This is a genomic window from Bacillus sp. Marseille-P3661, assembly GCF_900240995.1.
Classification (GTDB): Bacteria; Bacillota; Bacilli; order Bacillales; family Bacillaceae_J; genus OESV01.
Genome location: NZ_LT965953.1, coordinates 1,845,487 through 2,306,859, shown reverse-complemented (window position 1 = coordinate 2,306,859; position 461,373 = coordinate 1,845,487). Strand labels below are relative to the sequence as shown.

Below are 461,373 nucleotides of genomic sequence, written 5' to 3'. Positions count from 1 at the left end.
TTCCCGTTCAGAATTATATAGATAATAGAATGATAAATATTAAAACAAGCTGGTTTCAATTATCTCAAAAAGGTAAATGACACCAACTTGTTTATTTTAATTATTTATTTAGTTATGAATAGTCAGAAAACTGTGAACGGTATTAAAAATCACATTGAGTAGATATGCTTTGTGATGTTATTAATAATTGCGAAATTAATTGATCTAAATAGTCTTTATTACTCATTCTAAATTCTGGTCCTGAAATACTGACCGAACAAATAACCTCTCCTAGAAAATTATAAATCGGAACAGATACACTAAATAAACCAAATTCAGATTCTTCATTGTCTATTGCGTAGCCTTGTTCGCGAATTTTTTCAAGTTCTATAGATAATATGGCTGGGTCTGTTATCGTATTTTCTGTTAATTGCTCCAACTTTTTCGATAATATCTTCTTTATTACTTTTTCTGATTGATGAGCTAAAAATAATTTACCAGCTCCTGAACAGTGTAATGGTTTTCGTGCTCCAACTTTAGTATCAAATTTAATTCGTTTATTTGGTTCAATTTTTGCTAAGCAACAAACTTCCTCATTTTCTAAAGTAGCTAGTATAACAATTTCTTTTGTTCTTTTAACTAGGGAATCTAAATAAGGTATAGTCATAAAGAAGGGTTTGTATTGTTCTGTTACGGTATGGCCCCAACCAAGTAACTGGGATCCTAACCGATATTTCCTTGATTTTGTTTTTACTAAAATACCTTCAGCAGTTAATGACTTTACAACATGATGAACGGTGCTTTTGTTCATGTTTAACTGTGCTGCAAGATCGATAACGCCTAATTCAGGTGTATCAGTTGAGAAACAATTAATAATATTTATTGCGTTTTTTATAGAACCAAGCATGAACAACCCAACTCCCTTAAAACTTAATATGTAAAAAAATGCCCCCATACTTGATAAGAAATTAAAATTATTTAATATCTATAATCCATTAACTTTAAAAAAATAACATTAAACATGTACGGATATCTAACATATTTTGTCTACTATAATTGCTAGTTTAAGTTAACTCACAGTACTTTTTTTATACTTCGATTGATGTCCCTTTTTTCTTTTTAAATAAGGAATTTGTACTCAAGTCATTCGGATTGAATACGCTTACAAAATAAGGTGAGGTAATGAGGTTAGCTATTAAAATAGGATTGGTATCTATTTATTCTGTTTGTTATGATTATATATTCAATTAGTAAGTAGTGTATGGCTGTTCTTGCCTCAAGTTCAATGATACTTAATTATTTTGTTATAAACATAGCTTTAAATTAAATTCTATACTAAGAAGGATATTCCTTCATCAAAAAAGAAAAAAACAACTTTTTCACAAAGAATATAGTGTTTTGTAGTGATAAATATTAAATTATCTTTAGCAAAGTATTCAAATAGATAGTTCATTTGATATATTTATGTCAATAACGTATAAGATATAAGGAGGCTGACATGGCTAGTAAAACGAATGCAATGAGAATTCTAGATAAGCAGAAAATTGACTATAATATTTTAACTTATGATGCTAGTGATGGTATGGTTAGTGGAATCGATGTAGCTGTGAAGATAAATAGACCTCACGATATGGTATATAAAACCTTAGTTGCTTATCGGGACCAAAATATTTATGTGTTTGTTATTCCAGTTGCAAAAGAGTTAGATTTAAAAAAAGCCGCAAAGGCGGCTATGGAAAAGAAACTTGAGATGCTCCCTGTAAAAGACATCCAAAAATGGACTGGATATATCCGTGGTGGCTGCTCTCCTGTTGGCATGAAAAAGAATTACCCGACATACATAGACAATAGCGCTATAGGTTTAGAAAAAATGATAGTAAGTGCAGGGAAAATCGGTACTCAATTGGAACTAAAGCCACACGAACTTATTAAAACAGTACAGGGACAACTTTTAGAATTAATCAAGTAGAGTATTTAATTCCAATTATTACTGTTGTTCATATAGTATTATTGTGCGAAAGAGAACAATCAAAGTTGAGTAACACGATGAATTAAAGGTTTTCTATATTAAGGAGTGCAGAGCTAAATGAAAAAAATAAAGTCTAAATGGTGGGTCGGCTTGCTAATCTTGCTGTTTATAATCATTAATCTTTTAGTTACTAATTTAAATGAAACCAAAAGGAATGAAACTCCTATTAATGATAATATAATCTTGGAAGGTAATATCGATACACATTAAGAATATATAGATGAAACGCAATGTAAAGATAGGGGGTGAATAGTATGTTTGACATCACAGCGGCCGCAAAGCAAGAACTTGAAAAAAGACTTAAAGAGTCTACTAAAAAATTGATCCGCTTACAAATGAGGGTCAGTTGATTGATGAAAGTTAAGTTGACTCTGGAAGAGTCTATGCAGCCAAATGATATAGAAATTGAGAAGGGAAATTTGACTTTTATTATTGATAAAAAGGCATGCCATTACTTCACTAATAAGACACTAGATTATTTGCCAGATCAAACAGGCTTTAAGCAATTTGAAATAGTCTAGAATAGATCATTAAACAGCTTTTAATCTACTATAAACCGGGAAATTAAGGGTAACAACTTACCACTTTAATAAGCTATTTATTCTTAGAGCATAACAAATAAAAGCAAGCACCTAAACTGGGTGCTTGCTTTTTAGAAGACATAGAAAGCGTTTACATTTATGAGTTAGCTTGTACTATTCATCCTTATTTAAAAACTCAATTGCAGATTGAAAGATACTAATGTCATTGGTTATTAGTAGCACAGGAAGAAGTAAAACAGTTAGTGATAGAAGTAGGTAGGTTCCTAGAGTTACTCGAAAGAATTTTGTGATATTAAAAGTCATGTTACATTCCTCCTATTAATTAATATATTTATATTATCTATTAAAACTATTAAATAGTCAACTGAATTTTCTAAAAATTTAAATAAAATAACAAAGTTTTATAAAATAAAACCCCCATACTAAACTAACGGGTTTACTTGTGAGGTGTAAAACGGTAAATCGCAGACTGAATCAAATAGCAAATCACATAAACTTCACAGTAAAAAGGGCTTAGAGATGCAATATCTCTAAGCCCTTTTTACTTTTCATTTTTTCCCGAAACCACCCGTAAGTTGTCCAATTTCATTAGATGCTAAAGCGAGTTTGATATATAAGCGGAGAAATTTCGCTTAATTAGGAAATGGCACTGAAAATAGCTTAAATAGACGGAAAGATTCCGCCAATTTACTCGAAAAACGTAAAAATGGGTACCTTTGCTTTGCTTAATCGGAAAATCTCCGCTTATATACCCCAAACCAAGCTCTATCCTGCTGTTTAACCGAAAAATCTCCGCTTATTATTACTAACTCTGGTTACTCAATTATAATCTACATACTAAATCTCAAAATCAAGCACCCTCCAATATTTATTTCATACCCTGTGATTTACTATGTAAATTAGGAGACGATAAGTTATTAAAATTCGCCAAAATGTTTATAAATCAATAAAAAACGCACTGTGAATTATAAAGTGAATTCAAGTGCGCTTTCCTATGTGTTTTACAATGTTTGCACCTCTGAAGTAAACCTGTTACTAAACAACATGAGGGTTTTAACTTTTTCAGTTTTAATGTACTATGAAACCAAAGGGAAGCTAAGGGTGAAATGTGTTCCTTTTCCTTTTTTACTTTCGATTTTTATTTCACCATTCATATTCTTAATAACGTTAAAAACAATCATCATTCCCAGTCCTGTTCCTTTTTCTTTAGTAGAAAAGTAGGGAGTGCCCAGTTGGTTGATTTCATCTGATGTCATACCAACACCATTGTCAATAATATCAATATATATTTTATTGCTATTTTTAATTGCTTTTAATCGAAGATCCCCACCATTTTCCATAGCTTCGATAGAATTTTTAATGATGTTAATGAAACATTGGCGTATTTTTTGAGTATCGCCTAGTATCATACAATCTTCTTCGAGCCCATCAACTTCAATTTTTACATGATGTGATTTAGCATAAGGTTTTAACAAATTAGCTGAATAGGAAAGTTCTTGGGATATATTGATACTTTGAACGCTATCTAGTTCAGGTTTAGTTAATGCTAAAAACTCATAGATAATTTTTTGTGCGCGTTGTAGTTCTTCTAATGCATAACAAACATACTCACGCCGTCTTTCATGGGACTCCTCATCTTCCAGTGCCTCCACAAAACCTTGCGTAATAGTAATTGGGTTTTTTACTTCGTGGGAAATACTGGCTGAAATTTGAGTTAATATACTCATCTTCTCTGCTTTAATTAGTTCTTTACGCATAAGGTAATTGTTCCTCATTGTTTCCACTAAATATACGATGACCCACATCGATAATCCTTGAATGATAAAATAATTCATCGAAATAGTTGAATATTCAAATGGTGTTTTTGAAAAAAAGTGAGCTAAGGAAATCGTTAATAACGCACAAATTTCCGCAATAGCAATAGAGTATAGAACCTTACTATCAAGCTTTAATTTCATATAAAATTTAGATATGAATGGTACGCATGTTGCAATTAATAGGATTACTAAAAAATTTACATAAACCCCTTCTCCTCCTACCATGAAACGATAAGTTAATATCGTAATAAAAAACCAGGCACCAAAATAATACCCACCATACAAAGCACCAATTATGAAGGGGACTTGTCGTAAATCAAACATGAAACCTGGGAAAAACTCAATTGGGAAACTCATACACAAAATGATAGATAAAGATAATAATATTGCAAATGCTGGCTTATTCAAACCTGATTTTACCTTATCCTTGTCAAACCAAAACATTTGGAAAATAAAGATGGGTAACAAAATAAATAATGCATTAACAAGAAGCCTTTCCAATTCGTAATCCATTAGATCACTCCTCGTATAATTATTGAGCTATTTGTGTTCACAAATCATTCATAATTAATTATACAAGGTGTTAAGATTGTTTTCTGTGATATATCGCATACAAACGCGCTTTAAGATATGTTTTTTCCACGTAATTGTTCTATTTTCCCTTTTTACATATGAGGGTATATACCAAATAATTGGTTAATTAAATCGGTACTTATGTGTTTTCCTTTCATTATTTAAGTACATCATTTATACTTTTAAACAAATTGTTCTAATAATGTTGTGATTTCACCATGTAAAAATATATAATTTTCTTTGAATTAGGGGAATTCATATGAATAATAAGGAGTCAGGAGTTTGTCCAAAGTGTAATAGCAACAAGGTTAGAACGCTTGGGAAGTTATATTGGTTTTTGTTTCTTCTTTCAAGTGGCGGTTGTTTTATTGTAATTGGCTTGTTTTTGCCGATTTTCTTTTATATTGCTCTTGCACTAGTTGCGGTATCACCGTTTTCGATTTTGTTCCCAAAGGTAAGCCAATGTATAGATTGTTACAGACTTTGGCGAATACAAAAAAATTAATAGCAAAAAAATTTGAAGTTAACAACTTGTTGAAAACAAAGGTCTATATAAATTTCAACTAGGCAGTATATGCGGGTGTAACTTTAAATATTGATGTCCTGCATGTCTTACAAAAAAGGTGCTTGCTAAAGCGCAGCACCGAAAGGGTTAATGACTTATTAAAGGGGCTATAATGTCAATTCGATTGGTCCATATGCCACCTGTATAATCTAAAGGCAGCCTTTCTAAATCTTGTTCATTATCAAAACCTTCAGACCAACCACCATCACCAGCTACAAGGATCACACGTGTATTTGAATTTTTCATCCGAGTTACGAACTTATTAGGATACCCCCACATTAATGGTGCGTATTTCTCTGGTATATGCAATTGTGTATTTTGACAAGAATTAGGAACATATCCCGTCCAACCGACAGCCAAATAAGGGAGTAAACAACTCTTCATAGTTTCTAATGACATGACTCGAAGGGATGGTAGATGCTGCTTTAATACGGCAATTGGTGCATCCCCTCCATAGACCGATAATTGGCTTAATTGGGCTTCATCTAAGCGGGAGAGATACTGAGCTAGTTGTTTTCCTTCATTAGGGTCGTCGCTTTTAATATGTATTAAAAAAGCTTGCTTTTGAAATTGTGTTAATACTTCATCAAGTGTAGGCATCATTCCGATTCCTTGGCCACGGAAAGGATAAGTATTACCTCCGTTAGCTGTATAACCATAGCCTACATCTAATTGTTTTAACTCTTCCATTGTATGTTCACGTGTAACACCATTACCGTTTGTTCTACATTCAAGTGTCCAATCATGAAATACAGCAAATTGACCATCTTTTGTAGGGTGTACATCAAATTCAACAATATCTGCGCCTGCTTTAAAAGCAGCTTCTATTGAAGGAATTGTATTTTCTAAGTATGGATGTTCGGGTTCATAAATTCTTTCAGCGGTACAGGTATCATTTTGGATCCCTTCCATATGAAAGGTTTGAGCCATTCCTCTATGTGCTAACAATATAGGCGGATTAATATCTTTTCTTGAAAAGAGTGAACTGTTATTTGCATACATGAAAGCAATCAAAAGAACTAAAAATATAACTATGTTTTTCAGGATTCTCTTAAACTTTTTCATAGACCCTCCTTGTTTGAATCGGACACAAATCGCAGGAATTAGCATTTCTTCGCATTATTATATATAATAAATGTTTATCATATAAATTTACAGCTAATAATTTAAATAACAGGATGCATACGATGAAAGAACAACTTGGTTCGTGTTAGAAAACCTTATTTGAATGGTTTTTCTAAATATTAGGAAGGATGATTAAGCATGTTTACAGAAGTTTTAGTCATCAAAGGCAAAGCATTTAAAGAATGGTATATCAATAGAAAAGATAATCGAAAGATAATGGTAGCTGATGCTGATAGTGAAATCAGCCTAGAAGTGCTTAAAGATACGGAATACTATATTATAGCTCAACAATCAACTACTTCTATAGATTTATATCGGGTACGTTATGCAAATAAAGAAACTAAAATTACGGATTGGTTACGTGAAAATAATCAATTAATCGAATAGGTAAAAATGAAGGATATATTTTACATAAAGGTTTTATTAAACATTTACTACAGTTTGCCGATATTATGAGTGTGAGCAACGCATCCCTAGCAGGGTTGTTCATAATCATGCAATTCCTCTGTATGGGTTCACCCTAGTTGGTGAACTTTTTTTTGTATTTGCAACCATTGTTTTTATAAATAAATAATCAGATAGTTTGACTTGAATAGTTTTACAAGTACTATTAAAGTTAGAAGATAAGTTATAAGAAGATTCGCCATTTAACACATATTGCAAATGACGATGTTTACCTTAAACGGTAGTCTTTAATGAAACTAAATTTTCTTAAAGTATATAAAAGTAGGTGGGAAAGTGGAAGAAAAGTTTTTTACGATTGGCATGGCAGGACATATCGACCATGGCAAAACAACATTAACAAAAGCATTGACGAATGTTGATACAGATCGTTTAAAAGAAGAAAAAGAAAGAAATATATCAATAGAGTTAGGATATGCACCGTTACATATAGATAATGAAATGCAAGTGTCAGTTATAGATGTTCCTGGACACGAACGCTTTATAAGGCAGATGATTGCTGGTGTAGCCGGAATAGATTTAGTTGTTTTAGTAATTGCAGCTGATGAAGGGGTAATGCCGCAAACAAAAGAGCATTTGGAGATACTTTCCTTTTTAGGGATACAAAAAGGTATTGTTGCTGTTAGTAAAATTGATCGTGTTGATGAAGAGTTACTAGAGTTAGTGGAAGAAGACATAAAAGATCAACTAACAGGTACCGTGTTTGAAGATGCCCCGATGATATTTATTGATAGCTTATCAAAAAAGGGATTAGAAGAGCTTAAAACCCAGATAAAAGATGAACTAAATAGTCTACAGTTTAGAGATTCACGCGGTGCGTTTCGTTTACCGATAGACCAAGTTTTTTCGGTTCAAGGGCAAGGTACGGTTGTCCGTGGGACAGTTTATGAAGGATTTGTTCGAAAAGGCAGCCAGCTTACCATCTTACCAGCAGGTATTTCTGTGAAAGTTCGACAGATTCAAGTTCATCACCAAGAAACTGAAGTGGCTAAAGCAGGTCAACGAGCTGCTTTAAATCTCGGTGGTGTTACTAAAAATGAAGTTGTCCGAGGAGATGTCTTGGTATCCTCTGAGCATTTTATAGTGACAGATACAATTGATATTACTGCTCAATTTGTATCGGATTTACAATCTCCTGTTAAACAACGTGCACCAATAAAGCTTCATATTGGCACAACTGAAGTTATGGGGAAAATTGTATTTTTTGACCGAAATGAATTATTTGACGAAGGCGATGAAGTAGTTTGTCAGCTCCGCTTAGACCATCCAATTGTATCTAAACGTGGCGATCGATTCATCTTAAGGCGACCAACACCAGTTGAAACGATTGGGGGCGGTTGGGTGATCGATCCAAAAGGTAGTCGGTATCGTTTTGGGGAAAAAACGATTGAAATGTTACAACAAAAGAAAGAGGGAACACCAGAAGATCGAGTTCTTTCTATTCTAAGAGAGCGAAAATTACTTTCACTCGAGGACTTACAAAAGTACACCTCAATGGATAAGGAAGAATTAACCAAAGCGATGAGTAATGAAGAGGCTGCTATCTATCAAATTAATCAAAATAATTATGCTTTAACTGCAGATCTCGATGATATAAAAAGTGTGATCGAGGCAAAACTGATAACTTTAAAAGAAGAAAATTCTTTGAAAATGGGCTTTAATAAAACAGAGCTAGTACACTTTTTACAAGCTCAATATCCAAAACAGCTAATTGAATTTGTAATAGAAAAGCTAATCTCGGAAGGATTTTTAAGTAAATTTGATCAATATATTCACCTTGGTACTTTTAAACCTCATTATCCGGATAAGTGGAATAAAAGAATGGAAAATGCTGTTCTTCATTTAGAAAATAGTGGTCTTGAAGTTCAACCTTTTGAACAATATCTCAAGGATGCAGGTATTCCGATAGATTTCAAGGATGATTTAAAGCGTTACCTACTCCTAACTAAACATGCGGTTGCTATGGATGACAACCATATCATTACAATGGTTGCCATTGATAAGGCTATCCGATTAATGAAATCAAAAACAGACGAAACATTTGCTATTAAGGATGCTAAGGAAATTCTCGGTGTGTCAAGAAAATATTTAATACCAATACTAGAGATGTTTGATAGTATGAAATTAACCATTAGAATGGACGATAAGCGAAAGTGGGTGAATTAGTCTGTTGTCTACACCACGGATAATGTTGTTTACTCCTTATTTCAGTGGAAACAGGGGGAATTCAACTACTACGAAGAGAATTGTTGATGGTCTTATTCAAAATGGATTAGAAGTTAGTGTTTTTGCCTATGAGGAAGAAATCTGGACAGAGACCATACAGGCGAAAGTAAATAGATGTGATATCATCCATGTGATCCATTTTTATCGATTTTCAAGTTGGCTTCAACGAAATGAAATCAAGTTAACAAAGCCCTATATTTTGACAAGTGGCGGTACAGATGTCAACCATTATATTTTTGAAGAAAAATATAGTGAAGAGATGATTGATGTTTTACAAAATGCTAAGGTTATTACTGTTTTTACAGAGGATGCCAAAAAAAAAATGAACCAAGTCTACGAAGGCATGAACTTATCTATTGAGGTTATCCCACAAAGTATTTGGTTTCCGAAAGACCGGAGCCAAGCAAAGAATGTACAGCTCCCAGAAGGGAATCCTAGAGTTTTATTGCCATCAGGATTAAGAGATGTAAAGGATATTTTTTTTCTAATGGATGAGCTGAAAGGTCTTCAGGAGAAATATCATGATCTACAGTTTCTAATTACAGGTATGGTTCTAGATCAAGAGATTTTGTCAACACTTAAACGATATATGATTGACAATTCATGGATACATTTCATTGAAAATGTACCAATCGAAATGATGCCAACTATTTACACTTGGGCAGATTATGTATTAAATACTTCAATTTCTGAAGGGCAGTCTTCAGCGTTGTTAGAAGCAATGGATATGGGATGCTTAGTGTTTGCACGTAATAATCCAGGAAACGCCAGCATCATAAAAGATGGTGAGAATGGATATCTATTTTCTAGTGGTGATGAGTTTCTAGAAAAATTTGAAAATGTATTACATGATATACAAACAAAAGAAAGAATAAGGACAAACGCGAAACAATATATTCAAGTACAACACGATTTTAACAATGAAATTTTGTCGTATATAAAAGTATATAAAAAATGTTTAGAGCACAGTTAAAAAAGATCCCTCAATAAATAAGAACAATCTTAAATATGAATAGATATGGTGAAAAACATGAATTTAAATCATCTTAAAGCATTTGAGAAAGTTATTCAGGTGAAAAGTTTTCAAGAAGCGGCGAAACTACTTTCAGTATCACAACCAGCAATAACATTGAGAATTCAAGCATTAGAAGAGCATTTCAACACAAAGTTGGTTATGAGAACAACGGATGGGATCCAACTAACACCACAGGGTGAGGTTATTTATGCAAAAGTAACGGAAATCCTTAAGCTCTGGAGTGAACTTGAAACACAAGTTCAAGGTGATGAACCTGTTGGAAGGTTGGTGCTGGGGGCAAGTACTATTCCTTCAGAGTATGTGTTGCCGACAATCATAAAAGAATTTAAAGGCGATTATCCGAAAGTAGATTTTTGTATGAAAATCTCCGGTAGTAAGGATGTCGTATCTTGGTTGAACCATCGATCTGTTGATGTGGCTATTACAGGTGAACCTAGTAAAAATCCATCACTGTATTCCATCCCAATATTGAAGGAACAATTAAGTATTATTGCTCCCATTGGGGTGTTTGATGAGGATGTTTATCATTTTCACGATTTACTTGAAAGTGAGTGGATATTACGGGAAAAAAGTTCTGATACAAGAGCTTCGTTGGAAAAAATGTTTGAAACATTAAACTACAGTTTAGATCAAATAAAGATTGTCGGAGAATTAGGAAGTACAGAAGCGGTTATTGCTGCTGTAGAAGCGGGGTTAGGTGTATCAGTTGTATCATCGTATGCTGCTGAGCGTGCCAGCCATTATGGAAGAGTAAAAATTATTAAATGTATTGATTTTAATATAACAAGAAGCTTTTATTTTTCATGCTTAAATGAAAATAAAACTAATAATTTAATTTCAACTTTTTTAACCTTTATCCAGAGAACATTAAAAAAATAGGGGATGCATTGCATCACCCTATTTTACATAAATTGATTTTTTTGAATCGTTAGCGTTTACTTCACCGATGATTTTTGCGGCGTGGATTCCTTTATTATGTAGTTTCTCCACATAAGTTTTAGCATCCTTACTACTTAGACTAACTAAAAGACCACCTGATGTTATCGCATCACATAAAATATGCTGCATACTTTCGGATATTTCTGATGTGAATTCCACATCATCTTTCAACCATTCATAGTTTGCTTTTGAACCACCCGGAACAATGCCTTTCTCTGCAAGCTCATGTGTACCTTCTAAGATCGGAACTTCAGCATGATTAATCGTAAAACTTACATTACTTCCCTTAGCCATTTCACATGCATGACCTAGCAAACCGAATCCAGTGACATCAGTTACTGCATGGACTTCTAAGCCAGCTAACTCTTCTGCAGCTGTTTTATTAAGGGTAGCCATTGTTTCAATTACACTTTTTTCTTGTTGCTCAGAAACAGCACCACGTTTGATTCCAGTTGTTAATATCCCAACCCCAATAGGTTTAGTTATCACAAGAACATCTCCCGGTTGTGCGCCTACGTTTCGGAAAAACTTTTCCGGATGCACATAGCCGGTAACAGCCATTCCAAATTTAGGTTCTTGGTCGTCGATAGAATGGCCACCAACTAAAATGGCCCCTGATTCTTTAACTTTTTCTGCAGCTCCCTTTAAAATTTCGGCTAGCATATCAGCACCTAGCTTTTTAATCGGAAAGCCAACGATATTTAAGACCGTTTTTGGTTGTCCACCCATTGCATAAACATCACTAAGAGCATTGGCTGCCGCGATTTGCCCAAACATATATGGATCATCAACAATCGGCGTAAAATAATCGACTGTTTGAATCAAAGCTAAATCATCTGAAACTCGGTAAATGCCGGCGTCATCTGAAGTGTCTAAACCAACTAATAGATTTGGGTCATGTTCTCTTTCTGGTAATAATCGCAAAACTTGCGACAATTCGGCTGGGCCGATTTTGCATCCTCAGCCAGCTTTTGTTGACATAGCCGTTAGGCGAATTTTTTCATTACTCATTTTTAACACCTCCTATTAGAGTATAGTATATCATTGTCAGTTTTCCATAATAAAATGACTTTTAAGCAAATGATTTTACGGAAATACTGAAATTATAATAATATTAGTATTAGGAAAATAATTGTTAAATTTAAGGAGGTTGCTTAATAATGAAATTAACTATTGAATTTTGCATGCAGTGAAACTATGCACCAAAGGCTGCGAGTTTCGCAGAAGGATTATTTTCCCACTTTCGTCATAACATCACATCATTAGAGATGATTCCAGCTTCAGGAGGAGTTTTTGAAGTAACCGTTGATGGTGAAAAATTATACTCAAAAGAAGAAACGGGTAAGTTTCCGAATGTAGAAGAATTTATAACTACGTTAGAAAGCTTGAGATAAAAATAAATAAGTTTAAATATTAAGTAAGGATGAAATGGCATTTCATCCTTTTTCTTTTTCCAATAATTAAAGGAATACAAAGCTCATCTTACAATATGGAATTGTAGAAATATAGAAACTAAAGTGTTTATTAGCTATTCAATATCAATGTATGACTGTTTGTTGCCTTTCCCAGTATTTTTTAAAATTTGAATTTCTAGTATTCCATTTTTGTAATGCGCTTTAGTATTTTGAGGTGTCACTTCGAGAGGTAATGGAATAATTCGCTCCAGTTTATTTATACTTCTTTCCTTTTTATAATAATTTTTTTTACTGTCAAAGCTTTCAATCTCACGATGGTCTTCTGCTACAATTCGTAAACCCTCATAAACAGGTTGGATTTTAATTTGTTTTAGTTCAAAGCCAGGTAACTCAGCTTCCACAAGAATTTTGTTTCCCATATCATAGACATCAACTTGAAATGGCTGTTGGAATAATGAAGTAAATGGATCGTCAAAGAATTGGTTCATAAGCTCATGTAGATCCTTTATAGATTGGAGCTGTTGTTTCTTAAAATCGTCCATTTACATCCCTCCTTTTTAGTATTTGTTCCAAAGTGGATAAGTGTCTGAATTTAACCAAAACACCTTAGGTAAATAGTTTCCATAATAAATGTATTCAGGTGTGAAATTTATGTTTAAGGAAAAAGCCCAAAATTTTCAAGGTATAATGAAAAATGATATAATACAGGCAGAATTTAGGAGTGGAGGAAAAGTATGAAACAGTATTTACGATATTTACCCCCTGTACATGAACTTCAAAAAGCAGATTCCTTTCTGTCCTTATTAGAAACATACCGTATTAGTGAGTCAAGATTAACGATGTTAGTTCAGGATACTATTGACCAAATTCGTGATGATATATTATCCAATAAGTGGGAAGGTGCTGTTGAAGGAATAGATAAGGCATATTGGTCGGATTTTATTTTTATGAAGGTTAATCAATCAATAGAGAGACTTTCGCAGCATTATTTAAAGAGAATCATCAATGCGACGGGGACGATTTTACATACAAATTTGGGAAGAGCACGTTTAGGTGACCGAGTGATGGAACATGTTGTTCAAGTTGCTCAGAACTATTCGAACCTAGAATATAAAATCTCGGAGGGGAAACGTGGGTCACGACATGATATCATTGAAGGCTTAATTAAACAAGTAACAGGTGCTGAAGCGGCAATGGTTGTGAACAATAACGCGGCAGCTGTTTACTTAATACTAAGAGCGCTTGCAAAAGACAAAGAGGTTATTGTCTCAAGGGGACAGTTAGTAGAGATAGGTGGCTCATTTAGAGTATCCTCCATTATGGAAGAAAGTGGCGCAAAATTAGTTGAAGTTGGGACGACAAATAAAACACATTTATATGATTATGAGAATGCAGTTTCTGAAGAATCAGCGATGATATTGAAAGTACATACTAGCAATTTTAAAATTGTCGGATTTACAGAGGATGTGCCTAGTCAAGATCTCATACAGTTAAAAAATCGCCATGAACATATTATCTATTATGAAGATCTAGGCAGTGGTGCACTATATGACTTTAAACAGCATGGAATTAGTGAAGAACCAGTAGTGAGTGAAGTTATTAACATGGGAGCAGACCTTGTTTCTTTTAGTGGTGATAAATTATTAGGTGGTCCTCAGGCTGGCATTATTGCCGGTAAGAAGAAATATATAGATAAACTGAAAAAGCATCAGCTTGCCAGGGTGCTACGTGTTGATAAAATGACATTTGCTGCCCTTGAAGCAACACTAAAAGCGTATTTGCTTGGTGAAGAGTCTATAAAGGAAATCCCAACAATTCGTGATATTTTGCAAACACCAGTTGAAATCTATGATCGAGCAGATAAATTTAAAGAACTTTTAATAGAGCGATGTGGCAATCAATTTGATTGCAGTATCGAGCAAGAGCATTCACAAATTGGGGGAGGTACAATGCCTGATGTCCATTTAGTCACGTTTGTAGCAGCTATTTCAAATATGGAATGTAGTTCTGAGCAGCTAGCTACTAAGCTTAGACATCATACACCAAGCATCGTTACCCGCCAAAAAGATGAAAAAGTATTGTTGGATTTTAGAACTATTACGGACGATGAAATTCCGTATATAATTGCTGCATTTTCAGCAATCAGTTAGTTTACATATCGTGTCCTTGATTGTTCTTTTGTCTTGTATGATTGTGATTTTTAACTTTTTTTGATCCGCTTAATGCCTGTGGTTGATTGGTATGTTCTTGTTGGTTTTTTGGTTGATTTGTACGGCCTGAGCCCATGAAAATCCCTCCTTTATTCATAGGTTGGATAGAAGTAAAAGAATTATTCCTAAAATCGTTTCTCTTCACTTGTATCAAACCAAACTTTTTAGTCCATACTATTGCTTAGAGTTTTATAAGCAACATGATTAAGGAGTTGGAATAATGCCATACAGAAAAGATAAACAACAAGCATTTCAAGCTGCACAACAAGGAGTCGACCATGCTGTCGATATTTATAAAGATTTAGTAAAAAATGATCCTGACTATGGTGCACATCTTAAGGATTTAAAAAATGAAGTATACGAGGCCTTCTCACAAATAGACAATGCCTTAGAAGTAGCGTCTGAAACTCAATTAGATCAATTACAAAAGTTTAAAGGTGATTTACAAAATATTGTAAATAATGTCGATTTTGAGGAATAACTGATAAAGCAATGGACCTAATAAAAACGCATTGAATTTCCTATGGAATGAATGCGTTTTTTTGTCATCAATTGTTCTTGATAGATGTTAGATTTTATAAAAAAAAATTTCAAATAAAAGCAAAAATCACAAAAGAGCTTGAAATATTTTCAAGCTCCTTTAATTGTATACATATTTATTAGCGAATTAATGCATACTAAATCAATGTACTATTGATTTTTCTTTCGCTTTTTATTATGTTGTTTTTGCGTTTCAGTTAATGGTTCATTGGATAACTCTTCGTTATAGCCTGCACCAGTACCTTGAGCTTTTGCAGCATTCATGCCAGGAATTATATGATTTGCTCTACGTTTAGGCATAATGTACTTCACCTCCAATCATAGACTGTGCTAATTTTTAGACAAATATGTATGAATATTGCTATAAGCGAAACTTATGTCGATTGATTGGGTTCTTGTTATTTACTTATAATTAGAATTCTATTAAAATGAAAAAGTGCAAACATAGTTGGAGACATGTTAATTCATTTCTATTATGGACGACATGTATAATATTATATGAGGGGGATACATACCTATGGCAAACAATGATGTATTTAACGCACGTAAATCGTTTGAATCAAACGGTAAAACGTACAACTATTTCGACCTAGCTGCCCTTGAAGGTGTTGGTAATATTTCAAAATTACCATACTCCATTAAGGTATTGCTAGAGTCAGTTCTACGTCAAGTAGACGGACGTGTTATTACGAAAGAACATGTAGAAAACTTAGCAAAATGGGGAACGAGCGAGCTTCAAGATATCGATGTTCCATTTAAGCCTTCTCGTGTTATTTTACAAGACTTTACAGGCGTTCCAGCTGTTGTAGACTTAGCTTCTCTAAGAAAAGCAATGGCAGATATGGGTGGAGACGCTGCTAAAATTAATCCTGAAATTCCAGTTGACCTTGTAATTGACCACTCAGTACAAGTAGACAAAGCTGGTACTAGTGATTCATTAGAATTTAACATGGATTTAGAGTTCGAACGTAACCAAGAACGTTACCAGTTCTTAAGCTGGGCTCAAAAAGCATTTGATAACTACCGTGCAGTTCCGCCTGCAACAGGTATCGTTCACCAAGTTAACCTTGAGTACCTTGCAGATGTTGTAATGACTAAAGAAGACAATGGTGATGTTGTTGCATTCCCAGATACTTTAGTAGGTACAGACTCACATACTACGATGATTAACGGTATTGGTGTTCTTGGATGGGGTGTAGGCGGTATTGAAGCAGAAGCAGGAATGCTTGGACAACCTTCATACTTCCCAGTTCCAGAAGTTATCGGTGTTAAATTAACTGGTAAGCTTCCAAGTGGAACAACTGCAACTGATGTTGCATTAAAAGTAACACAAGTATTACGTGAGAAGAAGGTAGTAGGTAAGTTCGTAGAATTCTTCGGACCAGGACTTGCTGAAATGCCTTTAGCAGACCGTGCGACAATCTCAAACATGGCTCCTGAATATGGTGCAACATGTGGTTTCTTCCCAGTTGACGAAGAAGCACTTAACTACTTACGTCTAACTGGCCGTCCAGAAGAACAAATCGCACTTGTTGAAGCATACTGCCGTGCAAATGGTTTATTCTATGTTGCTGGTGAAAGTGTTGATCCTGTATATACAGATACAGTAGAAGTGAATCTTTCTGAAATTGAAGCTAACCTTTCTGGTCCTAAGCGTCCACAAGACTTAATTCCACTTTCAAAGATGCAAGAGTCATTTAAGAAGGCGGTTGTGGCTCCTCAAGGAACACAAGGTCTTGGCTTAACAGAAGCTGAATTTGATAAAGAAGTAACAGTTAAGCTTGCTGATGGCACTGAAACAACTATGAAAACAGGTGCAATCGCAATCGCAGCTATTACAAGCTGTACAAATACATCTAATCCATATGTATTAGTGGCTGCTGGTTTAGTAGCGAAGAAAGCTGTTGAAAAAGGTCTAGAAGTACCTGCATATGTTAAAACTTCATTAGCTCCAGGTTCAAAGGTTGTTACTGGATACCTTCGTGATTCTGGTTTACTACCATACTTAGAGCAACTTGGTTACAACATTGTTGGTTACGGCTGTACAACATGTATCGGTAACTCAGGTCCATTAGCAGATGAAATTGAACAAGCAATTTCTGATAACGACTTAACAGTTACATCAGTACTTTCTGGTAACCGTAACTTTGAAGGTCGTATCCATCTTTTATTTAAAGCTAACTACTTAGCTTCACCGCCATTAGTAGTTGCATATTCATTAGTGGGTAATGTTGATGTTGACCTACAAAAAGATTCATTAGGTAAAGACAAAGATGGCAATGAGGTATTCTTTAGCGACATCTGGCCAACTAAGGAAGAAGTTCAAGCTGTTGTTGAGAAAACAGTTACACCAGAACTATTCCGCAGAGAATATGAAGATGTATTCAAGAGCAATTCTCGCTGGAATCAAATCGAGTCTCCAGATGATGCACTATACAACTGGAACGATGATTCTACTTACATTCAAAATCCTCCATTCTTTGAAGGATTATCAAAAGAGCTTAATGAAATTAAGCCATTAACTGGTATGAGAGTAATCGGTAAGTTCGGTGATACAGTTACAACTGACCATATTTCACCAGCTGGTTCAATTGCAAAAGATTCTCCTGCAGGTAAATACCTACAAGAGAAGGGTGTAAGTCCACGTGACTTCAACTCATACGGTTCTCGTCGCGGTAACGACCGTGTTATGACAAGAGGAACATTTGCTAACATTCGTATCCGCAACCAAATCGCACCAGGTACAGAAGGTGGATGGACTACTTACTGGCCAACAAACGAAGTTACATCAATTTATGATGCAGCAATGAAATATAAGCAAGATGGAACTGGCTTAGTTGTACTTGCAGGTAAAGATTATGGTATGGGTTCATCTCGTGACTGGGCAGCTAAAGGTACAAACCTACTTGGCATTAAGACTGTTATTGCTGAGAGCTATGAGCGTATTCATCGTTCTAACCTTGTGTTAATGGGTGTTCTTCCTCTTCAATTTAAAGAAGGAGACAACGCTGAATCACTCGGTTTAACTGGTAAAGAAACAATTGAGGTTCAAATCGGTGAAGATGTTAAACCTCGTGACTTCTTAAAAGTTACAGCTACTAAAGAAGATGGTTCTAAAGTAGAATTTGAAGTACTTGCTCGTTTCGACTCTGAAGTTGAAATCGACTACTACCGTCATGGCGGTATCCTACAAATGGTACTTCGTGAAAAATTAGCTCAATAAATTAAAAAACAGTAGTGCTATGGCAAACGGGTTTACTTGTGAGGTGCAAAACGGTAAATTGCAGACTGAATCAAATTAGCAAATCACATAAACTTCACAGTAAAAAGGCTTAGGGATGCAATATCTCTAAGCCCTTTTTACTTTTCATTTTTTCCCGAAACCACCCGTAAGTTGTCCAATTTCATTAGATGCCAAAGCGAATTTGATAAATAAGCGGAGAAATTTCGCTTAATTAGGAAATAGCACTGAAAATAGCTTAAATAGACGGAAAGATTCCGCCTATTTACTCGAAAAACGTAAAAATGGGTACCTTTACTTTGCTTAATCGGAAAATCTCCGCTTATATACCCCGAACCAAGCTCTATCCTGCTGTTTAACCGAAAAATCTCCGCTTATTATTAATAACTCTGGTTACTCAATGATAATCTACATACTAAATCTCAAAATCAAGCACCCTCCAATATTTATTTCATACCCTGTGATTTACTATGTGAATTAGGAGACGATTAGTTATTAAAATTCGCCAACATGTTTATAAATCAATAAAAAACGCACTGTGAATTATAAAGTGAATTCAAGTGCGCTTTCCTATGTGTTTTACAATGTTTGCACCTCTGAAGTAAACTTGTTAGTGCTATGGCACTACTGTTCTTTTTTTGGTAAGATTAATACGGTTAGTGGTATTATAGGTGGTGTTTGGTTTGCTGAACGATGGAATGTTAATAGGACCATTTCTAATTAAGTATCAATATCTTTTTGTATTTATTTCTTTTATGATTGCTTATATAATAATAAGGTATCGACTAAGATACAATTCTGCTATTCGAACCAATATCATCAACCACCTTATGAATGCCATCATATTGTGGTTGTTTATATGGAAATTTAGCTATATGATTTTCTTTACTTCTAAAGCAATTTTAAATCCAAGTAGCATAATTTATTATACAGGCGGAACATATGGAGCGACATTTGGAGTATTTGGCGCTATTATATACATATATATGCAGAATAGAAAAGCAATGTTCCCGCTTAAAATTTTGATTGATACGATTTTCATAGGAGTGATTACTTTTTCTATAGTTTATTTACTCCTTTGTATTGTAGTAGACAAAGATGCCCTATCGAATACTTTAATTGTTTTGGTATTGTACAGTGCATATATTTTTTACTCCAAATTTTCACCGCTAATGAAACCATATCAAACTAAACTATATTCTACATCGGAGAGGATGGAATTTGTGAAAAAAGCTCTTGTACTACTTTTATTTGTTGGCCTTATTGGATATACGCTTTATACTACTGTATTTATGGATAAAAATGTAGCAGTTGGTATTGAAAAAGGTAACCTAGCCCCAGATTTCGAACTTCTATTATTAAATGGTGAATCAAAGAAATTATCAGATTTCCAGGGTCAAAAGGTTATGTTAAACTTCTGGGCATCATGGTGTGGACCTTGCCGTGCCGAAATGCCTGAGATGCAGCAATTGCATGAGGAATATAAAGAAAAAGGAATTAGTATTGTTGCAGTTAATGCTTTTCATACTGAAACAAGCACGGCAGCACCAGAGGAGTTTATCAATGAATTAGGATTGTCTTTTCCGGTCTTGGTTGATGAAAAGGGTGAGGTAAGTGAAACCTACCAGGTAATTGCGCTACCAACTACTTACTTTATCGATAGTGAGGGAAAGATTCAAGACAAATTTACGGGTACGTTAAACTATGAACAGATGTTAAACGGTCTTTCAAAACTCGATTAAAAGTAGCTCTACACTCATTGTAGAGCTTTTTTAGTATTAAAAAATATTTAAATGTTCCATGAATGGACATTGTAAATTTTGGCAATAATTGAAATAAGAGTTTTTCGAAAATTTAAAATGGAGTGAAGAGAATGAGAAAATTTAAAGGCAGATCATTTAAGGATTTAGTATCAGAAAACAAGAGGGAATTACTAAATGATCGTGAAGCATTAAATAAAATAGAAGAACGTTTAGAGAAACGTGCCCAAGCAAGATTAATGTAGCAGGAAAAAAGCGATTTGCTTTTTCCTGCTTTTTCTTTTATATAAAAGTCAAATCATGTTGATATTAATAGTGAACGTCCAAAAAATTTTAGGGAGGTTTTAGCTATGACAAATCCGAATCAATATCAACAATTTCAGCCTAATCATATTGGAACACAGCCACGAAAGTATGGAAATAATAAAGGGAAAAAGTATCAAAATCAAACCGGCGAGTCACCACAAGTAATTCAAACTAAAGGTGAATAATTTCAATTCAAAAACACGAATGTAAAGGCTCAACTTTGGAAAAATATCATAGTATGAACTTTTTAAAAAGGAGAGAATTGCGATGAACAAACCAAAACCAGATGATCGTAGTGATAATGTAGAAAAACTTCAAAGTATGGTACAAAATACAATTGAGAACATTGAAGAATCACATGACACAATGCAATTTGCTGATGGAGCTGAACGTCAACGAATTGAAGAAAAAAATAAACGTCGTGAAGAATCCATTCACGCAATGCGTGAAGAAATTAAGGATGAAGCTGCAGCTCGCGAAAATGGTTACAAATAATTATGTGTAGAAAAGGGCAGGAGACAATCCTGTCCTTTTCAATTAAAAATTTAAACCGAATTTTAAATAAGCAACTAAAAGGAAGAATAATTGTTATATGGTAAAATAGATAAAGAACCATTAATGTGAGGAGAATACAAATGTTAATTACAGAAGAAAAAATTGATGTCCGATACGCAGAAACAGATCAAATGGGTGTAGTGTATCATGCTAATTATCTGATTTGGTTTGAAATCGGACGAACTAAACTCATTAAGGAACTAGGATTTAATTATGCTGAAATGGAACAAGATGGTATTGTTTCACCTGTATTAGATGTAAAGGTCTCCTATAAAAAAGCAATGCACTATGGTGAAACAGGAATTGTAAAGACATGGATAGAATCATACGATGGCTTTCGTGTTGTCTATGGGTACGAAGTAATCAATGAAAGTGGGGAGCTGGCAGCAAGCGGGCAAACAGATCATATTTGTGTTAAAAAAGATTCTTTTCGGCCTATTCGAATTTCAAAGCTATATCCAAAATGGCATGATGCGTATGAAAACGCAAAGAAAAAGGGTGAATAAGCGTGGCCTTTGGAATTAAACGACATGAGCTAGAGGAATGGAAAAGTGTTGTGGAAAGTGGTAATATTGCTTTTCTAACTCACTATTGGATTCATCCAAGATTTCCCGATTGTACCACAGTGACAAAAGTAGGTTGCAGTGATTTGAACAAACTTATACACTGGGGGCATCAATATGGATTAAAGCAAGAGTGGATACATAATCGATCAAAATTCCCCCATTTTGATTTAATTGGTATAAAACAAGTAGAAATACTTAAGCAGGAAGGCTTAATAAGTCATATACAAAGATTTAAAATGGACTCGCCAGATAAAATTAATTTTGAGAACTCATAGGTTAATCCTACTTAAATGAGGTTGCCAAGTAAATAAATTTGGTTAGGTCCACAAAAACGAGATTTCATTTCGAAATCTCGTCAAGTTTGTTAGTTATATTGGAATTCTATTTCATCAATAGTATCGTTATAAATTACCGTTAGGTTATGCTTATCAAAATACCATAAGTCCTCTCTTTCAATAAAGAAAGTAATTCCTTCGTTTTTAACCTGGACTTCGGGTTCCTTAGGCATATCCATTGACATTCCTAATGAAAATCCTTTTTGAAGAGGACTAGAACCACCATATCTTGCGAAAAAACGTACATAATCTCCGTTTGCTAGCTCCATTTCCCTTTTGTACCATTCTAATGCAGGTTTAGTGATCATAAGTTGCATATTCCTCATACCCTCCCGAATTGTTGGTGTCATGATATTTATAAGCTTATTATAAATTTTAAAAAGAATGATTCCAATGACAAACTTGTTAACTTTTAATGATAAAACAAAGTTGACAGAAAATCGACACTTACTTGGAATAAATTACTAAAATCTGAAGGCTATAAAAGCTATCTTTATTATTAAATAAACCCGCTTAAAAGCGGGTTCAATTAATATAGGATTAATCGAAAAACTCTTTAAGTTTCTCTTTCTCTGTTGGAGAGGCATGTTCATTATAGTAAGGATTTTCCTCTTTAATGTTTTTGGGATCTAGATTCGTTTTAATAACAAATGTAGGTGCAGAAGTAGAGTCCGCAATAACTCGGTCATTTAATTGATCAAAATCAGGACTATTTCTATTCAAAAGAATCACCTCCCCGTAACTAACAATCACTAATTAGGGTGGTGATTTTCAATTAAATTTATGCTTTATTTATCGTTATCAGTTATCAAACATTCGGGACAGCGGCCATAAATTTCAAACTTATGACTAGTAATTTGGAAGTTTTCCATATCGTTTTCAAGTAAACGCATTGGACAGGCATGGATTTGCTCTGTTTTTCCACAATCCAAGCATATAAAATGGTGGTGATGATGGTTGGCATCACAGGTAAACCTGAAATGTTTTTCACCATTTATATCAGTGGATTCTAATATTTTTAACTTAGAAAATAAGTATAAGTTACGATAAATCGTATCAAAACTAAGACTAGGATAACCATCTTTTAACCGGTCCTGTACATCTTTTGCGGTAAGGTAACCATCATGATTTGAAAACAAGCGTAAAATATCTGCCCGTTTGTCAGTATGCTTGTATCCTTCATCCTTAAGAATATGAAGGGCTTCATCTATATTCATCGAATCTACTCCTTGCAGTTTTTCTTGGTAAGGAACGAGTGATTTTTTTGATTAGTATTGTTGTCATCAATATTAAAATCGAAAAAATAACAATAGTGCCCCCGGGAGCAATATCCAAATAGTAAGCAACAATTAAGCCGCCGACTACAGCTATTTCACCAAAAAGAACAGAATAAAGGATTGTCTGTTTAAAACCTCGTGCGATCCTAATACTAGATGCAACCGGTAAGGTCATCAAAGCTGAAACAAGCAACACACCGACGATTCTCATCGAAGCTGCAATGACTATAGCAACCATTACAATAAACAAAAAGTGAATCCATTTAGCATTTATACCAGATACAACAGCATGTTCTTCATCAAATGATAAAATAAAAAGTTCTTTGAAAAATAAGACGATCATCGAGATAACTACAATTGTTACAATTAAAATGGTCCATAGATCGACTCTGCTCACGGCGGTAACACTACCAAATAAATAAGTGAAAAGGTCTGTATTGAAACCGTCAGCCAAAGATATAAAGACTACGCTTAAACCGACACCGCCTGATAAAATAATCGGTATGGCTAACTCTTGATAATGCTTATAAATTTTACGAAGGTTTTCGATTAGCATGGATCCGCCGACAGAAAATACCATTCCCATATATATAGGATTCAACCCTTGGAAAGCCATAACTTTTTTTTCAAGTAACATGCTTGCGGCTATCCCTGCAAGAGTAATATGGCTTAATGCATCGGCTATTAGAGATAATCTTCTGACTACAATAAATACACCTAACAGAGGCGCTAAAATACCAATCATGATTCCTGTGAAAAAGGCATTTTGTAAAAACTCATATTGGAGTATATTTTCAATCAATGACTTGCACCTCCATGCTGGTGGTTATGCGTTAGTACTTGTAAATCATGACCATAAAAGTCAGATAAATCAGCATGATTGATTGCTTGAAATTCATTTGATTCCCCATGAAAATGAAGGTTTTTATTTAAGCATGCAACATGTGTAGCGTGATGTGTAATTGTGCCGACATCGTGAGTAACCATAATTAATGTTATACCTTTTTCTTTATTCAAATGAGCCAGCATATTATAAAAGCTTTCTACGTTTTTTTGATCTACACCGACAGTGGGTTCATCTAAAATAAGTAATTCGGGTTTACTTACTAATGATCTAGCTATAAAGACACGCTGTTGTTGTCCACCTGAAAGTTCACCAATATTTTGATAGGCGTATTCTTCCATTTCTACCGCCTTAATTGCGTCAAGTGCTAATTGTTTATGGCTGTTATTGATAAATTTAAATAAGCCTACTTTAGAAGTTAGTCCACTTAAGACAACTTCAAGTACTGTTGCAGGAAAACCAGTATTAAAACTATTTGCCTTTTGAGATACAAAACCAATTAGATGGCGCTGTTTAAACTTATGAATGGGAGTACCATACATTAGGATCTCACCCTGTTTTGGCTTTAAAATTCCTAATATCAACTTAATAAGCGTAGATTTTCCAGATCCATTTGGACCAACTAAACCTAAAAATGTTCCTTTTGTTATTTTAAACGATACATGATCTAGTACAAGTTTGTTATCATATGCAAAAGAAACATCTTTAACATTTATGACCTGTTCTTCATTTGATTTTTCCATATTATATCACCGACTATTTTTTAGTTTATTTACTTTTTCAGGTACCGGGTCTATTCCACCTGGATGGAAGGGATGGCATTTTAAGATTCGTATAAGCGTGTAATACCCACCCTTGATAATACCAAACCGTTGAATAGCTTCGAGTCCATAATGTGAGCATGTTGGATAAAAACGACATGTTGGAGGTTTTAAAGGAGAAATAAATTTCTGGTAAAACCTTATGATTGTTAAAAATGGCCAATTCATCGTATATCTACCTTCTTAGAAAAAATTCAGCCTAAATTAAAAGGCAGTTAATGCTTTATTAAACAACGGTTATAATAACCTTAACTATTATCGTAACCATTACGATTTATAATAGAAAAAAAAACGATAAATGTCAATTGTATTCGCTTGTCAATTGAATAAGATAGGTCAGGTTATCGTATATTAACAAAAAAAGCCACAAGGAGATTACACTGATGCATTTGCTTTTGTCTATTATTATGATTGTAATCGTGTGGAAGGCAGGAAACTGGAGGAATTGGCAAAAGTACCATACGGTTATGTTATACTTTGCACTAGGAAATCTTCTCTATAATTTTCTGACAGCGAATCACTTTCTTTGGCGGCTAGATGCGGATTTTATTAGTACTCATACACTAACTGAAATGTTATATACTTTCATTGTTTTTCCTGCAACGGCACTTTTATTTATTGGGAATTATCCAGAAGACAAAGGCATAGGAAGAGTTTTTCTTCATTATGTGTGGTATATAGGATGGTATGCTGGAATTGAGTGGATTTTCGTGAAGACTGGTCATATTGAATATCAATATGGCTGGAGTTATAGCTGGTCAGTCTTTTTTGATTGTTTTATGTTCCCTATGCTACGGTTATTTTATAAGAAACCATTAATAGCCTATATGGTTACATTACTCATAGTAGTCTTTTTTATCTGGTGGTTTGAGATACCTGTACATATTCCGGTAGAGGAGAGGGGAAAATGAGAAAATGCCTGAATTAGTATCTATCCTAATTCAGGCATTTTTTATTATTGCAGTATTTCTAAATCAGGTACCCATTGTTTCATATGTGCTGTAATATCGTCGTATATGCTTGGACTTTTACCAGCATTCTTTAGCGGAATAACTTTGAAATTACTTGAGCCTGTTTTGACAACATAGGTCGGTAAAAATGCTGGATTTTTAATTATAATCGAAGTATGATTACCATTTCTTGTTTTTTCAATTTCCAGCTGGATAATACCACCAATTTCCCGATAGAGTTCTTTTTGGCCTGATAAAAAATTTCCTAAAGAATAGATCACAAAGGCTTTATTACCAGTTTCAGATGTAACCCACTCTGTTGGCTGAAGTACATGTGGGTGATGTCCTAATATAATATTTGCACCAGCATTTACTAGCTCCTTAACAAGTTGTTTTTGTTGTTCGTTTGGTAAACGTATATATTCATTACCAAAATGTAAGCTAACCACGACGACGTCTGATAAAGACTTTGCCCTGTTAATTTCTTCTTTAATTTTTTCTGTATTAATTAGATTTACTAAATACTCTTTGCCTTTTGGCACAGGTATGCCATTTGTCCCATAGGTATAAGCAAGGAATGAAAAAGAAATATCATTCTTTTGGATAACTCTAATGGTCTGTTGATCCTCCTCGGATAGATAAGAACCTACATATGTTATACCTAGTTTATTCCAATAGTTTATAGCGTTGCGAATAGCTTCTTCTCCACGATCTAATGTATGATTGTTGGCCATTGATACAACATCAATGCCGATTTTTTTTAATGCATCACCAACCTCAAATGGACTATTAAATCTTGGGTATGTCGATAGCCCTATTTCTGAGCCGCCAATAACAGTCTCCTGGTTGGCAAATGCAATATCCGCAGATTCAATATATGGTGACACAGATTCTAGCATATGTGTAAAATCATAGCTGCCGTCTTGCAATCTAGCATCCTTGTAGACTGTACCATGTATCAGAATGTCCCCAATCCCAACTAATGTTGCCGTTGATTTGACCGGAACGGTCTTATTAAGAGGTAATGAAGATAAAGGCTTTGGAGTATGTTCAAATGCTACCTTATTAGCCGTTGATTGACCTGAAACTGATTGACTTTGAGTTAAGTACATTTGAATGAGCATGAAACAAGTAAGAAATAATAAAGTCGTTATAATCATTGAAACGTACATTTTTATTTTTAAAGTTTTCATATAAACTCCTAAGATATAATATTTACCTCTACTATAATACAAATAGAAACAAATTTTGATAGATTTAGTGAAAATAAATAAAAAATAGTCATTGTATATTAGAAGTTGAACAGGTAAATTAATCACCAAAAAAAACACATAGCAGAGTATGTGTTTGTAGAGCAGTTCATCTTGATTATCTACTAATGTGACCGCTTGAAAGAGTTGACACAGTTTTTGCTTGATTAAATGCAACACTTTTTTTCAGTCAAGTACTTCCTTTTTTGAGGAAAGAGTGTGTTGATGGTCTTAACGATCATACAATCACTGTTTTTTTTTGAAGTATCAATGCTCAAGAAAAATGTATATATACTAATAATTATGCATATTAACGAAGTTGTGCTTGTTGAACTAACGATGCAGGTTAGTTATAGAAGAATAATTCATCGAATAAATAATGATAATATGGTTGATATTGTTGTTTTTTAAAAACGAGGTGTTCCTCTTGGTGAATCTATTTATAGTGACAGTTATATTAGTTCTTTTAGTTGCCCTCAAAATGCCCAGAAAACGAACTAGGCACGAGTTACTAGCTACAATACAGTTTGCATTGTTAATGAATTTTGTAACTGATTTGTATCTTGATTTAAAGTACAAACTTTACTGGTATTTTGATAAAGAACAAATAGAGTGGAGGTACCTAGCCGTAGCCATTGGTGAGATTGCTGTACTGGTTATTATTTTTAATTATTTTCCCCTGAAATCTAATGTCATTAAGAAATTTATATATATATTGGGATGGACCTGCATTCTTGTATTACTTGAATTGTATGCAGTCTATATTAGAGTTTTACATTATGGTGAATGGAATATAATCTATTCGGCGGTGGTTTACTTTATTTCAATGTACATTCTTTATTTCTTATTAGACTACACGGCGGATAGAAGAGAAGCAAGATGAATTATTCTTAAATAAGGCACCTAATGTTTTTGAAATATATTCAAAAATCCTCGATTTATTAAAAGAAATAGGACCTTTTGAAATTGAGTTAAAAAAGACTTCTATTCATCTTTTGAATAAATCTTCCTTTGGAGGAGTTCATCCAAAAAAGAAATGGTTAAATTTTAATTTAGTATCAAACCATCACATTGAACACGAGAAAATTACTAAAATTGAACAAGTTTCCAAAAACAGATTTCACAATAACTTTAGATTCAATAGTGTGGATGACCTCAATCAAGAGTTTTTAATTCTTTTAAAACAATCATATCAATTGATGGGTTAGTTAGAGAAATCAAATTTATTACCAATAGGAATTAATTCTGGTGTAATATTTGGTTTATTATCTGTACTAACAATACTTCCCGTACTGCTATTATTGGTTCATTTATTAAATGTTTTACGATTGGATTCTTAATATCAGTAACTGTTCTTCCTATGTATGGTTGGACCAAATGGATTTTAATAGGGTTTTTAATTAGCCTTGGTAATATGGCATAGTAAAGTTAAAATTCGAGTATACGAATACGGGAGCGCATTTAAGGCATGGGCATCAATAGGAAAGATATCTGCCTGGAATTGTTACAGGGGAACTCCCGAACAAACTAAAGAAATGGCTGAGTTTAGAATAAAGCATGCATTGGAAGAAGTGAATTTTTTGTAAACTTCAGGATATCTACTCAATCCACCTTGGTGGCTTTTTTTCTTATTGAGCTAACGTAAAAGGAAATTTAATTGTAACTATGTTATGTTGGGGATTAATAATAAAAACTCTAATTGAAAGGAGATAAGATTTTGAATAAGACAAGCAATACTGAGATCATTTTGGAAAGAGTATCTGATGCTTTTTACTCCTTAAATAGGGATTTAAAAATCGAATACATAAATAATGTTACTGAAAGGCTTTTACAAATTAAACGTGAAAATGTCGTTGGACAATATATTTTTGATGCGTTACCACATAAAGATCTACAGAAATTTGTAACCCGATATCAAAGGGCGCTAACAGAACAAGAACCTATAGAATTTGAAGAGTATTTTAACAATAGATGGTATGAGATAAGGGCTTTCCCTTCTGCTGAAGGTTTGTCTGTATTTTTTAGAGATATTACGGAACAAAAGCAAGAGTATGAAAAAATAAATTATCTATCTAATTATGATGTTTTAACAGATATACCCAACCGATATTTTTTTAATAATTACTTAAATGATAAGTTACAATCTCTTGAAGTGTCTATTGCAGTAATATTTATATCTATGAACAAAATAGAAAAAGTAAATGATACATTTGGTCATGAAACAGGTGACCAATTAATAAAACAAACTGCAGAACATCTAAAAAGAATTGTAGGCACATTAGGTTTTATTGCTCGTTATTCTGGAAATGAGTTTCTTGTCGCTTTCGAATACCGGGATGAAAAGGAGATATCTTCTATTATTGATCAAGTCATGGAATCGGTTTCTAGTCCATTTTTTATTAATGGTTTTGAACTAAAAACTTCACTAAGTATTGGCATAAGTCAGGCTCCAAAGGATGGACAAAGCGTAGAATTACTAATGAAACATGCAGCATTCGCAATGAATAGAGCCAAAAAAGCAAGTGGAAGTAACTTCAAGTTTTACTCCTTTAATGAAGGTGAAGGAAGTATTGACCCATTAAAATTGGAAGTTGAGCTTTATAATTCTATAGAACAAGATCAGTTATTCCTCCACTATCAACCGAAAATAAATTTAAATACAGGGAAAATAGTGGGTGTAGAAGCGTTAATTCGTTGGGAACATCCAGAGTGGGGATTGGTTTCACCTGGGACATTTATTCCAATAGCTGAAGAAACAGGTTTAATTATACCTATAGGTGAATGGGCTTTGAATGTTGCTTGTAAACAAAACAAATTATGGCAAGAACAAGGATTTAATACAGTTGTTTCTGTCAATTTGTCAGCGATTCAATTTAATCAACCAAATTTAATTGACACAATCGAAACTGTTCTTCAAAAAACAGGACTTGAACCACATTTTTTAGAAGTTGAAATTACTGAAAATATGACAGCTGATATTGACAGTACAATTTTAATGTTACAGCAACTAAAAAAGATTGGTGTTCTTATAAGTATTGATGATTTTGGAACTGGATTCAGTTCTCTAAGCTATTTAAAATATTTCCCTGTAGACACCTTAAAGATTGACCAATCATTTGTTAGAAAACTTCATAACAATCCAAACGATGAAACAATCGTTAAAACAATCATTACAATGGCTCATAATTTAAATTTGAAAGTAGTTGCAGAAGGAATTGAAACTAAGGAGCAACTTGTTTTTCTGCAGCAACATTTATGCGATGAAGGGCAAGGGTTTTTCTTAAGTAAGCCGGTACTAGCCAATGATTTAGAACAAAAACGTTCTAGTATTGAACAAATTGTTGGAGCCTATGGGATTCCTAGGGATCTAAACGAACAGATGTGGATGAAAGGATTATTGGAAAAAGCTAAAAGAGAGTTACAAGATACGATTCGCTTACAACAAGGGATGATTTTTAAGTATAAAAAAATTAATGATCGATTTATTCATACACTCTGCGATGGGGAATTGCTCTACCGATTTGGAATGATTCCTTCGCAAGTTATTGGTAAAAGTTTAGAGGAATTTCTGCCTCATGAAAATGCTATCGAAAAAACTTCCTTCTACAATAGGTCATGGGAAGGAGAAGAATTTGTAACTTATGAAGACGAGTTAAATGGAATTTGTTATTTAGCCACTTTACGCCCATTAAAAAAGGGAGGAGAAGTAGTTGAAGTTATTGGGTCCTGTATTGATATAACTGTACGAAAAAAAGCAGAGAAAGCTTTAAAAGAGAGTGAGTTTAAATATCGCCTTATTGCTGATAATATGACCGACATAATAATGTTATTGGACATCAAAGGAAAAATAATATATTCATCACCATCCTTAGCAAATATAATCGGTTACCCGTTAAGATCATTTGTAGGTGAAAGTTCATTTGATTTAATACATCCCGAAGACAAACAAAGCGTAATAATGGGGTTTCAACAAGTAATAGACACTATAACACCAGCTAGGATGGAAGCTCATTTTTTGACAGGCAGTGGAAATTCCGTATTATTTGAAGGTGTTGGTACTCCGGTACTTGGGGAAAATGGAGAACTGGAATACTTTATTGTGGTTGGAAGAGATATTACCGAAAAAAGAATAACAGAAGAACAGCTCTCAAAAGCTGAAAAACTATCTATTGTTGGTCAACTTGCAGCAGGAGTAGCTCATGAAGTTAGAAACCCACTAACGTCAATAAAAGGGTTTATCAAGCTTCTTGAGCAAGGAAGCAACAACAAAGAATATTTTGAAATCATTTTTAAAGAATTTGATCAAATTGAGGAAATTCTAAAAGAATTTTTAACTCTTGCAAAACCACAGGAGATTCAGTTGAAAAAGGTTAATATTCAAACTATTTTTAATGATGTTACAATATTACTTAAATCCGAAGCAAATTTGAGAAACGTAGAGATTTCTCAAGAATTTCAACCAAATCTTCCACAAGTTTTGTGCGATGTGAACCAAATTAAACAAGTTTTCATTAATATTATAAAAAATAGCATTGAAGCAATTCCTAATGGAGGATTTGTGAAAATTGAGGGGTATGTAGAAGATGGAAATCTCCTAATGAAAATTATTGATAATGGAATTGGTATAAATAAAGATCGTATTAAACGATTAGGTGAACCGTACTACAGCAATAAAGAAAAAGGTACTGGTCTGGGTTTAATGTTATGTTATAAAGTTGTTCGGCAGCATAATGGGAGCATAATAGTAAAAAGTAAAGAAAACCATGGCACTACCGTGGAAGTTAGGTTACCGATAAAATCATCACAATAGAAAGGTGCCTAATCGAATTAATAATATCCTGCAATTTCGGAGTTGGGATAGTCAAAATAAAAATGCATAAGGAGTGTAGGTAAAAGCCTATTACAAACAAATCAATTGGAGGGTAAAGTATCGTAGTATAACTAAAGCAGAAAGCAGAAAACTCCAGATACCTTCCTTTGTAAAGAGGAATAGCTTTTATTATCTTTACCTAGAATTGAATAAATAGAGAAGAGAATTAAGGAATTAGAGCAATGTAAGTAATCAGCTCTCGGATTATGATAATAAATCTGCCAATGCTTTGATCCAGGGAGGATTTAGGTACTTTTTATTGAATTTGATTTTCAACAAATGAGGCAGGCTTAATAAATAAGGAGCTGAACATTAGACATATACTGAGCACTAGAAAATAAAAAGCCGAGAGATATAATACCCCGACCGATATCATTATACAATCGAAGTTTTGAAAATACTTTTTCTTGTGTGAATGTTTTCACTTAAATGTAGTGTAGTGCTTTGACGAATAAAAAGTATTTATAAAGATGAAAAATCACCTAAAATTTAATAATTAATAGGTGATTTTTGCTCATTTAAAGCACTTAGGGTTTTGTGTATTTAACTCTATTTTTCAATTTGTAGCTTAGTTTTTCCCTCGTTATTTTTGATATAAAGATTGTTAAACTCTACTCCACAAGCTTTAGCGTGAGTGATTGGATCATATTTTACTTTGTTTTTTAAGACAGTGTAGATAAGTGCTGCAATTTTACCGGATAAATGTCCAATTGCCTTTTTCTTATTCATTCCTTCGTTTACCTTGCGGTCATAGTAGGCTTTGAAGACGGTAGGTTGTTTTTGCCCGTTTGCCAATATGATTAAAGCGATTTGATAAAGGACTCTCCTGGCATCTCTAACACCACTGTATGTCTGTCTTGTACCAGTCACTGATGTTCCTGATTGTTTATTTTCTGCGGATACACCGAGGTATTTTTTGAACTCTTTATATGTACTAAATCGTTCAATATCTCCTACAACTCCAATCAGTGTACATGCAATATTTTCGCTCACAAAAGGAAGGGACATTAAGATTTCTGTATATGGGTGTGGGTCTAACCCTTTGTCAGGATCTCCCCACAAAAGTTTATGTATCTCTTGGTCAATAAGCTTGAGACTTTCTTCTAGACGTAGGGCTTCTTCTATAATCCAATTTTGTCTCTCTACAAGATGTTCAGCTGGAACTGCGATAGTATTAGGCATCACTTTAGCTAATATATTAGCTGCTCGTTTAGCTACACTTTTTGCACCAGCTTTTAATAAAAAATTATATATTTCTTCTGCTGTGGCTTCTTTCATATGAAGTCCCGTAGGGTACTCTAAGACTAACTTAAGAACAGATGTGCTAGATAGGCTCTTAAAAGCTTTATTTAAATCAGGATGGGTGACTTTTAAAAGCTGTTGAACCTGGTTCTTTCGCCGTGTTAGTTGTACGTTTAAATACCATCTGTCCCTCATTACTGTTCTAAACAAGGATTGAAGGACTGATTGAGGTCTAATAAGTGTTACACCTTGCATATGTGGATGTAGTTGCTTATGCCACCCCATATATGCCATTACTTTGGCATCCATTGAATCAGTCTTTTCAGTGATTCCTAAGTTTTTCTTTCGAAATTCCCCAACAGCACTGTTCTCAACTTGAAATAAATCATAGCCCTCGTTTAATAGGACTTGTTGTACTAGGTAAGAATAATGTCCGCCTGTGGGTTCTAATAGAATTAAAAATTCTCTTTTGGTAAGTGAAAATTGATTTTCGATTTTCTTAAGAGCTGCTAAAAACTCAGCGATTCCAGAACTAACAGCGTTGAATTTCATTGTCTTCGTCCGTTTCCAAGCATTACCTTTAGGATCTAAGAATGCATCAAACGGTATGCAGGATGCAACGTGAAAGCTCGCCCCAATATCAATACCGACATAAAACTGATAAAAATTACGCTGTCCTTTATGGCTGTTATGCGTGTCATTTCCATAACTAAATGGAGTAATGGTAGTGTTCATCATTTCTCCTCCCAGTCGCAGTATGACATATCTGACTATCCAAGTTTCCGTGAGAGCTTTGTGCCCAATGTAGTATGTCAGGATTATATCGCCAGATATTAAATCTCATATTTAACACAAGAGTCTAGTTTCCTAGCTCCAACCAACGGTAGAGTTTCTACTGCTTAATATTATATTGTTTTTGGATTTCTTCAATATAGTCTCTTAAACAAAATAAAAATTACGACATAAAACCTCAAAATTCCTCCTAAAAAATAAAAAAATCCTGTAAAAAATACAGGAATGGAGCTTAATTATTAAACTTGGGTGCAGTGCCTTTTAATTGTATAAGTGGAGTGCCTCACTTCAATATTAGAGGTCTAATTATAGCCACATCCCAGTAAGTCGGAATCACTTTAAGGGTCACTGCACAACACAATTTTACATTACTTTTAACCATAAAAAAACCCAATGTCCTCAAACTAACGGTAGGGTTCCACTAAATTAGTGATCCCACGTTTAAGTCAAAGGTACATCGGTATTTTCATTATACAATTAATTAAAAGAATATTGAATATATGATCTGTTACAATGAAATTAATATACTTGGCATACAGTAGTATGTAGTGCTTCAAATCATATTTAAATTGGTGTAAAGCATTACGGAAACTAACGGGTACTTTACTTAAACAAAGAAACAGCTTAAAGAGCCTAAATTATGCAAGTTTTTATACATTACTTGTTATATTGGCTCTTTTTTATTTTATTAAAATACTGCTTGAATAATTTTTTAAATCATATGGATCACATAAGGTTTTTAATCAAATTTCCAATTAAATGTGTCATATAATTGAGCAATTACTGTGTCATTTTACTTGACGGTCACAAGTTCTATGAAACTTTCAACACAATTTCGGCCGTGGTTTTTAGCCTTATAAAGAGCAGTATCGGCTTGTTTTATTAGCGTTTCTGGATTAGAATAACCTACCCAGGTAGATGCGACCCCAACACTAACCGTTACATAATCAGAAATTCTTGATGTGACATGGGGGATGTGAAGGTTTTCAATTCCTGCTCTTATACGCTCAGCTACAGTTACAGCGCCATTCATGTCTGTACCAGGTAGAATAATCGCAAATTCCTCCCCACCATATCTCGCGAAAATATCATTAGAGCGCATTAGAATATCTTTTACACTTGCAGCAATCAACCTTAAGCACTCATCCCCTTTTAAGTGACCATATGTATCGTTATATGGTTTAAAGTAGTCAATATCAAACATAATGAGTGAAAGTGGCAGACTATATTTTGGCCCATATGTGCATTCATCAGTCAAATATTTATCAAAATAACGGCGATTATAAATACCTGTTAAGCCATCTATAGTTGATAATTGTTTTAAAATTTGATTTACCTTTGTTAATTGTTCTTCTGCCAGTTTCCTTTCAGTTATATCTCTTGAAACCATAATAAAACCTTCAAGATTATTATCAGTATTTTTGATAGCTTTTATAGAGGTTTCCATAAAAATGAATGTGCCTTCTAGTTTTTTTACTTGAAAAGTAATAGTAACTACTTCATTGTGATTGCTTTTCTTTAAATCAATTATTTGATTTTTTACATTTGATAAATCGTTTGGATGTATTAAAGCCGTAACTGAAGTTCCTAGAAGCTCGTCATGTTCATATCCTAATATATCATTTACAATGGGGCTTATATAATTAATAGTACCATTGGTATCAATTCTAGTAATAATGTCAGTTGAGTTTTCAGTAATAAATCGATAACGTTTTTCTCTCTCTACTAATTTCATTTCCATTTGTTTTTGTTCAGTGACATCTTTTGCGATGGCAATGATTCCAGTCACTTGGCCTTCAACGATAATGGGTACGGCCAATAAGCTGATATCAAGAAGGCCCCCGTTTTTATGTATGAATCTGATGTCAAAGCGTTCGGCTACTCCTTCTAAAACTTTACTAAAAAAATAGTAAGCAATTTCCTGATCATTTTTCTCGATGAAACTGTGAATGGGTTTATTAATTAGCTCTATGGGTCTGTAGCCTGTTATGATCTCAGTTGCACTATTAAATTGCTGTAATATTGCATTTCTATTGAGTACAAAACAACAGTCAGGATTATTATCAAACAGTGACCGGTACCTTTGTTCACTTTCTTCTAATTTCATATTCAGGTTTACTAATTCCTTTTCAAACATAACTTGGGTTGTAATATCATTAACGATTGAAAAGAGCAGCCTTTTTCCTCTTGAATGGATAACAGAAGAAAAGACCTGAACTTCTCGGATATCACCATTTGCTAATTTATGTCTAAAGAAAAATTCATTTTGCCTTCTATTTTCGGCATTAGCCATTTTATATTGAATCTCTTCAGCGGATAGAATGTTGATATCGCTTATGGTCATATTTTTAAGCTGTTGTACTGAGTATCCATAAAATCTAGCTGCAGCAAGATTGGCATCAATAATTTTTCCATTTATTTCAGGATTAATTAATAATAAGATAGCGCTATTCTTATTAAAAATATCTGTCCATAAGTCGTTTTGGTATTTTAAGTCATCGTTTAGTTGTTTTGCCTCGGTTATATTAAATAAGACTGCAAGTCCTACATATTCCCCTTTGTATAAGATTGTTGTATTAACAACATGGACCCAAATGACATCATTTTTCTTTGTTGTTAGTCTTAGTTCATATTGTTTATTTGAAAAATTATTTTGCAATCTACACTTAATGGCGTGCTTTATTTCTTCATGGGCAGTTTCCTCAAATAAGTCCCACACTTTCTTTATTTGTAAATCATTAATTTTGAACCCAGTAAGTTCTATAAAAGCATCGTTTGCTTTAATAATAGTTTCTTTATAAATAAACATTGGAACAGGGGAGGATTCAAATAATTTAGGTTCCATTTTTTTCCCTCCAAAGCATCAATAGATTACGTTGTATAGTTTAATTATAACGGGCAGGGAAATGAATTGTAGGGGACTTTGTTAAAATTTTAGAACATTTATAAAATTCTCAGGGCACAATATGAAATAATTCAATTGGTTGATTATAGTTATTTAGACTCGCGTCTTAAATACTTCGAAATATCACAATCTAACAATTTATCGTAAATAATTGTTAAGGAATAAACTTAAGCTATTCATTTATATAATTCCGATTTAATTTATTAACGAATGTTTAAATAAGTAACTAGACAAACATACTATTAAGGAATTAAAAATATTTTGTGTCTTGTTAAATATTATTAATTTAAAGGAATTATGTAGAAAAAGTAGAATATTAAACATAATGAAAAATTGCACTAACAATACATAGGAGAGATAACATTATGACCAATACAAAGTTTGATTTACAAACTAATTTCTTAAATGAAATTATGGAGAGTGGAAAGGTTGTTACCATATTTACTACAAATGGCGTACCATTAAAGTGTAAAATACTAGGTCATGACAATTTTACAATATTAGTTGATTCAAAAGGACAACAACAAATGCTTGGCAAAGGGGCTATAAGTACAATAGTCAAGTAAATATAGAGTATAAATATTAGATGTGAATTGTACAATTGGCAAATAAGAATAAACTGCACGAAACCGTTAAAAACGTAAATTGTCAGGAGAGACATATTACGTTTTTTTTGTTAGGCAAGGTATGTATAATGATGTTTATAAAATAAAAAATTGTTGTTACAACCTTTTGGTTGTAACATTTTTTGTTTAATAACGACTTATATAATAAGAATTGAGATTAAGTTTTGATTCAATAATTAGCAGTATTGTCGAGGTGGTATTATGGTAGCCATATTTTTAGCGATGATTGTGCTAACAATATTTATACTATTGCTAGCATTAGCTGGAAAGCGTGTTGTAAACACTGAAAGAGAGGAACGAGACGAGATGATTAAATTAGTTTATCATTATGCTGTTGCCTTTATTACATTAATTATGGTTATTGGGGGTGGTGTCTTCGCTTTTATGTCTGTCGCCGATTATGTTGCACCCAATGCTTACATTGAGACGTTTGAAGAATATAAAGATATGAGAGTAAATCAACCAAAATACGAATATGATACAAAACAGAAGGTAGAAATTACTGAAGAAGAGCTGCGAAAACAATACGATGCAATGGTCCATCAACGGATTGAAAATAGTAAGCAGCGTGCCAAAAATGGTTTAATTAAGAGTTTAGGTTGGATTATAATTCCACTACCAGTCTATATTTTCTTTCAACGTCGAATTAATCGAGAAAAAAAGGTGAAATAATCATATCTATTGAAAAGGTAAGAAGGCTATCCCTATGTAGGATAGCCTTCTTAAATTCAGAATTCAGATTATTAACGTTTCGTCTCAGGAAATTAAATCCATCCAAATATCTTTCCGGCAATAATATAAATCATTTCACGAGTCAATGGTTTAGCAGGATCCCATTTCTTTAACTCTTCTAAGTAACTGTTATCGAAATCTTTATAAGGTAAGCCTTCAATAATTTTTACGGTTTCATCTACAGTTAAATCTACGGTTTCCTTTTCCACAAAATACTCACTTAAGTACTGAGCATTTTCAGCATATTTTGGATTTTTCATCTGCAATACACGGTACGGATATAATAATAAATTTGATAATGATTTATTACTTGCAACCTTTTCTATAGATATGTCATTCGTATAGCCACCAAATACAGCACGGTGATTTAATAATTCTCTAATAGCCGGGTAATACCATTTATCCTCATAAGGATATGGAACGTCAAACTCAGCTACCTCTAGCCCCTGTTGCTCCATTAAAGCTTGTAATTCAGCTATCGCTCCTTTATCTTGAGCCAACTGATGAAAATCTATGTTTTTTGTGATTGAAAAAGCACTAGCAACACCTGCGGCATCACCGGTTGCCATACCGGTTGGGACAATTCGGACACTTCCTTGAGCTAGAGAAGAATATCCACCGGATCGCCCGACTACTAAAAGGTTTTTAATGTTTTGTGGAACAAGACTTCTGAACGGTATACCGTACTGGGTTGGATTAACAACTACAGCACCTGGATCATCTACAGAGGTTGCTTGGATATCAGATGGGTATCCGCCATAAGCAATTGTATCCCAATGATATTTATTTTCCCATAAATCACTTACAGGTAATTGGTAAAGTGAATAAATATGTCTTGTTTCACGTACATATAAATCTTCGGGGTACGAGGCGATTTTTGCATTTTCAAATCCAGGGAAATTCTCTTTCAACCAAGCTAATATATGCTTAGTTTCTTCCTTGCCTCGTTCAATGCCTTCTTGTCTCGATTGTGGGTCTAACGCATCTACACCAAAAATTTGTAAAGCATTAATATAATAACCTTCATCATTGCGGATTAAATTAAAGCCTCGCAATCTCATATTCGGATCTTTTGGTTTATAAGTTTCACGTATACCTACAAATCCCCATGCCGCTTCATTTGTTACCTCTGCAGTCCCGAAGGTTTCTTCTTTGGCAACTTGTTTAATTTTACTCCAATCAACATCACTAAAGTGAATCATTAAAGTGACAGCCATTAATCTTCCAGCTTGTCCCACGTCCTCAGCACCTATGAAATATGGCACACCGCTTTGAACAGCTAGATCAGCATCCTGTGTGGCATCAATATATTTTTTTGCAACCACAGTATATTGCTTATTTTCTTTAGTTAGTTTTAATGAGGAAATCTCATGGGAACCATCCTTAACTACTGAAGAAACAGATGTATTTAATAATAGTGAAAGATTGTCCTGTCTATATACAAGGTTTAAAAAAGCATTATTAGCTTTTTCTATTTCAAACGATTGACCATTACCAACGAGATCATGCCATTCTTCAAATGTTCCACTGCTTAAGATCACATTATTAATACCGTGTGGAAAGTCAAGAACATTCATTTTACCGTATGTAAATAATCCACCAAGACCGTCCCTAGCAGAAACCAGTAGTGTATGTGCTCCTGTTTTAGCGGCAGATAATGCAGCTGCTACAGCTTCGGGATCGTCACCGATAACAATAACATCAAATGATTGAATGTCATTTTCGTTTTCAAAAAAGGAAGGATCAATTTTATCTTTCGCAGCAACATCTGGATTTTTATAATATTCCATTCCTTTCATCAGCGCATAACCAATACCAATCAGGAAAATTAAAATACCGACACTAATAATAAGCTTTTTCATAAATGTACCTCATTTTTATAAAATTTCGCATTCATACTATCAAATGATAACATTAATTAAATATTGATGAAAGAATCTTATCAAAATGAGATTTAAAACAATAGGTTTGTCCGAAAACTACATAAAAGGACGCTAATTTTTATTTGCAACTTATTTGTAATTTTTAAGATGTAACTTAAACACATTTAACATTTCTTTGGACTCATCTAGGCGATAGATTCTTGCTGGATTTTTATTTGTGTCCCAGTCAGTTCCACTCCACCAAATTGCTACCTTTATTTCAGGGAATTTATGAATATTTGCAAACATATTTTGAATCCACTGTATTTTGTCACCGCCATATGAGCTAGAACCAAATTCCGTGATCATTAATGGCTTTTCAGATAGCTGAGTATACTCTTTATATAATGGTTTATAAAGTTCATAAAAATTGTTCCATGTCTCACCTTTATAGTACGTTCCGGTATTATATGCAGTCAAACCGACGATATCAACATATTGATCACCTGGATAATACATAAGAGAATGGTTCCATGCAAAACCTGGTTTTGATTCATGGTTTGGATTCCAAACCCATAAAACATTATTTACGCCGTTTTGATCAAATATTTTATAGAAATGCTTCCATACTTCCTTGTATATTTCTGTATCTTTTGAATGGTGATAACTAGAATAAGCACACCAATCTCCATTCATTTCATTATTTAATCGAAAAAGGATTGGGTGGCCGAATTTTTTAATATCTCTTGCGTATTGCGTAAGCTCCTTATCGAATTGACCGTCTAAGATTTTATAAAGAACGCCTTCATTATCTTGCTTATAAAAATATGTTTGCAATGTAAGCTCTACAATTTTGTTTTCTTTAAAGGCTTTGTTCATTTGCTCTTTAGGAAACACGAATTCATCTAAACTTTGATAGCGAATAATAAAGTGAAATGGAAAGGAAAGCTCTTTTTCGATTTTTTGTAACGGCTTTAAATTATCAGGGGCAGAAGGTTCAAAGATTCCCCAAGTTAGTGGACTGGACCTTGAAAAATATTCTTCATAATAGCTGCAGTTTCTTGATTGAATTTTTTATCAACTTTTTTTATATAACTAGTAGGGGCGGTTGTAATCTCATTTGGTTTAGTAATTTTGAAACTATTTATTATTTTTATGTCATTTACAATTGGCTTTGATGATTTTATAAGAATGGTAAAAACTTCATGTTTGTTTTTGACAATTTCGGCAGAAACATAATAATTTTTATCATTGTTTACATTTTTTAACTTTTTTCGATGCCATTTGAGTACATGTACTTTTTTACCTGAAATCAATTCATTATTTTTATATGTCATGGTATGATCTTGGTGGTTTTTAATAAATTGATTGCTATAGTTTATATACTTGTTAGCATCATGTACTGTATTATAAAAATTATCATAATAAATTTCGATATGTGTATCCTTGTCATACAGAAGTGATCGTATTGCTTTTAGGCTTTCATCAACACTCATATGTTCCGGATAAGATAATTCATATCCATTATTCGAATTATAGTAGGTTTTGTAAGAAGAAGTATTTTGTCCATTAACATGTGATTGAAATTGAAAGAATCCTAATATATAAAATACAATAGCAAATATCCTAGAATTACAAATGTTCATAACCTCTCCTTAATATTTTTTTGATTCTTAATTGGTTGAGAATACTTCATACGAAAATTATATTTATTGTGCCCGCACAAATAATTAAAATACCAAATTCAGTAAATTGCTGCTTGGGGGATATCACAAAAAAGGACGAAACGTAATGTTTCGCCCTTCCATATACCTTTTTGTTAATATTAATAGATATTAATTACACTTGGCTGAATATCTGTTTCGGATTCAGTATGAATAGTAATAATTCTAGACTTTGAATCCCAATTCACTTTAGCACCTAATGACTCACTAACAAATCTTAAAGGTACGAGAGTTCGTCCATCAATTATTTTAGCTGGAACATCAATTTTAAGTTGTTGCCCATTTATTATAGGTTGATTTGAGCCGATGACTAATGTTATTGATGTGCCATCTTTTGTAGCATACACGGTTTGCGTTTGACTATCATAAGACACAGCTGCACCTAGTGACTCGAAAATCTTTCGTAACGGGACAAGTGTTCTGCTATCCTCTATCCGAGGGTCAACATCAAATGCTAATTCACTGCCATTCGAAAAAACTATGATTTTATCGGATGCTAAGGCATGGGTTGTTACTAGAGAGCCGACTAAGATAAACGCAAGGACAGTAAACATATACTTGTGAATTAGATTCATATAATTTCTTCCTTTCTAATAGATGATGAATAAAACTATCATATTAGCATTAAGTATGAAGTGATTCTTCAATGGATTATGCAAATTATGTATGCTAAATCTAATAGATATGTATAGTATAACATTTTTCTCTTGAAATGAAATTGATAGGTTAATAGAAGAATAAGGAAATGAGGGTGAATCATTATTTCTATAGTTTAGCTAGCATTAGGACAGGCTTTTATGAAGGGGGAAGTGCCGAATCATTTCTTCAACCAAATGGTGTTTTATAGTAAAGCACGTTCATCACAAATATTTATAAGTGCACACTAAAAAATCTCGCGATATGGTATTATATGCAATACAATAAACGGAAATATGATTTAACAGATACCACGAAACTAAAAGGAGTATCTATATGGTAGCGTATGAGGAAGTACTAATAAATTTACAAGAAAATTATAAAGTTAATGACATTAATCTAGGAAGTAGTGAGGTAATCTTTATTCTAGAATCTCCACATGTTCAGGAATTAAAACATGGTGTTCCAGTTGCAGGGCCCTCAGGATTAACAATGTCCAAATGTATTTTTGGAACTCAGGCAACCAAACCTCTAGGATTGCAGTTAAAAGGGTTAAAGGAAAAGAATGATGTTCAAGAAATTCTTTGCAAAATAGGGTTAATGAACGTTTGTCAAATACCTATGCAGCGTAGTGCATATTCGCAGGTAGTATGTGAGGAACACCAGAGTTTCTTTGACTATATGGAAAAAATACGTATTTCAAACGAGAGAATGTATTATAAAGATCAAAACTTAAATGAATTACAAAAGTTACTTGTAGAACAATTTGCGAGAAGGCTCACTGAACTGTCTGGACCAAATCTGACTTTAATACCTTGCGGTCGTTTCGCTCAGAAATTTTTAAAATTAGTAATGGAATTAGACTTGGATACAAACTGGACAGTGATCGAAGGTGTTCCCCACCCATCATATAATAGTTGGGCAAGGCAACAATATCTGCCTGTTATAAATTGTATTAAAGACAGTTTAAATTGTTAATTGTTATTCAATCTTTTGTTGACCGGTTTTGTTCTTCGCGAATTTGGAACCATCGATCATGTGCCATTTCTACAAACTTTTTTTCTTTGGTTTGATTTTTTAAGGAAATCACTTTAGAGAAATATACAATAGCCTTGTTAGGATTATCTAATTTGCGGTAAAGCTCTCCCATTAAATAAAGCAGTCGAATCGTGGACAGTTTGGAATTCTTGAGGTCACCTTCATAATAGCTTTTTTCAAATGCTTCGACAGCATGGCGGAGAAATCTTTTTTCTTGGTCTAAGTTTTGCTCTATTCGGTAAATCCATGATAATCTTAAGAGGATCCCTGCCATCGCAAGTGGCTTTTCATTTTTTAAAGAGCCCGATAGAATAGCTAGTTTATAAGAATCTATGGCTGTTTTATTAGAACGCACGTCACCATAATGGCTTTGACCCCTCCATCGACGTGTAATATTATCAAATAACTTTTCTTTCACGCCCGGAAGAAAGTACGTACTTGCTTCATCGGAAAAAGCATAACCACAGGATGGACATACATTAATATAATATAGTAAAGGATTGGCATCTTCTTGGAGATAATCAGTAAAAAAATCAGTATCCAATTCGCCTGCTCGTTTGAATTTTGAACGAACCTTTTTTGTTTTAAATGTAAACTCACATAATAAACATTTTATTGAACGATCATAAAGTGGATTTTCCGAATCTGGAGTATCAGTCATAAAATCACCTTTGTAAATTAGTATATTCTTAGTATACTTTTCTACTGTGTAAATAGTACTAAAAATGTTTTCAATCATAAAACTTAGCTTAAAATGAAAACGACGCACGAGAAATGTGCGTCGTTTTGTTTTGAAACATTTTAAAAACTTTATATTACATCCATTTTATTTTGGGTTCTGTTTTGTTAAGAATTCGTTTTATATTGGCACGGTGGCGGTAGATAACGAAAAGCGCAAGAATAGACATAACGATAATTAACAAAATATCGCCAATAACTACACAATATATGACACCCAGTACCCCTGCTACCATAGAGGAAAGCGAAACATATTTTGAAAGATATAAGGTAATAAAGAATGCTACTAGTAATAATAAGAATAATGACGGGCTATAAAATAAAAAAACACCTGCCGATGTTGCAACAGCTTTCCCACCTTTAAATTTTGCAAATATTGGATATGTATGACCGACTACAGCCGCTATACCAACTATTAACGGATGAAAATCAACTTCAAAAAGAATAGGTAAGCTTGCCGCTAAAGTACCCTTGAGAATATCGGCAATTGTAACAATTAAACCTGCTTTAATTCCCAATACACGAAAAGTGTTCGTTCCACCTAAATTTCCACTTCCATGTTCACGAATATCGATGTTGTAACCGATTTTTCCTACGATGAGTGCAAAAGGAATTGAACCTAATAAATAAGATAATATTAAAATGAAAAAAACTGTCATGATCGAACTCCTTCTTTTAAACTTATTTTATTTTAGCATGAGTTTTATTAAAAGGCATTAAGTATCGTGTTTTTATTATCTGTAATAAATCGAGATAAATAAAATTATTACGACAGTTTTTAATATGCGTATTTAATTTCTTCTTTAGTATCCATTTTTGCCAATGTTTTCTCTTACTCAATTAATCTATGAAAAAGGTTTTCTTTTTACTGTTAATTTCGTAGGATGATAGGGGGAGGAGAAAAAATGTCGAATATTGTAACTCAGCAAAAGCGTCTGTTTAAAAGAAAGACACCGATTGTAATTGGCATGTTGCTTTCCATAATGGTTGTAGTTATAAGTGCCACCCTGTTATTTTTGTATTTGCAAAGTAATAAGAAAGCAACTTTTTTTGATATTAAAAACCCGATCATTTTTCAAGGTTCAATATATAAGGAAGAGGCTGTTATAAAGAATGACACAGTTTATTTACCATTGACGTTTATTAAAGAAAATATGGATGACAGTCTTATATTTGATGAACAATCATCTTCTGTGATAATAACGACAGAAAACAAAGTCATTCAGCTGCCAAACGAGCAGTTGCAGTATACTGTAAATGATATGCCACCGATGAAACTTCAGATGCCTGCTTTAGTAACTGTAGATGGTAGCATGTACCTTGAATTTGGACCATTGACTTCCATTTATCCTTTTAAGGTTCAATATTTGGAAGAAACCGGAGCGATAAAGATTGTAAAGCATGGAGATATTGTTTTGCCGGCTATTGTAAAAGAGGAGTATAAAAATAATGATAAAGATCTTCGCATTCGTGTAACGCCAAACCGTTATGCTGCTTATGTAGATGAGTTAATTGCGGGAGAACAAATTGAGGTTGAAAATGACGTCCAAAATTATTATTTCATTCGAAAAGAAAATGGAATAGCTGGTTATGTATCAAAAGAAGTGGTAGAGCTCCAGGACCCTAAAATGATAACTATTAAAAGTGCAACAATATCAGAACCCGAAGTCCAAACTCCTCCGTTAAATTGGCCAATTAACCTAACTTGGGAAGCTGTTTATTCAGAAAATCCAGACCCTACAAAAATTCCCGTTATGCCAGGACTAAATGTGATATCACCTACTTGGTTTTCTATAAAAAATGCAGAAGGTGATATTAGCAATCTTGCGTCACTCAATTATGTTGAATGGGCAAAAAGCAAAGGATACCACGTATGGGCTGTATTTTCAAATGATTTTGATCCAGTAAAAACACATGAAACTTTAAAGGATTTTCAAACACGTAAAAAAATGATACGACAGTTGCTGCAATATTCAGCAATGTATAAACTTGATGGAATAAATATTGATTTTGAAAATGTGAATGTTGAAGATCGTGATTTACTTACACAATTTGTTGAAGAATTAACAGCCTATCTTCATCAAGCAGGTTTAACTGTATCAATGGATATTACCTTTATATCTAACAGTGAAAATTGGTCGATGTTTTATGATCGTGAAAAGCTGGGTAAGATCGTCGATTATTTAATGGTAATGGCCTATGACGAGCATTGGGCAACATCACCTGTAGCAGGAAGTGTCTCTAGTTTACCGTGGGTTGAAAAAAATTTAGCTAAGTTATTAGAAGTGGTTCCAAATGAACGCTTAATTCTTGGAATTCCTACTTATACTAGGATATGGAAAGAGCAAAAAACTCCTGGCGGTAATATTGAAGTATCATCAAAAGCTTATGGTATGGAAGATACTTATAAATGGATAAGTGATCGGAATTTGCAGCCACAATACTATGAAAAATCTGGCCAAGACTTTGTCCAATTTACAGACGAAAAAGAACAAGCAACCTATAAAATATGGCTTGAAAATGAAAAATCTCTTCAAAAAAGAGCACAGCTTGTTCATAAGTATCAATTAGCCGGAATTGCTAGTTGGAATCGTAGTTTTGCTAATGAAAGTATGTGGAGTATAGTAGATCAATCTTTAAAACAATTAGAACCAATCAAAAAAGAAGAAAAGTAAGACCTATTCTTTGCATTCAAAGGAAAGATTTTGTTTAATAAAGGTAAGATAAAGGTTTGGAGTGATCAGGATGGTTATCGAAAATCCAAGTCGGCAAGAAATAGGTAAAATATTAAAAGAAAAGAAAAGAATCGCAGTTGTTGGTTTGTCTGATAATCCCTACCGAACTTCTTATATGATTTCGGAAGCAATGCAAAAAGCAGGGTATGAAATTATACCAGTAAATCCAAATATTAAGAGTTCCTTAGGTGTAAAGGCAGTATCTTCGTTAAAAGAAATTGAAGGACATGTTGATATCGTAAATGTGTTTAGACGATCACAATATTTACCAGCGCTTGCAAAGGAAGCAGTTGAGATTGGCGCAGATGTGTTTTGGGCTCAATCTGGAGTTGTAAATGAAGAAGCATATCGGTATTTAAAAGAAAATGATATTATTGTTATCATGGATCGTTGTATAAAAGTAGAGCATGCAATGACAAAATAAAAAAACAAATCTTGAATTAATCTCTGCTAATGCAGGGATTTTTCTTTTTCTCTCGAAAGTAACTAGTTGCGAAATCTATTTCAATCGCTACAATAAACGTTAGATACTTAACGGTTAATTCAACTAACTGTCTTAGGGTTCATAAAAACACCTACTGATAGAGTTTCACTTTATGGTAAGATAGATTTCTGAAGGGTATGTTCGAAAGGGGTTTAGACAATTGGTTAATAAACAACAGTTTGATTATAATGACGACGCAATCCAGGTTCTCGAGGGATTAGAGGCCGTTCGAAAACGCCCTGGTATGTATATAGGGAGCACAGATGCTCGCGGATTACATCATCTTGTTTATGAGATTGTTGACAATGCCGTTGATGAAGCCTTATCCGGGCACGGCAATCATATACAAGTCATCATACATAAAGATAACAGTATAACCGTTGAGGATGAAGGACGTGGCATGCCGACGGGGATGCATAAGATGGGGAAGCCCACGCCAGAGGTTATTTTAACGGTTCTTCATGCTGGTGGGAAATTTGGACAAGGTGGATACAAGACAAGTGGTGGTTTACACGGTGTGGGGGCCTCGGTTGTAAATGCCTTATCTGAAACACTGACCGTAACCATTAAACGTGATGGTCATATCTACCGCCAACGCTTTGAGAACGGTGGTCAACCGGTTACAACTTTGGAAAAAATCGGGAAAACAAAACAAACAGGCACTGCCATTCATTTTAAACCCGATCCGACTATCTTTAGTTCGACTGTGTTTAATTATGATACATTGGGTGAACGGTTACGTGAGTCCGCTTTTTTGTTGAAAGGGCTTAAAATTTCACTTAAAGATGAACGACATCAATTAGAAGATGTATTTCACTTTGAATCTGGAATTAAGGCATTCGTTGATTTTTTAAACGAAGATAAAGATGTTTTGCATCAGGTTGTTGCGTTTGAAGGTGAGCAACAAGGAATTGAAGTGGAGTTTGCATTCCAGTTTAATGATGGCTATTCCGAAAATATCTTATCTTTCGTAAATAATGTTCGCACTAAAGATGGCGGTACACATGAAGCCGGATCAAAAACAGCAATGACGCGGGTATTCAATGATTTTGCACGCAAAGTAAATTTATTAAAAGAAAAAGATAAAAATCTAGATGGCAACGATATTCGCGAAGGCTTGACTGCGATTGTTTCAGTTCGAATTCCTGAAGAGAAGCTTCAGTTTGAAGGTCAAACAAAAGGGAAACTTGGAACAAGTGAAGCTCGATCAGCGGTGGATGGAGTTGTTTCTGAGAATTTAGCTTATTTTCTAGAGGAAAATCCCGATATTAGTTCGTTACTGATCAAAAAATCGATTAAAGCAGCAGAAGCGCGTGAAGCTGCTAGGAAAGCACGTGAGGAAGCGCGCAGTGGCAAAAAGAAAAAACGAAAAGAATCAATGCTAAGTGGAAAATTAACACCTGCACAATCAAGAAATCCTCAGAAAAATGAGTTGTACCTAGTAGAGGGTGATTCAGCAGGCGGCTCCGCTAAACAAGGTAGGGATCGTCGTTTCCAAGCCGTTCTACCATTACGTGGTAAAGTTATTAATACTGAAAAAGCCAAACTAGCAGATATCTTCAAAAATGAAGAAATAAATACAATTATTCATGCCATTGGTGCTGGAGTTGGCTCTGATTTTGATATAGGGGATATTAATTATGATAAGATCATCATCATGACGGATGCGGATACTGATGGTGCACATATTCAAGTCTTGCTATTAACCTTTTTCTATCGCTATATGAAATCATTGATTGAAGAAGGCAAGGTATATATCGCTCTTCCTCCTCTTTATAAAGTGAGTAAAGGGACTGGAAAAAAAGAAGTGATTGAATATGCTTGGGATGATAATGAGCTAAAAGGTGCAATAAAAAAGGTTGGTAGGGGTTATATCATTCAGCGCTATAAAGGTCTTGGTGAAATGAATGCCGACCAGCTCTGGGAAACTACGATGAATCCAGAAACTAGAACGTTAATTCGTGTGAAAATAGAAGATATTGCTCGTGCCGAGCGACGTATAACCACTCTTATGGGTGATAAAGTTGAGCCAAGACGTAAGTGGATTGAGTCCAACGTAGCGTTTGGTCTTGAAGACGATTTGAATATTTTAGAAAACGAAAATTTGTCAATTGATCGAGGTGAATAGATTTTGTCTTTATTTGATAAAGTAATGGAATTACCTCTTGAAGATGTGCTAGGTGACCGTTTTGGTCGCTATAGTAAATATATAATCCAAGATCGGGCGTTACCGGATGCCCGTGATGGTTTAAAGCCAGTGCAAAGACGGATTTTATATGCCATGTATCAAGAAGGAAATACTAATGAAAAGCCCTATAGAAAATCTGCTAAAACAGTTGGTAATGTAATTGGTAATTACCATCCACATGGTGACTCGTCTGTTTATGAAGCAATGGTGCGGATGAGTCAGGATTGGAAGGTACGCAATGTTTTAATACAAATGCACGGGAATAACGGTAGTATTGATGGAGATCCGCCTGCGGCAATGCGTTATACAGAAGCGAGACTTTCTGCGATTGCATCAGAACTTTTACGTGATATTGAGAAAAATACCGTCGATTTTACGCCAAACTTTGATGATACGATTAATGAACCAACTGTCTTACCGGCGATGTTTCCAAATCTGTTAGTCAATGGATCAACAGGGATTTCGGCTGGATATGCAACTGAAATTCCACCTCACCATTTAGGTGAAGTCATTGATGGCGTTATTATGAGAATAGATAATCCTACTTGTACTGTACAGGATTTAATGAAAGTAATTAAAGGTCCTGATTTCCCAACTGGTGGTATTATCCAGGGGATAGATGGTATTCAAAAAGCTTATGAAACCGGTAAAGGTCGAATTGTTATACGAGGCCGTGCAGCAATTGAGGATTTACGAGGTGGCAAACAACAAATTGTGATTGATGAGATCCCGTTTGAAGTAAATAAAGCCAATCTTGTAAAAAAAATTGATGAATTCAGGATTGACCGCCGTATGGATGGGATTTCAGAAGTTCGAGATGAAACGGATCGTACAGGCTTAAGAATTGTAATTGAATTAAAGAAAGATGCAGATGCCACGGGTGTCTTGAATTACCTTTATAAAAATTCCGATTTGCAGGTATCGTATAATTTTAATATGGTAGCAATTGCAAATCGTACACCAAAACAAATGAGTTTACCGCAAATTTTGGATGCTTATATTGGTCATCAAAAAGAGGTTGTAACGAGACGTTCACAATATGAATTGGATAAAGCAAAAGAACGTCAACATATTGTGGAAGGCTTAATCAAAGCCATCTCGATTCTTGATGAAGTAATCGCTACGATTCGCGCATCAAAGGACAAGCGTGATGCAAAAAATAATTTGATGGCTAAATATCAGTTTACAGAACCCCAGGCAGAAGCAATCGTAAATTTACAGTTATATCGTTTAACAAACACGGACATTACAGCGCTTCAAGAAGAAGCTGATGAACTTCAAAAGAAAATAGATATGCTGACAAGCATTTTAAATAGTCCTATAAAATTATTTAATGTCATAAAAAAAGACCTGCTTCACATTAAAAAAACGTATGCGGATGAACGGCGTACGAAAATTGAAGATGTAATTGAAGAAATAATAATTAACCTAGAGGTAATGGTGCCATCAGAAGATGTAATCGTAACTGTAACAAAGGATGGATACATTAAGAGAACATCACCAAGGTCATATGCTGCCTCAAATGGGAAGGATTTCGGTATAAAAGAAAACGATTATTTAATTGGACAATTTGAAATCAATACAACCGATAAGCTATTGTTATTTACCAATAAAGGGAATTACCTTTATATCCCGGTCCATGAGATGCCAGATATCCGCTGGAAAGACTTAGGGCAACACGTTGCTAATATTGTTCCAATTGATAAAAATGAGGATTTAGTACGTGCAGTACCGGTTAAAGAATTTAAAGAAGATGAATACTTGTTATTCTTTACAAAAAATGGAATGATAAAAAAATCACAGCTATCATTATATCAAGCACAACGTTATTCGAAACCGCTCGTTGCAGTTAATTTAAAAGGCGATGATGAGGTTGTAGATGTTCTCATTTCAAATGGGGATCATGATATCTTCATAGCAACTAGAAATGGCTATGGACTGTGGTTTACTGAGGAAGAAGTAAGTATTATGGGACAACGTGCAGCGGGAGTTAAGGCTATTAATTTGAAGGATGGTGACTTCGTTGTTAGTGGGGCTGTCTTTAAACCTGACTCCTCGGTTGAACTAGTGCTCCTTACTCATCGAGGGGCAGCCAAAAAGATGGCGCTAAAAGAATTTGAGAAAACAAGTCGTGCTAAACGTGGATTAGTTATGTTAAGAGAATTAAAATCGAATCCTCATTTTGTTGCTAGTTTAAAAGCTGTCGAAAAAAATCAACTAGTATTTTTGAAAACAGAAAAAGATATTATTACAAGCGTGGATCCTGAGAATTTAAGGTTAAATGATCGTTACAGTAATGGATCGTTTATTATCGATGCTGATGAAAGTGGAAGTATTAAAGAAGTATGGATAGTCTCAAAGGATACAGAACCCATAGACGAGGGGAAAGAGTAGTATATTTATGAAAGTTTAAGCACCGCTCTATGATAGTGGCGGTGCTTTTCTACAAGTTATATTTTCTGAAATGTTTCACATTCAAAACCAAGTACATATCCTGAAAGTTTTAGGTAGTTTAAATAAATAAAGTGAATTTACACAAAATAATGTTGAATAACCTAGACATACTCGAATAGAAAGAGAGAAGGGGTAAAATGAATGTGATACAACAAGTAATTAATCTGTTGAATATGCAAAAATTTGGTAGTGGATTTTTACAAATATTTGGACTGCAGCAAAAGAAAAGAAGTCAAACACCTTGGATTATTACCATCTTGAGTATACTAGCAGCAGGGATCACTGTTAGTTTTTTTAAAAACATTAAAACTGAGCCAAAGCAAACCCGTTTAAGCCTTAATGAAGATTCAGTAAATACATCTTTAAATGCAGGTCGATTAAAACCATTAATCGAAATGGCGAATGAGTTTGCGCCTGATCTAAAAAAATAGTGAAGTAAATCGAGAAGGCTTTCATTACGTTTGAAGCCTTTTCTTTATTGAATAGAGTTAGGAGCATTTTTTTATGATTAAAATGATAATCTGTGATCTGGATGGAACCTTATTAACCGAGAAAAATGAAATAAGTATAAAGGATAAACAAGCTGTAAATATGGCTTTACAGCAAGGCATAGATTTTTGCCTTGCATCAGGTCGAAAGGATATCGATATTAAAGCTGTTGCAAATATGTTAGGATCAAAATTCCATCGTATTAGTCAAAATGGCGGCTTTATTTATACCGTCGAGGAAAAACAACTACATGAAACTACATTTCCGCCTGAAGTAGCAATAGAATTATATGAGCGAATTAAAAAAGAAAATCTAATTACTTTTCTCTCAACGATCGATAAAGAATATGTGGAAGAAAGAACGGAGCATATAATAAAGATTGAAGAAAGATTGTTTAGTCCTGTACTAGAAGAAAAAAATTTGTTAAATAAAATAGGAAAAACTATCTTTCCATCAAAGTTAATTCTTAATGGAACAGAGGAACAAATATGTAAGCTACACAAAGAGCTGACTGAGCAGTATCCCAACGTAATGGATGCCTATATATCTGAATCGAAAATACTGGATATTGTTCCAAAGAATATAAGCAAAGGTAATGCCATTCTTATTTTGCTTGACCACCTTGATATCAATCAAGAGGAAATTGCATGTATTGGGGATTCTTTTAATGATATACCAATGTTTCAATTGACTGAGCACAGCTTTGCGATGGCTACTGCCCATCAGGATGTAAAAAAAGCAGCTACTCATGTTGTAGAAACAGTAGCAGATGCAATTTACGAATTAATCGGAGTGAAAACCGATCAATAAGAGTTACCCCCATAATATACTTATTCTATAAAAAGACTTTAATTGTTGTGCAGCGACATTTAGAATTGTAGTATATTTGTTTAATAATTGCTCATAAATATGTGAGTAACGAGGAAAAGGGGGATTTGTATGAATATTGTAGTAATGGGTGCTGGTGCAGTTGGTGGATATTTCGGTGGAAAGCTAGCTTTTAAGGGAAATAGGGTTACGTTTTTAGTACGCCCCAAACGATATGAACAGCTAAAGAAACACGGTCTAAATGTATATAGTGTTCACGGAGATTTTTCGATTTGCCCTACATTGGCAAAAGACGTAAGCCAAATTAAAGAACCTGATCTAGTTATATTATCTTTAAAAAATTACCATCTAAATGAAGCTCTACCACAAATTAGTGAATTAGTTCAAAAAGGATCAAAAATACTTCCTCTATTAAATGGTGTAGAGCATCTTGATTTGTTGGTTTCAAAGTATGGAAAGGAAAATGTACTAGGAGGTTTATGCCAAATAGAAACAACACTCAATTCACAAGGAGATGTTGTGCAAACAAGTCATATGCAAGATATTATTTTTGGTTCATTGACCTCAGAAAAGTCCCAGATGGTGAATAAGCTTGAAGAAAAGATGAGAGAAGCTGGCATTACTGTAACATTGTCAGAAAATATTTTAACTGATATTTGGAGGAAATATATATTTATTACATCTTTAAGTGGGATTACATCAGCACTACGCCAACCAATTGGAGTTGCAATCAAGGATGTAGAAACCTTTTCATTTTTACAAGAGATGATTAAGGAAATAGTGGCAATCGCTAAACTTAAAGGAGTTTTTATACCAGAGGATATGGGTGATCAGATTATTCAAATGCTCCAAAATCTACCACCCGCAATGACATCATCGATGCATCGTGATCTTCAAAAAGGCCTGCCACTTGAGTTAGATAGTATCCAAGGAGCAGTTTTGAAATTTGCAGCAGAATATGGTGTATCAACTCCAAATGTAAAGGCACTATATTCATTGCTACATCCTTTCAAGAATGGTTCTATCATTGAGTCTGAATGAAAATTAAAAATCCGAAACATTAGTTCATTTCGGATTTTTAAGCTGTTAATTTGTGGAGTGGTTTAATTAATTGCTCATGAAGGATGACAATTTTTGAGCCGTATGAAAGGTGATACTCATAATTAGACATCAGTTCTAGATAAAAAGATAGTAGTTCTTTTACCCACTCAATGATCTGGCTATCGTATAGCCCAGCACGATTAGTAATAATGTTTTCGTATTTATGAACTATTTTTTTTGTCCGTTTAATCAGTTTTTTTGCATCTCTTATTTTATGGATAATCTTTAAGTCTGTTAAATAATCCTGAATATCTTGCTTAAATTGGTATTTCAACTCGGTATTAATGTCTATCGCACTAACATCTTTGTCAATAAAAATGAATTGTTTTAACATGATAAGCTCTGACTGTTTTGGAGCTTGTGTAAAGTTAATATATAATTGTAGTGTATTATAGGAATCGTACATTGGATTATGTGTTTCGCCAACAAATTCCAGGTTATATAAGCCTAACGCATTTTCAACAGAGTGATTTGTTTTTGATACCTTTTTCGTGAAAATTTCCTGAAAATCGATATAGCGTTTTTCAATTTTGGCAATCGTACTTACAGGGATATTATGCATTTGGGCATCGTGTTGTAAACGTAATAAATCACTTGTTGACCAAGAAAAAAAGCGGGTTTTTTTAACTCCATTAATCCAATCTAAAAATTGTCCAAACACTGTTGGGAAACCGTTAGCTTGGTCCAAATCAGAGTCTTGAATACCCGTTAATGATTTGCAAAAATCACTTAAAGGTTCTAAAGTAGTTGGACGTATATATTGATCAAAAGTTTCTATTTCTTTAGTTTGAAGGTCATATTTAACAGCACCTAAACGTATGGCTTCCATTTCTGCGAATGGCATAGCACGCTTTGAGCAAAGCATTTCAAAATCAAAAAATACATATTGTTTGATAGTTGCCATTTTTTCTCCCCTTCCCTAACATGATATTATAAATGGCTTTAATCTTATAGATAAAGTAAAAAGTTTTTCCAATTGAATTCCAAATTACAGTGATTCTATTAAGCTAGTTAAAAAATTCTGTGTAGATGGGATAAATCACAATCTAGGAGTGAATTTTATGAATAGTCCTTGAGTAGTTAAAAGTGAGATCGTGTACGATCTTAAAGATAACCGCTGGTTGACTAACGTATCACAAATGAAAAATAACAACGATAAAGTTGTATTGACATTTGATGATGGTCCAAGCAGGAACTTAAATACAATCTTAGATATTTTATTAAAAGAAAAGGTGCCTGCTGTATTCTTTTGGCAATCTCGATTACTTTATGAAAAACGGCCTTGGAAAAGAGTGCTCGCAGAAGGCCACAGGATTGGTACACATAGCATTAATCATAAAGATCTAGTTAGATTGTCATATAGTGAGCAGTACAGACAGATTAAGAGTAGTAAGAAGTCAATTGAAAAAATTACTGGAGAAACAGTTTCTTATTTTAGACCGCCGTTTGGTAGATATAATGACGCAACATTAGATATATTGGAACGGTTACAGTTAACCCCAATTATGTGGGAAATTTCATCATATGATTGGGAATTAAAGGAACAGCCTTATATGATTGTTAATAATGTTGTTGAAAATAGTAGGCCAGGCTCGATTGTTTTACTACATGAGCTAGAACAAACAGTGGTGGCTTTACCCCATATTATAAAAGGCATACGTGCTAAAGGTCTAGACTTCTGCACTTTTTAATTCGAACAGAAGGGATGAGAGTATTTAAATCAAAGTATAAACTCCTACTGGAGGAGTTTATACTTTTGTTTTTGGCTTTTAACATCGGTAATAAAATCAATAGTGTGATTAATGATGATATTTTTATCATAGTCCATAGATGCTACATGGTAGGAATTGTTCAGTATCTTTATCATCTTATGTTGCGATTGGACACTATCATAGATAAAATCCGTACTTATTGGTGGTACAACATGGTCAATAGAGGATTTAAAAAGTAAAAGTGGGCACGTTACCTGGTAAAGTGTCTTTTTTGTATGATCAATTACGGATAGTAATTGCTTAATTGAATGTAATGGTACCTGCTCGTAAGTGATTTCGTTTACCGCTTGGTCTTTGATATCAGGGGTACCTTCATGAATATATCTAGGTGACTCAGCGCCCCTATAGATTTCATATCCGGGTACGTGGATTGCAGCATTTATAGTAATAACTCCACTTACATCCTTAAGTATACTTGCAAGGTGCAATGCAAGTATGCCACCCATCGATTGACCAATTATGAAAACTTGGTCACATTCTTTTTTTAATGTGTTATATGCATCTATACATTCGTTAATCCATTCGTAATAGCTTATAGTATTAAGGTCTGTATAATGTGTGCCGTGACCTTTTAATCTTGGAGCTAAGACTGTCAATCCCTTTTCAGCATACTTTTCTCCTATATATTGAACGCTTTGTGGCGTTCCAACAAAGCCATGAAGTAGTAAAATACCAGTATTATTTCCTTTTATATAAAAAGATTCCGCACCTTTTAGTACATTATATTCATTTGGTATCATCTAAATCTCTCCTCTTTAAGTTGTTTAATTGTTAAAAAATCATTTAGAAAACTATATTAAAACAAGGGCATTAGAATTTAAGAGCATATAAAAAACCCCTTTGCGCGGTTGCAAAGGAGTTTTAACATTACGTCATCATCCAAAGCAATTGGCTTTGTTGGTAGGAGCACCTTTTCCATTTAAGGCTGGTTGCTGTGGAGTCAGTGAGCCAAATCTCTCGTCCACTCTTGATAATCTATATTGAGTTTTCCGATTTATTTAATCGGTTTTATTCTAACATGATGAAATCTGCATGTCAATTAGCAAATTTTAAATATAACAATCCTGCAGTAAACAAGATACGAGGTACATATAATCCTGAGTAATTAAAGGCGTAGTGGATAAGGAATTAATGAATTGTGACAATCTTAAAAACTCATTCAAATTTATTGATAAAAAAAATAAATTACTATAAAATAAGAATAGTTTTTAAATATTCAAAACTCTGTTTTATTATATAGAACAGAGTTAGTCGCATTTTCAGGAGAATATTTTAGACTAAACTACATAATACTAGTCGCAGAAAGAATATATGTAATTAGGAGATGAATCAGTTGAGTAAGTTTAAAGTAGTTATTACAGATTTTGAATTTTCCACGTTAGCACCTGAAGAAGAAGTGCTTGCTACTGTTGATGCAGAGTTAATCCGTGCACAATGTAAAACAGAGGACGAAGTGATTGAAGCGGCAAAGGATGCTGATGGTATCCTTAATCAATACGCTCCGATTTCTAGAAAAGTGCTTGAAAGCCTTCCAAATTTAAAAGTTGTCTCACGCTATGGTGTTGGTGTAAATACAGTTGATATTGCAGCAGCGACAGAAAATAATGTTATTGTAGGTAATGTCACAGATTATTGTATGGATGAAGTTTCAGATCATGCATTCGCACTATTAATGTCTTGTGCTAGAAAAACAGTAGTATTAAATAATGAAGTTAAACGAGGAAATTGGGATTTTAAAGTAAGCGTACCAATCTTCCGTCTAAGAGGACGTGTGTTAGGCTTAGCCGGTCTTGGCCGTATACCTCAAACCTTGGCTAAAAAAGCTCAGGCATTCGGTATCAATGTCATTGCATATGATCCATTCATACCTGAACAAGTTGCTAATGATTTAAATGTAAAGCTAGTAACTCTTGATGAACTATGTGAGCAATCTGACTATATATCTGTTCATACACCTTTAATGGAGTCAACTCGTGGCTTAATTGGAGAAAAACAATTCAAGTTAATGAAAAAAGAAGCGATTATTATTAATACTGCTCGAGGTCCTGTTATTGACGAGCAAGCGTTAATTAAGGCGTTACAAGATGGGGAAATTGCAGGAGCAGGTTTGGACGTTCTAGAACAGGAACCTATTGCAAGTGATAACCCATTGTTAAAAATGGATAATGTTGTATTAAATCCACATGCTGCTTGGTATTCTGAAGAGGCAGAGTTAGAATTGAAACGAAAAACAGCACAAAATATCGCCGATGTATTAGCAGGATATTATCCTACTTATTTGTTCAATAAAGAAGTAAAAGAAACAGTAAAACTAAAAGAAAAGAATAATTAGTCTATTTTGGGAGTGTAAAAACTGATGAGTACGAACGTGCTGTTTAAAGGTATTATCCCACCGGTTTCAACTTTGTTTACTAGCGATGGTTCTTTAGATACTGCAAGTATGAAAAAGCTAATTGATTATTTAATCGATTCAGGAGTCAATGGTCTATTCTTTTTAGGTACAGGTGGCGAATTCAGTCAAATGTCAACTGAAGAAAGAATGGAAGTAGCTTCGTTTGCAACTAAATACGTAGCCGGTCGTGTTCCTGTTCTTATCGGAACAGGGGGTACGAATACTCGTGAGGTAATAGACTTATCAAAACATAGTAAAGAAGTAGGGGCAGATGGTGTTGTTATCGTCAACCCTTTTTATTGGAATTTATCTGAAGAAAACTTATATAAACACTACTCAACTATTGCCGAATCGGTAGATACAAACATAATTTTTTATAACTTTCCTGGATTGACTGGTCAGGATCTATCTCCGGAGTTTGTTCTCAAGCTTGCTAAGAATCATTCTAATATCGTAGGTATTAAAGAAACTGTTGATACAGCTGGACATATTCGAGAAATGATCTTAACAGTAAAGGCTGAAAGACCTGATTTTGCAGTATTAACTGGCTTTGATGATCATTTATTGAACAACTTAGCTCTTGGAGGCGATGGTGCTATTTCTGCCAGCACTAACTTTGCACCTGAACTACAAGTTGGTATATATCGAGCCTTTCAATCAGGTGATTTTGCGAAAGCAACGGAATTGCATCGCCGTTTAGCATATTTACCACTTATGTATAAATTAGATACACCATTTGTGAGTGTTGTAAAAGAAGCGATGCGTTTAACAGGTAGAGAACTGTCTTCAACATACGTGTTGCCACCTGCAAACCAACTTGCGGAAAGTAAGTTAGAGGAGCTTAAAACTATTTTAAGTAAAGCTGGACTCTATAAAAACTAATAGTGACAAAGAAATCTGCTATTCAGTAGATTTCTTTTTTTTGTGTAAAGGATTCAGATTTATCAGTAAATTATCCCGAGAAAATAAATGGATTTTTTATTCAAAAAATTCTTGCGAGTGAAAGCCTTTTCAGGTATTATTGATTTATCACCTTTTGAAATGCAAAAAGGAAACGGTGTTTTATAATATAAAACATTCTATTTTTTACATGTTATGTAAAACGGTGTTTTATATTACAAAACAATGATTTCGAAAGGTCATGAAAGGAGGGTAGGCGATCAAGGCTGGCTATATCAAACTACTAAAATAAAAGATATAAGATGCAGGAGGGGTTCATGTCTATGAAAAAGAAAATTATAAGTGTACTTATGATCTTATCATTGTTTTTATTAGCAGCTTGCGGAGGTGGTTCTAGTACATCAACTGGTTCTTCTTCAGAAGGTGAAAGTGCTGGAACTGAATCTAGTAGTGGTGAAAAGAAAACACTTCGTGTAAGTATCGGTGTTAATGATCAACATCCAGAATATGAATCAGCAATGAAGTTCAAAGAATTAGTAGAAAGTCAAACTGATGATTTCATCGTTGAAGTATACCATTCAGGACAAATAGCTGATGATCGTTCTGCGATTGAAATGTTACAATTTGGTACGCTTGAAATTACTATTCCTTCTACATCACCGTTAGTTAACTTTATTCCAGCATATGGAGTGTTTGACTTACCTTTCACAATTCCAAGTGCAGAAGTAGCTGACAAAGTGCTAGACGGACCATTTGGTGAAAAAATGTTTAGCTTACTTGAAGAACAAAGTTTAGTTGGATTAGCTTGGTGGGAAAATGGTTTCCGTAACTTAACGAATGACGTGCGCGCTGTTGCGAAAATGGAAGATCTTCAAGGTTTGAAAATTCGTACAATGGAAAACGAAATTCACTTAGATGCTTGGAAAGCATTAGGGGCAAATCCAACACCAATGGCTTTCACTGAATTATTTACTGCAATGCAACAAGGTACAGTTGATGGACAAGAAAATCCATATCCAACAATTGATTTAAGTCAGTATGCTGAAGTACAACAACATGTATCAAGCACAAATCACGTTTATACACCATTTATCTTCTTATTCAGTAAGCAAATTTGGGATACTTTAACACCAGAACAACAAGAGATTATCCGAAACGCTGCAGTTGAAGCTGGTAAGCATAACCGTCAACGCAGCCGTGAAGTTGCAGCTGAAAGTTTAGAAAGATTAAAACAATCAATGACATTTACTGAAATCACACCAGAAGAACATGCACGCTTTGCAGAAGCAGTAGCACCAGTTATTGAGAAACACGCTGATACAATCGGTAAAGAATATGTTGATGAATATTTAGCAGAAATCGCTAAAAATCAATAATAGTAGTTTACAAGATTAGAATTTCAATTGATCGCCTTTATATCCCTGAACATAGGGCGGATTTCATCCGTAAATCCGCCCTGTTATTTTCGTTATTAATAAATTTTTTTGAATCTCTTTCAAAACTCGGTTTGATAGTATAAAACTTTTTTACTAGAATCCTAAAATAATATTGACAATTATAGCTATATTGCTTTTATAATATTCTAAGATAGCAAATTCAGGGGGTGATGGTAGAATACGGACATTAATTGGGGTGGATTAGATAGATACCAGATCTATGAGGGGAGTTAACAATATGTCAGTTTTATATCCTAAGATTCAAAATTCGTATAACCCTTATCGTGATAACGTTCAAGGTAAAGCAAACGAACCCATTACTGTTGCAGGTTTGTTAGACCGTTCGAAACAGTTACTTGGAACTGAGTATGAAGGGCCAGCGCCTGATTGGACGCTTGAAGAAATAGTAAATCGATTAGAGGAAAATGCACCTCGTATTGCCATAGTCGGTGGATCAGCTGATCACCCAGCACATATTATGGACTTTAAAACATCTGCACATGCTGCCATTCGTATTTGGCAAAATGGTGGTATTCCGTTTTATTTCTCAACACCGGTTATGTGCGATGGAACAGCACAAAACAACCAAGGTATGAGCTATTCATTACAAAGCCGGAACGCTGTTGCTCAAATGGTTGTTAACCAAATGGAAGCTCATAGCTATCATGGAGCATTTGTAATCCAAGGCTGTGATAAACAACCATTAGGTGTAGTAAGTGCTATGGCACACTTAGATAGAATTCGCCAATATCGCGGAGAAGCGCCGTTTTTTGCAACTTTTGCACCTGCACATGTTTTACAAGGTGGCACAATACCGCCAGCTTTATTTGCGGAATTAGAAGAAGTGGCAAAGAATGCCGAGCAACAAGGTGCACCAGACTTAGCTGATGATTTAAGAGATGCGATGGCATACATTTTACAATGTTCATCGAATACAGCATTTCAAGGTGTTTTTGAACGCCTGGTAGACCGCAGTATTATTACAAAAGCTGCTCATAAAGATTATGAAAAACGTTTAGCAGTTGCAACATGTGATGGAAGCGGAGGCGTTTGCGCGTTCAATGGTACAGGTAATAGCTCACGTCACTTAGTTGCGGGTATGGGATTAGTTCACCCTGCAGTAGAGCTGCTTACACAATCACCGAACCAATCACAAGTAAATGAAGTGCTTGATAGCTTAGCAGTAATGATTAATGATCCGTATTATGGGGCTGCCAATATTATGGCAACAAATATTCGCAATGCAATCCGTATTCATAGCGCATCAGGCGGTTCTACAAATTTAATGATGCATACAGTAGCTGGAATGCTTTACGGTGGATTTAAATTTAGTTTATGGGATTTAGATGAAATTCATCATTCACACCCAATTCCAGACTTGTTTAATTATAGTTTAACAGAAGGACGCGACATATTCTCTCTTGCAATGCAGTGCTGTGATAGCGAAAGTCGTGGTATGGAATCTTTATTCTACGAGTTGTTAGAGAATGGAGTTCCAATGGATGTTGATGCACCTACTGTTGCAGGCAAAACATGGCGTGAGCGTCTAGCTAATACAGAGAACTTATCTGCGGATAATGTAAAAGACAATCCAGTAATCTTGTCTAAACCTAGACGACCATTTAGTGGCGTAGATGTGTTAACCGGTAACTTCTTTGAAAGCGCAGTTGTTAAAATTAGCGGTATGAGTACACATCAATTGGATGATTTCGACAAAAAAGCTGCATTTGTACTTTATTATGAAAATGAAGATGATGCTAACCATGGCTTACTAGATTCCAATCTTTTGCCAAAGCTAAGAGATAATGGCAGCTTTAGCCATGAGAATCTTCTTGCGGTATTAAAACAAAATTCACCAAGTACTTACGATGAGTGGAAAACAGAGGACTATCACACACTATTTGACAAGATGGTTGATAATGGCAGTTTGAAAATTGCAGTTCTCGTATCTGGCCAAGGACCGGTTGCATTTGGAATGCCAGAAATGTTTACACCGATGCAGCATATCAATGCAAACCGTAAATTAAAGCGTTTAGCAACATTAATTAGCGATGGACGTTATTCTGGAGTATCATATGGTGCAGCAATTGGTCATATGACACCTGAGGCTAAAGAAGACGGTGGAATTTTATACTTGCAAACTGGTGATCTATTATACTTAAGTTTGCGTGAACGTGAGATTCAATTCATTGATGATTCAGCATTCCGTTCAGGTTCATTAGAATTTAAATTTGATCATATTAGAGCCGAAAGAAAAGAATTAGCGAAAGAGCGTTTAGCAACAATGCAAAAACGTCAACGTCAAGTTGCAGCAAGTAACCGTATGATAGGTCATACAGATGCTGCTAACGGTGTTGTACCTATTGCTGTTTCAGAAGAAGCAGTATTAGACTATAAAACTGATGTATTACTTAAGTCTCAACTTACTATAAATACAACAAACTAATCAGATTTAGGAGGAAACGTAAATGCAAGAAACTCGTGATTTTATTGAAAAATTAGGTTACCCAAGTACAGATTGCCATGATCTACCAACATCAACTAAAAGATTCCCTGATGGAGCACAATACCGTGTAGAACTACCAAGTGTAGAAGGCCCTGCTTCATTTCAAGCACTTGTAGATGAATGTAAAAAGCGTGATGTATATATTCACCGTATTTCACAAGGTAGCGGAATTATGCTATTAACTGATGAAGAGCTTGAGCAAATGGCTGAAATTGGCCGTCGTGAAAACTTAGAAGTAAGTCTTTTCGTTGGGCCACGTGGTACTTTTGATATCACTCCTATGCAATTAGCAAGTGCTGGTAAAATAGCTGGTCTTCGTTCACAAGGTATGGACCAATTAGTATATGCCATTGAAGATATCAAGCGTGCAGTTAGATTCGGTTTTAGAAGTATTTTAGTTTCAGATGAAGGTCTATTAGTACTAGTAAATGAATTCAAAAAAGCTGGTGAACTTCCAGAAGATTTAGTGGTTAAAATTTCTGTGCAAATGGCACAATCAAACCCAGTATCTATCAAACTAATTCAAGATGCTGGTGCAGATACGTATAACGTACCAACAGATCTTACTTTGGCAAAACTAGCTGCTATTCGTAAAGTTATTGATATCCCAATTGATATTTATGTAGAGGCACCAGATGACATCGGTGGATTTATTCGTCATTATGATATCCCTGAGATTATAAGAGTTGCAGCTCCAGTTTATATTAAATTTGGTTTAAGAAATTCACCTAATATTTATCCATCTGGAACACACCTAGAAAGTACTTCTATTGCGCTATGTAAAGAACGTGTACGTAGAGCTCAGATAGGATTAGAGTTATTAAAGCGTTATGCGCCACATTTAACTACATCTGAAAAAGGTGCAGAAGGTTTAGGTGTACCAGTGGAAAAAGTAACAGTTTAATAAAATACTTGCAAATGTTCTTAATTATTCTATACTTATCAATGTAGGTATAATAAACTATAATTATTGGTAAGTATTATGAAAAGGATGAACACTATGCCTATAATTCAAGCTGTAGACCGGGCTCTACGAATTTTAGATTTATTTGATGAATATGAAACGGAAATAAAGATAACGGATATTAGTGAACGGATGATGCTCCACAAGAGCACCGTTCACTCGTTATTGAAAACGTTACAAATGCATCATTATATCGAACAAAATCCCGAAAACGGCAAATACCGCTTGGGATTAAAGTTATTTGAAAGAGGTAACTTTGTAATCCAAAACCTAGATATTCGATCATTAGCGAAACAGCATCTACTAGAGATATCAAAAGAAACTGGAAGAACTGTTCATCTTGTTCTTTTAGTGGGTCATGAAGGGGTATATATTGATAAAATTGAAAGCCCTACCGCGACGATTTTGTATTCTAGAATCGGTGGTAGAGTACCTATTCATTCTAGTGGTGTTGGGAAAGCGCTTTTAATTTCAAAGTCAAATGATGAAATTGAAGAAATTCTAAAAGACTATGAATTTACTAAGCAAACACCAAATACAATTTCTAGTAAAGAAGAATTTCTTGAAGAAATGGATCGTGTAAGAGAAAAAGGTTATGCAATTGATAATCAAGAAAACGAACCAGGTGTTTATTGTGTAGCATTTCCGATTCGTAATCATGATGGAAGAGTTGTAGCCGCACTAAGTTTATCTGCAGCAGCCAACCAACTTACAGATGCTGAAATCGCTACAAATACGGAACTATTACGACAAAAAAGCTGTGATCTATCAGCGAAACTTGGCTATCAGTATCGAGCTAGTTTACCAAGATAAGACGATTACAAAAGATGATTGAGTTCATCTTTTGTAATCTTACAAAAACTCGATTTGATAATATAAAACAAAAAAAACTGTGTTGGAATTATGGAAGGGGACAAATAAAAATGAGAATTATTCGCTTTGCACAAGACAACAACATCACGTTAGCAGCATTAACAGATGAAGGCAACATTTATGCACTACCACAAAAGGATTTCATGGAAGTTATTAACTCTGCTGATGAAAAACAAACAACTGCACTTGCAATCGTTCAAGATGTGATTGCTAATAGCGTTCCTTTAGAAGTTAAAGTTGAAGATGTAAACTTAATCGTTCCAATTGAAGCACCTGAAGTTTGGGCATCTGGTGTAACATACTTAAAGAGTAAGGAAGCAAGAAACTACGAAGCAACTCAAGGTAAATTAGATGTTGCTGAAACTTTCTATGATAAAGTTTATGATGCCCCACGTCCAGAGATTTTCTTCAAATCTACTGACAAGCGTACTGTTGGTCCTAACCAGGATGTATATATTCGTTCAGATTCTGAATGGCAAATTCCTGAGCCAGAACTTGGACTTGTAATTAATAAGCAAGGTAAAGTACTTGGATACATTGTAGGTAATGATATGAGTAGCCGTGATATCGAAGGAGAAAACCCTCTTTACTTGCCTCAAGCAAAGGTTTGGAGAAATTCTTGTTCAATTGGACCTGCTATTCGTTTAGCTGAAACTGTAGAAGACCCTTATCAATTCGAAATTACTTGCCGCATTTTTAGAAACGATGAGCAAGTATTTGAAGGTTCTGCAAGCACTGGTCAATTAAAAAGAAAATTTGATGAGCTTGTTTCTTACTTAACTCGTGATAATGTAATTTTTGATGGTACAGTATTGCTTACTGGTACTTGTATCGTTCCGCCAAACGAATTTACATTAGCTGATGGAGACCGTGTTGATATTGAAATCTCTGGTATTGGTGTGTTAAGTAATCCAGTAAAAAGTCACGCTACTGTAACAGCTTAATAGAATTCTAAAACTAAAGGGGGTTGTTTTATGGCTACAGCTCATAAAACAGTTATGATGAAACCTCACGATAAGGTAGCGATAGCTTTAGATTATATTGAATCAGGAACTTCATTAGAGGTAGTCTGCCAAGATAAAACATTCAATGTTACAATAAAAGATCCTATCGAATTTGGTCATAAATTTGCTGTTGTACCTATTAAACTAGGTGAAGACATCATCAAATATGGGGAAGTAATCGGTGTTGCAGTAAAAGATATTGAAGTTGGACAGCATGTTCATATTCATAATTTAGAAGGCAAAAGAGGAAGGGGCGATAAAATTGACAAGTAAATTTTGGGGTTATCGTCGTCCGGATGGTAAAGTAGGAATTCGTAATCATGTACTAATCCTACCGACCATTACTTGCGCTACTCAAGCCGCAAAACAAATTACAGAACTTGTTCAAGGAACAGTTTCTTTTATTCATCAGCATGGATGTGCACAAGTAGGGGTTGACTATGATCAAACATTCCGTACTTATGTTGGAATGGGATTGAATCCAAATGTATATGGTGTTGTTGTTTTAGGATTAGGTTGTGAAACACATCAAGCTCGAAGTGTAGCTGGTGAAATTGCGAAAAGCGGGAAACCAGTAGTAACAGTCTCAATCCAAGATCACGGCGGCACACTTCAAGCCATTGCTGAAGGTGCAAAGGTTGCTGCCAAAATGGTACAGGATGCGTCTGCATTGATGCGTGAAGAGTGTGACATAAGTGAATTAATTATTGGAACAGAATGCGGCGGCTCTGATGCTTGCTCAGGATTATCTGCAAATCCTGCTGTAGGTGTTGTAAGTGACATGATTGTTGATCATGGTGGAACTGCAATCCTTGCAGAAACAACAGAACTTATTGGTGCAGAGCATTTATTAGCAGCACGTGCCGTTGATGATCAAGTTGCTAAACGTGTATATGAAGTAATTGAAGCGATGGAAAACCGTTCGATTTTAATGGGTGTTGACATTCGTACAGGTAACCCAAGTCCTGGTAATATCAAAGGTGGGCTTAGTTCATTAGAAGAAAAATCACTTGGAGCTGCGAATAAAGCAGGCAGTCGTCCGTTACAAGAACTAATCAACTATGCAGAGGCACCGACGAAAAAAGGATTAGTATGGATGGATACACCTGGTCATGATATTGAACAATTAACAGGTATGGTTGCTGGTGGAGCTCAAATCGTATTATTTACAACAGGTAGAGGTACGCCTACTGGTTCACCGATTGCACCAACGATTAAAATCTCAACAAATTCAAATATATTTGAAAAAATGTCTGATAATATCGACTTAAACGCTGGTACAATTATCGATGGTACTGAAACAGTTAGTGAAGTTGGTCAACGGATTTTTTCTGAAATTACTACAGTTTCATCAGGTAAATTAACAAAAGCAGAGATACTAAAACAACATGATTTTGGAATTTGGAGAATTGGTCCCACATTCTAATAAACAAGTGTTATACTAAGCTAGTAAAATATTAACGATAAGGTGGTAGTAAAATTATGACTGTACAAACAGATGTAAAAACATATTTGAACTACATTAATGGTGAATGGGTAGCAGGAACATCAGAAGAAGTGACAGCTAGCATTAATCCTGCTAATAAAAATGAAATCGTTGGATATGTTCAAAAGTCAACAAAAGAAGATTTAGATAAAGCAGTTGCAGCNTTGAACTACATTAATGGTGAATGGGTAGCAGGAACATCAGAAGAAGTGACAGCTAGCATTAATCCTGCTAATAAAAATGAAATCGTTGGATATGTTCAAAAGTCAACAAAAGAAGATTTAGATAAAGCAGTTGCAGCTGCAAAAACTGCTCAAGTTGCATGGAGAAAATTATCAGGTTCAGCAAGAGGCGATTTTCTTTATAAAATTGCTAATGTTATCGAAAAAAATATCGATGAAATCGCTGCAACAATGACAAAAGAAATGGGAAAAACATTCCCAGAAGCAAAAGGTGAAACAGCTCGTGGTATCGCAATTCTACGCTATTATGCAGGAGAAGGCTTGAGAAAAGTTGGGGATGTAATCCCATCAACTGATAGTGAAGCATTAATGTTTACAACACGTAAACCATTAGGTGTTGTAGGTGTGATTACACCTTGGAACTTCCCAGTAGCGATTCCGATTTGGAAAATAGCGCCTGCTTTGGTTTATGGTAACACGGTTGTGCTTAAACCAGCTGGTGAAACAGCAGTAACAGCTGCAAAGGTTGTTGAATGCTTTGCTGAAGCTGGATTACCTGCAGGTGTTTTAAACTTAGTAACTGGATCTGGTTCTGTAATCGGACAAGGTATTATTGATCACAAAGATATTAATGGAATTACATTCACTGGTTCAGACCAAGTTGGTAAAGCTGTAGGAGCAGGTGCTTTAGCTCGTGGCGCTAAATACCAATTAGAAATGGGCGGTAAAAACCCAGTTATCGTTGCTAATGATGCAGATTTAGATTTAGCAGTAGAGGCAACAATCAGCGGTGGTCTACGTTCAACAGGTCAAAAATGTACTTGTACGAGCCGTGTAATTGTACAAAGCGAAGTTTATGAAGCATTTAAAGAAAAATTAGTTGCAAAAGTTAAAGAATTAAAAGTTGGTGACGGTCTTCGCGAGGAAACTTGGATGGGACCTTGTGCAAGTGAAAGCCAATTGAATACTGTTCTTCATTATATTGAAAAAGGTAAAGAAGAAGGAGCTACTCTATTAGCTGGAGGTAGCAGAGTTGTTGAAAATGGCCTAGAAAATGGTTTCTATGTTCAACCAACTGTATTTGATAATGTAACTCGCGATATGACAATCGCTCGTGAAGAAATCTTTGGTCCAGTTCTTGCATTAATGAAAGTTGAGACACTAGAAGAAGCTTTAGAAGTTGCAAATGATTCAGAATTTGGATTAAGCGCATCAATTTTCACAACAAATATTAGCAAAATGCTTTCATTTATTAATGAAATGGATGCAGGTCTTGTTCGTATTAATGCTGAAAGTGCTGGTGTTGAATTACAAGCTCCATTCGGCGGTATGAAAAATTCAAGCTCTCACTCTCGTGAGCAAGGTACAGCTGCGATTGAATTCTTTACAGCTATTAAAACTGTTTTTGTAAAAGGCTAAGGTCGAAAGCTAAAACCCCTGAAAAAGTTTTTTCAGGGGTTTTTTAAAAAATGAATTTCAAAAGGAGTGAAGGTTATGTATAATTTTGAGGGTCAAGTCGTTTGGATTACAGGAAGTAGCACTGGGATAGGTAGAGCAGCTGCACTTGAATTTGCAAAACATGGAGCAGATGTAATCGTCCATTGCAATAGTAGTGTTAAAGAAGCCGAAGAAGTAGTTAAAGAAATAGAACAGCTAGGTAGAAAATCAATGCTTGTTCAAGGTGATGTTTCGATTAAGAGTGATGTTGAAGCAATGGTTGCACATATTAAAGAAAACTTTGGTCGCATTGATGTGTTAATGAATAATGCTGGTTCAATGGTCAAAAGAGCTAGATTAGAGGATATTGATGAAGAACTATGGGATCGAATAATGGACGTTAACTTAAAATCGGTATTCCTAGTAACAAAGGCAGTTTTTCCAATGATGAAGGAACAAGGAAAAGGTAAAATTATTAATGTAACATCAATTGCTGCACGCAATGGCGGCGGCTACGGCTCAATTACATATGCAGCATCTAAAGGTGGCGTAAGCACCTTAACCCGTGGTCTTGCTAAAGACTTAGTAGAGTACAATATTTTAGTAAATGCTATTTCACCAGGTGTGATTTCAACTCCGTTCCATGATCGTTTTTCTCCAACTCCAATTCGAGAAAAACAACTAACAAGCATACCGCTAGGACGTGAAGGAACGCCAGAGGAAACAATAGGTGCAGCACTATTTTTAGCTTCTGATTATGCTAAATATATAACTGGTGAAATTATTGAAGTTAACGGCGGACAGTTGATGGATTAGTAAATCTATAATTATTTACAATACTAGAGGAGGAGATTATGTGATAACAGTTACTTTTTATAAAGACAATTCACTAGCGCTTGGAATCAAAACGGAGCTAGGGATTTTAGATGTGGAAAAGGCAGCTAAAAAGTTTGCTATTGAAACGGTTAATTCGGTATCAGATCTATTTACACTTAATGAGGAAGGGATCAATGTTTTAAACGATCTATTGAATAAAGCAAAAGATGATAGCGCTCTATTTTATGATGAAAGCACTTTAACGTTTGGTCCTGCAGTACCTACACCTCAAAAGATTATTTGTGTTGGTTTAAATTATAAACGCCATGCAGATGAGTGTAATATGGAATATCCGAAAACACCTGTTATTTTCAGTAAGTTTTCTAATGCATTGAGTGGACATCTTGCAGAGGTAGAACTTCCTTCAAATGGAACACAATTTGATTTTGAAGCTGAGTTAGTCATTGTTATCGGAAAACAGGCTAGAAACGTTTCGAAGGAAGATGCATTATCGTATGTATATGGATATAGTAATGGTAACGACTTATCTGTGAGAGATTTTCAATTTAAAAGCTCGCAGTGGCTACTTGGAAAAACTCCTGATGGTTTCTGTCCGGTTGGACCCTACTTAGTTAGTAAGGATAACATTGAGGATCCTGATAATTTAAAAATTCAGTTGTACTTAAATGGGGAACAAAAACAGAATTCCAATACGTCCGATATGATTTTTAATTGCTCAGAGATAATTAGCTTTATTTCAGAGCATATGACTTTATTACCAGGTGACATAATCTTAACCGGAACACCGGAGGGAGTAATTATGGGAGAACCTGAAGATACTAGAGTATGGTTGAAAAATGGTGACGAGGTTTCTGTGAAAATTGAAAATCTGGGAACATTAACAACTAAAATAGTGGCTAACAATTAATTTGAATTGATTGAAGCGATAAAATAGACAAAAATAAAGCGGCTCCTTATAGGGGCTCTTTTTTTATTTATAATTACTGGTGTAATGCAGACGCATTGTATCTGATACTCTTTGGAATGCTCCTGAGTAAGCTTAACATCTAGCTAGAGAAATATAATAAAATGGTTGTTATGTTGTGGAATTTAGTTTTAAAATAGTATAATAAAGAAATTAAATTTATCTACTGGCAAGGAGACGAAACAATGAACGATACTATTAAAGTAGAGCTTACTTCAACAAAAAAGCAAAAACCTATTGCAGATCAGCTAGAATTTGGAAAAGTCTTTACTGATCATATGTTCGTTATGGATTACACTGAGGGTAGAGGTTGGCATGATGCGCGTATTATACCTTACCAACCAATTACATTAGAGCCATCATCTATGATTTTTCACTATGGTCAATCTGTTTTCGAAGGATTGAAAGCCTATCGTACAAAGGATGATGAGGTTCTTCTATTTAGACCAGAGAAAAACTTCCAACGCTTAAATCTTTCAAATGAAAGATTATGCATTCCTCATATTGATGAAGAATTTGCTATTAAAGCTTTAAAAGAATTAATTTCAATTGAAAAGGAATGGATTCCAACAGCATCAGGTACTTCTCTTTATATTCGTCCATTTGTTGTTGCAACAGAACCATACTTAGGTGTAGCACCATCTAAACAATATCAATTTATTATTATCCTATCACCAGTTGGCGCTTATTATAAAGAAGGTATTAATCCTGTTAAAATTGCAGTTGAAAGTGAATATGTTCGAACTGTTAAAGGTGGAACTGGTACTGCTAAAACGGGTGGAAATTACGCAGCAAGTTTAAAGGCACAAGAGGAATCAGGAGAACAAGGCTATTCTCAAGTATTATGGTTAGATGGCAGAGAAAAGAAATATATTGAAGAAGTTGGAAGTATGAATATCTTCTTTAAAATAAATGGTGAAGTAATAACACCTGAATTGAACGGAAGTATTTTAAGTGGTATAACACGAAGTTCTATTATCGAACTTTTAAAATATTGGAATGTCCCTGTTGTTGAAAGAAAGCTCTCGATTGATGAGGTTTATGAAGCATATGAAAAAGGAATGCTAGAGGAAGTGTTTGGAACAGGAACTGCTGCTGTCATTTCCCCCGTAGGAGAAATGAATTGGGAAGGTAAGAAATTGGTAATCAATAATGGCGAAACTGGTCCGTTATCAAAAGAAATTTATGACACTTTAACAGGTATTCAAACAGGTATTAAAGAGGATCCTTTTGGTTGGACTGTAGTTGTAAACGAAAGTGAGCTAGTTGGCTCTAACAAGCAATCTGGAAATTAAACTTATTAAAGAAATAAAGACCAATCGTTATGATTGGTCTTTATTTCTCCATGAAAACAATGAATTGTTTTAAATATTAATTGGCAGCGGTGATAACCATTGCGATCTTGTTCTTTAAACCCTAGGACCTGGTATCACGTAGGAGAGGAAGTGTACAGCAGCGGAACGACCCACCTGATTTTATTATTTCAGTGATATCTACCTCAATGACATCATATCCTCGGTCGCGTAATTGTTTATTAACTTGTATATTAACAGGAAGGCTTAAGATTTTTTTATTTCCAATAGAAAGAACGTTAGTTCCAAGCGTAAATTGTTCATCCTCGGTGACTTCAATTAATTCATAGCGCGCTGCGAGAAAATCATGTTCTTTTTTATCTAGAGCTTTTGGAAAAATCAACGCTTCAGTTGGTGAGATTATATTAAATACACAATCTAAGTGTAAGTACTTCTCGGTAAAAGGAACTGGTATGACATGAAATTCAGGTAGAATTCCTTTTAGATGGTTGATGGCTTCCATGTTGGTACGATTACTAAGACCGACAAAGATGGTATTGCGATCAATCATAACATCTCCGCCTTCAATCATGTCGCCAATTAAATTAAAGTAAGATATTTCCTCAGTCTCTAACCACTCTTTCAACACATTTTCTTCGCCTTTACGAACATCGTGAGCCATTTCAGCTACAAAGATTATATGTCCTAGTGTAAAGCCAATATCTCTAGTGAAGACCTGTTCTGGATAGTTTTCGGTTACAGGCAATAGGACAACATCAACACCATGTTTTTTCAGTGTATTAACAAATTCTTTATGTTGATTCATAGCTGTTTCGATATGAATACCCTCATCTTTAAAATGCAGTTGAGTATCGTTTATAACATCTCGAATGGTCAAATATTTTGGTTCGCATAAAATAACTTGGCGTAATACATCATATTCACTATGACAAACTGTACGGTTTACTTTTTCAGTGGACAATGACATCTTAAATCCTCCCATATTGAATCATATAAATATCTTTTCCAATATGGGTGTTGTTATGAATTAGTATTCCCTAAAAAATATTGGAATAAATATTATGCATATAGGAAAAGATTTTATTATATGGAGCAACGTTTAAGGTGATTCTCTTTGGTAAATTTCATGCACTCTTCTCCTGTGTTAAGACCGATTCCAGTATTTAAGTCAAGTACGTCTAAAGTGGCTCGAAAGCTGTTTTGCTCTATATCACCGGCTATTTCATTTAGTAAAAACTCGAGCGTGTCGCCACTATTCTTATCAGTTATTTTGAGTAACTCCATGTATTTTTCCTCGCCATCATCTTCATAATTTATGGTTAATCGGTAAGCAACATTTGCTTTCTTTGTAATGGAGTAAAGTATTTTATTTTGGTCTTCTGTAAATGGTAACAAGGTTGGCGTTTCTAGAAGGCGATCTTCATCAACTTTTATTCCTGTAACTTTAGATATATAGCGATGTAGTTCTAGTTGTTCGTAAATATTTGGAATATCTTGATTTTCATGTTCTGTTCGTAGATAAAAAGCTTCGTTATTATATACGTCCTTTAACTTTACCGGGTTTGGGGCACTAAATAATAGAATATAGTCGTCTGCAATAATTTCCTGTGGATACCACTTATGGCGCTCATTATTTGCTGAATAATTCCAAAATGCATCCCAATAAATGTCAGTGCTGTTTAACCCACGCAATGAAGACCACTTTGAAAATGGAAAATGATGTGTTTTAAAATAATAATAGGAGAAATGATGACCATATTCATGTGACAGGATTTCACTTAACTCGGACGCTTTTGTAAATTGATCACCATGATATATTGTAATTGTACTAGTTAAGACATTGTAGTGACCACGTATGCTAGGGTTTAATATGCCATTATCTTTAGATGGTCCATCCTTTACTCGTACTTCTTGTAGAAATTTTATTTCAGCTCCATGTTTATTTTTTATAAGTTCCTTATACAAGTCTTTAAGTTTCTGTTCATTCCAATTTTCTGTATAGCTCAAAAAAGAGATGCCTTCAGGTGATTTATAATAAGCAAAATAATTATCATCATAAGCAGTAGAATCAAAACTTAATAGGATCGGCGAACATATTAGCAAAAATAGAAATAATAATGCTCTTTTCACTATGCCATCACTCTCGCTTTCTATAAATATTTTAACATGAATAAGAAAGCTTAATAGAGGTTGGATAATGACAGTTTTAGGAGATTTTGGTGAAGTGAAAGAGAAGATAATACTTTATAACCATAGAAAAAGGGAAGAGAATTAATTCTCTTCCCTGCGTATTGTGGCGATAGACTGCACTCCACATTAGTGCATTAACCATTTGGTTGTGTTTATCGACTTACACAATTCAGCTCATCGCTCAATAACTATAACACTTCTTTCTGTTTGTAACAAGATATAAATTTAACCAATTATGATTAATAGTCATCGTTCAGCCCTCTGTAATATTAAAGCGAGATGTTTATTATTTCCAAAAATCTTTAATATTAACAAGTGATTATGTTTATTTATATATAACATTTTTTTGTGGAAACATGCATAAGAGCAAAATTAATATAAAGAAACTCGGTTGATTTATTGAATAACGGAGCTTTGATTGGTAAAATTCATATGTAAAGATTTTATTTTTATATAGTTTTTGTAACTCGAAGGTGAAGAATTTACATAAAATTGGCTTTTATTAGATAGGGGTGTAAAGTTTCAATGAGTGTTGCAAATGAAAAGTTGGGAGAAATATTGAAAGAAATGCGTAAAGTGATGATCGCTTTCTCTGGAGGAGTAGACAGTACTTTTTTATTGGCAAGGGCTAAAGAAGTATTGGGTGATAAAGTGATCGCAGTTACAGCTGCATCGGAAACATTTCCAACAAGGGAATTTAATTTGGCAGTACAACTCGCGGAAGAATTAGGTGTAAAGCATATTCAAACGAGTGTTAGTGAATTAAATAATGCTAACTTTGTTGAAAATAGTCCTAAACGCTGCTTCTTTTGTAAAGAAGGGCTGTATATACAATTAAAACAAATAGCAAAACAATACGATTTTCCTTATATTCTTGATGGTACTAATAAAGATGATGTTGGAGATTACCGACCTGGCATGGAGGCAACTAGAGAGCAGGGGGTTCGGAGCCCATTGCTTGAAGCAGGTATGACAAAACAAGAAATTCGTGACTTATCAAAACAAATGGGTTTAAAAACATGGGATAAACCAACTTTTGCTTGTTTATCTTCAAGAATCCCTTATGGAACAAAAATCACTCAAAAAGCAATTGACCAGCTTGATATTGCGGAAAATTTATTAATAGAGTTAGGGTTCTATCAAGTAAGGGTTCGTCATCATGATAAAATTGCAAGAATTGAAGTTATGCCAGAGGATTTCCCTAAAATTTTAGAGCATCATGAACACATCCATAGTGAACTGAAAAAGGTTGGCTTTCAATATGTAACGTTAGATTTACAAGGCTATCGAACAGGTAGTATGAACGAAATATTAAAGGCAGGCAATAAGAATGCAAACTAACTATTATCAACTTTTGCAACAAGTAGCGGAAGGAAGGCTTTCGGTAGAGGATGCCTATGAACAAATTAAAGGGTATGAAGATTTAGGGTTTGCTAAATTAGATTACCAACGTTCTGAACGTAAAGGATTTCCTGAAGTTATTTATGGTGAAGGTAAAACAAGTGAGCAAATAATTGCCATTTTTAAGAAACTGATCAATAAGCACGAAAACGTATTAGCTACTAGAATTGATGAAACTAAAGGGAAGTCCGTCCAATCGCAATTACCTGAAGTAGGTTATGATTCTATCTCTAGAACGCTGCAATATCGTAAAAATGAGTCTTATTTTACAGAGCGAACGATTGGGATTTTGTGTGCAGGAACATCAGATTTACCTGTTGCTGAGGAAGCCGCACAAACAGCCTTATTGATGGGGAATCCAGTGAAACGTTTTTATGATATCGGAGTAGCAGGCATCCACCGTTTATTTGCGCAATTAGAAGAGATTAAAACATGTAGTGTTCTAATTGTAATTGCAGGTATGGAGGGCGCACTCCCAAGTGTTGTAGGAGGATTAGTTCAGCAGCCAATTATAGCCGTTCCTACTAGTGTTGGATATGGAACAAACTTTCAAGGTGTTTCAGCGTTATTATCCATGCTTAATTCCTGTTCATCCGGAATTACTGTTGTGAATATAGATAATGGTTTTGGGGCTGCATACTCCGCGGTCTTAATCAATCGATTAAAATAATAGAATGGAGAAAAGCAAAGAGAATGTCGAAGATTTTATATATTGATTGTAGTATTTCCGGAATAAGCGGTGACATGACTTTAGCTGCCTTATATGATCTAGGTGTTGATATAGAGGAAATTGAAAAGAAGATTCAAGCGTTTCCGATTGAGACATTCAAAATCGAGAAATCACAGGTAGTTAAAAAGGGTATTTCATCTAAGAAAATTGACGTTGTCATAATGGAAGACGTAAAAAAGGTAAATCATCGTCATTATTCCCATATCAAAGATATGATTGAGCAATCTGCAATAACAGAGACTGCAAAGGAATATGCTATTAAGATATTCGAGCATATAGCAATTGCTGAGGCAAAAATACATAATACCACGATGGAAAAAGTTCATTTCCACGAAGTAGGTGCAGTCGATTCTATAGTCGACATTGTTGGGACGGCTATAGCACTTGACGTTTTAGGTGTAGAAAAAGTTGTTTCATCTCCTGTCGTTGTTGGGAATGGGAAGATTTCAATTGATCATGGTCGATATCCTGTCCCTGCACCAGCTACGCTGGAGTTACTAACAGGTATACCAATTGAATCAACTGATGTTAAAGGGGAACTAACTACACCAACAGGTGCCGGGATTCTAAGAGGGATGGTAAGTGAATTTGGCCCTATTCCTTCAATGGTCGCAGAAAAAATTGGGTACGGTGCTGGGAGTAAGGAGTTTCCGACACATCCAAATGTTCTCCGAATGATTCTCGGAACAGCATGATAACAGAATATCTATAAAAACGCCAACTATTTTTGTAACAGGTTTACTTCAGAGGTCCAAACATTGTAAAACACATAGGAAAGCGCACTTGAATTCACTTTATAATTCACAGTGCGTTTTTTATTGATTTATAAACATGTTGGCGAATTTTAATAACTTATCGTCTCCTAATTCACATAGTAAATCACAGGGTATGAAATAATTATTGGAGGGCCTTGATTTTGCGATTTAGTATGTAGATTATAATTGAGTAACCAGAGTTATTAATAATAAGCGGAGATTTTTCGGTTAAACAGCAGGATAGAGCTTGGTTTGGGGTATATAAGCGGAGATTTTCCGATTAAGCAAAGCAAAGGTACCCATTTTTACGTTTTTCGAGTAAATAGGCGGAATCTTTCCGTCTATCTAAGCTATTTTCTGTGCTATTTCCTAATTAAGCGAAATTTCTCCGCTTATATATCAAACTCGCTTTGGCATCTAATGAAATTGGACAACTTACGGGTTGTTTCGGGAAAAAATGAAAAGTAAAAAGGGCTTAGAGATATTGCATCTCTAAGCCTTTTTACTGTGAAGTTTATGTGATTAGCTATTTGATTCGGTCTGCGATTTACCGTTTTGCACCTCACAAGTAAACCCGTTAACTACCGTCGAGAGTTTTTAGCAGTATTTTCAAAGCGAATTTCATCTTCTATTAATCCACATGTTCCACATTGGACCTTATAAGAAGGACCTCGATATGGAATATGGAAAGGGTCAAGCTGTTGATTGGAGTAATCCTCAATAATTTCTCCTGATTGCGAATCCATTTTGACTGCTTTTGGAATTTGCTCAATAATGTTAAATCTAGTACGATTTGTACCACAATTTGGACAACAGTATGGTCCTGCCATGAATTCATCCCTCCTAATTTTACTATCACCAACTTGGAAGAAATTATGATGGATAATTTTATTGATAGCGTTATTGGGCATGATTTTTAATAAAATATTTTAGTGGCTAAAAAGTAATCGCCGTGATGTTTACCTCATATTTCTAATAATGGTTCTTAACTAGTCCTGATAGATCCATAAAATTATGATATAATCATAAAATGTATTGAAGGGAGGAACTTCTTTGAATAACTTATCTAATAAAGTGATGCTTGTTGATGGAATGGCATTGCTATTTCGTGCGTTTTATTCAACTGCGATGAGTGGTTATTATATGATAAATAGTAAAGGTGTACCGACAAATGCAATCCATGGTTTTGTCAAACATTTATTAACTGCAGTTAATCAATTTAATCCTAGCCATGTTATCTGCTGTTGGGATATGGGGAGTAAAACTTTTCGGACGGATTTATATCCCGATTATAAAGGGAATCGTGGGGAAGCGCCAATTGAACTTATTCCACAATTTGATTTAGTAAAGGATGTTGTCACTTCATTTGATATCCCAAACATTGGACTAGAAGGTTATGAAGCGGATGATTGTATTGGTACTTTAGCTACTAAATTTAAAGAAGAACATGAGGTTCTAATTTTAACTGGGGATCAAGATATTCTTCAGCTTATTGACCAGAATATAAAAGTTATTCTTCTTCAAAAAGGGTATGGAAATTATGAGACATATCATGCAGACTTATTTTATGAAAAAAAAGGTATAAAACCAAATCAAATGGTAGATTTAAAAGCTTTAATGGGCGATTCTAGCGATAATTACCCAGGGGTACGTGGAATAGGAGAAAAAACCGCAACTAAACTTTTAAGTCAGTATGTATCTATCGAAGGTATTTTAGAAAATATCCATGCATTACCGAAAGGGCAACGTACTAAAATTGAACAAGATCTAGAACTACTTCACTTATCAAGAAAGTTAGCTAAAATACATTGTGAAGTTCCAGTAAATTGTTCAATAGATGATTCTGCCTTGACTATAAATCGTACTAAAGTAATTGAGAAATTTAATGAACTTGAATTTAAAGGCCTTGATAAATTAATAGGATAGAAGTGGGTAAAACTCCTTTTTCTTTAAATGAATAATTTGGGGTATTATGTACCAATATAGAAGATGTTATTTGTTTAAACATGAAAGAGGAGGATTACCTATGGAACAACAATCATTACATGACATTGTACAGCAAGCACAAAAAATGACAAATGAGGCATATCACAAAAAAGATGATGCTGAAAATTTATTAAGGCAATGTGAAGAACAGTTACAAAGAGCATTAAATGTTGCCCAACAGCAAGTAAAGATGGGGCATGTTCTACAGCAAATTCAAGATGCACAAAATGCAGTTGAACAAGCCAAAAATGCTGCTACCCAAATTCATACAAATCGAGAAGTTGCGTTAAACTCGGTTGAACAGGCTGTCCGTGCATGTAATCAAATTCAAGTATAATAATAAAAGGACTGACATAAGAGAATTACTTGTCAGTCCTTTTATTATTTACAACATTTTTTCTACTTATATTCTATTTAGGCTTCATCATCTTAACACGGTAAATTTGATGATACAGTTTATTAAGTATAGTTGCCCCGGGTATACGATATTACTAAATAAACTCTGCAATTAGTTAGAATACGTATTTTATAGCTTAGCACGTTGGGGAATTTAATTTTCCATAAAAAATTTACAAAAGTTTTCTGGAAAAGTGAATAGAATATACAGATACAAGTGTTTTAGTTAAAGTTTGTTTAGATTCTATTTTTAATAGTATAGTATCACGAATATATACATGTTAATGTGAATAATAAAGGATGATACATATATGGACAGTCTTTCACTCTCAAATATTATGATTATACTGGTTTTCTTTGCAACAATTTCTGGTGGAGTACTAGGGAAGGTTGCTGTAGTTATATTTGAAAAAAATATAGACCTATTATTTATTTTTTGTGGTGGATTGTTAGTTGGAATAATCGGGTTTGAGTTGATACCACATACTTTGGAGCATTACAGTCCGATTGGAATGTTAATTGGTTGTTTAGTAGGGTTATTATTAATGATACTCTTAGATTTGTTTATATCTTCGTTACTTTCAAAGCTAGAACTAAATGGAGATAATACAAGAACGTTTGTTTTTTTATTTATGGCAATTGCTTTTCATAATATACCCACTGGGATGGCAGTAGGTACAAGTATGACTGTCAATGCTTTCGAAGGTACATTGTTATTTGCGGCTATATTTTTACATCATATACCTGAAGGTTTAACACTAATGTTAACTTTGTTAAGAGCTAAACACTCAATGATTTTGTTTATGTTAGTCTCCTTTTTATTAGCAGCAGTATTAGGTGTGGGGTATAATTTAGGTGAATATATAAGCAACAATATTCAGCTTAATTCAGTTTTCATGGGCATTGCAATAGTTACATTGTCATATGTAGGCTTTTATGAAATTTTATGGAAAATGAAAAAAAGAGTCACTTTGTTAAAGTTTATAGGGATGCTATTTTTCAGTATCATAGTAATGGTAATAGTAATTAGGTTAGTTCATTAAAGACTTAATAACTAAGGTTTAATTTATTATAAGCTATTTTGAATGAATTTTTTCTTAAAGTTCAGGGTCCTACTTCATATTTTAGATAAAGTCTACATAGGATGAAACAATGAAGAAGAAATGCAAGGAGTGATTACATGGTTCATTTTGGATCAAAGGGCTATTATGTAAAATTACTCAAAGATCAAAATATTAGATTAATTGATGGTAAAAGACTAGAATCTTATAAAACTCATTATTTAGCAAACTACTACTTCAGCATAATAAATGAAAAGAATAAGTAAAGCTAATAACTAATATATATAATTCTCCCTTATTTACAATTATTATTAGTCTAAGTGATATAGACCACACCATTTATTTGCTTTATACGCCATAATAAGTGATGTAAACAACAACAAGATTAGGGAGGAACAAAAAATGTTAAAATTCGCAGCAAAAATAAATGCACCAGACTTTCCGCCAAGAGAAAAGCACCCAATGATTTTTAAAACTTTTGATGAATTAAATTCAGGCGAATTTATGGAACTTTCAAATGACCATGATCCACGTCCCTTACAATATCAATTTATGATGGAAAGAGCCGATCAATTTACCTGGGAATACTTAGAACAAGGTCCAGATGTATGGCGTGTAGCTATAGGAAAAAAATAACATCATAAACTATCCCTCGAACTAGGGGATAGTTTTTATTTATGGTTAAGTAATGGGTGAGGAACAAATCAGAATCGTATACTGACAGTAGAAGGAACACATGGGGATTTAAATCACAGTCGGGCAGAATAAATCGGGAAATTAGTAGTAATAGATGACCTGCCTGCTGGATGTAGAGAGCCTGAGAATGTGTAGTATGATATAAAAATATAAACTGAGGATGTAAAATTATGATTAAACGCTGGTTATTAGGAAATTTATTAATTGCGTTGTTAGTAATTGTCTGGAGTTATTGGAATCGAGAATATGTATCGCCAATTATACTTTCAGGACAAACAATAGCAATCGCAGCTGTCATCTTATTTTTAGTTAATTTCAATATGTATTTTGTATTATTAATGATACGTAAAGGGAAAAATAAAGAGGTTAAAAAGAAACTAGCATTATTTTCTCGGAAAATGATGAAATTACATGTACCTCTCGCTATAACAGCTGTTGCACTTATTATCATACATGCTTTTATAATGGGTGTTTTCCATCCTATTGGTTTGATTACACTTAAAAAAATAAGTGGAATAGTAGCTATTGCCGTTTTATATGTTCATCTGTTTAGTGGTTGGTTAAGACGGAAAAAAGCAACTGGCTTTCGAAGGAAATTCCATGCATCAATCTCGTTTGTCTTTTTCTTTTTTATGTTTTTACATTTGATGGTATGAAGAAAAAATCGGTGGGGTGCTTTGTATTGACTTTTTACGTTTTACTATATTGAAATATAATGAAAACCCGTTTTATTTCTGCTTTCTTTAGTATATATTCAGCATTATATGTATTAAGGTAGCCTTATTCCTACACTCATAAATTCTATTGAACTTACTTCTCTGGCTATTACATACTATTTAATAAATTGTACATAATAATACAGCCTTGGAGGTGAAAGTATGGAATCTGATAAATTTGAGGAAATATATAATGAATATAGAAATCAAAGTGAACAACAAGCTGTAGAAGAAATCAATGAATCCACAACAAAGGACTCCATCGAAGCAGTTCGAAAAAATGAAGATGGAGATATAATCGCCTTCAAAATGAAAAGTGGAAGAGAGTTAGACTATGTAACTGCTTTGAATGAAGCTAAAACGGGTATGATAGCACATGTGGATGTCTTCCATAAATACGGCCGCGATATTATTAGAAGTGAACCTTATGGTATAAAAGATAATAATCTGGATAATCTACCTACATTTTAAGAGGAATTACACCGAAGGGTGGATCCTTTTGGTGTAATTCTATATATAGAAGATATTTGAGTTATTCCCTTTTTGGAAACTATTACTTGTAGATTAAAATGAAATCAATTGTTATTATAAGTATCTATCAAGTTCAACAGCAGTTATAAAGTTAAAAATTCTTTTTGAAAAACTTATTGACTTCTATGAAATTGTTGTGATATACTAACTCTTGTCGCTGTAACAAGCGAATGAGAAAATGATGTTCTTTGAAAACTAAACAAAATGTCAAGCGTGCAAAACAAGTTGAACTCTAAGTTCAACAACCAAGTCAGTTTAAGTTTGAGCAATCAAACCCTTTTCGGAGAGTTTGATCCTGGCTCAGGACGAACGCTGGCGGCGTGCCTAATACATGCAAGTCGAGCGGATGACGAGGAGCTTGCTCCTCTGATTCAGCGGCGGACGGGTGAGTAACACGTGGGCAACCTGCCTGTAAGACTGGGATAACTTCGGGAAACCGGAGCTAATACCGGATAATCTCTTAAACCACATGGTTTAAGAATAAAAGATGGTTTTGGCTATCACTTACAGATGGGCCCGCGGCGCATTAGCTAGTTGGTGAGGTAACGGCTCACCAAGGCGACGATGCGTAGCCGACCTGAGAGGGTGATCGGCCACACTGGGACTGAGACACGGCCCAGACTCCTACGGGAGGCAGCAGTAGGGAATCTTCCGCAATGGACGAAAGTCTGACGGAGCAACGCCGCGTGAGCGATGAAGGCCTTCGGGTCGTAAAGCTCTGTTGTTAGGGAAGAACACGTACCAGTTAACTGCTGGTACCTTGACGGTACCTAACCAGAAAGCCACGGCTAACTACGTGCCAGCAGCCGCGGTAATACGTAGGTGGCAAGCGTTGTCCGGAATTATTGGGCGTAAAGCGCGCGCAGGCGGTTTCTTAAGTCTGATGTGAAAGCCCCCGGCTCAACCGGGGAGGGTCATTGGAAACTGGGAAACTTGAGTGCAGAAGAGGAGAGTGGAATTCCACGTGTAGCGGTGAAATGCGTAGAGATGTGGAGGAACACCAGTGGCGAAGGCGACTCTCTGGTCTGTAACTGACGCTGAGGCGCGAAAGCGTGGGGAGCGAACAGGATTAGATACCCTGGTAGTCCACGCCGTAAACGATGAGTGCTAAGTGTTGGAGGGTTTCCGCCCTTCAGTGCTGCAGCTAACGCATTAAGCACTCCGCCTGGGGAGTACGGTCGCAAGACTGAAACTCAAAGGAATTGACGGGGGCCCGCACAAGCGGTGGAGCATGTGGTTTAATTCGAAGCAACGCGAAGAACCTTACCAGGTCTTGACATCCTCTGCTACTTCTAGAGATAGAAGGTTCCCCTTCGGGGGACAGAGTGACAGGTGGTGCATGGTTGTCGTCAGCTCGTGTCGTGAGATGTTGGGTTAAGTCCCGCAACGAGCGCAACCCTTGTCCTTAGTTGCCAGCATTCAGTTGGGCACTCTAAGGAGACTGCCGGTGACAAACCGGAGGAAGGTGGGGATGACGTCAAATCATCATGCCCCTTATGACCTGGGCTACACACGTGCTACAATGGATGGTACAAAGGGTTGCGAGACCGCGAGGTTGAGCCAATCCCATAAAGCCATTCTCAGTTCGGATTGTAGGCTGCAACTCGCCTACATGAAGCTGGAATCGCTAGTAATCGCGGATCAGCATGCCGCGGTGAATACGTTCCCGGGCCTTGTACACACCGCCCGTCACACCACGAGAGTTTGTAACACCCGAAGTCGGTGGGGTAACCTTTTGGAGCCAGCCGCCTAAGGTGGGACAGATGATTGGGGTGAAGTCGTAACAAGGTAGCCGTATCGGAAGGTGCGGCTGGATCACCTCCTTTCTAAGGAAGAATTACGAAGACGCGCTTAGACATTTTGTTTAGTTTTGAGAGAGCATTCTCTCTATATTGTTCTTTGAAAACTAGATAGCAATAACATTCATATTTACTGTAGAAAAGTTCTTATTAAAATCTTGATGATTAAGATCATCTTAGGTTAAGTGAATAAGGGCGCACGGTGAATGCCTTGGCACTAGGAGCCGATGAAGGACGGGACTAACACCGATATGCTTCGGGGAGCTGTAAGTAAGCTTTGATCCGGAGATTTCCGAATGGGGAAACCCACTGTTCGTAATGGAACAGGATCTGTACCTGAATACATAGGGTACTGAAGGCAGACCCGGGGAACTGAAACATCTAAGTACCCGGAGGAAGAGAAAGCAAACGCGATTTCCTGAGTAGCGGCGAGCGAAACGGAAGAAGCCCAAACCAAGAGGCTTGCCTCTTGGGGTTGTAGGACACTCTATACGGAGTTACAAAGGAACGAAGTAGGTGAAGTGGTTTGGAAAGACCAGCCGAAGAAGGTAACAGCCCTGTAGCTGAAACTTCGTTCTCTCTTGAGTGGATCCTGAGTACGGCGGGACACGTGAAATCCCGTCGGAAGCTGGGAGGACCATCTCCCAAGGCTAAATACTCCCTAGTGACCGATAGTGAACCAGTACCGTGAGGGAAAGGTGAAAAGCACCCCGGAAGGGGAGTGAAAGAGATCCTGAAACCGTGTGCCTACAAGTAGTTGGAGCCCATTTATGGGTGACAGCGTGCCTTTTGTAGAATGAACCGGCGAGTTACGATCCCGTGCAAGGTTAAGTCGAAGAGACGGAGCCGCAGCGAAAGCGAGTCTGAATAGGGCGATTGTAGTACGTGGTCGTAGACCCGAAACCAGGTGATCTACCCATGTCCAGGGTGAAGTCCAGGTAACACTGGATGGAGGCCCGAACCCACGCACGTTGAAAAGTGCGGGGATGAGGTGTGGGTAGCGGAGAAATTCCAATCGAACTTGGAGATAGCTGGTTCTCCCCGAAATAGCTTTAGGGCTAGCCTTAAGGTAAGAGTCTTGGAGGTAGAGCACTGATTGGACTAGGGGCCCCCATCGGGTTACCGAATTCAGTCAAACTCCGAATGCCAAAGACTTATCCTTAGGAGTCAGACTACGAGTGATAAGGTCCGTGGTCAAGAGGGAAACAGCCCAGATCACCAGCTAAGGTCCCAAAGTATACGTTAAGTGGCAAAGGATGTGGAGTTGCTTAGACAACCAGGATGTTGGCTTAGAAGCAGCCACCATTTAAAGAGTGCGTAATAGCTCACTGGTCGAGTGACTCTGCGCCGAAAATGTAACGGGGCTAAACGTATCACCGAAGCTGTGGATTGACACTTACGTGTCAGTGGTAGGGGAGCGTTCTAAGGGCTTTGAAGCTAGACCGGAAGGACTAGTGGAGCGCTTAGAAGTGAGAATGCCGGTGTGAGTAGCGAAAAGACAAGTGAGAATCTTGTCCATCGAAAGCCTAAGGTTTCCTGAGGAAGGCTCGTCCGCTCAGGGTTAGTCGGGACCTAAGCCGAGGCCGAAAGGCGTAGGCGATGGCCAACAGGTTGATATTCCTGTACCACCTCTTTACCGTTTGAGCAATGGAGGGACGCAGGAGGATAGGGTAAGCGCGCTGTTGGATATGCGCGTCCAAGCAGTTAGGCTGGTAAGTAGGCAAATCCGCTTACCACATAAGCTGAGCTGTGATGGCGAGGGAAATATAGTACCGAAGTTCCTGATTCCACACTGCCAAGAAAAGCTTCTAGCGAGGTAGAAGGTGCCCGTACCGCAAACCGACACAGGTAGGCGAGGAGAGAATCCTAAGATGCGCGAGAGAACTCTCGTTAAGGAACTCGGCAAAATGACCCCGTAACTTCGGGAGAAGGGGTGCTCTGATAGCGTGCAAGCGCGAGAGAGCCGCAGTGAATAGGCCCAAGCGACTGTTTAGCAAAAACACAGGTCTCTGCGAAGCCGCAAGGCGAAGTATAGGGGCTGACACCTGCCCGGTGCTGGAAGGTTAAGAGGAGAGGTTATCCTTTTCGGAGAAGCTTTGAATCGAAGCCCCAGTAAACGGCGGCCGTAACTATAACGGTCCTAAGGTAGCGAAATTCCTTGTCAGGTAAGTTCTGACCCGCACGAAAGGTGTAACGATTTGGGCACTGTCTCAACGAGAGACTCGGTGAAATCATAGTACCTGTGAAGATGCAGGTTACCCGCGACAGGACGGAAAGACCCCGTGGAGCTTTACTGCAACCTGATATTGAATTTTGGTACAGCTTGTACAGGATAGGTAGGAGCCTGAGAAGCCGGAGCGCCAGCTTCGGTGGAGGCATCGGTGGGATACTACCCTGGCTGTATTGAAATTCTAACCCGCGCCCCTGATCGGGGCGGGAGACAGTGTCAGGTGGGCAGTTTGACTGGGGCGGTCGCCTCCTAAAGAGTAACGGAGGCGCCCAAAGGTTCCCTCAGAATGGTTGGAAATCATTCGTAGAGTGTAAAGGCACAAGGGAGCTTGACTGCGAGACCTACAAGTCGAGCAGGGACGAAAGTCGGGCTTAGTGATCCGGTGGTTCCGCATGGAAGGGCCATCGCTCAACGGATAAAAGCTACCCCGGGGATAACAGGCTTATCTCCCCCAAGAGTCCACATCGACGGGGAGGTTTGGCACCTCGATGTCGGCTCATCGCATCCTGGGGCTGTAGTCGGTCCCAAGGGTTGGGCTGTTCGCCCATTAAAGCGGTACGCGAGCTGGGTTCAGAACGTCGTGAGACAGTTCGGTCCCTATCCGTCGTGGGCGTCGGAAATTTGAGAGGAGCTGTCCTTAGTACGAGAGGACCGGGATGGACACACCGCTGGTGTACCAGTTGTTCTGCCAAGAGCATCGCTGGGTAGCTATGTGTGGACGGGATAAGTGCTGAAAGCATCTAAGCATGAAGCCCCCCTCAAGATGAGATTTCCCATTACTTTAAGTAAGTAAGATCCCTCAGAGATGATGAGGTAGATAGGTTCGAGGTGGAAGCATGGCGACGTGTGGAGCTGACGAATACTAATCGATCGAGGACTTAACCAAATAAACCAGTAAATATGAATGCTTGTTATCTAGTTTTGAGGGAACAATCCTCAAAATTAATATGTTTGGTGACGATAGCGAAGAGGTCACACCCGTTCCCATTCCGAACACGGAAGTTAAGCTCTTCAGCGCCGATGGTAGTTGGGGGCTGCCCCCCTGTGAGAGTAGGACGTTGCCAAGCAAAGACAAGGAGTAGCAGAGATGCTGCTCTTTTTAGTGAATCAGAAAGTGAAACGCAAATAACGGAATAGATGTCCGGATACATTTCAATATCGGACAAAAAAGCCCTTATTAGCATAAAAACGGCAGTCTTTATAAGTTTACCGGACAATATATCCTCTATTAACCAAAAAACAAAAGAGAGTACGTCCTCATTCGTGCAATAGCGGAGTAAAAGTCCGTGAAACGCAAATAACGGAATAAATGTCTGTAACCTTTTCAAAAGCGGACAAAAAAGCCCTTATTAGCACAAAAACGGCAGTCTTTATAAGTTTACCGGACAATAAATCCTCTATTAACCAAAAAACAAAAGAAAGTACGTCCTCATTCGTGCAATAGCGGAGTAAAAGTCCGTGAAACGCAAAAAAACCTTTGTGAAACGCAAATAACGGTATAGATGTCCGGATATATTTCAAAAGCGGACAAAAAAGCCCTTATTTACACAAAAGTGGCAGTCATTATAAGTTTACCGGACAATAAATCCTCTATTAACCAAAAAACGAAAGAAAGTACGTCCTCATTCGTGCAGTAGCGGAGCAAAAGTCCGTGAAACGCAAAAAAACCTCTGTGAAACGCAAATAACGGTATAGATGTCCGGATACATTTCAAAAGCGGACAAAAAAGCCCTTATTTACAAAAAGTGGCAGTCATTATAAGTTTACCGGATAATAAATCCTCTATTAACCAAATAAACCAGTGAATATGAATGCTTGTTATCTAGTTTTGAGGGAACAATCCTCAAAATTAATATGTTTGGTGACGATAGCGAAGAGGTCACACCCGTTCCCATTCCGAACACGGAAGTTAAGCTCTTCAGCGCCGATGGTAGTTGGGGGCTGTCCCCCTGTGAGAGTAGGACGTTGCCAAGCAAAGAGAAGGAGTAGCAGAGATGCTGCTCTTTTTTGCATATTAAGAGCTAAATTAAACCGTAAGGTCCTAAAAGTAGAAATTAAGGTTTGGAATAAGGCAATATTTAAACCCGAGGGTTGTGAGGAGCAAGGTGAACAAGGAGATAAACGAGAGAGAACCGGGAGGTATGATACATCCGCCGAGGACAGTACGAGGTGCAGGTTACGCAGAGATCCGCCGCTCTTCGCAAGCCGAGGTAAGAGCACAGAAGACAAGTTCTAGCGCCAAGTTGGGTTGTCTCCCTGTAAGAGTAGTATCTTGCCAAGCTAGAACAGAGTAGTAGTGATGTTTAATTATTTTATGGATTTAGACTAGGATGATACGAAAAGGATCTTTATAATATAAGATTAGGGTAAAGTGGAATAAAGAAAACAGAAAGAGCTTATATAGAACTGTTTGTGATTATATTTCAGTAATTAGAACAGGAAAGCTTTATACATAAAGGAACTGACTATTAAATAGAGAAAAAGAAAAAAGTGGCACAAAAGTGCAACTCCTTTCAAGGCTTAAGCAATAATTAATTTTGATTTCCTAAATTATAGAGTTCCAATTTAAATTGTTCCGTTAACTCATAGCCCTCTTGTACTAGTTGGCTATCTCCATTAGAGATTCCGTCAATTTGAAATTTAAGACCATCTATTAAATGCTCTATCTTTTTTGAGAATAAATTAATAAATTCTTGTAACTCAGCATCTTTAGTTTGTAAAAGGGCTGTTTTATTTAGTAATAATTCAAGCTCCTGCTTAGCGATTACCATTGCGTCTAATGCATCATCTAGCGCATCTTCTTTTTGGAATTCAGTTATTAATATATCTAATTCCTCCATAACGCGCTTTCCTTCCTGTATATAATTACTCAGCATTTTTAGACTTTCTTTATCTTCTTGTGAAAGGTTTGTTACATTCATATCAAGAGGTTTATTATTAGGGGATGCATTTGTAGTTACAATTTTTGATGAACATCCGACTAGCAGAAATAAAATAATCGAAAAAATAAAACCTAGTTTCATTTATTTACCACCTTTTTAAAATAGGTATAGAATAATATATGTCTGCTTGTACAATTTTATGAGAGGATACTTGAAAAAAACACACCCAGTAGGTGTGTTTAGTTTATTAATGCTTGTAACGGTGCTGGAATCCTACCACCACGACTAATAAGTTTATCTGAATTAAAAGGATTTACACCAATAACAGGCGCACGTCCGAGTAAGCCTCCAAACTCTACCATATCTCCTTCCTTTTTTCCGGGGACAGGTATTACTCTGACAGCAGTAGTTTTCTTATTTATCATACCAATTGCTGCTTCATCAGCTATAATAGCTGATAAAGTAGAGGCAGTTACATCGCCTGATAGTGCTATCATATCCAAACCAACGGAGCAGACACATGTCATAGCTTCAAGCTTAGCTAAAGAAAGGGCGCCATCTACAATTCCTTTAATCATGCCATTATCCTCACTTACAGGGATAAATGCTCCGCTAAGTCCACCAACATAAGAACTAGCCATTGCGCCCCCTTTTTTTACAGCATCATTCATTAACGCAAGAGAAGCAATTGTACCATGCGTCCCGACACGCTCGAGTCCTATTTCTTCCAGTATCTCTGCCACGCTATCATTAATCGCATTAGTAGGAGCTAGTGATAGATCCATAATTCCAAATGGGACATTTAGGCGCTCTGCTACAATACGCCCAATTAATTCACCAGCGCGGGTAATTTTAAAGGCTGTTTTTTTAATTACATCTGATACTTGACCTAAATCAGCATCTGGATAACGGCGAAGTGCATTTAATACAACACCTGGACCGCTTACGCCTATATTGATAACAGCTTCACCTTCTCCAGAGCCATGAAACGCACCTGCCATAAATGGGTTATCTTCTACAGGATTGCAGAAAACAACCAGTTTGGCACAAGCAAGGCCATTTTGATCCTTTGTATTTTCTGCAGCAGTTTTAATGATTTCCCCCATTTGACGAACTGCATCCATATTAATTCCAGTTTTAGTAGTCGCTACAGAAATAGATGAACAAACACGATCTGTAACTGTTAATGCCACAGGTAAAGCATCTAAAAGAGTTTGATCACTTTTGGTAATTCCCTTATGTAAAAGCGCAGAATAACCCCCAATAAAATCTACTTCTAGCGTTTTGGCTGCTTTATCAAGTGTTTTTGCTAATTCTATTGCTTGTTCTTTAGTGGCAGACCCTAGAATCTCTGCTACAGGTGTAATTGAAATCCTCTTATTAATGATAGGTATTCCATACTCTCTGCTGACATCTTCGGCAACTTCTTTTAAGCGGTTAGCATAAGTTGTTATTTTGTCATAGACCTTTTTATTCATTTTATCAAAATCAGAATCAGCACAATCACGTAGATTAATCCCCATTGTTACTGTACGAATATCCAAATTTTCCATTTGGACCATGCGGATTGTCTCCATCATTTCATCGATGGCAATGCTCATTTTCATTTGTTATACCCCCCTATTAAACGCGATGCATCGCTTGGAATATTTCTTCAAGTTGTATATTAATTTTGAGTCCCATCTCTTTGCTAATGGTATCGAATTGTTTTTGAAGGGTATCGAGGTTTTCAATTTCTGATACATCGACAAGCATCATCATTGTGAAAAAGTCCTGCAGTATAGTTTGACTTATATCAAGTATATTGACAGCATTATCTGCCAAGACATTTGTTACTTTTGCTATAATCCCAACTTGGTCCTTGCCTATTACACTTACAACAGCACGTCGTTTGTTCATTAAAATCACCTCATATAGTTAAATAGATAAAAACATAAAACTATTAATAAGATTAATACGGATTTAGGTTTTAGTTACAATAAAACTATACAATACCCAGTGGAGGCTAAGTATAAAAAAGATCGGACACGCCGCCAAACCCAGTAAACAATTAAATAATCGTGGTAAGTATGCTCTATTCTTTTATACTTTTGCCTGAGATAAAATGCCTTAGCGCTATATCTTGAACAGTCTCCCCTGAACCTACAGCTATTATAAGTGCGATCATAACATCCAAGCTGTATATATCTAGTATTGTTTCAAACCACTTTCTCTATTACATTTAAAATAATAGAACATTTTTATTGAGAAAGATATTGTTTAACCATACAATTAAGTTAAATTCAATCTTAGCCATAACTTATGAATTATAGCGAATATATAATAATTCTTTTGAATTTTAGGTTATTTTTGAAATTACATACTACTCTTTATTCAGGCTTAGATAATAAAGGAGGAACAAAAGCATGATTTCACTAATAAATGTATCTTACCGTAGAGATGGCAGGAAAATAATTGAAAATATAAATTGGGATATGAAAAGCGGGGAAAATTGGGCTATTCTAGGTTTAAACGGGGCAGGGAAAACCACTCTATTAAATATCATCACTGGATACACATGGCCCTCAACGGGTGAGGTTACGGTGCTAGGTAAGAAGTTTGGAACCTACCCAGTCTTTGAAGTTCGTAAGCAAATTGGTTTTGTCAGTTCCTCTATGAATGAAATGATACATGGGTATGATTATGCAGAGAACATTGTTTTGAGTGGTAAGTATGCTTCCATAGGACTATATGAAAATCCTGAGCAAGAGGATATTGATTATGCACTAGCTTTACTTGAGAAATTTCGTTGCAATTACTTAATTCACCGTTCTTATGAGACATTATCACAAGGTGAAAAACAAAAGGTTCTAATTATGCGGGCATTAATGGCGAAACCTAAATTACTAATTTTAGATGAACCTTGTGCAGGGTTAGATGTCCTTGCTCGTGAACAGGTTTTAGAGTTAATTGAAATGCTTGCAAACGATCCCGTTTCACCAAATATATTATTAGTTACCCATCATATTGAAGAAATTGTTCCTGGATTTGAATATATGTTGATGCTAAAGGACGGTGAAATTTTTTCAACGGGGAAAACAAAGGATTTGCTAACAAATGAAAAGCTTAGTGAATTTCTAATGAGAAAGGTTAGGATGGACCAGGATGATAATCGTTATTATTTAAGATTTGTTTAGAATAGGTTTGATCTGATAATTCTTCATATCTGGATGGGGGATTATCGTGGTTTTTTAAGATCTTAATAGTCACTTTACAAATGTGTCATTCACTAGAAAAAGTATGATATAATTACGCCATTCTAATTTTGACAACTCTAAAGAGTCAAATGACAAGTTTTTTTTAATAATAAAACTTGCTAGTACTTATCATAGTGTGAACATAAAGACAGCAATTCGCAATTCGGGAGGGGATATGGGAATGCAAATTACTAAAAGAGAAAAATTAATTAAAAGAATTGAAAACCACCTGCGAATTAGAGCACGTCAACTTGTTAAATTTGATACTGAAGAAGAAACACTACAATACGTTGTAGATTCTTTTAGAAATGAACTTCTATGTGACTTTGTAGGGATTATTTTAAAAGAAGAAAATTATTTGGTTTCCAAAGTGTCAAGTGGGGGTTCTGTTCATTTCACAAATTCATTTCCATTGTTGATTGAAAACTGCAACCCTGACCTTTTATTAAAAAGTTTGCGTTTTGAAGGGATAGACAAAGATGTTGATTGCCAGTTTTCAAATTTATTATTTGAAGAAAAAATATCTACATGGTTTACACTACCTTTAAAGGAAGGTAATAGTCACTTCGGATTTTGTGTGATTGGCTTTACTACAGCTGTACCGTTATTTGTAGAAATGGGCCAAATTTTTATTGAATTCGGGAAGGATATTGCAGTAGCTGTTTCCTTAGCTAAAAGAAAAGAAACACAGAAAAATATGATTAAAGGTGTTGAAGGATTAAGTCAAAATCTATTTATAGATTCATCAATTGAAAAGGTTGTAGAAACAGTCGTGGAACGTGCTGGTAAAGGGACTTATGCTAAAGGCGCATGTATTTATTTAATAGATGAACGGGAAAATTGTTTTATATTACAATCTCCTGCATATGGTACTGTGAATCAAACTGAAAAAATATTGATAGATAATGATTATGTTTTAAAACATCATTTCCCATACTTGGAAACACCGGGAGGGCATCAGTTATCTGTACCATTGGTAGTTAATCTAAAAACAATTGGAGTACTACATGTTGAGAACAAGCGAATAGGTGCATTTACTAACGAAGATTTTGAAGTTTTGGAATTATTATCGACACATGTAGCTGCAATCCTAGAGAATGCAAGATTGTATAAAAATGAGAAGGATCATAAGCAACAGCTTCATTCATTATTAGAATATCAACAAAAATTAATTAAGGAGACGGTTGAGCAAGAAAATTTTGATGGGATCACTTCAGCCCTAAGTAAACTATTATCAAAAACTGTAATATTATTTGACCGATTTATGCGTCCAATCGCATATGAGTTAAACAAGATTAAAAAGCCGGATTTGGATTATATTGTAACGTACGCTGCCGAAAATGTTGCTGAAAAGAATAGCTATGAATTGGAAATAAATATCGAGGGTCGGCCTATACAATTTAGGATTTGGCCAGTCAATGGTGCAGGCGAACTTCTGGGTTATTTAGCAATTAAAATTCCCACAGGTGAATTTGATGAATTTCACCGACTAAGTATTGAACTTTCGTTAAATGTTTATTCAGTTCAATTTATTAAGCAAAAGCTTGTATTTGATACGAAAGAGCAGGTAAAGGACAGTTTTATTAATAAATTATTAGTAGAAAAAATTGAAAATCCTGAAAGCATTATTCAATATGCCAACTTGTTTAATTGGGATATACAAAACGAATATAGAGTTTCGGTTTTAACAATTTTACTAGATGAACAGGAACTAGCAAATACTAATCTATTAGAACAGCAAGCGAAGAAAACGCTAATTTGGGAAAATTTAAAGACAAAATTAAGTATTTTCGACCAAGATTTTATTATTGCAAATAAGGGTGAAGAGTACATTATATTTGTCCCAACAGTAAAGGAAGGTAGCGACACTACAAAATACTGGACAAAGATTTATTCTTATATGAAAAGTTGGGTCAAAAAAGAAAGTATCCCATGTAATATCTTATTAGGGATAGGTGGAAAAACGAAGGATTTAAATGACTATTATAATTGCTATCAACAGGGAGTACAAACACTAAATGTTGTTATGCACCGTTTTAATAAAACAGGATTTGCTTTTTTTGATAATCTAGGTGCTTATACATTACTTTATCATTTGAGAGAGAAAGATGTGACAGCGCTTTTTATTAATAAACATCTTAAGCCACTACTGCAGTATAAAGATCAAAAAAGTTCAGATTTATTTGATACATTAAGAGTTTTTCTTCAGCAAAATGGAAGTATTAAAGAAACTGCAGATACTTTATTTATACACAGAAGTACGCTGCAATATCGGATGGAAAAAATTCAAAGTTTGTTAGAGGTTGATATTCACGATGCTGAACAACGGTTTAATTTAATGATGGCTTATAAATTATATGATTTATACTATGATTATTCCTAATTATTGAAGGAAAAACCTTTTTTATTTCATGCATGGCACACATATTCATAGATGCCTAGTTATTTTATAATTAAGTATAATTGGAAACGATTACAATTATTTTTAAATATGTTGTTTCTTATTTATTCCTTATTGTTCAAAAGCATTGGTTAACTGGGAGGCACGTAAAATGAGTTATCAAACATTGCAATACCACATAAAAAACCATGTAGCTTATTTGTCAATTGGTTTAATTCCTTACAGTTATTTAATTGATAATAATTTTGATCAGTTGGAGAGAATACTCAATAAAGTTGAAAGGGATAAAGACATAAATGTAGTAGTAATCTCTTTTATAAATGAAACGATAGTGAATTCTGAAAAGACGTTAAAGAACAACAAGAACTGTAATCAGAATACCAAAAGTAATGACTTAAAAGCGAATGCTTTATGTTCTGTTTTAAAGCATGTATCAAAGCCAGTTATAGGGGTAATGAATGGATTAGCCATTAGCAGTGTGCTTGAATTATTATTGGCATGTGATCTTCGAATATGCTCGGATCGAGCAAAATTTGCGTTTCCTGAAATTAATCTTGCTACAATACCTAACAATGGAGGGACACAATATTTACCAAAAATCGTAGGTCAAGCAGCAGCGAAGGAGTTACTCTTCTTTGGACTAATGATTGATGCTAATAGAGCATCAGCAATCAGTCTGGTAAATGCTGTTTTTCCGGATGAGGAACTAATTGCCAAAACAGAATGTTTAGCAGAGAAGTTGGCTAAAAAACCGCCAACAGCAATGAGAATGTTAAAAGAAACATTTAATCTTGTTTCAAATATTGAACTTTATACAGACCTTAAATGAGAGCCATTATATAATGTTCACTGCTCTGAAGCCGAAGGTAAATAAATCGTTAGTTAAAAATCTTATAAAGAGAGGGTCATAGCTTGATAGATTATCTAGGTATTGAACGTATAACAATAAACCTCCCGTTTAGATTAAATCATGTGCATTGTTTTCTTGCTGAAGGGGAGAATGGTTGGAAAGTAATAGACACTGGTTTGCATAATGAATCAGCAGTGCAAGCTTGGAAGGAACACATTACAAATAAAAAAATTTCGGATATTATTATTACTCATTATCATCCAGATCATTTTGGATATGCGGGGCAATTGCAAAGACTAACTTCAGCAAATGTTTGGATGACTGAGTGTGATTCCATCCTAAGTCGAGAATTATGGTCTAGCGAGGCAAGCGAAAAGCTTACGCATCTATACAAAGAATGTGGGTTCTCTCCGGAGACTGTAGGGAAATTAGCAAATGTAAATCCGCAAATCTATCCTTTTCCTGAGATAACAGGTTATTTAGATGAAGGCGATCAAATCAAGTTTGGAAAGTTTGAATATGAAATTATTTATACGCCAGGCCATGCAGACGGGCTATTTTGTTTATATAATAAAGAAAAAAGTATATTACTTTCAACTGATCATATCTTACCCGAAATAACACCAAATATCTCTCTGAAATTTACAGGCGAAAAAAACCCTTTAGGTTCTTATTTTGCATCATTAGCAAAAATTAAAGCACTTAATGTAGATTTTGCAGTTCCTTCACATGGAGACCCTTTTTATAATGTCAATCAAAGGATCCAGGAAATAGAAGATCACCACATTGAAAGGTTAGAAAAAATGCTAGAAATTATTTCTACTCCTAAAACTGCAATGGAAGTATGTAAGGAAATATTTAGAAGAGATCTAACATTACATGAGTTACGGTTTGCAATAGGGGAAACTCTATCGCATTTAGAGTACCTAATTGACCAAAATAAATGTAAAAAGGAAATGATTAATGAAATATGGTACTATTGTAAAAATTAAATGTAGGCGTTTCCTCTATAAGTTGATCATAAAATGATCAACTTTTTTTTGCGTTTTACCACAAATAATAAATACTACCAAACAGTTGTTAAACAGCATGTAGAATAATATAAAACCCATCGAACTATTTTTCAGTAATTTGAATGAAAAATATAGCAGTAATTCGTTTATTGTGTAGGTATTTTTTTGCGAATTAATATCCTATAATAAATTTACAGAAAATAAAGAATTCCTAGAATAATCATACAGCAGAATGGTGAGTTTAATATAATCTTTAGGAGGAGTAAATGTTAAAGGTATGTTATCAGTTGTTCTAAGAAACAAAGGTTCCAAAACAGTTTTCCTTCGGAGAGAGCTTGAATCTAATAAGTGTTTTTGAAAGTGCTTTCTTAATTCATCATTAATAGATTACAAGCACAAGCTCTAGTGAGAATTAAAATGACTACAAATCTTGAATTGAATAAAGAAGTTGCACCACCATTATTATTAATACAGCTTGTACGAGCTGGTAGGTTAGGGAAGAAGACAGGACCTGGCTTCTATGACTACGACAATCAATAATGGACAGGAGAGAATTGACATGAATCTTGAATTAATTAGCTGCGAAATTGAAAGTAATGTAGCAGTTGTAACTATTAATCGTCCGCCAATGAATCCATTAAATACAACTGTTTTCTCCGAATTAAGTACGTTAATGGCCGAACTTGATACAAATAAAGCGGTAAGGGCTGTAATTCTAACAGGTAGTGGGGAGAAAGCTTTTGTGGCAGGGGCTGATATTTATCAAATGATGACTCTATCTACGATAGGTATGATGGAAATGAATAAGATTTCACGAACAGTTTTTAGCCAAATTGAAAACCTTTCCAAGCCAGTTATCGCAGCTATTAATGGCTTAACTCTTGGCGGTGGATTAGAACTTGCTTTAGTATGTGACTTCCGTATTACCTCAGAAAAAGCAAGATTTGCATTCCCAGAGATTGGATTAGGTATTATTCCGGGTGGGGGCGGTACACAGCGGCTTCAACGAATTGTAGGGCAAGGAATTGCTAAAGAACTACTATTTTTCGGGGAAATGTTTGATGCACAAAGAGCTTTGGATATAAATTTAGTGCATAAAGTGGTCCCGGTTGAGGAAGTGTTACAAACAGCTAAAGAATGGGCAGCTAAGTTAGCTGAAAAGCCTGTGATTGCTTTACGTCTGTTGAAAACAGCTGTTAATACAGGGGCAAATGTTGACCTAGAGTCAGGTTTATCAATTGAAAGTGCTTGTTTTGGAAATGCATTTGCTACAGAAGATCGCAAAGAAGGGATGCAAGCCTTTGCTGAAAAGAGAAAACCAGTCTATACAGGCCGTTAAACCTGTATTTGTTTGGAGGAAAGTATCTCAATGAATGAATATAGATTTGATGTGAAATGGGGAGCCACTGATGCTGCTGGTATTGTTTTTTATCCTAATTTTTATAAATGGATGGATGAAGCTACACATAACCTTTTTGTAAATAGTGGCTATCAACTTTCAAAACTGTTTGCAGAAGAAAGTATAGGGATACCTTTGCTAGAAGCTAATTGCCAGTTTAAATCACCTCTCCGTTTTGAAGACTATGTTACTGTTCGTACTTCCATTAGGGAAATACGTAATAAAGTGCTAATACTAGACCATGTATTTAGTAAAAGGGATATAGAAGTAGCGATTGGCTATGAGGTACGTGCTTGGACTAGATTTGGAACAATTCCAAAAGCGGAACCTGTTCCGCTTGAAATACAAAATGCGCTTGGATATCAGAAATCATCTATTTAATCTGTTGTTATAGCTTTAAAACAATAAATAAAAAAATAAAATGGGGGTCATAGTATGGCTACATGGTTAAAAAAGAGAATGTTGGCTACTAGTCTATTACTTGTTTTTGTTTTAATGATGGCAGCATGCGGAGGTCAATTTGCAACAGAATCTAATTCAAGTAGTAGTAGCAGTAGTGAAAGTCAATCTAGTGGTGAAACAGAGGAAGAGGTGATCAAGATTGGTGCAATTTTTGCTGAAACTGGTCCAGCCTCTACTCTTGGTAAGACGCAAGCAAATTACGTGAAGGTACTTCAAAAACAACTAGACGAAGAAGGAACAATTAATGGGAAGAAGATTGAAATCATTATGCAAGACTATGAAACTGACGATACAAAAGCCGTAGTTGCAGCTGATAAATTGATTTCTGAAGGTGTGGTAGCTGTTGTCGGCGCTACTCAAGCAAGTACATCAATGGCAATTTTACCAAAAGTAACAGCAGCAGGGATTCCATTAATGACTGTTGCTCCTGTTGCACCAGAAACAGAAGGGATCTATCAAATGGCACCTAGTAATATAACTAGTAGTGAGATGATGGTTGATTTCTTGAAGAAACGTAACATAACAAAAGTTGCTTGGATAAATGCGCGCGATGGTTTTGGTGTTGATGGTCTTCCATATTTTGAAGAAGCAGCAAAACAAAATAATATTGAAATCGTAGCTCATGAAGAATTTGATGCTACAGCAACAGACATGACAATTCAATTGACGAATATACGCAAAAGCAACCCTGAAGCAATTATCGTATGGTCAAGAACACCTGGTGCCGGAATTGTTGCACGAAATTTCAAATCACTTGGCTTTGATATTCCAATGATTCAATCGAGTGCGTCTGCTAACCAAGGATTCTTAGACCAAGTAAAGGATAATAATGAAAATATTTTTGTAATTGGTAGTAAATTAAGTGTTGTTGATCAATTACCTGATGGTGATCAAAAAGATCGCTTAGCCAAGTTACGAGAAGATTATCGTGCTGTTCACAACAGTGATCCAGATAACTTTACAGCACACGCTGCCGATGGTTTTAATTTAATTCTTGAAGCAATAAGAGCTGGAAATACAACTCCTGAAGCAATTCATGAATACTTCAAGAACGAAGTTACTGAACATCCTGGCCTGACTGGTACATTCAATCTGCAATCCGATCATGTTGGACCACAGCAAGATGGATTCTCAATACTATCAATCGAGAATAATCAATGGAAATATAACGAATAAAGCTGGAACCAATGGCAGAAGCTACTTCTGCCATTGGTTTTTAAGAAAGGGGCTAATGCAAAATGGATCTGCTCATGCAATATATTGTAACAGGATTAACAGTAGGTAGTATATATGCGTTAATTGCGATTGGCTTTGTAACAATCTATAACATTACTGGAGTTTTAAACTTTGCGCAGGGTGAGTTTGCAATGATAGGTGCCCTTACTTGTATTACATTTGTAAATGCTGGTTTTCCAATGTTCGTTTCTATGATTCTAGCAATTCTAGTCACTGCGCTTATTGGGTTTATCATTGAAAGGACAGCTATTCAGCACGCCAGAAACAGCTCGGTGATGATCCTTATTATTATTACCATTGGATTATCCACATTTCTAAAAGGAATGGGTCTTATCGTTTGGGGATCTTATCCTAAACAACTTGCTCCTATAGTCCAAATGGATTCCATTAACTTCATGGGTGCAGTAATTAATCCTCAGAGTCTTTTTGTATTCGCGGTATTAGGTATACTTCTAACAGTACTATATGTGTTTTTTGATAAAACATACCTAGGATCAGCATTAAAGGCAAGTGAAAAGAATCCACGAGCTGCTACTTTAATGGGAATCAATACAAAAACGATGTCAGCATTAGCTTTTACACTTGCAGCTGCGTTAGGTGCAATTGCTGGAATTATGATTACTCCTTTAACGGATGCAACCTATGAAATGGGCTTTTTAATTGGTATTAAAGGCTTTGTTGGAATGGTAATTGGCGGCATGAACAATATTTCTGGGGCTGTAATGGGAGCGCTGTTAATAGGACTGTTGGAAGCGTTTTCAGGTGGTTTCATTTCTACCTTTTATAGTGATGCTATTGTATTTGGATTATTAATTCTTGTATTGTTCTTTAAACCGAATGGCTTGTTTGCTAGAGCTTCGGGTGAAAGAGTATAAAAAGAGGAGGGAATGCGATGACTAAGTTGGAAAATGTCTTATATGGTAATCGATTAAAGCCTCTGCTATTTTTAATCGCGATTGTACTGATTTTACCGTTTGTTATAGCATCACAATATATCTTTACAATTTTAATATTAATAGGAATTTACACAATTGTTACAATCGGTTTAAGTTTGCTGATCGGTTATGCTGGTCAAATATCGCTAGGTCATGCTGCGTTTTTCGGAATTGGAGCTTATGTCTCCGGAATATTAACTGCAACGTATCATGTGTCACCTTGGATTGCGATGATTATTGGAATGGTAGCAACGTTTGGAATTGCCTACATTATTGGTATTCCAATTTTGAGATTGAAAGGGCATTTTCTAGCTCTGGCTACGATTGGAATTAATATTATCGTATTTATCTTTATGCTAGGTTTTAATGATCTAACAGGAGGAGCAGCGGGTTTAGTAGGTATTCCCACGCTATCAATTTTCGGATTTTCTTTAGCTCATAAAGTATTTTTCTATTATTTTGTCTGGCTTGTTGCTATCCTGACGCTGATTCTATCTACCAACATCGTACGCTCCCATGTTGGTAGACTATTAAGAAGTATTCATGATAGTGAAATTGCAACAGAAACACTCGGAGTCCAAGTATCAAAATACAAGGTAGCTATTTTTGCTTTAAGTGCCGCATTTGCTTCTATTGCAGGAAGTTTATATGCACATTATATTACGTTTATTGCACCACCTACTTTTTATATAACAAAATCAATCCTGTTTTTAATTATGGTTATGGTTGGAGGAGCTAGTTCACTATGGGGTGCTGTTATTGGAACCACTATCATCATGTTTTTAAATGAAATAATTCGGTATGTGGGTCATGAATATTTTGGAATTAGTGGTGAGGTTGAAATTGTTGTATATGGTTTAATCATTATTTTAATGATGATGTATATGCCGAAAGGTCTAATGAATATTCTCGCGCAATTTGGTTCTAAAAATAAACGACATAAACAACAAAGTATTATTGAGAAAGAAAGTGTTACACAGCAGGAGGGGGCCTAATATGACGACGTTACTTGAAGTAAAAGGTCTAACTAAGCAGTTTGGTGGTGTTGTGGCGGTATCGGATGTGAGTTTCGAAGTGAATAAAGGGGAAATTGTCGCGGTTATTGGCCCGAATGGAGCTGGTAAGACGACGTTGTTTAATATGATATCTTGTTTCAATCTACCTACTAGAGGGGAGGTGTTTTATAAAGGAAAAAAGCTTACTGGTCAAAAAGTTCCTGTATTAGCTCAGTTAGGAATCTCAAGGACTTTCCAGAATCTACAAATATTTGAAAATATGACAGTACTTGAAAATGTAATGATGGGTACTCATGTAAAATTAAATACGAATGTTCTAAGTGCAGCATTCAGGCTTCCGCGTATTAAAAAAGACGAAAAAATAGCCTATGAACTTGCATTGGAAGTTATAAAGATGGTTGAGCTGGAGGATTTAATGTTTGAAAAAGCGGGTCAACTGTCTTATGGCCGTCAAAAACAATTGGAATTTGCTAGAGCAATTGTCTATGAACCGGAGTTTATAATGTTAGATGAACCGATGGCAGGTCTAAATGACACAGAAACCAATAAAATGGCAGGATATATTCAAAAGTTAAAACAAAAAGGCCACTCGTTCCTGTTTGTTGAACATAAAATGGCGACCGTAATGGAGTTAGCTGATCGTATTGTAGTAATTGATTTTGGTAAAAAGATTGCCGAAGGAACACCAGAAGAAATTCAAAAGAATGAGAAGGTTATTGCTGCTTATTTAGGTGAGGAGGCTGTTTAATTTGCTAAAAGTACAAGGATTATCCACACATATCGGTAAAATTCAGATCCTTCATGATATTAATTTTCATGTCAATAAAGGAGAGATCGTCTCGATAATCGGTGCAAACGGAGCAGGAAAAAGTACACTCCTAAATACACTTGCAGGTTTGATACAACCATCTGCTGGTATAGTAACATTAGATGATGAAATGATCAGCGGCTTCCCGGCATATAAAGTGGTTGGCAAGGGGTTAAGCCTAGTTCCTGAAGGGCGACAAGTATTTTCAAACTTAAGTGTGAAGGAAAATTTAATGCTAGGTATATTTTCAAAGTATTATAAAAATCGAAACTTAGCTAATGAAAATTTAAACAAAATGCTAGAAATGTTCCCAAATCTAAAAAAACACTTTCATAATCTTGGCGGTAATTTAAGTGGTGGGGAACAACAAATGCTGGCTGTGGCAAGGGGATTAATGTCAAATCCCAAAATAATCTTATTAGATGAACCATCAATGGGATTAGCTCCATTGGTAGTAAAAGAGATTTTAGATACACTAATGGTTATAAAAGAAGAGCTGGGGACGATGGTTATTTTAGTTGAACAAAATGTAAAAGCTGCATTAAAGGTAGCGGACCGGGCCTATGTTATTGATCAGGGGAGAATAATTTTAGATGGTACTAGAGATGAAATAAGCTCTAATCCACAAGTAATGTCTGCATATCTAGGTATGAAAACCGTAGAGGTATAGGTGGGAGGAGATAAAAAATGATTTTATCATCGAAGTCAACTGTTGGTGGGGGCTTTTTGGTTGAAGACGTATTGCCAGAGACAATGTTTACTCCTGAAGATTTTACAGATGAACATGTAATGATGGCAGATATGACTGAAAAATTTATTATGAATGATGTGATGGCTGTACTAGGCAGAATTGAAGAGCAACAGTTTGATCAAACGTTGTTAATGATGAGGAAAGCGGGCGATCTAGGGTTACTTGGTATAGATGTGCCCGAAGAATATGGTGGATTGCAGCTGGATAAAATAAGCGCGTCTGTTATTACCGAGAAAATTGCGGTATCGCGATCTTTTGCAATTACATACAGTGGTCAAATTGGGATTGGTTCACTTCCGATTGTCTACTTTGGTACAGATGAACAAAAGAAAAAGTATTTACCTGGTATTATTAGCGGAGAAAAAATAGGAGCATATGCATTAACTGAACCTACGTCTGGCACAGATGCGCTAAGCGCAAAAACAACAGCAAAGCTTTCTGATTGTGGCTCATATTATGTTTTAAATGGAGAAAAGCAATGGATCACCAATTCGGCATTTGCAGATATCTTCATTGTTTATGCAAAAGTGGATGGTGAAAAATTTACTGCTTTTATTGTAGAAAAGGATTATAATGGATTATCAACAGGTCCTGAAGAAAAGAAGATGGGATTAAAGGGTTCTTCAACTCGTTCACTTATCTTAGAAGATGTGAAGGTTCCTGTAGAAAATGTATTAGGAGAACTAGGCAAAGGGCATGTCATCGCCTTTAATATATTAAATATTGGCAGACATAAAATTTCTACACAATGCGTTGGAACATCAAAACGAGCTATTGAGCTTTCAGTAAAATATGCAAAAGAAAGAAAGCAATTTGGTCAATCAATAAGTGAGTTTAACTTAATTAAAGGTAAAATCGCAGACATGGCTATTCGTACTTATGTTAATGAAAGTATGGTATACAGAACTGCAGGATTAATTGAGAACGCCTTTAATGAATCTGATAAATCTACTGTTAATCCTGCTAAAGTTATCAGTGAATTTGCTGTAGAATGTTCTATTAATAAAGTTTTTTCAACTGAAGTCTATGATTCGATAATCGATGAAGCTTTGCAAATTCATGGTGGATACGGTTATATGTCAGAATATGAAGTGGAAACACTTTATCGTGATTCTAGGGTTAACCGTATTTTTGAAGGTACAAACGAAATTAACCGAATTATCATTGCGTCAACTTTACTTAGAAAACTAAATCTAAATGAAACTGAAATCGAATCGAAAATTAAAAGTGATGATTTACTTGCTCAGGAAAAAGAAGCACTTTATACGTTAAAGGCTATTTACAAAGATTTGTCTATAACAGTGCAAGATAAATTCTTAGAGAAAAACAAAGAGCAAGAGTTGATGGCATTAATTGCAGACTTGGTTATTGCGATCTATGCAGCAGAAAGTGCAATTATACGATCAATTAAAGCAGTTCAACGAAACGGAAGTGAGCAAGAAGAACAAAAGCTTAACTATACGAAGGTTTATGTTAAGGAAACGTCCTCAAAGATGTTACTACAGATCATAAACTTTTTACCTTATATTGGTGACAATCAGTTGAGCGCATCTGTTCTTCGACAAGCTGAGAAATTGATGCTGAGTTCATCAGTTGATACTGTTTCATTAAAAAGAAAAATTGCTGATCATATTCTTGCAGCAGAGGAATATACTTCATAACACTGTTTAGTAAAGGTATCAGAGAATCTGATACCTTGTTTGTCATTGTGGGTTAATTGTGTATGTTTAAAGTAAATGAATTGAAAGAAGGCCTGGTTATGAAAGAACGTACTAGCATTTTCCTGCATCAAGGTTGGTTTATTTTATGTAGCAGTATTGGTGGCTTAATTTTGTCATTAATGGGTTTATCTATTGGATGGATCGTAGGTACATTATTGTTTGCTAGTATTCTATCCTTTTGGCAACCACAAAAGTTAAAACTCAAACATGTTCAGAAAGGAATAAAAGTGTATTGGCGTCAACTAGGGCAATTTATGATCGGAATAGAATTAGCGAAAAGCGTAAATTTGTCTACATTATCTATTTTTCAGGAAAATGGATTTACTGTTTTCATAGTGCTTATGTTTTCGATTATTATGTCATTAGGGTCAGGGCTATTATTATATCGTTTCAGTAATGTTGGCATGATAACGAGTCTATTTGCAACCTCACCTGGTGGGCTTGCAACTATGCCAAGTATGGCTGAAGAAGTAGGTGCAAATACTGGAGTTGTTAGTGTCGTACAAATGCTGCGGATTTTTTTGGTTGTTACGATTGTTCCAGTAGCTTTATTTTTTATTGGTTCAACAAGTACTGTTGGTAATTCTCAATATAATATTTCCACAAATAATTTGCTAGCGGATGTACAAATTTTCGAATGGGGTCAACTCATATGGACAGTTGTATTTATATTGAGTGCAATAGGAGGTGTTTATTTAGGTAAACGTGTTAAACTTCCCGCACCATGGCTTGTTGGTACAATAATAGGAGTTGTACTATCGCAGGGGCTTTGTACCTTCATTATAGGTCAAACTATAACTTTCTGGTGGTCACATTGGTTTGTTGTGATTGGTCAAATATTAATAGGAGCAGGAATTGGCTCTGGATTTAAAAAGAGCATGTTTGTAGGATTACATAAAATATTATTTATAAGTACAATGGGAACTGTTCTACTTATTATTGCGATGTTTGGTTGCGCGTATATTGTTTCTGAGATAACAGGGATTTCATTAAATACATCGGTGTTGGCATTTGCACCAGGGGGCGTTGTCGAGATGTCCACCGCATCTGTCTCTCTTCATGCTGATTCTACCTTTGTAGTAGCTGTACAAACACTGAGAATTGTATTAGTTGTTTTGATACTGCCACCGTTTTTTAATGCGGTACACAAAAGGAAAAAAAAGAAATCTGTAGAATATAGTAGCCATGGGTGATTTAGATTTATACTCGTTTTAAGTATAATAAATGTATTCATTACCTGGGTAATAGACAAAATTAGACAAGAAAAGAGGGAAAATGATGCCTTATGTAAATATTAAGATTACAGATGAAGGAGTTACGCCCGAACAGAAAAGGCAGTTAATTGAAGGTGCAACTAATTTATTAAAAGATGTATTAGGAAAAAATCCGCAAACAACAGTTGTTGTGATTGATGAAGTCAATACCGATAATTGGGGCATTGCAGGAGAACAAGTAACAATGCGAAGACAACGTGGACAATAATAAAGAAGCTCAATTAAGGAAATCTACCTTGATTGAGCTTTTTATATTGAGTGGTATCACAATGTGGCTTGTATTACAAAATGAAATATAAATAAGAAAAAGGTGGTAGTGTTACAAAAAAAGATCTGTGCTATTGGCTATTATTTTTTGTGTTGAGTTTAGTATTTACTTTCTCGTAAAAACAAGTTGCTCTGCTACCTCTAAAGCAGCATTTTTAACTAGTTTAATAAGCCTAGAAGAAGTTTGAGAGTTAACTCTTGATGTAGGTCCCGCAATGCTTATAGAACCAACTACTTCGCCTAGAATATTCTTAATAGGTGCTGCAATTGAGGATACATTATCGTGCATTTCCTCAATGCTCATTGCATAACCTTGTTTTCTGATTGTAATTAATAATTCTTTAAACTTTACAGGTGAAATAATTGTATTTTTAGTGTACGGTGATAGTCCTTTTTCGATCACTTTTTCAATTAAACTCTCGCTTTGATAAGCCAGGATTACCTGACCGGAACTTGTACAGTGTACAGGATTTTGTTTGCCAGCATGTGAAAGAAGATGTACCGGGTGCTTACTGTCAATTTTATTAAGATATATAGTTTGATTTTCTTTCAGTATGGCAATATGGGAGCTTTCACCAGTAGCAATGGCTAGTTTTTCTACAGGAACTGCTGAAGCTTTGTAAAGCTGATTTTGTGAGACGATAATGTTTCCATATCCTAGTATTGAAGCACCAAGGCGAAACTTTTTTGAAACGCTATCCTTTGTAAGAAAATCCTCATGCATAAGCGTGGAGGTTAAGCGAAAAGCAGTACTAATCCCTACCTCTAATTTTCCGGCAATTTCTGACAAGGTTAATTCAGGTTCATCCATAGTGAATAAATTTAATAGACGTAGTGCATTTCGCATTGACGATAATGAATCAGAACGTAACGAAGGATATCTCATGTTTCCTCTCCTCATTATTAATCAATCATTTAATAAATAACCTAAATTTATAGAGATTTCTTCACCAGCCTTAAGGAGTTCCTTTGTAATAGTATAAATATTTTTATCTACCATACGTTTTTTTGGACCTACTATACTTAAAGCTGCAATAACATGACCCGTATAATCCCTAATAGGAACCGCAATGCTAACTACTTCCTCATGCATTTCATCAATGCAAACCGAATAACCTTGTTGGCGAACTTTTTGTAAATCTTGACGAAACTCAATAGGATCGGTAATACTGCTTGGTCCTAAACGTGGAAGTCCAGTTTCGATAATTTCCTGAATTATTTTCTCAGTTTGATAAGCTAATAAGATTTTACCTGAACTCGAGCAAGAAGCTGGACTTTTTTTGCCGACGGATGAAACCAACTCGTCCGGAGAACTACATTCGAATTTATGTAAATACGTAACATTTGAATCTTCGAGTATAGCTAAATGAGATGCTTCATCGAACTTGTTAACTAAGTTTTTTAATGGTTCTTTTGATTCCTTATAGATATCCAAGTGAGATGTGATAACACCACTTAAACATAATAAGGATATACCGAGTCGATATTTGTTCTTTGTTTTTATTAGAAATTCTTCTTTTACTAGGTCATTAATAAGCCGACTAACTGTACTTTTACTTAGCTGAAGTGTATTGGCTATTTCAGTAATTCCCCATACAGGTTTACTCAAAGAAAATAGTTTAATAATTTTCAAGCCATTTTGAACCGATTGGAGAACATTGTCATGGTCTTTTGCAGAATTCAACGAAAATCACCTCGATAATTTTAATTTGTTCCACATAAAAGAAATTTCGAGTTTAATTCCGAATATTTTTACAATATCATTTTATTTAGAGATAGTAAACGCTTTCAGATGGTATTTGGGAGAAAAATTAAAAAAAATGTTAACAAAGGGGTAATGAATTATGCGTACACAAGTTGGAATTATTGGGGCAGGACCAGCAGGATTAATGTTAGCGGAACTTCTTCGTCAAGATGGAATTGAATCTATTATTATTGAAAGAAAGCATCAAAAAGATATTGAGGGGACGGTTAAGGCTGGTGTTTTGGAGCAGTTTACAGTAGATTTATTAAATGATATGGGTGTCGGTGGGAGAATGATGCGCGAAGGACACTTCCATGATGGTATCGAGTTACAATTTAAAGGTACAAGACATCGAATTGATTTAAAAGGGCTGACAGGTGGTAAGAGAATAACTGTCTATCCGCAGCATGAAGTAATTAAAGATCTGGTTGAGCAACGTTTTAATACCGGTGGAGATATAATCTTCAGTGTAGAAGATGTTACTTTACATGATATTGAAACAAAGCAACCTAAAATTAGGTTTAAGAAAGATGGAGAAAACGAAGAAATTGTATGCGACTTCATTGCAGGTTGTGATGGATTCCATGGTCCAAGTCGTCAAGCAATCCCAGACAATGTTAGAAAAGAGCATTTACATGTGTATCCATATGGTTGGCTAGGAATCCTTGCTGATGCAAAGCAAGCAAACCCAGAATTGATTTATTCGAACCATGATAGAGGTTTTGCATTATTAAGTACACGTACACCAGAACTTCAACGTCATTACATTCAAGTGGACCCTAATGATGATATAGCAAACTGGTCTGATGATCGTATTTGGAGTGAATTAAAAGCTAGAACTGAAATTGATGGTTGGAAATTGCCAGATGGCCCAATAAATTCAAAAACTATCGTTCAAATGCGCAGCTTTGTTCTTGAAACAATGCAACACGGTCGTTTATTTATTGCAGGTGATGCAGCACACACTGTACCGCCAACAGGAGCTAAAGGTCTTAACCTAGCTGCATCTGATGTAAAGGTATTAGCAACAGGCTTAGCGGAATTCTACCAGTTAGGTAAAGAAGATATTCTAAACAGTTATTCAGATATTTCCCTTCGCCGTGTATGGAAAGCAGAGCGTTTCTCTTATTGGATGACTAGTATGCTGCACCGCAATGCTAACCATGATTCATTTGAGTATGCAATGCAGCTTACAGAATTAGATTATGTCAGCACTTCACGTGCAGCAATGACAACATTGGCGGAAAACTACGTTGGATTGCCAATTCAGTGGGAAGCAAAGTCATTAATTGAGACAATTTAATAATTGAAATAAAGCGGATTTAAATAAAAGGCTGTAATTCTTGTTAAAGGATTACAGCCTTTTATTATTCATCAGCTTAGGTAAAAACATAGAAACCTGTGTAACTACAATAATACTTGTGCAAAATGGTTTAAGAGCTCACGGTACATAATAGGAATACTCTCCTATGGAGATCAGTAAAAACAGAAAAATGTCTCATCTTAGTTAAAGTTTTATTTATAAAATAAGAGCTAATGGTGATATACGAACTTCATACTTTATTAGAAAATGAATCTATAATATTTTTACGTTTTGACAAAGCTAATTGACAATATTGAAAGGACTGATGTTCATGTTAGTGGAAAATCTTTCGTATAGGGAATTAATTAAAGAGATTGAAATAACTAGAAAAAATATGGTAACAAATGGCTTAGAACTGGGGTTTACGCATGAACATACAGTTACCTTAAGTACTAAATTAGACGAATTGCTTAACTGTTTTTCATTATATCAAAAATAGTTAAACTGACCGAAACTTGAACATTAACGCGCTAGTGTTTTTATCGTAAGAAACTAGTAAATAATTATTTCCAATAATATAAATGCTCGCCTAAATTAATTAACACTATGGTAATATTAGAAATAGACATACGTATAGTGAAATCCTTTTTAGGAGTGAGTTCTTTCAATGAATATCGAGGAAAAAATAAGTATATTACTAGTTGACGATCGAGAAGAAAATCTATTAGCACTAGAAGCTATCATTGAACGCGAGGAATACAACTTAATTAAAGCGCACTCTGGTGAGGAAGCTTTAAAATATCTATTAAAATATGATTTTGCTGCCATATTATTAGATGTTCAAATGCCAGGTATGGATGGGTTTGGCACTGCAAAAATAATAAAAGCTCGTGAAAAAACAAAAAATATCCCCATCCTGTTTATTACAGCCAATAATTTAGATTCTGATCATATTTTTACAGGTTATTCAATTGGAGCAATAGACTATCTATTAAAACCTTTTGATCCTATTATCCTTAAGGCTAAAGTAGAAGGATTTGTTGAAATATACAAGCTCAATCAAAAGCTAAAGCAGCAGGCAAATACGTTAGCAGAAAAGAAAAGAGAATTAGAAAAAGCCTATACGGAGCTATCGGCAATAACTTCTGAATTACGTGTTTCTGAGGCACTTGCAAATGTGATAAGTGAAACTTCCATTGATTCGATGATAATACTAAATGATGAGGGAATCATATTAAAAGTGAATCCTGCTGTAAAAAATATGTTTGGTTACGATGATATTGAATTAGTAGGAAAAAGCATATTTGAACTTTTTTCAACAGAGGATTCTAAAAAATATATGCGTAGCGTATTACAAGCAATAAATAATCTCGAAAGTATAGTAGGCTATGAGAATTTTAAGGAAATAACTGCAGAACGTAAGGGTAATGAAACATTCCCAGTTGAGATACAAATAGGAAAACGGTTTGTTCAAGGAAAATGTATCGTTGCTTGTACAATTCGGGATATTACGAAAAAGAAACAATACGAGGAAACGATCACATATATGGCACATCATGATAGTTTAACTGATTTACCTAATCGTAGGTTATTTAATGAGAAGTTAAACATGACATTAAAACAAGCAAAACAAACAAATCAACCGTTTGCACTTCTATATTTAGATTTGGACCGTTTCAAATATATTAACGATTCTCTTGGTCATTTAATGGGTGACAAACTGCTGCAAGAGGTTGCAATTAGGCTCGTTTCTTCTTTGCGAAGTGGGGATTTTATTGCAAGGATTGGCGGCGATGAGTTTAATATTATTTTACCTGAAACAAATCGTGAAAATGCACTCGAGTTAGCCGAGAATATACTAGAGGTATTTAATAAGCCCTTTTATATAGATAATTATGAATTATTTACTACACTTTGTATGGGGATAAGTATATTTCCTTACGACGGGGAAGAGACTCTGGCATTAATGAAAAATGCTGATGCGGCGTTATATCGTGCTAAAGAACAAGGGCGAAATCAGTTTAAAGTCTTTCACTCTGGAATGAACATCCAGACTTTTAGAACGTTTATGATGCAAAACGATTTACGTAAGGCGATTGAGCGTGAGGAATTAATTCTTGTTTATCAACCGCGCGTAGAAGTTGAAACTGGAAATATTAATAGCGTGGAAGCGTTATTACGATGGAATCATCCAAACTGGGGCACTTTATACCCATCTGAAATCATTCCTTTAGCAGAAGAGACAGGACAAATCAATGAAATAAGCCAGTGGGTATTAAGTACAGTTTGTTCTCATATACACAATTGGCAACAAGCAGGGATTACGAGCAGAGTAGCCATTAATTTTTCAGCGCAGCATTTTCTGCAAAAGGACCTGACAGAGAATATTCACCATATACTTAACGAAAATGGAGTAAGCCCAACTTTATTAGAAATCGAAATCACCGAATCGGTTATTAAGGGAAACGAGGAAACTCTTATACAAACATTAAACAAGTTAAGAAAAATGGGCATTTCAATCTGTATAGATCATTTTGGTATGGGGTATACATCACTAAATCACTTAAGACGTTTTCCAGTAGACAGATTAAAACTGGATCGTACCATTGTTCAAGATATAGATAATTCGTCTTCGGATAACATAGCATTTATTGCAAGTATTATTTCCCTAGCACAAAACTTGAAGATGACTGTTCTAGCTGAAGGTGTTGATTCGGAACTACAATTGAATATACTAAAAAACTACAATTGTAATGAAATACAAGGCTCTATTTTTTGTTCACCTGTTTCGGCTGAGGAAATGAAAGGATTTTTGCTACAAAAAGTTTCACCTGAAGAAACTGTTACTCTAATGAATTCAACTCCTAATACAGTTATTTCCAAAGCTGAAATTGCAACAACCACTATAAATGATGAAATGGAAATTGGTCAAAATGAGGATATTCTATATGCAGCTCTTGAGCGTATCAAGCAATTATATGGAATTTCTAATCGAGAGATGGACGTATTTATATTAATCGTCAACGGATTAAGCAATAAGAAAATTTCAGAGAAACTTTTTATAAGTGAACATACTGTGAAAAATCATATTACGCATATTTTACAAAAATTAAATGTAAACGATCGTATGCAAGCGATGGCTATCGTATACCAAGCCTGTTTAGAAGAAGGCAAAAATCAGTCTGCACATAAATAATAAGTAGAATGTCATTGGACTATTATTCAAGGAGCCGAAAGTATGAAAATTAAAACAAAGGTAACAATTGTACTTAGTTTATTACCTGTACTGATACTGTTTCTAATTGGTAATAGCTGGTTCCGGGTTACTAATCTGAATAAAACAAATGTAATTATACAAACAAACTATGATCTAGTTTATCTAGCAGAACAAATTCATCGAGGTATAAAAGATGAAGCCATTAGTTTAAGAAACATTGTACTTTTAACAGATGAGAATTTAATTGAAGAAGAATTGAAGGTCTTACAAGAAGTAAGTAAACAAGTTGCTGAAAATGCCGCTCGACTTGAATCAAAAGCAGAATCAACCGAGCAACTTTATATGATCAATGACTTTTTGAGCACAAACGAAAAATTTAATGAATATAAAGCAAATTTGGTACAGCTGATAAAAGCTGGGAAGAGACAAGAAGCAATTGAACTCATGAATAATGAAGCTCGTATTATTCATGAGGAGTTTTTCCAAAAAGCTTCAGTGATTATGTCAACCTACGAAACAGAAATGGATTCTTCATTAAATACATTTTCAGATGATTTTCGTGAAGATATTTTGTTTAGTAGTCTGATATCACTAATTATCATGTTGATTGCAATTATGATTATATCTAGGAGCTTTTATACCTTTTCAAATCGCCTAAATAAAGTATCAAATGTAATGACGGATGTTGCAGATGGAAATACTGATATTGGTAGTAAAATTGAGATAACATCTCATGATGAAATCGGTGATGTTGTAGAATCTTTTAACAAGATGGCTCATTCGTTAGAGGAACAAATGAGAAAAGAGCAAAGTCTTATTTGGGTTAAATCTAATATTGCGGAAATTACTACAAGTTTAAGTGGAAAACATAATTTAGAGGTTTTAGCCCAAACATTTCTATCTAAAGTGGTTCCATTAATGGGGGCTGCACATGCTGTATTTTATGTTAAAGATAACGAAAGCCCAAAAGAGCCTACTTTTAAATTATTAGCATCCTATGCCTTTAAAGAAAGAAAACACTTATCTAATACATTTGAGCTAGGTGAAGGTCTAATAGGGCAAGCTGCATTTGAGAAGACACCCATTATTTTGACAAACGTTCCATCTGAATATATAAGTGTAAAGTCAGGCTTAGGTGAAGCAGCACCACTTAATGTTTATGTAGTACCGATTAGTTTTGAAGATGATGTTAAAGCTGTAGTGGAAATAGCATCCTTCCATTCTTTTAGTGCAGATCAACAGACTTTACTAGAAGAATTGATTAATAGCTTAGGGATTATTTTCGATAGTGCAATGGGTCGAATTCGCTTAGCAAAACTATTGGAAGAGGCACAGGCATTAACTGAAGAGGTTCAAGCACAATCAGAAGAATTACAATCACAGCAAGAAGAGCTAAGAATGGCGAATGAAGAATTAGAAGAACAAACACAAGCACTTCGAGCATCAGAAGAAAAACTTCAAGTACAGCAGGAAGAGTTAGAGCAAACAAATGCCGATTTAAAAGAAAAAGCTGAGAGATTAGAAGAACAAAATAAGAAATTTGAATTAACGAATCGTGAGGTAGAAAAAGCGCGGGATGAACTTGAAGAAAAGGCAAGGCAACTTGCACTCAGCTCAAAATATAAGTCTGAATTCCTTGCTAATATGTCACATGAATTGCGAACACCCTTAAATAGTTTATTAATATTATCAAAATTACTTGCGGACAATAAAGAAAGAAATCTAACAAAAAAACAAATTGAGTATTCAAAAACAATTTATTCTTCAGGCAGTGATTTATTAACATTAATTAACGATATTTTAGATCTAGCTAAAATTGAGTCTGGAAAAACCGAGGTTAATCCAGGTAAAGTACAAATTAAAGATTTGCTTGATTTTGTTGAGAGTAATTTTAGCCCTGTTGCAAACGAAAAGAATTTGAATTTTGAAATTGTGGCAAAAGAAGGTATTCCAACTTCAATTTATAGCGATGAACTGCGTGTGAAACAAGTTCTAAAAAATCTACTATCAAATGCATTTAAATTTACCCACCAAGGTGGAGTGAAATTTGAAATCGATTATTCAACGAAACTTAACAATCAGCCATGTTTTTCATTTTCCATCGAGGATACAGGAATTGGTGTTCCTGAAGAAAAGTTAGATCTTATATTTCAAGCGTTTCAGCAAGCAGATGGTACAACAAGCCGCAAATATGGAGGTACAGGTTTAGGCTTGTCAATATGCCGTGAAACCGCCGCTCTATTAGGTGGAGAGGTTAACGTGAAAAGTAAAGTTGGCAAGGGGAGCACATTTACTTTTTATGTTGGCGATTATAAAACAAAAAGTAACAGTGAAAACAAAGAGTTTAATCTTGATGAAGTGGCTGTAACAGCAGAAACAAAAATGAGTGAACAAAAGGAAAGAGATAGAGTACTTCCTTCACGAACCCAACACCAAGCGGATGAAATTAAGAGACTGTTAATTGTTGATGATGATGTTAGACAACGCAATAGCATAATGGAGTTAATTGGAGAGAATAATGTAATCATAAAAGCAGTTTCCTCTGGTCATGAAGCCATTGAAGAATTAAAGGTTAACCAGTTTGACTGTTTAGTGCTGGACCTAGGATTAGCTGATACAACTGGTTTTGATTTATTGAAAAAAATTAAGACGACTATAGAAGACGAAAACATTAAAGTATTTATTTATACGGGTCGTGACCTATCATCCAAGGAAGAACTATTTTTAAATAGATATTCACATACGATTATTATAAAAGATGCCCATGCACCGCAGCGGTTAAAGGAAGAACTTGAATTTTATCTAAATTCAAACGATGGGAATGCTGAAATTGAAGAGGTTGAGATAACTGACATAAATGTCGCTCCGGAACTTGAAGGAAAAAAAATTCTACTTGTAGATGACGATGTTCGCAATGTTTATGCATTATCAAGTGTTCTTGAACTATATGGAATGGATATTACATTTGCAGAAAATGGTGTAGAAGCTCTTAAAATTGTTGATGAAACCTCTGATTTCGATCTAATACTAATGGATATCATGATGCCTGAAATGGATGGCTATGAAACCATTCGAAGATTAAGAGATAACCCAACATTTTTTAATCTGCCTATCATAGCACTTACAGCAAAGGCAATGAAAGAAGATCGTGAAAAATGCTTGGAAGTAGGAGCATCCGATTATATTGTAAAACCGGTGGATCCTGACCAACTCATCTCGCTAATTAGAGTTTGGTTATATGCATAAGAAGGGAAAATACGAATGGTAGATTATTTCGACAATCCAATTGAACCTGATAAAGGTTCTATTGACGAACTCGAGAAAATTGAAATTGATTTACTATTGCAAGGCTTATATTTATGGTGTGGTTATGACTACCGAGAATATGCCTATAATTCGATTAGAAGAAGAATTTGGCATCGAATTGAAGCGGAGAAACTGTCAACTATTACAGGGCTGCTTGATAAAGTACTTCATGACCAAGGGTGTTTAAATCGGCTTATAGCGGACTTCTCAATTAATGTGACCGAAATGTTTCGAGACCCATTGTTTTTCTTGAGTTTTAGAGAAAATGTTGTACCAATTTTACGGACGTATCCTTCAATAAGAATTTGGCATGCTGGATGTTCAACTGGTGAAGAGGTCTATTCCATGGCGATCATACTTCATGAAGAAGGTCTTTATGATAAAACTAAGATATATGCAACTGATATTAATACAGATGTATTAAAGATTGCTAAATCAGGTACATTTCCAATTGCGAATATGAAAAAGTTTACAAATAATTATATGAAGGCTGGAGGAAAGCAGGCCTTCTCTGACTACTATACGGTTACAAATAACGGCGTGAAGTTTGACCCGAAAATTATGAAAAATGTCGTCTTTGCACAGCATAATCTTGTAACTGATCGATCTTTTAACGAGTTTCATGTGATTTTATGTCGAAATGTATTAATTTATTTTAATAAAGCACTACAAAGAAAAGTACATGAGCTTTTCTATGAAAGCTTGGGTATGTTTGGTATATTGGGCCTTGGTGACAAGGAAACGATTGCCTACACTTCTAAAGCCGAGTGTTATGAAGAAGTACAAATTGGGCAAAAGTTATATAAAAAAGTAAAATAACAGACTATCGGTAAAATTATTTTATTTATGTGTTTTACTGACTGCAAAGAAAGGATATGCCAAGTTTATCTTTAGATTACTAGGTATGTCCTTTTTTTATACCTCTATTTTCTCCTTTAATAGGAGTACCTTCCTATTGAAACTTTGTAATTCTTTCACCCGCTATCAAACTAAAACTCTCTTAATCGTTAATTACGAATTATTTCCTATTTGTTTGAAATTTTTTGAATAAAAAATAAGAGCAACAGGTGATGTGAAATTAATCTCCTTTGCACCATAATAAAGATATCAATTAATCGTACATAAACATTTTATTTGCAAAGTATTGTTATACAAAATTTATAGTAAAGAAGTGAGGTAGCAGATGTGAGAAAGCAGGGACTGGCCGTTAATAACTTAAATAATTCTTTAGGTAAAAACTTTCAAACTAATAATAACTACAATATGTTTTATGACTATATAACAGGTTTACCTAATCGACATATGTTGGAAAGTAGTCTTTCTGCATGTATAAATAAATCATACTCTCCAAACAAAAAGCTGGCAGTTATTTGTCTCGATTTAGATCGTTTTAGCGTATTGAATTATAACTTAGGCCATCATGCTGGCGATCGATTATTAAAAGAAGTAGCACAGCGGTTAAATGCTTGTCTTAATAGCAGTGATTTACTATTTAAGCATGGTGGAGATGAATTTTTTATCCTTGTTCCTGATGTGCATCAAGAAATAGCATTAAAAGTTGCTAAGGATATACTTATAGCATTAAACGCACCTTTTGTTATTAACGATATAGAATTCAATACGTCTGCTAGTATTGGAATAAGTCTGTTTCCAGATCATGGCCAGACATCTGCACACCTTATTTGCAATGCCGAATCTGCAAAACAACAAGCTAAAACACTTGGTGGAAATACGTATTGCATTTACTCAAAATCAAGAAGTAGCAATCCATATAATCCATTAAAAATGGAGATGGATTTGCGGAAAGCAATTGATCGAAACGAGTTAATTTTACACTACCAACCAAAAGTTAATATAAAAACCGGTAAAATCGTTGGTGCAGAAGCTTTAATTCGTTGGAATCATCCTGAATGGGGATTGGTTTCTCCAGGTAATTTTATACCATTAGCTGAAGAAACAGGGTTAATTGTTCCAATAGGAGAGTGGGCGATTAAAACTGCTTGTAAGCAAAATAAAATATGGCACTCAATCGGTTTGGAAATGGTTATGTCAGTTAACTTATCAATAAAACAATTTACGCATTCAAACTTAGTTGATATTGTAAAATCTATTCTTGAAGAAATAGAACTGCCGCCTTATTTACTTGAATTAGAAATTACCGAAAGTATGATGGCGGATATTAACAATACGATTACTACTTTGTATGCACTTAAAAAGCTAGGAGTGAAAATGAGTATTGATGATTTCGGAACAGGATTTAGCTCGTTAAATTATTTAAGTTATTTTCCAGTAGATCTATTAAAAATTGATCAATCATTTATACGTGCTTTGAATAATAATGAGAACGGAAAAACGATAGTGGAAACTATCATTTCAATGGCACATAAATTAAATGTTGAAGTTGTAGCAGAAGGTGTTGAAACAAAAGACCAATTACAATTTCTCGAAAATCATCAATGTGATATAGGCCAAGGCTATTTCTTTAACAGACCGGTACCTGCCCAAGAGTTTGAAAATATATTCCAAGTAACTCGTGTTAAAGAAGAAGAAATTATTACTAAGCAAGCGATTGATGAGGTTGAAAATATTCAAGGAGAGCCTATTCAACAAAGTAAGCTGAATACGTCGCATAATGAGAAATTAGATGTAGTTGGGAAATTAGCAGCTGGTATAGTGCATGAAATCAGGAATCCATTAACAGCAATAATGGGATTTATCCAACTACTTGAACAGGGTAATAACAAACAAGAATATTTTAGATTAATTCGTGCATCATTTAATGATATTGAGAAGTTTATCGACAAACTATTGATAATTGCCAATCCACAGCCGATTGGACAAAGAACAATTCATATTAAACCCCTTATGGAAAGTGTTATTGAAGAAATAAGGGACACAAGGAATTTGGATAAAATACGGATCAATCAAAAGTATGAAAACTTTATTCAGCCGATAACATGTGATGTGAAACAAATTAAAAAAGTTTTTCTGCACGTTATTACAAATAGTATAGAAGCTCTAGCGGATGGAGGCGAAGTGAAAATACACGTATTAAGTGCAGGAAGGTATGTATTAATAAGAATATCAGATAATGGCAATGGGATGAGTAAAGAGCGTCTTGAAAAACTTGGGGAGCCTTATTTTATTAATAATGAAAAGGGAACTGGTTTAGGAATGGCGTTGTGCTATCGAATTATTAGTCAACATAATGGAATGATTTATGTAAATAGTCTGGAAGGAAAGGGAACAGTTGTTGAATTAAGATTACCTATTAATAAGATTTTTAGCGATGAGGATTTAAGACATCAAGATAATAAACCTTATTCTTAGATAAAGAACAGGAGGATGTGATAATGCAAAGTATTATTTCTAAAGGTAAAGATATAAATGAAGCGATACTACTTGGTTTAAACTTATTAGAAACCACTAAGAAAGAAGTTAATATCGAAATAATTGAACATGGCGTTAAACGTTTTTTTGGAATTCGTTCTAAACAGGCAATAGTAAAATTAACGAAACTTAAAGCGAAATCAGTTAAAGATGGCAGTGACAAAAAGTTTGCAGGAAGAATTAACTTAGAAGACCTTGTTATAGCTGAAGTAACCGATAACCGAAAAGACGAGCAAGCGAAACGATCAACTAAAGAAAAAATAGAAAGTACTTCTCAGAAGTTGAACCGGTTGGAGCAAGATACACTAGAGGGTAAAGCTTGGATAGAAGATGGTCAATTATATTTCAAATGCACCCCTACCCAATTTCCGCAAGTAACTACATGCAGCGGTGTAAAATTATTTAAAAACGGCCAAATTGTAAAGGAAAAGACCATCGTTCTTTCTGAAAAAGACTCATACCAACTAGTTGTAAATGGTGAAGAAAAAGAAACAAGATGGAAGATCACCCTAGACAAACATAATTTACATGTCTATCTTCATGTAGAACCGGGCTATAAAATTAATCGTACTATCGTAGATCTAGATTCAGATAGTCATCTGAAAATAAGAGTGGAAGAGACTAAAGAAATCAATAATACTCTTAAATTTGATGATATTATTGATCAATTAGCATTACTAAGAGTCGTTCACGGATTTAACCATGCTGAAATAATTAAAGCTATTGAAACAAAAGAGGCATGTACGTATGAAATTGCAACGGGAATTGAACCCCAGCTAGGTACAGATGGTTGGATTGAAATTAATGTTGAAACGAATCCACAACAAGGTTTTAAAGAAAACGAGGATGGTATCGTAGACTTTAGAGAAATTACCACAATACCAACTGTAGATAGGGGGCAAATTATTGGCACAATACATCCACCTACACCAGGTCAATGTGGTTATACTGTTACGAACGAACCATTGCTTATTAAACAAACCTTACCAGTGATTCTTAACAAAGGAAAAGGAATTATGGTAGTAGATGACAAACTGGTTGCAACTGAATCTGGCCGTCCTCTAATTGAAAAAAGAGGTAGACTTATAAAAGCATCAATTATGCCGAAGCTTACGCTGACGGGAAATGTTGATTTAACCTCTGGCAATGTCCATTTTAATGGTGATGTAGAAATATTGGGCAGTGTAGAGGCAGAAATGCTCGTGGAAACAGAAGGTAACATCATTGTTCATAATGAAGTTTATATGGCTACTCTTACTGCGTCGGGAGCTATTATGACAAATGGAAACATTATTGGTTCAAAGATCTCTGCTGGAAAAAACAATATGTTAATTGCTGATCTAGGCAATATTCTTGAAGAAATCCATCAGGAAACTGAAAGAATTATAGCTATCATTAAGCAATTAACGCAATCCAAAGCTTATCTTGATAATGATTTTACTGCAAAAGGTTTGCAGCCATTGATTAGGGTTTTGATTGAGAAGAAGTTTAGAAATTTCCCTGCTCTAATCAAAAAATATATTAAGACTTTATCAAATTTGGAAAATCAACCTGAGCAGGACGAATGGAAAGAAATCGGTTCTGCATTAACTAGTTTACTCTTGCCTGTTTCAAATTATGGAATGTCCCTTGATGAATTCATACAGTTATCAACAAGGCTAAAACAACTGCATGAAATGAGTAAAGTTCCTATTGAACCCGATTCGTTTATAAAAGTTCCAAACGTATTAAATAGTCGACTGTATTGTAGCGGCGATATTTGGATAATGGGAGAAGGATGTGTAAATTCCAAGCTGCACGCCGGAGGGCATTTGAATATTATTGGTACGATACGTGGTGGAGTTGTATATGGGCAATTAGGTGTACAAATTAATGAGGTAGGAGCAGAAATCGGAACTCCAACTTTTATTGAAGTACCTAGCAATCAAATCATAAGTATTAATAAAGCAATGGAAGGTACTACTATAAAGATTGGCTATATGAAACACACGTTCACTGAAACAAGATACCTAGTGAAGGCTTATATAGATCAAAATAATAAGTTAATTATTGAGTAATATCATTTGATAAGTATCAAGGAAAAGAAAGTAAATTCAAGTGAACATTTTGTCATAGATTAATAATTTACCAAATGAATGATGGTAAGTAAAATTAGTATGGGAAATTAGGTGTAGTAAAACGTGAAGAACAGTAAATTACTAGCAATTTCAATTATGATTATTATCGGTATTGTTGCAGTTTATAACTATTCGGTTGGAGACTTGAATATTTTTTCATTGATTATTCTATTAATAACAATTCCTTTCGTATGGTCACAATTTAAAAGGTATGATGCCTTGAGAAGTAAGTATGAAGAGTTGGCTAGTGAAAATGAAAAGCTAGTGGCAGACCATGATAAGTTGTACAATCTTATCCAAGAGTATGAGGTATTAATGGATTCGCTTGAAGGAGTGATCTATTCTCTAGATATGGAAAAAAATAATGTTACCTTTATTAAAGGTGCTGACCAGACATTTGGTTACTCTAATGAGACATTTAGAAAAAACACTAATCTTTGGAGGGAAATCATCCATCCTGAAGATAGAGCAAAAGTTGATAAAAGTGAAAAGTTTTTACAACTTGGAAAGTCAACAAGAATTGAATTTCGTATTTTACATCCAATCGAAGATGAGAAGTGGGTGTTGAAAATCGCAACACCGATTCAAGATGATGATGGAAAAATTGTAAGAATAAATGGTCAAATTATTGATATTACAGACCGAAAACAATTAGAAAATCAATTAAAACAAATGGCATATTTTGATGATTTAACAGACTTACCCAATCGAAAAATGCTCGATCGGCATATTGAAAAAGCTTTGGCACGCTCAAAAAGGCACAATCATAATTTCACACTTATGTTTGTTGATTTGGACGATTTTAAACTAGTAAATGATACATTGGGACATGACGCTGGTGATTTATTATTACAAGAAGTAGTACAACGAATAAATCATACCATTAGAGAAGAAGATCTTATTGCCCGGATCGGTGGCGATGAATTTATAATTGTTTTTGAAGAAACAACTAAAGAAGATGTTGAAGACATTGCAAAGCGAATTGTTGAAAATGTTTCCTTACCATATAAACTTAATGAACAGGATGCAAGAATTTCCTTAAGCATTGGTATTAGTATGTATCCGGATGACGGTGAAGACAAAGGTTCTTTGATTGATCATGCCGATAAGGCTATGTATTATGCTAAAAATAATGGGAAAAACAATTATAAATTATATTCCCCTGATCTAGAAGCAATTGAGTTCAAAAAAGTAGGCTTATGGGGAAAATGGATGAATGCCCTGCAAAATTCCAAATTGTTTAACGGATAAACTTGCTGCTGTTAAATTCATGTTATTACTAAAAGTAATGGGTTAATATCGTTTGACTATTTTCTATAGCTATAGAAAAAGTCTGGTTTCAGTTATTTAATTCGTACCTTTCCTTGTCAATCTGATTTCAAAAAAACAAAACGAATATTTCTCTTTTGAGTTCTCATACTAAAAAAGAAGGAGGGATATTCATGGCAAAACGGACTAAGAAAAATGATGCAGCCCAAAAGAACAAGCGTGGATTTGATCCAAGTAAAACAGATGCAGAATTTTCGAAGGAATTTGGTAGTGCTAATACTAATCGAGCGCATAAGGAAAAGGCTAAAAACGAAAAGTCTTCTAAGAATCAAGGTGAGTGGAAAGGAATGCATTGATGTATCACAGATTCTTTAAAAAGTGATGATTATACATAGCTATTGTTACAGTAACAATAGCTATGAAGTTTTCTCCTCTTGACTATCAACATATACAAGTGAATTTCTTTTAATCCAATATTGAAAATTGTCTAGCGGAAATACGCCTCGTCTGTTTGAATTTTGCATTTGCACAATTACACTTCCAGGTGTAACTTCTAGTATTCTTAATTTATTTGAGTTGTTTAAGTTAGGCATGAAGTTGCTTTTTATTTCAAATTCCATATTGCTTACTAACTGCATGGTAACTCTCCTCCTAGAATTAATAAAAACAAGTTTTTATTAAATAATTTATCCATTTCCCTTAAGTTTTAACCATATATTGGTTGTTTAATTTTTTATTTGTCATCAAAATATAAAAACAGTATAAACTTAAAGTTTATACTGTTATCTTGACATTAATTTTTTATTCTTATAATACTTTCTATTCTAAAGAATTATCTTCCAACAAACATTTGCGTCCAGTGATTGCCCGCTTGTTCATGGCCAACACCAATATGTGTGAATTTTTCACTTAAAATATTTGCTTTGTGCCCAGGACTGTTCATCCAAGCTTGTACAACTTCCTGTGGTGTTCGTTGTCCTTGTGCTATATTCTCGCCTGCTGAATTATATGTGACTCCAAAATCCCTCATCATATCAAAAGGAGATCCATATGTTGGACTTGTATGTGAAAAATAATTATTTTGTTGCATATCTTCTGATTTTTTTAAGGCTACACCACTTAACTGTGCATCAGCTTTTAATGCAGGAAGTCCTGCATTTGCCCGTTGTTGATTTGTTAAATCAATAACTTGTTGTGCATATTGACTTATACCTGCAGGAGCTTCCTGTTTCGACTGAGCTTGTTGTTCTTGAGTCGGAGCTTGCTCTTTTGGCTGAGCTTGCTGTTGCTCTTGAGCAGGAGCTTGTTGTTTCGGCTGAGCCTGCTGTTGCTCTTGAGCAGGAGCTTGTTGTTTCGGCTGAGCTTGCTGTTGCTCTTGAGCAGGAGCTTGTTGTTCAGGCAATGGAGCAGCTTGTTGTTGATTTGGGATTGCTCTCCTTAGCTGTTGTTTTAACTGTTGTTGAAGTTGTTTTTGTAACTCAGCAGCTTCGGTTGGGTCCATGGATATCGCTTTATATTTAGCATCTTGTATAAGTATTGCTTTAGTATGCGGGTATTTATCACTTGAGACAGACGTATTTGAAGCAGAAATATTTAAGTTATGATTATCGGTCCCATTACCTACATTTTTAAAATTAGTTTGCTTACCATTGTAGTCCTCGGTAAGTGTACCATCATAAATTCCATTATCCCTTACAGGTAATGGATTTCCTTGTGTTGTTCTTTGATTATCTATTCTACTAGTTAGTGGCTGATCTGTATTGTTTCCACCACAAGCAACCAGTCCAAAAAATAACGTAGATGTTGCTAGTATACTTAACGTTTTCTTAAACACTGTAACTCCTCCTATAGAAATATTTATCTTCGTTATATTTTTTGTTCATTATTAAAAAATATAGATGGAAAATATCGTGATATTTGGATAGAAGGAGTTTATTAGGTTGAAAAATACATGGAAAGTTCTTATGGAATGTCATTTTATTTGAATAACATATATTGCCACTACCTTAGTTGTTTATGTTCTTTATAGAAGAAAAAATAAAAACAATTATAATAGCTAAAAGAATTCAGCTAAGCGGCTTATACATTTTGACCAGCTAATGTCATTAACTATTTCATAACCATTTTTTCCTAGCTGTTCAACTTTTGTGCGATCGTAATACCAACGGTCAATTTGTTCAGCAAAGATTACAGGATCCTTAGGGAGAACTTCTCCACTAAATCCTGGTTTTACAAATTCCAAGATTTCACCTGAATCGGGGGTAGTTAATACAGGTTTATAAGACTTAAATGCTTCTAGTGTAACAAGTCCATAGTCTTCATCAATAGGAGCATAATAAACCCCTAAAGAATTAGCGTATAACTTAATTAAATCATCATCACTAACCCAACCGAGCAATATTACTTTGTGTTCAACACCCAATGTATGAACAAGTTTTTGCAGCGGTTTAAATTGATTACCGGTTCCTGCAATAATACAGCGAGCAGGGCTTTGAGTATGAGACATAGCTTGTATTAATAAATCAAACCGTTTAATTTTTACCAATCTGCCAACTCCAAGGATATAATCTCCATAAGTGTTGTGGAAATATTTCCCTTCGTAAGGTAAAGAGTGATAAAGGACTTCACTTTCCAATTTATTATAAAGATATAGTCGTTTTTGTACATTTTTAGAAACTGAAAATAATTTTTTGCTCGTTCCCAAATATTTAGTATCACTATTTTTTACATATTCTTTTGCAGAATAAGTTATTTGGTTTTTTACCGGGCCATAAGGACTGTTAAAAAGATCATAAGCTCTTCTAAATTGATGATTTAAATAAACAATCTTGTTTTGATGCTTCACCATCCAAGAAGGAAATTTCAGAGGAATAACAACATCAGCTGACTTAGAAAGGTCAAGAGTCTTCCAAACGTTGCAATTATTGATAAGATAATTTTTTCTAAATCCTTTCAATAAAAAGGGGAAGGAAATCAATTCTGCATTATACCCAGCCGAGTTAAATTCTTCTGTTAATCTTTGGGCAAATAATTCATTTCCCCCTGTAACAAAAGGTATTGTAGTATTGCAAATGATAATTTTAATTTGTTTCATTGAAAATCACACTTTCAATACTTTGCTTGAAAATAAGACCTGCACGATCCCAGGAATGCATAAGCATATCGTTTCTTCCATTTTGCCCCTTAATCGTACAGAGGTTTGGATTTTCATACGCTTTTCTCATCTGTCTTTTTAAGGAATCAATATTTGGTTCGGCCCATAACTGCCCTTCTTCTGTAAATAAATGCTGGAACCTTTGAGAAATTGCTCGTTTCATACTATTTGCTGGTTTACATAACTCATAGTCTATTAAAAATGAATTTTTTTCATTTATAAAATCCATATGTCCTCCCCAAGCTGTAGTAATCACAGGAACTCTGCTGGATAACGCTTCAAGGAATGGTAAGCACACTCCTTCCCCTCTTGTAGGTAATACAAACGCTTTACCTAATGTATATAGACCGCTAATCTGCTCTAGATTTAAATGATCCGTAATTAGATATATGGGTGCAGTATTTTTCTTAAATCCAAGAAATGATTTATACCATTTAATTTTCTGCTTGATCCGACCTTTCTTTTTTTGATAACCATATCCATTGATTTTTATTACTAAGGCAACGTTATCCTGAGCAGAAAATTCTTCCCAATATGCTTTTAATAATCCTTCTGGGTTTTTTCGATGTTGGAAACCAAAAATGGATATAAATATAAATCTTCCGTTTATATTTTTTAATGGATAAGGTTTATTATCTGGACTGAACAGGTTGGTATTTACGCCATGTGGGGCTATATAAATGGGGATATTAACCCCACTATTAATTAAAGCAATCTTGTTATGGAGAGAAGGTACAAATACTGCATCAAACTTATTTATAGTTGGAAACCACCGCTGTGGTATTCTAGACGTTTCCCAAACAGTGTTCAATATTACATATTCACATGTTTTTTTTTCTAAATCTATATCGATGCTGTAAGGTAATTTATGATGAATAAGGACCTTGGGCTTGTTTGGCGAATAAGGCTTTTGGATTAAATCTTGCAATCTTGGGCTGGTATTTTGAACCATTTTTGCAGACTTAGTATATTTAGCATCTACTTTAATATCGACATTTTGACGGTCTAAAGCTAATGCATACTCTCTGCTGGCAATTCCTAAACCGTTGTTTTTAAGTACAGGACCACGCCAAATCACCTGATAATCTGTCACTAATAATCACACCTTCAGAATCAAATCATATCGGCTGATTTATTTATTTATTTATTTATTGAATACCATTTTCGATTGTGGAAAGAGACTGACATGTAATGATCGGATAATTTATTAATATATTGTCTCGATATTCTTCTTCTTTTACACGCTTTATTTAAAGATTTTTCAAGAATAAGCTGATCGGGATAATGCTTATATACAAAGTTTCCATAAGTTTCAAACTCTGAAAATGCAAATTTTATTCTGTTGCTGATTGTTTCAATAATAGCTAAGTACCAACTTTTATCATGTTTTGTTTCTATAGCATTTTTAAGTTTATAAAGAAGTTCCTTTTCAAATAACATATAATGTGCCACAAAAGATCTAGGTGCCATAGCACGATATCCGAGAAGAGTTTCATACGTGTTAAAATATTGATCATGACTCCAATCTCTACAAAAGAAAATCGTTTTCTGCTCCCTTATAAAGTGATGGGGACGTATTAGTACTGTATCAGCATCAATTACTAAGAAATAATTTTGAGAGCATATAACATCACCGCTAAGTTTTAATAACTGTTGCAACATCCATCCAGATCTATCCCATTTATCGGTGCGATAATTTATAATTTCTTTTGATATTGGGAGAACTGTTTTCTCATCAATAAATGTGCATTCTTTTTTTTTGCAAACATATTTAATCCTTTTGTTGTCGGGTGCAACAATATATATATCCCCGATAGGGTGCATGATATTCTTTCTTACTCCATCAATAACTAATGGTAGGGTTTTTTGATCTTTTTCAATAGCAGGTATGAGAATATCTATTTTCACTTCACTGTGCTCCTGATGCTCACTTGTGATCAAGTTTTATCACACCTCCATTTTTAAGCCTATGTAAAGTATATGTTATTAAATATATAAAATGATTATATGAAGAAATCAGTACTCGCTTCTTTAACTGGTTATATGCCGTTACAACGACAGAACATACTACATACGCTATTGAAAGTTAAAAGTGTTCTTAGTTGTTAAGCTTATCTATAACCAATGGGGGAGTTTACTAATGAAATTATTAATTTTAACGGGAGGTTCAGGAAAGCGGTTATGGCCACTATCAAATGATATATATTCTAAGCAGTTTTTAAAAGTGCTAAAGAATGAGGATGGGGTTCCTCAATCGATGGTTCAGCGGGTTTATCATCAATTAAAACAGCTAAATTTACACGATTCAAGTTATATTATTACAAACCATAAACAATTGGATGTTCTATATAGTCAGTTGGGAGCAAAGATCAATACAATCATCGAGCCAGAACAACGAGATACATTTCCAGCTATTCTTCTTGGCTGTTCCTATTTGTATTCTCTGACCGATGTGAAAAAGGATGAATTCATTGGAGTTATTCCCGTAGACTCTTATGTTGAACCGGAATACTACTCTAAACTCAATGATCTTTCTATAGCGGTAAATGATTCAGGAGCAAATATTGGTCTCATAGGATTAACCCCTTTATATCCAACTGATAAATATGGCTATATAAAAACGCAACCTATCGATAAAGACTATTACAATGTCTCGACTTTTATTGAAAAGCCTAACATTGAAAAAGCAAAAGAGCTCATTTCACAACAAGCTTTGTGGAATAGTGGACTTTTTATGTTTAGGTTAAGTTTTATTTTAAATATTTTAAGAGACAATAAGCTTCCAATCGAATATGACGAGTTGGTATCTAATTTTGATCAAATAAAGAAGACAAGTTTTGATTATGAAGTCGTGCAACAGAATAAAAAAGTAGTTTCTTTACCTTATTCTGGAAATTGGAAAGACCTGGGAAGTTGGGATACCATTTCACAAGAGTTACCTAACATTAATGGTATGGGTAAAATAAACGATTGTAATAATACACATCTCATTAATACACTAAATACACCTGTAGTGGTGAATGGTATTGATAATGCCATTATAACTGTAAGTCCCGATGGTATTCTTGTAAGTGACAAAACTAAAAGTTCAAATTTGAAGGAGATCATTTCAGATATAAATCGGCGACCGATGTATGAGGAACGCCGGTGGGGATGGTATCAATGTATTGATTTTCAAGAAACCGATCAAAATCAAGTTCTTATTAAACGTATTAAAGTGGATGCGGGAAAGAATTTAAGCTACCAGCTCCATCATTATCGTAAAGAGGTATGGACGATAACTGAAGGGCATGGATTATTTGCTTATAAAGGACAAATAAAGCCTATTAAACCCGGTGACGTATTAAAGATTGACCAAGGTGAAGAACATGGTGTAAAAGCTATTACTGATTTAGAAATGATTGAAGTGCAGATGGGAAACCAGCTTATTGAAGAAGATATAGTTCGATTATTTATGACTTGGGAAGAAATTGAAACTCATTGTTCTAAATGAATATTATTTCCAAAAATGAGATTTTCATGAGACATATAGGGAGGTTTGTCATCTCTCTAATCCTTCTAAATAATATTACTTGTAATATTTATAGCGGGTTAATTTTGTGAATTGTACAAAGTAACCTGAGTTTTTTATGTACTTTTTTTGAATGATGATCTGCGAATTAAATCCTTTTTTACCATGTCAGCCTCATAGGACTAGCCAAAGGGGGTCTATTTTCATATTAACCTAGGTGTTTTTCCTATACCGATATTTACCCAGAACATATACTATCAACATACTGATGATATTAACCAATTTTCAAATTTATTAAGTCAAACTGTTCATGGCAAAGGAGAATAAATAGTGGAAAATCTAAGCGAATCTAAAATTATATTTAAATTTGAAGATACCCCAGTAGTTTCGATTATTATCTCTGTTCACAATAAATGGAACTTAACCTATGCTTGTCTGAATTCAATTAAGGAATATACCGAGGATATACCATATGAAATCATCTTAAATGATAATGGATCCACTGATGAAACCACAAATATATCGAAATATGTAGAAAATATCAATGTCCTACGTGATGGCACTAATCGGGGATATTTGTTGGGATGTAATCATGCGGCTAAATTTGCAAGGGGTAAATATATTTTATTATTAAATAATGATACTTTAGTTACTGAAAAGTGGCTTTCGGTTCTTGTAGATACAATTGAAAATGATGAGAGAATTGGAATGGTTGGTTCTAAATTAATTTATCCGGATGGTCGTCTTCAGGAAGCGGGAGGTATTGTATGGAGGGACGCTACTCCATGGAATTATGGTAAAGGGTTAGATGCGAATCAACCACAATTTAACTATGTTAAAGAAGTAGACTACATTACGGGAGCTTGCACAATGATTCGAGCTAGTCTTTGGCGGGAAATTGGTGGATATGATGAAAGATTTATACCTTCTTATTATGAAGATACTGATTTAGCATTTGAAGTAAGAAACCACGGCTATAAAGTCGTATATCAACCATTGTCGGTAGTCATCCATTTTGAACATGGTACCAATGGTAAAGATGCCATGAAAAAATATATTTTAGATAATAAGATGAAATTTAGAGACAAGTGGAAAGAAACTCTTAATCGAGAGCACTTTGAAACTAGACGGAACATATTTTTAGCAAGAGATCGAAGTAGAAATAAGAAATCGATTCTTGTCATTGATCATCATGTCCCAATGTATGATATGGATGCTGGAAGCAAATATATTTACAATTATTTAAAAGTCTTTGTAAAATTAGGACTTCGCGTCGTATTTATTACAGATAATTTCGTGAAACATGAACCATATGCTACAGAACTTGAACAAATGGGCATTGAAATATTATACGGATATGAATACTTTAAAACTATAAAAAATTGGATTAGAAAATATGGCCGTTATTTTCATTATGTATATTTAATAAGACCGCATACCTCTATTAAATATATCGACTCCATAAAAAAATACTGTAGAGGTAAAATTTTTTATAATGCCATTGATATTCATTATTTAAGGGAATTTAGAAGATATAAAGTAACCAAGAGTCCAAAAATAAAAAAAGAGTATCTAAGATGGAAACGGATCGAAACAAAATTATTTAAGAGCGCTGATGTGATCCATGTGGTTAGCATGTACGAGCAAAAAATATTAGAAAAGAAATTCCCTAGTAAAATAATTAGAACTCTGCCTATCTATTATTTTGAACAAGGAGCAGCGAAGGATATAGCTTCTTATGAAAGCAGAAAAGGTATTATTTTTGTAGGTAACTTTAATCATCGTCCTAATGCTGATGCTGTATCATTATTTATTCATAATATTTTACCAATCGTAAAAAAAGAGCTACCTGATGTTCCATTTTATGTAGTCGGAGCTGAGGGGCATGATCCTCCTAAACAATATCATGAAATAAAAAAACTGAATGGTGATCAAATCATTGTAACTGGTTATGTTTCTGAGCAGGAACTAAAAGATTATTATAACAAAGCCCGGGTGGCGATAGCTCCCCTAAGGTTTGGTGCTGGAGTTAAAGGAAAGGTGGCCGAAGCTTTATATTTTAGGGTACCTATGGTCACAACCAAAATTGGGGCAGAAGGTTATAAGGATATCAACCAGTATATATCGATTGAAAATGCAAATGATGCAAATGCGTTTGCAAATGAAATTATCCGAATATATAAAAATAAACAAGCTTGGGAAAGTATATCGAATAATTCAAGGCATTACGTAGATCAATACTTTACTTTAGCCACTGCTATAAATGAAATTAATAAAGATATAAATTGAAATATATTTGAAAGGATGGTTACATGAAGGTCGTAATTTTGGCGGGTGGGTTAGGAACAAGAATTAGCGAAGAATCTCATCTTAAGCCAAAGCCGATGATTGAAATTGGCGGAAAGCCTATATTATGGCATATAATGAAAATTTATTCTCATTATGGCTTTAATGAATTTATTATTTGCCTTGGATATAAGGGATACGCCATTAAGGAATATTTTGCAAACTATCATTTAAATCATTCTGATGTAACTTTTGATTTTAGCCAAACGCCTATAAAAACAACTATCCATAGTTATTGTGCTGAGCCTTGGAAGGTAACCCTTGTTGATACTGGAAACGAAACATTAACTGGAGGTCGTTTAAAAAGAATTGAAAGATTAATAGGAAATGAAACTTTTATGATGACCTATGGAGATGGTCTTTCAAATATAAATATTGACAACCTCCTTGATTACCACTACAAAAGCAAAAAGATAGCTACAGTTACCGCTGTCCAGCCTGAAGGTAGGTTTGGTTCATTAGATATAGAAGAAAATGGTGTAGTTAAAGGGTTTCTTGAAAAACCAAAAGGAGATGGCAATTGGGTTAACGGTGGATTTTTTGTTTTATCATCTGAAGTTTTTAACTATATTGATGGTGATTCCACCGTATTTGAAAGGGAACCACTACAACAATTAGCAGATAAAGGGGAACTAGCAGCTTATAAACATTCAGGATTCTGGTTTCCAATGGATACTTTAAGAGATAAAAATAATCTAGAGGAAATGTGGAAAAAAGGTAGCCATCCATGGAAAATATGGAACTGATGGGAGTGAGAATGTGGATAATTCTATTATAAAATCAGATATGGAATATATAATGAGTAGTTTAGATCCTATCGAAAAAGATCGATTTCAAGATTCCGTCATAGTAATAACAGGATGTGCAGGCTTTCTCGGGCTATATTTCTTACAGTTCTTTATATCTAAGGCGAAAGAACTTGGCATTCGTTCTATTATTGGAATGGATAATTTTTTGTTAGGAAAACCGAAGTGGCTTTCATTAATGGAAAAAAATAATGAAATCTTAAACTTGTATCAGTTTGATATTGCCAAAGATGATATGAACGCTGTACCGGGATTACGTGATGCTACATTTATTGTTCATATGGCTTCTATTGCATCACCAGTGTTCTATCGAAAGTATCCGGTCGAGACAATAGATGCGAACATATGGGGATTAAGAAAATTACTCGATTATTATAAAAGTAAAAAACTAAAGGGGTTTTTATTTTTTTCAAGTAGTGAAGTATATGGAGATCCATTGCCGGAAAATATTCCCACTACAGAAGATTATCGAGGAAATGTCTCTTCTACAGGTCCCCGTTCCTGTTATGATGAGGCGAAACGTTTTGGCGAAACAATGTGCTATGTTTTTGCTAATCTTCACCAAATGCCTATTACCATTGTGAGACCATTTAATAACTATGGTCCAGGAATGAAACTTGGAGACCGTAGAATACCAGCGGATTTTGCGAAAGCGGTTATGGAAAATCAAGATTTAATCATTTTATCAGATGGTACACCGACTAGAACATTCTGCTATGTTACTGATGCAATTGTTGGCTATATAAAAGCATTAATTTATGGGGAGTTTGAAATTTTTAATATTGGTATAGATACTCCAGAAATTTCAATGAGGAATTTAGCAGATATTTATGCAAACAAAGGCAAAGAAATAATGAATTACGCCGGTACTATTAAGTTTGATGCCCCAATTGAAAAAGATTATCTTATGCATAATCCCTTCCGAAGATGTCCAGATATCTCAAAAGCTAAACAGTTATTAAAATATAATCCTAGAATTCAAGTAAATGAGGGTGTTAGTAAATTTTTAGAATTTCTTAAGATAAGTGAGGGTACGGTATGGTTACAGTAATCGGACTCGGATTTGTAGGATTGACAACTGCGCTTGGCTTTTGTTCAAAAGGATTCAAAGTGTTTGGCTATGATTATGATAGTAGTAAAACAGATCTAATTAATAAAGGCAAGGTTCCTTTTTTTGAACCGTATTTGGAGGAAGTACTTAATAAAAATCTTAATAGTAATTTTTATATTGTGAAAGATTTAGCTGATGCTATTAAAGAAAGTGATGTTGTCTTTATTTGTGTAGGGACTCCATGTAAAGCTGATGGTAGTGCAGATTTTAAGTATATATATAGTGCTTTAGAAGCAAGTTTGAAAGAAATGAAGAAAAAGGATTACAAGGTTATTGTTATAAAGTCGACTGTTCCACCTTCTTCAACAGAGGAAAAAATTAAGCCGTTTATTCATTCTCTAGGTTTTGAAGTTGGGAAGGACGTGGGGTTAGCTAATAATCCAGAATTTTTAAGAGAAGGCTATGCCTGGGAAGACTTTGTTAAGCCTGATCGGATCGTAATAGGTCAAAGCGACAGCCGGAGCGGATCTATCGTCGAGAATTACTATAAGCCATTTCAATCTCCAATATACAAAGTATCATTGAATACTGCAGAATATATTAAATACCTCTCGAATACCCTTCTTTCCACTTTAATAAGCTTTTCTAATGAACAGTCGCTAATTGCAAATTCCATTGGAGATATAGATATAAAAAAATCATTCGAAGTATTGCATATGGATAAGAGATGGAATGGCAGACCAGCGGGAATGTCTAAATATATCTATCCTGGTTGTGGATTTGGAGGCTATTGCCTACCAAAAGATACATTGGCTTTATATACTTTAAGCAAACAGAAAGGTTATACCCCTAATTTGTTTAAAAATGTCCTTGATATTAATCAACAAATTAAATCATTCGTAGTTCAAAAAGTATGCGATACTGTTCAACCTTCGGAAACCATTGGGATTTTGGGCCTTTCATTTAAACCAAATTCGGATGATGTAAGAGATACACCTGCTAACGATATTATTAAAAAGCTCTTGGTGAATGGATATACAAACATTATTGCTTATGATCCTTTAGCTATTGATAGCTTTAAAAAAGAATATAATTATCCTATCCATTATGCACCATCCACTTCTGAACTTATTGATTTAGCAGATCATATTATTATCCTTACAGCCTGGAAGGAGTTTATCGAAAACAAAGAAATATTGACCAGAAAAAATATCTACGACTTTAGGTATATATTCTAATAAACTTTGATTTAATCTCTTTCATTACTTTGAAAAGATTAATAATTCCCAGGCGCTTCTGTTTGATGTGAATGTTTATCATGTCAACATGAAGCGCTCTTAAATTTTAAAACCAAATTACGAAAATTTAGCAAAGGATGTGTTGTCATGATTATTAAAGAAGGGAAAATAAATGGTGTCTTTGAAATTTATCTCCAGCCTTTGAAAGATTCAAGAGGATATTTTATGAGAACTTTTGATGAAAAACAGTTAAGAAATTACCGGATAGAACGAAATTGGGTTCAGGAGAATCATGCCTTTTCACAAAAAAAAGGAACGATAAGAGGTTTGCATCTTCAATTGGGACCATATTCAGAATCAAAGTTAATTAGAGTAGTTCGTGGAGCAATTATGGATGTATTTCTAGACCTAAGACTTAATTCACCAACGTATGGTAAATGGGATTCTATTGTATTATCTGAAGAAAATAATACAATGCTTTATATTCCTAGGGGGTTTGCCCATGGGTACTGTACACTTACTGATCATTGTGAAGTCATCTATAAAGTTGATAATTACTATTCGCCTAAAAACGAAACAGGCATTATTTGGAACGACTCAACTTTAAATATTAACTGGCCAGTTTCAAAGCCAATTTTATCAGAAAAGGATGCTCAACTTCAGACTTTTCAAGAATTTATCGATAATTATCAGGGAATTGCTCTTGAATAAGCTAAAGGAGGCTTTACATGAATGAAAAAAGTGATTGTAACGGGAGCTAGTGGATTTATCGGAAGACATGTACTTGAACAATTACTTAAACGGGGCTACGAAGTTCATGCAATTTCGTCTAATCCAGATCGTGTAACTATTAATAATGAATGTAATTGGCACCTTATTAATTTATTCGATTACGAAAAAGTTGATGACTTATTTAATCGTATAAAAGCTAATTATTTACTCCACTTAGCATGGGAGTTAACACCAGGAACATACAAGTCGTCCTTAAAAAACTTCCTGTGGGTACAATCCAGTATAAGGATGTTACATGCTTTTCATAATAATGGTGGAATGCGTCTAGTAATGGCAGGAACATGTATGGAAAAGTATTTATCTATGGGGCTTGAAGTAACCGAGGCAGAAATTAAGGTAAATACAGGCGTAAATGTATATGGGAATTGTAAAAATATTTTGAAACAATATATGATACTTTTTACAAATGAAACAAATATAAGCAGTGCATGGGGGCGTATATATAATACATTTGGCCCATATGAGAATAAGGAACGACTATTCCCTACTATTATAAACAGTATCCTTCAAAATAGTGAAGCAAAATGTTCGAATGGTAATTTTTACAGAGATTATTTATATGTGAAAGATGTTGCATCCGCCCTAACCGAACTATTGGATAGCAATATTCAAGGAACAGTTGATATAGGTACAGGAAAATCAAAACTCTTAAATGAAATCATAATGAATGTTGGCGTACGTATGGGGCATCCAGAATTAATAAAGTTAGGGGCTATCAAAATAAATAACTATGAACCCAAAACATTAGTTGCTAATGTAAGACGTTTACATCAAGAGTTAAATTGGCACCCAAATTATTCTTTTGAACAGGGATTAGATGAAACGATAGCATGGTGGAAAAATCAGCAAAATAATAGATAGTGATCACTTTAAGTATGTATACTATTGGCCATAAAATGAATTCCTTCCATTATAATAACATCAACATTTAAATAAGGAATCACTTCTAAAATATACAAGGTAAGAAGTGATTTTTTTTCGGAAGGGTATCAAAACTAATGCCAAATTAAAGAGGTGAATATACTGGCATTCCAACAAATGCCTAATTTTACATTTTAAATGTTTTAATCATTTTTTTGGACAAGCTTTACTAAAAGACTCACATCTTAGGAATTTTAAATAAGTTAATAGAAAATATCTATTTCTATTTTCATATACAAAATATTATAATAATTAGGAATATTATGACTTACATATGTTGAGCGTGAAAATTTGCAACAAAAATGAGGAGGATTACATATGTCAAAAAACATAAAATTAACAGCCGCTATAGGTGATTATGATATTCATCATAGCCTAATAAATGGTGAAGTAGAAGCAGCCGGCATTGATCTTACGGTATTACCAATGCGATCTGGTGAGAGACATTGGCGAATGATGCGACATGATGAATTTGATATTGCTGAACTGTCAATGAGCTCGTATTTAATTTCAAAAAGTCATGAATTAAAGGACTATATTGCAATTCCTGTCTTTCCACATCGTCGTTTTCGCCATTCCTTTATATTTATTAACCCTAATAATAAGATTGACTCTCCGAAACAATTGGAAGGTAAAAGAATTGGTGTTAGAACTTGGCAAGCTACAATGGGGGTATGGGCTCGTGGAATCTTACAAGAAGAATATGGCGTTGATCTTCGGTCAATTAAATGGTTTACTCATGATCCAGAGGATTTAGAAATAAAGTTTCCTAGTGATTTCCAGATTGAACGTATCCCGAAAGGTGCTAACATTGATTCTATGTTACGTAATCAGGAATTGGAAGCAATTATATATCCAGATATGCCACAATCATTTTTAGATGGAAATCCAAATATAGACCGATTATTTAAAAATTATAAACATGAGGAAATTGAATATTTTAACAGTACAAATATTTTTCCAATTATGCATACTGTTGTTATTAAAAAGTCAGTATTAGACGACAATCCGTGGGTAGCCACTAATTTAGTAAAAGCTTTTGAAAGGTCAAAGAATAATGCATGGAAACGAATGGAGGATCCAAGAATTATTAGTTTGGCTTGGTTTCGAGAACTACTAGAAGAACAACATAACATATTAGGTAGAGATCCATGGCCAATTGGTTTGGAGGTTAATCGAAAACCTTTAGAAAAGTTAATACAATATTCAGTAGACCAAGGAATGATGAAACAATCAATACCATTAGAACATTTATTTTTTCATACAACACTTGACAATAGTCCGCAACTTATTTAGAACTACGACTTGGTAATGGAAGGAGGTGATAGCAGTCTTAAAACCTATTTAAAGAGATTAGGAGGGAGTGATACTAAAAGTAGTACTAATATCAATATTTCTCATAGTCTCACCTATTAATATATGAGGAAAAGGTATAGTTACGGAAATATTTTTCTGAATATTTTAAATTATCAAAAATAACAATCGACGTAACTCTAGTCTTGTTTGATTTGTAAGCTTAACATTGAAAGGGGTTTCATGAATGGTGAAAAAGCAATTTCTACTTATTTTAGCTTTGCTATTATTAACTGGTATGTTAGGTGCTTGCTCTTCTGGAACAACATCAACTGAAACTAGCTCTTCTTCTTCTAATGCGAATACCCCATCTACCAATACAGCTGAGGAACAAAAAGATGATAGTTCAGAATACTTTAAAGGAAAAACGATAACTTTTATCGTGCCATATAATCCTGGTGGAGGATATGATACAGTTGCTCGTTCACTTGCTCCAAAACTTGAGGAACTTACAGGTGCAAAACTTGTTGTGAAAAATTTACCTGGTGGCGGAGGGAATCTAGGAACGAATACGCTTTTTAATTCAAAGAATGATGGATTAACAATCGGGATATTAAATGGCACCCAAATTGTAAATTCTGATTTATTTGGATCTGAATCAGAAGGTGTTCAATACGATATTGATCGTTTTTCTTATTTAGGACGTGTGAATGAAGAGGATATGGTCGTTTACACAAAGAATGGTGGGAATTATAAAAGTATTGAAGATTTGATGAAATCTGAACAGCCAATTACATTTGCTGTAGGAGCTCCAACTGATAATTTGTTTGCGGGTTTAGTCATCATGCAGGAAGCACTAGGAATTCCATTTGAAATTATTCCTGGTTACAGTGGTTCAGCAGAAATGGAATTAGCGGTTTTAAACGGGGAAGTAGATGGAACTTATGCTACATTACCTCAACGTATTGCAGGATTTAAATCTGGAGATTTCCAACCGATTGGTTTAGTACTTCGACAGTCAGAGGAATTACCTGAGATTCCAGTAATTGCCGATTATATAGAAGGAGAAGAAAATAATAAATTATTCAAATCACTTCAAAACATGACTGCAGCTGGAAGGGTTATAGCTGCACCACCAGATTTAGATGAAGGTAAAAGAAAGTTCTTAGAAGATACTTTAAATCAAATTCTAACAGATCCTAAAATAGTTGAAGAATGGGAAAAAGCAGATCGACCAATTAACTGGATGGATGGCAAAGAATACTCAGACCTGATGGCTGATCTTAAGAACAATACACCTTCTAGGTTAGGAGAGTTGCTTGAGGAAGAGAGAGCAACATTAAAGTAAGACAAAAACTACCTGTTGAACGTATAGATGTTAGACCTCCGTTACATTCAGAACTATTAACTTTTTGTTTGTAGCGGAGGGTGACATCCATAGTTCTAGGGTTAATCAAACACATTAACCGAGATGTTAATCATCGGAGGAGGTATCCATGTTTGGTGAACTGATTCAAGGTATACAATTACTAGGAAACATGCAAACTGTTACGATGTTGTTACTAGGATCTTTATTTGGTGTGATTATTGGTGTCATACCAGGATTAGGTGGTATTTTTGCGTTAGCTATGTTGTTGCCATTTGTTTATACAATGGATTTAGTTCCAGGTATTACATTATTACTTTCTGCACATGCAGTCATTAATACATCCGGTTCGATCACATCCATTTTATTTGGGACTCCAGGGTCACCAGGTACTGCTGCTACCGTGTTTGATGGTTACCCTCTTAATAAGCAGGGCAAGGCAAGTTATGCATTAGGCGCAAATTTGTCTGCTTCTTGTCTTGGCGGTATTATAGGTGCGTTATTTTTGGCAATATTAATTCCTGTTATACGTCCAGTCATCTTGAGCTTCGGAACGCCAGAATATTTTATGTTAACGTTACTTGGTTTGTCACTTATTTCTGTTATTGGTGAGGATACATCGAAAATTAAAGCTGCAATTATAGCAGTTTTGGGATTGCTACTATCTACCATCGGGATGGATATGTCCTATGGTGTTCCACGTTTTACGTTTGATTCTATGTATTTATGGGATGGATTACCATTGGTTCCCGTAGTAATTGGTTTATTTGCAATTGCAGAAATGGCGGATCTGTCTATCCAGCAAGCAAGTGCTATTTCTGAAAAGAAGCAAACATTTTCTGATATGTGGCTTGGCTTTCTTGAATCTTTTAAAAGATGGTGGTTAGTTTTTAGGTGTAGCGTCATAGGTACCCTAATAGGCATCATTCCGGGGCTTGGTAGTGAAACCGCAAATTTCATTGCATATGGTCATGCTGTTCAAACCTCAAAAAACCCAAAATTATTTGGCAAAGGTGCAATTGAAGGGGTTATTGCGCCCGAAAGTGCAAATAATTCAAAAGAGGGTGGTTCATTACTGCCAACATTAGCATTAGGTATCCCAGGCTCCGCTGCTATGGCATTACTATTAGGCGCTTTTATGATCTGGGGGGTACAGCCTGGACCTGATATGATTGAAAACAATCTACCAATTATTTATTTAATGGTTGCGGTTTTAGTAGCTGGAAACATTATCGGGGCTCTTATTTCAATACCAATGTCATGGTGGACAATCAAATTGACTAATCTAAAAGCATCGTTAATGGTTCCAATCATCATTGTATTGGCAACCATTGGTGCCTATGTTACTAATAATCATATTGGGGATATAATTGTTGCATTTTTCTTCGGTATAATCGGATATGTGATGAAACGATATGGTTATTCGCGTGCAATATTCTTAATTGCAATAGTGCTAGGTGGCATGGCAGAGCATTACTTAAATTTATCAATGAGAATCTATGATTTTAGTTTTATTTTTAGACCAATTAGTATGTTATTGCTAGTTTTAATAATATTAACTTGGACATTTCCACTAATTAAAGGTTGGTTTACAAAAATTAGGGGGACAGGCAATGAATAAAAAAATAGATTTCTTATTTTTAATACTAATCTTACTGGTTTTCATAGTTTTCTTAATCGATAGCCAATCATTAATAGCAGGCAGTAAGCGGATGCCAGTTATGATTATAATCCCGGGTATAATTTTAACAGGTGGATATCTTTTATACCTATTTATTGGAGAGAGACTAAAAGACAATGGCGATGTGCAAAATGAAAATTCTTCAGTATCTTTTATACGTATATTAAAAAATAAACATTTAGCTTTTTTTAGTTGGTTAATGTTATTTACAGTGCTTATCTATCTTTTGGGTTTTATGATTGCAATCCCGTTATTTCTGCTCTTTATGTCTAGATTATTTTATAAGGAAGGTTGGATTCACTCGATTGCGTTAGCAGGAGGAACCTTATTATTTTTTCAAATATTTTTTATTAAGATTCTTCAAATTGCGCCTTATGAAGGAGTTATTTTTAGATTAATCTAGAGAACTGGTTTTATCAAAACTTTCGCTTTGGAATTAGGGTGTAGATGGAATGTCTATTGACAAAACCGTCTACCCCTTTATATTCAATCAGGATGACCTTTTCAGAAGATAGATTACCTGCTCTTACTCCCCATTATTTAATTCTGCATTTTAACCAAAAGTTCCACTTAGAATTGATAGATTCCCTGATAGAACATTTCTTTACTTTTGAGTAACAAAGATTTATTCAATAAATCAATAGAAAAGATTTATTTCCATTAAATAATTCTAAATATTATAATTATTATGAAAATACAAGTTGCAATTAGAAAGGTGGAGTAACTTGACTCAGCTTACTAAAATAGAATTTAAAAAACTAAATGTTAACGGAAATATCATTCGCTACTATGAAAAAGGGAGAGGGGAAGCATTAGTTTATCTACATGACTACAATGGATTAAAAGATTGGCATCCTTTTCAGGATGAGTTATCGAATGACTTTAGAGTAATTGCGGTTGAATTCCCAGGATTTGGAGAATCTGAAAGACCGGAATGGCTTAAAACTATGGATGACTTATCATTCTATTTTTTAGACATTTTAGATGCGCTTAATTTAGAGTCTGTTCATTTAATAGGACATTCTCTAGGTGGATGGCTTGCTGCTGATCTAGCTAGTCGATACTCTGAAAGGGTTAAAAGTTTGGTATTGTTAGATGCTATGGGCTTATATTTAAACGACGTCAAGTATCCAGATATATATATGATTTCGGAGGAAGAACATAAGGGGTTAAGGTATTATAATTCAAGCAAAAAATTAGAAAGCGATCTTGATTTTTTGGAGCTGGCAAGAGCGCAAGCTATGACATCAAGATTAGCGTGGACACCGCGCTTTCATGATCCAAAATTGAAATATCGGTTACATCGTATTAATGTACCAACCCTACTATTGTGGGGGGAAGAGGATCAAATTGTACCAACTGAATATGCAGAAGAGTTCAAGAAATATATACCGCATGCACAAGTAGTATATATTTCTGAAAGTTCACACGTCCCACAGGTAGAACAACCTGAAAAAATTGTAAAGGTTATGCAACTTTTCTTGAGTCAAAACTTACTTAAAACTAGTGATAGGGGGTAGAGCTTTGAAAGTATTCATGTTCCATTTAATGCCATGGCAGTATTTACCTGAGGATTTTAAAGAGAATAATGTGTCTTCATGGGTTACGTATTCTAATCAAAATTATGATCCTAAAAAAGGTGCTGAACTTTATGAAAACTATTTAAATCAGCTTTGTTATGCGGAGGAATTAGGGTTTGATGGCATTTGCGTTAATGAGCATCACCAAACTGCATATGGTTTAATGCCGAGTCCAAACGTAGTTGCATCAGCATTAGTTCAAAGGACATCGCAGGTGAAGATTGCACTACTTGGGAATGCACTTCCGTTGCGACAGCATCCACTTAGAGTAGCCGAAGAAGTTGCAATGTTAGATAACATGAGTAGGGGCAGAATCATTTGTGGATTTGTAAGAGGGATTGGAAGTGAATACCACGTTTTCCCAATTGATCCTACAACTTCGCGAGATCGCTTTCATGAAGCACATGATTTAATTCTTGAGGCATGGACAAAACCAGGTCCATTTGAATGGAATGGAGAGTATTATACTGCTAGATATGTTAATCCATGGCCAAGACCATATCAAGAGCCACATCCTCCAATTTGGATACCAACTCAAGGGAGTGGAGAAACAATTGAATGGGTAGCTGAAAACCACTATACATTGCTGCAAACATTTAGTCCGTTAAAGAACATTGAAAAGGTATTGGGAAGCTTTCATAAAACATGTCAAGAAGAGTATGGATATATTCCAAGTGAAGATCAAGTAGGATGGGCAATGCCTGTATATATAGATGATACAGATGAAAAGGCCTACAATAACGCTAGACCACATTTAGAATATCTTGTTCAAAAGCTTCAACATCGTCCACCTCAATCTCTGTTCCCGCCGGGATACCTAACAGAACGTTCAATGGAAGCAGTTTTAAAAATGAAAGGTGGCGCTACCCGCGGTAAGTCCTATGAAGAATTAATAGAAACTAAGTATGCAATTGTTGGAAGTGCCGAAACTGTTGCAGAATCGTTGATGGAAGTGGCAGAAAGAGTAGGATGTGGAATTGTTGTTCCAATGCTCCAATTTGGTACAATGCCACATGAACAAGTAATTGAAAACATGAATCGATTTGCAGAAGGTGTTATGCCAAAGTTAAAGGAATTTGTTCCAAGTGTTTTTAAGGCAAAGCAAATCTAAATAGAAATATTTTACCAAATTCAATAAAACCAACGAAAAAAGCCCTAAAATTTTCGAGGCCACTGAAAAAGTCCTTAAAATTTTAAAAAGGTATAATTCTCATATATTTGAGGAATTATACCTTTTTTCTTGTATAATTATAGTATCAATTTCAAGTGGGTGGATTGGATGATACAAAAACAAGAGATGATGAATTTAAGTCCATATATGCAAATTTATGATTTGGTTGTTCCAAAGGATAACCTTCTACGCAGAATAAACGATCTAATCGATTTTTCATTTGTTTATGAAGAACTTGAAGATAAATATTGTCATGATAATGGACGCAATGCGATCCACCCTATTCGTATGTTTAAATATCTATTGTTAAAATCCATTTACAATATATCCGATGTTGATATTGTTGAACGTTCAAAGTATGATATGTCGTTTAAATATTTTCTTGATATGGCACCAGAAGACCCAGTGATTGAACCAAGTTCTTTAACGAAGTTTCGGAAATTACGTTTAAAAGATATTAATCTTTTAGATTTACTGATAAATAAAACTGTTGAAATTGCAATTGCTAAAGGCATTCTAAAAAGTAAATCTCTCATTGTGGACGCCACACATACAGGAGCTCGTTATAATCAAAAATCAGCAAAAGAAGTTTTGATGGACCGATCGAAATTACTTAGAAAGACGATTTACCAAATAGATGTAAATATGAAATGTAAATTTCCAAGCAAAACCAATTCTGATGTATTAGAAGATCAGATAGAATACTGTCAAAAACTAGTTAAGGTAGTTGAAAAGGAAGAAATACTTTGTGAGTATCCAAAAGTTAAAGAAAAATTAAATCTTTTAAAAGAGACATTGGATGATGATATAGAACATTTACAACTTTCACAAGATGAAGACGCGAAGATTGGGCATAAGTCGGCGGACTCTTCCTTTTTTGGTTATAAGACACATATAGGTATGAGTGAAGAAAGAATTATTACTGCAGCAACGGTAACAACTGGTGAAAAAAATGATGGAAAACAATTAGAGACTATAGTGGAAAAAACGGTACGTGCAGGAATGAAAGTTAAGACTATAATTGGAGATGCAGCTTATTCAGAAAAAGGAAATATTGAGTATACCAAACACAATGGAATAAAGTTCGTAGCTAAGTTGAATCCAGCAGTTACGCAGGGCTGCCGAAAAAAAGAAGATGAATTTGATTTTACAAAGATGCAGGACTGTATGTCTGCAAGGCTGGGCATATGGCAATTAGAAAAGCACGTTAAGGGAAAAAGTGTGTATCAACTAATCAAGTTGACACTTATTATTTTGATGTGGAAAAATGTAAGATATGTCCTTTGAAGGAAAGTTGTTACAAAGAGGGCGCTAAGAGTAAGAGTTATTCTGTATCGATTAAATCCGATGTACATACAGAACAAATGAACTTTCAAGAAAGTGAATATTTTAAAGAAAAGTCGAAAGAGCGCTACAAAATAGAAGCTAAAAATAGTGAATTGAAAAACAGACACGGGTATAATGTTGCAAAATCCTCGGGTCTAATTGGCATGGAGATGCAAGGAGCAATGGCAATATTCGCAGTAAATTTAAAAAGAATACTGAAGTTAATGGATTAAGTAAAAGAATTATACAGTCAAAATATCAAAAAAAGACGACTCAATAAATTCAGTTTTTGAATTTGAGTCGTCTTTTTCTGTCTGTTATCCTTGATACTTTGAAAAACCGTCAGGTTTTTCAGTGCCCTCAAATTTTCAAGGGCTTTTTTCTTTTTAAAAATTAGTAAAGACCAAGTCGTTTTAACGACATTTCATAAGCTGATGAGTTGTTTCATATTCCTCTCTTCATTCCAATCCTTATTGGAAACAAAAAATTATGTGGACTAATGAATAATAGTTTACACTACGAACGCCTATTCGGTAGAATAGGATGTATGAGGTGATTTAATGTATATTAGACAAAACCTACAACAAGTCATGGAGCAAATAAAAAATAATGGGCGCTATTCTAGTAATATTGTAAATTGGCATGTTATACCGGAAAAAGAAGCGAGGACAGTTTCTTTTCCTCATTCAATAGATAGTCGGTTAATAAGTGCACTACAAAAAAGAGGCGTACAAGAGCTATATACACATCAAGCAGACGCATTTGAAACAGTCAGCAGGGGAGAAAACTTTGCAGCTGTTACGCCAACTGCATCGGGAAAAACATTATGCTATAACCTACCTGTACTACAAAAAATAATAGATGATGCAAATAGTCGGGCTTTATACCTCTTTCCAACAAAAGCACTTGCACAAGATCAAAAAAGTGAATTAAACGAGTTGATTCAAGAGCTTGGTATAGATATAAATAGTTATACGTACGATGGAGATACTTCTGCAAATATAAGACAAAAAGTACGTAAGGCTGGACATATTGTTATCACTAACCCAGACATGTTGCATGCTGCCATTCTCCCACACCATACAAAATGGGTTTCACTTTTTGAAAACTTAAAGTATGTTGTGATTGATGAACTCCACATATATCGTGGTGTTTTTGGTAGTCATGTTGCAAATGTAATAAGACGACTAAAACGAATATGTAAATTCTATGGCAGTCATCCAATTTTTATGTGTACATCTGCAACGATTGCAAATCCAAAGGAATTGGCGGAGATGCTTACGGGTGAATCTATCACATTAATTGATAATAACGGGGCTCCTTCGGGTAAAAAACACTTTGTTTTTTATAATCCGCCTGTTGTGAATAAGCCATTGAATATACGTCGCAGTGCAACACTCGAGGTTAGAAATATTGCGAGTGAATTTCTTAAAAATAAAATACAAACTATTGTCTTTGCAAGAAGTCGTGTGCGAGTTGAAATTCTTCTAACCTATTTACAAGAGCTTGTATTAAAAGAACTAGGTTCAAAATCAATTCGAGGATATCGAGGAGGCTATTTGCCGAAACAGCGTCGTGAAATCGAGCAGGGTTTGCGAAATGGGGATATTTATGGAGTAGTCAGTACAAATGCACTTGAATTGGGTGTTGATATTGGTCAGTTACAAGTTTGTGTGATGACAGGCTATCCAGGCACCATTGCTAGTGCTTGGCAACAAGCAGGACGTGCCGGTAGGAGACAGGATGAATCCTTGATTTTTATGGTGGCGTCATCAAGTCCATTAGATCAATATGTCATTCAACATCCAGAGTATTTCCTAAACCGTAGCCCTGAAACAGCTAGAATTAATCCGGATAACTTAATTATCCTTGTAGACCACTTAAAATGTGCTGCATATGAGCTCCCATTTAAGCAAGGTGAAACATTTGATGGACTTGAATTAGAGGAAATATTAGAATTTTTAACGGAAGAACAAATTCTCCATTTTAACAATGGTAAGTGGTTTTGGATGAATCAATCTTTTCCAGCCCATAATATTAGTCTCCGTTCAGCATCGCAAGAAAATATTGTTATTATAGATCAGTCAAACGTCGCACATGTAAAAGTAATCGGTGAGATGGACCGATTTAGTGCTATGACATTATTGCATGAGGAAGCTATTTATCTACATCAAGGTGTCCAATATCAAGTTGAAAAGCTAGATTGGGAGGAAAAGAAAGCGTTTGTTCGTGAAATAAACGTAGACTATTTTACAGATGCCAATCTAGCAGTTCAGTTGAAAGTATTAGAGGTCGATAAAGAACGACAGGGTTTAGATACCTTTATTTCTTATGGTGAAGTGATGGTCCAAGCAATGGCAACGATATTTAAAAAAATTAAATTTGAAACCCATGAAAATATAGGGTCAGGTCCCATTCACCTTCCTGAAGAAGAGCTCCATACGAACGCAGCATGGATTAGTATTGGCGAAAATCTAAGAAAGGAATTAACGGAAAAAAAGCTTGAACAAGGGTTAATTGGTGTTGCTAATCTATTAAGACATGTAGCACCATTACATGTAATGTGTGATCCATCAGACCTCCATGTAGTTCCCCAAGTTAAAGCTGTTCATTCTGAACTCCCAACGATATTTCTTTATGATCGTTATCCAGGGGGAATTGGTCTTAGTGAGAAGGTATACGATGTGATGGAGGATTTACTTGCTGAAGCGGAAAATATTATCTCTAAATGTAGTTGTGAATCGGGGTGTCCATCATGTATTGGCATAGATACGGCTGATCAGGATGCAAAAGAGGTTACATTAAAGCTTTTAGAAATGTTTTCAACATCAACATAGATTTTTCAAGCAGGAATGGTGTTAAACGTAGTGAAGAAGGAGTATTTCATAATGGCTTTAAAAGGGAAATTAAATCGACTAAAAAAGCATATAACAAAGGCAGAAGAATATATGGAGAAGCAGGATTCTACCCACCTAAGTCCAGAGGATATTACCAGTACGATAGATGTTCCTTTTAATGATGATTGGAAAGTGATGAAGGCTAAACCATATTATTTTGATGATCATTACTCAATTATCCGGGAAAAAACCTATCCAATTAATTTTCAACATGGCCTCCATCGCTTTTCTGAACTTTTCGAAGTAATGGATATGTGGGAGGATAAAGGTGTTCAGCATCCATTAACTTTTTCAAATGGTACCTCTTCCGATATGATATTTTTTGATACAGAAACAACGGGACTTGGCGGTGGTGTCGGAAACACAATATTTTTAATTGGCTATGCACGTGTTTATAAAGATTATGTAACAGTAAAACAACACTTTTTGCCCAATCCAAGTAGTGAAGTTGCATTGTATCAGGGTTTTTTAACAGATATAAAAAATTATGAAACTATGAGACTCACGACATATAATGGCAAAGCTTTCGACTGGCCTCAAATAAAAACGCGGCATACTCTAATCAGGGATGAAGTTCCTAAATTACCTACATTTGGTCATTTTGATTTATTACATGCGTCAAGAAGATTATGGAAAAATAAATTACCTTCTATCCGATTATCAATAGTTGAGAAGGAAATTTTGGATATAAAGCGAGAGGGAGATGTTCCAGGAGCGTTAGCGCCACTGCTCTATTTCGATTTTCTAAAAGATTCAACCCCAAAAGTTATGCAAGGAGTACTAACACATAATGAAATTGATGTTCTTTCATTAATTTCGTTGTACATTCATATATCTAAAAAAATATTGCATGATACTTCTTTAAAAATAAGTATCGAGGAAAGCTATGAAATAGCGCGTTGGTTTGAATCAATTGGTAATATAAATATGGCTATTATTCTTTATGAACAATTAACTTTAGGAAAACAAATTGTCTCCAAAAAAGCACAAAAGGCGTTAGCATTAATATACAAGAAAAAAAAGGAGTACCATTACGCTACGGAACTATTAGAGAAACTATTAAGCAATGAAAGTATGATAGATGTTGAAGTGACAACAGAATTATCGAAGATGTATGAACATCAATGGCGGGATTTTGAGAAAGCTCTTTATTATGCGAACCTTGGCTATGAGACGTGGAGCGCCCAAAGAAAGCTTCTAAGAAAGTCAGGTCAGGAAAAACTTCAATTTACTAAAAGGATTGAACGTTTAAAAAGTAAGTGTCAATTGCAATAATTGGGTGGATAAACTTGAAAAAGATAGGGAAAACACCTTAAATTAGGTATTTGCATTAGTACATGTACACCTCTTTTTACATAGGTTATTAGTGAACCTATAAGATGAAAGGAGAAATGAGGATATGCATTGTCATCATCCACGCCCAACTGTGTTAAGTCCGATAGTAAGTCCGACAAAATGTAATAATGTCCATGATACTGAGGTTTTCCAAGTACCACACATTCACCCGTCCCATACAACATATCATCACCATAAAGTTTTTGAACACTACCATTCTTACCCGCACACAACATCTCATACAAATGATGTTTCGCATGTGCATTTTAACTGCCCACCGGCACCAGGCCCAATGCCAGGTCCAATGCCAGGAGGAATGCCTGGGGCGCAAATGCCAGGCCCAATGCCAGGAGGAATGCCTGGGGCGCAAATGCCAGGCCCAATGCCAGGAGGATTGCCAGGAGCACAAATGCCAGCTGCAGGCCCAGGAATGCCGCCGCAATTCTGGAGACGTTAATTTATTTCAACAAGAACTGATCCTATTTATTATAGGATCAGTTCCTTTTTATACTTAAAAAAACTTTAACTTCTTAAAGGGATAAAGTATAAGATTATGGGCAATTGAAGTGTATTTGTAATTACACTTAAACTTTTTAATAATCATGAAGGTCCTTATATAATAATTATATAAGTATTCATGCATTTAAAGTACACTTAATGGTATACAATATAATTGGATGTTGGAACAGTTCCTATTTTATTCATTCATAATTTTATAGATTCATTGAAGGAGGTTAAGGATGAGTGTTTTTACGGTAACTGGTTATAAACCGCATGAAATTGGAATATTTAATGATAAACATCCTGGTTTAAAATATATAAAACTGGCAATTAAAAAAAACATCGAACAGCTTATTGATGAAAACGGACTTGAATGGGTTATTATTAGTGGACAATTAGGAGTTGAATTATGGGCTGCTGAAGTAGTTCTTGAGCTGCAGGAACAACATCCACAATTGAAACTTGGTGTCATAACCCCTTTTCTTGATCAAGAAGAAAATTGGAAGGAAGATAAGAAAGAATATTATCATTTTATTGTATCTCAAGCTGATTTTGTTGATAGTATTACAAAAAGGAAATATGAAAATCCGACGCAATTTCGCCTTAAAAATCAATTTTTTATCTCTAAAAGTGATGGATTATTAATTTTATTTGATGACGAAAAAGGAGGTACTCCAAAATATATTTTAGATATAGCAACTCGGAAATTGAAGTCGGATGGTAGTTTTATTATAAAAACCATTACACCGTATGATATTCAGATTTTAGCAGAGGAAGAACGGTTTGAGGATCCGAATTATTGGTAGTAGTTAAACTGTCCCATTTTGATAAAGATAAATTGACAATTAAGCTATATTTTGAAAAAATAGAGAAAGCTAATAGTAAGCGGGATTATTGTAGAGGTGAAATTACATGCTTTCAGATAAAGTTAAATTAACTGCGAAGGAAATTTTAGAAAAGGACTTTAAGTCATCACTAAAAGGGTATAATCAGGATGAAGTTGATCAATTTTTAGACTTAGTTATTAAGGATTATGAAACCTTTCACCAAGAAATTGAGCTTTTACAGCAAGAGAATCTTCGATTAAAAAAACAATTAGAAGAAGGCCAAAAGAAGAACACAAATACATCAAGTATAGGCAATACAAATTACGATATCTTAAAGCGCCTTTCTAACCTGGAAAAACATGTATTTGGTAGCAAGCTTTTTGACTAAGGACGAATACAAAGATACATAGGTAAGCCAGTATGGAGTGGTTTTGTATAAGCTCTCTCTAACAACTTTAGATTAGAGAGAGCTTTTTCACGTGATTCACTTAATTTATTAGTTCAGACTATACTACTAAACTTTGCATAGAGTCTATTTATACTTAGGTTTAACCAAGTAAATAACTCTATTAAAATATAAATAACTAGGAATCATTAAATAGCTAACTAATTATAGTTAGGGTTTGAGGTTATTAAGACTCAATGTATACGTATTAACATACAGGACTTGAGCAGTAAAGTTTTTAAAAAATGTAAAAATGGAAATACTTAGAAGTGGTATGTGAAAGAAATGAAAACTTGGTATATATTAACTATTGCAGAGGGTATTAAAAAGGAATAATCAAATTATGTTTATTACTTAGTTAATGCAGCATTTATTGTAATGCATTTGATTAGATGAGCTTAAAGCTTTCCTATTGCCCAACCCAGTTTATTTATTAGGAGTCGAATTATGAATAAAATAACTTTAATAGCTACTGCAGCAATGGGTATCGAGTCTCTTGTTGCAAAAGAAGTGAAAGATCTAGGATATGACAATATACAGGTCGATAATGGAAAAGTAACATTTGAAGCTGATGTCTCAGCTATATGTAGGAGTAATTTATGGTTACGAACAGCTGACCGAGTTAAGTTGAAAGTGGGAGAGTTTAGAGCTACTACATTTGATGAATTATTTGAAAAAACAAAAGCATTGCCATGGGGGGATTTTATTCCTGAAAATGGAGAATTCCCTGTAATTGGAAAATCTGTGAAATCCAAGCTTTATAGTGTTTCAGATTGCCAAGCAATTGTGAAAAAAGCTGTAGTTGAAAAACTTAGCCAGCATTATAAAAGGACAACATGGTTTGAAGAAAATGGCCCGTTTTTTCGAATTGAAATTGCACTTTTAAAGGATATTGCTACGTTAACAATTGATACAAGTGGTACAGGGCTACATAAACGCGGCTATAGGGCTGACCAAGGGGAGGCACCGCTTAAGGAAACGTTAGCCGCAACATTAGTACTATTAACAAATTGGAATGCGGATAAGCCGTTCGTGGATCCATTTTGCGGTTCAGGTACGATTCCAATTGAAGCAGCTCTTATTGGCCAAAATATAGCTCCAGGTTTTAACCGGGAGTTTGTATCCGAAAATTGGGATTGGATTGGAAGAAAAAGTTGGGAAAAAGCTTTTCAAGAAGCTGAGGATTTAGCAAAATATGATCAGCCATTAGATATTACTGGGTCTGATATTGACCATCGTATGGTTGAAATGGCAAAGGGAAATGCCTTCGAAGCAGGTCTTGGTGAAATGATTCAATTCAAGCAAATGCAAGTTAAGGATTTTACTACAAAGAAAGAATACGGCGTAATGGTTGGGAACCCACCTTATGGGGAGCGAATTGGTGAGAAAAAAGCGGTTGAAACGATGTATGAACAAATGGGTAAGGCTTTTGCACCGTTGGATACTTGGTCCATCTATATCCTAACATCACATCCAGACTTTGAGAAACTTTATGGAAGACCAGCCACGAAAAAACGAAAGCTCTTTAACGGTTTTATTAGAACAGATTATTATCAATATTGGGGGAAAAGACCACCGAAAAACTAAGCCAGCTCTTGGGCCAACTGGAATAGAACAAGTATAAAAACCAGATGTAGTAAACACAGCATCTGGTTCGTTTGCTTAATAAAAAATTCACCTCAGTTTACTAGCATGTATATACTGGGCGGAAGCCTGTTGCAATCGAACCTACTGTAGATGCTTAGCCGTATTTAATCTTTAAGGATAAGATAGTAATATCTACACTATTAGATCTCTTCTTCATGACCTATTACGGTGATATCTTTGAAGAAACAACATATAATGAAAATGAATTCTCACGGAGGGGAAAATTTGAAATCATTAGAACGGATTCCTTTTACTTTTTCAAAATCAGAAAATTTTTATCAAAAACTTGGAGATTGGATAGGCGATGTTTTTTATGATGTACTACCTGAAGCTGGTTTTGAAGTTCGGGATGAACAGATTTTTATGGCTTTTCAATTAGAACGAGCTTTTAAAGATAAAGCTGTAATGCTTGCCGAAGCAGGTGTAGGTACGGGAAAAACGTTTGTATACCTTTTATATGCGATATGTTACGCTCGCTATACTGGAAAACCAGCCATTATTGCTTGTGCAGATGAAACCTTAATTGAGCAGTTAGTAAAGGAAGAGGGCGATATTAAAAAACTTGAAAAGCATCTCGGCTTAAATATAGATGTACGACTAGCCAAATCCCCTGATCAATATTTATGCTTACAAAAGTTGGATGAGGCATTAGTTGAGGATTCTAATGGTAAATTCGAGAATATCCACTTTTCTCTTCCGTCCTTTGTTAGTGAAACAAAAGGTATGCAGTCTTTCTACCATTACGGTGATCGAAAAGAATACGCACATTTAAGTGATCCAGAATGGGAAAAAGTAGCGTGGGATCCTTTTAAAGATTGTTTTGCTTGTGAAAAACGTCATCGATGTGGACAAACTTTATCACGGGATTACTATCGGAAAACAACGGATTTAATTGTTTGCTCGCATGATTTCTACATGGAGCATGTATGGACATATGAATCTAGAAAGCGTGAGGGACAGCTTCCTTTATTGCCTGAAAGCAGTTCGGTAGTATTTGATGAAGGTCACTTAGTTGAATTTGCTGCACAAAAGGCATTGACATATCGTATCAAGGAAACAGTTTTGGATGAAATATTAACAAGATTATTAGAGAATGATATCCGCGAAGAATTTGCGTTATTAGTTGAAGGAACAATTGAACAAAATGCATTGTTTTTTGATCTTCTCTCAAAACAAACAAAAAGAATAGAAGGTTCACACCGGAAAGAGATTGTATTTACTACAGAACTTATGGTCGAAGCAAGAAGGTTGAAAGATATTTTGGCTAGGTTAGCAGATGAATTAGTATTTGAGAGTGAAACATATACAATCGAACATTACTTACTCCATATCGTTGATGAACATATTGATCGGACAGAATTTGCCCTTAATTTACTATTAAATACTGAAGATGTTATTGCGTGGGTAACTGAAGAAAAGCTTGTTCAGACACTTGTTATTATGCCACGCGCTGTTCAGTCCATATTAAAAGAAAGTGTGTTTGCTAAGAAACAGCCAATTATTTTCTCTTCTGCAACATTATCGCAAAACGGAAACTTTGACTATATGGCTAACAGTTTGGGGATTGAAGATTATTTGTCCTTTTCTGTTGCATCACCGTTTAATTATGATGAGCAAATGAATATCTACATACCAAAAGTAAGGACTGAGCTCACATCACTTGAAAAATGTGAATGGACTGTTCGGCAAATAAAGGAGACGAATGGTCGTGCTATCGTATTATTCCGAACAAAAGAGGAATTAGCGGTATTTAGAGACTATATAGCTAGTCAAAGCCTTGAGTGGCCATTTTTATTTGAGGGAGATCAGGAAATCAGTGTGCTTGTTTCGGAGTTTCAAAATAATGAACAAGCCATTTTATGTTCTGTTCATTTATGGGAAGGCCTAGATATCCCTGGCCCTTCACTATCAAATGTTATTATATGGTCGTTACCATATCCACCAAATGATCCTGTTTTCGATGCGAAACGGAAGCTTTTTGATGATCCGTTTTGGGAGATGGATGTGCCATATATGATTTTACGATTAAGGCAAGGTGTGGGTAGACTAATTCGAGCCCATGAGGATCGTGGTAATGTTACAATCTTTATGTCCGGGGAAAATGATAAAGTAGTTGATAAGATATTAACATCCCTTCCAACGAAGGCTCACTACTTATCTTGATAAATAAATGTAATATAAATTAATTATAAAAATTGATGTGGAGGGGAACTAATGACGCAATCGATAAAGGATGCGGAGAAGGAATTTTTAGAGTATGTGAAAAAAATGACAGCTTTTAATGAAGCACTATCATTAATGTTTTGGGACCTCCGAACAGGTGCACCAAAAAAAGGGGTAGAACAACGTTCGGAGGTAATTGGATTAATTTCTGAGGAAGTATTTCAAATGTCCACATCAATGAAAATGGAGCAATACCTTTCTATACTTGAAGGTGCAGAAGGACTATCGGACATTACCAGAAAAACAGTGGAAGAATGTAAGAAGGAATTTGAAAAAAACAAAAAAATTCCTCAGGATGAATATAAAAAGTATGTTATTCTTCAGTCAAAAGCAGAATCGATATGGGAAGAGGCAAAGGAAAGATCGGATTTTGAGATGTTTCGTCCATATTTGGAAGAACTAGTAGAGTATAATAAAAAGTTCCTTCAATATTGGGGGCCAGTTAAAGAAGGTGGCAATCCATATGATATTTTGCTTGATATGTATGAACCTGGCATGACAGTTAAAATACTTGACCAGACATTTAATGAACTGCGGGAAAAAATTGTACCATTAGTGAAAAAGATTGACGATTCACCACATAAGCCGATTACAGATTTTTTGTATGATCATTTTCCAAAAGAGCAGCAACGAGCTTTTAGTTTAGAAATACTAAAAGAAATGGGTTATGATTTTGATGCAGGTCGACTAGACCAAACCGTTCACCCATTTGCCATTACCTTAAATATTGGTGATGTACGGGTAACAACTAAATATGACGAGCAGGATTTTAGAACTGCAATATTTGGAACTATTCATGAAGGTGGTCATGCCCTGTATGAGCAAGGAATATCACCGAAACTAGTAGGTACACCATTAGCGGATGGTACTTCAATGGGAATTCATGAATCCCAATCTCTATTTTGGGAAAATATTGTGGCAAGAGACATCCATTTTTGGGAAAAGTACTATGATCTATTAAAAAGGTATTCTACCGGACAATTCGATTCAGTTCCACTGAATGATTTTTATAAAGCGATTAATGAATCAAAACCATCTCTAATAAGAATTGAAGCAGACGAACTAACATATCCATTACATGTAATGGTTCGCTATGAGATTGAAAAAGGGTTATTTAATAATGAAATTGAGGTAAAGGATCTACCAGCAGTATGGAATGCTAAAATGGAAGAGTACCTTGGGGTCCGTCCTGATGAAGTTTCAAGAGGGGTATTGCAAGATGTACATTGGGCAGGAGGGAGCTTTGGGTATTTCCCATCATATGCATTAGGATATATATATGCAGCTCAATTTAAAGCAACAATGGAAAATGATATCCCGAACTTTTCGGAGCACTTAAGACAAGGAAACTTACTGCCAATTCGAGAATGGTTACAGGAAAAAATTCATAAGTATGGAAAGTTAAAGAAACCGTTAGAAATTCTAAATGATGTGACAGGTGAAGGCCTTAATGCAAGTTATTTAACGAATTACTTAGAAGAAAAATACAAAAATATTTATAACTTATAATAAAAGGCATTCTACAGGAGCTATCAATAAAAAATCCCCTTTAAAAGGGGATTTTTTCCATATTTATCTGCCAATTACATTTGTAAAACCTGATGATCCTGGAGGTGCGTTCTGGATCATATCGATAAATGGAATAGTATAAGCGAATAGTACTAATGCAAATGTTATGGCAATCCAAAGCTTAAAGTTTTCAAATAGTGCTGGTACTTTTTCAGCGTTTTGATGTACTTCTGCAACTGGGAATTCTTGCTCACCCTTTGGTGCAAAAAATGCAAGATTAATAAAAATTACAACCATTAATAAAGCGCCAATAAATAGGATTGAACCCCCAACTGCCTGTGCAATTTGATAAGGGATCCAAGCTAATGAATCTTCGTTACCTGCATACGTTGAGAATGCTGAACGACGTGGAGCTCCGAATAGCCCTGCAGCGTGCATAGAGCCTGACATAAATAACATACCAATAGACCAGAACCAAACTTGCGCTATAGCTAATTTATTCATACTTGGCGTTAATTTACGTCCTGTAATCGATGGTACGAGCCAAAAAGTAATTCCAAAAAATGTTAGTGCAACAGCAGATGCGACTGTTAGATGAAAATGCCCTGTAACCCAAATTGTATTGTGAACGACTTGGTTTAGTTGGTGTGATGCGTTAATAAGACCACCGGCACCACCAGGAATAAAGAATAACATACCCATAAATGGCGCAAAGAAACGAGCATCTTTCCATGGCAACTTTCTAAACCAGCCAAACAAACCAGTAGCACCTAATTCACGACCACGCAATTCAAATGTAGCAAATAACGAAAAAGCAGTCATCAATGAAGGAATTACTACTAAGAATGTTAAAACTACCTGTAGGTACTTCCAAAATGGGTCAATACCAGGTTCAAGTAATTGATGGTGGAAACCAACTGGAATTGAGAATAATATAAATAAAACAAATGATAATCGCGCTAGAGAGTCACTAAAGATCTTAGCACCAATGATTTTTGGAACAATAGCATACCAAGCCATATATGCAGGTAACAGCCAGAAATAAACTAAAGGATGACCGAAATACCAGAACAATGTTCTACTAATTAATATATCGATTGTTGGTACAAGTCCAAGAGACCAAGGGATAATTTGTACTAATACCGTTGTTGCTAATCCTAAACAAGCTACTAACCATAAGATCATCGTGCTTACAGCCATAAAACTTAACAATGGTGAAGTTTGACCAGGATTTTCTTTTCTCCAACGTGCGTGACGAGCAAATACTACAAAACCTTCAACCCAGCTGCCAACAACAACTAATGTAAGTCCAATATAGTGCATTGGATGTGCCATCAATGGTGCATACATTGTATAAAGAACGCTTGCCTCACCTAAAAGGATAAAGGTTGCTGAAATGGCTACCCCAATAGTCATCATCCAATAACCAATCCATCCAAAACGACGTTCACCATTACTGTATGTACCACAGGTTTTACTTTGAACTGCTAGAATAAAACCAATGATAAAGAAAGTAGTTAACACAAGCCCTAATAAAACACCATGAACAGTTAAAACTTGATAATAATCGATACCAGCTGGTAAAGTAAATTTACCGGAACGAACTAAGGTTTGAAGTAATCCGGCCAGTGCACCTAATAGTAAAGCTATAAATGCAACATATAGGTGGGCCATACTTAATTTTGCGTCTTTTTTATCAATACTAGCTATACCTTTCATTATTCAACCACCTCCACTGTTGCGTACATTAAGTGATGACCAAGACCACAATATTCATTACAAACAATTGTAAATTTACCAGGCGTATTAAAAGTCGATTCTACGGTATTAATGTAACCAGGCTCTAACATCATGTTAGCGTTTGTACCTGCAACATTAAATCCGTGAACAACATCTGTTGCTGTGCCGATAAAGTTTACTGTTGACCCGACAGGAATTTGGATCACTTTTTCAGGCCCAACATCATAGTTAAAAGCCGATGCTACAACAACCAATTCATACTCACTTTCGCCAACCTGCTTAAGTCCCGGTTGATCAAAGGGAGCAGTTGTATTTACTTTTTCCGGGTCAACCGTTACTAAACAGCTTGGTGGTTGATTTCCCATATAAAATGCACTAACGCCAATAACAATGGTAAATACTAATAATGAACCAATACCAAATAATAACCAAATTTTTTCATACTTATGAATATGCATGGATTCAATGACCCCTTTCAAAAAATGCTAAAATTTAACGCGATACGAATAGATTCCATACTGCAAACCATGAAACGAGAAAGAAAATACCAAGTATTGTTACAGAGGCTAATGCTCCTTTTAAAGAATTTTTATCCTCAATTTCAGTTTTTTGGTGTAGCTCTGGCTTTGCCATCTATTCACACCCCTCTCAAATAAATTAGTAAAAATTGATATATATCATTGCCTAGTTCTATATTACAAAAGATAACCATCGAATCCATCACATTTATTTATAGTTCACAAAACGTTCATTGCTGTTGTTAGCACTGTGCTTATAGTGTAAAATTGAAATAATTGAGTTTATCATATATTTTACGGTACTAATTTTGTGAACAGTTTGTGAAAACCACTAGACAAACACCTTTTAATATTCATAGATCTAGGAGAAATTTCCTGTATTCTAAAATTAGGTGAATATATATGGACAACCTTGCTGAAAAAAATGATAATAATAAATAACGATTCGAAATTTATCTAATTTTTTGAATTCAAAAGGAGGTACATAAATTGGCAAGACTGTATGATATTTTAAAACATAATGATCAATTTATTGGTAACAAGGAGTACGAAAAATATCAAACAACCAAATACCCAAATAAGAAAATGGTAATTTTAACATGTATGGATACCCGTTTAGTAGAATTACTTCCTAAAGCGATGGACTTTGGTCACGGTGACGCAAAGGTCATCCAAAATGCTGGTGCCATACTATCGCATCCTTTTGGAAGTATTATGAGAAGTATATTGGTTGCCATCTATTCATTAAATGCCAATGAAGTGTTTGTAGTTGGACATCGTGATTGTGGCATGACAGGCTTATCGGCGGAGCCAATTTTAGATCAGGCAGTAGCTGCGGGTGTTACAAAGGATAAGATTGATGTGCTAAGACATGCTGGTATAGATATTGATTCGTGGTTACAAGGATTTTCTGATGTTTCAGAAAGTGTGGAGCAATCTGTTAGTAGAATAAGAAATCATCCTCTTTTTCCAAAAAACGTTGCAGTTCATGGATTAATTATTGATCCTTCGAATGGAAAACTAGATGTTGTTGTCGATGGATATGTGATGATTGAACAAGAAAAACACTCTATTTAAAAGTAGAGTGTTTTTTTGTGTGTAATAGTATTAAATTCCTATTATCCATAATTTACACTGCCAGAAAAATCATGCTTAGCTTTAGATTGATACATACTAATTAAAGGTAATCTAATACGTGGAGGTATAGAAGTATGCATACAATATGGAAAGGTGCTATTAGTTTTGGCTTGGTAAATATACCCATCAATTTATTTGCCGCAACTGAAAATAAAGATATTAGCTTTCGTTCCATTCACAAAGAATGTAATAGTCCGATTAAATATCAAAAGGTTTGTCCAGTTTGTGAGCGGGAAGTTCAAAATGATGAAATTATTAAAGGCTATGAATATGAGCCAGGAAAATTTGTTGTAATCAACAATGAAGAATTAAAAGAAATTGCGCCGGAGAGCAACCGCAAAATTGAAATAATCGATTTTGTAAAGCTGGATGAAATTGACCCTATATACTTTGACAAGTCCTATTTTTTAGGACCGCAGGAAAATGGGAATAAATCATATTTATTATTGAAACAAGCTATGAAAGATACGGGGAAGATTGGCTTAGCTAAAATAACAATTAGGTCTAAGGAAAGTTTAGCAATTGTAAGGGTATTTGATAAAGGGTTATTGCTTGAAACGATCTACTTCCCTGAAGAAGTGAGAAGTATCGATCAAGTGCCAGGACTTGACAGTGAGATTCAGTTAGATGAAAAAGAGCTTACAATGGCTACACAACTAATTGAACAGCTAACAACTTCTTTTGAACCTGAAAAATACTCAAATGACTACCGAACGGCATTAATGGAGTTAATTGAATCAAAGGTTACAGGTGAAGAATTTACTGTTCCAAAAGAAGCTCCTAAAACAAATGTTGTTGACTTAATGGCAGCTTTACAGGCGAGTATTGATCAAACCAAACCATTACAAAATAGTGAAACAAAGATAACTAAGCAAAAGAAAACTTTAAATGTTAGAAAAAAGAAAACAGTTTAACAAACATTAATGAGGCGGTAATATGATTAAGCGCTATAAACCAATGGTTCCTACTCTTGTAGAGCAAACACCTAAAGGGTTGGATTGGGTATATGAAGTGAAATACGATGGATTTCGTTGTTTGTTATATATAGAACAAAGCGGAATCAGTCTTATAAGTAGAAATTTAAATAATCTTTCAGATTCATTTCCTGATGTTATAGCTATTATTGAGAAATATATTCCGGTATTTAGTAAATACTTGCCTATTGTCTTAGATGGTGAATTGGTTATTTTAGATTCAATTTATCGAGCGAACTTTGAAAAAATACAATTAAGAGGTCGAACAAAGAATAGTACAAAAATTAAGCAGTTAGCTGAACAATTTCCTGCTAGTTATTGTGGATTTGATTTGCTCGTGCTTAATGGAAAAGAGATTGTAAGTGAATCGTATCTTCTCCGAAAGCAGAAATTAGCACAGTTATTCAATGAGTTGGACGACTTATACAAATTAACAAACACAAGGTTGTATTATGTTACTTCAACTAATGATATTGATAATTTATGGAGAAATATCTCTGAAGAAAATGGTGAAGGTGTAATCGCTAAAAGACAAAACAGCAATTGGCAGGAGGGCGTCCGGACAACAAATTGGCTTAAAATAAAAAACTGGAAAGTTGCAACGTTTATTATTCTCTCAGTTGACAAGAAAAATGGGTATTTTAATGTAGGTTTGATTAAGGGAGATGCAGTCCAGTTTGTAGGATTATTTTCACATGGTTTAAGCTCTGATGAAAGACAAGCATTATTCGAAATCGTTAGAAATAATGCAATTAAAGAAGATAAGCAGTATATATATATAAATCCAAGTATCTGTGTTGATTTGCAATTTCTTGATTGGTATAACGGTGAATTAAGACAACCTCGCTTTTCAAAATTTAGACTTGATAAGAAATGGGAGGAGTGCACATGGGAAGAAGCGTTGAAACAGTCCATGAGATAACAGTTGGACAAACGAATGTTCAGCTCACACATGTTACAAAAGTTTTGTGGAAAACAAAAAATATAAGGAAAATTGATTATTTAAATTACTTGATGAATGTCTCTTCCTATATGCTCCCATTTTTAAAAAATCGCAAGCTAACAACAATCAGATTTCCTAATGGAATCCATGATGAAAAATTCTATCAAAAAAATTGCCCTGAATATGCGCCAACATTTATCAAAACCAAGATGGAAGATGGAATAAAATATATTATTTGCCAAGATAAGGCTACTTTATTATGGTTAGGTAACCAGTCAGCAATTGAATTTCATATTCCGTTTTCAACTGTAGGTACAACTAAACCTACAGAAATAGTATTTGATTTAGATCCTCCATCAAGGAAAGATTTTCATTTAGCAATTGAAGCAGCGCTGCTACTTAAGGAATCTTTTGACAAGTTAAATCTAATATCTTTTGTGAAGACATCGGGTAATAAAGGTCTACAGGTTTATATTCCCCTTCCAGATGATACCTTTAACTACGAGCAAACAAGGGGATTCACTGAATTTATGGCACAATATTTAATTGCAAAAGAACCTCAATGGTTTACAACGGAAAGGCTTAAAGTAAATAGAGGAAAAAAACTATATGTTGATTATATTCAGCATGCCGAAGGTAAAACGATAATTGCTCCATATTCTTTGCGTGGAAACGAAGAGGCGCTTGTAGCAACTCCATTAGAGTGGAAGGAAGTGACAAGAGAATTACATCCTGAACAATTTCCAATAGAGACGACAAAATCCCGTTTGGAACGAGGATGTCCATTTTCTGACTTTTTTAAAGCTAAAGAACAGCAACCTTTCGCTAAGGTTATCGAGCTATTACTTACTGCCAAATAGTTCATGGCCATCTATTGGACTTACACAGAAAGCTGTGCAAGTCCTTAGTTGTATTAATTAACGAAACAGTGATTATTTCTCTACAATTAAGGTTATTTGTAGCTCTCCTTTTCCTTCAATTGTTACGGGTACACGATAAGCTTGATCAACCCCATACAGTTCCGATTGTCCGACGATTACAGTTGGTGGAGTAATATCAACTTCGACTCCTTTTTGTGCTATAAAAGTACAAAGGTTGCCAGCTAACATATTTCCAAGCTCTCCTGTAAAGGACTTGAGCATTTCACCTTCGAGTAACATTCCGAACATAATTTCTCCGAGGGATCCAAAGGTTAGTTCATCACTTTCAATGAGTACATTCCCTTTTATATGGCCAACCATACCTATCAAAACACCAATTGAATTTTGTTCAAACGGCTGAATCATCATGCTAGGAGCTCCAATCGTAACGGGAACAGGAATAACACTTTTTACCGATTCTATTGTACCATTAATCACATGAGTGACTTTTTCAGCTAATGCCAGTTTAACCACCTCAACAATATTACTATTATTTATAAGATTAATTTCCATGCTAATTTAAATTAGAGTCTATTATTCTAAATAATAAATACATGATATCATAAAAAGTAGTTAAAAAGATTCACTTTGATAAGTTTTCATATTAATTCATTAACTCAACAGTTAATAATTAACAATGTACATTCCCTATCATTAGGTTATAATAGAAATGCACAACAAACCTTTAAAACGTCGGTAACCATTAGGATGCCGCTTTACCCTCTCTATGTACATAGAGAGGTTTTTTTTAGTGTTAAGAAAACTACAGTGATGGTATAGGATAAACGTAATAGGTATTATCACCTTCATATAAGATAGGGTTTTTAAAAAAACAAAGCTTTTAAGCGAGTAAATTTTAATACTTTTGGAAAATCTATACTAGTAAATATAGGAAAAGTAGAGGTAGCTTATGTCGATGATCGTTTCAATTGGAGTATGTACTCCGCCATATCGGTTAGCACAAGAAACTACTGTTCAATTTGCTCGAGAGCTTTTTAAAGAATCTTTTGATGATATCGAGCGATTGTTAAAAGTTTTTGATAACGGGCAAATTAAAGAACGCTATTTTTCAGTACCTCTAGAATGGTTCGGTAGATCCCATAGTTTTGAGGAAAAAAATAATATGTACATCGAAAAAGCAATAGAATTTGGCATTAATGCAATAACTAATTGCTTAACCAATCTCAATTTCCTATCAAAACCTATACCTTACGAGGAAATAGATGCCATTTTTTTTATTTCATCCAGTGGAATCTCTACACCAAGTATAGAAGCGAAAATTATGAATAAACTGCCATTTAATATGCATTGTAAACGAATACCTATTTGGGGGCTGGGTTGTGCAGGTGGAGCGGCAGGTATTTCAAGAGCCTACGAGTATTGCAAGGCGTTTCCAAAATCCAAAGTGCTTGTTTTAAGTGTTGAGCTTTGCAGTTTAACTTTTCAAAGAAATGATCACTCTAAAAGTAACTTAGTTGGAACATCTATCTTTGCAGATGGGGTTGCCTGTACTCTAATATGTGGTGACGAAGCAAACTATGAAAAAAAGCTTGAATGTCTTCCAAAAATAGTAGCTACGCAGTCCACTTTGATGCCAAACTCTGAAGATGTAATGGGGTGGGAGATTAAAAATGATGGATTTTTTGTCATCTTTTCAAAAGATATACCTTGTATAATCCGTACATGGTTAAGGTCTAATGTGGAGGAATTTCTTACACAGTGTAACTTATCTATCTCTGATATCACCCAATTTGTTGCACACCCAGGTGGTAAAAAGGTGTTAGTGGCTTATCGTGAAGCATTGGGATTTCCCGTAAAATTAACTGAACTTTCCGAATATGTATTAGAACATTATGGCAACATGTCTTCGGCAACCATCTTTTATGTATTGATGCAGTTTATGGAAAAACGAAATAAACAAAATGAATATGGTCTTTTAACTGCGCTAGGACCAGGATTTAGCTCTGAGTTATTATTACTACATTGGGAATAGAGGGAACTGTTATGTTTTTTTTAATTCTGATTACATTATTAATTCTCCAAAGACTAGTTGAATTAGGAATTGCAAAACGAAATGAAAAATGGATGAAGTCCAAAGGTGCAATTGAGGTCGGGCAGGAGCATTATAAATATATTGTATCTGTACATATTTTATTTTTTATTTCACTTCTTTTTGAAGTGAGTTATTTTGGCAAGAGTTTCTCGCCATTATGGGGAGTTTTTTTCTCATTTTTTGTAGTAGCACAATTGCTACGAGCATGGAGTTTACAATCACTTGGTCGCTTTTGGAATACAAAAATTATAATCTTACCAAATGTTAACATTATTTCCAAGGGCCCTTATAAATACATAAGGCATCCAAACTATCTAGTTGTTGTTATTGAATTATTAGTAGTACCACTAATTTTTAATGCTTTTTGGACAGCGCTGATTTTTTCTGTATTAAACTTAATTGTTTTAAGTATAAGAATCCCGATGGAGGAACAGGCATTAATGGAGGAAACAAACTATAAATCTGTATTTTTCCATCGTTCCCGGTTTACACCATCTAAATAATATTGTAATCGATTCCAAATTATAATTGATAATAAAAATCATTCATGATATGATAGAGGTATTATAAATGATAATAATTATCACTATCGGTGTGTTGAAAACTATAATGGATGGTGAATAGTAATGGAATTTGGGCTTGTTATACTTACAATTGTTGTGTACGGAATACTTATGTTTTACATTTTAAACAAGGTAAATTTAAAATCTACAAAAAAACGTTATCCTTTGGTAAAGAAAGACTCTTTTACTACAATTAAACATTCTTCTTACGCGTCAACCAGGTAAATATTATTACCTGGTTTTTTTATTTGTTCACAATAAGTCATAAATACTATACAATAAAAAGCATAATTAAAAGATTCATTAAATTGTCGAATTTCATAATGAAATTAAATGGAAATTAAGCGTAATCGCTATGCAAATTAGAAGGGGTAGGGGACCGTTTACAATGGTACAATTATTGGAAAAAGAACTTATTTTAAATGAATTAGAAGTAACAAACCGCTTAACAGCATTATACTTACATTTCGAATCAAGTGGAGATGTTGATAATGCAAATAAGTTGAAACAATTAATAGATAAGACTAGTCAAAAAGAATTTATGGTTGGCTTTTGTGGTCATTTTTCAGCTGGAAAATCCACTATGATGAACAAACTAATGGGAAAAGAGGTATTACCTTCAAGTCCAATTCCAACCAGTGCAAATCTCGTAAAGATTAAAAAGGGTCGGAATTATGCAAGAGTATTTTACAAACAAGGGCAACCGGTTGAATTTCCCGCACCATATGATTATGAAGTAGTAAAAAATTTCGCTAAAGACGGAAATTCGGTTGAGGCGATTGAGATTAGTGATGAAGATGTATCTCTACCAGAAGATGTAGCGATAATGGATACGCCAGGTATTGATTCAACTGATGAGGCTCACCGTATTTCAACTGAATCTGCATTACATTTAGCAGATATCATCCTATATGTAATGGATTATAATCACGTCCAATCTGAAGAGAACTTTACGTTTACTAAGACGCTAAAGGATCGCGAAAAGCCTGTCTATTTAGTCGTTAATATGATCGACAAACATAATGAAGACGAATTAAGTTTTCAAGCATATAGAGATAGTGTTATTTCAGCTTTTAACGGGTGGGGTGTAAAGGTTGATGGAATCTTTTTTACAACGCTTAAAGACCTTGGAAATCCTCATAATGAATATGAAAAACTTGAGCAATTTTTAACTCAGCAAATGTTGGATAAAGAGCAACTTTTATTAAAAAGTGTGCTGATAGCAACAAAACCACTTATTGACGATCATTTAGCATTTCTTGAGAAACAAAATGAAACTCAACGATTAGAACTGGAGAAAGAACTAGAACATTTACCTGAAACAGACCGGAAAATAGTAATTGACAAAGTTATAAGTCTTGAAGAAAGACATAGTTCACTAATATCTAAAAAAGCTATCTTCTTTGATAAATTCAATACAGAGCTCTCTAAAATATTAGACAATGCTTATTTGATGCCTGCAGCCACTAGGGAACTAGCGCATGCATACATTGAGTCAAAGCAATCTGATTTTAAAGTGGGTATTTTGTTTTCGAAGAAAAAAACAGAGGAAGAACGAAAAGCAAGATTACAGGCATTTTATGAAAGTCTTAAACAACAAGTACAATCCCAATTAGATTGGCATTTAAAGGATTTTATAGTGAAATATTTAAAAGTAAATGGGATAGAAGACGAGTCATTGATTAAAAGTGTCTATGAAGATGTTACAGTAGAATTTACTCCAAGCTTATTAGAAGACCTTGTAAAAAAAGGTGCAGGTCTAACAGGAGAATATATATTAAATTATACAAAAGATGTTGCTGCTGAGATAAAAGGGCTTTATCGAAAAATCGCTGTTCAAAAACTCAATCAAGGGGCATCTATATTAGATAATAATATTAACCAAGAGCTGGATAATGTGAAAAAGGAGCTTTCTGAATACCAGGCCTATAAACATGCGGTTGAAGGCTTACGACAATTGAAAGAACAGAAGAATGAAACGGAAACTAAGTTAGTAGGATTATTAACTGAAGAGCTGTCAACTGTTGTCCTACAAAAGGTTAATGAATGGCTAAAGCAATATCAAGCTATTGAACCAGCTTTTGAAATTAAACAGATGGAAGTTAATAGAGAGATTCAAGTGAAAACTGAAACTCAAGAAGATAGAGCGTTATCTAAACTTATAGAAATAGATGAAGGAAATATTCAAAATCTGGCCTTTAATGTAAAAGAGCAAATGAGTGAAACTGTCAATAAATTAAAGCTGGCAACTGGATTATTATCTGGTGTAAAAGGAATGCAAACACTTATCAAAGATATGAATGCAAAAGCAAATCGTATTGAAAATAACTCCTTTACAGTCGCTTTATTTGGTGCTTTTAGTGCAGGGAAATCTTCTTTTGCTAATGCGTTAATTGGAGAAAAGCTGTTACCTGTTTCACCGAATCCTACAACAGCAACGATTAATAAAATTTTACCGACAACTGAGAATCGACCGCATGGAACAGTATTGGTTAAGGTTAAAACAGAAGAACAGCTCTATAATGATGTGAGACAATCATTTGCTGTGTTTGATCAAACTTGTGTTTCAATGGAAGATGCGCTCCAAAGGATACGTTCGTTAAATTACGACAGCAATGAAGCGAAAGAGAAACCACACTATGCATTTTTAAAGGCAGTTCAATTAGGATATGAGCCAATCGCTCAACATTTAGGTCAAGTGTTAACAGTGGATTTAGTTGAATTCCAGGATTATGTGGCAAAAGAAGAAAAGTCATGCTTTGTTGAATGGATCGAATTATATTATGATTGCCCACTAACAAAACAAGGAATTACCTTAGTGGATACACCGGGGGCTGATTCGATCAATGCAAGACATACTGGTGTAGCGTTTGAATATATTAAAAATGCTGATGCGATTTTATTTGTCACGTATTATAATCACGCCTTCTCAAAAGCTGACCGTGAATTTTTAATTCAGCTAGGTCGTGTAAAAGAAACTTTTGAAATGGATAAAATGTTCTTTATCGTGAATGCAGCAGATTTAGCGAAATCAGAGGAAGAGCTTCTCGTTGTTACGAATTATGTTGGTGAGGAGCTTCAAAAATATGGTATTCGAATTCCAAGGATTTATCCATTATCTAGTAAGCTTGCATTAGATGAGAAAATAAAATCTAATGATCAAAATTCAGGTATGCCTGAGTTTGAACGTGCCTTTCATTCCTTCATTATGAATGATTTAGCACAACTATCTATTCAATCCGCACATGAAGATCTAAGAAGAACAGTTATTGCATTAGAGGACATTATTCATAATGCAAAAGAAAGTGATGAAGTCAAAAAGAAGAAACGTGAAGAAGCAGAACTAACACAAAAACAAATTGTCAATGTTATAAACTCAAAGGACAATCAGGTAGAAGAACGTTCAATTAAGCAAGAAGTTGAAGAACTGATCTTTTATGTGAAACAACGAGTGTTCTTCAGATATAATGATTTTTATAATGAAGCGTTTAATCCATCTTCGTTAAGGGAAGATGGTCGTGACATGAAAAAGGCTATTCAAGCATGTTTTGACGAACTAATTCAAGCATTAGGATTTGATTTAGCACAGGAAATGCGTGCAACCTCTTTAAGAATTGAGAAGTATATGAATAAAATGTTAAAAGAGATTCACCTTACATTAGAGAAGAATATCCAGCATGTAAATAATCATATTCAACTATTATCGTTTGAAAGCAAATCATTCAAAACACTTACATTTGAGAATGCGTTACAAACAATTAATAAAGATCTTTTTAGATCAGCTTTAACAATATTCAAAGGATCAAAGTCTTTTTTCGAACAAGGTGGAAAGGCTAAGCTAAAACAAGAACTTCAACCAATATTTGAGCCGCAAGTAGATCTGTATTTACAAGAGCAATTGACACTTATTAAGACTTCCTATTTAGAGGAATTCAATCTAGTTGTTGAACAATTGCTTCAGGATGTATTGGCAGAGGTAAACGAGTATTATGAAGGCTATCTAGCTGCGTTGTCCGAGAAAATAGATATTAACCATTTGGAAAACGTGAAGAAGGAAATACAGTCTGTATTATAGAAGAATATTTTTTATAAGTAATTAAGGGGAACAAGTCTTATGGAAGAAAAAAACAACCACCTTAGTAATTCTGAACGTTTTTTAAGTGCTTTTAATACGGTTACTAGAGAGCTTGAAAAGCTAGTTCAAGGTAGGGGCCATCTTCCTTTTTATCGATTAGTGGATATGGGGAAAAAGAAAAATGGACTGATAATGACATATCAGAACGATTTGAAGGAATTATCCGAACTGAGAAATGCGATTATCCACCACGCTGATTATCCTGAATATGTAATAGCTGAACCACATTTATCTGTTGTTGACAAAATAGAAAAATTAGCTGGTGAACTGACTAAACCTAAAACGTTAATACCATATTTTTCAAGAAAGGTGCAAACCTATCAAAAAGATGACTCATTAAAGTCAGTGCTATTAACAATTAAGCATAGTGGATACTCACAGTTTCCAATATATGAAAATAATCATTTTGTCGGTTTGATAACAGACCGTGGCATAGCTAAATGGTTTGCGAATCATATTAATGATGATCAGGTTTCCTTAAAATTCGATACAACTTTGAATGAAGTATTATCTTTTGAAAAGAATCGGCGTAATTATGTTTTTATGAGCCAAGACCAAACGATTTATGATGTTAGAGAAAAGTTTCATCAGCATTATGATCAATTTGCCATAAGGCTTGATGCGGTTCTTATAACTGAAAATGGGTATCCGAATGAAAGGTTATTAGGGATTGTCACACCGTTTGATATTGCACAATTACCGTTTATGAAAATATAGATCAAAAAAAACTTGGCTTCTGCCAAGTTTTTTTGTATACAGAGTATAAGTTGCGTGACATGTCCGACTACAAACTAATTGCAGTATGTCTTTCACACGATTGTTTAGGGAGCATCGCTTATTTAGACCTGTTTAGTATTGAAATGCGCATATAGGGCAGACATATCTTTTTCGCCAAGATCATTTTCGATCGCTTCTTGGAGAATTTCTGTTAACTTTGAACCAATGGTTAAATTCATATTTGCTTCTGTAGCCATCTGTTCAGCTAACCTCATATCTTTATGTAATAGTTTGATCGCAAAACCTGCATCAAATTGATTTTTTGCGATGAAATTGTTATAGTGGCGCTCAAAAATACGACTCTGTGCATAACTATTATTTAAAATGGAGTAAAGCAGATCTAAGTCTATACCCATGTTTTTACCTAGTGAAACAGCTTCACTTACTGCTTGAGTATGAAAAGCAACCATTAAATTATTAATTAATTTTACTACGGAACCACTGCCAATTTCACCGATATGGTATATATTTTGACCCATTACCTCAAATAATGGCAGTACCTTTTTATATACTTCATCGTTACCGCCAACCATTATGGTTAACGTGCCATCTTCAGCACCGAAATTACCGCCACTAATGGGAGCATCCAAATATTGAATACCCTTTTCTGAAGCGGCAGCTGCAATTTTTTTATTTAATCCAGGAGCGACGGTGCTATGGTCGACGATGATTAGTCCTTGTCGTCCATTATTTAGCAGTCCATCTTCACCAAAATAAATGTTTTCAACATCTATAGGTAGTGGGAGACAAGTTAAAATGACATCAAGCTCTTTTGCCATCGTAGCTACAGACATACCAATCTTGCCACCTGCTTGCTCAAATAACTCTTCCTTTCCCTTACTGCGATTCTTTCCATATACCTCAAAGCCAGCTTTCACTAAATTTTTTGCCATTGGCAGTCCCATATTTCCTAATCCAATAAAACCAATTCTCATTTATAAATATCCTCCTGTTGTTTCTATTAAGTTCTAGTCTACTATAATTTTCTTGATAAAACAGCTATTTCCTGCTTTGATATAGGATGTTTATTGAATAGTGGCATATAGTAAAAAAGAAATTAAGGGAGAAGGTGATAAGATGTTTAAGTCTATTGCAAGAGAGTTAACGCAGTTTGAGAAGGATTATGCTTGCAAAATTATTTATGTAGTCGAGGCTGGAAGTAGAGTATGGGGTTATTCTTCTCAGAATAGTGACTATGATATTCGTTTTATTTTCAAGCATCCAGTTCGTGCTTATTGTAGTTTAACGAATCCTATTAGCGTAATTGAAAAAAAGCTGCCAATGATTGAGTTCCACGGCTGGGACCTATTAAAAGCATTACAACTTTATCAAAAATCTAATCCAAGTTTATATGAATGGTTGTTTTCGTCGATTATTTATGATGAAAATAGCGGTTGTATTGAAGAACTTAGAAGTTTAGCTAAAACTCACTACTCATTAAAAAAGTTAGGTTTTCATTATTTAAGCCTTGCGAAAAGCAATATAAAAAAAGAAGTAAAAACGCCAAAAATGGTTATTCAAATAAATAGAGCGTTATTGATGGTTAAATGGATTGTTGAAAGAAAGGAATTACCTCCATTAAGTATAGAACAGTTGCTATATAATAGTAATCTTGAATCAGCTGTTAGTCAACAGTTGGTGTCTTTACTAAGGTCCTTACAAGAGCAAAAAAAAGAGATAATGTTTCATAACAATGATGAGACAATCATAAAAGCAATTGACGACTTATCTGTGAAGTTACAATATCTTGATGAAGGTATTCAAAATACTTCCATATTAAATAAGTTATTTTGGAAAGAGCTGAATATTTTATAATCCATTTTCGAATTATTGTCATTATACTAAACGTTTCTTTCAAATTTTTGTTGAAAACTTGGAGCTGTAATGGGAAAATCATATCTATGAGAAATTCTTTTTAAGTGATATGGTTTAGGCATTAATTAAATACTTAATAATAATTTGCTAAGGGAGAGATAGACGTGAGTGTACATAAAGCAATTAGCAGTCATTCAGAGAAACAGCATTATATAGTAAAAACATTTACGGAGTTAGATGCTAAACGTGAAAGATATATTGAAAAAGCTGTTCAACAATGCATGAATAATCAACCTTTTTCTATAAAAGAAATTAATGAGATTACAAAGGAAATGAATGAATTGAGCAAAAAAGGAATTGTTACATCATTGCCAGTACGACAACAGGTATCAGACGAAATGGTACAAGAATACGTACAAAAATTGAAAAAATAATTAGATGGAGTGTGGGAATATGAAAAATATTGTAAGTGTTGAATGGTTACATGAAAATTTAGAAAATCCCTCAATTCGGATTATAGATTGTCGGTTTCATTTGGATAAGCCAACGGAGGGCTTAGCACTTTATATAGAAGAGCATATTCCGGGAGCACTTTATTTTGATTTGGAAAAAGATTTATCAAGTAAAGTAAAAGCTGTTGGAGGACGTCATCCATTACCGGATATAGATACACTGGTTGATAAGCTGTCAGCAGCAGGAATTGATAATGACACGATTGTCGTTGCATATGATGATCAAGCAAGCATGATAGCTTCTAGGCTTTGGTGGTTACTTAAATATTTGGGCCACACACAAGTATTTGTTCTTGATGGTGGTTATTTTAAATGGAAATCAGAAGGGTATCCAACTACAAATGATTTTCAGCAATTTCAACGCAAGGAATTTTCTCCAGTTATTAACAGTCATTTTTTAGCTGATATGTCAGAGGTGAAAGAAAATGTCCGAACTGAAATCTCTTGCTTAATAGACTCCAGAGAATTAAAAAGATTTGAAGGAATTGAAGAACCTATTGATCATAAAGCAGGCCATATACCTGGAGCTTTACAATATTTCTGGAGAGATTGTTTGAATGAAAATTACGTATGGAAAACACTTGATGAATTAAAGAACCATTTTAATCAGCTATCTATAAATGCATCAATAATTGTTTATTGCGGCTCAGGTGTATCTGCTTGTCCGAATATCCTAGCTTTAGACGAATTAGGCTATAATAATACCAAACTATATATTGGTAGCTGGAGTGATTGGATTAGCTATGAAGATAACCCAATCGAGCTTGGTGTAAAAAGTTAAATATTTATAACTCTACTAAAAGTAGATAATAGTTTTTTATATTAATAAATAGATATATAGCGGGTAAAATATTTTAGAATAGCATACCGATGCCGATTGGAAGAAAATTGGTATTGAGAACACCTCCGTAAGATGTTTTAATAGTATTTGTAAGACAGTCACATCAACTTTGAAGTCGAGCTTTTGAAAAACAGCTTTATTTCAAAGTTTTTTTTATGGCCATTTTTTTGATCTACACCGTATCATTTTATCAACTGTAAATTAATTGGTAATGAGTTACTATTGAATGATTGATTGATAGAATGTTATAGTAATATAGTAAGTTAAAACATACTAAATAGATCGATTTTGTCAAATATAACTAATTTCATTTATTCAAATTGAAGAAAAAATAAATCCAACCATACTAGGAGGAATTTTATATATGACTAACCAATCTAAGAAAATCAACAAGTTTGTAACAGCAGCAGCAGGAGCANATCGATTTTATCAAATATAACTAATTTCATTTATTCAAATTGAAGAAAAAAAAAATCCAACCATACTAGGAGGAATTTTATATATGACTAACCAATCTAAGAAAATCAACAAGTTTGTAACAGCAGCAGCAGGAGCAGCAGTTGTCGTATCAGCAGTCGCACCAGCAGCAGGAGCAGCTTGGACAAACACGCCAGATTGGATGAAAGATTCATTACAAGATCTAGTAAACTACGGTGTTATTGATGCCGATGCAACAGTACGTGCAGATGGTGAAGTTACGCGTGGAGAAGTTGCCTTATACTTCGCTAGAGCTTTAAATTTAGATATGGAAAATGTTGAAAATCCAGGATTTGCGGATGTTCCAACTTCACATAAATATTACAAGGCGATCGCGGCATTAGCGGAAGCAGGCAAAATGAACGGTACAAAATTAGGTTTCGAACCAGATCGCGTGATTAACCGTGCAGAAATGGCATCATTATTAGTTAAAGCATTCGGTTATGAGTACGGTAATGGCGAAAGCTTAAAGTTTACAGACATGCAAGGTGCAGAATGGGCTAAAAATGCGATTGCAGCACTTGTTGATGCAAACATTGTTTCAGGTGTAAACGAAGCGAAAACATTATTTGCGCCAATGGCAACGTTAACTCGTCAAGATACAGCAGCATTCTTACACAAAACAATGGTAGCACAAGGCGTAAACTTTGCAGCACTTGTGAAACAAGTGGATGCAGTTACAGCCGTTACAACAAAGGGTGTAGATGTAGTATTCCCTAAAGTGGAAGAAGCACGCGAAGATGTAACGATTACAGTTTTAGATCCAAATGGTAACGAAGTTGCGGTGAAGCCAGTGAACCTTGAAATCGGTGATACTGAAATTTCATTCACATTTGAAAAAGAATTAGACGAAGTGGCTAACGGTATGTGGGTAGTCGGCGGCGTTGAATTTGATACGGCAGCCGTTGCAGCAGTTAAAGAAGTAAACGAAGCATCTAATCAAGTAGAATTATACGAAGCGTTATCTTCTTCATACTTCAACAACGTAAAATCTGATAACATTGTGAAATATCAAGAAGCATTAAACGCTGCAGATGAAGATGAGAAGAATTCAGTGGCGAAAATCCAAGCTATCATTAACGATGTAAACCAAGATATCGTATCTTTAAGTGATAAAGAAGATGCAGTTAAAGCGGTTAAAGATGCAGGCACGAACCAATTAGAATTATTAGCAGCTCTTCATAACTTTGATCGTGTGAATGCGGATTGGATCGTTGAATATCAAGCAGCACTACCTGCATTAGATGGTGAAGTAGAAGCAACATATGAACTTCTTCAAAACATGATCGACACAGTGAATGAAACTGAAGTGGATGCAGCCATCACAGCAGCAGTAGCTGGTTTAGATGCTGAAGATGTGGAAGACGCAATCGAGCTTGTAGAAGACTTTATCAAAGCAGATGACGAAGAAAAGAAAGAAACAGCCAAAGCGGACCGCATTGAAACATTAGAATTACATGCAGCATTAATTAACATTACAGCTGCGAACACAAATGCGAAATTAATGAATGCTTTACAAGCATACGCAGATCTTAACGAAGATTTCGACACGGACATCATCAACGATACGCTTTTAAAAGAATACCGTCATGCCTTAGCAGCTGTAACAACTGCGGCTGATAAAAATGAAATCACTGAAATCATCGAGATTTTTAAAGATGTTCATACTGCAGCCATTGCAGACGCAGTAGACGCAATCGCGGCATTAAACGAAGATGCATCAACTGCAGATGTGAAAGCAGCCTTCCAAAAGCTAGCGGATGTATCTAAAACAACGCAAGATGCATTTGATATGGACACTGTAGTTGAAGAGTCATTAGAAGATTATTTAACAGAGCTTGTCGGCGCTACAATCGAAACACAAGCAGATGTTGAAGGCGTGATCGCATTTGTGAACAACCCAACGAATGCATTAGCCGAAATCAATACGGCATTAGCGAACGCAGCAACGACTGCAGATCAATTATTCGAGTTATTACAAGACAACTCTTTAACATTAAACAACTTAGTTGAAGCAAACAAAGCACACTATCTAGCTGAAAAAGACTTATTAGCAGCCATCGTAGCTGACATCACAACAACTTCAGAGTTAACAAATGACCAAAAAGCTGAAAAAGTAGCAGCGGTTAAAGATGTTGTAACAGCTGTAAATGCTTTAGTTGAAATCAACGACGTAACATCTGTAACAGCAATGAAAGCTGAATTAGATCAACTAGCAGTGGCTGGCGTAAGCATGGCAGACTTCACAACAGAGGTAACAGCTTATATTGACCTATCTACAACTGCAAAGTTAGAAGTAGCTGAGCTTATAGTAGAAACAAAAACTGAATTCAACTCAGTTGAAGAAGTTGTAGATGCGATCACAGCACAAATTTCAGCACGCAACACCATGCTTTCAGCTGTGAACAATGCAGGTATTGAAGCGACAATTTCTGAAATGGATGCAGCTTTAGAAGCAGTAGACTATGATGCGTATAACAAGCTTTCAGCAGTTCAGCAAATTGCCGTAGCTGAAGCGTTCGTCAACAACTTCCCAACAGAAACAGTCAATAACACTGAGGCTCAAGTAAACTATACAACATTAACAGCAATCAGAGCAGATATCGATAAAGCAATCGCTCAAGTTAAGTAATCGTGCTTAAATTGTTAATTATGCCAATCACGTTATGTGGTTGGTTTTTTTGTACATTAAATAATAGTTTTGTCGTATAAAATAATTTACTCTCTGAACAAACTAAGTTTAAATAGCAGGAGGGGGAGAAAAAATTGACTTTTTTAAATAGCTCAGGAACAGAGGGAGTAAAACTTGGCAAAAACCGGAATTTCGAATGGGGAAAAAATATAAAAATGACGTCTTCAATTAATGTAGATGAAGAGAAATTATATAAGAAACTAATAAATGAGTTAAACACACTAGAACGAAAAAAACAACAAGTAACTAGTGAACTTCATAGGATTCGTGACCAAATTCGTTATCTTCCAGAAAAGAGTGACTATCGTATACACTGTGAATTTTATTACCAGCATTTATTGAAAAGGATACAGCAGGAACGTAACGAAGAAAAAAAGAATCAAGGTACGACTCAAAGAGATGAAAAGGATAATCAAAATTTACTCATATTATTACAAAATGAATCGAGTATAAGTATGATAGAAGAAACAATTCTTACTAAGAAGAATCCAGCCTTTATAAATATAGGGTCTGAGGGAAGAAAACAAATTATCATAAAGTTGTTACATTTCAAAAACAAATTCACCTCTGAAGGTGATATCCTGCAATTTATAAATGAAGAAATTGATACAATAAATACAACAATAAAAGAAATTAAAGCATCAAATGATAGGAAGACGGTTTTATTAAATTTAAAAAAATTGAACCTAGAATGGTTTAGTAAACAATCTGCACAAGTACAGGGGATTATTTCAGAAAAATTACTACAACAAACGTTGCCGGCTAATCTTAATTTATCAACCTTGGATGGAAAACTAAGGGAGTTACTTGAGGGAATTGAGGGTTTAACAACTATGCCAATTGAATTATTAAATAATAAGCAAATGTAATAAATACCATCAATCTTTTTATATTTAATTTCTCATACTATTCCAGAAGGAACTTTTAGATAGGAGGTAAAATGAAATGGGACGTTCAAAAAATGCAAACCGTAATGCTCAAGCCAATAATAATGCTAAGCGTATGATGGAGCGTTCAAAAAAGGCAAAGTCTGCTTCATTCGAGGAGCAAGAATTAGATAAACTTGAAAGTCACCAAATTAAGAAATAACTTCAAGTGTTGCCAGCCAAAACTATTTGCATGCAAGGTTATCCTTCGGTATAATATAAATAACCTACGATGTTAGTGACTCATTTATGTCTTAAACCGATGCTAATTTTAAGGGAGTTCAACATAATTGATTGGACGTCATGCCTTGCCATTCGTGCTAGAGGAAGATGAAAGATCAAATGCGGACACCCACCTGCGAGAGCGGGTTTATAGGACATGAAGAGGCACGGCATATGTGGGGCTATCTAATAGAAAAAAGCAGACCTTGGCTGTACAGCCAAGGTCTTTTTATATAAATAAGTCCCCATGTGCTAGGCATATGGGGATCAGTACCGTAAATCAGTTTATATTTTAGTATTGCTCTTTTTAGCTTTTTGTTCTAGTTGACTTTTGGGATTAGGTGTCATTCCATCTTGTGAATAGCCTTGTGGATTTACTCCTGGTGCAGCAGTTCCTCGATTACTGTTTTTTGGATTTGTCATTTTATTTTCCCTCCAGATTTAATAATATAGTCTTTATTTATGCTTTCCTTAAGTTGTCTTATTTATGAAAGTGCAAGATCATGAATGAATGCCTCTGTTTAGTTAAAAAATAAGATAAAATCCAAATCGGAGGTAGATATGAATAGAGGTATTGTTACTGCATTTGCATCTATTGGATTAGCCCAGTTTTTAAAGGTACCACTTACAAAAATTCGAACAGGAAAATGGGATTGGAGTCTAATTTTCTCAACAGGAGGAATGCCTAGCTCACATTCGGCCGGTGTAGCATCATTGGCTTCATATATTGCAATGAAACGTGGTATCCCAACTATTGATTTTGCGTTATCTACCATATTTGGCCTAATTGTAATGTATGATGCACAGGGTGTTCGCCGGCAAACAGGCGAATTGTCTGTGGTAGTAAATGACCTACATGAAGAAATTGAACGTATGGAAGGATTGAATGGTGCGGCTAATAGGCATGAACAAAAGGAAGAAAAAATTAAAGAAAGTCTTGGACATCAGCCAGAAGAAGTTGTTGGCGGAGCATTGCTAGGGACTGCAATGGGTGTACTAAGCTATTTGCTCCAAAAAAAATAATTTTGACGAAAATAATCTGGCGATATTGTTGAAATTTAGGTATGATATTTCATGTGAAAAGATGAAAGAAGGAGACCTTATTTTGGCAGTATCGACAGTAGATTATCTTAACAAGTTACAAGAAAAAGGCTTTCATTTTCAAGATGATTCATTAGGTTTTATTAAATTCGGAAAAGTATATACAGAATCTCCGGATTCGCTTGTAAATGTAGCGATAGAAATAACATTAAAAGCACAGCTGCAGTTTGATGGAAGTTTCTTTATTGCGCTATTAGAGGTCTTTAAAGCGCATAATGTTTCAACTAAAAAACAAGCATACCAACTCATTAAACAAAAAAAGATATTATAAAAAAGGCTTGCTGGCAGTTAAACCAAAGCAAGTCTTTTTTAAATAACTTTTTTTCGTTGATACTTATTTTTCTTTAAAACCAAAAATACTTTTTGTGGCATTTCTGCAAATATCATTCCTATAAAGATGAGTAAACAACCGAGCATTGCTTTCATTCCTAGACGTTCGTGAGCCCAAAAGTAAGCTGTAATAGCTGCAAAAACAGGCTCCATTGCAAAGATTAATGCAACACGAGTAGGGGTTGTATACTTCTGAAAGTTTGTTTGAGCTAAAAAAGCAAGTGCTGTTGCAAAAATTGAACAAATACCTAATGCTATTGCTACATCGAAGTTACCTATCACCTTTGGATTAAAGGCTAGTTGCCAGTCTTCAAAAAAGAATGCAGCAATACAACTTAATATTGAAACGGTTAAAATTTGTATAATCGTCAGCAATAAGGTTGAATAAAATGTTGTATATTTACCTGTTACAATAATATGCGCTGCAAACGATATCGCACAGAAAAAAACTAAAAGATCTCCAAAGTTTAATGCAATGCTATCTCCGAGTGTTAATAAATAAAGGCCAATTGTCGCTATAGCAACACCTGTGATTGCAAATGGCTTTATTGCTTGTCTAAGAAAAACAAAGGCAAGCAGTGGGACTAAAACAACACTTAAACCAGTAATAAATCCAGCTTTGGATGATGCAGTATATAGAAGTCCAAATGTTTGAAGTGCGTATGCTGTAAAAAGCCAAATACCGATGATAATTCCGGAGAATAGCAGCTGTTTATTGATTTGTTTTATTAACGTTCTCTTAATAAGCAGCAACCAAATAGTAAGAAAAAGTGCTGCCATACCAAAACGAATGCAGTTGAAAGTAAACGGCTCTAATAAGGCGATTGCATTTTGCACTAAAACAAAGGTTGCTCCCCAGATAAATGCAACGAGTAATAGACTGATATCTGCTAGCAATTGGTGATGTTTCATGGTTAAACTCCCTTTATTTTAATCCGTTTTTTAATTGTGATGAATGGCTTTTCTTGCTAATTCGTCTGCCATAGAATTTTGTTTACTTGGTATCCATTTAATAAAGCATAAATCAAATTGTTCCATAAGATGTAATGCACGTTCCAAATAGGGTTTAAAAGTTTCGTTTTTAACATAACGTTTTTCTACTGCACGATCTACTAATTGGGAATCTGTACGAATGGAAATGATTGCATACTTATGTTCAACGCAGATTTCAAGAGCTTTAACAAGTGCTGCATATTCTGCTTCGTGATTCGACATGATTCCAAGAGGTATTGCATGACGTTCAACGCTCCCGTTACTCTTTATAAATATGCCAGCGCCAGATGGGCCTGGATCACCAGCGCTAGCGCCATCGATATAAACTTCTATCAAACGTATTCCCCCATCTTCAAAATGATATTTTGTATTTTACCATAATTATTACGAATTAGTTAACAATAAGTAATAGTTTGGAATCGAATACTTTATGATAAAATTAATTTTAACCGTTGGAAAGGAGCTTTTTTATGAAAGTATCTATTGTTTGGACTTATAAAACACCTAAAGGTTTAGAAGTTGAACTTGGCTCCGATATAATGCCAGCAAAACAAGCGATACTGTTAGCTGAGGATTTTGAAAGGACAGGTCGGGCAAAGGAAATTCTTTTCTATGATACATCAGACCAAAAGTGGACAAAGAAAGAATTGCAAAAATTCTTAGTAGGGATTGAAACAGAGCCACATGATATTGTTGCATATTTTGATGGCGGTTATGATATTGAAACTCGCATGTCCGGTTTAGGAGCAGCCATTTATTTTACTCAAAATAATAAACGCTATCGAATAAGAAAGAATGAACAAATAGAACAATTAGAGTCTAACAATGAGGCAGAGTATGCTGCATTTTGGCTTGTATTACAGGAACTTGAGAATTTAGGAGTACATCATATAGAAGTAACATTTAAGGGAGATTCACAAGTTGTTTTAAATCAACTAAGTGGGGAATGGCCGGTATATGAGCAAGAGTTTACACGGTGGATTGATCGAATTGAAGAAAAATTAAAAAGACTTGGTATTAAACCAGTTTTTGAACCAATTCCCAGAAAAGAAAACCGGGAAACAGACCAGCTCGCATTACAAGCATTAAATGGAGTTGAAATTAGCAGTCGTTTAGAACTGGATGAACAACAGTAGGAATGGAGGTGTAGATGTGGATAAAAAACAATTGATAAGGTCTGTTGGTGAATTATTGGATACATATTGCAATGGTTGTTTTTTAATCCATCACCACCGAAAAGAGTTTGGAAAAAAATATGCCCAAAGCTTTTGTATAAATAAATGTACTGTCGGAGAAAGCTTGCAAAAGATAGGGAAAAAGCTTTCATAGACCAGAAATTGTTAAATTATAAAAGGGAAGAGTTAAACTCTTCCCTGTGGTTTGGTTTAAAAGGTTTTATTACTGTTTAGCTTCTTGTAATTGCTCTGCACATTGATTTAAGAGTGCTGTTTGTTGAGCTAAAAATTCATTGTCAACACCTGTAGCGTTGTTTCTTGCTGTTTCTAATTGTGATCTGGCAACATTTACTGCATCTGTAGCTGCTGCAAGCTGACCTGGCTCCATACTCATAGTCGCAGACCCTACCATTTTCTGAGCAGCGTCAATAGAAAGTTCGACTTGTTTTAAATCGTTAAATGGTTCACTCATTATGATTCCCTCCTCATGAGTATAGAATTTGTTTTTATTTCAGAAAAAATGCATCAAAAAGAAAAGACTATCCATAGATAGCCTTTCCTTGTATATTTTTTAGTTCGATTATTGTTTGAAAGTTATTAGAGAAATTATAACTTGGTTACGTTTGCAGCTTGTGGGCCTCTAGCGCCGTCAACAATTTCAAAAGATACTTCTTGGCCTTCTTCTAGAGTCTTAAACCCCTCTGCTTGGATAGCTGAGAAATGTACAAATACATCATCTCCACCTTCTACTTCAATAAATCCGTAACCTTTTTCTGCATTAAACCATTTTACTTTACCGTTTTGCATACTTACTTTCCTCCTATTGAATCCTGCACATACTGTGCACATAAATATCCTCAACTTAAATACTTTAATTGGTGATTTAACTCAGAATTAAAGTGAGAAAAGACATGTATATTTCCATTTAGGCAAATTACCATTTTTTCTATAAGTTGATTATTTTAAATATATCATTGACCGAGAGTAAATACAAGAAAATTCCCATTTTTGCAAATAAATCCTTTTTGTTAAATATTGTATATAAGAATAAATTTTTTTGAAATTTCTTACATATTAAAGTAACTTTCTCCAATAAATATCGTCTAGTAGATATTAAGTATTAGTCTAGGAGGAAGATGGATATGAAAAAGAAAGCCGTATTTTTAAGTTGTATGTTGGTCCTGCCACAATTAATGGCGGTTCCGATGGCTAGTGCAGAAAACCCAATGGTAAATCAAGGACTTGGAGGAAACGTTAAGGCTGAAATTGTTTCTTCTCAAGTTCAAGCAGGGGTTACAGCCGTATCAAAAGAACAAGCAATAGATATTGCCAAAGGTTTTATTGAAATTCCAAAAGAGTTCTCCCAACAATCTGTGAATTATCAAAGTAATTGGTATCCAGGCAATCGAACAGTGTGGAACGTGAACTGGAATAAACAAACTGAACAGGGTTATGGCAGTATTAACATTACTATTGACGCGGAAACTGGCACTGTTATTTCAATGAATCGATGGGATGATACATTTAATCAACAGCCAGCTTATCCTCCTAAGGTTAATGCGGCTAAAGCTAAAGAGTTGGCTCAACAATTTATTAAACAAAAGGCTCCACAAAAGGAAAATTTAGTGAAATTGGATGAAACAGTTCTATCTAATCAAAAACCGCCATTACAAGGCAATGCAAGTTATTATTTTCCTTTTATGCGGGTTGAGAATGGAATTTCATTTTTAGAGCAGTTTATTTCTGTTGGAGTGAATGGAAATGGGGAGATTACCTCCTATGAATATCGTTGGGACGATTATGTTAAAATTCCTGAAACGAATGGGATGATAAAACAAGATGAAGCTGTTAATAAAATAAAGGCAACATTACCAATTGAACTAAAATATAACGTTTTTTATAGACCGCAATTTCTACCAAGCCAACCTAATACTGTGAAACTGGCGTATGACAGCCGATTTAGTTACCCATATATTGATGCCAAAACAGGTCAATGGCTGGATTACACAGGAAAACCTGTAGATTTAAAGGAATTTAATGAGACTCTAGAGCCACTTTCAAAAGAGAAACCAAATCAAAATAGTCCAGTAAAAAATGAATTAACTCAAAACGACGCAATAGAATTAGCAAAAAAATACTTTTCAATTCCTGATACTGCGCGATTAGAGAATGTTTCCTTTAATGATAAAAATGAACATCGTCCGTTTCCTACTTGGGATTTAAATTGGATGGTTGGCGAGAATCAATATTGGGTTTATGTTTCAATAAACGGTCAAACAGGGCAGGTTCTCAATTACAGCAAAGATGATCCGAACCGCTATCGCCCACTCTCAGACTCTGAATCAATCAACCAACAATTTAATTATGAACAAGCAAAAGATAAGGCTATTGAACACCTAAAAACATTTGCGGCTGATCGATTGCATGAATTAACTTTTAGTCCTATGAATAATATAAAGCCCGATAATGCAGAAAACATGCGGGAGTTTACTTTTACATTTAATCGAATTGTTGATGGTATTATTATGATCGATCAATTTATAAATGTAAGCATTTCCTCAGAAACAGGAAACCTATACCAATATTATCAAAATTGGAATGACCATTTGGAGCTTCCTGATACAAAGTCAGTTGTTTCTATTGAAAAAGCTAAGCAGACATATTTTGAGAACTATAATATAGTACCAAAGTATGTATATATCGAAAATTTTGATTATAATACTCGTACTAAATCGAAACCCGAAGTGAAACTTGTTTATCAATTTATGATGAAACCGCAGGAACAGCCTGTATATTTAGATGCTAACTTAGGAAAGTGGGTATCAATTGAAACAGGTGAGCCTATTCGTGAAAAGGCTAAAGTAAAGGATATTACTGGTCATAAAAATGAAAAAGCATTACAGTTATTAATCGATTACAATGCCCTCGACATTTCAGATGAAGGCTTGGTAAAACCGGAAGGGCAGATGACACGTGGTGAAATGATTAAAGCCTTTATGTTAATAACGAATCCAGACCCATATTATTACAAAATGAACTTCGCATCTGCTGATAAGGCTGCAACATTTAAAGATGTAGGCAATAGTTCACCATATTTTGCATATGTTGAATCTGCGGTACAGCAAGGATTAATTGATAAATCAAAAGATGAACTTAAACCTAATGAACCTATCAATCGTGAAGAACTAGCAGATTTAATTGTTAAGAGTATGAGATTAAGTGACTTAGCACAGGTCCAATCATTATTTAATATTAATTTTGAAGATGTTGATCAAATTACCAAGAAGGGTGAAGCAGCAATCGTTCACCATTTAGGGATTATTCCAACAATTAACAAAAGGTTTGAACCAACTAAAAAAGTTACAAGAGGAGAAGGTGCACAAGCGTTTTACCAATTCTTGCAAGAACGTGTAAAGTATAACCAATAGTTTTCATAAAAGCTACTGAATAAAGATTCAGTAGCTTTTTAGTCAGTTAATATTTGCGATATAAAATTAAAACCTGTGAATGTCAAAAATGATTCTCTTTCATAAATAGATTAGGTCGTATACAATTAGAGTAGTTGGCAAGAAGAGTTTGGAGGAGTAAAAATGACCGCAGTAATATTGACTGAAAAGCCATCAGTTGCAAAAAATATAGCAGATGCTCTAAAAATTAGAGGGAAACAAGATGGTTATTACGAAGGAAACGGATATGTTATTACATGGGCATTTGGCCATTTATTACAATTATATGATGCTAAAGATTATGACTCTACGATGAAGTCCTGGAAGATGGAGAAATTCCCTTTTATCCCCACAGCTTTCCGCTACAAAGTGAAATCAAATCCAAAAAATAGAGATCAAAAGGATTTTGGCGCTGAAAAGCAATTAAAAACAATACATCGATTGTTTAAGCGAACAGATGTTGATAGTATTATTTCAGCTTGTGATTATGATCGTGAAGGGCAAATCATTGGTGATACAATTATTTACAACCTTAAAGTTAATAAGCCTGTTTATCGTTTGCTGTTAAATGAATGGACTCCTACCGAAGTATTAAATGGTTTACAAAATTTAAAGCTCAACAATGAGTTGAAATCGTTACAGGATGCCGGTATAAGTAGACAATGGGCTGACTGGTTAATAGGTATCAATTTAACATCTGTAGCCACTTTGAAGTATCAAAAAGGGAAAGGCCAAGCATTAAATATTGGACGTGTATTATTACCGACTCTAAAGATTATATATGACCGCGATCAGGAAATAAAAAAGTTTGTGCCTGAAAACTATTTTAAATTAATTGCTACTTTTAAAACGAGTGGCGGTGAGCTGTACGACGGAACATACTTTGAGGAAAAAGAAGATAAGTTTAAGGATATCACATATTTACAAAGCTTTGAATCAGTTATAGTAGGCAAAAAAGGGACCATTATTGACAAGCAAGTTGAACATAAGAAAGAATATCCCCCTTATTTATTTAACCTCTCAAACCTGCAAGGTTTTATTACTAGTAAATATAAAGGTTGGACATCTGATAAAGTTTTAAAGGTTGCTCAATCACTTTATGAAAAAAAGTATATTACATATCCACGTACCGCAAGTGTTGTATTAGAGGAAAGCCTAGTTGAACGTGCTGCTAAGGTGTTGGATAACTTGAAACAAAGTTTACCATTTGCTGAAGAAGTTAAGTTTGCTAAGTTAAAACGTGTATTTGACAACTCCAAGGTGGAGAGCCATAGTGCCATTATTCCTACATATCTTAAACCTAAAACGTTAACGAGAGATGAGGAAATCGTTTATAATGCGATCAAAAATCGGTTTATAGCTCAATTTATGCCAATAGCCGAATACGAGGAAACGAGAATTACAACTAAAATTTCGGAATTAAAAGGCGTGTTTTTGACTAAAGGAAAGGTACAACTAATAGAAGGGTGGAAAAAAGTTGAACAAATCGAATCAAAAGACACAATTCTTCCTTATGTCGAGGAGTTGGAGGTGGTCGATATTGATAAGCATGAACTGACATCTCACGTTACAAAGCCACCCAAACACCATACTGAGAAAACGTTATTAAGAGTTATGGAGACATGTGGAAAAAGCTTTGACGATGATGATAATGAAGGTATGATGGCTGCCATTTTAAGTGGTTTTAGTATTGGTACTCCGGCCACAAGAGCAGAAACTATAAAAAAACTAAAAGAAATCGGCTACATTACAACTCAAAATAAAAATTTAATATGTACAGAGCTTGGTATTAAAATGGTAGAAACACTGCCTATTAAAGATTTATTTGACTTGGAATTTACCGGTCGAATCGAGAAAACGTTAGCCGATATAGAAAAGCAAAAGTTTAGCAAAACACAATTTTTAAATCTGATGACAGAGTTTACTGTACTATCAGTTGAAAAAATTAAAAGTGAGCCGGATATAGTTATTCAGGAGATCAGTGCTTCAACTAAGGAAACAGAAGTATTAGGTAACTGTCCGTTATGTCAGCATGCTGTGGTTGAAGGAAAGAAGGGGTTTGGTTGTAGTAATTGGAAAAGTGGTTGTAAATTTGTTATTTGGAAGAATGACAAATTTTTAGCTTCGATGAAAAAGAAACCAACGAAAACAATGGTAAAGACATTGCTGAAAAATGGGATTGTTGGAGTGAAGGGGTTTACAAGTAAAAACGGAAAAAAATTTGATGCGAAGTTACGGTATGAAAAAAATCCGGAAAACGATTATTTTAGTTGGAAAATGGAATTTGAATAGTTGAGAAGTGTCGAATGGACCTATTTCATTATGAAATAGGTGTTTTTTTGATGGGAAACCTACCAAATTAAAGGAATTCAGATTTAGCATTGCTCAAATATAAAAACAACCGGAATGAGGAAAATGTGAACTTTTTACAATTTTTAAAGAAACGTGGAATAGGGCAATTTCTCTCTTCATAGATATGAAAGTAGTAAGAGGTGAACTATGAAGCTATGCGTATTTTATTCTTAATGATGGTAAGGTGATAAATATGAAAGGGGTTATTATTGCTGGTGGAAAAGGCAAAAGATTACGTCCTTTAACAAACAAACTCCCCAAACCAATGATTCCAATTTTGAAAAAGCCCGTTATGGAGTATTGTATTGAACATTTAAAAAGGCACGGGATTACTGAAATTGCGGTTACAGTTCAATACATGTCAAATAAAATAAAGGACTATTTTGGGGATGGATCTAAATTTGGCGTGAATCTTTACTATTTTGAAGATTTATCACCTCTAGGGACGGCAGGAAGTATAAAAAATGCTGAACAATTTCTTAATGAGCCATTTGTTGTTGTGAGTGGGGATGTAATCACAGACTTTGATTTATCCAAAGGCATTGATTTTCATCGGCAAAAAAACTCCCTAATAACAATCTTTATGACATCTGTACCCAATCCATTAGAATATGGAATCCTTAAAACGAATGAAAAAGGTGAAGTCGTACGTTTTTTAGAAAAACCATCATGGGAAAATATGTTCACAACGGATATTAATACTGGTATATATGTAGTGGACCCAGGGATTTTTTCATTTATGGAGCTTGGAGAAAAGATTGACTTTAGCCTAGATTTATTTCCCTTATTAATCAAGAATGGTTACCCAATCTATGGTTTTAAGACCAACGGATACTGGTCGGATGTTGGTAATAAAGATAAGTATGAACAAACTATTCATGATATGATGGGTGGTGCTGTAAAAATTCCTGTATAGAAAGGTGCAACGTTAAAGGCGGGCATGTTTTATTAATAGTTTAATACTAATATTATATGACCTTCATGAAGAAGGTCTTTTTATATGAGATTCTATAAGTTAAATACGAACATTGGTAACTAAAGTGTTATTAATGTTCGTTTTTTTATTGACGGTATGTTTATATTTTGGTATATTGTCTAAGGATTGTTAAATAAGATAGATTGAAGTCATCGGGGGTAAAGTGATGTCAAATAACTATGATGTAATCGTAGTAGGTGCGGGTCCAGCTGGGATATTTGCATGCTACGAATTAACTTTAAAAATGCCACATGCAAAGGTGTTATTAGTCGATAAAGGCCATGATATATATAGCAGACGTTGTCCAATACTAGAAAAAAAGATATCAAAATGTCCGCCAGCTGCTGGGAGAAAAGATTTTGCAGGTTGTTTACCAGCGTGCTCTATAACAAATGGATTTGGAGGAGCTGGCGCTTATTCGGATGGGAAATTTAATATTACTAGTGAATTTGGTGGCTGGATGACAGACTACCTTTCATCAACTGAAGTAGTTGACTTAATCAAATATGTAGACGAAATAAATTTAAGTCACGGTGCGACAGAAACAATTACCGATCCTCTTACACCAGAGGTTAAAGAAATTGAGCGCCGTGGTTATGCAGCTGGTTTAAAGCTTCTAAGAGCACAAGTGCGTCACTTAGGTACAGAACAAAATCTTCAAATTATGCAGAGCATTTCGGAGTACCTTCAAACCAAAATAGATATGATGTATAAAGCAGAGGTTGAAGATATTATTACTGAAAAGACTAGTGAAGGTAATCAGATCGTAGGAATTCAACTGAAAAATGAAGAGGTCATTCATGCCAAAAAGGTTGTGATTGTACCAGGTCGTGATGGTTCTGCTTGGCTAACTAAAATTTTAAAGAAACGTCGCGTAAAAATGTCAAATAACCAAGTCGATATTGGTGTACGTGTAGAAACATCCGATATTGTTATGGAAGAGATTAACAAACATTTATATGAAGGAAAGTTTATTTTTAATACGTCAGTTGGTACATCAGTACGGACTTTTTGTAGTAATCCATCTGGTCACGTTGTTGTTGAAAATCATTCGGGAATTATGCTTGCAAATGGTCATGCATATAAAGATCCGAAACTAGGTAGTAATAATACAAACTTTGCCTTACTTGTTTCACATAAATTTTCTGAGCCTTTTGATAAGCCGAACGAATTCGCAATTGGAGTTTCTCGTCTAGCAAATAGTTTATCTAATGGTGGAATTATCGTTCAAAAGTATGGTGATATCCTGAAAGGACGCCGTTCAACTGAAAAACGTATTAAAGAAGGTTTCTTAGAACCTACGATGAAAGAAGCGGTTCCAGGAGACTTAGGCTTGGTTCTTCCATATAATACGATGAAAAGTTTAGTTGAAATGACGGAAGCATTAAACCACGTATCTCCAGGCTTAGCATCAGAACATACACTTTTCTATGGAGTGGAAGCTAAATTTTATTCAGCAAGACCAAAATTAAATAGCAAGTTTGAGTCAGAAATTTCAGGTTTATATCTTGGTGGTGATGGCGCAGGGATTACTAGAGGCCTTGCACAAGCTAGTGCCTGTGGGGTATGGATTGCAAGAGATATTGTAGAAAAAATAAGCTAATTACTATATTTCAAGGCTTATAAAGTGTAGGCACTAGAATTTATTGACTCATAACAGGAAATGATAAAAAATTTCCTGTTGTTTTTCTTTTTTTGTGAATAACTTCACAAATAATCCATAGACATTGTTAATTGCATGATATAAAATGAGACTTAAATGAAAAACATACATCTTAAATATTTTACAAGTATATGTGAATTGTTTCACAAACTTTAAGGGGCATATGAAGAAGTATGTATTTCTAGTTGTGGATGACCAAAAACACTTGTGCATATGTGAGCAATGTGTAGAAGCCTACGGAATGCTTGACGCTTTTAAACAAATCCAAAAAATCACCAATCAACTTTCAGAAGAAAAACACATACCATTGAAAGTGGAATTAAAAGGTGTTCAGTATGTGTATGCTCTCTTGGAGGGATGACTCTTAGAGTGATTATGAAACATGCCATTTGATCGTATACGAAAAGATGGCATGTTCTTTTCTATTTCTGAATACAATACTTTTCTAAACTTAAAGTTATTTTTGAAACCTTTGATATCGAATATTCGTCATTAGTTTATATATTTTAAAGATAGGAGAGTGTAGAACTATGGGGCGATATTCAATTGATGAATTCATAAAACAAACAAAGCAAAAAGATAAAGGGGAAGGTTTTTTTGAGCTAGAAACGCCGCGAATGTTAGAAATTAATTTGGATGGACAGGTTTGGGCTAAAATGGGTTCAATGATTTCATATGAGGGAAATGTCAAATATGAACGAGAAGGAATTTTAGAGCATGGACTGGGAAAAATGTTCAAGAAAGCCCTGACGGGAGAAGGCACTGCTCTAATGAAAGCAACGGGAAATGGTAAACTATATCTAGCTGATCAAGGGAAAAAAATAACCATTTTACAACTAGATAATGACTCCATTTACGTTAATGGAAATGATCTTTTAGCTTTTGAGACAGGAATTAAATGGGATATTAAATTTATGAAGAAAATTGCTGGTATGATGTCTGGCGGCTTATTTAATGTTCGTCTCGAAGGTAGGGGGATGATAGCTATTACATCTCATTATGAACCACTGACGTTACTCGTATCACCTCATAATCCAATCTATTCGGATCCCAATGCAACGGTTGCTTGGTCTGGTAATTTAAACCCTGAATTTCAAACCGATATATCGTTCAAAACACTTTTGGGCAGGGGGAGTGGTGAGTCAGTCCAAATGAAATTTGTTGGCAGTGGTTTTGTAGTTGTTCAACCATATGAGGAAGTATATTGGCAATCTCAAAGTTAGAATTATAGGAGGGAGTTTCAGTGCATAATCAAGAATATGAACAAGGTTTCAAGAAATATACAACGAAAGCAAGTGAATATTACGAAGATAAAGACAAGACAGGTGGATTATTAAAAGAAGCGATTACCAAAGCAGGTAATAAGAAAGAGGTGCTTCAGGATGTCTGGGAAAACCTTCAACTGTTATTTCAGTTGGTAAGAGCGTGGCTAAATGGAGATTACAAGGAACTACCTAAACGTTCGATTATTATGATTATAGCTGCTATCATTTATTTTGTATCACCTGCCGACATTGTTCCTGATTTTCTAGCAGGAGTGGGTTTACTTGACGATGCAGCAGTACTTGGGTTTGTGCTTAAGCAAATATCGAATGATTTAGAGAGATTTAAGCTTTGGAAAGTATCACAAAAATCTATTATAGAAAACGAGAAAATATAGAATTCGACAAAAACAGCCATTTTTCAACAAAGGGAAGGCTGTTTTTTAATAGAATTAATTAAATAATAGTAAAAAGTTGGAGGGTACGATACATTTGGCACATCACATTGAAAAGCAGGCAGAACATTTAATTATTCAACAACGTGATAGAGAAGTTACAAAACAAATACGGTACTTACTCAATCAAAAACAAAAAAAAATAAATAATGTACAGGCAGAGAGAAAATGGATTAAGTTTTGGAAAAAGATAGCGATTCATGTTAATAAGTGGTTACGTATAGAGAAAAAACACATGAATAAATGATGGTATGAGGAGTGAAAACATGAAGGAGTTAGTTGGAAAATGCACTAATTGTGGTAAAGAGATTATTTGTATGGACGGATTTTTAAATGGGATTATTGCTGAGAATGGTGAGCTCCATTGTTTTGAGTGTGAAGATGAAAGTTAATGGAAGGTTAAAATTGTTTTTTTGAAGGATTCGATTGACCGCTCAGTTTTTGGAGGTAATAGTCCGAGAAGAAATAGGAGGTTAAAAAAAATTAGTTATGTGTGTCTAAATATTTTTTTAAATCATTAAATGCCAATTCAATATTAGGCATTCTTTTTTTTACATCTTCTATGTAGTTTGAGTCATAGATGTTAACTTGCCCGTTTAATGAATTAGTCAGGTTTTGCAACAATTTAATAACCTGAAAAGTTTCGTTGTTAACCATTCCATACCTCCTATTAGTACCAGGTGATAAGTATATGTCCATTTTAACTGAAGAGTTAAGATAATACAACTATTTTATTAGAGAAGAAATTAGAAAATACTACTTTATCGATAAGGTGGAAATTAAAACAGCGCGGTTATACCCGCGCTGTATGTAGACTGCAAAATCATCTATTAGATCTTATTCCCAAATATACGGTGTTTCTTGGTATACATAATAATTTAGCCAGTTTACATATAGGAGATTAGCGTGAGCTCTCCACATATTCAAAGGTTCCTGCGTTGGATCATCATTTGGAAAATAATTTACAGGTACTGCAATATCTAGACCTTTATTAATATCACGAAGATATTCATCTTGTAATGTTGTTGCATCGTATTCAGGGTGGCCTGTTAGGAATATTTGTTTTCGGTCCTTTGAAGCCACAAGACAAACCCCAGCTTCTTCTGAATAAGAAAGTAGTTCAAGGTTAGGTTCCTTCAAAATATCTTCTTTTCTAACATCTGTATGTCTTGAGTGTGGAACAAAATAAACTTCATCAAACCCTCGCAGCAATCTTGTTTTTCTTAAAAATGTTTTATGTTTAAATACCCCAAACATCTTTGATTCTAATGGAAATTTAGGGATACCAAAATGATAGTATAAGCCTGCTTGAGCTCCCCAACAAATATGAAGAGTGGATGTTACATGCGTCTTAGTCCATTCCATAATTTCTTCAAGTTCTTTCCAATAATTCACTTCTTCAAATTCAAGTAGCTCAATCGGAGCACCTGTAATAATCATTCCATCATATTTACGATGTTTAACTTCATCAAACGTACGATAAAAATTACTTAAGTGTTCTTTTGCTGTATTTTTTGATGTATGTGTTTGTGGGTGCATTAAAGTAATATTAACTTGTAGCGGTGAATTACTAAGTACGCGAAGTAATTGTGTTTCTGTTTTTTCTTTTTCTGGCATTAAATTCAAGATAAGTATATTTAAAGGACGGATATCCTGTTGATAAGCACGCTCAACATCCATGACAAAGATATTTTCATTCTCAAGAATTTCTGCAGCAGGTAAATGTTTTGGAATGTTTATTGGCAATGACGTTCACTCCTTCTTTAAGACAGATAGTGTCCTGATTAATCTATTATAGAAATCTTACTTAAATACTTCAATGAAAAAGTATCATTTAAATTCAAAATCTTATTAATAATTATAGAAAAAATCGTTGAAAGGTAGTATTTTAAGTTACAATAGATATAACAGTAATCAAGTAAAACCGTGCAAAAAGAGAGAGGGACACTATGTTTGATCCAACCATTTATGAAAACTTGAAGGTTGTGGCTGAAGGGGCAATCTATGATTTGGATCTCATTGGTCAGATCTTAGTAACCGATCGTGTAGATCAAGTTGATTTAGCTAGGCTATCAAGATTTTATTCCATTACTTTTAGAAAAGCTACTAAAGGGGAAAACTCAGTGCATGGAGCATTATGTATATATGTAGATGTTCATGACTTAGCCTCAGAAATAATGGAAAAAGCAGATGATACTATCGGCTGTAATATTGAAATTGTATTTACGACTAAAGTTCATAATATAGATAATGATTGTGAATCCATCAACTTGATACTACAAAATGTCTGGGGTAATCGCCCTTCGATAACGCAACAGTTATCATTTATATATGATCAAGACGTAAATCAATTAAAGAATAGGATTATACTCAATTTTGATCGTAAAATTGCCGAAGCACAGGTAGGTGATATTCCTGTAATGGTAGACCACATGGTTGAGTCCATTGATCGGCTAAATGAATTACTGTCAATCAAATTGTAATGTTGTAAAGGAGAAGAAGATGAATTTTTTATTAAACGTGGCCCCATTTTTAAAAGATGCATGGGAAAAAGCTGGTTTTAAGGAACCAACAAAAATACAGGATAAAACGATTCCTATTATTAATGATGGAGAAGATATAATTGCTGAATCACCAACAGGAACAGGGAAAACGTTAGCCTATTTATTACCCTTACTAAATAAAATTGAACCAAACACTAAACAAATTCAAGTCGTAATTCTTACACCAACAAGAGAATTAGCAATGCAAATTCACCAAGTTATTCAGACTTTTACACAAAATAGTGAAATTGTTAGTGGTTCATTTATTGGTGGTGTAGATATTAAACGCCAGATTGATCGTTTGAAAAAAAATCCGCAAATTATTGTTGGAACGCCGGGACGAGTTATGGAACTTATTGATAAGAAGAAAATGAAAATGCATGAAGTTAAAACAGTTGTTGTGGATGAAGTAGACCAAATGGTAGAGCAAAGTTTACTTACAGAGGTAAAAGTTATTATACAATCGACTTTAAAGGAAAGACAAGTCCTGTTTTTCTCTGCTACAATTTCTGAAAAGGTTGAGGAAGTTGCTAAACAAGTAATGGTTGAACCAGCATTAGTCAGGGTAGAACGGGAAGCGACTGCAAATGTTGAACATCTTTATTTTGTATGTGAACAACGAGATAAAATAGATTTATTAAGAAGAATATATAAGATGAATGAAAGCATGAAAGCATTAATTTTTATTAACGATGCCGTACATATAGATCGGGTAGCTGATAAGTTTAGATACAAAAAAATACCAATTGGAGTTCTACATAGTGATGCAGGTAAGAAAGAACGTGCATCTGCGATTCAGCAATTCCGTGCAGGTACACTGCCGCTAATACTTGCAACAGATATTGCAGCCAGAGGTATGGATATACAAGGACTTACGCATGTTATTCACTTAGATGTACCTGAAAAAATTGAGCAATATATTCACCGCTCTGGTCGTACCGGCAGAATGGGTGCAACAGGGACCGTGATATCACTTGTAACACCTTCAGAGGAGAAAAGTTTGCTTCGATTTGGTCGAGAACTTAATGTAACAATTTCTAAGAAAGAGTTATATAAAGGTGAAATTATAGAGCAGCGACCAGTCCCAAAAAAAGTCTCTACACAAAAACCGATGTCAAAACAAAAACCTATCAAAAAATCAAATGACCGTAATTTTGAGTTTGGCGGTCCAAATAAAAAGCCTAAGGCGAAATATTAGTAATAGGTAACTGTAAGAGGGTTTTAGTTGAACCCTCTTTAATTTTTTACCAATATATATTGTATAACTGTAGGTGCAATCATAAGGGCATTTTCTATTTTATAACCAATGCTCATAAGTCTTGAAAGGGTTTCAGAACAAGTCGGATGGGCAGGTTCAATTGGCGCTTCAAGACTTTTCTCTAAGCTGATTAATTCGTTGTTAAATGGGTTGCATAGAAGTACTACAATGTGATGACCGAACCATGCAGTTCCGATGATCGGTTGAGGACTTTGCCTATACATATTTTTCACTCTTTCCATATTAATGTTATCTAATTACAGTATATGGTGGAATAGTTGTAATAGTTGAATGACTTTAACAGAAAGTGTTAAGATTTCTTATAAAGAGTAGAGAAAATCATTTAGTGAGGATCAACTATGGATAAATTAACGTTAATAGATAGAACTACATTATTTGTTAGAACTCAGCTTGAAAATGAAGCAAGTGGTCATGATTGGTGGCATATTGACCGGGTTACAAAAATGGCTAGACAGCTTGCCGAAAAAGAAGGCGCAGATGTTTTTATTTGTGAGTTAGCTGCATTGTTACACGATATTGCAGACGAGAAATTAAATGAAAGTGAAGAAATGGGAATTCAACGAGTTAAAGAATGGTTATATTCGCAACAGACACCTGAAACTATTGTACAAACTGTACTAGAAATTATCACAACAATGTCATTTAAAGGTGGAAATCGGCCGCCTATGAAAACACTCGAGGGTATGGTTGTACAAGACGCAGATCGCTTAGATGCATTAGGTGCAATTGGCATTGCTCGCACTTTTGCATTTGCTGGGTCTAAAGGAGAATTATTGTATGATCCATCTATTACTCCTCGTCTGCAAATGACAAAAGAAGAATATCGAACAGGTAAAAGTACTGCGGTTAACCATTTTTACGAAAAGCTTTTAAAATTAAAAGATTTGATGAATACAAAAGCGGCGAAACAAGTTGCGGAGGAACGTCACTGTTTGATGGAAGAATTTTTAGAGCATTTTTATAAAGAGTGGGAAGGTAAAATTTCATGAACATTTTATCAGTAGAAAATCTGTCCAAGGGTTATGGGGATAAAGTTTTATTTGAAAATATTTCTTTTAGTGTAGCAGAGAAAGAGAGAATTGGGGTTATTGGTGTAAATGGTTCCGGTAAGTCTACAATGCTTAAAATTTTATCTGGGTTAGAAGATTCAGATACTGGTGAAATAACGAAACCAAAGGCTTATACGATCGAGTACCTACCCCAAAACCCAGAGTTTGAAGGCAATGGCACGATCCTAGATGAAATTTTTTATGGTGATACACCATTAATTAGACTTTTAAAAAGATATGAAACGGCGTTAAATGAATTGCAAATAGACTCTCAGAACGAGCAAAAACAAAGTGTATTGCTTAAGATTCAACAGGAAATGGATGCAATGAATGCTTGGGATGCTAGCACACAAGCTAAAGCAATCCTAACTAAGTTAGGGTTATTCGATCACGGTCTCAATGTAAGAAATTTGTCTGGTGGACAAAAGAAAAGAGTTGCTATTGCAAGAAGTCTTATCCAACCTGCAAATTTATTGGTTCTAGATGAACCGACGAACCATTTAGATATCGAAACAATCGAATGGCTCGAAGAATATTTAACGCGATATCCAGGCTCCCTGTTATTAATAACCCATGATCGGTATTTTTTAGATCGTGTTACAAATAGGATTATTGAGCTCGATCAAGGAAATCTATACAGTTATGATGGTAACTATTCAACTTTCCTTGAAGCTAAAGCAATACGGGAACAAAATGAGGCTGCAAGTGAAGAAAAACGGCAAAATCTCTTGCGTCGTGAGCTTGCATGGATACGCCGTGGTGCGAAAGCAAGAACAACGAAACAAAAAGCAAGAATTCAACGTTTTGAAACCTTGCAAAGTCAAAGTGGCAGCAGAGCAAAAGAAGACCTTGAAATAGCTGTTGGAGGCAGCAGACTAGGTAAAAAAGTATTTGAAATAGAGGGTATTACAAAGACTTTTGAAAGTAAAACAGTTATTCAAAATTTTTCCTATATCGTAAAGCCGTTTGACAGAATTGGTATTGTGGGTCCAAATGGCTCAGGAAAGTCATCATTACTTAATATGTTAACGGGAAAAATTACACCTGATCAAGGTACGATCGAAGTTGGACAAACGGTTAAAATTGCCTATTATACACAAGAAAATGAGGATATGAATCCTGATATACGTGTTATTGATTATATTAAGGAAACAGCTCAAGTGATACGCACGATTGAAGGGGATGAAATTACCGCCTCACAAATGCTGGAACGATTCTTATTTACACCTGCTGCACAATATACTTATATTAAAAAGCTTTCGGGTGGCGAGCGCAAACGCTTGTATTTATTGAAGGTATTAATGACAGAACCGAATGTAATTCTTCTCGACGAACCAACTAATGATCTTGACATTGAAACGCTTACGATTTTAGAGGATTATCTTGAAGATTTCCCTGGTGTTGTTCTGACTGTTTCCCATGATCGCTACTTTTTAGATAAAACGAGTGACTTGTTATTTGTATTCGAAGGTAACGGGAAGATTCGGATATTTTATGGGTCTTATTCGGAGTATTTAGAAGAACAAAAACTCATTGAGAATAGTAAAAAAGAAGCTAGTGATTTAAAGAAAGAAATACAGCGTGATGCAGAAACCAAACCTAAAAAGCTTAAACTTTCATATAAAGAACAAAAGGAATGGGAAGGAATTGAAGATAAGATTATGGAACTTGAGGACAAGATTAGAATGATTCAAACGCAAATTGCAAATGCAGGTCATGATTTTGCCAAGATTCAACCATTATATGAGGATGAGCAGCGCTTAACAGAGGAACTTGAACAAACGATGGAACGTTGGGAGCAATTATCGGAACTCGTAGCTGAAATTGAAAGAACAAAATAGTAGGAGGGGTTACAAATGGCATGTAGTATTAATCATTCAATGGAGGATGTTGTATCAAAACTAGAGAGTCAAAAAGAGTTTCTACCATCTGATATTTATCAAGGTGTTGGGTTATATTTGAAAAAACCATTATCGCAGGAAATACTAAACGAAATATTTCATTTATTGAAGAAATATGACTTAGCGGGAGAAGCGGAGCAGCAAGAAAGAAATGAAGTTTTAAGGACGATGATTAAATCTTGAAGTATGGAAAAAAGCATGGGGAGCATTGGTAATAACCGTCCTCATGCTTTTTTCTTTTGTAAAGTGCTACTGTCAGTTTCTTTGTAAGTAGAAGTTCCAGCATAGGCTGTGTTATGCGGAATTTAGTAGAGTATGATTACTCTACCTGTACAATACGTTTTGAACCTAGGTATTTGCTACTCCAATAGTTTGTTGCTAATTGACTTATTTTTACACCTTTTGAGGATCCCGCATGAATAAATTCACCATTTCCAATATAAATACCGGCATGCGAGGGTCCTTTTCGATTTGTTTGGAAAAAAACAACATCGCCAATACTTGGGTGGGGAACGTTTATCGAGTTGTCCCATATTTCCTTGACGGTTCTGGGAATATGTATGCCAGTTTTTGCGAATACGTACTTGATAAAGCCACTGCAATCAAATCCTTTTGGAGTTGTTCCACCCCACACGTATGGAACCCCAATAAGATTATGTGCTATTTGAATGAGATAAGGGTCAACAGCAGAGCCAACTGCTCGGGTTTGTCCGTTATCCTTATATAATTGATTTATGGTTTTAGGACCAGCAATACCATCGGGTACAAGGCCTTGATTATATTGAAATCTTTGAACAGCAGATTTAGTGTTTTCGCCATAGTAACCGTCAATTGTATAAGGGTAATAACCTTTTTCGTTTAATCTTTTCTGCAAATAGATTACATTAGTACCACTGTGCCCATAGTGAATGGTTTGATTATCTAAGTCGAATCTGCGCTCAGATGCATCAGCGTAGGCAGGTGCAACTAATACCACAGTAGCAAGGGCCGTACTCAATAAATATAAATAAGCTAAGCTTATTTTTTCTTTCATCCTAAACATTAATGTCAGATTCCTTTCAAAATGATGTTTTTTCAACAGTGTTTATTGTGTACCAATTTTAGAAAAAAATTTAATTATAATTAATAAATTTAAAAGAATAAAACAAAAACCAGCTATTAGGTAGCTGGCTGTAAGAACCGGTTAAATTGGACAGGTTGGGTATAATTGTTAATCCCTTTGATTATATAACCTCGAGAAAGCAAATGGTCAATTATATCAGGTAGGATTTTTGTTGTTACTTGCTTGTCGTGAAGTAGTATAGTCGGAGTATGACCTTTTTCTTCAATGAAAGTCAATTGCTCCTTTATCGAAGTTAAAATTGTATGTTCGTTATTTTTCCAATCATCGCTGTCAATATTCCAGTCCCAATAAATAAACCCTTCTTGTTCAAGAGCATTTTTCATTTGGGGAGTGAGATAGGGGTAACTACCGAATGGCACTCGAACTAGGGGCGACCGAATCCGAGATATACTGTAGATCGTACGCTGACATTCACGCATCTCCTGAACAACACTTTCTGCACTAGCGTAAAAATAGTCTACTCTGTGTGAAACTCCATGACAACCAATAGAGTTTCCATTTTCAGTAATGCTGTTTACAATACTAGGATGTTTATTTATATTATTTTTAAGTAGAAAAAAGGTGGCTTGTACCCCTTTTTGCTTAAGAGTCTTTATTATCTCGAGTGTATAGAGATTTGGTCCATCATCAAAGGTTAAATAAGCGATCTTAAGCCCTGTGTCGTCTTGTTCAGAATGTGGTGTTGTGTATTTTTTTTCTTGTAAAGCTGTTATGATAGGCGAAGCCATTTTAGCTTGAAGACTTGCAGAGCGATCAAGAAAATAGGATGGAAATACGAAATTTACTATAAGTAAAGGTAATGTACTGTATATAAATAAAGTAATTAATATTTTTATATTATGTTTTTTCATAGATCAAATAACAAGTTTCACTTCCTTAACGCTTTCTTACTATATATAACTATATTACATTTATAAATGAATTTATAGGTTGATTATCCAATTGTTAAATAAAGGTTTATTATTGCAGGTCTATGAGGTGAGAATTTTGATTGTAACCACAGCCGGACGGACAAATATGTTAATGGAACAATTAGCAAAAGATATTGCAGAGCATTTAAAAGCGGATTATATCAAACGTCAAAAGCTGTCTGTTGAGGAGTTTATTTCTCAATTTAAAGATGACATATTAATAATTGGTAAAAATAGATTTGTTATATATTCAAATAAACATGCTAGTGAACCAATATTCTTCCATCCTAATTCTGCGATGTTTCGTGTAAAGCGTGTAATAAGAGGTGAACCTGATCCATTTATAACAGCTGCTCAAATACAGCCAGGAATGTCGCTCTTAGATTGTACACTAGGCTTAGCTTCTGACAGTATTGTAGCGAGCGTTGTTGTTGGACAGACAGGGCGTGTTGTTGGAATAGAAGGAAATGAATATATGTCATTTTTAGTGAAAAATGGCTTGCAAGCCTGGCATAGTGGCAGTGAAATAATGAACGCTGCTATGCGGAAAATTGAGGTCCGTCATGCACAACATTTAGATTTTCTATTAAGCCAACCTTCTTCTTCATTTGATATTGTTTATTTTGATCCGATGTTTGAAGAAATATTAGATAGTTCAACTGGTATAAAAGGATTACGTAACATAGCGGTGTATACCTCGCTTACAGAGGAAGTTATGCGGGAAGCGCTCCGTGTTGCTCGCAAGCGAGTTGTATTAAAAGATCATTGGAAAAGCACTCGCTTTAATCAGTTTGGGTTTACTGTTTATAAGAGAAAAACAGCTAAATTCCATTTTGGTATTCTCGAAAAGTAAAAAGAATGAACAATCGTTAAAATGGACACCTTACCGAATAGGAGGTGTTATGATACATGAGTAAAAAAATAAAGGTCGATCATTCTAAGTCAGGGTTAGGCTCACCAGATGTTGAAGGTCAAGGAACTACGACCCAAGAAACCGGCTCTTTTAAAATGGATTCTGCACGAAAGAAAAATAGAAAAAAAGCAGGTGGACTATAATAATTATTTTATAGTGGTATATCATCATATAGGTGATATACCCTTTTTTTGTTATTAAATATCTTTTTTTAATTTTATCAAAATAGCAGTGTAAACTATGTTAAAATGTGAACTGTGAACAAAATGCTATTGGAGGCAAGTATATGGTGTTTACTACATCAAAAATAATTCAATCATTTCAAACTAGTATTTTTTCAGAGTTGGCTGAACACAAAAAGGTAAAGTTAGCAAAAGGTGAACCAATACTTGATTTAAGTATAGGGAGCCCTGATTTGCCACCACCAAACTTTATAGTCGATGCATTAGTAAGTAATGTTCAAGATCCTAAACAATATGGTTATACATTATCTGGAACAAAAGCATTTCACGAAGCTGTTCTTTCTTTTTATACTAAACATTATGGTGTTATATTCGATCCTGAAAATGAAATTGTACAAGTTGCCGGTTCACAAGATGGTCTTGTGCATTTACCGATGGCATTCGCAGACCAAGGTGATGTGATTTTAGTACCGGATCCGGGGTATACTGCCTATGACGCAGGTATAAAAATGGCAAAAGCCATATCTTATCCAATGCCCCTTTCGAAAGAGAATGACTATCTACCAGATATAGAGAGTATTCCGGTAGAGGTAGCAAAGAAAGCAAAGATGATGATCCTTAATTTTCCTGGTAATCCTGTTCCAGCATTAGCGACAAAGGAATTTTTTCAGGATGTAGTGGCATTTGCGAAAAGATACAATATTATTGTTGTCCATGATTTCGCCTACTCAGAACTTGTATTTGATGGCAATAAACCAATTAGCTTTCTTGAGGTTGAAGGAGCGCTAGACGTTGGTGTTGAATTTAATTCGTTATCAAAAAGCTTTAATATGGCTGGTTGTCGGATTGGTTACTTAATTGGTAATCGCCAAGTGATAAGAGTACTTGCTAAATTAAAATCTAATTTAGACTACGGCATCTTCGCTCCAATCCAGAATGCAGCTGTAGCTGCTCTTTTAGATGGAGATGATTTCTTAAAAGAAAATAGCAAATTGTATGAAACTAGAAGGGATGTTTTAGTAGATGGTTTACAAGCTATAGGCTGGAATATAGCTCGACCTTCTGCGACTATGTTTTGTTGGGCTGAAATTCCGAGGGGATATACCACGTCTACACAGTTTGCTATTGACCTTATGGACAAGGCTGGTGTTGTCGTGACACCAGGAAATGCATTTGGGGAAAATGGTGAAGGCTATGTACGAATGGCACTTGTCCAATCTGAAGAAACGCTAAGAGAAGCAGTTAGCAGAATTAAACATAGCGGTATTTTTAAATAAAGGAGAAATGAAGATGGATGAATTAACAAGACTACAGCTAATTACTGAAGCAGTAATGGAATTCAAAACACAATTAAAAAATGATTTTGAAGTAGATCAAATGGGTGAAATGGTAATGGAAATAATTGAGAATGCCCAAGATCATCAATTGTATGAACTTGTAAAGCAAGCTTATGTTCAAAGACATAATCGTCAAGTTGCAATCGATATTTTAAATGAAGCGATGAGTTATATGCATTCAAGAATAGAGCAGTTATTAAATTAAATAGCTATGGTAGATTAGTAGGATAAAAAGACTGTTGGAAGAGGTAGGCATTAATCTTTAACAGTCTTTAACCATGTCATTAATAATTAAAACATGGTCATGTATTATGTATAGCAGTAAAAAGCAATCAAGGGGGATGGACAGATGGAACATATCACTAAACTTCAGCAACAAGAGGAACAATCCTCTCAACTATATAGAAAAGAACGTAGATTTAAAAAGAACATACCACTTATGGTAACAGCCACAATTATAGCGTGGTGTGGATTGTTTTATGCAGGATATTACCTGGCAAATCAACAAATTATGAAAACACAAGCCTATGTTAATGAGCAAATACAACAAACACAAATACAAAATGAACAACAAGTAGAAGATCTCAAAGCGGAGATATCAACTGTTCATGCGGAGCTTTTAAGTTTAAAGGGCGAGCTTATTTACATTCAAGAAGATATTCAACTAGCTGGTGAAACGGTAACGGGTTCAAATGAAACAAAGAGTGCATTGCATGAGCGTATGACAGCTCTAGATCAACAGTTAACACAATTACAAGCCTCAATTGCTAGGCTAGAGGATGCAGCACGTTAATGAAATATGTACAGCTTTTTTTAGTCATGCTCATTGCGCCGGTGCTTGGATTTTTCCTTGTTTTTTATATAGACAACCCTTTTACAAAAATCCAAGCAGATTCAATGGTTCTGCCGTTACATGTGACAAATAATGAACTTTACAATTCAAATAATGAAATCGCCGAGATTAATCAGCTAACAACGGATATTAATAAAGAATTAACTCAAATTATAGAGAAAATGAACCAGGAAAAAGAAGAGCTCCAAAATCAAAAGGAAATGCTAGATTCGCTTGTTTTAAGCAGTAAACAACAAATTACTAAGTCAGATCAAGTACTTGAACAAATATTATCGAACTTATTAGGTGAACCAATTGGAATTCACAAAGGTAGTAACTCTACTGTAAAAGTTTATTCATTGAATGAAGCGGGATACCGGGGTTACATGGCAAAAGTACGTCCGCATACCTCCAATGCTCTAAAAATGGTGTTAGCTCATGATAAAGTGGTTAGTAGGGGAGAAATTACTAGTGCAGCAGCAAAACGTAAAGGTGCTATTTTAGCTGTTAATGCAGGTGGCTTTTGGAAAACAGGTGATGGGCAAATGGCTCCTTTAGGTATTACTGTGGTAGATGGAAAAATTGAAACATTTTATGATCACCCAACTCTATCATTTGTTGGCTTTAATAAACAAGGTCACCTAACAGGGGGTAAAATTTCATCTCAAGCAGAATTAAAGCAATTAAATGCTCTCCAGGGTGCTAGTTTTGTTCCAACTTTGTTGGAAGATGGCAAGAAGACAAACATTCCTAGTGATTGGAAAAATACGCGACATCCACGGACGATTGTAGGTAATTTTTCGAATGGTGAGCTTTTATTTATAGTGATTGACGGCCGTCGCGAAGGCTGGAGCAAAGGAGTTACCCTTGAAGAAATTCAAGATAAACTGTTGAGCTTTAAGATTAAGGATGCTTTTAATTTAGATGGTGGTGGTTCAAGTGCATTCTATTTTAATGGAAAACTATTAAATCGACCTTCAGATGGAAGAGAACGTCCGGTTACAAGTAATTTAGTGGTCCTTCCATAAGCTTAGTGTCTAACATTACATTTATGTTAAAAATGCACATGAAAGTGGTTTTTATTAACAAAATGTGAGAAAATAAAGACAATAACAATAGTTTATGGGGTATGCCTTATGAAGATATGGATGAGGAAAATATTTGTAGTTTTTGTGACAATCCTAACCTTTGGTATGGTTGTTCCTCACATGCCTACGAATGTTGATAGAAACGTAAAAGAGAATAGTGATGTTTCAGATAAACAAGATAGTTTACTTCTTACAGAAGAAGTCGAAGAGCAGCAAGAAACGAACCAGGAGCTTTCCTGGGATAGTATATCAACTTATATAGATAATCGAGAGGAATTAATCTCTACTTTTACAGCATATTCGACGAATCAAGCAGAACAGCTTTCAATGATGAAATTTGGGAGAACAATTGCCCCGGTAATCGGTGACGAATTTAAGCAAGTCATTCTTCCAAAAATCGAGGAAGCCATCTCAACCCTAGCACAAGAGCTTGATGAAGACGTAATTCGCGAATTAGTCATCTCCGAAAACCCAGCAAAAGGTTTAGGAGAAAAAATCTTTCATGTTTACAATCGTTCTACAGGGGAAGATTTAATCCGGTTTCATGTGAGAAGAGATCATCCACCGATGGACGGATATTGGTTCAATTTTCACTATCATAAATATACAGACCGTTTTCAGACACATCATACAATGGGCTCCATTTACTGGGATAAAAACACTCCTCCGCACTGGATGAGTGCATAAATGTAAATGAAAATATTATCATGAAACCGAGGATTGCTATTAGTAATCCTTGGTTTTTTATGTACGAACACTCTAATAAAATATGACTAAGTAACCTATAGCAGTTCTAAAGAACTATAGGGTTTTATTATTCTTTTGGAATATTCATTTATGTTCAGTACTATCATTACCCTTATAGCCATAAGATAGTAGTAAATCTAAATTCAAGGACGTGAATGTATGGCAATTCATGTAGTTCGAGCTGACGAAACCTTATGGTCTATTTCTCGAATGTACAGTATTCCAATACAAACAATAATGAACTTGAATGGATTATTAGGTGATGCAATTACTCCAGGATTAGCACTTTATATACCTCAACAAGAGCTTCCAATTAGGGAATATGTCGTACAATCCGGTGACACGTTGTGGTCATTAGCACAAAGCTTTGATGCTAATATCCGATCTATTTTATCAATGAATCCAGTAGTTAATAACGACAGTTTATCTGTGGGGCAAACATTAAGAATCCCTTCGCCGCGTAGAGTACCTCTACAAACCCTTGGGTATATTGTGCCATATGATATGACAGGATCATTAAATAATTTTGAAACAGTAGCTAATCATCTAAGTTATTTAGCTATTGTTGCTTATTCCTTTACTGAGGAAGGCTGGGCTTTTCAGCTATTGCAGGATGCACCACTTGTATCCCGAAGCAAACAATTAGGGGTTAGGCCTTTGCTAATGATCCGAAATTTAGTGGGGACTAATTTTAGTCCTGAATTAGTAGGAACTGTATTGGGCGATGTAACGTTTCGAACAAATTTAATTACTAGTATATTAAATTTGTTGGTTCAAGGTAATTACGAAGGAGTAAGTATAGACTTTGAATTTATACCACCCCCACAACGAAATGACTTTATTACATTTCTTTCAGATCTAAAAAACGAACTAGGAACGCGAATATTACATGTGAGTGTACATGCAAAAACAGAGGATATAGTAACTAACCCGATAATTGGTGCTTACGATTACTATTCTATAGGCAAAATAGCTGATATTGTTGCAGTTATGACGATGGATTATGGATACCCAGGAGGTCCACCTGACCCAGTTACACCTTTATGGTGGATGGCTCAAGTCATAAGATACACGAGTTCTCTTATAAATCCTAGGAAGGTACAAATAGCAATTCCGTTATATGGATATAGCTGGAAACTCCCTGAAAATGAGACAACGTCGTACGGAATTAACTCTGCACAAAATTTAGCAATTTCTAAGGGATCGACAATTGAATTTGATAGTGCTGCACAAGCACCATACTTTTCTTATTGGGATGATAGTATACAACATTTTGTATGGTTTGAAGATATAAGAAGTATTACAAGTAAATATGGGCTAGTTGATCGCTATAACCTTTTAGGGGTGACCTTTTGGCAATTGGCTTTTGAATTCCCGCAAAATTGGGCATATTTGGAAAGGAACATACGAGTTATCCGCTAAAAGTAACGGCTGTTTTAGCAATACTTTTATATATTACTATTTAACACGAAAAAAGTTTGTTTAAAATGAACGTCTCCTGGATAAAATAAGTAGGCAAGATTATTTTAGTAATTTTGTGTATTACTTACATATTAGGAGGCAGTAAAATGGAACGTGGTAAAGTAAAATGGTTTAACAGTGAAAAAGGTTTTGGGTTTATTGAGCGTGAAGGTGGAGAGGATGTATTTGTTCACTTCTCAGCTATTCAGGGTGAAGGCTTCAAATCACTTGATGAAGGCCAAGAAGTAACTTTTGATATAGAGACTGGGGACCGTGGACCACAAGCAGCAAATGTGCAAAAAGTATAACAAAGACAAACTTAGTAAATGACAATGAGGACAACGTCTAGTATAAAAACAAGATGTTGTCCTCTTTACTATGCAGCTGATTTAACTCTTTGATTAGGCAAAAGTAACGTTTCTTTCACTAATTAAAGGAAAAAGGTGTTGTTGATAATTTGTAATTGGATAAAAGTGGTGCAAGGATCATATTAACTATAGGAAATACTATACTTGACTACTCATGGAAGGAAGGATGCCGCATGTCATTAGAATGGTTTGACCGTGTATGTAGTGAGTTGCCAGATCATTTAGAGTCAATTTGTGAAAAGTATGATCAAGAAGGACATATGTCTATAGACCGAGGTGCAAAGCATCCGCGTATAGAATTCTATGTGGAAACAGAGGATCAGGAAAGGGATTACTTTTGCACATTATTCTTTGACCCTCATAATGAAGAATTCTATATTGAAACGTTAGATATGGATCTTGAACAAAAAGCGAGAACGATATTATCTGATATAGAAGATATCGTAGATGCTGTCCATGAAGACTTCCATTTCTTCATGAATGGTGATCAGTATGATGACTATGATGATTTAGAGGTAATGGGAGAAATTGATGACAGTGATCAATTTGATGATGATATATTTGAGGATATTAGCGTTGAGTGGACAACAGAAGAGGTAATGGCTTTTGTTCATGAAGATGATATTGAAGTATCTTATCAATTTGGGATCATAGAAGAAACTGGTGATGGTATACTTAGACGAATTAATCGTATTGTTACAACTGAAGATGAGCTGATCGAAGATGAAACGAATTTTATTTTTAGTAAGGAAGAGGCAAGTACTATCATTGCAATGATAGCGAGTAATATGGATTTATTAAGTGAATTTGATTTTAATACACATTAAAATTAAAAAATAGTCTATCTTTGGATAGGCTATTTTTATTGTGAAAAATTAGGAAAATAATGGTTGAAATATAACTGTAATAAATTAAATACATATGGATTTAAAAGCGTTTGCAGAAGAAATGTAAACATATTCCAGATAAAATTATTGTTAGTTATACCACTATAATGGTAAAAACCCAAAAAATACCAAGGACATCATAGTTTTTCATTGTTAACATAGGGTCATAGATTTTGATCTTGTTACGAATAACTTAGGGCACACGATTTTGGGGTAATAGATTAGTAAACCCCTAGTGTTATAACCAAATTACTTAACACTCATAAAAATTAATAGTTTAAAATTTGAGCCTAAGGAAAGGGGAAATTTACATCATGAAGAAGTTTATCATCATTGCAGGATTGGTTGGATCGTTATTATTTTCAACCCAAGTTGATGCTGCGTCCTACACAGTTAAAAGTGGGGATTTCCTTTGGAAAATTGCAAACGAGAATAACACAACCGTTCAACAAATAATGAACTGGAATGGACTAACATCTTATACGGTTTATCCTGGACAAGTATTAAAGGTGTCTGAAGATAGGTCTTCAGAAAAATACACAGTTAAATCAGGTGATACACTTTATATTATTTCTCAAAAATTTAATACAACTATTTCAGCAATCCAAAATTTAAATCCACATCTAACAAATCCTAATATGCTTTATATTGGACAAGTTTTAAATGTTCCAGTTGGTCAAACGACAATTGTCAAACAGGTAACAGGACAGGATATCATTAATACAGGTAACAAGTATATTGGTGCCGGTTATCTATATGGTGCTTCTACTTTGAGAACGGATGTATTTGATTGTTCATCATTTTTAAAGCGAGTGTACGAAGAAAACGGAATTTATCTTCCAAGAATTACGGTTGATCAAGCTAATACCGGTACTTCGATACCATTCTCGGAAGCGAAACCCGGTGATATAGTTGCATTTGATGGTAACTTTGATGGTAGGATTGATCATACAGGAATTTATGTAAATGCAACAACTATACTTCACGCATCAAGTTCAGTAGGGGTTACTTATAGTAACACTACCTACTATTGGAAAGACAGATTAGTTAAAGTAACACGAGTATTAAATAATTAAGGTAATTAACAAAGAGACCACGTCATAGTTGGTCTCTTTTACCTAGATACTCTTATAGCCAGACTTAGCAAAAAAGAGAGTACTAGATATTATTACCTTGATTACTTAGAAACTTTCGTGCGACAAAAATCATCAAATTGTCCGACTCGTGACATATTCACGTCTAAAAATAGTATTTTCGCTAGACAGGAAACGGTGTTTTTGTAAAAATATATCGAGGTCTGTCGGAAGTCGAAAAATTCTAAAATAATAAAATAAGCCTTGTTTGATGGTATTCTTGTATTAGTTAGTTAAACAAGGGGGAGTTATTTTGACATTAGAAACATTAATTAAACAGTATGTTGAAGTGAAAAAGGATCATCCAACTAATGTAAACGACTTATTAGACTTTCTAAAGCGAGGATATATTCAAGGTACGTTATCATTTGCAGAATATCGTAGATTAATGCATGAGTTAGAGCAACGCGGTGCAACTATAGCGTAGTTAATAATATATTAAGGCCGCAGGGATATCCTGCGGTTTTTTATTACTGCTTTCATTTTCAACAATGTACGAGAGTCTATTTAATTCAAGTTTCAGAGTAATGTAAATAAAATGTAAAATTTATGTAATAAGATTTTAATATTTTATACATAACAAGACAAGCCTATCTATAGTATAATAGTAATACACAATTTAAAATAATGAAAATATTCAGAAAACTATAGAAGGTGAACAAGCTAATGAAACAGCTTTTCGTTTTTTGTTTATTACTTCTTTGCACCTTACCCACACTTTCTGTTGCAAAAGGGGAAATTACAGGTCTCTCGTTAAAGAAAGCCAATGAAATGCATGGTATTAATATTGAGTTTGATAATAAAGAGATTGAAAGGTTAGTAGGTCAACTAATATTACTGCCGAATGAAAATGATTACGATCATAAAGAAGTACGTAGCATGGTTTCTCGTATATCCAAGATACACCCTACACTTCTTCATGATTTAGTTGTGAATAATGTAAAGATCAAACTTTTTACTGGAAAACTAACTGATGAAGGCCCGTTTACACACTTAAGTGGGATATCTCCACGCGGCTGGAGTCCTAATAAAACATGGGATCAAGTACCAGGTGCAGGAGGAACGTATATTGCAGCGGCGAAAATTGGTGCAAGTTCGTATGGAAAGGGACATGGTTCTGTTAATCTGGAGCTCCATGAAATTGGTCATTCAGTTGAACGGAAAGTATTTGATAAACTTAGGAATGATAGCGTTTTCATTGGGATCTGGAAAGATGAAGTATTTAAATTGTTTCCAAAACGGGAGTATTTTCAAAATTACCCTGAAGAATACTTTGCTGAAGTGTTTGCAATGTATTATTTAAATGAAAAAACAAATGCAAACTTAAAACAAACCGCACCCAAAACACATGAATATCTTAAAAAGCTAGAAGAAAAGAAACGGGATTTTGTATATAATGTTGTAACGCGTCTTTAATAATTAAAGTAATAGCAAAGAATAAATAGACTATCTATTTATTCTTTGCTATTTTTATTTTGCCCTTATTTCTTGTTTCATAAAAATGAAATAGGATATACCAAAACAAATAATCGTTGCAGCTATTAAACCTGTAAATTGCGGCCATATCAACAGAAGACTCTGTTTTAAAGGCAATGGACTTGGGATTGCACCAACTAATTGTTCCATTGTTAAGGGCCCTAAAGAACGTATGGTAGGTGTTAATAAAATCGTCGTTATTTCACTATACAAATAACTTGGATTAAAACGTGATAATGTTTGGATTATGGTTTGCATTCCACCTAACTCATATATTGCCCCCATTTTTTGAATCTGAAATGCCGCTTTGCCAATTATGTTAATAATGATTGAATAAAATACGCTGAAGAACAACCACATTGCAATACTCGAAAGTGCTGATGTAGCAGTTTGCTTAAAGCGAATTGAAAATAATATTGATATGTTTAACCAAAAGCCTATATAAATTACACTAAGAAATAGAAAGGCTACCATTCTCCAAAACTCATCCCATGTTGGTGGGAAACCTATTGAAATAATCCCTAGTCCAATGATTAAAAAGCCTAATGCAAAAGTCAATATGCCGATTAAACCTAAGTTGGCTAAAAATTTTGCATTAATTAAATAATCTCTAGGGATAGGCTGGGCTAAAATTCGGCTGAGCGTTCCACGATTTCGTTCCGAATTGATTGCATCAAATCCCAGGCCAATTCCTAATAATGGACCTAATAGACTAATAAATGTCATAAAAGAAGGCATTGAGCCTTGCGGGTCAGAAAGTGTAAATATTTTTAAAAATAAGAAAGCATCATTTGTGTCGATGGACGCGGCAGCTGTACGAATAATGCTTAATGATGAATATAGGGAAGCGAGGCAAGTTAGTAATATAAGCAATACTAATATTATAAATCTCCAACTTCTGACTTGATCAGCTATTTCCTTCTGCACCATAGTAAGGAAAGGATGGTGTATATGATGTGTGTCTTTATGATCTATCTTGTAAACGAAATCATGTTTCATATTTTACCGTTAACCTCCCCTTCAAAGTATTGATGATAAATATCATCTAAACCATGTTCTTTAAGAACAAGTCCTCTTAGGGAGATACCCGAGTTAACTATGATGCTTGCTACTTCTGATGAAATATCTGTTTTGCTCTTAATAGTTAATTCATCATGCTTATATTCTACAGCTAATACCTCAGGTATATCTCTAAGCTTTTCTAGCAAAGGATCAGTAATGAGAGAAACTTTAGTCTCCAAGGTCATGCCATCACTTGAAAACAACTTATGTGCCAACTCCTTAATATTACCGCAGGCCAAAAGTTTTCCATCTACAAATAACCCAACCCGATCACAGATTTGTTGTACTTGATGAAGATGGTGTGATGAAAGTAATACGGTTATTCCGTACTCTTTACTCAATGTTCTGATTAAACTAAGCAAATCTTGAACACCTTGCGGGTCAATTCCTAGTGTGGGTTCATCCAAAATAATGACTTCAGGTTGCTTAATTAATACGTCAGCAAGACCAAGTCTTTGTTTCATTCCCCTTGAATAGTTACCTGTTTTCTTGTGGCAAGCCTTTTCTAGTCCGACTTGTCTTAATAAATCGATTGCACGTTCTTTTGCCTCTTGTTTTGATTGTCCATTTAATTGCGCCGTGTATAATAAATTTTCTAAGCCGGTCCGCTCTTCATAGAAACCAACATTATCAGGTAAATATCCAACTTTCTGCTTTACCTTGATCGGCTCATGAGTGGAGTTGTATCCACAAACTGTAATGGTTCCAGTAGAAGGTTCGCTGAGACCAAGCATCATTAAGATTGATGTTGATTTTCCTGCACCATTGGGACCTAATAATCCAAACACTTCACCACGGTATATTTTTAAATTTAGATCATCAACAGCGCATTTCGTTTCATAAAATTTTGTTAAATTCTGAATATCAATTATTGTTTCTTGCATGTCTACCTCCTCCCGTATTTCCGTACTAAATAGAAGATACAACCTATAACAGCTATAATAATAACGACACCAACCCAGCCCCATAACATTGATGTTTCAACCTGCATTCTAAAATCAGCAGTCGACACTGCTTCAGGTGTACTCGCTTCCATCTGGATAACATAATCTCCAGCAATAGCTTTATCGCTTGGAGTTATGATCGCTGTGACTTTTTCGGATTCTCCAGGTTTTAGAATGTTGATTTTTTTAGGCTCAAATTGAACGTTCCATTGAACAGGTTGTTCTGAATTTAAAGTAATATCTCCGATTGGTACTGTACCGGTATTACTAACCTCTAACTCAATGGATTCTTCCTTGCCTACTAATATATCTTCACTTAATCTTCCTGTTGGAGTCGATAGCGTTATACCATACGTACCAGTTATGACAGTTTCTAATGTAAGTTCTGCAGAAGTTGCATTCGTTGTTGCTGTAAGTGGAATTGGGTACGTTCCAGCTTCGGCTTTTTCAGGAGGTGTTACCACGACGTTAATATTTTTAGTTTCATTTGACTTAGCTGAAACAGATGTCACACTTTTATCATCTACTTGAAAATTTACATCCCATCCTCTGGGTGCATCTGCCTTTAGGGCATAATGTTGTGCTTCAGAGGTGCGATTTTTAAGTGCTAACTCGTAATTGAAGGTAGATTGGGCATGCCCTTTCATATTTGTTTGTTCAGAAGTAAGTTCCGTTTTAAATGTTCCTTCTTCAGAAATGTTAATTTTCATTGGAAGTCGATCCATTAGTCCAGATGTGCTTGTAGCTGTAATATAAAAAGTATATTCGCCTTTTGGAACATTTAACGGAACTTCAAGGTTAATTGAGAAAGTTTGTGAATCATCGGGTTTAACTGATAGTTGCTTTAAGTTCCACCCTGACGACGTAATGTCATATTCCCAATCTTTTGGTAAATCTTCTATTTCAAACGTCACCTGCTGGACCTGGCTAGTTTCATTCATAAGATCAAAAGCATAATCAATCGATTCACCTGGTATTACAGCAATACCTGTATAAGGTGTATACAGTGTAAGGCCTCCCGCCGCAAAAGCAAATTTTGAGAATACATTTGAAAAGAAAATTAATAAAGTTAACACTACAAATACTTTCTTTAGCATGTCTTTTCCTCCTCATTTTGTTTTTCATAGGAGCATTCCTGTAATGAAGAAATTTGAGGGTTGAACAAAAAAAGAGCCCCTTGGTATGATACGAGGTGTCCACAGCTGATCAGCACTAAGGACCCTTAATTTAAGTAACCAAGGAGGACTCATAATGAATTATACACAAAATCACAAAATCTCTCAAATCACACCTTCAACTTTAGTTATTGGCATTGATGTTGCAAAAGAAAAGCACGTAGCACGCGCACAAGACGACAGAGGCTTAGAATTCGGAAAACGTCTGATTTTCCAAAACAGATTTCATGGCTTTGAGCTATTACTTGAATGGGCTCACCGCCACGCAAAAGAAAATTCTAAAGATCATATCATTTTTGGTGTAGAACCAACAGGTCATTTTTGGCTGAATCTAGCTTATTATTTGACTGCAAAGGGCTATGACATTGTATTAGTCAACCCAATGCATGTTAAGAAAAGCAAAGAACTTGATGATAACTCACCCACGAAAAATGACACAAAAGATGCAAAAGTAATCGCACAGTTGATTAAAGATGGGCGATACTCTGTACCTAATCTCTTAGATGGCATCTATGCTGAACTTAGAGAAGGCGTCAAAATTAGAGATCAACTCATCCAACAATTAATGATTACAGAAGGGCGTATTCAAAATATGATTGATCGCTACTTGCCAGAATTCTTCGATGTCTTTGGAGACTGGGAAGGTAAAGCAGCTCTTTGTACATTAAAACTTTTCCCATTTCCATCACAAATCGTGGAGATGACACCTGAAGAGATACTTCAAGAATGGAAACCATTTGTTCAAAGAGGTGTTGGAATTAAACGGGCTACAAAGTTAGTAGAGGCTGCTCGTAAGAGCATTGGTTTAACTATTGGAACCCAATTTGCACAACGAGAGATGGATAATCTCCTTGAACAATTAGAGCTTTTCAGAAAGCAACTAGAAGACCTTGATCAAGAGTTAGAAGGTATTGTTAGAACGATACCTGGTGCAAATGAAATGATTGATATTACAGGACTTGGCGTAGCCACAGTCACTACTTTTTTATCTGAAATTGGGGATCTCAAAAATTATAAGCATCCCCAGCAGCTAGTTAACCTAGCAGGACTCTCCTTGCGAGAGAATAGTTCAGGGAAACACAAAGGAAAAACAACCATTACTAAACGAGGTCGAAGTAAACTACGAAGGGCTATGTATATGGCTATACGTCCTCTGGTTGCACATAATCCAACGTTTAAAGCCCTGCATCATTATTACACAAAACGTCCTGATAGACCTTTAAAGAAACAGCAGTCTCTGATTGCCTTGTGTTGTAAATTATTACGAGTCATTTTTGTCATAGGACATAAACAATGTCAATTTGATGGTTCCAAGTTATTACAAGGGATACCTCAAGAAAACCTATTACAGGTTGCATAATCAAACAGAAAACACTTTAGATACTCTATATTCTCAATAGATAAACACCAATAGTGCAGAGTCGGAGTTTATTTTTACCATTCGGGCTATGACCCAGTATAGGAGCATATCCGACCTCCACCTTATGGATACGCAGGACGAAGGAATGTATGGACCCGATCCGGTGAGACATGGGAGGGTTAGCGGCCGTGAGTTATGTGGAGTTTTCATAGCACGGTTATACTAATAATTACCAAACTATACCAGTTTGGTGGTTAGGATGCACCTCCACCTGTAAGGAACTTGAAGAAATTCAAATACTATCCACTGTTTCAGGTGTGTTAACTATTAGGTGTTTATGAAACTTTGAGAATACGTGAGGATTCTAGAGATATTTAAACTTTATTGAGGGAGGTACGTAAAGAATATCTACTTGGATTTAAAATTTTCTAAAAGAATTTTTGATTTTATAAATCCAAATAGATGTGTTAAGAGTAATAATAGTAGAAGGGTTTTTTAAAATAAGAAGTATTTGGGGTGACTGCTTTGGATAAAAGAACGAAAGGTGAAGAGTTACTATATGGATTCAGTAATGGTTCCTCTAAAGCTTTCGAGCAATTTTACGATCAATATGTTAGTTTGGTGTTTGGAATTGCAATGAAAATATTAAAAAACAAAGCTGATGCCGAAGACCTTTGTCACGATGTCTTTATCGAAATTTATAATAATCCTTATGGGTTTAATCCCAGCAGGGGATCGATAGAAGCCTGGATTGCAATAAAAACAAAAAGCAGGTGTCTGGATCGACTTCGAAAACAAAGGCATTCGGTTTGCAATGTGGAGGAAGAACTAGAGGAGATTAAATTAGATGGAAGTATAGTAGAGGAGCAAGTTCTAATGAATGTTGAAAGAGATGCGATACATAAAGCGATTGATTCTCTACCATCTAAACAAAAAGCAGCAATAGTTGGTAACTATTTTAAAGGATATACCCATCAGGAACTGTCTAATAAGCTAAATCGTCCATTAGGAACGATTAAATCTCTTGTTCGTTATGGTATTCACAACTTAAAAAAGTATTTTGATGTAGAAAACAGCTTCTCCAAAGCTAGAGGTGAAAAGAATGACATGTAATAGTCAAGTTCATGAAGAATCTATTATTGGATTAGTACGTGGTGAACTTCATAAAGCACAAGAACATAGTTTAAGAAATCACATGGAACAGTGTCAACATTGTAAAGAAGTTTTTGATTCATGGTTAACTATCTTTAATGGTCTTGCAGAAAAGCAGCGGCCTTCCGCACATACTAAAAAGAGAATTATGAAAAGTATAAGAAAAGAACGAAGTAGTATCCGATTTACAAAACCGACATTTATTTTTATGTCTACTTGTTTTGCAATGGTTATGATGTTAATTGGATATATTATTAAACCAACGGATCTGCAGACACCACCTCAAGTTGCATCTTATACTACCAATCAATCACTGAAGGAGCCGTTCATGGTTAAGGATGATACGGATGTATACGAAATAAGCCCCGAATGGAATGATAGGGTAAGTGGCTATGCTTGGATTAATCCTTATTCAAATGAAATGATGTTATTAGTAGATGGCCTACATCCAATTTCATTAAATGATTATCAAGCATGGATCCAAACTGCTGACGAATTAATTAATGTAGGACTATTAAAGGTTAATGGACAAAAAGGCCAGCTTTACATTCAGGACGGAGTCGTTCATCAACTTGAACATATTATGGTTAGCAAAGAACCACTTGGGGGTAGCGATGTACCGACAGACCCAAATCCTTTTTTGATTAAGATAAATTCCAATTGAAAAAAACTTTACAATGAAAGGAATGTAAAAAAGAAAAGATGGGTTACTATAAGCCTTATAAATCAAAACTTAGCAAATATTCTAAACCATTACTTTTAGGTAGCTTGATTGGTATTGTATTAACTGCATTTTCTTTCTTACTCTATTTCAATCCGTTGATGAAATCGGAACAAAAGGTAGTTGCTGAGCAAGTAAATGATAACAGTGGTGCAATAGAAAAAAATTTTCTAAGCTATGATAATACGTATATGAGTATACCTAGGGCAGTTGAAAAGGTAGATGATGCTGTTGTCAGTATAACGAACTATCAAAATATGAATTATTTTACCCTTGAACCACAAAAAGCAGGAATTGGCTCTGGTGTCATTTACAAAAAAGCTAAGAATAAAGCCTATATCGTAACAAACTACCATGTAATAGACGGTGGTGAAAAATTGGAAGTAACATTAAGTGACGGCACGAAATTACCAGCTGAACTTGTAGGTGGTGATATATTTACTGATTTAGCTGTTTTAAAAATTGATGGTGAACATGTAAGCGAAATTGCAAATCTAGGATCTTCAGACAATTTAACCCTCGGTGAACCGGTCATTGCGATTGGAAGTCCATTGGGAGATGCTTTTTCAGGTTCGGTAACTCAAGGAATTTTAAGTGGTAAAGAAAGAACAATTCCTGTGGATATAAATAAAGATGGCAAGCCCGATTGGCAGGCAGATGTAATTCAAACGGATGCTGCAATTAATCCCGGGAATAGTGGGGGGGCTTTAGTTAATATAGTTGGGGAAGTAATTGGAATTAATTCGATGAAGATAGCTCAAGATTCAGTAGAAGGAATTGGTTTTGCTATTCCCATTTCAATAGCAAAGCCGGTCATTAATGACCTTGAACGTTATCGAGAAGTAAAAAGGCCTTACCTAGGAATAAGCTTAGAAACGTTGTCAAATATTCCGACCTTTCATTGGACCGAAACGTTTCGTTTACCTGACGATGTTAAAAAAGGAGTCGCAATTTTAGAGGTCGTTCCCAATTCACCAGCAGCAAGAGCGGGGCTTAATCAATATGATATTATCGTTGCACTTGATGATAAAGACATAACAAACGATGTTGATCTTAGGAAATATATATACACTAAAAAGAAAATTGGTGAAGAAATAACGATAAAATATTATCGAAATGGTAAGGAAAAAACAACGGAATTGACATTAGTACCTCAAAACTCTTATTAAGAGGTACGGTTTTCATTCAAGCATAATTATAGCGCATGGAGAATCAACTCCATGCGCCTTTTGGTCTTTTAAAGTACAAATTAATTACTTAGAAAGGGTATCTGTTAAGACTGGAACAATTTGCTTTTTACGTGAAACTACACCTTTTAGTACGGCTGTGTTATTGTCTAGCTTAACATTATATGCTTTTTCAACAGCGTCTGCTTTATTTCCAAGTGCAATAACTGTGGAATCGTTCGTTAAAATATCCGTTACCACAAATAAGAACAAATCAAGTTTCTTTTCAGAGATAACTGAAGTTAACTCAGCTTCTACTTCGTTTTGACGAGAAAAAACATCGTTAGTATCTACTGTATTAACTTGAGCAACCTCAACCTTGTAATTTCCCATCTGAAATTCTTTTGCATCAAGTGTGATTAATTCTTTTACTGATTTCTTACTCAGATCAGCACCTGCTTTAAGCATTTCTAAACCATAGCTATTTGCATCTACTTCTGCGATCTCAGCTAACTCGCGAGCTGCTGCAACATCCTGATCTGTACAAGTAGGAGATTTGAATAATAAAGAGTCTGAAATTATTGCAGATAACATTAATCCTGCAATATTCTTTTCGATTTGAATCCCATTTTCTTTATACATTTTATTAAGGATAGTAGCTGTACAACCTACTGGTTCAGCACGATAGTATAAAGGATCACTTGTTTCAAAATTAGCGATACGGTGATGATCAATGACCTCTAATATGCGAACATCAGTTATATCATCCGCACTTTGTTGGCGTTCATTGTGATCGACTAAAATTACATTTTTCACTTCTTGTGCTACCTTCTCAACTAAGCGTGGAGCTTCGGCATTAAATTGATTAAGTGCATACTGAGTCTCTTCATTCACAGATCCTAAACGAATCGGTTCAACATTCATGCCTAATTTAGTTTTTAAATCAGCATACGCAAGCGCAGAACAAATTGAATCCGTATCAGGATTCTTATGGCCAAAAATAAATACTTTATCCATTATTTCTCTCCTCGTTTATCAAAATAAGCCGCCGGATACCTTTAATGATATATAGAAAAAGATACCAACATCCAAGGGTTATTCTAACACAAAATAGGTCTTTTCTAAAATACTTGGATAGCAATTTTTGATAAATCAATAGGTGAAGATAGGTTTTCACTATTTTGTAATTAATTTGTTTCTATAATGTGAATACATGAGGAAACCTATTTCATCTACGTATAATTTATTTATAATAAAAGTATAAGAAGTACTTCAAAGTAACTACCAAAGAAAATCCTATTAAAGGATTTTCTCAAATAAGAGGAGTGGAGAATATGGTAGTCAAATGGTTAAGAGAAAATAACATAGCTGCCGGTTTACTGGTATTATTTAGATTATATTTAGGTTATCAATGGATACATGGTGGTTGGGGTAAAGTAACAGGTGGGTTTGATGCAAGTGGATTTTTACAAGGTGCAATTGGTAAAGCAAGTGGCGATCATCCGGCTGTTCAAGCATGGTGGGCTGGTTTTCTAGAAGGATTTGCACTTCCAAATGTAGGCTTATTCAATATTTTAGTACCATGGGGTGAATTATTAGTAGGGATTGCATTAATTCTTGGAACGTTTACTACTTTCGCAGCTCTAATGGGTGCAACTATGAACTTCGCGTTCTTATTTAGTGGAACAGTTAGCACAAACGCACAAATGGTATTATTAACACTATTCATTCTTGTTGCAGGTGCTAATGCAGGTAAATTTGGTTTAGATCGTTACATCTTGCCTTTCATTCGTAAAGCAATGAATAAAGAAGATAAAGTTCATAAAGCAACAGTTTAAAAAAATCCAAACTCTATATAACACACAAAAAGACCATTGCTTGGTCTTTTTGTGTTATATAAACAAGGGTTAGTTTAGCTTTTGTTTTCCTAACCTTTAAAAACATCATGGTCCACGTATCGTTCACCATTCAATTCACTAATGACATTAATAGCAACTTTAGCGCCATCGCCTGCTGTAATGATTGTATGAACGCTCATACCTGCAACAGTACCTGCAGCCCAAATGCCTTCAATATTTGTTTTTCCATTTGCATCTACATCTAAAACGGTTTTAATACGTGGTTCTCTACCTTCTTTTGTAGTCAACCCTACTTTTTCAGCAAGATCAACTGAAACTCCTGTAGCAACAATTACATGCTGTGCTTCATGTTCACCATTATCAGTCTTAATTTTAAAACCCTTTTCTGTTTTAACAATATCTTCCGCGGTTGCTTGAACGAATTCAGCTTCGAATTTACCAGCTTGCTTTTTACCAACAGCAATTAAATCAGGCCCTGAAATTGCTTCAACCCCATAATGGTTCTCCATCCATGCTCTTTTTGTCATACTTTTATCATTATCAAGTACCAATGTCTTTTTCCCTGCTTTTGCAGAAAATAATGCAGCACTAGCTCCTGCAGGACCAGCTCCAATAATTGCAATATCAAACATACAAAAACCTCCTATGTAATATATGGTAATAATAATTATTATAAAGAAATAATGTGAATTGTAAAATAAAACGAATCGTCGTTGTTTGTAAGGAAGAAAAAAGATCTTTACAGGTCACATTTGCGAGGGTAAAATGTGATAAATAATATTAAATTTATATTAGTAGTTTCCAATTTCTTAATCGCTTAATTCTTAATAAAGAATTGGAGGACCCAATTTTGTGGAGCAATATCACTAGGGGTGAAACCTTTGATTAGAAATAGTATTAGTAATAATACAAATCATTCAAAGGAAGGGCTACTCTTTAGCCCAAATCCGACAGCTAACTTCGAAAGCGTTTGAAGGGAGGATGTGGACACTCGTATATAGGACCACACTTTTCATGTGGTCATTTTTAATAAAAAGAGCATTTTTTGGTTTCCTCTTAAATATATATCCAATATGAATTGGGTTTTAATTCTACTTTATGTTGATAAAGGAACAAGTAAAGCTTGTCTTTTGTCATATACTATACGTAAACGCGATTTTGAAATAGGAAAACTAGGCTTATCTAAAGGCATTGGCGCAAAGGTGATTTATATGAAAATGAAAAGTACCTTAATTAAATCTGGATTTATTGAACAATCTATAGATTTAATGGAACAACTAAATAAAAAAGAAAGATTAACTGAAAAGGAACAAGAGTTTATTGAATCAGTGAATGAAATGTGTGATGTAATCCAATGTTGGAAAGAAACTAAAAAGTCATTGAATAAAAATGGTGCTAATCCAGCATTTACAAAAATAAAATAATTAACATATTAATTGGGTAAGCTCTCTTATAGATTTTGAGCTTACCCTTTAAATTTTATACTAAGCAATCACTTAGAATAATCCCAATGGCCAGCAAGTATAGACTCCCAATTAGATTTAATATATCTTTTAAGATCTTCATCCAGTTCATCGAGTTCATCTATTGTAAATTCAATTATTTGTGATAGTTTAAAATTAAATACAGTTACTTTTCTTTGACCACCAAGCCATTTGCAATAAAGAATTTTATAATACATAATAACCTCCTCGTGGGATTAAACAGCATACTTATCAAAACATACGTTCTTCTAATTTGCAATATGTTAAGTAAAAGAGGTGAAAAAAATGTGCGGTCGCTTTACCTTATCGATACCATTGGATGAAATCATAGACTTTTTTGATTTAGTCAATGGTGTAAACATTATGTATGAGCCTAGCTATAATATTGCACCGAGCCAGGATGTATTAGCCGTTGTCTCTGATGGTGAAAACTTGAAAGGTGGATTACTAAAGTGGGGATTAGTTCCTTCATGGTCAAAGGATCCATCAGTTGGGTATAAAATGATTAATGCAAGGGCAGAAACATTAGAACAAAAGGTTAGCTTTAGAAAGCTTTTAAGACAGAGACGTTGTATTATTGTTGCTGACGGTTTTTATGAGTGGAAAAAAGATAGTAATGGTGAAAAACAACCCTTTAGAATGACGTTAACTAATAATAATCCTATTGCTTTTGCAGGCTTATGGGATCGGAGTCTAATTAATGATATTGAGTACACAACTTGTACAATAATAACAACTAGTTCAAATCCATTGATGAAACCTATCCATGATCGTATGCCGGTCATTCTTTCTGAAGATGCGACTGCGAAGTGGCTTGATCGGCGAAATCAAGATCCAATAGAGTTAAAAAAACTGCTTGTGCCATTCGACGCTAATGAGATGAAAGCGTATAAAGTATCATCAATCGTAAATACACCTAAGAATAATAATATAGAATGTATTGAACCATTAGCATAAAAAAACAGCAACTAATTTGCAAATAATAAACACCAGAAATAAAAAGCGCACATGTATTTGGCTGATAAACTAAATACATGTGCACTTATTTTATAATATTGAACAAAATTCATATTGATTATGTGTTTTTGTACAAAGCTCTTTTTTTAGCTCTTTTTCGGTTGCTTCGTACAATTGACGACCATCAGGCATTTTAAATAATCCATTATTTAAAAGGATGTCGATGATGTAATCTTTATTTATGTCATTTTGTGTTAACATGTACCATCACTCCTTAAAAAAAAGCGTAAATGTAAGCGTTTACAATATTATTGTAAGGTATTTAGATATATTTGTCAAATGATAAATGCGGATTTATTAAATGAACATGCTTGACTTACTTTAAGTATGGAGTATACTATTTGTTCAATTATGCGTTATGATACAAATTAATAATTAAGTAAGGAAGTGTTATTTGTGTTAAGTGGAGAAATAAGTCTAAATATAGGGGACCTATTATTTCAACTGATAATGTTAATCATTGTAATTGGAGTTCCATTAGGAATTCTATTTTTATTTGTAAAAAGAAAAAAACAAAATAGAAGAATGGATCAAATCGAAGAGAAAATAGACCAAATACTGCAGTATCAGAAAAAGAACAAATAAATATTCTATAATACAATGGAGGGTTTAGCCATAGAATGAGGATTAAAAATGGGAATTAACACTTTTGTTATTTATCTAATGGTTTTTTTTCTTTGCCTTGGCGCACTTGATAAATGCTTAGGGAATAGGTGGGGTTTCGGGCAACGATTTACGGACGGTTTTATGGCAATGGGGCCTTTGACACTTGCAATGGTGGGGATCGTTTCGATAGCCCCAGTATTAGCGGATGTATTAATTCCAATTATTGCTCCTCTATATGAATTTATTGGTGCAGATCCTGCTAGTTTTGCAAATACATTACTTGCAGTAGATATGGGTGGGTATGCGTTAGCTCAAGAAATGGCAATAGATCCTGATGCAGCTTTATTTTCGTGGGTATTTTTAGGTACAATGATGGGGCCAACGATTGTTTTTACAATTCCAGTTGCATTGGGGATTATTGATAAACAGGATCAACCTTATTTTGCAAATGGAATTCTTCTAGGAATTATAACGGTACCGTTAGGTTGTTTAGTTGGAGGAATGTTTGCAGGTTTTAATTTAAAGATGATCGTAATAAATCTAATTCCAATGATGATTGCTTCTGTATTAATTGGAGTTGGGATTTTGAAATTTCAAAACCTAATGATTATAGGGTTTCAGCTTTTCGGTAAGGTTGTTGAAATTATTGCAGTTATAGGACTAACAGCCATAATAGTTGAAACATTAACTGGATTTACGATTATTAAAAATATGGCACCAATTGAAGAAGGAATTCAAATTGTCGGGATGATCGCCATTATGCTTGCAGGTGCATTTCCAATGGTATCATTCATTTCATTTGCTTTTAAAAAGCATTTAACAAAGTTTGGTTCAATATTAAACATCAATAATACATCAACCGCTGGATTAATCGCATCGCTTGCACATGTGATTCCCATGTTTTCAATGTTTAGAGACATGGAGCCTAAAGGGAAAGTAATCAATACTGCTTTTGCAGTTAGTGGTGCATTCGTATTTGGAGGCCATCTTGGATTTGTTGCGGGTATGAATAAGGAAATGGCTTTTGCAATGATCATAGGGAAGTTAATCTCAGGTATTACTGCTGTTCTTTTAGCAGTTGTCACATTAAACCGTAAAGATATAACAAAGTGATGTTAAGTGTTTCATTTGATTGCTACCAAATTCTTTGTAATAATGAAGACATAATTTGGATTTTGAAAGGAGATACATACAATTTGAAAGTATTTGTAGTAGGAGCTAACGGTCAGATTGGACAGCATCTTATCCGCATTTTAACTAACAGTAGTGATCATACCGTTAGAGCAATGGTTCGAAAACCTGAGCAAGTAGAGACTATTGAAAATTTAGGGGCAGAAGCGGTAATTGCAAACCTTGAGGGAACGGTTGATGAAATTGCAAGAGCTGCTGATGGTTGTGATGCAATTGTTTTTACCGCAGGGTCAGGTGGTAAAACAGGGCCTGATAAAACGCTGCTAGTCGATTTGGATGGAGCTGTTAAAACTGTAGAGGCGGCAGAAAAAGCAGGTATACAACGGTTTATAATGGTAAGTGCAATACAAGCGCATAATAGAAACAATTGGAGCGATGCCATTAAGCCATATTTCGTGGCTAAACATTATGCAGATCGGATGCTCGTAGCAAGCAGCTTGACGTATACCATTATTCGTCCAGGAGGATTAACGAATGATCCTGGAACCGGAAAAGTTTCAATTGCTGAGAATTTACCGCGGAATATTATACCTCGAGAAGATGTTGCCCGAACTATAGCAACTGTCTTAAATGAAAATAATACATTTAATAAAGCATTTGATCTTGTTTCCGGTGAAACTGAAATTTCCGTTGCTATAAAATCAATTTAGTTAACCTAAATGTTGTTAATAATACAATAAATGACACAGAATCGTGAAGTCTTATTATAATTTAAAATACCCATTCGCTTTAGGGAATGGGAGGATGGGTATTTTTTAATTACTACTATTTATTTGAAAGGTACTCCCCGAAAATTGATCAAATTTTGATTGGGTGAACAGGTAACCGAATGCTCACTTCAGTACCATGATCAGGAACACTTGTGAACTTAATGGTTCCATTGTGAGCTTGGACAATATTAAAACTTACGGTTAAGCCTAGTCCAGTGCCTTTTTCTTTTGATGAATAAAATGGTTCTCCTATTTTCGCCAATCTTTCTTTTGAAATGCCACAGCCATTGTCTTTAATAATGATTATTACATGGTCTTTATCATCTTTATTTAAAGAGATAGTAACTTTTCCGCCATTCTTCGAAGCTTCGATAGCATTTTTAATTAAGTTTATTAAAACCTGTTTTAACTGATTGGGTTCACATTCAATCAGCTCAATCTTATTTTCGCCATCAGAGTGAAGCTCTATATTACTTTGCCTTGCTTGAATTGATAATAAGGCAAGAACATCATCAAGTATTTTTTGAATGTCTGCTTCTTTAAAATGCAACTTTTGTGGCTTAGCAAGAAGTAATAATTCGTCTACAATATCGTTAATTCGTTTTAACTCATCATGCATAATATCATAATACTGTTGGTTGCTATCTTCTCGAGGTAATAGTTGAACAAATCCCTTTAATGAAGTAAGAGGGTTTCTAATTTCGTGTGCGACACTAGCTGCCAATTCACCTACTATAGATAACTTCTCTGATTGTCGCAGCTTTTCTTCAGCTAATCTTAAACTTGTGACATCTCTGCCAATTATAACTAGACCTTTCCTTGTGCCATCTGGATGAAATAAAGGGATCTTAATTGTATCGAAGGTTTTCTGAGTGTCATTCGGTAATGCAACAACTTCTTCGAAACGTGTGCTTTTTGCATTCATCCAAGCAATCTCGTCTGATTCGTGACAGTTTTTTAGGGCATCATGATAAAAGCTAGTGTATTCTGCAAGTTCTAGATCTGTTTTTCCTCGATATTGAACATTTTCAAGCTGAAATAACTGTAGACCAAACTGATTCGCTTCAATCCATCTACCTTCACCATCTTTAAAATTGACAAAGTCGACCATCGAATTTATTAAGGTCGATAGACGTTTCTCAGTTTCTTTTACTTGGTTTAATTCTTTAGTTTTTATAAAAATAAAATACAGAAAGCTACCTGTAATTATCACATAAATAAATTCTTTAGTAGTTTCAATGATTTCGGCAAGATGACCTGGAACAAATTGAGCTATTATAAAATCAGTAGTTAAAATCCATATAATACTAAAAATTATATAGAGACTTATTATCGTTTTTTTTGCCATTTAATACTCCTATAGGTAATTCAATGTTTGGTTTATACGATTACTATCCTATAATAACTTATTGTTTGTGAAATTGATATAAACCTAAAGAGATATTTTTGGGAATTTACTAATGTAATTAGGCAGTTATGGTAAATCCGACATGTATTTTACTTTCATAATTATTAACTAATTTGAAAGAATTATGAACATTAGCCGACATTTTGAAAGATTAGAAATGTAATACCTTTTAATAATAGTATACTCAAGCACCTATATACTTTTGTTAAGGTACAACCTTAGTAAGACTTGAAGACACTATTGATTTCATTCAACGAACGATCATGATATATTAGACCTTAGTTGTTTATCGAGGTTTAATTGCTATATACTTCCCCTCCAAAACTTTTAGTAATTTTGAAAAGTATGGTGGGGAATCATTAGGCATACCATTAGGGTATAAACAGGCTATAAAACCATGATAGGTTCAAATAACCATCAGTGGTGAGACAAAAACCTACTGATGGAAGTTTTACTTTGAAAGGATGTTTTGATGAAGAAGACCGTAGTACTTGCCGAGAAACCATCAGTTGCTCGTGATATTGCACGAGTTCTGGAGTGTCAAAAAAAGGGTAATGGCTTTTTAGAAGGTGATAAATATATAGTTACTTGGGCGTTGGGCCATTTAGTAACACTTGCTGATCCTGAAACGTATGACGTCAAATATAAAACATGGAAACTTGAAGATTTACCCATGCTGCCGAATCAATTAAAAACAGTTGTAATAAAACAAACAAGTAAGCAGTTTAATGCCGTAAAAAGTCAATTGCATCGTTCTGATGTTGGTGAAATTGTAATTGCAACGGATGCAGGAAGAGAAGGTCAGCTTGTGGCTCAATGGATACTCGACAAGGCAAAAGTTAATAAACCGACGAAACGATTATGGATATCTTCTGTAACAGATAAAGCTATCAAAGAAGGATTTCAGAAATTAAAAAGCGGAAAAGACTTTGAGAATTTGTATCATTCTGCTGTTGCTCGTTCAGAAGCGGATTGGTATGTCGGACTCAATGCGACTAGGGCCCTTACAAGTAAATTTAATGCCCAGTTATCAGCTGGACGAGTACAAACGCCAACAGTTGCAATAATTGCTAAGAGAGAAGAGGAAATAAAAAATTTCAAGCCTAAAGCTTTTTATGGAATTAAGGCACAAACTAATCATAATTTGACGCTAACTTGGCAAAATAGTCAAACTAAAGATATAAAAACTTTTTCAAAAGATATGGTAGACCAAATAGTAGCTAAGTGTAAGAATAAACAAGCTATTATTACTGATGTGGAGAAAAAGTATAAAAAAACCTTTGCACCACAGCTCTATGATTTAACTGAATTGCAACGAGATGCAAATAAAATATTTGGATATTCAGCCAAGGAAACGTTGCAAATTATGCAAAAGCTATATGAACAACATAAAGTTCTAACATATCCGCGCACGGATTCAAGGTATTTATCATCAGATATCGTTGATACACTGAGTGAGCGGATAAGGGCTAGTGGGAATGGCCCATATAAACAGCTCGCACATAAACTTTTACTGAAACCGATTAAATCAAATTCTTCGTTTATTAATGATAGCAAGGTATCGGATCATCATGCGATTATCCCAACAGAAGAAACAGTAATGCTAAATAAGTTTACTGATAAAGAACGAAAAATATATGATTTAGTTGTTAAGCGCTTTTTAGCTGTTCTATATCCGGCGTTTGAATATGAACAAACCACAATAAAAGCAATGATTGCTGATGAAACATTTGTTGCAAAAGGAAAAACAATTGTCTCGATAGGCTGGAAGGACGTATATAATAACGATCTTGACGAGGATGAAGATAGTGATGACATGAAGGCACAGTTATTGCCCTCTTTAGCGAAAGGTGAAACATTAACGGTTACTTCATTATCACAGACCCAAGGTGAAACAAAACCGCCTGCTCGTTTTAATGAGGCAACATTGCTTTCAGCCATGGAAAACCCGAGTAAATATATGGCTGGTGAAACTAAGGATTTAATTAAAACGATTGGAGAAACCGGTGGTCTCGGAACAGTTGCTACTCGCGCTGATATTATTGAAAAGCTATTCAACGCGTTTTTAATTGAAAAAAAAGAAAAGGAAATTTTTCTAACGTCAAAAGGGAAACAATTGCTTGATTTAGTTCCGAAAGAATTAAAAACTCCTGCATTGACAGCAGACTGGGAACAAAAGCTGGATGCGATTGCCAAGGGGAAACTAAGTAAAACTATTTTTATTAACGATATGAAAAACTATACCAAAACCGTTGTTCACGAAATAAAAAACAGCACACAAAAATTTAAACATGATAATATCACAGGTACAAAGTGTCCTGAATGTGGAAAGCTTATGCTAGAAGTGAACGGTAAAAAGGGAAAAATGCTCGTATGTCAGGATCGTGAGTGTGGTCATCGGAAAAATGTAAGTAAAGTTACAAATGCAAGGTGTCCAAATTGTCATAAAAAACTTGAACTTCGAGGACAAGGTGAAGGACAAATTTTTGTATGTAAATGTGGACATCGTGAAAAAATGTCGACATTTAATGAACGACGGAAAAAGAATAAGCATACCAATGTATCTAAAAAAGAGGTATCAAATTATCTAAAAAAACAAAACAAACAAGAGGAACCTATCAACACAGCGTTAGCAGATGCATTAGCAAAATTAAAATTGAACAAGAAATAGAGAATTCAGCTATTCTTTACGATAGTTTAGACTGTAGACAAACTCAATTAGTTTTGAGTTTCCCTACAGTCTTTTTTTATGTGCTATTAAAATTTGAATTTGGATTTCCGTTACAGGTACTCGCTTTCCTCTCTAATCAAAAAATCAACACTATGGATTAAAAAAGTCTTCCTTCCTTCTGGACTATTCTTTAGGGTATTTGTTTTTTTTATGATAGTAGTGGTACTTATGTTTTAAATTGAATTGGTTAGTCTTAAAAAAAAATTTAAATTTTTATTTTAAAGAATGCTAATTAAATACAGGACGATGAACATATAAGAGTGGTATAAACAGATATATACTAATAACTCATCTGCATAAGTCTAATAGTATAATATATAAAATTTTATTTTATAGATGTGTTGAAATAAAATTTCAAATGATGTATTCTTATTAATAGGATTAGTCGGAATATTCAAAATTGTGCTAACCTAAAATTATTTTATTGGGAAAGAGGGGAAGGATGCGGGGAATGAAATTATTATACTTGCTCCTTTCGTTAGTGTTTTTTCAATTGTAACTCTGAGGTTGACAGTAAATTGTAGAAAATAGGAGGTTTGATACAAAAGTATACAAGATATTTAGGAGTAATTAAGAAGAATAATAGGGTTGAGTTAAATTGCGTAAGCAAGATAGCAAAGAGTTGTAATAATTTTGTAATCGTTTTCAAAAGGTGATTTCAAATGTTCATCAATAATAATAATATGGAGGTTTTGTATATGAAAGTAATGCCATTGACAGAGGATATGTTTATAAATGGGAAGGTTGTATCCGCAGAAGATAAAATGAAGTTATATAATCCAGCTCAATTGGATGAAGTTGTGGGTGAAATCACAATGGGTACCAAAGAACATGTCGATCAAGCTGTTGAAGCTGCATATGAAGCTTGGGGAGATTGGTCACAATATGCTCCGGAAAAAAGAGCTAGTTATTTAAAGTCAACAGCTAATTATATTGAACAGAATCTGGAGTCCTTAACGGAGCTATTGGTGTTGGAAAACGGGAAGTTACTTAGTGAAGCTCGATCAGAATTGTTGGCTGCCGCTAATGTATTAAAGTATTATAGCGGCCTGGCAAATGAATTGGACAAAGAAGAAGTCATTGAGAATGAGCAAGGGAAAATGATATTGACGAGACAGCCGATGGGTGTTGTTTCTATAATTGTACCTTGGAATTACCCGGTCTTATTAGGGTTCATGATGGCATCACCTGCATTATTAGCTGGGAATACTGTGGTCTTAAAACCATCTACTTATTCACCTCTAACTCTTACTAGAATTCTGCATCACATGGCAGGAGAATTACCAAAAGGTGCATTAAATGTCGTTTTAGGTTCAGGTTCGAAGGTTGGTTCCGCCATGACTGCTCATGAGAAAGTACGTAAAATTACTTTCACTGGTAGTACGGAAATCGGAAGTGAAATCATTGCCGAAGCAGCTAAGACAATCAAGAACTTTAGTATGGAATTAGGTGGGAATGATGCGGCCATCATACTGAGTGATAAAAATATTGATGATGATTTAATAAATAGAATGATTAAAGGTGTATTTACTTACAGTGGCCAAATTTGTTATGCGATTAAAAGAATCTATGTTAGTAAGGATAACTATGATGAGTTTGTTTCTAAATTTACCGCCGCTGCTGACCGGTTAAGAGTTGGACCGGGACTTAATAGTGAATCTACATTAGGCCCGATCAATAATAAAGCACAACTTGATGTTATCCAGCAATTACTTGAAAAAGTTGAAAAAACTAATGCTAAAGTCACTACAGTAGGGCAATTTGTAGAGGGTGTATCTGCTGATCAAGGTAATTATATTTTACCGAGGGTCATCACAAATGTTACGAACGATGATGATATTGTTAAAAAAGAACAATTTGGACCTATTATCCCTATTGTGCCTTTTGAGACAGAAGAAGAAGCGATTGCCTTTGCGAATGATACTGAATTTGGATTAGGTAATTCGGTCTGGACATCCGATGAAGAAAAAGGTTTTGAGCTAGCTCGAAAACTTCAATCAGGAAGTGTTTTTGTGAATATCCATCAAGTTGGTGCTTCAGCTGTTAATATGCCTTTTGGAGGATTTAAACAAAGTGGTATTGGAAGAGGGCATGGCGTAGAAGGCCTATACGAACATACGGAACTACAAGCTCTTATTCGTCGAACAGATATGTAAGATTATTCTGAGTTCATTATAAGTAGATCTACTCTAGAAAACCGATGACAGATGAGTAATTTGGCTAATTTGGTGGGTTTTGGAAATTGAAATTTATAGAACTCAATAGGTTATGTTGCATTCTAGTTATAAAAAACTGAATATTAAGTATTTTACTGACGCCTACTCAGGCTAATAGAGACTTTGAATTTAAAAAACAAACTTATTCTTTATTAAAAGGATAAAGAAAGGAAGGTTTATGAAAAAAAATTATAAAACAAAAAACCACATGTTCTTAATTGGTATTGTGATGTTGATGTCTTTGGTGCTTTTCGGTTGCGGTAATGGAAATGAAAATGCTAGCACAGCTGAGGGTTCTGAAAATTCCGGTAATGGTGAATCTGAATCAGACACAGTGCAATTATCTGCTGCAATAGCGGGTCAAACTAGTGCTCCGTACATATATACAGGGGCATTAGCGGAAATATTGAGAAAAGAAGGTAATATTGATTTAGAAGTATTTCCCTATTCAGGTGGAATCGGGAATGTTCAATTAATAGAAAATGGAGAAGCTGATTTTGGGATTATGTTTAATGTTTCACAGAACTGGGCTTATAACGGAATAGTGGCTTATGATAAACCATATAAGGATATTCGTGCTTTGGTAGGGACAAATTATAAATCATTTGTAGGAATTGTTGCTAGAAATGAATTTTTAGAAGAGCATAATATCAAATCGTTAGCTGATATTAAGGAAAAAGAGATTCCGGTTAAAATAATCACAAAACCTGAAGGCACGTTGGCTGAGTATATTACTAGATTAGTATTGGAAGCGTACGATTTAGATTACAAGACCATCGAAAGTTATGGTGGTAATGTACAGCTAGCAGCAGATGAAGTAGTTTTATCAACATTCCAAAATAATACTTCGGACATATTTATTTTGGCTCTACCTAGAAATCAAGCTACTTTAACGGAATTAAGTACACAAAATGATGTAACGATATTAAGTATGGAAGATGATAAGCGAGCATATTTAAGCGAAAATTATGGGTTTGTAAAAGATGATGTTCTTGAAGCGGGTAATTATGAAGGTCAAGATGAAGATGTAATCACGAATAGTTTAGGTTTGACTTATATTACACATGCAAGAATGGATGATGATGTAGCCTATGAACTTGCGAAAGCTTTTGTTGAAAATAAAGAAGCTTTAGTCGAAGCACATGCTGCTTTTGCTGAGTTTGATCCTAAAACAGCTGGGCATGCAGATAGCAACGGACATATTCCATTACATCCCGGAGCAGAGCGTTATTATAAAGAAATAGGAGCTTTAGATTAGGGTTCTAGCCATATTAAAATTTTGTTTTTGTCAAAGTAATACAAACATATACTCTATCGATGTGTCGCGTGGTAGATAAAGTCTGTAAAACTACTACGCGTCACATCCTATGCCTCTTAAATTCGGTTAAATTTGACATTTTGGAATTGCGTAGTTCAGATGAGAAATTTAAGAAAGATTTTAGATTGAATAATAAAAGTATTCCTTGTTTTCTTTATATGATGAACAATGGGAATTAATAGTAGTACAAATTAGGGTCATGATTGGAGATATAAAATATTAACGGAGGTAAATATGAAGAAATATATTAATCTCTTTTCAATAATTGCAATAGGATGGGCTCTTTTTCAACTTTATTTAGCAGGTGTAGGCCCGCTTGATGCTCTCCTTCAGAGAGCGATACATACAGGCTTTGCGCTTGCTTTATGCTTCGCAATAATTAGTGAAGCCGAAAAGAAAAAAGGCGTATTAAAATTAGCTGTAGACTACGTATTAGTTTTTTTATCTATTTTAACAACAATATATGTCATTTATGATTACAAGCGGATTGCATCTAGAATGTTTTTTGTCAGTGAATTGCAACCATTAGATTACTTTTTTGGAATTGTATTAGTTCTTTTAGTATTAGAGGCTTCACGAAGAATAGCCGGTTTAGCATTGACCGTGTTAGCTGCTATGTTTTTGATCTACGCCTTTGCAGGTCCGTATATGCCTGGACTTTTAGAGCATAGAGGTTTTTCCTTTAAACAAGTTGTAGATATTATGTTTTTATCTACCGATGGTATTTTAGGGGCACCAGTTGCGGCCTCAGTCAATTTTGTATTTTATTTTGTTTTATTTGCAGTCTTTTTGGAGCAATCTGGTGGAGGGAAATTATTTATCGATATTGCTTTTAAATTAACTGGTAAAGCGAAAGGTGGTCCTGCGAAAGCGGCTGTTCTAGCTAGTGGCGGGATGGGATCTATAAGTGGAAGTGCCGTCGGTAATGTCGTGAGTACGGGTGTATTAACCATTCCTTTAATGCAAAAAGTTGGATTTTCTCCTAAATTTGCGGCATCGGTGGAAGCGCTTGCATCAACTGGAGGGCAGTTATTACCACCGATAATGGGTGCAGCAGCTTTTATAGTGGCGAATACAATTGGTATGCCATATAGCGAATTTATATTAGCCGCCTTAATTCCTGCTATTCTATTTTACGTTGCAGTATTCTCGATGGTTCATATGCAGACCAATAAACTAGGTTTAAAATCCGAGGATTCAGACGTAAAGGCGGAGCGTCTAAAAGACATCATACGTAGACTGCCTCTATTAATACCATTAGTAATCTTAGTCTATTTTATTTTTTCAGGTGCTACATTACAAAAGGCAGCATTTTGGGCGATTATTAGTGTAGTTGTTTTAAGTGCTTTTCGTAAATCAACTAGGTTTAAGATTTCAGACATATTAGATTGTTTTATCAAGGGTGCTCAACAATCTCTTCAGGTGGCGATTCCTTGTGCAGTTGCCGGTATAGTTGTTGGTGTTGTACTCCATACAGGTTTAGGTTTGAAGTTAACAAGTATTATTATGACTTGGTCATTTGGCAATGTATTTCTATCAGTCCTTTTAGTTGCTATCTGCTGTATCATTCTAGGTATGGGAATGCCGACGGTTTCAGCTTATATTATGGCTTCAGTATTATTAGCGACAGCATTATTAGATTTTGGATTTGAACTAATTGCTGTTCATATGTTTTTACTTTATTTCGCTGTTTTTTCAATGATAACACCACCTGTTGCCTTATCCGCCTATGCAGCTGCAAGTATTGCCAAAACGAATGCCCATAAGACTGGAATGTATGCATTTTATCTAGGTATACCTGCGTTCTTAATTGCCTTTGCTTTCCTGTTTAATCCCGCGCTCTTGTTGATCGGTACACCTTTCGAAATAACATCGGCCATTATTATGACATTAATCGGAGTCATTATGTTATCGGCTGCTGTAATAGGGAATTTTATGGGGTCAGTTGACACTCCTGTTCGTATTTTAGCGTTAATAAGTTCAATTAGCTTGGTAATTAATAATAACTTATCCGACATTATCGGCCTTGTATTGGTCGGGATTATCATTATTGTTCAATTAAATACTAAAAGAAAGAATAAATTTGATTATTCGGAAGGGAAACAATCGGCGATCTAATACAACCTTCAAAGCCTTGACAGATTGCATTTTTATACGTTGATAGGTTTTGCGTAAAATTACTATTACGATAACAAATAATTACCAAATATTGGAGGTCTGTATAGTGGATAAATTGCTTACAAACTCTATAAAAATGACAAATACTACTGCTGATGCAATGATTGATGCGTTAATCAATGCTGGGGTTCGTTATATTTTTTCAAATTTAGGAAGCGATCATCCTCCTTTAATAGAGAGCTTAGCAAAAGCTAAATCTCAAAACAAAGAACATCCTAAGATCATTACTTGTCCTCATGAAACAGTTGCGATGTCTGCTGCGCATGCTTATGCACAAATGACCGGTGAGCCACAAGCCGTGTTTGTTCATTTAGATGTAGGGACTCAAAATTTAGGCGGAGCTGTTCATAATGCAGCTCGTGCGAGAGTACCAGTTTTCGTCTTTGCAGGAGCGACTCCGATTACATTGGAAGGCGAGATGCGTGGAAGTCGAAATAGATCCGTTCACTTTTTACAGGATGTTTATGACCAACGTTCAATTGTTCGACCTTATGTCAAATGGGAATATGAGATTCGAACAGGTAAAAATATTCAACAATTAATTTATAGAGCATTGCAATTATCTAAGAGTTCACCGCAAGGACCAGTTTACCTAATGGGTGCTCGAGAAATACTAGAGGAAGAGGTCGGAACATCCAATATTCCTGTAAACGGCTGGGATCCGATAGAAACGCCAGCTTTGTCAAATGATAGTATAGAAGTATTAATGAAGGATATGTTAGCAGCAGAAAATCCTCTTATAATTACTTCGTATCTGGGGAAAAATCAAAAGGCCGTAAAGGAATTATTAAGATTATGTGAGACCTTATCTATTCCTGTAATAGAAGTGGACCCTACCTACGTGAATTTCCCGGCAGATTCACCGCTTCATTTAGGTTATGAATCTGAAAAGGAACTCTTGTCAGAAGCTGATCTTATCATAGTAATAGATTGTGATGTACCATGGGTACCTTCACTAGTTCAACCAAATGAAAACTGTAAGATATACTATGTTGATATGGATCCCCTAAAGGAGGATATTCCTTTATGGTATATACCATCTACTAAGTTTTTTATGGCTGATTCATATACGGCTCTAAGACAATTAAACAGATATTTAGAGACGATCCAAATTGACTTTAATAAATATGAAGAGAGATTTTATAGCATTAGTCAAAAACATAAAAAGCAACGTAATGTGTGGGAATTAGCAGAAACGACTGAAGATGATGGGTATATAACCCCGGAATTTTTGTCAGCATGTATACGTGAAGTGATTGATGATGAAGTTATTATTTTGGATGAAACGGTAACAAATACAACTATCGTGTCCAAACATATTCCGAGAAGAAAGGAAGGTACCTATTTGGCTAGCGGTGGAACATCCTTAGGTTGGAATGGTGGAGCTGCAATTGGTGCTAAATTGGCATGTCCAGATAAAACCATTGTAAGTTTAACGGGAGATGGCAGTTACTATTTTAGTGTTCCATCATCTGTCTATTGGATAGCAAGAAAGTATCAGAAATCTTTCTTAACAGTGATTTATAATAACCAAGGCTGGAATGCCACTAAGCAAAATACAATTAGGATGTATCCAGACGGTGCAGCTTTTCAAAGTAACAATTTTAATGTGGATTTTGCTATGCCTTCCGATTTGGCGGGTATAGCTGGGTCAGCTGGAGGTGCGTTTGCTATTAAAGTTAACGAACCAAATAAAGTTAAAGATGTATTACGTAAAGCATTAGAGGAAGTGGAAAACGGACGTTCTGCAGTTGTCGATGTTCTACTAAGGCCTGTTGCAGAATAAATAGTATACCTTTTTAAAAGGTCATCTTACTTTGTGTTCAATTAACGGATAAGTTAAAGAATTTCCTTACTCTTTCTAAAATGTGCGGTCTCTTAATATTCTATTTCCACATTCGACATTCTAGACAAGTTAGCAGACTAGTTAACAGATTGTATGAGTGGATAAGAAGTATTTATTGGAATAATTGAAATTTTTGAAATAAACTTTTAATTTTAGGTTAAAGAACAAAAAGATCAAAGAGAAACGCTAAAGACTTGCATGGCACGGGATCGAAGATTGAATGAAGGTGAAAAACTTTGTACTAATAGTAAAGCGTACATTTCAAAATAGATTAAGAGGAGGAGTTCTGAAGAATTTTAAACGTTAGGAATCAGAATTAGTTATATATTAACTATTAATCAGGTGTATTTATATCGGAATTATCGAAGTTATTTCGATTATTGCTAATTGTTGAAATAACTTTTCAGAATATATTGAAATTTATTTTTACGTAGTGTATCATAATATTTGGAATATTAAGAACTATTTTGAAAGCATAGCGTGTAAATGCGTAAACCCAAGTGAACATTTTTTTAGTAGGAGGTTATATTATGAGCGAGCAAATTATACGTGATAAGCAAGCAGTAAGTGAAAAAACACAAACTTTGCTAGAGAAAACGAAAGATTTATCTCTAAAAGGTCGTGTTCCAGCAGGTATTTTTAACAATGAAGAGATTTATCAATTAGAAAGAGAACGTATTTTTAGCAGATGCTGGATTTTTTTGGCTCATGAAACAGAGATACCCGAGCCTGGTGATTATGTAGTTCGTGAAATTGCTGATAACTCGATTATTGTTGTTCGTGATGAGAAAGGGCAAATTCGTGCTCATTTAAACGTTTGTCGTCACCGTGGAACGACGGTATGTCATGCAGAAATGGGTAACGCATCACATTTTCGTTGTCCTTATCATGGTTGGACTTATCAAAACAGTGGTAAATTAATTGGTGTGACGGCAATAAAGAAAGCGTTTCCGAAAGATTTTAATAAGGAAGAATTCAATCTTGCATCTATAAGAGTAGATTCATATGAAGGTCTAATCTTTGGGAATCTTGATCCCGAGGCGGAATCACTGGATGAGTACTTAGGGGGATTTCAGTGGTATATGGATTATATATTGAAGACATCCCTTGCAGGTGCAGAGGTCGCAGGTCCTCCTGAGAAATTTGTTATAGATATCGATTGGAAGGTTGGGTCTGAAAATTTCGCTGGAGATGGATACCATACACCAATTGCACACCAGTTTGCATTTGATATGGGATATTTCCCTACATCTACACGGACACACTCAGGAGGTATTTCAGTTCATATTCCAAATAAAGGTCACGGAATAGGTTTTGGAGTAACTCCAGGAATGGATTTTACAGGTTACCAAGAAGGATTTACTGACCAAGTTTCGCAACTATTTGACCCAGATCAAGCTGAAATATTTAGAGAAACTAGAACTGCACTTGGGACAATATTTCCTAACTGTTCAATTTTGAGTACAGCGTTTAGTCTTAAACCTGGTGGAGAGCCTACTAGATTTTGGTCAGTTCGACTTTGGCATCCAATCGGTCCGGGTAAAATTCAATTTATAAATTTGGTATTAGTACCTAAAGATTCTTCAGACGAATATAAAAAACGATCCATTCAAGCATTTCGAACTTCATTTGGTGTTTCGGGAACGTTTGAACAGGATGATATGGAAATTTGGAGAAATCTTACACGCGGGCTGAAAGGTACTGTTGCCCAAGACTTGTTGTTCCCTTACGAAATGGGAATTGATGGGGAACCATTAAAAGATTTTCCGGGACCAGGTGTTGCTAAAGAGCCATATTTTAATGAGACAAATTTCCGAAATCAATGGCATACTTGGGCAAATTATATGCTTAAAGAGTAGTTAAAAAATGATTAAGGAAATTCTTCGAAGGAGGTTTATATTATGAATGCTACGAATGCCGATGTAAATACCAAAATGGAACTTGAGGAATTTTTACTTTATGAGGCAGAATTGCTGGACGATCACTTATATAATCAATGGTTAGATTTGTTTACTGAGGATTGTAAGTATGAAATGCCAATGAATTTAACAAAAATTAAAGGTGACGGTAAGGAACTATCTGACCGATATAAACTTTTAGACGAAACCTATGAAACACTTAAAATTCGAATTGAACGACTTGGAACAGACTTTGCATGGGCTGAAGACCCCCCATCTCGTACCCGTCACTATGTGACTAATGTTCGCGTGAAACCTGGAGATAAAGAGAATGAATTTAAGGTTCGATGTAATCTTCTTGTCTATCGAAATAGAGGCGATTATTCCACTTATGACCTTTTTTCAGCAGACCGTAACGATATCATAAGAAATGTTGATGGGAGCTGGAAGATCGCTTATCGACAAATCGTTTTAGATCAACGAAGTGTAAATAGTCATAACCTATCGATTTTCTTTTAGGAGGGAGGTTACTATGAATCAAAAATCACATGAAATGCAGGCGAATTATTCTGAAGATGTAACCGTAGATAGTGAATTTAAGATTGCAAATGAATTTACAACAGTGATTATCAGAAGGTTGGTTACAAAAAACGGTGTAAGACTTGAGATAGTCTCGCCAAGATTAGGACATTCGATTCGTTTAGATCCACTTGAACTTGAGAGTCTTACCTGGCAGAACGTAGAGACTTTTTCAAAGTTTCTTGAATTGCCATTTGGTCCTCAAGATTAGGGTAACGATGAAATAACATATCTCTTTTTAAAGCGGTTTTTAAATGAGAAACATGAAATGTAAGTTTAGACTTTTAGATAGATAAAGAACTAGGATACGGACAGGATTGCAATTTATGAAATCCATTGATAGACGGTTCAGTCATCCTAGTTTATTTTTATAGTCATACTTATCTACTAGCAATACATCACAGACTTATTAATAATGATAGAGTTGTTAGATAGACTATAAAATTTAACTGTTAGTGATGTAACAAAACTAATATAATACCCCGCTTAGGAGTTAGTAGCAAAAGTTGACATCAACGCACTTTAGCTCCTAGGTTTCTCTTGTTTAAACCTGACTATAGGTATAGTGATACTAGAATTTTTCTGTGAATATATCACTGACAAATGATGATTAACCTCTAGCCTTTCGATCTATAAAAGAATAGAAAGGTGAAAAACTTTCGTGCAGCTAAATGTTATGTTTACTTATGAAATTTAAGATTAATAAATTGTTAGAAGGAGAGAGCAGCTATGGGAAATAATCTTACTTTTAATTATACATGTCCAACAGATATACATTTCGGTCCTGGCGTAATAAAAGAAATAGTGGATATTATAGAACAACAACAACCGAAACACTTATTAATTGTTTGTGATGAAGGTGTTTCCAAAGCAGGCATCTTAGATAAGGTAATAGATCAAATTGCAACAGTTGAAATCAGCTATACAGTTTTTTCGGATGTGGAGGCGAATCCATCTGTCGAGACCGTTAATGCCGGAAGACAACTCTTTGAGGAAAGCGGTGCAGATTTTATTATAGCTGTTGGCGGTGGTAGCCCTATGGATGTTGGTAAGGCTATTGCGATATTAGCAACAAATGGTGGAGGAATTATAGATTATGAGGGCTTGAATAAGGTCTCGATTCCAGCTGCTCCATTAATAGCAATTCCGACTACGTCAGGTACAGCAAGTGAAGTGACGGCGTTTACTATCATAACCGATTTAAAAAGAATGTATAAAGCTTCAATTGGCGGCCAGTACGTCGCACCAAAATGGGCAATTGTAGATCCGTTGTTAACCGTATCACTTCCTCCAATGCTTACAGCTTCTACTGGAATGGATGCACTAGTTCATGCAATCGAATCATATGTCTCTCGTTGGGCGAATCCGATAAGTGATGTACTTGCGTTAGAGGCGATTCGTAAGATTTCGTACAGCCTACGGGATGCGGTATACAATGGTAATAATGTGGAGGCACGTTCGGATATGATGCTCGGCTCGATGTTAGCAGGGATGGCATTTACTCATACAAGGTTGGGAAATGTCCATGCGATGAGCCATCCTTTAAGTGCTCATTTTAATGTACCACACGGTATTGCTAATTCAATACTTTTACCTCATGTTATGGAATTTAATCGTGTGGCTGCCTTGAAAAAATTTAAGGAAATTGCAATTGCTATGGGAGAAGAAAATCTCACTCAAGCTTCAGATGAAGTTGGAGCCCGCAAGGCTGTAGAAGCAGTGCGTAGTTTATCTAAGGATATCGGTATTCCTGAAACATTTAAAGATTTTGGTGTCAAAGAGGAATTACTACCTGAATTAGTAGCAGGTGCCCTGCTAAGTGGTAATGTACTAGTTAATCCACGTTCTACTGACGCTAAAGATGTGGAAACGATATATCGTCTTGCTTTTTAGGGTAACGAATTAGTTAATAATGCAAAAATAATTGATCTTGTTAAATGAATTGAAAACAGAATTTTCCGAAGAGTCTAAATTATTTAAGTTTAAAGAGGAGGCACCAGAAATGAAGTGTAAATCACTACGTTCGTGGTTAGGTCATTTAAAGGATCAAAATGAACTGGTTATCGTTGATCGGAAAGTTTCTCTTGATTATGAAATTGCGGGAATCGCAAAAAAATTAAATGGGCAGAAAGCCGTCTATTTTTCTCAAGTTGAGGATTATGAAATTCCTGTAGTAGCAGGAACTGCAGCTAATCGTAAACAATACGCGGATGCCCTGGGAACGAGTGAAGAGGGACTTATTGATAAGTTTTTAGAGGCAATTGACAATCCATTACCATGTAGTGAAGTCTCAGGAGAACAGGCTCCTGTACAGGAGCAAGTTATTCATGGAGAGGACGTTGACTTGTTGAAGCTGTTTCCAATACCTGTACACCATGAAAAGGATTCAGGCAATTATATTTCTGCAGGACTGGCTATTGTTCGGGATCCTGAAACAGGTAAACAAAATGTCTCTGTCCATCGCCTGCAGATCTCAGGAAAAAATCGCCTAGGTGCTTATATTCTTCCTAGACATACGTTTAATTTCTTTAAAAAAATGGAGGAACAAGGTAAACCTCTTGAAATAGCAATCGTCATTGGAGTTGACCCAGTAACGATGCTTGCTTCCCAAGCTATCGCTCCATTAGGGCAGGATGAAATGGAGATTGCTGGGGCCTTAAAAGGAGAGCCTGTTCCTGTGGTTCGTTGTAAAACGATCGACGTTATGGTACCAGCTCATGCGGAAATTGTCTTAGAAGGTAAAATCTTGCCTAATATTAGAGAGCCTGAGGGGCCTTTTGGTGAATTCCCCAAATTGTATGGACCAAAAAGTGATAAAGAAGTCGTGGTTATTGATTGCGTAACACATAGAAAAGATCCAATTTTCCAAACTATTCTACCTGCAAGCGATGAACATCTTTTGGTTGGAGGTATTCCACGTGAAGCAAGTCTGTTACGTTCAATCCGCAATACCGTTCCAACTGTTCGTGGTGTTCATTTAACTTTGGGAGGAACGTGTCGCTATCAACTAGTTGTTTCAATGAAGAAAAGAAACGAGGGTGAACCAAAAAATGTTATATTTGCGGCCTTCGCTGGACACTACGATGTAAAACACGTCTTTGTTGTTGATGAAGAAATCGATATTTTTAATGCAGAAGAGGTGGAATGGGCATTTGCCACTAGATTCCAAGCTGAAAGGGATCTGGTTGCTGTTCATGGTGCCCAGGGTTCTAAACTTGATCCATCAACAGATGATGGGGTGGGCTCCAAACTTGGCTTTGATTGTACTGTACCGTTGAATAGTCAACCAATGGAGTACGAACGCATTCGTATACCTGGTCTTGAACAAATCAACATAGAAGATTATATATTAAAAGTTGAAACTTCAAAGGAAAATAAAAACCACTTTAAAGAGGAAGTAAGTTAAATTAAATCTAAGAATAAACGAACAGCACGCTTGCTTAAACATTATTAGTGAAAATAAAAAATTACAGAAAAAGAGGGGTAAGATGAAAAAATGGATAAATAGTTTGATGTTATTATTACTAGTCGGTATTGCTATCTTAGGAGGGTGCTCACAGCAAACTAAACAATCGGTTAGCAGTTCTAATGATACATCTAATGAATCCTCTTCAGCAACGGATGGAAAGGTTGCGCTAAGTTTTGCAACAATGTCTGAAGGTAGTGCGGTGTATGTTTATGGTGCAACAATGTCGCAGATATTGATGAACAATGTAGAACAAATTGAACGAGTAGATGTATTGCCTTATAACGGTGGGTTTGGAAATGTAACCCTTTTGGATACTGGTAAGGCAGACCTTGGCATTACATTCGATTTAAATAATTTCTGGGCTAGAACAGGAACGGGTCCAAGTGAGAAAGAATATGACAATTTACGGGTATTACTCGGTGCTCTTGATCAATATTATGTTGGTGTTTTGATGACAAATGAGTTCATGGAAGAGTATGGAATAGATTCTATTGCTGATATTAAAGAGAAAAAGATTCCTGCACGTCTTCTCACATTAGGTAAAGGTAGTCAAGGTGAAGTTGCTGCACAGCAAGTCTTAGAAGCTTATGGTTTGAGCTATGAAGAGCTTGAAGGCTATGGCGGTTCAGTAGAGCATACTTCGTTTGATGTCGTAAAGACTAACATTCAAGACGGTAGAACTGATATGTTTATTCAAGTTATGACCAATGGACATCCAGCATTTACTGAAATTGCATTGCAAAATCCGGTAACATTTATGGGGATTGAAGATGAGTATGTAGAAAAGTTAGCAGAGTTTGGATACAGTAGAGCGACATTGCCTGCAGGTGTTTTTAACGGACAAGATGAAGAAGTTCCTTCAGTGGGATTACGCTCAACCGTTACAACAACTACTGATCTTCCTGAAGAGATAGCTTATCAGTTCACAAAAACATTGATAGAACATCAAGAAGATCTTGCTACAGGTCATAAAGGTTTAGAGGATTTTGAACCACAGGTTGGAATTACAGAGTCAGCAACAGGTGGTGTAGAGATACATCCAGGTGCATTAAGATACTATAAAGAAGTAGGTTGGATTAAATAATTTTGCAATAAGATAAAGTTTTCATTAAATGACTGACAATTTAGCTTCCTCTCTATATCATATAGGTGGTCAATACAGTTTATAAGTTTTATAGGTAGTAGAGGGTAAAATAGCATCTACTTGCCTAGTAATCTATGGCGAACTATTAATAATGCCCGAGTTAATTACTTGTAAAAGCGACCATGACAATATCTTCGATGTCATTTCCTATACTAATGAGAGGAACTTTTTTATATAAAGGTCATTTGGAAGACACTTGTATTGGAGACAAGGAAAAAATAGTGTTGTGATTAATGAAGGAGGAATTTAGGAGTGTCACGATTTTTTAATGTAACAGCAATCATTGCAATTACCTGGTCTCTATTTCACTTGTATACAGCGGCCTTTGGTGCATTTCCATCTATTGCTCAACGAGCTATACATGTTGCTTTTGCACTATCCTTAGCATTTGCAATGACCAGGTTATCAAAGAAAAAATTAAATAAACTATACGTCCTATATGATGCGGTCTTGATTATTCTACCGCTTATTATAGGAGCGTATGTTGTTTACCATGTAGATCGCTTTAGTTCACGTATGTGGTATGTCGATCAAGTGGCAGGTTTTGATCTGTGGTTTGGAGTGATTTTTAGCTTACTTACTCTAGAGGCATCAAGAAGAATTATTGGGAACGTTATGACGCTATTGGCAGTTATCTTCATTGGATACGGCTTTGCTGGCCCGTACCTATCAGGGTTGATTTCGCATAGAGGTTTGGATCTTCCTAATTTAGTTGATTTAATGTTTATGCAAACGAATGGAATATTTGGTGTTCCAATTGGAGTGGCCGCAAGCTATGTATTCTATTTCATTCTTTTCGGCTCTTTCTTAAATGTATCTGGAGGGGGAAAGCTGTTTATTGATATCGCCTTCAAATTAACGTCTAAATCTCGCGGAGGTCCTGCTAAAGCAGCAATTGTCTCAAGTGGTTTAATGGGGAGTATTAGCGGTAGTGCAGTCGCAAATGTTGTAAGCACAGGGATTTTTACAATACCGTTAATGAAAAAAGTTGGATATTCCTCAAAAGATGCTGCTGCAATCGAATCTGCTGCTTCTACAGGTGGGCAATTAATGCCACCAATTATGGGTGCCGCAGCGTTCGTTATGGCCGAAATGCTAGGAATTCCTTATACTGAAATTATTTTGGCGGCATTAATCCCAGCACTCCTTTATTATATTTCACTTATGATGATTGTCCATCTTAAGGCAATAAAAGAAAAATTGGGAGATACGGACCAAGAAATTCTTCAAAAGCAAGAAAAAGTAATGAAAAAAATCCACCTATTATTACCACTAGTAGTGTTGATTTTATGTATTTTTAAAGGCTTTACTTTACAATCAGCCGCTTTTTGGGCAATTGTGGCAGTCTTGCTTGTAAGTTTCTTGAGAAAAGATACTCGTATGGGATTAAAAGATTTCTTTGAATCACTTGAAGATGGAGCTAAGCAAGCTGTACAGGTTACACTTCCTTGTGCTGTAGCTGGGATAATCGTGGGTATAATTAGCTTTTCGGGATTAGGATTGAAGTTTACAACTCTAATTATAAATTGGTCATTTGGGATTTTTTTCCTCACCTTAATTTTGGTTGCATTAGGTTGTATTATTCTCGGAATGGGGATGCCGACAACATCCGCGTATATATTAGCTGCTACATTAATGGCACCAGCATTGACGAAATTAGAAGTTGAGCCATTAGCTGCGCATATGTTCGTTCTTTATTTCGCCGTTATATCTATGATCACACCTCCAATTGCGCTAGCCGCCTACAGTGCTGCAGGAATTTCCGGTTCTAAAATGGGTGAAACCGGCGTGCGGGCTCTTATAATTAGTTTATCAGCATTTTTAATTCCTTTTACCTTTGTATTTAATCCTGCATTACTTTTAATAGGAGAGGTTTCAGAAATAATCTGGGTGACGACCACAACACTCTTTGGAATTTACGCAATGTCTGTTTCGGTGGTTGGATATCTTTATAGTAATTTGATTATGTTATTGCGAGGTATAATATTTATACTAGCTGTAATGATGATTATTCCTAATTTAATGACAAGTATAATAGGATTGCTAATATTCTCAATCATATTCCTATTTCAACGCTATAAATTTAATGAACAATTAACGCCTAACATTCCAACTAACACATAAAAGAAATGTTTGTAAATTAGAAAAATTGCACTTCCTCAAGCAAAGGCTGTGTTAAATCAACATTCGCGTTAAACAAGCCAAAGCAAAAAGAGAGTCACCTCCACTAGGGGATTTGGCTCTCTGATTTAAGTAAAAGCCCTTTTTTGTTTAATTAGGGTCTCTTTTTGATTTTAAGGCTTCTCTTACTTTTTTAATATTTGGCAAGGCGTACCTTCCCATTGTTGTAGCAACTCCTAGAAATAAAAGGTCTACTATATACATTAAACTCATTCTAGAGGTAAGAGGTTCCCCTTGAAATACAATTTCTTTTGATGCGGTACAAAGTGATACGTCTGCAAGACGAACAATAGGTGAATTTTTTCGTGTAGTCAAACCTATAGTAGCTGCACCAGACTCACGAGCAAGTGAAAGGGAGTCTAACACTTCTGAATTTGCACCAGTATGACTGATGCCTATAGCTAAATCATCTCTTGTAGCAACTGCGCTTGATACTACCTGGAGGAAGGAATCATTTTGAACAATACATCGAACCCCTAATTTCGTTAAGTTATAACTTAAGTCAACTCCTGTGGAATAATTAGTTCCCTGTGCAAATATATAAACAAATCTTGCATTGTTAATAAGACGAATGGCTTTTTCTATCGCTTCAAAATCTAACGACTCCCATGATTGTTGAAGAGTATTTACATTTGCATGATAAGATTTTTCAGCAATTGAAGCAAGGGTGTCAGTTATTTCAATTTCTTCATCTAGATTATTAGTTGTATCACCAAGATCGTACGCAAGATTAATTTGTAAATCGCGAAAGCCTTTATAACCTAAACGCTGAGACAAACGTACTACCGCTGAATCACTAGTATTCGATTTTTGGGCGATCTTACTTACATTTGCGTTAACAGTGAATTCTGGGGAATTTACAATAATATCAGCCACATCTTTTAATGCCCCATTAAGTTGAGGATAAATATTTTCAATACGCTTTACTACTCCCGGTAATCTTCCTTTTCTCAAATAACACATCTCCTCTTTTACAAATTATTGAAAGAACATATGAACAGAGGATACTCATCTTTTCAATGTATCTACATTAACTATGTTAACGATTACAATTTTATCATGAATCTGGAAAGCAGTGAATCTTTATTTCATAAAGTTCATAGAACGAGCTAATCGCACATTAAAATTCTTGATAAACTCTGCATTCCCAGTAGGAAAAGATTAGGTTTTTACAAATTTCAAAATTGCTTTTCTAATACTTGTTGAAATTTAATTTCATATGTTGCATCTTAATATTTTGTAAACTTTATAATATCCTAACTTCAAAATCAGTTATGGAAGGATTACGGTTGGAGGTTGCTTAAGCATAATGAATTGCAAGCTTAAAACTTATCACCCTGAAAGATAATTTTATATCACACAAAATAAAAGTAGATACCCCTTGAGCATTATTTGGGGGTAGCCTACTATTGAAAAAAACTTGTTTTACATCCCATATTACATAACCAAACGAGGTGTAAATTAATCAAATGTTAAATTTGTTGCAAACACATTACAGCCTGTTAAGGCTCAATTAGTTCAATGCCTTTGGTTATATCTTTAGGTAAAACCCATGCTGACGGAATTTCCCCACTTTATTTTAGGTATTCTACGAGGTTTTTAGATAAATCATGTGAATTCTTCTAAAAAAAGGGAGGGATTTTAAGTAGTCAAAACTACTACCACCTAAAAAAAGTCTAATAAATCAGTATGAAAATCTATTAAAAAAAACTTTTATATTTTGTGCTTTAGCGTTTTTAAAACTTTTTAATTATTTCTAGCTTTTCTAGTTTCATATTGTAAAGAGGTTTTTGGATCGCGCTTGCTTTCTAATGCATCTTTTACGGATTGAAGATTTATTAATGAAGATTTCCCCATTTTTGAAGCTAAACCAAGGAAGAAAATATCAACTAAATACATCATACTCACTCTTGAAGTCAGCGGTTCTCCTTGAAAGACTATTTCTTTATTTGCCGTACATAGCGAAAAGTCAACTATTTGTGAAATTGGTGAATTTACTCTAGTTGTTAGTCCGATAGTAGTGGCTCCATTTTGTCGTGTAATAGCAAGTGCTTCGATTAAATCTCTATTTGCACCAGTATGGCTTATTCCAATGACAACATCGCGTGGATTTGATATAGCACCTGCGACTGCTTGCATATATGAATCATTATATACGTAACATAATGTGCCTAATTTCATTAAATTATAGGATAGATCAATACCAGTAGAATAATTTGTTCCCTGTGCAAATATATGAATAGCTCGCGCTTGTTGTAATATTTGAATGATTTTTTCAAGAGTGTCAAGATTAAGTATTTCCTGTGATTCTGCCAATGCATGAATGTTAGCATTAGATGCAATATTTACAATTGTGTCTAAGCTTTCTGAAATACCAATTTCTTCATCCATATAAGTGCTATTATCTCCTAGTTCATACGCAAGGCTTATTTGAAGATCTCTAAAACCTTTATAACCTAGTTTTTGAGAAAGACGTACTACCGCTGAATCACTTGTATTTGATCTGTTTGCAAGTTTTTTAATATTTTCACGAACTATTAACTCAGGATTATCTAATATAGCGGTAGCAACATTTTTTAATGCACCGGTTAAAGTAGGATATATCTCTTCTAAGCACATTAAAACTCCATGGGTATTATTGCCTTCCATTCTTTTTCCTCCTATTATCTTTTCTTATATTTTACCATTAATACACAGTGCTGAAAACGATTTCTAAAATAAAATTTCAATATTAGTTATTTATACTTATTTTTTGGTGTAATTTTAATGTTTTTCAAAAAAACATTGAAAATAAATTTTATTGATTGTATAATTAAGAAAAATCTAAATAATCTAAAAAAATCAGGAGGTACGATAATGTTATATGAATTAAGAGAGTATGTGGCAAGTGAAAATAAAGTAGAGGCATTACATAATCGATTTAAATCACATGTACTGCAATTATTTGAAAAACACAATATTGAAGTGAAAGGTTTTTGGACGGATCACGAAGATCCTATGAAATTGATTTATTTATGTCAGTTTAATAGTTTAGAAGAGCAAAAAAAGGCTTGGGCGGCATTCGGTAGTGACCCAGAATGGAAACGGGTAAAACAAAAAAGTGAAGTTAATGGTGCACTAACATCAAGCCTAAAAAGTGTACTGTTAGAACCAGTTGATTATACGAAACAACCATAATGTAAAAAATAAAATCTGGAGTGGATGAAAAATGAAAGCGGTCCAATTTGATTATTTTCGTGCAGAAACTATGGATGAAGCTCTGACTCTACTTGAATCCTTTAAAGAAGATGCAAAAGTCCTATGTGGTGGGCAAAGTCTTATCCCAGTACTAAATATGCGGCTAGCTAGGCCTAAAGTTGTGGTTGATATTAATAAGATTAAAGAATTAAATGAACTAGGTACCGAAGGAAAGTATGTGAAAATTGGTGCTGTTATAAGACATAATGAGGTCGAACATTCATCGTTAGTTAAGGAGCAGCTACCTTTGTTGGCTAAAGCACTTCCTCATATAGGACATTCTCAAATAAGAAATAGAGGTACATTAGTTGGAAGTATTGTTCATGCAGATCCATCAGCAGAGGTACCATTAATATCACTTCTATTAGATGCCCATTTGGAAGTAAGAAGTAAAGACAACCAAAGAATGATACCTATATCGGAGTTTTATTACGGATATATGATGACAGATTTACAACCAGACGAAATTGTAACATCAGTTAAATTTCCGATTACTAGTCCCCCGAAAGGTGGAAAGAGAGGCACTGAATTTGTCGAAGTTGCTAGAAGGGAGGGTGACTTTGCACTTGTCGAAGCGGCTTGTCAAATCGATATTGACGAAAACGGCAAAATTTTCGATGTTCGTCTGGGTCTTGGTGGGGTTGGTCCTGCACCAATTAAACTTGAAGAGGTTGAGGATTTTCTAAAAGGAAAAGAACCGACAAATGATTTGTTTGAAAGCGTTTCACAAATGATTACAGACTACTTAGAACCTGATGAGGATCCATTTGTACCAGAAGAATACAGAAAAAGTGTTGCCAAACGATTTATTTTTAAGGTTTTGGATGGTGCATTAAAGGATGCCTTGCAAATAAAGGAGGAAAGTTCACGATGAGTAAACACTATATACACGTTGAGATTAACGGAAAAGAATACAATAGTGAAGTTGATTGTCGAATGCACTTGGCTGATTTTTTAAGAGAAGATTTAAATTTAACAGGTACTCATTTAGGATGTGAGCATGGTGTTTGTGGAGCGTGTACTGTTTTATTAGATGGTAAACCTATCCGTTCTTGTACAATGCTCGCAGTTCAGGCTGATGGCCAGAAGTTGAAAACAGTGGAAGGGCTTTCTTGCCGAAATATGGAGACTGGCAAACAAGAACTCTCCAATGTTCAAAAAGCATTCTGGGAATGTCATGGACTACAATGTGGATTTTGTACACCGGGAATGTTGCTTACTTCACAGGCATTATTGGAAGAGAATCCTGAACCAAATGAACAGGAGATCAGAGAAGCACTTTCTGGAAACATTTGTCGTTGCACGGGTTATGTTCAAATTGTGGACTCTGTAAAACTAGCAGCAGAATTAAATAGAAAATCTTCATTAGAAATAGATAGTCCATCTGATAAAAATCGTGACCTTGTGAAAGAGGAGGTGTAACAATGGTCAAAAGCGATGTAAACCCACAAAGAGAATTTAAATGGATAGGAAAAAAGAATCCACCAGTAGAGGATTATAAATTTGTTCTTGGTCAAGGAACTTACGTAGGAGATATTAAAGTTGAGGGCATGCAACATGTAGGATTGATTACAAGCCCCTATGCACATGCAAAAATCGTTTCAATCGATACCAGTGAAGCATTAAAATTACCAGGTGTTACGGCAGTTATTACTGGGAAAGAGCTTGCGGAACATGTACAGCCATTAAAACAATATTTAGATATTCCTGGAGTAAAGTGGTATCCTTTAGCCGTCGATTATGCAAGGTATGCAGGTGAATGGGTTGTTGCTGTCTTAGCAGAAAGTAGATTCATTGCTGAAGACGCTGCAGAACTGGTGAAAATTAAATATGAACCATTACCTTTTGTAGTGGATCCAGAAGAAGCGATGAAAGAAGATGCTCCACCAGTACATCCAGAACACCCGAATAATGTTATGTGGCAAAGAAAGTTTGTATGGGGTGACGTTGAAAAAGACTTTGCGGAGTCATTTGATAGTATTGAGTTTAGATGCCGTTGGAACCGAAATTCAACTGTTCCTCTTGAAACCTTTGGGGTTATTACGAAATGGGATGAAGGCCGTCAAATTTTGGATGTATGGGCATCAATTCAAATGCCACAGTACGCTGAACAAATTGCTGCAGCACTTCAAATCCCGTTAAATAATGTAAGGGTCCATTATGATGTGGATGTTGGTGGCAGTTATGGTGTAAAAAGAGGAATAAAGCACTCTGTATTGGTTGCTTATATCTCTCGCCAATATGGTGTACCTACAAAATTAATTGAAGACCGTCTTGAAAATATGAGGGGAAGCGATATGCATGGTCCTGATCGAATTTTTGATGTTCAGGCAGCCTTTACTAAAGAAGGAGAAATTAAGAGCTTGAAAATTAGAACGATTGATGATGAAGGTGCATACCCTGGTCGTTCACCACTTCAAATGGGGAAACCAATTGGAGCCATAGTCGGAGCTTATAAAATTAAGAGTGTTGAGTATGAGGGTATTGCAGTTACAACAAATAAGACTGGTCAGGTAGCGGTAAGAGGATTTGGTCAATCACCAACAAACTATGCAATTGAATTAGCAGTGAATAAAGTTGCTAAGAAACTGAAGATGTCTCCGGTTGAAATAAGAGAGAAAAATTTCATTCAACACGAAGAATTTCCATATGAGATTCCAAGTGGAACTACATATGATAGTGGGAATTATCCGGTTGTTTTACAAAAGGCATTAAATCTAGCAAACTATCAAGAATTACTAAAATGGCAAGCAGAAGAACGTAAAAAAGGTAGAATCATTGGGATTGGTGTTGGAACATGTATGGAACCAGGTGGTGGAAACGCTTTGTTTGAACCATTGCTAAATCCCAAAAATGATAAGACTACATTCCCAGAGGGATGTCAGGTAAAGGTTGATAATACTGGAAAGGTAACAGCAAATATTGCGTTCTCATCCTCAGGTCAAGGGCATCAAACATTGGTTTCAACGATCCTAGCAGAAGAGTTTGATATTGATCGCGATGATATTAGAGTAGTTTATAGTGACTCACTATCAGCTTTACCATCCCAATCACCTGTAGCAAGTCGTATGGCAATTGTTCTTGGCGGTGCTACTTCTGGGGCAGCTAAAAAAATTAAAGCAAAAATGATGAAAATTGCAGCACATAATTTAGAAGAGTCTGAAGAAAATCTATACTGGGATGGATCAACAATAAAAGTAAAGAATACTGAGGATAAACAACTTACATGGGATGAAATTGTGCGTATTGCTCATATTACGTACCATAAAATGCCAGAAGATATGGAACCAGGACTTCAAGCGCAATTTGTATTAGAAGTACCAACTGGAGGTACGCTTCCAACTCCAGATGGTAAAGTTCAGATGTATCCTTGTTATTCATTCTCAGCCCATATTCCGGTTGTTGAGATTGACCGAGATACAGGAAAGATTCAGTTCCTAAAGTATTATATTGCTGATGACTGCGGAACCGTAATTAACCCAGATATTGTTAAAGGAATGGTTGTCGGTGGTGTTGCGCATGGTATTGGGGCTGCTTTATATGAACAATTTTCATATGACGAGAATGGGCAGATGATCTCACAAACCTTTATGGACTACTTATTACCGTCGACTATGGAGGTACCGCACATAGAGATTGTTAAACATTGTACACCGTCTCCGTTAACTTCAATGGGTCAAAAGGGTGTAGGTGAAGGCGGGTATATGAGTGCTCCGGCAGCAATAATAGGTGCAGTTAACGATGCTTTAGCTCCGTATGATATTGAAATAACGAGTGTTCCGGTAACACCAATGGATGTTTTATCTAAAATTAATTCAGTTAAGGAGGTTGTATAAAAGAATGGTTCTGAAAATTCCCGCTATTAAAAAATTATCAACTGTTCTATTGATGATTGCGATGTTAATTGTCTCTACAGCGTGTTCTTCAAGTACAGTTTCTGAATCAGGAAGTTCGAATTCTGGTAGTTCAGGTTCGGCAGATTCAAATTCAGAACCTTCGGAAAGTGGTAGTGAAGGAGTCCAAGAAATTGAAATGGTTACATTTAGTCCGCCGTCTCTTGGAGCTTTTTTAACGCCAATTATTGAAGAAAAACAATTCGATATTGAAAATGGTATCGATGTTAAGTTTGTTGAGAGACCGCCAAGTGCTTATAATTCAGAATTTGCAAGCGGTCAATATAAGGTAGGAGGAAGTGCAGCCCTTTTATCGGAAGCGCTTCGAATGGACCGCGGAGTAAAAGTTACGTATCTTTTTAACTTATTTGACTTTTGGGGAACGGTAATCACTGCAGATGAAAGTATAACAACATTAAAAGACTTAGAAGGAAAAGATATGGCTGCTGCAAAGAGTACAACGAATTTTGCTATGTTCCAATATTTTGCACAAAAATCTGATGCAGATGTAAGCACTATGAATGTGTTGAATGCTGAGACTTCCGCACTTGTTACCTATGCTGAGGCTGATCGAGCAGATGCAGTTCAATTATGGGAACCTGCTTATTCTATCTTAATGGATAAAAGTCCTGAAAAATATCACCAAGTTGATTTCGGTCTAGAAAAATGGGAGGAATATACAGGTGCAACAAGCATTCCATATTTAGGAATCGCAGCCCACCAAGATTGGGCGGAGGAAAATAAAGAACTAATCCCAAAATTGTATCAAAGTTTTTCGGATGCAGCTAGTTGGGTTCAAGCAAACTCCAAAGAAGCATCAGAAATCATTGCGGCTACCATACCGGGTGGAGAAGCAGAAATTATTCAAAAATTAATAGAAAACAATGACTTGTTAGGGTTAAATGTACAACCTGCGATTGATTTAAAAGATGATATAAAAGCTGTATTTAAAGCAGGTTTAGAAATTAATTACCTTGAGAAAATGCCAGATGATTCGGTAATTTATAGTGAAAAATTAAAGTAAATAGATATGAATAATCAGGTAAAGAGGTGGCTTAATGGTTAAAGGTCTCAATTACAAAGGAATGTTAGCTGGAGTAGTTCTTATTGTTATTTGGCAAATAGTTTCACTATTCACACCTTCTTATTTGTTCCCTCCTATCCAAGCGATAGGAGCGGATTTCTTTGGAATAATAACGGATTGGTCTATTACTGTTCATGCGTTGACCACTATTGGAAGAATTCTATTAGGTCTTGTTTTTGCTTTTCTAGTTGGCTCTCTTTTAGGTATTGTGATGGGAATGAACAATTCTCTTAATGATACAATACGACCTTTACTCAGTTTTATACAAGGTGTTCCGGCTTTATCATGGGTTGTAATTGCTGTTATTTGGTTTCAACAAGTAGAATTAAGAATCTTCTTTATCATTTTAATAACGGCATTACCAAATTTTGCATTCCAAGCCTATGATTCATATAATTCAATTTCAAAAGATTTGCGGGAAATGCTGCTCGTTTTTAGACCAAAGAAAAGTCAGTTATTTAAGATGCTAATCATTCCTTCGATTACGCCGGACTTATTTACAGCGTGGAAAGTTAACTTGGGAAACTCCACGCGGGTGGCCATAGTTGCTGAATTAGTTGGGGCAACAGTAGGTGTGGGTTTTCAATTGTCATCAGCACAAAGTCTTTTTAATATGTCAATGGCCATCGCCTGGACACTAGTGTTAGTTGTATTTGTAATTATTTTCCAAATGCTGCTTGCGAAATCAGAGAAAAAACTACTTTCATGGCGGCCAAAGGCAGAAAGATAGGAGGGAAGATGGTGGAATACTCAGTTATTTTTGATAAAGTTACAAAAGAATTTTCACCGAATAATTTTGGTGTTTTGGATTTGGATTTTAAGATTAAGACTGGAGAAATGGTGGCGATAGTTGGTCAAACAGGTTGTGGGAAATCAACTGCTTTTAATCTTTTAGTTGGTTTAACCCAGCCCACCAAAGGAAATGTTTTGGTTGATGGATTAGATCCTTACAAAGCATTTGAAGATTTTAGGGGGAAAATAGGTATCGTATTCCAAAATGACCGATTATTACCTTGGAGAACGGCAATAGAAAATGCGGCTATTGGCTTAGAGGTGAAGGGTATACCAGAAGAGAATCGACTTCAAATTGCGAGAGAATGGTTACAAAAACTTGGATTGTCTGGTTGGGAAAATAAGTATCCCCACGAATTATCGGGTGGGATGAAACAAAGGGTTTCTATAGCAAGGGCATTTTCGATGGACCCTAATATAATTCTTTGTGACGAATCTTTTAGCGCATTAGATGAAATAACAGCAATGAAATTAAGAAAACAATTCGTAGATTTAGTGAGAGAGAATAATAAAACAGGCATATTTATAACACACTCAATTGGTGAGGCAATTGAAATGGCGGATAGAATCCTAATATTTAGAAAGCCTGGACATGTAGCAGAACAAATCCAAGTTCCTAGAGAATTGGATATAAAAACAATTGAAAAGGTCAAGAAAGATATTTTAAAAGAATTAGATATCGCATAAAAGGAGAGAGAAAAATGAAAGCAATTGATATCCATGCGCATTATTTACCAGAACTATTAGTTAGTAAGGTGAAAGAAAATCAAAGTCGTTTTCCATTTGTTCAAGTTGAAGATATTCCAGAAGGAACTGTACGATTTAAAGTTGGTGACGGGAAATGGACTAGGCCTGTCCATCCTAATTTAATGAATTTAACGAACAGAAAGAATTCATTACGAGAAAATAATATTGATTTACAAATAAATGCTGGGTGGCTAGATATATTTGGCTATAATCTAAGTCCAAATCAAGGTGCCGAATGGAGTCGGTTTTTAAATGAAGTTCTTATTGAGGCTCTTGATAAAGAAGGAGAGAATTTGTTTTTACCTCTTGCAACAGTGCCGCTACAAGATGGAGAGCTGGCTGCAGTAGAATTAGAGAAATCAATAAAGGAAGGACATCTTGGAGCAATGATTGGCAGTTGGATTGACCTAGGAGAGGGGCAGGAGCCACTTGATCTTGATCACCCATCATTAGATCCTTTTTGGGAAAAAGCCTCTCAACTTGAGGTTCCAATCTTTCTACATCCTGTTTTTGCAGGTGAAGATCCAAGAACAAAACCATTAGGAATGGTAAATACAGTTGCTAGACCTAATGAAACGACAGTAGCTTTATCAAGAATACTTTATTCTGGTATACCTCAAAGATTCCCAGGGCTAAAGTTGGTCGTTTCACATGGTGGTGGTACATTACCTTTTATTTTAGGTCGATTACAAAGAAATTATGAATTTATGGCACTGAAAGAAGAAAATATTTATAACCCGACAGAAGGATTTAAAAAATTATATTTTGATACAGTAGTGTTTGAACCTCAAGCTTTAAAGTTCTTAATGAGTATGGTAGATGAAGATAAAATCATGTTAGGTTCAGATGATCCATTCCCAATTCGCGATCCTAGACCGAGAAATGTAATTGAAGCGAAAGAATTGCAATTAAGTGACTCAACCAAACAGGCACTATTATATGAGAACGCAATAAAGCTCTTTAATATCGAAATTAAAGAAACAGTTTAACATGCAGGAGGGTTAAAATGATAGCAGAATGTAACGGTGAGCAGATTTATTACGAAGTATTTGAAGGTAATAAAGAAAATGAAAGCTTTGATGCTATTATTCTTTTACACAGTCTTGGTGTAGATCATAGACTATGGAAATACCAAATTGAAGCATTAAGAGATGTTGCGCCTAGAGTTGTTACAATTGATGCAAGAGGACATGGAATCTCAACTGCAAATACAGGGATTAGTGAAGAAATATGGATAGAGGACATAAAAATCTTATGTGAGACTCTTTCGCTTAAAAAAGTTGTCATTTGTGGAATTTCTATGGGAGGTGTTCAAGCTATAGGTTTTTCAATAAAATACCCCCAATATGTAGCTGCTCTTATCCTTGCCGATACATTTGCGAAGATAGATCCAGCTCAGGTTGAAACAAAAATAAAGCTTACAGGTGGTGTGGCAAAGGAACAAGGGATGAAACAATATGGGGCCACATATTTGGATAACACTTTATCAAATTCACCTACAGCAAATGATATACGTCAAGATTTAAATGATGCAATAATCAATATGGATATTGATGACTATTATGAGTCAGTTAGAGCTTGTTTTTCAACTAACAATGAGGAGCAGCTAAGTCAAATTAATGTACCAGTATTAGTTCTAATTGGCGAGGAAGATTTTAAAACTCCCATAGAATTATCCCGAACCATACAGCAACAGATACCAAATGCACTTTTGTTGACGGTTCCAAATGGGATGCACTTGTCAAATGTTGATAATCCCGTGGTATTCAATAAATTTATTACCGGTTTTTTAAACTTAGTATAGGGAGGAATTACTTATGAAACTACAAGGAAAAGCAGATTTTCAAGCTTCACGAGAAATAGTTTGGGAAGTTATGAATGAGACTGAAACGTTAAAAAAAGCCACTCCTGGTTGTAAGGAACTTATAGAGGTAGAAGAAGGTTTTTATAAGGCTTCGTTAGAGATGGGAGTTGCAGCTATTAAGGGACATTATGATGGTGAGATAGTCTTAAGTGAAAAACAAGAACCTGAACGCATGACATTAAAAATTAAAGCGGAAGGTGCAGCGGGCATTGTAGATGCTACTGCACATTTAATCTTTGTTGATACTGCTGATGGCACGGTTGTTGAATATAATGGAGAAGGTACAGTATCTGGACTAATTGCTGGAGTTGGTCAAAGGATGTTGACAGGTGTTGCCAAAATGATCTTAGGTCAATTCTTTAAAGCAATAGCAAAGGAAGTTAAAGTTGCCCAAAGTAAGGCTAGTTAAATTCTCGTTGACGGAGGTTGATAGAATATGAGAAGTATCTTAAATTACCTGAATATTATAAATAGTAATCCTACCAATAGATATGCATTAGCTACAATCATTCATATTAAAGGATCAGCATACCGTCATGAAGGCGCCAAAATGTTATTTAGTGAAAATGGTGAACGATTTGGTACGATTAGTGCTGGGTGTTTAGAGGAAGATTTATCCCACCACGCATTAGAAGTTATCCAATCCCAAGGTTCTAAGGTACTCACCTATGATTTGAGCTCCGAAGATGATTTGACTTGGGGACAAAGTGCAGGTTGTAATGGTGCAGTGACGATCTATCTAGAGTGCGTTCAAAGTAACTTCAATTTATATTTGGTAGAAATGGAGGAACAATTAAAGAACGGTGATAGTCTGCTCCTTATAAAGGTATTGGATGAACATTTTAATATAGTAATGGGGTTAAATATAACTACAGGTAAGTATTATGGTAATGCAGTAGACGATCATCTAAAAAAGTACTTACATGAATTCAATGGTATACAGCAGGGAGATGTAATGCTATGTAAAGATCGACTTTATGGTGAAGTGATAATAGAAAAAATCGAGCCTAAGGAAAACCTCTATATCTTTGGTGCAGGTCCGGATGTAGAACCTATTGTAAACGTTGCAAGTAAGCTCGACTTTGTCATCAATATTATCGATCCTAGAAGTGACTATTGTAATAAATCAAACTTCCCTAAAGCAAATTCCTTAATTATTGATCATCCAGATTCCTACCTTAAACATAACAAAGTTCCAGAGAATAGTTATGTCCTTATTATGACACATAATTTCAATTGGGATCGGAATATTTTAAGACACTTTATTAATGATCCTCCATATTATTTGGGGATTTTGGGACCGAAGAAAAGAACTCAAAGATTGCTAGCTAACGAGAATGTTCCTACTTGGATTAGTTCTCCGGTTGGTTTAGAAATAAATGCTGAAGGTGCAGAGGAAATAGGCATTAGTATAGCTGCAGAATTAATTCAAATGAAGAATGCAAAAGTTTCAGTTAAAAGCAGTAAGGGAAAGCTATTGGTATAGGTTTATATCAATTGCTTTTTCTTAAGCATAGTGCTTTTTATTGATTTAGAATTAGTGGATGCCAAGGGATAATTTCCTTGGTTTTCCTTTTGTTAATAAAAGTAGAACAATAAGGATATTGGTAATTCTATTGTTAATTTATAACAATGTTATGAAGGGTGGTGTTTTACTATTGGGGATATTATTCTCTTTTTTAAGTGCTTTATCATTTGCATGTAGTAACCTATTTGTAAAAAAGGGGATGTCAACAAGTCAGGATAATAGTGGATACTTTATTTCGGTTATTAGCAATTTTATTATTTTAGGATTGGTATTTTTAATTAGTCTTCTTTTCAATGGTTTTTCCTTTANATGTAGTAACCTATTTGTAAAAAAGGGGATGTCAACAAGTCAGGATAATAGTGGATACTTTATTTCGGTTATTAGCAATTTTATTATTTTAGGATTGGTATTTTTAATTAGTCTTCTTTTCAATGGTTTTTCCTTTACATTTTCTTGGACCGCTCTATTTGTCTTTGTTATGGCAGGACTATTAACAACTGGTTTTGGTAGATTCCTATCTTTTAAAGGTATCAAACAAGTTGGTCCGTCGCGGGCATCCATTATTAAAAATGGATCGCCTATTTTCAGCATATTGTTCGGAGTAATTGTCTTAGGGGAAACATTAGGTCTTTTTGCTTTGATAGGGATTATGTTAGTTATTGGTGGCATTTATTATCAAGGTTATAAGGATTTTAGATTAAGTGAATCATCTGTTTCACAACTTGATTCAAAGCAAACACGACTTGGTTTTTTATTTTTAGTTTTATCTGCTTTATCTTTCGGAATTGGTCAAGGGGTAAGAAAACAGGGGCTCCTCATTCTAGATAATGCCTTTTTTGGTGCATGGGTAGGGGCAATAACTTCGCTGATTTTCATAAGTGTATATGAGTATAAAAATGGGCAACTATCTTCACAAATGAAGGTAATATTTTCAAAGAATATAAATCGTAATTATCTTGTAGCTGGTTTCCTTACGAGCTTAGGTGCACTATTTTTCTTTTTAGGTGTTGCCTATACACAAGTTTCATATGTGAGTGTGATTGTAGCAATTGAGCCATTATTAACTGTTTTATTAAGCTCATTAATCTTCAAAAAGGCGTTGGAGACCATTACAATTCAAATATGGATCACCTCCTTTACTGTTATGATTGGAACAATAATCATAGCGATGTATTCATAGTAAATTGTTTGATTCTATATTCAATAAATCATATGAATGAGATCCCACTTCCAGCCGTTGGTGAGGGGATCTCATATATCATTTTCTACTGCAATGACTCTTAAATTTTTCATAAAGTTTAGGGGTTGAAACTACTATGCGTTTCTACTGAAATAATCAGGACTTAATGATTAAGAATCATTCCTCTTTTAAAACTTTAACTTTTATTTTGAGACTATTTTTGAAACAAAATTTCAAACACAAACATAATCTGCCGTTAAATGCGAATAATTAGCTAATTTTGAAAATATTATTCACTATATAGTTGAAATTATTTTTTATCAATGCTATTATATTTTCAGAAAGTATAGAAAATTACGTCATCTAAAATCCTTCTGATTGCTAATTAAAAAACTAGAAATGAGGTGGATGGAAATGTAACCGCTTTACTTGATTGCGATAATACTGAATTCAACTTTCTATATTAATTTAACTAACATTAGTAGTGATAGTAATCAGCAAATAAATTAAAATTTTTTAAAAAATTGGGGGATAAATGATGAAGAAAAAAGGATTTTCATTGTTAGTAGTTTTGATTTGCGCGGCCTTTCTTTTTAGTGGATGCGGTTCCGGCCAAGAGGCTGCAAGCCAAGATAGTTCAAATAATGAGAAACGAGTTTTTAAAATTACACACGTTGCAGGTGAAGATTTTGTTTGGACTAGATCTATGAAAAAGTTTGAAGAAGAGTTAACCGCTCGTTCAAACGGACGTTTTTCTTTGGAAATCTTCACCAATGGTTCTCTCGGAGGAGAGGCCGATATGATGCAACAGATGAAGGCTGGCTCTCTTGAGATGGCATGGGTAACTACAGCTGAAATGAGCAATAGATCAAATGCTTTTAATGCATGGGCTTTGCCATATCTTATTAAGGATATCGATCATGCAAAAGAATTAGCATATTCAGATGAAGGACAAGGAATTTTAGATACTATAAGTGCTGACGAGGGAGTACATACTCTCGGATATGCTATTGTTGAACCGCGTCATGTCTTAATGAAAGATGCACAGATAACTGATTTTAACGAATTCAAAGGAAAGAAAATAAGAGTAACGCCGAGTCCGATAAATATAGATTGGTATGAAACTATAGGGGCAGCCCCAACACCGCTTTCACTACACGAAGTATATCCATCATTACAAACTGGTGTTATTGATGGTGTAGATACAGGGTCTGTAGTCATTACATCTAATAAACTTGATGAGATTGCTCAAGATTTAATAAAGACTAATCATGTTATGTTTAATGGAGTAGGGTTTGTGAGTCAAAAGGTATGGGATAGTTTATCTGCAGAAGATCAAAAAATTATTCAAGAATCTTTCGATGTTGCAACAGAGTACAATTACGATATAGCAAAGAAAGAAGATGAACAGGGATTTGAGACTTTTAAGGCAAATGGTGGGAAAGTTTTTGAAATAGAAAATATGGATGATTTAAATCAAGTTGCTGAAAAGTTTTATGACAAGTATGCACAAGAGGACGAATTAATTAAAGCCTTTATCGAAAAGGCAAAAGAACTTCGCCCATAACATTATTCGATTAGATATACCATATGGAAAGGGAGGTTTCCATTTGAGTGAAACTAATAAAGCAAGAGTTAATACTATAAGTAGTGAAAAAACGGTAGATCTAGATGTGAATAATGTTTTAGACATTGTTACAAATCAGCTGGAGCGTATTACCGGATTATTATGTAGAATTAGTGTCGGGGCACTTTGCCTCGTCCTAATTCTAGGAGTATCTGCCCGCTATATCTTTAATGCACCAATTGTTTTTGCTGATGAAGTATCAATGTTTTTGCTAGCGTGGGCTACTTTTTTAGGTGCTAGTTTAAGTGTAAGGAGAAATGATATGGTGGCTGTCACATTTTTAATCGATCGATTGGGTGGAAAGGTATGGGCAGCGCAAATATTCACACAGCTCATTATTTTGTTGTTTTCCATACTGATGCTAGTATATGGAATCATGTGGGTGACTTCTCCCGATGTCTATAGTAACAAGGCAGCTGCTTCTGGTATTCCGATGTGGATTCCATATCTAATTTTTCCTTTTACGATGTTACTGACAACAATATTTAGTTTGGATAATATTCGAAAAATTATTAGAAGGAGGTAAGAGATGGCTGTTATACCATTGGGTTTTATAGCACTTCTTTTATTAGGGGTACCAATTGCTTATATATTAGGTGGTACAACAATTATTTATTTATTATTAGATAACCAAAGTATAATGTTTAATTCAACTCCGCAGCGTATGTTTTCAGGACTTCTAAATTACAGCTTACTTGCTATCCCAATGTTTGTTTTTGTAGGTGAGCTAATGAATTCGGGAGGGATTACAAAAAGATTAATTGATTTTTCTAAAGTAATACTTGGTCATTTTCGAGGAGGGCTAGCGTATGTAAATGTACTTGCTAATATGTTTTTAGCCTCAATCCTAGGATCTGCTAATGCGCAGACTGCCATGATGAGTAAAGTTATGATACCTGCAATGGAGAAGGAAGGGTATAAACGAGATTTCAGTGGTGCTGTGACCGTATCATCTGCCCTTATGGGTCCAATTATCCCCCCAAGTCTTACTTTTATCCTATATGCTGTTGTTGCTGAAACATCCGTTTCTGCTATGTTCCTTGGAGGAATAATTCCTGGTATCTTACTTGCAATCGGATTTGGATTACTTATCTATTTCTTAGCACTGAAGGAGGAATTGCCTAAATCTGATAAATCAAATTTTAAGCAAGTAGTGAGTTCCTTTTTGGCAGTTATTCCGGCACTATTGGTTCCTACTATTATTTTGGTAGGTATTTTGTCAGGTGCATTTACAGCGACGGAATCATCAGCGGTGGCAGCGTTAATAGCACTGATTGTAGGGAAGTTTTTTTACCGCGAACTGGAGTGGAAAAAAATACCTGAAATGCTGGAAAAAACAGCAATCAACTCAGCCATTGTTACCTTTATGATCGCTATGGCATATATCTTCGGTTGGGTGCTTACTCACGAAAGAATTCCACAAACAATTGGAGATTTTTTAATTTCAATGACAGAAAGCCCTATTGTATTCCTGTTATTATTAAATGTACTTTTTTTCTTTATTGGCATGGTTATGGAAGGAATAGCAGCACTGATTATACTAACACCAGTTTTGTTGCCTGCCGCTGTGAATTTTGGTATTGACCCTGTTCATTTTGGTATTATTATATGTATTAATTTGACGATAGGATTAATAACTCCGCCTGTAGGAACAGCGCTGTTTATAGCATCCTCGATTGGTGAAATAAAAATGGAAAAACTAGCGCGAACATTAATTCCGTTTATATGCGTAGCGGTGTTTGTATTATTCATTATTACCTATATTCCTGCCACAACACAATGGCTACCGGGTTTATTTAATTAACTAAGATCGGAAAATGTAAGTATAGTTACAAAAGCAAATGCTTTTGCCAAAATAAACATGAATAAAAAACAGCTATCCTAGGATAGCTGTTTTTTATTATTTAGTATTTTGAGAAATAAAGTAATTGAGTGGGCAAAAAAATACCAATTTAAGGTTATTGAATAGTCAGAAATAACAATCACTTTATTTATTTATATCTTACTGGTAAGATATATTAAGTAAAATAATTTATATCTTATTAATTCTTACATTAAAAAGTCATTAGATTGTTTTAATAGGAGAACAACTATGCACAATAAAAGAAACGAAAATATTCGCTCGTTATATGAAACGTTTATTGCTCTTGAACGAAAATGGGCAAACGAATGGAACCACCATAACGAGGTTGGTCTTTCTCGATCTCATATCTTAATTCTAGAAATATTACTGGCCGAAGGGCCAAAACGCCCATCAAGTATAGCTGAACAATTACAGATAACAACAGGTGGAGTTACTGTTTTAACTAATAAACTTATTAAAGATCAGTTTATTCGAAAAACGCAAAACAATCGTGATAGAAGAGTTTTTATACTTGAGATAACTGAACTTGGTGAGTCGATTTTGAAAAAAGCTCGAGCACAAATAGAGCAACAAATGGATAAGATGTTTGGGATGCTTTCAGATGATGAGGTTCAAAGTTTAAGAGATATTTTCAATAAATGTTTAGTAGGCAATTCTAACAAAAACTAAATATACTACGTGATAAAGTTAACATTTGGATTAAATTAGGGAGGTTGTTCCTTGAAAAACTTCAGTGTAGATATTTACTTTAAAGGTAATAAATATAATGTAACATTAGCTCAAGTTCTCATGTTGAAACGAATGATCGATCAGAATAGTATAATCTATAGAATTCAAATTGAAAAACAACAAGATATTCGAAGTATACATGCGCTGCACAAAAAAGGCTTTATCACAGTTACTGGTAAATTTAATGAGTGGAAAGCTAAGGTTACTCCTGATGGTGAAGAGTTTTTCAAGGTAGCATATAAACTAATGATTAAAACTTCAAAAGATAGAGGATATGAAGGAATTGAAAGGTTTATTTCTACGTCCGCTTCTTAATATATGTATCTAATAAATTAATTAGCTCCTAGTACTTATTAAGGTACTGGGAGTTTTATTATATTGTAGAAATTTAGAAAAAAGAAAACAAATGGTGGAATATTGTAAAAATTAACAATATAATCAAAGGTATATCGATATAAAATTTTGTCATATTCAATCGACCCATATATGCTTAGTTATTACTTAGTGGATGAGGATTGTGATTTTGAATGAACTGGTTAAAGTTATTATTTCAATCAAGGGCAATTATTTTTAACTTGCTCTTTTTTGTATATATCTTTCATTTGTACATACCTATAAAACATGCTGAATTAATTTTGGGTATTTGTAGTTTATTAGCGCTACTAATCTCTTTACCTGGTAATCAATTATTTTATAAGGTGATTATTAGTCTAGCATTAGCTTTTTCCTATTTCGTAATATATAGTCATCAGTTATTTACATGGAATGCTATACATTATTTTTCTGGAATGACAAATATATTAGTCCTTGTGGCGTATTCCTCGGTATTTGCTATTCCTGTTGTACTAGGCGAGTATCCTAAAAAGATCTACCTCTTTTTTAAATATAAAGTAACTTCGTTTAGAAGTATGTATATGACATTTTCCTTTGTTTCTTTCATTTTATGTTCTGTGATGTCAGTTTCAGCCATTCCAACCATACAGACATCGTTAGCAAATTTTTTAAAAGAACTCCCACAATCAATTGTTACTAAATTTCAAGCGATGACTTTTGTAAGGCCATATATTATGACGTTATTTTGGACACCTGTTGCAACAGCTCCTGCGATCGTAATTGCAGGTACAGGAGCAAAGGCTTCTGTAGTATTATCTCTGACTTTTGCTATTTCATTAGTTTTCTTACTAATTGATACGGCAACTAGTTACCTTCGTTTTAGGGGAGTAGTCAATGAGCAATTTCAAGTTGAAATAGTAAAACAGCAAGAACTACTATCAAAAGCTGAAATACGTAGCTTAATCTATTTTCTTTTAAACATTTTAATCTTTGTGGTTATCACTTTATGTATAGGTCAATGGCTTTCTTATTCAATTCTAGATGCAGTTGTAATGGTTATTTTTCCATATTCGATTATTTGGTCCCTTTGTTTAAAGAGAGGGAGGGAGTTTTTCTTTATATTGAAAACTCGGTTAAATGAAACTGTACCAAAAATTTATTCTCAGGTTGCACTATTTATTGCTATATCAGTATTTATAAATGTTATCGAACAATCAGATATTAGTGGTGTCATTAATAATATGGTACAACTAATAAGTCGGTCGATTGGACCATACATACTCTTGCTTATAGGTTTTATAGTATTTATTATATGTTTGACCGGTATTATCCCACAACTAGTTGTCGTTTTAGTAACGCAAACATTAAGCTTGGAATTAATGAATGTAGCGCCAGAATGGTTATCATTAGCCATATTAGGAGGAGTGCTTGCAGGCTCCGCATCTAGTCCTTTTACAATGAATGCTAATATTGTTGCCGTTACACTAGATGACATACCTATAAATGTAGTGAAGCATAATCTAGTGTTTGCGGTATTAATATTTATTGTAACTGCATTTTTATCAATAATTTTACAACTGTATTTTGGATAACATAAAGGAGGTATGCTTGTTCAAGTTTTTCTATGTATGTTTAGCTTAATAATGATAGTATAATGAAAGTGACTTTTTGTTTACTACAAACATAGTACTTAAAAGGAGGAATTTAAATGACAGAACAAAATAACTCATCCGTTTTACCGCCTAAGACGTGTGAAATTGATCGATTAATTACGATGCAGGATGATATTAATAAAGTATTAGCTGGAGAAAAAACAGCGACACGCCGAAATGGAAGATATGCAGATGTTGGTGAGATCATGACATTAGAAGGGAAACAATTTATTATTGAAAAAGTTTACTCCCAATCATTAGGTGAATTAACTGATGACCATGCTCGCCAAGAAGGCTATGCGAATGTAGAGGAATATAAGCAATCAATTTTATCTATGCACCCAGGAATGCCTTGGTTGCCACAAATGAGAGTTTGGGTTCATGAATTTCGCGCGTTATGATAATTAGGCTCGAGGAAATTCTTTGTACATAAATTGAATAAAAGAGGGCTTAAGGATAATAGTATTTACAAAAGACCAAATCCTAGATTTGGTCTTTTGTATTAAATTATTTAATTGGTGAAAAGTTTGCAGCATACATAATTTTGTTTTCTTGTTTTTCTAATAAAGGACCTGCAGCGGGTAAAACCTTTTCTATCCACTCAGGATCACTATATAAAGCTCTCCTTTTTATGGCACGGTCATCTAAACTTTCATATTTCCAAATATGTATGACTTGATTTAGATCCCCGATGTCGGTATACCAATAACCTACTAATGTTGAGTATTTAGATATTATCGGGAGGGCCACTTCCTCAAAGAGTTGTAAATATTCTTGTGTTTTTCCGAGTTTTATTGTGTAAGTTCGCATTTCAAAATACATACGTATCGGTCTCCTTTTATAAAATTCCCAATATATTATAGCAGAAAATAATAATAGGGAAACTTGGTAATTTAAATGAAATTGTACTCTATGGAAAACATTGTTGACTCTATTTGATTAAAAGATTAATATTTTAGATAACAATAAAGTTGTCGACAAGTATACTAGCGTTCTTGATAGGAATGAATAAGGACAAAGGGGAATGTTATGCATTTGAACCATACCACCCAACAGTGGGAAACTCTTGGAGAAAAAATTTCGTATGTACTAAGGTTAAGAATTGTTAGTGGTGTTAGTGTACCTGGAACTAAAATATCTGAAAATCAAATTGCACGTGAATTTGAAACAAGTAGATCACCGGTTAGAGATGCGCTTAAAGTTCTATCGAATGAAGGGTTGATACGTTTAGAACGAATGGGTGCAGTTGTTTTAGGATTACAGCCAAAAGATTTGATTGAGTTATACGAGGTACGATCACTTATTGAATCATTTGCTTTAAAACGTCACGCTGAAAACTATGATGAATCATTTATATTGAAACTTGAAAACATCATAGAAAAACTGTTAATTGCCTTAAAATACAAAAATCATGAAGAAGTTTCGCAATTGGATTATTTATTTCATGAAACCATAATTCTAAGCATTGATCATAATAGAATTAAGCATTTATGGGATAGTATTAAGTTTGTTGTTTATGCGGTTGTCCTTATAACAACAGAAAAACGTTTAAAACTTGAATTAGATGATACGCATGTTTTAATCGAAAGTCATCAGCGTATAATTGATGCCTTAAAGACAATGGATCCAATACAAATAGAGAAAATAATCCATTATCATTTTTCCGATGCGTACAACTCAATTCGTAATTTACTAATGTAGTTGAGAACACTTACATGGAATTAGATTATACTGGGGGAACATATAAATGACAGGAATGAAAGCGGGACTATATCTTTCACCTAAAAATTTTGCCTTAGGTGAAATTCAAAAGCCAAAGTTAAAGTGTGATGAGGCTTTAATCAAAGTAGCATATGCAGGAATCTGTGGAACGGATATGATGATTTATTCTGGAAAACATCCACGAGCGAAAGCTCCATTAGCAGCTGGGCACGAATTTTCTGGAGTAATAGAAGAGATTAAAGGCGAGTCATTATTTAAGATTGGAGATCCCGTTGTAATTGAACCTACGCTCAGTTGTGGATCATGTGAGGCTTGCTCAGTAGGACAAAATCACGTTTGTAAGATGTTGCGTCTAATTGGGATTGATGTACATGGAGGATTCTCGGAATATGTTGCGGTTCCATTGCACCGTCTTCATCTTGTACCAAGCGATCTGTCTTTAGCCACCGCGGCTTTAACCGAACCTGTCGCGGTTGCGGTACATACTGTTCGCCGATCAAATGTAAAAGTGGGTGATAATATAGCCATTATTGGAGCGGGACCGATTGGATTACTAGTTGGATTAGTAGCTAAGCTAGCTGGTGCGAGCCAGGTGATTATCTCCGATGTAAGCCCGCATAGATTAGGTATTGCTAAGGAATTGGGATTAACGGTATTGGATGCAAAAGAAGTTGACGTAACAAAAGAAATACTTGATTTAACAAATGGTGTTGGGGCTGATGTCGTGTTTGAGGCTGCAGGAACGCAAATAACAGCCCAACAAATGACGGAAATTGCACGCATACAAGGTCAAATTGTTGTTGTAAGTGTATATAAAAAGGCTCCAGAAATTGATCTTGCAAAAATGCACTTTAAGGAACTATCCATAGTAACGACCCGCTGTTATAGCAGAAATGATTTTGTGACAGCGATTAAAATGATGGCTTCAAAACAATTGAATGTCGAGCCGTTAATCTCTCATGATCTGCCACTCGAAGAAATTAGTAAAGGATTCAAATTAATGGAAAATCCAGATGAGTCCTTAAAAATATTATTTCATCCATAAAAAAGGGGTTCTTAAAATGACACAACTATTTAATTTAACAGGCCAAATTGCTGCCTTAACGGGTGCTACAAGAGGTATAGGACGAGCAATGGCGGTTGCTTTAGCTGAGTCTGGAGCGGATATTGCATTATTACAAAGAAATTTAGAACAGTTAGATGTTAAAGAGGAAATTGAAAGTTTTGGACGGAAATGTGAAATTATACCTTGTAATTTAGATGATGAAAAACAAGTAAAAGACGCGATCCCAGCTGTTGTAAGTGCGTTTGGGAAAATTGATATTTTAGTAAATTGTGCAGGTATTCAACGGCGCTCGCCTGCAGTAGATTTTTCAGAACAGGATTGGGACGATGTGATCAATGTAAATTTGAAAACAGTATGGATTTTATGCCAACAAGCTGGAAGATATATGGTTCCTCAAAAAAGCGGAAAAATTATTAATGTAGCTTCATTACTTTCATATCAAGGTGGAATCACGGTTCCTGCTTATGCAGCATCAAAAGGTGGTGTAGCCCAACTTACGAAAGCCCTGTCGAATGAGTGGGCACAGCACAATGTAAATGTGAATGCAATTGTTCCAGGCTATATCGCAACTGATATGAACACAGCCTTAATAAATGATAATAATCGAAATAAACAAATACTTGATCGAATTCCTGCAGGTCGGTGGGGAGAGCCAGAAGATTTTGCTGGGACAGCAATTTTCTTAGCATCCCAGGCCTCTAACTATATTCATGGACATTTGCTAGCGGTAGATGGCGGTTGGTTGGGACGTTAAATGGCATTCGAATGAGGGAAAACGATATTGTTATATAAAAAAGCGGTATGGGGGTCTACGCTCCCATACCGCTTTTTGTTTGAAGGTACTATCAATTTGAGACCTCAATGAATTCAATTTCTTGGATCTGCTCAGTTTTATTATCAAATTTGATGTTAATTATCACTCCGAACTCTTTATCGCTTTCTATTAACCATAGTTTAAATTTTTCCGTGATAGTTGTTGTGTCACTTTCTCTACCAAGATGCAAATAATCGACGATTTCAGCATGTGGGTACTGTTCTTTCGTTTTTTGCATTGCGATTCTTCCCCACTTAGCGTACTGTGGTACGTTGTCAGCTAGAACATGATGTATTGTAGGTGCAGTGTAGAATGGTTGTATACTACTAAAAATTAAAAGTGTATATAAAAATAAACATCCTATTGTTTTTCTCATTTGGTGCTCCTTTTTTCGCTTAAAGTATAAGCGAATAGTCAACAAGATATTACTATAGTTAGTAGGGTTGCCGACCTGAACTACCTTATACTAAAAGGAATCAGGTATTACTGCCACTTTCGCTAATAAATGGATTTATTTGTTTTTTATCTTATACTTGTGTTGTTATATGATTGAGTATGTGGTAGTAATTAGACTTCAGATACATTAAAGGAGATCAGAATGATTAATGAAAAGAAAAAGGCATTGCTAGTTGGTGCAAGTGGATTAGTTGGTTCACAGCTATTGAATTACTTGTTAAATTCCCCGGAATATGAAGTAATAAATGTTTTTGTTCGTACACGTCTTGAAATAACACATCCAAAGCTAAAACAAATCGTTATTCATTTTGACCAGATAGAAGATTATATTGAATATATAGATGTAAATGATGTCTTTTGTTGTCTTGGAACTACAATCAAAAAAGCGGGTTCACAAGAAACTTTTAAAAGAGTTGATTATGAATATCCTGTCAAGATAGCAGAATTAGCGAAAAAAAGTGAGGTTCAAAAATTCTTAATTATTTCAGCACTAGGTGCAGATGCAAAATCTAAAATTTTTTATAATCGTGTTAAAGGTGAGGTTGAAGAACGACTTATGAAAGAGAAATTACCTTCTTTGCATATTTTTCGGCCTTCACTTTTATTAGGGGAACGAACTGAATTTCGCTTTGTTGAAAAATTATCAATATTATTATCACCTTTATACAGTTTATGGATGGTAGGTCCCCTTCAAAAGTTCAGGCCAATACGAGCTAAAGATGTTGCGGCAGCAATGTATGTTGTAGGGCAAAGGGGAGTTAAGGGTACATTTATATATGAATCTCATGAAGTCCTACAGGTTAGTAAACAAATAACTGACTAAGTAATTAAGTTTTTTGAGGAGCGCTCGCTCTATATTCGAATTTTTATATTGTATGAGATATAGTTATTGATGTATTGTAATGTATGTTATTAAATAAAAGGTGTTTGATACTAAATATATCAACAGACCTATTTTATTTTCGTTACAAGAAAGGAACGTAATATAATGCTTGCAGCAACACATATGTTAGCTGGTGCTACGGTATATAAGGTAACAAGCCACAAAAAAGCCATTGGCTTACCGTTAGCATTTGGATCGCACTTTGGATTAGATTGTATTCATCATTATGATTTGAATATTAATGGGAATTTAATAATCGGGGTGCCGATCATTTTATTTATATTGCTAATGGGCTGGAAACAAAAGGATGGGGTACTTATTATTGCGGCGTTTTTAGGGATGCTGCCCGATTTGATTTCAATTTTAAAAATCAGTGATTCATTCCATCAAATTCATATGTTTCTGCATTTTAAGCCATCTTATCCGTTACCACCTTATCTACTTGTTATTGAGGGTTTGTTAGCAATATTATTTATTACATATTTAATTAAGAAATGGGATATGAAATGAGGGAGTGTTCATTTTGAAGAACGTATTATTTATTATTTGTAGTATGGTTATACTGTTCGTTGGTTGTAGCTCATTAGATGAAACAAGTGACCAATACACAGAAATAAGGCAACTGGCATGGCAATATGTAGAAAAACAAGGGTGGGAGAGGTTAGTTTCAAGTTCTTGGCAAAGTGCAATTGTTGAGAAGAGAGTATTATCTGAAAAAGCTGCCAAAGATGCAGAATTATCCGATTCATCATTCGTTGGTACAGAACTTCTTTGGGTTACATTTCCAAGTGGATTTGCTCCGACAATAATTATCGACGAAAGGTCAAAAGAAGTGATTGGTTATATCCAAGAGAAATAATACTTCATGTCATAGGAGCGAATCTTATTGAAAACAGGTGTTATCTGCTTAGGAGAAACGCTTTTTGATTATATTCCAACAGACAACAATATTATTTATCAAAAAAGTCCTGGTGGTGCTCCTGCAAATGTTGCAGTTGGTTTAGCACGGCTAGGACTTTCTGTTCATACTATCCGAAATAAATTTTTGAGTGAGAGCGATTTAAAAGGAGAAATATTTAAGGAGTGTAAAATTTTTCACTTTGGTTCAATTTCACTAATGGATGAACCATCAAAGTCAGTAACATATAAAGCTATTCAATTAGCCAAGCAAAATAAAATGCTCATTTCATATGATCCTAAATTACGCTTATCTTTATGGCCTTCCCATGACACAGCTAGAAAGACAATACATAGTGTGCTGCCCGAAATCGATATTCTCAAAATATCTGGTGAGGAATTGTTTTTCTTATTAGACAGTAGGGAAGAGGACTTAATCACTTCTATAAACAAATTTCGTTTACTTTATAAAAATATTACTGTAGCAGCAATTACGCTTGGTGCTGAAGGGAGTATCATTTGTTATAAAGATAACTTAGTAAAATTGGATGGGATGAAAGCTGAAGTAGTGGATACAACTAATGCAGAGGATGCATATGTTTCTGGGCTATTATATATTTTACATGAGTGTAAACGCGATATACATGAATTATTGATTGAGGATCTGAGGGAAATAGGTAGCATTGCGAATATTTCAAGAGGATTAACTGTTTCGTCAAAAGGTGTTATAAGTGGACTACCAAAACTGGAACAAATCAATAAGAGTGTAAATCATTGGGACATAGAGATAATAAGCTTGGATTATTGGGATGAAAATTTTTGGAAAAAAGTTTCTTTTATTTATAAAGAAGCTTTTGGACATGGAGCAAAGCCCCTACATATTATTATAAATATGTTTAATAAGAATATTTGTACCTTACACATTGCAATGCAAGGTTCTATTATTGCTGGGATGGCTCTAACCGGTGAAACTCGCAATGGACAAACATTAATAATTGATTATCTTACTGTTGCAAAATCGACACGTAACAAAGGGATTGGTAAAAAACTTGTAGATTACATAAAAAATTGGGCTTTAACTGAAAAACAGATGGACAGTATTATTATCGAGATTGAAAATGATCGTACACAGGAATGTAGCGGACGAGTAAAGTTTTGGGAAAAATGCGGATTCAAATTGACGAACTACATCCATTATTACAAGGTAGTTCCTGAACCATATCAAGCAATGTATATAAAGTTATGTGGAGACTCAACACTTTCTACAAATGGAGAGAAACTTTTTAAATATATTGAAAAGTTCCATAAGAAGTCATTTAGAAATTAAATTTCGAACATGAAAAGCTGCAATGTTATTGCGGCTTTTATTATGCCTGAAGTAATAAAGTCCTCTTCAGATTTAAGTTGGAAAAATATATTAATAAAATTGTTGTTTTCATATTTTAGTAGTTAAGTAATGTGGTAGAATAAAAAAAGCATTTAATTTTGAAGTTTTTAACTTATGGGTTGGGTGGTAAAGGATGGATATGGATAAGTTGACATTACATACTTTGATTGATGTGATTGCGGAATTGTTTTCAGATGAAACATCTATTGCAGTGTCCAATACAAATCAATATATTTATTACCGTCCGAGTAAAAGGATTGACCTTAAAATCAAGGAAGGCGATCCAATCAAGGAAGGAACGATTACATATAAGGCACTCACAACTAAACATAAAGTATCCGAATTTATTAATCGGGATGTTTATGGTGTTCCTTATTATGGTATGGCCGTACCGTTTATATTTGGAGGTCAAATGAGGGGTTGTGTTACAGCTGTATTTCCTACTCTTACCAGTGGTAAATCAGTGGTTACCGTTAAAGTTAATGATGGTTGGATTCCTATACCTTTCTCTAAAGTAATATATATTGAAGCTAAAAATCGTAAGACATATGTTTGTATGCAAGATTGCGAAGGAACTCATAAAGATTCTTTAAGTGAGTTTGATTATAATTTACCGCAAGAATCTTTTATTAGATGCCATCGCTCTTTTATTGTTAACGTTAATCATATTAAAGAGATATTCCCTGATTCGCATTCCACTTTTCAATTGCTTATGGATAATGGAGCTCGGATTCCCGTTAGTCAATCATATTCAAGCTATTTTAGAAAATTGCTAGGATTTTGACGGAATTTGCCAGATTGTGCTGTTTGAAACTCAAATATTCTGCTTTATCTGATTTTTCTATAATTCTAACCGTTTTTTTTATAGGAAATACAGTATTCCTTTAAAATTATATTCTATAGGGTAGAAGGGAGTTAGATTATAGTGGATATTATAAAGCGTATTCGAGATCCACGTCTTCACGACCGTGTGGTTTCGCCAGAAAAAGCAGCATCTTGGATAAAAGATGGTATGACATTGGGTTTGAGTGGTTTTACAAGAGCAGGAGATGTAAAGGCAGTTCCACATGCGTTAGCAAAGCGTGCTGATGATGAATCGTTCAAAGTGAACGTATTTACCGGTGCATCGTTAGGATCTGACATAGATAAAATATTTGCGGAAAAGGGTATTATTAACAAACGACTACCATTTCAAGCGGACTCAACAATGAGAAAAAAGATAAATCAAGGTGATTTTTATTTTGTAGATCACCATTTGTCACACACTGCAGAGTTGGTAAGAGCAAATGTAATGGAACCAATTGATTTTGCAATTTTGGAAGCGGTTTCCATTACTGGGGATGGCATGATTATTCCGACAACCTCAATAGGCAATTCAATGGCGTTCGCATTACACGCAAAAGAAATTATTGTTGAAATTAATACAGCTCAACCATCTTCATTAGAGGGTGTTCATGACCTGTTTGATCCAGGTAGACAAGGTGAGCGCTCTCCAATTCCGTTAGTAAAACCAGATGATCGCATTGGGACTTTAGGAATACCTGTAGATGTTGATAAGATAAAAGGAATTGTATTTACTAATCAACCAGATTCACCATCGACAATAGTTGATCCTGATGATGAAACAGTAATGATGGCGCAGCATTTAATTCAATTTTTACGCGAAGAGGTTAAAGTAGGACGTTTAACGAATAAGTTAGCACCGTTACAATCAGGTATTGGTTCAATAGCGAACGCTGTGCTGCATGGGTTACTCGATTCAGAATTTGAAGATTTAGAAGTTTATTCAGAAGTTTTGCAGGATGCAGTTTTTGATCTGCTAGATGCTGGAAAAGTGCGATTTGCATCTTGTTGTTCAATAACGCTATCGGCAGAAAAGATGGAAAAAGTATATACTAATTTTGAACAATATCGTGATCGTCTACTTTTAAGACCGCAAGAAATTTCAAACCATCCAGAACTAATAAGGAGAATGGGACTTATTTCGATAAACACTGCTTTGGAGCTTGATATATACGGTAATGTGAATTCTACGCATGTTTCTGGGACGCATATGATGAATGGTATTGGTGGTTCTGGTGATTTTGCAAGAAACGCACGCCTTGCGATATTTGTTACAAAGTCAATCGCGAAGGGCGGTAATATTTCAAGTATTGTACCGTTTGTATCTCATACAGACCATACTGAACATGATGTCGATGTTATTGTTACAGAACAAGGATATGCAGATTTGCGAGGATTAGCACCGCGGGAACGAGTAGAGCTTATTATTGAAAACTGTGCTCATCCTATGTATCGTGATCAATTGCGCGAATACTATAATGAAGCAGTTGAAAGAGGTGGTCAAACACCTCATGTGCTAGAAAAGGCATTCTCGTGGCATGCAAATTATGCTAAAAGTGGAACTATGCTAGATAAAGTTGTACAAGAAGTTTAATTTGAACAAATAATATATTATGAAACTCTAAAACTTCCGTAGTAGAAGAACAACGCTTCGAATTGGAAGTTTTTTATGTAAAAAGTTAATTATCGTTTTCCTTGTGTAAATGCAATCTTAGTTAAAAATTACCGTTGTGCTGTCATTTGGAAAATAGTATGATGATGTCCCGGAGTATTATAGAGGGAAAATGACCCTAAATTTTGATTTAGGTATTAATCTAAATGAAAAAGTTGACTTGATATTTCACCTGTGTTAACATTACAAATGTCACTTTTTCAAGTGCTTATTGAATTCATTTCATTAGCGAAAAAAGTATTGACTTCCACGAAGTTGATGTGATATACTAATTCTTGTCGCTGCAACAAGCGAATGAGAAAATGATGTTCTTTGAAAACTAAACAAAATGTCAAGCGTGCAAAACAAGTTGAACTATAGTTCAACAACCAAGTCAGTATATTAGTTTGAGCAATCAAACCCTTTTCGGAGAGTTTGATCCTGGCTCAGGACGAACGCTGGCGGCGTGCCTAATACATGCAAGTCGAGCGGATGACGAGGAGCTTGCTCCTCTGATTCAGCGGCGGACGGGTGAGTAACACGTGGGCAACCTGCCTGTANTTTTCGGAGAGTTTGATCCTGGCTCAGGACGAACGCTGGCGGCGTGCCTAATACATGCAAGTCGAGCGGATGACGAGGAGCTTGCTCCTCTGATTCAGCGGCGGACGGGTGAGTAACACGTGGGCAACCTGCCTGTAAGACTGGGATAACTTCGGGAAACCGGAGCTAATACCGGATAATCTCTTGAACCACATGGTTTAAGAATAAAAGATGGTTTCGGCTATCACTTACAGATGGGCCCGCGGCGCATTAGCTAGTTGGTGAGGTAACGGCTCACCAAGGCGACGATGCGTAGCCGACCTGAGAGGGTGATCGGCCACACTGGGACTGAGACACGGCCCAGACTCCTACGGGAGGCAGCAGTAGGGAATCTTCCGCAATGGACGAAAGTCTGACGGAGCAACGCCGCGTGAGCGATGAAGGCCTTCGGGTCGTAAAGCTCTGTTGTTAGGGAAGAACACGTACCAGTTAACTGCTGGTACCTTGACGGTACCTAACCAGAAAGCCACGGCTAACTACGTGCCAGCAGCCGCGGTAATACGTAGGTGGCAAGCGTTGTCCGGAATTATTGGGCGTAAAGCGCGCGCAGGCGGTTTCTTAAGTCTGATGTGAAAGCCCCCGGCTCAACCGGGGAGGGTCATTGGAAACTGGGAAACTTGAGTGCAGAAGAGGAGAGTGGAATTCCACGTGTAGCGGTGAAATGCGTAGAGATGTGGAGGAACACCAGTGGCGAAGGCGACTCTCTGGTCTGTAACTGACGCTGAGGCGCGAAAGCGTGGGGAGCGAACAGGATTAGATACCCTGGTAGTCCACGCCGTAAACGATGAGTGCTAAGTGTTGGAGGGTTTCCGCCCTTCAGTGCTGCAGCTAACGCATTAAGCACTCCGCCTGGGGAGTACGGTCGCAAGACTGAAACTCAAAGGAATTGACGGGGGCCCGCACAAGCGGTGGAGCATGTGGTTTAATTCGAAGCAACGCGAAGAACCTTACCAGGTCTTGACATCCTCTGCTACTTCTAGAGATAGAAGGTTCCCCTTCGGGGGACAGAGTGACAGGTGGTGCATGGTTGTCGTCAGCTCGTGTCGTGAGATGTTGGGTTAAGTCCCGCAACGAGCGCAACCCTTGTCCTTAGTTGCCAGCATTCAGTTGGGCACTCTAAGGAGACTGCCGGTGACAAACCGGAGGAAGGTGGGGATGACGTCAAATCATCATGCCCCTTATGACCTGGGCTACACACGTGCTACAATGGATGGTACAAAGGGTTGCGAGACCGCGAGGTTGAGCCAATCCCATAAAGCCATTCTCAGTTCGGATTGTAGGCTGCAACTCGCCTACATGAAGCTGGAATCGCTAGTAATCGCGGATCAGCATGCCGCGGTGAATACGTTCCCGGGCCTTGTACACACCGCCCGTCACACCACGAGAGTTTGTAACACCCGAAGTCGGTGGGGTAACCTTTTGGAGCCAGCCGCCTAAGGTGGGACAGATGATTGGGGTGAAGTCGTAACAAGGTAGCCGTATCGGAAGGTGCGGCTGGATCACCTCCTTTCTAAGGAAGAATTACGAAGACGCGCTTAGACATTTTGTTTAGTTTTGAGAGAGCATTCTCTCTATATTGTTCTTTGAAAACTAGATAGCAATAACATTCATATTTACTGTAGAAAAGTTCTTATTAAAATCTTGATGATTAAGATCATCTTAGGTTAAGTGAATAAGGGCGCACGGTGAATGCCTTGGCACTAGGAGCCGATGAAGGACGGGACTAACACCGATATGCTTCGGGGAGCTGTAAGTAAGCTTTGATCCGGAGATTTCCGAATGGGGAAACCCACTGTTCGTAATGGAACAGGATCTGTACCTGAATACATAGGGTACTGAAGGCAGACCCGGGGAACTGAAACATCTAAGTACCCGGAGGAAGAGAAAGCAAACGCGATTTCCTGAGTAGCGGCGAGCGAAACGGAAGAAGCCCAAACCAAGAGGCTTGCCTCTTGGGGTTGTAGGACACTCTATACGGAGTTACAAAGGAACGAAGTAGGTGAAGTGGTTTGGAAAGACCAGCCGAAGAAGGTAACAGCCCTGTAGCTGAAACTTCGTTCTCTCTTGAGTGGATCCTGAGTACGGCGGGACACGTGAAATCCCGTCGGAAGCTGGGAGGACCATCTCCCAAGGCTAAATACTCCCTAGTGACCGATAGTGAACCAGTACCGTGAGGGAAAGGTGAAAAGCACCCCGGAAGGGGAGTGAAAGAGATCCTGAAACCGTGTGCCTACAAGTAGTTGGAGCCCATTTATGGGTGACAGCGTGCCTTTTGTAGAATGAACCGGCGAGTTACGATCCCGTGCAAGGTTAAGTCGAAGAGACGGAGCCGCAGCGAAAGCGAGTCTGAATAGGGCGATTGTAGTACGTGGTCGTAGACCCGAAACCAGGTGATCTACCCATGTCCAGGGTGAAGTCCAGGTAACACTGGATGGAGGCCCGAACCCACGCACGTTGAAAAGTGCGGGGATGAGGTGTGGGTAGCGGAGAAATTCCAATCGAACTTGGAGATAGCTGGTTCTCCCCGAAATAGCTTTAGGGCTAGCCTTAAGGTAAGAGTCTTGGAGGTAGAGCACTGATTGGACTAGGGGCCCCCATCGGGTTACCGAATTCAGTCAAACTCCGAATGCCAAAGACTTATCCTTAGGAGTCAGACTACGAGTGATAAGGTCCGTGGTCAAGAGGGAAACAGCCCAGATCACCAGCTAAGGTCCCAAAGTATACGTTAAGTGGCAAAGGATGTGGAGTTGCTTAGACAACCAGGATGTTGGCTTAGAAGCAGCCACCATTTAAAGAGTGCGTAATAGCTCACTGGTCGAGTGACTCTGCGCCGAAAATGTAACGGGGCTAAACGTATCACCGAAGCTGTGGATTGACACTTACGTGTCAGTGGTAGGGGAGCGTTCTAAGGGCTTTGAAGCTAGACCGGAAGGACTAGTGGAGCGCTTAGAAGTGAGAATGCCGGTGTGAGTAGCGAAAAGACAAGTGAGAATCTTGTCCATCGAAAGCCTAAGGTTTCCTGAGGAAGGCTCGTCCGCTCAGGGTTAGTCGGGACCTAAGCCGAGGCCGAAAGGCGTAGGCGATGGCCAACAGGTTGATATTCCTGTACCACCTCTTTACCGTTTGAGCAATGGAGGGACGCAGGAGGATAGGGTAAGCGCGCTGTTGGATATGCGCGTCCAAGCAGTTAGGCTGGTAAGTAGGCAAATCCGCTTACCACATAAGCTGAGCTGTGATGGCGAGGGAAATATAGTACCGAAGTTCCTGATTCCACACTGCCAAGAAAAGCTTCTAGCGAGGTAGAAGGTGCCCGTACCGCAAACCGACACAGGTAGGCGAGGAGAGAATCCTAAGATGCGCGAGAGAACTCTCGTTAAGGAACTCGGCAAAATGACCCCGTAACTTCGGGAGAAGGGGTGCTCTGATAGCGTGCAAGCGCGAGAGAGCCGCAGTGAATAGGCCCAAGCGACTGTTTAGCAAAAACACAGGTCTCTGCGAAGCCGCAAGGCGAAGTATAGGGGCTGACACCTGCCCGGTGCTGGAAGGTTAAGAGGAGAGGTTATCCTTTTCGGAGAAGCTTTGAATCGAAGCCCCAGTAAACGGCGGCCGTAACTATAACGGTCCTAAGGTAGCGAAATTCCTTGTCAGGTAAGTTCTGACCCGCACGAAAGGTGTAACGATTTGGGCACTGTCTCAACGAGAGACTCGGTGAAATCATAGTACCTGTGAAGATGCAGGTTACCCGCGACAGGACGGAAAGACCCCGTGGAGCTTTACTGCAACCTGATATTGAATTTTGGTACAGCTTGTACAGGATAGGTAGGAGCCTGAGAAGCCGGAGCGCCAGCTTCGGTGGAGGCATCGGTGGGATACTACCCTGGCTGTATTGAAATTCTAACCCGCGCCCCTGATCGGGGCGGGAGACAGTGTCAGGTGGGCAGTTTGACTGGGGCGGTCGCCTCCTAAAGAGTAACGGAGGCGCCCAAAGGTTCCCTCAGAATGGTTGGAAATCATTCGTAGAGTGTAAAGGCACAAGGGAGCTTGACTGCGAGACCTACAAGTCGAGCAGGGACGAAAGTCGGGCTTAGTGATCCGGTGGTTCCGCATGGAAGGGCCATCGCTCAACGGATAAAAGCTACCCCGGGGATAACAGGCTTATCTCCCCCAAGAGTCCACATCGACGGGGAGGTTTGGCACCTCGATGTCGGCTCATCGCATCCTGGGGCTGTAGTCGGTCCCAAGGGTTGGGCTGTTCGCCCATTAAAGCGGTACGCGAGCTGGGTTCAGAACGTCGTGAGACAGTTCGGTCCCTATCCGTCGTGGGCGTCGGAAATTTGAGAGGAGCTGTCCTTAGTACGAGAGGACCGGGATGGACACACCGCTGGTGTACCAGTTGTTCTGCCAAGAGCATCGCTGGGTAGCTATGTGTGGACGGGATAAGTGCTGAAAGCATCTAAGCATGAAGCCCCCCTCAAGATGAGATTTCCCATTACTTTAAGTAAGTAAGATCCCTCAGAGATGATGAGGTAGATAGGTTCGAGGTGGAAGCATGGCGACATGTGGAGCTGACGAATACTAATCGATCGAGGACTTAACCAAGTAGAAAACCTGACACGACTGTTCAGACTCGATGAGCAAATGTTCTTCCGACGAAGAAGTCGATAGACTTCCGGAGGAGGAAGGTTATTTGATCTCGAGAGTCTAGGAGTGGAAGGTGGACAATTACCTACAGAATATGAATGCTTGTTATCTAGTTTTGAGGGAACAATCCTCAAAATTAATATGTTTGGTGACGATAGCGAAGAGGTCACACCCGTTCCCATTCCGAACACGGAAGTTAAGCTCTTCAGCGCCGATGGTAGTTGGGGGCTGCCCCCCTGTGAGAGTAGGACGTTGCCAAGCAAAGACAAGGAGTAGCAGAAATGCTACTCTTTTTAGTGAATAAGAAAGTGAAACTCAAATAACGGAATAGATGTCCGTATACATTTTAAAAGCGGACAAAAAAGCCCTTATTTACACAAAAGCGGCAGCCTTTATAAGTTTACCGGACAATAAATCCTCTATTAACCAAAAAACAAAAGAAAGTACGTCCTCATTCGTGCAATAGCGGAGCAAAAGTCCGTGAAACGCAAAAAAACCTCTGTGAAACGCAAATAACGGAATATATGTCCGGATACATTTCAATAGCGGACAAAAAAGCCCTTATTTACACAAAAGCGGCAGCCTTTATAAGTTTACCGGACAATAAATCCTCTATTAACCAAAAAACAAAAGAAAGTACGTCCTCATTCGTGCAATAGCGGAGCAAAAGTCCGTGAAACGCAAAAAAACCTCTGTGAAACGCAAATAACGGAATATATGTCCGTATACATTGATTAAGTCCGTATAATTGTGTAAAAAGAAAATGAGTCATTTTATTCCTTCTTGTCTACAATGTTTAACAACCACGAAAAACAAGGAAGAGAGGAATAGAGATGACTCAGTTACAGTTTAACCTAGATATGGAAGTTTTAAAAGATTCTGTAATAAATTCTAATATTGATACTGTCGTGAAATCAGCTGTTGTATTGATCTTAAATGAATTCATGGAAAAAGAAAGAGATGACTACTTACAAACATATCCTTACGAGCGCACTGATGATCGTCGTGATTACCGCAATGGTTACTATGAACGAGAATTAACAATGAGTATTGGGAAGATCAAACTCAAGGTGCCTAGAACTCGTAATGGAGAGTTTTCACCTTCGGTTTTTGAAAAATATGCACGCTGTGATCAAGCTTTAGTCCTATCCATGTTAGAGATGGTCATTAATGGTGTTTCTACAAGAAAAGTAACACATATTGTTGAGCAACTCTGTGGTGAGAATATGTCCAAATCGTTTGTATCTTCACTCACGCAAAAACTAGATCCGATTGTAAATGATTGGGCAAAACGGCCTCTAAATACTATCTATTATCCTTATATTTTTGTAGATGCCACTTATATAAAAGTACGTGAACACCATCGTGTTGTTTCTAAAGCTGTTTATATTGCCACTGCCCTTACTGAAAAGAACCAACGAGAAATACTGGGTTTAAGTGTAGATCATACTGAAAGTTTTGAGAGCTGGAGTCAATTTTTAAAGCATCTCAAATCCCGTGGTTTACAATCACCTAAACTTGTTATTTCTGATGCACATCAAGGTTTACAGAAAGCTATACAACGTGAATTTATTGGGACTAGCTGGCAGAGATGTAATGTACATTTTAAGCGTAATCTTATTGAGAAATTACCTAAAAAGGACTCGAATGAAATCCGCACGATGATCAAACGTGTGTTTGAGGCGGTTACCATCGATGATATGAGGATGTTTAAGGATGAACTTATGAGTGAATTTGGAGATAATCCTAAATACGTAAAGGCATTGGAAATACTAGATGAAGGTTTCGAAGATACCATCCAATACATGAATCATCCAGTGGCTCTTCGCCCTCATATACGAAGTACTAACTCACTTGAACGCTTAAACCAAGAAGTTAAGCGAAGAGAAAAAGTGATTCGAATCTTTCCTAATACACAATCTGCTTTCCGCCTGGTAGGAGCTGTATTAATGCATTATCAACAGACTGTATACTCAAAGAAAAAATCTCTAACAAAGTAGGCTATTTTTTCAAACTTCCATCAGGGGATTATCCCACAATCAATAAAGGCCATCAAAGGGAAAAGCGCCTTTGACAGCCTTTATTGATTGTGGAGTTGTAGAACCATGGAAGTTTCGCAAAAAAAATATATAGGGGACAGCATCTCCTTGACACTTAACTAGTTGGTAAACATTGTAAAGGAATTTACACAAGACTATGGACTTGACTTATACATTTCAATTGCGGACAAAAAAGCCCTTATTTACACAAAAGCGGCAGCCTTTATAAGTTTACCGGACAATAAATCCTCTATTAACCAAAAAACAATTGAAAGACGAATACTAATCGATCGAGGACTTAACCAAGTAGAAAACCTGAAACAACTGTTCAGACTCGATGAGCAAATGTTCTTCCGACGAAGAAGTCGATAGACTTCCCGAGGAGGAAGTATTTGATCACGAGATTCTAGGAGTGGCAGGTGGACAATTAACTACAGTTTATGAATACTTGTTATCTAGTTTTGAGGGAACAACCTCAAGTTAAATTTGGTGACGATAGCGAAGAGGTCACACCCGTTCCCATTCCGAACACGGAAGTTAACCACTTCAGCGCCGATGGTAGTTGGGGGTGTTCCCCTGTAAGAGTAGGACGTTGCCAAGCAAGAACAGAGTAGCAGAAAGAAATGCTGCTCTTTTTTGCATATAAACTAAAACTGGAAGGTTTTTCAAATAGAAATGAATAAAGTAATATTTATACCCTAGGGTTGTGATGGGGAAGGAGAACAAGGAAACAAGCGAGAGAGCACTGAAGGGTATGATAAATCCGCTATGGTAGAACGAGTGCAGGTATTCAGGGAGCCATGGCTCATCTGAAGCCGAGGTAAGAACACGGAAGATAAGATCGAGCACACATGATAATTGGGAACTGTCCCCTCTGTGAGAGTGAAACGTTGCGAGCGAGAAAAGTGTAACAAAGATGCTACTCTTCTTTATAAAGTTTCATAATAGCCCTTTGCACTAAAGTTTGAAAAACATAAAAGGTTGAAAAAAGTAGAAATATTATATATTTGATAAGAGAAAAATATCTATATTACCTATTTCCAAAGTAATTATAGTAGTATCATGTCCGGAGATTACCAAAACATAATTAAGAGACACTGAAATTCATTGAATTTTTTACTTGTCAATGTAAATACAACTTGACGAACAAAATATTTAGATGATTTAAAAAATTATAAAAAATTTTAAGATTTGTTGCATATACAGCAACGTTCTAGTTGTACAAGCCCTTAAAAATTATTATTATATATCTTACAAGCATGAATATTAATGACATGTTTGTAGGTAAACGCTTAAGTAATGTTTATAGAGATAAAAAACTTACTTAAGAAGAATTATTATATTTATTTTGGGAGGTTTGACATGAAAGGGTTTACAAAGAGTTTTCTAGCGGGGTTATTTGTTATGATGTTTTTGTTTGTTTCTGCTTGTAATAGTTCAACAGATTCAAGTGGAAGCACTAATGAAGGTGGAGGAGAAAAGTCTAATAGTGAGACAAGTGATGTAAAACTAGAATTTAAGATGGGACATATGAACTCTCCTAACCATGTGCAAGACAGTATGGCTATGACACCATTTAGTGAAGAGGTAGCAGAGTTAACAGGAGGAGCTGTTAATTTTAAGGTTTTTCCAGGGGGAGCATTAGGTGGTCCAAAGGAAACTTACGATAATATTGTAACAGGCATCATGGATGCTGGTTGGGGTTTACAAGGGTATAATGCGGGTAAATTCCCAATCCATTCAGTCCTACACTTACCATTCTTGGCAAATGGAGATGGTGCAAGCTTGAGTGTTGTTGCTCAAAAGCTATATGATCAGTTCCCTGAAATTCAAGCGGAATACTCAGATGTTCAACCATTATGGTTCCATGCGGCTGACCCATATGCGATTATAACAAAAGATAAAGCGGTTAGAAGTTTTGAAGATATAAAAGGTCTTAAGTTAAGAACACCTTCTGTAGAAGGCAGTAAAATGTTAGAGGCATGGGGAGCTACTCCAGTATCTTTACCTGCACCTGAAATTTATGATGCAATGCAGAAAGGTGTAATCGATGGAGGTGTACTTCCTGTCGCAGCAATTAACGACTTTACTTTAACAGATGTTGTTGATTATGTGACACTTGGAAACTTCAATACTAGTCTTTTCTATGTTGTAATGAACAAGGATAGCTGGAACAAAGTCCCTGCAGAACAACAAGAGAAAATGAAGGAATTAATGGGTGTTCCGATGGCACAACGTGCTGGTGAAGCATTTGATTTCCAAAAAGAACAAGCTGAAAAAGAATCAAAAGACGCTGGTGTTGAGTTTATTGAATTACCAGAAGAAGAGCTGCAAAAGTTTAAGGATGCAGCACAAGTTGTAACAGAAGAATGGATTTCTGAAATGGAATCTAAAGGCATTCCAGGACAAGAAATCTATGATACAACAGTTAAGTTAATTGAAGAAGGGGCAAATAACTAGGTATTATATTAATTTTAAATATATAATATGCGACTTAATATAATATTTTTAAAGAGATCACTAGGTTAAATAAAACCATGTGGTCTCTTTTTTGAGTACAGGTCTGATTTCTATTCTTTAATGCACTGATAAAAAAGTGCCTGCCATTTGGTATATACCACAATGGCAGGCATTTTTATTGAGGAAATATAATCTTTTACTTGAAATACACTTTTTCGATATTATACTTGGATTGGAGTTTATTTATAGCGTAAGTTTCGTATATTTCTCTATTCATTGGGTCTTCTTCTATACAGATAGAGATTTTGTATACCTCTTCCCTATGGTTTTTAATTGGTGAAACAGTGTCTTCAAAATGTTTTTTAATTCTTTGTCTTAATTTGCGTGCTTTTCCAATAAAGAGCAGCTCATCGTTTTTATTAAAAAATAAGAAGATACCGCCTTTATCTCTTGGGATTAGATGAAAATCAATGAACCCGTATACGGGCTTTATCTCTGGTTCGCCCTCTTTTAGTACTTGTTTTCTTTGCGTAATTGTGATGTCAGGTGTAGGCATTTCAATTTTTATCAAGTTGTTCACGTCCTCGTTTCTACTTTCTTCTTAGTAAGGATAAAGATATCATACCTTCTAATAAAAAGCTATATTTATAAAACTTAGGACATGTGGTTTATGTTACGTGACTGTACATTTTTGCTAAACTTTGTAAGGTATAAACGTCTTTGGTGAACGTAATTTGAAAAAGCCCACGAAGGTTACCACAAGCATACCGACCAAGAAGGCTATAAAATAGGGAGATATTATATCCCGAACCGCTCCGGTAATAAACGAACTACTAATAATTCCTAGTGAATATACAGCAGACATATATCCAAAGGCTCTCCCGTGCATCTCGCTTGGAGTGTTATCTGTAATTCCGGTTGCCATAGCCGGCATAATTAATCCAAAGAATAATCCTATTAATAATAACAAAAGTGATAGAGGCAGGGACGAATTTAAGAGCATAAACAATATCATTGACATGCCAAACAAACCAATCATTAGTCGTTTTATTGGATCGAAACGGTTCACGAAAAATAATGAAAGGGAAATGAATGTTCCGATTCCCATATAACTAAATAACTGACCTGTGTTAAATGTAGATAGCCCTTTCTCAATTGTTAAATAGGGGATTTCAAAAATGATTACACCGTGGATATACATGACAGCAAAGCCTATTAAATAAATAATAGATAGGTTAGTAGAACTTAAAGCGCGTTGTGAATGATAGGCACCTTGAATACGGGTTTTGACCGTAACAATCTGATTTCTTTCTCTTAAAAAAGGTATCGAATAAATACCGGTTAATATCATTGCCGCGCCTATAAAGAAATAAGTGTTTTCATAACCAATTAAGGCAACCATTTTACCCCCGATTAGCGGAGCTATAATACTTGCGATAGTTGATAAGAGCCCATTTATAGCAATATTTTTCCCTTGCTGACGACTATTATTTGCATAGCTGGAAAGTAAGGTAAACGCCGCGGGGAATAAAAAACCCAATGTGAATCCATTTAAAGCGTGCAATATCAACAAGTCGTAAGAGTCTGATGCTAATCCGTGGGCTATAAACAGCCAACCCGAAACGAAAAGAGGTAGTGTAATAAAGGCCTTTTTGCTAATACGATCAACCAATGGTCCTGCAATTAAATTTCCAGATAAATTACTGAGTGAAGTGGCTGAAAGGATAATTCCCACAAAAATACTTGTTGCACCAAATGCAGCTGCATAAGGGGTAAAGATAGGAATTTGAATTCGAACAATTAAACTAAAAAAGAACATGACTAAAAAAATATGCCATTTGTTTATGGTTGTTTCTTTCACTTTGTTCACCTCTGAGAATAATATATGCAACAGATAAACAATTAGACGAGCAATATTCTATGACAATATCCCTATTATTAATAACTCTATAAAGAAAAGGATATATCAGTCCTGTATTAACTAAAAAGCAAAAATAATGCTGATATACCTACTGTTACGTCATTTCTAACTATTTAGGATTTTTTTATTCTTTTTTTAGTACCAGCTATATTAAAGTTAGTATTCAATCAGAAGAAAGGTAAGTTTGGAAGTAATAATTAAAGGAAAATATAACGTCTAAACTTTGCAATTTTCAAAATTTTGGAATAGTATAAAAATATAAAACAACTAGGATCAATTTTAGTGGATGGAACATATATTGATTTCAATAATTGGAGGAGAAATAATGGGACTAGAAACAAAATGGATACGTTATGGTAATGAACAAGAGTATGTAGGGTACATGGCTAAAATCGATCGTGTGGAAAAAGACTTACCCGTTGTTGTTGTTATTCAAGAAATATGGGGTGTAAATGGCCATATTCAAGATGTAACAGAAAGATTTGCGAAAGCAGGATATTTAGCATTTGCACCAAACTTATATGAAAGACACGGGGAACCTATTGAAGATCTAAGTGATGAACGTGTAGAAGAGGTAAGAGCATTTCAAGATTCATTGCCACGCTCGATATGGTCCAATATAGAGGAAAGAGAGAAAGCTATACAAAAGTTGCCAGAAGAGAAACGAAAACGTATTTCTAGGACATTTGCAAAAATGTTTGGAGGGATGGATACAGCAGAATACATAAAGCAATTATTGGCTACAACTACCTTTTTAAGGGAAGAATGTGAGGTTTCAAAAGGACAAGGTATTGCATCCATCGGATACTGTATGGGAGGAGCTCTTTCTGCGTTGTTGGCTTGCCATGATAGTCAATTAAAAGGAGCTGTTATTTTTTATGGAAATGCTCCTTCTCAAGAAGAACTAGCTAAAATTAATTGTCCGGTCTATGGATTTTATGGTGAATTAGATAAGCGTATCACAGATCAGGTACCAGTTTTAAGTGATCATATGAAACAACAAGGTAAAGATTTTTCTTATAAAATATATAAAGATACCCACCATGCTTTCTTTAATGATACTAGGTCATCTTATAATATCATCGCTGCAAGAGATGCCTATCAAACTGCTTTACAATTTTTTAATGATGTATTGACTACAGAATAATAAATATAATAAAAATGAAAGCCCAGGATGATAAATAAGCCTGGGCTTTCATTTTTATTATAGTATTGGAGTTTTAGTGGTTGAAATTACAGTTGTTCATTAGAATCATATTGGTAACCAGAAATAATGCGGAAGTTCCCAAAGCTAATCCATTTGCAGATTTATGTTTAATCCCTAGTTGCTATTGTAATATTGGACCAATTATGGTGGTTTTAAATCCAAGAACCTACAATCCCATTTTTAAAGACCAGTGGTTTTGGAGGGAATAGATGTTACGATATGAAGGTTAACTTATATTTTTTTAGATTAGGGGTAATCTGAATGGTAGACATTTCAGTATGGTTCCACAAATTTGTTTGAGGTGAAATTATGAATATATTATGGGGATTTTTTGGGATATTTGTTGTATTAGGAATTGCATTTCTTTTGTCAAGTGCAAGAAAGGATATTAATCCAAGAACAATTATTTTTGGACTAGCAATTCAACTTAGTTTTGCATTTATTGTTCTAAAATGGGAAACTGGGCGTTCTGCATTAAATTGGATCACAATGAGAGTTCAAGATATTATTGGCTATGCAAACGAGGGGCTCACCTTCTTGTTCGGTCCATTAGCTAGTGCTGAAGAGTTTGGGTTTGTTTTTGCATTTCAGGTGTTGACGATAATTATCTTCTTCTCATCATTAATCTCCGTTTTATATTATCTTGGAATTATGCAATGGTTTATTAAAATTATTGGTGGTGCATTATCTAAAGTACTAGGTACTAGTAAAACAGAATCAATGTCTGCAGCAGCGAATATTTTTGTTGGACAGACAGAAGCTCCACTTGTTATTCGACCGTTTATAGCTAAAATGACACAATCTGAGTTATTTGCAGTTATGACTGGAGGTCTTGCCTCAGTCGCTGGTTCTGTGCTTGTTGGCTATTCCTTACTTGGTGTGCCACTTGAGTATTTATTGGCAGCTAGCTTTATGGCTGCACCAGCTGGTTTGATATTAGCTAAAATTATTTTACCTGAAACTGAGGAGACTGAGACTTTTGAATCTATCGAGATGTCAGATGATGATGATGTTGTAAACGTAATTGATGCGGCTGCTCGTGGTGCTGGAGATGGTTTAATACTTGCTTTAAATGTAGGAGCGATGTTATTAGCATTTATAGCATTAATTGCACTCGTAAATGGTATCTTAAGTGTTTTAGGAGGATTGTTTGGGTATAATGCTTTATCGCTTGAAGGGATCTTAGGCATACTTTTTTCACCTATTGCATTTGCTGTCGGTGTTCCTTGGTCGGAAGCGGTGACAGCGGGCAGTTTCATAGGACAAAAATTAGTATTAAATGAGTTTGTTGCTTACTCTGCATTTGCACCTCAAATTGAAGTACTATCTGAAAAAACGGTTATGGTTGTTAGTTTTGCACTTTGTGGATTTGCTAACTTGAGTTCAATGGCGATTCTGTTAGGTGGTTTAGGTGGACTAGCTCCAAGCCGGCGTCCAGACATTGCAAAGCTGGGTTTAAGATCAGTCGCTGCGGGGATGTTAGCTTCACTTTTAAGTGCTGCGATTGCGGGTATTTTTATTTAAGGATTTGTTAAAGCTCTTTGTATAGCACAGTTATGTTGGTTGAAACGGAGGGCGCGGAGACTACTGCAAGTGTATGGGATCGTGGAGACCATGCTCGCGAGCGACGAGGTTGCTCTCCGGACCGCCCTATGGTTCGCACAGCTCCTTGAGCAGATATTAATAAACGTATGATTCTTTCTAGGAAAATAAATACCTAATATAAAAACGGCTAAGTCGAACAGACGACAAGCCGTTTTATTTTCAATAGTCAATTCAAGTACAAAATATTAATGACTTTCTGTGTAAATTTGGAAAGTCACACCGAATTTATCGGTTACAATACCATATCCCGGGCTGAAGTCCGTTTTCTGGAAAGGCATGCTTACTTGGCTTTCTTGCTGTAAGGAATCAAAGATTTCATTTGACTTTTCAAGATTGGGACTAGTGATACATATCGTCACTTGATTTCCTTTTTGATGGGGTTGTCCAGGAAAAGTATCCGAAAACATTAATTCTGACTCTCCAATCTTTATCGTTGCGTGGGAAACACGATCTTTTGCTTCTTCTGGCAATTGAAAGTTTGGATTAGCAGGCATTTCGCCAAAAGTAATAATTCCTAAGACTTCTGCATTAAACACTTTTTCATAATAGTGAATGGCTTCCCTAGAATTCCCATCCATCACTAAATATGGAATTAATTTAACAGACATAAACTCAGCTCCTTGATTAACATCAACATAATTAATAGCATATTTCATAATAACCAAAATGAAACATTACCACAGAATTATATTTTAACCTATATTACCAAAAAATAACAATAGAATGTGCCCAGGAACAAGTGAACTATTATTTAGAAAAACTCTCCTAAGGTGGAGAAGAAAAAGCTAAGAAGTGATTAATCTTGCATATTCAGTAAAGAAACATGGGATACTAGGTGGTGAAAAATTAAGAGGAGGCCATTAAAATTGAGCTTAACAAATAGGGAGCAAATCGATATTAAAAAAAGTAATGAAGAAACTCTACAAAGGAATTCAGGCAATTATCAGTCAAAAGATGATGTAACAGCACAAAATGATGGTATACGTTATGATTATGATGATTCTTCCGATCTGAAATCCTAGGTGTAGAGAAACGTTTTTATACAGTCCAAGGATTTAAACGAAAAAACCAACGGAGACGATGTTTTCGCTGGTTTTTCTTTTTATGTTATGTATAAAAGTTCATTAAAGACTGGTAAATTTCCCAAAGTAAATTTTGTGGTTTTTAATATTTTTTGATGAGGTGTTCCCCATCTCACTAAAAAGCTAACCACGGCTATTCTCTTTGTTATAACATTCAATCAGATGAATTTTCTACTTTTTGTAACATAGTATGAGAAGTGATTGAGTATTAAATAGAAAAATAGTTTTTAGGGATTACATAGAAGATATAGCGACACTAGTAGTCAATAGTGTATGTAACTAATTTTTAGTAAAAGCTCAAATTCCTTGGTATTATTAAAGTATTAACAATAATACTAAGGCTTTTTTTATGGGATTCATATAAGGTACGAGGAGGAGATATATTAATGAAATATAATTTTGATGAAATTATTAACCGCCGGGATACATATTCATTAAAATGGGATGGTAGCGAATTAATTAAAAAAATGGGAATTACCCAAAGATACGACGAAGAGACCATACCTTTATTTACCGCAGATATGGATTTACCTGTACCACAGCCTTTAATTGATGCTTTACACAAAACAGTTGATCATAAAATTTATGGATATTCAATCTTTCCTAATGATTATTATGAAGCGATACAAAACTGGTTTAAGAAAAGGCACGATTGGGAGATTAAGAAAGAAGAGATTGTATATAGTCCAGGTACTGTTCATGCCATTAATATGGCTATAAGAGCGTTTACTAAACCAGGGGATGGGGTCATTATACAGCGTCCTGTTTATCCACCTTTTACAAAAGTCATTGTAGGTAATGGAAGACACGTTAAAAACAATGCATTGATTTGTGACGAAAATGGCTATTATTCCATTGATTTTGAGGATTTTGAATCGAAAGCAAGAGAAGAAAACACAAAGTTATTTCTTCTATGTAATCCCCAAAATCCAACAGGGCGAGTTTTTAATCGCGTAGAACTGCAAAAATTAGCTGATATATGTGCACAAAATGATGTGCTTATTATTGCTGATGAAATTCATGGTGATTTAATTAGAGTGGATCAAAACTTTATTCCAATTGCAAAATCGGTGACCAGTTCAGATCATATTATTACATGTACAGCAATCAACAAAACCTTTAATGTTGCTGGCCTTCATTGTACAAACGTTATTATCCCGAACCCTACGCTAAGAAAAATATATATTGCAGAACTGGGGATGCAATTGGCTTCTCCATTTACGATTTCAGCACTGATAGCCTGCTATAATGAGGGCGAGGAATGGCTTGAGCAATTGAAAGAGTATATTGATGGAACTATGGAGTGGGTAACGCGTTTTATCAAGGAGAGAATCCCAAAAGTAAAGGTTAGAATTCCGGAAGGAACGTATATCATGTGGATGGATTTTAGCGGGTATGGAATTTCACCCGAAGAAGTACATGATCGGATCTATAATAAAGCGAATGTAATCTTAGAAGACGGCATTATGTTCGGAAAAGAAGGATTGCAATATCAAAGAATTTGTTTGCCATCGCCACGACCAATAATAAAAGAAGCTTTTGAACGAATTGCCAAAGAATTTGAGGATTTGAATTAAGAAAAATGTTATTCTCGATTATTGAATAATTTGTACGAACCCTATGGAACCCGGTTTGTCTAACTCACCGGGTTTCTTTTTTGAGGATTACCTTGAATTTCAAATAAAAATTGAGATAAGTCTAATGACCTATTCTTCATGTTACTAAAATTAAAGAATAAATTAATTGTTACTTTTGTCTCTTTTACCACATTGTTTAAAGTGTTTTAATAATTTAATAAATATTTGAAACGGTGGAAAAAAATGGAGAATAGATTTAACGAGCTTATAACAAAATTTCCGTTTCTAGTAATTGCTTTAATGATTGGTATACCGGTAACTCTTGCGATAACATCGTACTACCTTTTTTATTGGTTAGCATTTGTAATTGTTGTATTTGGATTTAGCGGGATTTTCATATACAAGATTTTATATCAGGAAATAAGATTAAGAATTCATCATAAAAGGAAAAATAAGACTAATAGGCGCTATCAAAATAGTTGGGATACAAACCGAAAAAGAAAGAAACTAGAACGTAAACGCAAATTGGCCAAAATGTCTGTATATGAAAGAATTAGAGAAATGCTTATTAACATATTAAGCTATTTATTGGTACTTGGTATTTTTGTTGGGATCCCTATAGGTGGATGGTATATTGGCAAGGATTTCATATTAGATACTCCTTATTATTTCTTTCATCAATTTGAAAAAAAAACAGGGGTCTATCAAGGTGAACAAATTGTTTCAGGAAGAAAGTCGCTTTCTTATAAAATCGTTAATATTGATGACATGACTTTCCAAAGTGAGACACATATGGAGTTTGATTTTGGTGATAAAGTAACCATTGAGTATTTGCCGCATACTAAGTTAATTATGAATATTGTTGAAAGAGAAAATGGATATAAAGACAATTTATTTAATGATTCAAATTATGTGGTACAAGAACCATTTACTGAGAAAGAAAAAGAGTTAAAAGGCTCATGGATACAAGAAAATGAAGAAGGTCTTATATATAGTCTCACGTTATCAAGTAATCGATTAGGCATGTATAGTGATTCTAGTAAAATTGATGAACATAATAAGTATACAGGACGTTGGCGTTTTGATGAAAGCAATAGCACAGTTATTATAGAAGTTGAGCAAGCAGTCGATATCGATTGGCAATTAATTAAGCATCCTGATCAATTAGAATTTAAGGTTCTGAGTTATGATGATCAAACTCTTGTTACAGTGTTTCAGGATCAAGAAATTATGTTTACTTTAGAATACCATTAGGTTAAGGTGAATGAGTTCCAATGTTTCTAACAAGATACAATCAAATATAAATAAGCCCTCTCTAGTAATAGAGAGGTTTTTTATGTGAGAACTGAAAAACCAGAAATAATTCGTGACCTTTTCAAGTGTATATTTTATAGTTGAATGGAACTTTATATATTCTTATACATGGAGGTAATATGAAACCGTATGTAGGTCTACTATTAATTATATCAATTATTGCTATATCTTTTGCTGCCCTATTTGTAAGGTGGTCTGATGCACCAGCAACAATACTAAGTATGTATCGTATGTATTTGGCGGCTATCCTGTTATTACCTATGGTATGGACAAAAAAAGATGCATTTATTAAATTATCTAAAAGAGATTGGCTGTTTTTATCGATTGCGGGCATTTTTTTGGCTCTGCACTTTGCTTTGTGGTTTGAATCATTAAGACATACAACAGTAGCTAGCTCAACTATCATTCTAGCTTTACAACCTATTGTTGCTTTAATAGGTGGTTTTATTATTTACAAAGAAAAAGCAAAATTTTCTACCTTAGTCACAGTAGGAGTTTCACTAGTAGGAGTATTTCTAGTTGGTTGGGGAGATTACGGATTAAGTAAATTTGTTATTATTGGGGACATTTTATCATTTTTAAGCGTCATTGCTATTGTCTGTTATTTGTTAATTGGTCAATCAAAGGTAAAGACGATTTCCCATTGGATTTATAGCTTTTGTGTGTTTTTATTTGCAGGTGTTTCATTAACTATTTACAACCTGTGTACAGGTACTCCAATCAGTGGTTATAGTTCACGGGAATGGGGGCTATTTCTATTATTAGCTATTTTTCCTACTATTGCTCACGTTATATTTAATATGTTATTGAGCTATGTAAACTCGGCAACTATTTCAATGAGTATTTTAGGTGAACCTGTTGGAGCAACAATCTTAGCGGCCATATTTTTGGGAGAACGAGTTAATGCCTTGCAAGTTCTAGGGGGATTCCTTGCATTATTTGGTGTTTTTATATTTTTAATTCTTCAAAAAAATATTTCTACTAAAAAAGAGACTACTAGTGGTTTATGAGAAAAAACATACTATGGCAATCCCTCGAGGTGATGTTAACGGTTTAATGTGTTTATTAGAGCATTATCTTTAATAAATTGATAAATCGTTTAGCAATATGGGACTGAAAGCTACCCTTAATTGTAATAATAATCACTTCTAACGTCCCTATTTTTAAGGATGACAACTAAAGTGAAAAGATTAATGATTATGTTAAGAAAAAGTGATGCGATCCTGTTTTATTTAGGAAAGAAAGCATAAAATAGTAGTTCATTTGTCGTGCTTAATTTAATTAAATATTAGAATTATAACCAAAAATGTGAATATTTGAAACCAAAGGTTGTGACTATATAGTATTATTAATAGTAGTGTAAGATTTATGAAAGGTGGTGTTTTGTATTTGGGGATATTATTCTCTTTTTTAAGTGCTTTATCATTTGCATGTAGTAATCTATTTGTAAAAAAGGGGATGTCAACAAGTCAGGATAATAGTGGATACTTTATTTCGGTTATTAGCAATTTTATTATTTTAGGATTGGTATTTTTAATTAGTCTTCTTTTCAATGGTTTTTCCTTTANATGTAGTAACCTATTTGTAAAAAAGGGGATGTCAACAAGTCAGGATAATAGTGGATACTTTATTTCGGTTATTAGCAATTTTATTATTTTAGGATTGGTATTTTTAATTAGTCTTCTTTTCAATGGTTTTTCCTTTACATTTTCTTGGACCGCTCTATTTGTCTTTGTTATGGCAGGACTATTAACAACTGGTTTTGGTAGATTCCTATCTTTTAAAGGTATCAAACAAGTTGGTCCGTCGCGGGCATCCATTATTAAAAATGGATCGCCTATTTTCAGCATATTGTTCGGAGTAATTGTCTTAGGGGAAACATTAGGTCTTTTTGCTTTGATAGGGATTATGTTAGTTATTGGTGGCATTTATTATCAAGGTTATAAGGATTTTAGATTAAGTGAATCATCTGTTTCACAACTTGATTCAAAGCAAACACGACTTGGTTTTTTATTTTTAGTTTTATCTGCTTTATCTTTCGGAATTGGTCAAGGGGTAAGAAAACAGGGACTTCTCATCTTAGATAATGCGTTCTTTGGTGCGTGGGTAGGAGCAATAACTTCGCTGATTTTTATAAGTGTATATGAGTATAAAAATGGGCAACTATCCTCACAAATGAAGGTAATTTTTTCAAAGAATATTAATCGTAATTATCTTGTAGCGGGCTTGCTTACTAGCTTAGGAGCACTATTTTTCTTTCTAGGTGTTGCATATACACAAGTTTCGTATGTGAGTGTAATTGTAGCAATTGAGCCATTGTTAACTGTTTTCTTAAGCTCATTGATTTTCAAAAAGGCGTTAGAGTCTATTACAGCTCAAATTTGGGTTACTTCATTAACTGTTATGATAGGAACAATTATCATTGCGATTTATTCGTAAGAGATATTACAGTTACAAGTTACGCTTATCTAGTTCCATTCAAATTTGCTCTATGCTGAAAGAATTTTAGAAATGCTAGGTGAGTTATTTTGGATGAAGAGTTTAAGTGAAGATTGATTTAATTGTAACGCAGGGAAATCCCTGCGTTATTATTTTTTTGAATTTGAAAATGGATTTAAGGAGCTCTACAAAAGCGGAATATTACCTTGCTTGCATTCTTCAATCACTTTATCATTCCACACAGAAACTTGGACCTCCCCAATATGTGCCTTTCTAAGGTAAAACATACATAAGCGGGACTGACCAATGCCTCCGCCAATTGTGTAAGGTAGTTTTTTGTTTAGGATATATTGGTGATAATCAAGGTCTATTCGATTTTCATTTCTTGTCAGCTTTAATTGTTTTAAAAGCGCTTTTTCATCTACTCTAATTCCCATTGAAGAGATCTCAATAGCTTTCTCTAATACTGGGTACCAAAAAATAAGGTCTCCATTTAGTGACCAATCATCATAATCAGGAGAACGTCCATCATGTTTTTGACCAGATCGTAAATTTCCTCCAATTTTCATAATAAAGACAGCACCAAACTCTTTAGCGACTTTATCTTCACGTTGTTTCGGAGATAAATTTGGGTAGGTGTCCTCGAGCTCTTGAGTGGTAATAAAGCTAATCTCCTTGGGTAGAATTGGTTCAAGATGAGGATATAATTTATTGATGTACCTCTCAGTAGCCGTTAGTGCCTTATAAATTTTTAGGACTTCCGATTTTAAGGTATTCAGATTACGTTGTTTATAGGCAATGACTTTTTCCCAATCCCACTGATCGACATACATAGAATGGAAGTTGTCTAAGACCTCGTCTCTTCTAATAGCATTCATATCTGTATATAATCCTTCACCAACATGAAACCCATATTTTGCAAGTGCTATCCTTTTCCACTTTGCAAGAGATTGAACAACCTCTATGGATGCATTATTGATATCTAACGCATCAAACGAAACGACCCGTTCTTGACCATTAAGATTGTCATTGATTCCATTTCCAGACTTTAAAAGAAGAGGACCAGATACTCGTATTAAATTTAACTCTTTCGATAAATTACTTTCAAAATGATCTTTTACTTTTTTTATCGCTATTTCAGTTTGAATGAAATTCAATGCTGGTTGATATACGTTTGGAATAATAAGGGTTTTTGTCATAGGTTACCTCCAGTAATTTCATAGTACTAGGTGATTACCTTTTAACCTATGATTTAGCCTTACGATTTGCATCAGCATATGCCTAAGTCTATGCACAAAACCAGCGGGGGAATTTGTAGCCATCAGGATATTTGATTCAACTTAACTTTAATTGTAAAGCCTAGAGATTCGTGCTTTGATTTTGTTCTAAATATAAATTATAGGCTAATTGGAGAAATTTGTGTTCATCTACATATTAGTAGATAAAATTGTTAAGTGCCTTATGCAAAAAGTAATGCGGTGAAAATATATAAAACAGTCGCAATAGCTGCACCAACTGTTGATAGTTTAAGTTTATAACGAGCATATTCCACCAGCTCCATATCTAATATAGATGCGGTAGTAATTGTTGTATCACCTAAAGGTGAGGTTAATGCTCCAAATGCGCCACTTGCAAACACAGCTCCCACTGTTAGTGGGATAGAGGCACCGGTAGAAACTGCTAATGCAATACCTAATGGCATAAACAACCCCCATGTTCCCCAAGAGGATCCAATAAAATAACCGACAACGGATCCGATAATAAAAATCGTTGCAGGGGTCATGAAAGCAGGTAAAAACGATCCTAATGAAGAGCTGACAAAGTTTGAAAAACCAAGATCCTCTGCAGCAAGTGTTAGTGACCAGATTAGTATCAGTAGCGATATGGCTTGCATCATCTGATTACCACCATCGTAAAAATGGTACATAATTTCGTTTAATGGCTGTTTGCGTAAGATATAAAAAATAAACGTGAAGATTAGCGTAATAAAGACAGCTAATAGCATAACAAATGTAGCATCAGCCATCGAAAAGGCTTCAAGTACTGTTTGTGCTCCTTTTTCTTTGCCATCCTGCCATAATAAATACAAGGATAGACCTAGGAGCAAAAATACAGGAATAATCAAATTCCAAGGCTGTGCTTTTACCATTGACAATTCTTTTTTGATTCCAGCACGGTGAAATTCATGTTCTTCATCTTCATTATGGTCTGCTTTTTTTCTGCTCTGATTAGATTTCTTCTTAGAAGGCCAAAGCGTCTGTACAATCCCGATGATTAACATGACAATCGCATAAAAGTTAAACAAGATGCTTAGTAAAAATACTTCATACGGTGACATATCTAAATTTAGTCCCCGAATTCCACCTTCGACTAAAGAAACCATAAACCCAACAAACGCTGTAGCTACAGGTAATAGTACTATCACTGATTCTGTTGAGATGTCCATGGTCATCCCGACTTTTTCCTTAGATAGGTTCATTTTTTTTATTAGTGTTTTAACAATCGGTCCTATCATCATAATCCTAAACATTGGCATCATGAACGTAAAAGGTAATGTAAACCAAATAAGTCCAAGGATCCCGCGCTCAGACTTAATTTTCGTGCCAATCCATTCTGAAAATCCTTTAATACCTCCAGCGATATTCATCATCCCTACTAAACCGCCGAATACATAAAGAAAACTTACTATTTTAATATTCGTTTCATCGGATAAGGTTGTTACTATGTAAGAAATCGACTGTTGTGTACCAGTTATTATGTTCGCTGTAACAATAATAGATCCAACAAGAAGTCCAACTACAAGACCAGGTAAGATGTCTTTTAACCAAATTGCCATTATTATCACAATTAAAAATGGAATTAATGAAACCCATGTTTGATCCAAAGTTTCGTCCCCCTAAAACGTCCGTAAACGATTATAATGTCTGTGTCAGTTCCCACATAGTATTGCCACAGCTAGAAGGGGATATTAATAGAAATTGGAAATCAATTTGAAAAAATAGAGACATTTAGAGTTGTTATGAAAACTTTTTATAGCACAAAATAAGGCACTATGGTGTCAGGACATCCATAGCGCCTTATTGTTTTATATTAATTGGGTTTTTACCCAAGTAAAAGCATATCTATCCCAATATCGTTAAGATTATTGTTGAGTAGTAGATGGGAAAATTTCTAGATACTTAGAGTCAAGTGCGTCCTTAGCTTCTTGAATTTCTGTTGCAGCTAATGTGTCTAGTTGTGCTTTTCCTGCAGTGATATCAGTTGTTGCCTGAGCATCAGCTTCAGATTGTAATGTAGCATTATATTGAGTGATAGCTGTATCTACTTCTGTTTTTTTAGTTTCATTATGATTACCAAGCTCAGAAGTAATTCTATTTTTTAGAGCAATTAAAAATGTATCAAAATCTGTAACTTCAGAAGCATGCGTAGTATTCGCACTAGTTGAAAGTTCATTTTTTTCTAAACCTAATGTATCAGCTATAAATGATTTTACATTATCCAATAATGGTGAAGCACCAAATGTAACACCTGCTCCTAAGGTAATCGTACCTGCCACTACAATAGTTACAACCTTTTTCTTTAGGCTGCTCTTTTTTGTTGGTTTTGAGAATTTTTCTGTTCTTGACATGATTGGTTGCATATTCCTCTTCCCTTCAAATGAGATTCTTTTATTTTTGAATCTCCACTTTTATATAATAAAAGTGGCAACTGGCTGACATAGTGCTTTACACCTTAGTCCCTATAGCTTTGCGTCCATGCTTTTCAACATGTTTGCGAGATTAAATATACTAACTTTTTTCATCTTCAGCAATCTGAAATTATTGCTATTGCAGGAAATCTTTATCCAAATAAATGGAAGAGTTTGTTTTCAATAAGTATAGAACTAAGTAAATTGTTGTTTCGATTTATTCATTAGTTAGGGTTTCCAAGTAATTACCAATCAAAAATAAGAATAAATTCATTACTATCTTTTCCAAACTATTACTGTCGTTTATGAAGAAATTAGTGATCAAATTCAAAATATGAAAGGGCTAAAAAATTGAAGAAAAATTCAGTACTTTTACTTTGTATTATTTTCGTTGTGTTGATTAATGAATTTCCTGCATACGCGGTACAAATTAAACCAACTAATATTTACGTAGTGCAATCGGGAGATTCTTTAGAGGAAATCGCAATGAAGTATGAAACCTCCGTAGAAGAAATAAAAGCAACAAATGGTTTACAAGAGAACGTATTATTTGTTGGTCAGAGATTGTGGGTTCCGGTGTTGTACGAGGTGGTTGCTGGAGATACACTACAGACGATTGCTAGGGCACATAATTCTACAGTCGAGATCATAAAAACAACAAATGGATTGTCCTCTGATGAATTACATCTCGGGCAAATAATAAAGATTAATCCTAAAAAAATGACGATGCAAGGAAAGCATATTCTGATGACGAGGGATGAATTTAAGAATTGGCTACAACATCATAAATTTAGTCGTAAAATAACACTAATCCAACATCATCATACATGGGCACCATCATATAAACATTTTAACGGTTATAATCATTTTTCTATGCTGAAGGGAATGGAGAACTATCATATTAGAGAAAAGGGGTGGAAGACAATTGCGCAAAATATCACAACTTTTCCAGATGGTAAAATAGCCGTATCTCGACCGTTTAATGTAACTCCTGAAGGATCAATAGGATGGAAGGCCAATTCAGTAGGATTAACCATTGAAAATGTTGGAAACTTTGATAGGGGACATGATGTCATGACAGCAGAACAAAAAGAAACGATCGTTTATATCACTGCTTTGTTAAGCATGAAATTTGGGTTAACTCCTTCTATTGATAGCATCACTTACCATCATTGGTGGAGTTTGAAAACGGGGGAAAGAGTGTTAGATAAAGGGCCTGAATATAATGTCAAAACCTGTCCAGGCACAAACTTTTTTGGAGGAAATACAACGACTAGCGCTAAAAATAATTTTTATCCACTTGTAGAACGTAAAATCCAGGAAATTTCAGCATCACATCAATAAATATATTTCTTAAAACTTTAAAATATTGATTGGAGAACAGATGGCAGAAATATGGATTCAGGAAGAAAAACTTACTGATACATTTTTAGATAATATCGGTCATTATATAAAAATCGAAGGGAATACACAATCCATATATTTTATAAATGAGTGCTCTGAAGAAGACAATTATGTAGATAGGAACCGTAGGTTTTTACAAGATTTCTTATTATTTCAAAACAGATATCCTATATATGTTACCTTCGTATCATATGATGATAATACTGAAGACTTTATCACTTTATTTAAAAAAAATAGTATAGATTATGAATTAAATTTTCTTCAGGAACAAAGGACATATTATACCCTATTTCAAAAACATAAATATCATCCACCATGTTTTACGGTAACGATCATGGAACCACGCTCATTATTACTTACGATCGAAGAAACCTACTGGCTACCTGCTCAGAATGAGTTTTACGCTATTTCATATTCTGACAATTTATTATTTCAGTTAGCAAGGGTAAAAGAATGGGGGAGAGTAAAGGAACGTTCCATACCATGCTTTTTTACAGGGGTGGAAAACACGTTTATAACTTTATTCCATGATGGAGATGGATTTTATTTATATTCTAACGAGGAGAGGTATTCAACAATAGGGAATTTATGCTCTCAATTACCCAGAGGTACGATTATTGCACAGATTAATGATTCCGTATTGTAAATTTAAAAAAGAGCAACCAGTTTATTCAGTTGCTCTCTTGCCTATTATTTAGTATTTGATTGACTTCCGTAACAACTGTACTTGGACTGAATGGCTTAGATATAAAAGCATTTGCTCCTAAACTGAACCCACGTTTGTGATCGCTCTCCCCGCTTTGTGCCGTCAACAAAATAACAGGGGTATTTTTTACTTTCCTTATTTCTTCTAGAACGGTAAACCCATCTTTACCAGGCATAAATACATCTAGTATGATTAAGTCATAATTCTCTTGTAGTGACTTTTCTAATCCATCGTTTCCATTGGCAACAATATCAACAATATATGATTCCCGTTCTAAATAAAGCCTTAATAAGTTACTAAGTCTAATCTCGTCTTCTGCAATTAATATCTTCAAACCTAGCAAAACCCCCGATACTTTATTGTATAATTATTATTTTACATGAAAATGCGCTTTTGCCTATAGTGATAGTAAAAACATTTTTGTTTACAACAAAAGAATGCACATAGAAGATATATCTAACATGTGCATTCTTTTTAATTAATATGTTTTCAAAATTAAGAATAAACTGCATGGCTCTTTAACTAGCATCTTTTACAATAACAGGGGTGGAAATTCTTTACCGTTTTTTCTTTTTTGATTGATCAATAACAGGGGCTTTTTTGTTAACTTTTTCTAAAATAATTTGTACATGGACACTCTTTTCATCGATAGGGTGAACGCTTGATACTTTACCCTTCCGACCTTTAATCTTAAGATCTTCGTTTACGGAAGGAACCTGATTAAGTAGCTGACTTAATAAAAGATTTTTGTTTTCGAAAAAATGAACACTGTACATGGTCTCACCTATTTTCATATAGTATTAGTTACAAAAGATTATTTTGTAGTCTCTATATAAATATTTGATGGTAATTAAATTTAGACCAAGCTATTTTTATTATCGGAGAGAAGCATGAACTTGTTCCACTAAAGCTGAGTTTTATTGTGTGGATTCTTTTTTATCTGTTTTGAATAAGCTTTTCGAAACAGAATTAAGCTTATTTAAAAATCTGTTAAATCCGAAACCAACAAAAAAGGCGATACTTATTTGGGCATAGGGTGCATCTTTATAATCGGTAAACTCAATAAACAGGATGCCACTTTGTATTAAAGTCACTGCAATAATGGCTGTTCCTGTTGCAAAAATGGGATAAAAAATGTACATAATCCACTCTCTATAATTGGTTAATTCATCTTCAATATAGTGAGAACAAAACATGTAAAGATGACGTAAAGAAGCACCTATTGATCCGGCAAAGAAATAATACAAAAAGATTTTTATATCAGAAATGTATGGAAAGACTTTTTCTATAGCTCCCGTCCACAAGGCACCGACAGCTAAAAAGCTTCCAAAGAACAGTAGGGAAAGATAAGTTAGAATAACTATCTTTAACCATCTTTTCAAAACTAATCACCTCTGTCTCAGATGATTTATTGTATGAGATATGAAGATAGATGTGAGAACAACTTAAAATGATAGCGATTGAGGTGAGAATGAGTGGTTGAATCAAGGTGGAGAAGTAACACAACATAAATGAAGTGGAAAGGGGAAGAGTGACGAAATCTTATATGCATCACTCTTCAACTTCTTTATTATTTAGAATTATTTTTTCAAAAAGCTGAATGGCTTTAATTACTTTTGGAAATCCCGTATAGGGAATGCAATGTAATATAATGCTTTGAATTTCTTCGTTAGATAATCCAATATGTTTGGCAGAATGTAAATGCAATTGCAGTGCTTCTGTTTCTCCATGTGAAACTAAAGAGGAGATAGTGATACAAATTTTCTCCCTTTCCGATAATGCAGGTATAGAATAAATATCACCAAATGCAAATTCAGTTATAAGATCTGCTAATAATGGGGTATTGGTTCTTAATTTTTCAACAGCCTCCACCCCTAATTCGCCAGAATAATGGCGAAGATTATTTAAACCTATATTTGTACGTTTAGACATTCATATCCCTCCTATCACTGAAAATCATGAATTTACGAGAATCGTGCAGTATTATGCATCTCTTTTTAAAGTTGGGGGTACTTCTTCGGGGTCGACCATTATTTCAATGATGGTTGGTCCTTTATTAGTTAATCCCCTTTCAATTGCAAGTTGTATATCACTTTCATTCATACAGCGATATCCATTACAAGAGAATGATTTTGCGAAGGATACAAAATCAACCGTATTTTGATAAATGGCATGGCCAGGACACTGTTGCCAATGTTTCATACCTGTTTCAACCATGTCAAGACCACTGTTATTAAATACAAAGAAAAGAACAGAGGCGCGATGATCTACGGCAGTAGCTATTTCAGTTCCGTGCATTTGCATACAGCCATCACCTGTTATACAAGCAATTGGAGTATTGATGTCTTCACTAGCAATACTAGCGCCAATTGCATATCCGATTCCATTCCCCATTGCAATAAAACGATCATCAAAGAAAAATGTATTAGGTTGATAAACATCAAAATGCTTTACAGCATAATATGCATGGCTGCCAACATCAGCAAATACCTTAGTATGATCAGGCAAATTTTTCCTAATGACCTTAATGGCTGTGACTGATGAAATATAGGGAGTAGACTGTTTGTCTTCTTCATAGTCAATTGCAGCAGCTGCCTGTAGGATAGGAATAGGTCGACCTAGATTAACAGGTCTATTAGATTTCATGGTCATCTCTAAAAGAGCTATTAAATTTTCTTTAATATCCCCTGGCACATATGTTGTTGGTCTAGGGATTGACTTACCTACAAAAGTCGGATCATAATCAAAATGAATAACATTTTCTGGATAAAAGGATGAATTAAATCCTGATAAAGACATATCAGTCAATGAAGAACCAATAACTATCATTACATCGACTCCGGATTGTAAAAATAGGTCAGCTTGCTCCGAACCTCCCAATCCATAGCTCCCTAATGAAAGTGGGTGGTTAGTAGGAAAAGTCCCTTTACCACCACCAGTTGTAATCACAGGTACATTCCATCTAGTTGCAAGTTCATAAATTTCCTCGTAGCTATTCGCTGAACGTATTCCTTTTCCAAGTATAAATACCGGATTTTTAGCGGCAGTGATTAATTGGAATACATCATCAATATTTGACGCCTTGGTGGCAGGAATAGATGGAAAGGAAATCTCAAAAGAAGGAATTTCCTCAACTAAGACATCTAAAGGAATTGATAAATGTACCGGCCCCTTTACTCCTGAAAAAGCTTTTTCAACTGCATGCTGGAGATGGGATTGAAAGGAATCGCCTCTTTCAACTCTTCCGCTATACTTGGTTACTGGTTCAAACATCTTAACAAGATTCGACCCAAACTGTGATGAATCTTGACTATAAGACTTTCCGATATTTGCAGCCGAAACTTGACCGGTTAGGAAAAGTACAGGTAGGTTATGTGCCATGGCTTGTCCAGCCGAGGTTAATAAGTTGATTCCGCCGGGTCCAGAAGTAGCAAATGCTACTCCTAGTGTATTTCGCTGCAATGCAAAGCCACTTGCCGCATAACCTGCACCTGTTTCGTGTCTGGTTAACACGAACGTTAAGTTTTGCTTGTTTATTTCCGTTATTAAAGGAACTACAGGACGACCAGGAACTCCAAAAATATGCGAGACATTCCAATTCTTTAGATGTTTAATTAAAATCTCTAGGACTGTTGGCAAGTTTTCTCATCCCTTTACTTGTTTTGTGCAATAATCGGTAGCTTTATTTTAAAAGTTGTTCCTACGTCTTTTTGAGTTTCGACATTTATTAAGCCATTATGATTTTGGATGATTCTTTGACAAACAGATAAACCAAGGCCTGTTCCAGTATTTTTTGTTGTAAAAAATGGAGTGAACAGGTTTTTCAACGTTTCCGAATCGATTCCTTTTCCTTGATCAACAACTGAAATTTCGATCATATTAGTAGATTGACTTTTATTTAGTAGGATCTTAATGACACCACCGTTGCTCATTTCCTCAATAGAATTTTGTATTAAGTTAATAAGTACTTGCTTTATTTGATTTTTATCAATAAAAATAGGAAGTTTTTCACTAATATCATCAAAAAATGAGATCGAAATATTATGTAAGTTTGCTTGACTTTCCATAAATAGGATAGTCTCAACAATTAAGTCTTGAACATAAATCTGTTTACGACTAGGTGCTTCTGGTTTAGATACCATAACAAAATTATTGATTAACTCATTAATTCTCTCTAATTCTGTTCGTATGATATTAAAATATTCCTTCGTTTTTTGATCAGCTAAGTTTGTCTCTAATAGTTGTAAAAATCCGCTAATTGGGGTTAAAGGATTACGAATTTCATGTGCTAATCCTGCACTCAATTTCCCTATAACCGATAGTTTTTCGTTCGCAATAATTTGCTGTTCTAATTCAAAGCGATCTGTAATATCTCTAAATTGGCCAAAAGCTCCTATCATTTGATCCTCATCATAAATAGGTAAGGCATCAAAAAGGCAAACCTTATTAATTTTGCTGTCTTCAAAAAAATGAACTTCAATATTCTCGAATTTCTTGCCTTGAGTAAGTACTTCTTCAAAGTACTTTGAGAAGCCCTCAAAGTTATTAATTTTTTTCCCTATAACCTCATCGCACTTTAAGCTAGTATAATCTTCTGCCACTTTATTAAAATCAGTGATATAGCCTTCTTGATCCGTAATAATAATCCCATTTTTGGTGGAATTAATTAGAATCTGATTAAATAAATCTAATTGCTTATTTTTCTTTCTTAATTCTATTTCTCTCTCAATTGAGTCAACAGCAGAAGATACTAGTCCTAAATGAAAAGATGCGGCTTCTTCTAAAGATGTCATTAATGTTATTGTTCCAGTTAAACCATTACCTAAAATGAACTTGCAGCTTGAACATGAGAAGTTATACAATACGTGATGGAAATGGTCTGTCCCTTTTACTTGTATTGGTTGGTTATGATGTAAGCAAAGAAAAATTGAGTTCGTACCAGCATATTTTTCATCAAAACTAAAACCTTCTTTGATGCCGATCTGTTCCTTTATATCGTTACTGCCAATAACATTTAAAATATTACACTCGTCATCTGAAATTAATACTATGGCGGGAATATCATTCAAGAAGAAGAATAACTTCTTCACGAAATATTCTGTTAGATTAATGAGATCAGAATACATGTCTTGTCTATGTTTTAAATCTTGTTTATTAAGAACTGTTACATGCTCTGGCGAAGACAAAGGATCAATTCCATAGTAATGCTCACAATTATACTTGGAATTGATAATATACCAAGGTTCTGTTTTCATTTGGATAACATTTCCTTCCTTATCCCAAAATAGTAAAATATATAATTAAAATAACTATAATATATCGTTAAGAAAAAGGATGTCGAAATATGTAGAAAGTTATTTAGTGAATTTAAAATTTTGTTGAAATTACAGAAAATAATTGTAATCCTCTGGGTTTTTTTATAGTAATAAGGAACTAGGTTAAAAGTATCATAGAATAATTTATAGGTAAGTAATCAGAATTTTTAATTGATGACACTATTATTTAGATCAGAAGAACAGAAGTAAGGACCGTAAATGGGTCCTTACTTTTATTATCTATAAATTTTCTCCACTTTAAAGGTTCTAATTAGAATACCGTTGTATTTGGCCGCGTATTTCTCCGTCAGGATTTTGTGCTGTGTGCACATTTACATACGTTTTTCCATCTTTCATTAGGTCTAACAACACACTTAGAGGTTTTCCTTGTAATGGACCAACAAGGTCATCCTTAGTAATAACTCCATCTACTGTACCTTTTCTTACACTTATATCTGGATTAGCAGGACCGAATAGGAAGGCTACAACGGGACCATTGAAACCTCTTCTGCCTATGTGAATATGCGCTTGTGTAAAGTTCTCGAGATCATTCACAGTTAATTGATAGGCCATTCTTCGTTCATCCTTGCTAACTTTAAATTTAACCAGACCTTCAGCGCTTGTACGAACTGGTGGCACTTCTTCCGAACCGCTTAATCTTGCAAAGAAAAGTTGATTGTTTTCCATTTTTGTCCTCCATTAATTGCATATTATAATACATTTTATTTTCATGGTGCTGTTTTGCTTGGACGTTTTCACTAGTAAAGTAATTAAATATATTGCGATAAGTTGTATTATTTTCCGGAATTTTTGATCATTGCGGAAGGTAGAATAGTTATTATTTAGAAAGTTGAAATTTAATTTATAGAATAAGAAGGAGATAGTGGATCCTGTAAAGTATATAGAAGCCTTTTTACATGTGGACTAGGTTAACAAAATATACAAACTTATATTAGTCTTCATACATATAAATTAGTAGGAAGAAGGGAGGTGTTTTAAAATGGACGTACTAAAAAGAAGGCGTGGACTATGTATATTTCCAGGTTATAGATGGTGTGGACCAGGCTGCAGTGGACCGGGTGCCCCAATCAATGATGTTGATGGTTGTTGTAAAATACATGATAAATGTCTAAGAACTAGAAAATCTCAATGTCAATGTGATCAGGAATTTCTGGAATGTCTTAGGCCAAAAATGAGCCGCCACTCGGATAAAGGAAAGAAAGCAACAATTATGTATGGCTACATGAAAGTTCAAACACTATTCACTTGTAAAAAATGAGAATGAACACGATAGTAGTAATACATATCGTATTCATATCATTTAATTGCCAAAACCTTGCAGTAATACTGCGAGGTTTTGATTTTTATAGTATTAATGGATCAATTATATCGAAATGTCCCAAATTGTCACAAAATTTTCAAAAAATTATACAAAATTTAAAATATTTAATTGCAACAGTTTTAGAAATGTTGTATATTATGAATAGTTTGAATTTTCGAATCTAACAATATGATTTGAAAGTTCTTAGTTTAATAGTTTTACATACATCCTAGACACCGCTAAAAACTAAATGTAATTAATCAATCAATCCGTTTTTTATAAAGAGATATTAAGGATTGATAAAAAAATAGGAGGAGGCTGTTATTATGAGTACACAAGAAGTAAAAGTAGAAAAGTCAGTTGATAGTTTACACTTTATTAATGGAGAGTATGTTCCTTCACTTTCAGGTAAGGTTGCAGACAATATTAATCCAGCAACAGAAGAAGTTATTAGCTATATTGCGCAAGGTGGAAAAGAGGAAGTAGACGCTGCTGTAGCTGCTGCTAAAAGAGCGTTAAAAGGCCCTTGGAAAAAGTTTACGTTGGATCAAAGAATTGCAGTAATTCGTAAAATTGGCGATATTATTTTAGAAAGAAAAGATGAGCTTGCTCGTCTTGAATCATTAGATACTGGTAAACCAATTTGGTTATCTAGCAGTATAGACATTCCAAGAGGTGCGTTTAACTTCCACTTCTTTGCAGATTACCTTCGTTCAATGGGAACAGAAGCATACCAAACAGACGATACTGCTATTAACTATTCTGTTCGTCGTCCTGTTGGCGTAGTTGGGATTATCAGTCCTTGGAATCTACCATTATTACTAATGACTTGGAAACTTGCACCTGCTCTTGCAGCTGGAAATACGGTTGTTATCAAACCAGCTAGTTTAACTCCAACTACAGCAACTCTTATTGGGGAAATTTGTAAAGAAGCTGGCGTGCCAGATGGCGTAGTAAACGTTGTTAACGGTTCTGGTAGCGTAGTAGGGACTGCTTTAACTGAGCATAAAGATGTGGATGCGATTACATTCACAGGTGAAACAGTAACTGGCCAAACAATTATGGCTTCAGCGTCTAAAACATTGAAAAAGCTTTCATATGAGCTTGGTGGGAAAAATCCAAATATCATTTTCGCGGACTCTGATTTAGATGAAGTTATTGAAACTACATTAAAATCAAGCTTTATCAACCAAGGTGAAGTTTGCCTATGTGGTTCAAGAATCTATGTAGAGCGCGCTGCATATGATGAGTTCCTTGAGAAGTTTGTTGCTAAAACAAAAGAAATGGTAGTGGGTGATCCTTTCGATCCAAAAACAAAGGTTGGTGCTTTAATTGGTAAAGGACACTATGAAACAGTTCTTAAGTATATTGAATTAGCTAAAGAAGAAGGCGGAACAATCCTTACAGGTGGCAAGCGTCCTGAAGGTTTAGATAAAGGTTACTATATAGAGCCTACTATTATTACTGGACTTGATCGTACTTGTCGCGTTGTTAAAGAAGAAATCTTTGGTCCAGTTGTAACGGTTATTCCATTTGACAGTGAAGAAGAAGTTCTTGATCAAGTTAATGACACAGAATATGGTTTAAGTGCATCAATTTGGACAAATGACTTACGCCGTGCACATCGTGTTGCTCAAGAAGTTGAAGCAGGTATTATCTGGGTTAACACTTGGTTCTTACGCGATCTTCGTACACCGTTTGGCGGTATGAAACAAAGTGGTATCGGTCGTGAAGGCGGAATGCACAGCTTTGAGTTCTATTCAGAGTTATCAAATATTTGTATTAAACTATAAAATACAATTACTTAAAGAACAGGGGAAAGGGTCAATAAATCATCGGGCCCTTTCCTTTTTTTACAGGTAAATTCCAGTTCTTCACTATAAATTAGTCATCATTTTTACCAAAACGATCATCCATTTCTATGTCATCCCGTAAAACATCTCTTTTTGGCCGCTTTCCCCAAAAGAACCCCCATGGGTCTCTTCGCGGATAATCATCTTTCTTCCTTTCATGGATAATTTCAACATTTTTAGCATGAATCACTAAATTGTCAACATGGAGTACTTTTTTCTTTTTATGATCAGACATACTAACACCTCCTCTATATGTTAAATCGTTTATATTTTATTCAAACGAATGTCCTAGTGTATGGGCATTTTTCATGTCTTTAGTATTCTTGTTGTGCCAAGTTTCTACTGGAATTCATGAATAATAGGAGAAATAGCAGATTATTTGTAAACAATAATTGTTTATATTCAACAATTTATGTAGAACTTGTATCCTGGATATATGAATAAAACTAAACGGATGATAAATCAAGAAATCTAATTTATCATCCGCTTAGTTTTGTATTCTGGAGGTTTTTACAAAGAATAACTTATATTTTTAAGTTGAATCCTTTTGTAGGTATTTTAATAGCTGGTCTATTATCGAGAAATCCTCTTGCTAGAACCTCGTTAACTGTAACGTTTTTCTTATCACTGTTTAGCATTTCTGCTGTTATGATATCGCCAATGGCAATACCGAAGTCACCGTTATCTATTAAGCTAACTAACTTGCATTCGAAATATCCTACTGCATCAGCTAGGATAGGGCAGCCTGTTTCTCGGTATATAAATTGGTCTTCTCCCAGAGATTTGATATCTTGCTTGCCTTCAAGGAAGAATGCATCATGGAAATCTTTATGATCTTCTGGCACCATTGAAACGGTCCACACGCCTCCTTTCCGTACAATATCGTAGCCTTCAAAGTCTTTAGGAAAGCAAGTTAGCATCCGAGGAGGCTCGTGGGAACATTGGGTACTCCAGCAGCCAAAATGGAAATGGGCTCTTTCTCCATCGCTTGTAGCGATAAACAGACTACCACGGATTCTTTCTTTATAAACGTTGTTTGCAAACTCATTATGTGTTTTAGAGTGCACCAAAATACCTCCCTATATGTAGCAATTTATACTATAATAACATAGCTGTCTAAAAAATTTAAATAATCAAAATAATGACCCTAGTACATTAACACAATTGAACTCCAAAACTGACAATGACTAAAAACCGAGACCTAATGTCCCGGTTTTTACATTTGTTTTCAAAACTCTTCATCAAGTTCAACTAGTAGTGTCCCTATATTTGTATCATTTATCACGAGATCCGCATATGAATCAAAAAGGTTATGATCTCGATTTACTATTACTAGTTTTGAACCATGTTCTTTTGCGATAATTGGGAATTGATTTGCAGGTGAGACTGTTAAAGATGAGCCTAATACGATAAATAATTCAGCCTTTTCTGTTTCTTGTAGTGCAATACGAAAGGCATCCTCGGGTAATGACTCGCCAAACAAGATAATGGATGGACGTAGCACCCCACCACAATTGCAATCATGCTCCTTATTTAAGTACTTTTCACTGCTATATTGGCTGCCGCAAGCCTGGCAGTGTAGCTTTTGCAAAGTACCATGTAGTTCTGCTAAACGAGTTGAACCTGCTGCTGGTGAAAGCCATGAATTAGCCTTCTATTTTCCCAATCTGCGAGTATATAATGTCCTTTATGGGGCTTATATTCATTGATACGAATTACACGTTCTCGATAAAATTCAATAAATTCTTGGACATTATTATTTAAGGCATCGATACTGGCAATTCGACTTGGATCTTTTTGCTTCCACATTCCCTTAGAAGAGCGGAAATCGGGAAGTCCACTTTCGGTGGACATTCCGGCGCCGGTGAATACTACCGTATAATTAGATTGCTGTAACCACTTTTTAACACCAATTATCAACTCTCCTTCCTTAAACTAAATAATTGCATGGCTCATACATCCCCGATTTTGTAATAAAGCTACTGCATAGGGTTGGAATAGTCATTTAAGTAAATTTGAACGGTATCTCCTGTGTAAATTTTACCTGGACGTTCAACAGCACAAACAATACCTCTTCGTTTATATGCTGCCCGAACAAACTGTGTAGCTAAATCAGGTTGATTAACAAAGTGTTGTTGAATGACTTCACCAGGGAATGTACATGGCTGATTTTCACCCATAACAATTAATCCTGTGCTATTTGGAAATAGAATTCTTGAACCTAGCGTTAACCTCGTAAGCTCTGGGAATCCATTTAGCAAAATATTTGCACCAAGCCATTCAGGTAATACCCTCTCAATGCTGAGTTGTGCAGCGATTTTCGCACAATCTTCTTCAGCTAGCATTGTGATTTGTCTCCGATTAAGAATTTCTGTCCCTCTTGGATACATAGGTTGCCTAGAATCTGCAGGAAAGGTTACTCCAAAATGGCGGTCGCCAGGAATGCCGCCAAATTCAAGGTTTACTTCAGTTATACGACGTGTTACAAATGTCTCGGGATTATCTGCTAGAAGTATTGCGTTAACTGTCGCTTCAGCGGTTTTCATTTTATTCCCTCTTTCAGAATTATAGTTGTACTACAATTGTAGCCCTATTTAAGTGATAGTAAAATGATTCCTTTTCAATAAAGGTTGCATCGTTATCAATGAATTTCTTTAAATAAATAAAATAATACTTAAACATGAAAGGGTAAGGTTAATAAGCCAGAACAATTTCACTACTCTTGTTTCATGCCACCCCATTAACTCAAAAGTATGATGTAGTGGTGCCATTTTAAATACACGTTTTTTTCTAATTTTCAAAGAAGTGAGCTGTATTACTACAGAAAGTACCTCGATAAATAGCACTCCACTAATTAGAACAAATAAGAGTTCAGTTTTAGTTATGAAAGCTAATCCTACTAACAAGCCACCTAATGAATGTGATCCAGTATCACCCATAAATACCTTTGCAGGGTTTAAATTAAAAAGTAAAAATCCTAGAATAGCTCCTATGCTAATTACAATGAATAAAAAAACTTGCATGTGATTTAATGTGTAAGAAATAACTGCAAATGGAATTAATGCCGTTAGTACTATACCTGCCAATAATCCATCAAGTCCGTCAGTTACATTAGTTGCATTTACTGTTGTAATTGTAAAAAAAACAAAGAAGATAAAATAAAAGGATTCGAAATTTACAGAGTAAGAAGTGGTTGGGATTTGAATTGAAGTGTTTAATGTTTCGTGGGATAGTTTATAAATAATGATGGAGACAAGTGTTTGTAAAGTTAACTTTTCTCTTACATTTAATCCTAAGCTTCTTTGGAACTTTATTTTTATGACATCGTCAAGAAAACCAATTAAGGCAAATCCAAACGTTAAATAAAGAACGAACATAATGTTCTTGTTAATATCAACAATATAAAGGGTAAGTATTAAGATCGGAATTAAAAATATTAACCCCCCAATTGTCGGAACACCTTGTTTATTTAAATGTGTAGTCGGCCCATCTTCCCGAATGTATTGTTCTATTTGAAATTTTTTTAAATACATAATCAGTAAAGGGGCGACTAATAGTGTAAGAAAGCATGTTGCAAAAAAAATATTTAGGTAGGCAATCACTTTCAGCACCCTTTCAATATGTCTTTATATACTTGTTTACTTAATAATTCGAGGAAAATATACATTTTATGTCTTTTATACTAAAAATATGTAATCTTGTTAGTTCTTCCGCGCCTTTATTTAATAATTAATTGGATATTACTGTAATAGTACCTGAACATTATAAAATTTAAGTTAATGTAACAAAGGTTATGGCTAATTTTAAATTTAAATGGGAATAGTAGGAGAAATTATAATAAAACAGGAGGAGTAGACATGCAAGATGATGCGCTAAATATAGGGTTGAATTTCGGTGTAAGATTCCTTACAAAAAATGTTGCTTATTTTTTAGGTTTATTGATGGCTGATGAGCAGGTCATATTAAATGACGAAAAATACTGGATTGCACCAGTTCGTCATAATCCCAAACAGTTTAATCCAGTGGAGCTGGAAGAACATTATAATATTGTAAAGAGCTTAGCAGTTGAGATCAATAAAGCCGAGTTTACACATTTTATTAGCTACTACAAAGAACGTGGAGTAAAATTTAAGAAGTACAATGCCGGTAAAGATGGGTTTGTGACGCTTTTTAAACAAGAAGAAGTTGAGTATTCATTGGATGATTTAATAGACGATATCTCATTTGGATTACAAAATGGATCATCTTCTATCAAAAGAGCGTTTCTTGTTGGTGTGTTTGATGGAAGAAGTTCTTACGATAAAACATATAAATTTATCGCAATGGATATCGAAAATGATAGCCTTATAGAACTGCTAGGAGGTATACTGGGTAGCAGAGGGATTGAGGCGAAAATAAACAATTCTCTAAATGCAAGAAAAAGAGATAATCTAAAAGCAAAGCCTAGAAAAGGTCAAATTAGAATTAAATATGAAGAATTTTTAAGTAAAATAGGTTTTATCTCACCAATTCGCTTTGGAAAAGCTACTGTTGATTTTACAGAAAATCAGCTAACACAATTTGATGAATTGTTACCTGGATTAAAAATTATTAAATAAATGAGCTGAAACATCGAATACAAAAAAGTTCTAATCCTATTTATTTTGGTCCTCTATACAGTTTGGAAACGTTTTGGAAGGTATTCTGTTATACCCTAAATCTATATTTAATGATAAAATGGTAAAAGGATTTATATTTGCTAAATAACAAACTATTTTTTAAAAATAAGAACGGTCGATTTGGAGCTGATGAGTATAATTCAGCTTTTTTTATTTAAATCAGCAGATGTAATATAATAGGCAGGTGATGTTAGATGCAAGATGAAAATGATTTTATACAAATAAAAAACAATGACTGTATTACTGAACTTAAGCTTATAGAAGATGATTCGGTTGACTTAATTATAACGGACCCACCCTATAATCTTGGAAACTTTATGCGTGATCGCCAAACAAATTTAAAACAAATGAGAGATAACTTTTTTGGTGCAGCTGGCTGGGATGATTTGGAATATGAGGAATGGGTGGAGGGAATGAACCAATTTTTTGAGCAAGCGAATCGTGTCTTAAAAAAGAAGGGTTCATTAATAATGTTCATGTCGTTAATGAAACTTGAAACGATTATTAGCCTTTCAGCTCAGCATAAATTTTATTACAAGACAACAGGCATATGGCATAAGACGAATCCAATGCCGCGAAACATGAACTTGCATTTTATTAATTCGACAGAAGCGTGGTTGTATTTCGTAAACGAATCTAAAACAGGTACCTTTAATAATAATGGACAAGCAGTTCATGATTTTATCGAAACTTCTGTAACCCCCAAAAATGAAAAAGAATTTGGCAAACATCCAACCCAAAAGCCAGAAGCGCTTTTTGAGCATTTTGTTGAAAAATTAACCAATCCAGGTGAGACGGTTATGGACCCGTTCATGGGCAGTGGAACAGCAGGCGTAGTCAGTAAGCGTCTAGGACGAAGGTTTATCGGTATTGAATTAAATTCGGGCTACTATGAAATATCTAAACGGAGAATTGAAAACACAGAGCTGGACGTTAATCTATTTAATGTCGATTCTATTAGTCTATAAAATAAATACATCTAGGTGATTAGCAATGTTAAATATGATTGATTTATTTTCAGGTGTAGGTGGCTTGTCCTATGGGTTTGAGACGTTAGGGTTTAACGTTGTTGTTGCGAATGAAATTGATTCAGAAATTGCAACGGCCTATGAAAATAATCATAAAGGTGCAAAAGTAATTAATGAAGATATTACGAAACTAGATATAGCAAGTGTGTTTGGGGAACAAAAGGGTCGAGTCCAGTTAATTGTCGGTGGACCACCTTGCCAAGGCTTTTCACAAAAAGGTTCAAGAAACATTCTTGGGGATGAAAGAAATTTCTTGTTCAGGTATTATTTTGATGTTGTAAAGTTCTTAAAGCCACAATATTTCTTGATTGAAAATGTCCCCAATATTTTGACTGCTAATAAAGGTTCATTCAAGACAGAAATTTATTCACTCTTCGAAGAAATCGGATATAAAATGGATTCTGCCATCCTTAATGCTTCTAATTTTGGTGTACCACAAATTAGGAGAAGAGCTTTTATTTTAGGAAAATTAGGGGGAAGTCCGCTAACGCTTCCTATGGGATTAGCTGAACCTGTTTCAGTATGGGATGCGATTAGTGATTTAGCATTTTTAGACTCTGGAGAAGGTGAATTCGTTCAGGATTATATATATGAGCCACAATCGATGTATCAAATTAGGATGCGGGAACAAGGAGAAAAGCTTTATAATCATGTAGCAACTAAGCATTCGGCTCTTGCGATGGAACGAATGCAGCTTATTCCGCCTGAAAAGGGAAGAGAAGTCTTACCAAATGAACATTTAACAAAATCAATATACAGCGGTACGTGGACACGTATGGTTAGAAATGAGCCCTCCGTCACGATCACAACTCGATTTGATACCCCATCCTCGGGGAAATTTACCCATCCATTTCTACATCGGGCGATTACTGTTCGTGAGGCGGCACGGATTCAATCTTTTCCTGATCATTTCATTTTTAGTGGTTCAAAAACTGCACAAATGAAACAAGTTGGAAATGCTGTACCGCCCTTACTTGCAAAGGCAATTGCTGAAGTAATCTTGAAAGATGTACAAAAGACTGAGAGCGTTGAGCTTATAGAAAATTAGGGTTTCGCTTAATGGTTAAGGAAGTTGTAGAGTAGAAGTAAAAAAAAGTAGGTACCTAATTGTATTAAAGCTGTCAAGAATGGCAGCTTTTCTTTGGGCTATTTACTATTTTGAAATAAGATAGTTAAGAAAATTCAAAAAAAATTTCATGTAAGCGATACCAAAATAAAAAAATTAACCATTTAAGTTTTTATGGGAGTATAATATATCCATGTGTGAAATAGTGGGAGGCGTCACATCATGGAAAAGCAAGATAGTCGATATAGATGGCTTGTTTTATTTATTGTATTATTTACGTATTGTATAATTGTCAGTCAAAGAACTGCTCCAGGGTTAATTACAGATCAGTTGATGGAAAAATTTACTGTTACTGCATCCACCATGGGGTTGATTGCAAGTATCCAATTTTTAGCTTATTCGGGCTTACAAATACCCGTTGGGCTTTTCTCGGATCGGTATGGACCCAATCTTTTCTTCATTAGTGGGGCCATGTTTTCGGGTGTGGGTACATTACTATATAGTACAGCTCCTAATGCTGGGGTTTTATTATTTTCGAGGATATTGGTTGGAGTTGGTGATGCTACAATTTGGGTATGCTTAGTTCTAATTCTAAGCCAATGGTTTAGAGCCCAAGAGTTTAGTAATTTGCTTGGTTTTGCTGGGATTAGTGGTAATCTTGGATTCTTATTGGCTACTTATCCATTTTCGGCCTGGATCGCTTTAACTGGGTGGAGACAATCATTTTTTATAACAGGATTAACAATTTTTGTACTAGGAGTTTTGCTTTATTTTATTCTTATTCATTTTCCAAGACGCATTGTGACTGATCCACCTGTATTAATAAAAAAGGAGCAGAAACAAGAGAAGATCTCAAAACAGCTGGTTAGATTAATTAAAGAACGACAGGCTTGGGCCACCTTCTTAAGTCATTATGGTATCGTTGGAACTTATATTGGATTCATTGGTTCATGGGCTGTTCCGTATGGTATGGAAATGTATGACCTTACACGTTCACAATCAAGCCAACTAATCATGATTGGACTTATAGGTGGGCTTATTGGATCCGCTATACTTCCCTATATAACAAACAGAATGGGTTCGGTGAAAAGACCTTTGTTAGTCGTTCATATCGCAGTTTTCCTTAGTTGGATCACTTTTCTTCTTTTAAATGGAAAACCAACGTTGTTTCTACTATACTTTTTATTTTTGATTCTAGGTTTTGGTAGTGGGTCTGCACCGTTAACTTTCGTAGCCATCCGCCAGTATTTTGATATTAAAGAAGTCGGTGTAGCTTCCGGCTTTGCCAATACCGGAGGTTTTTTAAGTGCTGTCCTACTGCCAAGTTTCTTCGGAAGTGTCTTAGACCATTACTCAGGCTCAATTGTTGTTGGATATCACTATGGTTTTATTATTCCAATAGTATTCTCGTGTTGTGGATTAATAGGAGGATTTATGCTTAAGGAACGTACTCGAGCAGTTGATGAAAATAAGAAATCTAGAAAATTAGTGGGATAAATTTAGTAATCAAACGATCATAACTAAAGCCTGAGGGTGTTTCTTTGCCTTCAGGCTTTTTATCATTTGTATTTAATTTAAGAGGGGTATAGGGGATCTTAAGTAATCGCTCATTTTTGCTGACAATGAATTTGTAATTTAGTTTGTTTTAATATTCAAATTTACTTTTATGCCCTTTTGATAATATTGTCTTTTCATGTTTTCTGGTACCATATTTCCGCCGGTTCCCCAAATAATATGTGTACCATTACTAATTTTGTTCGTTAGATTATGTGATTGTAAATAATCAACGCCTTCTTTACATAATTTACATGGGCCAATTATGCCAGCTAGTGCAGAAGGTTCTAAGTGTAATCCCTCTGTATCAACAAGTTCCTTTAGTAACCAAAACAACTGCTCGTCGCTGACAGTATAAATACCACTTAAAAAAGGTTCTATCGTTTTACCAACGAATGCAGAAGGTCTTCCTACAGCTAGGCCATCCGCAGCTGTTATATTATCAATACCTACATCATACACAGAAATTTTGTCATGAAGTCCGGTCATTAAACCGAGTAACATACATGGAGAGTGGGTGGGCTCTGCAAAGAAACAGTGAACATGGTCTTGAAATAATAATTTCAACCCAAATGTAACGCCAGCAGGGCCACCGCCCACACCGCATGGAAGGTAAACAAATAGCGGATGATCCTTATCTACTATTATGTCTAGCTGTTCTAATTGACTTTTCAATCGAGATGCTGCCACGGCATATCCTAGAAATAGATTGTGCGAGTTTTCATCATCAATAAAATAACAGGAAGGGTCACGTTCCGCCTGAATTCGCCCTTCCATAACAGCTCTACTATAATCGGCTTCATATTCAATAACTTTAACGTTTTTAGTACGTAAAAGGTCCTTTTTCCATTGTTTTGCATCCGCAGACATGTGTACAGTCACATTAAAGCCTAATTTTGCACTCATAATTCCAATGCTAAGCCCTAAATTTCCTGTCGAACCTACTGCTATTGAAAATTGTGAGAAGAATTCTCTAAACCTATTACTATCTAAAATTGAATAGTCATCCTTGGTTGTTAACATTTGATGTTGTAGTACTAATTGTTCTGCATGTTTGAGAACTTCATATATTCCACCTCTTGCTTTAATCGAACCTGAAATTGGAAGATGACTATCACACTTCAATAATAATTCTCCGCATATTGTATGTTGATAATGCGTTTCAATGGATTGTTTCATAGAAGGAATTTTGACTAAAGGTGATTCGATCAATCCATTCATTATTTTTGTCTCTGGAAAAACTTTAGCGATATACGGTGCAAAACGTATCAGCCTTTCTTCGGCACACTGTACATCATATTGTGTTAGGGATGTACTTTTAATTGCGCTATCATATTTTTCGAGATGAGGATTGAGCCAAAATACCTCGTCATAGGCTATAAGTTTATTTAGTAAAGGGTATTTGTCTTGAAATGGTGGCATATCATTACTATCAGTTTTCATTTTTTGTGTACTCCTTTGATCTGGGATAAACAAGAGAACATATTTGTTCTCGAGTAGATAATTTCATGCCTACAGAATTTAATAAAACTAGGTACATACTAAGTAATAGTAGAAAAGCAGTACATGATAAACCGGAGAACATTCAAAAGAGGGCGATCTAATTCTGTCAATGATTTACAAAACAGCGAAATGTGAAAAGAAATGAAGAGAGTGAAGTATGAATTGTTAGTTATGTAGTTCTGCTAGTATATTATAGTTTTATCATTGTTCTTTCCAGTTCTCAATAATCTCTGTTACTTTTTTCTTGTCGATAATATTGATAGCATAGTAAGTAACTGTTGGTTCTTTCATTTCCCTAACTGGATGGTGTGATGCTCCATACATGTCACCCAATACCAAGACATCTTCTTTAGTAAAGCCAATTAATATAATCATCGGTTTGTTGTTAATAGTCCATGTACCCCTTGTACCTAATATTACAGGAAGGGGATTTTTCTTACTTTTTGCATAATCTGCTACCCATTCCTGCTCGGTTATGCTTCGAATCATATAGAAAACTCTCCCAACAGTTTATTTGTATTTGTATACTTAACTAAAATAGCTAATTTATGACAATTATTAAAAATTATATATCTTAGTTAAAAACTAAATTATAAGCATATCAAGAGGAAAGTAAGGATGAAGGCAATATGTCAAAAATCCACTTGGCAAAGGTAATGAATGGAGGTTTTTTTTTGAAGTATCAATCCAAAAGAGACTGGTGGTTAACTTTTATTATTTGGGGAACAATGCTTTTTGCAATAGGCAGTGGTGGGAAAACGTTTATTGATAACACGGGGAATACTGTAGAGAATATAGTAACTGCGTTATTTACTATATTATTGCCGATTTTTATTTTATGGTTATGGTTTACTACTTATTATATTATCGATGAGGATAACTTAGTTATTAAGTATGGACCTTTTAAGAAGACTGTACCATTAAAATCCATTAAATCTGTCAGGAAAACTATGAACCCTTTATCAAGTCCAGCCTTGTCATTAAAAAGACTGGAAATTGTCTACGGACAGTTTAATTCAGTACTCATTTCACCTCTTGATCGAGAGAGGTTTATGGATATTTTGTCCAAACGATGCCCGCATGCAATATTTATTGATAAAGCTAAAGAGAAGTGATGTTTAGAAAATGAAGACTAGGTTTGTTATTGCTCTTTTCGGCAAAACTTGTAGAGCACTTGATTAAAAAAATTCCTCTATTTTGTGTGTAACTATATTTAGAGATAAATGGGAAGAACCCCTTTAATTTTAAATCAAAGGGGTTCATTTATCTTCTCGTAGTAAATAATTGTTTCCATCTTGATCTTTAAATGTGAACATGGAACCAAATGGCATTCTTTGCATTTCATCTACTGTTACTCCATTTTGTTTCATTTTTTCATAAGCAGATTCAATATCAGTTGTACTGAAAAGAATGGAAGGATGTGCAACTGCCGCTGGATTTTGTTTTTCCATTAATGATTTAGAATATAAAACTAAAGTGGTAAATTCATCTTCACTTGGTCCAACTTCAACCCAAGACATGTTCGGTCCCATAGGGTTATCTGCTTTTAGGACAAAGCCAACTTTGTTTAGCCAAAAATTTTTTGCTTGTTCTTGATCGTTTACATATACTGTTATTTTACCAATCTTATTTATCATAGTGATGTAAGCTCCTTTTAATTCTATTTATTACTATATGGAAGTTTATCAATTGATAAATCCAAATGCAATTGAGGTATTAATAATATTTATTACTGAAAAGCAGAAATGTAAATATGAAATTCTATTAAAAATATAGAGTTGAAATTTTATAGGATAAAAGTCCCAAATCAACAAATATTTACAGGTACACATCAATTTAATACCGTGTTATATTGTATATACGCGATACGGAAGAGATGTTATCGCAGGGTTTTAGCTTTTAATGACTCATGCTACATTTAATGTAGAGAAGTACTCAAGTGGCTGTAAGAGGCTCCCCTGCTAAGGGAGTAGGTCGCTAACGCGGCGCGAGGGTTCGAATCCCTTCTTCTCTGCCATATTATAATTCGGGAATGTCTAGGTATCGACAGGGATAGTTTGAGCTTGTATTGCGAGTCGAGTGGATGATCTCGTTAAAAACATCAACGCCAATAATAACTGGCAAACAACAAAACAACTTCGCTTTCGCTGCCTAATAACAGTCGATCGCAGTTCCTTCCTCCATCGTCCATGTGGTAGGGTAAGGGACTCATTATCAGTGGACTACGCCGGAATCCATCGTCTGAGGATGAAGGAAGAGGACAATCAGACTAGCCCCTTCAATGCCAGTTAACAGGCTAAAGGAGAAGGCGAAACCAATTTTGTTGACTACACTCGTAGACGTATAAGTGGCAATATCTTTGCACATGGGTTCGACTCCCATCATTTCCATTCAATCAATGCCAGAAGGACCACAAGTCCTCTGGCGCTAATAGAATAATTTCTTATCTTGCGATCGTGGCGGAATGGCAGACGCGCTAGGTTGAGGGCCTAGTGGGAGCAATCCCGTGGAGGTTCGAGTCCTCTCGCTCGCATTTACGTCCTGCGATGTTCGTAGCCCCTTCTTGTTTTAAACCGTACTATGAATTCGGGATTCCTAAATGAATTGACTGATGCCATGCCTAGGGGATTAGGAAGGCAGAATGTCAATATGCGGAAACCCACCTGCGAGAGCGGGTTATAAAGCAATTTGGGATACGGCATAGGTGGGAGTACTATTATAAATAACATATATTAATTTATTTACTACCATACATACCGTGGTAGGTGGGGAGGTAGCGGTGCCCTGTAACTCGCAATCCGCTCTAGCGAGGCTGAATCCCTTTTGGCGGTATGAACGAGGCAAGGTTTGACTTGTATAAGCGGTGTTGACATTTGGAGTCCTCGCAACAGAAATTTACGAACTTGGTCAGGCCAGGAATGGAGCAGCCATAAGTAGAATCTTCTGTGTGTCGAAGGGTAGCTTTGAACGAGCTGGCTGTATAAGTACCACTTGTGTCACCATGCCAATGAAAGGTCCACGGTTTTAATTACATAAGATATATATAATTCAACTCTGTACAACACGGATAAAAAGTCCTTCACTGGGAAAAGGAAGGACAATTATCGAGTCAATTGGATAAGAGAAACCCAAAACATGCTTAAACGTAAGTAGCATGTTTTTTTTTATTACTTTTTCCTGAAAGTTCCTACGACCCCAACTGTTTGAGTGATATTAATAAATGCATAGGGATCAATTGTTTGAATGATTTCTTTTATTTCGTTCAGTTCATACCGGGTACAGACTGTATAAAGGACATCACGCTCAGATTTAGAGTATGCACCTACACCGCTCCAGATGGTAATTCCTCTTAGGACATGTGATAATAACTCCTCTTTAACTTTTTCGCCTCGGCTTGTGATAATTGTCAGTGTTAACTTAATATGTGATGTATGAATAGCATCTATAACTTTTCCGCTTACAAATATGGAAGCCATGGTATATAGGGCGCGGTCCCAATCGAATAGAAAACCTGCAACAAATACAACTAAAGCATTGAGAACGAAGAATATCGTACCTAACGGTAGTTCTTTTTTTTGTAAGATGATAAGACCAATAACATCAAATCCTCCTGAAGAAGCGCCACTCTTGAAGATTAACCCAGCGCCAATACCGGCGATCGCACCTCCAAAAATGGCTGAGAGAAGAGGATCATCAGCAACAGGCATTTTTGGAATGAATTGCATGGAAACAGAAGTAACCGCAACTGAAAGAACGCTAAAGATTATTAATTTTCTTCCTAACGTTTTATAACCCGCAACTAAAATAGGTATATTCAATAATGCAATCATTAGCCCAGCGTTAACACCCTCAACTAGCATTCCAATGATGAAAGCAATACCTGTAACCCCTGAACTAAGAACTTCATGGGGAATTAGAAACATATTATAGGCGAATCCAACGATAACAGATGAGACACTGACAACTATAGCTTTATTTATGTTACTTAACATCTATTCACCTCCAAGCTTTTTATTAGTATACGGATAACACCAAATTTTAAAGCAAAAAGCAGTATCAATTTATGAGCAATGCAACAAGTTAAAATAAACAATAATGAAAATTAGACGAAATTAACAAATTGGAAAAAACACTTGCAAATTATTCCACAATTACATATATTTAAATTAACGATTAACAAATTGTTAAACGAATAATAGATGCAACAAACTTAGCTAGTGATAAAAGAGGTGTCAACTTTGACTAGAGAAAAAAACTTAAAAACTAGTGGAAAATATGACTACATCAAATATATTACGCCGGATGGATATACTTCTGATATCGCTATATTCACTATTTTGTCAGAGATGGTAGGTCCTCATAAACCGCCGAGGAAAACATTGAAACTTATGTTAATTATGCGAGCGGAAAAGGATTCCAAAGGAGAACCAAATGTCGAAGGTGGGAAATGGGCGCTACCGGGAGGGTTTATTAAACCTGACGAAACGGCTTATGAAGCGGCCGTTCGGGAGCTTGAAGAGGAAACTGGTGTAACTGGCGTCAAGATTAAGCATTTTGGTATTTACGATAAACCAGGAAGAGATACAAGGGGCTGGATTATTTCAAACGCCCATTACGCTATTGTACCAGAACATCATCTAAATAAAATGCAAGCAGGAGATGATGCTGCAGAAGTAGGGTTGTTTGATTTAAAAGAAATTGAAAAACTTTCAATTGCTTTTGACCATAAGCAGATTATTTCTGAAGCACTGTGGTTTATTAAAAAAGATATGGCCTTAACAACATTGGCTAAGAACTTTTTGCCAAAGGAATTTGTCCTTTCAGAGCTTCAGGGTGTGCTGTTAACAGTTTTAGATGAAGAATGGCTTAAAAGAGACGCCCAGTTTTTTAGAAAAGGGCCTACCTTGCCATTTATTGAAAAAGTGACAGACAATGGGAAATTAAAGAAAACAAAGAAATGGTCGAAAAGTAGTGCTCAACTTTATCAATTTAATGATTTTGAGCCCATCATTTCTATTTATAACGCAAAGTACTAAATTTTTTATAATTTAATCAATTGATAAGTTGATAATTATTTTTAATTTGGGGGTATGGAAATGAAAGCGCTAATTAATATTGATTATACAAATGATTTTGTAGCAGAAAATGGGGTTTTACATTGTGGTGAGCCAGGGAGAGCGATTGAAGAGCGTGTTGTAGTAATTACTGAGGAATTTGCGAAACGTGGTGATTTTGTCATTTTTGCTATTGATACACATTATAAAGGAGATCCGTATCATCCTGAAACAAAACTCTTTCCACCACATAATATTGCTGAAACAGATGGCATAAATCTTTTTGGTAAACTTGATAAATTTTATCAAAATAATAAAGAGCAAGAAAATATTTATTATATGCCAAAGACACGTTATAGTGCTTTCGCAGGAACGGACCTAGAAGTCAAGTTACGGGAACGGGGTATAACAGAAGTTCATTTAGTTGGTGTTGCAACTGACATATGTGTATTGCACACAGCGGTAGACGCCTATAATAAAGGATTTAAAATAGTGATATACAAAGACGCAGTGGCTAGTTTCAATTCTGCAGGACATGAATGGGCATTAGGTCATTTCCAAACTGCACTTGGAGCAGAAATCAAATAACCAGATGCTTGTCTTTTCAACAAGTTTATGGCTTTAAGCCTTATTATCAAATGGTAAATTAATTAATAGTTTTAATCAGGAAAAATGAATTTGTATTTTCATTGGAGGCAGATAGTATGACGAAGAACTATGAAGATGATAGCTTATTTTTGCATACAGATTTATACCAAATAAATATGGTTGAAACATATTGGAATGATGATATGCATAATCGAAAAGCGGTTTTTGACATCTATTTTAGAAAATTACCATTTAACAATGGTTTCGCTATTTTCGCTGGTCTAGAAAGAATTATCGAATATTTACAGAACTTTTCTGTAACACAAAGTGATCTTGAGTATTTGCGGGAAATTGGTTATAAAGATGATTTTCTAGAATATCTAGAAACTATAAAGTTTACGGGTACGATTCGATCTATGCGAGAAGGAGAGTTAGTATTCGCAAATGAGCCGCTTATTCGTGTGGAGGCATCATTAGCGGAAGCACAAATAATAGAAACAGCTCTACTTAATATCGTCAATTATCAAACCTTGGTTGCGACCAAGGCCGCTCGAATTAAACAAGTAATTGGGGACGAAGCTGCGATGGAGTTTGGAACTCGAAGAGCGCAAGAACTCGATGCTGCTATTTGGGGCACAAGAGCCGCGTTTATTGGTGGATTTGAAGCAACTAGTAATGTTAGAGCTGGGAAAATGTTTGGAATTCCGGTTGCTGGAACGCACGCTCACTCACTTGTTCAAGCGTATAAAGATGAATATATAGCCTTCCATGAATATGCAAAAAGGCATAAAGACTGTACGTTCCTTGTTGATACCTATGATACGTTAAGATCTGGTGTACCAACAGCGATCAAAGTTGCAAAAGAGCTTGGCGAAAACATAAAGTTTACTGGTATTCGCTTAGATAGTGGTGATTTAGCTTATCTATCAAAAGAGGCACGTAAAATGCTTGATGAAGCGGGTTTTCAAAATGCAAAAATTGTTGCTTCAAACGATCTAGATGAATACACCATTATTAATTTAAAACAACAAGGAGCAAAAATTGATGTATGGGGCGTTGGAACTAAATTGATTACAGCTTATGATCAACCTGCTTTAGGAGCGGTTTATAAATTAGTTTCAATTGAAGATGAGAACGGTGAACTGGTTGACACGATTAAAATATCTTCCAATCCCGAAAAAGTTACTACACCAGGTTTGAAAAAAGTATATCGCATCATTAACAGATCAAACAACAAATCTGAAGGAGATTACATCACATTAGAAGAAGAAAATCCGCAGGAAGAAAATCGCTTAAAATTATTTCATCCAATCCATACCTATATTAGTAAATTTGTGACTAACTTTGAAGCAAAGGAGCTTCATCAAGATATTTTTCTAAACGGTAACCTCGTATATGAGCTTCCTGACATTCGTGAGATTCAGCAATATGCTAAAGCAAATTTAAATGTTTTGTGGGATGAATACAAACGACCAGCAAATCCAGAGGAATATCCTGTAGACTTGAGTCCTAAATGTTGGAATAACAAGATGGCTAATATTGAGGAAGCGAGACAAAAGGTTGAACAAATATTAGAGGACAACAAATAGGAGGGAGACGCAGTGGGAAGATACGGAGTATTTGGTTCCGCTTGTGACCCGATTACGATTGGACATCTGGTAACCATGGAAATGGTGATTGATCGAAGGAAGTTAGACGGAATGATTTTGGTACCCTCCTCTGATAAAAGAAGAGATAAAGAAAGGCAATTAACATCGAATGAACATCGATTAAATATGGTTAAATTAGCGATTGCAGATAACGATAAAATTCAGGTTAATACAATTGAAATGGATGCATCAGGTTGGGAAACTTATACCTTTGAAACTATGCAAAAGTTGAAAAAAGAATACCCAAAGGACGAATTACAGTTTGTAATGGGAGCAGATAACTTAGCGCAAATCACGAGCTGGCATAAAGGCGGAGAGTTAATTGAAAACAATAAATTCATCGTTATGGGAAGAGAAGGATTTGATATGGCAGAGATTATAGCGAGGGATTCATTCCTTGTTAAAAATGAACATCGTTTCGATTGCTTAAGTAAGGGCTTTAGCATCGAGACCAGTTCTACGTTGATTCGCTCGCGAATTAGGGATGGACTTAGTGTGAGATACCTTGTACCGCAGCTAGCATTAGATTATGCACTTGAACATAATATTTACTCAAATTAAATAAAGACAAATAGAAGGGGATTGGACAATGAGAAAGTTACAAAAAGAGATCATCGAAGCAACAAAAGTGCAGCCGGTTATCAATCCAGCTGAAGAGATAAGAAGGAGCATTGAGTTTCTAAAAGAGTATTTAATAAAATATCCATTCCTAAAGAGTCTTGTGCTAGGAATATCAGGGGGGCAAGACTCTACTCTTACAGGGAAACTTGCGCAATTGGCAGTAGATGAGTTAAATGAAGAGCTGAAAGAAGAAAAGTATGCATTTATTGCAGTTCGCTTACCGTATGGGATTCAAAGAGATGAAGACGATTGTCAGCACGCCTTGAAATTTATTAACCCCAGCAAGACATATACGGTGAATATAAAGCCAGCCGTCGATGCAAGTGTAAATTCGTTGAAAGCTGCTGGTGTAGAGTTAACTGATTTTTTAGTTGGTAATGAAAAAGCGAGAGAGCGCATGAAGGTGCAATATAGTATTGCAGGAGCTCATAGTGGAGTAGTTTTAGGAACAGATCATAGTGCGGAGAATGTAACAGGTTTTTTCACTAAGTTTGGCGACGGAGCAGCTGATCTTGTCCCTATTTTCCGCTTGAACAAGAGGCAAGGGAAACAGCTATTAAAAGAACTCGGTTGCCCTGATCATTTGTACTTAAAAACACCTACTGCAGACTTAGAAGATAACAAACCGCAATTACCGGATGAAGTGGCGTTAGGAGTGACTTATGAAGAAATTGACGATTACCTCGAAGGAAAAGAAATAGCTCAAGAAAGTGCTGAAAAAATTGAAACGCACTATTTAAAAACTGAACACAAACGCCAAGCACCGATAACAGTTTTTGATGATTGGTGGAAGAAATGAAAATAGCAGGAAAAGGATCGTTGAATGATTTGTTCAGCTTATCCTTTTTTTTTTTTATGGAATTAATAAGCCTAATATACACTTTATTTTCAGCCAATTTTAAAATCTCACCAAAAATAGAGAAAATGGTACTAGAACCCTTTAAATTTAATGAATTTAGAGCATATACGCCTTAAGTCTTAGTTCAAAATATTTCTTAGGCTCATTATACAAAATCTTCTTTCTCGGTAAGATTAAGTCAAGATATCAGAAAGGAGGAAGAAAAGATGAAGAAAATCTTATTATTCATTGCAGGTTTAATCACTTTTATGATCCTGCTAGCAAATTTAGGTCCAATGATTTTATTAGGTGCAAGTGTGTGGCTACTGTATGTCATCTTTAAGCAGTTTATTAAAACAACTTCAATTTTCAAAAAAGTATGTTGGGTGATTTTAGGGTTGTTCGTACTAAGCATAACATTTTCTAACATATATGCTGTAATCGGTGTAGCTGCTGCCTACGTGCTGTACTTAATTTATAAAGAATGGAAAGTGAAGAAAGCACCTGTAGCCACTAGTGAAATTAGTGATGATCCATTTACGAATTTTGAAAAACAATGGGCAGAATTAACAAAATAAAAACAAGCTTAAAGGAGAGAACTGAAAAATGACAAATATTATTAAACGTATAAAGGATGCAATTGCTGCAGATTTACATGATTTATTAGATGAAAAAGAGGAGAAAAATCCGATTGCAAAACTTAATCAGTATTTGCGTCAAAGTGAGGCCGAAACAGAAAAAGTTCGTAAATTGGTCGAAAGACAATATCGCTTAAAAGAGGAATTTACGAAAGAGTATAATTTTGCCTTAGACATGTCAAATAAACGGAAATACCAGGCTGAGATTGCTCAACAGGCTGGCGAAGAAGACTTGAACAACTTTGCGATGAAAGAATACGAAGAATACAAAGGCCGTTCGGAGCGTATGAAGGCACTAAGTGAAGAAGCAAGTGAGCAATTTACAACTCTAGAACAAAAATATGAGGAAATGAAACATCGTCTAAAGGACATGCATATAAAACGAATGGAACTTATGGGTCGTGAAAATATGGCTAGAGCGCACTATCAAATCAATAATGTTATCGAACAAAGTGGCGACAAACCATACTCACGCTTTAACGAAATTGATCAATATATCCAAAATTTAGAGCATAAAGTGAATAGTGCTTACTATAGAAATACGTTTGATAGTAAAATTGACCAACTTGAAAGAGCAATGAAAAAAGAAGTTAATGTGAATTGATATATGGTATGCTACTATTAGAAATACATGATTTGAAATGTGAAGGCACAGGACAGACTGTGTCTTTTAACTAGCTATGACGTAACGTTTAAGGTAATAATATACAACAATTGAAAGGGGATTTCCTATATGTTTCATCGCTTATCTACAGATAAATTAAATTGGATATTGATCATAGGGGTAATCCTCTTAATTGTTGAGGTAGCTTTTTTCAATGGCGGCCTAGTTTTTACAGTAGTGTTCTCATCTTTTTTGAGTTATATCGGTTGGAAGAAATACCAACGAATTTGGGGAAAGGTTTTATTTTGGATCGGCATTATTTCGCTAGTAATTACTATTTTAAATATGATCGCTGTTCGTTTCTTATTTATTGCCGCAATCGTCCTTTTTGTCATTCATTATTCTCGATCTAAAAAAGAACCTGAAAAAATTATCCCTCAGTTTGAAAAGGACGAGGATATAAAGCCTCAAGAACCTTTAATTAAGATAGAGCCATTGCTAGAACAACGACTTTTGGGTGATCAAAAGACAAGTGATACAGTTTATAAATGGCATGATGTGAATATCCATGGAGGATTTGGGGACAGAATTATTGACTTAAGCAACACAGTACTTCCAGAGGAATCGATTATATCAATAAGACATTTTATAGGAAATATAAAGGTTTATGTTCCTTATGAGGTTGAAGTTTATATTATTCACAGTTCGCTAATAGGCCGTGCAAGTTTATTAGGTGAACATTATATTAAACTTATGAATCAATCTATTTCTTATCAAAGCGAAGAATATTATTCTAAGAAACCAAGGGTAAAAATACTCACCTCGATCTGGTCAGGCGATATAGAGGTGAAAAGAATATGAACCTTATAATAAAACAGGTGATCGTTGGTTTAATCGTTTCGTTTGGTAGTGCAGTTTTGTTACTATCTTCGACGTTTTATGCGTTTCCTTTACTAGAGTGGTCAGAGCTTTGGTCTGCACGTGTATTGGGGGTTCCGTATATAATTGTAATTTTCACGGTGATGATTGGTATCGGAACAATAAGCGGTATTTCATCAGGCTCTTTCTGGCGTGAAAAGCTGCACTTGATTGATCAGCAACTTGATAATTTGATTAGAGGTCAGAAAATCTCCTTTGAACAGATAGAAACTGTACAGGAGATTAATCAAATTCAACAACACCTACTTAGTCTCGAAATGAAATTAAAAAAACAAGCCGAATTGTCACAAAGACTCGCAACTGAAAGAGCAGTGGATCGTGAAAAAAGCTTACAAGAGGTTGTTGTTCAAGAAAGGAACCGTCTAGCACGTGACCTTCATGATTCAGTTAGCCAGCAGCTATTTGCAGCATCGATGATGATGTCAGCGATTAACGAAACAAGTTCACTCCGAGACTCACCTGTAAAAAAACAACTTAAAATGGTCGAAAACATGATTCATCAATCACAATCAGAAATGCGGGCGCTGCTACTCCATTTACGACCTGTTGCCCTAAAAGGGAAGTCGTTAAAGGAGGGAATTGAGGAATTATTGACTGAATTAACGCAAAAAGTTCCGATTATCGTTGATTGGAAACTAGAAAATTTCGAAATGGACAAAGGTGTCGAGGATCAGTTATTTCGAATATTACAGGAGTCCATCTCTAATACATTACGACATGCAAAAGCAAATTCGTTACATGTTATGGTTATTAAAAGGGATGATACAGTGATATTACGTGTCGTTGATGATGGTGTTGGCTTCATTGTAGATCAAGTTAAAACAAGTTCATATGGATTGCAAAATATGCAAGAACGTGCACTTGAATTAGGGGGAACGCTTAAGGTTATCAGTCTTGAGAATCAAGGTACGCGGTTAGAGGTAAAAATACCTTACATAAAAAATGAGGTGAGTGGCAATGATTAAAGTACTATTTGCAGATGATCATGAAATGGTTCGGATTGGAGTTTCGGCATATCTTTCTTCACAAACTGACATTGATGTGATTGCAGAAGCAGATGACGGAGGGGAGGCAGTTAAGCTAGCGCTTGAGCTTAAACCCGATATTATTTTAATGGATTTAGTGATGAAAGAAATGGATGGGATTGAAGCAACTAAAATGATTATTCAATCATGGCCTGATGCAAAAATAATCATTGTTACTAGCTTTTTAGACGATGAAAAAGTCTATCCTGCACTTGAAGCTGGTGCAGTTAGTTATATGTTAAAAACATCTAAAGCAAACGAAATTGCGGATGCTATACGGGCAACATATAAAGGACAATCTGTTCTTGAACCGGAAGTTACTGGTAAAATAATGACAAAAATGCGCCAAAAGCCTGTGGAGCATCTACATGATCAATTAACAGAGCGTGAACTTGAAATTCTATTACTAATGGCTGAAGGAAAAACAAATCAAGATATTGCAGATCAACTCTTTATATCCCAAAAAACTGTAAAGGTACATGTTAGTAACATTCTAGGAAAACTAGAAGTCCAAGATCGAACTCAAGCAGTAATATATGCCTTCAAACATGATCTGATAAATATGAAATAAGAATTCTGTCCCAATTGTTTTGGGGCAGTTTTTTATACTTATTGTTGCTGAAATAAAGGTTCTAACTTGAGGAAAAAGAAAGGTTGCACATATAGTAAAATATTCAGATGGAACGCTTGTTCTTATTGCAGAAAGAGGTTAAATTAGTATGAAAAGGAATTATGGAGGGATCCCTTAGACTAAAAAAGCCCTCAACGTGGATATATTAGGATTGGGGGCTTCATTAATCTTTTATTTTACTTTTTTATTTACATAAAGATAGTATATCGGTAGCATTTTTAAGGTTATTCAAACATTCTACGCGAATTTGTTCATCGCAAACAAAATCGTGTAAAATTTCATACTCAAGTCTCGCAGTAATAATAGATAAATGGTAATCAGTTTCTCCACTAAATTGATTTTCATCTAGATAATTCATAATTTCTCTCTCAAAATATTCGACAGTTCCAAATAATACAGTCAATTTCTTTCCGCCTTTCTATTAAAAATTTATTTGCTGGTATGTATACCTACTACTTTCCCAAACTGGGGTCCGTAAAAACAGCCTACCAAAAAGACAGGTAAGCTGTGATAATGTCAATTCTAAAACTTATCATAGTTAATTGTACCCGTTCGTTTGGCAACCCGACTGTCATAGTTCCACACCTTAGACTCGTGGCTTTGCGTCCTTATCTTTCAATAAGTTTGCCTTTATCAAATTATTAATTTAATAATAAGACGTATTGATAATAACTTCAAATACTATTTGTCAACTTTCGACATTTTCCCCTAAAATGGTTAATTAGTCCTAATTGGTTTTGGTTCTAAGGTAATTATAATCTTCATTCTAGCGGTGGAGTTTATGAAAAAAATAGCTATGTTATTTATGATGTTCCATTTTGTCTATAATAGTAGATAAAGAAATTTACCTAATGGGGTGATCTTTGTGGGTCGGTTACTATTTACATCGTTGTCAGACATCGCATCACAGGAACGACTGTGTCAATGGTATACTTTTCAGACAAATGAAGTGAAACCAATTTATTACCTTTTACCATCAATGAAATGGTTTCAACATGCTCGGAAAAGACAGCCTGGTATACGATTTCAAACTTTCGATGATTTGGCAATTCTTATTCTACAGCAACAAAATTATCAATTTACGCAGATTACTGAGGAAGAACGGTTTTTCTTTTTTTGTGAAATTCTTGACAAAGCGAACACCTATAATTCATACAAAGAATTAGTTCAACAGGCAAAAGCATATGCTGAAACATATGGCCAATTGAAACGCCTTGGGCTAACAATTGAACAAACCCCCCGACCACTACTCGATCTTCAACCTATATTTAAAAAGTATGAGGATGTTTATCGGGACGCAAAAGGGTTTATGGATCCAGAAAATCGGATATTTAAAGCGGTTGAACTAGGGAGACATTTAACTGAATTTCCATTGAGTCATGTAGTAATCGATGGTTATAGCGATTTTAGTCCAGTTCAATATTCATTAATACAGTATTTATTAGCATCTGCTGTACCAGTAACTATTTATCTTCCGGAGTTTAAGACACCTTTAATTAATATAACCGTCTCAACTTTAAAAACGATGGGATTTACTACATATAATGAGGAACTGAGTTTTCTCGATCGTACGATTTGCAAGAAAAAAGAACGAACTAGCGCAACGACTATCGAAGAGGAAATTCATGGTGTACTAGATTCAATTGACAAACAAAGAAATGGAAATCGTTATGATCAATATGGACTTGTATTTGTAAATGAGGAAATTTATTTACCAGAGCTTGAGCGAATTAGCTTATCTAAACGTATTCCTATTAAGAAGGTTATAAATAAATCACTTACTGAAACTGGTATCTTTGCTTTTATTACTATTATTCTTCAGCAGCATGTCCCCCAGCAAACTAAATGGGAACAAGTTCATTTGGTTGATAGTGTCGCCAAGTTATGTTTCATAGAGCCAACTAAGTATAACCAAATTAAGGAACAATTTATCGCTAATCGGGAAATTTGCCATGATGATGTGTGCTCAATTGTGGCTAGCATTGTGGATTATCAACAATCATTAGAAGAAAAACAAACTATTAGAAAATATAATGAAAGCCTACTAGGGCTTTTGGACAAGCTGCCACTACCATCTACTTGGAAACAGATCATTAAGACCAAATCATCAAAACAGATCAAGGCCGTCGCATTAGAATTACGAGCTTTTAATACCTTAATAGAATTTCTCAGGTACAGTTTGGACGATGAGAAACCGTTACCAATTCAATCTGTAAATGTTCACCTTGACACGTATCAAGTATGGTTGTTAAGTAGACTCGAACATGAAAGGTTATATATAGACCGTGCACCACATGATGGGATAGAAATTTATTCTTTTCGAGATGCACCAATATTCAAGGGAAAACATTTATTTGTTCTAGGTCTAAATGAAGGAGAGTTTCCGAAACAAACGAAACTTAGTGGTTATTTTCAGGAAAGATATGTCGATGAAATAGATAGTCCATATCCTCTTCCATTGGCAAGTTATTTTCGCTTAAAAGACGATGCAGCTTTTGCGCAGTTAGAGTATATAGCAACTTATTTATCATTTTCATATGTAGAAGGTATGAATCCGAATCAGCCGATGCTACCTTCTAAATATATAGTGGATTCAACGCTTTATGTTAAGCCGACGAATTACTCTTCGATTAACAGATTAAATAATAATACTTATGTTTCAGATGATGAACTTGATGAGAAATTGGCTTATCATGCTGGAATAGGAAAGATATTAAAGCAAGAACCGGTAATACTTAAACAATTTCGTAGAAACCTTGCTTACTTAGAAAAAGGGACTGAACGTATATCAGCAAAGTGGGAGACTTCCCTATTGTCCTCAAATATCTCTATTACCAAATTAGAACGCTATGCTGCATGCCCATTTAGATATTCACTTGAGCAGGTTTTGAAGGTAGAACCACCAATTGAAAAGCAAACCAAAATCGACCCACGTGAAACAGGAAATATGCTTCATCGTATTATTGAAGAATTCTATAAAGAAGTGAAAGGGCGTCCATTCAAAGACCTCCAGATTTTCTATAATAATAAAGCGGAAGAAAAATTAGAAACAATTTTTGAAAAAGAATGGGAAGTCATTGTCCAAAAACACTATGAACTGTCCAGACGGATTTTAAATAAAGAAAAAGAAGAATGGTGGAAGAAATTACGTAAATGGCTGGCTGCTGAAAAACATCGTTTTTGGGAAAATGACCAAATAGCGGAAATGTCGATCTTTCGAATCGAAGAGCCTGTTCAATTAAGTATCGATATGCCGAACAACGAACCTCTAGTATTAACAGGGAAAATTGATCGTATTGATATAGATGAACATGGTTTTGTTATTTATGATTATAAATCAAGTAATAAGAATTTAGATTTTGAAAATGAAATTCCGAGCGGAATTGTGCTTCAAGTTCCCCTTTATATGATGGCGCTTGAGCAAGAGTTTAATGAAGGTAGATTTAAAGCACATGTAATTAAAAAGGCAGAACCTATTGGTGGCGGTTATATTTCGGTTAAAGACCCAAATCTTCGTAACAAAAATACAGTTTGGATAGACGAGAGTCATAAAATGCGATTTGAACCAAATGTTAAAATAAAACCTAATATTGAACGGATTAATAGCGAAACGTTAATTAATGATTATCAATTTCCAGCATTAATCGAGAAACTTTGGCGTGGCACGGCTACCGACTTTTCTGTTAAACCATATTCATCAGCTTCTTGTAAATATTGTAACTATAAAATGATTTGCAGGGTAACGACCGAAAAGCATGGTAAAGAGTAAAGGGGGATTTATATGAACTTTAATCCAGAGCAGAGAAAGGCCATTTTCGGAGACGAGCCGTTAATAGTTGTTGCTGCAGGTGCAGGATCTGGTAAGACAAAAGTTTTAACAGAACGTTATGTTTATTTATGTGAGCAACAATTAAAAAGTAAACTAGGGCTAGAATGCAATCCCGAGATAGGTGCAGATGTACCTAGCATTGTAGCCCTCACATTTACAGAGGATGCTGCACTTGAAATGAAGGATCGGATTCGAAAAAGATTAAATGAAAAGTTGACAAGCGTTGGAGCAGAGTATCAAGAACACTTGGAAGTGGCTGAGACGTTTTGGATAAATCAGCTCGAAAGCTTAGACCAAGCAATAATTTCAACATTTCATAGTTTCTGTCAACGAATTGTTTCAGAGCACACCTATGAGATAGGGATTTTCCCGAATATCGAAGTTATGGATGAAACCCAAAGTAACCTAGTTAAAGCTGAACTATTCTCCGAGTTAATGGAAGAAAGCGATGTAGCTCAAAAATGGCAGACTATAGTTAACCTGATTTACCCGAAAGAACTGCAAAAATGTTTGTTTTCTGTTTATGCCAAACTCAAAGAATTTGAAATTAAAACAAATATTAAGGAAACACTCCACATCGAAACATTACTAACTGAATGGGAAACAATGAAATATTCAGCCTTAGAAAATTTTCAAGATGAAATGGAGCAGTTTTTTATGTCTAATCCCGATATTTCCAAACTGACTCCAGCTACTCGGAAAACATATGATAATGTAAGGATGATTTATGGATCTAACTTAATAGGAGATCAACTTTATGATGCAATTAGTACTACATTATCTAATGAAATTAAAAATAAAGTTCCTGTAAAATACGAGAAGCAAAATGTAGCTTTTTATAATTTATTAAATTCCTGGCTTGCTGCTAGAAATGTATGGGAGGAAAGTCCAACAGGAAAACAAAAAGAAGTTCTTAAAATGGTAGTCCGGGAATTTGAGGATCTAATCCTATCATTTGACGAAAAGTATGAAACTAAAAAGCGAGAGCTAGCGTTACTTGACTTTTCTGACTTGCAGCAGAAAGCTATTTCCCTATTAAATAATCAGCAAGCACAAAGCTACTATTCAAATCTTTTTAAACATTTTCTAATAGACGAATATCAAGATACAAATCAACTGCAAATGACGATGCTAGAGAAAATAAAGCCTTCATATTCGTTCATTGTCGGGGATTCTAAGCAATCAATTTATCGATTTAGAGGGGCAGATGTACAATTATTAAATAGTTTAGCAAAAGTAGCAAAGCGAGAACCTAACTATTCGTTTGTTGACATGAATATCAATTACCGAACATGTGACAGCATTATCCAATTTATAAATTTATTATTTCAACAAGATCATTTAATGGGCTCTATGTTACCCGATAATGCACCATTATATAAAACCGAATATTCACCACTAACGGCATATCGAAATCAACCGATCGAAACACAAAAACGAGTAGAGTATATCCGAATCACGGAAGAACAGGATAAAAGTAAAAATGAGAACCAATATATTATGATTGCGCGCCGCATGATTGAACTAATTAAAGATAGGAGAGAAGTATATGATAAAGAGAGCAATCACTGGCGGCCTGTTGAATGGCGAGACATCGCTGTCCTTATAGCTTCTCGTACAAACTTAACAACCTTAGAAAAGGCTCTTAATGATGTAGACATTCCATTTAATGTGTATGGTGGATTAGGATTTTATGAGAGACAAGAAGTCGTAGACTTTATTAGTCTTTTAAATTGGATCAATAAACCGTATGAGCCTCTTTACATGATGGCGGTTTTGAGAAGTCCCGTAATTGGGGTAACGATGGATGAGTTTATAGAAATCCAAGCTGTACATGGTGAGGAAATGTCAATCTCAACTTTTATTTATGAACATCACTTCGTAAATCTTCACGATGAGAATCTTAAAGGTAAGTTAGATTCATTTTATCAACTGTATAAAAGGTGGGTACCTTTTCACTGGTCAGGTGCGATTCGATCAGTTTTGTACCGACTTTTTGAGGATAGCGGACTTAAAAAACTTTTACTTTTACAAAAGAATAACCTTAGCAAGGTTAAGAATATTGAGAAGGTAATTGAAACTATTGTTGATTTAGGTTCGTCTTCGATGGATGAAATGTTAACAAAGCTTGCGATTATCGCTGATCTTTCTGAAAAAGAAGGAGATGCTGAAGTCGAGCTTTCAGGAGGGAATTTTGTTCATATCATGACTGTACACGGATCAAAAGGATTGGAGTTTCCAGTAGTATTTGTGCCAAATTTATCTAAATCCATGCCTCCGGAAACCCGCAACATCAGGTATGATCATGGAGGTGGGTTAAGTATAAAGCTTAAAATTGAAAACGAGGAAGATCTACTCGCAGATCCAATCGAATTCAAATCACCAAATTTTGAAATGCTAGCTTCGTTAGTCAAAGAACAAGCAATTGAAGAATCAAAACGCTTATTTTATGTAGCTTTAACTCGTGCAAGGGATAGCCTTATTTTAACAGCGCATGAAAATGGTATAAAAAATACATGGTCAAAGTGGCTAGACGATAGCATATGTTCTAGTGTGAAGTTGGGAAATTATCTTGAAATTAAAACTACTATTGCTGAACAAACGCCAGTAGAAACGGAGTCGGAAATTTATGATGGTCCTTCAGTGAAAATTACTAGGTCAATACCAGTTTCATTCTCTGTGTCTGAAGTAATGAGCTACGTCAACGATCCGGAAGTTTTTTATGAAAAGCATATCCTAAAGTTAGATGATAAGTGGCTTGAAGAGGAAGAACTTGATGTTGATGATGAAGATTTAAAGTCGACAAGTTATTCGAATTATGTAAAAGCGACAGTTCTAGGGACACTTGTTCACCGTATCTGCGAATTGCTTGATAAAGGCTATGCTGAAGATGATGCATATAAAGAGGCCTTTACAATGTTTACAGATAAAGGTGAGGCTGCAGTATATTATCAAAAAGTGATGCCTCTGGTAGAGGTTTATCAGCAAAAGTCACTAGGACAGCCAGTTGCAAATGAGTGGGAATTTACCTTAGAACTAAATGGTGTTCATATAATTGGAGAGATCGATAAGATTGTACAAAATCAAAATGGCGGTATCGAAGTGATAGATTTGAAAACAAATATGATCAATGACAACATTGATGAATTGATACAATACTATAAACCCCAGTTTTATTTATATAAATTAGCTTATGAAAAAATAACCCAAAATTGTGTAGATAACATGGCAATAATCTTTCTTCGTGACCATAAAAAGAGCTACTATACTATCCCTTATGATCCAACATATGAGAAAGAAGTAATTAAAGCCATAGCTGATATGGAGAGAATAAAAACGGACAATTGGATGGTTGGTTGAACAACCATCCACAATTTGATTTCAAGAGTTAAGTGCCCATACCGTAGATATTAATGAACGTATGCACTTTTTTTCTCTTGTTCATTTAACAAATGAAGAATCCTTTTTAATTAATATTTATTGCATTCATATAGAAGGATTAAAATAACTATGGATTAATTATTTTTCTTTGTGCATTGAATGGTGGCTTGGCTTTAAACCAAAAAGTGAAATAAACTCCTTGTTTGTAGACAGTTAACGTTTTTAAACCAAGGAGTTTTTTAGAAATTGAGATATTGCATAATGTAGGAATAGCACAGTGAGCCTAGAATTCAGTTTTAACTTATTATCTAGTTACTAAAGGTAATTCTATCTTAAAGATAGTACCTACACCTATTTCACTTTTGACGATTATTTTACCTTTCATATCACTAATAACTCTGTAAGCTATTGTTAGTCCAACGCCTGTGCCTTTATCCTTAGTGGAATAATAAGGTGCACCTAATTGCTTTACTTGGCTAGGTGTCATTCCGATCCCATTATCCTGAATTTCAATATATATATTATTGTTTTGTTTATAAGCCTTAACTGTTAAAGTGCCATTTAGATTAATTGCTTCAACACTATTTTTCATAATGTTTAAGATGGCTTGTTTAAATTCGGATTTTTTACCTTCTGAAAAAAGACTGTCTTGAATAGACGTATTTACTACTATATTATGTGTATTTGTATAAGAGGTAATAATGTCTATCATGGATTTTACCTCTAATGTAACATTTAAATCTTCGTTGCCTTCTGTTGTAGTAGGCTTCGCTAATAACAGATAATCATTAATAATAGTTTCAGTGCGCAGTAGTTCGTCTAATGAAATATCTATATATTTGTTCTGACTTTCATTTAAATTGTTATCTTGTTTGATTAATTGTAAAAAACCTTTAACCGCAGTCATCGGATTTCTTACTTCATGCGCAACTGACGCCGCTAGCTGACTTACAACGTTTAACCGTTCAGCACTTTGAATGTGTTTGTAGTGTGCGATTTGAATGTCTATATTTTCAACTATAAATATTAAAATAATAAGAGTAGCCCAGGTGAAAATAGAAAATATCAGCATGAAAAAAAGTTGTTCAACCTGTTGTAATTGTAACAGTGACACAGCTCTAGTGATTGCAATGGCCCAGTAAAAAATACTCAGTAATAGAATTCTTTTTTTTATAGAATATAAAAACTGAAATTTTTCTCTCATCATCATTAATATCAGTCCAGCAATTGTATAATTGATGAACGTGACATAAAATCCACTACCGCCAAGTGAGAATCTATATAATAACATAATGACTATGATCGCAATGCCTGGTCTCACGCCTCCGTAGAAGAATGTAATAATAATAGGAATAACTCGGAAGTCATATAGATATTCCTCAGAAAACAACAAAGGATTTGACATAGTCAAGAAGAGCATTGTTAACGATATTAACATGAATTTTGAAAATACTTTACTTCTATTCTGTTTTTCTTCTTTAATAAACAGATGATAAATAACTAATGGAAGCAATACGACTAGTATGTGATAAGAAATATTTTCAATCAGATGGTAATTCACAGTAGGACCCCAATCCTTCTATATATTGACAACAAAAGAACCTTAAGTTTTATAAATTCTCTTAAACTCGAAAATTTCCTTTAAAAAAATAATAGCAATTCATTTGAACCTGTTTATTGATTTTTTTTTGTAAAAAAACTGGCTGTAATAAAGAAAATTATTCCAAGTATCCAACCAATAGATGGAGAATATTCGAAACTAGTTTTTAGGACCATTCCACCGGATATACTAGATACTGCAAGCATGACGAAGATGACAGGCAAATTAGTTATCTTAATCAATAAGTATCACCTCATCTCTATTATAAATAAAGAATACAAAGAGTAAAACCTTCATAAATATAATTGAAAAAATAGCTGTTATAGAATTTAGTTAGATAAGGGATTTAACCCTAATTTTAATGAACGGACTAGAATATCAGGTGGTTGAACTAGAAGAATTTTCCTATGAACTATGATAGTATTATTTTTATAAATAAATTTATTTGGAGGTAAAATATGGCGCTAGCAAATTTTAAAGGGAATTTACAAAAATACGCAAAACTTTTAGTCACAAAAGGTATTAATGTTCAAAAGGGTGATTGGGTAAAGTTAACCATTACCGTTGAGCAAGCACCATTAGCTCGACTAATTACAGAAGAAGCTTATGCTCTAGGCGCTGAAAAAGTAATTGTAAAGTGGTCCGATGACGCCATCACGAAGTTACATTACATGCATCAACCACAAGATGTGCTGACGAACATACCTGATTACGAAATACAGGAATCTGAGGATCATGTACTAAATCATCGCGTGAGTCGTTTATCTATCGTATCAAGTGATCCTAGTTTACTGAATGAAGTCGACCCGGCAAAGGTTGCTGCATATCAAAATATAGCTGGTAAAGCGTTTAAGGCCCAGCGAGTTGCAACTCAAAATGATGAATTGAAATGGACTGTTGCGGCTGCGGCTGGAAAAGGTTGGGCCGCAAAAGTGTTCCCGGACTTAGAAACCTCCGAAGAACAAGTTGATGCTTTGTGGGATCAAATATTCAAAGCATGCCGGGTTTATGAAATTGATCCAATTGCAGCATGGGATGAGCATAAAAAAATATTAAATGAAAAAGCTGCGATTTTAAATGAAATTCAGTTTGATGCGCTACACTATACAGCACCTGGTACAGATTTAACTTTAGGATTGCCAAAGAACCATATATGGGCATGTGCAGAAAGTTATAATCCAAAAGGGGAAGAATTTATTGCCAACATGCCTACGGAGGAAGTTTTTTCTGCACCAGATACACGCCGCATGGAGGGTGTTGTACGTAGTACGAAACCGCTAAGCTATGCCGGTACATTAATTGAGGGTATTGAGGTACATTTTAAAGATGGCAAAATCACTGATATTTCTGCTGAAAAAGGTGATGAAGCGATAAAGAAATTAGTTTTTGATAATGAAGGTGGCACAGGGTTAGGTGAGATTGCATTGGTGCCGGATCCATCTCCGATTTCACAATCTGGGGTTATTTTCTTTAATACTTTATTTGATGAAAATGCCTCCAATCATCTAGCCATTGGCTCGGCTTATCCTACTACTATTCAAGGTGGTACAAAAATGAGCGAAGAAGAATTACAACAACATGGCATGAATACGTCCACTGTTCATGTTGACTTCATGATTGGTTCAGATAAGATGAATATCGATGGCATTAAACAAGATGGTACTGTCGTTCCAATTTTCCGTAATGGAGATTGGGCAATATAGACTTCTTTAGAACGAAGAGCTTGTGTTATTAAGGGGAGAATAAAAAACTGAAAAGACACAACATGGCGTAGTAAGCGCATGTTGTGTCTTTTTTATTCCTTTTGAAAACGATTTCTTATTATGGATGTAGTTTTGTTGTATACCATAAATAACATTATTATGGAACGCTAAAATTCCCCCCTGTACATAAGGTAAGTGTAATAGTGTGGAGGAGAGTGTTATATCGGAAACCTTTTCCCTTTATTTTGTAATGGTTGCAAGGGCAATTTCAACCATGTCTTTAAATGACGTCTGTCTTTCATCACTTGTTGTTTCTTCTTTCGTGATTAAATGATCACTGACTGTTAAAATGGATAACGCTTGTGCTTTGAATTTTGCGGCTAAGGTATATAATGCAGTAGTTTCCATCTCAACAGCAAGTGAACCATAGGCAGATAGGGCAGTGATGAACGACGGATCGTTATCATAAAAAGTATCACTTGTAAACACATTTCCAACATGAACAGTTTTGTTTTGTGAACGGGCACTTTCATATGCGTTTTGCAGCAATTCGAAATTTGCAGTTGGTGCATAATTCAATCCATTAAACCGAATATTGTTCACATTTGAATCTGTTGAAGCACTCATTGCTAGAATTACATCACGGATGTGGACATTCTCTTGAAAGGCCCCACACGTGCCGATGCGTATTAACTTTTTGACACCATATTCATTTAATAACTCATTGACATAAATAGAAATTGATGGGACGCCCATACCTGTGCCCATAACAGATACTTGTTGTCCATTATACAGACCAGTAAATCCAAGCATCCCTCTGACTTCGTTAAATTGTTTAGCATCTTCTAAGAAATTTTCAGCAATATGCTTTGCGCGTAGCGGGTCACCAGGCAACAGAATACGTTCTGCTATTTCTCCTTCTTTTGCTTGAATGTGTACACTCATATTATTCACCTCATTTCTATAATATCTCCAATTAGCTTCCAATTAACCTAAATTTTGGTATGTAATAGGTTACTTTTTTATTATTACAATTATTTATGAATGGGTAAAGCTTAAAGCCTTTATCTGGTACAAATACATATGGGGATTTTATTGTAGAATTGAATTCTGATTGAAAGATTTTATAGAATTATTCAAAAATTTTTCACTATAAAACAACGTTCTAGTTGTATGACAACAAGAAAGTGTAGTAATATTATATTAAATAAAATCTGAAAATATAGAAAATAAAAAATGCTGATAGGATTGTTGATTAGTCTAGTGTTTCGCTGGATATGTAAGCGCTTAATTATTAGAATTGCATCTAATGTTGTAACCTTTTGTTGGATAAAGACATGAATTTTAAATGATCGAATCGTGAATGGAGGAGAATATAAAATGTTTTCATCGTATTCTTTCAAAAAGGGAGACATAGTTAAAGTTATGAATGATGCAGTTTTTGATGGAGAAATTTGTGAATTTGATAAAATTAAACCTAAAGGTGAACACTTAGTCAAGCTAAATGACGGAAGATTAGTTTGTATCGCACCGAAATATCTAAAATTATTATGGACTAAAGAAGAGGAATTTGAATTGAGAAAAGAGCAACTTATTCAACTTCAAGTACTTGCGGTAGATATGGGAGATAAAGAGTGGTTTGAAGTAATTGGAAGGAAACTAGAAGACATCAAAAAGATTAAAACCGGGGTATAGGATAGTTTGAATAGATAGTTTTAGTTTATGTTAGTACAATTAAAAAAAGAAAATACAAAATTGTGAAAAGCTTTTCCTATATATTAAATAGGGAAGGCTTTTTTATTTAGGCATTTATGAGCCTAAATCATCTGTTTTTTTTTCGAAAGCCTTTTATCATAGTTCATAAATTGTTTACTTTTAGTGTAATCGAAACCTCTGATTTTATGTTATTCTTTATTTACGTTTAATACGCTTTGAGATTCATGGAAACGTAATAGTAGTCTAAGTTTAACTAATTTAGTCTTTGAATAAGTGTATATCCAAGAATGGTAGAAGACTGGGAAATGCAGCAACGAAGACATAGGAGTGACTCTAAAAATGAAATTAAAAAAATCGGCAATCTTTGCAGCATCTATAATTGTTACCGCTGGCCTAGCGGGCTGTGGTGGAAACACAAATCATGAAAGCGCTGCTCCAGTTGAAATAGAACAAAAAAACATAAAGGAATTGGTACATGATTATAGTATACGTAACATTCAAGAGGGATCTGCTTCCATCAAATCAGAGCAACTTATTGTTAAAGACAACGATGGTAATGAATCAACATATGACTTGTCAAATGAAGACTTCTTTGTTTCAATTGCCCCATACGTCAATGAGACACACCCCTGAACTAACCATAGCTTGACAGGTTGTCAAGGAGAAATGGTAGAAACTGAGTTTGAAGTATATATAGAGGATATGGAAAACAACAATGTAATAGTAGATGAAACATTGAAATCTCAAGCAAACGGTTTTATAGATTTTTGGTTACCTCGTGATAAAACATATCGTATTATTATTACACATGAAGGAAAAACAGTGGAGTCCCAGTTATCTACTTATAAAAAAGATGGAACTTGCATTACAGATATGCAGTTGTTGTAAAAAAAGAAAGTACCTCATAGGAATTGCATCCTAATTGGCGGATATTTCTACCAGTCGGAGGTGCTTTTTTCTTATTCGTTCCTAATATTCGTACGTACTTTTCAATTCTAGCTATTGGAGCTTATATAAACAACTTCGAGTAGATTCGATGTATAATTAACGCGTTGTTGAAAATTGTAGAACGTTTTTTATCGTTGATTACCTCAAGATAGACAAAAATATGGAAAAAGGATATAAATATTTGTTAAGATAGTAAAGATAGATAAAAGATAGAGTAGGAGTGAAAGCGAATGGCAAAAACAATGGAAACTCTTAGTAAGGAGTTAATTGATTTTTTACAAGGAGAGAAAATAGTATCAGCTATCACGATTGATAAGGATACAAATCGCCCAACGGTAAGTACGATTTCATGGTTAATCGCACAAGAGGATGGTAAAACGATTAATTTTGCAGTAGGTCATAAGGCATCTGTAAGTGAAAATATTAGTAATGATCCATATGTGGTCTTAAATGTAGTGGGTCCTGAAAGCAGTTATGAGATTATTGGAACAGGAAAGGTCTCAGAAACATTTGAGGGCACTATGAAATTTAAAGTTGTCACAGTGAATGTTGATAGTGTTGAGGACAATATGTTTTACGGTGGTAAAATAACAACTGTTCCTCAGTATGAGAAAACATATGATGCTGAACTAGCTAAAAAATTGGATAATGAAATATACGCTAAGTTAAAGGGATAAACAATAGATATGTGAATGGACCTGTCTCTACAATACTAACTAGATGGTAGTATAGTGAAGGCGGGTCTTTTGCTTACTTTCCAATAAATGTATTTACATCGATTGTAGGAACAATTTCTAACACAGCGCCTTTCCATCTATAAGCCATTCAAGCAAAGTAATTATATTCAATCCCAAGAAATCATCTGTTTATGGTTATATTGGCTTTTTTACATTGATATATATGTTAGAGAGCGATTTTACTATTTAGCAGTTCATCTATTAAATTTAGTATTAAAATTATGAGGGAATTCTTTACCATGATGATACTCGAGTGGTGAATCTCCCTAAGTAAAAAGACCGATTGATCAAAATTAAAATGAGAAAATTTTATGGGCATGTGATTGCTTAACTTTTTTTATAAGGTGTATAAAATGGGGAGGACTTCAAATGGATATTTTTGATGCAATTAAAACGAGAAGAAGTATAGGTAAAGTAAAGGAAGATCCAGTTCCAAAAGAGCTAATTGAAAAAATTCTTGAAACAGGAACCTTTGCTCCAAATCATCATCGTACAAATCCATGGCGTTTTTATGTTTTAACAGGTCAAGGACGGGAGCGTTTAGGGGATGTTCTAGCTGAGGTAGGGATGTCGCAACTTTCACAGGATGAACTCGTGAACAATCAGGCAAAAATAGATAGACTAAAAAAAAATCCGTTAAGAGCTCCAGTAATAATCGCTGTTGGAGTTGAGCCATCTGATAAAACTAATGTAATCATCCAAGAAGAATTTGCTGCTGTTCATAGCTGTGTACAAAATATGTTACTTGCAGCACATAGTCTTGGACTTGGAGCTGTCTGGAGAACAGGTGCCCAATGTTATCATCCAATGGTAAGAGACTTTTTTAAACTTAGCGATAAAGGCGAAATTGTAGCGTTTATTTATATTGGTTATCCTGACAAAGAACCGCCTACAGCAAATAAAACCCATTATAGTCAATTTACTACATGGATTGAAAAGTAAGGTTAAAATCTGTTTTTTAATAAAGCCCGATTTAAAATACAATTGATAAATCTATAAAGATGCCAATAACGATGACGATCCTTTATCAGCGAGGAATCGTCTTTTTTTTGTTTTGATTAGGCATTCGCCTTCCCAAAAAAGGACAGATTCCATATTGTATAAGTAGATACTACATTAGGAGGTGTTTCCCGAATGAGTGGAGCAAAAGGCTTTGGCTATGGTGGAGGTTTTACACTAATCGTTGTACTGTTCATCTTATTGATTATCGTTGGCGCTGGCGGCTATGGATACTAAATAGATGCTACAAACTTTCCATCCGTGCGTGATGGGTGTAATAGAGCTATAGTGTGATCGCGATAGTTATTTTTAGTCGTACGGCTCATCTAGGTAATTGATGATGTAACTTGCGGATATTAAACGAAAGATAGAACCCGACCAGTAAGGTAGGGTTCTATCTTTCGTCTTGTTATATTCCTGTTAATCATAAATTCCAGTAAATAAATGTACTTTTTCTCTTTCTTACTGTTAAAATAAATACTCAACAGAATAGTTTTATAAATTATAATAGCTGAATCTGTTTAAACTAATTCTCCACTATCTTTTTTTGCTTTAAGTCTTTGAAATATTTGATGACAGATTCTACGGAAACAACATCTGCATACTTTGCCCCTAAATCTGTTAATGCTGTTTGTCTACTCGCCTCAGTACGATCTGCAACTGCTTCTTTCGGTATTATCGTATGATAGCCGTTTTGTAATGCGTCAACTGCAGAGATTAGAATAGATCCACTGGCACTATTACCAATAATAATAGTTGTATCAATATCCAATTCCTTAAGCATGGAATCTAAATTCGAATTAAAAAATGGTGATAGATATGGAGTGTAAATAATCTCTTTAAAAGGAAAATCACGTATTCTTGGGTCAATTTCTGTCCAAACTGATCCTTTTACTACCATTACAGAAGATTCAATCTTACTAGCCCATAATCTAGATGTTAGATTATTAGGATCATAATATCTTGCTATAAAAAAAACTGGAATGTCAAAAGTTTTTGCATATTTTAATAATGATTGCGTTTGTAAAATGACATTATCTAAAGGATAAGCTGCTTTAGATGAAGGGTCAGTAAAAAAGCGAGTTAATTCTCTCACAATGATGCATGGTTTTTTTCCAAAGCCCATCTTACCACATGCCCCCCATCTTTGGTAAGCATGTTCAAGTTCGTTGTATGAATATCTTCTTTGTCCTCCAGGAGTGTAATATACATTTAAACCATAGCCCTCTATTTTATTTTCTTTTTCTAGTCTTCTTAGTGTACTAGGTGATAAACCTAACATTTTAGAAGCTTCATTAATGCTTAAATAGTGTTTATCCATAATTGTGCCCCCCTGAACGTTCCTAAGTTAGTTTTAAACTTAGTTAAACTTACCTTTTTTGATATATCTTATTGTGTAGTTTTAAGACATTTTTTCTATCAAAATATAGATATTTCTTACTATTGAATGATATAGATATGTGATTAATTAAGTCTATGCAAGCAATTACAGGAATATTTGTTTGATTGCTGTAATAGTTTTCAGAAAATTTATAATAAATTGACATTTTTTGGTTAGAGGGAAATATAATCAGTTATAGGTAAGTTTAGTTATGTTTTGATTTAATTGAAAGGTTTTCGTGGAGGTGGAGTTGGTTTGAGTTTGTAAAGACTTTCAAGTTTTTTGTATTCAGACTATAAGGGGGTAACGGTTTATTATGGGTATGGATATACACATAACTAAAACTATAAATGTACGTGGCTTTTCGATCAGGTATAGCACCATAGGGGAAGGCAAACCTGTAGTGTATTTACATGATTATCGCGGATTTGAACCATTAAATTCTTTTCTAGAACACTTAGCTGAAAACTATCGTATAGTTTCAATTGAATTGCCAGGTTTCGGCATGTCTGAACGCCCAGAATGGTTGACAACTATGGAGGACTTATCGTTTTTCTTTCTAGATATCCTTGATGAACTAGATCTTGATCGAGTTATTTTAGTAGGGCATTCATTAGGAGGATGGCTTGCTGCTGATCTTACTGCAAAGTTTACGTCGCGAATAGAAAAACTGGTTTTAATTAATGCAATGGGTTTACATTTACATGAACCAGAAATACCAGATGTATTTATGATGTCACAAGAGGAAATTAAAAGATTGATATACCATAATCCAGGTTTAATAGAAGAACAAGATCCTGACTTTTTAATGAAATCTAGAGCAGATACTATGACAGCAAGACTTGCTTGGAATCCAAGGTTTCATGATCCTAAATTAAAATATCGATTGCACCGCATAGATGTTCCTACTTTATTGGCTTGGGGAGAAACCAATGAATTTATACCAGTAGAATACGGAAATGCTTACAAAGAGTTGATTTCGCACGCTGATTTAGTAATGATTCCAGAATGCGGACATCTGCCGCAAATTGAACAACCAGAGCTTTTATATAGTAAGGTAGCTTCCTTTTTATATGATAATACCAAGTAATTGAAAGATTTTCCAATTAGACAATAGGGGGGAATAGTTTGAAAGTTTTTATGTTTCACTTAATGCCATGGCAATATCTTCCTAACGACTTTAAAGAAAAAAATCGTTCGGCTTGGGTTACTTATTCGAATGCAAACTTTGATGCAAAAAAGGGGGCTGAATTATATGACCAATATTTAGATCAATTAACATATGCTGAAGAAATCGGTTTTGATGGAATCTGTGTAAATGAGCATCATCAAACAGCATATGGGTTGATGCCTAGCCCAAATGTTGTAGCATCTGCTTTAGTGCAGAGAACTAGTCGAGTGAAAATTGCTCTTCTAGGGAATGCCATTCCTTTAAGGGAGCATCCATTAAGGGTTGCCGAAGAGGTTGCGATGCTTGATGTTATGAGCAAAGGACGAATTATATGTGGTTTTGTTAGAGGTATTGGAGCGGAATACCATACATTCTCATTTAATCCTACAACCTCACGAGAACGATTTATGGAAGCACACGATTTAATAGTTAAATCATGGTTGGATGACGGTCCATTTGAGTGGTATAGCGAAAACTATAAATTTAAATATGTGAATCCATGGCCACGTCCATATCAACATCCTCATCCTCCTATTTGGATTCCAACTCAAGGAAGCGCTGAAACACTAGATTGGGTAGCGGAAAATCATTACACTCTATTACAAACATTTTCTCCATTAAAAAATATAAAAAAGGTATTAGGTGATTTCAGAAGGAAGTGTGAGGAAGATTTTAACTATTCTCCTACACCTGACCAGGTCGGATGGGCTTTGCCAGTATATGTTGATGAAACAGATGAAAAGGCTTACAATAACGCCCGACCACATTTAGAATACTCAAATGAAAAATTACAACATAGACCACCTGAAACTTTATTCCCACCAGGTTACTTAACTGAGCGTTCAATGGAAGCTGTATTGAAACTAAAAGGAAAAGCAACACGAGGCAAACCATATGAAGAATTAATTCAGAGTGGATTTGCCGTAGTTGGCAACCCGGATACAGTCGCAAAGCAGTTAGAATATATTGCGGAGCAAGTAGGTGCCGGAATAGTCGTACCAATGTTGCAATTTGGGACCATGCCACATGAAGTTGTTATAGGTAACATGTCTCGTTTTGCAAAAGATGTTTTGCCAAGATTAAGAGAATTTCTTCCATCTGTTTTTAAATCAATATAAAGCCATGGAGGTGTCGAAATGAGTAATAAAAGAAATGGAAAAGTTAATATTTTTACAATCATGATTGTTTTACTGTCAATGTTTATCGCAACTGCATGTAGTTCTAGTCAAAGTCCAAAGCAAGAAAGTGTAACGACGGGTGGCTCAGAGCAAGAAAATAATGCTACTGAAGAAACAAAAGTAGATTTCCCAACAAAAGATATTGAACTAATTGTCCCATATTCAGCTGGTGGAGGGTTTGATACTGTATCTCGTTTAATAGCTCCTTATGTAGAAAAATATCTCCCTAATGATGTTAATGTCGTTGTAATAAATAAGCCAGGGGGGCAAGCTGCAATTGCTATTAACTCGATATTAAACGAAAATCCGGATGGACATACAGTTGGTATTTTTAATTTACCGGGTAATGTTGTAGGGCAGGTTGCAACAGGGCAGTTTGATATTGGGGAGGCCGCTTGGTTAGGCCAAGTTATGTATGAACCTATGTTAACTGTTACTTCCGCTAATTCAAAATTTAGTTCTTTAGACGATGTCATTGAAGCCGGACATGCTGTTGTGGCGGCATCAGCGATAGCATCTTCTGACGGATTAGGGCTTACTGTGACAAGCACCGAGTTGGGTTTCACGCAGGATATGCTAACTCTCGGCGGATTAACGGAAGCAATTCTCTCTGTTATGAGGGGTGAAAGTGATTTAGCAATGACACCATATTCAAGTAATGCTGACTTGATCGATTCAGGAGAACTTGTTCCTTTATATGTGAATTCCAAGGATCGGCTGGCTGAACTTCCAGATGTACCGACTCTCGTTGAATTAGGTTATGACAATCCTGGTATTTTAAGTTTAAACAGTTTGGTTAGAGCGTTTGGTGTATCTAAAAATATTGATCCAGCCAAAATTGAAATACTTCAGACTGCATTTGAAAAAGCAATAAATGACCCTGAATTCCAACAAAAAATGAAAGAAACATCAAATGAAGTAGTATTTGCAGAACCTGAAGAGATTAATGAGAATGTTAAAGAAATGATTAAAGCTGTAGAACCCTACGAAAAAGAGTTAAGGGCAGCAGTAGGAAAATAAGTTTAGTATGTATTTTAAACTTACAATCAACTAGGCATCTTCATACAAGTTAGAGAAAGATGCCTAGTCCTAAAATAATATATGAGAGGGGGATAAACTATTTGTTAGAACATATAGTTCCTGTACTATCAACCATTTTCTCATTAGAAAATATCGTTTTTTTATTGCTTGGTGCACTGTTGGGGATGATATTTGGTCTTCTTCCAGGATTAGGAGGGGCACAAGCTTTGGCATTACTTATTCCTATCAGTATCGGATTTGATATGATCCCTGCGATCTTGCTGATGGTTGGTGCAATGGGATCTGCAACGACTGCGGGTTCAATTACTTCAATTTTACTTAATACGCCAGGCACTCCTGGCAGTACCTCAACAACTTTTGATGGTTACCCACTAACCCAGAAAGGTAAAGCAGGCATGGCAATTGGAGCAGCCGCATCCTCTTCATTATTAGGTGGGATCGTTGGACTTGTTGTATTAATTGCCATTCTACCTTTTGGGAAGTATATCGTACTTGCGTTTTCTTTCCCAGAATACTTTATGCTAGGTGTATTAAGTCTTTCAGTAATTTCAATGATTACAGAAGGTACGATGTGGAAAGGCTTGATTTCTGCGCTTTTTGGTTTGATGGTAGCATCGATTGGGTATGATCCCGTAACAGGCGACTTACGATATACGTTTGATATTATTCATTTATATGATGGAATTAGTTTAGTATCAGTTGTCGTAGGTTTATTTGCAATTACAGAAATATTAGAACTCATGTCAAAAAAGAATGTAAAAAAAGTAGAATCAAAGGAAAGTATAAAAGGAATTGGAGAGGGAATTTTATCTGTTTTTAAAAACTTTGGTTTATTTTTTCGTTGTTCTATTATTGGAACAATAATTGGGATTCTCCCTGGTGTAGGTGGATCTGTAGCTAACTTTCTTGCTTATGGTCATGCTGTTCAAACATCGAAAAACCCAGAGAATTTTGGTAAAGGTGATATCAGAGGTGTCATTGCGCCTGAGGCCTCCAATAATGCAAAAGATAGCGGGTCGTTTGTTCCTACTCTAATTTTCGGTATTCCTGGGAGTGTAGATACGGCAGTATTATTAGGGGCATTAATTATTCATGGTGTACAGCCTGGGCCGTTACTTATGAGTAAAAGTCCAGATATTATTGTTCTATTAATAATTACACTTTTACTAGCTAATGTATTAATGTGCTCAATAACAGTTCTTCTTGCTCATCCATTGTCGAAAATAGCAACAATAAACAAATCTATTATCCTTCCAATTATAGGTGTGTTCGCGCTTTTAGGAACATATGTATTCAATGGAAGAGTAATTGATGTGTGGCTTGCGCTTTTATTCGGTTTAATTGGTTTTATTATGAAAAGAGCTGACTTTTCCCGAGTATCGTTTGTTATTGCATTTGTTTTAAGCGATCTTATTCAGCAGAATTTCCATTTAACATTAAGAAGTTTTGGACTAGAAGGTTTTGTTGCGAGACCAATTTCATTAACCTTATTCTTACTAACACTTATTCTATTAGCAGCACCTTATTTAAAGAACAAATGGAGGAGGGGATAGTAAGTGAAAACAAAGGTATCGAATTCGTTTGATGTATTCCTGTTCATCATTTTTTTAGCAATGACATGTATTTCATTCCAATACAACTCAAGTGCTAGATTAATGCCTTTTATATTTGGAACAATTGGCAGTTTTATGCTACTAATTCAGCTTATTTTTAATTTTGTTCCCTCCACACAAAAACTATTAAAGTTTATAAATCCGAAACAATATCCAAATCAAGATTCTATAAATGAAAAAGAATCGTCTGATAATTATTCGAATGAATGGAAACAATCGCTTATTGGCTTAGCCGCACTTTGCTGTTTTATATTACTTTTTCAACTACTAGGGTATTTACTTGCTGTACCAATCTTTATCCTATTATTTATGAAAATAGCTTTTAAAGAAAGCTGGCGCATGTCTATAGTAACATCCCTTATTACATGGGTATTTGTCTGGTTGCTATTCGATGTACTTTTAGCATTTCAAGGTTAAGCAATGATTATTGATTGGAGGGTATTTATTAAATATGATTGAAAGTTTAAAAGAAAAGGTTGCCCTATCATGCCGAATTTTAGCAATGGAAGGCTTAGTAGCAGAAACATTAGGACATGTTAGTGTTCGGATACCTAATAAAGATGAAATGTTAATTAGATGTAGGGGGGAACATGAGGAGGGTGTTTTATATACACAAAAAGAGACGGTACGATGTGTTAACTTTGATGGAGAGGGTGAAGACTTAGCAGGAAAATATGAAGTTCCAAAAGAACTTCCAATCCATGGGGAAATATATAAAGCCCGTCCCGAAGTTAATTGTGTAATTCATGCACATCCACCAGCTACCCTTATTTGTGGCATTTCGGATATAGAATTAAAACCAATTTTTGGAGCATTTAATATACCTGCAATGCGAATGGCCTTAGAAGGTATACCAATATTTCCAAGGTCCTACTTAGTGACCACCCCCAACTTAGCATTGCCGATGATTGAAATGATGGGTGACAAAGATGTTTGTTTAATGAAGGGACATGGAATTACTGTGACAGGAAAAAGTGTAGAAGAGGCAACGATTCGAGCCCTTAATTTTAATGCGCTTGCCCAAATAACACTAGAGATCGAAAAGACGGGAAAAAAAGCTCAAGTAATTTCTAAAGAAGATATTGAAGAATTACCGGATTTAGGAAGTAAATTTAACGACCAATGGGTATGGCGTCATTATGTGCGAAAATTAAGGCAGTTTGAAGGTAACCATTAAAATCATATTGTGTGTCTTTCTAGAATAGGGGGTATATTGTGTATAGTAAGTATATAAAGGTTGATGGTATACGAACGCACTATATAGAGGCTGGAGAAGGGGATAACTATGTTATCTTGTTACATGGTGCGGAATTTGGTGGGAACTCTCAAAATTCATGGGAGTATAATATTCAAGCATTATCTAAACATTTTCATGTTTTTGCAATAGATATGCTTGGTTTTGGTGGTACTGAGAAGATCTTTCATTTTGAAGATATTAAAGCATTTCGAATTGAACATATAAGAAAGTTTATGGATACGCTTTGTATCGACAGTGCTTCCTTTATAGGAAATTCCATGGGTGGCGGTTTGATTTTAAAAGTGGCTTCTGAGGAAAAACCTCGATGGAATATAAATAAAGCCATTACTATAAGTGGTGGTGGACCTAATAATCCTGAAACGCATAGTTTTGTGAATAATTATGACTGTACGTTTGATTATATGAGGAAGATTCATCATTTGTTTTTTTATGACGATGCATGGAAACAAGAAGAGTATGTTAACAAGCGCTATTTAGAAAGTATTAAACCAGGCGCATGGGAAGCTCTCAGTGTTTCAAGATTTAAATCACCTTTAGCAAAACAGAAGGCTAGTGGTAGGATACCTGATTATAGTTCTGCATATAAAAATATAAAAGTTCCCATCTTAATTTGTGCTGGAGACCAAGATAAATTAAAACTACCCGATTATTCAGAACGCCTTTCAAATTTAATTCCTAATTCACAAGTTAAAGTCTTCAAAGATTGTAGCCATTGTGCCCAAATAGAAAAAGCAGAGGAATTTAATGATCTGGCAATAGACTTTTTGAAATAAGGGTTGTTCCAATAATGGTTTTTTATATTAGATTTGATTCCGAAAGTGGAATACTTACCTTTGATTAAATAAGCAGAAAAATATGGGTTAAATCAAAGACAGGTTCTTTGTCTGAGCAACAGTGTATTTGCTCAGACAAAGAACCTGTTACTATCTGTTTGTTTAAAATGACTATGCTTGTGTTAAATTAAATCTTTCTTTTGTATTCTTCACATCTATTTTAATCTGATTTACTAAATCATCAATCGAGTTGAAACGCTTTTCTTCTCTAATGAAAAAGCAAACATCAACTTGAATCATTTGATTATAGATCATATCATTGAAATTAAAAATGTGAATCTCACATAGATTTTCTTTTATTTTATGATTTAGAGTGGGCCTCTCGCCAAAATTCATAACACCAAATAATTGTTTGCCATCAAAATTAATTTTAACTCCGTATACACCTTTTTTCATATTTTTCATCTGGAATGGTGCAGTAAGATTGGCTGTAGGAAAATTTAATTTTCTACCAAGCTGTTTACCTTCTATTACTAATCCTTCAAATGAAGTCATAGTATCTTCTTTTTTTTCAGTTAAAATATCACCAATTGTAATTATGGATATTTTATTGCTTTCAGCAATTTGTTGTACTTCCTCAAAATTTGATATTTCACCATGAGCATTTAGGATTTCACAAATATAAGTTTGGGGAATACATCTCGCCTTTTGGGCTAAATGTATGGATGCTTCCTCCGCCCCCATTTTTTCTAATAGACCGTATTTGTCACAAATAATAGGAAAAATATGTCCGGGTCTCTTAAAGTTAGTGGAATCCATATTTTTTTTTGTTAATGCTTTAATAGTGTCAGCGCGTTCAAAAGCTGATATACCTGTAGTTGTTGTTTCGTAATCAATCGAGATGGTAAATTTTCGGTCAGTATGCTTAGGGAGCTGATCCGTCATTAATGGTAAATTTAGCTGCCTTGCTTTAGTAGAATCAAGACAAACACAAATCAAACCTTTACCAATTCTAGTCATAAAATTTACACTTTCTGGAGTTGCGATTTCAGAAAGACCTACTAGATACGACCTTTCTTTAAAGTTATCGTTTAAGATAATTAGCTTACCTTGTTTAAGTTCTTCAAGTGTATGATCTAGTTTACTCTTTAACCTTATACTCATATTGACCACCCCTAATTATACTTTTTTAAGTTGGTGGTATAGTTTCTCCCCCCAATTTTTAATAATTCCAAACTTACTTCTATTAATATTTTTAATTAATTTCACATTTATTATTTTGTCCTTGTTTCATTTCTTGTAAAGTAACAAGTTCAGAAGCAAGTGTTTTGATTCGATCAATGATATCTGTATCGATAATTTCATTTATTTCATTAAATTGTTCTTTTAACACATACACTGATGATGGAGCAACAAAAGCCCGAAAATATCCTGCAATTGGTTTTATTTGATTGTCGATCACTAAATAGTGTTGATACGTACTACCGTTTGCTACAAAGCCCATGACTTTACCTCTAAAAGCAGAGGGTGGGACCAAATCTAATAAATTTTTTAGAGTTCCGGTCATAGACACATTAAAAATAGGGGTACCTATTACGTAAAAATCAGCCAATGTCACCTTATCGATAATTAACTTAGTATCACCTGTATATAGTGAAGGATCTCGACCGTCGCAAAATTGTATATCATAGTTACTAAGGTCCAATAACTCAACTTCGATATCTGGATTTAATTCCTGGACTTCATCTAAAACTTTTTTTACTAAAGCAGCGGTTTTTGAACCAACAATCGTTCCAGATATGCCTAAAATTTTCATTAAGTGAATCCCTCCTTTTATTTTTTTGGGTTGCGATAGTTTAACAATACTCTGTTATATAGTAGCGGTTTTAATAATAGAATAAACTAGTAATATCATATGCAATATATCTTGAAGTCTAAGCGGAAATTAAACAGAACGGTAAGTGTCATTACCACTACTCCAAGGTATACTTTCATAAATTACTAGTTTATCCTTCTCATCTTAGGAGGAGATTTATATAGTTATAAACCTTAAATCTTGACTCCAACTTTTGCTTTTACAGCTGGCATAACTTCTTTGGAGAACAGTTCCATATTCTTCATCGTCATTTCATGGCTAAGATTTCCGAATTGGAGCATCGTTACAAAAACACCGAAATTAATATCTCTTTGTGCTTCAATTAGCTTTTCAGATACGGTCTTTGGACTGCCCACGATCACATATCCTTCATCCATTAATCTCTCAATTGTGAAACCACCTTCTGAACGCTTATTTATTCGACTAAGTACGGCAGGTTCAGATTTCTCAGAAAGATAACCAGGAGGGAAGAGGTACTCGTTTTTCATATACAGTAACTTAAAGAGAAGTTCCATTGGTTCTCTTGCCTCTTCCACCGCTTGTTCATCCGTTTCAGCAACATAAATTGGTAATGCCCAACCAAGTTGGTCTGGTGATGCTGTATACCCCCATTTTTCCTTAGCCATTTCTTGATATAAGAGTAATGATCTTCTTACACTGCTATATGAGCTATAAGTTTGTAAGTACGTATATTTCTTCTGAGAAGTCCACTCAATGGTTTCCTGACTTCCTTGAGAAGGAATCCAAATAGGAGGATGGGGCTGTTGGTAAGTTCTTGGCCAAACGTTTACATATTCGAAATTATAATATTTCCCTTCAAAAGAGAATGGACCTTCTTTCTCCCATGCCTCCATTATGAGATCATGTGCCTCTAAAAAGCGTTCTCTAGATTCATTTGGATTAACTCCAAATGCATGATATTCAGCTCCGATTCCACGAACGAAACCAGAAATGATTCGTCCACCGGTAATTACATCAAGCATTGCTACTTCTTCAGCCACACGTAATGGGTGCTCACGCAATGGTAAAGCATTTCCGATAATTGATATTTTAATGTTTTTTGTACGACGAGCCAATGTCGCAGCCATAATATTAGGAGAAGGCATATTACCGTATGCAGTTTGGTGATGTTCATTTACACAAACACCATCAAATCCTAATTCCTCAGCATATTCCATTTCATTTAAATATTCATTGTATAAACGATTACCAACCTCCGGATCATATAATTTGTTTGGAAGTTTAACCCAAGCTTGCCCATATTCTTTCTCAAAATCTTCAGGTAGATACTTATATGGCATTAGATGAAATAAATAAAACTTCATTATTTAACCCCCTCTTTTTGTTGATTAAGAAATTTTTCGATTTCATTCCTTAGTTCTATAGGTTTTTCAATCTGTGGTAAATGGCCACATTCATCAATTAGTACAAAATTAGCTTTAGGGATTAAACTTGTAAGTTTTTCACCAATTGCAGTAGGTACAATTTTATCTTCTTTTCCCCAAACAACTAAGGTAGGAGAGGTAATCCTAAATAGGCGTCCTTCTAATTTTGGATTATACATACGTGGTTTCCACGTTAATTGTGCGAGCATTCTACGATCGCGTGTTTTTGTTTCTTTTTCTTCTTCTGATAGGATAAGCTCATTATTCATTTGGTAGAATTCGAGTGAACGTACTTGTTCATGATTATAAGAGAAAATATCTGTATATGATTGACCCTTTGCTTTAATACCAATTGAATCGATGAGCACTAAACTTTTCACGCGCTCTGGATATCGAACAGCAAATTCTGTAGCAATCCATCCTCCAATATGAGCACCTATCAGGTGTACCTTTTCGGCATTTATATCATCTAGTAGATCTTTATAATAAAAAACTAAGTCTTCAACGGTTTCGATCCAATCTATTCTTGGTGAACTTCCGAAACCTGGATGAAGGGGTGCAATTACATGGTAGGAACTAGAAAGTTCTTCTAATGATTTGGACCATTGTTCTACATCACCGGCACCATGTAAATAAAGTAAAACTTCACCTTGTCCTTTCTGGAATAGATAAACATCATGACCTCTAACACTCTTGGTTTCTATTACTTGATTCATTCAATACACCTCCATAAATGTCTTCATCTAATAGGAATTCAATAGCTAAGCGGTTAAACTCATCAGCATATTCAATTTGAGCATTATGTTTACAATTTTCAAACACTTTTACTTGACAGTTAGGAATCATTTCCGCTAAACGGTCTTTATAGTCAGGAAGTTTCAGATCATCTTTGTCCCCACAACATACAAGTACAGTGTTTTTAATGTTTTCATACGGTGGGTAATCTTTTAACACAAAGCCTGCATTTTTAGGTGCTATAGGTGAGCGAAATCTTGCAACACTTAATGCTTCCCAAGCACCCGGTTTTATACTAGATTGATATCGCTTTTCAACATATTCATCCGTCTTCCACTGTTCATTAAAAAACAGTACTTCATGTATTCTTTTCATATACTGTTTTGAACAATCATAATTGTTTAGCAGGTGAAATGTATCTTTATTATTTGGACCACCGCCACTAATACTAATAATCTTTTTGATGTTCCAAGCTGGATTCTCATCTGAAGCGATTTTTAGAATTAAGCCGCCACCAAATGAGTTTCCAATAAAATGTGCTTCAGGAATACAAAGTGTATCCATAAAATTCTTTATATGATTGATTCGTAGAGAAGCAACATCATCAAAGCTAAACAATTTTTCAGTTTCTCCAAACCCAACCATGTCAACAGCAAAGACATGAAAGTGCTTACTTAAAGCATCAATGTTATACTCCCAGCAATTAAGGGAGTTACCACCATATTCTGCTCCATGTAACAAGATTACATAATTATCTCCGGTACCAGCTTCTAAATAGTGGGTTTTTATATCCCCGACCTTAATAAATTTACTTTTAATTTTTGTTCACCCTTTCTTTTTTTATAGAATGATACTAATCTAGCGAACTTAAAAAGACGAAATTGAACACGTTTAAAAATAACATTTAATTCTGAATATTTAAAATTCCCATCTAAGTCTTATTGTAATCCTAAAGTAACATTCAGTAAAATTACTATTTTTTTAAAGTTTTCATAAGCGCTGCTTATGATAAATCTCTTTGTCAGAAAAAGCAGAGATAAAAAGAAACTTGATTTGGGGAATTCTTTACTTGATACAAACCATCATAGTGAAGTTTGGAGGAGTTAAGAGCAGTATTAAATCCTATGAAATTAAAAAGAAGGCTTACTCGATTATGGCCCAACGAAGGACAATTTGAGTCAGCCTAATCAATTGTTATGAACTAATATATCGAAGAAATTCTTTAGCCGTGCTAGAAAGTTCGTGCTTTTTGGAGTAAATCCACCCATAAGTTATGTAGTCTTGGGTAAAACCAGTTAAACCAATTTGAACGATATCTCCGTTTTTCATGGTTGGATCATTATCAGCATAAGCCGCTGAAACAACTGTTATGCAATTTTCTTCGATTACCGTTTTTTTCACAAGATCAAGTTTGTTAGATCGAAGTAATATATTTAAACCATTATATTTTTCGACCAGACGATCAACAAAGTCTAGTATAACTCTGCTTGTATACAAAACAATTTTTTGATCAAACAATTCTATAGGTGAAATAATAGTTTTACTAGCCAAAGGTGAATTTTTATTCACACATACTACCATTGGTGAACTGAACATCGCTTTAAAAGCTAAGTCATTTTCTAATTTTCCTTCTGTCTTCGGTAAAGTAATAAGACCTAAATCGATGTTTTTGTTTCTAATATCTTCTATTATATATACCGTGTCTTTTTCACTAATTTCAATGTTCATATTAGGATAGTCCCTTTTAAAGAAATTTAGTGTGTCGTGGGTTAAATTAATAAATCCAGGTGTCAAAGAAACTTTTAAATCCTCTGTAAGAGGGGTATCTTGAACTTTTGATATATTTTTGATCTCTTGGATTTTATCCAGTATATCCTTCGAAATTTCAACAATTTTTCTGCCTTCTTTTGTAAGCACAACTCCAGCTCGTGACCGTTGGAATATTTGAAAACCTAATTCCTCTTCAAGACTAGTAATTGCCTGGCTAATTGCAGACTGTGAAACATAAAGATTTTGTGCAGCAGCAGTAATATTACCAAATTTCGCAACCTCATAAATAAATTGAAATTGAGAAAGATTCATTCTACATCCCCCTTGTTCTATCATAAGTATTACTTATTTATATAGTAAATATATAGTTATTTTACCAACGTTATTTTTTAAAGTAAAATAAAAATATAGAAAATTTAGAATATAATTGAATTTTGAAATGAATTCAGGGAGGAAATATTTAATGGGACTTTATAAATGGTTAATTTGAATTAATGTGTTGTGTAGTTTCTACTAATTTCTAAATTATGATTACTTAATAAATTGAATTATATAAAGAGAGTTATCGAAGATTTCGGAACCTTTATTTTTTCTGAATTCAAAAGCATACCAAATAGTATAAGGAGGTAATAGATTTGGAATTAAACACAATCTTGCTACAACAGAGTACATGGAGTGGTATAACGATTGGCTTTATTTATGGGTTAGTAGCCTTAGGATTTACCCTAATTTATAATGTTAGTAGAATTTTAAATATTGCCCAGGGTGAATTTGTTATGATTGGTGCTTTGAGTATTTATTCATTTGTAAGCGTTTTAAATATCCCGATTTGGTTAGCTATTCCATTAGCACTTATCGTATCTGCCATTATTGGGGTGATCATGGTAAAATTCGCTTTAGAACCTATAAGTAAATCAAATATATTAGCCTTAATTATTGCAACAGTAGCTTTCGGTGAAATAATAAAGGGCGGGGCAGTATTAATATGGGGAAGTGATAACTACGCAATTCCATCGTTTATCGAAGGTGCTTATATATCTATATTTGATGCTAATGTAAATATCCAAACCTTTATTATAATTTTTGTATCATTGGCAATTTATTTTGGATTTAGATGGATGAATAAAAACACGAATTTTGGTATATCCTTGACTGCTGTTGCTGGCGATCCTTATGCTGCACAATTGATGGGTATTAATGTGAAACGCGTTATCATTTTAGTTGTTGCAATAGGTGCAGCTATGGGGGCTATAGGAGGTATTCTTATAGGGCCTTTAACTTCGATGAGTTATTTTCAAGGAACCATGTTAGGAATTAAAGCTTTTATTGCTGCATTAATAGGTGGACTTGGCAGTTATGGAGGCGCATTAATAGGTGGACTTGTTTTAGGGTTATTTGAAGCTTATACAGCAGGCTTTATTTCATCCTTATTAAAAGATGCATTTTCACTAATTTTGTTATTGGTAATTTTGAATTTCCTACCTAATGGATTAGTAGATTTTAAAAGACTATTTAAACGTAGTTTGGTAAGGAGGGATTAAGATGGCCCAGAAAAAAATGAGATGGGATCTGATAACATTAATCCTAATAATACTTGTTATACCGTTACTATTAAGCGATTCTTTCTATCTAGATACCGTTAATCTCGTAGGAATTTATGCAATAGGAGTAATAGGATTGAATTTAATTTTGGGAGTCGGCGGTCTTATAACTTTAGGGCATGCGGCATTCTTTGGTTTAGGAGCATACCTATCATCCTATATATCTATTCATCTCCAATTAAACCCTTTTTTATCTATACTAATAAGTTGTATCTTAGTAGCTTTAATCACTTTTATTATTTCTTTCCCTATATTGCGATTATCAGGGTACTTTTTAGCACTAGGTACGTTGGCAATAGGGGTTGTTTTTTACACGTTGATAAATGGCGGTGGAACCTTGACGGGTGGACCGAATGGTATCACGGGTATGCCAGGATTTTCAATTGGAGGTTATGAGTTCACTTCCTATACTCAGCTTTTCTACCTCATTTGGATTACGGTTTTCATTGTTTATATTCTTTCAAAAAATTTAATGGATTCAAAAGAAGGTAGAGCATTAAAAGCGATTCATTCAGATGAAGAGGCAGCAGCAACATTTGGCATTAATATATTTAAACTTAAGGTGAAAATGTTTGTAGTGGGCTGTACTTTGGGAGCACTTGGCGGCGGCTTTTATGCACATTATATGCTGTTCATTTCTCCGGATATTTTAAGCCTACATAGCTCTATTAATTTTATAATGATGGGCTTTTTGGGTGGACTTGGATCCTATTTAGGTCCTATCTTTGGCTCATTTATTTTTCAAGTTATTCGGGAATTAGCCCATATGGCTGGCGAATATGAATCATTAATTCATGGTGTTATTTTTCTAATAGTTGTTGTATTTTTCAGCGGGGGTATTCAACAATTATCTAACAAAATTAGATCACTTTCTAATAGTAAAAGAGTTACGAAAGACAATGTTAAAAATACTAACAATATCCAAAAAAGTGGGTGAGATTATTGTCGTTATTAGAAGTAAGAGGACTATCAAAAAACTTCGGGGAATTTAAGGCTGTCCATAATCTCTCTTTTACTGTAGAAAAAGGGCAGATTGTATCTATCATTGGTCCAAATGGTGCAGGAAAAAGTACGACATTAAATTTAATTACAAAAGTTTTACCTATGACAGAGGGTCAGTTATATTTTGAAAGTAAAGCAATTAATTCATTGGAAACAAAGGACCTTGCCCATCTTGGGATCTCAAGAACTTTCCAAAATGTTAGGTTATTTAAAGCTAATAAGATGACGGTTCTTGAAAATATACTGATTGGATTTCATCACCAATATAATCATGGAATTATTAAATCTACGTTCCGATCAAGGAGCGCAAAAAAGAATGAAATAGAAATGAATAAAAAAGCACATGAAATAATGGGTATGGTTGGGATATCTGATTTAGCCAATTTAGCAGTAGAAAATTTAGCTTTTGGTAATCAACGTTTGGTGGAACTTGGGAGAGCATTAGCGGCTAATCCTAAATTACTTATCTTGGATGAACCTGCTGCAGGTCTTAATGATATTGAAACTGAAAAGTTTTCAAAGTTAATAAAGGATATTAATAATTTAGGAGTATCCGTTTTACTAGTTGAGCATCATATGGGATTAGTAATGGATATATCTGACAAAATTGTTGTGTTAAATTATGGGGAAAAGTTAACTGAAGGCCCGCCTTCCGAGGTGCAACAAAATCCAGTTGTAATTGAAGCTTACTTAGGGAGGGATGATTCGTATGTTGGAGCTTAAAGATATCCATGCACGTTATGATCAACTAACGGTATTAAAAGGTATTAATATAAATATTAAAGAAGGCGAGATTATTAGTCTTCTAGGTGCAAATGGAGCTGGAAAAACTTCAATACTAAAAACGATTACTGGTGGTATTACAATTACTTCTGGAAACGTCTTTTATAAAGAAGAAAAGATCACCTCTTTACCAGGCTTTGCTGTTGCTCGTAAAGGAATTTCTCATGTTCCAGAGAATAGAAGGGTTTTTAAAGATCTGAACGTTGAGGAAAATCTAATTATAGGTGGAATGAAACACACGAATAAAAAAGAACTAATGAAACGAATCGATACTATTTATAAACTTTTCCCCCGCTTGCAAGAACGGAAAAAGCAGTTAGCTGGGACCATGAGTGGGGGGGAGCAACAAATGCTTGCAATCGGTAGAGGGATCATGATGGAACCCAAGTTATTAATTTTAGATGAGCCTTCGCAAGGATTAGCTCCTAAAATTGTAGAAGAGATCTTTTCCTCGATAAAAAGATTAGGAGAAGCAGGTAGGACCGTAATATTAGTTGAACAAAATATCTTTCAGGCTTTAAAAATATCTCATAGAGGCTATATTGTTAAAAATGGACAAATTATCAAAGAAGGAATTGCAAGTGACCTGTTAAAAGATGAGGAAGTGAGGGAAGCTTATTTACACTAGTACTATTTAATGCTATAACAATAGCATTTTATATAGAAAACATGAAGGAGGATAATACTAAATGAGTAAATCTTTTATCAAAACTATTAGTCTATTAGTTCTTGCATTGCTTATTTTTACCGGATGTTCTTCATCTAATACGTCTTCAAATGAGAACTCGAATGCTAGTTCAAATGCGAATTCAAGTACGGGTGCTACCGAAACTCAAGAAGGCAATAAAGATCCAATCATAATTGGATCAACATTATCACTGACTGGTGGACCAGGCTTTTTGGGTTCAGGGATGAAGGAAGTTTTTGATTTAGTTGTAAAGCAAACAAATGAAAATGGTGGTATTAATGGCCGTCCATTAGAAATCATTTATTATGATGACGAAGGTGATCCAGAAAAGACAGTGCAAAATGCACAAAGATTGATTAAAAAAGATGGTGTTAATATTATTATAGGTCCAAGTTTAGCAAGTACTACAACTGCTCTTCAACCACTTGTTGAAAGAGAAAAAGTAATCATGTTTTCATTGTCTAACACATATATCCCACCTGCAGACAGTTATATCTTTAATACATCATTAAGTGGTGAAAGTGGACATGAAATCCACCATGAATGGTTGATTGAAAATGGTATAAAAAAAGTAGGATTTTTAGCAACAACTGATTCAAGTGGTGATATTGCTACAAATATCATTAATGAAAAATTCCAAGGCCAGGATGGAATTGAATATGTAATTGAAAGAATGGGACTAGATTCATTAGACCTAACTCCACAATTGACACGCCTACGTGGCGAAGGCATTGAAGCATTAATTGTTATTGGACCAGGTTCACCTCCAACTATTGCAATTAAAAATGCAGGTCAACTTGGAATGGATATGCCGATTTTATTAATACACAGTCAGGCTTCAAATATATTCGCAAAATCTATCGAAGGTTTCATCCCTGACCAATTGTTTATCACTGGAACAGGCCCTATGGCATATGATCAATTAGATGATAAGAACCCTTTAAAACCTGAGATACTAAAAATAGCTAAAGCCTTCAAGGAAGAATACAACAAAGAAATTGATCACGTTGGAGCTGTTGGATATGATGCAATTACATCAGTCATTAAAGGTATAGAAATGGCTGATTCAGATGACCCAGATAAAATTAAAGAAGTTTTTGAAACACAATTTAAGGATGTTATGCTCACAACAGGTATTGTTAATTATACAACAGAGGATCACCAAGGTACGGATATGAGAGGCGCAGTTCTTTTAAGACTTGATCCTGATTTATCTTGGAATATTCAATGGGAACCGAAATTCTGGGAGCAGTAGGCCCTAATATATTATAGGTAGTAATAAACAATGTCCCCTATAAGGTAAATGTTGAATTAACAATTACCTTATAGGGGAATTAACTTTGGGAGTGAATTCTATCCAAGCAGAGCCCCAATTCCAATGCATATGCTCCTTTTGGAATCAGTATATAATGGAACCTTCCCTTAGAACCCTCGTAATAATCATCTCATCAGTATCAAAGTTTAACTAATTCTCGTTTTGATACTTTGTATCAGTGTTAAAATATAATGGTTTTTAATATTCCCGAATTAGTATATAAGCATAATACTCCTAGTTTACATTTTAGGGACCCAAGATGTGTTCTCAAGTTCCAAAACTCTGATAATATCTATCCATTGAGAAAATGATCGTGGACAAGCTATTATTGTACGATCGTAAACGTTTTTGTACAAATTTAAGAAGATTTTAAGTTCCCATAAGTAACCTGTGTAATTTAAAGGTGCATATAATTTACTAACGGAAAGATTACTATATGGTTTTTTAAGGACAGTTGGATAGTTATGTTAAAATAAGTAGGAGATCTGTAATATTTATAGATTTAATATGAAAAATCTATATAGAGTTAATACGTTGAATTCCATATAAAATAATGGTTAGCTGAATATAGAATAAGGTGGATGGTGATTATTTGGAGCATAAATTTAATTTATATTTAGTTAGACATGGTGAAACATATTTGAATAAGTATAATAAGATGCAAGGGTGGGCCGATAGTCCATTAACAGAGGACGGAAAAGTAATCGCTATTCAAACCGGCAAAAGATTATCTACAGTTGAGTTTAATCGAGTATATACTAGTGATTTAGGTAGAACAGTTGAAACAGCTGAACTTATTCTCCAACAAAATCATCACAACAATTACTTTGAAATAAATAAACGAAAAGCATTTAGGGAAGCTTTTTTTGGGAGCTTTGAGGGTGATTATTTGGATTTAGTTTGGAAGAGGATAGCCAAAAACAATGGTTATAATTACAAAGATGCTAATGATATTTTTAAAAACCATAGTCTCGAAGAAGTAATGGATTTTATTAAAAGGGCTGACCCATTTAAACATGCTGAAAACTATCATGAACTATGGGAACGTATTGATTCGGGATTAAATGAAATCGTGTCTAAAAGCATCGAGAGTAATGAAAATATTTTACTTGTAACACACGGGGTGATCATAAGAAATATATTGAATAAGTATTCAGACGGGTTTGATGTACAAGGGAAAATAAAAAATTCAAGTGTTTCTATTCTAGAATATTCCAATAGTAGGTTTAAGGTTGTATCGTTTAATCAATAAAAACATGTAAAATGGATTCATTTTAAAATATTAAAATTTTTAATGCTAAAAGGACATTCAAAAATGTCCTTTTTTGTATTGAAAAGTATGCGTTCGGCATACTAAGAAAGAAGTTTGCTATCAGTGACCTCAAAAGGAGGGGTAAAATGCCTTTTTGGTTAAATAAGACGAAGGAGAAGGATCGTCATTCATACCTGCTTAGTAATAATGGGTACTCTAATTTGCAAGACGGGTTGCAAAGTAATCTAAATGCAATTCGAAACGTCTTTAAAAATGACAGTGATTTTTTTTATAGAAGTTTTCACATTGCCGGAACTATTCCTTCTGTCGCTATATATATTGGGAGTTTGGTTGATAAAGAAGTCATCAACCGTGATGTCATTCAGCCACTCCAGGAACATAGGAATGCACCAGTCACAAATAATGAGTCAAAAGCATATCTAGAGTGGCTACTGGATGATGTACTGTATCTTTGTGATGGAGAAATAGTTATAGAAATTCAGAGTGTGTTAGATGCACTTTTACATGGCAAAACCATCATATTAATTGAGGGAGAGAGACATGCATTAATTCTTGATACTTCCAAGACAGAAAAAAGGGGCATTACACAACCTGAAACAGAGCGAGTCGTTCGCGGACCAAGGGAAGGCTTTATCGAGCATATGCAAACAAATATTTCACTACTACGGAATCGTCTTCCAGTTGCAGAATTCCGGGTAGAGCCGATGGAAATAGGGAAGAAAACAAAGACAAAAATTACAATTTGTTATTTAGAGTCGATTGCCAATCCTGTATTAATAGAGGAAGTAAAAAGAAGATTAAGTGATATACATATTGATCGTATTTTAGATGCAGGCTATATTGAACAATTTATTGAGGATAATCCAAGATCTCCGTTTCCACAGGTACAAAACACAGAACGCCCTGATAAGACGATAGGAAGTATTTTAGAAGGAAGAGTTGCTATATTAGTGAATGGTTCTCCGTATGCTCTCATCGTACCGTCTATTTTTAATCAGTTTTATCATACAAGCGAAGATTATAATGAACGCTGGATGATCACCTCTATTATAAGGATTATTCGGTTTATGGCTTTAATTTTTTCTCTTACTTTTTCATCTTTTTATGTGACTGTGTTGTCCTATCACCCTGAAATGATTCCAGCTAAGTTTGTGGTAGCTGCATCAAGTGGGCGAGCAGGAGTACCTTTTCCGGTTGTGGTTGAAGTAATTCTCATGGAGGTTGCAATGGAAATTTTACGAGAAGCCACGGTTCGTATGCCACAACAAGTAGGTGGAGCATTATCGATCGTGGGAGTGCTCGTTATTGGTCAAGCTGCAGTAATGGCGGGGTTTGTAAGTCCGATCACAGTAGTCATAATAGCGATGTCGACGATTGGCTCATTTGCAACACCATCTTACAATGCTGCAACTGCTTTTAGAATGCTACGATTTCCGTTGCTTTTCTTATCAGGTGCTTTTGGATTATTAGGACTTTCAACGGGGCTAATCTTCATTATTAATCATATGTTGTCATTACGCTCCTTTGGCGTACCATACATGGCTCCAGTATCACCAGGAGACTATTCAGGCTTAAAAGATTCTCTCATTCGAGCGCCATTAAGGTGGCTAAGAAATCGACCAACCCAGCTACACCCACAAGATTCTAATAGAGTGGACGTTGGAATCAAGAAAGGTCCAAGTAATCCTCTGCACAGAAATAAAGGGGGAGATTCTAATAAATAAGTCTCACGAATTAATTACAACAGTACAACTGGCAACTATTATCGTTAGCTCCATTTTGGGTGTGGCGATGTTGGCCCTCCCTCGGTTTGTTGTAGAAGATGCCGGTTTAGGGGCACCTTTCGCAAGCCTTGTAGGGGCGTCAATTGCTTTTATAGGTTTACTTGCTGTAGTTTATTTGGGCAAAAGATTTCCAAAACAAACATTGATTGGTTACAGCGAAATAATTATAGGAAAACATTTAGGTAGGTTCCTCAGTAGTTTGATCATATTGTTATTTGTCCTAATAATGGGGCTAGAGACAAGGCAGTTTGCTGAGGTGGTTGCAGGGGCATTACTCCCAAATACTCCTATTCAAATTGCTATTTTTTTAATGATCTTCTTATGTGCAACAACAGGTTTTCAAAACGTAACTACATTCGCTTATATCCATTTTTTTTATATGCCGCTTATTATGATACCAATTTTGATGGTTTTGTTTCCTGCTTTTCAAGATATAGAGATTTATCATCTGACACCTTTTCTAGGTCATAATCCTACATTCAAGGATTTTTTGAGTGGTGGAATTGTCGTTACACAGGCTATTACCAATTTTTTTGTAATTGTAATGGTGATTCCTTATATGAAGGAACCAAATAAATGTGTCAAGGGTGGAATTTTAGGTTTTTTAATAGGAAGTTTTTTCGTGATTTTTATCATTACTATGGCACTTGCGGTTTTTGGAGAGGAAGAGATTCAACAATCATTTTGGCCTACATTGGTGCTTGGCCGAATGGTCCATGTTCCTGCCCAAATTTTAGCAAGGATTGATTCAATCTTACTTATTTCATGGATTTATGGTGTGTTTACAACATTGTTTTCGTTTTATTTTATTTTTGTGAGAGGTATTGCGGAGTTATTTAAAACAAATCGCTATCGACTTATTGCTGCGCTTGGTTTTCCTGTTATGGTATTCATTGCAATGTTCCCACAAGATATTTATGAAATGTACGATTATATTTTAAAAGTAACGTACTTTGGAATCTTTCTAACCATTGTATATCCTGTCATCCTTTTGTGTGTTGCCATGATACGAAAAATAGGGGCTGGATTGGTATGAAACGGATGTTCAGGTATTGCATTTACATATTGCTTCTACTTTTACTAACAGGCTGTTGGGATCGTTACGAATTAGAAGACAGAGCTAATATATTAGGACTAGCAGTAGATTTGGCAGAAAAAAGTGAGCTAAATGATGAACCTGAAGTAACACATCAAAAGGGTGAATTTCCTGAAGAGAAAAGAGAGACTTTATATAAAGTGACGGCCCAAATTGCGGTCCCGGGAAAAATTAAGTTGGGTCCTGAAGGTGGAGGTGGACAGGGCTCAGAAAAAACAGCGTGGGTTCTTGAAACGTTTGGTCATACAATGAAAGATGCGATGGCAAATCTTCAGCAGCAGCTTGCTGAAAAACTGTACTTAGGGCATTTGCAAATTGTTGTAGTATCGGAAGATATTGCTAAAAGAGGATTATCGGAGGTGAACGATTTTCTTCGGCGCGATCACGAGGTGAGAAGAACCGCTTGGATGATTGTTAATGAAAAAGATGCATCTAAGGTTATCAAAACGGCTCCTCCTCTTGAAACAGTACCATCGCTTTATTTATCAGATACGTTAGACAACGCTGTTCGCTTTGGAAAGTTACCGCGGGAGTATTTAGGGAAATTTTGGATTGACATTTCGGATGATGGTGTAAATGCTGTTCTTCCCTCGGTTAAAGCGATAGATGGGGATCGCATTTTGGTTGATGGACTTGCATTTTTTCGGAATGAGAAAATGGTAGGTCGTACTACTCCAATTGAAATTGGAATGTATATGAGCATGAAGGAAAAAAATGGCGGTGGTTACTCTGTATCAGTTTCCCTAGAGGGAGAGGAAGGGGTTTATTTAGTAAAGGCTGAGAAAAGAAAGCCACACATTAAAGTTAGTCTTAAGAATGGAAAACCAAGTGCTGAGATAGCTGTAGAGATTGAAGCGGTGATCGAAGAAGAGGTAAACAATAACCAGTTAAGTGAAGAGAAAATAAAACAACTAAAAAAAGCAGCAGATCAAAAACGTAAGGAATTGTGCGAGAAATTGCTTGGACAATTACAAAAAGAAGGTTCTGATGTATTAGGTATTGGCGCTAGAATAAGGGCCAAGTATGGGGATTATTGGGATACAGAGGTCAAAACTGAAGAAAAGTGGTCTGAAATTTATAAAGAAATGAAAATCAAAGTGACTGTAGATCATAAGATTCGAAGAGCTGGTATGGAATGGAACTAAAGTAATGTGTGAAGTGCAAAAAGGGTAAAAAACATTGCCGTAACTTTTAACAATACCGATCTGGCACTTCTATTTATTCTATAAAAAGCATTTTAGACTCCTTAACCTTAGCTGTTAAGGAGTCTTCAATAGAGTTTGTAATTCCTCTTCAGTTATGAACTTCAGTTTTATGTCCTTCGAACCATCCTTATCATATGATTCAAGGAGTTTATCAATTTCGTCATAAGTAAACTTTGCTTTTCGTTTATTCATATCGTTTCACCTGATCCTTTCATTTAAAGTATTCTCTTGGGTGCATCTGTTTATTAGATAGGTTGATCATCTATGATTATTACGTATTAAGAATCAAAAATAACTTTAAGTAAGAAAGAGTTAGGCAATATAGGGTTTGCCATCTATTTGTTCTAGATGAAGTAGTTGATTTAAGCATTGTTGATTAATGATTTGATGAAAATCAGAAGGATGATCTAATGCAATTCCTCTTTGATTCGCAACGAAAATGATAATACCTAGTTCATAATACATAGTTTTAGTTAGGATACCTTGTTCAATGTTTTTCAAAATCTCATGATAAAATCGAATCAAAAATTCAACTGGTAATTTTTCATAAAGAGTCACTCACTACTCACCCCTATGTGTTTTTATCCATTAAAGTATTGCATGAAAAATACATTCACAATTTTTTTATCTGGTAAGCTCTAAGTCTAAAGAATTTTCTTATCTAATAGATGATTCGAATGTTACTAAAGTTTTATGGGGGTGTTTTTTGAAAAAATCATAATCTGCTTTTAACATAACGGGGGTGAAATAAGCGGAATTAATAATCATGAAAAATGACCTTGGATAAACCAAGGTCATATCTCAAAAAACTATTAATCGATTTGTTGTTGAACTTGTTGGATTTTCTGTTGTGCTTTTTCAAGTTCGCTAATTGCATAATGACATTGTTCCGTTTCGTTAGCACTAATTTGTTTTAAATGTAGATGTGCTTTATGGATAATATCTTGAGCTTCCTGTAATTCCCCTTTTAGGTTCATCGGTATTCATCCTTTCTTTATATTGTTCCCATATATATTGCGCAAATCTGAATTGAATTACACATTTAGAAATCCTATTATTTGTAGCGTTTTTTCTGAATCTGTACAATATATATTTATAGGAGGAGAATGAGATGAAAATGATTGATGCCCATATTCATTTAGACCGATATACAAATAAAGAAATTGACTTTATGTTAGAAGATTCAGACGAACTTATAGCTTTAGTATCTGTTTCATATGACCTTGAATCATGTAAGCGAAATCTATATTTGCAATCTGAATTTCCTCAGGTAAAGGCAGCATTTGGATTTCATCCGGAGCAAAGTTTGCCAACTGAAAATGAGATTATGATATTAATTAATTGGATGATTCAACATAGAACTGAAATGATTGCTGTTGGCGAGGTTGGGTTACCGTACTATTTAAGAAAAAATCAAGAAGTAACGCAGCAGCAGTATGATCTTTATATAGAGTATCTTGAGACATTCATGAAAGTGGCGACTACATATGACAAGCCCATAGTTTTGCATGCCGTTTATGATGATGCCCCGATTGTTTGTGATCTTTTAGAAAAGCATTCAGTTAAAAAGGCACAATTTCATTGGTTTAAAGGTGATGAAAAGACCGTTCACAGAATGATAGAAAATGGATACTATATTTCAGTTACTCCCGAGGTCGTGTATAGAGAAAAAATTCAGAAGTTAGTCTATAACTACCCAATAGAGCAATTGATGATTGAAACAGATGGTCCATGGCAATTCGAAGGTCCGTTCTCTGGAAGAAGGACCAATCCTAAAATGATGAAGGAATCTATTAGGAAGATAGCCAAAATTAAAAATCACTCCGAATCAGAAGTTGCAGAAAAATTATTAGCTAACACGAAATCATTTTATAAAATGTAAGAAAGAGGTGGTCTCAGCTTGGACTGATTCACAAATTTATATATAAATAAATAATACTAATTCGCAGCAGTTTAATCACTGCTTATTTTTTTTGAAAAAAAACGGTATTAGGCTTGCCATTAACTTTTTTCTTATATGAACTTTTTTATTTGAAAAATAAATGTAATAGTTCCAAATTTTTGCTAAAATTTACTTCGTATCATATACATATCAATTCAATATCAATGCTGCTAAATCGCATGGCTTTTTAGAGAAATAAAAACCAGGGGGATAGGAATTTGCTACAAATAAACAAAAAAAAAGTAAATAACATGGTAAAAAATAAAGGATTATTTTACGATAAGTCAGTTTTTAGGGTTATTATATTTGCAAGTATTACAATTATTATTTCTATTAGTTTAATGGGGTATCTTGTATATACAATTGCTTATCAAGAAACCCTTCAAAAGTTAAAACATAATGACTTGCAGTTCATTTCTCAGTCTATTTCTTCAAAAATAGATGCTCGAATTAATAGGGCCAAGGAATCATCTCTATTACTGGCATCTGATCCCCAGCTTATCGATTGGATAAAAAATGGCGAAGTGAATAAGCAAAGTGAGGATGATGTACTCTCAAAATTAAATTCATTAGTTGAGGACTATGATTATACAAAATCATTTATTGCAAGTGGATTCACTCACCATTATTGGACGAATGAGAAGAAAATAATTGAAACATTATCGAGGGATGATTCGTATGATGATTGGTTTTTCGATGCTTTAAACTCCAATCAAAAGATTGATGTTAACATTGACTATAATAAACAATACGAAGAAACCTTTGTGTGGATTAATACATTAGTTCAAAACGATGGTCAACCTATAGCTGTGGTCGGGGTGGGGCTTAGTTTAAATGAACTATCAAAAGAGCTAGAAAGCTTTAACTATGGTCATAGTAGTAATTTATGGATTATTGATAAAGCTGGGGAAATATACCTCTCTAATGATTTAACTCATAATGGGAAGTCGATTGAAGAATATGTTCCAATGGAAATAAAAGATATTTTACTTCAGGATAGCGGTAATGAGTATAAATTAATCGAATATGAAATTGAGTCAGGAGAAATGAAAGATTTAATAACTCAGAAACTTCAATCCTCAGAAGATCTTAAGTTAGTATATCAAATACCAAGAAATGAAACGATGTCATTTATCCAAACCGTTAAGGCGAACACCATTTTTGCAATCATCATTTCACTTATATCTATAGTCTTCATTTTTTACTTTATTTCTAAGCGGCTGGCAAATCCATATAAAAGAGCGCTTGAATTAAATATGGAGCTCGATAATATCGTCAGAGAAAGAACACTTGAATTAAGTGAAAGAAATGAAAAAATAACAGATAGTATTAACTATGCAAAACGTATTCAACGGACGGTTTTGCCTTCTCAGGAATCGATGGAAGCAATTTGTAATGATCATTTCATCATTTATCTTCCGAGAGATGGTGTAGGAGGGGACTTCTATTGGACTACCAAAATGGGGGATGATTATTTAATAGCAGTAGGGGATTGCACGGGTCATGGGGTACCAGGAGCACTAATGACTATGCTTTCAGTCTCGCTACTAAATAATATTGCGGAACGAAATGAAAGTATTTATAAAGATAATCCTGCAGCAATCTTACGTAAAATGAATTCTACCTTAAAAGAAACATTAAAACAGCAGGGAAAAAAAGGTATAACAGATGATGGGCTTGACATTGGATTATGTTATGTGAAACCAGGAAAAAAAATGATCTTCTCAGGAGCAAAGCTTTCGTTATATAAGCGAGACGATAATGGATTAAGTGAATATAATGGGGATCGAAAAAGTGTTGGATATAGAAGAACACCATTTGATTACCAATACACTAATCATAAAATAGATATAAGTGATAATGCATTTTTTTACTTAACAACAGATGGATTTATCGATCAGAATGGAGAAGATTCAGAGTTTGGTTTTGGGAAAAAAAGATTTAAAGAATTGCTTAACAAATACTATCACCTGAATTTAGAAGAACAAAGACAAAAAATTGAGATAGAATTAAATGTTTATATGAAAAGCGAGCCACAAAGAGATGATATTACATTTCTAGGATTTAAATTAAACTAGGTTATTAGAGGAGATTCATTTTTGAACGATATTCCTAGTTATTCTGAATCTTCTTTTATAAACCTTATCAAAAGGAGGAATTAAGTAGTGACTCCCTTTACCGAAAGAGTTATCGATATTATTCGTAATATTCCTGAAGGCAAGGTTATGACTTATGGACAGATAGCAGGGCTTGCAGGAAGTCCTAGAACTGCTAGGCAGGTTGTCCGAATTCTCCATTCCATGAGCAAGAAGTATTTCCTACCGTGGCATCGTGTAATTAATGCAAAAGGTCGGGTTTCTATAAAAAATGATGAAATATACAATGATCAGATCATGAAACTTCAAATTGAAGGTGTTGAAGTGACCGAAGATGGTATCGTTGATCTAGAGAAATATCAGTGGAGACTTTGATACCAGGTAAGTGTAAGACAATAATATTAAATCACTATGTTAATATTTTAAATTTGTTTTTTGGTTCACATACAAAGCTGCAAATCTCTGATTGATGATTTGCTCTTTTTTTTATTCATAAACCTAGTATATTAAAACAGTATAGTTCCTTCAGGTCTGGAAAAACTATGTAATAAAAAATACCAAGTGGAGGATCAATTATGCCCAATAAAGTTTATACTGATGGGAAATTACCAGAGTCACCAAAGTCATATTGGAGAGATTCCGTTGTTGTACCTGAGTTTCCCTGTTTAGAAAAAGATGTCAAAGTTGATGTGGTGATTGTAGGTGGTGGTATTACTGGTCTTACCTCAGCTTACCTGCTGGTAAATGAAGGTTTGAAGGTCGCTGTGTTAGAGGCTGGAAAATTGTTGAATGGCACGACAGGACATACGACAGCAAAAATCACCGCCCAGCATGATTTGATTTACGATGAATTTCTTCAAAATTTAGGTAGAAGTACGGCAAGATTGTATTATGAAGCTAATATAGATGCATTGAATTTTATAAAAAATACAGTAGAGCAGCATCAAATCGATTGTGATTTTAGTATGCAGGACGCATATATTTACGCCAATACTGTTCAGTATATTAAGAAGATTGAAAAGGAAGCAGCGGCATATAAAACACTCGGTATAGATGGTGGCCTGGTGAATACTATACCGATTAACGTAGATATGAAAAAGGCAATTGTCATGAAAAATCAAGCGCAGTTTCATCCTCTTAAATATCTAGCCCAGCTCGTTCAGATCATTACGGAAAAAGGCGGCTTGATTTTTGAACATACGACCGCAGTGAATGTAGAAACCGGTGAGGAACCAACTGTCCTTACGCGTGAAGGAGTACGCGTCACAGGGAAACATGTACTTGCTTGCTCGCATTTTCCATTTTATGAAGGTATGGGCTTTTACTCAACAAGGATGTACGCCTCACGTTCGTATGTTCTTGCAGTTAAAACGAAGGAACGTTTTCCAGGTGGAATGTATCTAAGTGCGGATCAGCCAACACGTTCACTTCGTTCTGTTATGATCAACGGTGAGGAAATGGTTTTAATTGGGGGAGAAAGTCATAAGACTGGTCAGGGAAAAGACACAATGGAACATTACCAAGCTTTAGAGTCATTCAGCGAACAGACTGTTGATCATGAAGAAGTTATGTACCGTTGGTCTGCTCAAGACCTTGTAACGTTAGACAAGCTTCCTTATATCGGTGAAATTACGTCTGGACAGCCGAACATTTTGGTTGCGACAGGTTATAGAAAATGGGGCATGACAAACGGAACAGCAGCAGCTCTATTATTTAGAGATATGATATTGGGAAAAAAGAGTGCTTATCAAGGTTTGTATTCACCTTCTAGGTTCTACGCCGATCCAAGCCTAAAAAATTTCCTAGTAGCAAATGCTGATGTGGTAAAACATTTAATTAAAGGAAAACTTGAAATGCCGTATAAACATGTGGACGACTTATCCAACGGTGAGGGTGCTGTAATAACTGTAAATGGTCATCGAAAAGGAGCTTATCGAGATGAAGAGGGAACCGTTCACATTGTAGATACAACTTGCACACATGTTGGTTGCGAAGTGGAGTGGAACAACGGCGATCGTTCTTGGGATTGTCCTTGCCATGGTTCTAGATTTTCCTATACCGGTGAAGTATTGGAGGGCCCCGCAGAAAAACCGTTGTTGAAATATGATTTTACAATGCTTGACGTCCTCACTTCTGAAGATTCCGGTTATTAACTTTTACGTAGCATATGAATGGTTCGAGTCAATTTGTGATATACAGTCACAAGAGATTCGAGCCATTTTTGTTAGTTTGGTCATTGATAAAGAATGAAACTGTAGGATATTTTATCAGTTGATGGTTTGTTTTCTTCGAAATGTTTTGCCATACCCCCCCATAAAGATATTTCTTCTAACGAATGTATATATGTAATATCTTTTTTTGAATTCAACCTTGAGTAACTTAATACGGGAGAGAAGATGAATGTCAGGAGAAACTTATAAATATCGTAAAGAACGAAAACAAGCCGAAAAATCCAGCCCAAATAAAGTACCTAAAAAAGGGTCCTTGTTAAAAAAATTAATAATTGTTTGTTTGGTGGTGGGGCTACTATCAACTGGAGCGGGGGCAATTACGTTTGCTTCTATTATTAGTAGCTCACCTGAATTAGATTCTGCTAAACTGGTGGATCCGTTGTCAACAAAATTTTATGATATGAATGGAAACTTCATCTATGAATATGGCAAAGAAAAGCGAACGAAAATTTCGTATGACCAGCTCCCAACTTTGTTGGAACAAGCGTTTATAGCCACGGAAGATTCCCGATTTTATGACCATAACGGTATTGACATAAAAAGGACTGCCAAAGCGATCTTTGTAAATATTACAGGTGACTTTGGGTCACAAGGTGGCAGTACCATCACACAACAAGTAATAAAAAACTCATTTTTAACACCAGAAAAAACTATTAAACGAAAAATACAAGAATGGGACTTGGCGCATGAGTTGGAGAAGGAGTACTCCAAACAGGATATATTAATGATGTATTTAAATAAAATATATCTTGGTAATCGTTCTTATGGAGTAGCGGCTGCTGCGAAGAATTACTATGGTCTTGATGTAGAAAATTTAAATAAGTTGACCCTTGCGCAAGCGGCCATGATCGCTGGATTGACACAAAGTCCAAATAATTATGATCCGACCAAACCGGAGAACATCGAATCAGCTACCAAACGACGGAATACAGTCCTTAGTTTGATGAATAGACATGGTTATATAACAGAAGAGCAAATGGAGACAGCTAAACAAGTCCCAGTTACAGAAGGCCTGGTACAACAAAAGGGCTTGCAAGGTATGCCTTTTGAATCGTTTTTAGATGCCGCGGTAAAAGAGGTTATGAAAATTGTGAATGATGTTGATGTTAGCAAAGATGGATTAAAGATTTATACAACAATGGATCCCGAAGCGCAGGAGTTTGCAGAAAAAATGTTGAACACAAATGAAATCATTACCTACCCAGATGAGAACTTTCAGGGGGCGTTTATCTTTTTAGATACCCAAAATGGTGAAGTTAGGGCTGTGGGTAGCGGTAGAAATGACTATGAAGCAGAGTTTTTGGGAAACAACTTTGCGATTGATATGCAACGTCAACCTGGCTCAACCTTTAAGCCGATTTTTGATTATGGTCCAGCAATTGAGCATTTAAAATGGTCTACCGGCCATTTAATTCATGACCAACAAACAACATATTCAACTGGTGAATCTATCTCGAACTGGGATCATAAATATCATGGTATCTTGACAATACGAAAAGCGCTACAATACTCATATAATATTCCAGCTCTCCTTACATTAAGAGAGGTTGGGATGGAAAAGGCTAAGGCGTTTTCAGAACAGCTCGGTATTTCTTATTCAAATAACAAGGTATATGAATCATATTCGATAGGAAGTAACAGCGTTAATCCTTTAGCCATGGCTGGGGCTTACAGCGCTTTTGGCAATGGCGGAGTCTACAATCAACCACGTTTTGTTCAAAAAGTTGTTTTTCCGGACGGAAGAGAAATCAATTTTGCTAAGCAACCTAAACGAGTGATGGAAGATTACACCGCTTATATGGTGACGGATATGCTGCGCACTGTTGTCGATGAAGGCACAGGAAAAACAGCTAACGTACCTAGCCTAGATGTAGCTGGAAAAACCGGGACAACCAATTTTGATGAAAGTACGAAGTCTAAATTTGGCTACCCAGATAATGCGACAAACGATAGCTGGTTCGTAGGTTATACACCACAATATACTATGGCTGTTTGGACCGGTTATTCACAAAATGGTACAGGTAATTATATGTCAAGTAATACGACGAAAATTTCACATCATATGTTTAAAACGATGATGGAAACATTCGGAACAGATACATCCAATTTCGCACAACCAAGCAGTGTTTATAGTTTCAATAATGAACTCTATATAAAAGGTGTTGATTCCGCAGAAGTGCCGATAATCCCAAGCATTTTTAATGAAAAAATAGACTCAAAAGATGATAGGAAAAATGCTAAAGGATTAGAAAAACTTATGGAAAAATATAAACAAGGAAAGTGGAAAGAAAGAGAAAAAGATAAAGATAAAGATAAAGATAAAGATAAAGATAAAGGAAAAGGAAGAGATAAAGGAAGGGATGATGATTGAGGTATAACATTTCTCAGAGCTTATCCTCTCTCATGATTTAGGTTTAGGTTACACAATCCGCTAACTAGTGCCATTCAGTAGGTTTTTAGATTATATAATAACTACAATATTAAATTATTAATTCTTACCCTATAGAAGAGACATTAAGATACTCTACTATAGGGTATTTTTATCTAGGATGTATAAAAGCTCATTTAGAAAGTGAAGATTATAAAATAATATTTTTAATCCATAGTCTATGAAAATATGATATAACTTATTAAATATACTATAATTATTACTAGTATTATGTTGGGTTCAATGCATAGATTAGAAAGTGGTGTATTAATATGAACAAGCATGTATCATTGACAATGTTTTCATCTGTACAATGGCTATTATTTATTTTTGCTAATACAGTCGTTGTTCCAATCTCAATTGCAAATGTGTTCGAAATAAGTCCTGAGACAACTGAAATGATGCTGAGAAGCTCTTTTATTTTTACTGGCTTGGCCTGTATGTTTCAGGGATGGGCAGGTCATAGGTTCCCTTTAATGGAGGGGCATTCGGGTCTATTATGGGGCGTGATCTTAAATTTAGGACTGTCCGCCTCTTCAATGGGAATGAGTCTATCAGTAATTGGTGGAGGCATCACAACAGGGATCTTAATTGCCTGTTTGATTATGTTTATCTTGGCGGTATGTAATGGAATAAATCTATTACGAACAGTGTTTACCCCTATGGTGATGACTGTATACCTTTTTCTATTAACCTTTCAGCTAATCTTTATCTTTTTTAAAGGAATGATTCCTTTAACAGAGCAGGGTACAATCGACGTTCCGATAAGTATATTTTCAATTGGAGTAGTAGTTCTAGTCATGGCTTTAAAGTTAAAAGGAAGTAAAAACATAAGTAATTTTTCTATATTGATTGGCTTAGTAATTGGTTGGGTATTTTATGAACTTTTTTTCTCTGATGGTACCCAAAAGGTTGGACAGGCTATAGAATCTAGCTTTTCATTATTTCCATTAGGACAACCAAATTTTGAATACGGGATTGTGATTGTAACGTGTTTAACTGTGCTTTTAAATTTAAGTAATACTATGGTTTCTATTCAAGAAGGAGGAAATCTCTTAAAAGAAGAGAGTTCTAATAAACGTATTAGAAATTCAATATTTGTTACTACGTTTTTTACTGCGTTAGGTTCTGGGTTCGGATTGGTACCTTATACACCATTCACGTCTTCGATTGGATTCTTGCAGAGCACAAGAATATTCGAACGTATGCCTTTTATCATAGGTGGATGTTTATTATCAATAATGGGCCTAATACCTGTATTCGGTTCATTTCTTGTAACAATGCCTATTTCAGTGGGGAATGCCGTTTTGTTTGTTGCCTATCTACAGTTATTTGGCACAGCCTTTGGCAGCTTGAATGGAAAAACTTTTAATTCAAATACTATTTTTCGTTTAGCGGTACCTGTGTTAACAGGGATGTGTTTAATGAATATTTCTCCAACTGTATTTACGAATCTGCCTATCCTGATTCAACCTTTTTTTGCAAATGGTTTGATTATGGGAGTTATGATTTCGATTATTTTAGAAAAAATAGTCAATTGGAGAGTATATGAAAAAATTGAATTACGAAATTAGGAATGGCTATTAAGTAAATAGTTTGTGACAGGCATATTCTATCAGCATAAGGTACAATTTACAATTGCACATGATATGCATATAGAGTGGAATGATTTATTGATACAGTTGCCAATCATCCTCAATTAGAATCTTTGTTGATTCCATTTGGTGATGGAATGACTAATTCTAAAGTATAGTAAAAAAAGTTTGAAGCGATTGTTTGTATGAACAATCGTTTTTTGTTTATTTGGATTGCTGTGGGAGCTTTTTTGTCGTTAAGATAATATTTCAGAACTTAGTTGACATTGCAAAATAATATGTTTATAATTATCTCGAAACTGAGATAAAAGCATAAGGAATTGCAAATAGAATTATTCGAAAAATATACAGTTCGTTTTTGTTGATCGATTAGAGCGTTACAATTGAAACTAAACTATGTAAAAGACCTCAAGCGAGTGTGGTTCTATCATCAAGCTTAGTTCCTTAATTATTCCGGTGAGTTATCTCGAATTGATAATATATCAGTTAACGATTTTATTTAATCTGTTTTTGGACTCTTTTTTTGTCGGTATCACTACATGGTTTAATAGAGAAAATAATAGGGTAAATTCTTCCCTTAATTCATTTGATTAGATTGGAGAGAATAGGATGTTAAAAAAGCTCAACAGTAATAATATGGGTTCTAGTAATCTTGGATGGTTAAAAAGTAAATTTCATTTTTCATTTGCAGAATATTATAATCCGGACAATATTCAGTTTGGCGTTTTACGAGTAATCAACGATGATTTAGTTAATCCTACCACTGGATTTGGAAAACATCCTCATCAAAATATGGAGATCATATCCTACGTAGTAAATGGTGAGTTGACACATGGGGATAATATGGGCAATAAAAAAACTGTAACACGCGGACAGGTTCAATATATGAGTGCGGGTACTGGTGTACTTCATAGTGAGTATAATTTAGGAGAAGAAACTTTAAGGTTTTTACAAATTTGGATTTTGCCAGACAAGTATGGTCATACACCAAACTATGGAGATTTTGGATTCAATTGGGATGACAGAAAGAATAATTGGCTGCATATGGTATCAGGAAAAGAAGGTGCTGCTCCGATTAAAATTCATCAAGATGCTAACATTTATTCATTAGAATTGGAACAAGGAAAAGAAATAAGTTTCCCAGTCAAAGAGGGAAGACAGGCCTATTTAGTACAAATTGAAGGAACTTCAGCCATTAATGATATAGAACTATCTGATCGAGATGGAATGGAGATTGTTGAAGAGGAGCTGACTATTAAGGCTGTAAAAACATCGCATATTTTAATTATAGAAATGAAAAAAGCTGTATAATGGATTTATGAAAAAGTCTGATGGATTTCGTTCATCAGACCTTTTCATTTATATACTACTGTAACTGAGATAAGATGTTTAGACATACTGAATTGGATAGCGCCATGCAGGACTATTTGGAGGTTAAGTGGATGGGAAAATAAGTTAATAATTGGATGTGGTTATTTTCTACATTGTTATGTAAAATAGTTCAAAGAAACGTAAAATAGCCAGCTTATACTAAAATACTATTTTAATAATAACCTAAGCTTGTAGTTTGCAAATTAATGAGACATATGAAAATATAATATTAATTAAAAAAAAGAGGTGTGTAATGATATGTCTAGTTTTACGGTTGTTATGATTTTTAGTGGTATTATAGTTTGTTTAGTAATTGGTTTGACAATTTGGTCAACGAATAAAGCATATGAAGTTCTACCCACATCCAGTAAGGTGGATCCGCTTCCTGAACATACTAAAAATGAAATAAATGAAACAAAAAGTTGATGTAAAATATAATTACGAAAAAAGGCAACAGTTTAACTGATTGCCTTTTATTTTTGAAAAAATATTCGCTACTTTTCCAGAGATGGAAATTTTTCTAAAAATAGTGGCCATACTTGTAAAAAAAAGTATGGAGGGTGTTGGAATTGGGAAATGAAAAATTCTTTTATGGATCAATAGAAGAAGATATGTTTGTATCCAATGCTAGAATTTATTTTGGCAACAAGACATATGCAACAAATAATATCACATCAGTTGGTACCTATGAACAAAAACGGTATAAAATTAGGCTAATTTGGATTGCAATTTCTATGATTTTAGGGTTTGTAGCAATGGATATAGCACCAGCATTTGGTATAGGTTTTATCGCTGTTTCCGTTATGTTGTTAATTGCATATTTAAAAAAAGAATATGTGGTTCTTATAGATTCTGCATCAGGTGAATCCGAAGTATTAGCACTTCCAGATAAACATGAAATAAGAGAAATTGTAGAGGCCATAAATAAAGCTATTGTATATGGACACCAAACTAAGCGTTTTGACCAAGGGATGTAAGTAGGTTTCGAAATATCGTTGAAAATCATTTTTTTGGAAAATTAAAAAAGGATTAGAGATCAGTTTTTCCTCTAATCCAATATTTCCTGAAGGCTTTTACTTATCTTTTATTTTAGCACTATGATGAATTTCTGAACGGACGTGTTATTTAACTTCAATGGTTTTTAACATCGCCCAAAAACTAGGGCCAATGCCTTCCGCTGCTTCTTTAGAAGGCATATGGAGCATAAATCTAAATTTTTGGGATCCATAATCTCTTACTAGATGAATAACTGAAACCGGTAAATCACCATTTTTTGTTTCTTGCAATAAATAAAAGTCAGCGCTATGGAAAAACTCGTCAAAAATTTGATCAGGATTTAAATCATGAACTTTTCCTTCTAAACTATCTTTTAGTTGGTTTCGATAATCTGTTATATTAGTATTTTTATCTAATAATTCGATTCGAACAAAGAAACTGTTGTCATAATTGGACATTAATACATCTTTGAAAGGTTCCTCAGCAGTTAACGTAAAGTTATTTAGTACATACATGTCATAGCCCAAATTGCTGCTTTTTAGTGTTGAATCCCTCATATCGGTCATACCTTCGACAAGAACAGGGATTTTCTTTGTCTTTGGTGCTGGAGGTGTACCAACATAATCATTAAATGAAATGCTCCCATCTTCACCATCCCACACAACTTCTTTTCTGAAACTTTCTGCTACCACACGGATCGGTACGTATGTGGTACCTTCGTAAATCATCGTTGAAGGAACCCACGCTTTACCATTATAATACATACCATTTTTATTGATGTTGTCGATTTTAATTTCTTCTCCGTTTTCTTTTAATGTAATTGGTTTAGTATGAACAGTAATATTTTCAACAAAGTTTCCGGCACTTGATATAGACGCAAAGCCAATTGAACCAACTAATAGACCTATAATAAAAGCTTTCTTCAATACCTTCACCTCTTCTAATGTTGTAATTGTAACTACATTTATTAGTCGTCAAGAAAGTGAAAAAGTTCCATTTTCTGTTAAAATTGTTTTGTATTCTCGGATTTTCTTGGAGGATATTATTTGGAACTTCTCAACAAAAGTCAATTCCCCGGTGTTTTCTCAGTCTTAATCCATTTTTATCTCATATATATTTACTACAACAAACCTTTAGTGAGGTGGGGTTATGAGTCAGTCAAAAAGAAAAGTTCAACAGTACAAAGGAACTGAGCTTCATGCAAAAGGTTGGATTCAAGAAGCTGCACTGCGGATGTTAATGAATAATTTAAACGAAGAGGTAGCTGAACGTCCAGAAGAGCTTGTTGTATATGGTGGAATAGGGAAAGCAGCGCGAAACTGGGAGTGCTATGATGCTATTACAAAAACACTTCTCGAGTTAGAAAATGATGAAACGTTACTTGTACAGTCTGGGAAACCTGTAGTTGTTTTCAAAACCCATAAGGATGCTCCACGTGTATTACTAGCTAACTCCAATTTAGTTCCAGCATGGGCTAATTGGGATCATTTTCATGACTTGGATAAAAAAGGTCTGATGATGTTTGGACAAATGACTGCAGGAAGTTGGATTTATATTGGAAGTCAAGGAATTGTTCAAGGTACGTATGAAACATTTGCGGAATGTGCAAGGCAGCATTTTAATGGTAGTTTAAAAGGAACAATTACATTAACTTCAGGCCTTGGTGGGATGGGTGGTGCCCAACCATTAGCGATAACACTAAATGACGGTGTTTGCATTGCGATTGAAGTAGATCAAACAAGAATCCAACGACGCCTTGATACTAAATATTTGGACAGAATGACTAAAAGTGTAGACGATGCTATACAAATAGCAATCACAGCAAAACATGAAAAAAAGCCGCTTTCCATAGGTTTATTAGGAAATGCAGCAGAAATTATTCCAAAAATGATAGAAAAAGGCTTCACTCCCGATATATTAACAGATCAAACTTCTTCACATGACCCCCTTAACGGCTATATTCCATTAAATATGACATTACAAGAAGCAAAAATCTTGAGAAAACAAGACCCTAAAAAATATGAAATTTACTCAAAGAGTAGCATTGCCCACCACGTACGTGCCATGCTGAAAATGCAAGAACGTGGCGCTGTTACGTTTGATTATGGCAACAACATACGTCAAGTCGCAAAAGATGAGGGAATAAAAAATGCGTTTGATTTCCCCGGATTTGTACCAGCATATATTCGTCCACAATTTTGTGAAGGAAAAGGACCCTTCCGTTGGGTCGCACTATCTGGTGATCCAGAAGACATTTATAAAACAGATGAAGTAATTCTTCGCGAATTCAGTGAGAATCAGCATTTATGTAAGTGGATTAAAATGGCTCAAGAAAAAATTCAATTTCAAGGACTGCCAGCCCGGATTTGCTGGTTAGGCTACGGTGAAAGGGCAAGATTTGGAAAATTTATCAACGATATGGTTGCTTGTGGGGAGCTGAAGGCTCCGATTGTAATTGGCCGGGATCATCTTGATTCTGGATCGGTGGCATCTCCGAATCGTGAAACAGAAGGAATGCTAGATGGTAGCGATGCAGTTGCCGATTGGCCGCTATTAAATGCAATGATCAATAGTGTAGGTGGTGCAAGCTGGGTTTCCATCCACCATGGTGGCGGAGTCGGAATGGGTTACTCTATACATGCTGGAATGGTTATCGTTGCCGATGGTACAAAAGAGGCAGAACAGCGTTTACAAAGAGTACTGACAACTGATCCTGGCATGGGTATAGTACGCCATGTTGATGCAGGTTATGAACTTGCTAAAAATGCAGCCAAGAAACATGGTATTAATATTCCGATGATGGAAGATTAGAAGAAAATTCATCGAGTATGTTTTTAGGGACGATTGTTTTCATAGGACTATAATAGTCAACTAAGTATCGTAAGAACCGTCCCTGTGATTCCTTTAGAAAGGAAGTATAAAATGCCATTAAAACCGATTTTCATAAGGAATGCAAATGAAGTCATAACGTTAATAGGTAGCTCTACAGCTCCTGTTACAGGTGAAAAAATGGAGAAACTCCACATTATTAATAATGGGAGTTTATGGCTTGAGGATGGGAAAATCCAAGCAGTGGGAAAAGATGCTGAACTTTTACACCACTATCAAGATCGTTTGCTAGAAGCTGAGATAATTGATGCGACTGGAAAAATTGTTGCCCCAGGTCTTGTTGATCCACATACGCATTTAGTTTATGCTGGGAGCCGTGAGAATGAATTTAATATGAGGTTGAACGGTTCATCATATATGGAGATCATGAATGCAGGCGGTGGTATTCATGCGACAACGGCAGCGACTCGAGTTGCAAACTGTGAACAATTATACCAAGAAAGTAAGCATCGTCTTGATTTATTTTTACTTCACGGAGTTACAACGGTAGAGGCTAAAAGTGGATACGGGTTAACGTTCGAACATGAAGTAAAACAATTAAAGGTTGCTAAAAAACTGGATCAAACACATGCTATCGATATTGTAAGCACTTTTATGGGGGCACATGCCATTCCTGTGCAGTACAAAGATGATCCAGATAAATTTGTTGACTACATTAACCAAGAAATGATTCCAAAAGTAGCAGAATGGAAGCTTGCAGAATTTAACGATGTATTTTGTGAACATGGTGTATTTACTCCACAGCAAACAAAAAAAATTTTGATGACCGGATTAAAATATGGATTATTGCCTAAAATTCATGCCGATGAAATTGAACCATACGGTGGGGCGGAGCTTGCTGCAGAGATTGGGGCTGTTTCAGCCGATCATTTATTAAAAGCTTCAGAAAAAGGTTTACGCCAAATGGCAGAAAAAGGAGTAATCGCTGTGCTTCTCCCTGGTACTGCTTTTTTCCTGATGGCTGAATTTGCAAACGGAAGGAATCTGATTGATATAGGTGTACCTGTTGCGTTATCAACAGACTGTAACCCGGGATCGTCACCTACAGTTTCGCTTCCGTTAATAATGAATTTGGGATGCTTGAAAATGGGAATGACACCTGCTGAGGTAATTACAGCATCTACGATTAATGCAGCTCATGCGATTAGACGCGGCCATGAAATCGGTAGTTTAGAAGTAGGAAAAAAAGCGGATATCCTCGTTTTAGATGTACCGAATTATATGCAGATTCAATATCATTATGGAATTAATCATACGGATACAGTTATAAAAAATGGAAAAGTTGTTGTAAAGGGAGGGAAGATTTTGTGAAAAGCTATCCTTATCCGTTCTTAAATCCCCCATCCTTTAAATGGAACAAAGGAGTAGATATAATTGAACCAAAAGTCCATGAATGGATTCAAACTATCGAATATAATGAAGAGGTTGATTGGAAGAAAGTAGACGCTGCGATTGTTGGAATTCCGTTATCTCGTTCATCGATTAGTGCATCTGCTGCAAGTGAAAATCCTGATGCGATCAGGAGAGCTTGGAAGTTTTTTTATCCATATAATATTGATTATGATATAGACTTAACATCTTTAAATATCGTTGATATAGGTGATGTAAAGCAGCATGTAACAAACATTTCAATTTGCCATCAAAATATTATGGCTGCAATGGAAATGATGAGAAAGACGCATCCTAATGTACTTCCACTAGCAGTTGGTGGTGATCATTCGATTACAGCCATGTTAGTAAAAGGGTGGAAAAACGTCCACGCTCACGAAGAAGTTGGAATATTGCAATTTGATACGCATTTTGATCTTCGTGATTTAAGAAGTGATGGTCCTAGCAATGGAACCCCAATCAGAAATTTGATTGAAAGTAAGGTTATTAAAGGTGAAAATGTATACAACATTGGACTTCATGGTTTTTTTAATGCAAAATCTTTAAAAAGCTATGCAACTGAAGTTGGAGTAAACTACGTAACTCTAAAACAAGCAAGAGCGTACGGTATTGAACAAACTGTTCAAAGGGCATTAGATGAATTAAATAAAAAGGTTGATACGATTTATGTAACAGTTGATATGGATGTATTGGATATGGGTATAGCACCGGGGGCCCCTGCGTCTTCTCCTGGCGGCATGAGAACAGATGAATTATTTGAAGCGGTGTGTAGAGCTGGTAAAGCTAAAAAAGTAAAAGCTATGGATATAGTTTGTTTAGATCCTACTAAAGATTTTGCAGATGCAACTGTTAAAGCAGGTGTACATGTGATGTTATCCTTTTTAACCGGTTTTAAACAGCGAAATGATGAGCGGTAATAACTATATTTTATGATAAATATAATAATAGAGGGGGGCTTTATCTTGGTATTTCATTGATTCTCAAGGTATGGTCCCCTTTAAGTATCTTCCCTTTAGCCCGTTAATGAGTTTGCTAGGTAAAATGAAATTTTACTAAAGAGGTGAAGGGGTTTGATTGTTTTAGATGGTAAGTCGTTAAAAATAAGGGATTTGTATAGAATATTATATAAAAATGAAAGAGTTATAGCCACACAGGAGAGCTTAACAAAAGTAAAGGAGAATCGAAAGGCAGTCGAGGATATTGTTGAGAAAGGAAAAATTGTATATGGCATAACAACTGGTTTTGGAAAATTTAGCGATGTATTTATCAATAAAGAAAATGTAAAAGATCTTCAACATCATTTAATTCACTCCCATGCTTGTGGGGTTGGAGAACCTTTTCCAGAGATTGTATCGCGAGCGATGTTAATTCTTCGAGCAAATGCCCTTTTAAAAGGTAATTCTGGTGTTCGTCCGATTGTGATCGAAACACTTCTCAATCTTGTCAATCATCGTATTCATCCAGTTATTCCATCACAAGGATCACTAGGGGCAAGCGGGGATTTAGCGCCCTTATCTCATTTGGCACTTGTGGTAATAGGGGAAGGCGAGGTGGTCTATCAAGGTAATAGAGTTGCAACTACAGTTGCGCTAAAAGCAGAAAAACTTAAACCGCTAAGTTTAGAAGCAAAAGAAGGATTGGCGCTCATTAATGGTACACAAGCGATGACTGCAATGGGCGTAATCAATTTTCTAGAAGTCGAACAATTAGCTTTACAGTCTGAATGGATTGCAGCTCTTACAATAGAAGGGCTCCGAGGGATCATAGATGCTTTTGATGAAGAAATTCAGATCGCAAGGGGATTTCAGGAACAGGTGGATGTTGCTGCTAGGATTCGCCGGATCTTATCTGGTAGCAAGTTGGTTACAGTCCAAGGTGAACTCCGGATACAGGATGCCTATTCATTACGATGTATTCCGCAGGTTCATGGAGCCACTTGGCAAACCTTGAACTATGTGAAACATAAGCTAGAAATAGAAATGAATGCAGTAACAGATAATCCGTTAATTTTTAATAATGGTGAAAAAGTCATCTCGGGTGGAAATTTCCATGGTCAACCAATAGCATTTGCAATGGATTTTCTTAAAATTGCCAGTGCTGAATTAGCCAGCATATCCGAACGGCGAATCGAACGATTAGTGAACCCACAATTAAATGATTTACCACCATTTTTAAGTCCTGAACCAGGCCTTCAGTCCGGAGCGATGATTATGCAATATACAGCCGCTTCCCTTGTTTCAGAAAATAAAACACTTGCACATCCATCAAGCGTAGATTCAATCCCTTCTTCTGCAAACCAAGAGGATCATGTGAGTATGGGTACAATCGGCGCTCGGCATGCTTATACTATTATTGAAAATGTAAGAAAAGTACTAGCGATAGAAATGATCTGTGCTATGCAAGCTGTCGAATATCGCGGTATTGATAACATGGCACCACTAACTAGAACATTTTATACAGAAGGGAGGGCAGTTGTACCTTCGATAATCCGAGATCGAATTTTTTCAAAAGATATTGAAGTTTTGGCAAAGTGGTTAAAAGAATTATGGGAAATTTAGGAGGATTGGGTCAAGACCTTACTGTGCTAAAAATATGCAGAGTAATAGTCAGGCCCCTTTTTTTATTGGGACTTTCGATCTATGGGTAATCACTGGGACGCTTCTTGTGAGTACCAGGTATTTAATTACTACTAATATAAGGCTTTTATACAAGCTATAAGCAATGTCGGGAACATTTAAATAATCCACAAGAAATGTCCTTATAATTCCAAGGCTCAATGTTTTTGAAATTGCAGGATTAATGAAGTGGAGGGGCGTATTATTATGTAGAGGGATAATACTAGAAAATCTGAAAACATATGGAGGAGGAATTTGAAAAATGATAAAAAAAATCGAGCATACAGCCATTATCGTCAAAAATATCGACGAGGCGATCCACTATTATTCTGAAATGTTTGGTTTCAAACTTCGTGCAAAAGGAGATAATGGCAAACGGCTTATGGCGTTTATTCAGCATGAACATCAGCCTGAATTTGAAATAGAGTTAATGCAGGATATAGAATTGGTTACAGATTATTCAGAAACAGGAATTGTTAATCACTTAGCTTTTACAGTGGATAACATACTTGAGGCAATTGATTATTATAAGGGAAAAGGGATTGTGTTTAATTCTGATTCACCTAACACAGCTATTGATGGCGCACAAACGATCTTTTTCAATGGTCCAAACGGCGAATTACTGCAGCTCGTACAGCCGACACGTACATATAAATAAAAAGGGCCTGGTCTCACACTACAATGGCTAATTGGTAGCAGTGAGAACAGCCCTTTTTTCGTAAAATAGGTTCTTAAAAGTTGAACTAAAACTATCCCTCGTGTTACTGCCTTTGTTTTTATTGCACATTTTCGATCTCATTGCTCATAATAGTCTGGTATAACATTTCCATTTCATTGGCTTTTACAGGTTTACTCCAGAAGTAGCCTTGTCCTTCATGGCAATTTTGTTGTTGGAGATAAGAAAGCTGTTCTATGTTTTCAATTCCCTCTGCTAATACAGTGTAACCTAAATTTTTCCCCATCTGAATGATGGTGTTCACAATAATTTTTCCATCATTGTCCAAATCTTGGATGAAAGATTTATCAATTTTGAGTGTATCTAATGATAACTCCTTTAGATAGCTTAAAGACGAATAACCTGTTCCAAAGTCATCGATTGCAATTCTTATACCTAAATTTTTTATTTCTTGTAAGATCTTTGAAGATTCCTCTATATTTAAAAGGGTTCCTTCGGTGATTTCTATTTCTAATAGACGAGGATCAAGCATTGTTTCTTTCAAAATTTGCTTTAAGTAATTTACAAAATTTTTGTTTCTCAATTCAACTGGTGATACATTTACAGAGATTCTTTGTAGTGAAACTCCTTTTTGTTGCCAAGCTTTCATTTGCCTGCAGGCTGACTTTAATACCCATTTTCCAACAGGAATAATATAACCCAATTCCTCTAATAATGGGATAAATTCCACCGGTGATACGGAGCCAAGCTTTTGATTGTTCCAGCGGAGCAATACTTCAACCCCTACTATTTCATTTTTTCCTAAATTCATGAGAGGTTGGTAATGAAGGGAGAACTGTTTTTGTTCGATTGCATTTTTGATTTCTTGCTCAAGTTGGTAATATCGCTCTATTTCAATATTATGATCGGGGGTATTAAAACAAAATATATTGCCACCTTGCTTTTTAGCATGATACATTGAAGTATCCGCTTGTTTAATTAATGTTTCAATAAATTCTTGATAGCTAATGTCGACCGCTTTTAAGGTATTCCGGCTGATTCCAATACTTGCTGTGATTACAATGTGTCTGCCGTCAATACAAAATGGCATGGCAAGCTGCTCTTTAATTTTTTGGACTATAGGAATAATGTCATCCTTTTGCAGTAAACCATTTAAAATAATAATAAACTCGTCCCCGCCCTGACGTGAAATAAAGTCTGATTTACGAAGACAGCGTTGTAAACGCTTGGCCGTTTCTTTTAAAATATAGTCACCTGTCGAATGCCCAAAATTATCATTGATTGACTTAAAACGATCTAAGTCTAAAAAAAGGACTGTAAAGGGATCTTCTTTATCATCGAAACTATCTCTTAACCATTTACTAAGTAAATTACGGTTAGGGAGTTGTGTGAGTGGATCATAAAAAGCCATTTGTTCCATTTCTTCTTCATATTGTTTAAGTTTCGTAATATCATGCCGTATCGAAACATATTGGTAAGGTTTGTTATTTTTATCAAGGAAAGGGACGATTGTGGTATCTACCCAATAAGTAATGCCGTCCTTTGTTTTATTTTTCACTTCGCCTTTCCACACTTGGCCTCGACCAATCGTTCGCCACATGTTTTTAAAAAAGCTTTTATCATGATAACCAGAATTAACGATATTTTGATTTTGTCCAATTAATTCCTCTCTGCTGTACTTTGACATTTTGCAAAACTTATCATTTACAAATTGAATCACGCCCCTTTGATCGGTGATTGAAACGATTGACGATTCATTGAGTGCTAATTCAATATCCCTAAGTCTATTCATTGCTTCATCTAATGCTGTCTCATAATTCACGGTGAGCACTCCTTTTTAATATCGCCTCAATTTAATAGATAATTTTTTATTTTCGCTTTGTAAATTAACTATGCTTATACTGTATGAATATATAGTTGGATAATTTTATTTTATAATAGCTCAGCGTATTATTGTGTGATAATTATCACACTTTTGGTAACATGTGGACGGTAAATGTGAGTAAAAGGTTTTTAATACTAGTAATGAGAAAAGGCTTTAATACAGGCCTTATGAAAGCGCGGAAAGTTTTAAAATAACCGCGAGAACCGTCCCCGTGATTCCTGTCACTTTTTCTGTTACAATGTAATTTATATAGTAGAAAAATGTCACGCTGAACAATTAAGTTTTTTAATCATAGATAAGGGGTAATTTCTATGTCTTCATATGTAAAACAACAAAATGGTATTTTTCCCTCTGTTTGTTCACTTGATTGTCCAGATCAATGTGGATTGCTGGTGCATAAGGAGAACGGGATGATTGTCAAAGTAGAAGGTGATCCGAATCACCCGATTACCAAAGGTAATATTTGCAATAAAGTGCGAAATATTACGGAACGTCTTTATGATGAAAATCGTCTGAAATATCCAATGAAACGGGTAGGAGCGAAAGGTGAAGGCCTATTTAAGCGTATTAGCTGGGAAGAAGCAATTGATACCATTACTTCCCGTTTTAAAGAGCTTTTGCAAACAGATGCGCCGGAAAGTATCTTGCCTTATAGCTTTTATGGAAATATGGGGCGGTTGAGTTCGGAGGGGATGGACCGGCGCTTTTTTAATAGACTAGGAGCCTCGCAGCTTGATCGAACGATTTGTCAGGCAGCGGGTACGATTGGTTATAAATATACGATGGGTGGGAGCTTAGGTATTTCACCTGAAGACACCATTCATTCTAAATTAATTATTTTTTGGGGAATTAATGCGGCGAGTACAAATATGCATCAACTGGCGCTTGCCCAACAGGCGCGGAAAAACGGTGCAAAAATCATTGTTATTGATGTTCATAAAAATCAAACTGGTAGATTTGCAGATTGGTTTATTCCAATTTTACCAGGAACAGATGCCGCACTTGCCTTAGGAATAATGCACGTACTATTCAAGGAAAACAAGATCGATGAAACGTTCTTACAAGAATATACTGTTGGCTATGAACAACTTCGTGAGCATGTGGTGCAATATAATCCTGAGACTGTTTCGCAAATAACTGGCGTTTCTGCAGAAGATATAATAAAGCTTGCACGGATGTATGGTGAAACAACACCATCTTTTATTCGCATAGGGAACGGTCTCCAACATCATGATAATGGTGGGATGTGTATTCGAACGATTGCCTGTCTGCCAGCATTAACAGGCCAGTGGCTGCATAAAGGTGGGGGTGCGATAAAAGGAAATTCTGATTATCTCGCCTTTAATAAAGTAGCATTGCAGCGTCCTGATTTATTGAAAAATAAAAAAACTCGCATCATTAATATGAATGCAATTGGTGAGGCATTACTCTCGGCAGAACCACCAATTAAAGCAATGTACGTTTATAATAGTAATCCTGCTGTTGTTGCCCCCGAAGGAAGTAAAGTGCGTAGGGGGTTAGAGCGGGAAGACTTATTTGTTGTAGTGCACGACATGTTTATGACTGAAACAGCTAAATATGCGGATATTGTTCTGCCAGCTACATCATCTTATGAAAATACTGATTTTTATTCATCGTATTGGCATCATATCATCCAAATTCAACAACCAGTGATCGAGCCACCGGGTGAATCTAAATCGAATACAGAAGTGTTTAGGCTGTTAGCTAAGGGCATGGGATTTCAGGAGTCGGCTTTTAAGGACTCGGATGATGAATTAATTGCAGCAGCGTTAGAGCAGCATGGCAATCGATATTTAGACGGAATTACTGCTAAAAGTTTAGTTGAAAAACAGTTTGTGACTGCTAATGTTAAACCTTTGTTTCCAGGGAAACTGCCAACTCCTAGCGGAAAAATTGAACTTTATTCAGAAAGAATGGCAGCAGACGGCTTTCCACCGCTCCCAACATATATACCATTATTAAATGATGGTGATCTGCCGTTCTTATTTATTCCAACTGCTAATCATAATTTCTTAAACTCTACTTTTTCTAATAATGAAAAGCATATAACGTTGGAAAAGCAACCCCGATTGCATATGAATGTTGAGGATGCCGTTTCTTTAGGAATCGAAGACGGCGAAAAAGTGCGAGTATGGAACAAACGCGGTGAATGTGAGTTAACTGCGGCAGTCGGGCAAAATGTCCTACGTGGTGTTGTCGTTTCACAAGGTCTGTGGGCGGATATACCAGGAACAAAGCAACAAGTAAACTTCCTTACTCCTGATCGAATTTCAGATATGGGGGGAGGCGCAACCTTCTTTTCAGGTCGTGTTGCTGTTGAGAAATTAAAGTAATGCGTTTTCTAGATTAACCATTACCTCATAAAGAGCGCTTGGAGTTATTCAATTTAAATAGTATAAAGGGTGCCGTGAGATGTTCATTGATTTACATTTCGCAGCACCTTTTTAACGTATCCTTTTGGATAACCACTATTTAGCCAATTCAATCAATTTCTTTATACCTTCTTGGAGCAGCTTTTCATTTGTATAAGAATAACTCAATCTCATCCATGATGATAAATTTTTTAAAGGGTCACAGACTCGACCTGGAACGAAAGATATAGAGTGTGCTAGAGATTTAGTTAATAATAATTCAGTTGATAGATTGTTTGGGACCTGTATCCATAAATTCAGACCTCCATCTGGACTGTTCCATTTCCAATTTGTTTTAGCTAATTCATTCTCCATAATTTCTTTTCTAACCTGTAGTGCAATCCGCAATTTATCTAAATGCTGCTGCAATCTAGGTGATGAAAAATAATGCAGAAAAATCTTTTGATTCAATAATGGTGAACCATTATCTGTTAAAGCTTTGACAGAAATAAGTGATTTCATTAAAGATGATTGACAAATAATCGCAGCCACTCTTAAACCAGGTGAAATGTATTTGCAAAAGCTCCGGAGATAAATAACTGTTCCAGAAGTATCAAATGTGTAAATGGGAGCTGGTGGTTTCTTTTCAAAATAAATATCATGATAAGCATCATCCTCAACTATAAGACAGCGGTACTGTTCCGCAAGCCGTACTAACTCTTTTCGTTGACCAACTGGTATGGTATAACCAGTTGGATTGTGAAAAGTAGGATTAAGGTAAAATAATCGTGGTTTATAAAGTTTCATATAGTGTTCAACCTGGTCTAGATCATATCCGTTTAAATTGATATCGACTGTGAGAATTTGTGCCCCTCTTGCTCTAAAAATATCAATAGCAGCACTGTAACTTGGTCGTTCCAATAAAACGATGTCTCTTGTCTTAACAAAAGTTTGAGCAATGAGATGAATGCCTTGTTGTGAACCTGATAGGATTAATAGATTATCTGCATTAAGGATTGTCTTATATTGGTTGATAAAATAATTAACAAGACTTTCACGTAACTCCTCATCACCCTTTACGTTGGAGTATGTTGCCAAGATCTTTGGATAGAGGTCAAATATTTTTTTTACATAATCCGAAAAATAATGATTGGGCAATAGATTGGGATCGATTAAAGCTTGGGAAAAATTATAATTTACCTGTGATTGGTGAATTTCTGATAAAGAGCATTTTTGCACATAAGCAGAAATAATTGGATGATTATGACCTTCTGTTATAACCTTTCCCTGAGGTTGTATATAATAGCCAACTTTATCTTTAACATAAACCTTATTATGTTTCTTCAGTAATTGATATGCTTTTAATACAGTTAATCGATTCATATTTAATTCAAGTGCTAATTGTCTAATGGACGGAAGTTTATCATGCTCCTTCCATTCTTTACATTCTATGCGGTTTAGTACATAATCATATACTTGGTTAAAAAGAAAGTCTTCAGCTTTAGTGATTTTACCCACAACCATCCCCCCTAATTATGGATTTATTTTATCACAATACGAAGTAATCTGGTCTATCTATCATAAACTGTTCTACTAGCTTCCTTTTATGATGTGAAAAAAGGAGGTATCGATATGGTGATTATTGGTTATCTATTTATGTGTTTGATTTTTGGAACAACATTTTTAGCTATAAAAGTAGGGGTAGACTCAGGTTTACCTCCTTTTTTATCGGCTGGATTTCGTTTTTTGAGTGCAGGTTTGATTCTTTATACGATTCTTGTTTGGAAGAGGAAAGCAACAATAAGGTTATTAATTCGGAAAGAGTTGCTATTAACTGGAGTATGCTTAACCTTTGGGACATTTTCCACTTTATACTGGGCAGAACAGTATATTACATCAGGAGTTGCTGCTGTTCTATCTTCAACTGGGCCAATGATGATAATAGTCATTCAGGGCTTTATTTTTAAACAAGAAGTAAATCGGTTATGTATTCTTGGTTGTTTGATGGGAACGATTGGTTTATCATTCTTTCTTTTACCTAGTCTTGCTATAAATTCTGGTTCATTTTGGTTCTATGGTTGTTTAGCGATTATTATTGGCGAAGTCTTTTATGCAGCTGGAACAATTTATACTAAACAAATAATTAATAAATTTCAAAACACGTCGCCAATTGCACTAAATGCTGTTCAAATGATGTATGGAGGGATCCTGCTAATCTCTTTATCTTTTGTTACGGAAAAAGGGCAATTTGACTTTAATATGAGTTTGCCTTCAATTGGATCTCTCGTTTATTTAGTCGTTTTCGGATCCATGATCGGACACAGTCTATATTATTGGCTTATAGCACGAACAAATCCAATATTTCCATCAACTTGGTTATTTATTTCACCGACTATAGCTTTATTAATAGGAGCTGTTTTTTATGAGGAATATATTTCTTGGTTGACAGCAGTTGGCACCATGATTATTATTTTGGGAACCGTTTTAGTAAATTTACAGTCAATACGTGGGAATAATAGGAATAAGCTTATTTTGGCTAACGAGTTAGATCGTCCATAGTAGAGGAGAAGACAAATAAGCAATTAATAACGCCTTGTTTTTAGCTAACAAGGCGCTTTGTTAATTTTGTTTTTGTAGACTTCAATTTAATTCCACAATTACAAAGTATACTATGTTTGAGTATCTTTATATCTGTTTTACATGTGTGGCAGAAAGAGTTATTCCCAATCATTTTTAGTCTCCTTTTTATTAGATTTGACAAATTGTATTAATATCAATAATTGCTCTAAACAAGTTATTTCGATGAAGAAAGGAGGTAAAACTTTACGTATAATTATTTTAGTTCACTGTATTCATAATAATTATTACTAGGGTTGAAAGTACCTAGGAAAAATAACATATGAGCTAGTTATTAATTAACTTCACTCTGATTTTTACTATATTAATAATAACACTTCCTAATATAAAATCAATATTTATTTATAATAATTATTAAATAGTAACTGATTTGAAGTATTAGAATATAAAGTTATTGGGTGAAATACCTTGAACGTAAAATGTATAGAGACAAATATTACTAAAAAGAGCTTCGTGGAACATAAAATACTGAATCTTTCGAATAAAGCGACGAAAACACTAGTATTTATAAATCTTTTTTCATAAAATAGAGTTAAGAAATATGGTGATTTATATTTTATCTTAGAAAAAATTAGAAACAGCTTTTTAAGTACTTGTCAAACTTAAGCGATAATTTTTAAGGCAAATCTATGAATCTGGTTTGGATCAAAGGCATGAACGAAGTGGGAAAATATAGTCGCTTTCGCATTTTCTTACTTTTTGGCAATATTAAGATCATAGGAGAATAAGTTTATGAGAATTAATAAGTTTCGATCCTCTTTAGAAAAGCAGATTATCATTCTTGCTATTTTTATTATCATGATTGTTTTAATATTTTCTGGTTTTTCTTTTTATAATATTTTATACAAATCAATTGAGGAAACAATTGAGAAGAGAGCTTTGCAAATGTCACATCTTCTAGCAAAGCTGCCATCAGTTCGAAATACATTAGTGAACGGTGAAGACCAGCAACAGCTTCAACTTGTATATGAAGAATTTCTTGAAGAAAGTAGTGAAAAGATCTTTTTAGTACTAATTGATCAAGAGGGAATTAGATATACGCATCCAAATAGGGAGTTAATTGGGGGAACCATTACCGGCAATGACATAAAAAGGGCTTTAAACGGTGAAGCCTATGTATCACAAGCAAGAGGAATCTCTGGGACGTCGATTAGAACCTTTGTGCCTGTTATTGATCCGATTACGAATGAGCAAATTGGGGTCATCTCAGTAGGCTTTCTTAGAGAAAATTTGATAGGATATGTAAAAAATTATGTTGATTCCATCTTTATTTGGCTTGGTGTTGCGTTAGCAATTGGAATCTTTGCGTCCGTGTTATTAGCAAAAAAAATAAAAAAATCATTGTATGGCTATGAACCTGATGAAATTGCCAGGTTATTCAGTGAAAAGAAAGCCATGTTGGAATCGATTGAAGATGGTATAATTGCAATAGATCAGGAGAATAAAATCACATTAATGAATCCTTCTGCACAAAGAATTTTAAATTTACCAGATAATCTTGTTGGTAAGAAAATGAATGAGTCATTGAAAAACGTAAGTTCATTTATAATCTCTAACTCTATTAAACAAGGAGATAGTATTGAGCTATTTGTTAACAATGTAACGATCCTTGCCCGTTATTTTCCGATAGTTAGAGAGAACGTAAGAATCGGTACTATCATGACATTCAGGGATATAACAGAAGTTCGACAAATTGCTGAGAAACTAACAGGTGTTCAACAATATATTGACGGTTTAAGGGCAAAATCGCATGAATTTATGAATAAGCTCCAGACTATAGCGGGCCTTGTTGAATTACAACAATATGATGAAGTAAAAATGTATATTGGTGAAACGACTTCGAAACAGCAGGATTTACTTCACTTTCTAAATCGTAATATAAAAGAACCAAAAATTTCTGGTCTTTTATTAGGTAAGGTTCAACAAGCTGAAGAATTAAATATAAAAACGATTTTTACCCCAGGAAGTAAATTTACTGCATTACCTACTCACAATATGGTAGATAGTTTAGTATTGATTATTGGGAATCTGTTTCAAAATGCAATAGATGCTGTGAAAGATGAAAAGCATCCTGAAATACATATCACTATCCTTGATCAAGAGAAGGGACTTACGATTATAGTTGAGGATAATGGGAAAGGCATTTCTGAAGATCATATCGACTTAGTCTTCAAGAAAGGTTTTTCTACCAAGGGAGAGTCTAATGGCTATGGTTTACATCTAGTTAAGTATCATGTAGAAAATCTATTAGAAGGAAATTTATATTTGGATTCAGCACCAGAAGAAGGTTCTGCGTTTATTGTAGAAATACCTAAGAAAGCAAGTAGGGCAAGGGGGATATCATGAGTATTTATACATTAATTGTAGAAGATGATCCAATGGTTTCTAGCATTAATGAAAATTTCCTGCAACAGGTTGAAGGGTTTCAAGTAGCTGGCACTGTTAAAAATGGTGAAGAAGCCCTTATAGAAATTATAAAAAATAAACCCGACCTTTTGTTGTTGGATCTTTATATGCCAAAAATTACAGGGCTTGAGCTCCTAAAAAGAATTAGACAAGAAAATATAAAATTAGATGTTATTATGATCACTGCGGCTGATTCTCCAGATATTATCGAAGAGTCTCTGAGATTGGGTGTGGTTGATTATATTTTAAAACCATTTGATTTTAAGCGCTTTCAAAGCGCGTTGTTATTTTATAAAAAACGCCATGAACTATTCCAATCTCCCGGCTCGATTAATCAAGATGGGTTGGATTCTTTGCAAGTTACAAATGAACAAATAGACGAGCAGCTGCCTAAAGGGATTGATAAGGTAACCTTAACCTTAACGAGAGATACATTAAAAAAAGCAAAAAGTCCATTATCTATCCATGAATTATCTTCATTGATGAATATATCAAATTTAACAATTCGAAAATATTTAGAGCACCTGATTCAAAATAATGAAATTATTCTTAAGTTAGAGTATCAAAAAAAGGGAAGACCAACAAAGCTTTACTCTTATATTAAATAGATGGTTTATAAAAGGCATGATCTTTCAGGCTGTTGGAAAACGAGATCCAACGGTCACAGAAGGGATCATGTCTTTTTTGCTATATCTATACAGTTATTTTTCTACTTTTTATGTCTACTCCCTATTTTTTTATACTTTTTTAAAGTAAAAGAAATTAATTTTAAATTTATTCAGAATTGTCAGAAAGTATATACTTTAAATAAGTAAGGGAGGGGATAAACGGAAGTACCTTTAATTAATTTTATTTACGCTGGAGGTGAATAAATCAAATATGAATTCTAATTTGGTTCTATCAATTATAACTATTGTTTTTTCAGTAATATTTTTTATTTACTCAAAGACACTCCCAGCACCAGAAGATGCAGAAAAAATCGGCGCAGGTGGGTGGCCAAGCACTATTTTATTACTTATGTTTATTCTTGGTGTTTGGTTATTGGTGCGTACTTTACTTGAGAAAAAGAAAGAAACAGTTTCTACAGTTAGTAAGGTTGAGAATAATTCTAACGGGGATTCTAAAGAAATTGTAGAACCTCCTATGTTTTCAAAAAACCATTATATTGTAACGTTTATTCTAGTGGCATATGCGATTGCTGTTCCAATTATTGGTTTTCTGATCGCAACATTCTTACTCGTTCTTTCGTTAGCATGGCTGTTGGGAATGAAACGTAAACGAAATTTAGCTATTACTTCTGTTGCGAGTTCATTATTCTTTATCTATTTGTTTACAATCGTTTTGCAGCTCCCACTACCACGAGGTTGGTGGTTGTTTAGAGAAATTAGTCTGCTATTTTATTAAGATAACTACCTACGACAATGGAGGTGATTGAATGTTAGAGTCTTTATATCAAGGGTTACTTAATGTGATGCAGCCCATGCATTTGCTTATCCTTTTACTAGCAGTATTAATAGGATTTCTAGGTGGGGCCACTCCAGGAATAAGCGGGGCAATGTTAGTTCTCATTTTACTGCCGATCACATATGGAATGGATACGATTCCAGTCTTTTTATTGCTCACAGCCATTTATGCTGCAGCGGTGTATTCAGGTAGTATTAGCGCCGTTCTTTTTAGAACTCCAGGTGCGCCTGAAGCCATTGCAACTGTAATGGATGGATACCCGATGGCAAAAAAAGGAAAGGCTGGAAGAGCACTAGGTATATGTGTAACTAGCTCAGCCATTGGAGGCGTAATCGGAACCATCTTTTTAATCGTGTTAACACCATTACTTGCAAACTTTGCATTGAAATTTTCGTCTCCAGAATATTTCGCGTTAGCTGTTTTAGGCTTAACCGTTGTTGCGTCGTTAAGCGGCGGTGATCTGGTACGAGGGTTAATCGGAGTACTATTTGGATTATTTATTGCAACTATTGGAATCGATCCTATGACAGGTGCTGAACGATTCACATTTGGTTCGATTAGTATGATGTCAGGAATTAGCTTTGTTCCGATCTTAATTGGTTTGTTTGCGGTATCTGAAGTGCTTAGTAAATCAAGAGAAGATCAGAAGATACAAGAGAAAATCCAAAATGTTAAAACAAAAATATTTGAAATGAAAATTTTCAAACAAATCGCGGGAACGATTGCGCGCTCGTCTTTACTTGGGACATTTATCGGGATTTTACCCGGGGTTGGTGCAACAACAGCATCAATGCTAAGTTACAGCGAAGCCGTCCGTTGGTCAAAAACACCTGAAAAGTTTGGTACAGGCATCCCAGAAGGAATAGCTGCACCTGAATCAGCGAATAACAGTGCTGCAATGGGTGCGATGGTTCCGTTATTGGCTTTAGGTATTCCTGGAAGCGCTACCACTGCTGTTATTCTAGGAGCTTTTATTTTACATGGATTACAGCCAGGTCCTATGCTTTTAGCAACGGAAAGTAATTTAGTTTATACGATTTTTGTGGGCCTATTGCTTGTAAATGCAGCGATTTTGTTCTTAGCCAAGCCGTTTATTTCATTATTTCAACACACTTTGAAGGTATCATATAGTATTTTAGGTCCAATGATTTTAGTTTTTTGCTTTCTGGGAACATTTTCGAACCGAAATTCTATGTTTGATGTCTGGATTATGATTGTCTTTGGTGTGCTAGGCTTTTACTTAGAGAAAATTAGATTCCCAATCGCTACGATTATCTTAGGAATTGTACTTGGTCCGATGGCAGAAGAAGAATTCCGTCGTAGCTTACAAATTGCAAACGGGGATTGGACTGTGTTCTTTACTAGACCAATAAGTGGAATTTTACTAGTATTAGCGGTGATTTCAATTTTATATCCATTTATTAAGAAGTTTTTTAACTTAAGGAAATCAGCGATCAATGCTGAGAAAAGCGCTTAAGTGAATTCATTAATCTATCTAAATATGAAAGAGCTTTCAATTTATTATTAGGAGGTCTTTGTACATGATCAAGAAGAAAATTACTTTATTGGCTTTATTGATGATACTCGCATTAGTTCTAGTTGGGTGTAATAGTGGTGGGCAATCGGCAGGTAGCAGTCAGTCAGAGAGTAGTGGTAATCAAGCTGCACAGGAAACAGAAGAAAAGGAAGAACAAGGAGAAGTTAAGTTTGAACGTGCCATTGAAATCAAGGCAGGTGGCGGTCCTGGTGGGGGTACTGATACTTTTTCAAGAGCAATTGCAAGAGAGCTAAGTGATATTTTAGGTGTGCCAGTAAACGTTGTAAATATTCCAGGAGCAGCTGGAGCAGTAGCAAGTCAGGAGCTAGCAGCAGCACCGGCTGATGGTTATTCAATTATGCCAACTACTTCGGATTTCCAAATTAATATTGCAGCGGGTAAAACACCAAATTATTTAGAGCAATTTGATGCATTAGCAAGAATTCACGAAGATACTTATTCAATTTTAGTGAAAGCAGGAAGTGAGTATGCTGATATCAATGCTTTAATCGCTGCTGCAAAGGAAAAGCCAGGTGAAATTGTTATTGGTGGAACAAGTTCAAAAGGATTAGATGAATTAACTGTAGCCCAATTTGAAGAGATGGCTGGCATAGATCTCAATTATACTCCATATGAAGAAGCTGGAAAAATGGCAGCTGCTGTACTAGGTGGTCACATTGATGCTGTCATTGATGAAATTGGTCCAAATATAGCATTGGTCGAGGGTGGACAATTAGAAGCTAGCGTTATTTTTAGAACGGAACGTTTAGAGCAATTACCTGATGTACCAACTACGGTTGAAAATGGTTGGGATGTGACAACTGGGATGTCAAGAGGTTTCTTAATTCATAAAGATGCACCAGCTGAATTAAAAGCAGCACTTGAAGATGCATTGAAACAAGCAATCGCAAGCGAACGTTACCAGGAGTTTGCAAAAGAGGGTTTCCTTCATTTAAAGGATGGTTGGTTAAATTCTAGTGAATATAAAGAATTTCTGCAAAAAGAAGTAGACGATTTTACAGCTAAATTAGCAGAATAAATAACTTATAGAACCAATCACATGAAGGGGGAAATGAGATGAGTAAGGTATCTATTATTGGTGCTGGTGGAACGCTTGGATCTTCATTTGGTTTTATGCTTGCACTTAAGGATATTTATGATGAAATTTGTTTAATAGATAAAAATAGAAATCTAGTTTTAAACCACCTTATGGATATGGAAAATGCGTTAGTAGGCCAGACGAAAACTCGTTTATACGCTGGTGAAATGGAAGATTTAAAAGGCTCACATGTTGTGTTCGTAACAGCAAGCATTCCAAATCAAAATGTTACGTCACGTCTAGTATTTTTAGAAGGTAATATAAAAGTAATGGATGAGATCGGTGCAGAAATCAAGAAATTTGCGCCAGAGGCTATCATTGTTACAGCCACAAATCCAACGGATATCTTGAATTACTATCTACACACAAAATTCAAGTTTGATCGTCAAAAATTAATAGGCTACAACTTAAATGATAGTAAAAGGTTCGAGTGGGCGATTCGCGATGTATTGGGGCTTAGTGGCACAGATAAATTGTTTAGTCCTGTGCTTGGTGAACATGGCGGCTCACAAGTGCCCGTTTATTCAAAAGTCCAACTCAATGGGCAACAAGCAAATTTTAAAGATGAACTAAAAGAGCTGATCGATCATAAAGTAAACAGCTGGTTTGTCCAGTTTAACGATTTAAAGATTAATAGAACAACAGGCTGGACGTCCGCAATTGGCCTTACTGAAGTAGCGATGGGGCTTGCGGTATCGAAGCCCACATTTATATTAGGATCAGCCATATTGACTGGAGAATATGGGTTAAGTGATTTAAGTATTGGTGTGCCAATGCTAATTAATAATGAAGGTATAGTTGAGGTTCAAGAATGGGAACTTCAGGAGGACGAATATAACGAACTCTTAAAATCCGCAGCTAACATTAAAAAGAATATGTCTGTTCATCAATAAACTAAATTACTAACAATCATAGATAAAGAAAGAAGGATATGTATTATGAAAATTATCGATTTGTCCGTAAACCGCTATGTTCACATGCAAGAATCAGATATGGCGCATTCTGTTGGCCATGAATTAATTATTGTAGAAGTCCATACTGACCATGGCATTACAGGAAGAAGCTTTATTGGTACACCCGTATTTACCCACGGTGTAGTAGGGGATTTGGCAGCGACATTATTAAGACGTAATCTTAAAAATGTCGTTGTAGGGGAAAATCCTTTACATACTGAAAAAATTTGGAAGAAAATGTTCGATGCTCCTTGGCGGATCGGGATGCGTGGCATGATTCGTGATTGTATTGCTGCTGTTGACTTTGCACTTTGGGATATTAAAGGAAAACTTATGAATACACCAGTATCCAACCTGTTTGGAAATTATCGTGCTAGTGTTCCGACATATGCAAATGTAGGGCAGCAATTACCACCAGAACAACTAGGTGAAAGAGCTGCTAAATATGTAGAAGAAGGTCATTCAGCTGTGAAAATTCGCTGTGGATTATCAGCGGTTTCCTTAGACGAAGCGACAAAGAGGGTAGCGGCTGTTCGTGAAGCTATTGGTCCAGATATCAAGCTTATGGTTGATATTAATGGTACGTGGGATACGGATACTGCCATTCAAAAGCTAAAAGAATGGGAGCCATATAATGTATATTGGTTAGAGGAGCCGGTGGCACCTGAGGATTTATCAGGCTATGTCAGAATTAAAGAGCGTGCGGGTTCAACGTTTATCGCTGGTGGTGAACAAAATTCTAGCTTTAATGAATTTAGACAACTTATCGACATGAAGGCGCTAGATATTATTCAACCAAATGCGAGTGCAACAGGCGGTATCACAGAATGGTTAAAAATCTATAATTTTGCAACAACGTATAATTTTCCAGTCTCACCATGGAACCTGCAACAAATTCATCTTCCATTAGCAGTAGGGTTGCCTAATGTGAAATGGATAGAATATTTTACACCGGATCGTTCAACCTTCCAAAATTCACTGTTAAAGGGTCCTAAGATTCAGCAGGTTAGAAAAGATGATGGTATCCATTTACTGGCTATTGAAACTCCTGGATTAGGTATTGAAATAGATGAGGAAGTAGCAGAACGTACTATTGTAAAGGAATAATACAAAATTTGGGTGGCTATATGTGAGAGCGTCAAGACCTATTTTGTAGTCTAGACGCCCCCTTATAGCCTTTTTATGTCATGTGGATGTGCTCTGTTCTCTGCTCTCTGCTAAAGTCATTAGCGGACATCTGATGCCTTATTTGCTAAAAAAAAAGCCCAATTTACGAGTTTTCCGGTCAACGGATTCGCTATTTAATCTAAACCACCCAAAGATCTGCTCATATTGTTGGAATAACGGAATAGATGACCGTGAAATTAAAAAAATCGCTCTTTTAAGCTAAATAACGGATCAAATGTCCACTTATTTAAGTATTCAACCATAGTTGCGATTAAATGGAGTCGATTACGAAACACCTCTATTATTGAAAGAGTAGTACTTTTCATGGTCACAACTATATAAGGATATTACAAAAGGAACCCATAGAGTCTATGCTCTATGGGTTTCTTATCGTTGTTACTTATCATAATCGATAAAATGGTAAATACATAGAATTAATAACTGTTTATTTAATAATAGTGCAATGATCTTAATAAGGTTTGATGTAGTGAGTGAAAGATACAGTCGTTAAGGGCAACAACAAAAGTTGCTTGTGACTACTAATCGAAAGAAGAAGTATATTTATTCCATTTTAATATATGTACAGTTTTTTTTATATCATTTTCACTATAACATAAATATTTATATTGATATATCTAATATTTATGTAATAATTAGAAGAAGATAGAATTATTAGAAAAGTGGATATTTTTTTAGGAGGGGATTATTTTGGCTAATATCAAATCGGCGATTGTCGTCGGCGGTGGGATTGGCGGACTTGTGACTGCACTAAAACTTCACCGCGTTGGCGTGTCAGTGCGTGTGTTTGAAAGTGTGGAAACTATTAAAGCACTTGGTGTCGGTATCAATCTATTGCCGCATGCTGTAAGGGTTCTGACAGAACTTGGTTTGGCAGATGAGCTTGAAAACACTGGCATTCGGACTGCAGAACTTATTTATGTAAACAAATTTGGTAAGGAGATTTGGCAAGAGGATCGAGGAATTAAAGCTGGTTATCGTTGGCCGCAATATTCCATCCATCGTGGACGATTACAAATGCTCTTGCTAAAAGCTGTTAAAGAACGCTTGGGTGAGGACGCAGTGTTTACTGGACATCATTTAAAATCATTTAAAATGTCTGGTGACAAGGTGATAGCTGATTTCGAAAATAGAAAAACTGGTGAACGGCTGGGCTCTTATAGTGCAGAAATCATGATAGCAGCGGATGGCATCCATTCTACTGTTCGTAATTTCTATTATCCAAACGAAGGATTGCCAAAATACAGCGGCCGGATTTTATGGCGTGGCATTACCGAATCAACTCCATTCTTAACAGGAAGATCAATGATAATGGCTGGATATCAGGATCAAAAATTTGTTGCTTACCCAGTATGTCCAGAGGCAGCTGCAAGCGGACGCTCGCTCGTAAATTGGATTGCCGAATTGACTGTCGATGAAATGCCTTCACGTGCAGACTGGAACCGCAAAATAGATAAAGAAGTTTTCGCACCTGCTTTTGCTAATTGGGATTTTGGCTGGTTAAATGTGCCTAAGCTCATAAAGGAAACCGATGAGGTGTTCGAATACCCAATGGTTGACCGTAATCCTCTTCCAAAGTGGACGTATGGACGCATAACTTTACTTGGTGATGCTGCACATCCAATGTATCCAATAGGGTCAAACGGGGCTTCACAGGCTATCCTTGATGCAGATGCATTAGGAATTGCAATCTTAGAGCAACCGAGTGCAGAAACTGCTTTGAAGGCTTATGAACAAGCTAGACTTGACCCTACCGCTAATATTGTTTTATCGAATCGGAAAAATGGACCTGAGATTGTCATGCAGATCGTCGAAGAACGAGCGCCTAATGGCTTTGATTATTTAGAAGACGTCATTACTTATCAAGAGTTGGAGAATATTGCGAATCGTTATAAACAAATTGCTGGTTTTGATAGAGAAACCTTAAATAGTAAATAGGAGTGCAGCTATGGTTGAACATATAGTGTTGATAAAATTTTCACAGCAAGCTACCAATGAACAAAAGGAAGAGTTGATTCACAGGAGTCTCCTGCTAAAAAATATCATACCAGGCATAGTGGATATTCAGCAGGGCATAAATTTTTCGAACAGAAACAAGGGATATGAAGTTGGTTTAACTGTCCGATTCAAAGACCGAGCTGCATTAGAAAATTACGGACCGCACCCTGCACATCAGGAAATAGTATCGTATTTGCGCGAAATTGGTTTGGAAGACACAATCGTAGTTGATTTTGATATTGAATAATATTTTTTTACATTTAAACTTTAATGCTTAAACGCGTTCGGGCGTTTTAGTAATTGTGTTATTTGGAGGAGGGAACTATTGAATAATATGAATGTAGCTCAAGCGATTGATATTAGTCGATTTCGTTCCTTCCATTTTTCGATAAGAGGTAAAGCATTATTGTGATGGCTGGGAACTGTATTTTACAGATGCCAGTTTTTTAGTTTATTTTTGTGAAAGACGTATCAACATTATCTAATAAACGTCAACTTAATTGTTTTAGTTACAGCACCATTATGTAGAAAATAACTAGCTTTTGTCTAGATATTTTAGGTTGTCTTATTAGCAAGCGATCCTTGTTAATAAGAGAACTTAATCTTATATCCATTTATAATATGAAACTACCACCTATTTATAATTTCGCTTTGCTGACATACGAATCCTATTTCGATAAAAAAGAATGATTAGGCGGGCTATGCGGACATTCGGTCCTTTATTTTGCAAAAAATGCAGCAAAATACGGTATGTTGACAAGTAAAATAAGGAACACTTTGTCCGCAGTAACCTTCAAGAACCTCTTTGTTGATGAAGCAGAGTCAGATGTCCAGAGGAGTGGTAATAATTTCCTCATTTTTATCAAACACCTTTAACCATCCCTAGCAGTTCAATTAATAAACTATCAAGAAACCAATAACTATACCATCCCAGTTGGATCTATAGCTTTGATAATCTCTTCTGAAAGTAAACCCTTTTCTTGAAGTACTTGCTTAATGGTTTTATTTTCTTCGTCTGCCTTTAAGCCAATCTGTGAGGCAATATCGTACCCCATTGAACCACTTAAGCCGGTAACCAATGATAAGCTTTCTTCCATCCATTGCTTGCATTTTTCCTCATTAGCTTGAATACCACTAATACATTTTGACGTTAGCGTTTCAATTGCATTTGCAAAGATTTCAATTGAATGAAGAAAAGAGTGAGCGATCAATGGCATCATCACATTAATTTCCAATTGACCGGCCGTTGCTGCCGCAGAGATTGCTGTCTCATATCCAATTATTTGACAACATACCATATGTGTCATTTCTAAAATAGCAGGATTGACTTTTCCTGGCATGATGGTTGAACCGGGTTGAATAGAAGGTAGCGAAATTTCTGCTAAACCGGTTCTCGGTCCCGAGCTAAGTAAACGCAAATCACTCGTAATTTTAATTAGGTGAAGTGCAAGTTCTTTTAACGTTAACATACAGCGAATTGGCTCATTCATGTTTTGCATAAAAGCAAACATATTCTTTGGTTCACGAAATGGATGATTCGTACGTTTGCCAACTTCCTGAATAATCTTTGGTTTGTATTCAGTAGGTAAATTGAGCTTTGTTCCGATCGCTTGTCCGCCTAATCCGATTTCATAAAGTACATCGATATTTTTTTCAAGCTGTAGATATATAAAATGAAGTGTTTCTGCATAACCAGAAAATTCTTGCCCTAACCGAATGGGGACGCCATCGTGTAAGTGAGTCCGTCCAGATTTTAGTATTGGCATAAATTGTTCTGCTTTTTTTCGAAACTCTTTCACTAACTGTGATAAAGCGGGAAGTAATTGACTATTGAGTATTTCAACAGCAGCAATATTCAAAGCTGAAGGGAACGTATCATTTGTAGATTGCGACATATTGACGTGGTCGTTTGGATGAATACTTTGTGAACCACCTAATAGTTCTTTTGCACGATTTGCGATGACTTCATTTGCATTCATGTTTTGCGATGTACCTGCACCTGCTTGATAAACATCTACTACAAAATGTTCGTCCCATTTTCCTTCAATGACTTCTTCAGATGCGTGAATAATTGCCTTTCCAAAATCAGGGGGTAGTAATCCCAATTCTACGTTAACAGTTGCAGCGGACGCTTTAATAATTCCTTGAGCTTTTATAAAAGCTCGAGGTAATGTCATCCCACTAATTTTAAAATTTTCTATTGCACGTTGTGTTTGTGAACCATAATAGGCAGATGAAGGGACCATAATGGTACCTAAAGGGTCATTTTCGATTCGATATTCGTGATTGGAAGAATTCATTTTTCTCTCCTTTTTTAACCAAACATTTTTTTGTTATTATTTCCAAACTGAATTCAATTAAACGATTATGGGGGATTAAGCATCTAGAGAGGGTTCTAGCTGCTATTTTTATTTTATAGACACCCCCTTTTCTAAAGGAAACTTTTTTGAATCAAATGCCTAATTCACAATGTCCTAGATTGCATATTATATAAAAAATAGGAAAGGGGAAGACTAATGTTTTTCAATTACAACAAGAAAGATGAAAAAAAAGTTGAGGCAGACATTAATCTAAATAATCAAAATTCTAAGCTGAATAACGCACCTCTTCTTATGTACAATAAATACCCGGAACGATATGCTCAATACCATCAACCATTAATTGGGTATTCTGAAAAATGTAATGAAAAGGCACGACAACAGGTGACTTCATGTAGACGCCGTAGAGCAAAAGCAAAGGCTAAGGCAAGAAAGCACCACGACCACGATCAAAAGCCAAAAGATAAAGACCATAAGTCGAAGGACAAAGGCCATAAGTGCAAAGATAAAGACCAAAAGTCAAAGGACAAAGGTCGTAAGTCTAAAGATAAAGACCAAAAGTCGAAAGACAAAGGCCGTAAGTCTAAAGATAAAGACCAAAAGTCGAAAGACAAAGGTCGTAAGTCTAAAGATAAAGATCAAAAGTCGAAAGACAAAGGCCGTAAGTCTAAAGATAGATACCAAAAGTCAAAGGACTAGATCATAAATCTAAACAACATTGTTGTGGTAAATAAGATGCTTGATAGAAGTTCACTCTGTTGTGAGCTCTTTTTTGTGAACAAATGAAATATTGGAAAAGCCATTTATCATAGGAATGATAATTTGTATACTAGAATAAGGTTATTAAACTTAAATTTTATTAAGGAATTATGGGTGTTTTAGTGTATAAAAAGGTTATTCCAAGCTCACCTTTTTATTTTTGGAAACTTTTTATAAAACTAATCGTATTAGTAATTAGGGAATTATGGAGAAGGAAAACTATTCAAGATTTCGTTGCGTTTAATTGTATGACTGCGATTGAAGATGACTGACATTTTTTTTGTTTAACACTATCCCAGTGGAAAAATGTAAGAACTAATGTGGTGGTATGTGATTGGCTTATATTATAAGGAGATGAATACTATGACTAAAATTGTCCGTAAATTTCGATCCATCGATAATTGGCGGATTGGTGAGCATGAAAGTTGGTTTACAGACATGGCAGCGGAGGGTCTCCATTTAAAGAAGGTGGGAGTACATTTTGCTCATTTTATAAAAGGTGAGCCTAAAAAAATGAGATATCGAATTGATGTAACAGATCATAAGAAAATATTAACCGAACAAAAGCTAAAGTATGTTGATAGTGGTTGGGATTATGTTACCAGTTATGGTTTTTTTAATGTGTTCTCATCACCTGTTGAATCCAATTCCCCTGAATTATATAGTGATCCTGTCGAGCAATCATTTACTTTGAAGAAACTGGATAAAAAATTTGCTTGGAGTGCCACTATTAGTATTTTAATTACTATGCTAATGATCGGCCTTCTTTTTGCACTTTTATTTCTAGATGGAACACCAACCCTTGCACTAGTAGAGGGACAAGTTATTCAACAAACAGTTATTACAATTTTTGTTGGATATTCGTCATTCACTTCCCTGCAGGCAGCGTTAGCAATTCGTGCATTACGAAAATCATTATTAGAGGGAAAACCAATTAATCATAGTGCTCCATGGAAGAAACAACGAAGAGTAACCACTTTTTTTGCGATAATGGTGATTATCATTACTTTGTTAGGAACTGCACATCCTTTTATTCAGTTAGTTTTGAAAGAAACCAAGACATTACCCCTAAAGGATAACGGTTTACCTATTGTTAGATTAGCAGATGTTGAACAAAATGCAGAACTTATCCGACCACAATCTACATTTATCCGGGATGGTATTGATTGGGGAAATCGATATAGCTATGACTGGAGTTTATTAGCTCCGGTGCAGTATGTGTCAGACGAAATTGGCCATGTGCCTAATCAAATGTGGAAGGATGGTAGTGGTGAATATTTACCAACTATTACGACGAGAATATATCAATTAAGATATACATTTTTATCTGAAAATGTGGTTAATGATTTAATAAAAAGATATAGTCTAGCCTATCAAGGTGGAGAGATTAATGTAATTAAAGATAGCGATTTTGATATATTAATGATTTATACAGTTGATAACTTTAAAGAAGTGTTTGCAGCAAAGGGTAAACAAATCATGTACATAAGATATCATGGCCATGCAGATCTAGATTCATTACTAGTAAGCGTGGAAGAGAAAATGAAGAATTAGGCAATTTAAAGCATGGGGAGGTTGAACTGATTGATGATCTCAGAAAATGGAATTTTTTTACATATAGGATAGTTTTTTTTCTTTGTTCAAAGGGAGAGGTGGATTGAACCAGTTAAATCTATAATTCAGGATGCTATGGGAGAACTGTCACTGGGTTATCAAAGGTAATAACCAAAAGTTGGAGGCAAGTGATGAAAATAAAGATTCTTACTGTTGGTACAAGAGGAGATGTTCAACCATTTGTTGCACTGGGGAAAGGACTTGTAAAACGCGGGTATAAAGTAACGATATGTACGGGTGAAAATTTTAAGGCTTTTGTTGAAAGTAATGGCTTAAATTTTGCAGCAGTAAGAGTAGACATTCTCAAATTAACCCATTCAGAAGAAGGTAAAAAAATGATGAGCGGGAATCCGTTTCATATCCTTAAAAATCTGAAGACGATAATCTTTCCAATGATGGAACGGATGTTAGAGGATTTCTGGTTGGTCGCCAAAGATGCGGATGTGTTGATTTATCATCCAAAAGCCTTTGGTGGTTATGATATTGCTGAAAAGTTAGAAATACCCGTATTTGTAGCGCATCCCGTTCCAGTGATTGCCCGCACGGCCTTATTTACCAATCCAGTAATGCCATTTTCTTTTAAAATTGATTGGATCAATAAAATGAGCTTTAAGGTTAATCGGTTGTTAATGGTTAGTTTCTTTAAAATGATCAATAGGTGGAGAAAGGAAACATTGGGGTTAGCAAGTAAGCGTTCGGTATTAACAGATGACTTATGTTTAAAAGGGAAACCCATTCCGATTCTTTATGGGTGTAGTCCACAAGTGATTCCTTATGATGAAAGCTGGAATGAAAATGTATCAATGTCCGGTTTTTGGTTTTTGGAAGAAGAAAATTGGGAACCACCTATTGAACTCCTACAATTTATTGAACAAGGTCCGCCTCCAATTGCAGTCACATTTAGTAGTATGCCTTTGAAAAATCCGCGTCAAATTATAGAAATGCTAGAAGAATCACTGAGATTGACGGGACAACGCGGCGTACTTATTACTGGGTGGAGCGGTCTAAACATCGAAAATGCTAAGCCACACATTTTTACAATTAACACCATTCCTCATTCATGGTTATTTCCTAAAACAGTTGGAGTGATTCATCATGGAGGAGCTGGTACGACGGCTTCTGTCTTAAAAGCTGGGAAACCAATGCTAATTTGTCCTTTCTCCGCAGACCAGCCTTTTTGGGCGAATCGAATGCAGGAGCTCGGTTTGGCACCGACACCACTTAAAGAGAAGGATATGTCCGTTGAAACGTTTACAAGAAAAATTGAAGAATTGCTTGTAAATGATACATTAACTAAAAATTGTACTGATATTTCAACTAAAATTAACAGCGAAGATGGCATAGAAGATACAATTAAGTTTATTGAAAAGAACATTTCGTAAGTGAACTATCTAGCAATCAAATGGGGATTTCTCCGATAGTTCTTCTTACTTTATAGAGTTAACCAGGAGGAGGCTGAGTGAAAAGTTTTAATAGATTATTGTTGCCTACTATTTGTTTAATAATGGTATGATTTGCCTAGTCTAACAACTAATTTATTTGATAAAAAATCATTCAAGGTTGACACAAGTAGGGTAGTGGGGCTAATAAATTAGAATTAAAAGGTGGTTAATCACGATGACTCTTTATCATTATATTGGAGCCGACTATCCTTTAACCATGGGGACCTTTGGCGAGAGCTATGCATTAAAAAAACTTTCGGAAGTCTCAAAACCAGATAACCCGTCAGATCTTCGAAACATACTGGATTTATCACATTTGGATAACGAAGGGGTGAAAGTATTTGAAACAGAATTAGATTTTGCACATGTAGCTATAACAGAATTGAGGGATCCAGTGTTAAAAGATCTTTTACCGATAAACAAAAATTACATTTACGAACTTGGAGGTTCTTTTCATCTTATTCAAGCTGATAAAATCGGCAATTTTTCTTTTTATCAGAAAAATGAAAAATGTGTAAAAGAGTTATTACTATATTTAAAACGGGAACTAAAGGATGGAGAGTCGATAGAAATATATTCATGTTGGGATAGTGAAGAGGAGCTGCCTAAAGCTAAAGAGGATTCTATAAACTTGTCAAGCTATCAATTACAAGAATCATTTGAATTAAATGAGAGACTCTTAGTTAGGATTATGAAAGAATAAAAAAAATGTTGTTATGTGAACCCTGTTAAGTAATTGTTCTAAATAATAAAGAACAGTATTGTATAAAAGTGTTAGTTATAAAAAAAATTAGGAAGGTGGAAGAATTGCAAATTATAGCTGGAAATAAAAATGAAAACTTGATAATCGAAAAAGATGCTTTAGTAATTGGAAACGTAAAAGGTGATATTAAAGTTTTAAGCGGTGCAAAACTCCATCTTAAAGCTGTACTAAAAGGGAACCTCTATCTTAAAAAAGATTCAATTGTATCTATACAAAATTTTGTTCTTGGAAATATCTATGATTGCGGTGCATCTATTGAATTTGTTAACGGCGAGGTAAAAGGAGAAATTATCGTAAATAATTAATAGTCCTTTAATAACTTGAAGAGAACTAAAATATCTTACGAGTGATTCATGTAGATTTTAGTAGGTTAGGGGAATTGAGTATGTCTTTAATACAGCACAAACGTTTTATACGACTTTTGACGATGTTGGTGGTTGCAATATCCATTATATCTTCAGCTCTATTCATATCGGTTGGATATTTTTAATACAAAAGAGATTCATCTATTAACCTCACAGTGCTATGAGGTAGATGGGGAAGTCAGATTAGAAATACATAACAACCTAACTAGTAGCTATTCTTTTGAGTGTGAAAAATAAGGTAATTTTTATATAAGGATAGAAATTTTGGGGAAAATGTTAAGATAACATAACTAATATATTGTCGTACTGATTTGAAAATGAAGGGACTAATAACTATGACATTTCTACAAAAAATTGAACCCCATTTAACAAGCCATGATATTTTAATACAGGAAACTGTTCTTCATGCATTACATGACTTTCCAAATGTTCCTGAGGAATGGACGTATATATTACTGAAAGAAGCGTTTGAAAATAAGGAAAAGCAAACCTCTATTTTAATTTATATTGAAAATCAAACGCTGAATGAAAAGGCTGTCAACATTTTGATAGAAAATATCCCTAAGATGGACCAATCCAAGGTTCATTTGGCACTGAGATTGGTGAACCAAATTGAACCAAATCTTGCACTAAAATATAAAAAACCTCTAATTAAATATATTAAAAAAGATCTATTGTCAATTTTTGAACTAACTGTAGATGGAACAGAGGAAGAGGTTTATACAGAATATGGAAAAGTTTTAAATGAACTAGAAGAATCGGACTCCTTTCAGTTTGACTTATATATAAAAGCGAAAAAACTAGCTGCATGTATTGTGAAAAACGGCTGGATAACGGAAAACGAAATTGACATGATACTTGAAGAGGAGTTAAAGGAACAATGGATTTCATTTAATGGAATTTTGCACGTTTATATGATTGGACTATTAAATTTAGAGAAGTATATACCATTATTAGCTCCGTTGTTAGTCCGTGATGATGATGTTCTGTTAGAAGAAGTTGCAGTTGTGTTAATTCGGTTCCAATCCGACCAGGTTGTAAATGAGGTAGCACCTTATTTGAACAAAGCGGAGTCTGTTATATTTGCAAGTTCAATTATTGAAAATATTAAATCCGATTATGCAGTTCAGGTTTTAAGAGAAGCCTACCGAAATGCGGAAGAATTGGATGCACAAGAAATACTTATTGAAGCGCTTTGTCATCAGTTATCTAAAGAAGCACTTCCTGAAATTAATGCACATATGGAAAAAGAGGCTGCATCAGGACTTGTTGATGTTGAGCACATAGCTTATAGTTACCATTCCATTTTAGGCCTAGACCATCCGGATTTGGAGTGGTGGCGAAAAGAAGTTCTAAACCGAGAAAATGACTTTAGTGAGCAAGTGGATGTGTTTGCAAATAAATCAATTCAAATGGAAAAAGTGGGGAGAAATGACCCTTGTCCATGCGGTAGTGGCAAAAAATATAAAAAGTGCTGCCTTCATTAGTTAATGAAGGGACACTACTGTGAACAAACCACTTCATAAGGCAGATGAAGAGGAAACAGAGATAAAAAGAGCAGACGAAATCTCTTCATAAGGCAGATGAAGAGGAAAAAAGTGATAAAAAGGGCAGACGAAATCTCTTCATAAATATCTTATCTTTGCAGAAATAATGACGCTGCTCTAATAGAATTAAGTTTCATTTAGTAGTGCTTGCCGTTTATATATTAATGTAAGGGGGCTGGCACTTTTATTCCTCCTTACCATACCCATTAAAAATTAGAGCGAATAAAGGGGACATAAACTATATAGTTAAAGTGCCCCCACTTTCTACTGATTATATATCAATATAGTAATTATGTATCTATCTTTATAGCTCCTTAATCCCTTCACTAGGATCTGATTTAAATTTAAAGTTTGTAACCATTTCTTGAAATGCTCTAGATGGAAATGAGCTACTTGTATTGGGAACAGCAAGGCCAGTAGCTACTTGAATTGGTGATTTCAAATTAATAATTGTTGTTCTTGAATTTGATATCGAATTTGCTAGTTGACCTGTAAAAAGAGTTATTCCGAATCCTCCGCCGATAAGCTCTATTATGGTTTCTATTTGGTTGCCTGAGAAGATAAAGGAAGGTTCAAAACCCGCTTTCTGAAAGGATTGAGAAATGATATGGTGATTTACACTAGATTTCAATACTAAAAATGTTTCTGCAGATAATTCAGTTATATCTATATACTTCCGAGCTGCAAAATGATGATCTTTAGGTAGTACAACCACTAAATCATCGTAAATCATAGGATAGAATTTGAACTCCAACTCTGAATTTTCACAATAGGGGGTTGAAATAAATGCAACATCAATTTCAGATGAATGGAGTTTCTTTAATAAAGCATAACTGCTTCCTTCATATAACTCAATATTTATACCAGGATATTTATTTCTGAAATCAGACAATAGCTCTGAAAGTCCAAAGTAAATTACTGATTTAATCACTCCAATTCGTAAATTCCCCTTGTTCAGCTGAGTATATTCTGTCATTGCATTTTTAGCACCTTCAATCTCATTAAAGATTCTTTTCGCATATAAAAGAAATTCCTCACCTGCTTGTGTTAATTTAACAGAACGAGTACTTCGCGTAAAAAGAGATACTCCAAGCTCATCTTCTAGCTTTTTTATTTGTTGTGATAAGTTAGCTTGTGAAACTAAAGATTCTTCTGCTGCTAAAGAGAATTTAAGATGCTTTGACAAGGCTATCATGTATTCGAGTTGATGAAGTTCCATATGGGTTACCTCCAAGAATGATTAATAAGTATGATTTATAAGTTTGACTTAATAATAGTATAATCAATAGAGATTGAAAAATTCAAATTTTTCTATAAAATTAGATTTAGTAGAATATTCTGAAAAAGGAGGTTGATTATGTACTAATATCACAAATTAAAAGTGTAGCTGCTTTTTTATTGTGAGTATCTCCCTGTAAATTATTAAATTCTATGTTTAGGAGGTTGTATCTAATTGAAAACAAAGTTTTTGAATAGAGAGGACCTAAGACGGTTTGCTTTAATTTGATATAAGTTAAATACTAATTAAGAATTCTTTTACTGAAATTAATGAAAAGGTGGTGTTTAGTTTGAGCAACAAACACAGCTCAGTGCAAGATGAAAGAATTGCGAATAGTATTGACGAGATTGGGGATGTCCATGCTAAGTTTAGAGACTATATTGGTCCAATGGCTAAAATTATATTAATAATTTCTGTTATTTGGGCTTTGTTTCAAATGTATGTAAATACTATTGGCGTAATGATGGTTATTGAATCTAGAGCATGGTATTTTGGATTTCTTTTAATCATGATTTTTCTGTTGATTCCAGCAAGAAAGAATAGCAGAACACAAAGTAAATTACCAACTATTTGGGATTGGATATGTATTGTAGCAACGATCGTTTCGGTTGGTTACCTGCTATTGAACTATAACACTTATATTCTAGAACGAGGAGGACAACATATTCCTCTAGATTATTGGATGGGTGGACTTGGAATTTTAGTAGCTTTTGAAGCATCTAGACGGGCTGCAGGAAATACTCTAACCATCATAGCTTTATCTTTCTTGCTATATACCTTATTTGGTCAATATCTCCCTGGAATATTTAATCATGGAGGCTTCTCTCTTAATCGCATCGTGGACGTAATGTATTGGGGTGTTGAAGGGGTCTTTGGTGTTGTCATAGGAGTTGCTAGCACTTATGTCTTTCTATTTGTGCTGTTTGGTGCTTTTATGAAGAAGTGTGGCTTTATAGATTTTTTAAATGATATTTCACTTGTTGTTGCTGGTCGATCTTATGGAGGTCCTGCGAAAGTAGCTGTTTTTTCCAGTGGACTAATGGGTACGATCAATGGAAGTGGCGCGGCTAATGTTGTTACAACAGGTACCATGACGATTCCATTAATGAACAAAGTAGGATTCAAAAAGAGTTTTGCCGGTGGAGTTGAAGCTGTTGCTAGTACGGGTGGACTTATTGCACCGCCAGTGATGGGGGCTGCAGCATTTGTAATGGCTGAGTATTTGAGTATACCATACCGTGATGTCATGATTGCTGCTATAATACCTGCTCTATTGTATTACATGATGTGTTTCCTTTCTGTTCATTTTGAAGCGAAGAAGTTAGGTATTGCAGGTTTACCTAAGGAACAGATACCTAATTTATGGAAAGTGCTGAAAAGCGGTGGACATCTGGCCATTCCAATGCTGCTTATGATTATTTTACTTATAGCAGGCATGACGCCAATATTTGTAGCAACAATCGCATTAATTTCAACAGTTATTGTGAGTTGGTTTAAAAAAGAAACACGAATGGGATTTAAGGAGATAATTGAAGCCATTGAAGATGGGGTAAAAGGCTCTTTAGTTATCGGTGCAGCCTGTACTATTGTAGGTGTAATTGTCGGTACGGTCTCCCTAACAGGAGTAGGATTGACGCTTGGGAACAATATTGTAGGGTTGGTAGGAGACAATTTACTTCTTATTGCGATCGTAACGATGTTAGTTAGTATTGTACTTGGTATGGGAGTTCCTGTAACGGCATCTTATATTATTACAGTAACAATTGCAGCACCACTCTTAGTTGACCAAGGCGTTCCGGTATTAACAGCGCATATGTTTGCTTTCTTTTTTGCCGCGTTGTCAGATATAACGCCTCCAGTAGCTATGGCTGTTTTAGCGGCTGCAGGAATTGCACGTGAGCGATTTGTAGCGGTTGCAGCGCAAGCTTGCCGTATTGGTGCTATCGGTTTTATGCTGCCGTTTATGTTTTTATATAATCCAGCACTACTAATGAAAACTGACACTGTTATTGAAAGCGTTTTATTCTTGTGCTTTTCAATGGTTTCAGTTATTGCCCTGTCAGCGGCATTTGCAAATTGGTTTGTAGTAAAACCTAAGGTAGTAGAGCGTATTCTGTTGTTTGGTATAGGTATTTTTATGATTATACCATATGCAAACTATTATTTTTATTTAGTTGGTACTGTCATTTTGATCATCATCTTTATTAGGCAAAAAAGGCTTGTTCATTTAGAGGCTGTTCCGAACTCGGATGTTAATCTGGGTTAAATATAACTAGTAAAAAAGCAGTTCGGAATGTGTAACTACTACACAGTTTTCTATCACAAAAAACTTTATAAAAGGGAGGAAATTTTTTGAAACGTTTATCATTTCTTATGTTATTGATTCTAGTGATGGGGTTCGTTTTATTTGGATGTGGAGGGAATTCAACAGAAACGTCTGGAAATAGTGCAACTGAAACATCAGGGGAGACTAAAACGGAAACAACAGAAGAGGCTGCTGCGGATGCTACCGGTGGCGTATCCAATGTTCGAATAGGTACTGCAACTACTTCAGGCTTTTACTATCCTCTAGGTGGGGCATTAGCTCAGACTTGGACTAATCACGATTTTGGGAATACAATCCGTTTCTCAGCACAGGCAACTGATGGCGGTGTACAAAATGTTAATTTAATGATAGACGGCGAAATTGAAATGGGTATGACAAATCTCAATGTATTGCAGGCAGCTTATGATGGAAAAGAGGCTTTTGAAGGCAGGGCATACCAAGATGTTCGAATTATGTCCACGCTCTTCCCTTCCGCTATTCAAATCGTAGCAAGAGAGGGTAGTGAAATTGATTCAATAGCTGATATTAAAGGGAAGAAAATGGTTCCTGGAGCGCCTGGAAGTACAACTCAATATGCAATTAAGGATTTATTTGAAACATATGGTATGGATCTAGATAAGGATGTCGAGGCACAGTATGTTGGGTATACACAAGCAGTTGAATTTATGCGTAATAAGCAAACTGATTCGTTTTCTGTTTTGTCTAGTATTCCAGTAGCTGCTATTAGTGAGGCAACATTGACTGCTGATGCAAAGCTTCTTGCTATAGAAGAAGAAAATTTACAAAAATATATAGAAAAAGATAGTACATTTTACAAAGAAATTATTCCAGCAGGTTCCTATGAAGGTCAAGATACGGATATTGTAACACTTGCACAACCAAATGTACTATTTATTCCAAAGGATTTACCAGATGAATTAGTTTATGAAATGACGAAATCAATGTGGGAAGGAATCGATAAGATGAGAGAAAGCTTCCCGCAATTAAATACGATGAAGGTAGAAAATGCTGCATCTAATATTGGAACCATTCCTTTACATCCAGGTGCAGAACAATATTATAAAGAAATTGGTTTAATTAAATAACTAATATAGTTGTTTAATAAGAAATGTTCTTTAATCTGCTGGTCATGATAAAACGACTAGTTAGCAAGAGATAGAGGTTGTTTTCAATAATCATTACATTCCTTAGTAGCAATGAAAAAATCTTATAACTAAAAAAGTCAGAATATAGCGTATATTCTGATCAGCAGATAAATTATTACTTAATATTTTAAAAGGTTAAACGAGATTTGAAAAGATAAATTAGAAGTTCCTATCGGAAATAAATGTCTGTCATACAGTTTGGCAGATTAATTTTAAAAGAGATATTTGGAGGTATTTTGATGGAAAAAGTTCAATTAGAAACGGATATCATTATTGTAGGGGCAGGAAACGCTGCTTTATGTGCTGCACTAGCTGCAAGAGAACAGGGTGTTCATGTAACAGTACTAGAAAAGGCTCCTAAAAAAGAACGGGGTGGAAATAGTGCATACACCGCTGGCTCAATTCTTTTTCCTTTTAACGGGATTGAGGATATTAAGGACATAGTTACAGATTTATCTGAAGAAGAGATTGCAAATACTGATTTTGGTAGTTATTCAGAAGAACAATATTTTAATGATGTGGCTAGGGTAACGGAATATAGAGCAGATCCTGATCTCGTGGACACATTAGTTAGTAATAGCTTAAGTGTAATGAAGTGGATGCGTTCTAAAAAAATACGCTTTATTCCGATCTACGGACGACAAGCATACAAAGTAGATGGGAAGTTTAAATTTTCCGGCGGCTTAGTTGTAGAAGCAGCAGGTGGTGGACTGGGCCTAATCAATTCCCAGATTGAAGCAGCAGAACGAGAAGGAATTACTATTATTTACGACGCCCATGTAAAAGAATTGATTCATGATGACGAAGGCGTACATGGAGTTATCGCAAAGGTGAAAGGAAAAACCACTGAAATTAAAGCTAAGGCAGTAGTGCTAGCTAATGGTGGTTTCCAAGCTAATGCCGAGATGCGAACAAGATATTTAGGGCCAGGATGGGATTTAGCAAAAATAAGGGGTACGAGGTATAACACAGGTGACGGTATTAACATGGCGCTGAAAGCTGGCGCAATGCCGTTCGGACATTGGTCTGGTTGTCATGCAGTAGGCTGGGATCGAAATGCTCCTGAATTTGGTGATTTATCCTTGAATGCTTTTCAAAAATATGGTTTCCCGTACGGCATTATGGTTAATGCAAATGGAGAGCGCTTTACGGATGAAGGTAAAGATTTTAAATCTTTTACGTATTCCACTCACGGACGGTTAATTTTAAATCAACCAGGGTATTTTGCATGGCAAATATTTGATAGTAAAGTTACACATCTATTAAAAGATGAATATCGCATCAAACAAGTGACAAAGGTGACAGCCAATACATTGGAAGAGTTAGCGCAAAAACTTGATGGTGTTGATCCAGAAGGATTCCTAAGAAATATTAAAGAATACAATCAAGCCGTTAAAACGGACGTTCCTTTTAACCCTAACATTAAAGATGGACGCGGTACAGAAGGTTTGGCTATTCCAAAATCAAACTGGGCTAACACGATTGATGAAGGTCCTTTTGAAGCCTATGCGGTCACTTGTGGACTTACCTTTACATTTGGAGGTATAAAAATTAATCCAAAAGCAGAAGTTCAGGACACGTCAGAACTTTCTATTCCTGGCTTATATGCAGCAGGTGAATTAGTAGGGGGTATATGGTACTTTAGCTATGTTGGTGGAGCAGGTTTAATGTCAGGCTCAGTCTTTGGAAAGATTGCTGGAGAAAATGCAGCTAAATTTGTTCAGTCCATGCAATTGGCATAATCAAAATTTTAATTTAGAATATCTCGCTAGTATAGAAAATCGAAAGATTTAGTCCAAAGTATCACTTTGACAGGAGGCTGGGACATAACTAATTTATTTAACTCAAAAGACGAACAATTCACAAACTTAGCGGAGGAAATATACGCAGACTCCTACGGGAGGAAAGGCCTAGATGAGACCCCACAGTGCGTCAGCACTTGGGGGCTTATCAGCCGCCCGTGGTATCCCGCGAAGTATATTTCCGGAACGGTAGTTCGGACTTTTCTTTTGATAGAACTCTTTTGTCCCAGCCACAATCTTTGATTCTTGTGAAAATGAATAAGATTTTTTAGCGATACTAGATTTTATAAAGGAGTGTGTGGGGATGGAATACAGAGAATTAGAGGAAGATGTCGTTCAGGACTTAGTTTCTTTTGTTCAAGAAACTACATATGAAAATATTCCAACTTCTACTATTAATTATGTAAAACGATTGATGCTTGATACATTAGGGGCAATCCTTTGTGGGAGTGAGGCAGAGGGTTGTACTGAATTGACTAGACTTATAACAGGCTGGGGAGGAACTCCGGAGGCAACGATTATAGGATCTGGACAAAAAGTGCCTGCATTAAATGCTGCATTGGTGAATGCAACGATGGCACGTGCAATGGAAGTGGATGACGTCCATGAAAGTGCATTACTACATGGAACAGCAACCATAGTTCCTGCTGCTTTAGCAACTTCGGAACAAATAGGTGGTTGTAATGGGAAACGGTTCTTAGAAGCAGTTACTATTGGCATAGAGGTAGCAGCTAGAATGAGCTTGGCTACTAGAGTACCACCAAAGAGTGACAAAGATCCTTACCGCGGAATGTCGACTACGTATCAATGTGGTACATTTGGTGCAGCAATGACGGCAGCGAAATTGTTACAGTTAGATCGTGATCAAATGCTTAATGCTATGGGGTTAGCTTTTGGGCAAGCTGCTGGAACGCAACAAGGATTATTAGAAGGGGCTTTATCAGTCCGAGTTCAACAGGGTATAACCGCTAAGAACGGTATTTTATCAGCTCAAATGGCAGAATTGAATATTACAGGACCAAGAAACTGCCTAGAAGGTAAGTTTGGGTACTACAATTCATTTTATAATGGCAATTATGACCGTGACATTATGGCTAGCAATTTAGGAAAAGATTGGGAAGTAGAAAAGATCAGTATTAAACCATATCCTACCTGCAAATTCACTCATACTACTTTAGGTGCGGCCCTAGAGATTGCACAACACGAACAAATCGATCTTACACAAATAGAAAAGATTGTCCTTAATATGAGTAATAGAATTTATTATGGTGTCGTCTGTCAACCATTGGAACAAAAAAGAAAACCAGTTGGCGAAAGAGGAGTAGTCGATGCACAATTTGCCTTACCATATTTGGTTGCAGCAGCACTTGTCAAGAAAAAGATCACCTTTGCAGAATTAAATGAAGAAACAAGACATGATGAAGTTATTCTTGAATTAGCTCAAAAAGTAATTCCCGTTTTAGATCCAGATGTTGAACAAAAAGAACATATCTTACCAACTCCTGGGAATGTAGAAGTTCATCTGAAAAATGGTCAAGTATTACAAAAAGAAGTGAAGTATGTAAAAGGTCATTATTTAAATCCACTAACGGATTCAGACTTAATCAGTAAGTTCTATGACTGTTCAAGTTTCCCAGTCAATGCAATTACTAATGCAAACCAAACTAGAATTGTAGAAACAGTGTTGGATTTGGAATCTATGAAGGATGTCTGTCAATTAATACCCTTCATGACGAGATAAACCAACTTTTCAACGAAAATTACGCCATGTCAAAGTTTGAGCAAATTAGAAGGTAACAAGATTACTATAAACAGGGCGCTTGCGCCTTTTCTTCAACTAATAAGCTGTCATTCATCTTTATATTGTTGGTCAAATATATGATGGTTTTCTAATATAAATTGTGAAAAGGTGGGGTGTTGAGTGGAATCCATTAAAGATCAAAACACGCTACATTACGATGTAATTGTAGTGGGAGCAGGTGGTGCAGGGTTGACAGCGGCCTTAACTGCTGCACAATCCGGCGCAAAAACTGCAGTCTTAGAAAAAAATCCGGAGGTTGGAGGAACAACACGGATGGCGATTGGCTCGCTAACAGCTGCTGGTACTTCCATACAAAAACGTGATGGCATAAAGGATAGTATTGAACATTTTAAAGAGGATATGAAGAAATTTATTGGACCTCTTCATGAGAGAGATAATGAAGAATTAAGAGATATTATTGCGGATGAGGCAGCAAATACGGTTGAATGGATGAAAAAACTTGGTGTTTCTTTCGTGGGTCCATTTGGGGAACCACCTAATCGCGTTCCAAGGATGCATAATGGTGTACCAACAGCCCGTGTTTATATTACAGCCCTACATAAACATGCTAAAAATGCTGGTGTGGATATTCTAGTAAACACTCGAGTTATAAAATTGCTAAAAAATGAAACTGGAGCTATAGAAGGTGTAATAGTCCAAAAGGATGGTTCAGAATTGACCATTCATGCTAAACGAGGGGTCATACTATCAACTGGTGATTATTCAAATAGCCCAGAGTTAAAAGCGAAATATATGCGTCCTGAGGCAGCAGAAGTGGAGGGAATAAATTTAGCAAGCACGGGTGATGGGCATAAAATGGGAGTAGAAGTTGGCGGTGAATTGAAAAACATGGATGTAGCATTCGGTCCACAGCTGAGACTTTTACCACCTCCGAAACCGCCGTTATTGGATCGTTTACCTTCTAATTTATTATTAAATCGAGTATTAGCCAATCTTCAGAGGTACTCACCACCTGTCATATTAAGTTATTTAGCAAAGCAAATGCTTACAGTAAGAACATCACCTTCGCCAAAACTTTTTGAGCAGGGTGCGATATTGGTGAATTCTGAAGGGAATAGATTTACCAATGAAATTGTGAAACCTGAATATGATGTAGCAAAACAGTCAAATGGCAATGCTTATATCATATTGGATGAAAGAATTGCTCAGAAATTTTCATCTGGAGAGTATTTTATTTCAACTGCACCTGGTATTGCGTATGCCTATTGGAAGGATTATGAAAAATCACGGCCAGATCTAATATCTTCAGGAAAAACGTTAACGGAGCTGGCGACGTCATTGGGCATACCTATTCATAACTTAGACAAGGCAGTCAATCAATATAATAATAGTGCTGATGCAGCGATTAGAGGTACACTTAAACCACCATTTTATTCCTTAGGCCCTGTTAACGCTGCATTTACTTCAATGGAAGGTGGACTTAATATAAACCGGCACTGTCAGGTATTAAATAAAGATCAGATACCAATTAATGGCCTTTATGCAGCTGGGAGTGTTGGCTCAGGTGGTTTAATTTTAGCTGGCCATGGACTCCACATCATGTGGGCATTGATTTCTGGTCGTATTGCAGGAGAACATATCACTAAAGAATAGTTTTAAATGGATTCCAGATCTATTCATGAACACTCAGATATTTTGATCGTAAAACTCCATCAATTAATGGATTTTTGTGGATCGACATGATGAATGATGATTAATAACAAGTTGGTGATCCTCATTGCTAAAGGTTATGTTTATTACGGCCATCTTTGTATACATTGTGTCAAACTTTTTTGACCATGATGTGCTAAGATGGTTGCTCTCTTTATTAACAATCAGTATTTTACTATTTACGTTTTTTAGGATGAAAGGCTTTTTAAAGATACTTGGAAGTAGTTTCTTAATTTTAGGGTGTTTTTTCCTAATACTTAATGAAGTAGAATGGGATAATTATATTTTATCATTTGGCAGAATGTTAAACTTGGTTACGATTGTAGCGCTTTTGCCTATTCTTGCATTGCCAATTAAGCTTGGTAATTATAAACAATCAATCAAGACAATTCTTACAAATAAAATGAGAAAGTCCTTGCATTTTTATTTTTTAACATCAGGATTATCGTACTTACTTAGTAGTTTCATAAATATTGCAACAATACCGTTAATGTACTATTCGATGCGTCCCTCAGCCGATCTTTTTCCAATTAAAGAAAAGGATCGTTTTTTAAGTCGAGCTATATTACAGGGATATGGTATGGCAGCACTATGGGCGCCTGTCACACCGATCGTCGGGATCGTTATCGAGATGACGGGCGTAAGTTGGTATTCATTGTTACCAATATTTATTCCTTTAAGTATTTTGGGATTATCATTTGCGTGGTTAAATGGTGTGATAATAAATGCAAAACGTCAAAAAGACATCGATTTCCCTACAGATATGGAATGGGAAAAAGTAAGGGCGGAAATGATGAATTCTACTATAGGGGATGAATCAATTGAACGCTCAGGAAAACTAGTGCATATTGTTATTGCTATTTTGTTATTTAATGTATTAGTAATGATGCTCGAGCAAACAATGAATATTGGCTTTCTTTTATTAATTTCACTTATAGTTATTCCATTTTCGTTTATATGGTCTCTTTTATTAGGAAAAACAGAGCACTTTTTTGAAGGAATTAAAGACCATTTCACAAATCAATTGTTAAATATGAAAGACCAATTTTTTGTGTTTTTAGCTGCAGGTTTTTTCATTTCATCTCTATATGTTACAGGAGCAGATCAAACTTTTAATGTTTGGATCTTATCAATTAAAGAGCTAGTGGGTAATCATTTGTTTATCACACTTATTCCGCTTATTCCGTTTACATTGACTTTTATTGGAATGCATCCGCTTATCGTGCTAGCTCTCGTAGCTGGGGTCCTGGATGCGGATGTACTGAAGATTGCTCCTGAGATATTAGCGTTAGCTATGCTTGGAGGTGCCGTAGCTTCCTTCATAATGGGACCTTTTAATGCAGCTATTGGTCTTATGTCAAACAATATAAAAGAACATCCCTTTCGTATTTCACGTTGGAATCTAGAATTTACGATCGTATATTTATTGATGATTATGAGTTCGGTGTATGTTTTTCAACTGTTAAACTTGTGAATGACACGGGACGGTTTTCGTACTTCCAGCAATGAGCTTTTGGAGGTATATGAACCGTTCCGACGTTTTTTTTATGGCTTGAATGGTTGTGATATGAAGTGTTATTTAAACGTATGGTTCATCATTACAACTGACAAATTATTTTACTGTAGAATCTATTCCATTTATAAACGATTTCCAATTTCAAACTATCCTACCATTATGATAACGTTTATAGTATGATAAATGAAGATTAATAGAAATCAAATGTGTGGGGGACTTCAAGTGACATACAAACTTAAAAAGAAATTTAAAATGTTTGCATTGAATTCGAATCGTACTCTGGCAACAGAGATGGCAGAGTTGTTGGGCTGTGAATTAGGTAAAGTCTCGGTCAACGAATTTAGTGATGGAGAGATTCAAATACATATAGAAGAAAACGTTAGAGGATGTGAAGTTTATATTCTCCAATCTACTTCTGATCCTGTTAACAAAAGTATAATGGAGCTTTTGATTATGCTTGACGCTTTGAAAAGAGCATCTGCAAGTGTAATTAATATTGTAATTCCCTATTTTGGATATGCTCGCCAAGATCGAAAGGCCCGTTCACGTGAGCCTATTACAGCTAAGCTGCTTGCGAATCTATTGGAAGCGGCTGGGGCGCATAGGGTTCTTACAATGGACTTACATTCACCACAAATTCAAGGATTTTTTGATATTCCGGTTGAACATTTAATAGGCGTACCAATCCTTTCTGAATACTTTGAAAGTAAAGGATTAGAAGATGTTGTGGTGGTAGCCGCACATAATGGTGGAATCGTGAGAGCAAGAACAGCAGCTAATTTGTTACATGCTCCACTAGCATTGATCGATAAAAGAAAGCTTGAACAAGATGGTACAGAAACACTTCAAGTTATTGGAAATGTAACGGGGAAAAATGCAATTATTATCGATGACTTAATTGATACGGGCACAACGATGACTCTTGCAGCTAAGGCATTGGCAGATAACGGTGCTAAAGCAATATATGCGGGGTGTACGCATGCTGTTTTTACGAAGGATTCTATTTACAAAATTGAATCATCACCGATCAAAGAGTTAGTAGTGACAAATACGATTGAGTTACCAAAACAGAAACATAGCAAAAAGGTAACGACGATCTCTGTTGCACCATTATTGGCAGATGCGATAGATCGTATCCATAATGAAAAAGCAGTAACACCATTATTTGAGATAAAAACTGAAGAGGACACTCCTGTTGTAAAAGGTGAAAAAGTGTTGAGTTAGTAACCCCACCTTAAGTTGAAAATATGAAATGGCACCCATTAAATTTAATGGGTGCCATTTTTGCTTATTTTTATTTGCCAGTGGTTAAAGATAGTAATAACTCCAAAGTAGGAATAACTGCCGCTTTAGAAAATAGGAATATACTCCTATCCAAAATCGAAAAATAGGAATGTCATTGTTTATATTAGTTATTGTTACTAAGTAACTAACAATGCATAATGAAACTTGCAATTAAAAAAAAGAAATTAAAGGAGTATATTATGACTCTCTTCCAAAACGGTATTAACAAAAGAAATGTAGAGGATTTTCGGGCAATGTCAGTTCACTTATGGTTAGTGAGTATCGCTTGTATAATAATCCCTTTTTTAATAGATTTTATCCTTCGTTCAGATACACCATTAGTTGTATATCTTCTGTTTTTAATTCCTATTATCGTTTTTGCTATTTATTTTAGCATACGAAAAATGTTACTATCGATATCAATTTTTAGTTTATTTCACAGCTTAATGGGTGTTGTTTATGAGGTTCAGCACGGAGGCGGAATAAACGATATTGATATTCGTTTATATAATCACATAGGATTTACAGTTGTTTCTTTTGCGATTGCACTCCTAGTAGGCGGATTACTAAAGGAAATGAAAGAAAGTGAATTGCGATATAGAAGTGTTGTCGAGAATGCACCCCAACTCATCGTCATTCATCAGTATCAAAAAATTGTTTATGCTAATCCAACTAGCCTAGAACTTTTCGGTATAAATAAAGTATCTGATATCATAGGAAAATCAATTACTGAGTTTATTGATCCATCAAACAGAGAAAAGCTCGTTCAGCGTATCCGTGAAGTATCGGAGGATCATAGAGGAAATGAGTTTATTGAATATAAAGTAAGTAGACCTGACGGTAAGCAGCTCTACTTAGAAATGCTAGGGAAAATTATTAATTTTAAAGGACAGCCTGCAATTTTGGTTGTGGGTAAAGATGTTACTTCGAAAAAAGAATATCAAGAAAAAATTGAGCATTTGGCATACCATGATCATTTAACGGGGTTGCCCAATCGTTTTCTTTTAAATAGGCAGTTAGAAGAGACATTAGCTAATTATAAAGGAACTAACAACAAACTATCTTTACTCTTTATAGATTTAGACCGATTTAAATTTATCAATGATACGATGGGACATAAATTAGGAGATAATTTGTTGATACAAGTAAGCGAAAGACTCGTTAAAAACGTTCGTGATGGTGATGTTGTTGCACGACAAGGTGGAGATGAATTTCTTGTTTTATTAAAGAATGGCGACTCTTCACATGCTCAGGAGGTTGCAGAACGTATTTTGAAATGCTTTACTATTCCATTTATTATTGACGGGGAGGAATTTTATTCTTCGCCAAGTATTGGAATTAGTACATATCCAAATGATGGGGAAGATGCAGATACTCTCATTAAGAATGCAGATAAAGCAATGTATTTAGCTAAAAAGCGTGGGCGTAATAACTTTGAGTTTTATTTGAAAGAAGATGAAAGTATTCTAGAAAGAAAGCTACTATTGGAACGTGAATTAAAAAAAGCTATTTACAAAAAGCAGCTTATCCTGCACTATCAACCAAAAGTAGAGATGGTAACGGGAAAAATATATGGAGTTGAAGCATTACTTCGCTGGCAGCATCCAGAACTTGGCCTTATTTCTCCTGCAGAAATGATTCCAATTGCTGAAGAATCAGGTATGATTATCCCAATTGGAGAATGGGTTCTCCGCGAGTCATGTAAACAAATTAAAGCTTGGGAAGAAGCTGGATTTTTTATAAAAATAGCCGTAAATGTGTCAAGTTTACAGTTTGGAGAAAGTCGATTTGTAGAAACCGTTAAAGCAGTTCTATCTGAAAGTCAACTATCCCCGGAACGGCTTTGCTTAGAAATAACGGAGAGCATTATGCAAGACATAAAGCAATCATCAGTTATTATCCTAGAATTAAAAGAGTTAGGCGTTGAAATTGCTGTTGATGATTTTGGAACTGGCTATTCCTCATTGAGTGTATTAAATAGCTTGTCAATAGATACAGTTAAGATTGATAAATCGTTTGTTAAAGATATCAGCTCCAATTCAAATACAGCTTCTTTGGTAAAGACCATCATTGAAATGGGTGAAAATTTAAAGTTTGGCTTAGTTGCAGAAGGAATTGAGGATAAACGACAGGCTGAATTTTTAATCCAGCATGGTTGTATATTTGGTCAAGGATTTTTCTTTAGTCCACCACTTCCAGTAGCTGAGATTGAAAATTTATTAATAGAACAAAATTTGTCATAATGTAATAGTTAGTGTTTGGCAAGGGTATGATACTGCATTAGAAAAGCATATTGTTCCTTATTGTAACATCTTTAATAAATACTATTATCAGGAGCAGATATAAACGGAGATTGGCAGATATATTCAAAAAGTGGCAGATATATTCAAAAAGTGGCATATAAATTATGACAATGGGAGTAGCCAATTACGTCATAAGCAGCGAATAGATTTCATAAACATTTAAGAGCCTTTCGTCCAATTTAAGTTTCAATTGGCTGAAAGGCTCTTTAGAATGTATAGTAATTGATAAAATGTATGTAGGTACGATTACCTCATTTTCATCGATGTTGGTCTATAAGAATTAAATTGCCATCTGGATCCTCAAGTGTAAAATGTGCAGGTCCTTCACTTGTTTCATCTGCTTCAGTCAGCAATTTCATTCCTTTTCCTTTAAGTTGCTTTTGAATTTCTCGGACATCGATATATGAATCGAGATTTTCAGCATTTTCATCCCATCCTGGATTAAAGGTTAGAATGTTCTTTTCAAACATTCCTTGGAATAATCCAATTATGCAATTTTCATTCTTCATAATAAGCCAATTTTGAGTTATCTCACCGCCAAAAACCTGAAAGCCAAGATCTTCGTAAAACGCTTTTGATGAATGAATGTTTTTTACGTTTAAACTTACTGAAAATGCTCCTAAATTCATAGTTTGATCCCCTTTTTAATTTTTTCAATATATACTCTTTTTAAGTATAAAGGAGGGCTTTGAAATCTACAACATTTTCCAGATCGTGTAGGATTTACTTAATGATATTATTTTCCAAAACTTTAAGTTATGGATTTCTACATAAATTCGAAGAACATGGGTTATCATTTGCAATAATTGCACAAACTTTGGTAACATTAATTTTTACTTAAACGTATATAGTAAATGAGTTTGAGGATGGATACTGGGATACTGTTTTTTTGTTAAAATTAAAATAAACACGCTGCTTGTTATCAAGATTGATCTTGCATCTTTAATACTAGGCGTAGAAGATGCTAGAAATACTACGCAAATAGTACGGCTAACTAATTAAATAATGGAGGGAACTAGATGGAGTTCATTACTAATCTACTACTTGACTATGGCTTGGCTCCTAATGTAGTCAGATATCTTTCTAGTGTGATCATGCTACTTTTTATAGCATTTATCTGTATAGTCGCAAATTTTATTACAAAAAAAGTTGTGATTAGAATTATTACTCATTACGTCAACAATAATAAATTTCAATGGGATAATATGCTTTTGGAAAGGAAGGTTTTTCATAAGCTATCTCATTTTGTACCTGCTATTATAATTTTTTACTTTGCACCAACCTTTCCAATCTATCAATCTATAATTGAGAAGGGTGCTATTACTTATAGTATTATCGTAGCATTAATGGTTATCCATAGTTTATTGAATGCGATTAATGATATTTATCAAACTTTTGAAATATCCAAGATTAAGCCGATAAAGGGATATATTCAGGTAGTTAACATTATTGTGTTAACTTTAGGGGTCATCTTAATTATTTCGAACCTGATGGGGGAGAGTCCTCTAATTTTGTTCAGTGGTATAGGTGCACTCTCGGCAGTTCTAATGTTAGTATTTAAAGATTCATTATTAGGACTTGTAGCGGGCATTCAGTTGGCAGCCAATGATATGGTTCGCGTTGGGGACTGGATTGAAATGCCGAAGTATGAAGCTGACGGGGATATCATTGATATTTCTTTAAATACAGTAAAGGTTCAAAACTGGGATAAAACGATTACGATGATACCAAGCTATGCTCTTATATCGGATTCTTTTAAAAACTGGAGAGGTATGCAAAGTTCAGGTGGGCGACGTATCAAGCGATCTTTATATATAGATACAAGCAGCATCACGTTTTGCACGGAGGAAATGCTTGAGAAGTTTAAGAATATCCACCATTTATCCGACTACATTATTAGCAAGGAACAAGAAATTGTAGAGTACAATGCTAAGTTTGAATTGGCTAAGAACAATCGAGTGAATGGGCGGGCGCTTACGAATATCGGTGTATTTAGGATTTATATCAGCAACTATCTCAAAAATCATCCTGGAATTAATCAAAAGATGACCTTAATGGTTAGACAGTTGGCCCCTAGTGAGAACGGGCTGCCACTAGAAATATACGCTTTTACAAATGATGTAAGGTGGGACGTGTACGAATCGGTCCAATCGGATATTTTTGATCATCTATTTGCAGTTGCACCAGAGTTTGGAATTCAAGTATTTCAGAACCCATCGGGAAATAATTTGAAAAACTTGATAGATGAGTCAAAGAATATGGTGAGGGTAAGAGAAATAGATCAGTAAATAATAATATATGTGGAGTACCATCGTAATAAAGTACAATGGATGGTAAAAAAGAAGAAACAGAGTAGATTAAGTTATGAAAAAGGGGCTTGGAAGAGGATTCCAAGCTCCTTTGCTTTTAATTACAGCCTGATTCTGACTCAAAATTGAGCTTTTCCCGGTTTTCTGTCTGAATTACATCCTGATTCTGACTCAAAATTGAACTTTACCCGGTTTCCTGTCTGAATTACATCTTGATTCTGACTCAAAATCGAGCTTTACCCGGTTTCCTGTCAGAATCACATCCTGATTCTGACTCAAAATCGAGCTTTACCCGGTTTCCTGTCTGAATCACATCCTGATTCTGACTCAAAATCGAGCTTTACCCGGTTTCCTGTCTGAATTACATCTTGATTCTGACTCAAAATCGAGCTTTACCCGGTTTCCTGTCAGAATCACATCCTGATTCTGACTCAAAATCGAGCTTTACCCGGTTTCCTGTCTGAATCACATCACGATTCTAACTCAATACCGAACTTTTCACGGTTTCCTGTCTGAATTACAACCGGTTTCTGACTACATAACCAGCTTTACTGAAATTCCTGTCTGAATCGAGACGGGTTTTTTGGATTTCATTATGTGCGCCAGGCCTCTACGGATAAAAGTAAAGTAAGGGCGACGAGCTACCTGCTGTAAAATTGCATTCTACATAAATGAAATTAATAAAATCACGATGAGTGGTATTAAAATAATCAAATAACCGATCGAGTTAGCAAAGTTGAGGGTCCAACCAATTCCAAAGCGTTTTTCTACAAGTATGGATGGATCATTTTTATTAAAATAAATCAAACCGCCAATCCAGTTGTCATCTTCATCGTAATCGGTTATATTCTCTTTGGCTTCATCAATATTTAGTTTATCGGAACGTCCTACTTTTACGGAGAAGGCAATGGTTGCGGATAATACAACAACAAGGAAAAAGAGAGGTGTTGCCGCAACCATCGTTCCTGCGAATAAATCAGGGTGAATCGTTCTTAACTGAAAAATACTAAACATAGCTGTTACCAGAATGCTAATGATAAACATCAACCAGCTTGAATATTTCCTTAATGTAAGTTGACGAATACGAGATGCATTGGTACTAGTTGCACTTAATTTGATCCCAGATTTTTTCTTTCCAACGTGGAGCGCTAAAAACATAATCTGTATGGCAAGAAGCGTTAATGGCATTTGGACTGCAGATAATGGTGTCTTTTTAGTAAAAGCATCTGCTTCGCCGTTAATGCCCCAGTGGGTTGGAATTTGGTTCGGTAAAAGATCATAATTAAGAATGGTATAACCAACTACGCCGACTGAAATAAGGATGGGTACAAAATATACATACCAAGGTAGCATTTCATCCTGTGCACGGACAGATAAATCAGTGATTTTCATTTGTTTTAAATTTTCTACCCACTTGTTATCCTTTTTTAATTGCTGTGTTTTTCCGTGAAAATAAAAATATAGCGAAAGACTAAATAGGATAATACCAAATTGGATAAAAATCCCTACTAGCACTGTTTGTTCTTCCGTAGGATTATTTATAAGAGCCCAAATTAAATAACAGGTTAAAACCAAAGCGGAGAGCAGGGAAACCATAAGTGCATACCTTTTTTTATAGGTTGTTAGCTTTTGGTTATTTAAGTGTTGTTCTGGGATGGTAACCCCGAATATGACGCTACGTTTAACTAAATAGGGGACCGCTGTTTGAATACCAACTACTATAATTGCTATCATCAGAAAAATGGCTAATGTCATCTATATGCTCCTTCCTATGAACGTACTTGCAAGTCTCTAATAATAGAAATAACGAGTTCCTGAATTTGCTCTTTAGACATTCCAACGACAAGTGATTCTGCTATAAGTGGTTTATAACCTTTTTTTAGCCTTTCCAAAGAGTATTCATTGAAATCTTGTGGTGAAGAGATGATAGCTCCTGATTTTGGAACAATTCGGATGATTCCCTTTTTTTCTAATTGGTGATAACTTTTATTGATCGTATGCATATTGACACCCAGGTCTGCTGCAAATGCCCTAACAGAAGGTAGGAATTCTCCTGGTTGAATCAAACCTCTCGCGATTCCTTCTATAATTTGATTGGTTAATTGTACATAAATGGGAATATCAGAATCATGTTCAACTTTTATAATCATTGCAATCCCTCCTGCTGTTCTATTATTATTATAACAATTCTGTTCTATTTTTAATAGAACAAAAAGTTGGAAATAGGTTGGATGGGTGCGAAAAGGGGAGAAGTTATATAAAATCAGGTTGTAGGGACTAATACTTTTATTAATTGGATTTTAGAACGTGTGTGTTAGGGGTTTCTATATCCAGTTTTTTAGAAGGAGGATATCAGGTTGAGTATTCGTTTTGAAGTGAAAAGAATCATACGTGAATCAAAGGGGAAAGTGTACAAGGGTTTGCTTGATCTTGATGCAGCAAAGAACTGGATGCAAGGTTTAGTAAGAATAAAGCGATTGGATGAGGGGCCTTTGCAGGTGGGAAGTGAGTGGAAGGAAACAAGAAAGATGTTTGGAAAAGAAGCGACTGAGCATTTTGAAGTGGTCCAACTAGATGAACCTGATAAAATTGTTCTTCGCTGTGATGGAACGAAAGGTACTACGGGTAAAGGAGAATTTGTGTTTACGTACATCCTAGTTTCATTTGATAATCAAACAGAAGTTACTTTATTTGGAGAGATTAATGGACTAACTGGTTTATCTAAATTTTTCGGGAAAATGATGGCTGGATCTTTTAAAAAAGCCTGTGCGAAGGATTTGGATGCGTTAAAAGATTTTCTTGAGAGATGAGTGAATATGGGGGAGTGGCCATGAAATTTTACGAAGGACTTTGAAAAGATACTTAGAATGGTAATAGTTGTACCAGAATCCCCGATGGAGTGCGATACATATCGGGGCTCTGGTACTATTATTTAATGCTCATTTATTATATTAGAACATACCATTTTCATTTGGGGAATCCTCAGGTATAGGTTGACCTATATCCCACATTTCAACGATTAGGTTATCTTTGAAACGAAAGATATGTACTACAGCTCCTCCAAGATCATCTGGATTCTGTTTCACATGAGAGTGTACTGCTACGGTATTTCCTTCTTGAATAGCATGTTTAACTTCTAGTATCTTGTGTGGGTTTTGGACTGAATTCTCTTCCATTGCGAGCATGAGTGAATCTGCATTGCCACGGAAATAGGGATTATGGTGACAAAAGTCTGGTCCAATGTAACGCTGGTATGCCGCACGTACTTCACCTGATGCTACGAGCTGTAGAAAAGACACTGCTTTCTCTTTTAGTGAGTTGGCCGGTGTCAAGTGTTGATGGGTGCTCATTACAAATCATCCTTTCTATAACCATCTTTTAGAATAAATAGAAGTTTAAGGTATGCATCAATCCATGTCAATTTTTGGACATAATAGAAATGTATTTATATAAAATAATGAGATTATCTTTCGTTATAGCCCCGTTCTCCATATGGTTGTAGTTGCTCTAACCATTTTTCTTCAAGATCTGCTAACGCCTCTTTCTCATTAAAATATGGGTCATCGTTTTGTTTCAATTTTTCAAGTATGTCAAAGGTGAATGCATCTTTCCCGTATTGTGTCCACTCAGTTTGAAGCTGTTTGTTGGTAGTATAACCATTGGTTTCAAGCATGAATTTAGTTCCGTTTAGGGTTTTAAAGTTACGTGTACTACCGATTAAGATTTTGTTGTTTAGTTTATTTTTGATTTGATAAACACCTGCTTCAACCGTTGTTTCTTTATATTGCTGTTTTAATTCCCTTTTGCGGTCCATTGTATATCTCCTTTTTAAATTTACTTTTTTAGCCAATATTTGCTGCCATCTGGTTTACGATCTAAAAAACCATATTCAATTAGATATCTCCTGATTAAAACGTAATCTACATAATAACCTTTTAATGTTTGATTCAGCTCTTGTTCATCGTATATGTGATCTATTTTTAATTGTTTAGAAATTTCCCGAAGGACGACTAGCCTTTGTTTTTCCTTTGGTGGAAATTTGGTTAATGCTCCTTTTGCAAAATATTGCTTTACTATTTTTATTTGTTCCTCCTGAGTGATGTTATATCTGTCATCAACCATTGTGGCTGTCTTATGCACAGGTAAAAAGGCTGGTGCGTATTGATCTTTTTCTTTAAGTAATTCCATCATCGCTAAAAAAGTTTTGGCTTGTCGTTCCTTTTCTTTTAATGCAAAACGATGATGACGAATAGTAGATGTACTTCCGATATCAAGTTCTTTTTGAATGTCTTTGTCATTCTTGCTTTGATAAAAAAGGTGTAGTAGGCTTTTTTGATGATCCGTAAGACCGGTAAGTTTTTTATCCATTCCAAGTAAATATTCAAAAACAGACTCGTGGCTAGTTTCAATATGAATCCGGATAAATCTTTCTGCTTCGTAAAATCTATCTTCATAAGGATAAATAATTCCTTTTTCAATCTTTTCTACACAAAGAAGGCAAGTAAAAGAATCACTTTCTTCAATATAACCCCGTTTTAATTCTTCTAAAGAGGCATCCCAAAACAAATTTGACAGTTCCACTTGTTTACCACTCCTAAAAGTTAATATATAAACGAAAATGAAATTCGTTTGATTATATACTAACATATTAGTGTATTGTTTGTTTTGTGTCAACAGGAGAAACAAACGTGCTTAATTTTTGTTAGATCATTTATAAACAAAATGTGTTTTCGTTTATTAGTTTTTGCGTTTGCGACATTAGCGAGCTAAAATGGAATGGCATAATGAAGTTAGGTAATATGTGTTAACATTGAGTTTGTGGCTTGGTATACGCTTTGAATTAGGTATGAATTATGATGTTCGATATGCTTATGAAAATAGCCCTTATCTACAAGCTGTCTATAAAAAGGCCTATAGTTTATTTACATCTCTACATTCAGCAGACGATGATCTTTATGTAGTAGTTGAAATGTAAACGATACTGCATATGGTTCAATTTTCAAACATAAATTGAACATTTTTTCTAAGTATATAAAAAAGAAACCTGTACTGTATAAATTAAAACAACATTCGATTCCATATATATTTCCAGAAGATAATGAAGATGGAACATATAAAACACATAGATTGTTCCTGCTATGTAAGACTTCTGATATCAATTACATTTCTATAATAAAAGCTATTTGCAATCAAGATTTGGGAATTAGGCCTAGTATATATCATAATATTTATTTATTAATATAAATAAAAGGACGATTTTTCATATTTACGATGATAGAGGTTGTGATTTAATTGCAGCATCACCTGATTCCATTCGATATATATTTGAAAAATACAATGCTTTGATCATATAGTTCGATCGTAATATTCAAAAATAAACTGTTTGCCTGGAACGTGTCAAAAGTAGAAGATTATTAATTGTTTTTATTTGTCCTATTTGATATAATCATTTTAATTATAAGAGAAATGGAGGTTTTCCTTTTGACAGCATCAATGAGATTAAGATTCCCACTTTCATTCGTTAAGTAAATACGATTGAAGGCTCTGCCTGTGTTCAGAGCAACGGGATACGTCTGTCTATTTTTAAGGAAACCAACATTTAACGGTTATATGAAAAGAGGGGATGATATTTCCCCTCTTTTTTTGTTGTCTTTAAAAATAAGTGTGAACGATGTTTATGAACGTAGGTTAAACAAATTAAATAAAAATTTTATAGAAATGAGTTGTTAGTAAATGAATACAGTTGATAACAATTACAAGGAGAATTGGCTGAGAAATATTATTCTCTTTTTAAGTAGTCAAACCATATCGCTATTTGGATCGTCTCTAGTCCAATACGCCATTATGTGGTATATCACTTTAACTACAGAATCGGGTTTAATGATGACGTTGTACATTATTTGCGGTTTTATCCCAACCTTCATTTTGTCCCCCGTCGCAGGGGTTTGGGCAGATCGCTATAACCGAAAAATGCTGATTATTTTAGCGGACGGACTCATTGCGATTGCAACACTGATTCTTGCCATTCTGTTTTTAATGGGATTTGATGCAATTTGGCTACTATTCTTGATGGCAGCGATTCGTGCGTTTGGGACAGGAATCCAAATGCCGGCTGTAGGTGCGATTTTACCACAAATTGTTCCGAAGGATAAGCTGACAAAGGTAAATGGAGCTAATGGAAGTATTCAAGCTGTAATAATGTTCGTATCGCCGATGGTCAGTGCAGCTTTATTGGCTACTACTTCGATTGACATCATCTTTTTCATCGATGTAATTACGGCAGTTATTGCGATCGTAACATTGCTTGCTTTTTTAAAGGTCTCTGTACATGAGAAGGCGGCTGAAAAACAAACTTCTAGTTATTTTAGTGACTTTGTAGAAGGCTTAAAATATGTAAATAACCATGATTTTTTAAAGAAATTCTTCTTATTTTTTGCTTTCTTCTTTGTGTTAATGGCTCCTGCAGCGTTTTTGACACCATTGCAAGTTACTCGTAGCTTCGGTGGTGACGTGTGGAGACTTACTGCAATCGAGATCGCCTTTTCTATTGGCATGATGGTAGGTGGCGGCGTGATTGCTGCTTGGGGAGGATTTCAGAACAAGATTAAAACGATGACATTTGCAAGTCTTATTATGGGCGTCTGCACACTTGCGCTTGGTGTCGTGCCGATCTTTTGGATTTATTTGGTGTTCATGGCATTATTTGGGGTTGCTATGACCATTTTTAATACACCAACTACCGTTTTATTACAGGAGAAAATTGAGGAAGATTATTTAGGAAGAGTGTTTGGAGTTATGGGGATGATTTCTACCTCGATGATGCCAATTGGAATGCTGATATTTGGACCAATCGCAGACATTATTAGAATCGAATGGCTCCTAATAGGAACAGGAGTTTTGATTTTTATTCTTGCTATTTTCTTGGGACGAAACAATGTATTAGTTGAAGCGGGAAAGCCTGTTTTGAATGAAGAACCGACTAATTAGGTGAGAATATAGAAATAAGTTATCTAAAACTTTGAATATAGCCGATTGGCTTTTTTATAAAAATCAATCGGCTTTTTCATCGCAAAATAGGAGAGTATGACTGTTAACACCTTATTGTTCAGGAACTCCATTTGTGTTGTTGGTGCGTACGTTTTCAAATTCGTTTGCTCTAGCTTTTTTTACTTTATCCTCTAAAAGTTTCTTTTGATCAACTATATTAGATGTCTTTTCATTATGTTTCATATACAATCTCCTTTCGATATTATAGTTGTGAATACTAATATAGTTTGCTTAAGATTTTAAAAAAAATTCCTAATCTGCAATGGGACATGGGGACGATTCTTGTGCGTTGCAAACCAAAATTGTATACGTGAGAACCGTCCCCGCGTTTTCCCCGTGTTTTCTTGTTTATTTACCAATCTATTTATAGTAATATTTTACCTATATATTAAAAACATTGTATTAAGGTAAATGTTCAACTTTAAGTATCGTTTTGCTGTGTTAGAAAAAAGACTACTCATATCATACTTAAGGACGAAGTTTCATCTAAGAAAATACAGAAGGAGGGATATATATTGAGCAAACATACTAATGACCAGCGATTTAAAATAGCAAATAGGGAAGCACTAATCGGAATTGGACTCGTACTATTTAATTTTGTATGGTGGTTTGCATTTGCTTATGGATTGGGAAGTAAAGAACCTTCCAGCTATACATATGTTTTTGGATTCCCAGCATGGTTTTTCTACAGCTGTGTAATGGGTGTAGTTGTCATGTCAATATTGGTATTTATTATTGTAAAAGTATTTTTTGTGGATGTTCCATTTAGTGACGAGGAGTTAAAAGAATGAATTGGGAAGCAGCAAGTACGTTATTTGGTTCAGTGGCCCTTATTTTTATTATTGGATTAATAGCAAGTCGAAACGATAAAACAAATCAATCTTTTGTGCAGGATTACTATTTAGGTGGTCGGAGTTTAGGCGGTTTTGTACTTGCAATGACAATGACTGCGACATATGGCAGTGCAAGTAGCTTCATTGGCGGCCCTGGTGTTGCCTATAATGAGGGATTAGGTTGGGTGTTGTTGTCGGTGACTCAGGTAGCAACAGGATATTTTACTTTAATGATTCTAGGGAAAAAATTTGCGATTGTAACCCGAAAGTATCAGGCAATTACATTGGTTGACTTTTTGAAAGAGCGATACCAATCGAAGTGGGTCGTATTACTATCTTCTTGTAGTATAGTTGTTTTTTTATTTTCCGCAATGGCAGCTCAATGGATTGGTGGGGGCCGTCTGATTGAATCATTGACAGGCTTATCGTATCAATCAGCTTTGTTTATTTTCGTAGTAACTGTTTTAATTTATGTAACGTTTGGTGGATTTCGTGCTGTAACATTAACTGATGCAGTTCAAGGAAGTATCATGTTTATGGGCACAGTGATTCTGCTCATTGGTGTTATTATCGCAGGTGGAGGAATATCAACAATCATAGCTGACCTTCAAGCTGAGAATCCCAATTTAATTACGCCTTTTGGAGCAAAAGGAACATTAACACCTGCTTATGTCTCTTCTTATTGGGTATTAGTGGGTGTCGGTGTTGTGGCATTACCACAAATAGCTGTTCGTGCAATGTCTTATAAAAACACACAGTCCTTTCACCGAGCCTTAATCATTGGCACGATTGTCGTGGGTGTTATTATGCTAAACATGCATGTAATTGGTGTATTCGCTCGTCCAATTTTACCAGGAATTGAAGTGGGCGATCGCGTAATGCCGCTTATTGCACTGGAAGTGTTACCTCCATGGTTAGCTGGAATTGTGCTTGCTGCACCGTTAGCAGCCATTATGTCAACGGTGGACTCATTACTTTTATTAGTGAGTTCAACGATTGTGAAAGATGTATATATTAATTACATAAACCCTAATGTTTCTCGTAAAAAAGTACAGCAAATTAGTATGGGAATTACAGCTTTACTGGGAGTCATCGTCTTTTTGATGGCGGTTAATCCTCCTGATTTAATAATCTGGCTTAACTTATTTGCGATTGGTGGATTGGAAGCAGCGTTTTTATGGCCGATTGTGATGGGTCTTTATTGGAAAAATGGAAATAAATATGGAGCCCTTGCTTCAATGGTAGTTGGAATAATCTCCTACGTCTTATTCCAATCCTATTATCCACAACCATTCGGAATGCATGCAGTTGTTTCATCGATTGGACTTGCATTCGTGGCTTATGTTAGTTTTAGTTTAGGTACAGTGAAGAGAATTAATTAGCTCTAGCAAGTTAGACGGATTGGTTTGGTAATCTATTTTTGCTCTTTGAGATTGTTCGGACATACGGTGCGCTACTAGGGTTAAAACGGCTTTTTTAGTGTTTTTGTGGACACATGCAAAAAGCCAGTATTTAGTGAATTTGCTTAAATACCGTACAATATGTCTTCGAAACATTATAGCTATTGCTAAATTAGCACTTAAGTTAGCAAGTGAAAAACGTTCAGAATTTTAAACTGAGCGTTTTTTTTTGTGTTACAAAAGATGTAATACTTGTGATTTATATTCCGCCCCCCTCAAAATGGGGATTGTTCCCATTTTAAAGGGGGGTATACTATTATGAAAATTTTGGATAACATGTTGTATCAAGGAGGGGATTCCTGGTTCTATATATATGAAAGAGACGCATTCGTGTAATTATCTAAAAATTCATAATAATCTCAATTTTAACAGGATGAGTCACTAAACTAAAAAGGGGAAACGTTTCCAAATTACCAATTAGTTATTCCATAGTTAAAAGTGAAAAGGTGCTAAAACAGGTTAAAGAATTTCAATACTCACAAAATGTTTGAAGTTGTAATTATTTTACAAAACTATGAAAACGCATACAATCCAAGGGGACTAAATGATTTGAAATACACTTTTTACAGTATGGAAGACTCGAGAGAACTTAAAAATGCATTCAAATATGGACTGGAGTGATAAAAATTCGATCTACAATTATTGATACAAGGTATGGGAAAGTACTAGGGGTCAAGAAAGAGAATGTATATGTATGGAAAGGCATACCCTTTGCCAAGCCACCAATCGGTAAGCATCGGTTTCAAAAACCTGAACCGCCAGAGGAATGGGTAGGAATTCGGGATGCTACAAAGTTTGGACCTTCTGCGATGCAAGTGGCCGATCCATCCATTCAAGGTGAAATAAGTGAAGACTGTCTGTACTTAAATGTGTGGTCAAGTGGGATCGCTCAGAAGAAAAAACCGGTTATGGTCTGGATACATGGAGGAGGTTTTGCCAAAGGTTCAGGGTCTAAAGCCTTATATAATGCTGAGTCATTTGTGGAAAATGGTGACGTAGTAGTTGTTACTATCAATTACCGTTTGGGGCCTTTTGGATTTCTCCATTTGGCCGATATTGGTGGTGAGGAATACGCTGGTTCAGGCAATTATGGTTTACTTGATCAAGTGGAAGCATTGAAATGGGTGAAGGAAAACATAGCAGCCTTCGGTGGTGATCCAGACAATATAACAATCTTCGGACAATCAGCAGGTGGTAGAAGTGTTGGTCTATTGTTAACTATGCCTATAGCAGAAGGGCTTTTTCATCGCGCGATCATACAGAGCGGTGCTCTTACAACATTTTCTGATTCAGGTACCGCTACAAAAATCACTGAAAAGGTACTCCAATATTTAGACGTAAAAGAGAAAGAACTATACAAATTAAAGGAATTCAAAGCTGAACATTTCCTACAAGCAGTTAAAGATTTAAAGCTAGGGATCTCACTCGCTCCTATTGTAGATGGGGGAGTTATTCCAGAGCATCCGATAGATCGCTTAGAAAAGGGGATTTCGAGGTCCGTACCCGTAATAATTGGAACAACGCTTGATGAAGCTAGACTTAATCTGCTTCTTGATCCAATTTGGAAAGGTTTAGACGATAAGGGAGTTATAGAGCATGTAAAATTTATGGCGGGTCCTTATTGGTCACTAGTTTCAGATTACTATCTTCATGAGAGGGAATCAAGAGAAACAATAATAGATAAATTGATGCCACTGATGACATATAACGCTTTTACATATGCAGCTCTTCAATTTGCAGAGGTTAGGGCAAAACAAAATGCACCAACATGGTTGTATCGATTTGATTGGCCATCACCTCAGTTTAACGGGATTTTCCGTGCAGGACATGGGGTTGAAGTTCCTTTTGTTTGGAATAATTTAAGTGAAGAGTCAGCTATACAGAAAACAGGGAATTCAAATGAACGAAACCAAATTGCTACTAAAATGCAAAACGCATGGATCGCTTTTGCTTATCATGGTCAACCTAATCATCCAGAACTTCCGAAATGGTCAACCTATGATCTTGGTGACAGGTCAACGATGATATTTGACCAAGTGACAAGACAAGTAGGTGACCCTGATGCAGAAGAACGATTAGTTTGGGAACAAGCAACAGAAAAATTAAATATTAAACACCGACCTACACTAATGGTTTCAGGCCAAAATCCTTAAATAAGAGTTAAAATTAGTAGTTTGTATGTTTAAATGCATGAAAATACAAATTTCATTAAAAGGGTGGTTAGAGATGAGGACAAAAATCAATAAAACATACGTTGTTGCATTGAGAGTATTTATACTGTTACTTCTGGCTATTACACTAGTAGGCTGTACATCCAAAACAAGTGAAACTCCAACAAATGAGAGTGAGACTACATCGACGAATGCAGAAAGTGAAACCACTGAAACCTCTGAGAATGACAAATACGGTGGTACGTTAAAAATTGTATCTGGCGATAATTTGATGAACCTTGGATTACCTCCTCTTATTCGATCAAGAGGTGACAGTATCGTATCACTAACAGTGTATGAAACTCTTGCTCGTTATAATGAAGCTGGAGAAATTATTCCCTGGTTAGCCAAAGGCTGGGAAGCTGATCCCGAAGCTAAAACCATTTCAGTTGAGTTAAATCAAGGAATTAAGTTTCATGATGGAACGGACTTTAATGCGGAAGCTGTAAAATGGAATATCGAGCACTATCGAGATAAAGGACGAGTTGAGGCATCGGCTGTTGAATCCATTGATGTGTTAGATGAATATAATTTGAAACTAAATTTATCCAATTGGGATAATAGCATCTTTGAAGCGTTATTTGGTTTCGAACAAATGGCCTCACCTACAGCTTATCAAGAAAAAGGTGAAGAATGGCTACAAGAAAATCCAGTAGGTACAGGTCCATTTGTCTTTAAAGAATGGATTAAAGATCAAAAAGTAACGTTTGTTAAAAATGAAAACTATTGGGTAGAAGGTCTACCTTACTTGGATGCTGTCGAATTCAACACCATTAAGGAACCAGCAACTGCTGAAGCTGCAATGATGGCTGGGGACTATGATCTTTATTTATATACATCCCCACATAGTGCGCGTAATTTAGAAAGTAGCTTTGAAATTGAGACTTTGGAAAATGCGAATGGCGCAATTGGATATAGTTTAGCACCAGATAGCGAGAATCCTGACTCCCCATTAACGGATGTAAATGTAAGAAAAGCAATTGGCTATGCCATTGATAAACAAGCCATTGTAGATACAATATTTTACGGATATGCAGAGGCTGTGAACCAATGGGCTGTCCCTAAATCTCTCGTGTTCAGTCAAGATGTTGAGGGCACACCATATGACCCAGAAAAGGCTAAAGAGCTGCTTAAGACTGCAGGCTATAGTAACGGATTAGACCTCACACTAACATTTAGTAATAATAATCCTGATATGATACAGATGTATACAGCAGTCCAGGCTTATCTGAAAGAAGTAGGAATTAATCTGGAATTAAATGGTGTACAAAGCTCGCATTGGGCGGAAAAGACAGGTAGTGAAGGAACGTGGGAAGATTTAATTCATACGACTTTTAGAATTAGTAATAATGTAATTTTTGATTTTAATAGAAGTATGGCATCAGACAGCTCACATTATCGTATGACAAAACTTAACGAAGACGCAGAGACTTTATTAAAGTCAGCGGAAACAATGACAACATCTGAAGATTTAATTGATTTATCTCAACAGTTACAAGAGTTAATCTTTGGCGAATATCAAACTAGTATTCCTTTAGTAGTTATGAGTACCTTACTTGCTCAGAATGGAAAAGTCCAAGATCATGGGTTCCTGCAAACACAGATGACACACTGGAATCCGGAAACAGCTTGGTTAAAAAAATAGGTTAAACGATGATGTTTTAGGATGAATAGCCCTATTTAAAAGTTTAAAGGGCTGTTCATCTTACATCAATTAAAAGAAAGCTAATAACGATAGGAGAGGGCGTATGGTCAATCAGATTGTTGAGATTACAAGTGGGAAAATTAGGGGTGAAGTCACGGATGGAATCTACTCATTTAAAGGAATTCCCTATGGTGAGGGAACGGATGGTTCAAGAAGGTTTTTACCTCCATCAAAAATGAATCCATGGACAGGTATATACAATGCGACGGAATATGGCCCTCGTTGTTTTCAGACTAAAGGTAATATAAACCCAGACAATGAATTGACAAAAGCCCAATCAAGTATTCGAATTCGTGAAGAAGCAAGTGAGAACTGTTTGTTTCTAAATGTCTGGACATCAGGGCTTAATGATGGAGGTCGACGGCCTGTTTTATTCTGGTGTCATGGTGGTGGTTTTTTTCAAGGATCAGGGGCAGGTCCGCGAACGGATGGGACGTCACTGGCTAAAAATGGGGAAGTCGTGGTGATTACGGTTAACCATCGACTAGGGCCATTAGGGTATTTATTTCTTGGAGATTTAATAGGGGGACAATATGATCGATCTGGCAATGTAGGAATGCTTGATTTAGTTTTAGCATTGGAATGGGTTCAGGAGAACGTTGAGGTCTTTGGTGGTGATCCTAATAATGTAACGATCTTTGGTTGTTCAGGGGGAGGATCGAAGGTTAGTACACTTATGGCCATGCCAGCGGCAAAAGGATTATTTCATCGTGCAATTATCCAAAGTGCCTACGGCTTGAAGATGTCAACTCGTGAAGATGCCACAGAAATTGCTGAAAAGGTACTTAATCACTTAGGAGTCAGTGAAAAGGAGATTGACCGATTGCATACAGTTCCGGTAGAAAGTTTATGGGAAGCTTATCATGTCGCTACAGCTTGGACGCCAGAAAGGTTCGCTGAAAAGGGAAGGCATATAGCGATCAGCCCAGTTGTTGATGGTTATGATTTACCGCAACATCCTTTTGATCCAGTTGGGTCACCTCTATCAGCAGATGTTCCTTTAATGATTGGTACCACTAAAGATGAAGCAACCTTATTTCTCTTCTCTGATCCTGATTTAGGATCCATTGATGAGGTCGGATTACGCAAATGGGCTTCATTATATTTTGGAGAGGGGGGAGAGCACGTTATTGCAGCTTATCGTAACGAACTCCCACATCTTTCAGCTAACGATCTGTTAATTTCGATCATAAGCGATCGGGTGACAATTAGAGATAGTATTACTTTGGCCGAAAGAAAATTGGCACAGCAGGCCGCAGCTGTTTATATGTACCAGTTTACGTGGGAATCACCGATATTGGGAGGGAAAATGAAATCTATGCATGGACTTGAAGTACCATTTGTGTTCAATAACGTCCATAGAATGCCTTTCGAATTAGTCGGTGAAGATCCTGATAAGTATACATTAGCATCTAACATGAGTCAGGCATGGATTTCTTTTGCTAGAAACGGTAATCCAGGTCACGCTGGTCTGCCTACATGGTCCAGTTATTCAACAATTGATCGCTCAACCATGATATTTGGAAAAGAATGTCATGTAGTAAAGGATCCTGGTCGTGTTGGAAGGCTTACGCTAAATTAATGGGTGTAATATTTTAATGTAGGTATCGATGTCGGGATGGAAAAAATTCAGTTAAAGCACATTGAAAAGGACCGGTATCTTACTTTTAAATTTGGTATCTATAAATATTTAAATATACTACATTTTAAGAGGAGCGAATTTTTGCACTACTTATTTTCAGAATATTTATTATTTATTTTATGTTATGTAAATAGGCTCAAGCAAAGATGAAGGCTTTCCTTTGGTGCATCTTCATTAATCATTGCTAGGGAAAGCACTTGAGTTCTAGAACAGTTATTGATTGGAAACTTCTATTAATATCAAGAGTCTACCATTATTAGAGATGCTTAAAGCAATATTGACTCTACTCTTTAGATTTATATGAAATGTATTTAAATATTTATAAAGTAATATGCACAAAGAGTTATATATTACAAGGTTTCTAGGAAATAGTTTCTGATTGAGATGAGTAAAAAAAGGAGAATACGTATATGTCCCAATATATTGTCCAAAGGTTTATTCAGTTACTGATCGTTTTGTTTATTTTAAGTCTATTTTGTTTCTTTCTTTTACACTCATTACCAGGTAATCCTGTGCTAACTATTCTAGGAGATGAAGCAACAGCGGAAGAGATTGCACAGTTAACTGAGGAGTTAGGGTTAAATCGTCCGTTGCATGAACAATACTTTTCCTGGTTAGGTGGAGTGGTACAAGGTGATCTTGGGAGATCTATTATTTATCGAGAAGATGTTGCAGATATGATTCTTAAACGATTGCCGCCGACGATTCATATAGGGATACTTGCCTTTGTGATTAGTATAACCGTAGGTGTTCCAATGGGCGTCATTGCAGCGATGAAACGCGGAGGATGGATTGATGGCTTTATCACTACGGCTGCAAACTTTGCAATGGCAGTACCGAATTTTTGGCTTGGAATATTAGGTATTTACGTTTTCAGTCTTAAGCTAGGTTGGCTTCCGGTGCAAGGGTATGTACCATTAACTGAAAACTTTTGGGAAAGTACTAAATATGTCATCATGCCAAGTTTGGTACTTGGATTATCTTCTATGGCCATTATAGCTCGTCAAGCAAGATCATCTATGTTAGAAGTTATTCGTCAAGATTATATTCGAACAGCTCGTTCAAAAGGAATTAAGCATAATGTTATCATCATAAAACATGCTCTAAAAAATGCGATTATTCCAGTTGTGACCATTGCTGGTTTAATGTTACCTAATATTGTAGGAGGATCAGTCATTATTGAAACTGTTTATAATGTCAATGGACTTGGTCGACTTATGTTACAGTCTGTTTTTAATCAGGACATTGTTGTTGTTCAAGGATGTATGATTTTAATAGCTTTTGTTGTTGCAGTATCTAATTTACTAGTTGATATTTCTTACAGTTATTTTGATCCACGAATTCGTTATAAATAAGGAGTGATACAAATGACTACCGAAACAATGGATACGAAGATAGAAAATGAATCCTCGCTGAAAAATAGTGAATTACGACGATTTCTTAGAGTGTTTTTGGGCAGGAAAATAGTTATTATTTTTGGAGCGATTCTAATCGCAATGGTATTTCTGGCGTTATTTGCAGAATTTATCGCTCCTTATGATCCGTATAAACAAGATTTAAGGAGTGCTCTACAGCAGCCTTCTGCAGCTCATTGGTTAGGGACTGACTCCTTAGGACGAGATGTCTTGAGTCGGATTATTTATGGAGCTAGGGTTTCACTGTTAGTTGGTATTACGTCAGTAGGATTGTCACTAGTAGTTGGAGTTTTCTTAGGATTAATTTCAGGTTACTTTGGAGGAATTATTGACACTGTAATATCTAGAGTAATTGATGCTTTGTTAGCCTTTCCAGGAATTATTCTTGCACTTGCAGTTGGTGCAGTACTTGGTGCAGGGACATGGACCGTGATTATTGCCTTGGCTATATCACTCACGCCTAAATACGCTAGAGTTATGCGGGGGCAAGTGTTAACTGTTAAAGAATCAGATTATATTAAGGCTGCAGAGGTCATTGGATCAAATAACTTTCGTATCTTAATCAAGCATGTTTTGCCGAATTGTTTTTCACCGATAATCGTGCTAATTACCTTGAATTTAGGAGTTGCTATTTTAGCAGAGGCATCTTTAAGCTTTTTAGGAATTGGAATTACTGCACCAGAGGCAGCATGGGGTGCAATGGTTAGTGAAGGGCAACGTTATTTAGTAAGTAATCCTGTACTTTCTTTTGCACCGGGAGGATGCGTACTGTTAGTTGTTTTAGCATTTAATTTAGTGGGTGATGCATTGAGAGATGCATTAGATCCACGTTTGAGAGGTTCTATATAAATTGAACATCAAAATTTAGGGTACTTATGATTGTTGGATATGGAGGTTATAAAAAAATGAACCATCTTTTGGAAGTGAATCAGCTTAAAACAGAGTTTAATGTAGATGGAAATCGTGTTCAAGCTGTTGATGGTGTAAGCTATTACATTGATGAGGGAGAAATTGTATGCTTTGTTGGAGAGAGTGGCTGTGGTAAATCAATCACCCAGATGTCAGGACTCCAATTAATACCAACACCTCCAGGTAAGATTGTAGGGGGAGAAGTGTTATATAAAGGGGTCAATTTATTAAAATTGAAACCTGAAAGTGAAGAAATTCGTAAGATTCGTGGAGGAGAGATTGGTTTTATCTTTCAGGAACCCATGACTTCCCTTAATCCTGTATTAACGATTGGCGAACAAATCATGGAATCTATTATTCTTCATCTTAAAGTAAATCGAGCTGAGGCACGCAAACGTGCGATCGAAGTGATTCAAAAAGTAGGTATACCTGACGCTGAAACACGCATAGATGACTATCCTCACCAATTTAGTGGTGGTATGAGACAAAGGATTATGATTGCGATGGTATTGTCTATTAATCCTAAAATTTTAATTGCAGATGAAGCGACTACAGCTTTAGATGTTACAACACAAGCCCAAATACTTGAGATGTTACGAGATATTGTTAAGAACAGCAATATGTCCTTAATATTGGTTACTCACAATCTAGGTGTAGTTGCTCGCTATGCTGAAAGAATATATGTAATGTATGCGGGAACAATTGTTGAAACTGGAAAAGCGAAGGATATTTTTCATTCTCCAAGTCACCCGTACACATTAGGGTTAATAAATGCAGTTCCGAGACTTAACGATCCAAAGGATAAAAAGCTTATACCAGTTGAGGGGTTGCCGCCTAATTTAATTAACAAAAAAGACGAATGTCAGTTTTTACCTAGATGTGTATTTCGTACAAGTAATTGTTATACTTCTGCATTTCCACCATTAGTAAAGGTCAATGACCAGCATGAAACTGCATGCTATGTCAATTTGAAAGAGGCTATGAACACATTAGAAACGCAGCAAACTGCACAGGAAACGGCATCTACATTGTTGTATAAAGAAAACGAAATGCTCGAAAAGAATAATGTATCGACTGGTGAGAAATTACTAGAGGTGAATCATTTAAAAATGTATTTTCCTGTTGTAAAAGGGGCATTGAAAAGAAAGGTATCTGATATTAAAGCAGTAGATGGCGTCAGTTTTTATATAAATAAAGGTGAAACACTCGGACTTGTTGGTGAAAGTGGATGTGGGAAGTCTACCGTTGCTCGAACTATATTGCGCCTTTATGATCCGACATCTGGAGAAATTAAATTAAATGGAACAGATATTGCATCTCTATCTAAAAAACAATTGCGTCCTACAAGAAAAGAGATTTCAATGATCTTCCAAGATCCATATAGTTCATTAGATCCTCGGCAAACGGCGGAGTCTATTGTTGGAGAACCATTGCTTATTCATAGCTTAGTGAAAAATAAAAAGGAATATACTGAAAAAGTTGAAGAGCTCTTTAAGATGGTCGGACTTGATCCAAGTTTGAAAAAGCGTGTGCCACATCAGTTTAGTGGTGGACAAAGGCAACGACTTGGAATCGCACGAGCACTCGCTAGCAATCCTTCCTTAATTGTTTGTGATGAGGCTATTTCGGCATTGGATGTTTCTATTCAAGCACAAATCATCAATTTACTAGAAGAACTAAAGGAAAAACTAGATTTAAGTTATCTGTTTATTGCCCATGATTTGTCTGTTGTACGACATATCAGTGATCGGGTAGCTGTTATGTATCTTGGTAGAATCGTTGAGACTGCCGACTGGAAAACACTCTATGACAATCCTAGACATCCTTATACAAAAGCATTGTTAGGAGCTGTTCCGATTCCTGACCCTGAGATGGAGGAAAAAAGGGAGCTCCAGCTAATTGAGGGTGAAATTCCAAGTCCACAAAATAGACCAGTAGGCTGTAGCTTTCACAATCGCTGTCCAATCGCAACAGATGAGTGTAAACAGATAGATCCTGAGCTTCGGGAAGTTCAAAAAGGGCATGCAGTGGCTTGTATTAAAGAATAGATTAGTAGTTATAGTTTAACTAATCAGTCGGATCGACCTTTAACTGAGAGATTACTTGGGAATTTTGGTCGATCTGACTAGAATTATATTTTAACTTCGTTGATATGATCAAAAGGTAGTCCATTAAACTCCCAAACCCCTTTTATTTCTTAATAAATGAACAAATGTTCGTACGTATCCGCAAACACTAAAATCTACTAGTCTTATGACAATAATCACTACACACTCCCCCAAATAGGGGGGGAGTTCACATCTTTATGGGGGTATACTACATACACATATTTAGTTAACATTGAAATATAAGGAAGCCAATATAAGGGAAATTAAAGCAATAATTTAAACCTTTTAAATGGAGGGGTTATGAACGTGAGCATTGAACAAAATTCTGAACACAGTGTACTTAAGGAAATTTCCAAAATATATTCTACCCCTGATGAAATTGCACTTTATAGCAGTCAAAAGGACAAAAAAATAATAGGTTATCTTGGGAATGATATTCCCGTAGAATTACTCATTGCAGCAGGATGTCATCCTATTCAAATTCGTGGGCGTTTTGATAAAGATCCTCATACTGCAAATCAATATCTTGAAAGTGGATTTGATCCACGTGTAAAAATGCAGATGGGACAGATTATAGATGGATCATATGGTTTCCTAGAACACCTAATTGTTACAAATTCATCTGACGCCATTATTCGTATCTATTATTATTTACGTGCTTTAAAAGAAACGGATCCAAACATCAACTTACCAGAATTGTACTTTTACGATTTCTTACATTCAAAATTAAGAAATGCTAGTTTATACAATCTTGATAGAACACGTGAACTTATACAAGAGTTAGAAAAATGGTGCGATAAGACTATAAGTGATACGGATTTAGTTAATGCAATTAAGTTATGTAATGAAACTCGTAGATTACTAAAGAGATTTTCAGAACTAAGAGGACCTGAAGTTTCATACATAAATGGTGTTCAAGCACAACAAGTTATCGGTGCATCCCATTTAATTCCACGCGAAGAGTACAATCAGTTATTAAAAACTTTCTTAGAGGATGCCGAACAGCTTATTCCTATAGAAGGTCCTCGTATTTTCGTTTCAGGCAGCACGCATGAGCACATTGAGTTTTATGAAATGGTAGAGTCATTTGGAGCCATAATTGTTGGTGAGGATCATGATATTAGTATTAGAAATTATATAGAAGAAATCGATACGGATCCAGAACCATTAGAAGCTATTGTTGATTATTATCATATAAAACGGTCACTGCCATCTTCACAATCAACCGTATCTGAACGAGTTTACTCGATTGTAAAAAATGTAAGCGCTACAAATTCTCAGGGTGTTATCTTCTTTATACATCACGCAGACGATGCGCCTTCATGGGATTATCCAGAACAAAAGAAAGCTCTTGAAGCGATGGGGGTTCCAGTCCTTTTAATAGACCGCCAGCAATATCACTTAGTGAATAAAGACCAAGTTGCTGATAAAGTAAAAGACTTTATAAATTTGTTAAACGAAAAACAAAAGGCTGAAACTGTACGGGAGGAAATAAAATGAGTGAAGATAAAAAAGTAATGACTAGAGATACAGGGAAAGCAAGTGTTAAGCGGTTAAAGACACCGACAGTAGCAACAGCTTATCAAAAAAAATGGTTTCAGGATTTAAGAGAAAAAGTAGAACAAGGTGAACCCTTTGCATTTGTGAATGCGGATGTACCACAAGAGATCTTTCGTGCAATGGACATACCATATGTTGTGAATCAATGGTGGTCATCCGTCTGTTCGGCCAAACAAATGTCACCGTATTATTTAGATTTATTAAATGAACACGGTTACCGTCAAGATTTATGTCGTTATTGTTCACTCTCATTGGCAACTTCGTTTGACCCTAACCCCGAAAATGGTCCATGGGGCGGCTTACCTAAACCTACAGTAGCAGTAACTAGATTAACATGTGACTCACAAGCGAAAATTTTCGAATTATGGTCAAAGAAATTAGATGTCCCATTTTACCCGTTAGAAAATACGGTTCCACGAGCAATACCAACTAATTGGTGGGATAAAGTCTCCCATAATTGGGATGAGTTATTTGAACCGCACCGAATGGACTATATGGTTGAAGATTTTAAGGGGCTTATCCGTTTTCTTGAATTGCATACTGGTAAAACCTTTAGCGAAGTTAAGTTTAAACAGGTTATGAAACTTGTTAATGAGCAGGCTGAATATAACCGAAAAACGAGGGATTTAATAGCTGAAACCATTCCTTCTCCAGTAAGCATAACTGATACGGTTCCTGCTGTTATGGTGCCGCAATGGCAACGGGGTACACAGTGGGCTGTTGATATGGCGAAATCATTATACGAAGAGGTGAAAGAACTGGTTGATCGTAAGAAAAGTGTATGCGAAAAAGAAAATGTTCGTCTTATGTGGCTTGGACGTGGTTTATGGTTTAATTTAGGTTTTTATCAGCATTTTGAAGAGAAATATGGTGCTGCATTTATATGGTCGATTTACCTTGGATTAGCTGCTGATGGTTATCCGAGATATGGAGAAGATCCATTGCGTACGCTAGTTAGTCGTTCTGTCGGTATGGAAGATATGTTGCATATGCCTCCTTGGAATAGCGACTGGTATGTAAAAGAAGCAAAGCATAATGGGATTGATGGTGTTGTTCATTTAATATCTGATAGTTGTACGCAAGCAGCTGGCGGTACTTATTTTGTAAAAAAAGCATTTGAAGAAGCTGGAATTCCAATCTTGCAATTGCGAGCAGATCCTGTTGATTCACGTGGCTGGGATAATTCAGCGATGACAGCACAATTAGAAGATTTCATAGAAAATAAAATAGGAGTGAAACAATGTTAAAAAAAGGTGCTTTAGACGGTGTAGTAGTATTAGATTTTACACAATTTGAATCAGGGACAGTTTGTACACAAACATTAGCGTGGTTAGGAGCTACAGTTATTAAACTAGAAAGACCGGGTACAGGTGAGCAAGGAAGAGGTGCATCAAGGGATCGTCCTAATGAAGATTCCTATGGATTTCTTATCTTAAATAATAATAAGAAATCGGTAACTGTCGATGTGAAAAAGCCTGAAGGCAGAGATTTAGTGTTAAAGATGGTGAAGAAAGCGGATGTCTTTATCGAAAATTTCTCCCCAGGTGTGATAGAACGTTTAGGTTTTGATTATGAAACACTGCGCGATATTAAT

411 protein-coding genes, 2 tRNA genes, 8 rRNA genes, 4 other RNA genes, 4 pseudogenes and 4 riboswitches (1 of these 433 only partly in view) are annotated in these 461,373 nt (G+C 35.2%); of the genes and pseudogenes, 317 read left to right on the top strand and 112 right to left on the bottom strand.

Going from position 1 to position 461,373, the window contains the following annotated elements:
* Positions 1-142: 142 nt before the first annotated feature.
* Entirely contained in the window at positions 143-886 is a 744-nt protein-coding gene (locus tag C1724_RS10700; RefSeq protein WP_180994225.1) for an IclR family transcriptional regulator, read from the bottom strand.
* A 591-nt stretch (positions 887-1,477) separates the two neighbouring features.
* On the opposite strand from C1724_RS10700, the gene ybaK reads away from it, so the two are divergent.
* Positions 1,478-1,948, top strand: coding sequence for a Cys-tRNA(Pro) deacylase (gene ybaK / locus C1724_RS10695; protein WP_102346642.1), 471 nt, complete (start codon positions 1,478-1,480; stop codon positions 1,946-1,948).
* Between the two features lie 410 nt (positions 1,949-2,358).
* Positions 2,359-2,529, top strand: a complete 171-nt coding sequence (locus C1724_RS26070; RefSeq protein ID WP_258000343.1) for a hypothetical protein — start codon at positions 2,359-2,361, stop codon at positions 2,527-2,529.
* 174 nt (positions 2,530-2,703) lie between these two features.
* On the opposite strand, the gene C1724_RS25585 is transcribed toward C1724_RS26070, so the two are convergent.
* Positions 2,704-2,853, bottom strand: coding sequence for a hypothetical protein (locus tag C1724_RS25585; RefSeq protein WP_180994224.1), 150 nt, complete (start codon positions 2,851-2,853; stop codon positions 2,704-2,706).
* A 773-nt stretch (positions 2,854-3,626) separates the two neighbouring features.
* The gene (locus C1724_RS10685) at positions 3,627-4,880 is read right to left on the bottom strand and encodes a sensor histidine kinase (protein ID WP_102346641.1); all 1,254 of its coding nucleotides are present in this window, start codon (positions 4,878-4,880) and stop codon (positions 3,627-3,629) included.
* Between the two features lie 319 nt (positions 4,881-5,199).
* Here C1724_RS10685 and C1724_RS10680 point away from each other — a divergent pair, with 319 nt between their 5' ends.
* On the top strand, positions 5,200-5,445 hold the full coding sequence (locus C1724_RS10680) for a hypothetical protein (protein ID WP_102346640.1): 246 nt from the start codon (positions 5,200-5,202) through the stop codon (positions 5,443-5,445).
* Positions 5,446-5,592: 147 nt separating this feature from the next.
* Here C1724_RS10680 and C1724_RS10675 read toward each other — a convergent pair whose 3' ends face one another.
* Positions 5,593-6,570: a glycerophosphodiester phosphodiesterase family protein gene (locus C1724_RS10675; RefSeq protein WP_102346639.1), complete on the bottom strand. Its 978-nt coding sequence runs from the start codon at positions 6,568-6,570 to the stop codon at positions 5,593-5,595.
* Positions 6,571-6,768: 198 nt separating this feature from the next.
* Between C1724_RS10675 and C1724_RS10670 the strand changes: the two genes are divergently transcribed.
* The 4 genes from C1724_RS10670 to C1724_RS10655 all read left to right on the top strand — a co-directional run bounded on the left by C1724_RS10670 (position 6,769) and on the right by C1724_RS10655 (position 11,233).
* Entirely contained in the window at positions 6,769-7,017 is a 249-nt protein-coding gene (locus C1724_RS10670; protein WP_102346638.1) for a hypothetical protein, read from the top strand.
* Positions 7,018-7,368: 351 nt separating this feature from the next.
* Positions 7,369-9,258, top strand: coding sequence for a selenocysteine-specific translation elongation factor (gene selB / locus C1724_RS10665; protein WP_102346637.1), 1,890 nt, complete (start codon positions 7,369-7,371; stop codon positions 9,256-9,258).
* 4 nt (positions 9,259-9,262) lie between these two features.
* Positions 9,263-10,291: a glycosyltransferase gene (locus C1724_RS10660; RefSeq protein WP_102346636.1), complete on the top strand. Its 1,029-nt coding sequence runs from the start codon at positions 9,263-9,265 to the stop codon at positions 10,289-10,291.
* Between the two features lie 57 nt (positions 10,292-10,348).
* On the top strand, positions 10,349-11,233 hold the full coding sequence (locus tag C1724_RS10655; RefSeq protein WP_102346635.1) for a selenium metabolism-associated LysR family transcriptional regulator: 885 nt from the start codon (positions 10,349-10,351) through the stop codon (positions 11,231-11,233).
* Positions 11,234-11,251: 18 nt separating this feature from the next.
* Here C1724_RS10655 and selD read toward each other — a convergent pair whose 3' ends face one another.
* Positions 11,252-12,304, bottom strand: a complete 1,053-nt coding sequence (gene selD, locus C1724_RS10650; RefSeq protein WP_102346634.1) for a selenide, water dikinase SelD — start codon at positions 12,302-12,304, stop codon at positions 11,252-11,254.
* Between the two features lie 149 nt (positions 12,305-12,453).
* Here selD and C1724_RS26280 point away from each other — a divergent pair, with 149 nt between their 5' ends.
* Positions 12,454-12,687 carry an Rdx family protein gene (locus C1724_RS26280; RefSeq protein ID WP_374703433.1) on the top strand — a complete coding sequence of 78 codons (234 nt, stop codon included), beginning with the start codon at positions 12,454-12,456 and terminating at the stop codon, positions 12,685-12,687.
* A 134-nt stretch (positions 12,688-12,821) separates the two neighbouring features.
* On the opposite strand, the gene C1724_RS10640 is transcribed toward C1724_RS26280, so the two are convergent.
* A complete protein-coding gene (locus tag C1724_RS10640) occupies positions 12,822-13,250 on the bottom strand; it encodes an Hsp20/alpha crystallin family protein (RefSeq protein WP_102346632.1) in 429 nt (142 codons plus the stop codon).
* A gap of 192 nt (positions 13,251-13,442) precedes the next feature.
* On the opposite strand from C1724_RS10640, the gene selA reads away from it, so the two are divergent.
* On the top strand, positions 13,443-14,858 hold the full coding sequence (gene selA, locus C1724_RS10635) for an L-seryl-tRNA(Sec) selenium transferase (protein ID WP_102346631.1): 1,416 nt from the start codon (positions 13,443-13,445) through the stop codon (positions 14,856-14,858).
* A gap of 1 nt (position 14,859) precedes the next feature.
* Here the strand turns inward: selA and C1724_RS10630 are convergent, their stop codons facing one another.
* On the bottom strand, positions 14,860-14,994 hold the full coding sequence (locus tag C1724_RS10630; protein WP_180994223.1) for a small acid-soluble spore protein P: 135 nt from the start codon (positions 14,992-14,994) through the stop codon (positions 14,860-14,862).
* A gap of 144 nt (positions 14,995-15,138) precedes the next feature.
* Between C1724_RS10630 and C1724_RS10625 the strand changes: the two genes are divergently transcribed.
* A complete protein-coding gene (locus tag C1724_RS10625) occupies positions 15,139-15,399 on the top strand; it encodes a hypothetical protein (RefSeq protein WP_102346629.1) in 261 nt (86 codons plus the stop codon).
* Positions 15,400-15,608: 209 nt separating this feature from the next.
* Here C1724_RS10625 and sspO read toward each other — a convergent pair whose 3' ends face one another.
* On the bottom strand, positions 15,609-15,758 hold the full coding sequence (gene sspO / locus C1724_RS10620) for a small acid-soluble spore protein O (protein WP_102346628.1): 150 nt from the start codon (positions 15,756-15,758) through the stop codon (positions 15,609-15,611).
* A gap of 217 nt (positions 15,759-15,975) precedes the next feature.
* On the opposite strand from sspO, the gene acnA reads away from it, so the two are divergent.
* The 7 genes from acnA to C1724_RS10585 all read left to right on the top strand — a co-directional run bounded on the left by acnA (position 15,976) and on the right by C1724_RS10585 (position 22,161).
* Positions 15,976-18,681: an aconitate hydratase AcnA gene (gene acnA / locus C1724_RS10615; RefSeq protein ID WP_102346627.1), complete on the top strand. Its 2,706-nt coding sequence runs from the start codon at positions 15,976-15,978 to the stop codon at positions 18,679-18,681.
* 701 nt (positions 18,682-19,382) lie between these two features.
* Complete coding sequence (locus C1724_RS10610; RefSeq protein WP_102346626.1) at positions 19,383-20,441, top strand: redoxin domain-containing protein; 1,059 nt, start codon at positions 19,383-19,385, stop codon at positions 20,439-20,441.
* Positions 20,442-20,572: 131 nt separating this feature from the next.
* Positions 20,573-20,704, top strand: coding sequence for an FbpB family small basic protein (locus tag C1724_RS10605; protein ID WP_102346625.1), 132 nt, complete (start codon positions 20,573-20,575; stop codon positions 20,702-20,704).
* A 105-nt stretch (positions 20,705-20,809) separates the two neighbouring features.
* Positions 20,810-20,950 carry an acid-soluble spore protein N gene (locus tag C1724_RS10600; RefSeq protein WP_102346624.1) on the top strand — a complete coding sequence of 47 codons (141 nt, stop codon included), beginning with the start codon at positions 20,810-20,812 and terminating at the stop codon, positions 20,948-20,950.
* Positions 20,951-21,032: 82 nt separating this feature from the next.
* Positions 21,033-21,260, top strand: coding sequence for a small acid-soluble spore protein Tlp (gene tlp, locus C1724_RS10595; RefSeq protein ID WP_102346623.1), 228 nt, complete (start codon positions 21,033-21,035; stop codon positions 21,258-21,260).
* A 140-nt stretch (positions 21,261-21,400) separates the two neighbouring features.
* Positions 21,401-21,826 carry an acyl-CoA thioesterase gene (locus tag C1724_RS10590; RefSeq protein ID WP_102346622.1) on the top strand — a complete coding sequence of 142 codons (426 nt, stop codon included), beginning with the start codon at positions 21,401-21,403 and terminating at the stop codon, positions 21,824-21,826.
* Between the two features lie 2 nt (positions 21,827-21,828).
* Positions 21,829-22,161: a hypothetical protein gene (locus tag C1724_RS10585; RefSeq protein WP_102346621.1), complete on the top strand. Its 333-nt coding sequence runs from the start codon at positions 21,829-21,831 to the stop codon at positions 22,159-22,161.
* 89 nt (positions 22,162-22,250) lie between these two features.
* Here C1724_RS10585 and C1724_RS10580 read toward each other — a convergent pair whose 3' ends face one another.
* The 6 genes from C1724_RS10580 to yidD all read right to left on the bottom strand — a co-directional run bounded on the left by C1724_RS10580 (position 22,251) and on the right by yidD (position 25,331).
* Entirely contained in the window at positions 22,251-22,538 is a 288-nt protein-coding gene (locus C1724_RS10580; RefSeq protein WP_102346620.1) for a HesB/YadR/YfhF family protein, read from the bottom strand.
* Between the two features lie 223 nt (positions 22,539-22,761).
* Complete coding sequence (locus tag C1724_RS10575) at positions 22,762-22,944, bottom strand: hypothetical protein (RefSeq protein WP_102346619.1); 183 nt, start codon at positions 22,942-22,944, stop codon at positions 22,762-22,764.
* Positions 22,945-23,009: 65 nt separating this feature from the next.
* Entirely contained in the window at positions 23,010-23,438 is a 429-nt protein-coding gene (locus tag C1724_RS10570; protein WP_102346618.1) for a Fur family transcriptional regulator, read from the bottom strand.
* On the bottom strand, positions 23,425-24,300 hold the full coding sequence (locus C1724_RS10565) for a metal ABC transporter permease (RefSeq protein WP_102346617.1): 876 nt from the start codon (positions 24,298-24,300) through the stop codon (positions 23,425-23,427). The genes C1724_RS10570 and C1724_RS10565 overlap by 14 nt, the downstream gene beginning before the upstream one ends.
* Positions 24,297-25,085, bottom strand: coding sequence for a metal ABC transporter ATP-binding protein (locus C1724_RS10560; RefSeq protein WP_102346616.1), 789 nt, complete (start codon positions 25,083-25,085; stop codon positions 24,297-24,299). The genes C1724_RS10565 and C1724_RS10560 overlap by 4 nt, the downstream gene beginning before the upstream one ends.
* A gap of 6 nt (positions 25,086-25,091) precedes the next feature.
* Entirely contained in the window at positions 25,092-25,331 is a 240-nt protein-coding gene (yidD, locus tag C1724_RS10555; RefSeq protein WP_102346615.1) for a membrane protein insertion efficiency factor YidD, read from the bottom strand.
* Positions 25,332-25,546: 215 nt separating this feature from the next.
* Here yidD and C1724_RS10550 point away from each other — a divergent pair, with 215 nt between their 5' ends.
* Complete coding sequence (locus C1724_RS10550; protein WP_102346614.1) at positions 25,547-26,074, top strand: CBO0543 family protein; 528 nt, start codon at positions 25,547-25,549, stop codon at positions 26,072-26,074.
* Positions 26,075-26,118: 44 nt separating this feature from the next.
* Here C1724_RS10550 and C1724_RS10545 read toward each other — a convergent pair whose 3' ends face one another.
* Entirely contained in the window at positions 26,119-27,306 is a 1,188-nt protein-coding gene (locus tag C1724_RS10545; RefSeq protein WP_102346613.1) for a CapA family protein, read from the bottom strand.
* A 276-nt stretch (positions 27,307-27,582) separates the two neighbouring features.
* On the opposite strand from C1724_RS10545, the gene C1724_RS10540 reads away from it, so the two are divergent.
* The 4 genes from C1724_RS10540 (at position 27,583) to C1724_RS10520 (ending at position 32,173) form a co-directional block, all read left to right on the top strand.
* Positions 27,583-27,774 (top strand): hypothetical protein, encoded by a 192-nt coding sequence (locus tag C1724_RS10540; RefSeq protein ID WP_142386538.1) that lies wholly within the window; start codon positions 27,583-27,585, stop codon positions 27,772-27,774.
* Positions 27,743-28,246 (top strand): CBO0543 family protein, encoded by a 504-nt coding sequence (locus C1724_RS26395; protein WP_374703432.1) that lies wholly within the window; start codon positions 27,743-27,745, stop codon positions 28,244-28,246. Before C1724_RS10540 ends, C1724_RS26395 begins: the two co-directional genes overlap by 32 nt.
* The gene (locus C1724_RS26390) at positions 28,227-28,571 is read left to right on the top strand and encodes a DUF5655 domain-containing protein (protein ID WP_102346610.1); all 345 of its coding nucleotides are present in this window, start codon (positions 28,227-28,229) and stop codon (positions 28,569-28,571) included. The genes C1724_RS26395 and C1724_RS26390 overlap by 20 nt, the downstream gene beginning before the upstream one ends.
* A gap of 509 nt (positions 28,572-29,080) precedes the next feature.
* Entirely contained in the window at positions 29,081-32,173 is a 3,093-nt protein-coding gene (locus tag C1724_RS10520; RefSeq protein ID WP_180994222.1) for an EAL domain-containing protein, read from the top strand.
* Between the two features lie 609 nt (positions 32,174-32,782).
* Here the strand turns inward: C1724_RS10520 and C1724_RS10515 are convergent.
* Together C1724_RS10515 and C1724_RS10510 are read right to left on the bottom strand one after the other, a co-directional pair.
* On the bottom strand, positions 32,783-34,210 hold the full coding sequence (locus C1724_RS10515) for an IS110 family transposase (RefSeq protein ID WP_102345947.1): 1,428 nt from the start codon (positions 34,208-34,210) through the stop codon (positions 32,783-32,785).
* An 850-nt stretch (positions 34,211-35,060) separates the two neighbouring features.
* Positions 35,061-37,112: a PAS domain S-box protein gene (locus C1724_RS10510; RefSeq protein ID WP_102346607.1), complete on the bottom strand. Its 2,052-nt coding sequence runs from the start codon at positions 37,110-37,112 to the stop codon at positions 35,061-35,063.
* Between the two features lie 425 nt (positions 37,113-37,537).
* Here C1724_RS10510 and C1724_RS10505 point away from each other — a divergent pair, with 425 nt between their 5' ends.
* Complete coding sequence (locus C1724_RS10505; protein WP_102346606.1) at positions 37,538-37,738, top strand: RNA chaperone Hfq; 201 nt, start codon at positions 37,538-37,540, stop codon at positions 37,736-37,738.
* Positions 37,739-37,999: 261 nt separating this feature from the next.
* Entirely contained in the window at positions 38,000-38,470 is a 471-nt protein-coding gene (locus C1724_RS10500) for a hypothetical protein (protein ID WP_102346605.1), read from the top strand.
* Between the two features lie 92 nt (positions 38,471-38,562).
* Here C1724_RS10500 and C1724_RS10495 read toward each other — a convergent pair whose 3' ends face one another.
* From C1724_RS10495 to C1724_RS10480, 4 genes are all read right to left on the bottom strand, one after another.
* Positions 38,563-40,392 carry an FAD-dependent oxidoreductase gene (locus C1724_RS10495; protein ID WP_102346604.1) on the bottom strand — a complete coding sequence of 610 codons (1,830 nt, stop codon included), beginning with the start codon at positions 40,390-40,392 and terminating at the stop codon, positions 38,563-38,565.
* Positions 40,393-40,542: 150 nt separating this feature from the next.
* The gene (locus C1724_RS10490; protein WP_142386537.1) at positions 40,543-41,271 is read right to left on the bottom strand and encodes a glycoside hydrolase family 26 protein; all 729 of its coding nucleotides are present in this window, start codon (positions 41,269-41,271) and stop codon (positions 40,543-40,545) included.
* Between the two features lie 134 nt (positions 41,272-41,405).
* Positions 41,406-42,038: a hypothetical protein gene (locus tag C1724_RS10485; RefSeq protein WP_102346602.1), complete on the bottom strand. Its 633-nt coding sequence runs from the start codon at positions 42,036-42,038 to the stop codon at positions 41,406-41,408.
* A 179-nt stretch (positions 42,039-42,217) separates the two neighbouring features.
* Positions 42,218-42,691, bottom strand: a complete 474-nt coding sequence (locus C1724_RS10480; protein WP_102346601.1) for a copper amine oxidase N-terminal domain-containing protein — start codon at positions 42,689-42,691, stop codon at positions 42,218-42,220.
* Between the two features lie 397 nt (positions 42,692-43,088).
* Between C1724_RS10480 and C1724_RS10475 the strand changes: the two genes are divergently transcribed.
* Complete coding sequence (locus tag C1724_RS10475) at positions 43,089-43,730, top strand: hypothetical protein (protein WP_102346600.1); 642 nt, start codon at positions 43,089-43,091, stop codon at positions 43,728-43,730.
* Positions 43,731-43,737: 7 nt separating this feature from the next.
* Here the strand turns inward: C1724_RS10475 and C1724_RS10470 are convergent, their stop codons facing one another.
* Positions 43,738-44,451, bottom strand: a complete 714-nt coding sequence (locus C1724_RS10470; RefSeq protein ID WP_102346599.1) for a DUF2225 domain-containing protein — start codon at positions 44,449-44,451, stop codon at positions 43,738-43,740.
* A 154-nt stretch (positions 44,452-44,605) separates the two neighbouring features.
* The gene (gene plsY / locus C1724_RS10465; RefSeq protein WP_102346598.1) at positions 44,606-45,187 is read right to left on the bottom strand and encodes a glycerol-3-phosphate 1-O-acyltransferase PlsY; all 582 of its coding nucleotides are present in this window, start codon (positions 45,185-45,187) and stop codon (positions 44,606-44,608) included.
* 246 nt (positions 45,188-45,433) lie between these two features.
* Here plsY and C1724_RS10460 point away from each other — a divergent pair, with 246 nt between their 5' ends.
* The 7 genes from C1724_RS10460 (at position 45,434) to C1724_RS10430 (ending at position 54,747) form a co-directional block, all read left to right on the top strand.
* Entirely contained in the window at positions 45,434-47,203 is a 1,770-nt protein-coding gene (locus C1724_RS10460) for a glycosyl hydrolase family 18 protein (RefSeq protein WP_102346597.1), read from the top strand.
* Positions 47,204-47,273: 70 nt separating this feature from the next.
* Positions 47,274-47,687, top strand: a complete 414-nt coding sequence (locus tag C1724_RS10455) for a CoA-binding protein (RefSeq protein ID WP_102346596.1) — start codon at positions 47,274-47,276, stop codon at positions 47,685-47,687.
* Between the two features lie 220 nt (positions 47,688-47,907).
* Positions 47,908-49,875, top strand: coding sequence for a DNA topoisomerase IV subunit B (gene parE, locus C1724_RS10450; RefSeq protein ID WP_102346595.1), 1,968 nt, complete (start codon positions 47,908-47,910; stop codon positions 49,873-49,875).
* Positions 49,876-49,899: 24 nt separating this feature from the next.
* Positions 49,900-52,329, top strand: a complete 2,430-nt coding sequence (gene parC, locus C1724_RS10445) for a DNA topoisomerase IV subunit A (RefSeq protein ID WP_374703447.1) — start codon at positions 49,900-49,902, stop codon at positions 52,327-52,329.
* Between the two features lie 197 nt (positions 52,330-52,526).
* Positions 52,527-52,820: a hypothetical protein gene (locus C1724_RS10440; RefSeq protein WP_102346593.1), complete on the top strand. Its 294-nt coding sequence runs from the start codon at positions 52,527-52,529 to the stop codon at positions 52,818-52,820.
* Between the two features lie 73 nt (positions 52,821-52,893).
* Positions 52,894-53,688 (top strand): HAD family hydrolase, encoded by a 795-nt coding sequence (locus tag C1724_RS10435; RefSeq protein WP_102346592.1) that lies wholly within the window; start codon positions 52,894-52,896, stop codon positions 53,686-53,688.
* 129 nt (positions 53,689-53,817) lie between these two features.
* Complete coding sequence (locus tag C1724_RS10430) at positions 53,818-54,747, top strand: ketopantoate reductase family protein (RefSeq protein ID WP_102346591.1); 930 nt, start codon at positions 53,818-53,820, stop codon at positions 54,745-54,747.
* Positions 54,748-54,784: 37 nt separating this feature from the next.
* Here C1724_RS10430 and C1724_RS10425 read toward each other — a convergent pair whose 3' ends face one another.
* Positions 54,785-55,711, bottom strand: a complete 927-nt coding sequence (locus C1724_RS10425; RefSeq protein ID WP_102346590.1) for a 3'-5' exonuclease — start codon at positions 55,709-55,711, stop codon at positions 54,785-54,787.
* A gap of 190 nt (positions 55,712-55,901) precedes the next feature.
* On the opposite strand from C1724_RS10425, the gene C1724_RS10420 reads away from it, so the two are divergent.
* The gene (locus C1724_RS10420) at positions 55,902-56,498 is read left to right on the top strand and encodes a polysaccharide deacetylase family protein (protein WP_258000340.1); all 597 of its coding nucleotides are present in this window, start codon (positions 55,902-55,904) and stop codon (positions 56,496-56,498) included.
* Positions 56,499-56,542: 44 nt separating this feature from the next.
* Here the strand turns inward: C1724_RS10420 and C1724_RS10415 are convergent, their stop codons facing one another.
* Positions 56,543-57,319 (bottom strand): alpha/beta hydrolase, encoded by a 777-nt coding sequence (locus tag C1724_RS10415; protein ID WP_102346589.1) that lies wholly within the window; start codon positions 57,317-57,319, stop codon positions 56,543-56,545.
* A gap of 129 nt (positions 57,320-57,448) precedes the next feature.
* A riboswitch (SAM riboswitch) is annotated at positions 57,449-57,556 on the bottom strand.
* 356 nt (positions 57,557-57,912) lie between these two features.
* On the opposite strand from C1724_RS10415, the gene C1724_RS10410 reads away from it, so the two are divergent.
* The 13 genes from C1724_RS10410 (at position 57,913) to C1724_RS10350 (ending at position 72,855) form a co-directional block, all read left to right on the top strand.
* Positions 57,913-58,911: a C-terminal binding protein gene (locus C1724_RS10410; RefSeq protein WP_102346588.1), complete on the top strand. Its 999-nt coding sequence runs from the start codon at positions 57,913-57,915 to the stop codon at positions 58,909-58,911.
* Between the two features lie 24 nt (positions 58,912-58,935).
* Positions 58,936-59,853: a dihydrodipicolinate synthase family protein gene (locus C1724_RS10405; RefSeq protein ID WP_102346587.1), complete on the top strand. Its 918-nt coding sequence runs from the start codon at positions 58,936-58,938 to the stop codon at positions 59,851-59,853.
* 341 nt (positions 59,854-60,194) lie between these two features.
* Positions 60,195-61,247, top strand: a complete 1,053-nt coding sequence (locus C1724_RS10400) for a TRAP transporter substrate-binding protein (protein WP_102346802.1) — start codon at positions 60,195-60,197, stop codon at positions 61,245-61,247.
* Positions 61,248-61,545: 298 nt separating this feature from the next.
* Positions 61,546-63,753: a dihydroxy-acid dehydratase domain-containing protein gene (locus tag C1724_RS10395; protein WP_102346586.1), complete on the top strand. Its 2,208-nt coding sequence runs from the start codon at positions 61,546-61,548 to the stop codon at positions 63,751-63,753.
* A 22-nt stretch (positions 63,754-63,775) separates the two neighbouring features.
* Complete coding sequence (locus tag C1724_RS10390; protein WP_102346585.1) at positions 63,776-64,717, top strand: U32 family peptidase; 942 nt, start codon at positions 63,776-63,778, stop codon at positions 64,715-64,717.
* Positions 64,718-64,813: 96 nt separating this feature from the next.
* Positions 64,814-65,590: an IclR family transcriptional regulator gene (locus tag C1724_RS10385; RefSeq protein WP_102346584.1), complete on the top strand. Its 777-nt coding sequence runs from the start codon at positions 64,814-64,816 to the stop codon at positions 65,588-65,590.
* Positions 65,591-65,700: 110 nt separating this feature from the next.
* Entirely contained in the window at positions 65,701-66,594 is an 894-nt protein-coding gene (locus tag C1724_RS10380) for a fumarylacetoacetate hydrolase family protein (protein ID WP_102346583.1), read from the top strand.
* A 30-nt stretch (positions 66,595-66,624) separates the two neighbouring features.
* Positions 66,625-66,927 (top strand): UxaA family hydrolase, encoded by a 303-nt coding sequence (locus C1724_RS10375; protein ID WP_102346582.1) that lies wholly within the window; start codon positions 66,625-66,627, stop codon positions 66,925-66,927.
* Positions 66,917-68,080: a UxaA family hydrolase gene (locus C1724_RS10370; protein ID WP_102346581.1), complete on the top strand. Its 1,164-nt coding sequence runs from the start codon at positions 66,917-66,919 to the stop codon at positions 68,078-68,080. The genes C1724_RS10375 and C1724_RS10370 overlap by 11 nt, the downstream gene beginning before the upstream one ends.
* 56 nt (positions 68,081-68,136) lie before the next feature.
* Positions 68,137-69,741, top strand: coding sequence for an alpha-ketoglutaric semialdehyde dehydrogenase GucD (gene gucD / locus C1724_RS10365; RefSeq protein ID WP_102346580.1), 1,605 nt, complete (start codon positions 68,137-68,139; stop codon positions 69,739-69,741).
* A 75-nt stretch (positions 69,742-69,816) separates the two neighbouring features.
* Complete coding sequence (locus C1724_RS10360; protein ID WP_102346579.1) at positions 69,817-70,575, top strand: SDR family NAD(P)-dependent oxidoreductase; 759 nt, start codon at positions 69,817-69,819, stop codon at positions 70,573-70,575.
* 40 nt (positions 70,576-70,615) lie between these two features.
* A complete protein-coding gene (locus C1724_RS10355) occupies positions 70,616-71,503 on the top strand; it encodes a fumarylacetoacetate hydrolase family protein (RefSeq protein ID WP_102346578.1) in 888 nt (295 codons plus the stop codon).
* A gap of 242 nt (positions 71,504-71,745) precedes the next feature.
* Positions 71,746-72,855, top strand: coding sequence for a branched-chain amino acid aminotransferase (locus C1724_RS10350; RefSeq protein ID WP_102346577.1), 1,110 nt, complete (start codon positions 71,746-71,748; stop codon positions 72,853-72,855).
* A 121-nt stretch (positions 72,856-72,976) separates the two neighbouring features.
* On the opposite strand, the gene C1724_RS10345 is transcribed toward C1724_RS10350, so the two are convergent.
* Both C1724_RS10345 and C1724_RS10340 read right to left on the bottom strand, forming a co-directional pair.
* Entirely contained in the window at positions 72,977-73,840 is an 864-nt protein-coding gene (locus C1724_RS10345; protein ID WP_102346576.1) for a dimethylarginine dimethylaminohydrolase family protein, read from the bottom strand.
* Positions 73,841-73,956: 116 nt separating this feature from the next.
* The gene (locus C1724_RS10340) at positions 73,957-75,003 is read right to left on the bottom strand and encodes a hypothetical protein (RefSeq protein WP_102346575.1); all 1,047 of its coding nucleotides are present in this window, start codon (positions 75,001-75,003) and stop codon (positions 73,957-73,959) included.
* Positions 75,004-75,588: 585 nt separating this feature from the next.
* Between C1724_RS10340 and larE the strand changes: the two genes are divergently transcribed.
* Genes larE through larC form a run of 3 tightly spaced genes read left to right on the top strand, consistent with a single transcriptional unit; the run spans position 75,589 to position 77,889 of the window.
* Complete coding sequence (gene larE / locus C1724_RS10335) at positions 75,589-76,404, top strand: ATP-dependent sacrificial sulfur transferase LarE (protein ID WP_102346574.1); 816 nt, start codon at positions 75,589-75,591, stop codon at positions 76,402-76,404.
* The gene (gene larB, locus C1724_RS10330; protein WP_102346573.1) at positions 76,394-77,134 is read left to right on the top strand and encodes a nickel pincer cofactor biosynthesis protein LarB; all 741 of its coding nucleotides are present in this window, start codon (positions 76,394-76,396) and stop codon (positions 77,132-77,134) included. The genes larE and larB overlap by 11 nt, the downstream gene beginning before the upstream one ends.
* Before the next feature lie 23 nt (positions 77,135-77,157).
* On the top strand, positions 77,158-77,889 hold the full coding sequence (gene larC, locus C1724_RS10325; protein WP_102346572.1) for a nickel pincer cofactor biosynthesis protein LarC: 732 nt from the start codon (positions 77,158-77,160) through the stop codon (positions 77,887-77,889).
* Positions 77,890-78,530: 641 nt separating this feature from the next.
* Here larC and C1724_RS10320 read toward each other — a convergent pair.
* Complete coding sequence (locus C1724_RS10320; protein WP_102346571.1) at positions 78,531-78,779, bottom strand: DNA alkylation repair protein; 249 nt, start codon at positions 78,777-78,779, stop codon at positions 78,531-78,533.
* 247 nt (positions 78,780-79,026) lie between these two features.
* Between C1724_RS10320 and C1724_RS10315 the strand changes: the two genes are divergently transcribed.
* From C1724_RS10315 to rrf (C1724_RS10265), 11 genes are all read left to right on the top strand, one after another.
* A complete protein-coding gene (locus C1724_RS10315; RefSeq protein WP_102346801.1) occupies positions 79,027-79,875 on the top strand; it encodes a 5'-3' exonuclease in 849 nt (282 codons plus the stop codon).
* A gap of 100 nt (positions 79,876-79,975) precedes the next feature.
* Positions 79,976-80,272: a hypothetical protein gene (locus C1724_RS10310; RefSeq protein WP_102346570.1), complete on the top strand. Its 297-nt coding sequence runs from the start codon at positions 79,976-79,978 to the stop codon at positions 80,270-80,272.
* Positions 80,273-80,642: 370 nt separating this feature from the next.
* Positions 80,643-81,374 carry a ZIP family metal transporter gene (locus C1724_RS10305; RefSeq protein WP_102346569.1) on the top strand — a complete coding sequence of 244 codons (732 nt, stop codon included), beginning with the start codon at positions 80,643-80,645 and terminating at the stop codon, positions 81,372-81,374.
* Between the two features lie 137 nt (positions 81,375-81,511).
* On the top strand, positions 81,512-81,658 hold the full coding sequence (locus C1724_RS10300; RefSeq protein WP_102346568.1) for a DUF2639 domain-containing protein: 147 nt from the start codon (positions 81,512-81,514) through the stop codon (positions 81,656-81,658).
* A 136-nt stretch (positions 81,659-81,794) separates the two neighbouring features.
* Positions 81,795-82,028, top strand: a complete 234-nt coding sequence (locus C1724_RS10295) for a DUF2249 domain-containing protein (protein ID WP_102346567.1) — start codon at positions 81,795-81,797, stop codon at positions 82,026-82,028.
* A 230-nt stretch (positions 82,029-82,258) separates the two neighbouring features.
* Positions 82,259-82,744 carry a hypothetical protein gene (locus tag C1724_RS10290; protein ID WP_258000339.1) on the top strand — a complete coding sequence of 162 codons (486 nt, stop codon included), beginning with the start codon at positions 82,259-82,261 and terminating at the stop codon, positions 82,742-82,744.
* Between the two features lie 222 nt (positions 82,745-82,966).
* Positions 82,967-83,275, top strand: a complete 309-nt coding sequence (locus C1724_RS10285; RefSeq protein WP_102346566.1) for a DUF3892 domain-containing protein — start codon at positions 82,967-82,969, stop codon at positions 83,273-83,275.
* A gap of 337 nt (positions 83,276-83,612) precedes the next feature.
* A 16S ribosomal RNA gene (locus tag C1724_RS10280) occupies positions 83,613-85,161 on the top strand.
* A gap of 152 nt (positions 85,162-85,313) precedes the next feature.
* A 23S ribosomal RNA gene (locus tag C1724_RS10275) occupies positions 85,314-88,250 on the top strand.
* Between the two features lie 64 nt (positions 88,251-88,314).
* Positions 88,315-88,431, top strand: a 5S ribosomal RNA gene (gene rrf / locus C1724_RS10270).
* 790 nt (positions 88,432-89,221) lie between these two features.
* Positions 89,222-89,338, top strand: a 5S ribosomal RNA gene (rrf, locus tag C1724_RS10265).
* Together the 16S, 23S and 5S rRNA genes form the textbook arrangement of a ribosomal RNA operon.
* 557 nt (positions 89,339-89,895) lie before the next feature.
* Here the strand turns inward: rrf (C1724_RS10265) and C1724_RS10260 are convergent.
* From C1724_RS10260 to C1724_RS10250, 3 genes are all read right to left on the bottom strand, one after another.
* Complete coding sequence (locus tag C1724_RS10260; RefSeq protein ID WP_102346565.1) at positions 89,896-90,387, bottom strand: hypothetical protein; 492 nt, start codon at positions 90,385-90,387, stop codon at positions 89,896-89,898.
* A gap of 98 nt (positions 90,388-90,485) precedes the next feature.
* The gene (locus C1724_RS10255; RefSeq protein ID WP_102346799.1) at positions 90,486-91,847 is read right to left on the bottom strand and encodes a PFL family protein; all 1,362 of its coding nucleotides are present in this window, start codon (positions 91,845-91,847) and stop codon (positions 90,486-90,488) included.
* A 22-nt stretch (positions 91,848-91,869) separates the two neighbouring features.
* Positions 91,870-92,145, bottom strand: a complete 276-nt coding sequence (locus tag C1724_RS10250) for an ACT domain-containing protein (protein ID WP_102346564.1) — start codon at positions 92,143-92,145, stop codon at positions 91,870-91,872.
* 506 nt (positions 92,146-92,651) lie between these two features.
* Here C1724_RS10250 and C1724_RS10245 point away from each other — a divergent pair.
* The 15 genes and pseudogenes from C1724_RS10245 to C1724_RS10175 all read left to right on the top strand — a co-directional run bounded on the left by C1724_RS10245 (position 92,652) and on the right by C1724_RS10175 (position 107,556).
* Positions 92,652-93,422 (top strand): ABC transporter ATP-binding protein, encoded by a 771-nt coding sequence (locus C1724_RS10245; protein ID WP_102346563.1) that lies wholly within the window; start codon positions 92,652-92,654, stop codon positions 93,420-93,422.
* Between the two features lie 241 nt (positions 93,423-93,663).
* Positions 93,664-95,865, top strand: a complete 2,202-nt coding sequence (locus C1724_RS10240; protein WP_102346798.1) for a helix-turn-helix domain-containing protein — start codon at positions 93,664-93,666, stop codon at positions 95,863-95,865.
* 169 nt (positions 95,866-96,034) lie between these two features.
* A complete protein-coding gene (locus C1724_RS10235) occupies positions 96,035-96,712 on the top strand; it encodes an enoyl-CoA hydratase/isomerase family protein (RefSeq protein ID WP_102346562.1) in 678 nt (225 codons plus the stop codon).
* A gap of 83 nt (positions 96,713-96,795) precedes the next feature.
* Positions 96,796-97,725, top strand: a complete 930-nt coding sequence (locus C1724_RS10230; protein ID WP_102346561.1) for an MBL fold metallo-hydrolase — start codon at positions 96,796-96,798, stop codon at positions 97,723-97,725.
* Positions 97,726-98,184: 459 nt separating this feature from the next.
* Positions 98,185-98,286: pseudogene (locus C1724_RS10225) on the top strand (3-hydroxyacyl-CoA dehydrogenase family protein); the annotation flags it as partial.
* A gap of 19 nt (positions 98,287-98,305) precedes the next feature.
* On the top strand, positions 98,306-99,085 hold the full coding sequence (locus tag C1724_RS10220; RefSeq protein ID WP_102346560.1) for an enoyl-CoA hydratase-related protein: 780 nt from the start codon (positions 98,306-98,308) through the stop codon (positions 99,083-99,085).
* Between the two features lie 30 nt (positions 99,086-99,115).
* Positions 99,116-99,526 (top strand): acyl-CoA thioesterase, encoded by a 411-nt coding sequence (locus C1724_RS10215; protein ID WP_102346559.1) that lies wholly within the window; start codon positions 99,116-99,118, stop codon positions 99,524-99,526.
* A gap of 54 nt (positions 99,527-99,580) precedes the next feature.
* Positions 99,581-100,783, top strand: a complete 1,203-nt coding sequence (locus C1724_RS10210; RefSeq protein WP_102346558.1) for an ABC transporter substrate-binding protein — start codon at positions 99,581-99,583, stop codon at positions 100,781-100,783.
* Between the two features lie 62 nt (positions 100,784-100,845).
* A complete protein-coding gene (locus C1724_RS10205) occupies positions 100,846-101,718 on the top strand; it encodes a branched-chain amino acid ABC transporter permease (protein WP_102346557.1) in 873 nt (290 codons plus the stop codon).
* Positions 101,719-101,735: 17 nt separating this feature from the next.
* A complete protein-coding gene (locus tag C1724_RS10200; protein ID WP_102346556.1) occupies positions 101,736-102,773 on the top strand; it encodes a branched-chain amino acid ABC transporter permease in 1,038 nt (345 codons plus the stop codon).
* A gap of 1 nt (position 102,774) precedes the next feature.
* The gene (locus tag C1724_RS10195; RefSeq protein WP_102346555.1) at positions 102,775-103,542 is read left to right on the top strand and encodes an ABC transporter ATP-binding protein; all 768 of its coding nucleotides are present in this window, start codon (positions 102,775-102,777) and stop codon (positions 103,540-103,542) included.
* Position 103,543: 1 nt separating this feature from the next.
* On the top strand, positions 103,544-104,272 hold the full coding sequence (locus C1724_RS10190; protein ID WP_102346554.1) for an ABC transporter ATP-binding protein: 729 nt from the start codon (positions 103,544-103,546) through the stop codon (positions 104,270-104,272).
* 17 nt (positions 104,273-104,289) lie between these two features.
* On the top strand, positions 104,290-106,014 hold the full coding sequence (locus tag C1724_RS10185) for an acyl-CoA dehydrogenase family protein (protein WP_102346553.1): 1,725 nt from the start codon (positions 104,290-104,292) through the stop codon (positions 106,012-106,014).
* A 98-nt stretch (positions 106,015-106,112) separates the two neighbouring features.
* Positions 106,113-107,267 carry an AbrB family transcriptional regulator gene (locus C1724_RS10180; RefSeq protein ID WP_180994221.1) on the top strand — a complete coding sequence of 385 codons (1,155 nt, stop codon included), beginning with the start codon at positions 106,113-106,115 and terminating at the stop codon, positions 107,265-107,267.
* Between the two features lie 85 nt (positions 107,268-107,352).
* Positions 107,353-107,556 (top strand): 2-hydroxymuconate tautomerase family protein, encoded by a 204-nt coding sequence (locus C1724_RS10175; RefSeq protein ID WP_102346551.1) that lies wholly within the window; start codon positions 107,353-107,355, stop codon positions 107,554-107,556.
* A gap of 165 nt (positions 107,557-107,721) precedes the next feature.
* Here the strand turns inward: C1724_RS10175 and C1724_RS10170 are convergent, their stop codons facing one another.
* The gene (locus tag C1724_RS10170) at positions 107,722-108,501 is read right to left on the bottom strand and encodes an IclR family transcriptional regulator (protein ID WP_102346550.1); all 780 of its coding nucleotides are present in this window, start codon (positions 108,499-108,501) and stop codon (positions 107,722-107,724) included.
* A gap of 21 nt (positions 108,502-108,522) precedes the next feature.
* Complete coding sequence (locus tag C1724_RS10165) at positions 108,523-109,299, bottom strand: IclR family transcriptional regulator (protein WP_102346549.1); 777 nt, start codon at positions 109,297-109,299, stop codon at positions 108,523-108,525.
* Between the two features lie 160 nt (positions 109,300-109,459).
* On the opposite strand from C1724_RS10165, the gene C1724_RS10160 reads away from it, so the two are divergent.
* The 9 genes from C1724_RS10160 (at position 109,460) to C1724_RS10120 (ending at position 124,317) form a co-directional block, all read left to right on the top strand.
* Entirely contained in the window at positions 109,460-110,662 is a 1,203-nt protein-coding gene (locus C1724_RS10160; protein ID WP_102346548.1) for a 4-hydroxybenzoate 3-monooxygenase, read from the top strand.
* A 331-nt stretch (positions 110,663-110,993) separates the two neighbouring features.
* Positions 110,994-111,161, top strand: a complete 168-nt coding sequence (locus C1724_RS10155) for an aspartyl-phosphate phosphatase Spo0E family protein (protein ID WP_180994220.1) — start codon at positions 110,994-110,996, stop codon at positions 111,159-111,161.
* Positions 111,162-111,329: 168 nt separating this feature from the next.
* Positions 111,330-113,858, top strand: coding sequence for an EAL domain-containing protein (locus tag C1724_RS10150; RefSeq protein WP_102346546.1), 2,529 nt, complete (start codon positions 111,330-111,332; stop codon positions 113,856-113,858).
* A gap of 42 nt (positions 113,859-113,900) precedes the next feature.
* On the top strand, positions 113,901-117,125 hold the full coding sequence (locus tag C1724_RS10145; RefSeq protein WP_102346545.1) for a response regulator: 3,225 nt from the start codon (positions 113,901-113,903) through the stop codon (positions 117,123-117,125).
* A 15-nt stretch (positions 117,126-117,140) separates the two neighbouring features.
* A complete protein-coding gene (locus C1724_RS10140; protein WP_102346544.1) occupies positions 117,141-118,004 on the top strand; it encodes a CheR family methyltransferase in 864 nt (287 codons plus the stop codon).
* A gap of 366 nt (positions 118,005-118,370) precedes the next feature.
* Entirely contained in the window at positions 118,371-120,515 is a 2,145-nt protein-coding gene (locus C1724_RS10135; protein ID WP_102346543.1) for an EAL domain-containing protein, read from the top strand.
* 23 nt (positions 120,516-120,538) lie between these two features.
* Positions 120,539-122,632 (top strand): FapA family protein, encoded by a 2,094-nt coding sequence (locus tag C1724_RS10130; RefSeq protein ID WP_102346542.1) that lies wholly within the window; start codon positions 120,539-120,541, stop codon positions 122,630-122,632.
* 123 nt (positions 122,633-122,755) lie between these two features.
* Positions 122,756-123,943, top strand: coding sequence for a sensor domain-containing diguanylate cyclase (locus C1724_RS10125; RefSeq protein ID WP_258000337.1), 1,188 nt, complete (start codon positions 122,756-122,758; stop codon positions 123,941-123,943).
* A gap of 191 nt (positions 123,944-124,134) precedes the next feature.
* On the top strand, positions 124,135-124,317 hold the full coding sequence (locus C1724_RS10120) for a hypothetical protein (protein WP_102346541.1): 183 nt from the start codon (positions 124,135-124,137) through the stop codon (positions 124,315-124,317).
* Positions 124,318-124,377: 60 nt separating this feature from the next.
* Here C1724_RS10120 and C1724_RS10115 read toward each other — a convergent pair whose 3' ends face one another.
* The 5 genes from C1724_RS10115 to C1724_RS10095 all read right to left on the bottom strand — a co-directional run bounded on the left by C1724_RS10115 (position 124,378) and on the right by C1724_RS10095 (position 129,023).
* On the bottom strand, positions 124,378-124,599 hold the full coding sequence (locus tag C1724_RS10115; RefSeq protein WP_102346540.1) for a hypothetical protein: 222 nt from the start codon (positions 124,597-124,599) through the stop codon (positions 124,378-124,380).
* Positions 124,600-124,793: 194 nt separating this feature from the next.
* Positions 124,794-125,552 (bottom strand): CAP domain-containing protein, encoded by a 759-nt coding sequence (locus C1724_RS10110; protein WP_441296782.1) that lies wholly within the window; start codon positions 125,550-125,552, stop codon positions 124,794-124,796.
* Between the two features lie 465 nt (positions 125,553-126,017).
* Complete coding sequence (locus tag C1724_RS10105; protein ID WP_102346539.1) at positions 126,018-127,055, bottom strand: glycosyltransferase; 1,038 nt, start codon at positions 127,053-127,055, stop codon at positions 126,018-126,020.
* Positions 127,042-128,208, bottom strand: coding sequence for a glycosyltransferase (locus C1724_RS10100; protein ID WP_102346538.1), 1,167 nt, complete (start codon positions 128,206-128,208; stop codon positions 127,042-127,044). Before C1724_RS10100 ends, C1724_RS10105 begins: the two co-directional genes overlap by 14 nt.
* 47 nt (positions 128,209-128,255) lie before the next feature.
* Positions 128,256-129,023, bottom strand: a complete 768-nt coding sequence (locus C1724_RS10095; protein ID WP_258000335.1) for a DUF6492 family protein — start codon at positions 129,021-129,023, stop codon at positions 128,256-128,258.
* 232 nt (positions 129,024-129,255) lie between these two features.
* Here C1724_RS10095 and C1724_RS10090 point away from each other — a divergent pair, with 232 nt between their 5' ends.
* The 23 genes from C1724_RS10090 to C1724_RS09985 all read left to right on the top strand — a co-directional run bounded on the left by C1724_RS10090 (position 129,256) and on the right by C1724_RS09985 (position 157,581).
* Positions 129,256-130,608, top strand: a complete 1,353-nt coding sequence (locus tag C1724_RS10090) for a sugar phosphate nucleotidyltransferase (RefSeq protein ID WP_102346536.1) — start codon at positions 129,256-129,258, stop codon at positions 130,606-130,608.
* Positions 130,609-130,956: 348 nt separating this feature from the next.
* Positions 130,957-132,915, top strand: coding sequence for a glycosyltransferase (locus C1724_RS10085; protein ID WP_102346535.1), 1,959 nt, complete (start codon positions 130,957-130,959; stop codon positions 132,913-132,915).
* A 23-nt stretch (positions 132,916-132,938) separates the two neighbouring features.
* Positions 132,939-133,718 (top strand): glucose-1-phosphate cytidylyltransferase, encoded by a 780-nt coding sequence (gene rfbF / locus C1724_RS10080; protein WP_102346534.1) that lies wholly within the window; start codon positions 132,939-132,941, stop codon positions 133,716-133,718.
* Between the two features lie 13 nt (positions 133,719-133,731).
* Positions 133,732-134,829: an NAD-dependent epimerase/dehydratase family protein gene (locus C1724_RS10075; protein WP_258000334.1), complete on the top strand. Its 1,098-nt coding sequence runs from the start codon at positions 133,732-133,734 to the stop codon at positions 134,827-134,829.
* The gene (locus C1724_RS10070; protein WP_102346533.1) at positions 134,817-136,067 is read left to right on the top strand and encodes a UDP-glucose dehydrogenase family protein; all 1,251 of its coding nucleotides are present in this window, start codon (positions 134,817-134,819) and stop codon (positions 136,065-136,067) included. The genes C1724_RS10075 and C1724_RS10070 overlap by 13 nt, the downstream gene beginning before the upstream one ends.
* A 147-nt stretch (positions 136,068-136,214) precedes the next feature.
* Positions 136,215-136,778, top strand: a complete 564-nt coding sequence (rfbC, locus tag C1724_RS10065; RefSeq protein ID WP_102346532.1) for a dTDP-4-dehydrorhamnose 3,5-epimerase — start codon at positions 136,215-136,217, stop codon at positions 136,776-136,778.
* A 21-nt stretch (positions 136,779-136,799) separates the two neighbouring features.
* On the top strand, positions 136,800-137,720 hold the full coding sequence (locus C1724_RS10060) for an NAD-dependent epimerase/dehydratase family protein (RefSeq protein WP_102346531.1): 921 nt from the start codon (positions 136,800-136,802) through the stop codon (positions 137,718-137,720).
* Between the two features lie 378 nt (positions 137,721-138,098).
* Positions 138,099-139,076 carry a PhnD/SsuA/transferrin family substrate-binding protein gene (locus C1724_RS10055; protein WP_102346530.1) on the top strand — a complete coding sequence of 326 codons (978 nt, stop codon included), beginning with the start codon at positions 138,099-138,101 and terminating at the stop codon, positions 139,074-139,076.
* A gap of 244 nt (positions 139,077-139,320) precedes the next feature.
* Complete coding sequence (locus tag C1724_RS10050) at positions 139,321-140,421, top strand: tripartite tricarboxylate transporter substrate-binding protein (RefSeq protein ID WP_102346529.1); 1,101 nt, start codon at positions 139,321-139,323, stop codon at positions 140,419-140,421.
* A gap of 148 nt (positions 140,422-140,569) precedes the next feature.
* Entirely contained in the window at positions 140,570-142,060 is a 1,491-nt protein-coding gene (locus C1724_RS10045) for a tripartite tricarboxylate transporter permease (RefSeq protein WP_102346528.1), read from the top strand.
* Positions 142,053-142,523, top strand: coding sequence for a tripartite tricarboxylate transporter TctB family protein (locus tag C1724_RS10040; RefSeq protein ID WP_102346527.1), 471 nt, complete (start codon positions 142,053-142,055; stop codon positions 142,521-142,523). Before C1724_RS10045 ends, C1724_RS10040 begins: the two co-directional genes overlap by 8 nt.
* A 322-nt stretch (positions 142,524-142,845) precedes the next feature.
* On the top strand, positions 142,846-143,640 hold the full coding sequence (locus C1724_RS10035) for an alpha/beta fold hydrolase (protein ID WP_180994219.1): 795 nt from the start codon (positions 142,846-142,848) through the stop codon (positions 143,638-143,640).
* A 4-nt stretch (positions 143,641-143,644) separates the two neighbouring features.
* Entirely contained in the window at positions 143,645-144,811 is a 1,167-nt protein-coding gene (locus C1724_RS10030) for an LLM class flavin-dependent oxidoreductase (protein WP_102346525.1), read from the top strand.
* 168 nt (positions 144,812-144,979) lie between these two features.
* Positions 144,980-146,158, top strand: coding sequence for a transposase (locus C1724_RS10025; protein WP_374703431.1), 1,179 nt, complete (start codon positions 144,980-144,982; stop codon positions 146,156-146,158).
* Positions 146,155-146,430, top strand: a complete 276-nt coding sequence (locus C1724_RS26385; RefSeq protein WP_374703430.1) for a transposase — start codon at positions 146,155-146,157, stop codon at positions 146,428-146,430. The genes C1724_RS10025 and C1724_RS26385 overlap by 4 nt, the downstream gene beginning before the upstream one ends.
* 327 nt (positions 146,431-146,757) lie before the next feature.
* Positions 146,758-149,034 (top strand): DEAD/DEAH box helicase, encoded by a 2,277-nt coding sequence (locus C1724_RS10020; protein ID WP_102346524.1) that lies wholly within the window; start codon positions 146,758-146,760, stop codon positions 149,032-149,034.
* 51 nt (positions 149,035-149,085) lie between these two features.
* Positions 149,086-150,369 carry a ribonuclease H-like domain-containing protein gene (locus tag C1724_RS10015; protein WP_180994218.1) on the top strand — a complete coding sequence of 428 codons (1,284 nt, stop codon included), beginning with the start codon at positions 149,086-149,088 and terminating at the stop codon, positions 150,367-150,369.
* 124 nt (positions 150,370-150,493) lie between these two features.
* A complete protein-coding gene (locus C1724_RS10010) occupies positions 150,494-150,886 on the top strand; it encodes a CotD family spore coat protein (RefSeq protein WP_102346522.1) in 393 nt (130 codons plus the stop codon).
* A gap of 283 nt (positions 150,887-151,169) precedes the next feature.
* Positions 151,170-151,736: a DUF1273 domain-containing protein gene (locus C1724_RS10005; protein ID WP_102346521.1), complete on the top strand. Its 567-nt coding sequence runs from the start codon at positions 151,170-151,172 to the stop codon at positions 151,734-151,736.
* Between the two features lie 106 nt (positions 151,737-151,842).
* Positions 151,843-152,145: a cell division regulator GpsB gene (gpsB, locus tag C1724_RS10000; RefSeq protein WP_102346520.1), complete on the top strand. Its 303-nt coding sequence runs from the start codon at positions 151,843-151,845 to the stop codon at positions 152,143-152,145.
* A gap of 504 nt (positions 152,146-152,649) precedes the next feature.
* Complete coding sequence (locus C1724_RS09995; RefSeq protein ID WP_102346519.1) at positions 152,650-153,789, top strand: THUMP domain-containing class I SAM-dependent RNA methyltransferase; 1,140 nt, start codon at positions 152,650-152,652, stop codon at positions 153,787-153,789.
* A gap of 261 nt (positions 153,790-154,050) precedes the next feature.
* Positions 154,051-156,012: an ATP-dependent DNA helicase gene (locus C1724_RS09990; protein ID WP_102346794.1), complete on the top strand. Its 1,962-nt coding sequence runs from the start codon at positions 154,051-154,053 to the stop codon at positions 156,010-156,012.
* A 51-nt stretch (positions 156,013-156,063) separates the two neighbouring features.
* Positions 156,064-157,581: a carboxypeptidase M32 gene (locus tag C1724_RS09985; protein ID WP_102346518.1), complete on the top strand. Its 1,518-nt coding sequence runs from the start codon at positions 156,064-156,066 to the stop codon at positions 157,579-157,581.
* Between the two features lie 63 nt (positions 157,582-157,644).
* Here C1724_RS09985 and C1724_RS09980 read toward each other — a convergent pair whose 3' ends face one another.
* From C1724_RS09980 to C1724_RS09970, 3 genes are read right to left on the bottom strand one after another with little or no spacing between them, the layout of a single operon-like run.
* Positions 157,645-159,300, bottom strand: a complete 1,656-nt coding sequence (locus tag C1724_RS09980; RefSeq protein WP_102346517.1) for a b(o/a)3-type cytochrome-c oxidase subunit 1 — start codon at positions 159,298-159,300, stop codon at positions 157,645-157,647.
* Positions 159,300-159,779 (bottom strand): cytochrome c oxidase subunit II, encoded by a 480-nt coding sequence (locus C1724_RS09975; RefSeq protein ID WP_102346516.1) that lies wholly within the window; start codon positions 159,777-159,779, stop codon positions 159,300-159,302. The genes C1724_RS09980 and C1724_RS09975 overlap by 1 nt, the downstream gene beginning before the upstream one ends.
* 34 nt (positions 159,780-159,813) lie before the next feature.
* Positions 159,814-159,954: a cytochrome c oxidase subunit 2A gene (locus tag C1724_RS09970; RefSeq protein ID WP_102346515.1), complete on the bottom strand. Its 141-nt coding sequence runs from the start codon at positions 159,952-159,954 to the stop codon at positions 159,814-159,816.
* Between the two features lie 374 nt (positions 159,955-160,328).
* On the opposite strand from C1724_RS09970, the gene C1724_RS09965 reads away from it, so the two are divergent.
* From C1724_RS09965 to ligD (C1724_RS09950), 4 genes are all read left to right on the top strand, one after another.
* Positions 160,329-160,916, top strand: coding sequence for a beta-class carbonic anhydrase (locus C1724_RS09965; protein WP_102346514.1), 588 nt, complete (start codon positions 160,329-160,331; stop codon positions 160,914-160,916).
* Positions 160,917-161,050: 134 nt separating this feature from the next.
* On the top strand, positions 161,051-161,890 hold the full coding sequence (gene ku, locus C1724_RS09960; RefSeq protein WP_102346513.1) for a non-homologous end joining protein Ku: 840 nt from the start codon (positions 161,051-161,053) through the stop codon (positions 161,888-161,890).
* A gap of 22 nt (positions 161,891-161,912) precedes the next feature.
* On the top strand, positions 161,913-162,872 hold the full coding sequence (gene ligD, locus C1724_RS09955) for a non-homologous end-joining DNA ligase (protein ID WP_102346512.1): 960 nt from the start codon (positions 161,913-161,915) through the stop codon (positions 162,870-162,872).
* Positions 162,839-163,753 carry a non-homologous end-joining DNA ligase gene (gene ligD / locus C1724_RS09950; RefSeq protein WP_180994217.1) on the top strand — a complete coding sequence of 305 codons (915 nt, stop codon included), beginning with the start codon at positions 162,839-162,841 and terminating at the stop codon, positions 163,751-163,753. Before ligD (C1724_RS09955) ends, ligD (C1724_RS09950) begins: the two co-directional genes overlap by 34 nt.
* 72 nt (positions 163,754-163,825) lie before the next feature.
* On the opposite strand, the gene C1724_RS09945 is transcribed toward ligD (C1724_RS09950), so the two are convergent.
* Complete coding sequence (locus tag C1724_RS09945; protein ID WP_102346510.1) at positions 163,826-164,326, bottom strand: chemotaxis protein CheX; 501 nt, start codon at positions 164,324-164,326, stop codon at positions 163,826-163,828.
* Positions 164,327-164,723: 397 nt separating this feature from the next.
* On the opposite strand from C1724_RS09945, the gene C1724_RS09940 reads away from it, so the two are divergent.
* From C1724_RS09940 to C1724_RS09925, 4 genes are all read left to right on the top strand, one after another.
* A complete protein-coding gene (locus tag C1724_RS09940; protein WP_102346509.1) occupies positions 164,724-165,806 on the top strand; it encodes a type III polyketide synthase in 1,083 nt (360 codons plus the stop codon).
* An 11-nt stretch (positions 165,807-165,817) separates the two neighbouring features.
* Positions 165,818-166,369, top strand: coding sequence for an isoprenylcysteine carboxyl methyltransferase family protein (locus C1724_RS09935; RefSeq protein ID WP_102346508.1), 552 nt, complete (start codon positions 165,818-165,820; stop codon positions 166,367-166,369).
* A gap of 448 nt (positions 166,370-166,817) precedes the next feature.
* Complete coding sequence (locus tag C1724_RS09930; RefSeq protein ID WP_102346507.1) at positions 166,818-170,504, top strand: dynamin family protein; 3,687 nt, start codon at positions 166,818-166,820, stop codon at positions 170,502-170,504.
* A 39-nt stretch (positions 170,505-170,543) separates the two neighbouring features.
* The gene (locus C1724_RS09925) at positions 170,544-171,281 is read left to right on the top strand and encodes a CBS domain-containing protein (protein WP_102346506.1); all 738 of its coding nucleotides are present in this window, start codon (positions 170,544-170,546) and stop codon (positions 171,279-171,281) included.
* A gap of 122 nt (positions 171,282-171,403) precedes the next feature.
* On the opposite strand, the gene C1724_RS09920 is transcribed toward C1724_RS09925, so the two are convergent.
* Positions 171,404-172,276, bottom strand: coding sequence for an NAD(P)-dependent oxidoreductase (locus C1724_RS09920; RefSeq protein WP_102346505.1), 873 nt, complete (start codon positions 172,274-172,276; stop codon positions 171,404-171,406).
* A 100-nt stretch (positions 172,277-172,376) separates the two neighbouring features.
* Here C1724_RS09920 and C1724_RS09915 point away from each other — a divergent pair, with 100 nt between their 5' ends.
* The 7 genes from C1724_RS09915 (at position 172,377) to ssrS (C1724_RS09890) (ending at position 179,013) form a co-directional block, all read left to right on the top strand.
* A complete protein-coding gene (locus C1724_RS09915) occupies positions 172,377-173,156 on the top strand; it encodes a nucleotidyltransferase domain-containing protein (RefSeq protein ID WP_102346504.1) in 780 nt (259 codons plus the stop codon).
* Positions 173,157-173,320: 164 nt separating this feature from the next.
* Positions 173,321-173,590: a DUF2533 family protein gene (locus C1724_RS09910; protein ID WP_102346503.1), complete on the top strand. Its 270-nt coding sequence runs from the start codon at positions 173,321-173,323 to the stop codon at positions 173,588-173,590.
* A 19-nt stretch (positions 173,591-173,609) separates the two neighbouring features.
* Positions 173,610-174,449 carry a sulfurtransferase gene (locus C1724_RS09905; protein ID WP_102346502.1) on the top strand — a complete coding sequence of 280 codons (840 nt, stop codon included), beginning with the start codon at positions 173,610-173,612 and terminating at the stop codon, positions 174,447-174,449.
* Between the two features lie 562 nt (positions 174,450-175,011).
* Complete coding sequence (locus C1724_RS09900; RefSeq protein WP_102346501.1) at positions 175,012-177,618, top strand: S-layer homology domain-containing protein; 2,607 nt, start codon at positions 175,012-175,014, stop codon at positions 177,616-177,618.
* Between the two features lie 134 nt (positions 177,619-177,752).
* Positions 177,753-178,547, top strand: a complete 795-nt coding sequence (locus C1724_RS09895) for a hypothetical protein (RefSeq protein ID WP_102346500.1) — start codon at positions 177,753-177,755, stop codon at positions 178,545-178,547.
* Positions 178,548-178,623: 76 nt separating this feature from the next.
* Entirely contained in the window at positions 178,624-178,767 is a 144-nt protein-coding gene (locus tag C1724_RS25580; protein ID WP_180994216.1) for a hypothetical protein, read from the top strand.
* A gap of 58 nt (positions 178,768-178,825) precedes the next feature.
* Positions 178,826-179,013, top strand: a non-coding RNA gene (ssrS, locus tag C1724_RS09890) — 6S RNA.
* Positions 179,014-179,111: 98 nt separating this feature from the next.
* Here the strand turns inward: ssrS (C1724_RS09890) and sspL are convergent.
* Positions 179,112-179,249, bottom strand: a complete 138-nt coding sequence (gene sspL, locus C1724_RS09885; RefSeq protein WP_102346499.1) for a small, acid-soluble spore protein L — start codon at positions 179,247-179,249, stop codon at positions 179,112-179,114.
* Between the two features lie 138 nt (positions 179,250-179,387).
* On the opposite strand from sspL, the gene C1724_RS09880 reads away from it, so the two are divergent.
* Positions 179,388-179,849 carry a divergent PAP2 family protein gene (locus tag C1724_RS09880; RefSeq protein WP_102346498.1) on the top strand — a complete coding sequence of 154 codons (462 nt, stop codon included), beginning with the start codon at positions 179,388-179,390 and terminating at the stop codon, positions 179,847-179,849.
* Between the two features lie 82 nt (positions 179,850-179,931).
* Entirely contained in the window at positions 179,932-180,198 is a 267-nt protein-coding gene (locus C1724_RS09875) for a DUF6123 family protein (protein ID WP_308410490.1), read from the top strand.
* A gap of 38 nt (positions 180,199-180,236) precedes the next feature.
* Here the strand turns inward: C1724_RS09875 and C1724_RS09870 are convergent, their stop codons facing one another.
* The gene (locus C1724_RS09870) at positions 180,237-181,169 is read right to left on the bottom strand and encodes a DMT family transporter (protein WP_102346496.1); all 933 of its coding nucleotides are present in this window, start codon (positions 181,167-181,169) and stop codon (positions 180,237-180,239) included.
* Positions 181,170-181,199: 30 nt separating this feature from the next.
* A complete protein-coding gene (locus C1724_RS09865) occupies positions 181,200-181,586 on the bottom strand; it encodes a reverse transcriptase-like protein (protein WP_102346495.1) in 387 nt (128 codons plus the stop codon).
* A gap of 134 nt (positions 181,587-181,720) precedes the next feature.
* On the opposite strand from C1724_RS09865, the gene C1724_RS09860 reads away from it, so the two are divergent.
* Both C1724_RS09860 and C1724_RS09855 read left to right on the top strand, forming a co-directional pair.
* Entirely contained in the window at positions 181,721-182,386 is a 666-nt protein-coding gene (locus C1724_RS09860) for a ribonuclease H family protein (RefSeq protein WP_102346494.1), read from the top strand.
* Positions 182,387-182,402: 16 nt separating this feature from the next.
* On the top strand, positions 182,403-182,579 hold the full coding sequence (locus C1724_RS09855) for a zinc-finger domain-containing protein (protein ID WP_102346493.1): 177 nt from the start codon (positions 182,403-182,405) through the stop codon (positions 182,577-182,579).
* Positions 182,580-182,648: 69 nt separating this feature from the next.
* Here the strand turns inward: C1724_RS09855 and C1724_RS09850 are convergent, their stop codons facing one another.
* Both C1724_RS09850 and cspD read right to left on the bottom strand, forming a co-directional pair.
* Complete coding sequence (locus tag C1724_RS09850) at positions 182,649-182,897, bottom strand: DUF2564 family protein (protein WP_102346492.1); 249 nt, start codon at positions 182,895-182,897, stop codon at positions 182,649-182,651.
* A 134-nt stretch (positions 182,898-183,031) separates the two neighbouring features.
* Entirely contained in the window at positions 183,032-183,232 is a 201-nt protein-coding gene (gene cspD / locus C1724_RS09845) for a cold-shock protein CspD (protein ID WP_102346491.1), read from the bottom strand.
* Positions 183,233-183,567: 335 nt separating this feature from the next.
* Between cspD and C1724_RS09840 the strand changes: the two genes are divergently transcribed.
* From C1724_RS09840 to C1724_RS26065, 8 genes are all read left to right on the top strand, one after another.
* Entirely contained in the window at positions 183,568-185,853 is a 2,286-nt protein-coding gene (locus tag C1724_RS09840; protein WP_102346490.1) for a YcdB/YcdC domain-containing protein, read from the top strand.
* Between the two features lie 162 nt (positions 185,854-186,015).
* Positions 186,016-188,163, top strand: coding sequence for a type IA DNA topoisomerase (locus C1724_RS09835; RefSeq protein WP_102346489.1), 2,148 nt, complete (start codon positions 186,016-186,018; stop codon positions 188,161-188,163).
* A gap of 253 nt (positions 188,164-188,416) precedes the next feature.
* Positions 188,417-189,139 carry a nucleotidyltransferase family protein gene (locus C1724_RS09830; protein ID WP_102346488.1) on the top strand — a complete coding sequence of 241 codons (723 nt, stop codon included), beginning with the start codon at positions 188,417-188,419 and terminating at the stop codon, positions 189,137-189,139.
* A 226-nt stretch (positions 189,140-189,365) separates the two neighbouring features.
* Complete coding sequence (locus C1724_RS09825; RefSeq protein ID WP_102346487.1) at positions 189,366-190,802, top strand: NAD(P)/FAD-dependent oxidoreductase; 1,437 nt, start codon at positions 189,366-189,368, stop codon at positions 190,800-190,802.
* Positions 190,803-191,392: 590 nt separating this feature from the next.
* Entirely contained in the window at positions 191,393-192,085 is a 693-nt protein-coding gene (locus C1724_RS09815; RefSeq protein WP_102346485.1) for an AIM24 family protein, read from the top strand.
* A 20-nt stretch (positions 192,086-192,105) separates the two neighbouring features.
* Positions 192,106-192,522 (top strand): YkvA family protein, encoded by a 417-nt coding sequence (locus C1724_RS09810; RefSeq protein WP_102346484.1) that lies wholly within the window; start codon positions 192,106-192,108, stop codon positions 192,520-192,522.
* Between the two features lie 94 nt (positions 192,523-192,616).
* Entirely contained in the window at positions 192,617-192,826 is a 210-nt protein-coding gene (locus C1724_RS09805) for a hypothetical protein (RefSeq protein ID WP_102346483.1), read from the top strand.
* A 19-nt stretch (positions 192,827-192,845) separates the two neighbouring features.
* On the top strand, positions 192,846-192,971 hold the full coding sequence (locus C1724_RS26065; RefSeq protein WP_258000331.1) for a hypothetical protein: 126 nt from the start codon (positions 192,846-192,848) through the stop codon (positions 192,969-192,971).
* A 91-nt stretch (positions 192,972-193,062) separates the two neighbouring features.
* Here C1724_RS26065 and C1724_RS25575 read toward each other — a convergent pair whose 3' ends face one another.
* Both C1724_RS25575 and metA read right to left on the bottom strand, forming a co-directional pair.
* Positions 193,063-193,236 (bottom strand): hypothetical protein, encoded by a 174-nt coding sequence (locus C1724_RS25575; RefSeq protein ID WP_180994215.1) that lies wholly within the window; start codon positions 193,234-193,236, stop codon positions 193,063-193,065.
* A 180-nt stretch (positions 193,237-193,416) separates the two neighbouring features.
* Positions 193,417-194,325, bottom strand: coding sequence for a homoserine O-acetyltransferase MetA (gene metA / locus C1724_RS09800; protein WP_102346482.1), 909 nt, complete (start codon positions 194,323-194,325; stop codon positions 193,417-193,419).
* 203 nt (positions 194,326-194,528) lie between these two features.
* Here metA and C1724_RS09795 point away from each other — a divergent pair, with 203 nt between their 5' ends.
* Complete coding sequence (locus C1724_RS09795; protein WP_102346481.1) at positions 194,529-195,062, top strand: hypothetical protein; 534 nt, start codon at positions 194,529-194,531, stop codon at positions 195,060-195,062.
* A gap of 19 nt (positions 195,063-195,081) precedes the next feature.
* Positions 195,082-196,320: a DEAD/DEAH box helicase gene (locus tag C1724_RS09790; RefSeq protein ID WP_102346480.1), complete on the top strand. Its 1,239-nt coding sequence runs from the start codon at positions 195,082-195,084 to the stop codon at positions 196,318-196,320.
* A 38-nt stretch (positions 196,321-196,358) separates the two neighbouring features.
* Here C1724_RS09790 and C1724_RS09785 read toward each other — a convergent pair whose 3' ends face one another.
* Positions 196,359-196,604 (bottom strand): hypothetical protein, encoded by a 246-nt coding sequence (locus tag C1724_RS09785; RefSeq protein WP_102346479.1) that lies wholly within the window; start codon positions 196,602-196,604, stop codon positions 196,359-196,361.
* A gap of 135 nt (positions 196,605-196,739) precedes the next feature.
* On the opposite strand from C1724_RS09785, the gene C1724_RS09780 reads away from it, so the two are divergent.
* The 3 genes from C1724_RS09780 to C1724_RS09770 are packed head-to-tail and all read left to right on the top strand — an operon-like array spanning position 196,740 to position 199,534.
* Entirely contained in the window at positions 196,740-197,390 is a 651-nt protein-coding gene (locus C1724_RS09780) for an HD domain-containing protein (protein ID WP_102346478.1), read from the top strand.
* A complete protein-coding gene (locus C1724_RS09775) occupies positions 197,387-199,291 on the top strand; it encodes an ABC-F family ATP-binding cassette domain-containing protein (RefSeq protein WP_102346477.1) in 1,905 nt (634 codons plus the stop codon). Before C1724_RS09780 ends, C1724_RS09775 begins: the two co-directional genes overlap by 4 nt.
* 15 nt (positions 199,292-199,306) lie before the next feature.
* A complete protein-coding gene (locus tag C1724_RS09770; RefSeq protein ID WP_102346476.1) occupies positions 199,307-199,534 on the top strand; it encodes a group-specific protein in 228 nt (75 codons plus the stop codon).
* A gap of 136 nt (positions 199,535-199,670) precedes the next feature.
* Here C1724_RS09770 and C1724_RS09765 read toward each other — a convergent pair whose 3' ends face one another.
* Together C1724_RS09765 and C1724_RS09760 are read right to left on the bottom strand one after the other, a co-directional pair.
* Complete coding sequence (locus C1724_RS09765; RefSeq protein WP_102346475.1) at positions 199,671-200,393, bottom strand: C40 family peptidase; 723 nt, start codon at positions 200,391-200,393, stop codon at positions 199,671-199,673.
* A 116-nt stretch (positions 200,394-200,509) separates the two neighbouring features.
* Complete coding sequence (locus C1724_RS09760) at positions 200,510-201,325, bottom strand: polysaccharide deacetylase family protein (protein WP_102346474.1); 816 nt, start codon at positions 201,323-201,325, stop codon at positions 200,510-200,512.
* A gap of 136 nt (positions 201,326-201,461) precedes the next feature.
* Here C1724_RS09760 and C1724_RS09755 point away from each other — a divergent pair, with 136 nt between their 5' ends.
* From C1724_RS09755 to C1724_RS09695, 13 genes are all read left to right on the top strand, one after another.
* Entirely contained in the window at positions 201,462-202,238 is a 777-nt protein-coding gene (locus C1724_RS09755; protein WP_102346793.1) for a class I SAM-dependent methyltransferase, read from the top strand.
* A gap of 56 nt (positions 202,239-202,294) precedes the next feature.
* Positions 202,295-202,441 carry a YuzL family protein gene (locus C1724_RS09750; RefSeq protein ID WP_102346473.1) on the top strand — a complete coding sequence of 49 codons (147 nt, stop codon included), beginning with the start codon at positions 202,295-202,297 and terminating at the stop codon, positions 202,439-202,441.
* Positions 202,442-202,584: 143 nt separating this feature from the next.
* Positions 202,585-203,757, top strand: coding sequence for an LL-diaminopimelate aminotransferase (locus tag C1724_RS09745; protein WP_102346472.1), 1,173 nt, complete (start codon positions 202,585-202,587; stop codon positions 203,755-203,757).
* Between the two features lie 13 nt (positions 203,758-203,770).
* Positions 203,771-204,022, top strand: a complete 252-nt coding sequence (locus tag C1724_RS09740) for a hypothetical protein (protein ID WP_102346471.1) — start codon at positions 203,771-203,773, stop codon at positions 204,020-204,022.
* Positions 204,023-204,166: 144 nt separating this feature from the next.
* The gene (locus C1724_RS09735) at positions 204,167-204,610 is read left to right on the top strand and encodes a hypothetical protein (RefSeq protein ID WP_102346470.1); all 444 of its coding nucleotides are present in this window, start codon (positions 204,167-204,169) and stop codon (positions 204,608-204,610) included.
* Complete coding sequence (locus C1724_RS09730) at positions 204,610-205,677, top strand: phosphodiester glycosidase family protein (protein WP_102346469.1); 1,068 nt, start codon at positions 204,610-204,612, stop codon at positions 205,675-205,677. Before C1724_RS09735 ends, C1724_RS09730 begins: the two co-directional genes overlap by 1 nt.
* Positions 205,678-205,785: 108 nt before the next feature.
* Positions 205,786-206,424, top strand: a complete 639-nt coding sequence (locus tag C1724_RS09725) for a YpjP family protein (RefSeq protein WP_102346468.1) — start codon at positions 205,786-205,788, stop codon at positions 206,422-206,424.
* A gap of 219 nt (positions 206,425-206,643) precedes the next feature.
* A complete protein-coding gene (locus tag C1724_RS09720; protein ID WP_102346467.1) occupies positions 206,644-207,906 on the top strand; it encodes a glycosyl hydrolase family 18 protein in 1,263 nt (420 codons plus the stop codon).
* Positions 207,907-208,052: 146 nt separating this feature from the next.
* On the top strand, positions 208,053-208,253 hold the full coding sequence (locus C1724_RS09715) for a cold-shock protein (RefSeq protein ID WP_102346466.1): 201 nt from the start codon (positions 208,053-208,055) through the stop codon (positions 208,251-208,253).
* Between the two features lie 233 nt (positions 208,254-208,486).
* On the top strand, positions 208,487-209,140 hold the full coding sequence (locus C1724_RS09710) for a hypothetical protein (RefSeq protein ID WP_102346465.1): 654 nt from the start codon (positions 208,487-208,489) through the stop codon (positions 209,138-209,140).
* 374 nt (positions 209,141-209,514) lie between these two features.
* Complete coding sequence (locus C1724_RS09705) at positions 209,515-210,276, top strand: C40 family peptidase (RefSeq protein WP_102346464.1); 762 nt, start codon at positions 209,515-209,517, stop codon at positions 210,274-210,276.
* Positions 210,277-210,586: 310 nt separating this feature from the next.
* Positions 210,587-210,760 (top strand): YppF family protein, encoded by a 174-nt coding sequence (yppF, locus tag C1724_RS09700; protein WP_102346463.1) that lies wholly within the window; start codon positions 210,587-210,589, stop codon positions 210,758-210,760.
* A 239-nt stretch (positions 210,761-210,999) separates the two neighbouring features.
* Positions 211,000-211,749: an anthrax toxin lethal factor-related metalloendopeptidase gene (locus tag C1724_RS09695; RefSeq protein ID WP_102346462.1), complete on the top strand. Its 750-nt coding sequence runs from the start codon at positions 211,000-211,002 to the stop codon at positions 211,747-211,749.
* A gap of 54 nt (positions 211,750-211,803) precedes the next feature.
* On the opposite strand, the gene C1724_RS09690 is transcribed toward C1724_RS09695, so the two are convergent.
* From C1724_RS09690 to C1724_RS09680, 3 genes are read right to left on the bottom strand one after another with little or no spacing between them, the layout of a single operon-like run.
* Positions 211,804-212,808, bottom strand: a complete 1,005-nt coding sequence (locus tag C1724_RS09690; RefSeq protein ID WP_102346461.1) for an ABC transporter permease — start codon at positions 212,806-212,808, stop codon at positions 211,804-211,806.
* Positions 212,805-213,755, bottom strand: coding sequence for an ABC transporter ATP-binding protein (locus C1724_RS09685; protein ID WP_102346460.1), 951 nt, complete (start codon positions 213,753-213,755; stop codon positions 212,805-212,807). The genes C1724_RS09690 and C1724_RS09685 overlap by 4 nt, the downstream gene beginning before the upstream one ends.
* A 2-nt stretch (positions 213,756-213,757) precedes the next feature.
* The gene (locus C1724_RS09680) at positions 213,758-214,912 is read right to left on the bottom strand and encodes a COG1470 family protein (RefSeq protein ID WP_102346459.1); all 1,155 of its coding nucleotides are present in this window, start codon (positions 214,910-214,912) and stop codon (positions 213,758-213,760) included.
* Positions 214,913-215,066: 154 nt separating this feature from the next.
* Here C1724_RS09680 and C1724_RS09675 point away from each other — a divergent pair, with 154 nt between their 5' ends.
* The 4 genes from C1724_RS09675 (at position 215,067) to C1724_RS09660 (ending at position 219,392) form a co-directional block, all read left to right on the top strand.
* Positions 215,067-216,350, top strand: coding sequence for an IS110 family transposase (locus C1724_RS09675; protein ID WP_102346458.1), 1,284 nt, complete (start codon positions 215,067-215,069; stop codon positions 216,348-216,350).
* Between the two features lie 525 nt (positions 216,351-216,875).
* Entirely contained in the window at positions 216,876-217,463 is a 588-nt protein-coding gene (locus C1724_RS09670; protein ID WP_180994214.1) for an RNA polymerase sigma factor, read from the top strand.
* Positions 217,453-218,166 (top strand): anti-sigma factor, encoded by a 714-nt coding sequence (locus C1724_RS09665; protein ID WP_102346456.1) that lies wholly within the window; start codon positions 217,453-217,455, stop codon positions 218,164-218,166. The genes C1724_RS09670 and C1724_RS09665 overlap by 11 nt, the downstream gene beginning before the upstream one ends.
* A 38-nt stretch (positions 218,167-218,204) precedes the next feature.
* Positions 218,205-219,392, top strand: a complete 1,188-nt coding sequence (locus C1724_RS09660; protein ID WP_102346455.1) for a S1C family serine protease — start codon at positions 218,205-218,207, stop codon at positions 219,390-219,392.
* A gap of 84 nt (positions 219,393-219,476) precedes the next feature.
* Here C1724_RS09660 and C1724_RS09655 read toward each other — a convergent pair whose 3' ends face one another.
* On the bottom strand, positions 219,477-220,406 hold the full coding sequence (locus C1724_RS09655; protein ID WP_102346454.1) for a manganese-dependent inorganic pyrophosphatase: 930 nt from the start codon (positions 220,404-220,406) through the stop codon (positions 219,477-219,479).
* A 317-nt stretch (positions 220,407-220,723) separates the two neighbouring features.
* Between C1724_RS09655 and C1724_RS09650 the strand changes: the two genes are divergently transcribed.
* Positions 220,724-221,227 (top strand): DoxX family protein, encoded by a 504-nt coding sequence (locus C1724_RS09650; protein WP_102346453.1) that lies wholly within the window; start codon positions 220,724-220,726, stop codon positions 221,225-221,227.
* An 89-nt stretch (positions 221,228-221,316) separates the two neighbouring features.
* Here the strand turns inward: C1724_RS09650 and C1724_RS09645 are convergent, their stop codons facing one another.
* Positions 221,317-221,880: an FAD-dependent oxidoreductase gene (locus C1724_RS09645; protein WP_102346452.1), complete on the bottom strand. Its 564-nt coding sequence runs from the start codon at positions 221,878-221,880 to the stop codon at positions 221,317-221,319.
* Positions 221,881-222,052: 172 nt separating this feature from the next.
* A riboswitch (cyclic di-AMP (ydaO/yuaA leader) is annotated at positions 222,053-222,233 on the top strand.
* A gap of 145 nt (positions 222,234-222,378) precedes the next feature.
* Here C1724_RS09645 and C1724_RS25305 point away from each other — a divergent pair.
* A complete protein-coding gene (locus C1724_RS25305; RefSeq protein WP_180994213.1) occupies positions 222,379-222,672 on the top strand; it encodes a hypothetical protein in 294 nt (97 codons plus the stop codon).
* 68 nt (positions 222,673-222,740) lie between these two features.
* On the opposite strand, the gene C1724_RS09635 is transcribed toward C1724_RS25305, so the two are convergent.
* Entirely contained in the window at positions 222,741-222,929 is a 189-nt protein-coding gene (locus C1724_RS09635) for a hypothetical protein (protein ID WP_102346450.1), read from the bottom strand.
* A gap of 88 nt (positions 222,930-223,017) precedes the next feature.
* Here C1724_RS09635 and C1724_RS09630 point away from each other — a divergent pair, with 88 nt between their 5' ends.
* A complete protein-coding gene (locus tag C1724_RS09630; protein WP_102346449.1) occupies positions 223,018-223,689 on the top strand; it encodes an SOS response-associated peptidase in 672 nt (223 codons plus the stop codon).
* 90 nt (positions 223,690-223,779) lie between these two features.
* Here the strand turns inward: C1724_RS09630 and C1724_RS09625 are convergent, their stop codons facing one another.
* Positions 223,780-223,950: a Fur-regulated basic protein FbpA gene (locus C1724_RS09625; RefSeq protein WP_102346448.1), complete on the bottom strand. Its 171-nt coding sequence runs from the start codon at positions 223,948-223,950 to the stop codon at positions 223,780-223,782.
* Between the two features lie 195 nt (positions 223,951-224,145).
* On the opposite strand from C1724_RS09625, the gene C1724_RS09620 reads away from it, so the two are divergent.
* The 3 genes from C1724_RS09620 to C1724_RS09610 all read left to right on the top strand — a co-directional run bounded on the left by C1724_RS09620 (position 224,146) and on the right by C1724_RS09610 (position 226,196).
* Complete coding sequence (locus C1724_RS09620; RefSeq protein ID WP_102346447.1) at positions 224,146-224,334, top strand: DUF4083 family protein; 189 nt, start codon at positions 224,146-224,148, stop codon at positions 224,332-224,334.
* Between the two features lie 48 nt (positions 224,335-224,382).
* The gene (gene eutH, locus C1724_RS09615; RefSeq protein ID WP_102346446.1) at positions 224,383-225,468 is read left to right on the top strand and encodes an ethanolamine utilization protein EutH; all 1,086 of its coding nucleotides are present in this window, start codon (positions 224,383-224,385) and stop codon (positions 225,466-225,468) included.
* A gap of 83 nt (positions 225,469-225,551) precedes the next feature.
* Positions 225,552-226,196, top strand: a complete 645-nt coding sequence (locus tag C1724_RS09610) for an SDR family oxidoreductase (protein ID WP_102346445.1) — start codon at positions 225,552-225,554, stop codon at positions 226,194-226,196.
* 148 nt (positions 226,197-226,344) lie between these two features.
* Here C1724_RS09610 and C1724_RS09605 read toward each other — a convergent pair whose 3' ends face one another.
* Complete coding sequence (locus C1724_RS09605) at positions 226,345-227,604, bottom strand: ATP-binding protein (protein ID WP_102346444.1); 1,260 nt, start codon at positions 227,602-227,604, stop codon at positions 226,345-226,347.
* A gap of 532 nt (positions 227,605-228,136) precedes the next feature.
* Here C1724_RS09605 and C1724_RS09600 point away from each other — a divergent pair.
* From C1724_RS09600 to C1724_RS09545, 12 genes are all read left to right on the top strand, one after another.
* Entirely contained in the window at positions 228,137-230,335 is a 2,199-nt protein-coding gene (locus tag C1724_RS09600) for a DNA topoisomerase III (protein ID WP_102346443.1), read from the top strand.
* Positions 230,336-231,093: 758 nt separating this feature from the next.
* Positions 231,094-232,551, top strand: a complete 1,458-nt coding sequence (locus tag C1724_RS09595; protein ID WP_180994212.1) for an aldehyde dehydrogenase family protein — start codon at positions 231,094-231,096, stop codon at positions 232,549-232,551.
* A gap of 238 nt (positions 232,552-232,789) precedes the next feature.
* The gene (locus tag C1724_RS09590; RefSeq protein ID WP_102346441.1) at positions 232,790-233,869 is read left to right on the top strand and encodes a TAXI family TRAP transporter solute-binding subunit; all 1,080 of its coding nucleotides are present in this window, start codon (positions 232,790-232,792) and stop codon (positions 233,867-233,869) included.
* A gap of 294 nt (positions 233,870-234,163) precedes the next feature.
* Positions 234,164-236,047, top strand: a complete 1,884-nt coding sequence (locus C1724_RS09585; protein ID WP_102346440.1) for a TRAP transporter permease — start codon at positions 234,164-234,166, stop codon at positions 236,045-236,047.
* Positions 236,048-236,153: 106 nt separating this feature from the next.
* Entirely contained in the window at positions 236,154-237,893 is a 1,740-nt protein-coding gene (locus C1724_RS09580; RefSeq protein ID WP_258000330.1) for a thiamine pyrophosphate-requiring protein, read from the top strand.
* Positions 237,894-238,483: 590 nt separating this feature from the next.
* On the top strand, positions 238,484-239,812 hold the full coding sequence (locus C1724_RS09575) for an aromatic ring-hydroxylating oxygenase subunit alpha (RefSeq protein ID WP_102346439.1): 1,329 nt from the start codon (positions 238,484-238,486) through the stop codon (positions 239,810-239,812).
* Between the two features lie 42 nt (positions 239,813-239,854).
* Positions 239,855-240,370, top strand: coding sequence for an aromatic-ring-hydroxylating dioxygenase subunit beta (locus C1724_RS09570; protein WP_102346438.1), 516 nt, complete (start codon positions 239,855-239,857; stop codon positions 240,368-240,370).
* Between the two features lie 13 nt (positions 240,371-240,383).
* Positions 240,384-240,641 carry a dihydrodiol dehydrogenase gene (locus C1724_RS09565; protein WP_219723256.1) on the top strand — a complete coding sequence of 86 codons (258 nt, stop codon included), beginning with the start codon at positions 240,384-240,386 and terminating at the stop codon, positions 240,639-240,641.
* Positions 240,642-241,159: 518 nt separating this feature from the next.
* Positions 241,160-242,323 (top strand): iron-containing alcohol dehydrogenase, encoded by a 1,164-nt coding sequence (locus C1724_RS09560; RefSeq protein WP_102346437.1) that lies wholly within the window; start codon positions 241,160-241,162, stop codon positions 242,321-242,323.
* A 109-nt stretch (positions 242,324-242,432) separates the two neighbouring features.
* A complete protein-coding gene (locus C1724_RS09555; RefSeq protein WP_102346436.1) occupies positions 242,433-243,836 on the top strand; it encodes a UbiD family decarboxylase in 1,404 nt (467 codons plus the stop codon).
* 82 nt (positions 243,837-243,918) lie between these two features.
* Positions 243,919-244,983, top strand: a complete 1,065-nt coding sequence (locus C1724_RS09550; protein ID WP_102346435.1) for a TAXI family TRAP transporter solute-binding subunit — start codon at positions 243,919-243,921, stop codon at positions 244,981-244,983.
* 312 nt (positions 244,984-245,295) lie between these two features.
* Positions 245,296-247,167: a TRAP transporter permease gene (locus C1724_RS09545; RefSeq protein ID WP_102346434.1), complete on the top strand. Its 1,872-nt coding sequence runs from the start codon at positions 245,296-245,298 to the stop codon at positions 247,165-247,167.
* A 147-nt stretch (positions 247,168-247,314) separates the two neighbouring features.
* Here the strand turns inward: C1724_RS09545 and C1724_RS09540 are convergent, their stop codons facing one another.
* Positions 247,315-248,178, bottom strand: a complete 864-nt coding sequence (locus tag C1724_RS09540) for a MurR/RpiR family transcriptional regulator (protein WP_180994211.1) — start codon at positions 248,176-248,178, stop codon at positions 247,315-247,317.
* A gap of 792 nt (positions 248,179-248,970) precedes the next feature.
* On the bottom strand, positions 248,971-249,873 hold the full coding sequence (locus C1724_RS09535) for a MurR/RpiR family transcriptional regulator (protein WP_102346432.1): 903 nt from the start codon (positions 249,871-249,873) through the stop codon (positions 248,971-248,973).
* Between the two features lie 207 nt (positions 249,874-250,080).
* On the opposite strand from C1724_RS09535, the gene C1724_RS09530 reads away from it, so the two are divergent.
* From C1724_RS09530 to C1724_RS09440, 19 genes are all read left to right on the top strand, one after another.
* Positions 250,081-250,401 carry an NIPSNAP family protein gene (locus tag C1724_RS09530; RefSeq protein ID WP_180994210.1) on the top strand — a complete coding sequence of 107 codons (321 nt, stop codon included), beginning with the start codon at positions 250,081-250,083 and terminating at the stop codon, positions 250,399-250,401.
* A gap of 31 nt (positions 250,402-250,432) precedes the next feature.
* Complete coding sequence (locus C1724_RS09525; RefSeq protein WP_102346430.1) at positions 250,433-251,335, top strand: FAD binding domain-containing protein; 903 nt, start codon at positions 250,433-250,435, stop codon at positions 251,333-251,335.
* Entirely contained in the window at positions 251,332-251,883 is a 552-nt protein-coding gene (locus tag C1724_RS09520; RefSeq protein ID WP_102346429.1) for a (2Fe-2S)-binding protein, read from the top strand. Before C1724_RS09525 ends, C1724_RS09520 begins: the two co-directional genes overlap by 4 nt.
* Before the next feature lie 2 nt (positions 251,884-251,885).
* Entirely contained in the window at positions 251,886-254,297 is a 2,412-nt protein-coding gene (locus C1724_RS09515) for a xanthine dehydrogenase family protein molybdopterin-binding subunit (protein WP_102346428.1), read from the top strand.
* Between the two features lie 4 nt (positions 254,298-254,301).
* The gene (locus C1724_RS09510; protein WP_180994209.1) at positions 254,302-255,378 is read left to right on the top strand and encodes an ABC transporter substrate-binding protein; all 1,077 of its coding nucleotides are present in this window, start codon (positions 254,302-254,304) and stop codon (positions 255,376-255,378) included.
* Between the two features lie 34 nt (positions 255,379-255,412).
* On the top strand, positions 255,413-256,168 hold the full coding sequence (locus tag C1724_RS09505) for an ABC transporter permease (protein ID WP_102346426.1): 756 nt from the start codon (positions 255,413-255,415) through the stop codon (positions 256,166-256,168).
* 11 nt (positions 256,169-256,179) lie between these two features.
* A complete protein-coding gene (locus C1724_RS09500; RefSeq protein ID WP_102346425.1) occupies positions 256,180-256,917 on the top strand; it encodes an ABC transporter ATP-binding protein in 738 nt (245 codons plus the stop codon).
* Between the two features lie 14 nt (positions 256,918-256,931).
* Positions 256,932-257,966 carry an amidohydrolase family protein gene (locus C1724_RS09495; RefSeq protein ID WP_102346424.1) on the top strand — a complete coding sequence of 345 codons (1,035 nt, stop codon included), beginning with the start codon at positions 256,932-256,934 and terminating at the stop codon, positions 257,964-257,966.
* A 17-nt stretch (positions 257,967-257,983) separates the two neighbouring features.
* The gene (locus tag C1724_RS09490; RefSeq protein ID WP_102346423.1) at positions 257,984-258,781 is read left to right on the top strand and encodes an alpha/beta fold hydrolase; all 798 of its coding nucleotides are present in this window, start codon (positions 257,984-257,986) and stop codon (positions 258,779-258,781) included.
* 13 nt (positions 258,782-258,794) lie between these two features.
* On the top strand, positions 258,795-259,250 hold the full coding sequence (locus C1724_RS09485; protein ID WP_102346422.1) for a CoxG family protein: 456 nt from the start codon (positions 258,795-258,797) through the stop codon (positions 259,248-259,250).
* 27 nt (positions 259,251-259,277) lie between these two features.
* Complete coding sequence (locus tag C1724_RS09480) at positions 259,278-260,327, top strand: XdhC family protein (protein ID WP_102346421.1); 1,050 nt, start codon at positions 259,278-259,280, stop codon at positions 260,325-260,327.
* A 58-nt stretch (positions 260,328-260,385) separates the two neighbouring features.
* Positions 260,386-261,549, top strand: coding sequence for a DMT family transporter (locus C1724_RS09475; RefSeq protein ID WP_102346420.1), 1,164 nt, complete (start codon positions 260,386-260,388; stop codon positions 261,547-261,549).
* A 538-nt stretch (positions 261,550-262,087) separates the two neighbouring features.
* Positions 262,088-263,116: a TRAP transporter substrate-binding protein gene (gene dctP / locus C1724_RS09470; protein ID WP_180994207.1), complete on the top strand. Its 1,029-nt coding sequence runs from the start codon at positions 262,088-262,090 to the stop codon at positions 263,114-263,116.
* A 43-nt stretch (positions 263,117-263,159) separates the two neighbouring features.
* The gene (locus tag C1724_RS09465) at positions 263,160-263,702 is read left to right on the top strand and encodes a TRAP transporter small permease (RefSeq protein WP_180994206.1); all 543 of its coding nucleotides are present in this window, start codon (positions 263,160-263,162) and stop codon (positions 263,700-263,702) included.
* A gap of 3 nt (positions 263,703-263,705) precedes the next feature.
* Positions 263,706-264,980: a TRAP transporter large permease gene (locus C1724_RS09460; RefSeq protein WP_102346417.1), complete on the top strand. Its 1,275-nt coding sequence runs from the start codon at positions 263,706-263,708 to the stop codon at positions 264,978-264,980.
* Between the two features lie 288 nt (positions 264,981-265,268).
* On the top strand, positions 265,269-265,709 hold the full coding sequence (locus C1724_RS09455) for a MarR family winged helix-turn-helix transcriptional regulator (RefSeq protein ID WP_102346416.1): 441 nt from the start codon (positions 265,269-265,271) through the stop codon (positions 265,707-265,709).
* Between the two features lie 51 nt (positions 265,710-265,760).
* On the top strand, positions 265,761-266,084 hold the full coding sequence (locus C1724_RS09450) for a hypothetical protein (protein WP_102346415.1): 324 nt from the start codon (positions 265,761-265,763) through the stop codon (positions 266,082-266,084).
* 212 nt (positions 266,085-266,296) lie between these two features.
* Entirely contained in the window at positions 266,297-267,694 is a 1,398-nt protein-coding gene (locus tag C1724_RS09445) for a hypothetical protein (RefSeq protein ID WP_102346414.1), read from the top strand.
* A 116-nt stretch (positions 267,695-267,810) separates the two neighbouring features.
* A complete protein-coding gene (locus tag C1724_RS09440; RefSeq protein WP_102346413.1) occupies positions 267,811-268,155 on the top strand; it encodes an ASCH domain-containing protein in 345 nt (114 codons plus the stop codon).
* A gap of 106 nt (positions 268,156-268,261) precedes the next feature.
* Here C1724_RS09440 and C1724_RS09435 read toward each other — a convergent pair whose 3' ends face one another.
* Positions 268,262-268,576, bottom strand: coding sequence for an NIPSNAP family protein (locus tag C1724_RS09435; RefSeq protein ID WP_102346412.1), 315 nt, complete (start codon positions 268,574-268,576; stop codon positions 268,262-268,264).
* A 207-nt stretch (positions 268,577-268,783) separates the two neighbouring features.
* On the opposite strand from C1724_RS09435, the gene C1724_RS09430 reads away from it, so the two are divergent.
* Genes C1724_RS09430 through C1724_RS09420 form a run of 3 tightly spaced genes read left to right on the top strand, consistent with a single transcriptional unit; the run spans position 268,784 to position 271,296 of the window.
* Positions 268,784-269,455 (top strand): GntR family transcriptional regulator, encoded by a 672-nt coding sequence (locus tag C1724_RS09430; protein WP_102346411.1) that lies wholly within the window; start codon positions 268,784-268,786, stop codon positions 269,453-269,455.
* 46 nt (positions 269,456-269,501) lie between these two features.
* Positions 269,502-270,521, top strand: a complete 1,020-nt coding sequence (locus C1724_RS09425; protein ID WP_258000329.1) for a zinc-dependent alcohol dehydrogenase — start codon at positions 269,502-269,504, stop codon at positions 270,519-270,521.
* Between the two features lie 16 nt (positions 270,522-270,537).
* Positions 270,538-271,296 carry an SDR family oxidoreductase gene (locus tag C1724_RS09420; RefSeq protein ID WP_102346410.1) on the top strand — a complete coding sequence of 253 codons (759 nt, stop codon included), beginning with the start codon at positions 270,538-270,540 and terminating at the stop codon, positions 271,294-271,296.
* Between the two features lie 91 nt (positions 271,297-271,387).
* Here the strand turns inward: C1724_RS09420 and C1724_RS09415 are convergent, their stop codons facing one another.
* Positions 271,388-271,732: a DUF3889 domain-containing protein gene (locus tag C1724_RS09415; protein WP_102346409.1), complete on the bottom strand. Its 345-nt coding sequence runs from the start codon at positions 271,730-271,732 to the stop codon at positions 271,388-271,390.
* Between the two features lie 222 nt (positions 271,733-271,954).
* Between C1724_RS09415 and C1724_RS09410 the strand changes: the two genes are divergently transcribed.
* The 12 genes from C1724_RS09410 (at position 271,955) to C1724_RS09345 (ending at position 287,213) form a co-directional block, all read left to right on the top strand.
* A complete protein-coding gene (locus C1724_RS09410) occupies positions 271,955-272,635 on the top strand; it encodes an NAD(P)H-binding protein (RefSeq protein ID WP_102346408.1) in 681 nt (226 codons plus the stop codon).
* Positions 272,636-272,800: 165 nt separating this feature from the next.
* Positions 272,801-273,205 (top strand): hypothetical protein, encoded by a 405-nt coding sequence (locus C1724_RS09405; RefSeq protein WP_102346407.1) that lies wholly within the window; start codon positions 272,801-272,803, stop codon positions 273,203-273,205.
* A 13-nt stretch (positions 273,206-273,218) separates the two neighbouring features.
* On the top strand, positions 273,219-273,554 hold the full coding sequence (locus C1724_RS09400; protein WP_102346406.1) for a hypothetical protein: 336 nt from the start codon (positions 273,219-273,221) through the stop codon (positions 273,552-273,554).
* 27 nt (positions 273,555-273,581) lie between these two features.
* Positions 273,582-274,919, top strand: coding sequence for a PfkB family carbohydrate kinase (locus C1724_RS09395; protein WP_102346405.1), 1,338 nt, complete (start codon positions 273,582-273,584; stop codon positions 274,917-274,919).
* 199 nt (positions 274,920-275,118) lie between these two features.
* Positions 275,119-275,763 carry a LytTR family DNA-binding domain-containing protein gene (locus C1724_RS09390; protein ID WP_102346789.1) on the top strand — a complete coding sequence of 215 codons (645 nt, stop codon included), beginning with the start codon at positions 275,119-275,121 and terminating at the stop codon, positions 275,761-275,763.
* A 141-nt stretch (positions 275,764-275,904) separates the two neighbouring features.
* Positions 275,905-277,416: an acetyl-CoA hydrolase/transferase family protein gene (locus C1724_RS09385; RefSeq protein ID WP_374703429.1), complete on the top strand. Its 1,512-nt coding sequence runs from the start codon at positions 275,905-275,907 to the stop codon at positions 277,414-277,416.
* A gap of 618 nt (positions 277,417-278,034) precedes the next feature.
* Positions 278,035-279,583 (top strand): 16S ribosomal RNA (locus C1724_RS09380).
* A gap of 152 nt (positions 279,584-279,735) precedes the next feature.
* Positions 279,736-282,672 (top strand): 23S ribosomal RNA (locus C1724_RS09375).
* Positions 282,673-282,858: 186 nt separating this feature from the next.
* A 5S ribosomal RNA gene (gene rrf / locus C1724_RS09370) occupies positions 282,859-282,975 on the top strand.
* A 572-nt stretch (positions 282,976-283,547) separates the two neighbouring features.
* Entirely contained in the window at positions 283,548-284,714 is a 1,167-nt protein-coding gene (locus tag C1724_RS09360; RefSeq protein ID WP_102346402.1) for an IS256 family transposase, read from the top strand.
* A 524-nt stretch (positions 284,715-285,238) separates the two neighbouring features.
* Positions 285,239-285,354: ribosomal RNA gene (gene rrf / locus C1724_RS09350) — 5S ribosomal RNA — on the top strand.
* Positions 285,355-286,115: 761 nt separating this feature from the next.
* A complete protein-coding gene (locus C1724_RS09345) occupies positions 286,116-287,213 on the top strand; it encodes a TRAP transporter substrate-binding protein (protein WP_102346400.1) in 1,098 nt (365 codons plus the stop codon).
* A 196-nt stretch (positions 287,214-287,409) separates the two neighbouring features.
* On the opposite strand, the gene C1724_RS09340 is transcribed toward C1724_RS09345, so the two are convergent.
* Both C1724_RS09340 and C1724_RS09335 read right to left on the bottom strand, forming a co-directional pair.
* Entirely contained in the window at positions 287,410-287,769 is a 360-nt protein-coding gene (locus tag C1724_RS09340; RefSeq protein WP_258000372.1) for a nucleotide excision repair endonuclease, read from the bottom strand.
* Positions 287,770-287,907: 138 nt separating this feature from the next.
* A complete protein-coding gene (locus C1724_RS09335; RefSeq protein WP_258000328.1) occupies positions 287,908-289,074 on the bottom strand; it encodes an MFS transporter in 1,167 nt (388 codons plus the stop codon).
* Positions 289,075-289,459: 385 nt separating this feature from the next.
* Between C1724_RS09335 and C1724_RS09330 the strand changes: the two genes are divergently transcribed.
* Positions 289,460-290,281, top strand: coding sequence for a dienelactone hydrolase family protein (locus tag C1724_RS09330; protein ID WP_102346398.1), 822 nt, complete (start codon positions 289,460-289,462; stop codon positions 290,279-290,281).
* Between the two features lie 369 nt (positions 290,282-290,650).
* Positions 290,651-291,865 (top strand): NupC/NupG family nucleoside CNT transporter, encoded by a 1,215-nt coding sequence (locus C1724_RS09325; RefSeq protein WP_102346397.1) that lies wholly within the window; start codon positions 290,651-290,653, stop codon positions 291,863-291,865.
* Positions 291,866-292,131: 266 nt separating this feature from the next.
* Here the strand turns inward: C1724_RS09325 and C1724_RS09320 are convergent, their stop codons facing one another.
* Positions 292,132-292,554: a VOC family protein gene (locus C1724_RS09320; RefSeq protein ID WP_102346396.1), complete on the bottom strand. Its 423-nt coding sequence runs from the start codon at positions 292,552-292,554 to the stop codon at positions 292,132-292,134.
* A gap of 258 nt (positions 292,555-292,812) precedes the next feature.
* Between C1724_RS09320 and C1724_RS25570 the strand changes: the two genes are divergently transcribed.
* The 5 genes from C1724_RS25570 (at position 292,813) to C1724_RS09300 (ending at position 298,358) form a co-directional block, all read left to right on the top strand.
* Positions 292,813-292,968 (top strand): hypothetical protein, encoded by a 156-nt coding sequence (locus C1724_RS25570; RefSeq protein WP_180994205.1) that lies wholly within the window; start codon positions 292,813-292,815, stop codon positions 292,966-292,968.
* Positions 292,969-293,414: 446 nt separating this feature from the next.
* Complete coding sequence (locus tag C1724_RS09315) at positions 293,415-294,605, top strand: MalY/PatB family protein (RefSeq protein ID WP_102346395.1); 1,191 nt, start codon at positions 293,415-293,417, stop codon at positions 294,603-294,605.
* A 243-nt stretch (positions 294,606-294,848) separates the two neighbouring features.
* Positions 294,849-295,859 carry a hypothetical protein gene (locus C1724_RS09310; protein ID WP_102346394.1) on the top strand — a complete coding sequence of 337 codons (1,011 nt, stop codon included), beginning with the start codon at positions 294,849-294,851 and terminating at the stop codon, positions 295,857-295,859.
* A gap of 179 nt (positions 295,860-296,038) precedes the next feature.
* Positions 296,039-296,929, top strand: a complete 891-nt coding sequence (locus C1724_RS09305; protein WP_102346393.1) for a DMT family transporter — start codon at positions 296,039-296,041, stop codon at positions 296,927-296,929.
* 358 nt (positions 296,930-297,287) lie between these two features.
* Positions 297,288-298,358, top strand: coding sequence for a DMT family transporter (locus tag C1724_RS09300; protein ID WP_102346392.1), 1,071 nt, complete (start codon positions 297,288-297,290; stop codon positions 298,356-298,358).
* Positions 298,359-298,543: 185 nt separating this feature from the next.
* On the opposite strand, the gene asnA is transcribed toward C1724_RS09300, so the two are convergent.
* The 3 genes from asnA to C1724_RS09285 all read right to left on the bottom strand — a co-directional run bounded on the left by asnA (position 298,544) and on the right by C1724_RS09285 (position 301,998).
* Positions 298,544-299,557, bottom strand: a complete 1,014-nt coding sequence (gene asnA / locus C1724_RS09295) for an aspartate--ammonia ligase (protein WP_102346391.1) — start codon at positions 299,555-299,557, stop codon at positions 298,544-298,546.
* Positions 299,558-299,817: 260 nt separating this feature from the next.
* Positions 299,818-301,242, bottom strand: coding sequence for a Na+/H+ antiporter NhaC family protein (locus tag C1724_RS09290; protein WP_102346390.1), 1,425 nt, complete (start codon positions 301,240-301,242; stop codon positions 299,818-299,820).
* 258 nt (positions 301,243-301,500) lie between these two features.
* A complete protein-coding gene (locus C1724_RS09285) occupies positions 301,501-301,998 on the bottom strand; it encodes a hypothetical protein (protein ID WP_102346389.1) in 498 nt (165 codons plus the stop codon).
* A gap of 60 nt (positions 301,999-302,058) precedes the next feature.
* A riboswitch (cyclic di-GMP riboswitch) is annotated at positions 302,059-302,144 on the bottom strand.
* Positions 302,145-302,397: 253 nt separating this feature from the next.
* Between C1724_RS09285 and C1724_RS09280 the strand changes: the two genes are divergently transcribed.
* Together C1724_RS09280 and C1724_RS09275 are read left to right on the top strand one after the other, a co-directional pair.
* Entirely contained in the window at positions 302,398-303,390 is a 993-nt protein-coding gene (locus C1724_RS09280; RefSeq protein WP_258000327.1) for a LysM peptidoglycan-binding domain-containing protein, read from the top strand.
* A gap of 40 nt (positions 303,391-303,430) precedes the next feature.
* Positions 303,431-304,096, top strand: coding sequence for a hypothetical protein (locus C1724_RS09275; protein ID WP_102346388.1), 666 nt, complete (start codon positions 303,431-303,433; stop codon positions 304,094-304,096).
* A 25-nt stretch (positions 304,097-304,121) separates the two neighbouring features.
* Here C1724_RS09275 and C1724_RS09270 read toward each other — a convergent pair whose 3' ends face one another.
* The 7 genes from C1724_RS09270 to C1724_RS09240 all read right to left on the bottom strand — a co-directional run bounded on the left by C1724_RS09270 (position 304,122) and on the right by C1724_RS09240 (position 310,158).
* On the bottom strand, positions 304,122-304,490 hold the full coding sequence (locus C1724_RS09270) for a response regulator transcription factor (protein ID WP_180994203.1): 369 nt from the start codon (positions 304,488-304,490) through the stop codon (positions 304,122-304,124).
* A 223-nt stretch (positions 304,491-304,713) separates the two neighbouring features.
* On the bottom strand, positions 304,714-304,932 hold the full coding sequence (locus C1724_RS09265; RefSeq protein WP_102346386.1) for a hypothetical protein: 219 nt from the start codon (positions 304,930-304,932) through the stop codon (positions 304,714-304,716).
* Positions 304,933-305,073: 141 nt separating this feature from the next.
* Positions 305,074-305,538 (bottom strand): hypothetical protein, encoded by a 465-nt coding sequence (locus C1724_RS09260; protein WP_102346385.1) that lies wholly within the window; start codon positions 305,536-305,538, stop codon positions 305,074-305,076.
* Positions 305,539-305,707: 169 nt separating this feature from the next.
* Entirely contained in the window at positions 305,708-306,088 is a 381-nt protein-coding gene (locus C1724_RS09255; RefSeq protein ID WP_102346384.1) for a carboxymuconolactone decarboxylase family protein, read from the bottom strand.
* Positions 306,089-306,139: 51 nt separating this feature from the next.
* The gene (locus tag C1724_RS09250) at positions 306,140-307,795 is read right to left on the bottom strand and encodes a thiamine pyrophosphate-binding protein (RefSeq protein ID WP_102346383.1); all 1,656 of its coding nucleotides are present in this window, start codon (positions 307,793-307,795) and stop codon (positions 306,140-306,142) included.
* A gap of 14 nt (positions 307,796-307,809) precedes the next feature.
* The gene (locus tag C1724_RS09245) at positions 307,810-309,411 is read right to left on the bottom strand and encodes an ATP-binding protein (RefSeq protein ID WP_102346382.1); all 1,602 of its coding nucleotides are present in this window, start codon (positions 309,409-309,411) and stop codon (positions 307,810-307,812) included.
* Positions 309,412-309,738: 327 nt separating this feature from the next.
* The gene (locus C1724_RS09240) at positions 309,739-310,158 is read right to left on the bottom strand and encodes a CHRD domain-containing protein (protein WP_102346381.1); all 420 of its coding nucleotides are present in this window, start codon (positions 310,156-310,158) and stop codon (positions 309,739-309,741) included.
* 313 nt (positions 310,159-310,471) lie between these two features.
* Here C1724_RS09240 and C1724_RS09235 point away from each other — a divergent pair, with 313 nt between their 5' ends.
* Positions 310,472-310,750, top strand: coding sequence for a phospholipase (locus C1724_RS09235; RefSeq protein ID WP_102346380.1), 279 nt, complete (start codon positions 310,472-310,474; stop codon positions 310,748-310,750).
* Between the two features lie 368 nt (positions 310,751-311,118).
* On the top strand, positions 311,119-312,585 hold the full coding sequence (locus tag C1724_RS09230) for an aldehyde dehydrogenase (protein WP_102346379.1): 1,467 nt from the start codon (positions 311,119-311,121) through the stop codon (positions 312,583-312,585).
* 91 nt (positions 312,586-312,676) lie between these two features.
* Here the strand turns inward: C1724_RS09230 and C1724_RS09225 are convergent, their stop codons facing one another.
* From C1724_RS09225 to mraY, 5 genes and pseudogenes are all read right to left on the bottom strand, one after another.
* Entirely contained in the window at positions 312,677-312,880 is a 204-nt protein-coding gene (locus C1724_RS09225; RefSeq protein ID WP_102346378.1) for a hypothetical protein, read from the bottom strand.
* Positions 312,881-313,169: 289 nt separating this feature from the next.
* Complete coding sequence (locus C1724_RS09220; RefSeq protein ID WP_180994202.1) at positions 313,170-313,712, bottom strand: flavin reductase family protein; 543 nt, start codon at positions 313,710-313,712, stop codon at positions 313,170-313,172.
* Positions 313,713-313,873: 161 nt separating this feature from the next.
* Positions 313,874-314,499 (bottom strand): annotated as a pseudogene (locus C1724_RS09215) (Sir2 family NAD-dependent protein deacetylase).
* 125 nt (positions 314,500-314,624) lie between these two features.
* Positions 314,625-315,191: an MOSC domain-containing protein gene (locus tag C1724_RS09210; protein ID WP_102346376.1), complete on the bottom strand. Its 567-nt coding sequence runs from the start codon at positions 315,189-315,191 to the stop codon at positions 314,625-314,627.
* A gap of 108 nt (positions 315,192-315,299) precedes the next feature.
* Positions 315,300-316,247: a phospho-N-acetylmuramoyl-pentapeptide-transferase gene (mraY, locus tag C1724_RS09205; RefSeq protein WP_180994201.1), complete on the bottom strand. Its 948-nt coding sequence runs from the start codon at positions 316,245-316,247 to the stop codon at positions 315,300-315,302.
* Positions 316,248-316,502: 255 nt separating this feature from the next.
* Between mraY and C1724_RS09200 the strand changes: the two genes are divergently transcribed.
* The 4 genes from C1724_RS09200 (at position 316,503) to C1724_RS09185 (ending at position 320,894) form a co-directional block, all read left to right on the top strand.
* Positions 316,503-317,243 carry a hypothetical protein gene (locus tag C1724_RS09200; protein ID WP_102346374.1) on the top strand — a complete coding sequence of 247 codons (741 nt, stop codon included), beginning with the start codon at positions 316,503-316,505 and terminating at the stop codon, positions 317,241-317,243.
* A gap of 254 nt (positions 317,244-317,497) precedes the next feature.
* Positions 317,498-318,271, top strand: a complete 774-nt coding sequence (locus tag C1724_RS09195; protein ID WP_102346373.1) for a DNA-methyltransferase — start codon at positions 317,498-317,500, stop codon at positions 318,269-318,271.
* 25 nt (positions 318,272-318,296) lie between these two features.
* Entirely contained in the window at positions 318,297-319,379 is a 1,083-nt protein-coding gene (locus C1724_RS09190; RefSeq protein ID WP_102346372.1) for a DNA cytosine methyltransferase, read from the top strand.
* A gap of 240 nt (positions 319,380-319,619) precedes the next feature.
* Positions 319,620-320,894 carry an MFS transporter gene (locus C1724_RS09185; protein ID WP_102346371.1) on the top strand — a complete coding sequence of 425 codons (1,275 nt, stop codon included), beginning with the start codon at positions 319,620-319,622 and terminating at the stop codon, positions 320,892-320,894.
* A 138-nt stretch (positions 320,895-321,032) separates the two neighbouring features.
* Here C1724_RS09185 and C1724_RS09180 read toward each other — a convergent pair whose 3' ends face one another.
* Together C1724_RS09180 and C1724_RS09175 are read right to left on the bottom strand one after the other, a co-directional pair.
* Positions 321,033-322,394, bottom strand: a complete 1,362-nt coding sequence (locus C1724_RS09180) for a D-serine ammonia-lyase (RefSeq protein WP_102346370.1) — start codon at positions 322,392-322,394, stop codon at positions 321,033-321,035.
* A 261-nt stretch (positions 322,395-322,655) separates the two neighbouring features.
* Positions 322,656-322,943, bottom strand: a complete 288-nt coding sequence (locus C1724_RS09175; RefSeq protein WP_102346369.1) for a hypothetical protein — start codon at positions 322,941-322,943, stop codon at positions 322,656-322,658.
* Positions 322,944-323,128: 185 nt separating this feature from the next.
* Here C1724_RS09175 and C1724_RS09170 point away from each other — a divergent pair, with 185 nt between their 5' ends.
* Positions 323,129-323,569 carry a PH domain-containing protein gene (locus tag C1724_RS09170; protein ID WP_180994200.1) on the top strand — a complete coding sequence of 147 codons (441 nt, stop codon included), beginning with the start codon at positions 323,129-323,131 and terminating at the stop codon, positions 323,567-323,569.
* Positions 323,570-323,713: 144 nt separating this feature from the next.
* Here the strand turns inward: C1724_RS09170 and C1724_RS09165 are convergent, their stop codons facing one another.
* Positions 323,714-324,091 (bottom strand): VOC family protein, encoded by a 378-nt coding sequence (locus C1724_RS09165; RefSeq protein WP_102346367.1) that lies wholly within the window; start codon positions 324,089-324,091, stop codon positions 323,714-323,716.
* A 288-nt stretch (positions 324,092-324,379) separates the two neighbouring features.
* On the opposite strand from C1724_RS09165, the gene C1724_RS09160 reads away from it, so the two are divergent.
* The 5 genes from C1724_RS09160 to ffs all read left to right on the top strand — a co-directional run bounded on the left by C1724_RS09160 (position 324,380) and on the right by ffs (position 325,476).
* Positions 324,380-324,471 (top strand) — tRNA-Ser (locus C1724_RS09160).
* Positions 324,472-324,482: 11 nt separating this feature from the next.
* Positions 324,483-324,847: a transfer-messenger RNA gene (ssrA, locus tag C1724_RS09155) on the top strand.
* Positions 324,848-324,904: 57 nt separating this feature from the next.
* Positions 324,905-324,987: transfer RNA gene (locus C1724_RS09150), tRNA-Leu, on the top strand.
* A gap of 2 nt (positions 324,988-324,989) precedes the next feature.
* A non-coding RNA gene (ssrS, locus tag C1724_RS09145) (6S RNA) lies at positions 324,990-325,168 on the top strand.
* Between the two features lie 42 nt (positions 325,169-325,210).
* Positions 325,211-325,476, top strand: an RNA gene (ffs, locus tag C1724_RS09140) — signal recognition particle sRNA large type.
* A gap of 145 nt (positions 325,477-325,621) precedes the next feature.
* Here the strand turns inward: ffs and C1724_RS09135 are convergent.
* Complete coding sequence (locus tag C1724_RS09135) at positions 325,622-326,446, bottom strand: YitT family protein (protein ID WP_258000326.1); 825 nt, start codon at positions 326,444-326,446, stop codon at positions 325,622-325,624.
* A gap of 246 nt (positions 326,447-326,692) precedes the next feature.
* On the opposite strand from C1724_RS09135, the gene C1724_RS09130 reads away from it, so the two are divergent.
* From C1724_RS09130 to C1724_RS09080, 10 genes are all read left to right on the top strand, one after another.
* Positions 326,693-327,490 carry an NUDIX hydrolase gene (locus C1724_RS09130; RefSeq protein WP_258000325.1) on the top strand — a complete coding sequence of 266 codons (798 nt, stop codon included), beginning with the start codon at positions 326,693-326,695 and terminating at the stop codon, positions 327,488-327,490.
* A gap of 54 nt (positions 327,491-327,544) precedes the next feature.
* Complete coding sequence (locus C1724_RS09125) at positions 327,545-328,096, top strand: cysteine hydrolase family protein (RefSeq protein ID WP_102346366.1); 552 nt, start codon at positions 327,545-327,547, stop codon at positions 328,094-328,096.
* 116 nt (positions 328,097-328,212) lie between these two features.
* Positions 328,213-329,685, top strand: a complete 1,473-nt coding sequence (locus tag C1724_RS09120) for a nicotinate phosphoribosyltransferase (RefSeq protein ID WP_102346365.1) — start codon at positions 328,213-328,215, stop codon at positions 329,683-329,685.
* A 12-nt stretch (positions 329,686-329,697) separates the two neighbouring features.
* Complete coding sequence (gene nadD / locus C1724_RS09115) at positions 329,698-330,306, top strand: nicotinate-nucleotide adenylyltransferase (RefSeq protein ID WP_102346364.1); 609 nt, start codon at positions 329,698-329,700, stop codon at positions 330,304-330,306.
* 28 nt (positions 330,307-330,334) lie between these two features.
* On the top strand, positions 330,335-331,165 hold the full coding sequence (gene nadE / locus C1724_RS09110; RefSeq protein WP_102346363.1) for an ammonia-dependent NAD(+) synthetase: 831 nt from the start codon (positions 330,335-330,337) through the stop codon (positions 331,163-331,165).
* 266 nt (positions 331,166-331,431) lie between these two features.
* Complete coding sequence (locus tag C1724_RS09100; RefSeq protein ID WP_102346361.1) at positions 331,432-331,782, top strand: lmo0954 family membrane protein; 351 nt, start codon at positions 331,432-331,434, stop codon at positions 331,780-331,782.
* Positions 331,783-331,810: 28 nt separating this feature from the next.
* On the top strand, positions 331,811-332,446 hold the full coding sequence (locus C1724_RS09095) for a PspA/IM30 family protein (protein WP_102346360.1): 636 nt from the start codon (positions 331,811-331,813) through the stop codon (positions 332,444-332,446).
* A gap of 129 nt (positions 332,447-332,575) precedes the next feature.
* Complete coding sequence (gene liaF / locus C1724_RS09090) at positions 332,576-333,307, top strand: cell wall-active antibiotics response protein LiaF (protein ID WP_102346359.1); 732 nt, start codon at positions 332,576-332,578, stop codon at positions 333,305-333,307.
* Positions 333,304-334,350 (top strand): sensor histidine kinase, encoded by a 1,047-nt coding sequence (locus C1724_RS09085; protein ID WP_102346358.1) that lies wholly within the window; start codon positions 333,304-333,306, stop codon positions 334,348-334,350. Before liaF ends, C1724_RS09085 begins: the two co-directional genes overlap by 4 nt.
* Positions 334,343-334,981: a response regulator gene (locus C1724_RS09080; protein WP_102346357.1), complete on the top strand. Its 639-nt coding sequence runs from the start codon at positions 334,343-334,345 to the stop codon at positions 334,979-334,981. The genes C1724_RS09085 and C1724_RS09080 overlap by 8 nt, the downstream gene beginning before the upstream one ends.
* 244 nt (positions 334,982-335,225) lie before the next feature.
* On the opposite strand, the gene C1724_RS09075 is transcribed toward C1724_RS09080, so the two are convergent.
* Positions 335,226-335,444: a hypothetical protein gene (locus C1724_RS09075; RefSeq protein WP_102346356.1), complete on the bottom strand. Its 219-nt coding sequence runs from the start codon at positions 335,442-335,444 to the stop codon at positions 335,226-335,228.
* Positions 335,445-335,596: 152 nt separating this feature from the next.
* Positions 335,597-335,680, bottom strand: a riboswitch (cyclic di-GMP riboswitch).
* A 226-nt stretch (positions 335,681-335,906) separates the two neighbouring features.
* Between C1724_RS09075 and C1724_RS09070 the strand changes: the two genes are divergently transcribed.
* Together C1724_RS09070 and C1724_RS09065 are read left to right on the top strand one after the other, a co-directional pair.
* Positions 335,907-338,810: a PD-(D/E)XK nuclease family protein gene (locus C1724_RS09070; RefSeq protein WP_102346355.1), complete on the top strand. Its 2,904-nt coding sequence runs from the start codon at positions 335,907-335,909 to the stop codon at positions 338,808-338,810.
* 12 nt (positions 338,811-338,822) lie between these two features.
* The gene (locus C1724_RS09065; protein ID WP_102346354.1) at positions 338,823-342,230 is read left to right on the top strand and encodes a UvrD-helicase domain-containing protein; all 3,408 of its coding nucleotides are present in this window, start codon (positions 338,823-338,825) and stop codon (positions 342,228-342,230) included.
* Positions 342,231-342,555: 325 nt separating this feature from the next.
* Here C1724_RS09065 and C1724_RS09060 read toward each other — a convergent pair whose 3' ends face one another.
* Complete coding sequence (locus tag C1724_RS09060) at positions 342,556-343,812, bottom strand: ATP-binding protein (RefSeq protein WP_102346353.1); 1,257 nt, start codon at positions 343,810-343,812, stop codon at positions 342,556-342,558.
* A gap of 497 nt (positions 343,813-344,309) precedes the next feature.
* Here C1724_RS09060 and C1724_RS09055 point away from each other — a divergent pair, with 497 nt between their 5' ends.
* Positions 344,310-345,554, top strand: coding sequence for an aminopeptidase (locus tag C1724_RS09055; protein WP_102346352.1), 1,245 nt, complete (start codon positions 344,310-344,312; stop codon positions 345,552-345,554).
* A 240-nt stretch (positions 345,555-345,794) separates the two neighbouring features.
* Here C1724_RS09055 and deoD read toward each other — a convergent pair whose 3' ends face one another.
* Positions 345,795-346,499: a purine-nucleoside phosphorylase gene (deoD, locus tag C1724_RS09050; RefSeq protein ID WP_102346351.1), complete on the bottom strand. Its 705-nt coding sequence runs from the start codon at positions 346,497-346,499 to the stop codon at positions 345,795-345,797.
* 435 nt (positions 346,500-346,934) lie between these two features.
* On the opposite strand from deoD, the gene C1724_RS09045 reads away from it, so the two are divergent.
* The 5 genes from C1724_RS09045 (at position 346,935) to C1724_RS09020 (ending at position 350,191) form a co-directional block, all read left to right on the top strand.
* A complete protein-coding gene (locus tag C1724_RS09045) occupies positions 346,935-347,249 on the top strand; it encodes a hypothetical protein (protein ID WP_102346350.1) in 315 nt (104 codons plus the stop codon).
* Between the two features lie 360 nt (positions 347,250-347,609).
* On the top strand, positions 347,610-348,158 hold the full coding sequence (locus C1724_RS25565; protein ID WP_180994199.1) for a CueP family metal-binding protein: 549 nt from the start codon (positions 347,610-347,612) through the stop codon (positions 348,156-348,158).
* A 290-nt stretch (positions 348,159-348,448) separates the two neighbouring features.
* Positions 348,449-348,895, top strand: a complete 447-nt coding sequence (locus tag C1724_RS09030) for a pyridoxamine 5'-phosphate oxidase family protein (RefSeq protein ID WP_102346347.1) — start codon at positions 348,449-348,451, stop codon at positions 348,893-348,895.
* A gap of 429 nt (positions 348,896-349,324) precedes the next feature.
* Positions 349,325-349,897: a nitroreductase family protein gene (locus C1724_RS09025; RefSeq protein ID WP_102346346.1), complete on the top strand. Its 573-nt coding sequence runs from the start codon at positions 349,325-349,327 to the stop codon at positions 349,895-349,897.
* 192 nt (positions 349,898-350,089) lie between these two features.
* Positions 350,090-350,191: a YjcZ family sporulation protein gene (locus tag C1724_RS09020; protein WP_102346345.1), complete on the top strand. Its 102-nt coding sequence runs from the start codon at positions 350,090-350,092 to the stop codon at positions 350,189-350,191.
* 289 nt (positions 350,192-350,480) lie between these two features.
* On the opposite strand, the gene C1724_RS09015 is transcribed toward C1724_RS09020, so the two are convergent.
* Positions 350,481-351,275 (bottom strand): isochorismatase family protein, encoded by a 795-nt coding sequence (locus tag C1724_RS09015; protein ID WP_102346344.1) that lies wholly within the window; start codon positions 351,273-351,275, stop codon positions 350,481-350,483.
* Positions 351,276-351,651: 376 nt separating this feature from the next.
* Here C1724_RS09015 and C1724_RS09010 point away from each other — a divergent pair, with 376 nt between their 5' ends.
* From C1724_RS09010 to C1724_RS08980, 7 genes are all read left to right on the top strand, one after another.
* Complete coding sequence (locus C1724_RS09010) at positions 351,652-352,425, top strand: alpha/beta fold hydrolase (RefSeq protein WP_102346343.1); 774 nt, start codon at positions 351,652-351,654, stop codon at positions 352,423-352,425.
* A 38-nt stretch (positions 352,426-352,463) separates the two neighbouring features.
* Positions 352,464-353,624: an LLM class flavin-dependent oxidoreductase gene (locus C1724_RS09005; RefSeq protein WP_102346342.1), complete on the top strand. Its 1,161-nt coding sequence runs from the start codon at positions 352,464-352,466 to the stop codon at positions 353,622-353,624.
* Positions 353,625-353,642: 18 nt separating this feature from the next.
* The gene (locus C1724_RS09000; RefSeq protein WP_102346341.1) at positions 353,643-354,704 is read left to right on the top strand and encodes a Bug family tripartite tricarboxylate transporter substrate binding protein; all 1,062 of its coding nucleotides are present in this window, start codon (positions 353,643-353,645) and stop codon (positions 354,702-354,704) included.
* Positions 354,705-354,805: 101 nt separating this feature from the next.
* On the top strand, positions 354,806-356,278 hold the full coding sequence (locus tag C1724_RS08995; protein ID WP_258000324.1) for a tripartite tricarboxylate transporter permease: 1,473 nt from the start codon (positions 354,806-354,808) through the stop codon (positions 356,276-356,278).
* A 3-nt stretch (positions 356,279-356,281) separates the two neighbouring features.
* Positions 356,282-356,755 carry a tripartite tricarboxylate transporter TctB family protein gene (locus C1724_RS08990; RefSeq protein WP_102346339.1) on the top strand — a complete coding sequence of 158 codons (474 nt, stop codon included), beginning with the start codon at positions 356,282-356,284 and terminating at the stop codon, positions 356,753-356,755.
* Positions 356,756-356,789: 34 nt separating this feature from the next.
* On the top strand, positions 356,790-357,515 hold the full coding sequence (locus C1724_RS08985; RefSeq protein ID WP_102346338.1) for a class II aldolase/adducin family protein: 726 nt from the start codon (positions 356,790-356,792) through the stop codon (positions 357,513-357,515).
* Between the two features lie 38 nt (positions 357,516-357,553).
* Positions 357,554-358,369 carry an alpha/beta fold hydrolase gene (locus C1724_RS08980; RefSeq protein WP_180994198.1) on the top strand — a complete coding sequence of 272 codons (816 nt, stop codon included), beginning with the start codon at positions 357,554-357,556 and terminating at the stop codon, positions 358,367-358,369.
* Positions 358,370-358,540: 171 nt separating this feature from the next.
* Here C1724_RS08980 and C1724_RS08975 read toward each other — a convergent pair whose 3' ends face one another.
* From C1724_RS08975 to C1724_RS08950, 6 genes are all read right to left on the bottom strand, one after another.
* A complete protein-coding gene (locus tag C1724_RS08975; protein WP_102346336.1) occupies positions 358,541-359,533 on the bottom strand; it encodes a 3,4-dihydroxy-2-butanone-4-phosphate synthase in 993 nt (330 codons plus the stop codon).
* A 91-nt stretch (positions 359,534-359,624) separates the two neighbouring features.
* Positions 359,625-360,185, bottom strand: coding sequence for an NADPH-dependent FMN reductase (locus C1724_RS08970; RefSeq protein WP_102346335.1), 561 nt, complete (start codon positions 360,183-360,185; stop codon positions 359,625-359,627).
* Between the two features lie 233 nt (positions 360,186-360,418).
* Entirely contained in the window at positions 360,419-361,570 is a 1,152-nt protein-coding gene (locus tag C1724_RS08965; RefSeq protein WP_102346334.1) for an LLM class flavin-dependent oxidoreductase, read from the bottom strand.
* Positions 361,570-362,346 carry an alpha/beta fold hydrolase gene (locus C1724_RS08960; protein ID WP_102346333.1) on the bottom strand — a complete coding sequence of 259 codons (777 nt, stop codon included), beginning with the start codon at positions 362,344-362,346 and terminating at the stop codon, positions 361,570-361,572. Before C1724_RS08960 ends, C1724_RS08965 begins: the two co-directional genes overlap by 1 nt.
* On the bottom strand, positions 362,315-363,106 hold the full coding sequence (locus C1724_RS08955) for an alpha/beta fold hydrolase (RefSeq protein ID WP_180994197.1): 792 nt from the start codon (positions 363,104-363,106) through the stop codon (positions 362,315-362,317). Before C1724_RS08955 ends, C1724_RS08960 begins: the two co-directional genes overlap by 32 nt.
* A gap of 453 nt (positions 363,107-363,559) precedes the next feature.
* Positions 363,560-364,447, bottom strand: coding sequence for a LysR family transcriptional regulator (locus tag C1724_RS08950; RefSeq protein ID WP_180994196.1), 888 nt, complete (start codon positions 364,445-364,447; stop codon positions 363,560-363,562).
* A gap of 323 nt (positions 364,448-364,770) precedes the next feature.
* On the opposite strand from C1724_RS08950, the gene C1724_RS08945 reads away from it, so the two are divergent.
* The 9 genes from C1724_RS08945 (at position 364,771) to C1724_RS08905 (ending at position 374,822) form a co-directional block, all read left to right on the top strand.
* Positions 364,771-365,676: a branched-chain amino acid ABC transporter permease gene (locus C1724_RS08945; protein WP_180994195.1), complete on the top strand. Its 906-nt coding sequence runs from the start codon at positions 364,771-364,773 to the stop codon at positions 365,674-365,676.
* A 1-nt stretch (position 365,677) separates the two neighbouring features.
* Positions 365,678-366,673, top strand: coding sequence for a branched-chain amino acid ABC transporter permease (locus tag C1724_RS08940; protein ID WP_102346329.1), 996 nt, complete (start codon positions 365,678-365,680; stop codon positions 366,671-366,673).
* Positions 366,674-366,678: 5 nt separating this feature from the next.
* Positions 366,679-367,461, top strand: a complete 783-nt coding sequence (locus tag C1724_RS08935; RefSeq protein ID WP_102346328.1) for an ABC transporter ATP-binding protein — start codon at positions 366,679-366,681, stop codon at positions 367,459-367,461.
* The gene (locus C1724_RS08930) at positions 367,448-368,149 is read left to right on the top strand and encodes an ABC transporter ATP-binding protein (protein ID WP_102346327.1); all 702 of its coding nucleotides are present in this window, start codon (positions 367,448-367,450) and stop codon (positions 368,147-368,149) included. The genes C1724_RS08935 and C1724_RS08930 overlap by 14 nt, the downstream gene beginning before the upstream one ends.
* 61 nt (positions 368,150-368,210) lie before the next feature.
* Entirely contained in the window at positions 368,211-369,464 is a 1,254-nt protein-coding gene (locus C1724_RS08925) for an ABC transporter substrate-binding protein (protein WP_102346326.1), read from the top strand.
* A gap of 652 nt (positions 369,465-370,116) precedes the next feature.
* Positions 370,117-370,776: a histidine phosphatase family protein gene (locus C1724_RS08920; protein ID WP_180994194.1), complete on the top strand. Its 660-nt coding sequence runs from the start codon at positions 370,117-370,119 to the stop codon at positions 370,774-370,776.
* Positions 370,777-370,922: 146 nt separating this feature from the next.
* On the top strand, positions 370,923-372,521 hold the full coding sequence (locus C1724_RS08915) for a spore germination protein (RefSeq protein WP_102346324.1): 1,599 nt from the start codon (positions 370,923-370,925) through the stop codon (positions 372,519-372,521).
* A complete protein-coding gene (locus C1724_RS08910) occupies positions 372,457-373,617 on the top strand; it encodes a GerAB/ArcD/ProY family transporter (protein ID WP_258000323.1) in 1,161 nt (386 codons plus the stop codon). The genes C1724_RS08915 and C1724_RS08910 overlap by 65 nt, the downstream gene beginning before the upstream one ends.
* Positions 373,614-374,822 carry a Ger(x)C family spore germination protein gene (locus C1724_RS08905; protein ID WP_102346323.1) on the top strand — a complete coding sequence of 403 codons (1,209 nt, stop codon included), beginning with the start codon at positions 373,614-373,616 and terminating at the stop codon, positions 374,820-374,822. Before C1724_RS08910 ends, C1724_RS08905 begins: the two co-directional genes overlap by 4 nt.
* Positions 374,823-374,936: 114 nt before the next feature.
* Here C1724_RS08905 and C1724_RS25560 read toward each other — a convergent pair whose 3' ends face one another.
* The 3 genes from C1724_RS25560 to C1724_RS25555 all read right to left on the bottom strand — a co-directional run bounded on the left by C1724_RS25560 (position 374,937) and on the right by C1724_RS25555 (position 375,859).
* Complete coding sequence (locus tag C1724_RS25560) at positions 374,937-375,074, bottom strand: hypothetical protein (protein ID WP_180994193.1); 138 nt, start codon at positions 375,072-375,074, stop codon at positions 374,937-374,939.
* Between the two features lie 120 nt (positions 375,075-375,194).
* A complete protein-coding gene (locus C1724_RS08900; RefSeq protein WP_102346322.1) occupies positions 375,195-375,440 on the bottom strand; it encodes a hypothetical protein in 246 nt (81 codons plus the stop codon).
* A 254-nt stretch (positions 375,441-375,694) separates the two neighbouring features.
* The gene (locus tag C1724_RS25555; RefSeq protein WP_180994192.1) at positions 375,695-375,859 is read right to left on the bottom strand and encodes a hypothetical protein; all 165 of its coding nucleotides are present in this window, start codon (positions 375,857-375,859) and stop codon (positions 375,695-375,697) included.
* A 134-nt stretch (positions 375,860-375,993) separates the two neighbouring features.
* Here C1724_RS25555 and C1724_RS08895 point away from each other — a divergent pair, with 134 nt between their 5' ends.
* The 9 genes from C1724_RS08895 (at position 375,994) to C1724_RS08855 (ending at position 387,522) form a co-directional block, all read left to right on the top strand.
* The gene (locus C1724_RS08895) at positions 375,994-376,764 is read left to right on the top strand and encodes a TatD family hydrolase (RefSeq protein ID WP_102346321.1); all 771 of its coding nucleotides are present in this window, start codon (positions 375,994-375,996) and stop codon (positions 376,762-376,764) included.
* Positions 376,765-377,042: 278 nt separating this feature from the next.
* Complete coding sequence (locus tag C1724_RS08890; RefSeq protein WP_102346320.1) at positions 377,043-378,902, top strand: SpoIIE family protein phosphatase; 1,860 nt, start codon at positions 377,043-377,045, stop codon at positions 378,900-378,902.
* A gap of 87 nt (positions 378,903-378,989) precedes the next feature.
* Positions 378,990-379,295, top strand: coding sequence for an MGMT family protein (locus tag C1724_RS08885; protein ID WP_102346319.1), 306 nt, complete (start codon positions 378,990-378,992; stop codon positions 379,293-379,295).
* Positions 379,296-379,495: 200 nt separating this feature from the next.
* Complete coding sequence (locus C1724_RS08880) at positions 379,496-381,073, top strand: FAD-dependent oxidoreductase (RefSeq protein WP_102346318.1); 1,578 nt, start codon at positions 379,496-379,498, stop codon at positions 381,071-381,073.
* A gap of 247 nt (positions 381,074-381,320) precedes the next feature.
* The gene (locus C1724_RS08875) at positions 381,321-383,522 is read left to right on the top strand and encodes a transglycosylase domain-containing protein (RefSeq protein ID WP_102346317.1); all 2,202 of its coding nucleotides are present in this window, start codon (positions 381,321-381,323) and stop codon (positions 383,520-383,522) included.
* A gap of 329 nt (positions 383,523-383,851) precedes the next feature.
* Positions 383,852-385,153: a uracil/xanthine transporter gene (locus tag C1724_RS08870; RefSeq protein WP_102346316.1), complete on the top strand. Its 1,302-nt coding sequence runs from the start codon at positions 383,852-383,854 to the stop codon at positions 385,151-385,153.
* A 630-nt stretch (positions 385,154-385,783) separates the two neighbouring features.
* Positions 385,784-386,485, top strand: coding sequence for a pirin family protein (locus C1724_RS08860; protein WP_102346315.1), 702 nt, complete (start codon positions 385,784-385,786; stop codon positions 386,483-386,485).
* A gap of 318 nt (positions 386,486-386,803) precedes the next feature.
* Entirely contained in the window at positions 386,804-386,971 is a 168-nt protein-coding gene (ytzI, locus tag C1724_RS25300) for a YtzI protein (RefSeq protein ID WP_142386535.1), read from the top strand.
* A gap of 143 nt (positions 386,972-387,114) precedes the next feature.
* Complete coding sequence (locus tag C1724_RS08855; protein ID WP_102346314.1) at positions 387,115-387,522, top strand: DUF6232 family protein; 408 nt, start codon at positions 387,115-387,117, stop codon at positions 387,520-387,522.
* 144 nt (positions 387,523-387,666) lie between these two features.
* Here the strand turns inward: C1724_RS08855 and C1724_RS08850 are convergent, their stop codons facing one another.
* Complete coding sequence (locus C1724_RS08850) at positions 387,667-388,467, bottom strand: copper amine oxidase N-terminal domain-containing protein (RefSeq protein ID WP_142386534.1); 801 nt, start codon at positions 388,465-388,467, stop codon at positions 387,667-387,669.
* Positions 388,468-388,690: 223 nt separating this feature from the next.
* Here C1724_RS08850 and hutU point away from each other — a divergent pair, with 223 nt between their 5' ends.
* The 5 genes from hutU to C1724_RS08825 all read left to right on the top strand — a co-directional run bounded on the left by hutU (position 388,691) and on the right by C1724_RS08825 (position 395,092).
* The gene (hutU, locus tag C1724_RS08845; RefSeq protein WP_102346312.1) at positions 388,691-390,352 is read left to right on the top strand and encodes a urocanate hydratase; all 1,662 of its coding nucleotides are present in this window, start codon (positions 388,691-388,693) and stop codon (positions 390,350-390,352) included.
* Positions 390,353-390,463: 111 nt separating this feature from the next.
* Positions 390,464-391,741: an imidazolonepropionase gene (gene hutI / locus C1724_RS08840; protein WP_102346311.1), complete on the top strand. Its 1,278-nt coding sequence runs from the start codon at positions 390,464-390,466 to the stop codon at positions 391,739-391,741.
* Positions 391,738-392,736 (top strand): agmatinase family protein, encoded by a 999-nt coding sequence (locus C1724_RS08835; protein WP_102346310.1) that lies wholly within the window; start codon positions 391,738-391,740, stop codon positions 392,734-392,736. The genes hutI and C1724_RS08835 overlap by 4 nt, the downstream gene beginning before the upstream one ends.
* 153 nt (positions 392,737-392,889) lie before the next feature.
* The gene (gene hutH / locus C1724_RS08830) at positions 392,890-394,377 is read left to right on the top strand and encodes a histidine ammonia-lyase (RefSeq protein ID WP_102346309.1); all 1,488 of its coding nucleotides are present in this window, start codon (positions 392,890-392,892) and stop codon (positions 394,375-394,377) included.
* A gap of 319 nt (positions 394,378-394,696) precedes the next feature.
* The gene (locus C1724_RS08825; RefSeq protein WP_102346308.1) at positions 394,697-395,092 is read left to right on the top strand and encodes a VOC family protein; all 396 of its coding nucleotides are present in this window, start codon (positions 394,697-394,699) and stop codon (positions 395,090-395,092) included.
* Between the two features lie 118 nt (positions 395,093-395,210).
* On the opposite strand, the gene C1724_RS08820 is transcribed toward C1724_RS08825, so the two are convergent.
* Positions 395,211-396,932 carry a sensor domain-containing protein gene (locus C1724_RS08820; RefSeq protein ID WP_258000322.1) on the bottom strand — a complete coding sequence of 574 codons (1,722 nt, stop codon included), beginning with the start codon at positions 396,930-396,932 and terminating at the stop codon, positions 395,211-395,213.
* Between the two features lie 374 nt (positions 396,933-397,306).
* Between C1724_RS08820 and C1724_RS08815 the strand changes: the two genes are divergently transcribed.
* Positions 397,307-399,349 (top strand): molybdopterin oxidoreductase family protein, encoded by a 2,043-nt coding sequence (locus C1724_RS08815; RefSeq protein ID WP_102346307.1) that lies wholly within the window; start codon positions 397,307-397,309, stop codon positions 399,347-399,349.
* A gap of 135 nt (positions 399,350-399,484) precedes the next feature.
* On the opposite strand, the gene C1724_RS08810 is transcribed toward C1724_RS08815, so the two are convergent.
* Positions 399,485-400,885 (bottom strand): aminotransferase-like domain-containing protein, encoded by a 1,401-nt coding sequence (locus C1724_RS08810; protein ID WP_102346306.1) that lies wholly within the window; start codon positions 400,883-400,885, stop codon positions 399,485-399,487.
* A 114-nt stretch (positions 400,886-400,999) separates the two neighbouring features.
* Here C1724_RS08810 and C1724_RS08805 point away from each other — a divergent pair, with 114 nt between their 5' ends.
* From C1724_RS08805 to C1724_RS08760, 10 genes are all read left to right on the top strand, one after another.
* On the top strand, positions 401,000-401,926 hold the full coding sequence (locus C1724_RS08805; protein WP_102346305.1) for a DMT family transporter: 927 nt from the start codon (positions 401,000-401,002) through the stop codon (positions 401,924-401,926).
* An 810-nt stretch (positions 401,927-402,736) separates the two neighbouring features.
* Complete coding sequence (locus C1724_RS08800; protein WP_102346304.1) at positions 402,737-404,350, top strand: ATP-binding protein; 1,614 nt, start codon at positions 402,737-402,739, stop codon at positions 404,348-404,350.
* On the top strand, positions 404,347-405,018 hold the full coding sequence (locus tag C1724_RS08795; protein WP_102346303.1) for a response regulator: 672 nt from the start codon (positions 404,347-404,349) through the stop codon (positions 405,016-405,018). Before C1724_RS08800 ends, C1724_RS08795 begins: the two co-directional genes overlap by 4 nt.
* 271 nt (positions 405,019-405,289) lie before the next feature.
* The gene (locus tag C1724_RS08790) at positions 405,290-405,814 is read left to right on the top strand and encodes a tripartite tricarboxylate transporter TctB family protein (protein ID WP_102346302.1); all 525 of its coding nucleotides are present in this window, start codon (positions 405,290-405,292) and stop codon (positions 405,812-405,814) included.
* 31 nt (positions 405,815-405,845) lie between these two features.
* Positions 405,846-407,351: a tripartite tricarboxylate transporter permease gene (locus tag C1724_RS08785; protein ID WP_102346301.1), complete on the top strand. Its 1,506-nt coding sequence runs from the start codon at positions 405,846-405,848 to the stop codon at positions 407,349-407,351.
* A gap of 64 nt (positions 407,352-407,415) precedes the next feature.
* The gene (locus C1724_RS08780; RefSeq protein ID WP_102346300.1) at positions 407,416-408,450 is read left to right on the top strand and encodes a tripartite tricarboxylate transporter substrate binding protein; all 1,035 of its coding nucleotides are present in this window, start codon (positions 407,416-407,418) and stop codon (positions 408,448-408,450) included.
* A 38-nt stretch (positions 408,451-408,488) separates the two neighbouring features.
* Positions 408,489-409,403 carry a malate dehydrogenase gene (locus tag C1724_RS08775; RefSeq protein WP_102346299.1) on the top strand — a complete coding sequence of 305 codons (915 nt, stop codon included), beginning with the start codon at positions 408,489-408,491 and terminating at the stop codon, positions 409,401-409,403.
* Positions 409,404-409,448: 45 nt separating this feature from the next.
* A complete protein-coding gene (locus C1724_RS08770; RefSeq protein WP_102346298.1) occupies positions 409,449-410,570 on the top strand; it encodes a mandelate racemase/muconate lactonizing enzyme family protein in 1,122 nt (373 codons plus the stop codon).
* A 768-nt stretch (positions 410,571-411,338) separates the two neighbouring features.
* Positions 411,339-412,586, top strand: coding sequence for a flavin-dependent oxidoreductase (locus C1724_RS08765; protein ID WP_102346297.1), 1,248 nt, complete (start codon positions 411,339-411,341; stop codon positions 412,584-412,586).
* A gap of 10 nt (positions 412,587-412,596) precedes the next feature.
* A complete protein-coding gene (locus C1724_RS08760; RefSeq protein ID WP_102346296.1) occupies positions 412,597-412,893 on the top strand; it encodes a Dabb family protein in 297 nt (98 codons plus the stop codon).
* 673 nt (positions 412,894-413,566) lie between these two features.
* Here the strand turns inward: C1724_RS08760 and C1724_RS08755 are convergent.
* On the bottom strand, positions 413,567-414,946 hold the full coding sequence (locus C1724_RS08755) for a class II fumarate hydratase (protein WP_102346295.1): 1,380 nt from the start codon (positions 414,944-414,946) through the stop codon (positions 413,567-413,569).
* A gap of 216 nt (positions 414,947-415,162) precedes the next feature.
* Here C1724_RS08755 and C1724_RS25550 point away from each other — a divergent pair, with 216 nt between their 5' ends.
* The 6 genes and pseudogenes from C1724_RS25550 to C1724_RS26375 all read left to right on the top strand — a co-directional run.
* A complete protein-coding gene (locus C1724_RS25550) occupies positions 415,163-415,663 on the top strand; it encodes a hypothetical protein (RefSeq protein ID WP_180994190.1) in 501 nt (166 codons plus the stop codon).
* Positions 415,664-416,086: 423 nt separating this feature from the next.
* Positions 416,087-417,277: a DUF2812 domain-containing protein gene (locus C1724_RS08750; RefSeq protein WP_102346294.1), complete on the top strand. Its 1,191-nt coding sequence runs from the start codon at positions 416,087-416,089 to the stop codon at positions 417,275-417,277.
* A 191-nt stretch (positions 417,278-417,468) separates the two neighbouring features.
* Positions 417,469-418,719 carry a glycosyltransferase gene (locus C1724_RS08745; protein WP_102346293.1) on the top strand — a complete coding sequence of 417 codons (1,251 nt, stop codon included), beginning with the start codon at positions 417,469-417,471 and terminating at the stop codon, positions 418,717-418,719.
* A gap of 235 nt (positions 418,720-418,954) precedes the next feature.
* On the top strand, positions 418,955-419,482 hold the full coding sequence (locus tag C1724_RS08740) for a hypothetical protein (RefSeq protein ID WP_102346292.1): 528 nt from the start codon (positions 418,955-418,957) through the stop codon (positions 419,480-419,482).
* A gap of 104 nt (positions 419,483-419,586) precedes the next feature.
* On the top strand, positions 419,587-419,847 hold the full coding sequence (locus tag C1724_RS08735; RefSeq protein WP_102346291.1) for a hypothetical protein: 261 nt from the start codon (positions 419,587-419,589) through the stop codon (positions 419,845-419,847).
* Between the two features lie 1,475 nt (positions 419,848-421,322).
* Positions 421,323-421,394, top strand: a pseudogene (locus tag C1724_RS26375) (SEC-C metal-binding domain-containing protein); the annotation flags it as partial.
* A gap of 364 nt (positions 421,395-421,758) precedes the next feature.
* Here C1724_RS26375 and C1724_RS08725 read toward each other — a convergent pair.
* Positions 421,759-422,673, bottom strand: coding sequence for a LysR family transcriptional regulator (locus tag C1724_RS08725; RefSeq protein WP_102346289.1), 915 nt, complete (start codon positions 422,671-422,673; stop codon positions 421,759-421,761).
* 349 nt (positions 422,674-423,022) lie between these two features.
* Here C1724_RS08725 and C1724_RS08720 point away from each other — a divergent pair, with 349 nt between their 5' ends.
* From C1724_RS08720 to C1724_RS08685, 8 genes are all read left to right on the top strand, one after another.
* A complete protein-coding gene (locus C1724_RS08720; protein WP_258000321.1) occupies positions 423,023-424,999 on the top strand; it encodes a TRAP transporter permease in 1,977 nt (658 codons plus the stop codon).
* Between the two features lie 86 nt (positions 425,000-425,085).
* Entirely contained in the window at positions 425,086-426,144 is a 1,059-nt protein-coding gene (locus tag C1724_RS08715; RefSeq protein ID WP_102346288.1) for a TAXI family TRAP transporter solute-binding subunit, read from the top strand.
* 299 nt (positions 426,145-426,443) lie between these two features.
* A complete protein-coding gene (gene tcuA / locus C1724_RS08710) occupies positions 426,444-427,946 on the top strand; it encodes an FAD-dependent tricarballylate dehydrogenase TcuA (protein ID WP_102346287.1) in 1,503 nt (500 codons plus the stop codon).
* Positions 427,947-428,310: 364 nt separating this feature from the next.
* Positions 428,311-429,747 carry an MmgE/PrpD family protein gene (locus tag C1724_RS08705; protein ID WP_102346286.1) on the top strand — a complete coding sequence of 479 codons (1,437 nt, stop codon included), beginning with the start codon at positions 428,311-428,313 and terminating at the stop codon, positions 429,745-429,747.
* A 180-nt stretch (positions 429,748-429,927) separates the two neighbouring features.
* Positions 429,928-431,421 (top strand): FAD-dependent oxidoreductase, encoded by a 1,494-nt coding sequence (locus C1724_RS08700; RefSeq protein WP_102346285.1) that lies wholly within the window; start codon positions 429,928-429,930, stop codon positions 431,419-431,421.
* A 124-nt stretch (positions 431,422-431,545) separates the two neighbouring features.
* Complete coding sequence (locus C1724_RS08695) at positions 431,546-432,952, top strand: hypothetical protein (RefSeq protein WP_102346284.1); 1,407 nt, start codon at positions 431,546-431,548, stop codon at positions 432,950-432,952.
* 264 nt (positions 432,953-433,216) lie between these two features.
* Positions 433,217-434,218, top strand: a complete 1,002-nt coding sequence (locus C1724_RS08690; protein WP_374703428.1) for a ribose-phosphate diphosphokinase — start codon at positions 433,217-433,219, stop codon at positions 434,216-434,218.
* A 260-nt stretch (positions 434,219-434,478) separates the two neighbouring features.
* A complete protein-coding gene (locus C1724_RS08685; protein ID WP_180994189.1) occupies positions 434,479-436,521 on the top strand; it encodes a putative bifunctional diguanylate cyclase/phosphodiesterase in 2,043 nt (680 codons plus the stop codon).
* Positions 436,522-436,838: 317 nt separating this feature from the next.
* On the opposite strand, the gene C1724_RS08680 is transcribed toward C1724_RS08685, so the two are convergent.
* Entirely contained in the window at positions 436,839-437,210 is a 372-nt protein-coding gene (locus C1724_RS08680; protein ID WP_102346281.1) for a VOC family protein, read from the bottom strand.
* Positions 437,211-437,600: 390 nt separating this feature from the next.
* Here C1724_RS08680 and C1724_RS08675 point away from each other — a divergent pair, with 390 nt between their 5' ends.
* Positions 437,601-438,869, top strand: coding sequence for a mechanosensitive ion channel family protein (locus C1724_RS08675; RefSeq protein ID WP_102346280.1), 1,269 nt, complete (start codon positions 437,601-437,603; stop codon positions 438,867-438,869).
* 684 nt (positions 438,870-439,553) lie between these two features.
* Here the strand turns inward: C1724_RS08675 and C1724_RS08670 are convergent.
* Both C1724_RS08670 and C1724_RS08665 read right to left on the bottom strand, forming a co-directional pair.
* Positions 439,554-440,645, bottom strand: coding sequence for a DUF1648 domain-containing protein (locus C1724_RS08670; RefSeq protein WP_102346279.1), 1,092 nt, complete (start codon positions 440,643-440,645; stop codon positions 439,554-439,556).
* A gap of 14 nt (positions 440,646-440,659) precedes the next feature.
* A complete protein-coding gene (locus C1724_RS08665; RefSeq protein WP_102346278.1) occupies positions 440,660-441,040 on the bottom strand; it encodes a GntR family transcriptional regulator in 381 nt (126 codons plus the stop codon).
* 207 nt (positions 441,041-441,247) lie between these two features.
* On the opposite strand from C1724_RS08665, the gene C1724_RS08660 reads away from it, so the two are divergent.
* Positions 441,248-441,700, top strand: a complete 453-nt coding sequence (locus C1724_RS08660) for an SRPBCC family protein (RefSeq protein ID WP_102346277.1) — start codon at positions 441,248-441,250, stop codon at positions 441,698-441,700.
* Between the two features lie 141 nt (positions 441,701-441,841).
* On the opposite strand, the gene C1724_RS08655 is transcribed toward C1724_RS08660, so the two are convergent.
* From C1724_RS08655 to C1724_RS08645, 3 genes are all read right to left on the bottom strand, one after another.
* Positions 441,842-442,240 (bottom strand): nuclear transport factor 2 family protein, encoded by a 399-nt coding sequence (locus C1724_RS08655; protein ID WP_102346276.1) that lies wholly within the window; start codon positions 442,238-442,240, stop codon positions 441,842-441,844.
* 113 nt (positions 442,241-442,353) lie between these two features.
* Positions 442,354-442,704 (bottom strand): GIY-YIG nuclease family protein, encoded by a 351-nt coding sequence (locus tag C1724_RS08650; protein ID WP_102346275.1) that lies wholly within the window; start codon positions 442,702-442,704, stop codon positions 442,354-442,356.
* A 20-nt stretch (positions 442,705-442,724) separates the two neighbouring features.
* Positions 442,725-443,471, bottom strand: a complete 747-nt coding sequence (locus tag C1724_RS08645; RefSeq protein ID WP_102346274.1) for a DUF2087 domain-containing protein — start codon at positions 443,469-443,471, stop codon at positions 442,725-442,727.
* Between the two features lie 220 nt (positions 443,472-443,691).
* Here C1724_RS08645 and C1724_RS08640 point away from each other — a divergent pair.
* Positions 443,692-444,244 (top strand): annotated as a pseudogene (locus C1724_RS08640) (DUF3885 domain-containing protein).
* Positions 444,245-444,623: 379 nt separating this feature from the next.
* Positions 444,624-445,877 carry an MFS transporter gene (locus tag C1724_RS08635; RefSeq protein ID WP_102346273.1) on the top strand — a complete coding sequence of 418 codons (1,254 nt, stop codon included), beginning with the start codon at positions 444,624-444,626 and terminating at the stop codon, positions 445,875-445,877.
* 111 nt (positions 445,878-445,988) lie between these two features.
* On the opposite strand, the gene C1724_RS26060 is transcribed toward C1724_RS08635, so the two are convergent.
* Positions 445,989-446,120, bottom strand: a complete 132-nt coding sequence (locus C1724_RS26060) for a hypothetical protein (RefSeq protein WP_258000320.1) — start codon at positions 446,118-446,120, stop codon at positions 445,989-445,991.
* Between the two features lie 332 nt (positions 446,121-446,452).
* Here C1724_RS26060 and C1724_RS08630 point away from each other — a divergent pair, with 332 nt between their 5' ends.
* The 11 genes from C1724_RS08630 to C1724_RS08580 form a co-directional block, all read left to right on the top strand.
* Positions 446,453-446,728 (top strand): YhdT family protein, encoded by a 276-nt coding sequence (locus tag C1724_RS08630; RefSeq protein ID WP_102346272.1) that lies wholly within the window; start codon positions 446,453-446,455, stop codon positions 446,726-446,728.
* Entirely contained in the window at positions 446,725-448,152 is a 1,428-nt protein-coding gene (panF, locus tag C1724_RS08625; RefSeq protein WP_102346271.1) for a sodium/pantothenate symporter, read from the top strand. Before C1724_RS08630 ends, panF begins: the two co-directional genes overlap by 4 nt.
* Before the next feature lie 695 nt (positions 448,153-448,847).
* Positions 448,848-450,383: a carboxylesterase/lipase family protein gene (locus C1724_RS08620; RefSeq protein WP_180994188.1), complete on the top strand. Its 1,536-nt coding sequence runs from the start codon at positions 448,848-448,850 to the stop codon at positions 450,381-450,383.
* 73 nt (positions 450,384-450,456) lie between these two features.
* A complete protein-coding gene (locus tag C1724_RS08615; RefSeq protein ID WP_180994187.1) occupies positions 450,457-452,085 on the top strand; it encodes an ABC transporter substrate-binding protein in 1,629 nt (542 codons plus the stop codon).
* Between the two features lie 103 nt (positions 452,086-452,188).
* Positions 452,189-453,727 carry a carboxylesterase/lipase family protein gene (locus C1724_RS08610; protein ID WP_102346268.1) on the top strand — a complete coding sequence of 513 codons (1,539 nt, stop codon included), beginning with the start codon at positions 452,189-452,191 and terminating at the stop codon, positions 453,725-453,727.
* A gap of 470 nt (positions 453,728-454,197) precedes the next feature.
* Complete coding sequence (locus C1724_RS08605; protein ID WP_102346267.1) at positions 454,198-455,142, top strand: ABC transporter permease; 945 nt, start codon at positions 454,198-454,200, stop codon at positions 455,140-455,142.
* 12 nt (positions 455,143-455,154) lie between these two features.
* Positions 455,155-456,051 carry an ABC transporter permease gene (locus C1724_RS08600; protein ID WP_102346266.1) on the top strand — a complete coding sequence of 299 codons (897 nt, stop codon included), beginning with the start codon at positions 455,155-455,157 and terminating at the stop codon, positions 456,049-456,051.
* 56 nt (positions 456,052-456,107) lie between these two features.
* Positions 456,108-458,159, top strand: a complete 2,052-nt coding sequence (locus tag C1724_RS26275) for an ABC transporter ATP-binding protein (RefSeq protein ID WP_102346265.1) — start codon at positions 456,108-456,110, stop codon at positions 458,157-458,159.
* A 366-nt stretch (positions 458,160-458,525) separates the two neighbouring features.
* Positions 458,526-459,719 (top strand): 2-hydroxyacyl-CoA dehydratase subunit D, encoded by a 1,194-nt coding sequence (locus C1724_RS08590; protein ID WP_180994186.1) that lies wholly within the window; start codon positions 458,526-458,528, stop codon positions 459,717-459,719.
* On the top strand, positions 459,716-461,026 hold the full coding sequence (locus tag C1724_RS08585) for a 2-hydroxyacyl-CoA dehydratase subunit D (protein WP_102346263.1): 1,311 nt from the start codon (positions 459,716-459,718) through the stop codon (positions 461,024-461,026). Before C1724_RS08590 ends, C1724_RS08585 begins: the two co-directional genes overlap by 4 nt.
* Positions 461,020-461,373, top strand: partial view of a CaiB/BaiF CoA transferase family protein gene (locus C1724_RS08580; protein ID WP_102346262.1) — the 5' end (the start) only. It continues 867 nt past the right edge of the window; the window shows 354 of its 1,221 coding nt (coding positions 1-354); the start codon lies at positions 461,020-461,022; its stop codon lies beyond the right edge, outside the window. Before C1724_RS08585 ends, C1724_RS08580 begins: the two co-directional genes overlap by 7 nt.

Coding starts and splice junctions, on each gene's coding strand:
- C1724_RS10700 (WP_180994225.1), bottom strand. CDS start 886: ATGCTTGGTTCTATAAAAAACGCAATAAATATTATTAATTGTTTCTCA.
- ybaK (WP_102346642.1), top strand. CDS start 1,478: ATGGCTAGTAAAACGAATGCAATGAGAATTCTAGATAAGCAGAAAATT.
- C1724_RS25585 (WP_180994224.1), bottom strand. CDS start 2,853: ATGACTTTTAATATCACAAAATTCTTTCGAGTAACTCTAGGAACCTAC.
- C1724_RS10685 (WP_102346641.1), bottom strand. CDS start 4,880: ATGGATTACGAATTGGAAAGGCTTCTTGTTAATGCATTATTTATTTTG.
- C1724_RS10680 (WP_102346640.1), top strand. CDS start 5,200: ATGAATAATAAGGAGTCAGGAGTTTGTCCAAAGTGTAATAGCAACAAG.
- C1724_RS10675 (WP_102346639.1), bottom strand. CDS start 6,570: ATGAAAAAGTTTAAGAGAATCCTGAAAAACATAGTTATATTTTTAGTT.
- C1724_RS10670 (WP_102346638.1), top strand. CDS start 6,769: ATGTTTACAGAAGTTTTAGTCATCAAAGGCAAAGCATTTAAAGAATGG.
- C1724_RS10655 (WP_102346635.1), top strand. CDS start 10,349: ATGAATTTAAATCATCTTAAAGCATTTGAGAAAGTTATTCAGGTGAAA.
- C1724_RS10640 (WP_102346632.1), bottom strand. CDS start 13,250: ATGGACGATTTTAAGAAACAACAGCTCCAATCTATAAAGGATCTACAT.
- selA (WP_102346631.1), top strand. CDS start 13,443: ATGAAACAGTATTTACGATATTTACCCCCTGTACATGAACTTCAAAAA.
- C1724_RS10630 (WP_180994223.1), bottom strand. CDS start 14,994: ATGGGCTCAGGCCGTACAAATCAACCAAAAAACCAACAAGAACATACC.
- C1724_RS10625 (WP_102346629.1), top strand. CDS start 15,139: ATGCCATACAGAAAAGATAAACAACAAGCATTTCAAGCTGCACAACAA.
- sspO (WP_102346628.1), bottom strand. CDS start 15,758: ATGCCTAAACGTAGAGCAAATCATATAATTCCTGGCATGAATGCTGCA.
- acnA (WP_102346627.1), top strand. CDS start 15,976: ATGGCAAACAATGATGTATTTAACGCACGTAAATCGTTTGAATCAAAC.
- C1724_RS10605 (WP_102346625.1), top strand. CDS start 20,573: ATGAGAAAATTTAAAGGCAGATCATTTAAGGATTTAGTATCAGAAAAC.
- C1724_RS10600 (WP_102346624.1), top strand. CDS start 20,810: ATGACAAATCCGAATCAATATCAACAATTTCAGCCTAATCATATTGGA.
- tlp (WP_102346623.1), top strand. CDS start 21,033: ATGAACAAACCAAAACCAGATGATCGTAGTGATAATGTAGAAAAACTT.
- C1724_RS10590 (WP_102346622.1), top strand. CDS start 21,401: ATGTTAATTACAGAAGAAAAAATTGATGTCCGATACGCAGAAACAGAT.
- C1724_RS10580 (WP_102346620.1), bottom strand. CDS start 22,538: ATGCAACTTATGATCACTAAACCTGCATTAGAATGGTACAAAAGGGAA.
- C1724_RS10570 (WP_102346618.1), bottom strand. CDS start 23,438: ATGAATATAGATGAAGCCCTTCATATTCTTAAGGATGAAGGATACAAG.
- C1724_RS10560 (WP_102346616.1), bottom strand. CDS start 25,085: ATGGAAAAATCAAATGAAGAACAGGTCATAAATGTTAAAGATGTTTCT.
- yidD (WP_102346615.1), bottom strand. CDS start 25,331: ATGAATTGGCCATTTTTAACAATCATAAGGTTTTACCAGAAATTTATT.
- C1724_RS10550 (WP_102346614.1), top strand. CDS start 25,547: ATGCATTTGCTTTTGTCTATTATTATGATTGTAATCGTGTGGAAGGCA.
- C1724_RS10545 (WP_102346613.1), bottom strand. CDS start 27,306: ATGAAAACTTTAAAAATAAAAATGTACGTTTCAATGATTATAACGACT.
- C1724_RS26395 (WP_374703432.1), top strand. CDS start 27,743: ATGATAATATGGTTGATATTGTTGTTTTTTAAAAACGAGGTGTTCCTC.
- C1724_RS10515 (WP_102345947.1), bottom strand. CDS start 34,210: ATGAACACTACCATTACTCCATTTAGTTATGGAAATGACACGCATAAC.
- C1724_RS10510 (WP_102346607.1), bottom strand. CDS start 37,112: ATGGAACCTAAATTATTTGAATCCTCCCCTGTTCCAATGTTTATTTAT.
- C1724_RS10505 (WP_102346606.1), top strand. CDS start 37,538: ATGACCAATACAAAGTTTGATTTACAAACTAATTTCTTAAATGAAATT.
- C1724_RS10500 (WP_102346605.1), top strand. CDS start 38,000: ATGGTAGCCATATTTTTAGCGATGATTGTGCTAACAATATTTATACTA.
- C1724_RS10495 (WP_102346604.1), bottom strand. CDS start 40,392: ATGAAAAAGCTTATTATTAGTGTCGGTATTTTAATTTTCCTGATTGGT.
- C1724_RS10490 (WP_142386537.1), bottom strand. CDS start 41,271: ATGAACAAAGCCTTTAAAGAAAACAAAATTGTAGAGCTTACATTGCAA.
- C1724_RS10485 (WP_102346602.1), bottom strand. CDS start 42,038: ATGAACATTTGTAATTCTAGGATATTTGCTATTGTATTTTATATATTA.
- C1724_RS10480 (WP_102346601.1), bottom strand. CDS start 42,691: ATGAATCTAATTCACAAGTATATGTTTACTGTCCTTGCGTTTATCTTA.
- C1724_RS10475 (WP_102346600.1), top strand. CDS start 43,089: ATGGTAGCGTATGAGGAAGTACTAATAAATTTACAAGAAAATTATAAA.
- C1724_RS10470 (WP_102346599.1), bottom strand. CDS start 44,451: ATGACTGATACTCCAGATTCGGAAAATCCACTTTATGATCGTTCAATA.
- plsY (WP_102346598.1), bottom strand. CDS start 45,187: ATGACAGTTTTTTTCATTTTAATATTATCTTATTTATTAGGTTCAATT.
- C1724_RS10460 (WP_102346597.1), top strand. CDS start 45,434: ATGTCGAATATTGTAACTCAGCAAAAGCGTCTGTTTAAAAGAAAGACA.
- C1724_RS10455 (WP_102346596.1), top strand. CDS start 47,274: ATGGTTATCGAAAATCCAAGTCGGCAAGAAATAGGTAAAATATTAAAA.
- parC (WP_374703447.1), top strand. CDS start 49,900: ATGGAATTACCTCTTGAAGATGTGCTAGGTGACCGTTTTGGTCGCTAT.
- C1724_RS10440 (WP_102346593.1), top strand. CDS start 52,527: ATGAATGTGATACAACAAGTAATTAATCTGTTGAATATGCAAAAATTT.
- C1724_RS10435 (WP_102346592.1), top strand. CDS start 52,894: ATGATTAAAATGATAATCTGTGATCTGGATGGAACCTTATTAACCGAG.
- C1724_RS10430 (WP_102346591.1), top strand. CDS start 53,818: ATGAATATTGTAGTAATGGGTGCTGGTGCAGTTGGTGGATATTTCGGT.
- C1724_RS10425 (WP_102346590.1), bottom strand. CDS start 55,711: ATGGCAACTATCAAACAATATGTATTTTTTGATTTTGAAATGCTTTGC.
- C1724_RS10415 (WP_102346589.1), bottom strand. CDS start 57,319: ATGATACCAAATGAATATAATGTACTAAAAGGTGCGGAATCTTTTTAT.
- C1724_RS10405 (WP_102346587.1), top strand. CDS start 58,936: ATGAGTACGAACGTGCTGTTTAAAGGTATTATCCCACCGGTTTCAACT.
- C1724_RS10400 (WP_102346802.1), top strand. CDS start 60,195: ATGAAAAAGAAAATTATAAGTGTACTTATGATCTTATCATTGTTTTTA.
- C1724_RS10395 (WP_102346586.1), top strand. CDS start 61,546: ATGTCAGTTTTATATCCTAAGATTCAAAATTCGTATAACCCTTATCGT.
- C1724_RS10390 (WP_102346585.1), top strand. CDS start 63,776: ATGCAAGAAACTCGTGATTTTATTGAAAAATTAGGTTACCCAAGTACA.
- C1724_RS10385 (WP_102346584.1), top strand. CDS start 64,814: ATGCCTATAATTCAAGCTGTAGACCGGGCTCTACGAATTTTAGATTTA.
- C1724_RS10380 (WP_102346583.1), top strand. CDS start 65,701: ATGAGAATTATTCGCTTTGCACAAGACAACAACATCACGTTAGCAGCA.
- C1724_RS10375 (WP_102346582.1), top strand. CDS start 66,625: ATGGCTACAGCTCATAAAACAGTTATGATGAAACCTCACGATAAGGTA.
- C1724_RS10360 (WP_102346579.1), top strand. CDS start 69,817: ATGTATAATTTTGAGGGTCAAGTCGTTTGGATTACAGGAAGTAGCACT.
- C1724_RS10350 (WP_102346577.1), top strand. CDS start 71,746: ATGAACGATACTATTAAAGTAGAGCTTACTTCAACAAAAAAGCAAAAA.
- C1724_RS10345 (WP_102346576.1), bottom strand. CDS start 73,840: ATGTCATTGTCCACTGAAAAAGTAAACCGTACAGTTTGTCATAGTGAA.
- larE (WP_102346574.1), top strand. CDS start 75,589: ATGAGTGTTGCAAATGAAAAGTTGGGAGAAATATTGAAAGAAATGCGT.
- larB (WP_102346573.1), top strand. CDS start 76,394: ATGCAAACTAACTATTATCAACTTTTGCAACAAGTAGCGGAAGGAAGG.
- larC (WP_102346572.1), top strand. CDS start 77,158: ATGTCGAAGATTTTATATATTGATTGTAGTATTTCCGGAATAAGCGGT.
- C1724_RS10320 (WP_102346571.1), bottom strand. CDS start 78,779: ATGGCAGGACCATACTGTTGTCCAAATTGTGGTACAAATCGTACTAGA.
- C1724_RS10315 (WP_102346801.1), top strand. CDS start 79,027: ATGCTTGTTGATGGAATGGCATTGCTATTTCGTGCGTTTTATTCAACT.
- C1724_RS10310 (WP_102346570.1), top strand. CDS start 79,976: ATGGAACAACAATCATTACATGACATTGTACAGCAAGCACAAAAAATG.
- C1724_RS10305 (WP_102346569.1), top strand. CDS start 80,643: ATGGACAGTCTTTCACTCTCAAATATTATGATTATACTGGTTTTCTTT.
- C1724_RS10300 (WP_102346568.1), top strand. CDS start 81,512: ATGGTTCATTTTGGATCAAAGGGCTATTATGTAAAATTACTCAAAGAT.
- C1724_RS10295 (WP_102346567.1), top strand. CDS start 81,795: ATGTTAAAATTCGCAGCAAAAATAAATGCACCAGACTTTCCGCCAAGA.
- C1724_RS10290 (WP_258000339.1), top strand. CDS start 82,259: ATGATTAAACGCTGGTTATTAGGAAATTTATTAATTGCGTTGTTAGTA.
- C1724_RS10285 (WP_102346566.1), top strand. CDS start 82,967: ATGGAATCTGATAAATTTGAGGAAATATATAATGAATATAGAAATCAA.
- C1724_RS10260 (WP_102346565.1), bottom strand. CDS start 90,387: ATGAAACTAGGTTTTATTTTTTCGATTATTTTATTTCTGCTAGTCGGA.
- C1724_RS10255 (WP_102346799.1), bottom strand. CDS start 91,847: ATGAGCATTGCCATCGATGAAATGATGGAGACAATCCGCATGGTCCAA.
- C1724_RS10250 (WP_102346564.1), bottom strand. CDS start 92,145: ATGAACAAACGACGTGCTGTTGTAAGTGTAATAGGCAAGGACCAAGTT.
- C1724_RS10245 (WP_102346563.1), top strand. CDS start 92,652: ATGATTTCACTAATAAATGTATCTTACCGTAGAGATGGCAGGAAAATA.
- C1724_RS10240 (WP_102346798.1), top strand. CDS start 93,664: ATGCAAATTACTAAAAGAGAAAAATTAATTAAAAGAATTGAAAACCAC.
- C1724_RS10235 (WP_102346562.1), top strand. CDS start 96,035: ATGAGTTATCAAACATTGCAATACCACATAAAAAACCATGTAGCTTAT.
- C1724_RS10220 (WP_102346560.1), top strand. CDS start 98,306: ATGAATCTTGAATTAATTAGCTGCGAAATTGAAAGTAATGTAGCAGTT.
- C1724_RS10215 (WP_102346559.1), top strand. CDS start 99,116: ATGAATGAATATAGATTTGATGTGAAATGGGGAGCCACTGATGCTGCT.
- C1724_RS10210 (WP_102346558.1), top strand. CDS start 99,581: ATGGCTACATGGTTAAAAAAGAGAATGTTGGCTACTAGTCTATTACTT.
- C1724_RS10205 (WP_102346557.1), top strand. CDS start 100,846: ATGGATCTGCTCATGCAATATATTGTAACAGGATTAACAGTAGGTAGT.
- C1724_RS10200 (WP_102346556.1), top strand. CDS start 101,736: ATGACTAAGTTGGAAAATGTCTTATATGGTAATCGATTAAAGCCTCTG.
- C1724_RS10195 (WP_102346555.1), top strand. CDS start 102,775: ATGACGACGTTACTTGAAGTAAAAGGTCTAACTAAGCAGTTTGGTGGT.
- C1724_RS10185 (WP_102346553.1), top strand. CDS start 104,290: ATGATTTTATCATCGAAGTCAACTGTTGGTGGGGGCTTTTTGGTTGAA.
- C1724_RS10180 (WP_180994221.1), top strand. CDS start 106,113: ATGAAAGAACGTACTAGCATTTTCCTGCATCAAGGTTGGTTTATTTTA.
- C1724_RS10175 (WP_102346551.1), top strand. CDS start 107,353: ATGCCTTATGTAAATATTAAGATTACAGATGAAGGAGTTACGCCCGAA.
- C1724_RS10170 (WP_102346550.1), bottom strand. CDS start 108,501: ATGAGATATCCTTCGTTACGTTCTGATTCATTATCGTCAATGCGAAAT.
- C1724_RS10160 (WP_102346548.1), top strand. CDS start 109,460: ATGCGTACACAAGTTGGAATTATTGGGGCAGGACCAGCAGGATTAATG.
- C1724_RS10155 (WP_180994220.1), top strand. CDS start 110,994: ATGTTAGTGGAAAATCTTTCGTATAGGGAATTAATTAAAGAGATTGAA.
- C1724_RS10150 (WP_102346546.1), top strand. CDS start 111,330: ATGAATATCGAGGAAAAAATAAGTATATTACTAGTTGACGATCGAGAA.
- C1724_RS10145 (WP_102346545.1), top strand. CDS start 113,901: ATGAAAATTAAAACAAAGGTAACAATTGTACTTAGTTTATTACCTGTA.
- C1724_RS10140 (WP_102346544.1), top strand. CDS start 117,141: ATGGTAGATTATTTCGACAATCCAATTGAACCTGATAAAGGTTCTATT.
- C1724_RS10130 (WP_102346542.1), top strand. CDS start 120,539: ATGCAAAGTATTATTTCTAAAGGTAAAGATATAAATGAAGCGATACTA.
- C1724_RS10120 (WP_102346541.1), top strand. CDS start 124,135: ATGGCAAAACGGACTAAGAAAAATGATGCAGCCCAAAAGAACAAGCGT.
- C1724_RS10115 (WP_102346540.1), bottom strand. CDS start 124,599: ATGCAGTTAGTAAGCAATATGGAATTTGAAATAAAAAGCAACTTCATG.
- C1724_RS10105 (WP_102346539.1), bottom strand. CDS start 127,055: ATGAAACAAATTAAAATTATCATTTGCAATACTACAATACCTTTTGTT.
- C1724_RS10090 (WP_102346536.1), top strand. CDS start 129,256: ATGAAATTATTAATTTTAACGGGAGGTTCAGGAAAGCGGTTATGGCCA.
- rfbF (WP_102346534.1), top strand. CDS start 132,939: ATGAAGGTCGTAATTTTGGCGGGTGGGTTAGGAACAAGAATTAGCGAA.
- C1724_RS10070 (WP_102346533.1), top strand. CDS start 134,817: ATGGTTACAGTAATCGGACTCGGATTTGTAGGATTGACAACTGCGCTT.
- rfbC (WP_102346532.1), top strand. CDS start 136,215: ATGATTATTAAAGAAGGGAAAATAAATGGTGTCTTTGAAATTTATCTC.
- C1724_RS10060 (WP_102346531.1), top strand. CDS start 136,800: ATGAAAAAAGTGATTGTAACGGGAGCTAGTGGATTTATCGGAAGACAT.
- C1724_RS10055 (WP_102346530.1), top strand. CDS start 138,099: ATGTCAAAAAACATAAAATTAACAGCCGCTATAGGTGATTATGATATT.
- C1724_RS10050 (WP_102346529.1), top strand. CDS start 139,321: ATGGTGAAAAAGCAATTTCTACTTATTTTAGCTTTGCTATTATTAACT.
- C1724_RS10045 (WP_102346528.1), top strand. CDS start 140,570: ATGTTTGGTGAACTGATTCAAGGTATACAATTACTAGGAAACATGCAA.
- C1724_RS10040 (WP_102346527.1), top strand. CDS start 142,053: ATGAATAAAAAAATAGATTTCTTATTTTTAATACTAATCTTACTGGTT.
- C1724_RS10025 (WP_374703431.1), top strand. CDS start 144,980: ATGATACAAAAACAAGAGATGATGAATTTAAGTCCATATATGCAAATT.
- C1724_RS10020 (WP_102346524.1), top strand. CDS start 146,758: ATGTATATTAGACAAAACCTACAACAAGTCATGGAGCAAATAAAAAAT.
- C1724_RS10015 (WP_180994218.1), top strand. CDS start 149,086: ATGGCTTTAAAAGGGAAATTAAATCGACTAAAAAAGCATATAACAAAG.
- C1724_RS10010 (WP_102346522.1), top strand. CDS start 150,494: ATGCATTGTCATCATCCACGCCCAACTGTGTTAAGTCCGATAGTAAGT.
- C1724_RS10005 (WP_102346521.1), top strand. CDS start 151,170: ATGAGTGTTTTTACGGTAACTGGTTATAAACCGCATGAAATTGGAATA.
- gpsB (WP_102346520.1), top strand. CDS start 151,843: ATGCTTTCAGATAAAGTTAAATTAACTGCGAAGGAAATTTTAGAAAAG.
- C1724_RS09995 (WP_102346519.1), top strand. CDS start 152,650: ATGAATAAAATAACTTTAATAGCTACTGCAGCAATGGGTATCGAGTCT.
- C1724_RS09990 (WP_102346794.1), top strand. CDS start 154,051: ATGAATTCTCACGGAGGGGAAAATTTGAAATCATTAGAACGGATTCCT.
- C1724_RS09985 (WP_102346518.1), top strand. CDS start 156,064: ATGACGCAATCGATAAAGGATGCGGAGAAGGAATTTTTAGAGTATGTG.
- C1724_RS09980 (WP_102346517.1), bottom strand. CDS start 159,300: ATGAAAGGTATAGCTAGTATTGATAAAAAAGACGCAAAATTAAGTATG.
- C1724_RS09975 (WP_102346516.1), bottom strand. CDS start 159,779: ATGCATATTCATAAGTATGAAAAAATTTGGTTATTATTTGGTATTGGT.
- C1724_RS09970 (WP_102346515.1), bottom strand. CDS start 159,954: ATGGCAAAGCCAGAGCTACACCAAAAAACTGAAATTGAGGATAAAAAT.
- ku (WP_102346513.1), top strand. CDS start 161,051: ATGCATACAATATGGAAAGGTGCTATTAGTTTTGGCTTGGTAAATATA.
- ligD (WP_102346512.1), top strand. CDS start 161,913: ATGATTAAGCGCTATAAACCAATGGTTCCTACTCTTGTAGAGCAAACA.
- ligD (WP_180994217.1), top strand. CDS start 162,839: ATGGGAAGAAGCGTTGAAACAGTCCATGAGATAACAGTTGGACAAACG.
- C1724_RS09945 (WP_102346510.1), bottom strand. CDS start 164,326: ATGGAAATTAATCTTATAAATAATAGTAATATTGTTGAGGTGGTTAAA.
- C1724_RS09940 (WP_102346509.1), top strand. CDS start 164,724: ATGTCGATGATCGTTTCAATTGGAGTATGTACTCCGCCATATCGGTTA.
- C1724_RS09935 (WP_102346508.1), top strand. CDS start 165,818: ATGTTTTTTTTAATTCTGATTACATTATTAATTCTCCAAAGACTAGTT.
- C1724_RS09930 (WP_102346507.1), top strand. CDS start 166,818: ATGGTACAATTATTGGAAAAAGAACTTATTTTAAATGAATTAGAAGTA.
- C1724_RS09925 (WP_102346506.1), top strand. CDS start 170,544: ATGGAAGAAAAAAACAACCACCTTAGTAATTCTGAACGTTTTTTAAGT.
- C1724_RS09920 (WP_102346505.1), bottom strand. CDS start 172,276: ATGAGAATTGGTTTTATTGGATTAGGAAATATGGGACTGCCAATGGCA.
- C1724_RS09905 (WP_102346502.1), top strand. CDS start 173,610: ATGAAAAATATTGTAAGTGTTGAATGGTTACATGAAAATTTAGAAAAT.
- C1724_RS09900 (WP_102346501.1), top strand. CDS start 175,012: ATGACTAACCAATCTAAGAAAATCAACAAGTTTGTAACAGCAGCAGCA.
- C1724_RS25580 (WP_180994216.1), top strand. CDS start 178,624: ATGGGACGTTCAAAAAATGCAAACCGTAATGCTCAAGCCAATAATAAT.
- sspL (WP_102346499.1), bottom strand. CDS start 179,249: ATGACAAATCCAAAAAACAGTAATCGAGGAACTGCTGCACCAGGAGTA.
- C1724_RS09880 (WP_102346498.1), top strand. CDS start 179,388: ATGAATAGAGGTATTGTTACTGCATTTGCATCTATTGGATTAGCCCAG.
- C1724_RS09870 (WP_102346496.1), bottom strand. CDS start 181,169: ATGAAACATCACCAATTGCTAGCAGATATCAGTCTATTACTCGTTGCA.
- C1724_RS09860 (WP_102346494.1), top strand. CDS start 181,721: ATGAAAGTATCTATTGTTTGGACTTATAAAACACCTAAAGGTTTAGAA.
- C1724_RS09850 (WP_102346492.1), bottom strand. CDS start 182,897: ATGAGTGAACCATTTAACGATTTAAAACAAGTCGAACTTTCTATTGAC.
- cspD (WP_102346491.1), bottom strand. CDS start 183,232: ATGCAAAACGGTAAAGTAAAATGGTTTAATGCAGAAAAAGGTTACGGA.
- C1724_RS09840 (WP_102346490.1), top strand. CDS start 183,568: ATGAAAAAGAAAGCCGTATTTTTAAGTTGTATGTTGGTCCTGCCACAA.
- C1724_RS09835 (WP_102346489.1), top strand. CDS start 186,016: ATGACCGCAGTAATATTGACTGAAAAGCCATCAGTTGCAAAAAATATA.
- C1724_RS09830 (WP_102346488.1), top strand. CDS start 188,417: ATGAAAGGGGTTATTATTGCTGGTGGAAAAGGCAAAAGATTACGTCCT.
- C1724_RS09825 (WP_102346487.1), top strand. CDS start 189,366: ATGTCAAATAACTATGATGTAATCGTAGTAGGTGCGGGTCCAGCTGGG.
- C1724_RS09815 (WP_102346485.1), top strand. CDS start 191,393: ATGGGGCGATATTCAATTGATGAATTCATAAAACAAACAAAGCAAAAA.
- C1724_RS26065 (WP_258000331.1), top strand. CDS start 192,846: ATGAAGGAGTTAGTTGGAAAATGCACTAATTGTGGTAAAGAGATTATT.
- C1724_RS25575 (WP_180994215.1), bottom strand. CDS start 193,236: ATGGTTAACAACGAAACTTTTCAGGTTATTAAATTGTTGCAAAACCTG.
- C1724_RS09795 (WP_102346481.1), top strand. CDS start 194,529: ATGTTTGATCCAACCATTTATGAAAACTTGAAGGTTGTGGCTGAAGGG.
- C1724_RS09790 (WP_102346480.1), top strand. CDS start 195,082: ATGAATTTTTTATTAAACGTGGCCCCATTTTTAAAAGATGCATGGGAA.
- C1724_RS09785 (WP_102346479.1), bottom strand. CDS start 196,604: ATGTATAGGCAAAGTCCTCAACCGATCATCGGAACTGCATGGTTCGGT.
- C1724_RS09780 (WP_102346478.1), top strand. CDS start 196,740: ATGGATAAATTAACGTTAATAGATAGAACTACATTATTTGTTAGAACT.
- C1724_RS09775 (WP_102346477.1), top strand. CDS start 197,387: ATGAACATTTTATCAGTAGAAAATCTGTCCAAGGGTTATGGGGATAAA.
- C1724_RS09770 (WP_102346476.1), top strand. CDS start 199,307: ATGGCATGTAGTATTAATCATTCAATGGAGGATGTTGTATCAAAACTA.
- C1724_RS09765 (WP_102346475.1), bottom strand. CDS start 200,393: ATGTTTAGGATGAAAGAAAAAATAAGCTTAGCTTATTTATATTTATTG.
- C1724_RS09760 (WP_102346474.1), bottom strand. CDS start 201,325: ATGAAAAAACATAATATAAAAATATTAATTACTTTATTTATATACAGT.
- C1724_RS09750 (WP_102346473.1), top strand. CDS start 202,295: ATGAGTAAAAAAATAAAGGTCGATCATTCTAAGTCAGGGTTAGGCTCA.
- C1724_RS09745 (WP_102346472.1), top strand. CDS start 202,585: ATGGTGTTTACTACATCAAAAATAATTCAATCATTTCAAACTAGTATT.
- C1724_RS09740 (WP_102346471.1), top strand. CDS start 203,771: ATGGATGAATTAACAAGACTACAGCTAATTACTGAAGCAGTAATGGAA.
- C1724_RS09735 (WP_102346470.1), top strand. CDS start 204,167: ATGGAACATATCACTAAACTTCAGCAACAAGAGGAACAATCCTCTCAA.
- C1724_RS09730 (WP_102346469.1), top strand. CDS start 204,610: ATGAAATATGTACAGCTTTTTTTAGTCATGCTCATTGCGCCGGTGCTT.
- C1724_RS09725 (WP_102346468.1), top strand. CDS start 205,786: ATGAAGATATGGATGAGGAAAATATTTGTAGTTTTTGTGACAATCCTA.
- C1724_RS09720 (WP_102346467.1), top strand. CDS start 206,644: ATGGCAATTCATGTAGTTCGAGCTGACGAAACCTTATGGTCTATTTCT.
- C1724_RS09715 (WP_102346466.1), top strand. CDS start 208,053: ATGGAACGTGGTAAAGTAAAATGGTTTAACAGTGAAAAAGGTTTTGGG.
- C1724_RS09710 (WP_102346465.1), top strand. CDS start 208,487: ATGTCATTAGAATGGTTTGACCGTGTATGTAGTGAGTTGCCAGATCAT.
- C1724_RS09705 (WP_102346464.1), top strand. CDS start 209,515: ATGAAGAAGTTTATCATCATTGCAGGATTGGTTGGATCGTTATTATTT.
- C1724_RS09695 (WP_102346462.1), top strand. CDS start 211,000: ATGAAACAGCTTTTCGTTTTTTGTTTATTACTTCTTTGCACCTTACCC.
- C1724_RS09690 (WP_102346461.1), bottom strand. CDS start 212,808: ATGAAACATGATTTCGTTTACAAGATAGATCATAAAGACACACATCAT.
- C1724_RS09685 (WP_102346460.1), bottom strand. CDS start 213,755: ATGCAAGAAACAATAATTGATATTCAGAATTTAACAAAATTTTATGAA.
- C1724_RS09680 (WP_102346459.1), bottom strand. CDS start 214,912: ATGCTAAAGAAAGTATTTGTAGTGTTAACTTTATTAATTTTCTTTTCA.
- C1724_RS09675 (WP_102346458.1), top strand. CDS start 215,067: ATGAATTATACACAAAATCACAAAATCTCTCAAATCACACCTTCAACT.
- C1724_RS09665 (WP_102346456.1), top strand. CDS start 217,453: ATGACATGTAATAGTCAAGTTCATGAAGAATCTATTATTGGATTAGTA.
- C1724_RS09660 (WP_102346455.1), top strand. CDS start 218,205: ATGGGTTACTATAAGCCTTATAAATCAAAACTTAGCAAATATTCTAAA.
- C1724_RS09655 (WP_102346454.1), bottom strand. CDS start 220,406: ATGGATAAAGTATTTATTTTTGGCCATAAGAATCCTGATACGGATTCA.
- C1724_RS09650 (WP_102346453.1), top strand. CDS start 220,724: ATGGTAGTCAAATGGTTAAGAGAAAATAACATAGCTGCCGGTTTACTG.
- C1724_RS09645 (WP_102346452.1), bottom strand. CDS start 221,880: ATGTTTGATATTGCAATTATTGGAGCTGGTCCTGCAGGAGCTAGTGCT.
- C1724_RS09635 (WP_102346450.1), bottom strand. CDS start 222,929: ATGTATTATAAAATTCTTTATTGCAAATGGCTTGGTGGTCAAAGAAAA.
- C1724_RS09630 (WP_102346449.1), top strand. CDS start 223,018: ATGTGCGGTCGCTTTACCTTATCGATACCATTGGATGAAATCATAGAC.
- C1724_RS09625 (WP_102346448.1), bottom strand. CDS start 223,950: ATGTTAACACAAAATGACATAAATAAAGATTACATCATCGACATCCTT.
- eutH (WP_102346446.1), top strand. CDS start 224,383: ATGGGAATTAACACTTTTGTTATTTATCTAATGGTTTTTTTTCTTTGC.
- C1724_RS09605 (WP_102346444.1), bottom strand. CDS start 227,604: ATGGCAAAAAAAACGATAATAAGTCTCTATATAATTTTTAGTATTATA.
- C1724_RS09600 (WP_102346443.1), top strand. CDS start 228,137: ATGAAGAAGACCGTAGTACTTGCCGAGAAACCATCAGTTGCTCGTGAT.
- C1724_RS09595 (WP_180994212.1), top strand. CDS start 231,094: ATGAAAGTAATGCCATTGACAGAGGATATGTTTATAAATGGGAAGGTT.
- C1724_RS09590 (WP_102346441.1), top strand. CDS start 232,790: ATGAAAAAAAATTATAAAACAAAAAACCACATGTTCTTAATTGGTATT.
- C1724_RS09585 (WP_102346440.1), top strand. CDS start 234,164: ATGAAGAAATATATTAATCTCTTTTCAATAATTGCAATAGGATGGGCT.
- C1724_RS09575 (WP_102346439.1), top strand. CDS start 238,484: ATGAGCGAGCAAATTATACGTGATAAGCAAGCAGTAAGTGAAAAAACA.
- C1724_RS09570 (WP_102346438.1), top strand. CDS start 239,855: ATGAATGCTACGAATGCCGATGTAAATACCAAAATGGAACTTGAGGAA.
- C1724_RS09565 (WP_219723256.1), top strand. CDS start 240,384: ATGAATCAAAAATCACATGAAATGCAGGCGAATTATTCTGAAGATGTA.
- C1724_RS09560 (WP_102346437.1), top strand. CDS start 241,160: ATGGGAAATAATCTTACTTTTAATTATACATGTCCAACAGATATACAT.
- C1724_RS09555 (WP_102346436.1), top strand. CDS start 242,433: ATGAAGTGTAAATCACTACGTTCGTGGTTAGGTCATTTAAAGGATCAA.
- C1724_RS09550 (WP_102346435.1), top strand. CDS start 243,919: ATGAAAAAATGGATAAATAGTTTGATGTTATTATTACTAGTCGGTATT.
- C1724_RS09535 (WP_102346432.1), bottom strand. CDS start 249,873: ATGGAAGGCAATAATACCCATGGAGTTTTAATGTGCTTAGAAGAGATA.
- C1724_RS09530 (WP_180994210.1), top strand. CDS start 250,081: ATGTTATATGAATTAAGAGAGTATGTGGCAAGTGAAAATAAAGTAGAG.
- C1724_RS09525 (WP_102346430.1), top strand. CDS start 250,433: ATGAAAGCGGTCCAATTTGATTATTTTCGTGCAGAAACTATGGATGAA.
- C1724_RS09520 (WP_102346429.1), top strand. CDS start 251,332: ATGAGTAAACACTATATACACGTTGAGATTAACGGAAAAGAATACAAT.
- C1724_RS09515 (WP_102346428.1), top strand. CDS start 251,886: ATGGTCAAAAGCGATGTAAACCCACAAAGAGAATTTAAATGGATAGGA.
- C1724_RS09510 (WP_180994209.1), top strand. CDS start 254,302: ATGGTTCTGAAAATTCCCGCTATTAAAAAATTATCAACTGTTCTATTG.
- C1724_RS09505 (WP_102346426.1), top strand. CDS start 255,413: ATGGTTAAAGGTCTCAATTACAAAGGAATGTTAGCTGGAGTAGTTCTT.
- C1724_RS09495 (WP_102346424.1), top strand. CDS start 256,932: ATGAAAGCAATTGATATCCATGCGCATTATTTACCAGAACTATTAGTT.
- C1724_RS09490 (WP_102346423.1), top strand. CDS start 257,984: ATGATAGCAGAATGTAACGGTGAGCAGATTTATTACGAAGTATTTGAA.
- C1724_RS09485 (WP_102346422.1), top strand. CDS start 258,795: ATGAAACTACAAGGAAAAGCAGATTTTCAAGCTTCACGAGAAATAGTT.
- C1724_RS09480 (WP_102346421.1), top strand. CDS start 259,278: ATGAGAAGTATCTTAAATTACCTGAATATTATAAATAGTAATCCTACC.
- dctP (WP_180994207.1), top strand. CDS start 262,088: ATGAAGAAAAAAGGATTTTCATTGTTAGTAGTTTTGATTTGCGCGGCC.
- C1724_RS09460 (WP_102346417.1), top strand. CDS start 263,706: ATGGCTGTTATACCATTGGGTTTTATAGCACTTCTTTTATTAGGGGTA.
- C1724_RS09455 (WP_102346416.1), top strand. CDS start 265,269: ATGCACAATAAAAGAAACGAAAATATTCGCTCGTTATATGAAACGTTT.
- C1724_RS09445 (WP_102346414.1), top strand. CDS start 266,297: ATGAACTGGTTAAAGTTATTATTTCAATCAAGGGCAATTATTTTTAAC.
- C1724_RS09440 (WP_102346413.1), top strand. CDS start 267,811: ATGACAGAACAAAATAACTCATCCGTTTTACCGCCTAAGACGTGTGAA.
- C1724_RS09435 (WP_102346412.1), bottom strand. CDS start 268,576: ATGTATTTTGAAATGCGAACTTACACAATAAAACTCGGAAAAACACAA.
- C1724_RS09430 (WP_102346411.1), top strand. CDS start 268,784: ATGCATTTGAACCATACCACCCAACAGTGGGAAACTCTTGGAGAAAAA.
- C1724_RS09425 (WP_258000329.1), top strand. CDS start 269,502: ATGACAGGAATGAAAGCGGGACTATATCTTTCACCTAAAAATTTTGCC.
- C1724_RS09420 (WP_102346410.1), top strand. CDS start 270,538: ATGACACAACTATTTAATTTAACAGGCCAAATTGCTGCCTTAACGGGT.
- C1724_RS09415 (WP_102346409.1), bottom strand. CDS start 271,732: ATGAGAAAAACAATAGGATGTTTATTTTTATATACACTTTTAATTTTT.
- C1724_RS09410 (WP_102346408.1), top strand. CDS start 271,955: ATGATTAATGAAAAGAAAAAGGCATTGCTAGTTGGTGCAAGTGGATTA.
- C1724_RS09405 (WP_102346407.1), top strand. CDS start 272,801: ATGCTTGCAGCAACACATATGTTAGCTGGTGCTACGGTATATAAGGTA.
- C1724_RS09390 (WP_102346789.1), top strand. CDS start 275,119: ATGGATAAGTTGACATTACATACTTTGATTGATGTGATTGCGGAATTG.
- C1724_RS09360 (WP_102346402.1), top strand. CDS start 283,548: ATGACTCAGTTACAGTTTAACCTAGATATGGAAGTTTTAAAAGATTCT.
- C1724_RS09345 (WP_102346400.1), top strand. CDS start 286,116: ATGAAAGGGTTTACAAAGAGTTTTCTAGCGGGGTTATTTGTTATGATG.
- C1724_RS09340 (WP_258000372.1), bottom strand. CDS start 287,769: ATGCCTACACCTGACATCACAATTACGCAAAGAAAACAAGTACTAAAA.
- C1724_RS09330 (WP_102346398.1), top strand. CDS start 289,460: ATGGGACTAGAAACAAAATGGATACGTTATGGTAATGAACAAGAGTAT.
- C1724_RS09325 (WP_102346397.1), top strand. CDS start 290,651: ATGAATATATTATGGGGATTTTTTGGGATATTTGTTGTATTAGGAATT.
- C1724_RS09320 (WP_102346396.1), bottom strand. CDS start 292,554: ATGTCTGTTAAATTAATTCCATATTTAGTGATGGATGGGAATTCTAGG.
- C1724_RS09315 (WP_102346395.1), top strand. CDS start 293,415: ATGAAATATAATTTTGATGAAATTATTAACCGCCGGGATACATATTCA.
- C1724_RS09310 (WP_102346394.1), top strand. CDS start 294,849: ATGGAGAATAGATTTAACGAGCTTATAACAAAATTTCCGTTTCTAGTA.
- C1724_RS09305 (WP_102346393.1), top strand. CDS start 296,039: ATGAAACCGTATGTAGGTCTACTATTAATTATATCAATTATTGCTATA.
- asnA (WP_102346391.1), bottom strand. CDS start 299,557: ATGACAAAAACCCTTATTATTCCAAACGTATATCAACCAGCATTGAAT.
- C1724_RS09285 (WP_102346389.1), bottom strand. CDS start 301,998: ATGCAACCAATCATGTCAAGAACAGAAAAATTCTCAAAACCAACAAAA.
- C1724_RS09275 (WP_102346388.1), top strand. CDS start 303,431: ATGGCAGAAATATGGATTCAGGAAGAAAAACTTACTGATACATTTTTA.
- C1724_RS09265 (WP_102346386.1), bottom strand. CDS start 304,932: ATGTACAGTGTTCATTTTTTCGAAAACAAAAATCTTTTATTAAGTCAG.
- C1724_RS09255 (WP_102346384.1), bottom strand. CDS start 306,088: ATGTCTAAACGTACAAATATAGGTTTAAATAATCTTCGCCATTATTCT.
- C1724_RS09245 (WP_102346382.1), bottom strand. CDS start 309,411: ATGAAAACAGAACCTTGGTATATTATCAATTCCAAGTATAATTGTGAG.
- C1724_RS09240 (WP_102346381.1), bottom strand. CDS start 310,158: ATGGAAAACAATCAACTTTTCTTTGCAAGATTAAGCGGTTCGGAAGAA.
- C1724_RS09235 (WP_102346380.1), top strand. CDS start 310,472: ATGGACGTACTAAAAAGAAGGCGTGGACTATGTATATTTCCAGGTTAT.
- C1724_RS09230 (WP_102346379.1), top strand. CDS start 311,119: ATGAGTACACAAGAAGTAAAAGTAGAAAAGTCAGTTGATAGTTTACAC.
- C1724_RS09225 (WP_102346378.1), bottom strand. CDS start 312,880: ATGTCTGATCATAAAAAGAAAAAAGTACTCCATGTTGACAATTTAGTG.
- C1724_RS09210 (WP_102346376.1), bottom strand. CDS start 315,191: ATGAAAACCGCTGAAGCGACAGTTAACGCAATACTTCTAGCAGATAAT.
- C1724_RS09200 (WP_102346374.1), top strand. CDS start 316,503: ATGCAAGATGATGCGCTAAATATAGGGTTGAATTTCGGTGTAAGATTC.
- C1724_RS09195 (WP_102346373.1), top strand. CDS start 317,498: ATGCAAGATGAAAATGATTTTATACAAATAAAAAACAATGACTGTATT.
- C1724_RS09190 (WP_102346372.1), top strand. CDS start 318,297: ATGTTAAATATGATTGATTTATTTTCAGGTGTAGGTGGCTTGTCCTAT.
- C1724_RS09185 (WP_102346371.1), top strand. CDS start 319,620: ATGGAAAAGCAAGATAGTCGATATAGATGGCTTGTTTTATTTATTGTA.
- C1724_RS09180 (WP_102346370.1), bottom strand. CDS start 322,394: ATGAAAACTGATAGTAATGATATGCCACCATTTCAAGACAAATACCCT.
- C1724_RS09175 (WP_102346369.1), bottom strand. CDS start 322,943: ATGATTCGAAGCATAACCGAGCAGGAATGGGTAGCAGATTATGCAAAA.
- C1724_RS09165 (WP_102346367.1), bottom strand. CDS start 324,091: ATGATAAATAAGATTGGTAAAATAACAGTATATGTAAACGATCAAGAA.
- C1724_RS09135 (WP_258000326.1), bottom strand. CDS start 326,446: ATGTTAAGTAACATAAATAAAGCTATAGTTGTCAGTGTCTCATCTGTT.
- C1724_RS09125 (WP_102346366.1), top strand. CDS start 327,545: ATGGAAATGAAAGCGCTAATTAATATTGATTATACAAATGATTTTGTA.
- C1724_RS09120 (WP_102346365.1), top strand. CDS start 328,213: ATGACGAAGAACTATGAAGATGATAGCTTATTTTTGCATACAGATTTA.
- nadE (WP_102346363.1), top strand. CDS start 330,335: ATGAGAAAGTTACAAAAAGAGATCATCGAAGCAACAAAAGTGCAGCCG.
- C1724_RS09100 (WP_102346361.1), top strand. CDS start 331,432: ATGAAGAAAATCTTATTATTCATTGCAGGTTTAATCACTTTTATGATC.
- C1724_RS09095 (WP_102346360.1), top strand. CDS start 331,811: ATGACAAATATTATTAAACGTATAAAGGATGCAATTGCTGCAGATTTA.
- liaF (WP_102346359.1), top strand. CDS start 332,576: ATGTTTCATCGCTTATCTACAGATAAATTAAATTGGATATTGATCATA.
- C1724_RS09085 (WP_102346358.1), top strand. CDS start 333,304: ATGAACCTTATAATAAAACAGGTGATCGTTGGTTTAATCGTTTCGTTT.
- C1724_RS09080 (WP_102346357.1), top strand. CDS start 334,343: ATGATTAAAGTACTATTTGCAGATGATCATGAAATGGTTCGGATTGGA.
- C1724_RS09065 (WP_102346354.1), top strand. CDS start 338,823: ATGAACTTTAATCCAGAGCAGAGAAAGGCCATTTTCGGAGACGAGCCG.
- C1724_RS09055 (WP_102346352.1), top strand. CDS start 344,310: ATGGCGCTAGCAAATTTTAAAGGGAATTTACAAAAATACGCAAAACTT.
- deoD (WP_102346351.1), bottom strand. CDS start 346,499: ATGAGTGTACACATTCAAGCAAAAGAAGGAGAAATAGCAGAACGTATT.
- C1724_RS09045 (WP_102346350.1), top strand. CDS start 346,935: ATGTTTTCATCGTATTCTTTCAAAAAGGGAGACATAGTTAAAGTTATG.
- C1724_RS09030 (WP_102346347.1), top strand. CDS start 348,449: ATGGCAAAAACAATGGAAACTCTTAGTAAGGAGTTAATTGATTTTTTA.
- C1724_RS09025 (WP_102346346.1), top strand. CDS start 349,325: ATGGATATTTTTGATGCAATTAAAACGAGAAGAAGTATAGGTAAAGTA.
- C1724_RS09020 (WP_102346345.1), top strand. CDS start 350,090: ATGAGTGGAGCAAAAGGCTTTGGCTATGGTGGAGGTTTTACACTAATC.
- C1724_RS09015 (WP_102346344.1), bottom strand. CDS start 351,275: ATGGATAAACACTATTTAAGCATTAATGAAGCTTCTAAAATGTTAGGT.
- C1724_RS09010 (WP_102346343.1), top strand. CDS start 351,652: ATGGGTATGGATATACACATAACTAAAACTATAAATGTACGTGGCTTT.
- C1724_RS09000 (WP_102346341.1), top strand. CDS start 353,643: ATGAGTAATAAAAGAAATGGAAAAGTTAATATTTTTACAATCATGATT.
- C1724_RS08985 (WP_102346338.1), top strand. CDS start 356,790: ATGATTGAAAGTTTAAAAGAAAAGGTTGCCCTATCATGCCGAATTTTA.
- C1724_RS08975 (WP_102346336.1), bottom strand. CDS start 359,533: ATGAGTATAAGGTTAAAGAGTAAACTAGATCATACACTTGAAGAACTT.
- C1724_RS08970 (WP_102346335.1), bottom strand. CDS start 360,185: ATGAAAATTTTAGGCATATCTGGAACGATTGTTGGTTCAAAAACCGCT.
- C1724_RS08965 (WP_102346334.1), bottom strand. CDS start 361,570: ATGAAGTTTTATTTATTTCATCTAATGCCATATAAGTATCTACCTGAA.
- C1724_RS08960 (WP_102346333.1), bottom strand. CDS start 362,346: ATGAATCAAGTAATAGAAACCAAGAGTGTTAGAGGTCATGATGTTTAT.
- C1724_RS08950 (WP_180994196.1), bottom strand. CDS start 364,447: ATGAATCTTTCTCAATTTCAATTTATTTATGAGGTTGCGAAATTTGGT.
- C1724_RS08940 (WP_102346329.1), top strand. CDS start 365,678: ATGGCCCAGAAAAAAATGAGATGGGATCTGATAACATTAATCCTAATA.
- C1724_RS08930 (WP_102346327.1), top strand. CDS start 367,448: ATGTTGGAGCTTAAAGATATCCATGCACGTTATGATCAACTAACGGTA.
- C1724_RS08925 (WP_102346326.1), top strand. CDS start 368,211: ATGAGTAAATCTTTTATCAAAACTATTAGTCTATTAGTTCTTGCATTG.
- C1724_RS08915 (WP_102346324.1), top strand. CDS start 370,923: ATGCCTTTTTGGTTAAATAAGACGAAGGAGAAGGATCGTCATTCATAC.
- C1724_RS08905 (WP_102346323.1), top strand. CDS start 373,614: ATGAAACGGATGTTCAGGTATTGCATTTACATATTGCTTCTACTTTTA.
- C1724_RS25560 (WP_180994193.1), bottom strand. CDS start 375,074: ATGAATAAACGAAAAGCAAAGTTTACTTATGACGAAATTGATAAACTC.
- C1724_RS25555 (WP_180994192.1), bottom strand. CDS start 375,859: ATGAACCTAAAAGGGGAATTACAGGAAGCTCAAGATATTATCCATAAA.
- C1724_RS08895 (WP_102346321.1), top strand. CDS start 375,994: ATGAAAATGATTGATGCCCATATTCATTTAGACCGATATACAAATAAA.
- C1724_RS08880 (WP_102346318.1), top strand. CDS start 379,496: ATGCCCAATAAAGTTTATACTGATGGGAAATTACCAGAGTCACCAAAG.
- C1724_RS08875 (WP_102346317.1), top strand. CDS start 381,321: ATGTCAGGAGAAACTTATAAATATCGTAAAGAACGAAAACAAGCCGAA.
- C1724_RS08870 (WP_102346316.1), top strand. CDS start 383,852: ATGAACAAGCATGTATCATTGACAATGTTTTCATCTGTACAATGGCTA.
- C1724_RS08860 (WP_102346315.1), top strand. CDS start 385,784: ATGTTAAAAAAGCTCAACAGTAATAATATGGGTTCTAGTAATCTTGGA.
- ytzI (WP_142386535.1), top strand. CDS start 386,804: ATGTCTAGTTTTACGGTTGTTATGATTTTTAGTGGTATTATAGTTTGT.
- hutU (WP_102346312.1), top strand. CDS start 388,691: ATGAGTCAGTCAAAAAGAAAAGTTCAACAGTACAAAGGAACTGAGCTT.
- hutI (WP_102346311.1), top strand. CDS start 390,464: ATGCCATTAAAACCGATTTTCATAAGGAATGCAAATGAAGTCATAACG.
- C1724_RS08825 (WP_102346308.1), top strand. CDS start 394,697: ATGATAAAAAAAATCGAGCATACAGCCATTATCGTCAAAAATATCGAC.
- C1724_RS08815 (WP_102346307.1), top strand. CDS start 397,307: ATGTCTTCATATGTAAAACAACAAAATGGTATTTTTCCCTCTGTTTGT.
- C1724_RS08805 (WP_102346305.1), top strand. CDS start 401,000: ATGGTGATTATTGGTTATCTATTTATGTGTTTGATTTTTGGAACAACA.
- C1724_RS08800 (WP_102346304.1), top strand. CDS start 402,737: ATGAGAATTAATAAGTTTCGATCCTCTTTAGAAAAGCAGATTATCATT.
- C1724_RS08795 (WP_102346303.1), top strand. CDS start 404,347: ATGAGTATTTATACATTAATTGTAGAAGATGATCCAATGGTTTCTAGC.
- C1724_RS08790 (WP_102346302.1), top strand. CDS start 405,290: ATGAATTCTAATTTGGTTCTATCAATTATAACTATTGTTTTTTCAGTA.
- C1724_RS08785 (WP_102346301.1), top strand. CDS start 405,846: ATGTTAGAGTCTTTATATCAAGGGTTACTTAATGTGATGCAGCCCATG.
- C1724_RS08780 (WP_102346300.1), top strand. CDS start 407,416: ATGATCAAGAAGAAAATTACTTTATTGGCTTTATTGATGATACTCGCA.
- C1724_RS08775 (WP_102346299.1), top strand. CDS start 408,489: ATGAGTAAGGTATCTATTATTGGTGCTGGTGGAACGCTTGGATCTTCA.
- C1724_RS08770 (WP_102346298.1), top strand. CDS start 409,449: ATGAAAATTATCGATTTGTCCGTAAACCGCTATGTTCACATGCAAGAA.
- C1724_RS08760 (WP_102346296.1), top strand. CDS start 412,597: ATGGTTGAACATATAGTGTTGATAAAATTTTCACAGCAAGCTACCAAT.
- C1724_RS08755 (WP_102346295.1), bottom strand. CDS start 414,946: ATGAATTCTTCCAATCACGAATATCGAATCGAAAATGACCCTTTAGGT.
- C1724_RS25550 (WP_180994190.1), top strand. CDS start 415,163: ATGTTTTTCAATTACAACAAGAAAGATGAAAAAAAAGTTGAGGCAGAC.
- C1724_RS08750 (WP_102346294.1), top strand. CDS start 416,087: ATGACTAAAATTGTCCGTAAATTTCGATCCATCGATAATTGGCGGATT.
- C1724_RS08745 (WP_102346293.1), top strand. CDS start 417,469: ATGAAAATAAAGATTCTTACTGTTGGTACAAGAGGAGATGTTCAACCA.
- C1724_RS08740 (WP_102346292.1), top strand. CDS start 418,955: ATGACTCTTTATCATTATATTGGAGCCGACTATCCTTTAACCATGGGG.
- C1724_RS08725 (WP_102346289.1), bottom strand. CDS start 422,673: ATGGAACTTCATCAACTCGAATACATGATAGCCTTGTCAAAGCATCTT.
- tcuA (WP_102346287.1), top strand. CDS start 426,444: ATGGAAAAAGTTCAATTAGAAACGGATATCATTATTGTAGGGGCAGGA.
- C1724_RS08705 (WP_102346286.1), top strand. CDS start 428,311: ATGGAATACAGAGAATTAGAGGAAGATGTCGTTCAGGACTTAGTTTCT.
- C1724_RS08685 (WP_180994189.1), top strand. CDS start 434,479: ATGACTCTCTTCCAAAACGGTATTAACAAAAGAAATGTAGAGGATTTT.
- C1724_RS08680 (WP_102346281.1), bottom strand. CDS start 437,210: ATGAATTTAGGAGCATTTTCAGTAAGTTTAAACGTAAAAAACATTCAT.
- C1724_RS08675 (WP_102346280.1), top strand. CDS start 437,601: ATGGAGTTCATTACTAATCTACTACTTGACTATGGCTTGGCTCCTAAT.
- C1724_RS08670 (WP_102346279.1), bottom strand. CDS start 440,645: ATGACATTAGCCATTTTTCTGATGATAGCAATTATAGTAGTTGGTATT.
- C1724_RS08665 (WP_102346278.1), bottom strand. CDS start 441,040: ATGATTATAAAAGTTGAACATGATTCTGATATTCCCATTTATGTACAA.
- C1724_RS08655 (WP_102346276.1), bottom strand. CDS start 442,240: ATGAGCACCCATCAACACTTGACACCGGCCAACTCACTAAAAGAGAAA.
- C1724_RS08650 (WP_102346275.1), bottom strand. CDS start 442,704: ATGGACCGCAAAAGGGAATTAAAACAGCAATATAAAGAAACAACGGTT.
- C1724_RS08635 (WP_102346273.1), top strand. CDS start 444,624: ATGAATACAGTTGATAACAATTACAAGGAGAATTGGCTGAGAAATATT.
- C1724_RS26060 (WP_258000320.1), bottom strand. CDS start 446,120: ATGAAACATAATGAAAAGACATCTAATATAGTTGATCAAAAGAAACTT.
- panF (WP_102346271.1), top strand. CDS start 446,725: ATGAATTGGGAAGCAGCAAGTACGTTATTTGGTTCAGTGGCCCTTATT.
- C1724_RS08615 (WP_180994187.1), top strand. CDS start 450,457: ATGAGGACAAAAATCAATAAAACATACGTTGTTGCATTGAGAGTATTT.
- C1724_RS08610 (WP_102346268.1), top strand. CDS start 452,189: ATGGTCAATCAGATTGTTGAGATTACAAGTGGGAAAATTAGGGGTGAA.
- C1724_RS08605 (WP_102346267.1), top strand. CDS start 454,198: ATGTCCCAATATATTGTCCAAAGGTTTATTCAGTTACTGATCGTTTTG.
- C1724_RS08600 (WP_102346266.1), top strand. CDS start 455,155: ATGACTACCGAAACAATGGATACGAAGATAGAAAATGAATCCTCGCTG.
- C1724_RS26275 (WP_102346265.1), top strand. CDS start 456,108: ATGAACCATCTTTTGGAAGTGAATCAGCTTAAAACAGAGTTTAATGTA.
- C1724_RS08585 (WP_102346263.1), top strand. CDS start 459,716: ATGAGTGAAGATAAAAAAGTAATGACTAGAGATACAGGGAAAGCAAGT.